At 70.0% G+C, this 326,107-nt stretch carries 288 protein-coding genes, 9 tRNA genes and 1 pseudogene (1 of these 298 cut by a window edge); 94 read left to right on the forward strand and 204 right to left on the reverse strand.

Annotation, left to right across the window (positions count from 1 at the left end; genetic code table 11):
- A protein-coding gene (locus RIF65_RS01595) for a MauE/DoxX family redox-associated membrane protein (RefSeq protein ID WP_309064564.1) crosses the window boundary here: on the forward strand, window positions 1-449 show its 3' portion. 562 nt of this gene lie to the left of the window's left edge; only the last 449 of its 1,011 coding nucleotides appear in the window; its start codon lies beyond the left edge, outside the window; it ends in the stop codon at window positions 447-449.
- A gap of 64 nt (window positions 450-513) precedes the next feature.
- Here RIF65_RS01595 and RIF65_RS01600 read toward each other — a convergent pair whose 3' ends face one another.
- The 16 genes from RIF65_RS01600 to RIF65_RS01675 all read right to left on the reverse strand — a co-directional run bounded on the left by RIF65_RS01600 (window position 514) and on the right by RIF65_RS01675 (window position 19,472).
- Window positions 514-1,599 carry a heparan-alpha-glucosaminide N-acetyltransferase domain-containing protein gene (locus tag RIF65_RS01600; RefSeq protein ID WP_375142105.1) on the reverse strand — a complete coding sequence of 362 codons (1,086 nt, stop codon included), beginning with the start codon at window positions 1,597-1,599 and terminating at the stop codon, window positions 514-516.
- Between the two features lie 20 nt (window positions 1,600-1,619).
- Complete coding sequence (locus RIF65_RS01605; protein ID WP_309082482.1) at window positions 1,620-2,948, reverse strand: hypothetical protein; 1,329 nt, start codon at window positions 2,946-2,948, stop codon at window positions 1,620-1,622.
- A gap of 1,322 nt (window positions 2,949-4,270) precedes the next feature.
- Window positions 4,271-5,380 (reverse strand): ATP-grasp domain-containing protein, encoded by a 1,110-nt coding sequence (locus RIF65_RS01610; RefSeq protein WP_309064561.1) that lies wholly within the window; start codon window positions 5,378-5,380, stop codon window positions 4,271-4,273.
- Window positions 5,380-5,931 (reverse strand): GNAT family N-acetyltransferase, encoded by a 552-nt coding sequence (locus tag RIF65_RS01615; protein ID WP_309064560.1) that lies wholly within the window; start codon window positions 5,929-5,931, stop codon window positions 5,380-5,382. Before RIF65_RS01615 ends, RIF65_RS01610 begins: the two co-directional genes overlap by 1 nt.
- Window positions 5,932-5,935: 4 nt before the next feature.
- Window positions 5,936-7,171 carry an oligosaccharide flippase family protein gene (locus tag RIF65_RS01620; protein ID WP_309064559.1) on the reverse strand — a complete coding sequence of 412 codons (1,236 nt, stop codon included), beginning with the start codon at window positions 7,169-7,171 and terminating at the stop codon, window positions 5,936-5,938.
- Entirely contained in the window at window positions 7,164-8,369 is a 1,206-nt protein-coding gene (locus RIF65_RS01625; RefSeq protein WP_309064558.1) for a hypothetical protein, read from the reverse strand. The genes RIF65_RS01620 and RIF65_RS01625 overlap by 8 nt, the downstream gene beginning before the upstream one ends.
- A 116-nt stretch (window positions 8,370-8,485) precedes the next feature.
- Entirely contained in the window at window positions 8,486-9,394 is a 909-nt protein-coding gene (locus RIF65_RS01630; protein ID WP_309064557.1) for a glycosyltransferase family 2 protein, read from the reverse strand.
- Window positions 9,381-10,487, reverse strand: coding sequence for a non-hydrolyzing UDP-N-acetylglucosamine 2-epimerase (gene wecB, locus RIF65_RS01635; RefSeq protein WP_309064757.1), 1,107 nt, complete (start codon window positions 10,485-10,487; stop codon window positions 9,381-9,383). Before wecB ends, RIF65_RS01630 begins: the two co-directional genes overlap by 14 nt.
- A 22-nt stretch (window positions 10,488-10,509) precedes the next feature.
- Window positions 10,510-11,604: a polysaccharide biosynthesis C-terminal domain-containing protein gene (locus RIF65_RS01640; RefSeq protein ID WP_309064556.1), complete on the reverse strand. Its 1,095-nt coding sequence runs from the start codon at window positions 11,602-11,604 to the stop codon at window positions 10,510-10,512.
- The gene (locus tag RIF65_RS01645) at window positions 11,601-12,653 is read right to left on the reverse strand and encodes a polysaccharide biosynthesis protein (protein WP_309064555.1); all 1,053 of its coding nucleotides are present in this window, start codon (window positions 12,651-12,653) and stop codon (window positions 11,601-11,603) included. Before RIF65_RS01645 ends, RIF65_RS01640 begins: the two co-directional genes overlap by 4 nt.
- Window positions 12,650-13,867, reverse strand: coding sequence for a glycosyltransferase family 4 protein (locus RIF65_RS01650; RefSeq protein WP_309064554.1), 1,218 nt, complete (start codon window positions 13,865-13,867; stop codon window positions 12,650-12,652). Before RIF65_RS01650 ends, RIF65_RS01645 begins: the two co-directional genes overlap by 4 nt.
- A complete protein-coding gene (locus RIF65_RS01655) occupies window positions 13,864-14,532 on the reverse strand; it encodes a NeuD/PglB/VioB family sugar acetyltransferase (protein WP_309064553.1) in 669 nt (222 codons plus the stop codon). The genes RIF65_RS01650 and RIF65_RS01655 overlap by 4 nt, the downstream gene beginning before the upstream one ends.
- Window positions 14,525-15,151, reverse strand: coding sequence for a sugar transferase (locus RIF65_RS01660; RefSeq protein ID WP_309064552.1), 627 nt, complete (start codon window positions 15,149-15,151; stop codon window positions 14,525-14,527). Before RIF65_RS01660 ends, RIF65_RS01655 begins: the two co-directional genes overlap by 8 nt.
- Before the next feature lie 3 nt (window positions 15,152-15,154).
- Complete coding sequence (locus tag RIF65_RS01665) at window positions 15,155-16,288, reverse strand: DegT/DnrJ/EryC1/StrS family aminotransferase (RefSeq protein ID WP_309064551.1); 1,134 nt, start codon at window positions 16,286-16,288, stop codon at window positions 15,155-15,157.
- Complete coding sequence (locus RIF65_RS01670; RefSeq protein WP_309064550.1) at window positions 16,285-18,165, reverse strand: nucleoside-diphosphate sugar epimerase/dehydratase; 1,881 nt, start codon at window positions 18,163-18,165, stop codon at window positions 16,285-16,287. The genes RIF65_RS01665 and RIF65_RS01670 overlap by 4 nt, the downstream gene beginning before the upstream one ends.
- 77 nt (window positions 18,166-18,242) lie before the next feature.
- On the reverse strand, window positions 18,243-19,472 hold the full coding sequence (locus tag RIF65_RS01675; protein ID WP_309064549.1) for a hypothetical protein: 1,230 nt from the start codon (window positions 19,470-19,472) through the stop codon (window positions 18,243-18,245).
- Between the two features lie 101 nt (window positions 19,473-19,573).
- Between RIF65_RS01675 and RIF65_RS01680 the strand changes: the two genes are divergently transcribed.
- The 6 genes from RIF65_RS01680 (at window position 19,574) to RIF65_RS01705 (ending at window position 26,660) form a co-directional block, all read left to right on the forward strand.
- Window positions 19,574-20,944: a polysaccharide biosynthesis tyrosine autokinase gene (locus RIF65_RS01680; protein WP_309064548.1), complete on the forward strand. Its 1,371-nt coding sequence runs from the start codon at window positions 19,574-19,576 to the stop codon at window positions 20,942-20,944.
- Window positions 20,945-21,021: 77 nt separating this feature from the next.
- Window positions 21,022-22,461 (forward strand): polysaccharide biosynthesis tyrosine autokinase, encoded by a 1,440-nt coding sequence (locus RIF65_RS01685; protein ID WP_309064547.1) that lies wholly within the window; start codon window positions 21,022-21,024, stop codon window positions 22,459-22,461.
- Window positions 22,462-22,617: 156 nt separating this feature from the next.
- Entirely contained in the window at window positions 22,618-23,487 is an 870-nt protein-coding gene (gene rfbA / locus RIF65_RS01690) for a glucose-1-phosphate thymidylyltransferase RfbA (protein ID WP_309064546.1), read from the forward strand.
- Window positions 23,487-24,485, forward strand: a complete 999-nt coding sequence (rfbB, locus tag RIF65_RS01695; RefSeq protein WP_309064545.1) for a dTDP-glucose 4,6-dehydratase — start codon at window positions 23,487-23,489, stop codon at window positions 24,483-24,485. Before rfbA ends, rfbB begins: the two co-directional genes overlap by 1 nt.
- Window positions 24,485-25,903 (forward strand): bifunctional dTDP-4-dehydrorhamnose 3,5-epimerase family protein/NAD(P)-dependent oxidoreductase, encoded by a 1,419-nt coding sequence (locus tag RIF65_RS01700; protein WP_309064544.1) that lies wholly within the window; start codon window positions 24,485-24,487, stop codon window positions 25,901-25,903. Before rfbB ends, RIF65_RS01700 begins: the two co-directional genes overlap by 1 nt.
- A 298-nt stretch (window positions 25,904-26,201) precedes the next feature.
- Complete coding sequence (locus tag RIF65_RS01705) at window positions 26,202-26,660, forward strand: hypothetical protein (RefSeq protein ID WP_309064543.1); 459 nt, start codon at window positions 26,202-26,204, stop codon at window positions 26,658-26,660.
- 35 nt (window positions 26,661-26,695) lie between these two features.
- On the opposite strand, the gene RIF65_RS01710 is transcribed toward RIF65_RS01705, so the two are convergent.
- Entirely contained in the window at window positions 26,696-27,148 is a 453-nt protein-coding gene (locus RIF65_RS01710) for a GtrA family protein (RefSeq protein ID WP_309064542.1), read from the reverse strand.
- Between the two features lie 66 nt (window positions 27,149-27,214).
- On the opposite strand from RIF65_RS01710, the gene RIF65_RS01715 reads away from it, so the two are divergent.
- From RIF65_RS01715 to RIF65_RS01725, 3 genes are all read left to right on the forward strand, one after another.
- On the forward strand, window positions 27,215-28,000 hold the full coding sequence (locus tag RIF65_RS01715; RefSeq protein ID WP_309064541.1) for a glycosyltransferase family 2 protein: 786 nt from the start codon (window positions 27,215-27,217) through the stop codon (window positions 27,998-28,000).
- Window positions 27,997-29,535, forward strand: a complete 1,539-nt coding sequence (locus RIF65_RS01720) for a hypothetical protein (protein ID WP_309064540.1) — start codon at window positions 27,997-27,999, stop codon at window positions 29,533-29,535. Before RIF65_RS01715 ends, RIF65_RS01720 begins: the two co-directional genes overlap by 4 nt.
- Window positions 29,536-30,335: 800 nt before the next feature.
- Window positions 30,336-31,298: an acetylxylan esterase gene (locus tag RIF65_RS01725; RefSeq protein ID WP_309064539.1), complete on the forward strand. Its 963-nt coding sequence runs from the start codon at window positions 30,336-30,338 to the stop codon at window positions 31,296-31,298.
- Between the two features lie 123 nt (window positions 31,299-31,421).
- On the opposite strand, the gene glmM is transcribed toward RIF65_RS01725, so the two are convergent.
- From glmM to rplM, 3 genes are read right to left on the reverse strand one after another with little or no spacing between them, the layout of a single operon-like run.
- Window positions 31,422-32,777, reverse strand: a complete 1,356-nt coding sequence (gene glmM, locus RIF65_RS01730; RefSeq protein ID WP_309064538.1) for a phosphoglucosamine mutase — start codon at window positions 32,775-32,777, stop codon at window positions 31,422-31,424.
- Between the two features lie 17 nt (window positions 32,778-32,794).
- On the reverse strand, window positions 32,795-33,280 hold the full coding sequence (gene rpsI / locus RIF65_RS01735) for a 30S ribosomal protein S9 (protein ID WP_309064537.1): 486 nt from the start codon (window positions 33,278-33,280) through the stop codon (window positions 32,795-32,797).
- Window positions 33,281-33,306: 26 nt separating this feature from the next.
- Window positions 33,307-33,753, reverse strand: coding sequence for a 50S ribosomal protein L13 (rplM, locus tag RIF65_RS01740; protein WP_309064536.1), 447 nt, complete (start codon window positions 33,751-33,753; stop codon window positions 33,307-33,309).
- A gap of 402 nt (window positions 33,754-34,155) precedes the next feature.
- Between rplM and RIF65_RS01745 the strand changes: the two genes are divergently transcribed.
- Complete coding sequence (locus RIF65_RS01745; RefSeq protein WP_309064535.1) at window positions 34,156-35,151, forward strand: hypothetical protein; 996 nt, start codon at window positions 34,156-34,158, stop codon at window positions 35,149-35,151.
- Between the two features lie 1,045 nt (window positions 35,152-36,196).
- Here the strand turns inward: RIF65_RS01745 and RIF65_RS01750 are convergent.
- From RIF65_RS01750 to RIF65_RS01825, 16 genes are all read right to left on the reverse strand, one after another.
- Window positions 36,197-36,865, reverse strand: coding sequence for an endonuclease/exonuclease/phosphatase family protein (locus tag RIF65_RS01750; protein WP_309064534.1), 669 nt, complete (start codon window positions 36,863-36,865; stop codon window positions 36,197-36,199).
- A 64-nt stretch (window positions 36,866-36,929) separates the two neighbouring features.
- Entirely contained in the window at window positions 36,930-38,168 is a 1,239-nt protein-coding gene (locus RIF65_RS01755) for a hypothetical protein (protein ID WP_309064533.1), read from the reverse strand.
- A 19-nt stretch (window positions 38,169-38,187) separates the two neighbouring features.
- Complete coding sequence (gene truA / locus RIF65_RS01760) at window positions 38,188-39,066, reverse strand: tRNA pseudouridine(38-40) synthase TruA (RefSeq protein WP_309064532.1); 879 nt, start codon at window positions 39,064-39,066, stop codon at window positions 38,188-38,190.
- Between the two features lie 44 nt (window positions 39,067-39,110).
- Window positions 39,111-40,583, reverse strand: a complete 1,473-nt coding sequence (locus RIF65_RS01765; protein ID WP_309064531.1) for a sodium/solute symporter — start codon at window positions 40,581-40,583, stop codon at window positions 39,111-39,113.
- A complete protein-coding gene (locus RIF65_RS01770) occupies window positions 40,580-40,993 on the reverse strand; it encodes a heavy metal transporter (protein WP_309064530.1) in 414 nt (137 codons plus the stop codon). The genes RIF65_RS01765 and RIF65_RS01770 overlap by 4 nt, the downstream gene beginning before the upstream one ends.
- Window positions 40,990-41,715: a LytR/AlgR family response regulator transcription factor gene (locus RIF65_RS01775; RefSeq protein ID WP_309064756.1), complete on the reverse strand. Its 726-nt coding sequence runs from the start codon at window positions 41,713-41,715 to the stop codon at window positions 40,990-40,992. Before RIF65_RS01775 ends, RIF65_RS01770 begins: the two co-directional genes overlap by 4 nt.
- Entirely contained in the window at window positions 41,715-42,905 is a 1,191-nt protein-coding gene (locus RIF65_RS01780) for a sensor histidine kinase (RefSeq protein WP_309064529.1), read from the reverse strand. The genes RIF65_RS01775 and RIF65_RS01780 overlap by 1 nt, the downstream gene beginning before the upstream one ends.
- 509 nt (window positions 42,906-43,414) lie before the next feature.
- Complete coding sequence (locus RIF65_RS01785) at window positions 43,415-43,651, reverse strand: YbdD/YjiX family protein (protein WP_309064528.1); 237 nt, start codon at window positions 43,649-43,651, stop codon at window positions 43,415-43,417.
- Entirely contained in the window at window positions 43,651-45,927 is a 2,277-nt protein-coding gene (locus RIF65_RS01790) for a carbon starvation CstA family protein (RefSeq protein ID WP_309064527.1), read from the reverse strand. The genes RIF65_RS01785 and RIF65_RS01790 overlap by 1 nt, the downstream gene beginning before the upstream one ends.
- Window positions 45,928-46,206: 279 nt before the next feature.
- Entirely contained in the window at window positions 46,207-47,601 is a 1,395-nt protein-coding gene (locus tag RIF65_RS01795) for an aminotransferase class V-fold PLP-dependent enzyme (protein WP_309064526.1), read from the reverse strand.
- Between the two features lie 13 nt (window positions 47,602-47,614).
- Window positions 47,615-48,139, reverse strand: coding sequence for a Rid family detoxifying hydrolase (locus RIF65_RS01800; RefSeq protein ID WP_309064525.1), 525 nt, complete (start codon window positions 48,137-48,139; stop codon window positions 47,615-47,617).
- Between the two features lie 236 nt (window positions 48,140-48,375).
- Window positions 48,376-48,768 (reverse strand): metal-sensitive transcriptional regulator, encoded by a 393-nt coding sequence (locus RIF65_RS01805; protein ID WP_309064524.1) that lies wholly within the window; start codon window positions 48,766-48,768, stop codon window positions 48,376-48,378.
- Window positions 48,765-48,929, reverse strand: coding sequence for a hypothetical protein (locus RIF65_RS01810; RefSeq protein ID WP_309064523.1), 165 nt, complete (start codon window positions 48,927-48,929; stop codon window positions 48,765-48,767). The genes RIF65_RS01805 and RIF65_RS01810 overlap by 4 nt, the downstream gene beginning before the upstream one ends.
- Window positions 48,926-51,337, reverse strand: a complete 2,412-nt coding sequence (locus tag RIF65_RS01815) for a heavy metal translocating P-type ATPase (protein WP_309064522.1) — start codon at window positions 51,335-51,337, stop codon at window positions 48,926-48,928. The genes RIF65_RS01810 and RIF65_RS01815 overlap by 4 nt, the downstream gene beginning before the upstream one ends.
- 27 nt (window positions 51,338-51,364) lie before the next feature.
- Complete coding sequence (locus RIF65_RS01820; RefSeq protein WP_309064521.1) at window positions 51,365-52,372, reverse strand: heavy-metal-associated domain-containing protein; 1,008 nt, start codon at window positions 52,370-52,372, stop codon at window positions 51,365-51,367.
- The gene (locus tag RIF65_RS01825) at window positions 52,372-52,581 is read right to left on the reverse strand and encodes a heavy-metal-associated domain-containing protein (RefSeq protein WP_309064520.1); all 210 of its coding nucleotides are present in this window, start codon (window positions 52,579-52,581) and stop codon (window positions 52,372-52,374) included. Before RIF65_RS01825 ends, RIF65_RS01820 begins: the two co-directional genes overlap by 1 nt.
- Window positions 52,582-52,915: 334 nt before the next feature.
- Between RIF65_RS01825 and RIF65_RS01830 the strand changes: the two genes are divergently transcribed.
- Entirely contained in the window at window positions 52,916-53,266 is a 351-nt protein-coding gene (locus RIF65_RS01830; protein WP_309064519.1) for a DUF7882 family protein, read from the forward strand.
- Window positions 53,267-53,313: 47 nt separating this feature from the next.
- Here RIF65_RS01830 and RIF65_RS01835 read toward each other — a convergent pair.
- The 7 genes from RIF65_RS01835 to RIF65_RS01865 all read right to left on the reverse strand — a co-directional run bounded on the left by RIF65_RS01835 (window position 53,314) and on the right by RIF65_RS01865 (window position 58,129).
- Window positions 53,314-53,387, reverse strand: a tRNA-Met gene (locus RIF65_RS01835).
- Window positions 53,388-53,419: 32 nt separating this feature from the next.
- Window positions 53,420-53,491: transfer RNA gene (locus RIF65_RS01840), tRNA-Thr, on the reverse strand.
- Between the two features lie 51 nt (window positions 53,492-53,542).
- Entirely contained in the window at window positions 53,543-54,679 is a 1,137-nt protein-coding gene (locus tag RIF65_RS01845; protein ID WP_309064755.1) for a M23 family metallopeptidase, read from the reverse strand.
- Window positions 54,680-54,921: 242 nt separating this feature from the next.
- On the reverse strand, window positions 54,922-55,713 hold the full coding sequence (locus RIF65_RS01850) for an inositol monophosphatase family protein (RefSeq protein WP_309064518.1): 792 nt from the start codon (window positions 55,711-55,713) through the stop codon (window positions 54,922-54,924).
- Window positions 55,710-56,717: a hypothetical protein gene (locus tag RIF65_RS01855; protein WP_309064517.1), complete on the reverse strand. Its 1,008-nt coding sequence runs from the start codon at window positions 56,715-56,717 to the stop codon at window positions 55,710-55,712. Before RIF65_RS01855 ends, RIF65_RS01850 begins: the two co-directional genes overlap by 4 nt.
- Before the next feature lie 74 nt (window positions 56,718-56,791).
- Window positions 56,792-57,589 carry an enoyl-CoA hydratase/isomerase family protein gene (locus tag RIF65_RS01860; protein WP_309064516.1) on the reverse strand — a complete coding sequence of 266 codons (798 nt, stop codon included), beginning with the start codon at window positions 57,587-57,589 and terminating at the stop codon, window positions 56,792-56,794.
- A gap of 48 nt (window positions 57,590-57,637) precedes the next feature.
- Window positions 57,638-58,129, reverse strand: a complete 492-nt coding sequence (locus RIF65_RS01865) for an FBP domain-containing protein (protein WP_309064515.1) — start codon at window positions 58,127-58,129, stop codon at window positions 57,638-57,640.
- Between the two features lie 110 nt (window positions 58,130-58,239).
- Here RIF65_RS01865 and RIF65_RS01870 point away from each other — a divergent pair, with 110 nt between their 5' ends.
- On the forward strand, window positions 58,240-58,605 hold the full coding sequence (locus RIF65_RS01870; protein WP_309064514.1) for a DUF7882 family protein: 366 nt from the start codon (window positions 58,240-58,242) through the stop codon (window positions 58,603-58,605).
- A gap of 28 nt (window positions 58,606-58,633) precedes the next feature.
- Here the strand turns inward: RIF65_RS01870 and RIF65_RS01875 are convergent, their stop codons facing one another.
- Window positions 58,634-59,638, reverse strand: a complete 1,005-nt coding sequence (locus tag RIF65_RS01875; RefSeq protein ID WP_309064770.1) for a hypothetical protein — start codon at window positions 59,636-59,638, stop codon at window positions 58,634-58,636.
- Window positions 59,639-59,780: 142 nt separating this feature from the next.
- On the opposite strand from RIF65_RS01875, the pseudogene RIF65_RS01880 reads away from it, so the two are divergent.
- Window positions 59,781-60,686: pseudogene (locus tag RIF65_RS01880) on the forward strand (DUF222 domain-containing protein).
- 173 nt (window positions 60,687-60,859) lie between these two features.
- Here RIF65_RS01880 and RIF65_RS15120 read toward each other — a convergent pair.
- The 17 genes from RIF65_RS15120 to RIF65_RS01975 all read right to left on the reverse strand — a co-directional run bounded on the left by RIF65_RS15120 (window position 60,860) and on the right by RIF65_RS01975 (window position 86,910).
- Window positions 60,860-63,478: a PfkB family carbohydrate kinase gene (locus RIF65_RS15120; protein WP_375142107.1), complete on the reverse strand. Its 2,619-nt coding sequence runs from the start codon at window positions 63,476-63,478 to the stop codon at window positions 60,860-60,862.
- The gene (locus tag RIF65_RS01900) at window positions 63,402-64,796 is read right to left on the reverse strand and encodes a glycoside hydrolase family 32 protein (RefSeq protein ID WP_309064513.1); all 1,395 of its coding nucleotides are present in this window, start codon (window positions 64,794-64,796) and stop codon (window positions 63,402-63,404) included. The genes RIF65_RS15120 and RIF65_RS01900 overlap by 77 nt, the downstream gene beginning before the upstream one ends.
- Window positions 64,797-65,011: 215 nt before the next feature.
- On the reverse strand, window positions 65,012-65,950 hold the full coding sequence (locus tag RIF65_RS01905) for an ABC transporter ATP-binding protein (protein WP_309064512.1): 939 nt from the start codon (window positions 65,948-65,950) through the stop codon (window positions 65,012-65,014).
- Window positions 65,947-66,855 (reverse strand): ABC transporter ATP-binding protein, encoded by a 909-nt coding sequence (locus RIF65_RS01910; RefSeq protein WP_309064511.1) that lies wholly within the window; start codon window positions 66,853-66,855, stop codon window positions 65,947-65,949. The genes RIF65_RS01905 and RIF65_RS01910 overlap by 4 nt, the downstream gene beginning before the upstream one ends.
- Window positions 66,852-67,844 carry an ABC transporter permease gene (locus tag RIF65_RS01915; protein ID WP_309064510.1) on the reverse strand — a complete coding sequence of 331 codons (993 nt, stop codon included), beginning with the start codon at window positions 67,842-67,844 and terminating at the stop codon, window positions 66,852-66,854. The genes RIF65_RS01910 and RIF65_RS01915 overlap by 4 nt, the downstream gene beginning before the upstream one ends.
- Window positions 67,845-67,855: 11 nt before the next feature.
- The gene (locus tag RIF65_RS01920) at window positions 67,856-68,833 is read right to left on the reverse strand and encodes an ABC transporter permease (RefSeq protein WP_309064509.1); all 978 of its coding nucleotides are present in this window, start codon (window positions 68,831-68,833) and stop codon (window positions 67,856-67,858) included.
- Between the two features lie 80 nt (window positions 68,834-68,913).
- Window positions 68,914-70,581: an ABC transporter substrate-binding protein gene (locus RIF65_RS01925; RefSeq protein ID WP_309064508.1), complete on the reverse strand. Its 1,668-nt coding sequence runs from the start codon at window positions 70,579-70,581 to the stop codon at window positions 68,914-68,916.
- A 46-nt stretch (window positions 70,582-70,627) separates the two neighbouring features.
- Window positions 70,628-71,659 (reverse strand): LacI family DNA-binding transcriptional regulator, encoded by a 1,032-nt coding sequence (locus RIF65_RS01930; protein ID WP_309064507.1) that lies wholly within the window; start codon window positions 71,657-71,659, stop codon window positions 70,628-70,630.
- Window positions 71,660-71,937: 278 nt separating this feature from the next.
- Window positions 71,938-72,018: transfer RNA gene (locus RIF65_RS01935), tRNA-Tyr, on the reverse strand.
- 87 nt (window positions 72,019-72,105) lie between these two features.
- Window positions 72,106-73,026 (reverse strand): PfkB family carbohydrate kinase, encoded by a 921-nt coding sequence (locus tag RIF65_RS01940; RefSeq protein ID WP_309064506.1) that lies wholly within the window; start codon window positions 73,024-73,026, stop codon window positions 72,106-72,108.
- Between the two features lie 167 nt (window positions 73,027-73,193).
- Window positions 73,194-77,069 carry a DNA-directed RNA polymerase subunit beta' gene (gene rpoC, locus RIF65_RS01945; protein ID WP_309082483.1) on the reverse strand — a complete coding sequence of 1,292 codons (3,876 nt, stop codon included), beginning with the start codon at window positions 77,067-77,069 and terminating at the stop codon, window positions 73,194-73,196.
- 73 nt (window positions 77,070-77,142) lie between these two features.
- Window positions 77,143-80,646 (reverse strand): DNA-directed RNA polymerase subunit beta, encoded by a 3,504-nt coding sequence (gene rpoB, locus RIF65_RS01950; protein WP_309065811.1) that lies wholly within the window; start codon window positions 80,644-80,646, stop codon window positions 77,143-77,145.
- A 265-nt stretch (window positions 80,647-80,911) separates the two neighbouring features.
- Window positions 80,912-81,226, reverse strand: a complete 315-nt coding sequence (locus tag RIF65_RS01955) for a hypothetical protein (protein ID WP_309065812.1) — start codon at window positions 81,224-81,226, stop codon at window positions 80,912-80,914.
- A 153-nt stretch (window positions 81,227-81,379) separates the two neighbouring features.
- Complete coding sequence (locus tag RIF65_RS01960; RefSeq protein ID WP_309065813.1) at window positions 81,380-83,083, reverse strand: ABC transporter ATP-binding protein; 1,704 nt, start codon at window positions 83,081-83,083, stop codon at window positions 81,380-81,382.
- Between the two features lie 20 nt (window positions 83,084-83,103).
- Window positions 83,104-84,078 carry an ABC transporter permease gene (locus RIF65_RS01965; RefSeq protein ID WP_309065814.1) on the reverse strand — a complete coding sequence of 325 codons (975 nt, stop codon included), beginning with the start codon at window positions 84,076-84,078 and terminating at the stop codon, window positions 83,104-83,106.
- Window positions 84,078-85,082 carry an ABC transporter permease gene (locus tag RIF65_RS01970; protein WP_309065815.1) on the reverse strand — a complete coding sequence of 335 codons (1,005 nt, stop codon included), beginning with the start codon at window positions 85,080-85,082 and terminating at the stop codon, window positions 84,078-84,080. Before RIF65_RS01970 ends, RIF65_RS01965 begins: the two co-directional genes overlap by 1 nt.
- Window positions 85,083-85,230: 148 nt before the next feature.
- Window positions 85,231-86,910: an ABC transporter substrate-binding protein gene (locus RIF65_RS01975; RefSeq protein ID WP_309065816.1), complete on the reverse strand. Its 1,680-nt coding sequence runs from the start codon at window positions 86,908-86,910 to the stop codon at window positions 85,231-85,233.
- 150 nt (window positions 86,911-87,060) lie between these two features.
- On the opposite strand from RIF65_RS01975, the gene RIF65_RS01980 reads away from it, so the two are divergent.
- The 4 genes from RIF65_RS01980 to RIF65_RS01995 all read left to right on the forward strand — a co-directional run bounded on the left by RIF65_RS01980 (window position 87,061) and on the right by RIF65_RS01995 (window position 90,403).
- Window positions 87,061-88,311, forward strand: coding sequence for an LCP family glycopolymer transferase (locus RIF65_RS01980; RefSeq protein WP_309065817.1), 1,251 nt, complete (start codon window positions 87,061-87,063; stop codon window positions 88,309-88,311).
- Window positions 88,312-88,336: 25 nt separating this feature from the next.
- The gene (locus RIF65_RS01985) at window positions 88,337-89,203 is read left to right on the forward strand and encodes a spermidine synthase (RefSeq protein WP_309065818.1); all 867 of its coding nucleotides are present in this window, start codon (window positions 88,337-88,339) and stop codon (window positions 89,201-89,203) included.
- 112 nt (window positions 89,204-89,315) lie between these two features.
- Complete coding sequence (locus RIF65_RS01990; RefSeq protein ID WP_309065819.1) at window positions 89,316-89,843, forward strand: hypothetical protein; 528 nt, start codon at window positions 89,316-89,318, stop codon at window positions 89,841-89,843.
- 71 nt (window positions 89,844-89,914) lie between these two features.
- Complete coding sequence (locus RIF65_RS01995; protein WP_309065820.1) at window positions 89,915-90,403, forward strand: SprT-like domain-containing protein; 489 nt, start codon at window positions 89,915-89,917, stop codon at window positions 90,401-90,403.
- 57 nt (window positions 90,404-90,460) lie between these two features.
- On the opposite strand, the gene RIF65_RS02000 is transcribed toward RIF65_RS01995, so the two are convergent.
- On the reverse strand, window positions 90,461-90,964 hold the full coding sequence (locus tag RIF65_RS02000) for a MarR family winged helix-turn-helix transcriptional regulator (RefSeq protein ID WP_309065821.1): 504 nt from the start codon (window positions 90,962-90,964) through the stop codon (window positions 90,461-90,463).
- 117 nt (window positions 90,965-91,081) lie between these two features.
- Between RIF65_RS02000 and RIF65_RS02005 the strand changes: the two genes are divergently transcribed.
- Window positions 91,082-91,471, forward strand: coding sequence for a DUF7882 family protein (locus RIF65_RS02005; RefSeq protein ID WP_309065822.1), 390 nt, complete (start codon window positions 91,082-91,084; stop codon window positions 91,469-91,471).
- Window positions 91,468-91,836, forward strand: coding sequence for a peptide ABC transporter permease (locus RIF65_RS02010; protein ID WP_309065823.1), 369 nt, complete (start codon window positions 91,468-91,470; stop codon window positions 91,834-91,836). Before RIF65_RS02005 ends, RIF65_RS02010 begins: the two co-directional genes overlap by 4 nt.
- Window positions 91,837-92,208: 372 nt before the next feature.
- Here RIF65_RS02010 and RIF65_RS02015 read toward each other — a convergent pair whose 3' ends face one another.
- The 11 genes from RIF65_RS02015 to RIF65_RS02065 form a co-directional block, all read right to left on the reverse strand.
- Entirely contained in the window at window positions 92,209-92,586 is a 378-nt protein-coding gene (locus RIF65_RS02015; protein WP_309065824.1) for a DUF3054 domain-containing protein, read from the reverse strand.
- 63 nt (window positions 92,587-92,649) lie between these two features.
- On the reverse strand, window positions 92,650-93,327 hold the full coding sequence (locus RIF65_RS02020) for a 2-phosphosulfolactate phosphatase (RefSeq protein ID WP_309065825.1): 678 nt from the start codon (window positions 93,325-93,327) through the stop codon (window positions 92,650-92,652).
- A 43-nt stretch (window positions 93,328-93,370) separates the two neighbouring features.
- Entirely contained in the window at window positions 93,371-94,756 is a 1,386-nt protein-coding gene (locus RIF65_RS02025) for an ABC transporter permease (RefSeq protein WP_309065955.1), read from the reverse strand.
- Window positions 94,757-94,860: 104 nt separating this feature from the next.
- Window positions 94,861-95,622, reverse strand: coding sequence for an ABC transporter ATP-binding protein (locus RIF65_RS02030; protein WP_309065826.1), 762 nt, complete (start codon window positions 95,620-95,622; stop codon window positions 94,861-94,863).
- Window positions 95,623-95,755: 133 nt separating this feature from the next.
- A complete protein-coding gene (locus tag RIF65_RS02035) occupies window positions 95,756-96,391 on the reverse strand; it encodes a response regulator transcription factor (RefSeq protein WP_309065827.1) in 636 nt (211 codons plus the stop codon).
- A gap of 28 nt (window positions 96,392-96,419) precedes the next feature.
- A complete protein-coding gene (locus RIF65_RS02040) occupies window positions 96,420-97,622 on the reverse strand; it encodes a sensor histidine kinase (RefSeq protein WP_309065828.1) in 1,203 nt (400 codons plus the stop codon).
- A gap of 163 nt (window positions 97,623-97,785) precedes the next feature.
- Complete coding sequence (locus RIF65_RS02045) at window positions 97,786-98,577, reverse strand: class I SAM-dependent methyltransferase (protein WP_309065829.1); 792 nt, start codon at window positions 98,575-98,577, stop codon at window positions 97,786-97,788.
- Between the two features lie 27 nt (window positions 98,578-98,604).
- The gene (locus RIF65_RS02050) at window positions 98,605-99,741 is read right to left on the reverse strand and encodes an AMP-binding protein (RefSeq protein ID WP_309065830.1); all 1,137 of its coding nucleotides are present in this window, start codon (window positions 99,739-99,741) and stop codon (window positions 98,605-98,607) included.
- A gap of 8 nt (window positions 99,742-99,749) precedes the next feature.
- Window positions 99,750-100,685: a 1,4-dihydroxy-2-naphthoyl-CoA synthase gene (locus RIF65_RS02055; RefSeq protein ID WP_309065831.1), complete on the reverse strand. Its 936-nt coding sequence runs from the start codon at window positions 100,683-100,685 to the stop codon at window positions 99,750-99,752.
- A 40-nt stretch (window positions 100,686-100,725) separates the two neighbouring features.
- On the reverse strand, window positions 100,726-101,727 hold the full coding sequence (locus RIF65_RS02060; protein WP_309065832.1) for a permease prefix domain 1-containing protein: 1,002 nt from the start codon (window positions 101,725-101,727) through the stop codon (window positions 100,726-100,728).
- 1 nt (window position 101,728) lies between these two features.
- Window positions 101,729-102,064, reverse strand: coding sequence for a PadR family transcriptional regulator (locus RIF65_RS02065; RefSeq protein ID WP_309065833.1), 336 nt, complete (start codon window positions 102,062-102,064; stop codon window positions 101,729-101,731).
- Window positions 102,065-102,236: 172 nt separating this feature from the next.
- On the opposite strand from RIF65_RS02065, the gene RIF65_RS02070 reads away from it, so the two are divergent.
- Window positions 102,237-103,262, forward strand: coding sequence for a GNAT family N-acetyltransferase (locus RIF65_RS02070; RefSeq protein WP_309065834.1), 1,026 nt, complete (start codon window positions 102,237-102,239; stop codon window positions 103,260-103,262).
- 120 nt (window positions 103,263-103,382) lie between these two features.
- The gene (locus RIF65_RS02075) at window positions 103,383-104,360 is read left to right on the forward strand and encodes an o-succinylbenzoate synthase (protein ID WP_309065835.1); all 978 of its coding nucleotides are present in this window, start codon (window positions 103,383-103,385) and stop codon (window positions 104,358-104,360) included.
- 162 nt (window positions 104,361-104,522) lie between these two features.
- Here RIF65_RS02075 and RIF65_RS02080 read toward each other — a convergent pair whose 3' ends face one another.
- Window positions 104,523-105,143, reverse strand: coding sequence for a TetR/AcrR family transcriptional regulator (locus RIF65_RS02080; protein WP_309065836.1), 621 nt, complete (start codon window positions 105,141-105,143; stop codon window positions 104,523-104,525).
- 137 nt (window positions 105,144-105,280) lie between these two features.
- On the opposite strand from RIF65_RS02080, the gene RIF65_RS02085 reads away from it, so the two are divergent.
- The gene (locus RIF65_RS02085) at window positions 105,281-108,313 is read left to right on the forward strand and encodes an MMPL family transporter (RefSeq protein WP_309065837.1); all 3,033 of its coding nucleotides are present in this window, start codon (window positions 105,281-105,283) and stop codon (window positions 108,311-108,313) included.
- Window positions 108,310-110,286 carry a YhgE/Pip domain-containing protein gene (locus RIF65_RS02090; protein ID WP_309065838.1) on the forward strand — a complete coding sequence of 659 codons (1,977 nt, stop codon included), beginning with the start codon at window positions 108,310-108,312 and terminating at the stop codon, window positions 110,284-110,286. Before RIF65_RS02085 ends, RIF65_RS02090 begins: the two co-directional genes overlap by 4 nt.
- Window positions 110,287-110,627: 341 nt before the next feature.
- Here the strand turns inward: RIF65_RS02090 and ccsB are convergent, their stop codons facing one another.
- The 5 genes from ccsB to RIF65_RS02115 all read right to left on the reverse strand — a co-directional run bounded on the left by ccsB (window position 110,628) and on the right by RIF65_RS02115 (window position 115,477).
- Window positions 110,628-111,623: a c-type cytochrome biogenesis protein CcsB gene (gene ccsB / locus RIF65_RS02095; RefSeq protein ID WP_309065839.1), complete on the reverse strand. Its 996-nt coding sequence runs from the start codon at window positions 111,621-111,623 to the stop codon at window positions 110,628-110,630.
- Between the two features lies 1 nt (window position 111,624).
- The gene (gene resB / locus RIF65_RS02100; RefSeq protein WP_309065840.1) at window positions 111,625-113,355 is read right to left on the reverse strand and encodes a cytochrome c biogenesis protein ResB; all 1,731 of its coding nucleotides are present in this window, start codon (window positions 113,353-113,355) and stop codon (window positions 111,625-111,627) included.
- Window positions 113,336-114,118 (reverse strand): cytochrome c biogenesis CcdA family protein, encoded by a 783-nt coding sequence (locus RIF65_RS02105; protein WP_309065841.1) that lies wholly within the window; start codon window positions 114,116-114,118, stop codon window positions 113,336-113,338. Before RIF65_RS02105 ends, resB begins: the two co-directional genes overlap by 20 nt.
- Window positions 114,115-114,765, reverse strand: a complete 651-nt coding sequence (locus RIF65_RS02110; protein ID WP_309065842.1) for a TlpA family protein disulfide reductase — start codon at window positions 114,763-114,765, stop codon at window positions 114,115-114,117. Before RIF65_RS02110 ends, RIF65_RS02105 begins: the two co-directional genes overlap by 4 nt.
- A gap of 67 nt (window positions 114,766-114,832) precedes the next feature.
- Window positions 114,833-115,477 carry a histidine phosphatase family protein gene (locus tag RIF65_RS02115; protein ID WP_309065843.1) on the reverse strand — a complete coding sequence of 215 codons (645 nt, stop codon included), beginning with the start codon at window positions 115,475-115,477 and terminating at the stop codon, window positions 114,833-114,835.
- 128 nt (window positions 115,478-115,605) lie between these two features.
- Here RIF65_RS02115 and aspS point away from each other — a divergent pair, with 128 nt between their 5' ends.
- Complete coding sequence (gene aspS / locus RIF65_RS02120) at window positions 115,606-117,387, forward strand: aspartate--tRNA ligase (RefSeq protein WP_309065844.1); 1,782 nt, start codon at window positions 115,606-115,608, stop codon at window positions 117,385-117,387.
- A gap of 89 nt (window positions 117,388-117,476) precedes the next feature.
- Here the strand turns inward: aspS and RIF65_RS02125 are convergent, their stop codons facing one another.
- From RIF65_RS02125 to RIF65_RS02170, 10 genes are all read right to left on the reverse strand, one after another.
- Window positions 117,477-118,301 (reverse strand): sulfite exporter TauE/SafE family protein, encoded by an 825-nt coding sequence (locus RIF65_RS02125; RefSeq protein ID WP_309065845.1) that lies wholly within the window; start codon window positions 118,299-118,301, stop codon window positions 117,477-117,479.
- A 152-nt stretch (window positions 118,302-118,453) separates the two neighbouring features.
- Window positions 118,454-119,209: an amino acid ABC transporter ATP-binding protein gene (locus tag RIF65_RS02130; RefSeq protein WP_309065846.1), complete on the reverse strand. Its 756-nt coding sequence runs from the start codon at window positions 119,207-119,209 to the stop codon at window positions 118,454-118,456.
- The gene (locus RIF65_RS02135; RefSeq protein ID WP_309065847.1) at window positions 119,206-119,997 is read right to left on the reverse strand and encodes an amino acid ABC transporter permease; all 792 of its coding nucleotides are present in this window, start codon (window positions 119,995-119,997) and stop codon (window positions 119,206-119,208) included. The genes RIF65_RS02130 and RIF65_RS02135 overlap by 4 nt, the downstream gene beginning before the upstream one ends.
- A gap of 40 nt (window positions 119,998-120,037) precedes the next feature.
- On the reverse strand, window positions 120,038-120,856 hold the full coding sequence (locus RIF65_RS02140) for a basic amino acid ABC transporter substrate-binding protein (protein WP_309065848.1): 819 nt from the start codon (window positions 120,854-120,856) through the stop codon (window positions 120,038-120,040).
- Between the two features lie 122 nt (window positions 120,857-120,978).
- Window positions 120,979-121,278 (reverse strand): Dabb family protein, encoded by a 300-nt coding sequence (locus RIF65_RS02145; protein ID WP_309065849.1) that lies wholly within the window; start codon window positions 121,276-121,278, stop codon window positions 120,979-120,981.
- Window positions 121,275-121,559, reverse strand: a complete 285-nt coding sequence (locus RIF65_RS02150; RefSeq protein WP_309065850.1) for a glutaredoxin family protein — start codon at window positions 121,557-121,559, stop codon at window positions 121,275-121,277. The genes RIF65_RS02145 and RIF65_RS02150 overlap by 4 nt, the downstream gene beginning before the upstream one ends.
- Window positions 121,556-121,852 carry a rhodanese-like domain-containing protein gene (locus tag RIF65_RS02155; RefSeq protein WP_309065851.1) on the reverse strand — a complete coding sequence of 99 codons (297 nt, stop codon included), beginning with the start codon at window positions 121,850-121,852 and terminating at the stop codon, window positions 121,556-121,558. Before RIF65_RS02155 ends, RIF65_RS02150 begins: the two co-directional genes overlap by 4 nt.
- 72 nt (window positions 121,853-121,924) lie before the next feature.
- The gene (locus tag RIF65_RS02160; RefSeq protein ID WP_003792170.1) at window positions 121,925-122,023 is read right to left on the reverse strand and encodes a 30S ribosomal protein bS22; all 99 of its coding nucleotides are present in this window, start codon (window positions 122,021-122,023) and stop codon (window positions 121,925-121,927) included.
- A 115-nt stretch (window positions 122,024-122,138) separates the two neighbouring features.
- Window positions 122,139-122,330 carry a helix-turn-helix domain-containing protein gene (locus tag RIF65_RS02165; protein WP_309065852.1) on the reverse strand — a complete coding sequence of 64 codons (192 nt, stop codon included), beginning with the start codon at window positions 122,328-122,330 and terminating at the stop codon, window positions 122,139-122,141.
- 87 nt (window positions 122,331-122,417) lie between these two features.
- Entirely contained in the window at window positions 122,418-123,347 is a 930-nt protein-coding gene (locus tag RIF65_RS02170; RefSeq protein ID WP_309065853.1) for a TetR/AcrR family transcriptional regulator, read from the reverse strand.
- 99 nt (window positions 123,348-123,446) lie between these two features.
- On the opposite strand from RIF65_RS02170, the gene RIF65_RS02175 reads away from it, so the two are divergent.
- From RIF65_RS02175 to RIF65_RS02185, 3 genes are read left to right on the forward strand one after another with little or no spacing between them, the layout of a single operon-like run.
- Window positions 123,447-124,361, forward strand: coding sequence for an ATP-binding cassette domain-containing protein (locus RIF65_RS02175; protein ID WP_309065854.1), 915 nt, complete (start codon window positions 123,447-123,449; stop codon window positions 124,359-124,361).
- Window positions 124,358-125,185, forward strand: coding sequence for an ABC transporter permease (locus RIF65_RS02180; protein ID WP_309065855.1), 828 nt, complete (start codon window positions 124,358-124,360; stop codon window positions 125,183-125,185). The genes RIF65_RS02175 and RIF65_RS02180 overlap by 4 nt, the downstream gene beginning before the upstream one ends.
- A 43-nt stretch (window positions 125,186-125,228) precedes the next feature.
- Window positions 125,229-126,449, forward strand: coding sequence for an MFS transporter (locus RIF65_RS02185; RefSeq protein ID WP_309065856.1), 1,221 nt, complete (start codon window positions 125,229-125,231; stop codon window positions 126,447-126,449).
- 7 nt (window positions 126,450-126,456) lie between these two features.
- Here the strand turns inward: RIF65_RS02185 and RIF65_RS02190 are convergent, their stop codons facing one another.
- On the reverse strand, window positions 126,457-126,873 hold the full coding sequence (locus RIF65_RS02190; protein ID WP_309065857.1) for an ArsR/SmtB family transcription factor: 417 nt from the start codon (window positions 126,871-126,873) through the stop codon (window positions 126,457-126,459).
- A gap of 102 nt (window positions 126,874-126,975) precedes the next feature.
- Between RIF65_RS02190 and RIF65_RS02195 the strand changes: the two genes are divergently transcribed.
- Window positions 126,976-128,406 (forward strand): TrkH family potassium uptake protein, encoded by a 1,431-nt coding sequence (locus tag RIF65_RS02195; RefSeq protein ID WP_309065858.1) that lies wholly within the window; start codon window positions 126,976-126,978, stop codon window positions 128,404-128,406.
- Between the two features lies 1 nt (window position 128,407).
- A complete protein-coding gene (locus RIF65_RS02200) occupies window positions 128,408-129,070 on the forward strand; it encodes a potassium channel family protein (RefSeq protein ID WP_375142117.1) in 663 nt (220 codons plus the stop codon).
- A gap of 48 nt (window positions 129,071-129,118) precedes the next feature.
- Here the strand turns inward: RIF65_RS02200 and proC are convergent, their stop codons facing one another.
- Window positions 129,119-129,955, reverse strand: coding sequence for a pyrroline-5-carboxylate reductase (proC, locus tag RIF65_RS02205; protein WP_309065860.1), 837 nt, complete (start codon window positions 129,953-129,955; stop codon window positions 129,119-129,121).
- 47 nt (window positions 129,956-130,002) lie between these two features.
- Between proC and RIF65_RS02210 the strand changes: the two genes are divergently transcribed.
- On the forward strand, window positions 130,003-130,974 hold the full coding sequence (locus RIF65_RS02210) for a cation diffusion facilitator family transporter (RefSeq protein WP_309065861.1): 972 nt from the start codon (window positions 130,003-130,005) through the stop codon (window positions 130,972-130,974).
- A gap of 38 nt (window positions 130,975-131,012) precedes the next feature.
- Here the strand turns inward: RIF65_RS02210 and RIF65_RS02215 are convergent, their stop codons facing one another.
- On the reverse strand, window positions 131,013-131,444 hold the full coding sequence (locus RIF65_RS02215; RefSeq protein WP_309065956.1) for a nucleoside deaminase: 432 nt from the start codon (window positions 131,442-131,444) through the stop codon (window positions 131,013-131,015).
- 96 nt (window positions 131,445-131,540) lie between these two features.
- On the opposite strand from RIF65_RS02215, the gene upp reads away from it, so the two are divergent.
- Window positions 131,541-132,173 carry a uracil phosphoribosyltransferase gene (gene upp, locus RIF65_RS02220; RefSeq protein ID WP_309065862.1) on the forward strand — a complete coding sequence of 211 codons (633 nt, stop codon included), beginning with the start codon at window positions 131,541-131,543 and terminating at the stop codon, window positions 132,171-132,173.
- 90 nt (window positions 132,174-132,263) lie between these two features.
- On the opposite strand, the gene RIF65_RS02225 is transcribed toward upp, so the two are convergent.
- From RIF65_RS02225 to nadE, 3 genes are all read right to left on the reverse strand, one after another.
- Complete coding sequence (locus tag RIF65_RS02225) at window positions 132,264-133,034, reverse strand: GNAT family N-acetyltransferase (RefSeq protein WP_309065863.1); 771 nt, start codon at window positions 133,032-133,034, stop codon at window positions 132,264-132,266.
- Window positions 133,035-133,254: 220 nt separating this feature from the next.
- The gene (locus RIF65_RS02230) at window positions 133,255-136,755 is read right to left on the reverse strand and encodes a TM0106 family RecB-like putative nuclease (protein ID WP_309065864.1); all 3,501 of its coding nucleotides are present in this window, start codon (window positions 136,753-136,755) and stop codon (window positions 133,255-133,257) included.
- A gap of 76 nt (window positions 136,756-136,831) precedes the next feature.
- On the reverse strand, window positions 136,832-137,644 hold the full coding sequence (gene nadE, locus RIF65_RS02235) for an ammonia-dependent NAD(+) synthetase (protein ID WP_309065957.1): 813 nt from the start codon (window positions 137,642-137,644) through the stop codon (window positions 136,832-136,834).
- A 54-nt stretch (window positions 137,645-137,698) separates the two neighbouring features.
- On the opposite strand from nadE, the gene RIF65_RS02240 reads away from it, so the two are divergent.
- Complete coding sequence (locus tag RIF65_RS02240; RefSeq protein ID WP_309065865.1) at window positions 137,699-138,256, forward strand: phosphorylase family protein; 558 nt, start codon at window positions 137,699-137,701, stop codon at window positions 138,254-138,256.
- A 39-nt stretch (window positions 138,257-138,295) separates the two neighbouring features.
- Here RIF65_RS02240 and RIF65_RS02245 read toward each other — a convergent pair whose 3' ends face one another.
- The 3 genes from RIF65_RS02245 to RIF65_RS02255 all read right to left on the reverse strand — a co-directional run bounded on the left by RIF65_RS02245 (window position 138,296) and on the right by RIF65_RS02255 (window position 142,913).
- Entirely contained in the window at window positions 138,296-141,376 is a 3,081-nt protein-coding gene (locus tag RIF65_RS02245; protein WP_309065866.1) for an SMC family ATPase, read from the reverse strand.
- A complete protein-coding gene (locus RIF65_RS02250) occupies window positions 141,376-142,545 on the reverse strand; it encodes an exonuclease SbcCD subunit D (protein ID WP_309065867.1) in 1,170 nt (389 codons plus the stop codon). The genes RIF65_RS02245 and RIF65_RS02250 overlap by 1 nt, the downstream gene beginning before the upstream one ends.
- A gap of 65 nt (window positions 142,546-142,610) precedes the next feature.
- Window positions 142,611-142,913 carry a GNAT family N-acetyltransferase gene (locus RIF65_RS02255; protein ID WP_309065958.1) on the reverse strand — a complete coding sequence of 101 codons (303 nt, stop codon included), beginning with the start codon at window positions 142,911-142,913 and terminating at the stop codon, window positions 142,611-142,613.
- Window positions 142,914-143,256: 343 nt separating this feature from the next.
- Between RIF65_RS02255 and RIF65_RS02260 the strand changes: the two genes are divergently transcribed.
- Together RIF65_RS02260 and RIF65_RS02265 are read left to right on the forward strand one after the other, a co-directional pair.
- Window positions 143,257-143,988: a winged helix-turn-helix domain-containing protein gene (locus tag RIF65_RS02260; protein ID WP_309065868.1), complete on the forward strand. Its 732-nt coding sequence runs from the start codon at window positions 143,257-143,259 to the stop codon at window positions 143,986-143,988.
- Between the two features lie 207 nt (window positions 143,989-144,195).
- Window positions 144,196-145,224, forward strand: a complete 1,029-nt coding sequence (locus RIF65_RS02265) for a DNA-3-methyladenine glycosylase family protein (protein ID WP_375142118.1) — start codon at window positions 144,196-144,198, stop codon at window positions 145,222-145,224.
- Between the two features lie 238 nt (window positions 145,225-145,462).
- On the opposite strand, the gene RIF65_RS02270 is transcribed toward RIF65_RS02265, so the two are convergent.
- The 4 genes from RIF65_RS02270 to RIF65_RS02285 all read right to left on the reverse strand — a co-directional run bounded on the left by RIF65_RS02270 (window position 145,463) and on the right by RIF65_RS02285 (window position 149,330).
- Entirely contained in the window at window positions 145,463-146,233 is a 771-nt protein-coding gene (locus tag RIF65_RS02270; RefSeq protein WP_309065870.1) for an iron ABC transporter ATP-binding protein, read from the reverse strand.
- Window positions 146,230-147,282: an iron chelate uptake ABC transporter family permease subunit gene (locus tag RIF65_RS02275; protein ID WP_309065871.1), complete on the reverse strand. Its 1,053-nt coding sequence runs from the start codon at window positions 147,280-147,282 to the stop codon at window positions 146,230-146,232. The genes RIF65_RS02270 and RIF65_RS02275 overlap by 4 nt, the downstream gene beginning before the upstream one ends.
- On the reverse strand, window positions 147,275-148,261 hold the full coding sequence (locus RIF65_RS02280; RefSeq protein WP_309065872.1) for an ABC transporter permease: 987 nt from the start codon (window positions 148,259-148,261) through the stop codon (window positions 147,275-147,277). The genes RIF65_RS02275 and RIF65_RS02280 overlap by 8 nt, the downstream gene beginning before the upstream one ends.
- Window positions 148,262-148,322: 61 nt before the next feature.
- Entirely contained in the window at window positions 148,323-149,330 is a 1,008-nt protein-coding gene (locus RIF65_RS02285) for a siderophore ABC transporter substrate-binding protein (protein ID WP_309065873.1), read from the reverse strand.
- Between the two features lie 96 nt (window positions 149,331-149,426).
- On the opposite strand from RIF65_RS02285, the gene RIF65_RS02290 reads away from it, so the two are divergent.
- From RIF65_RS02290 to RIF65_RS02310, 5 genes are all read left to right on the forward strand, one after another.
- Window positions 149,427-150,194, forward strand: coding sequence for a siderophore-interacting protein (locus RIF65_RS02290; protein ID WP_309065874.1), 768 nt, complete (start codon window positions 149,427-149,429; stop codon window positions 150,192-150,194).
- 29 nt (window positions 150,195-150,223) lie between these two features.
- Window positions 150,224-151,054 carry an alpha/beta fold hydrolase gene (locus RIF65_RS02295; RefSeq protein ID WP_309065875.1) on the forward strand — a complete coding sequence of 277 codons (831 nt, stop codon included), beginning with the start codon at window positions 150,224-150,226 and terminating at the stop codon, window positions 151,052-151,054.
- 108 nt (window positions 151,055-151,162) lie between these two features.
- Complete coding sequence (locus tag RIF65_RS02300; RefSeq protein WP_309065876.1) at window positions 151,163-151,315, forward strand: hypothetical protein; 153 nt, start codon at window positions 151,163-151,165, stop codon at window positions 151,313-151,315.
- 154 nt (window positions 151,316-151,469) lie between these two features.
- Window positions 151,470-151,880 carry a VOC family protein gene (locus tag RIF65_RS02305; RefSeq protein WP_309065877.1) on the forward strand — a complete coding sequence of 137 codons (411 nt, stop codon included), beginning with the start codon at window positions 151,470-151,472 and terminating at the stop codon, window positions 151,878-151,880.
- 202 nt (window positions 151,881-152,082) lie between these two features.
- A complete protein-coding gene (locus RIF65_RS02310; RefSeq protein ID WP_309065878.1) occupies window positions 152,083-152,490 on the forward strand; it encodes a VOC family protein in 408 nt (135 codons plus the stop codon).
- A 3-nt stretch (window positions 152,491-152,493) separates the two neighbouring features.
- Here RIF65_RS02310 and RIF65_RS02315 read toward each other — a convergent pair whose 3' ends face one another.
- Window positions 152,494-153,435, reverse strand: coding sequence for a LysR family transcriptional regulator (locus RIF65_RS02315; protein ID WP_309065879.1), 942 nt, complete (start codon window positions 153,433-153,435; stop codon window positions 152,494-152,496).
- A 78-nt stretch (window positions 153,436-153,513) separates the two neighbouring features.
- Between RIF65_RS02315 and RIF65_RS02320 the strand changes: the two genes are divergently transcribed.
- Complete coding sequence (locus RIF65_RS02320; protein WP_309065880.1) at window positions 153,514-155,238, forward strand: L-aspartate oxidase; 1,725 nt, start codon at window positions 153,514-153,516, stop codon at window positions 155,236-155,238.
- A gap of 1 nt (window position 155,239) precedes the next feature.
- Here RIF65_RS02320 and RIF65_RS02325 read toward each other — a convergent pair whose 3' ends face one another.
- The 5 genes from RIF65_RS02325 to RIF65_RS02345 form a co-directional block, all read right to left on the reverse strand.
- The gene (locus tag RIF65_RS02325) at window positions 155,240-155,980 is read right to left on the reverse strand and encodes a pyrimidine reductase family protein (protein WP_309065881.1); all 741 of its coding nucleotides are present in this window, start codon (window positions 155,978-155,980) and stop codon (window positions 155,240-155,242) included.
- Window positions 155,981-156,009: 29 nt separating this feature from the next.
- Entirely contained in the window at window positions 156,010-156,912 is a 903-nt protein-coding gene (gene folP / locus RIF65_RS02330) for a dihydropteroate synthase (RefSeq protein WP_309065882.1), read from the reverse strand.
- Complete coding sequence (locus RIF65_RS02335; RefSeq protein ID WP_309065883.1) at window positions 156,909-158,030, reverse strand: NAD(P)/FAD-dependent oxidoreductase; 1,122 nt, start codon at window positions 158,028-158,030, stop codon at window positions 156,909-156,911. Before RIF65_RS02335 ends, folP (RIF65_RS02330) begins: the two co-directional genes overlap by 4 nt.
- 30 nt (window positions 158,031-158,060) lie before the next feature.
- A complete protein-coding gene (gene folE / locus RIF65_RS02340) occupies window positions 158,061-158,732 on the reverse strand; it encodes a GTP cyclohydrolase I (protein ID WP_309065884.1) in 672 nt (223 codons plus the stop codon).
- 90 nt (window positions 158,733-158,822) lie between these two features.
- A complete protein-coding gene (locus RIF65_RS02345) occupies window positions 158,823-159,401 on the reverse strand; it encodes a helix-turn-helix domain-containing protein (RefSeq protein WP_309065885.1) in 579 nt (192 codons plus the stop codon).
- Window positions 159,402-159,475: 74 nt separating this feature from the next.
- Here RIF65_RS02345 and RIF65_RS02350 point away from each other — a divergent pair, with 74 nt between their 5' ends.
- Window positions 159,476-160,456 carry an NAD(P)/FAD-dependent oxidoreductase gene (locus tag RIF65_RS02350; RefSeq protein WP_309065886.1) on the forward strand — a complete coding sequence of 327 codons (981 nt, stop codon included), beginning with the start codon at window positions 159,476-159,478 and terminating at the stop codon, window positions 160,454-160,456.
- A 79-nt stretch (window positions 160,457-160,535) separates the two neighbouring features.
- Here RIF65_RS02350 and thrC read toward each other — a convergent pair whose 3' ends face one another.
- On the reverse strand, window positions 160,536-161,954 hold the full coding sequence (thrC, locus tag RIF65_RS02355; RefSeq protein WP_309065887.1) for a threonine synthase: 1,419 nt from the start codon (window positions 161,952-161,954) through the stop codon (window positions 160,536-160,538).
- A 157-nt stretch (window positions 161,955-162,111) separates the two neighbouring features.
- Between thrC and RIF65_RS02360 the strand changes: the two genes are divergently transcribed.
- Window positions 162,112-163,362 carry a cytochrome P450 gene (locus RIF65_RS02360; protein WP_309065888.1) on the forward strand — a complete coding sequence of 417 codons (1,251 nt, stop codon included), beginning with the start codon at window positions 162,112-162,114 and terminating at the stop codon, window positions 163,360-163,362.
- Window positions 163,363-163,396: 34 nt separating this feature from the next.
- Here the strand turns inward: RIF65_RS02360 and RIF65_RS02365 are convergent, their stop codons facing one another.
- Both RIF65_RS02365 and RIF65_RS02370 read right to left on the reverse strand, forming a co-directional pair.
- Complete coding sequence (locus RIF65_RS02365; RefSeq protein ID WP_309065889.1) at window positions 163,397-163,678, reverse strand: hypothetical protein; 282 nt, start codon at window positions 163,676-163,678, stop codon at window positions 163,397-163,399.
- A 381-nt stretch (window positions 163,679-164,059) separates the two neighbouring features.
- Window positions 164,060-165,202: a sensor histidine kinase gene (locus RIF65_RS02370; RefSeq protein WP_309065890.1), complete on the reverse strand. Its 1,143-nt coding sequence runs from the start codon at window positions 165,200-165,202 to the stop codon at window positions 164,060-164,062.
- A gap of 234 nt (window positions 165,203-165,436) precedes the next feature.
- Between RIF65_RS02370 and RIF65_RS02375 the strand changes: the two genes are divergently transcribed.
- The 7 genes from RIF65_RS02375 to hrpB all read left to right on the forward strand — a co-directional run bounded on the left by RIF65_RS02375 (window position 165,437) and on the right by hrpB (window position 172,432).
- Window positions 165,437-166,093, forward strand: a complete 657-nt coding sequence (locus RIF65_RS02375; RefSeq protein WP_309065891.1) for a response regulator transcription factor — start codon at window positions 165,437-165,439, stop codon at window positions 166,091-166,093.
- A gap of 177 nt (window positions 166,094-166,270) precedes the next feature.
- Entirely contained in the window at window positions 166,271-167,029 is a 759-nt protein-coding gene (locus RIF65_RS02380; protein ID WP_309065892.1) for a DUF2520 domain-containing protein, read from the forward strand.
- Window positions 167,026-167,877: a pantoate--beta-alanine ligase gene (panC, locus tag RIF65_RS02385; protein ID WP_309065893.1), complete on the forward strand. Its 852-nt coding sequence runs from the start codon at window positions 167,026-167,028 to the stop codon at window positions 167,875-167,877. Before RIF65_RS02380 ends, panC begins: the two co-directional genes overlap by 4 nt.
- Entirely contained in the window at window positions 167,877-168,260 is a 384-nt protein-coding gene (gene panD, locus RIF65_RS02390; protein ID WP_309065894.1) for an aspartate 1-decarboxylase, read from the forward strand. The genes panC and panD overlap by 1 nt, the downstream gene beginning before the upstream one ends.
- Window positions 168,257-169,129, forward strand: a complete 873-nt coding sequence (gene panB / locus RIF65_RS02395; protein WP_309065895.1) for a 3-methyl-2-oxobutanoate hydroxymethyltransferase — start codon at window positions 168,257-168,259, stop codon at window positions 169,127-169,129. The genes panD and panB overlap by 4 nt, the downstream gene beginning before the upstream one ends.
- A 184-nt stretch (window positions 169,130-169,313) precedes the next feature.
- The gene (locus RIF65_RS02400) at window positions 169,314-169,742 is read left to right on the forward strand and encodes a MarR family winged helix-turn-helix transcriptional regulator (protein ID WP_309065896.1); all 429 of its coding nucleotides are present in this window, start codon (window positions 169,314-169,316) and stop codon (window positions 169,740-169,742) included.
- Window positions 169,743-169,876: 134 nt separating this feature from the next.
- The gene (gene hrpB, locus RIF65_RS02405; RefSeq protein ID WP_309065897.1) at window positions 169,877-172,432 is read left to right on the forward strand and encodes an ATP-dependent helicase HrpB; all 2,556 of its coding nucleotides are present in this window, start codon (window positions 169,877-169,879) and stop codon (window positions 172,430-172,432) included.
- A 6-nt stretch (window positions 172,433-172,438) separates the two neighbouring features.
- On the opposite strand, the gene RIF65_RS02410 is transcribed toward hrpB, so the two are convergent.
- The 8 genes from RIF65_RS02410 to RIF65_RS02445 all read right to left on the reverse strand — a co-directional run bounded on the left by RIF65_RS02410 (window position 172,439) and on the right by RIF65_RS02445 (window position 179,209).
- A complete protein-coding gene (locus tag RIF65_RS02410) occupies window positions 172,439-173,173 on the reverse strand; it encodes an ABC transporter permease (protein WP_309065898.1) in 735 nt (244 codons plus the stop codon).
- Window positions 173,170-173,928, reverse strand: coding sequence for an ABC transporter ATP-binding protein (locus tag RIF65_RS02415; protein WP_375142119.1), 759 nt, complete (start codon window positions 173,926-173,928; stop codon window positions 173,170-173,172). Before RIF65_RS02415 ends, RIF65_RS02410 begins: the two co-directional genes overlap by 4 nt.
- Window positions 173,929-174,175: 247 nt before the next feature.
- Window positions 174,176-174,763 carry a TetR/AcrR family transcriptional regulator gene (locus RIF65_RS02420; protein WP_309065900.1) on the reverse strand — a complete coding sequence of 196 codons (588 nt, stop codon included), beginning with the start codon at window positions 174,761-174,763 and terminating at the stop codon, window positions 174,176-174,178.
- Window positions 174,764-174,882: 119 nt separating this feature from the next.
- Entirely contained in the window at window positions 174,883-176,397 is a 1,515-nt protein-coding gene (locus tag RIF65_RS02425; protein WP_309065901.1) for an L-serine ammonia-lyase, iron-sulfur-dependent, subunit alpha, read from the reverse strand.
- Window positions 176,398-176,449: 52 nt separating this feature from the next.
- Window positions 176,450-176,908 (reverse strand): rhodanese-like domain-containing protein, encoded by a 459-nt coding sequence (locus RIF65_RS02430; RefSeq protein WP_309065902.1) that lies wholly within the window; start codon window positions 176,906-176,908, stop codon window positions 176,450-176,452.
- A complete protein-coding gene (locus RIF65_RS02435; protein WP_309065903.1) occupies window positions 176,905-177,519 on the reverse strand; it encodes a bifunctional 4-hydroxy-2-oxoglutarate aldolase/2-dehydro-3-deoxy-phosphogluconate aldolase in 615 nt (204 codons plus the stop codon). Before RIF65_RS02435 ends, RIF65_RS02430 begins: the two co-directional genes overlap by 4 nt.
- Before the next feature lie 16 nt (window positions 177,520-177,535).
- A complete protein-coding gene (locus RIF65_RS02440; protein WP_309065904.1) occupies window positions 177,536-178,465 on the reverse strand; it encodes a sugar kinase in 930 nt (309 codons plus the stop codon).
- Between the two features lie 21 nt (window positions 178,466-178,486).
- Complete coding sequence (locus tag RIF65_RS02445) at window positions 178,487-179,209, reverse strand: helix-turn-helix transcriptional regulator (RefSeq protein WP_309065905.1); 723 nt, start codon at window positions 179,207-179,209, stop codon at window positions 178,487-178,489.
- Between the two features lie 128 nt (window positions 179,210-179,337).
- Between RIF65_RS02445 and RIF65_RS02450 the strand changes: the two genes are divergently transcribed.
- From RIF65_RS02450 to RIF65_RS02465, 4 genes are all read left to right on the forward strand, one after another.
- Window positions 179,338-180,693, forward strand: a complete 1,356-nt coding sequence (locus RIF65_RS02450) for an MFS transporter (protein WP_309065906.1) — start codon at window positions 179,338-179,340, stop codon at window positions 180,691-180,693.
- 37 nt (window positions 180,694-180,730) lie between these two features.
- Window positions 180,731-181,990 carry an alanine racemase gene (locus RIF65_RS02455; RefSeq protein WP_309065907.1) on the forward strand — a complete coding sequence of 420 codons (1,260 nt, stop codon included), beginning with the start codon at window positions 180,731-180,733 and terminating at the stop codon, window positions 181,988-181,990.
- Window positions 181,991-182,001: 11 nt separating this feature from the next.
- The gene (locus tag RIF65_RS02460) at window positions 182,002-183,594 is read left to right on the forward strand and encodes an N-acyl-D-amino-acid deacylase family protein (protein ID WP_309065908.1); all 1,593 of its coding nucleotides are present in this window, start codon (window positions 182,002-182,004) and stop codon (window positions 183,592-183,594) included.
- 67 nt (window positions 183,595-183,661) lie between these two features.
- Window positions 183,662-184,045, forward strand: a complete 384-nt coding sequence (locus tag RIF65_RS02465) for a RidA family protein (protein ID WP_309065909.1) — start codon at window positions 183,662-183,664, stop codon at window positions 184,043-184,045.
- 120 nt (window positions 184,046-184,165) lie between these two features.
- On the opposite strand, the gene RIF65_RS02470 is transcribed toward RIF65_RS02465, so the two are convergent.
- The 3 genes from RIF65_RS02470 to RIF65_RS02480 all read right to left on the reverse strand — a co-directional run bounded on the left by RIF65_RS02470 (window position 184,166) and on the right by RIF65_RS02480 (window position 185,634).
- Window positions 184,166-184,238 (reverse strand) — tRNA-Arg (locus RIF65_RS02470).
- Between the two features lie 68 nt (window positions 184,239-184,306).
- The gene (locus RIF65_RS02475; protein ID WP_309065910.1) at window positions 184,307-184,921 is read right to left on the reverse strand and encodes an asparagine synthase; all 615 of its coding nucleotides are present in this window, start codon (window positions 184,919-184,921) and stop codon (window positions 184,307-184,309) included.
- 53 nt (window positions 184,922-184,974) lie between these two features.
- On the reverse strand, window positions 184,975-185,634 hold the full coding sequence (locus RIF65_RS02480; RefSeq protein ID WP_309065911.1) for a GntR family transcriptional regulator: 660 nt from the start codon (window positions 185,632-185,634) through the stop codon (window positions 184,975-184,977).
- Window positions 185,635-185,848: 214 nt separating this feature from the next.
- Between RIF65_RS02480 and RIF65_RS02485 the strand changes: the two genes are divergently transcribed.
- Genes RIF65_RS02485 through RIF65_RS02525 form a run of 9 tightly spaced genes read left to right on the forward strand, consistent with a single transcriptional unit; the run spans window position 185,849 to window position 201,062 of the window.
- Window positions 185,849-188,173 (forward strand): hypothetical protein, encoded by a 2,325-nt coding sequence (locus RIF65_RS02485; RefSeq protein ID WP_309065912.1) that lies wholly within the window; start codon window positions 185,849-185,851, stop codon window positions 188,171-188,173.
- A 9-nt stretch (window positions 188,174-188,182) separates the two neighbouring features.
- Window positions 188,183-190,420, forward strand: a complete 2,238-nt coding sequence (locus tag RIF65_RS02490; RefSeq protein WP_309065913.1) for a hypothetical protein — start codon at window positions 188,183-188,185, stop codon at window positions 190,418-190,420.
- A 4-nt stretch (window positions 190,421-190,424) separates the two neighbouring features.
- Window positions 190,425-190,940 (forward strand): hypothetical protein, encoded by a 516-nt coding sequence (locus RIF65_RS02495; protein ID WP_309065914.1) that lies wholly within the window; start codon window positions 190,425-190,427, stop codon window positions 190,938-190,940.
- Window positions 190,941-190,963: 23 nt separating this feature from the next.
- Window positions 190,964-193,450 carry a hypothetical protein gene (locus RIF65_RS02500; protein ID WP_309065915.1) on the forward strand — a complete coding sequence of 829 codons (2,487 nt, stop codon included), beginning with the start codon at window positions 190,964-190,966 and terminating at the stop codon, window positions 193,448-193,450.
- 31 nt (window positions 193,451-193,481) lie between these two features.
- Window positions 193,482-195,776 (forward strand): hypothetical protein, encoded by a 2,295-nt coding sequence (locus RIF65_RS02505; protein WP_309065916.1) that lies wholly within the window; start codon window positions 193,482-193,484, stop codon window positions 195,774-195,776.
- A gap of 16 nt (window positions 195,777-195,792) precedes the next feature.
- Window positions 195,793-197,523: a hypothetical protein gene (locus RIF65_RS02510; protein ID WP_309065917.1), complete on the forward strand. Its 1,731-nt coding sequence runs from the start codon at window positions 195,793-195,795 to the stop codon at window positions 197,521-197,523.
- Window positions 197,520-198,926, forward strand: coding sequence for a hypothetical protein (locus tag RIF65_RS02515; RefSeq protein ID WP_309065918.1), 1,407 nt, complete (start codon window positions 197,520-197,522; stop codon window positions 198,924-198,926). The genes RIF65_RS02510 and RIF65_RS02515 overlap by 4 nt, the downstream gene beginning before the upstream one ends.
- A 1-nt stretch (window position 198,927) precedes the next feature.
- Entirely contained in the window at window positions 198,928-199,962 is a 1,035-nt protein-coding gene (locus RIF65_RS02520) for a hypothetical protein (RefSeq protein ID WP_309065919.1), read from the forward strand.
- Window positions 199,959-201,062 carry a hypothetical protein gene (locus tag RIF65_RS02525; RefSeq protein ID WP_309065920.1) on the forward strand — a complete coding sequence of 368 codons (1,104 nt, stop codon included), beginning with the start codon at window positions 199,959-199,961 and terminating at the stop codon, window positions 201,060-201,062. Before RIF65_RS02520 ends, RIF65_RS02525 begins: the two co-directional genes overlap by 4 nt.
- 3 nt (window positions 201,063-201,065) lie before the next feature.
- Here RIF65_RS02525 and RIF65_RS02530 read toward each other — a convergent pair whose 3' ends face one another.
- From RIF65_RS02530 to serS, 10 genes are all read right to left on the reverse strand, one after another.
- Window positions 201,066-201,950: a hypothetical protein gene (locus RIF65_RS02530; protein WP_309065921.1), complete on the reverse strand. Its 885-nt coding sequence runs from the start codon at window positions 201,948-201,950 to the stop codon at window positions 201,066-201,068.
- Window positions 201,951-201,953: 3 nt separating this feature from the next.
- Window positions 201,954-203,474 (reverse strand): esterase/lipase family protein, encoded by a 1,521-nt coding sequence (locus RIF65_RS02535; RefSeq protein ID WP_309065922.1) that lies wholly within the window; start codon window positions 203,472-203,474, stop codon window positions 201,954-201,956.
- A 25-nt stretch (window positions 203,475-203,499) separates the two neighbouring features.
- Window positions 203,500-205,890: a CHAT domain-containing protein gene (locus RIF65_RS02540; RefSeq protein WP_309065923.1), complete on the reverse strand. Its 2,391-nt coding sequence runs from the start codon at window positions 205,888-205,890 to the stop codon at window positions 203,500-203,502.
- A gap of 252 nt (window positions 205,891-206,142) precedes the next feature.
- Window positions 206,143-206,277, reverse strand: a complete 135-nt coding sequence (locus RIF65_RS02545) for a methionine/alanine import family NSS transporter small subunit (protein WP_309065924.1) — start codon at window positions 206,275-206,277, stop codon at window positions 206,143-206,145.
- Window positions 206,274-207,896: a sodium-dependent transporter gene (locus tag RIF65_RS02550; RefSeq protein WP_309065925.1), complete on the reverse strand. Its 1,623-nt coding sequence runs from the start codon at window positions 207,894-207,896 to the stop codon at window positions 206,274-206,276. Before RIF65_RS02550 ends, RIF65_RS02545 begins: the two co-directional genes overlap by 4 nt.
- A 588-nt stretch (window positions 207,897-208,484) precedes the next feature.
- Window positions 208,485-208,577 (reverse strand) — tRNA-Ser (locus tag RIF65_RS02555).
- Between the two features lie 202 nt (window positions 208,578-208,779).
- Window positions 208,780-210,060 (reverse strand): LCP family protein, encoded by a 1,281-nt coding sequence (locus RIF65_RS02560; RefSeq protein ID WP_309065926.1) that lies wholly within the window; start codon window positions 210,058-210,060, stop codon window positions 208,780-208,782.
- A gap of 21 nt (window positions 210,061-210,081) precedes the next feature.
- Window positions 210,082-210,166, reverse strand: a tRNA-Ser gene (locus RIF65_RS02565).
- A 147-nt stretch (window positions 210,167-210,313) separates the two neighbouring features.
- Window positions 210,314-211,108 carry an HAD family hydrolase gene (locus tag RIF65_RS02570; protein WP_309065927.1) on the reverse strand — a complete coding sequence of 265 codons (795 nt, stop codon included), beginning with the start codon at window positions 211,106-211,108 and terminating at the stop codon, window positions 210,314-210,316.
- The gene (gene serS / locus RIF65_RS02575) at window positions 211,105-212,412 is read right to left on the reverse strand and encodes a serine--tRNA ligase (protein ID WP_309065928.1); all 1,308 of its coding nucleotides are present in this window, start codon (window positions 212,410-212,412) and stop codon (window positions 211,105-211,107) included. Before serS ends, RIF65_RS02570 begins: the two co-directional genes overlap by 4 nt.
- 66 nt (window positions 212,413-212,478) lie before the next feature.
- Between serS and RIF65_RS02580 the strand changes: the two genes are divergently transcribed.
- The gene (locus RIF65_RS02580; RefSeq protein WP_309065929.1) at window positions 212,479-213,477 is read left to right on the forward strand and encodes a diacylglycerol/lipid kinase family protein; all 999 of its coding nucleotides are present in this window, start codon (window positions 212,479-212,481) and stop codon (window positions 213,475-213,477) included.
- 42 nt (window positions 213,478-213,519) lie between these two features.
- Here RIF65_RS02580 and RIF65_RS02585 read toward each other — a convergent pair whose 3' ends face one another.
- The 3 genes from RIF65_RS02585 to RIF65_RS02595 form a co-directional block, all read right to left on the reverse strand.
- Complete coding sequence (locus tag RIF65_RS02585; RefSeq protein ID WP_309065930.1) at window positions 213,520-214,254, reverse strand: hypothetical protein; 735 nt, start codon at window positions 214,252-214,254, stop codon at window positions 213,520-213,522.
- A gap of 40 nt (window positions 214,255-214,294) precedes the next feature.
- The gene (cls, locus tag RIF65_RS02590) at window positions 214,295-215,749 is read right to left on the reverse strand and encodes a cardiolipin synthase (protein WP_375142120.1); all 1,455 of its coding nucleotides are present in this window, start codon (window positions 215,747-215,749) and stop codon (window positions 214,295-214,297) included.
- Window positions 215,750-215,840: 91 nt separating this feature from the next.
- Window positions 215,841-216,017: a hypothetical protein gene (locus RIF65_RS02595; RefSeq protein WP_309065932.1), complete on the reverse strand. Its 177-nt coding sequence runs from the start codon at window positions 216,015-216,017 to the stop codon at window positions 215,841-215,843.
- 188 nt (window positions 216,018-216,205) lie between these two features.
- Between RIF65_RS02595 and RIF65_RS02600 the strand changes: the two genes are divergently transcribed.
- Window positions 216,206-217,336, forward strand: a complete 1,131-nt coding sequence (locus tag RIF65_RS02600) for a DUF4192 family protein (protein ID WP_309065933.1) — start codon at window positions 216,206-216,208, stop codon at window positions 217,334-217,336.
- A 52-nt stretch (window positions 217,337-217,388) separates the two neighbouring features.
- Here RIF65_RS02600 and lysS read toward each other — a convergent pair whose 3' ends face one another.
- The 5 genes from lysS to RIF65_RS02625 form a co-directional block, all read right to left on the reverse strand.
- On the reverse strand, window positions 217,389-218,933 hold the full coding sequence (lysS, locus tag RIF65_RS02605; protein WP_309065934.1) for a lysine--tRNA ligase: 1,545 nt from the start codon (window positions 218,931-218,933) through the stop codon (window positions 217,389-217,391).
- A 63-nt stretch (window positions 218,934-218,996) separates the two neighbouring features.
- The gene (locus RIF65_RS02610) at window positions 218,997-220,196 is read right to left on the reverse strand and encodes an ABC transporter permease (protein ID WP_309065935.1); all 1,200 of its coding nucleotides are present in this window, start codon (window positions 220,194-220,196) and stop codon (window positions 218,997-218,999) included.
- The gene (locus RIF65_RS02615) at window positions 220,193-220,885 is read right to left on the reverse strand and encodes an ABC transporter ATP-binding protein (protein ID WP_309065936.1); all 693 of its coding nucleotides are present in this window, start codon (window positions 220,883-220,885) and stop codon (window positions 220,193-220,195) included. Before RIF65_RS02615 ends, RIF65_RS02610 begins: the two co-directional genes overlap by 4 nt.
- Complete coding sequence (locus tag RIF65_RS02620) at window positions 220,882-221,931, reverse strand: peptidoglycan-binding domain-containing protein (protein WP_309065937.1); 1,050 nt, start codon at window positions 221,929-221,931, stop codon at window positions 220,882-220,884. Before RIF65_RS02620 ends, RIF65_RS02615 begins: the two co-directional genes overlap by 4 nt.
- On the reverse strand, window positions 221,928-222,566 hold the full coding sequence (locus RIF65_RS02625; protein WP_309065938.1) for a hypothetical protein: 639 nt from the start codon (window positions 222,564-222,566) through the stop codon (window positions 221,928-221,930). Before RIF65_RS02625 ends, RIF65_RS02620 begins: the two co-directional genes overlap by 4 nt.
- Before the next feature lie 108 nt (window positions 222,567-222,674).
- Between RIF65_RS02625 and RIF65_RS02630 the strand changes: the two genes are divergently transcribed.
- On the forward strand, window positions 222,675-223,331 hold the full coding sequence (locus RIF65_RS02630; protein WP_309065939.1) for a response regulator transcription factor: 657 nt from the start codon (window positions 222,675-222,677) through the stop codon (window positions 223,329-223,331).
- Window positions 223,328-224,515, forward strand: a complete 1,188-nt coding sequence (locus RIF65_RS02635; RefSeq protein ID WP_309065940.1) for a sensor histidine kinase — start codon at window positions 223,328-223,330, stop codon at window positions 224,513-224,515. The genes RIF65_RS02630 and RIF65_RS02635 overlap by 4 nt, the downstream gene beginning before the upstream one ends.
- Before the next feature lie 62 nt (window positions 224,516-224,577).
- Here RIF65_RS02635 and RIF65_RS02640 read toward each other — a convergent pair whose 3' ends face one another.
- The 10 genes from RIF65_RS02640 to hpt form a co-directional block, all read right to left on the reverse strand.
- The gene (locus RIF65_RS02640; RefSeq protein ID WP_309065941.1) at window positions 224,578-225,279 is read right to left on the reverse strand and encodes a DUF2520 domain-containing protein; all 702 of its coding nucleotides are present in this window, start codon (window positions 225,277-225,279) and stop codon (window positions 224,578-224,580) included.
- 1 nt (window position 225,280) lies between these two features.
- A complete protein-coding gene (locus RIF65_RS02645; protein WP_309065942.1) occupies window positions 225,281-227,008 on the reverse strand; it encodes a PH domain-containing protein in 1,728 nt (575 codons plus the stop codon).
- On the reverse strand, window positions 227,005-227,649 hold the full coding sequence (locus RIF65_RS02650) for a PH domain-containing protein (protein WP_309065943.1): 645 nt from the start codon (window positions 227,647-227,649) through the stop codon (window positions 227,005-227,007). Before RIF65_RS02650 ends, RIF65_RS02645 begins: the two co-directional genes overlap by 4 nt.
- A complete protein-coding gene (locus RIF65_RS02655; protein WP_309065944.1) occupies window positions 227,618-228,082 on the reverse strand; it encodes a DUF3180 domain-containing protein in 465 nt (154 codons plus the stop codon). Before RIF65_RS02655 ends, RIF65_RS02650 begins: the two co-directional genes overlap by 32 nt.
- A complete protein-coding gene (folK, locus tag RIF65_RS02660; protein WP_375142108.1) occupies window positions 228,079-228,618 on the reverse strand; it encodes a 2-amino-4-hydroxy-6-hydroxymethyldihydropteridine diphosphokinase in 540 nt (179 codons plus the stop codon). The genes RIF65_RS02655 and folK overlap by 4 nt, the downstream gene beginning before the upstream one ends.
- Complete coding sequence (gene folB, locus RIF65_RS02665) at window positions 228,618-228,986, reverse strand: dihydroneopterin aldolase (RefSeq protein ID WP_309065945.1); 369 nt, start codon at window positions 228,984-228,986, stop codon at window positions 228,618-228,620. Before folB ends, folK begins: the two co-directional genes overlap by 1 nt.
- Before the next feature lies 1 nt (window position 228,987).
- Entirely contained in the window at window positions 228,988-229,794 is an 807-nt protein-coding gene (gene folP, locus RIF65_RS02670; protein WP_309065946.1) for a dihydropteroate synthase, read from the reverse strand.
- The gene (folE, locus tag RIF65_RS02675) at window positions 229,791-230,411 is read right to left on the reverse strand and encodes a GTP cyclohydrolase I (protein ID WP_309065947.1); all 621 of its coding nucleotides are present in this window, start codon (window positions 230,409-230,411) and stop codon (window positions 229,791-229,793) included. The genes folP (RIF65_RS02670) and folE (RIF65_RS02675) overlap by 4 nt, the downstream gene beginning before the upstream one ends.
- 1 nt (window position 230,412) lies before the next feature.
- A complete protein-coding gene (gene ftsH, locus RIF65_RS02680; protein WP_309065948.1) occupies window positions 230,413-232,416 on the reverse strand; it encodes an ATP-dependent zinc metalloprotease FtsH in 2,004 nt (667 codons plus the stop codon).
- Window positions 232,417-232,551: 135 nt separating this feature from the next.
- A complete protein-coding gene (gene hpt / locus RIF65_RS02685) occupies window positions 232,552-233,103 on the reverse strand; it encodes a hypoxanthine phosphoribosyltransferase (RefSeq protein ID WP_309065949.1) in 552 nt (183 codons plus the stop codon).
- A 177-nt stretch (window positions 233,104-233,280) separates the two neighbouring features.
- Here hpt and RIF65_RS02690 point away from each other — a divergent pair, with 177 nt between their 5' ends.
- The gene (locus tag RIF65_RS02690; protein WP_309065950.1) at window positions 233,281-233,838 is read left to right on the forward strand and encodes a DUF937 domain-containing protein; all 558 of its coding nucleotides are present in this window, start codon (window positions 233,281-233,283) and stop codon (window positions 233,836-233,838) included.
- Window positions 233,839-233,856: 18 nt separating this feature from the next.
- Here RIF65_RS02690 and tilS read toward each other — a convergent pair whose 3' ends face one another.
- The gene (tilS, locus tag RIF65_RS02695; RefSeq protein ID WP_309065951.1) at window positions 233,857-234,843 is read right to left on the reverse strand and encodes a tRNA lysidine(34) synthetase TilS; all 987 of its coding nucleotides are present in this window, start codon (window positions 234,841-234,843) and stop codon (window positions 233,857-233,859) included.
- 84 nt (window positions 234,844-234,927) lie between these two features.
- Window positions 234,928-235,512, reverse strand: coding sequence for a hypothetical protein (locus RIF65_RS02700; protein ID WP_309065952.1), 585 nt, complete (start codon window positions 235,510-235,512; stop codon window positions 234,928-234,930).
- 138 nt (window positions 235,513-235,650) lie between these two features.
- On the opposite strand from RIF65_RS02700, the gene ppa reads away from it, so the two are divergent.
- Window positions 235,651-236,142, forward strand: coding sequence for an inorganic diphosphatase (ppa, locus tag RIF65_RS02705; RefSeq protein ID WP_309065953.1), 492 nt, complete (start codon window positions 235,651-235,653; stop codon window positions 236,140-236,142).
- A 64-nt stretch (window positions 236,143-236,206) separates the two neighbouring features.
- On the opposite strand, the gene RIF65_RS02710 is transcribed toward ppa, so the two are convergent.
- On the reverse strand, window positions 236,207-237,607 hold the full coding sequence (locus tag RIF65_RS02710; RefSeq protein ID WP_309065954.1) for a M23 family metallopeptidase: 1,401 nt from the start codon (window positions 237,605-237,607) through the stop codon (window positions 236,207-236,209).
- 209 nt (window positions 237,608-237,816) lie between these two features.
- Here RIF65_RS02710 and RIF65_RS02715 point away from each other — a divergent pair.
- The 4 genes from RIF65_RS02715 (at window position 237,817) to RIF65_RS02730 (ending at window position 239,864) form a co-directional block, all read left to right on the forward strand.
- Window positions 237,817-237,889 (forward strand) — tRNA-Glu (locus tag RIF65_RS02715).
- A 26-nt stretch (window positions 237,890-237,915) separates the two neighbouring features.
- Window positions 237,916-237,989, forward strand: a tRNA-Asp gene (locus RIF65_RS02720).
- 67 nt (window positions 237,990-238,056) lie between these two features.
- Window positions 238,057-238,129 (forward strand) — tRNA-Phe (locus RIF65_RS02725).
- A gap of 217 nt (window positions 238,130-238,346) precedes the next feature.
- Complete coding sequence (locus tag RIF65_RS02730; RefSeq protein WP_309066620.1) at window positions 238,347-239,864, forward strand: SulP family inorganic anion transporter; 1,518 nt, start codon at window positions 238,347-238,349, stop codon at window positions 239,862-239,864.
- A gap of 47 nt (window positions 239,865-239,911) precedes the next feature.
- Here the strand turns inward: RIF65_RS02730 and RIF65_RS02735 are convergent, their stop codons facing one another.
- Both RIF65_RS02735 and RIF65_RS02740 read right to left on the reverse strand, forming a co-directional pair.
- Window positions 239,912-240,148: a hypothetical protein gene (locus RIF65_RS02735; protein WP_309066621.1), complete on the reverse strand. Its 237-nt coding sequence runs from the start codon at window positions 240,146-240,148 to the stop codon at window positions 239,912-239,914.
- 176 nt (window positions 240,149-240,324) lie between these two features.
- Window positions 240,325-240,702: a DUF4186 domain-containing protein gene (locus RIF65_RS02740; protein ID WP_309066622.1), complete on the reverse strand. Its 378-nt coding sequence runs from the start codon at window positions 240,700-240,702 to the stop codon at window positions 240,325-240,327.
- Between the two features lie 56 nt (window positions 240,703-240,758).
- On the opposite strand from RIF65_RS02740, the gene RIF65_RS02745 reads away from it, so the two are divergent.
- Entirely contained in the window at window positions 240,759-242,159 is a 1,401-nt protein-coding gene (locus RIF65_RS02745) for a threonine/serine ThrE exporter family protein (protein WP_309066623.1), read from the forward strand.
- A gap of 15 nt (window positions 242,160-242,174) precedes the next feature.
- Here the strand turns inward: RIF65_RS02745 and RIF65_RS02750 are convergent, their stop codons facing one another.
- The 5 genes from RIF65_RS02750 to RIF65_RS02770 are packed head-to-tail and all read right to left on the reverse strand — an operon-like array spanning window position 242,175 to window position 247,295.
- Window positions 242,175-243,233 (reverse strand): SIS domain-containing protein, encoded by a 1,059-nt coding sequence (locus RIF65_RS02750; RefSeq protein WP_309066624.1) that lies wholly within the window; start codon window positions 243,231-243,233, stop codon window positions 242,175-242,177.
- A gap of 37 nt (window positions 243,234-243,270) precedes the next feature.
- A complete protein-coding gene (locus RIF65_RS02755; protein WP_309066625.1) occupies window positions 243,271-244,119 on the reverse strand; it encodes a carbohydrate ABC transporter permease in 849 nt (282 codons plus the stop codon).
- A complete protein-coding gene (locus RIF65_RS02760) occupies window positions 244,116-245,060 on the reverse strand; it encodes a carbohydrate ABC transporter permease (RefSeq protein ID WP_309066626.1) in 945 nt (314 codons plus the stop codon). The genes RIF65_RS02755 and RIF65_RS02760 overlap by 4 nt, the downstream gene beginning before the upstream one ends.
- 1 nt (window position 245,061) lies before the next feature.
- The gene (locus tag RIF65_RS02765; RefSeq protein ID WP_309066627.1) at window positions 245,062-246,360 is read right to left on the reverse strand and encodes an extracellular solute-binding protein; all 1,299 of its coding nucleotides are present in this window, start codon (window positions 246,358-246,360) and stop codon (window positions 245,062-245,064) included.
- On the reverse strand, window positions 246,357-247,295 hold the full coding sequence (locus RIF65_RS02770) for a BadF/BadG/BcrA/BcrD ATPase family protein (protein WP_309066628.1): 939 nt from the start codon (window positions 247,293-247,295) through the stop codon (window positions 246,357-246,359). Before RIF65_RS02770 ends, RIF65_RS02765 begins: the two co-directional genes overlap by 4 nt.
- A 118-nt stretch (window positions 247,296-247,413) precedes the next feature.
- On the opposite strand from RIF65_RS02770, the gene RIF65_RS02775 reads away from it, so the two are divergent.
- The 3 genes from RIF65_RS02775 to RIF65_RS02785 all read left to right on the forward strand — a co-directional run bounded on the left by RIF65_RS02775 (window position 247,414) and on the right by RIF65_RS02785 (window position 249,133).
- Complete coding sequence (locus RIF65_RS02775; protein ID WP_309066629.1) at window positions 247,414-248,601, forward strand: ROK family transcriptional regulator; 1,188 nt, start codon at window positions 247,414-247,416, stop codon at window positions 248,599-248,601.
- Window positions 248,602-248,617: 16 nt separating this feature from the next.
- Window positions 248,618-248,791: a hypothetical protein gene (locus RIF65_RS02780; RefSeq protein ID WP_309082484.1), complete on the forward strand. Its 174-nt coding sequence runs from the start codon at window positions 248,618-248,620 to the stop codon at window positions 248,789-248,791.
- 84 nt (window positions 248,792-248,875) lie between these two features.
- The gene (locus tag RIF65_RS02785; protein ID WP_309066631.1) at window positions 248,876-249,133 is read left to right on the forward strand and encodes a hypothetical protein; all 258 of its coding nucleotides are present in this window, start codon (window positions 248,876-248,878) and stop codon (window positions 249,131-249,133) included.
- Window positions 249,134-249,229: 96 nt separating this feature from the next.
- On the opposite strand, the gene RIF65_RS02790 is transcribed toward RIF65_RS02785, so the two are convergent.
- The gene (locus tag RIF65_RS02790) at window positions 249,230-249,505 is read right to left on the reverse strand and encodes a hypothetical protein (RefSeq protein WP_309066632.1); all 276 of its coding nucleotides are present in this window, start codon (window positions 249,503-249,505) and stop codon (window positions 249,230-249,232) included.
- Window positions 249,506-249,650: 145 nt separating this feature from the next.
- Between RIF65_RS02790 and RIF65_RS02795 the strand changes: the two genes are divergently transcribed.
- Together RIF65_RS02795 and RIF65_RS02800 are read left to right on the forward strand one after the other, a co-directional pair.
- The gene (locus tag RIF65_RS02795) at window positions 249,651-249,893 is read left to right on the forward strand and encodes a hypothetical protein (RefSeq protein ID WP_309066633.1); all 243 of its coding nucleotides are present in this window, start codon (window positions 249,651-249,653) and stop codon (window positions 249,891-249,893) included.
- A gap of 67 nt (window positions 249,894-249,960) precedes the next feature.
- On the forward strand, window positions 249,961-250,275 hold the full coding sequence (locus RIF65_RS02800; protein ID WP_309066634.1) for a DUF7882 family protein: 315 nt from the start codon (window positions 249,961-249,963) through the stop codon (window positions 250,273-250,275).
- A 48-nt stretch (window positions 250,276-250,323) separates the two neighbouring features.
- On the opposite strand, the gene RIF65_RS02805 is transcribed toward RIF65_RS02800, so the two are convergent.
- The 3 genes from RIF65_RS02805 to RIF65_RS02815 form a co-directional block, all read right to left on the reverse strand.
- Entirely contained in the window at window positions 250,324-250,584 is a 261-nt protein-coding gene (locus tag RIF65_RS02805; RefSeq protein WP_309066635.1) for a DUF6458 family protein, read from the reverse strand.
- Window positions 250,585-250,695: 111 nt separating this feature from the next.
- Window positions 250,696-251,856: a low temperature requirement protein A gene (locus RIF65_RS02810; RefSeq protein ID WP_309066688.1), complete on the reverse strand. Its 1,161-nt coding sequence runs from the start codon at window positions 251,854-251,856 to the stop codon at window positions 250,696-250,698.
- A 41-nt stretch (window positions 251,857-251,897) separates the two neighbouring features.
- On the reverse strand, window positions 251,898-253,073 hold the full coding sequence (locus RIF65_RS02815) for a glycosyltransferase (protein WP_309066636.1): 1,176 nt from the start codon (window positions 253,071-253,073) through the stop codon (window positions 251,898-251,900).
- A gap of 116 nt (window positions 253,074-253,189) precedes the next feature.
- On the opposite strand from RIF65_RS02815, the gene RIF65_RS02820 reads away from it, so the two are divergent.
- A complete protein-coding gene (locus tag RIF65_RS02820) occupies window positions 253,190-253,453 on the forward strand; it encodes a glutaredoxin family protein (protein WP_309066637.1) in 264 nt (87 codons plus the stop codon).
- Window positions 253,454-253,503: 50 nt separating this feature from the next.
- On the forward strand, window positions 253,504-255,219 hold the full coding sequence (locus tag RIF65_RS02825; protein ID WP_309066638.1) for an aldehyde dehydrogenase family protein: 1,716 nt from the start codon (window positions 253,504-253,506) through the stop codon (window positions 255,217-255,219).
- A 98-nt stretch (window positions 255,220-255,317) separates the two neighbouring features.
- Here the strand turns inward: RIF65_RS02825 and pip are convergent, their stop codons facing one another.
- The gene (gene pip / locus RIF65_RS02830; protein WP_309066639.1) at window positions 255,318-256,280 is read right to left on the reverse strand and encodes a prolyl aminopeptidase; all 963 of its coding nucleotides are present in this window, start codon (window positions 256,278-256,280) and stop codon (window positions 255,318-255,320) included.
- A gap of 66 nt (window positions 256,281-256,346) precedes the next feature.
- Window positions 256,347-257,216: a KPN_02809 family neutral zinc metallopeptidase gene (gene ypfJ, locus RIF65_RS02835; RefSeq protein WP_309066640.1), complete on the reverse strand. Its 870-nt coding sequence runs from the start codon at window positions 257,214-257,216 to the stop codon at window positions 256,347-256,349.
- 99 nt (window positions 257,217-257,315) lie between these two features.
- Here ypfJ and RIF65_RS02840 point away from each other — a divergent pair, with 99 nt between their 5' ends.
- Together RIF65_RS02840 and RIF65_RS02845 are read left to right on the forward strand one after the other, a co-directional pair.
- Complete coding sequence (locus RIF65_RS02840) at window positions 257,316-258,302, forward strand: malate dehydrogenase (protein ID WP_309066641.1); 987 nt, start codon at window positions 257,316-257,318, stop codon at window positions 258,300-258,302.
- A 54-nt stretch (window positions 258,303-258,356) separates the two neighbouring features.
- Window positions 258,357-258,812, forward strand: a complete 456-nt coding sequence (locus RIF65_RS02845) for a recombinase family protein (RefSeq protein ID WP_309066642.1) — start codon at window positions 258,357-258,359, stop codon at window positions 258,810-258,812.
- Between the two features lie 13 nt (window positions 258,813-258,825).
- On the opposite strand, the gene RIF65_RS02850 is transcribed toward RIF65_RS02845, so the two are convergent.
- The 27 genes from RIF65_RS02850 to RIF65_RS02980 all read right to left on the reverse strand — a co-directional run bounded on the left by RIF65_RS02850 (window position 258,826) and on the right by RIF65_RS02980 (window position 297,141).
- A complete protein-coding gene (locus tag RIF65_RS02850; protein ID WP_309066689.1) occupies window positions 258,826-259,548 on the reverse strand; it encodes a hypothetical protein in 723 nt (240 codons plus the stop codon).
- A 230-nt stretch (window positions 259,549-259,778) separates the two neighbouring features.
- Complete coding sequence (locus RIF65_RS02855) at window positions 259,779-260,342, reverse strand: T6SS immunity protein Tdi1 domain-containing protein (protein WP_309066643.1); 564 nt, start codon at window positions 260,340-260,342, stop codon at window positions 259,779-259,781.
- Between the two features lie 9 nt (window positions 260,343-260,351).
- On the reverse strand, window positions 260,352-260,993 hold the full coding sequence (locus tag RIF65_RS02860; protein ID WP_309066644.1) for a polymorphic toxin type 15 domain-containing protein: 642 nt from the start codon (window positions 260,991-260,993) through the stop codon (window positions 260,352-260,354).
- Entirely contained in the window at window positions 260,993-261,664 is a 672-nt protein-coding gene (locus RIF65_RS02865; RefSeq protein WP_309066690.1) for a WXG100-like domain-containing protein, read from the reverse strand. Before RIF65_RS02865 ends, RIF65_RS02860 begins: the two co-directional genes overlap by 1 nt.
- Window positions 261,665-261,791: 127 nt before the next feature.
- Window positions 261,792-262,430, reverse strand: a complete 639-nt coding sequence (locus tag RIF65_RS02870; protein ID WP_309066645.1) for a hypothetical protein — start codon at window positions 262,428-262,430, stop codon at window positions 261,792-261,794.
- A 9-nt stretch (window positions 262,431-262,439) separates the two neighbouring features.
- Window positions 262,440-263,141: a WXG100-like domain-containing protein gene (locus RIF65_RS02875; RefSeq protein ID WP_309066691.1), complete on the reverse strand. Its 702-nt coding sequence runs from the start codon at window positions 263,139-263,141 to the stop codon at window positions 262,440-262,442.
- 469 nt (window positions 263,142-263,610) lie between these two features.
- Window positions 263,611-264,483 (reverse strand): hypothetical protein, encoded by an 873-nt coding sequence (locus RIF65_RS02880; protein ID WP_309066646.1) that lies wholly within the window; start codon window positions 264,481-264,483, stop codon window positions 263,611-263,613.
- The gene (locus tag RIF65_RS02885; protein WP_309066647.1) at window positions 264,480-265,121 is read right to left on the reverse strand and encodes a hypothetical protein; all 642 of its coding nucleotides are present in this window, start codon (window positions 265,119-265,121) and stop codon (window positions 264,480-264,482) included. The genes RIF65_RS02880 and RIF65_RS02885 overlap by 4 nt, the downstream gene beginning before the upstream one ends.
- Before the next feature lie 17 nt (window positions 265,122-265,138).
- Window positions 265,139-265,858 (reverse strand): hypothetical protein, encoded by a 720-nt coding sequence (locus RIF65_RS02890; protein ID WP_309066648.1) that lies wholly within the window; start codon window positions 265,856-265,858, stop codon window positions 265,139-265,141.
- A gap of 3 nt (window positions 265,859-265,861) precedes the next feature.
- A complete protein-coding gene (locus RIF65_RS02895; RefSeq protein WP_309066649.1) occupies window positions 265,862-266,560 on the reverse strand; it encodes a WXG100-like domain-containing protein in 699 nt (232 codons plus the stop codon).
- A gap of 82 nt (window positions 266,561-266,642) precedes the next feature.
- The gene (locus RIF65_RS02900) at window positions 266,643-268,361 is read right to left on the reverse strand and encodes an ABC transporter substrate-binding protein (RefSeq protein WP_309066650.1); all 1,719 of its coding nucleotides are present in this window, start codon (window positions 268,359-268,361) and stop codon (window positions 266,643-266,645) included.
- Window positions 268,362-268,371: 10 nt separating this feature from the next.
- The gene (locus RIF65_RS02905; protein ID WP_309066651.1) at window positions 268,372-268,599 is read right to left on the reverse strand and encodes a hypothetical protein; all 228 of its coding nucleotides are present in this window, start codon (window positions 268,597-268,599) and stop codon (window positions 268,372-268,374) included.
- A gap of 157 nt (window positions 268,600-268,756) precedes the next feature.
- Entirely contained in the window at window positions 268,757-269,050 is a 294-nt protein-coding gene (locus RIF65_RS02910) for a WXG100 family type VII secretion target (protein WP_309066652.1), read from the reverse strand.
- A gap of 107 nt (window positions 269,051-269,157) precedes the next feature.
- Window positions 269,158-273,669, reverse strand: coding sequence for an FtsK/SpoIIIE domain-containing protein (locus RIF65_RS02915; RefSeq protein WP_309066653.1), 4,512 nt, complete (start codon window positions 273,667-273,669; stop codon window positions 269,158-269,160).
- A gap of 58 nt (window positions 273,670-273,727) precedes the next feature.
- Window positions 273,728-275,149: an RDD family protein gene (locus RIF65_RS02920; protein ID WP_309066654.1), complete on the reverse strand. Its 1,422-nt coding sequence runs from the start codon at window positions 275,147-275,149 to the stop codon at window positions 273,728-273,730.
- Window positions 275,150-275,204: 55 nt separating this feature from the next.
- A complete protein-coding gene (locus RIF65_RS02925) occupies window positions 275,205-276,824 on the reverse strand; it encodes a serine/threonine-protein kinase (RefSeq protein WP_309066655.1) in 1,620 nt (539 codons plus the stop codon).
- Window positions 276,821-278,191: an FHA domain-containing protein gene (locus RIF65_RS02930; protein WP_309066656.1), complete on the reverse strand. Its 1,371-nt coding sequence runs from the start codon at window positions 278,189-278,191 to the stop codon at window positions 276,821-276,823. Before RIF65_RS02930 ends, RIF65_RS02925 begins: the two co-directional genes overlap by 4 nt.
- Window positions 278,188-279,000 carry a PP2C family protein-serine/threonine phosphatase gene (locus RIF65_RS02935; RefSeq protein ID WP_309066657.1) on the reverse strand — a complete coding sequence of 271 codons (813 nt, stop codon included), beginning with the start codon at window positions 278,998-279,000 and terminating at the stop codon, window positions 278,188-278,190. Before RIF65_RS02935 ends, RIF65_RS02930 begins: the two co-directional genes overlap by 4 nt.
- Window positions 278,997-280,328 carry an RDD family protein gene (locus RIF65_RS02940; RefSeq protein ID WP_309066658.1) on the reverse strand — a complete coding sequence of 444 codons (1,332 nt, stop codon included), beginning with the start codon at window positions 280,326-280,328 and terminating at the stop codon, window positions 278,997-278,999. The genes RIF65_RS02935 and RIF65_RS02940 overlap by 4 nt, the downstream gene beginning before the upstream one ends.
- Complete coding sequence (locus RIF65_RS02945; RefSeq protein WP_309066659.1) at window positions 280,325-282,736, reverse strand: transglutaminase-like domain-containing protein; 2,412 nt, start codon at window positions 282,734-282,736, stop codon at window positions 280,325-280,327. The genes RIF65_RS02940 and RIF65_RS02945 overlap by 4 nt, the downstream gene beginning before the upstream one ends.
- On the reverse strand, window positions 282,733-283,992 hold the full coding sequence (locus RIF65_RS02950; protein WP_309066660.1) for a DUF58 domain-containing protein: 1,260 nt from the start codon (window positions 283,990-283,992) through the stop codon (window positions 282,733-282,735). Before RIF65_RS02950 ends, RIF65_RS02945 begins: the two co-directional genes overlap by 4 nt.
- On the reverse strand, window positions 283,992-284,963 hold the full coding sequence (locus RIF65_RS02955) for an AAA family ATPase (RefSeq protein ID WP_309066661.1): 972 nt from the start codon (window positions 284,961-284,963) through the stop codon (window positions 283,992-283,994). The genes RIF65_RS02950 and RIF65_RS02955 overlap by 1 nt, the downstream gene beginning before the upstream one ends.
- 53 nt (window positions 284,964-285,016) lie before the next feature.
- Window positions 285,017-291,094, reverse strand: coding sequence for an Ig-like domain-containing protein (locus tag RIF65_RS02960; protein WP_309066662.1), 6,078 nt, complete (start codon window positions 291,092-291,094; stop codon window positions 285,017-285,019).
- Window positions 291,095-291,221: 127 nt separating this feature from the next.
- Window positions 291,222-291,797: a DNA-3-methyladenine glycosylase I gene (locus RIF65_RS02965; protein WP_309066663.1), complete on the reverse strand. Its 576-nt coding sequence runs from the start codon at window positions 291,795-291,797 to the stop codon at window positions 291,222-291,224.
- 25 nt (window positions 291,798-291,822) lie between these two features.
- Window positions 291,823-293,871, reverse strand: coding sequence for an acyl-CoA dehydrogenase family protein (locus RIF65_RS02970; protein WP_309066664.1), 2,049 nt, complete (start codon window positions 293,869-293,871; stop codon window positions 291,823-291,825).
- A 211-nt stretch (window positions 293,872-294,082) separates the two neighbouring features.
- Entirely contained in the window at window positions 294,083-295,837 is a 1,755-nt protein-coding gene (locus tag RIF65_RS02975) for a glycoside hydrolase family 3 protein (RefSeq protein ID WP_309066665.1), read from the reverse strand.
- Window positions 295,837-297,141: an MFS transporter gene (locus tag RIF65_RS02980; RefSeq protein ID WP_309066666.1), complete on the reverse strand. Its 1,305-nt coding sequence runs from the start codon at window positions 297,139-297,141 to the stop codon at window positions 295,837-295,839. The genes RIF65_RS02975 and RIF65_RS02980 overlap by 1 nt, the downstream gene beginning before the upstream one ends.
- A gap of 133 nt (window positions 297,142-297,274) precedes the next feature.
- Between RIF65_RS02980 and RIF65_RS02985 the strand changes: the two genes are divergently transcribed.
- Together RIF65_RS02985 and RIF65_RS02990 are read left to right on the forward strand one after the other, a co-directional pair.
- Window positions 297,275-298,549 carry a TetR/AcrR family transcriptional regulator gene (locus RIF65_RS02985; RefSeq protein WP_309066667.1) on the forward strand — a complete coding sequence of 425 codons (1,275 nt, stop codon included), beginning with the start codon at window positions 297,275-297,277 and terminating at the stop codon, window positions 298,547-298,549.
- Window positions 298,550-298,698: 149 nt separating this feature from the next.
- Entirely contained in the window at window positions 298,699-300,180 is a 1,482-nt protein-coding gene (locus tag RIF65_RS02990) for an amino acid permease (RefSeq protein WP_309066668.1), read from the forward strand.
- Window positions 300,181-300,545: 365 nt separating this feature from the next.
- Here RIF65_RS02990 and RIF65_RS02995 read toward each other — a convergent pair whose 3' ends face one another.
- From RIF65_RS02995 to recQ, 3 genes are all read right to left on the reverse strand, one after another.
- Window positions 300,546-301,976, reverse strand: a complete 1,431-nt coding sequence (locus RIF65_RS02995) for an MFS transporter (protein ID WP_309066669.1) — start codon at window positions 301,974-301,976, stop codon at window positions 300,546-300,548.
- A 98-nt stretch (window positions 301,977-302,074) separates the two neighbouring features.
- Entirely contained in the window at window positions 302,075-302,911 is an 837-nt protein-coding gene (locus RIF65_RS03000) for an SGNH/GDSL hydrolase family protein (RefSeq protein WP_309066670.1), read from the reverse strand.
- A gap of 218 nt (window positions 302,912-303,129) precedes the next feature.
- The gene (recQ, locus tag RIF65_RS03005) at window positions 303,130-305,235 is read right to left on the reverse strand and encodes a DNA helicase RecQ (RefSeq protein WP_375142109.1); all 2,106 of its coding nucleotides are present in this window, start codon (window positions 305,233-305,235) and stop codon (window positions 303,130-303,132) included.
- A gap of 101 nt (window positions 305,236-305,336) precedes the next feature.
- On the opposite strand from recQ, the gene RIF65_RS03010 reads away from it, so the two are divergent.
- Window positions 305,337-305,630, forward strand: a complete 294-nt coding sequence (locus tag RIF65_RS03010; protein ID WP_309066671.1) for a GNAT family N-acetyltransferase — start codon at window positions 305,337-305,339, stop codon at window positions 305,628-305,630.
- Window positions 305,627-306,547, forward strand: a complete 921-nt coding sequence (locus tag RIF65_RS03015) for a pirin family protein (protein ID WP_309066672.1) — start codon at window positions 305,627-305,629, stop codon at window positions 306,545-306,547. Before RIF65_RS03010 ends, RIF65_RS03015 begins: the two co-directional genes overlap by 4 nt.
- Window positions 306,548-306,727: 180 nt before the next feature.
- On the opposite strand, the gene RIF65_RS03020 is transcribed toward RIF65_RS03015, so the two are convergent.
- Window positions 306,728-309,760, reverse strand: a complete 3,033-nt coding sequence (locus RIF65_RS03020; RefSeq protein ID WP_309066673.1) for a S8 family serine peptidase — start codon at window positions 309,758-309,760, stop codon at window positions 306,728-306,730.
- A gap of 210 nt (window positions 309,761-309,970) precedes the next feature.
- Here RIF65_RS03020 and RIF65_RS03025 point away from each other — a divergent pair, with 210 nt between their 5' ends.
- Both RIF65_RS03025 and ddaH read left to right on the forward strand, forming a co-directional pair.
- Entirely contained in the window at window positions 309,971-310,543 is a 573-nt protein-coding gene (locus RIF65_RS03025; RefSeq protein ID WP_309066674.1) for an ECF transporter S component, read from the forward strand.
- 3 nt (window positions 310,544-310,546) lie between these two features.
- A complete protein-coding gene (gene ddaH / locus RIF65_RS03030) occupies window positions 310,547-311,308 on the forward strand; it encodes a dimethylargininase (RefSeq protein WP_309066675.1) in 762 nt (253 codons plus the stop codon).
- An 81-nt stretch (window positions 311,309-311,389) separates the two neighbouring features.
- Here the strand turns inward: ddaH and RIF65_RS03035 are convergent, their stop codons facing one another.
- From RIF65_RS03035 to lysA, 3 genes are all read right to left on the reverse strand, one after another.
- Entirely contained in the window at window positions 311,390-312,304 is a 915-nt protein-coding gene (locus RIF65_RS03035) for a universal stress protein (RefSeq protein ID WP_309066676.1), read from the reverse strand.
- On the reverse strand, window positions 312,301-313,758 hold the full coding sequence (locus RIF65_RS03040; protein ID WP_309066677.1) for an amino acid permease: 1,458 nt from the start codon (window positions 313,756-313,758) through the stop codon (window positions 312,301-312,303). Before RIF65_RS03040 ends, RIF65_RS03035 begins: the two co-directional genes overlap by 4 nt.
- An 89-nt stretch (window positions 313,759-313,847) precedes the next feature.
- Window positions 313,848-315,101, reverse strand: a complete 1,254-nt coding sequence (lysA, locus tag RIF65_RS03045; RefSeq protein ID WP_309066678.1) for a diaminopimelate decarboxylase — start codon at window positions 315,099-315,101, stop codon at window positions 313,848-313,850.
- Between the two features lie 185 nt (window positions 315,102-315,286).
- On the opposite strand from lysA, the gene RIF65_RS03050 reads away from it, so the two are divergent.
- Entirely contained in the window at window positions 315,287-316,990 is a 1,704-nt protein-coding gene (locus tag RIF65_RS03050; RefSeq protein ID WP_309066679.1) for an ABC transporter ATP-binding protein, read from the forward strand.
- The gene (locus tag RIF65_RS03055; RefSeq protein WP_309082485.1) at window positions 316,987-317,826 is read left to right on the forward strand and encodes an energy-coupling factor transporter transmembrane component T family protein; all 840 of its coding nucleotides are present in this window, start codon (window positions 316,987-316,989) and stop codon (window positions 317,824-317,826) included. Before RIF65_RS03050 ends, RIF65_RS03055 begins: the two co-directional genes overlap by 4 nt.
- Window positions 317,827-317,943: 117 nt before the next feature.
- On the opposite strand, the gene RIF65_RS03060 is transcribed toward RIF65_RS03055, so the two are convergent.
- Window positions 317,944-318,894, reverse strand: a complete 951-nt coding sequence (locus tag RIF65_RS03060; protein WP_309066681.1) for an AraC family transcriptional regulator — start codon at window positions 318,892-318,894, stop codon at window positions 317,944-317,946.
- Between the two features lie 161 nt (window positions 318,895-319,055).
- Between RIF65_RS03060 and RIF65_RS03065 the strand changes: the two genes are divergently transcribed.
- Window positions 319,056-319,472: a hypothetical protein gene (locus tag RIF65_RS03065; protein ID WP_309066682.1), complete on the forward strand. Its 417-nt coding sequence runs from the start codon at window positions 319,056-319,058 to the stop codon at window positions 319,470-319,472.
- Between the two features lie 108 nt (window positions 319,473-319,580).
- Here the strand turns inward: RIF65_RS03065 and RIF65_RS03070 are convergent, their stop codons facing one another.
- On the reverse strand, window positions 319,581-320,744 hold the full coding sequence (locus RIF65_RS03070; protein ID WP_309066683.1) for an acyl-CoA dehydrogenase family protein: 1,164 nt from the start codon (window positions 320,742-320,744) through the stop codon (window positions 319,581-319,583).
- A gap of 144 nt (window positions 320,745-320,888) precedes the next feature.
- On the reverse strand, window positions 320,889-321,806 hold the full coding sequence (locus RIF65_RS03075; protein ID WP_309066684.1) for a M15 family metallopeptidase: 918 nt from the start codon (window positions 321,804-321,806) through the stop codon (window positions 320,889-320,891).
- A 96-nt stretch (window positions 321,807-321,902) separates the two neighbouring features.
- On the opposite strand from RIF65_RS03075, the gene RIF65_RS03080 reads away from it, so the two are divergent.
- Complete coding sequence (locus RIF65_RS03080) at window positions 321,903-322,943, forward strand: Rv2578c family radical SAM protein (RefSeq protein ID WP_309066685.1); 1,041 nt, start codon at window positions 321,903-321,905, stop codon at window positions 322,941-322,943.
- A 94-nt stretch (window positions 322,944-323,037) separates the two neighbouring features.
- On the opposite strand, the gene RIF65_RS03085 is transcribed toward RIF65_RS03080, so the two are convergent.
- The gene (locus RIF65_RS03085) at window positions 323,038-325,437 is read right to left on the reverse strand and encodes a DEAD/DEAH box helicase (protein ID WP_309066686.1); all 2,400 of its coding nucleotides are present in this window, start codon (window positions 325,435-325,437) and stop codon (window positions 323,038-323,040) included.
- A 341-nt stretch (window positions 325,438-325,778) separates the two neighbouring features.
- Here RIF65_RS03085 and RIF65_RS03090 point away from each other — a divergent pair.
- Window positions 325,779-326,107 (forward strand): DUF222 domain-containing protein (locus RIF65_RS03090; RefSeq protein WP_309082486.1); only part of this gene is annotated, 329 nt, incomplete at its 3' end.

Below are 326,107 nucleotides of genomic sequence, written 5' to 3' on the forward strand. Positions count from 1 at the left end.
AGACCGCAGCCGGCACAGGGCCCGTCGTGGCCGGCGTCGGGTCGCCGATCCCCGATGCCGAACTCGTCACCCGCGACGGCGTCGCCGTTCCCCTCCATGCGCTGGGAGCCGGTACTCCTGTGCTGCTGGTGTTCCTCTCGGCGGAGTGCTCCAAATGCGTGCCGGTAGCCCGTCACCTCCCCGACTGGCAGCGTCTGATCGCGCCGGTCAAGCTCGTGGTGGCGACATCGTCCCGCCCCGGCGTGCTCGCGGAGCGGATGCCGGACGCCGCACCGCTGGCGTATTTCGGTGCTCTCTCGGCGAAGCGGGCGCTGGGCGTCGAGGGTTCGGCCGCCGCGGTTCTTCTCGGAGGCATGGACCACCCGTACGTCGCATCCCCCATCGCCCGCCGCGACGAGATCGACGCTCTCGTGCAGGGCATCGTCAACGCCCGCGAACAAGCCTCCTGAGTCCCGGCCCGGGGTCCCTGAGCCCCGGTCTGGGTCCGTGAGCCTGTCGAGAAGGGCCCAGCCGTCAGACGGCGGCCCGCTCGGTCGCCCGGTCCCCCGCCGTCCAGAACTTCTTCGGCCGCCCCGTGACCAGCCCCATCACCCACTCCACCGGCCCGGTGCCGACCCAGCGCCACCACGCCCAGCCCACGAGCGCGACACCCGGAACGATGAGCAGCCACCCCAGATAGGTGTTCTCCGTCGGCATGCCGTTCGACCTCGCCCACAGCGCGATGAGTCCGACATGCAGCACGTAAAGTGTCAGCGCCAGTTGTCCCCACGCGCGCAACGGCAGCGAGACTGCGGCCCAGGCGCGCCGCACGGCTGATGCCTCCGTCGTGGACAGCAGAACGACCACGACATAGACGGCGAAGACGAGACCCACATCGTGCAGGGTGTCGAGGTAGTCGCCGGACTGGACCCCCTGCACGCCGAGCAACTTCTCACTGACCGGCTGCGCGAGATAAGCGAGGGGCGCTGCGGCCGCCATGGCCCACAGCACGCCGTCTCGCTTGAAGCCGTGCCGCAGCAGCAGCGCCCCGAGCAGGAAGAACGGCAGCAGATTGACGAGACGGTACGAGCTTCCCAACGCCACCCACCCGGCGAGCTCGCGAACCAGGAACGGCTGAGTGTAGATCCACATCGCCTCGCGGGCGAGCATCAGCAGCGGCTGACTGAGCAACAGGAGGGTGAGGGTCACGGCTGTGAGAGCACGGATGCCCAGCAGAAGCATGGGAACGCCCACAATGAGCAGCAGTCCGAGCGGCTGGAGCACGATCGCCACCCACGACCCCCAGGTGACCATCCACATCCCCAGGGCGATGATGATCGCACCCCTGAGAGCTTGCCGCGCCCAAGTCGTTCCGACAGAGCCGCCGCGGTTCCAAACGATCTGTGCGGATATCCCCATCACCAGCGCGAACAGCGGTGAAGCAAGGTCGTTCAGATTGTCCCGAACGACGTGGACGAGCCACGCTGCGTCAGGGAGAAAAGGCCCAGCGTGAGCGACGAGCATCGAGACGATGGCAACGCCGCGTAGGACATCCCCCACGGGCAGACGTGGCCCTGACCCCAGCCGACTCTCGGCTGGGTCGCGCTGGAGATCGCTCATTGTTTTGCCTCCGTGGAACGCTACTCGCGGGGCATCGATCGTCGCGGATGCCCCACCGCGCTGTCCGTGCCACCCAACACGGCCGACTGACCTCGTCGAGCGATGCGACTTCCCCACAACCAAACCAGCGCATACATCACGAGGCCCTTGTTCAGAACGGAAACCGGCCCGTCGGCGATCCATGTTCCGAGCGTGATAGTCACGCCCGCCATTCCAACAAACTGAACTAGGTTTCCGTAAGTTGTAGAGTTTATGCTCGCGGCCAGCCTGCAGAAAATAGTTGCGAGCAGCGCAGCGATGAGCACGGTCCCCACCAGGCCCCAATTGTGGTAGGTCGAGCCCCAGAGCGATAGAGGAGAAGTTCCACGCGTCGAGCCGTAGAGAACCGCGAAGATCCTGTTGGAAAGATCGCTTCCAGGTTGCCCCGGCAGCAAGCCGACGAACGCCTGCCACCATTCACTTCCAGCGGGGATGTCCTGCTCGTGAATGTACTGGAAACCGACGATTGAGCTCATCTGATTGCTCCCCAGGATCCGGAAAGCAAGTTGTTCAAACAGCACACCTAGCTTGCTGCCAAAATCCGGAGCCGCCTCTAGGTCTCGGTTCGCCCTCCCGCTCGCGATCGTGAGCAGAAAGAACAAAAGTATGCCCACGATTCCGATTCGAACAATATATTTCTTCACGCGCCGCGGGACGACGAAGTAAGCAGTGACGACGGCGAGCGCCAGTGCAATGACAAATGCGCCACGCTGACCGGTGCCGAGTAGAAACAGAAGCGTCAAAGGAGCGAGTATGAGCCCAACGACTGCGCGGCCGCTTACCCGGAAATGGTAGGCAGAGGTCAACACGACAATCGTAAGTGCTGGCAAAAGAGCGTTCTTGAACTGGTTCACATAACCCGGGAAAAAGTACTTCTCACCGGCGTAAGACTCGAGCCGCAAAGCTGCTACGTCTTCGCCCGTATCATTTATGAGAGCCTGTAGAGACTCCACAAACGCCAGGTAGCCAACGCTCATGTAGTAGAGCGTCGATATCCCAATGGACGCCAAAATCCAAAATGCCGTAGTGCGCTTCGGGTAGGCAAAGTCGACGAGCGGATCATATGCCGTTCGCGGCGACTTGAGAATCGTGAACGCATAGAGAACTGACACACCAACGAGGGTGCCAAACGACCACAGAATCACAGACGCGTGAACCACATCTGCTTCGAGCGCTGGATCCAATGCTGGTAGCGTTCCGGCTGCCATGGTGGCTTGAGCATATACGAACAGGCTGATGACAGACAGATGCCCGAAGCGAGCCCCGGCAGTCGGTACAAATACCGCTAGCAACACGAAGACAATTATCATGCTATCGGACATAACGAACCCTCGGTCCCCTAGACAGCTGGTGCCCCGTCGTACTAACCATCCCTTGCGGCCGAGTACGTCCCCGCCCTTGGGCCATTGCTAAAGCTCGCAGGCCTCGGATGCAACATATTCGCCCGTGCTGATGCGACGCAGAATGACGCAAGATCACGACGTCACCCCCTCCGTATAAGCGACGTCCCCGCCTCGTGCCGTTCACTGGCGCCTACCCAGTTGCCGAATGATGCTTGCTAGACGGTTGATGCGGTACCGCAGGAGAGCAGTCGTCACACCTTCCGTCGCATGCAGCGTCTCCGGCGCTGGCCAGATCATTCGGTAGATGATGCGAGGAGCGTTGCGCCAACCCACCAATTTGAACGCTTCTCGGTACGCCAACAGAGGTGATCTCTGCGAACGCCACGCCCAGTCCGGAGGCCGTGGCGCATCCGACTCAACATCGAGGCCCGGGAACGCTAGTCTGAGCGGGTCGCGGAGAGCGTAGACGGCCCCCAGTTCCCGGACAACGCCAACCACGTCCGGGCCGGCGGCGCGCAGAGTATTAGCCGCCCAACTCAGCTTCCCTGGGCCAGGAAGTTCGCCCTGCAGAGGCCTAACGTCGTGCAACGCGCTCAGCACCGCGTGTGCAACGCGGTCGGGCGTACGAACTCTGACTGAGGCGAAACACCGCTCCTCCGTGCGCGACCGGACCCTTCGGTAGGCATCGGTTGCTTCGAGCGCGAGCCCAGGGAACCACGAATGAACGTCGACAGCACACGACCAATCATTACCCCGCAACGTCAGTGAGTGCAAAACTAGTGTGCCGGTAAAGGCTGAGAGTGCTGGGGACCAGCCCCACGGGCGTAGGGCATTGGCGAGCCGTAACGCTTCTCGCGGGTGCACCCAACAGTCAACATCGCCGGAGTGATCCCGCTCTCGGAGCGCCTGCGCCGCGAGAGTCGGGCCCTTAATGAAGACTACGTCAATTCCATTCTCACGCGCCACATTCTGTATTAGCGCGTAGACAAGTTCGTGGCGATAGGATTTCATCCATGGCTCAGCGACATGGGTGACGCGCGCCGGGTGCGACTCACTTTCCGCAAGCAGGCCCATCCCGCGCATTTCTTCAGCAATCTCGCGCTCAGCTGGGGAGAGCGCGGCTGGCTCGATCGCATCCGCCACGAACTTCCGCCAGAGCCGCGCCCCTGCCCCATACAAGAAATGCGGAGATCCCGGAAAAATGGGACAGACTACGAGTTCGTAGCCTTCCTCGGCGAGGGCGTGGTTGGTCAGATCCAGCGCGCCGAACGAAACCGCAACCCAGTGGCTCACAGTCCGCTCCGACCGGAATGCGGCCTGCGTGTCCGGAGCGGGACATTGGCCCATAAATCGGTAAACTCAATGTCCCAGACAGCAGGCGGCCAGAGAATCGCCTTAACCGCCCCTGCAATACTCTCTGTCCGCAAATTGGACGCGACGTGCAAAGCCTCACGCACCGGGAAGACCATCTCAAGGTCGCGTGTCGGACGGACAGCGCCGAGCGGGCGCCCGGCGAGACGGGCCACGGCAGTGGCCGCAATCCGCGCACCTGAGCGAGAGGCAAGCGCGTATGAGGCCCAGAACTTCGGGTTGATCTCCATCAACGCGTACCCGCCATCTTTACGACGCTTAAACTCTACCTGCGCGACCCCGTTCCACCTAAGCGCGAGCATCAAGGAGTTGGCGTGCTTACGAAGCTCGGGATCATGAAACGTCCGGAGCCGCGTGCCGCTGCCTCCACGACGCGGAACGGATCTAAGCTCGAGATGTTGGTGCTCAGCTACTGGCACCCCATCCTCGTAATAGCCTGAGTGGGCGTACGTGTACGGTTCGGCGTCGATGTACTCCTGAAACAGGACGTCCCCCCCAAGAGACTCGACATCCAGTGACCGGAGCGCTTGCGCGTCGCGCACGAGCGCCGTCGACTGGCCGCCTCGCTCCATGCGGGCCTTTACAAATATCGGAAACCGGATCTGTCCGATGTCGCCGGACGTGACGACATCGGTCATACTTCTCGGATGATCGACCCCAACTTCCGCAGCCAAGTCGTAGGTGGCGACCTTGTCCTCCGCGATAGCGAACGCATGCGCGGCCGGTGCGAGGAAAGCTGTGGATTCTGGGAATTTCGAGCGCAGTGGGATTAGGCTCCGAAACGAGTAATATCCGACTGGAACGACCACATCAGGCCGGACCCTCGACACAAGGTCTAGCACGTGGGCGCCGTAGTCATCCGATACCGCTAGGGGAGCAATGAGCTTCTCTGCGACATATCTCGATCGGTGTAGGTGCGACCGCTTTGAGGGCGCCACGCCAATGACCTCGGCGCCGAGGTCCGTCGCGAGTTCCGCGGCGATGGGCAACGAGTGGCTGTACTGGCCGTCAAGCAGCATTACTCTCATCATCTATCCTCCTTCAGTAGGTGGACCGATAACGGCCACTTGAGAAAGCTTCGGACCCGTAGCTCTCCAGAAACGTGGAATCCCGCCCGCTCATAGTTTTTCATCGACGACAGGTTTGAGTGGCTCATATTCGCGACCAGCCTCCCTCCGAAGCCCTCTCGATGCAAGAGAAGCATTCTGAAAACGATCAGGTTCGAATGAAGTCCCTGTCCGCGCGCAGCGGGCGCGGTCCAGTCGGCATGGAAATATGCCTCTCCCGGCGAAACAGGGAAGTATCCTTTCACGCGCGTTGTCGTGGCACCCTCGTTGACCCAGAGCCACCCCAAGGCGACAATAATCCCTCTTCTGACGATCTTGACCCCTCGGTGGCCGTTATCGAGATAGTGGCGAACCACGCGACTGTAACCTTCGCGCGAGCTCTCGATCAACTCGATGTCGTCACGAGTCAGTTCGCTGACGATTTCCGGATGAGTTTGGACGGTTGGGAAGTCGTCGCGTGGCATCTCCCGCGAGAGAATAGCGAAATCGGATACGTTGAACAAGCCAGTCATGCCGCTAGATTCCTTCCCCATCTCGCGTGCTCAACAGCCGGTATGCGAGCGCGAGCACGAGCACATAGTAGACTGCCAGCCCCGCCGCATAGGCGGTGACCGCACCAGCCGATGCGACACCGAGGCGTGGGAGCAATCCAAATGAAACTATCGCCACCACAAGCTTGAAAACGTTAAGCACGAAACTGAGGCCCTGCTTCTCGACCATCAGAAACACCTGGGATGCTGGCGCCGACACGAGAGCCAGCATGTAGGCTCCGGCCAAAATCGTCGCGAATTGTCCCGACTCGGCCCATGCGGCACCGAAAACGATCTCGAAGAGAATAGGGGCGGCGAAAATTAACGCGATCGTCGGGAAGACTGCCATGAAGAAGAGTAGGCGCGTCGTTCGCGCCAGCATGGCGTGCGCCTTGGCGCGCGTGTCCACCCTCGACGCTTCGGCGTAGAACACCTGGGCGTTCGACCGCCCCACCAACTGCACTGGTGCGGACAGCACGAGTACCGCCAGGCTGAAATAGCCCGCGGCAGCGGGGTCATACGCACCAGCAATCAGGATCGCTGGCAGCAGCAGCCCAGCCGTGTTCAGCACTGCTGAAGGCACGCCGACCGACGCAAAACGGTGATATCGCTTTATGACCGCCCACACTCGCGACAGTGACATCCTCGTGCGGGGTGCCGACCGGACGGCGGCTATCCCAAGGCTCACAGACCCAGCGGACTGACCCAAGATGTGTCCAACCACAAGCGCGCTGACGCCGAGTCCCGCGAGACCTCCGCCGATCTGTGCTGCAGCGGCGGCGAGGCTCTGCGTCGCTCGCGTCATCCCCAGTCGGCCATACTGTCGGTGTCGCAATGCATACATGCTCAATGCTTGGTACGCAGCAGCTAGGAAAACTCCCAGTGGCAAGATCGCCGCCACCACGGGAGGAGCTCCTGCGAATGCGAGCGGATTCGGCCAGAAGAGCAGCAGGCCTGCAATAAGTAGGGCCAGGCCAGCCGCGATCGATAGCGATACGAGCAGCAGCGCGTTCGCGGCTGTGGACACGCGAGGAAGCGGGATCGCCTGCTCGAAGCGGAACGACGCTACGACCGCCACCATCCCGAGCGCCGATGAGTAGACCGCAAGTGCGCCAAGCTCCCCGGGGGAGAAAATTCGCGTTAGCAGGGGATAAGCGAGCAACGAGACAGCTTGGCCGGCCGCCGCCCCACCGACTAGCCTCAGTGCGCTGAACTTAGACATTCTGGGTCGGTTCTCCAGCTGTCGGTGCCCCAGACTGTACTCCGGACTCAGCGGCACGGGCGACGGCCCGGAACCCCTGGAGGGCAGCGCTTTCGGCGCTCGGAAGTACGCGGCCGATGCCGAACTCGGCACAGAACCCCGATGCCTCATAGCCTCCCTCACCGAGGATGGCAGCTGTAGGCAGGTAGCCGAACGAATCGTCCATGCATCCAGCGCAGCAGACAAATTCACCGCCGACCATGTTTCGAACCCTGGGCGCATATTCGGCCATGACCTCGGCGTTCATGCCGACAATGGCGAAATGTGCACCGATACTGACGCGGGCGAACGTCACAGACGGCCCACCGCCCGTATAGAACTCTTCTGCTCTCATATTCTGTCGGCGGACTCCGATGCCATCGACCTTGAGCGCGCGCTCCTGTGAACGCACGCGACCCGTCGTTTCAGCCAACCCGCGCGCCCACTCGTCATATCTCTCTGGCGACATGTCTTCGAACACCGGACCAGTCAGGAAACGCTGGATCTTCCTAACGACCGATGTCGCGTTCGCACTCGCCTTGGGGCGGGTGTTACCAGAAAATCCTTGAACGTAAATCACAGGCAACTCGGCGTCACCTTCCGCGCTTCTGATGCTCGATCGCACAACACCTGGAAAGTGCGCGCTAACAACGTTTGCGTGCGGGCCTGCAACAGGGTGACACGCGTAGTTCCAGATGACCCCGAGTGCGCGACCCACAGAGTCTCTAACCGTGGCGGTAATGATAGTTTCGTCGCGCGGGCCTGCTACGTTCGGTGCGTTTACCACTTTGCCAAAGGTGGGGGGAAGCGAAAGTGTCAGGGCTTTCCGCAGTCGGCGATTGATGCTGTGGTCCGCATTTCCCTTCGCCGCCAGAAGCTCCGCAGGCGCGCGAGGCGCGGATACGAGTCGGGTCGCATGTGCTTCCGCCATGTTCAGGACTCGCTGTAGGTGCCCCGGCTCCGGCGACCCCAACAATGGTTTGGAGTCGTCAAGCATCGGGGCTCTGTGCGTGTGGCTTGCAAAGGTTAAGATCCGCTCGGCTGGCAGCCCCGTGGCTGCGGCGATGGTGTCTCTGAGTTTGCGACCGACGTATAACGCGTCAACCCCGACAAGAAGGGTCGGCATTGAGCTGTCGCCAGAGTCCAAAGCGATCATGTTGATCTCTACCGCGTCGGCCACGCCTCCCCAGGGGCGCCCGCCGGCCTTGAAAGAGCCCAGTGGCACCGCAGCACGGGGAGAGACCTCGAAGGTGATCCCTCGAGCCCGCAAGGTTCCGCGCTGCGCTGCGATCGGTCTCACCATCCTGAAAAGAGCCTGAAAAGGCTCGTGCGAAGTTGGAACAGAAGTGGGGTGGCCATAGAGGCCGCGCGCAGCTTGTCCGTAAGCCGCGCTTCGCTGTGGGCGAGCAGCCCAAACAGATCTCCGGCGTGCCTGCGTTCCTCGAGTTCTGCTAAAACCTGGAAACGTCGTCTTGGTTCGGCCGGAACGGCTAGAACCGGAACTTCAGCCAGCAGACGATATGCCAGCATTCGAGCGTGCATCGCTTCAGTCATCGTGGCGAAGTCCCTGTTGCGGGGGTTGGAGTTGCCGTCGTGGATCCTGTAACGAAGTACGACATCAGGCAAGTCGACGATTGCGTCTGCCAGCGCGCCCGCGATTCCGCCGATCCACAGGTCCTCGGCGACAAGCCTCTGAGGGATCGGGAAAGCGACCCGCGCGAGCTCGCGAGAAAGGGCCAGCGTCCCGCCGGAGCGGGCGCCTTTCCGCCGAGAACGGGGGATGAGTTGGCCGTCGAACTTCCGGTTCTCGGACATTGTCTGCAGGCGGGCGAACACGGCGACCCGTTGAGCGCCGCCGGCCACGGCCTGCCGCACCGCATCTGCTCGCACTGCGAGAGACTCCGGTGGCATAACGTCGTCTCCGCCCATGAGGACGATGACGTCGCCGGTCGATTCGGCAAAAGCGCGATTGAATGCCCCCACCTTGCCGAGTTTGCCTTCGTCGATGACCCGGATGCGCGGGTCGAGGCTTTGGGCGAGGCGCGCCTTTGTGACCGTGTCGTCCGTTGAACCGTCATCCACAAGGATGAGTTCGAAGTTCGCGTGAGACTGCGCGCGCACGCTCGCGATCATCTCCTCGAGGTGCTTGGACTCATTGAAGATCGGTGAAAGGACCGATACGAGTATCGGGTCAATGCCTCCCATGAAGCCCCAGCCTCTGCCGATGCGAGTGCGCGGTCGACAGGATGAATGAGGTCGCCCGGACAGCGGTATCGCCGATCTCGTACCCCGACGGCATGGACTTAGGATCTTGCGCAAGTCGCATCGCGACGCCTCGGAGCACACCCTCGGCGGAAAGGCCGGTCGTGATGATGGCGCCGGCATCAAGCGCTTCGGGCCGTTCGATGAAGTCACGCACCGTCACCGCGGGGAAGCCCAGGATGCTCGACTCCTCACTGATCGTCCCACTGTCGGAGAGAACGAGCTTCGCGTCGAGCTGCAGCTTGATGTAGTCGCGGAAACCGAACGGCGGGTGGAACCGGATGCCATCGACAGCCTGCGGATCGTCCAGCGCCTCGATGCGCTTCCGCGTCCGCGGATGGGTGGAGACCAGCACGGGAAGTCCGTACTCGGCGCGCAGCGCCTGCAGCGCACCGATCGCGGAGCGCAGCCGTGCGGGGGTGTCGACATTCTCTTCGCGGTGGAGGCTGACCAGGAAGTACTCGCCTCGGATCAGTTCGAGACGCTCCACCGCGTCGCTCGCCTGGATCTGCTCACGATTCTGTTCGAGGACCTCCCGCATGGGCGATCCGGTCAGGAGGATGCGCGAGGGGTGAATGCCCTCGGCGAGCAGATTCCGACGGGCGTGCTCGGTGTAGACGAGGTTGTAGTCCGAGACGTGGTCTACGAGGCGGCGGTTCGTCTCCTCGGGAACGTTCTCATCGAACGAGCGATTACCCGCTTCCATGTGGAACACCGGGATCTTCATCCGCTTCGCGATCACGGCCGAGATGCAGCTGTTGGTGTCACCGAGCACCAGGAAGGCGTCCGGTCGCTCGGCCTGGAGCACTTCCTCTGTCTTGGTGAGGATCGAGCCGAGAGCCGCTCCCAGCGACGAGGTGTCTGCGTTGAGGAAGTGATCGGGCTTTCGCAGACCGAGATCTTCGAAGAAGACCTCGTTGAGTTCATAGTCGTAGTTCTGCCCCGTGTGGACCAGAACCTGCTCGGTGTGCTGGTCTAGCAGCTTGATCGTCGCGGAGAGCCGGATGATCTCGGGCCGCGTGCCGACCACCGTCATCACTTTGAGCTTGTCGGTCACGTCACACTACCTCGGCAATCGTGTCGGGGTTCTGAGGGTCGAAGATGTCGTTGGTCCAAAACGACGTGTACAGCGTTTCAGACCCGCTGTTCGTGATGTTGTGCGCCCACATGGTGGGCATGTCCACTGCCGCGGGCTCCTCGCCTGAGACGTGGAAGCGAATGACCTCGTCGGTGAACAGCTTGCGGAGAGCGATCGTTCCGCTGCCGGACAAGACTGTGAACCGTTCGATCTTGCGACGGTGGTAATGATCCCCCCTAGTCACCCCGGGGACGGTCGTGGAGAACGACGACTGGCCGTCTCCCCCATGCGACCGGACGATCTCGAAGAACGACCCGCGCGTGTCTGCATGGCGCTCCAGGCGGATGGGAGCGTGCTGCGGGAACGCGTACGACCGATAAGTGTTGAACAGGTCTCGTCCGAAGTCCGTGCTGACGTCCGCGATCTCTCCGCCTCGGTAAAGTGCCGCGATCTCGGCGAGGCGCGCCAGCAGGCCGGAAACGCTCTCCTCCCGCTCTACGAGGGGCTGCTCCCCGACTGCCCTCACGCCGGTGAGGAGGTCCGCCGCATCCTGCGCGTGAACGAGCGTCAGGTCGCGATCCTGCTGGACGGTCGGTTCGTCTCCAGATGCGAGCAGGTGGCAGAAGGTGGCGGTGACCGCGTTGTAGAAGGGCTTCCCGTGCTCGCCGAACAGGTTGGGCAGTCGCACGTCGACGAACTCGGCTCCCACCTGGGATGCCGCTGCGGCGACGATATCGGCCGCCCGTGACTTCGCCTTTCCGTACACCGTGCCGTTGTCGGCCTGAGTCGAATTCGCGAAAACGACCACAGCAGGTGCGGCATCGGCGGCGCGTAGACCCTGCGCGAACTGTTCGGCGAACTCAACGTTCCCAGCCATCACCTCCTCGTCACTGGCGCGGTTCACTCCCGCGATGTGAATGGCCCGCTCGCTGCCTTCGATGGCGGATTTCGCCTGCTCGAGGTTGAATCTGTCGCCGACCGGAATTCCGCGGGCCTCGACCTGGTCGGCGTGGAGGGCTGCCCGAGTGTGCCAGCCCAGGAACCCCTGCGCACCGGTCAGTGCGACGTGGCTCATCCTGCGCGCTCCCCGTCGACCGACAGCCCTGCGAGGGCGAGTTCGTGCCTGACTTCGGGCAACGTCAGCAGCAGTTCTTCGACCTGCTCGACGGTCATCTGCTCCACGGTGTGAGAGTCGTAATCGTCGAAGTTCTGTTGAGCCACGTCGCCTTCCTCGTAGTAAAGGCTGTAGTTCAGGTCGCGGTTGTCTGCCGCGATACGGAAGTACTCCCCCATGTCCCGGGCGCGAGAGAGCTCCTCACGCGTCGCAAGCGCTTCGGAGAGCTTCTCCGCATGCCGTGTGCCGATGACCTCGATTTTCGCGGTCGAGCGGAAGAGGTTCAGGATCGCCTGCGCGAGCGTCGCGATCGAGCACGCCTTCGCCTTGCGTACGAACAGATCGCCCTGCTGCGCGTTGCGGAAGGCGAACTCCACGAGGTCGACCGAATGGGCCAGCGACATCATGAATCGGGTCATGTCGGGATTGGTGACGGTGATGTTCTTGCCTGCTTTGAGCTGGCTGATGAACAACGGGATCACGGAGCCACGGGAGTACATGACGTTGCCGTAGCGCACGCAGGAGACGGTCGTGGCGGCGTGTGGGTTGTTGAGCCCGTACGACTGCGCCACCTTCTCCATCATCGCCTTGGACATGCCCATGGCGTTGACGGGGTAGACGGCCTTGTCGGTGCTCAGGCAGACGAGCGACTTCACCGCGTTGCGGTCGGCCGCGCGCACGACGTTCTCACTGCCGACGACGTTGGTCCGCACTGCTTCCATCGGGAAGAACTCGCAGGACGGAACCTGCTTGAGTGCCGCAGCGTGGAACACGTAGTCCACGTCGCGGGTCGCGCGTTCCACGCTGTCGTAATCGCGGACGTCACCGACGTAGAACCGCAGTCGATTGTCCTTGATCTCATGCCGCATGAGATCCTGCTTCGCCTCATCACGGCTGAAGATGCGGATCTCCGCCACGTCGCGGTCGAGCAGCTTCCGTGCGACGGTGTGACCGAACGACCCGGTGCCGCCGGTGACAAGGATTGTTGCTCCGCCGTATGACTCGGTCATGAGGCTCCGTTCGTTCTCGATGCTGTCTTGAAGATCTCTTCGAGGCGTGCCAGCCCGGACTCCCGCGAGAAGCTGTCCTCGAATACGTCCCCAGCCCGGCGGGACATCAGGGTCCGCGCAGCGGGGTCCATCGCTGCTGCCCGGCGCATGGCAACCTCCAGCGAAGCAACGTCCTCGGCATCGGCGGTGAGCCCCACGGAGTTCGCTTCGACGAACTCCCGCACGTCACCCTGCACCGTCGTGATGACGGGCAGGCCCGCCGCGAGCACAGCCTGGAACTTCGAGGGTATCGTCCCGCGAAACACCGGGAGATCCTTCAACGTGACGAGCGCGAAGTCCGATTGCTCGTACACATCGGCCATCTCCGAACGGGGTACGGGGTCCCGGAAGACCACATTGTCCGCACCGAGTTCGTTCGCGAGTTCACGCAAGCCGGGGCGCGCCACTCCGTCACCGACGATCAGCAGTTCCACACCCGCATCCGCGGCGGCGCTCGCCGCACGCACAACTGTGTCCAGGTCCTGCATCTCGCCGACGTTTCCGGCATAGACGATGCGCACCGGGCCGCCGGGCTCGCGGAGCGTGCTCCTCGTACGCTCCGCGGGCTCTGCCCAGTTGTACAGGAGCATCGTCCGATCGCGCGGCGACCCTCGTTCCACCAGCGTCGTCACCATCCGCGGGGCGATGCCCACCACGGATGCCGCGCGCCGATACACGCTGCGGAGCCACGGGCTCAGGGCGGCGGAGATGATTGCGGAACTGCGTGAGGCACTCACCATCGACGACCCGACGACGGAGTCCGGCCACAGGTCTTGTACGTGCACGACATAAGGAGCACCACCGGTGATGCGCCACAACCAGGCGGAGAACGCTGCCGTCATCGGTGTGGCATACACGTAGATGACGTCCGCGCCTCGTGCGAACCGTCGGGCGCTCGTCGCAGAAAGGGCGAACGTGACATAGTTCACGAGTCGACGCAGGGCGCTCTGCGAGTGGTCCAGGAACAGCGGGACGCGACGCACTTCGACATCGCCGTCCATCTCGCGATGACGCCATCGTTGACGATAGCCCTGCGCGAGTCGGCCGCTCGGATAATTCGGGAAGCCGGTCAGCACGCGAACCGAGTGCCCGCGCGCCTGCATCTCACGTGCGATCTCCCCCGGGATGGGCACTGGTTCCGGGTCGTAGAACTGCGAGACGACGAGGATCTTCATGCATTACCGTCCCGTCCGAGCAGGCGCGCCGGGACCCCAGCCACCGTCCCTCTGCTGGCGACGTTCTTGGTCACACACGCACTCGCCCCCACGATCGCCTCTTCGCCGACGGCCAGATTCTGCAACACGACGGCGCCGGCACCGATCAGAGACTCTCGGCCGACCCTCACCTCTCCCGAGACGATGGCTCCGGGGTTCACGGAGACGCAACTTTCGAGCACGGCATCATGTCCGATGATGGCGCCGGGATTGAGGTGCACGTGCTCACCCAGCACGACGTTCGTCGACACCTGCACCCCGCCACAGATGACGACGCCGGCACCGACGACGGCTCGAGCGCCGACGACGGCCGCGGGGTGTACGAGCGTGGCTGCGCGACCGCCCCACTCCTCGAGCGATGCCGCGATGCGAGCCCGCGCCCGGGGCGAGCCGATCCCGACCACGAAGCGGGTGGTGAGGGCCATGCTTCGGTAAGCGTCGAGACCGCCGAGCATCGCCACGCCCCGGTCACGGAGGCGCTCCAGCTGGATCTCGGCGGGGCCGTCGTCAACGACGCCGACGATGTTCCAGACCGGCTCCGGTCCCGCATCGTTGATCGCTTCGATCACGTCGAGCGTCTCGCGGCCGAAGCCGCCGGCACCGACGACGACGACGTCCTCAGGCATCCGCTTCTCCGAACTTCGTCATCGTGGCGTGCCCTTCTTGCGAGATGCCGTCGCGCGAGACAACCGACTTCACGGTGGCGAGCAGCACCTTCGCATCCAGGAGCAGACTGCGCCCGTCGACGTAGCGCACGTCGAGGGCGAACTTGTCCTCCCAGCTCAGCGCGTTGCGACCGTTCGCCTGCGCGAGGCCGGTGATACCGGGCCGCACCTCGTGACGGCGCGCCTGTTCCGGTGTGTACCGGTCGAGGTACTCGACGAGCAGCGGGCGGGGTCCGACGAAGCTCATGTCGCCGCGCAGCACGTTCCACAACGACGGCAGCTCGTCGAGGCTGGTCGCGCGGAGGGCCCTGCCGAACGGCGTGAGGCGCTGCGCATCAGTTACCCAGCCCTTCGCCTCGTCGACGTTGCGCATCGACCGGAACTTGTAGAGCGTGAAGATCTCGCCACCACGGCCGGGCCGCGGCTGCGAGAAGATGACAGGGCGCCCCAGCTTGACCGCGACCAGCAGCGCCGTCACGGCGATCACCGGCGAAAGCACGACGAGGCCGACGGCTGCTCCAGCGACGTCGAGCGCACGCTTGACGCCGTCGTACGGACGGAAGTTGTTCGTCTTCGCCATGGCCTAACGCGTCGCCACGAACGACGAGATGGCTCCAAGCACACGCTCACGCTGCGCCCCGGTCAGCGCCGAGCCGCTCGGCAGCGTCAGGCCGCGCTCGAACAGTCGCTCCGACGATCCGTCGATCTCGCCGCGGTACTTCTCGAACACCGGCTGGCGGTGCATCGGCTTCCACAGCGGGCGGCTCTCGATGTCGTCCTCGGCGAGAGCGGTGGCGAGCTGCTGCGGCGTCCAGCCCGCGGCATCCGAGTCGACGATGATCGAGGTGAGCCACACGTTGTCCGCGTCGTCGCCCTCCGCGCCGAACACCTCGACGCCCGCGACGCCCGCGAACAGACGCTTGTACTCCTCGCGCATCTCACGGCGCCGCGCGATCATCTCGTCGAGACGCGACAGCTGTGCCCGACCGAGAGCCGCGAGCAGGTTGCTCATGCGGTAGTTGTAGCCGACGTCGGTGTGCTCGTAGTGCACCACGGGCTGACGCGCCTGCGTGGCGAGGTACCGCACGTGCTGCGCGAATCGACCGTCGTCGGTGAGCAGCATCCCGCCGCCCGACGTGGTCATGATCTTGTTGCCGTTGAACGACACGATCGATGCCCGCCCGAAGCTGCCCGCGGCACGACCTCTGTGGGTGGCGCCGAGCGACTCCGCGGCGTCGGCGAGCACCGGCACTTCGAACTCCGCAGCGATCGCCTCGATCGCTGTGTAGTCGACGGCCTTGCCGAGCAGATCGACCGGCACGATTGCAGCGACGCGCTCGCCGTTCTCACGCAGGCGCTCGAGCGCCCGACGCAGCAGCTCCGGGTTCATGTTGCCGGTGGCGAGGTCGGCGTCGACGAAGTACGGCTCCGCCCCGGTGTACACGATCGCGTTGGTCGTCGCCGCGAACGTCATGGTCGACGTGACCACGACATCCCCCGGGCGCACGCCGAGGGTGATCAGGCCGAGGTGCAGCGCCGCCGTGCCAGAGCTGAGCGCGACGCCGTGGTCGACCCCGACACGCTCGGCGAGCTCCCGCTCGAACGCGTCGACATCCGGCCCCAGCGGTGCGATCCAGCCCGACCGCATCGCCGCGACAACGGCGTCCTCTTCCCGTTGCGTCACGTCGGGTGACGACATGTAGATGCGTTCGCTCACGCCTTGTCTGCCTTCTGAAGGTTCAACGGCTCAATGATCGCCGTGTCGTTGTTGCGTGGCTCGGCGTACATGCGCGCCTTCCAGCCGTCCTTATCGAGTCGATCGGGGCTGATCGGGTCCGCACGGGTGTGCGACACCTTCGGGTGGAACGGCCGCTCGAGGTTCTCGCGCTGACCGACGAGCTCCTCGTGCAGCTTCTCGCCAGGGCGCAGACCGGTGAAGCGGATCTCGATGTTCTTGCCCGACATCGCGATCATGCGCTTGGCGACCTCGAGGATCGACACCGGCTCCCCCATGTCGAGGATGAGCACCTCACCCGCGCGGCCGATGCCGCCGGCCTGGATGACCAGCTGGCATGCCTCGGGGATCGTCATGAAGTAGCGCGTCGCCTCGGGGTGCGTCACCGTGATCGGCTTACCCTCGCGGATCAGCGTCTGGAACGTCGGCAGCATCGAGCCGCGGCTGCCGATCACGTTGCCGAAACGCACCGAGACGTAGTTCAGGCCGGTCTGCTCCCCCGCCCACGCGGTGAGCTTCTCGGCGACCCGCTTCGAGTGGCCGAGCACGCTGGTCGGATTCGCCGCCTTGTCGGTCGAGATGTTCACGAAGTGCGTGACGCCGACGCGCATCGCCGCGGTGAGCACGTTCAACGTGCCGAGCACGTTCGTCTTCCACGCCTCGTCGGGGTACTGCTCGAGCATCGGCAGATGCTTCAGAGCCGCCGCGTGGAACACCACCTCGGGACGGCGCGTGTCGAAGATGCCGTTGATCACCTCGACGTCGCGGATGTTCGCGAGCACGACGTCGTCGGTGTCGAGCAGACCGTGCCCGGACGTGCCCAGCTGCGCGATCTGCAGACCTGTCTCGTCGCGGTCGAGCATGATCAGCTCGGCCGGCCCGAACTTCGACAGCTGCCGGCACAGTTCGGAGCCGATGGAGCCGCCCGCGCCGGTGACCAGCACGCGCTTTCCCGTGATGTATCCCGCGATCAGCTCGACGTTGGTGTCGACCGGATGCCGTCCGATGAGGTCTTCGATGCTGATGTCGCGCACGTCGGTCGGCGACTGCTCGCCCGACATCATGGCACCCAGCGACGGCGTAATCGCGACACTGGCTCCGGCCTTCGACGCACGGTCGCTGATCTTGCGCAGCATGACGCTGTCGGCCTGACCGATCGCGATGACCACCCGGGTGGCTCCGGTGCGCTTCACGACATCGGCGACCTGAGACGTGCGACCGAGCACCGGCACTCCGCGCAGCACCAGATTGCGCTTCGCAGGGTCGTCGTCGAGCAAGCCCACCGGCCGGATCGGCGAGGTGGGGTCGGTCTGGATGTGGTGCAGCAGCTTGTCGGCGATGTACCCGGCCCCGATGATGACGACCGGCTCCGCATCCTCGGCAGGCTTGCGAGAGCGGTCGAGCACGAGACGCGCCATGTACCGCACGCCGAACATCATCAGCAGCACGAACGGCGCGGCGAGGAACATGGTCGCGCGCGGCAGGCCGATCAGGCTGCCGCCGCCGATGACCACGAAGCCGAGGATGAGAGTGATGCCGAGCACCACGGTCCCGAGCAGGCGCACCTCGTCGAACGAGCCATAGGTGTACCGGCCGCGGTACAGCTTGGTGAAGTACCCGGCGGCGACGTGAATGCCCGCGGCCACCAGCGCCAGCAGGATGGTCGCGATCCAGCCGCGCAGCGACATGCCGAACTCGAAGCGCAGCGCGACGGCGAGCAGCACGCCGAAGCCCCACGCGAGTGCGTCCACAGTCGCTGCCGCGACTCGGCGACGATGCTGCGCCATGGACATGGTTGTGACGACGCCGATCTCGCCCGTGTTCAACGACGGCGAGGCGTCCGCCCCAGCTCCGGTCATGTGTTATCGCTCCGCACGCTAATAATCCCCCGCAGCCATGATCCCACACTGAGTCCAGATTCTCAGACTCGGCGACCTCAGCCGATCGGCAGGCCGCCGCCGTCGCCGCTCCCCCCGCCGTCGCCTGAGCCGTTCCCCGCACCGGGGTCGGTTGGGTCTTTCGGCGGGGTTGTGGGTTCGGTCGGCGCCGGCGTCGGCTCTGTCGGCTGCTCGGTCCCCGGAGGCTGCCAGCGGTTCCGCTCGCGCTCCTCGCGCTCGCGTTCGCGCTGCTCCTCTTCGCGCACGCGGTCTGCGTGCACCTGGTCGGCGACGAGGGCGACCACCGCCTCACGGTAGGCCGTCAGCGATGCCGGACCCTCCGTACCCTGCAGTCCGGATGCCACGACAGCGGCGGCCGCGGCGGTGACGGCATCCTTCAGTTCCTGATCGGCGTCGGGGTTGTCGTCGATCGCCTGCTCGGCGCGCGGCGGGAAGGATGCCGTGAAAGCCGTCAGCTTCTGCTCGTACGCCGCGATCTTCGCGTCGAGGTCGGTGCGCACGGCGCGCAGCTGCGCGCCGGCGCGGTCGATCTCGCTCAGCTTCTCGTTCGCGGCGTCGATGGCCGAACCGACCTCGGCCAGCGAGCCCTCGTCGATCTTCTGCCGCGTGTACTCGTCAGGAAGGCCTGGCAGTTCGATCGCGGCGAGCTCGGCGCGGAACGCGTCCACGGCCGCGACTACCGTCTTCAGCGCCTCGGGGTCCGCGAGCTCGATCGTCCCGGCATCCTCGGGCGCCGCGGTCTGGCCCGGCGGGATGTCGGCGGGGTCCGGCGCCTCGCGCACGGCATCCAGTGCGGCGCGCAGAGCCTCGGCTTCGGCATCCGCTTCGGCGATCGACGTCTCGAGACGTGACTGTGTCGCCGCCAGCCCAGCCGAGCCGCTCTCGATCGACTCCTCGTCGGCCCGCAGCACCTGCAGCGCCTTGTCGGCCGGGCTGGCGGTGGCGGCCTGCACGCCGCCGACGATGCCCGCCGCGGCGAGCGCGACGACGGCCAGCGCTGCCATGCCCACGTTGATCACGTCGATCCGGCGGCGCTGGCGGCGGTCGCGGGCCGGAGCGGGCGGCGCCGACATGATCGGTTTGGCGTCGGCGACCGCGGAGTCCACGAGCTCAATGAGTTCCTGCCGGCGCGACAGCGGCCGCATGCGCGCGGGATTGCGACGGGTGTCGCCGAACACGTCGCCGAGCCGGCTGCCGGAGTGCAGGTCGGGCGCCGCGTCGGCGCGGCGACGTGCACCGTCGGGGAAGAGTTCGTCAAGAGAGGTCATCACGGGGTCCTGGTAAGCGCCTGCCCGTCCGGGCGGCTGTCAGCCGATATCCTCAGACGATACCCGGGTGATCACCCGAAGAACCTGCAAACGGGAGCGACATGGATCTGCGCGACTTCGTCCGCGTGCTGCGGCGGCAGGTCGTCGTCGTCATCGCGGCCCTGGTGATCGGGGTGTCGTGCGGCGCGATCCTCGCCCTGACGACACCGCAGCGCTACGAGGCGTCGACCCAGCTGATGGTCGCGGTCGAGACCGCCACGTCGAGCCCGATCGAGCTGACGCAGGGCAACAGCTACGCGCAGCAGGTCGTCGAGAGCTACCGCAGCATCGTCACCAGCACGGTCGTGCTCGAGCCGGTGATCGAGGACCTCGGGCTCGACCTCACGCCCGACCAGCTCGCCGCCAAAGTGAACGCCACGGTCGCACAGCGCAGCGTGATCATCACGATCACCGTCGGCGACGCGAACCCGGGTCAGGCGGCGCGGCTCGCGAACGCGATCGGCGAGAGCTTCACCACGGTCATCACCGAACAGCTCGAGAAGCGCGAGACGGCGCCGGCGTACCGCATCCGCATCGTGCCGGTGCAGCCGGCGCAGGTCCCGACCGAGCCGGCGGCACCGAACCTGCAGCTGTCGCTCGCGCTCGGCGCCATCCTGGGCCTCGGCGCCGGAATCGGCCTGGCGCTGCTGCGGACGCTGCTCGACACGCGCATCCACAACCTGAACGACGTCGAGACCGCGGTTCAGGCGCCCATTCTGGGCGGGATCGCGTTCGACCCGGATGCCGCAGAGCGGCCCCTCATCGTCGCAACGCACCCGCACGACCCGCGCGCCGAGGCGTTCCGGTCGCTGCGGACCAACGTGCGCTTTCTGTTCCCTCCGCACGACATCGGTGTGTTCGTGGTGACCAGCGCGCGCCCATCAGAGGGCAAGTCCACCACCGCATCGAACCTCGCGATCGCCCTCGCCGAGTCGGGCTACCGCGTCGCCCTGGTGGACGCGGATCTGCGCAAGCCGCGCCTCGCGCACACGTTCGCCATCGAGGGCGCCGTCGGGCTGAGCGACGTGCTCGTCGGCCGTGTCGGCCTGCCCGACGTGATGCAGCGCTGGGGCCAGGGCATGCTGTTCCTGCTGCCGGCCGGCACCCCGCCGCCGAACCCCGCCGAGCTGCTCGGCTCAACGGCGATGAAGACTCTGATCGACGATCTGAAGGCCGCGTTCGACGTGGTCGTCATCGACGCACCGCCGATCCTGCCCGTCACTGACGCCGCCGTCGTGGCCCGGTACGCCACCGGCGTGGTGCTCGTCGCGGCGGCGGGTTCCACCCGGGCCGGTGACCTGACCGACGCCGCCAGTCGCATCGAGGCCGCCGACTCCCGCGTGCTGGGCACCGTCGTCACCATGCTTCCGATCCGCGGCGCGGACAAGACGGCCTACGGCACGTACGGATACGGCGCGCTCGCGCGCACCTGACCGCCTTTCCCGGGGCCGCAACAGGCGGCTATGGAAGAATCGATCTCACTGGTATCCCAAAATGAGGAGAATCTCGCGTGGAGCTTCGCGATTACGTGCGCATCCTGCACAAGAACTGGATCATGCTGGTGGTCCTGCTCGTGCTGGGTCTCGCCTGCGGGGCGGGATACGCGTTCATGCAGGCGCCGAAGTACGTCGCCTCCACGCAGCTCTACGTCTCGGTGCGCACCGAAGGCGCCGCGACCGGTGACCTCGTGCAGGGCACCACGTTCGCCCGTCAGATGGTCACCAGCTACGTCGACGTGGTCGACACCGCCGTGGTGCTCGAGCCGGTCATCGAGGAGCTCGGTCTCGACACGAACGTCGCGGCCCTGGCATCCCGCGTCGAGGCGTCGGCGCCGCTGAACACGGTGCTGATCGACATCTCCGTGACCGACGGCGACGCCGAGAAGGCGGCGGAGATCACGAACGCCATCGCGAAGAGCTTCTCGGATGTCGTGCAGGGTACGCTCGAGCAGCCGGCGTCGGCCGACGCTGCCAGCCCGGTGCAGATCACCGTCACCGAGCCGGCCGTGCCGCCTGCCTCCCCCGCCAGCCCGAACGTGCGCATGCTGATCATCCTCGGCGGCCTGCTGGGTCTCGCCGTCGGCGTCGGCCTGGCGATGCTGCGGACGCTGCTGGACACACGCATCCACACGCTGCACGACCTCGAGGACATCACCGACCGCCCGATGCTCGGCGGCATCGCGTACGACCCCGAGGCGCAGAAGCGGCCGCTCATCGTGCACGCCGACCCGCGCAGCCCGCGCGCCGAGTCTTTCCGCACGCTCCGAACGAACCTGCAGTTCCTCGACGTCGAGTCGGGTCCGCGCATATTCGTGGTCACCAGCGCCGGACCGGGCGAGGGCAAGTCGACCACGACCGCGAACCTCGCGATCGCCCTCGCCGAGACCGGCGCCCGCGTCGCGCTGATCGACGGCGACCTGCGCCTGCCCCGCGTGGCCGATTACATGGGCCTCGAGGGCGGCGTGGGACTCACCGACGTGCTGATCGGCCGAGTCGACGTCGCCGACGCGCTGCAGAAGTGGGGCACCAACGAGCTGTACGTGCTCACCAGCGGACGCATCCCGCCGAACCCGAGCGAGCTGCTCGGTTCGACCGCGATGGACAGCGTGCTCGGCCCGCTCGGCGAGTACTTCGACTACGTGCTGATCGACGCGCCGCCGCTGCTGCTCGTGACGGATGCCGCGGTGCTCGGCAAGAAGACGCGCGGCGTGATCCTCGTCGCGGCGTCGGGCAAGACCAAGAAGCAGGAGCTCACCGGAGCCGTGCGCACGCTGACGACCGCGGGCGTGAACCTGCTCGGCACGGTGGTCACGATGCTGCCGACCAAGGGCCCCGACAGCTACGGCTACGGCAGCTACACCTACGGCGCCAAGCACATCGCCGAGCAGGCCGAGCCCGAGCTCAGCCGCGCCCAGGCGAAGCCGAAGCGGCGGGAGAAGGTCAAGGCCTGAGGGCTGGGCTCGACGTCGGGCCCTGAGTGCCTGGGTTGCTGAGCCTTGGCGGAGCGACATCGGGCCGTTCGACAAGCTCAGGGCCCCAAAGCCACACCGGGCCGTTCGCCAAGCTCGGGGACCACTGTCCTCCCCCACCGTGCCACGATGGACCCCATGAGGGGAATCATCCTGGCTGGGGGCACGGGATCGCGGCTGCATCCGATCACCCTGGGAGTCTCGAAGCAGCTCATCCCGGTGTTCGACAAGCCGATGATCTTCTATCCGCTGTCGACGCTCATGCTCGCCGGCATCCGCGACATCCTCGTGATCACCACCCCGCTCGACGCGCCGTTCTTCGAACGCCTGCTCGGTGACGGGTCGCAGTTCGGCATCTCGCTGACGTACGCACAGCAGTCCTCCCCCGACGGGCTCGCGCAGGCGTTCACGATCGGAGCGGACTTCATCGGCGACGACAGCGTCGCGCTCGTGCTCGGCGACAACCTGCTCTACGGGCCCGGCCTGGGCACGCAACTGGCGCGCTTCTCCGACATCGAGGGCGGCGCGATCTTCGCCTACTGGGTGGCGGAGCCACAGGCGTACGGCGTGGTCGAGTTTGACGCCGACGGCCGAGCGATCTCGCTCGAAGAGAAGCCGGCGCAGCCGAAGAGCCACTACGCCGTGCCCGGCCTGTACTTCTACGACAACGACGTGGTCGACATCGCACGCGGGCTGCAGCCGAGCGCGCGCGGCGAGTACGAGATCACCGACGTGAACCGCGCCTATCTCGAGCGCGGCCGGCTCTCGGTCGAGGTACTCCCCCGCGGCACCGCCTGGCTCGACACCGGCACGTTCGACCAGATGACGGATGCCGCCGACTACGTCCGCACGATGGAGCGGCGCACCGGCATGAAGATCGGCTGCCCCGAAGAGGTCGCCTGGCGGCAGGGGTACCTCGATGACGACGCGCTGCGCGCGCGGGCCGAGACGCTGCTGAAGTCGGGCTACGGGCAGTACCTGCTCGACCTGCTCGAGCGGGGGCGCTGATGGCGCGTCTGCTCGTCACCGGCGGCGCCGGGTTCATCGGCTCCAACTTCGCGCACCATGTGGTGGCGCACACCGACCATCACGTCACGGTGCTCGACAAGCTCACGTACGCCGGCAACCGGGCCTCGCTCGACGGGCTGCCCGAGGACCGGGTGGCATTCGTGCAGGGCGACATCGCGGACGCGCCCCTGGTCGAGGACCTCGTGGCGGATGCCGACGCCGTCGTGCACTACGCGGCCGAGTCGCACAACGACAACTCGCTGCACGACCCTCGTCCGTTCCTCGACACGAACATCGTCGGCACGTACACGCTGCTGGAGGCGGTGCGGAAACACGACGTCAGGTTCCATCACATCTCCACCGACGAGGTGTACGGCGATCTGGAGCTCGACGACCCGCAGCGGTTCACCGAGTCGACGCCGTACAACCCGTCGTCGCCGTACTCGTCGACCAAAGCCGGCAGCGACCTCCTGGTGCGGGCGTGGGTGCGCTCGTTCGGCGTGCGGGCCACGATCTCGAACTGCTCGAACAACTACGGGCCGTACCAGCACGTCGAGAAGTTCATCCCCCGCCAGATCACGAACGTGCTGCGCGGCATCCGCCCCAAGCTGTACGGCGCCGGACGCAACGTGCGCGACTGGATCCACGCCGACGACCACTCTTCCGCCGTGCTGACCATCCTCGAGAAGGGGCGCATCGGCGAGACCTACCTGATCGGTGCGGACGGCGAGCGTGATAACCGCAGCGTGGTGGAGCTGATCCTGCGGCTGATGGGGCAGCCGCAGGACGCCTACGACCTCGTCACCGACCGCGCCGGCCATGACCTGCGGTATGCGATCGACTCCACCAAGCTGCGCACGGAGCTGGGCTGGACGCCGCGGTACGCCGACTTCGAGAAGGGACTCGCCGACACCATCGACTGGTACCGCGAGCACGAGGCGTGGTGGGCGCCGTCGAAGGATGCGACCGAGGCGTTCTACGCCGAGAAGGGGCAGTGATGGCATCCGAGCCGGAGTACGGCAAGCAGCTTTCCGTCAGCGAGACGACGATCCCGGGACTGCTCGTCGTCGACCTGCCGGTGATCGGCGACAACCGCGGCTGGTTCAAGGAGAACTGGCAGCGCACCAGGATGACCGCCGCCGGCCTGCCCGACTTCGGACCGGTGCAGAACAACGTCGCGTTCAACGACGGGGTCGGCACCACGCGCGGCATCCACGCCGAACCGTGGGACAAGTACGTCTCGGTCGCCACCGGACGCATCTTCGGCGCCTGGGTGGATCTGCGCGAGGGCCCGACGTTCGGCACCGTGTTCACCATCGAGGTCGACCCGTCGCGTGCGATCTTCGTGCCGCGTGGCGTCGGCAACGCGTACCAGACGCTCGAGCAGGGCACGGTGTACGTGTACCTGGTGAATGACCACTGGTCGGCCGACGCGAGCTACTCGTTCCTGAACCTGGCGGACGAAACGGTCGGGATCGACTGGCCGATTCCGCTGCAGCGCGCCGAGCTGTCGCAGAAGGACCGCACCCACCCCCGGCTCGCCGACGTCGCGCCGGTCGCGCCGAAGCGGATGCTGATCACCGGCGCCGACGGGCAGGTCGGCAAGGCCCTGCGGGAGGCGTTCGGAGAGCATCCGTACATCGAGTACGCCTCGCGCGCGGCGTTCGACCTGACCGACCCCGGGCTGGCCGGGAGGCGGCGGTGGCGGGACTATGGCACGATCATCAACGCGGCCGCGTACACGGCCGTCGACCGCGCCGAGACGGCGGAGGGACGAGCGGATGCCTGGGCCGCCAACGTCACCGGTGTCGGAGCCCTGGCCCGCGTGGCGACCGAGTACGGCATCACGCTGGTGCACATCTCGAGCGATTACGTGTTCGACGGTTCGCTGGATCGGGCGTACGTCGAGGACGATGCGGTGTGTCCGCTGGGTGTGTACGGGCAGACCAAGGCCGCCGGCGACGCGCTGGTCGCCGCCGTGCCGCGGCACTACATCGTGCGGACGTCGTGGGTGATCGGCGAGGGAGCGAACTTCGTGCGGACCATGGCGTCGCTCGCCGAGCGCGGCGTGGATCCGCGGGTGGTGGACGATCAGACCGGTCGCCTCACGTTCGCCGGGGACATCGCGGCCGGCATCCGTCACCTGCTCGATTCGCAGGCGCCGTACGGGGTGTACAACCTGACCGGCGGTGGCGAGCCGCGCTCATGGGCGGACATCGCCCGCGACGTGTTCCGGTTGAGCGGGCACGACCCGGCGCGGGTGACCCCGGTGTCGACCGACGAGTACTTCGCTGATGCGGCGGGTCCGGTCGCTCCGCGCCCGCGGAACAGTGTGCTCGATCTCGCGAAGATCACCGCGGCGGGGTTCACGCCGCGGGAGGTGACGGAGTCGCTGGCGGAGTACCTGCGGCGCTGAGCTTTTCGACGTCGTTCTCGACGTCTGCGTGGCGCCGACACCCCGACTTGCCGCCCACACCCCGGGGTACGGATGTCGCTACGCCGGGGTGTCGAACGCAGCCCGGGGTGTCGGTGACGTCGCGCGGCGACACCCCGGGTTCCCGGCACCCGGGCGAGCGAGCGGCGCGCGGCCGGTCCGCTCTCCACGGTTCGAGCTTCGGATGACATTTCCACAACGCCCGGGGGTGAGCAGCCGCCTGTTCGGTGCGCTGGCTAATGTCGCTGACACGCCGCAATCTCGCGGGCAGAATGGAGGTATGTACGTGAGTGCCGAGCTGATCGCGATTCTGAGCGCTTTCGCAGTGCTCGGCGTAGGCATGTTCGCGGGCTTCGCGTGGATCATCCGGCGCATGGACGACCTCGAGCAGAGGCTCACCAGCCGCACCGACTCGCTCGAAGACAAGCTCACCAGCCGCACCGACTCACTCGAAGACAAGCTCACCAGCCGCATGGACGCGCTCGAGGACAGGTTCACCACGCGCACCGACTCGCTCGAAGACAAGCTCACCAGCCGCATGGACGCGCTCGAGGACAGGTTCACCACGCGCACCGACTCGCTCGAAGACAAGCTCACCAGCCGCATGGACGCGCGCATCGACGCGCTCGATCAGAAGCTCAGCAACCGTCTCGACGCGGTCAAGGACGAGCTCACCGAAGTCAAGGTGGCCATCGCGCGGATCGAAGGACCGCCGCGCCACCTGATCCCCGCGCGCTGATCCCGGCGCGCTGACCGCCGAGCGGCGCGCGGCCCTCAGGCGGTCGGGGTCTCGGCCTTCGGGCGGAACACGATCTTGTGGTACAGCACGAACCGCAGCAGCACGACCACGACGATGCTGACCAGGTTCACGAAGTTGACGGCGAAGGGGCCGGGGGCGCGGCCCAACAGCATCCCGGCGCCCTGCACGCCGACCCACACGAGAGCCGCACCGAGACCGGTGCAGACGGCGTTGACGAGCACGAACAGCACCAGCTCGTTGACGCGGCCGCGGCGGTCGCGGTGGCGGAACGTCCATTCCCGGTTGCCGATGTACGCGTTCACGAGCGCGACGAGCGACGCGATGATCTTCGCCCAGACGACGTCGACGCCCATGCCGTACACCAGGACGTTGAACACGCCGACCTCGATGAGGGTACTTATGGCGCCGACGATGAGGAATCGGCTCCCGACGGAGGCGAGACGGCGCAGCCGGGAGCGGATATCCATAGCTCCACTAGGCTACTAGGGAGTGGGATCGTCCGCTCTCCCGACGTTTCGCTGTGAGGTCCTTGCGTGCCCATTCCCCATCTCGCGATCGTGATGCCCGCCTACAACGAGGCGGAAGGCATCCGCGGTTTCATCGCGGAGATCCGCGACCACGTGTCGCCGCTCGCCGACCGGCTGAGCTTCGTCGTCGCCGACGATCGCTCCACCGACGACACCGCTGCGGGCCTCGAGGGGCTGGACGACGTGGACGTGCAGACGCAGCCCGCCAACCGCGGCCACGGCCCGACGGCTCTCGCCGCGTACCGGGCGGGACTCGACCTCTCCCCCGACGTCCTGGTGCACGTCGACGGCGACGGCCAGTTCGTCGGCGCCGACCTTGCGCGTCTCATCTCCGCCTTCGAGCGCACCGGCGCCGACGTCGTGCACGGAGTGCGCCGCGACCGCACCGACCCGTGGTACCGACGGGCGCTCACCGGTGCGGTGTCGTTGCTGGTCGCGATCGCCGCGGGCCGCCGGATCCCCGACGTCAACACTCCGCTGCGCGCGTACCGCCCCGAGGCGGTGCGGATGCTGGTGGATGCCGTGCCGTCGGCGGCTCTCGTGCCGCACGTGCACTTCTCGCTCGCCGAAGCGCGCTCCGGGCTGGACGTGCGGTACGTCGCCGTGCGCAGCATCCCCCGGCGTGGCGAGTCCGCCAGCGGCACGATGTGGGGCGGCGGCGTGAAGGCCTGGCTGCCGCCGCAGCGGTTGCGCCGGTTCGCGGTGGACGCGCTGCGCGAGCTGTGGAATGTCTCGCTGCGTCCGGGGGCGGCGCTGCGCAGCATCCGTCGACCGGAGACCGCAGGGTCATGACCCGTCTCCGCCTGCTCGCCTTCTGGGCGCTGGCGATCGCGCTTCTCTGCGCCCACGTCGTGGTGGTGTGGCACAGCCTGACCGCGCGGTTCTGGGAGGACGAGGCGTTCAACCTCACCGTGCCGCTCAACCTGCTGGCGGGCCTCGGGTACTCCAGCGACGGCGCGCTGTCGGGGTCGGCTATCACGCCGTTCGACCCGCGCATCTCGACCGGACCGAGCGTGCTGCTGCCCGTGACGGCGGTGCTGGCGTTCGGCGTCGATCCGGTGATCGGGGCGCGGATGGTGCCGGTGGCGTACTGGGGACTGCTCGTCGCCGGGCTCGTCGTGCTCGGCACGCGGCTCGCCGGCCGTTGGGTCGGCCTGCTCGCCGGTGCCGCGCCGCTGGCGTTCAACGGGTTGGGCAGCTACTCGCCCATTCAGGGACCGGCGGATCTGCTCGGTGAGATTCCGGCGGCGGCGCTGCTCGTGTGGGCGCTGGTCGTGCTGCCGCGGCGGGCATGGTTGGCCGGGTTGCTCGTCGGGCTGGCCGTGCAGGCAAAGCTGATCGCCCTGCTCGCGCTGCCCGCGTTCGCCGTGGCGATGTTCGTGCTCGCGCCCGGACGCGGCTGGCAGAAGCTGTGGGAGACCGTGAAGCGGGGCTGGCTGCCCCTCGTGCTCGCCGGCGTGCCGACGCTGCTGCTCGAACTGTGGGCCCTGGTGGCGCTGGGGCCGTCCGGCTTCCGCGACCACCTGCGCGGCATGCGGGACTTCGTGCGCGGAGGCGGACAGCGCGTCGAACCGACGACGGTGACGCAGAAGCTGGACACCCTCGCCGCGGCGTGGTTCGTGCCGGGGTGGCTGATCATCGTGGTGGCGCTCGTGTGCGCGGCGGTGGCGGTGGCGGGGCTGGTCGTCGGGTGGCGGGGTGTGCGGGACAGTGCCTCGGGCGACGTGGCAGGGTCGGCGGAGTCGACGGAGTCGGCGGAGTCGGAGCGGCCGTCGTCGCGGCCGGCCGGGCGAGGCTCGTGGCGGCTGGCGCTGATGCTGGGATGCGCCGCGCTGGTCGGTGCGCTCACATTCGTGGGGTGGTGGTCGACGGCATCCCACACCCCGCTCTGGGTGCGGCACCCGGCGCCGGGCGTGCTCGCGTTCTTCCCGGTGCTAGCGATCGTGGCCCTGTGGGGCGTGCGCGTGTTGTGGTCGCGTGGCCTGGCTCTGCGCGTGGTCGCCGCGGGGGCCTCGGTCGTGATCGTCGGTTCGGCGACGCTCAGCGTCGCCGGGCACGTGGCGGCCACGTCCACGCCGCGTGGCGAGACCCTGGAGACGCAGCGCGCAGCGGTCGAGCCGATCCGCCAGTGGGTCCAGGAGACCGGAACCGAGTGGCTCGCCGCCCACCCATGGGGCGCCGCTGTCTCACCGGTCGTGATGAGCGGGGCCCACGTCGGCCTGTCCGACGCTGCCAACATGCGTGGCGTCCCCCGCGTCACCGGTCAGGCCTGCGACACCGAGGTTCTCGTGGAGGGCCCGCGCTACCGCGTGTGCGCCGCCCCCTGAGCCCCGCCCCGCCGCGGATGCGGCGCCCACACGGATGCGCCCCCCTGAGATGCGGCGCCCACACGGATGCGGCGCCCACACGGATGCGCCCCCCTGAGATGCGGCGCTCCTCATGCCCCGCGACCAGGCGCGGGATGTGTCGCAGATGGTCGCCTCGCCCCGCCGACGTGGCGCAAATGGTCGCCTCCCCGCGCCCGAAGCGACCACATGCGACCCATCCACCCCGCGACAGGCGCCCGAAGCGGCCACATGCGCCCCATCCACGGCGTACACCGGGCCTCAGCCGCCGTGCACGGGAACCACGAGCGCCCACACGATCCCACCCCGCCGCGCGATGTGTCGCGAATAGTCGCTTCGCCCCGACGACGTGGCGCAAATGGCCGCCTCCCCGCGCCCGAAGCGACCACATGCGACCCATCACCCGCCCGAGGCAAGCCCGACGCGACCACATGCGCCCCATCCACGGCGTACACCGGGCGTCAGCCGCCGTGCACGGGAACCACGAGCCCCCGCACGATCCCACCCCGCCGCGCGATGTGTCGCGAATAGTCGCTTCGCCCCGCCGACGTGGCGCAAATGGTCGCCTCCAGGCGCCCGAAGCGACCACATGCGACCCATCCACCACACCGGCGAGCCCGACGCGGCCACATGCGACCCATCACCCGCGCGACGCGCGCCCGAAGCGACCACATGCGACCCATCCACGGCGCGCACCACCCGAGGCGGCAGATCGCGCCGCGCGAGCCACAATCCGATCCGTCGCCCCTGCCCGCGGGGCACCATGCGATACGGTTCCGATCGTGGCTTTGACCGATCTCCCGCTTGAACAACTCCGCACGTTCCGCCCCGAGGTCGCCGAACCGGCGGACTTCGACGACTTCTGGCGCCGCACTCTCGATGAGGCGCGGGCGACAGCATCCGCTCCAGAGATCCGCGCGGCGGACACCCCGATCACCGAACTGATCGTCGAGGATCTCACGTTCAGCGGGTTCGGCGGCGAGCCGATCCGCGCGTGGGTGACCCGTCCGCGGCGCGAAGGCCGGCTGCCCGCGGTCGTCGAGTTCATCGGCTACGGCGGTGGACGCGGCCTGCCGGGCGAGCACCTGCGCTGGGCGTCGGCCGGATACGTCCACGTGCTCATGGACACGCGCGGCCAGGGCGCCTCCTGGGGCTCGGGCGGCGGCACCCCCGACCCGCACGGCTCCGACGGCGCGGCGCCCGGCGTAATGACGCGCGGCATCGCCAGCCCCGAGACGTACTACTACCGTCGCTTGTTCACCGACGGGGTGCGCGCCGTGGACACCGCGAAGGAGCTGCCGTTCGTCGACCCGTCGCGCATCGCGGTCGCCGGCGTGAGCCAGGGAGGTGGCATCTCGCTGGCGGTGGCCGCCCTGCATCCCGATGCCATCGCGGTGATGCCCGACGTGCCGTTCCTGTGCCACTTCCGCCGCTCGGTGGAGCTGACGCCGCAGAACCCGTTCCGCGAGATCGAGCGGTACCTGGCCGTGCACCGCGACCGCGTCGACGAGGTGTTCCATACGCTGTCGTACTTCGACGGCGTGAACTTCGCCCGCCGCATCCGCGTGCCCGCGCTGTTCTCGGTCGCGCTGATGGACGACGTGGTGCTGCCGTCGAGCGTGTTCGCCGCCTACAACCACCTCGCGACGACGGATGCCGAGATCGAGGTGTACCCGTTCAACGGGCACGAGGCCGGGCAGACGTACCAGTGGGTGAAGCAGGTGCGCTGGTTGGCTGCCCGCTGACGACACCGGATGCCGTGCCGCGAGCGAAGCCGGATGCCGTGCCGCGACGCATCCGCTCGACGCACAGCACGACGCCCCCACGGATCGGAGTCCGCGGGGGCGTTGCTGTCGGTGACGTGCGGGTCAGAGCGCGAGGCGCTCGCGCACCACGTCGGCGAGGCGCTCGGCGCACTGCTGCGCCGTCTCCTTGTCGGCCGCTTCGACCATCACGCGCACCAGCGATTCGGTGCCGGAAGCCCGCAGCAGCACGCGTCCGGTGTCGCCCAGCATCTGCTCGCACTCCTGAACGGCCTTGGCGACCTCCGGGTCGGCGACGCGGGTCTTGTCGACGTCCTTGACGTTGATGAGCACCTGCGGGAAGACGGTCATCACCGAGGCGAGCTCGGCGAGCGTCTTCTTCTGGCGCGCCATCTCGGCCACCAGGTGCAGGCCCGTCAACAGACCGTCGCCCGTCGTGGCGTAGTCGCTCATGATCACGTGACCGGACTGCTCGCCGCCGAGCGAGTAGCCGCCGGCGTTCATGTCCTCGAGGACGTAGCGGTCGCCCACGGCGGTCTGACGCACGGTGATGCCGTGCTCGCGCATGGCGACGTGCAGACCCAGGTTGCTCATCACGGTCGCGACGAGGGTGTCGTCGACGAGCTTGCCGCGGCTCTTCATCGCCACCGCCAGGATGGCCATGATCTGATCGCCGTCAACGATGTTGCCGTCGTGGTCGACGGCCAGGCAGCGATCGGCATCCCCGTCGTGAGCGATACCCACGTCGGCACCGACGCGAACGACCTCAGCCGCCAGCTTGTCGAGGTGGGTCGAGCCCACGCCGTCGTTGATGTTCAGCCCGTCGGGGTCGGCACCGATGACGGTCACCTTCGCGCCGGCCGCGCGGAACGCCTCAGGCGATGCGCCCGACGCGGCGCCGTGCGCGCAGTCCAGCACGACGTGGATGCCGTCGAGCCGGTGCGGCAGGGATGCCAGCAGGTGGATGACATAGCGATCCTCGGCGTCCGAGAAGCGCTGCACGCGGCCGACGTCGCCGCCGGTGGGCTGCAGCTTCGGACCGGACATCGCCTCTTCGATACGGCGTTCGACCTCGTCGGGCAGCTTGACGCCGCCGCGGGCGAAGATCTTGATGCCGTTGTCGGGCGCCGGGTTGTGCGAGGCCGAGATCATCACGCCGAAGTCGGCGTCGATGTCCGAGATGAGGTAGGCCGCGGCCGGGGTGGGCAGCGTCCCGGCATCCAGCACATCCACGCCCGACGAGGCGAGCCCCGCCTCGACGGCGGCGCTGAGGAAGTGACCGGAGATGCGGGGGTCGCGGGCGACCACGGCGGTGAGCCGCTTGCCGGCGGCGCGACGCGCCTCGGCAATACGGCCCTGGCCCAGGACGACGGCAGTCGCCTGGGCCAGGGTGAGCGCAAGTTCGGCGGTGAGGGGGCCGTTGGCCAGCCCCCGCACGCCGTCCGTTCCGAACAGTGCCATAGAGGGAACTGAGCGGATCAGCGCTTCGAGTACTGCGGAGCCTTGCGGGCCTTCTTGAGACCGGCCTTCTTGCGCTCCTTGACGCGGGCGTCGCGCGAGAGGAAGCCGGCCTTCTTCAGGGTCGGACGGTTGTTCTCGGCGTCGATGTTGTTCAGCGCGCGAGCGATGCCGAGGCGCAGGGCGCCGGCCTGGCCCGAGTCGCCGCCACCCGAGATGCGGGCGATGACGTCGTACGCGCCCTGCAAGTTGAGGGCGGTGAACGGGTCGTTGATCAGCTGCTGGTGCAGCTTGTTCGGGAAGTAGTCCTCGAGCGTACGGCCGTTGACCGTGATCGTGCCCGAGCCGGGGACCAGACGCACGCGGGCGATGGCCTGCTTGCGGCGACCCACGGCAGCGCCGGGAACGGAGAGGACGGGGCGGGGCGCAGCCTCGACGGTCTCGGCCTCAGGGGTCGAGGTGGAGAAGTTCTGCGGGAATTCGGTGGTGTCCTGGATGTCAGCCACGAGTATGTCCTTATTCTGAGCGGCGCTTACTGGGCGACCTGGTCGAGCGTGTACGGCGTGGGCTGCTGAGCGGCGTGCGGGTGCTCGGCACCGGCGTACACCTTCAGCTTCGACAGCTGCTGGCGGCCCAGGCTGTTCTTGGGGAGCATGCCGCGGACGGCCTTCTCCACGGCGCGGACGGGGTTCTTCTCGAGGAGCTCGGCGTAGTTGACCGACTTGAGGCCACCCGGGTAGCCCGAGTGACGGTAGGCGAGCTTCTTCTGGAGCTTCTGACCGGTGAGCGCGACCTTGTCGGCGTTCACGATGACGACGAAGTCGCCGGTGTCGATGTGCGGAGCGAAGGTCGGCTTGTGCTTGCCGCGCAGGATCGCTGCGGCGTGCGAGGCCAGCCGGCCGAGAACGACGTCGGTGGCGTCGATGACGATCCAGTCACGCTGGACCTGCCCGGCCTTCGGGGTGTAAGTGCGCGTCACGATAGTGCTGCTTTCTTGATTCGAACGGAGAGGTTCGTGAATCCCACTCCGGGGTGGTTCCGTGCGGAACACGCCAGTGGAGGGCTCACGTTCGTCGTGCTTGCACTGCAGCGAGACCGCAAGGCAGGCACCAAAGGGATAGCCTACAGCATCCGGCGTCCCGACGCAGAATCGCCCGGGGCTTGCGGCGCGCAGGTGGTCGCCTCGCGGGGTGGATGTGGCGCAGGTGGTCGCCTGCCGGGGTGGATGTGGCGCAGGTGGTCGCCTCGCGGGCACGGATGCGGCCACTCGCGACCCATCGAGCGCGGCGGTTCCTCCTGCACAGCCTCGCGCTTTGGTGCGTTGTTCACAATCCGTGGGTTCTCGCCTCTTCTCGTGCGCTGTCAGGCACGAAAGTGAAGGATGCCGAAGTCGCCGTCCCCGCTCCCCACCTCCCTCGGAACGCACTTCTCCACGACCGCCGCGCTCGATGAGGGGCTCACCCGAAGGCGGATGCGGGGCGGCGACCTCATCGCGCCGTTCCACGGCGCGCGCCGACGACTCGATGACCTGGCTCGCGAGCAGGCGGAGTGCGACGCGATCACCGGCCCGATGTCGCTGAGTCGGCGCACCGCGCTCGCTGTGAAAGGGCGCGCGCTCGCGTACGCATCGGTGATGCCGAAGGGTGCGTTCCTCTGCGGACGCACGGCCGCCGCGATCAGAGCCCTTCCGGTGCGGCACGGCGAAGAGCTCGAGTTCGGGGTGCTCGCTCCGCAGCGGGCGCCTCGGGCTTCCGGCATCCGGGGAAGGAAGATCGAGCCGCACCTCGTCGGCCTCGAGGTCTTCGACGGGCTGCCGATCAGCACTCCGGCGACGACCTGGGCGATGCTGGGTCGCGACCTCTCCCTCAGGGAGCTGATCGTCCTCGCCGACGCGATGCTGTTCATTCCGCGTGACTCGTTCGCGCGACGGCATCCGGAACTCGCGATCGCGACGCGCGACGAGCTGCAGGCCGCGCTGGATGCCGGACGCCGAGCCGGCATCGCGAGACTGACCCAGGCGCTCGCGTTGTCGGTCACCGGGAGCGCCTCGCCCCTTGAGACGGATTACCGGCTGGATGCCGCTGCCGCGGGGCTTCCGGTGCCTGCGCTCGACGTCGAGATCCGCGATGAGCGCGGGCGGCTGCTCGGGGTGTCCGAGATCGTGTACGAGAAATACCGGGTGGCCGTGGAGATCGAGGGAGATCATCACCGCACGTCGGTGGCGCAGTGGAATCGGGACATCGACAAGGTCCGCGCGTACATGAACGCGGGATGGCACGTCGAGCGGCTGACCGGGGCGCACGTTCGGCGCCAGCGCAACGGCGTGGCGATCGTCCGCGAAGCTCTCGTGCGCCGCGGATGGAGGCCCGGGCGCTGACGTCGCCCCGCTGGGGGTCCTATGAGGCGTGGCCCCCAGACCGTGCCCCCGGTGAAGGTGGCGCATATGGCCGCTTCGCCGCCCGGGAGGCGACCACATGCGCCACATCAACGGCGCAAGGTGACCAGGTGCGCCACATCAACGGGGCGAGGCGACCATTCGCGCCACATCACCGTCGCGCCGCCGCACACCTCGGCGCGCACGAGCCCGCCGCGCAAGCGCGCACCCGGGCGGGCGCCCAGAGACGGGGCGCACATGGCCGCTTCGCCGCCCGGGAGGCGACCACATGCGCCACCTCCCCGGAGGCGAGGTCACCATTCGCGCCACATCACCGTCGCGCCGCCGCACACCTCGGCACGCAGGAGCGCGCCGCCCACGGGCGCACACACGGCGCATGCCCAGAGACGGGGCGCGTATGGCCGCTTCGCGGCCGCGGAGGCGACCACATGCGCCACATCAACGGCGCAAGGTGACCAGGTGCGCCACATCAACGGGGCCTGGCGACCAGGTGCGCCACATCAACGGGGCTAGGCGGCCAGGTGGGCCACGTCGACGTTGCGCCGCCGCACACCTCGGCGCACACCTCGGCACGCAGGAGCGCGCCGCCCAGGGGCGCACACACGGCGCACGCCCAGAGAGGGGGCGCATATGGCCGCTTCGCCGCCCGGGAGGCGACCACATGCGCCACATCAACGGCGCAAGGTGACCAGGTGCGCCACATCAACTGGGCGAGGCGACCATTCGCGCCACATCACCGTCGCGCCGCCGCACACCTCGGCGCACACCTCGGCACGCATGAGCGCGCCGCCCAGGAGTGCACACCCGGGCGAGCGCCCAGAGAGGGGGCGCATATGGCCGCTTCGCGGCCGCGGAGGCGACCACACGCGCCACATCAACGGGGCTAGGCGACCAGGTGCGCCACATCAACGGGGCTAGGCGACCAGGTGCGCCACATCAACGGGGCGAGGCGACCAGATGCGCCACATCACCGTCGGCCAAGCAGGGCCCGGCGGGGCCACGCGGGGCCTTGCCACGGAAGCCCAGCTCAGTGCGGCTCCGCCGTCACCAGAATGGGGCGGTGGTCACTGGTGCCTTGGGGCAGCGTGCGGATGCTGTCGATGTGGAACCGCACGGACGTCGCAAAATCATAGTGCCCGCGGAACACGCGGTACCGCGTGTACGTGTGGTCGTCGCTGAGGGTGAGCGAGTAGCCGTGGTCGCGCACCGTCTGGCCGAGGTTCTCCTTGAACACCGGGTAGTTGTAGTCGCCGACCATGAGGATCGGCAGCCCCGGACCGATCGACTCCAGCTCGTCCAGTGCGGCGCGGATCTGATTGCGCCGCAGCGAGTTCAGCGCGGTGAGCGGCGCCGCGTGGAACGACGCGACCACCAGGTTCCGACCCGCGTCGATGTCGCGCAGCCGGGCGCCGAGCACCCGCTCGTGCGCCGGCTTGAGCAGCCGGTCATGCAGCGACTTCTTGAGCCCGATCGTGCGGACCTGCTCCACGTGGAAGGTGTTCCTCCGCACGTAGAGCGCCAGCCCCAGCCGGTTGCCCTTGGTGGCCTCCACCAGGGCGAGGCCTCCGACGGCATCCGGCAGCGACCGCGTGTCGCACTCCTGCAGGCACAGGATGTCGGGGTCGTGCTCGCTGACCAGCGCCGCGAGCTCCGGAGCCGCACGATGCTTGCGGAGGTTGTACGAGATGGCTCTCATGCGCCCACGGTACTCGTGCGGGCGGCCGGCGCCGCTAGGGGTTGCATTGCGGATGCCGGATGCGTCAGGACCCGTCGCCGTCGTCCGCGGCCACAAGAGGGTCCCGCAGGTCGCCCGACGAGGTGTGCTCCCGCAGGTCGTTGCGCAGCCGCGCCTGCGCCTGCGCGGCCGGGATGCCGACAAGCGCACCGACCAGCAGCATCCCGGCACCCGCCGCCGAGAGCGGCCATGACTCGACCGCCTGCTCGCTCCACGACATCCCGGTGGCGAGGATGAGCGCGGCGATGCCGGCGAACGCGAGCGCCGTGGCGGTGAGGCGGCCGGCCGACGGCAGGGCCAGGATGACGCGCAGCTCGACCTCGTCCACACGCTGCGGGCTCGTGGTGCGGATCCATCGCCCCAGCGTGCGCTCGGCGAGGAACCGGCCGCCGACGGACACCAACCATCCGGCGAGCGCCCCGGCCGCGAAGACGAGCAGCGCACCGCCGCCGATCGTGGCGAGCACGTCGATCAGCCGCTCACCGGGCTCCGCCCAGTATCGGGGGTCGCAGCCGCGGCACGGCTGACGCAGGAACACCGCAGCGTAGAACAGCACGAACCCGGCGATCACGACCCACACGCCGATCGTCGCGAGGCGGGCCGTGTGGCGGCCGCGCCGGCGCAGCAGCCGCGGCAGCCGTCCGGCAGGCAGTGCCGCGCGGCGACGCCGGGCGACGGCATCCGCTCGGGCGGCGTCCCGTCGCCACCCACCCCGCAGCGACTCGAAGCGCTCACGCTGCCGGTCGGCGGCGCGGCCGCCGATCAACCCGACCACCCAGCCGAGCGCGGCCACCACGACGGCCCCGCCGGTCATGAACAGGCCGATCTCGCCGGACTCCATGAGCAACGTCGTGATCAGGAACAGCGCCGCGAGCCCCACGCCGATCCAGAACACCACCATGCCGACGCGCGCCAGCACGACGCCGGGCGGGACCGCGAGCTTCGCGCGCAGCGCGCTCGTGGGCACCTCGTCGGGGTGCGTCACCGCTCGCTTCTCGAGCGCGCCGAGCAGCGCCGTGCGCTCGGCGACGAGGAACGCCGGCCAGGCGATCGCGAGCACCAGTCCCGTCAGGAGGATCACCCCCATGCTGGCGCGCAACAGCGCGTCGGCCGCGGCCGTGAACTCTCCGAACAGCTCGGTCTCCTCGGCGAGGATGCCGGTCACCAGCAGCACCGCGAACGTCACGGCCGTGCCGGCAGATGCGCCGATCAGCACGTCGCGCACCGCGCCGCCCACCGCGATCGTCGGGGACGTGACGTCCACGACCCGCGGTTCGCCCCGGTCACTCGTCGTCAACGGCATCCGTCCCCGCCATCGACCCGTCGCGGTCGCGACGTGCCCTGGTCTGCTCCGCGCGCGCGGCGAGCAGGGCGTCGTCGGGGTATCCCACCTCGGTCAGGGTGAGCCCGCGGGCGGGCAGCACCTTGAACGCGCTGGTGCGCTCCAACTCGTCGCGCAGCCGGGCGACGTCGTCGACCGCGAGCTTGCCCTCGCCGACGGCGGCGCACGCGCCGACGAGGGCGCGCACCATGCTGTGGCAGAACGCGTCGGCCTTGACCTCGGCGATCAGCACGCCCTCGGCGTCCCGGCGCCAGCGGTAGTCCAGCAGCGTGCGGATGGTGGTCGCCTCCTCGCGCGGCTTGCAGTACGCCGCGAAGTCGTGCAGCCCGATGAGGGTCTGCGCCGCGGCATCCATCGCCTCGACGTCGAGATCGATGCGCAGGGTCGTGGTGTCGTGCCGGCGCATCGGGTCGTACCCGCTGGCGACGTCGGCGAGGCGGTACCGGTACCGGCGCCACACCGCGGAGAAGCGGGCGTCGAACCCCTCCGGCGTGAGAGTCGTGCGGCTCACCGTCACGTCGGGGTACGTGCCGAGCACTCCGCGGATGCGACGGGCGAGCGACCCGGCGGGATCTGACGCCGCCTGGCCGTGGCGGGTCCGCACCCGTGCCCACTGCGCCTCGTCCAGATCGACGTGCGCGACCTGGCCGGAGGCGTGCACCCCGGCATCCGTCCGCCCGGCGACGACGAGCTGCACGTCGGAGCCGACGATCCGCGCGAGGGCCGCCTCGAGCACGCCCTGCACGGTGCGCAGCCCCGGCTGCTTCGCCCAGCCGCGGAAATGCGTGCCGTCGTAGGCGATGTCCAACCGAATGCGCACGGACCCAGCCTAGACGCGGCGGTCAGCCCGCCTGGACGCGGCGGTCAACCGGCCTCCTCCTGACGCTCCGGCAGGTGCAGCCGCGTGACGTACTTCTCCGCCCGGCTGGGGATGCGCCGCCGGTCGAGCCGCGACACCACCACGATCACCGCCGTCACCAACGGGATCGCCCACGCCGCGGGCTGCACCAGCAGGGGCGCCGCCGAGCCGGCATCCGGTCCGAGCAGCGCGGACGCGCCCAGCGACGCCCCGACGGTGAGCCCGCCGACGACCATCCCGGCCAGCGACCCGCGCGCGGTGAGCCCGCGCCACCACACGCCGAGCAGGATCACCGGCGTCAGGCTGGTGGCCGCCACCAGGAAGACGGTGCCGACGCTGGAGACCAGTGCCTCCGGCCCGGTGAGCAGCGCGACCCCGAGCGGGGCGATCACGCACAGCCCGGCGGAGAGCCGGAACGAGCGCACCGAGCCGTCGAACACGTCCTGGCTGATGACGCCGGCCAGCGAGACGACGAGTCCGGACGAGGTGGCCAGGAACGCCGCGAACGCTCCGGCCACGACGATCGCGGTGACGATGGTGCCGATCGGCTCGGGCAGGATGCGCGAGGGCAGGGCGAGCACCACGGTGTCGGCGATGCCGGCCTGGGCGAGGTCGGGCGCCGCCACGCGGGCGATGAGCCCGAGCGTTCCGGAGACGGCGTAGAACAGGCCGATCATCGCGACGACCAGCACCGTGGTGCGGCGCGCGGAGCCGCCGTCCGGGCTGGTGTAGAAGCGGATCAGCACGTGAGGCAGGCCGATCGTGCCGAGCAGCAGCGCGATCATCAGCGACGCCGTGGAGTACGGGTCGGTGGCGGCCGGCCCGACCTCGACGGGGAACGCGTGCAGCGGTTCCAGCGAGGGCTCGCGGCCGGACAGCGCCATGAGCATCAGCACCGCCGGGATGGCCAGGGCACTCAGCTTGACCCAGTACTGCATGGCCTGCACCACGGTGATGGCGCGCATGCCGCCGGCGGCGACGATTCCCGACACCACCACGGCGACGACCACGGCGCCCACCCAGGGCGGCAGATCGGCGACCACCTGCAGGGTGAGCGAGGCGCCGTGCAGCTGCGGCACGATGTACAGCCAGCCGATCACGAGCACGAGCAGGCTGGTCACGCGGCGCACGGTGCGCGACTCCAGCCGCGCCTCGATGAAGTCGGGGATCGTGTAGGCGCCGCTGCGGCGCAGGGGCGCGGCGACGAACAGCAGCAGCAGCAGGTACCCGGCCGCGTACCCGATGGGGAACCAGAACCCGTCGGCGCCGACGAGCAGCACCAGGCCGGCCAGCCCGAGGAAGGTTCCGGCCGACAGGTACTCGCCGCTGATGGCCGACGCGTTCCACACCGGGCTGACGCTGCGGGATGCCACGAAGAAGTCGCCCGTGGTGCGGCTCATCCGCACGCCCATCACGCCGAGCACGATCGTGACCGCGAGGATCAGCACGACCGCCGAGAGACCGAGGGCGATGCTCACCTCGACGCCGCCGCGAAGTCGTCGTCGACGCCGGTCACCGTGCGGAACCGTCGCTCGTTGCGCGCCGCGTAGCGGGCGAACACCACCGCGAAGAGCAGGATGACCGGGTAGTACGCGTACGCCTGCAACAGCCACGACAGCGGCACGCCGAACACCGGCAGGTCGACGGTGTTCGCGATGATGACGATCGCGAAGGTGAGCACCAGCGACATCAGCACGAAGCCGATCAGGCACGCCGCCGCCAGGCGCAGCTGGGCGCGCATCAGGTCGGTGAGGAACACCGACTCGGCCTCACGCACCGGCGCGCCCGGCAGCGCGATGCCCTGCGTTCGCGACGCGTCGGCGGACGCGGCGGCGGCGTCGAACGTGATGCGCACCCGCTGCGGCCGGTCGTTCGGCGTGCGGGTCATCGCCGCTCGGCCTTTACCAGCCGGCTGCGCACCGCGGGGATCAGCCGGCGGCTCACCGGCAGCTCGATCTCGGCCAGTCCGACCACGGGCAGCGATCCGGAGAGGCGCACCTCGGTGACGGCATCGGCGTGCACGAGGTAGGAGCGGTGGATGCGCACGAACCCGGCGGCCGCCCAGCGCTCCTCGAGCTCGGAGATCGGGATGCGCACGAGGTGGCTGTCGCCGGCTTCCGTCCACAGCCGCGAGTAGTCGCCCTCGGCCTTCACCCAGCGCACGTCGTCGCGGCGCACCAGCCGCACGGACTGCCCGATCGGCACCGGTACGGTCTGCCCCTCGGCATCCTCGCCGGACTCCCTGCCGCGCCGCTCGGCGACGACGCGGTCGACGGTGCGGCGCAGCCGCTCGGGGCGGACCGGCTTGAGCACGTAGTCCAGGGCCTGCAGCTCGAACGCCTCGACGGCGCCCGCCTCGTCGGCGGTGACGAACACCACGGCGGGACGCTCCGCGAACCGATCGAGGGCGCGGGCCAGGTCGAACCCGCTGACGCCGGGCATGTGGATGTCGAGGAACACCGCATCGACGGCCTCGACCGACAGCATCCGCAGTGCCTCGGCGCCGCTGGAGGCGGCGTGGATCGCGCCGATCCTGGCATCCGCTCGCAGCAGCGCGACCAGTTCGGCCAACGCGGGCGGCTCGTCGTCGGCGATGAGCACGTCGATGATCACGGCGCGTCCGTCTCGTGCAGCGGCTGGGACTTCGGTATCCGCATCCGCACCATGGTACCGGCGTCGATGTTCGTCTCGATCACGAGGCCGCCGTCCGGCCCGTACAGCCGGCGCAGGCGCGCGTCGACGTTGCGCAGCCCGACGTGGGTCGTCTCTCCGACGTCGGCAAGGGCGCGCTGCACCGCCTCGGGGTTCATCCCGACGCCGTCGTCCTCCACCGAGATCTCGGTGTGGGTGGTCTCGTCCTCCGCGGCGATGACGATGCGGCCGCCGGATGCCAGGGGCTCGAGCCCGTGTCGCACCGCGTTCTCGACCAGCGGCTGCACGGACAGGAACGGGATGACGGTGGACAGCGTCTCGGGCGCGATACGCAGCCGCACGTCGAGCCGCTCGCCGAAGCGCGCCCGCTCGAGTTCGAGATAGTTGCGGATGCTGCCCAGCTCCTGCGCCAGGGTGGCGAACTCGCCCTTCTGTCGGAACGAGTACCGGGTGAAGTCGGCGAAGTCCAGCACCAGCGTGCGCGCCCGTTCGGGGTCGGTGGTGATGAACGAGGCGATGGCGGCGAGGGAGTTGTAGATGAAGTGCGGGCTGATCTGGGCGCGCAGCGCGCGCAGCTCGGCCTCGGCGAGGCTGGCGCGGGAGGCCTCCAACTCGGTCAGCGCGATCTGCGCGGCGCACCACTCGGCCACCTCGCCGGTGGCGCGCACGAGGGGGCCGCGGACCTTCTCGGCGAACGCGACCAGCACTCCCCTGCCTTCGCCGTCGACGGTCATCGGCGCGCCGACCGCCTCGTGCGGGGTGTCGTCGCCCTTGCCGCGACGCGGGAAAACCTGCCGTCGCCCGGTCTCGTGCACCCGGTCGGCGATCCGCCGGGCCGAGGTGGCGAGTCCGTTGACGGAGCCGTCGGAGGCGACGGACCCGTCCGGTGACACGAAGGCGACGGCCTGAACGCCGAGGAGGTGGCGCAGGTGACGGGCGGCGCGGACCAGTTCGGGACCGTGCTCGGCACGCAGTTCGGCGGCCGCGAGGCCGGCCAGGTGCAGGGTGCGACTGGTGGCGCGCTCGGCCTCGCCGCCGAGATCGCGCGACCCGCGCCGGGCGAGGCGGAGCGCGCCGACCAGCACGAGGGCGAGGAGGATCCCGACGACCACTCCGAGCGCGCCGGAGATCAGTGCCAGATCGGTCATCCGCTCAGCCTATGACGCGCGCCGCGCCGGCGCGTTCGGTCGGCGTGGGCCCGCTCGTTCCGGCCGGCGCGACCGGCGCGTTCGGTCGGCGCGGGGCCCCGCCCGCGGCATCCAGGGCGCAAAGGATGCCGCTTCGGGCACCACAGAGGGGCAGTTTCCGCGACCCGAACACGCGAACGACCGTGAGACCGGCCCCGCGGCGCCGCCCGCAGCATCCAGGTCGCAACGGATGCCGCTTCCAGCGTCGCAAACCGGCACTTTTCGCGACCCGAACGCGTGATCGGCGGGGGTTCACCGTCCAGGTCGCAAGAGATGCCGCTTCCAGCGCCGCAAACCGGCAGTTTCCGCGACCCGAACGCGCGAACGCACGCGCTACCGGCCCCACGGCCCCGCCCACCGCATCCAGGTCGCAACGGATGCCGCTTCCAGCGTCGCAAACCGGCACTTTTCGCGACCCGAACGCGCGAACGACCGCGCCCCCGGGCGGTTCGACGTCCGGGGTGCCCCGGTCAGCAGCAGCGCGCGCCGGGGTTGCGGTCCTGCTCGGCCATCCGGTCGTGCCAGAACTGGCGCTCTGTCGGGATCGGCGCGTCGGGGTGCTCGGCGCGGTGGTGCGCCACGTAGACGTCGTACGCCCGGTCGCCCATCAGCGTCGTGAAATACCAGCGGATGCCGGACAGGGCGCTCCGCACCCGCCGCCACACGGCGACGGATGCGGAGCGGACCTCCAGGTCGGAGACCGACATCAGTGCCCTGCCGCTCCGCGGCGAGCGTGCGGCCCGGCATCCGGGACCTTCTGCCACTGCGCCTCGAGCTCGCGCTCGGCCGGCGTCGGGATGAGGCCGGCCGGGGCGAACCGCCGCGACGGCACCGGTGCCTCCTCGCCGTCATCCGCGACCCCCGCGCGGATCGAGCGGATCGCCGACAGCACGGCCACGGCGATGACGATGATCGTCAGCACCACGAACACGATCGACAGGGTGCCCTGCACCGCCGTGTTGCGGATCACGGCTTCGACCACCTCGGGCTCACCCAGGCTGCCGTCACCGGCGGCCTGCGCGGCACGGTACTTGGCGTTGTTGGCCCAGTATCCGATGCTCGGCACCGGCGAGAAGATCTTGTACATGGATGCCGTGATCGTGACCACCGCGGCGAACGCGAGCGGCAGGCCGATGATCCACAGCCAGCGCACGTAGCTCGGGCCGCGCTTGGCCACGATGGCGAACACCACGGCGAGCGCGATCGCCGCCAGCAGCTGGTTGGCGATGCCGAACAGCGGGAAGAAGGTGTTGATGCCGCCGAGCGGGTCGGTGACGCCGAGGATCAGGATGTAACCCCACCCGGCGACCATGATCGCCGTGCAGATCCACACGCCCGGACGCCAGGTGATGTCGCGGAACTTGGGCACCCAGGCGCCGATCGAGTCCTGCAGCATGAACCGGGCGACGCGCGTACCGGCGTCGACGGCGGTGAGAATGAACAGCGCCTCGAACATGATCGCGAAGTGGTACCAGAAGCCCATCATCGCGGCGCCGCCGCCGATCTGCTGCATGATGTGCGCGAGACCGAGCGCCAGCGTCGGCGCGCCTCCGGTGCGCGAGACGATGCTCTCCTCGCCGACCGCTGCGGCCGTGGAGGTCAGCATCTCGGGCGTCAGGTTCACGCCGGTCAGGCCCAGCGAGTTCACGAACGCCACCGCGGCCTCCGGCGTGCCGCCGGTGAGCGCGGCGGGCGCGTTCATGGCGAAGTAAATGCCCTGGTCGATCGAGATCGCGGCGACCAGCGCCATGATCGCGACGAACGACTCCATCAGCATGCCGCCGTACCCGATGAACCGGGTCTGGCGCTCCTTCTCGACCAGCTTCGGCGTGGTGCCGGAGGAGATCAGTGCGTGGAAGCCGGACAGCGCGCCGCACGCGATCGTGACGAACAGGAATGGGAACAGCGGGCCGGAGAACACCGGGCCGAGACCCGTCTCGGCGAACTCGGTGAACGCGGGCACCTCGATCTCGGGCCGCACCAGCACGATGGCGCCGGCGAGCATGACGATCACGCCGATCTTCATGAAGGTCGACAGGTAGTCGCGCGGCGCCAGCAGCAGCCAGACCGGCAGGACAGCGGCGATGAAGCCGTAGATGATGATGCCCCACGCGATCGTGGTGCGGTCGAGGTGGAAGACCGCCTGGCCCCACTCGGTGCCGGCGACCGCGCCACCGGCGACGATGGCGGCGATGAGCAGCACGAAGCCGATCAGCGACACCTCCGTGATCTTGCCCGGGCGCAGGTAGCGCAGGTACAGACCCATGAAGATCGCGATCGGCAGCGTCATGGACACGCTGAACACGCCCCACGGGCTCTCACCGAGGGCGTTCACGACGACCAGGGCGAGGATCGCGATGATGATGATCATGATGAGCAGCGAGGCGATGATCGCAGCAGTGCCGCCGACCTTGCCCAGCACGTCGCGGGCCATCTGCCCGATCGAGCGTCCGCCGCGGCGCATGGAGAAGAACAGCACGGTGTAGTCCTGCACCGCGCCGGCGAGCACGACGCCGACGATGATCCAGATCGTGCCGGGCAGGAAGCCCATCTGCGCGGCGAGCACCGGTCCGACCAGCGGACCGGCGCCGGCGATCGCGGCGAAGTGGTGTCCGTACAGCACCCGACGGTCGGTGGGGACGTAGTCCTTGCCGTCCTCACGGACCTCCGCGGGGGTGGCACGGCGGTCGTCCGGGCGGGTGATGTACCGCTCGATGACCTTGGCGTAGAACCGGTAGCCGATCAGGTACGTGCACACCGCGGCGAACACGAACCAGATCGCGTTGACGGTTTCACCGCGGACGATCGCGAGCATGGTCCACGCCACAGCGCCCAGCAGGGCGATGGCGGACCAGACGATGATCTTCGGCAGCGTCCAGCGGGACTCCCGCTCGAGTTCCGCCTCGGGGACGGCGACCGGGGGCAGGTCGGGATCCTGCACGAGGGCGCTGGCGCCCTGGCCGGATGACGGGGTGGTGGTCATGAGGTCTTCTTCCTTGAGACGCATTGCGTTGATGGGTGCGACTGCGGCCCGGCGCGCCGAGCGCAGCGCTGCGCGCTGGCGAGGTTACGGGCGCCGTCCGTGCGACGCGAGCGCCGCCCGGCGATCGGGGCGGTTCGTGCGCCGAACGGCACGAGTTGAGCGACGAACGGTACGACGGGAGTGTTCCCGCCCTTCTCCGTGTCGGCCCTCCTCGGCTCTTCATGGGTCACTGAGCTTGTCGAAGTGCCCCAAGAAGAGCCAAGGAGACCGATGGGACTGTCAGGCCATGCTCTTCGACAGCTTCCACGCGGAGTCGATGAGCCGGTCGACGTCCTCGCGCTGGTGGAACAGGTGGGTGGAGACGCGCACCGGGCTGTGCAGCGTCGGGTCGCCGATCACCGCCAGCCGGGTGTTGCGGATCTCCACCCCGTACTCCTCGAGCAGCCGCGACACGAACGCCGCCGACTTCTCGGCGCTCTTCACGTCGGCCGGGTTCTGGAACGGGTTGAACGCGGTGAGCGCGCACGTCAGCCGCGCATCGCTCTTCGCCGAGTAGAGGGCGCTCGCGCCCCAGCGCTCGACGACGAGCTGCTTGGTGTAGTCGCCGAGCCCGACGATGTGGTCCTGGATGCGCTGCCTGCCGATCTCGTCCCAGATCTCGGACACCTTCTGCACGCCGGCGTTCAACGCCTTGCTGCCGTTGCCGACCGACTGCAGGTAGCGGCCGATGTCCTGCGACTGATCGCGCGACCGCAGGTCGACGGATTGGTCGGTCGGGTAGCCCGACGACACCACCGGCCAGAACTCCGGCAGCGGGTTGGGGTTGGCTGCCGTGACGCGGTTGCGGATGTACAGGATGCCGGTGCCGGCGGGCCCGCACTGCCACTTCGCGGCCGATCCGGCGAGGAAGTCCACGCCGAGGGCGCGGAAGTCGTACGCCAGCATGCCGGGGATGTGCGCGCCATCCACGACCGTGGTGATGCCGTGCTGCTGTGCCAGCTCTGCCAGCATCCTGATCGGCAGCATGGTGCCGGTGAGGTAAGTCGGGGCGGAGAACATGATCACCTTGGTGCGGCTGGTGATGCCGGCGCGGAACAGCTCGACGTAGTCCTCGGCGCGCTGGTCGTCGCCGATCGGCAGCTGCACCCGCTTGATCACGACACCGAACCGGTCGCGCACCAGTGCCAGCGGGGTGTTGCCGCCGGAGTGCTCGTGGTTGGTCGTGAGGATCTCGTCGCCCTCGCGCAGATTCAGCCCGAGCAGCGCCTTCGACATGCCGTCGGAGGTGTTGTGGGTGATGACGATCTCGTCCTTGTCGACGCCGTGCGCCTTGGCGACGACGGCTCGCACGTCGGCGAAGTCGCTGTACGACGACTCCGCGTCGCGCGCCACTTGACGGTGCACCGAGTCCACGACATCCAGCACCTGCCGCGGCGACGAACCGACCGTGCCGATGTTCATGAACAGGATGCGCTTGTCGAGGGTGAACATCTCCGCGACCTTGCTCCAGTACCCGGGGTCGTTCGCGGCGGGCACGCCGGCGGCGACGGGGGATGCCGCGGCGGCCGGGGCGATTCCGAGGGTGCCGAGCCCGACGGTGCCCGCCCCGACGCCGAACAGCTTGAGCGCGGAGCGGCGGGAGAATCCGGTGGTGTGCATCATCTTCGAGTCCATGTCTGTCGTCTCCTTATCGCACAGCGATCGCGCTGATCTCGACCTTGGCGCCCAGCGGCAGGGCGGCGACCTCGACGGTCGCGCGCGCCGGGGCCGCCTCGGTGCCGAAGTACTCCGCGTACACCTTGTTGAACTCGGCGAAGTCGTCCATGTCCGCCAGGTAGACGGTGGCGCTGACGACGTGCTCGAGCTCGAGGTTCGCCTCGGCGAGGACCGCCTCGATGTTCTGCACCGACAGGGCGGTCTGCTCGGCGATGGTCTGGTCGTTGTCGATCTTGCCGACCTTCGGGTCGATGGGGAGCTGGCCGGACACGTACACCGTGCTGCCGGCCGCGATGCCCTGCGAGTACGGCCCGATCGCGGCGGGGGCATCGGGGCTGGCGAGCACCTTCTTCGAGGCCGTGTCGCTCGCGGCGGTGCCGTTCGCGGCCGCATCGGCCGGAGCGCCCATCGCCGTGCTGAGGGCGAGGCCGGCAATCAGAAAAGCCCCGCTGACGGAGAGGACCGTCGTGCGGGGCCGGGAAGCGAAGTGGATCAAGAGGCTCTCCTTCGAGTTTCAGCGAGGATGCGGCAGTGCATCCGGGACGCGTCATCGCGTCTGCCGAAACCCTAGGAACGCCGGTCACGTCGCGGGCCGTTCGGTTCCGCTCCGTGCGCGTTCGTGCGATGAACGGCGCCGGATGCGCGACGAACGGCGCATATGACGAACGGCGCCCCGCTCGTCATATGCGAGCGGGGCGCCGTTCGTGGGACGTCCGCGAGTGTGCGGCGCAGTCAGCGGACGAGGCGGGCGATGGCCTGCGACGCCTCCTTGATCTTCTGCTCGGCGACCTCACCGCCGACACCGACCGCGTCGGTGACGCAGTGACGAAGGTGGTCCTCGAGCAGGCCGACGGCCACACCCTGCAACGCGCTGGTCAGCGCCGAGATCTGGGTGAGGATGTCGATGCAGTACTGCTCCTCGTCGACCATGCGGTGGATGCCGCGGGCCTGCCCCTCGATGCGCTTGAGGCGCGCCAGGTAGCGGGCCTTGTCGCTGATGTAGCCGTGCTGCCCGCGGTCGCACGCCGTGTCGCCGGACTCGTGGCCGGCGTGCTCGTGCGCGGCGGACTCGTGGCCGGCGTGCTCGTGCGCGGCGGAGGCCGCCGGCGCGGATGCGGTCGTCATGATGCGTCCGTTTCGCTTCGACCGCCTCCGCAGCAGCCGGCCGCGGCCGGTGCCTGCGCGGCGAGGAGGTCACGGCGTCCCTCGACGGGGACGGCGGTTGCCTGGGCGGTGGTGCTGCAGCAGCCGGCGACGGTCGTGGTCTCGTGTGCGGTGCCGGTCATCGGTCTTCCTTTCGGGTGGGGGCGGCGGCCGCCATAGGGGCGGATGCCGTGGGGGCGGGTGCCGGGGTGGCGGATGCCGCGATGGCGGTCCGGGTGGAGTCGCCGGACGTGATGCTGGTGAACGTACGCAGCCGCAGGCTGTTGCCGACGACGAACACGCTCGAGAATGCCATCGCGGCGCCGGCGAGCATGGGATTGAGCATGCCGAGTGCCGCGATGGGGATGGCGGCCACGTTGTACGCGAACGCCCAGAACAGGTTGGTCTTGATGGTGCCGAGGGTCCGTCGCGACAGCCGGATGGCATCCGCCGCCGCCCGCAGATCGCCGCGGACCAGGGTGATGTCGGACGCCTCGATGGCGACATCCGTGCCGGTGCCCATCGCCAGACCCAGGTCGGCCTGCGCGAGCGCAGGCGCATCGTTGACGCCGTCGCCGACCATCGCGACGACGCGCCCCTCGGCCTGAAGCCGCTTGACGACGTCGACCTTGTCCTGCGGGAGCACCTCGGAGATCACCTCGACGATGCCCACCTCGGCGCCGATGGTCCGCGCGACCGCGTCATTGTCGCCGGTGAGCAGCACCGGGGTGAGGCCGAGGGCCTTCAGCTGGGCGACCGCCTCGGCGCTGGTCGGCTTGACGGTGTCGGCGACGACGAGGATGCCGCGGGCGCGGCCGTCCCAGCCGACGGTGACCACCGTCTTGCCCTCGCGCTCGGCGCGGACCTTCGCGTCCGCCGCCTCGCTGCCGAGGTGCATCGCCCAGTCGGCGAGCAGGCTCTCCCGGCCGACGACGATGGCGTGTCCGTCGACGATGCCCTGCACGCCCTTGCCCTCGACGTTGGCGAAGTCCTCGACGGTGGGCAGCTGCCCGGCATCCATCGCCGCCTTCGCGATCGCACGGGCGATCGGGTGCTCCGACGCGTGCTCGAGCGCGCCGGCCAGCCGCAGCAACTCGGCCGGGTCGGTGTCGGCCTCGGCGACGACGTCGACGAGGGTCATCCGCCCGCTGGTGACGGTGCCGGTCTTGTCGAGCACGACGGTGTCGACACGACGGGTGGACTCGAGCACCTCCGGGCCCTTGATGAGGATGCCCATCTGCGCGCCGCGGCCGGTGCCGACCAGCAGCGCCGTGGGGGTGGCGAGTCCGAGCGCGCACGGGCACGCGATCACGAGCACGGCGACGGCCGCGGTGAAAGCGGCGGTGGCCGGGAACCCGGCCCCGAGCCAGGCGCCGAGGGTGGCGACCGCGATGAGGATCACGATCGGCACGAAGACGCCCGAGATCCGGTCGGCGAGGCGCTGCACTTCGGCCTTGCCGCTCTGCGCGTCCTCGACGAGCTGCGCCATCTGGGCGAGCTGCGTGTCGGCGCCGACGCGGGTGGCCCGCACGACCAGGCGGCCGCCGGCGTTGACGGTGGCGCCGGTGACGGCATCCCCCTCCCCCACCTCGACCGGCACGGACTCGCCGGTCAGCATCGACGCGTCGACGGCGGAGGTGCCGGCAACGACTACGCCGTCGGTGGCGATCTTCTCGCCGGGGCGCACGACGAACTCGTCGCCGGGGCGCAGCTCGGAGATCGGGATGCGCACCTCCTGTTGGGTCTCTGAGCCGGTCGAGGGGCCGGACGCGGGCCTCAGCACGGCGACATCTTTCGCGCCCAGCTCGAGCAGCGCGCGCAGCGCCGCACCCGCCTGACGCTTGGAACGCTTCTCGAAATAGCGTCCGGCGAGGATGAACATCGTCACGCCCGCACCCACCTCGAGGTAGATGTTCGCGGCGCCGTCGGACGGCGCGATCGTGAACTCGAACGGGTGTGTCATGCCCGGCTCGCCTGCGGTACCGAAGAACAGCGCGTACAGCGACCACAGCAGCGCCACCGACGTGCCCATCGAGATGAGCGTGTCCATCGTGGCCGCACCGTGGCGCAGGTTGATCCAAGCGGCGCGGTGGAACGGCCAGGCCGCCCACACGATCACGGGGGCGGCGAGCGCCAGCGACGCCCATTGCCAGTACGTGAACTGCAGCGCCGGGATCATCGACATCGCGATCACCGGGATCGTGAGCACGATCGACCCGATCAGCCGCTGCCGCAGCGAGACGAGTTCGGGGTCGGCCTCCCGGGTCCCCAAGCCTGTTCCGTCCTGGGTCCCTGAGCCTGTGGAAAGGCCCTCGGATGCCCGCGGCTTCGGAAGAGCGGCCGTGTACCCGGTCTTCTCGACCTCCGCGATCAGCAGCGCGGGGTCGTACCCGTCGGGCACGCTCACGCGGGCCTTCTCGGTCGCGTAATTGACCGACGCCTGCACGCCGTCGAGCTTGTTCAGCTTGCGCTCGATGCGGTTGGCGCAGGAGGCGCAGGTCATCCCGCCGATCTCGAGTTCGACCGCGTTGCCTGCGGATGCCGTGCTCATCACGTCCTTCTCTCTGGGGTCGTCGGGTCAGTGGCTGTCGTCGTGCGCGCCGTGCTGTGCCGATGCCGCATCGACGACGAACGTCGCGGTGTGCACCGTGCCGTCGACCTGGAAGTCGAGGTACAGCAGGTAGCGTCCCGGCGTGGGCGCCTCGGCGACGAAGCCGATGTCGGGTCCGCCGTGCGCGGTGACGGCGGAGTGCTCGTGGTCACCGGAATCGTCGTGCGCCGCCGATTCGGGCGAGGGACCCTCCGGGTGGACGTGCAGGTAGGCGAGGTCGCCTTCGCGCAACGCGACGAGGTGTCCGAACGCGCCGAGGTAGGGTTCGAGGTCCGTGACCGGCTGTCCGTCGCGGGCGATCGAGAGCGTGAGCTCGCTCGGGGCGCCCGCGGTCAGCTCACCGTCGAGGGTGACGGTGAAGCCGTCGACCTCGTCGGTCTTCGACGCCGAGGATGCCACCGGTGCCCACTCCCCACCGACGTGGACCGTGCGGGTGAGGGTGATGCCGTCCGCGCCCTGGGGCGCGAAATCGGCGAAGACGCGGTAGGTCCCGGCATCCTGCCACCGCCAGGGCAGCGACCACACGCCGGTGCCGGCGTCGAGCTGCGGGTGGACGTGGCGGAACCCGGTGCCGTCGCTGCGGACGACGATCAGGTGGAGGTCCTTGTCGTGCTCGGTCGTGTAGTCGACGACCGGCTCGCCGCTGTCGTCGAGGATCTGGAAGCTCAGCTCTCCGTCGGCGCCCACCGCGGTCGGCGCCTGCACCGGCGAGAGGACGTATCCGTTCTCGCTGAGGGACAGGCCCTGCGGGGTGGTGTGCGCAGCGGTGTGGCCCGTGTGGCCGCCGTGGTCGTCGTTCTTCGGCGCGGCGGTCGCGGAGGGCTCGTCGTGCGTGTCGTGCTCGTTCATCTCGCTCTTCTCCTGCCAGCCCGCGACCAGCTCGGCGGGGACGATGGCTCCGGCGAGCCCGAAGGCCGCGCCGAAGGCCACCACCACGCCGGCTCCGAAGAGCGACAGCCGCGCCGCGGTGTTCATCAGACTCGCACCGCCGAGTAGCCGGCCTCTTCGACCGCGGCGATGACCTGGGCGTCGTCGATCTCGGCGGAGCCGGTGACGACGAGCTTTCCGCTCTGAGCGCTCACCTGGATGTCCTCGACGCCGGGGATCTCGTTGACCTCCTCGCGGACGGACATCTCGCAGTGGCCACAGGTCATTCCCGTCACCTGGTACTCGTTCACGCTCATGTTCGCTCCTTCCGTCGCATACCCGTCAGGGGTATCTGTGTGAGACAACAGCATACCCCCTGTGGGTATTCCGTCAAGCCTCGATCCCGCGCTCAGGTCGCGAAACCTGCCGGCACGGCGGGCGCGCTCGCTCAGGTCGCGAAACCTGCCGCTCCGGATGCCGGAAAGCGGCACTTTCCGCGACGCGAGCGCCGCGCGCAGGGCCGGCACCGTCTGGGCCGACACGAGATGGGGGCCCGAAAACGCGAGAAGTGTGTCACGCTGAAAGGTCCACAAAGTAATCACCTCGATTGCGCCCTCGGCACGGGTTTCCGTGGAACCCAGAGGAACAATCGTGGGCAAGTTCATATACGAAGGCATCGTACGCGTCGACATCGAAGACCGCGCCCTTCAGCACCTGCAGCTCGTCATCGCCGCGAAGCTGCGCAGGGGAGAACCGTTCGCCTTCACCTGGAGAGAAGACCCGAGCACCGGCGGCGGTCGCACGAGCGTGTGGGTGCACCGTCGAAGCTCCATGGTGTTCAAGTACGACACGAGCCGGACGAACGCGATCAACCGCGACTGGATCGAAGCACTGGCGTTCGTCGCCAGCTCGCCGGCCGGGCTGCACCTGATTCCCGAGCCTGCGCCGGCGGACGCACCCGCACCGGCGACGGGGCATCCCGGTGTGCTCACCGAGGTCTGAGCCAGACAGCGAAAAACCCCGGATTCCGCAGAATCTCGGGGTGTCCGTAGCGGAGGCGGGACTCGAACCCGCGACCTCACGATTATGAGTCGTGCGCTCTCACCAACTGAGCTACTCCGCCGCACCGCGTCCGCCCAGTCGAGCGAATGCCAGAGCCCCGAGTCAGGATTGAACTGACGACCCCTTCCTTACCATGGAAGTGCTCTGCCACTGAGCTATCGGGGCGTGCTGCCCGTGTCCGGGCAACCAGATGAGATTATCACCTCATGCCGGTTCTCACGAAATCGGGGTGACCCCGTCGTAACGTCCGGCGTTCTTGTTCATCCACGGCAGCGGGTCGATGGTCGAACCGTTGATGAGAATCTCGAAGTGCAGGTGCGCGCCGAACGAGTGTCCGGTGTTGCCGACCTTGCCGATGATGTCGCCGACCTTGACCTTGTCGCCCGCCTTCACCCGCAGCGAACCGTGCTGCATGTGCGCGTAGTGGCTGGTCACGACCTGGCCGTCGATGATGTGGTCGACGTACGCGGTGACGCCGTACCCGCCGCCCGACTCGGTCGCGATGCGCACGGTGCCGTCCGCGATCGCCTGGATCGGCGCGCCGGCACCGGGCACCAGATCAATGCCCTGGTGCATCCGGCCGCTGCGCATGCCGTAGCCGTAGCTCATGCGCGTGCCGACGATGAACGGCCACTGGATCGCCGCATCAGGGTCGTTCGTGTACACGCTGTTCGAGTACGCGATGCCCTCTTCGGCCGCCACCTGCGCGAGAGACACGGTCGAGTAGTCGTCCGCGCGGGCCATCTGCTCGGTCTGCACGTCGCCCGGGGCGACGTAGGCCTGGATCTCCTCCTCGTCGATCGCGGCCTTGGAGGTCGAGCCTCCGCCGGCGACGAGCGAGGTGGACGCCTGCGATCCGCTGCCCTGGATGGCGGCGACCGCGCTGGCGGGAAGCGTCATCGAGACGGCCAGCAGCCCGGCGATGCCCATGACGCCCACGGTCGCGCCGGCGGTGGCCAGCTTGCGGAAGCTGGACCGGCGGGTCTGCGTGGACTCGGTCTCGGCGGCGGCAGCTGCGTCGACGGGCTCGGGAAAGGTCGGAGCGGATGCCGGCTCCGCGGCATCCGATTCCTCACCGAAGCCGAACGCCTCGGCGGCGACGATGAACGGGTCGACGTCACCGGCGGCGGATGCCGTGGTCGCGCGCGCCGGGGTGTCGGCGGGAGCGGATGCCGGTGCCGGCGTGGCCGCCTGCGGCGCGGCGTGCTCGACGGCGTCGTCGGTGCGCTGCTGCACGGCCTCGGCGGCGTTGGTGGAGGGGACGGTTCCGGAACCGGCGAGGCGGCGGGCGCGACGCGTGCTCGCGGCGACGATGACGGCGGCGGCCGCCTCGGTCTCGAAGATGTCGGACATGGTCACGCGAGCGTCGGAGGGTGCGGATGCCGTCGACGGGGTCTTCCGGTCCGCGCCTGCGGGCGCGGTGCGAAGACGGTTCGCTCGGCGCGTGAGGGCGGGGGCGACCTGCGGGTGTTCAGAGGGCAAAGCGATCTTCCAGTTACGTATGCAAGCTCGGGGGGTGCTTGACCACTCTCGTTCGGGCGACGAAAGTAACGATCGAATAAACCTTAGCGGCTCCCGCCTGAGAAAGCCATGAGTCAGTCACGTTCTGCAAGGAGTTCGAGCATGCGGGCGTGCACGGCCGGCGATCCGGCGATCACGAGCGGACGTGCGGCATCGACGTCGAGCCGGGTGAGCACTCCGCCTGCCTCCGCGACGAGTACCGAGCCGGCGGCGAAGTCCCACGGGTTCAGCCCGCGTTCGAAGAAGCCGTCCAGTCGGCCGGCGGCGACGTACGCCAGGTCGACGGCCGCCGACCCGATCCGCCGCAGGTCGCGGGCCATCCGCATCACGCGCCGGACGTTCGCCAAGTCGCCGTCGTGGGTGGCCGGGTCGTAGCCGAAGCCGGTGCCGAGCAGGGCGCCGGCAGGACCCGCCTCGGACACGTGGAGCCGCTGGCCGCCCAGCCAGGCTCCCTCGCCGCGCGCGGCCGTGTACAGCTCGCCGAGAGCGGGAGCGCACACGGCGCCCGCGATCCCCTGCCACCGTTCGTACACCGGGTCGCCCGAGACGACGGCGATGCTCACGGAGTAGGTGGGCATGCCCGACGCGTAGTTGACGGTGCCGTCGATGGGGTCCACAACCCAGGTCAGGCCGCTGTCGGACGCGGCCGAGCCGGACTCCTCGCCGAGGAACCCGTCACCCGGACGCTCGCGCTGCAGCCGTCCGCGGATGAGGTCTTCGACCTCACGGTCGGCCTCGGTGACGATGTCGGCGAGCGTGGACTTGGTCGCCGCCAGCGAGACGCCTTCCGAGCGACGACGCAGCGCCAACTCGCCGGCTTCGCGGGCGATGTCCGCGGCGAGATCGCGGAGCTCTGCCGGGTTCATCGCTCCTCCCCCTGAGCACCCGGCGTGCCAGGCGCCGGCGGCGGGGGCGGGAAACCGTTCGGCGCGGGCAGGTGGGGAGGCTGGGCGTTCCGCGCCTGCTGCAGCTGCGGCGGGATGCCGTCGACCGGCGGCACGGGTGCCTGCCCCGGCGTCCGCGCACCCTGCGGCGCCGGCGCGAGTGCGGGGAAGCTCTGGGCTTGCGGCTGCTGCTCGTAGGTCGGGCGACCCGTGTAGTAGGCGTTCCAGTCCGGGCTGCCGTCGGGCATGACCGGCAGTGGGGTGCGACCGTCGGCGTACGTCGGCCACGCGGCGACCGGCTGCGGAGCGGGCTGCATGCCGACCCCGAACGGCCGCACTGCGGCATCCGGCTTGGGCGGGCGCGGAGCGAACAGCGCGTTCAGCAGCGGCACGAGCGTCGTGCCCACCGCCACGAGGATCGTGATGGCGACGGTGATGCGCCAGTACAGCTCTCCGTACGTGAACAGCTCAGGGAAGGTGAGGTAGAACACCAGCATCCCGACCAGCACCGCCAGCAGCGCGAACGTCGTGATGACGATGACGCGGGTGAACGTGGTGACGTGGCGGCTCGCCGCCTTGACGTACAACCGCACGTGCAGCAGTGCCAGCTGCAGGATGATCACGATCAGCAGCAGCTGGAAGAACCGCTCCGAACCCCAGCCGAAGTACTCGTCGTCCTGCGGCAGCCAGATCTTCACCGCGCCGGCGAGGAGGGCGATGATCCACGTCACCATGCTCGCCAGGGCCAGCCAGTCGGGGCGGCGGGACGCCAGGCTCGCCTCGGCGAAGGCGATGCCGGCGAAGGCGGCCAGCAGCAGGATGGTGAGGAAGGCGCGGCCGATGAGTCCGTCCTGGTCGCCGATGAGCACCCAGACGACGCAGACCAGGGCTGCGGCGACGAGCGCACCGATCGCGATCCAGAGCGCTCCGCGAAGAAGCAGGGACATGTTCGGCCGGGTCTCGGCCTGCTGCGGGACGTCAGACATGGTGATCCTCTCGGCGTCGTCCTCTCATCCTGCCACGGAGGCCGGACGCGCCCCGGCCGGCCGCGAAGCCCGGCTCAGCGGCCGGTGCGAGCGGATGCGGCGGCGAACGCGGCGATGCGTGCCGCGGCATCCGGAGTGTCGAACGACGCCCCGATCGTGACGGCCTCCTCCTCGAGCTGCTCGGCGAATCCGCGCGCGGGCTGCGAGCGCACCAGACGCTTCGCCTGCCCGTACGCGGCGGCGGCGCCGGCCAGCCAGAAACGCGCAATCTGCTCGGCGCGGGCGCGGACGGCATCCGCTTCCGCCTCGGCGTCGTCGGCCTCGACGACCTCCGCGGCGAGACCCCACTCCTGCGCCTCGGATGCCGTCAGCAGCCGGTCCTGCAGCACGAGCTGCAGCGCGCGGCGCTCGCCGATCGCCCGGGCGAGCTGCGCCGAGACGGAGAGGTCGGGGGTGAGACCGATGTTCGCGTACAGGCTGCCGATCTGCGAGCGTCCGCCGACCACGGCGTAGTCGCTGCACATCAGAATGCCGAGCCCGCCGCCGGCCGTCGTTCCGTGCGCGGCGGCGACCACCGGGATCGCCGACGAGGTGAGCGCGAGGATGCCATCGTTGATCACGCGCGCGAACGCCGTCAGCTCGGCACCGGAGCCGGTGTTGGTCGCCATCTCTCGGACGTCTCCCCCGGCGCAGAACGCCCGCCCCCTCGCATCGATGAGGATCGCGCCGACATCGTCGCGCGACACCGCCTCGGTGGTGGCATCCCGCCACGCGTGGGCGACCTCGGCGTTGAACGCGTTGAGGCTCGCCGGCCGGTTGAGGGTGAGGCGCGCGAGGCCCTCGTCGACGGTGAACAGGACGGCGTCGCTCATGGCGTCTCCTTCGATGCACGGGTGCTGCTCGACCAGGGTATCCGCGGCTCAGACCTCGCCGAGCACGCGGGTGACGAACGCCTCCATCCGGCGGCGGGTGCCGTCCAGGCGCATGTCCGCCTGGCCCGGCGCGCGCACCTCGTTCGGTGCGAGCGGATGGGCGAGGCGGACGTTCTCGTGGCAGGACAGGTCCGCACAGATGTAGGTGCCCGCGCTGTCACCCCGGCGCCCCTTCTCCCCGCCGCGGCGGGCGGTGAACAGTGCCACCTGGTTGCCCGGCTGGAGCGTGTGGCAGATGTTGCACATGCCGGAGCGGGCGCGTCCCGGATCGGTCGAGCGGAGCAGGATGCCGAGCGCGCGGCCGTCGTGCTCGACGATCACGTACCCGCGGCGCGGAGAGCCTGGGTCACGCCAGGCGACGAAATCGAGGTAGTCCCAGTCGGCGACCAGAAGCGACACCGGCAGCTGCATCTGCCGGATCTCGTCCTCGTCGGCGTTCGCGATCGCTGCGCGGATCTCAACCTCGGTCAGAGCACGCATCGCCCCAGTCTATGCACGTGCCAACGGGGGCGGACCTGGCATCGCGCGCCTGGCATCCGAGGCGAAATCGTTTCGTGACCGCGCGGGTGATTCGGGCGTATTGTGCGCTCATGGGAAGAATCGAATACGACGGCGGCGGGTCCCACATCCCGATCGAGGACCGGGCTCTCGCGCACCTCAAGGTCGTCGTCGCGACGAAGCTGCGGCGCAACGAGAGCTTCACCCTCTCCTGGAAGCACGGCGAGGGCGACGAGCCGGGGCGTTCCACGATCTGGCTGCACCCGTCGATTCCGATCCGTTTCGTGTTCGAGGAGAGCGATCCGCCCGAGCTCAACCGCAACTGGATCGAGCGCCTGATGCACTCCGCCAACTCCAGCGGCGGCATCACCCTGGTCGACGAGATCGAGGCGATGGACGAGAGCGCCGCCGCCGAAGAGACCGGCGCGGCCGAGTCGACCGGCGAAGGAGAGGCGTGAGGCCAGAACGAAGGCCGAGGACAGGGGCTCAGTTCTGGATGCTGTTCGTCTCCGCGCGTCGCAACGCTCGCAGCTGATCCTGCGGAGGTCGGGACCGTCCAGGAAACGCGGTGAACCGGCACACCGCCGCGATGCCGGCGACCGTCGGCCGCACGAGTGCTCCTTCCCGCCGGACCAGCTTCATGTCGATGAGCAGTTCGATCCGCCGTTGCAGTCGGCTGGCGCGGAACGGACCGGCCAGCGGCCCCTCGGCGAGCAGCGCCTCGACGGTGAGCGGCTTGAGTCGGGCCAGTTCGTGATCGACGAGGACGAGCAGCACGTCGCGCAGCGAGCCCTGCAGTGCGACGCCGTAGTCCTCGCCGCGGCGCAGCTCGTCATCGATGCTGAGGTCGAGCGCGGCTCGCCTGGTGAGCCGCGGCGGCTGGTGCGTCTCCCGGCCCGTGGGCGCACTCGTCTCGCAGTCGGTCATGACTGTGAGACGCGGAAGAGCCCGAATCATTACGCGAAAGGTTTGCGTTGCTGGGTCCCTGAGCTCGCCGAAGGGCCCCAGGAGGGCACCGCCGATTCCCCCGGTGATCAGCCGATCCCGCCCCCGACCAATGTCGGTGGCCCCGTGTTCAATGGAGGTATGGAAAGCAGTGCCGCAATCCTCGATCGGGTCGTCGCAGACCTCGATCGGGTGCTCGCATCGGCTCGGTCGGGGGCGCTCGGCACGGCATCCGATATCGAGAAGATGGACCTGCTGCGGACCGCAGGCGACGTGCTGCGGCGAGTGGAGGCGCTGATCGTCGAGACGGTCGCGAACGTCGACGGGCGTCCCGCCGGCGGCGGGGTGCAGACCTTCCCCGCCCGGTTCGGATGCCGGAACATGAACGAACTGCTGCAACGGGTGCTGCGCACCGACGCGGCGGGCGCCAGCCGGGTCGTGAAAGCCGCCGCGGCCGTGCACCGCGACACCGATCTCACCTCGGGAGACCCGCTGCCGCCGCTGGGCCGCGATGCGGGCGGCGCTGCTGGACGGCGTGGTGGGCATCGCCGGGCTGCTGGCGGCGACGACCCCGCTGGATCAGGCCGGCGGCCGGATCGAATGCGAGCAGCGACTGAAGGCCGACGATCTGCTCGCTGATCTGGCACGCGGCCTCCCCGAAGCGGCGGCCGGCTCCGATGACGCGGCCATGCCCGCACCGCCGGCGACACCGGAGGATCTCAAGCAGTACGCGCACGTGCTGCGGACCTACCTCGACCCCGACGGCGCCGAACCCAGCGAGTCACGGGCGATGCGGCAGCGGTACCTGTCCATCGGCCGATTGCGCGACGGGGTGTACCCGATCCGCGGTAACCTGCTGCCCGAAACCCTGGCGCAGCTGCAGATGATCTTCGACGCGCAGCTCAACCCGTAGACCGATGGCCCTCCCCCACCGGCCGGCGTGGCGTTCACCGACGCCGACGAGCCGGACGGTGACGAGGACCCGTTCAACTCCGATCCGCGCAACGTGATCGACGGGCGCACCCGCGGCCAGAAGCAGCACGATGCCCTCGCTTTCGCTCTCGGCATCGCCGCCCGTCACCACGACATGCCCACGCTCGGCGGGGCAGCGGCCACCCTCGTCGTGCACGCCGACATCACGGCGCTGGCCTCCGGCGAGGGATGGGCCGAGATCGCCGGAGTGGAAGAACCCGTGCCGATCGCGGTGGCGACGCACACCGCGTGCACCGGGGCGATACAGCGGGTGATCACCGACGAGGGCCGCATCGTCGGGATCACCGTCACCGACCGGGTCTTCAACGCCCATCAGCGGCGGGCGATCGCCCTGCGTGACAAGGAATGCCTGATCCCCGGATGCCACGTGCCGGCGACCTGGTGTGAAATTCACCACGTGATCGAGCATTCCCGGGGCGGGCCGACCTGCACCGACAACGGTGTTCCGCTCTGCTGGTACCACCACCGCACCATCGACACGAACGGCTGGGAGATCCGCGTCGTCGACGGGCTGCCCCAGATCCGCGGCCTCGCCTGGTGGGACCCCCTGCAACGATGGCGCACTCCGCGCCCGACCCTCGAGGGACTCGTCCTGGCCTGACCGCGGACTGCGAGCCCGATGGCGCAGTCGTTCGCGTGCCCCGGCGCGTGTCCCTTCGCTCGGACTTGTGCGCTTCCCTCGGATCGAAAGCGCGGATGCCGTCCGCGCGAACCGCACATCGCCGAGCCAAGATCCGGCGCTCGGAGCCAAGAGCTCGCTGTGCCGGCGAGAGATCAGCGTGGCGTCGTCGAACCGGCGAACGCATCGCCCGTGGCGCGCGGTACTCCTGCCGCCGGGACCTCGGCGACAGCGATCCGTTCTACTCGAACCGTGCCGCCTACTCCCTCGATCGACAGGATCCGTCCACCCTGAGGGGCGATCAGATCCGTGAGCACACGAGTGCCCCCTTCAGCGAACACCTCGACCGAGGCGCGGTCTACCCACACCTCCAGGTCGACCGTTCGACCTCCGGCGTACGGCATGACCTCGGCGCTGCCGAAGAGAGCGTGGACGCCCTCAGCCCCGGACCGGCGATCCAGGGTCAGCGACTGCGCCGCGCGGTCGAGCGTGAGCACCACCCCGCCGTCACCGGCGTTGTCGGCGTGCATCCGCAGCGCAAAACCGTCGGCATCCAGCACATCCACACGCAAGGAGATGCGCCCGGCAGTAGGGGTCGCGCCGAGCCCGGTCGACGAGCCCACCAGCACGTCCGACGCGACGACGCGCTCATCTTGCACAGGTGCGATCGGGCGCTGCCGCAGCCGCAATCTGCCATCGACCGTGGTGAGAGAGAGACGTCGCGGAAGCGTCATCATCGCGCTCTGAAGCGGCCCGTCGGTGTAGGGCAGTCGGTGCGCGTAATCCCAGTTGGACATCCAGGCGATGAGCGTCCGCTCATCCGGTGCGAGCCCGTCGAACGTGACACCCGCGTAGCAGTCACGCCCGTAGTCCAGCCAGGCCACCTGCTCGCCCGTCGCACCGTCATCCGGGGTGAAGGTCACGCCGTCGAAATGCCCGATCACATACTGGGTACCGGAGCCGCCCGCGACACCGCCGGGATTGAGGCTGATCAGAAGCACCCAGCGCACATCCGACTCATCGCCGTCGACAGCGAGCGGGAAGAGGTCGGGGCACTCCCACACACCGTCCACCGCTCGCGCCGGGCCGAATGCCGACAGGAAACTCCATGTGATGAGGTCGTCCGAGCGGTGCAGCAGAACCTGACGGTCGACCGCCTCCACCGCCACCATCACCCAGTAGCCGCCATCCGCTCCTTCGTAGCGAAACACCTTGGGGTCCCGGAAGTCAGTGGTGCCGCGATCCAGCACGGGATTGCCCGAGTACTTCGTCCACGTCATCCCGTCGTCAGTGCTGTACGCGAGTGCTTGCGCCTGGCGGCCCGGGTTGCTTGAGGCGAGCGTGTAGAAGGCGACGAGGGCGGGAGATTCGTCGGTTCCCAGACCGGAGGTGTTTCCGACGTCCAGGACGATGGAGCCGGAGAAGATCTGCCCGTCATCGTCGGCGGTGATGGCGACGGGGTGATGCTCCCAGGTGACGAGATCCGCGCTCGACGCATGCCCCCAGCTGATGTGCGCGTGATCGGACCCGTACGGGTTGCACTGGTAGTAGAGGTGATGGCGCCCCTTGTGGAAGACGAGTCCGTTCGGATCGTTCATCCAGTTCCGCTCGGGAGCGAAATGCAGCAGCGGGCCGAGTTCAGAGTCGTGGATCACGCGTGGTTCCTTGAGCGTCGATTCGAGGGGGGATGTCATTTGCCCGCTCCGGCCGTCAGGCCTTCGCGGAGCGGCTTCTGGCCGAAGCTGCTCACCAGGGCGGGGATCATCGACAGCACGGCACCGGCGAGACGTCGACTCCGGCGTGCGCAACAGGCCGCCTTCCGCGCGGCAAGTGGCGGCGGCGACGTCCATCGCCCGCCTCAGCACGACGGCCCAGTCGTGACCGGACGTCGGCCCTGCTTCCACCAGCGCGGCGGCGACAGCGGCGAGCGTGGCATCTCCCGCTCCGACGGTGTCGATCACGGGGCCGGGCAGGGCAGAGATCGGCGCCGTGACCGTTCCCGCGTCCGTCTCGATCACCGCGCCCTGGGCGCCGGCCGTCGCGAGGACCGCCGGCACTCCGAGCGCACGCAGGCGGCTCCGCAGACCGTCGAGATCGTCGTCGTAGAGCAGAGCGGCGTCGTCGGCGCCTACCTTCACGAGGGCCGCCCTCGGCGCCATCCGCTCGAAGCCCCGCACGAACGCCGCGCGATCGCTCAACATGCCCGACCGGGGGTTGGGATCGACGGCGACCCGGGTGTCGCCCAGGGCGTCGATCAGAGCGTCCACCTCGGCAACCCGATCAAACGGGAAGCAACTGATCGCGACGAGCGCCGCGCCGTCGATCGCCGCACGCGCCTCGTCTGAGTAGCGGATGCTGCGACCGCGGGCCGCCTCGTTGAAGACGTAGACCGGCTCGCCGTTCGCGGCGCGTTGCACGATCGCGCGCGAAGTCCCCGACGGCGCGTCGCTGGCGATCAACCTGACGTCGTAGGCGCTGAGGTGGTCCCGGATGCGCGCGCCCGCGTCGTCGTTCCCGACCATGGCGATCAGGGTCGTCCGCACACCCAGACGCCGCAGCCCGACCGCCACGTTCAGCGCCGCCCCGCCGACGAACTCCCGCACCCCGTGATCATCGTGGATCTCGTCGATGAGTGCGTCGCCGATGACCACCGCTTCGCCTGCCATCAGGGGTTCCTCCTCGCCGGCCACCTCGGCGTCACAGCGCGATCTCGCGGATCGTGAGGTCCTGGAACGTCGCCGACCCCTCGTGCACGTACAGACGGATGCCGTCATCCCCCGACAACGGGAAGACTCGATGCGAATGCACCGTGCGCCCGTCGTCGAGGAACAGCTCCACACTGGTGCGATCGACGAGCAGCCGCACCTTCAGCCGGCCGGCGGCCGGATCGATGGGCGTCTGGGATTCCCCGCCCGTCGGATTGATGGTCGGACGGCGGTTCACATATGCGTATGAGCCGCGGAGGAAGGCGCCTGCTGCGACGTGTCGTCCCCCGCCCGGCGCCCGGCACACCTCCAGCCCGATGTTAGCCGGAGCCGCTGCCGGGTCCCACACCAGCTCGGCGGTCAGGTCGTACGCGCCGGAGCGGATGTCGAGATCGCGCGTCCCCTGCACCGTGACGTCGCCCAGTCGGTGCGTTCGCGTCGCGTACTCCGTGAGCGCGGCCGGCGGCGCCGAGTGCAGCCGGTAGCCCTCGTCCGCTGCGACGAGGGTCAGCTCGCGCACGATCATGTCGTCGCCGTTGTAACCGTCGGTGGCGAGCGTGGGCGTGTTGTGGGGATAGTCCCAGAAGTTGGCCCAGCCGATAGCCCGCCGCAGCGAGGGGTTCTCCGACCCGGAGGCGTCGTGATCCGGGTAGGTCACAGCACCGTAGAAGTCGAAGCCCCAGTCGAGCCACCGCGGCTCGTCGCGGTCGGGCAGGAACGTCGTTCCGTTGAACCGGCCGGTCCAGTACGCGTACGTCGCGGGGAGGCCGCGCCCCTTGCCGTTCGCGCTGACACCGAGCACCCACTGAGACGTGCCGTCGTCCGCCGTCATCCGGAAGACGTCCGGGCACTCCAGCAGGCCGATATCGGTGCGCACGAACTCGCCGGTGCGGGTCCAGGACTTCAGATCGGCCGAAGCATAGAAGCCGATCCGGTCGCCCTCGGCATTCGCCATCGACCATCGCTCCCGGTCGGCATCCCACATCACCTTCGGGTCCCGGAAGTCGTGCACGCCGGGGTTCGGCAGAGCTGGAGCGAGATCACCGGCGGCGAAGCTGCGTCCGCCGTCCGTCGAGTACCAGAGGTATTGCGCCTGGCGCCCCTGCGGCGCCTGCGTCACCAGGGCGATGATGGCGCCCTTCCCGTAACCGGCTGTGTCATGCTCATCCACGACGAGGCTCCCCGACCAGCAATCACCGTTGCTGTTGGAGAACTTCGGGATGGCCACGCCGCGGTCGCGGAACTTCACGTGGTCCGTCGTCGTCGCGAGCCGCCATGCCGTGCCGGCCCCGCCGTCGACGTAATCAGCGTTGTACAGGTAGTAGTACAGGTACTCGCCGTCGACGAAGATCGGGCGTTGCGGGTCGTTCTTCCAGTTGTCCGGCACACTGAAGTGGTACGCGGGACGACTGCGCTCACGCGCGGCCGCACTGCCGGTGCCGACGCCGTTCGCGGTGGAGATTCCGTTGGCCGAAGAGGCTCCTCCCGCTGGATCGGCTGCCGAAGCCGGGACCGCGGGCGAGCAGATCGTTCCGACGGCTGCGACCCCAACGCCCGCCAGCAGGTTCCTGCGAGTCATACCGTGTGCCTGTTCCTTCTCTGTCATGACACCCTCCTGTCCTTCGGCGCCCACACCCAGTGGCCGGCGCCCTCGTCCACGTACACACGGGCGGAGTCCGACTCCGCCCAGTCCCAGATCTCCGTGCGCTGGCGCGCTCGTTCTCCGGCGTCGTACCCGCCACGGCGATCGGGATCCGGCACGGCCCCGACCAGCATTCGCGTGTACGGGTGGCGCGGCTCCGCCAGCAGCGCCATGGACTCCCCGCCCTCTACGAGGGTGCCCTGGTGCATCACGACGATCCGATCGGCCAAGTAGCGCGCGGAAGCCAGATCATGCGTGACATACAGGATGGCGATCCCCCGTTCGTCCCGCAGCCGGGCGAGCAGGTTCAGCACGCCGATCCGCACCGAGACGTCGAGCATCGACGTCGGCTCATCCGCGATGATGATCTCGGGCTCGACCGCGAGCACTCGCGCGATGGCGATGCGCTGGCGCTGCCCGCCGGACAACTCGTGCGGGAAGGAACCGAGCACGTCGGGGGGCAGGCCGACCGATGTCACGAGCTCTTCCAACCGGGTACGGATGTCCCCGCGCACCTTTCCGTGCAGCAACAGGGGTCGCGCCAGCACGTGCTCGACCCGCTGGGTCGGGTTGAGGGATCCGAACGGATCCTGGAACACCATCTGGACCGTCCGGCGATACGCCTTCGAAGCCCGCCGGGGCTGCGTGCGCAGCACGTCCTCCCCGAGCACCTCGAGCACTCCGCTGTCCGGCCGCTCCAGGCGCGCGATGCAGCGCGCCAGCGTGGACTTGCCCGAGCCCGACTCGCCCACGAGTGCGACGATCTCGGCACGGCCGACCTCGAGGTCCACCGCTCTCAGCGCGTGGACTCGCCGTCGCGAGCGCCAGTCGCCCTGAACGAAGGTCTTGTCGACCCCGGCGACCCTGATGGCGGGGACGCGATCTGCCTCGGCCATCATGCTTCCTCCTTCGTGAGGACGACGTCGCCTGCGGCGACGAAGTGTCCCGGGGCGACCTCAGTGAGATCGCCGATATCGGTGAACCGGGTGCCTTCGGCGAGGCCTGTCAGCCTCACGCGCGGACCGGTCATGGCGGGGAAGGCACCGAGCAGCGCCTGCGTGTACGGATGCCGCGCGTCGTGGTGTATCACGTTCGCGGGCGCGAGCTCGACGATGCGACCGGCGTACATGACACCGATGCGGTCGGACAGCTCGAGCATCAGGGACAGGTCGTGGGTGATGAACAGCACCGAGAACCCGAACTCCGCTTGCAGCTCCTTGATCTGCGCCAGGATCTCCTGCTGCACGACCACGTCCAGCGCCGTCGTGGGCTCATCGAGGATGAGCAGCTTGGGCCGGAGCGCGCACGCCATCGCGATCACCACGCGTTGGCGCTGTCCACCGGACAGCTGATGCGGGTAGGCCTTCATGCGCGCCGGGTCGATGCGCACCAGTTCGAGCAGTCGGCGCGCTTCGGCGAGCGCCTTGCGCTGCGGCATCCGCTCGTGGGTGGTGAAGACGTCGGCGAGCTGATCGCCGATCCGCATGACCGGATTCAACGAGTTCATCGCCGACTGGAACACCATGGCGGCCTCTCGCCAGCGCCAGTCACGGAGGGCGTCGACTTCCATGCGCAACACGTCGCGCCCGTCGAAACGGATGGCTCCGCCGCTGATGCGCGCGGGCTCCTTCAACAGTCGCATCACTGCGTTCGCGACGGTCGACTTTCCGCAGCCGGACTCGCCCGCCAGGCCGAGGATCTCGCCTGGGGCAATGGCGAAGCTGACGCGATCGGCTCCACGCACGGCGCGCTCGTCGCTGACGTAGTCGACCACGAGGTCCTCGACCTCGAGCAGCGCGCTCATCGGACATTCTCCTTTCGCCCTGCGGTGGAATCGCCGGTGATCTCGATGGGCGTGATCTCGACGGGGGTGGGCTCGGCAGCGGTCGTCGTGCGGCGGGGTTTGCGCAGACGAGGGTTGGTGATCTCGTCCACGGCGTAGTTGCACAGCGCGAGGGCGAAGGCGATGAGAGCGATCGCGAGACCGGAGGGGAAGAAGATCCACCACTGGCCGAGCATCAACGCGCCATCGCTGGTCGCCCAGAACAGGTTCGTACCCCAGGAGATCGTGTTGGAGTCGCCGAGGCCGAGGAACTCGAGTCCGGCTTGGGCGCCGATCGCGCCGATGATGCTGCCGAGCAGTGTCATCATCACGATCGACGCCATGTTCGGCAGGATGTCCCTCAGCATGATGCGCAGCGCCGGTTCACCGGTGACGATGGACGCCGCCACGTAGTCCTTGCCCCGGATGGACATCGCCTGCGCTCGGAGCACCCGTGCGCCTCCGGCCCATCCTGTGATCGCGAGCACGACGATGACCGTCCCCAGGCCCGGTGGCAGGAATGCCGCGAGGATGACCAGAAGCGGCAGCCCGGGGATGAGCAGGAACACGTTGGTGAGCATGCTCAGAACGTCGTCGGCGACACGGCCGAAGTAGGCGCTGGCCAGTCCCACTAGGATCGCGATCACGGTCGCCAGGATGCCGGCGACGAAGCCCACCAGAAGCGATGAGCGCGAGCCCCACAAGGTCAACGCCAGCACGTCCTGCCCCTTGGAGGTCGTGCCGAGCAGGTGCTCGAGGCTCGGCGGGGTCGCACCACCGGATCCGATCCGGGACACGTCGCCCGGGAACAGTACCGGTGCGAGCAGCGCGAGGGCGATGAACGCGACGATGATCGTGAGTCCGGCGACGGCCTTGCCGTTGCTTCCGAGCGCTCGGATGAGTCGCAGGAAGGACCTGCCCCGCGCGGACGGACGGTCGGTGGCCAGCGCCTGGGTCTGGGAGATTGCCATTTCCGCTCCTTTCAGGCCACCCGCACGCGCGGGTCCAGGCGGACGTAGATGATGTCGATCAGGAAGTTCGCGATGAGCACCGCCGCCGTGATGGTGAGGAACATTCCCTGCATGAGGGGATAGTCGAGTCCTTGCACGGCTGCCATGAGCTGGTATCCGACGCCCGGGTAGGCGAAGACGACTTCGGTCAGCAGCGCTCCGCCGACGATGAAGCCGATGCTCATGCCGATGTTCGTGACGGCGGGGAGCATCGCGTTGCGCGCGGCGTACCGCAGCATGATGCGGGACGGGCGGAGACCCTTGGCCTCGGCCATGAGGATGTAGTCCTCACTGTTGGTCGAGATCATGGTGTTGCGCATCGCGAGCATCCATCCGCCGACGGAGACGAGGACGATGGACAGCGCGGGCAGTACGAGGTGAGCGGCGACGTCGGCGATGAATGCGGGATTCCAGCCCGGGGTGAGGCCGACGGAGAAGGCGTGACGCAGCGGCGCCCAGCCGAGGGTGACTCCGAAGAGCCAGAGCAGCCCCATCGCGAGCCAGAAGTAGGGGAACGATCCGATGAAGACGAGGAACGGTGGCAGGAACGAGTCCAGAACGCTTCCCCGCCGCCAGGCTGCCAGGATGCCGAGCAGGTTGCCGATGACCACGGCGAAGACGAGTGAGGTCGCGCCCAGGAGCAGCGTCCAACCGAGCTGTGTGCCGATGACCTCGGCGACCGGAGTGGGGAACCGCGAGATCGAGATGCCGAAGTCGCCGGTCAGGATGCGGCCGAGATACTCGGGGTACTGCTCCCACCACGGACGCGCGTCGACGCCGAGCAGACGGCGCAGCGACTCGACCTGGTCCGGGTCCAGTCTCCCCTGCGAGCGGGACAGCATTCGCGACACAGGATCGCCCGGCATGAGGCGCGGGAGCAGGAAGTTGAGCGTGATCGACAGCCAGAAGGCCACGACGTAGAAGCCGAGACGGCGCAGGATGAATCGCATGGCGAGCCTTTCGCGTCAGGAGGTGGGCCCGGGGATCGGACGGCGGGTCCGACCCCCGGGAAGGACGATCGCAAGAGCGATCAGTCCTTGACGGGCTCGAGCGTGGTGAGGACGAGCACAGTGGTGGGAGAGCGGGTCGCGAGCGTGGCGTACGGGTTCTCCTCGGTGGGCCAGCCGGTGAACCGCACGTCGGTGTAGGCGCCCCACTCCGGGCCGGGGAAGAGCGGGATGACGGGGGCGACCTCGGCGAAGACGGCCTGCAACTGGTTCACGATGTCGTGCTGTTCCGCCTCGTCCGAGGTGGCGGCGAAGCGTGCGAGCAGTTCGTCGGCACGCGGATCGCTGAATCGGTGATAGTTCGAGAAGGTCTGCTCCCCGACCGGCTTCACGGTCGAAGATCCCATCACCGCGCGGTAGTACTGGAACGGCGTCGGCGCGTTGTCGCTCCACACGATGCCGCTCTCGAACTCTCCGGTCTCGTAACCGGCCACGACGGCGGCCCAGTCGGGCGCGTCCACCGTCGCTGTCACGCCGATGTCCTCGAGGTTCTGCGAGATGATGTTCGCAACCGACAGCCAGTCGGTGGATGTCGAACCCACCGAGATGTCGAAGGCGAACGGCTGGCCGTCAGGCGTCATGCGCATGCCGTCGGGTCCCTCGACGTAACCGGCGGCGTCGAGCAGCTCGGCGGCACCCTCGACGTCGCGCTTCGTCCAAGTGCACTTCTCGGCCATACTGCTGTCGCGCCACTCGTCGTAGTTCCCGGACAGACCGGTGCAGTCAGCGGGAACGGTGTAGCCGGACATGCCGACGTCGACGACCTGCTCGCGGTCGATGGCCATGCTCAGCGCCTTGCGCACGTCGGGGTCGGAGAACATCGGCAGCGTGGTGTTGAGCTGCAGGTGGATCTCCGAACCGGTCGGCGGGAACCAGTAGGTGCGGTGCTCCGGGTCCTTGGCGATGAACGTCTTCTCGATGTCCGGGATGTACTGCGGCGCCCAATCGACGTCGCCGTTGATCGCGGCGAGATTCGCTCCGTCGTTTCCGGCGAAGGCCAGCATCCGGATACCGGGGATCTTCGCCTCGCCCCAGTAGTGCGGGTTCTGGAGCAGATCGAACGACTGTGCCTGGAAGTTGGACACCTCGGTGAACGGGCCGGTGCCGACCGGCTCCTTGTTCTCGAACTTCGCGGCGTCCTTCTGCTTCGCCCAGACATGATCCGGGACGATCACCTGCTGGCCGATCTCGTAGAGCGCCGGCGAGAAGGCCTCCGCGAAGGTGAACACCACGGTGCGCTCGTCGGTCGCCTGGACGTCGGCGAGATAAGCGAAACTACCCTCGAACAGTTGCCGCTGCAGCGCGAAGGTGGTCACCACGTCCTGCGCCCGCAACGGTTCGCCGTCCGACCACTTCACGTCATCGCGCAAGGTGAACGTGAGGCTCAGCCCGTCGTCCGCGGCCACCCACTCCTCCGCCAACCAGGGCACGGTGGAGCCGTCCGCAGGGTTGTAGATCAGCATCGACTCGTACACGGCCTGCTGGGTCATGGGCGCCGCGTTCGGTGAGAACGGGTTGAAGTTCTGGGTGAACGTCCCCATGTCCTCACGCGGGATGGTGAGCAGTGCGCCGGCTTCGCCGCCGCCGCTGGAGCCGCTGGAGGTGCAGCCGCTCAGCAACAGTGCTGCGGAGACGGCGGCGGCCCCCAGCGCGAGGGTCGCCCGCAGGCGACGCGATCGTACGGATAGCATGGGATGGTCCTTCCTTGGACATATCGGTGCGGGGAGGGAAAGCTCATCAGCGGAGTAGTGATCCGACTGATGAACGCAAGCGCAGCGGGCAGTCGATCTCGACCTTCGCGTTGTCGATCGCGCTGCCCGCTGTGAGCGAGGTGAGCATGCTCACCCCGCGGGCGCCCATTTCCTCGAAAGGAAGGGCGACAGTCGTGAGGCCCGGGCGCAGGGATTCCGCGAGGAACTGCTGATCGTCGAATCCCACGATCGAGAGGTCCTCCGGGATCCGGATGTCGCGTTCCTTCGCGGCATCGTAGACGCCCATGGCCATGCGGTCGTTGCCGCAGAAGATCGCGGTCGGCGCGTCGTCGCGCTCAAGCAGTTCGACACCGCCGCGGTAGCCGCTTTCGGTCGAGCCGTCACCTGCGACGATCAACTCCTCGTCGAGGGTGATACCCGCCTCCGCGAGTGTGCGGCGGAATCCGTCCAACCGGCCCACCTGTGCAGGGATGCCCGGCTCCAGAGTGACGTGGCCGATGCGCTGGTGACCGGCCTCGATGAGGACCTGCGCAGCAGTGCGTCCGCCGCTGACCTCGTCGGGCACGATGCTCGGCAGAATGCCCTTTGCGTCGAAGCAGTTCACGAGGACACACGGCACGTCGTATGCGTTCGGCGGCACGACGACCGGGCGGTGCCAGGTCGCGGCGATGATCACACCCTCGACGCGCTGCTCGAGCAGCTTCTCGATCGCCGCGGACTCCATCTGCCACTCATCATCGCTCGGAGCGATGAGCAGGAATCTCTCCTCGGCCCACGCCTGCTGCTGCGCCCCACGGATCACCTGAACCGCCAGGGGGGAGGTCACGATCTCGGTGACCAACCCATACCAACCGCTCCGCTGCCGCGCGAGACCCCGGGCGGCGGCGTTGGGGCGATAGCCGCGGTCGGCGGCGATCCGCCGCACCCGAGCACGCGTCGCCTCCGGGATCGCGACGTCCTCGCGGTCGTTCAGCACGAACGACACCGTCGCACGGCTGACACCCGCCTCTTTGGCGATATCCGCCATCGTGACGGCCCGCGGGCGCGCAGTGGGCATTTCGGACTCCTTCGTCGCGCCGACTTTCCGACGCTGCGATCAACTTACCCGAGTTACTAACGCGCGTCAACAAGTTTTCTCAACATTCTCGGGACGGCACGACGCGGCCGCTGCGCTCCCCGGCCCGGCGCGTGTCCCTTCGCGCGGACTTGTGCGCTTCCCTCGGATGCCGTCCGCGCGAAGCGCACATCTCCGAGCAAAGGTCTCGCTGAGCAAAGTCGAGCACCACCCGGATACGACTGAAGGCCCCCGCTTCGCGGAGGCCTCCAGACATTCGGTGGCAAGTGAGGGATTCGAACCCCCGAAGCTTACGCGGCTGATTTACAGTCAGCTCCCTTTGGCCGCTCGGGCAACTTGCCAGTGCACACCCGTCCGGCTTGTTCAGCCAACCGGGGGCGCGAAGATCCATCATACCCGCCCAGAGCGGTGGGTATGAAATCGGGGAGTCAGCTGCCGAACACCCCGCGTTCGGCATCCACCAGCGACTCCGGCGTGCGCAGCAGCCCGCCCTCCGACCGGCAGGTCGCGGCGGCGACGGCCATCGCCCGCTCCAGCAGCTCCTGCCAAGCGTCGGGCGTCGTGGGCGGTGCCGTCATCAACCCGGCCACGGCGGCCGCGAGCGTGGCGTCGCCGGCGCCGACGGTGTCGACGATGGGGCCGGGCAGCTCTGCGATGGGAGCGGTGAAGACCCCGGCATCCGTGTCGAGGATCGCGCCGAGCGAGCCGGCCGTCGCCAGCACCGCCTCCGTGCCCAGCTCGCGCAGCCGGCGCCGCAACGCGTCGAGGTCGCCGTCGTACAGCAGCGTCGCGTCGTCGGAGCCGACCTTCACCAGCTCGGCGCGTACGGCCAATCTCTCGAAGCTGCGCACGAACATGCCGCGGTCCCGCATCATCCCTGAACGCGGGTTCGGGTCGATCACCAGGCGCGACCCTTCGACCGCCTCCGCCAGCGCGTCCGCCTCGGTTTCCACATCGAACGGGAAGCAGCTCACCACGACGATCTCCGCCGCCGAGATCGCCTCGCGCGCCTCCTCGCCGAAGCGGATGCTGCGCTTGCGAGCGGCCTTGTTGAAGAAGTACTCGGGCTCGCCGCTCCAGTTCCGCTGCACCACGGCGCGGGACGAGCCGTGTTTCGCACGGCTCTCGATGAGCCGCACGCCGTGGTCGTGCAGGTACTCCCGGATGTGATCGCCTGCGGCATCCTGACCCACCATCGCGATCAGCGTGGCGGGCACGCCCAGACGGCGAAGGCCGACGGCGACATTCAGCGCCGCTCCCCCGACCAGTTCCCGCACACCTCCGGCATCCCGGATCTCGTCGATCAGTGCATCGCCGATGACGACCGCACCAGACTGCTCAATGTCCATCCGGCGAGGATATCGCGCCGGATGGCTCATTCGCTCGGGGCCCTTCGACGAGCTCAGGGACCCAAGCCGCCGACCGCTCGAGGAACGGAGAAGGCCCCGGGTTCCGAAGAACCCGGGGCCTCAATCGGCTCGGCCAAGCGAGCAAGCTCGCTCCGCTCTCGCCTCAATCAGTTGTACGAGCCCGGCGTGATGTCGTCCGTCGAGAACGCGTCGAAGTCGACGTAACCGAAGTCGCCGTCGGCGTACGCACCGTCGGATGCGAAGATCCGGTTCGGGTAGCGCTCGCTCTTGGCCTCCTCGGTCGCCTCCACCGTGATGTTGCGGTACTTGGAGAGACCGGTTCCGGCCGGGATGAGCTTACCGATGATGACGTTCTCCTTGAGACCGACCAGCGGGTCGCGCTTGCCCTCCATGGCGGCCTGCGTGAGCACGCGGGTCGTCTCCTGGAAGGACGCGGCCGACAGCCACGACTCGGTCGCCAGCGACGCCTTGGTGATACCCATCAGCTCCGGACGACCCGACGCGGGACGCTTGCCCTCGGCCACGGCCTCGCGGTTGATCTGCTGGTAGCGCTTCAGGTCGACCATCTCACCCGGCAGCAGGTTCGTGTCGCCGTGGTCGACGACCGTGACCTTGCGCAGCATCTGGCGCACGATGACCTCGATGTGCTTGTCGTGGATCGGCACACCCTGCGAGCGGTACACGCCCTGCACGCCGCCGACCAGGTACTTCTGCACCTCGCGGGCACCCATGACACGCATGACCTCCTTGGGGTCGAGCGTGCCGACCTGCAAGGGCTGACCGACGGTGACGTGCTGGCCGTCCTCGACGAGAAGCGTCGCACGCTTCAGCACCGGGTACACCACCTCTTCGTCGCCGTTGTCGGGCGTCAGGATGACCTTCTTGGCCTTCTCGGTCTCCTCGATCGTGATGCGGCCGTCGGCCTCGGCGATCGGGGACGCACCCTTCGGGGTACGCGCCTCGAAGAGCTCCTGCACACGGGGCAGACCCTGGGTGATGTCGTCGGCCGACGCGGAACCACCGGTGTGGAAGGTACGCATGGTCAGCTGAGTACCGGGCTCACCGATCGACTGGGCCGCGATGATGCCGACGGCCTCACCGATGTCCACCGTCTTGCCGGTCGCGAGCGAGCGGCCGTAGCACTGCGCGCAGACACCGACGGCCGAGTCGCAGGTCAGCACGGAGCGGACCTTGATGTTCTCGACACCCAGCGCCACGAGCTTGTCGATGAGCACGTCGCCCACGTCGTCACCGGCGGATGCCAGGACCTCGCCGGCCTCGTTCACGACGTCGGCGGCCAGCGTACGGGCGAACACGGAGTTCTCCACGTTCGCGTCGCGCACCAGCTCGCCCTGCGAGTTCGGCGCCGCGATCGGCAGCTCGAGACCCTTGGTCGTGCCGCAGTCCTCCTCGCGGATGATGACGTCCTGCGAGACGTCCACCAGACGACGGGTCAGGTAACCCGAGTCGGCGGTACGCAGAGCGGTGTCGGCGAGACCCTTGCGGGTACCGTGCGTCGCGATGAAGTACTCCGCCACCGACAGACCCTCGCGGTACGAGGAGATGATCGGACGCGGGATGATCTCACCCTTGGGGTTGTTCACCAGACCACGCATACCCGCGATGTTGCGGATCTGCAGCCAGTTACCACGGGCACCCGAGGACACCATGCGGTTGATGGTGTTGTCCTTCGGGAAGTGCTCCTTCATCGCGGCCTGGACCTCGTCGGTCGCCTCGGTCCAGATCTTGATGAGCTCCTGACGACGCTCGGCGTCGGTGGTGAGACCCTTCTCGTACTGCGCCTGGACCTTCGCGGCCTGCTTCTCGTAGCCGGCGACGATCTCGGCCTTGTTCGGCGGGGTGAGGATGTCGCTCAGCGCGACGGTCACACCGGAACGCGTGGCCCAGTAGAAACCGGCATCCTTGATGCGGTCCAGCGTCGCCGCCGTCTCGACCTTGGGGTACTCCTCGGCCAGCTTGTTGACGATCTGCGACAGCTTGCCCTTGTCGGCCACGCCGCGCACGAAGGGGTAGCCCTTCGGCAGCGCGTCGTTGAAGATCGCCTGACCGAGCGACGCGTCCACGAGACCGTGGCGCTCGTAGCCCTCGGGTGCCTCACCCTCGAGGAAGGTCAGACCCGGGATGCGGATGCGGACCTTCGCCTGCAGGTCGAGGGTGCCCTCGTCCTTGGCCAGGATCGCCTCGGACACCGAGCCGAACGCGCGCCCCTCGCCCTTCGCACCCTCGACCACGGTGGTCAGGTGGTGCAGGCCGATGATCATGTCCTGCGAGGGCAGGGTCACCGGGCGGCCGTCCGACGGCTTCAGGATGTTGTTCGACGCGAGCATCAGCACGCGGGCCTCGGCCTGAGCCTCGACCGACAGCGGCAGGTGCACGGCCATCTGGTCGCCGTCGAAGTCCGCGTTGAAGGCGGCGCAGACGAGCGGGTGCAGCTGGATGGCCTTGCCCTCGACGAGCTGCGGCTCGAACGCCTGGATGCCGAGACGGTGCAGGGTGGGTGCACGGTTCAGCAGCACCGGACGCTCGCGGATGATCTCCTCGAGCACGTCCCACACCTCGGGACGGGTGCGCTCGACGGCGCGCTTGGCGGCCTTGATGTTCTGCGAGTGGCCGAGGTCGATCAGACGCTTGATGACGAACGGCTTGAACAGCTCCAGAGCCATCTGCTTGGGCAGACCGCACTGGTGCAGCTTCAGCTGCGGGCCGACGACGATGACCGAACGGCCGGAGTAGTCGACGCGCTTTCCGAGCAGGTTCTGGCGGAAGCGACCCTGCTTACCCTTCAGCATGTCGCTGAGGGACTTCAGGGCGCGGTTGCCGGTGCCGGTGACGGGACGACCGCGACGGCCGTTGTCGAACAGGGCGTCGACGGCCTCCTGCAGCATCCGCTTCTCGTTGTTGACGATGATCTCGGGCGCGCCGAGGTCGATCAGACGACGAAGACGGTTGTTGCGGTTGATCACGCGACGGTACAGGTCGTTCAGATCGGAGGTCGCGAAGCGGCCACCGTCGAGCTGCACCATCGGGCGCAGCTCCGGCGGGATCACCGGCACGACGTCGAGCACCATGGCGGCCGGGCTCATGCCGGTCTCCAGGAACGAGCTGACGACCTTCAGGCGCTTGATCGCACGGATCTTGCGCTGGCCCTTGCCCTCCGAGATCTGCAGACGCAGGCTCTCGGCCTCGCCGGCCAGGTCGAACGACTCCAGGCGCTTCTTGATCGCCTCAGCGCCCATGTGCGCCTCGAAGTACTGGCCGAACCGGTCCTGCAGCTCGTGGAAGACGTCGTCCTCCGGACGGAGCGCGCCCACCTCGAGCGTGCGGAAGTCCTCCCACACGCGTTCGAGCTTCGCGATCGCGTCGTCGGCGCCCTTGCGGATCTGCGCCATCTCCTTCTCGGCGGCGTCCTTGACCTTCTTCTTGGCGTCGGCCTTGGCGCCCTCCGCCTCGAGAGCGGCGAGCTCCTCCTCCAGCTTGGCCAGGCGCTCCGCGATCTTGGCGTCGCGGCGGTCGCCGAGCGTCTTCAGCTCGAGACGGATGTTGTTCTCCTGCGTGGCCAGGTCGCGGTGACGAGCGTCCTCGTCGACCGAGATGACCATGTAGGCGGCGAAGTAGATGACCTTCTCGAGGTCCTTCGGCGCCATGTCCAGCAGGTAGCCGAGGCGCGACGGGACACCCTTGAAGTACCAGATGTGGGTGACGGGGGCGGCGAGCTCGATGTGGCCCATGCGCTCACGGCGCACCGAGCTCTTCGTGACCTCCACGCCGCATCGCTCGCACACGATGCCCTTGAAGCGGACACGCTTGTACTTGCCGCAGGCGCACTCCCAGTCGCGGGAGGGTCCGAAGATCTGCTCGCCGAAGAGGCCGTCCTTCTCCGGCTTCAGCGTGCGGTAGTTGATCGTCTCCGGCTTCTTGACCTCGCCGTACGACCATCCGCGGATGTCGTCAGCAGTGGCAAGGCCGATCCGAAGCTCATCGAAAGTAGTTGCGTCGAGCACTAGTTCTCCTGTGTAGAAAAGTTTTCAGTTCTGGGCCGCTCGATGGAACGAGCGGCCCTGAGCGTGCCTGCGATCAGATCTCGTCGATCGATGCGGCTTCGAAACGGCTGGAGATGTTGATGCCGAGCTCCTCCGCAGCGCGGAAGGCCTCGTCATCGGTGTCACGGAGGTTGACCGCCGTGCCGTCGGCCGAGAGGACCTCGACGTTCAGGCAGAGCGACTGCATCTCCTTCATGAGCACCTTGAAGGACTCGGGGATGCCCGGCTCCTGGATGTTCTCGCCCTTGACGATGGCCTCGTACACCTTGACGCGGCCGAGGATGTCGTCGGACTTGATCGTGAGGAGCTCCTGGAGCGCGTACGCGGCGCCGTAGGCCTCGAGGGCCCACACCTCCATCTCACCGAAGCGCTGGCCACCGAACTGGGCCTTACCGCCGAGCGGCTGCTGGGTGATCATCGAGTACGGACCGGTCGAGCGGGCGTGGATCTTGTCGTCCACCAGGTGGTGGAGCTTCAGGATGTACATGTAGCCCACCGAGATCGGCGCCGGGAACGGCTCGCCGGAACGACCGTCGAACAGCTGCGTCTTGCCCGAGGAGTCGATCAGACGCTCGCCGTCGCGGGTCGGCAGGGTCGAGTCGAGCAGACCCGAGATCTCCGCCTCGCTGGCACCGTCGAACACCGGGGTGGCGACCTTCGTGTTCGGAGCGACGTCGCGCGCCTCCTCCGGCAGCTTCGCCGCCCACTCCGGGTTGCCCTCGATCTTCCAGCCCTGCTTGGCGATCCACCCGAGGTGGGTCTCCAGCACCTGGCCGAAGTTCATTCGACCCGGGATGCCGAGCGGGTTCAGCACCACGTCGACCGGCGTGCCGTCGGCGAGGAACGGCATGTCCTCGACGGGCAGGATCTTCGCAATGACGCCCTTGTTGCCGTGACGGCCGGCGAGCTTGTCGCCCTCGGTGATCTTGCGCTTCTGAGCGATGTAGACGACGACGCGGCGGTTGACGCCCGAGCCCAGCTCGTCGTCGCCCTCCTCTGCGTTGAATTCCTTGACGGCGATGATCGTGCCCTGCTCACCGTGCGGCACCTTCAGGGAGGTGTCGCGGACCTCGCGGCTCTTCTCGTTGAAGATCGCGCGGAGCAGGCGCTCCTCGGCGCTCAGCTCGGTCTCACCCTTCGGCGTGACCTTGCCGACGAGGATGTCGCCGGGGCGGACCTCGGCGCCGATGCGGATGATGCCGCGCTCGTCGAGGTCCTTCAGCAGCTCGGGGCTGACGTTGGGGAGGTCACGGGTGATCTCCTCCTTGCCCAGCTTGGTGTCGCGGGCGTCGACCTCGTACTCCTCGATGTGGATCGAGGAGAGGGTGTCGTCCTTCACCAGCTCCTGGCTGAGGATGATCGCGTCCTCGAAGTTGTGACCCTCCCACGGCATGAACGCCACGAGCAGGTTCTTTCCGAGGGCGAGCTCGCCGTTCTCGGTGGCGGGGCCGTCGGCGATGACCTCGCCGACCTCGACGCGCTCACCGGCGGAGACGATCACACGCTGGTTGTAGGAGGTGCCCTGGTTGGAGCGGTCGAACTTGCGCAGGTGGTACTCCTGCGTGCCGCCCTCGTCGAGCATGACCACGACCTTGTCGGCCGAGACCTCGGTCACCACACCGGCCTTCTGCGCGGTGACGACGTCACCGGCGTCGATGGCGGTGTAGCCCTCCATACCGGTGCCGACCAGTGGCGACTCGGAACGGAGCAGCGGCACGGCCTGACGCTGCATGTTGGCGCCCATGAGCGCGCGCTGCGCGTCGTCGTGCTCGAGGAAGGGCACGAGCGAGGTCGCGACCGAGACCATCTGGCGCGGCGAGACGTCGATGTAGCCGATCTCCTCGGGGAGGAACAGGTCGACCTCACCGCTGCCGCCGCGAGGGCGGGCCAGGACGTGGCTCTCGGTGAAGCGGCCGTCCTTGTCGAGCGGCGCGTTCGCCTGCGCGATGTTGAACTCGACCTCCTCGGCTGCCGTGAGGTAGTCGATCTGGTCGGTGACGCGGCCGTTCTCGACCTTGCGGTACGGGGTCTCGATGAAGCCGAACGAGTTGATGCGCGCGAACGTCGCGAGCGCACCGATCAGACCGATGTTCGGGCCTTCCGGGGTCTCGATCGGGCACATGCGGCCGTAGTGCGACGGGTGCACGTCCCGGACCTCGACGCCGGCGCGGTCACGGCTCAGACCACCGGGGCCGAGAGCCGACAGACGGCGCTTGTTGGTCAGACCCGCGAGCGGGTTGTTCTGGTCCATGAACTGCGACAGCTGCGAAGTGCCGAAGAACTCCTTGATCGCGGCCACGACGGGGCGCACGTTGATCAGGGTCTGCGGGGTGATCGCCTCGATGTCCTGCGTGGTCATGCGCTCGCGGACGACGCGCTCCATGCGGGACAGACCGGTGCGGACCTGGTTCTGGATCAGCTCACCCACCGCGCGGATGCGACGGTTGCCGAAGTTGTCGATGTCATCGGCGGCGATGCGGATCTGGGTCTTCTTGCCCGAGCGGATGCCCTCGAAGCTCTCGTCGCCGCGGTGCAGACGCACCAGGTACTTGATGGTGGCGACGATGTCCTCGACGGTCAGCACCGAGTCGGTGAGCGGGGTGTCGAGGCCCAGCTTGTGGTTGATCTTGTAGCGACCCACCTTGGCCAGGTCGTAGCGCTTCGGGTTGAAGTAGAAGTTGTCCAGCAGCGCACGAGCAGCCTCGGCGGCGACCTGCTCGCCCGGACGCAGCTTGCGGTAGATGTCGCGGAGCGCGTCCTCCTTGGTGAGGATGGTGTCCTTCGACAGGGTCTCCTCGATGGAGGGGAAGCCGGCGAACTCGGCGAGGATCTCCTCGCTGGTCATGCCCAGCGCCTTCAGGAAGACGGTGACGGACTGCTTGCGCTTGCGGTCGATGCGCACGCCGACCTGGTCGCGCTTGTCGATCTCGAACTCGAGCCAGGCGCCGCGGCTGGGGATGACGCGGGCGGTGACGATGTCCTTGTCGCTGGTCTTGTCGGGGGTCTTGTCGAAGTAGACACCCGGCGAGCGCACCAGCTGCGAGACGACGACGCGCTCGGAGCCGTTGATGATGAACGTGCCCTTGTCGGTCTGGAGCGGGAAGTCGCCCATGAAGACCGTCTGCGTCTTGATCTCACCGGTGAGGTGGTTCATGAACTCGGCCTCGACGTACAGCGGAGCGGCGTAGGTCTTGCCGCGCTCCTTGCACTCCTCGATGGAGTACTTCTCCGGCTCGAGGTACGGGTTCGTGAACGAGAGCTGCATCGTCTCGGCGAGGTCCTCGATCGGGGAGATCTCCTCGAAGATCTCACCCAGACCCGAGATCTCGGAGACGTCAGTGCGGCCTGCGGCCTTGGCCTCGGCCACGCGCGCCTTCCAGGCGTCGTTGCCGACGAGCCAACCGAAGGACTCGGTCTGCAAGGCGAGGAGGTCGGGGACAGTCAGCGTGTCGGAGATCTTGGCGAACGAGAGGCGGGATGCTCCGCGTCCGTTCTTGGGGGTGGTGGTGGATGTGGATGCGTTGCGAGCAGCAGCCAAGGGAATAACCTCCGTCGGCCCGGGCAGGGCCAGTCGATTCCTTGTCGTCGGTGGAGTGCGCGCTCGAGTCCACCCCGCATGCGCACTTCGCTCTCAAGGAGCGGGGCATGCGACGACTGCCGACCACCATATGAGGGCAGGGAGAAACGAACGCAAAGTACCACTATAGACGCTTCGACGCGCCATGTCCACCGAGGTTCTTGACGATCGCGCTCGGCTGCGGTATCGGGGCCGCTCTCCCCACCTCATCGGATGCTGCGGCTGATCACTCCGTGTGCGCGACGTTGCCGCGACAGTTCTCCCCCGGGCTCAGCGGCAGCATGTCCTTCAGGCCCGCCGCCACGTACTGGCCGTAGCTCTGCACGTGTCCGTCGGTGACCATGTCGTCGTCGAGCTCCGGCAGCGGGTTCATCTCCACGTCGTCGGGAAGGTCGCGACCCGAGAAGTGACACGCGGAGTGCGCCTTGTCGCCGCCCTTGATGTCACCGCCCTGCCCGTTGTACTCCCCGGCCATGGCCGCGCCGCTGCTGCCCAGCACGAGCATCAGTCCCAGCGCAGCGCCGATCATCGTCTTCTTCATATGCGTCCCCAACCCCAGTGGAATCACCGGCCGACTCCCCCAGCGGCCGCATGCGGCGATGATCGCCGCACAAGCCAGGTTTAGACCCGCGAGGCGGGCGACCACAAGGCCTTCTGCGATCAGCGCGCCGACGGGTCGATCAACCGCGGTCCATCATGATGCGATGTTGAGCTCGTTGCCGGGGATGGATGCCAGCAGCCGGCGCGTGTACGGGTCGCGCGGGTTCGTGAAGATCTCCTCGGAGCTCGCCGCCTCCACGAGCGCGCCGTCCTTCATGACGCACACGTAGTCGCTGATCAATCGCACCACGGCGAGGTCGTGGGAGATGAACAGGTAGCTGAGTCCGTACTCGCGCTGCAGGTCGCCGAGCAGGGTGAGGATCTGCGCCTGCACCAGCACGTCCAGCGCCGACACGGGCTCGTCGCACACCACCAGATCGGGCGACAGCGCCAGCGCCCTGGCGATCGCGACCCGCTGGCGCTGCCCGCCGGAGAGCTCGGACGGGTAGCGCTGCAGCATCGACTGCGGCAGCGCCACGTCGTCGAGCAGCTTGCGCACCCGGGCGCGGCGCTCGGCCCTGCTCCCCCGCTTGTAGAACTCCAGCGGCTCCGCGATCAGCCGCTCGATCGTGAACATCGGGTTCAGGCTGGAGTAGGGATCCTGGAACACCGGCTGCACGCGCTGGCGGAACTCCCGCGCCTGCGCGCGGTCGAGCGTGGAGATGTCCTGCCCCTCGAAGCGGATGCTGCCGGCGGAGGGCTCGATGAGCTTGAGCAGCATCCGGGCGGTGGTGGTCTTGCCCGAACCGGACTCGCCGACGATCGCCACCGTCTCGCCGCGCGGGATGGCGAGCGAGACGTCGTCGACCGCGACGAAGTCCTCGCGGCGGCCGCGGACCGGGTACACCTTGCGCAGGTTCTCGATCTCCACGATGTTGTCTGCGCCTTTCGTCACTTCGGCTCGCTCCGCTCGCTCAGTGCGGCGCTCGCCTTCGGCGCGCTCAACGGCCGGCGCGGTGCGGAAGGCCTCCGGCCGCAGGCGCGCGGCGGCGATCGAGGGCGCTGCCTTGACGAGGCTCTGCGTATACGGATGCTGCGGGTCGTCGAGGATCTGCCGCGCGGGCCCCTGCTCGACGACGCGGCCGCGGTGCATCACCACCACCCGCTGCGCGCGCTCGGCCGCGAGGCCGAGGTCGTGCGTGATCAGCAGCACCGCCGTGCCGAGCTCGCGAGTCATCTCGGCGATCTGGTCAAGGATGGTCTGCTGCACCGTCACGTCCAGCGCACTGGTCGGCTCGTCGGCGATGAGCAGCCGCGGCCGGCAGGCCAGCCCGATGGCGATGAGCGCGCGCTGCCGCAGACCTCCGGACAGTTCGTGCGGGTACTGCGCGGCGCGCCGCTCCGGATCGGGCAGACCCGCCGCCGACAGCGCCTCGACGACCTTCGCGCCGACATCCTTCCGGGTCGCGAGCCCGTGCGCGAGCAGCGTCTCCGCCACCTGCGTGCCGACCTTCGCGACCGGGTTCAGGTTCGACATCGGATCCTGCGGCACCATCCCGATGTCGCGCCCACGGATGCGGCGCAGCTCGCCCTCCGGCATCCCGACCAGCTCTCGCCCGTCCAGGCGGATGCTGCCGGCCGACACGTGCCCGCCCGACGCGAGCAGCCCGATCACGGCCATCGCCGTCGTCGACTTGCCGGACCCGGATTCACCGACGATCGCGACGGTCTCGCCCGGGGCGATCTCGAGATCGACGTCCTCGACGGCGTGCACGACGCCGTCCATGGTGCGGAAGTCGACCGCCAGGCCGGACACCTGCAGCAGCGGAGCCGCCTGCGGCGGGAGGGATGCGGTCATTCGCTCGTCCTTCATCGGGGTCATCGCGCTCTCGTCCTCGGGTCCATCGACTCGCGCAGCGCCTCGCCGAACAGCGTGAAGCCGAGCGCGGTGACGGCGATGCAGATGCCGGGCAGGAACGCCAGCCACGGCGCGATGGCCAGTTCGTTCTGCGCGTACGTCAGCATGCGTCCCCACTCGGCCGTCTCCGGCCGGCCGCCGCCGAGGCCGAGGAACGACAGCGCGGCGGCGTCGATCACGGCGGTGGCGAGCGTCAGCGTGCCCTGCACGATCACGGGCCCCACCGCGTTCGGCAGCACGTGCGACATCGTGATGCGGCCGCGCCCGAGACCGAGCGTCTGCGCCGACAGCACGTACTCCGCCGAGCGCTGTTGCAGCATCGAGGCGCGCAGCAACCGGGCGAAGATCGGCACCTGCGACGCTCCGATCGCGATCATCACCGCCGAGGGCGTCTGCCCAAGGATGGCGGCGATGGACACCGCGAGCAGCAGGTTCGGCACTGACAGGATGATGTCGACGAGCCGCATGATCACGGTGTCGACCCAGCCGCCGAATGTGCCGGCCAGCAGGCCCAACAGCATCCCGCCGATCAGCCCCAGCGCGGTGGAGATGATCCCGACCAGCAACGACGCCTGCGCGCCCCAGATGAGCTTGGACAGCACGTCGCCGCCGAAGCGGTCCAGCCCGAGGGGGAAGCCGTCCACCTCGCCAGGCCCGGGGATGTGCGTCGGGGTGATGTGCCTGGCGCCGGGCAGCGCGGTCTCGGGGTACGGGGCCAGCACCGGGGCGAGCACGGCGATCAGCAGGAACAGCACGACGATCACGGCGCCGACCCAGGCGGTGGGGTTGCCGCGCAGTCGGCGCAGCACGTCGTGCCAGAACCCGCCGCCGCCCTTCATCTCCAGCTGGGCGACGGAGATCGTGTCGACCGCGTCGCCGCCCTCGGCGGGCCCCTGGCCCAGCGGTCCCTGTGCGGGTGGGAGCACGGCGCTCATCACTGGACCCTCACTCTCGGATCGATCAGGCTGTACGACACGTCGACGGCCAGGTTGATCAACGCGTAGGCGATCGCGATGAAGATGATGAAGCCCTGCAGCACCGGGAAGTCGCGGGCGAAGATCCCGCGCGCCAGGAACGACCCGATGCCCGGGAAGGCGAACACCGTCTCGGTGAGCACCGCCCCCGAGATCAGCAGGCCGGTCTGCAGGCCGATGGTGGTGACCACGGGCAGCATGGCGTTGCGCAGGATGAACCGGCTTCGCAGCGTCTGCGGGGTGACGCCCTTCGCCTTGCCGGTGCGCACGTAGTCGGCGTTCTGCACCTCCAGCACGCTCGCCCGTGTGATCCGCACGATGATCGCCAGCGGGATCGTGCCGAGCGCGAGCGCCGGCAGGATCAGGTGCGCCAACGCGTCACCGGCGGCGTCGAACTCGCCGGTGATGATGCCGTCCCAGACGTAGAAGCCGGTGACGTGCGTGGCGTCGATGCGCGGGTTCTGCCGCCCGTCGGACGGCAGCCAGCCCAGTTCGACGGCGAAGACGTACTTCAGGATGAACGCCAGGAAGAACACCGGGATGGTGATGCCGACCAGGCTGAACACCACGGCGCCGTGATCGGACCACTTCCCGTGGCGCCGGGCCGCCCAGTACCCGAGCGGCACGCCCACGCCGACTGCGAAGATCAGCGCCAGGACGCTGAGTTCGATCGTGGCGGGGAAGCGCCGGAAGAACTCCTCCACGACGGGGCGAGAGGTGACGATGGACGACCCGAAGTCGCCCTGCAGCAGCCGACCGATCCAGGTGAAGTACTGCTCGTACAGCGGCCGGTCGAAGCCGTAGAGCTCGTTGACGCGCTCGACCGCGTCGGGGGTGGCCCGCTCGCCGAGCAGCGCGATCGCCGGGCCGCCCGGGAGGGCGCGGACCCATGCGAACAGCAGGATGCTGAGGCCGAGAAGGGTGGGAATGAGGAAGAGCAGTCGCCTGCCGATGGTTCGCAGCACAGAGTCTCCAGTCGACCCGGACGCCCTTCCCGGTCGTCGAGCGAGCAGCAAAGCTATGACGGCGATACGCGGTGACCGAAAGTGACCGCGCGTCGTCTCGCTTTGCCGGCTCGACGACCGAGGAAGGTGCGACCAGAAGCGGTCGGTCTTACTCGGTCAGGACGATGTCCGTGAAGACCTCGTCGTTCACCGGGCTGGCCGGGTAGCTCTCGACCCGCGGGTCGAATGCCAGGGTCGGGGCCGGGTGCGCGAGCGGAACACCGGGGATGAACTGCATGACCTCTTCGTTGATCTCCTCGTACAGCTTCGTCTGCTCTTCGAGGTCGGCGACGCCGCGCGCCTCGGTGAGCATCTGGAACAGCTCGGGGTTGTCGAAGCCCCACTCCGCGCTCTTCTGACCGAAGAACACGCCGAGGAAGTTGTCGGTGTCGTTGTAGTCACCGGTCCAGCCGAGCAGGTGGATGCCGTGGTTCGGCGTGCCGGTGATCTGGTCGAGGTAGTCCGGCGACCAGGCGTCGGTCTCGGGAGTGATCTTGACCCCGACCTCCTCGAGCTGCTTCGACAGCACCGTGAAGATCTGCTCCGGGTTCGGCATGTACGGGCGCGAGACGTTGACCGGGTAGTTGAAGGTCAGCGCCAGCGGCTTCTCGGCGGTGAAGCCGGCCTCCTCGAGCAGCGACTTCGCCTTCTCAGGGTCGTACTCGTAGGTCGTGACGTCCTTGTTGTAGCCGTTGACCATGTCGGGCACGAACTGGGTGGCCTTCTTCGTGCCCTCCGGCAGCACCTGCTTCACCAGCGCGTCCTTGTCGACCGCGTGCGACAGCGCCTGGCGAACCTTCGGGTCCTGAAGCTCAGGCACGGCCTGGTTGAACGCGAGGTACAGGATGGTGAACGGCGGACGCGACACCATGGTGAAGCCGTCCTCGTCGAGCGCCTGGGTGTCGGCCGGGGCGACGAGGTCGTACCCGTCGATGGTGCCGGCCTCGAGCGCCTGGCGACGGGCGTTCGGCTCGCCGATGATCTGGAAGATGATCTCCTCGATCTGACCCTTCTCGCCCCAGTAGTCGTCGTAGGCCGTCAGTGTGACGTTCTCGCCGGGCTTCCACGACTCGAACTGGAACGGCCCCGTCCCGACCGGGTGCCCCTTCGCGTACTCGGACAGTGCGGGCGACTCGGCGGTGCCGCCGATCTCGTCGGCCTTGAACTCCTGCAGCGCCGAAGGGCTCTGCATTCCGAACGCGGGCAGCGAGAGGGAGGCGATGAAGCCGGCGAACGGCTTGTTGAGCTCGATCGTCACCTCGGTGTCGCCGTTCGGGGTGCACGACTTGTACACCGCGTCGGCGGGGTTGGAGGCGTAGCCCTTGAAGAGCTTGTTGTAGTAGTAGCCGAGCGCCTCGGAGGCCAGCAGCCCGGTCCAGTTGAACCAGCGGTCGAAGTTGAAGCAGACGGCCTCGGCGTTGAACGGCGTGCCGTCGTGGAAGGTCACACCCTCTTTCAGAGTGAAGGTGTGGCTCATGCCGTCGTCGGCGGACTCCCACTTCTCGGCGAGGAGCGGAGCCGGGTCGGCAGTTCCCGGCTTGGTGCCGACCAGGCCCTCGAAGATCTGGCGCGAGACGCGGAAGGTCTCGCCGTCCTGGGCGATGGCGGGGTCGAGGCTCGCCGGGTCCGCCGACGCGGCGAAGACGAACGTCGAGTCGACCTCGGCCGCGCCCCCGTCTCCCTCGTCGTCGTCGCGCTGGCTGGCGACGCAGCCCGACAGCAGCATCGCGGCGACCGCTGTACCGGCGACGGCGATCAGGCCGCGTCGGCGCATGGATGTCTTGTGCATTGTGTGCCTCTCTGTGGACGCTTCATTGCGCTCTCGGATGCCGCTTCGCATCCGCATGTCCTCGACGCTACCCACGGACCGCCGCCGTGCCAACTCGACGCACGTTGCGATCCGATATCGGCTGCGACCCGAGATGGGTAGGGTCGGAGAATGAAGCGACCCGTCGCGCAGCACGCCCCGAACCGCAACGCCTCGGCCTCGCGGTCGCTGCTGCGGATGCTGGGGATCGGCGCTGCCGTGCTCACCGTCGCGGCCCTCGGTGTCGGCGCGTTCCTCGTGGCCGACCTCACGGCGCGGGTGGGGAAGGACGCGGTTCCGCTCGACGGCGCACCGTCCGTCGCACCGCCCGCGATCGGCGAGTACCCCGGCGCGTTCGCGATCCTGCTGGTGGGCACCGACGAGTGCGGACCGGTGTCCACCAAGCTGCTCGGCGAGCGCTGCGAGAGCGAGGACGGCATCCGCAATGACGTGAACCTGCTCGTGCACGTGTCGGACGAGCCGCGCAAGGTGACCGTGGTGTCGTTCCCCCGCGACCTCATGACCGAGGTGCCCGCGTGCGTGACGGAGGACGGCTCGACGGCATCCCCCTCCGACAAGAAGCAGATCAACACCGTCTTCCGGCACGCCGGGCTGTCGTGCGTGGCGCGGACCGTGACCGAGCTCAGCGGGGTCGAGATCGGCTTCGCCGCCAAGCTCAGCTTCGACGGCGTGATGGAGATCACCGACGCCGTCGGCGGCGTCGAGGTGTGCATCGGCGAGGACGGCCTGCACGACAGGGAGACCGGCCTGGACTGGGAGCCGGGACTGCGCACCGTGGAGGGATACGAGGCCCTGCAGTTCCTGCGCACCCGCAAGTCGGTGGGGGACGGCAGCGACCTGGCGCGCATCTCGAACCAGCAGCAGTACATGTCCCGGCTCGCCCGCAAGGTGCTGAGCAGCGAGACGCTCAGCGACGTGCCGACCGTGATGCGGCTGGCCTACACGATCGCCGACAACATCGTGCCGAGCGAGAGCCTCACCGATCCGGTGCGCCTGGCGCAGCTGGCCCTCGCCATGAACGACGTGCCGTTCGAGGACTTCGTGTTCGTGCAGTACCCGACTCTCGAGGACCCGGACGACGACAACAGGGTGATCCCGAACGCGCAGGCGGCGGAGCCGCTCTGGGAGGCGCTGGCGGCGGGCCGCCCGATCGACGTCACCGGCCGGGCCAGCAACCACGGCGGGGTCGATGAGCAGACCCCGGCGCCGACGGAGCCCGTCCCCTCGCCGTCCGGGGCCCCGTCGGAAGGGCCGTCGGGAACGCCGTCGGGGACGCCCTCCCCCACCGATCGCGCCCAGTTGCCGCCCGAGATCAGCGGCATCGACCTGAACCAGGAGACCTGCTCGGGCCGACGCCGGTGATCGGGCCGGCAGTACGCTCGACGTCATGGGACGAGCACGCGGGCGCGACGCCGAGAACCCGCGAGCGCGGCTGACGCACGGCGGGATCGCCGAGATCGCCCCGTCCGAGTTCACGAACGGGTTCGAGCTGATCGTGGACGGCACTCCCCAGTCGCACGTCGACCTGGACGACCCCACCCACCTGCACTTCGAGTACATCGTGCGGATGGGAGCGGTGATCGACCAGTTGGGTGAGGAGGGCGCCGCCTTGACGGCCGTGCACCTGGGGGCCGGCGCGCTCACGCTGCCCCGCTACATCGAGGCGACCAGGCCAGGATCGCGTCAGCAGGTCATCGAGCTCGAGCAGCCGCTGGTCCAGCTGGTCCGCGACGAGCTGCCGCTGCCGCGCGGCGCGTCGATCCGGGTGCGGATCGGCGACGCCAGGGACGGCGTGCGGCGGCTGCCGGACGCCCTGTCTGGGCGTTGCGACCTGGTGGTGTCGGACGTGTTCTCGGGCGCGCAGACCCCGGCGCATCTGACCAGTGTGGAGTTCTACCGGGAGCTGTCCGCCCTGCTCGCTCCCGACGGCGTGCTGCTGGTCAACGTCGCCGATGGCCCGGGGCTGGCGTTCGCCCGCCGCCAGGTCGCCACGGTGGCGACCGTGTTCGCCGACGTGGCCGTCCTCGCCGACACGCAGGTACTCAAGGGCCGACGGTTCGGGAACCTCGTGCTGGCGGCATCCGCCACCCCGCTGCCCACCCGCTGGCTGCCGCGGATGCTGGCGGCGGGACCGCACCCGGCGAAGATCGCGCAGGGCGACGAGGTCGCGGCGTTCGCGAAGAGCGCGGCGATCGTGACGGATGCCGACGCCGTCGACTCCCCTCGCCCCGACGCATCGCTCTTCCTGCGCTGACGTCGCGACGCGCCGGAGAGCGGATGCCGGGCATGCCGGGCGTGCCTCATGGGCTTCGCCGACGCGCGAGGCAGACTGGTGGGCGGACGCCGCGAGAGAGGAGCCATCAGTCGTGAGTTTGATCCAGGGTTACGACCCCGACACTCTGCACGAGCTGGTCGACCCGCGCGAGTGCGCGGCACGGCTCGCCGAGATCGAGCATCAGCGCAGCCTCCCCGCCCTCCTCGAGCGCGTGTGGCTGCTGAAGGTGCTCGACCGCCTCGACGAGGCCCTCGAACTCGCCGACGAGACCGTCCGCCAGGCCCGCATGGCCGGCACCCGCAAGGACGTGCTGCGCGCCCGCGTGCTGCACGCCACCGTGCTGCAGAAGCGCGGAGCGCACGCCGCCGCCGAACAGGAGCTGGCGACCTGCGCCGACGAGGCCGAGGGGCAGCGCTGGGCCGGCATCGCCGCGTTCGCGCACCAGCATCACGGCAAGAACGCCTACGACGCGGGCGACTACGAGCAGGCCAGGGAGAGCTTCAAGCGCGCGCTGTTCCTGCGCCGCGAGGCGGGCGCCGACGACAGCGAGCTGCAGACCACGCTGCTCGCGATCGAGGCGGCGGATCGTCGGCGCTCCGAGCAGCCCGTCGGCGTCTGACATCCGTCACGCTCGCGACACGTTCGGCTTCCACCGCGCCCGATGTCCGCGGAGCGCTCTACTCTGATGCCATGGCTGATCTGAACCGGGTGCGCGTCTGGGGCGAGGCGCTGATCGCGCTGCACCTCGACGAGTCCTGGTCGTTCGATTTCGACAACGCCAAGCGCCGGGCCGGCCTGTGCGACTACCGGCGCAAGCGCATCACCGTGTCCCGGTACCTGGCGGCGCGGTTCGAAGACGACGAGATCCACCAGACGCTGCTGCACGAGGTTGCCCACGCCCTCGCCGGCCATGACGCCGCTCATGGCCCCGCCTGGAAGCGCGTCGCGCGCGAGCTGGGCTACATCGGCGGCACCACGCACACCGGCGAGACCGCGACCGAACTCGCTCCCTGGATCGGGCAGTGCCCCGCGGGCCACGTCGTGTACCGGCATCGCCGCCCCGCACGCGCCACGTCGTGCGCCAAGTGCTCGCGGCGGTTCGATCAGCGCTACCTGTTCGAGTGGACCCGTCGCGAGATCACGGCCGCCGATCGGCGCGCCGCGCTCGTCTCGCGCTGAGCCGCGTTCGGCCGCGCTCAGTCGCGGTCGCAGAGCGGTCAGTCGGCGGGTGGCCCGTCAGTCGGCGGGCTGCGGAGCCACGCCGTCGACCGCGTCGACCATGCGCCGTAGGAACCCCACCACGGTGGCCTGCTCCTCCGCGCTGAGCGACGCGGCCACCGCGTACATGCGGGCGTGCATCACACCGAGGGTCTCCCTGACCTCCTGATCGGCGTGCTCTGTCACCTTCACCAGGATGCTGCGGCGGTCGGACGGATGCGACATGCGCGTGATCCGCCCGGTCTTCTCCAGCCGGTCGAGCAGGGCCGTGATGGACGCCGAGGACAGCGCCAGATACTTGGTGATCTCCGACGGGCGTGCGGTGTGATCGGGCTGTTGCAGCAGGAAGCGCAGCGCCAGCAGCTCGTTCTCGCCCATCGCCATGGAATCCCGCGTCCGGCGGCGCATCGCCATGTCGGCGGCGCGGTACAGCCGCATCGTCTCGAGGACCTCGCGCGCGCGGGCCTTCTCGTCGATCTCGTGTGCGGCGTACCAATAGCCGGCGTCGGCGGGCGTGTCCACTGTGCTCCTCGGTCGGGCTCAAAGGCAAGAAGACCCATCTTACGCTTCCAAAATTAATTTAGACAAACTAGTAGTTAGGTGACTAAGTTAGTTTTCACACCGACGAATGGAGCAGAGATGGGTCACCTCTTCTACGGCAGCTCGACGACACCGGAGAGCATCCCCGACCGGGTTCTTGCTCATCTCAAGGTGGTCATCGCCACCAAGCTGCGCCGCAACGAGAGCTTCACGCTCACCTGCGACCGCTCACGGGAGGGCAAAGGCTCCACAACGCTGTGGCTGCAGCCCTCCATCCCGTTGCGCTTCGTGTTCGATTCGGCGGAGACCGAGGACCTCGATCCGGGCGCCCTGACCAAGATGGCCCAGCTCGCCTCCACCAGCAGGGGCCTGGTGATCGATCTCAACGACCGGCCCGAGCACGGAGGAGATGCGGCATCCCTCCCCCACGTGCCCGAGCGGCGGCGTGCACGTGCCAGTCGTCCCGCTCCGGTGCGGACGGCGGCATGAGCGCGCCGGTGGGCACCGCGTCCGGCGTCCGCTCGGGGGTGGCACCCGCGCTCCCTCGCCTGGCCGCCGTGTCATGGGCCGAGGTCGACACCGGCTTCTGGGTGGCGAACCGGGCCGGCGAGTACTTCGGCTGCGTCGACGCCGTCCGCGGCGGGTTCGTCACGCGCGACGCCTACAACACCCCGGTCGGGCGCTACCCCACGCTGGGCGACGCCAAGGCCGCGGTGCGCAGCACGGCGCATCCGCTCAACGTCCGCGGCCGACGGCTGATGGCGCGCATGCAGCTCACCGCTGCCACCGCGGCCGGTCTGCTCGCCGGAGCCACCGCACTGCTGGCTGTGACGGTCATGCCGCCGCTGTCCTGAGCGCGCCCGCCGGCCGGATCCGATGCAGTTTCTGGCATCCCCGCGGGTGTGATCCCGCGTCCGCTGCCGATTCCGGCATCCCCGCGGGGGTGCGATCACGCATGCGCTGCAGTTTCCGGCATCCCCGCGGGGGTGCGATCACGCATGCGCTGCAGATTCCGGCATCCGCGCGGGTGTGATCACGCGTGCGCTGCAGATTCCGGCATCCGCGCCATCGATCGATGCAGCGGATGCCACAAACTGGCGCACACAGGGTGCGCGGAGCCGGGCGAGCCGGAGCGGGGCGGGCGGGCCGCAGCGGATGCTGGGAACCGGCGTGAACGCCGTGCGCAGCCGATGCCGTTCGACCGGCACCGGGCGACCTCTACGGGATCAGGCGGCCTCGGCGCGCGGACCGCGCCAGCGGCGCACGAGCAGCGCGGCCAGGCGCCAGCCGATCAGGAATGCCGCCAGGACCAGCGAGGCGACGACGATGAACGCGGTCTCGGCGGTGTCACCGCTCGCGATGCGCAGCAGCATCCCGCCGGCGACGGTCACGATCCACACCACCGCGCCCCAGCCCAGCGACCACGGCCGACGAGGGCGAGCGGGAACCAGGGCGGCGAGCAGGTGCCCGACGACCAGGCCGACGAGGAACGGCCACGCGGTGAGCAGGAAGCCGAGCGGATCCTCCCCGTGCGACGCGCGGCCGATCACCGCGAAGACCAGCACCAGGACGGCATCGACGACGAACGCGGGAAGGTACCTCATAGCCCGACTTTACGCCGGGCGATGCCGCTCGTTCCGCGGCGCGCGGAGGACGCGCCTCGCTGTTCAGCCCGCCGCGTCGAACGCCATGAACACTCCATCACGCAGCACCGGCACGGCGTCCACGGCATCGAGTTCGGCGGCATCCGCGACCGTCACCGGTTGCACGCCGGCGGCCCGCATCCGCTCCGTCACCTCGACGCCCTCGGCCAGCTCCCGGCCCGAGCCGCTCGCGGTCAAGAGGTGGCGCAGCGCCCTCCGCAGCGCGCGGAACGACTCCGCGGCCGCGGCGGCCTCGGGTGAGGAGTGGTCGATGCCGAGATCGCTGAGCGCGGCGAGCACCGCACCGGCGCCGAGTTGATCCTCGACGGCGAAGCGCAACCCGCCCTCGGGTGTGCGCTCCCCCGCCGCGATCACGGTCACCGCCGTGCGCGCGGCGCGCCGCTCCTGCACCGCCAGCACCGCGCGAGCGGTCGCGGCGGCGTTGCGGATGCTGCCCAGCAGCACCACGGGGGCGTCGGCGCGATCGGCGGCCGCGGCGGCGACGGCGGCCCCGTTCACCGACCAGACCAGCGCCTCCTCCCGCCCCATGCGGTCGCCTCGCGCGACGGCATCCGCCATCGACGAGGAGAACCGCAGCACGTCGACCACGACGACGACGTCGGCGGGTGCGATCCGGGCGAGCCCCTCGACGCCCCAGTCGAAGCGGACCTGATAGGTGGACTGATCGAACGGCGACGGCATCCCTCCAGCCTATTCAGCCGGCGGAGGGATGCCGTGCCACGCGTCACTCGGCGGCGAGCGCCTCGACGGGCGCGACGCGGGTCGCCAGACGGGTGGGCGTGACCGCGGCGACGAGGGTGAGCACCGCGGTCGCGGCCACGATGACCGCGACCGGTGCCCACGGCACAGCCGGAGCGACCAGGCCTGCGGGGGCGAAGTCGGGCAGCACCGGCACCGATCCGAGCAGCGACTGCGCGGCGATCCATCCGTACGCGATGCCGAGGATCAGCCCGGTGCCGGTGGCCGCGACCGTGATGTGCAGGGCCTCGAGGAGCACCATGCGGCGCACCTGCCCGCCGGTGAGTCCGATCGCGCGCAGCAGCCCCAGCTCACGGCGGCGCTGCACCACCCCGATGGTGAGCAGGTTCACCAGGCCGACCGCGGCGATGACCGCGGAGACGGCGACGAGCACCATCATGACGGTGGTGAACGCGTCCACCGAGGCGAAGAACGCGTCGGCGGCGTCCCCCTCGGTCTGCCGGATGAGCAGCGCCTTCGTCGATTCCATCGCGACCGCGAACATCGTCACCAGCGTGACCCCCATCACCACGCCGATCGCCATCCGGCTCGACCGCTCCGGATACCGCAGTGCGTTCTGCGCGGCGAGGCGGGCGGTCGCGCTGCCGCCGAACAGGCCGCCCACCGCACGCAGGACAGGGGGCATGACGAGGGCGGCGCCGGTGGCGAGGCCGGTGAACGAGAGCACGCCGCCGAAGAACGCCACCACCACGCCGAGCGGCGTGATCAGTCCGACCATGACGCCGCACACCAGCAGCGCGATGCCCAGGATCAGCAGGATCAGCGCGCCGACGTGGCGGGCTGGGCGGGCCGCGACCTCCTCGTGGCTGCGCTCCACCGAACCGCCCAGCGCCTGCAACGGCGTGACCGTCAGCACCCGCCGGGAGCCGACCCACGCGGCGAGCCACGTGGTGAGCGCCACGCCGACGACGGGCACCACGATACCCGGCTGCGCGAGCGTGAAGCCGTCGGGGGTGCCGTCCAGCATCCGCTCGCCGACCAGCACGCCGCCGGCCGACACGGCGAGCCCGACCACGAGACCGAGCAGCGAACCGATCAGTCCGACGACGAAGCCCTGCCCGGTCACCTCGGCGCGCTGCGAGCGCGCCGACGCCCCGATCAGGCGCATCAGCGCGATGCGCCGCGTGCGGCCTGCGATGATCGTCGAGAACGTGTTGGCGGTGACGATGGCGGCGACGTACATGGCGACCGCGGTCAGCAGCACCGACAGGATCGCGACGACCAGCGCCAGCATCTCGCTGTCTCCGATGAACGGATCGGCCTGCAGCACAGCGCCGATGTAGACGGTCACCTCGACCAGGAACACCCCGAAGGCGGCGGCGAGCGCCGCGACCAGGATGCTGGCGCCCATCCCCCGGCCGCGCAGCCAGGCGAGCCTCGGGCCACGCGGCCGTTCGAGGGCGGCGGGCGCCACTGTGGCCGTCAGCGTCGACGTGCCCGAGTCGGCGGGGGCGCTCACGCCGCCACCTCGGCGGCGAGCATGTACGACGCGATCTGCTCGGCGCTCTGCCGCGGGTGGTCGGCGGTGATACGCCCGTCGCCGAGGAACAGCACCCGGTCGGCGTGGCTGGCGGCGACGGCGTCGTGTGTGACCATCGCGATGGACTGCCCGTGCTCGCGGCTGGCCCTGGCGAGCAGCTGCAGCACCTCGCGCCCGGTGGCGGAGTCGAGGTTGCCGGTCGGCTCGTCGGCGAAGACCAGGTCGGGCGCGGTGGCGAGGGCCCTGGCGATCGCGACGCGCTGCTGCTGCCCGCCTGAGAGCTGATGCGGACGGTGGGTGAGCCGCGCCCCGAGTCCGAGGGTGTCGATGAGCGCGTCGATGCGGGCGCGCTCCATGGCGCTCGGGCGGCGGCCGTCGAGCTCGAACGGCAGCAGGATGTTGCCCAGTGCGTCGAGCGTCGGCACCAGGTTGAACGCCTGGAAGATGAATCCGACGCGGCGCCGGCGCAGCACGGTCATGTCCAGATCGCCGAGGCCGGTGATCTCGGTGTCGCCGATCCAGACGCGCCCCTCGGTCGGGGTGTCCAGGCCCGCCATGATGTGCATGAGCGTGGACTTGCCGGAGCCGGACGGCCCCATGATCGCGGTGAACTGGCCGCGGCGGATGCCGACGCTGACGTCGTCGAGGGCGCGGACGCCGGCATCGCCGGTGCCGTAGGTCTTGGTGAGGTGCTGGACGCGGGCGGCGAGGCCCAGGTCCGAGGTCGTGATCTCCATGCCTTCGACGCTATTTCCGGGGGTGCGGACGTCGCGTCGCCCGCCGGATGCATTCGCGCTACATCGGCAGGATGATTCGTCGTGCGCCGCCGGGCGGGCGGGTCGCGCCGGCGGGTCGGCGGGTGGCGGCGGGTCAGGCCAGGCCGTGCTCGAAAGCGAACACGACCAGCTGCACCCGGTCGCGCAGCGCGAGCTTGGTGAGGATGCGGGAGATGTGCGTCTTCACGGTGGCCTCGCTGAGGTACTCGCGGGCGGCGATCTCGGCGTTCGAGAGCCCGCGCGCCGCGAGGGCGAAGATCTCCCGTTCGCGGTCGGTGAGTTCGCCGTACGACGGCGGCACCGGCTTGGCGGCAGGCGTGAAATGCGCGAAGAGTTCACGCGTGGCGGATGCCGCGATCACGCTCGAACCGGCGTGCACGGTGCGGATGGCCGCGAGGAGGAACTCCGGGTCGGCGTCCTTGAGCAGGAACCCGCTGGCCCCCTGCTGGATCGCCCTGGCGGCGGCCTCGTCGAGGTCGAACGTGGTCAGCATGACGATGCGCGGCGCATCGGGCCGGGACAGGATCTGCGAGGTGGCAGTGAGGCCGTCCATCACCGGCATCCGGATGTCCATCAGCACGACATCCGGGGCGGTGCGGGCGACCACGTCGACCGCCTCCCGACCGTCCCCGGCCTCGCCGACCACGTCCATGTCGGGCTGGGAGGCGACGAGCATGCGGACGCCGGCGCGGAACAGCGCCTGGTCGTCGACGAGCACGACCCTGATCATGCGGCCCTCCTGGTGTCGCTCGGATTCGTCATCCGTGCGGCCCCGGACTCGCCGACGGGCCGATCGGCAGCGTCGCCCGGACGACGAACTGCCCGGCATCCCGCTCCGCATCGAGCGTACCGCCCGCCAGTTGCGCGCGTTCCCGCATACCGATCAGCCCGTGCCCGCCGCTCGACGGTGCCGTGGCGACGGCGACGGCGTTGCGCACCTCGATGTCGACGCGATCCGCCCACCATGACAGGCGCACCACGACGTCACCCTCACCGTGCCGGATCGCGTTCGTGAGCGCCTCCTGCAGGATGCGGTAGACGGCCAGCTGGATCGCGCCCGGCGGTTCGGCCGGCGGCATCGGGTCGACGGTGACTCGCGGCTCGACGCCGGCCCTGCGCACCTGCGCGAACAGCGCCTCAAGGTCGGCGAGGGTCGGCTGCGGCCCGTCGCCCTGGCGGTGCCGGAGCTGGGTGAGCAGCATCCGCACGTCCGACAGCGCGGCGCGCGCGGTCTGCGCGATGGTGCCCAGCGACTCCTGGGCGAGCTCGGGATGGGCGGCCGCGGCGTAGCGGGCCCCGTCTGCCTGAGCGATCACCACGGCGAGCGAGTGGGCGACGATGTCGTGCATGTCGCGGGCGATCCGGACGCGCTCCTGCTCCTCGGCGGCGGTCGCCTCGGCCTGCAACTGCGCCTCCCGGGTGGCGCGGCCGTGCAGCACCACGCGCCACAGCACGCCCGCGCCCCACGACATGGCCAGGGACAGCACCACGACGGCGCTGACCAGGCCGGCGAACGCGACGACGCGCAACGGGTTGAGGTCGGGGCCGAACGCCCCGCCCTGCAGGAGCGTGACGTACAGTCCGGCGATGGCGCCCCCGGCGACGGCCGAGGCGCCGCCGATCCAGAGCAGTCGCTTGGTGCCCCACGCCGCGGTCGCGAACAGCACGACGAACACCGCGATGTTGATGGGCGACGGCCACATGCCGCCGGCCATCTGCAGGACGGCGCCGATCCAGGCCACGGCGAGCGCGATGCCGGGTGCCAGGCGGGCGATCGCTGCCGCGCCCCACAGCACGATGCCGACCAGGATGTGGTGGGCGGCCTGGATGCTCGGCGCCGCGATCCAGGTGCCACCGGTGTTCGCGAGCATGACGAAGCCCAGCGGCAGCGTGATGAGGAGTCCGACGACCGCCCCGACGATGTCGAGGGCCAGCTGATACGGCTTGAGCTGTCGGATCACCCCGCCACGCTACGCGACCGCGCCCCGCCCGGCATCCATCGCGAGATGTATGCGGCGCGCGGCGTTCACAACTCAGGAATGATCCGGCCGCGAAGCCCGATCCGGCCCGGTTCCGGGCCCTTCGGGCCCGTTTCTCCTGAGTTGTGAACGCCTGGCGCCGGTGTCACACGCGGCAGAGGATCTCGCCGTGCGGAACGAGGAACCAGCCGTCGTCGTGCTGCGACCACGCGGTCCAGGCAGCGCTGATCCGGCGCAGGTCGTCCAGGCGGGCATGCCCCTGATCGACGAGTTGCCGGGCCAGGTCGGACTCCAGGATCCGGTCCGCCCACATGCCGCCCCACCATTCGCGCTCGGCCGGGGTGGTGTAGCACCAGGTGGATGCGGTGGCGGCGATGTCGGTGAACCCGGCCGCTCGCGCCCAGGCGAGCAGACGGCGTCCGGCATCCGGCTCTCCTCCGTTCGCCCGCGCGGCGAGACGGTAGAGCCGCAGCCAGTCGTCCAGCTCAGGCAGCAGCGGGTACCAGATGAACCCGGCGTAGTCGGCGTCACGGGCAGCGACGACGCCGCCCGGCTTCGCGACTCGGCGCATCTCGCGCAGCGACTGCACCGGGTCGCCGACGTGCTGCAGCACCTGATGCGCGTGGACGATGTCGAAGCTGTCGTCGGCGAAGCTCAGTGCGTGCACGTCCTCGACGGAGAAGTCGATGTTCGTCACGCCGTTCCTGGCCGCGAGCGCCTGCGACAGCGAGAGCGCCCCGGCGTCGATCTCTGTGGCGGTGACGCGTGCCACGCGGCCGGCGAAGTCGACGGTGATGGTGCCCGGCCCTGCCCCGACGTCGAGCAGCACGGCATCCGGCGCGAGGTGCTCGGCGAGGTAGGCGGCGGAGTTCGCGACGCTCCGGGTGTTGTGCGAGCGCAGCACCGAGCTGTGGTGCCCGTGGGTGTAGACGGCCATCGCGCCAGTCTGCCGCACCCCGCCGGTTCAGCGCGGGTCGGCGATGGCGCGGCGGATCTGCTCCCGGTCGGGTTTGCCGGACGCGAGCACGGGCAGCTCATCGACGACGATCAGGCGGGTCGGGCGGGCATGCGCACCGACCTCGGATGCCACGGCGTGCCGCGCCTGCTCGAGCTGTTCGGCCTCCGTGCGGCGCAGCGCCGCCCCGCGCGGCGCCACGATCGCGCACGCCTCGCCCCAGCGCTCGTCCGGCACCCCGATCACCACGGCACGGTCCAGCCCCGGGATGCCGCGGACGACGCGCTCCACGCGGTCGAGGGAGATGTTGATGCCGCCCGACACGATGACGTTGTCGGCCCGACCGTGCACCCGCACCACGCCGTCGTCGACCAGTCCGAGGTCGCCGGTGCGATACCAGCGGATGCCGTGCGCGTCGCGCACGAAGACCCGCTCCGTGAGGGCGTCGTCACCGAGGTACCCGTCGGCGAGCACGGGTCCGCTGACCCGCAGCTCCCCCTCCACCTGGCGGACCGTGACGCCGTCCAACGGCACCCCGTCGTACACACAGCCTCCGCTGGTCTCCGTGGAGCCGTAGGTGCGCACCACGCGGGCCCCCACCGCCTCGGCGCGTTCCCGGATCGCCTCGGGCAGCGACTGCCCGCCGACGAGGATGGCCCGGTAGGCGCGCAGCGCCGACCTCACGACCGGGTCGTCGGCGGCGTCCAGGAGCGTGGCCAGCTGGGCGGGCACGAGCGACGTGTACAGGTCGGCGCCCGCCGCGTGCACCAGGGTGGCGTCGGCGAACACGAGCGGACGGAAGCTCCCGCTCAGCAGCACGGGCTCTGTGCCGGCCAGCGCCGACCGGACGAGCGCCTGCAGCCCCGCGACGTAGCCTGCCGGCAGCGTCAGCACCCAGCGCCCGGCGCCGATGCGGGCCGCGGTCGCCTCGGCGCTCGCCCGCAGGGCGGCCGCACTCAGCACCACCTGCTTCGGGATGCCGCTGGAGCCGGATGTCGCGATGACGGCCGCCGTGCCCTCCGGCACCTCGCGCCCCGGTGCGGGAAGCATGCCCAACCCGATCGCCGGGCCGCCGTCGAGCGCGCGGCGGATGCCGTCCCGCACCTGGACGGGATCATCCCCGGGGAGGGCGATGAGTTCCGGCATCCGTCACCTCAATAGTGCCAGGGGTACGGCGACCAGTCCGGGTCGCGCTTCTGCAGGAACGCGTCGCGGCCCTCCACGGCCTCGTCGGTGCCGTACGCGAGCCGGGTGGCCTCCCCGGCGAACACCTGCTGACCGACCAGTCCGTCGTCGACGGCGTTGAAGGCGAACTTCAGCATCCGGATCGCGGTGGGCGACTTGGTGAGGACGGTCCGCGCCATCGCGATCGCCTCGCGCTCCAGTTCGGCGTGCGGCACGACCCGGTTCACCGCGCCCATCTCATAGGCGCGCTGCGCGGAGTACTCCTCGGCGAGGAAGAACACCTCGCGGGCGATCTTCTGACCGGTCTGGCGCGCCATGTACGCGGAGCCGTATCCGGCGTCGAAGCTGCCGACATCGGCATCCGTCTGCTTGAACCGGCCGTGCTCGGCACTCGCGATCGTCAGATCGCAGACCACGTGCAGCGAGTGTCCGCCCCCCGCCGCCCAACCCGGCACCACCGCGATGACCACCTTCGGCATGAACCGGATGAGCCGCTGCACCTCGAGGATGTGCAACCGGCCGGCACGGGCCTGCGCCTCGCCACCCGGGTCGGTCCCGGCGCCTGTGGACGGGTCGTCCTCCGCGTACTGGTACCCGTCGCGTCCGCGGATGCGCTGGTCGCCGCCCGAGCAGAACGCCCAGCCGCCGTCCTTCGGACTGGGGCCGTTCCCGGTGAGCAGCACGACCCCGATCCGGGGGTCCTGCCGCGCTATGTCGAGTGCCTGGTACAGCTCGTCGACGGTGTGCGGGCGGAACGCGTTGCGCACCTCGGGGCGGTCGAGCGCGACCCGGGCGATCCGGCCGTCCCGCGACACGTGCGCCGTGATGTCGGTGTAGCGCTCAGCGCCGGGCGCGAACGTCCACTCGGCAGGGTCGAACAGTTCGGAGACGAAGTCGTCGGTCACGGCTCTCAGCCTAGTTCGCGATGACGCGGCGCCCGGCGGGCTAGTTCGCCATGGCCTGGCGACCGGCGGGCTGCTCTGCGGCGCGACGCGCCTTGCGCCAGCCGTCGACGACGTCCCAGACCGCGAACGCGACGATCGCGACCCCGGTGATCGCGGCGAGCACCGCGAGCACCCCGCCCTGCCCTGACGGCTCCGCGGACTGCACAGCACCGCTGCCCACCAGGCTGTCCACGAACGCCGGGTTCACCAGCTCGCCGCGGCCGAGCAGTGTCAGCGCCCAGCTCACGAACAGCACGGCCAGGGCGGAGTTCACGATCGCGAGTGTCGTCGTCCAGCGCCGCGCGGCGTACACCGCGACGGCGAGCGCCGCCTCGAGGACGATCAGTGCGAACAGGCCCGCGATCCCCCACGGCCACAGTTCCGGGTTCAGGATCGGCAGCGCCCGGGCGTCCTCCTGGACGAAGCCACGGAACCGGTCCCACAGGATCGCGCCGACGGCGATGGCGAGGAACACCAGCGAACCGATCAGCTCGCTGCGCCCCGCCCCGTCGTCCTGCTGCTCGGGCAGCTGGTCGACATCCCACTTCACGCCCGTGTCGGTGCCGGTGCGCTCGAGGACGGCGAAGACCAGCGTCGTCCAGAACGACACGTGCACGATCACCGAGAGCCCCATCGCGATCACGGACGCGAACACTTCGCCGACGGTGGCGTCGCCGAGCACCTCGGCGATCGCGACGCCCAGCATCGCGCAAGCCGGCACGACGATGAGCAGCAGCCTCAGCAGCCGCCACCAGGTCAAGAAGTACCGCGGGCCGATGAGGTGCAGCGGCCGGTCGGCGTAGCCTGCCGCGAGGATGCCGGGGTCGCCGAGCTCGGTCAGCACGGCGCGCTCGGCCTGCTCGCGGCTCTCACCCTGCTCGAGGCGGGCCTCGACGGCGTCGTCGATGGACGCCTGCAGCTCGGCGCGGACGTCGGCCTGCACATCAGGGCGCAGGCTGCGGATGGTGGCGGAGATGTAGCGCTCCGTCAGGGTGGCGGTCATGTCAGTTCTCCTTCTCGTCGAGTGCGGCGGTCGCGGCGGCGATGGCGGCGACCTCACGGGTGAGGGTCTCGGCGAGGCGGATGCCGGCTGCCGAGGTGCGGTAGAACTTGCGCGGCCTCGCCTCATCGGTGTTCCACTCGCTGTCGAGGTACCCCTGCTTCTCCAGGCGTCGCAGCAGGGGGTACAGCGTGTTCGCGTCGGTGGGGAATCCGGCCGCCGCGAGTTGCTCCAGCAGCCCGTAGCCGTAGCCGGGCGCGCGCAGCAGCTGCAGGCTGGCCAGCACGATCGTGCCGCGCCGGAGCTCCTGCAGGTGGCCGTCGAAGTCGTCCTCGTTCATGTTCGACATGATATTGTGTGACACACATCATCGTCAACCAGACATCATCGTGTGGCCCGCCTGCTGTTCATAACTCAGGAACAGCAGCCCCGGTTCGACCGAAACCGCGCCGGAACGGCACTGTGCACGCCGAGTCTCCTGAGTTGTGAACGAGGCGGGCCATGATGGAGCCATGCCGACTCCCGTCGAGATCACCCGGGTCGATCCGTTCGATGACGATGCCGTGAACGCCTGGTGGCACGCGTACGCCGCCGCGAAGACCGCCGACATGGGCGAACACGCCACACGCTGGTCGTTGGAGGAGACCCGCAGCGAACTGCAGCAGCACTCGGAGGTGGTCGACCGGCGCGCGTACCTCGCCACGGCGGGCGGGCGGGTCGTCGGTTCCGGGTCGCTGGCGCTGATGCTGAAGGACAACCGGCATCTCGCACGCCTCGGTGTCACCGTGCCGCCCGCGCACCGCCGACGCGGCATCGGCACAGCGCTGCTGCAGCACATCGAGGCTGTGGCGGCATCCGAGGGGCGCACCACACTCGCAGCGGACACGTCGTGGCCGGCATCCGCTCCCGCCGACGGCTCGGGTCAGCCGGGGCGCGAGTTCGCCCGACGGCACGGCTACGACATCGCGCTCGGCGACCTGCAGAGCCGACTACGGCTGCCCGTCGACGATCGGGTCATCTCCGAGCTGCTCGACGAGTCCGCTGCCGCATCGGCCGGCTATTCGACGCGCAGCTGGGTCGGCCCGGTGCCCGACGAGCTCGTCGCGGCCTGGGCCGTGCTCGACAGCTCGCTCGACACCGAGGCCCCCACCGGAGACCTGGACCTGGAGGCGACCGCGCCCGACGTCGCCGACATCCGCGAGAGCGAGGAGCTCATCGCCACACAGGGCCGCACGTCGTTCGGCACCGTCGCGCTCACGAGTGACGGGCAGGTCGCCGCGTACACGCAGATCGTCATCTCCCGCGACGACGGCAACGCCTTCCAGTGGGGCACACTCGTGCGCCGCGAGGACCGCGGGCACCGGCTCGGACTGCGCGTCAAGCTCGAGAACCTGCGGATGCTGCAGCGGCACACCCCGTTGCCACCACAGATCTACACGTTCAACGCCGATTCGAACACGCACATGCTGGCCGTGAACCGGCGGCTCGGCTTCGAACCGGTCGGACGGATGGCGGAGCTGCAGAAGCGGACGGTGTGAGCCCGGGCAGGTGTTCACAACTCAGGAAAACCGGGACCGTATCGGCGAGAAACGCCGCGAACCGGCCCCGCGCGGCCCGACCCTCCTGAGTTGTGAACGCCGCAGGGGCATGATGGAGCCATGACCCCGCCGCTCGCCGACATCCTCGCCACCGCTCGCGTGGTCGCCCTGCCGATGCACACCCGATTCCGCGGCGTCGACGTGCGCGAGGCCGTGCTGTTCGAGGGTCCGCAGGGCTGGGCGGAGTTCTCGCCCTTCGCGGAGTACGACGACGCCGAGGCGGCGACCTGGCTCGCCGCGGCGATCGACTTCGCGTGGCACGAACAGCCCGCGCCGCTGCGCGATCGCATTCCGGTGAACGCCACGATCCCGGCTGTCGCCGCCGCGGCGGTCGCCGACGTGCTGGCCCGTTTCGACGGATGCCGCACCGCCAAGGTCAAGGTCGCCGAGCGCGGCCAGGTGCTGGCCGACGACGTCGCCCGCGTGCGGGCGGTGCGCGAGGCGATGGGGCCGGAGGGCCGCATCCGCGTCGACGCGAACGGCGGGTGGAACGTCGACGAGGCCGAGCACGCCGTGCACGCCCTCGCCGAGTGCGACTTGGAATACGTCGAACAGCCGTGCGCGACGGTTCCGGAACTGGCCGAACTGCGACGGCGCGTGAAGTACATGGGCATCCCGGTCGCCGCGGACGAGAGCGTGCGCCGCTCCGCCGACCCGCTCGCCGTGGCGCGCGCCGGCGCCGCCGATCTGCTGGTCGTGAAGGCGCAACCGCTCGGCGGCGTCCGGCGAGCCCTGCAGATCATCGCCGCCACGGGACTGCCCGCCGTGGTCTCCAGCGCCCTGGACACCGCGGTCGGCCTGTCGCAGGGCGCCGCGCTGGCGGCATCCCTCCCCGAGCTGGACTACGACTGCGGGCTCGGCACGGCCGCACTGTTCCTCGACGACGTCGCCGACGCGCGACCGTCCGGCGGTGCGGTGGATGCGCGCCGCGTGACGCCGGATGCCGGAGCGCTGGAGCGCCTGTCCGCGTCCGCGGATCGCCGCGACTGGTGGCTGGCGCGCCTGTCCCGGTGCCACGAGCTCGTCGCGGCGGGCTGACCCTCGCCCTCCCGCCCAGCGCACGGCTTCCCGCCCGGCGCACGGCTTCCCGGCGCACGGCTTCCCGCCCAGCGCACGGCTTCCCTGCGCGGACAGCCCGTGCGCTCGGCGCCAACCCGTGCACTCGGCGCCAGCGGGCACGCCCAGCGGCGGCGCGGCGCGTCACTCCTCGATGAGCAGCTGCACCAGGCGGCCGAGCTCCTCGCCCCCGGCGTGGCGCAGCTGCACGGCATCCTGCGCGGCCATCGCACCACGCACGGTGGTGCCCTCCCACACGATCATGAGCATGCGCGCGGCGGCCTCGGCGGGGACGCGCAGTCGCAGCAGACCCGCGTCGGCGATGTCGGTGATGATCTGCGCGATGCTGCGCACCATCTCGCGCTCCTGCGCGAGGTACGCGTCGCCGAAGGCCTGGTCGCGGAGCGCCCGGATGCGGATCTCGCTCATCAGCATGACGCCGAGGCGGTCGTCCTCGCCGGAGTCCATGATCTCGCGGACGAGCTCGGTCGGGTCGCACCCCTCGGCGAGGGCGCCCTCGGCCGCCATCTCGGCCACACGCGCGCGCACCGTGTTCACCCGCACCTCGCCGACGGTGCCGGCGAGCGTGAGGAACAGCTCGTCCTTGGAGTCGAAGTTGGAGTAGAACGCGCCGCGCGTGAATCCCGCCCGCTCGCAGACGGCCTCGACCGTGGCACCCTCGAGGCCGACCTCGGCGAACACCTCCGCGGCCGCGTCCAGCAACCGGGCCCGGGTGTTCTGACGGCTGCGCGTCGACGTCGTCATCCGATCCTCCTGTTTCCCACTCTGTCACGGACGCCGTCCGGCGGTGTTCACACCCGGCGCACAGAGTGAGCACTCGCGATCGAATTACGATACATGGGCGTATTGAGTACACTCATGTATCGAGTTTCGGAGGAAGCGTGTCCACTCTCCTTTCCTCGCTCGGCCGGTGGTCCTATCGACACCCGTGGCGAGTGCTCGCCGGCTGGCTGCTCACGCTCGTCCTCGCCGGGGGCGGGGCGGTGCTGCTGGGCACGGGCACCGACAACACGTTCTCCATCCCGGGAACCGAGTCGCAGGCGGGGCTCGAGCAGCTGTCGCGCTCCTTCCCGCAGGTCAGCGGCACGAACGCACAGTTCGTCGTCGTCGCCGGGGAGGGCGACGAAGTCACCTCGGCCGCGTACCGCGACGAGATCGAGGATGCCGTCGACGAGATCTCACGGATCGACCAGGTGCTGGCGGCCACCTCGCCGTACGACGAGAACGTCTCGGGCCTCGTGAACGACGAGGAGTCAGCGGCGATCGTGCAGGTGCAGTTCGAGGGGCAGGCGAGCGACGTCCCGGCCGAAACGAAGGCCAAGCTGCAGCGGATCGTCGACGACCTGCACTCCTCCCTCCCGGACGGCGCGCGGACGGCACTCGGCGGCGACCTGTTCGCGATGTCCATCCCGTCGGTGACCCCGACCGAGGCGGTCGGTCTGCTCATCGCCCTGATCGTGCTGATCGTGACGTTCCGGTCGTTCGTCGTGGCGGGCCTGCCCCTGCTCACCGCGATCCTGGGAGTGGGCATCTCGATGGCCGGGATCTTCGCCGCCACGGCGTTCGCGACCGTGTCGTCGACCACTCCCCTGCTCGCCCTCATGCTCGGGCTGGCCGTCGGCATCGACTACGCGCTGTTCATCGTCGCCCGCCATCAGGATCAGGTGCGCGCGGGCGTGGCGCCCGAGGAGTCCGCGGCGCGCGCCGTCGGCACGGCGGGGTCTGCGGTGGTGTTCGCCGGGATCACCGTGCTGATCGCCCTCATCGGCCTGGGCTTCGCCCGCATCCCGTTCCTGACCACGATGGGAGTCGCCGCCGCAGTGGCCGTCGCGATCGCGGTGGCGATCGCCGTCACACTGACGCCCGCGCTGCTCGGGTTCGTGAAGGGACGCGTGGCGGGGCGGCAGCGCGTGGCGGGGCGGCAGCGCCGCCCGGCGCCCGGCGACACCCCGGGTTCCCGCCCACACCCCGGGGTTCCGACGCCCGCAGACCGGGGTGTCGACGACAACCCGGGGTCTCACGCCCCGCGCGCCACAGAACCCCGGCGTTCGTTCGCGCAGCGCTGGGTGGGTGGCGTGTCCCGGCATCCGATCGTCGTCGCGACTGCGGTCGTGCTGGGACTCGGCGTGGTCGCCGTGCCGGCGCTCGACCTCGAGCTCGCCCTGCCGAACGCCGGCGTGCTGCCCCAGGACTCCGAGGCGCGGCAGAGCTACGACCTGGTCGGCGAGCACTTCGGTCCCGGGTTCAACGGCCCGCTCATCCTCACCGGGACGATCGTCACCTCCGAGGACCCCCTGGGCCTGATGAAGGACCTCGGCGACGAGGTCGCCGCCATCGACGGCGTCGCCGAGGTCGCGCTCGCGACCCCGAACGAGACCGCCGACACCGGGATCGTGCAGGTCGTGCCCGAGACGGCGCCCGACGACCCGGCGACCAGCGATCTCGTCCGCGAGCTCCGCGCGCACCACGACGAGTGGCTCGACGAGTACGGCGTCGACCTGAAAGTGACCGGGTTCACCGCGGTGGCGATCGACATCTCCGATCAGCTCGGCGCCGCACTGCTGCCGTTCGGGGTGTTCGTGATCGGACTGTCGCTGATCCTGTTGACGATCGTGTTCCGCTCGATCTGGGTGCCGGTCACCGCCGCGCTCGGCTACCTGCTGTCGATCGTGGCCGCGTTCGGCGTGGTCGCCGCGGTGTTCGAGTGGGGCTGGTTCGCGGACGCCCTGCATGTCGCGCGGCTCGGCCCGATCATCAGCTTCATGCCGATCGTGTTGATGGGCGTGCTGTTCGGCCTGGCCATGGACTACCAGGTGTTCCTCGTCTCGCGCATGCGCGAGGACTTCGTGCACGACCGCGCATCGGACCGTGACGCCGCCGTGCGGGCGGTGCGCAGCGGGTTCACGGGGTCCGCGCGCGTCGTCACCGCCGCCGCGCTCATCATGCTCGCCGTGTTCGTGGCGTTCGTGCCGGAGGGCGACTCGTCCATCAAGCCGATCGCCCTCGGACTCGCGGCGGGCATCGCGATCGACGCGTTCCTGGTGCGGATGACGCTGATTCCGGCGCTCATGACCATCCTCGGCGAGCGCGCGTGGCGGATCCCCCGGTGGCTGGAGCGGATCCTGCCGCAGGTCGACATCGAGGGCGAGGCGGTCGAGCGCGAACGCGCCCTCGCCGGCTGGCCGGGCGACGACAGCGTGCTGGCCGCCGATGGCCTCGCGATCGAGGCGGCCGGGGTGGGCGGGGTCGACCTGCGGATGCCGCCGGCCGGCGCCCTCATCGCGACCGGCGCCCCGGCGGGCGCGCTGCGCGCCCTGGCGCTGACGATCGCGGGACGGATCGCGCCGGACGACGGCCTGCTGCGCGTCGCCGGGCACCTGCTGCCGGGTCGGGCGGCATGGGTGCGCGGGAACGTCGGCGTCGTGCTCGCCGCGGATGCCGCATCGGCGGATGACGTCGACCGTGCGCTCACGGACGCGCTGCGCGGCCGCACAACGCTCGTCGTTCTCGACGGCCTCGATCGGTTCGCCGGCGAGGCGCGCGAGCGCGTGGTGGCGCGGGTGCGCGGAACGGGCGCCGGGGTGGCGGTGTTCGCCACGGCGCAGGATGCGGATGCCGCCGGCGCGGTGCTCACGGATGCCGGGCGCGACGGCGCGTCCGTGATCGACGTCGGCGAAGCGGGGCGGCAGCTCCGCGACACCCCGGGTACGCGGGGTGCTGCCTCTCGCCACTCCGCCGACACCCCGGATACCCGCCCAGACCCCGGCATACCGGCATCCGAAGCCCGCGGTGTCGACGACAACCCGGGGTCCCGAGGCGCCGCACCGCACGACGCCACCACGCCCTCGTGCCCGTTCGAGCGCACCGAGGTGAACGCATGCGATGTACTGAGCGAACGGAGTGAGACGAAGTGACCCTCCCTATCGACCGCGCACCTCACCGCCGGGCCACCTGGCTGACCCTGTTGGGCGTGCTGCTGCTGCCTGCGGTGGTCGGCGGCACGCTCGTCGCCGCGCTGCAGAATCCGACTGAGCGGCTGGATGCCATGACCGCCGCCGTCGTGAACCTCGACCACCCGGTCACGATCGACGGTCAGTACACGCCGCTGGGCCGGCAACTGGCGGCCGGGCTCGTGCAGGGCTCCGACGAGGTCGACTCGAACCTCACCTGGGTGATCTCGAACGAGGACGACGCCGCCGAGGGACTCGCCGACGGCAGCTACCAGGCGGTCGTGACGATCCCCGAGGACTTCTCGGCAGATGCCACCTCCGCCGGAACCGCGCTGTCTGACGGCGACGCGGATGCCGAGCAGGCACAGATCACGGTGACGACGCCGCCCGACGGCCGCGTGGCCGACGACCTCATCACGCAGCAGATCGCGTCGGTCGCGACGTCCACGATGGGGACGATGCTCAGCCAGGCGACCGTCGGCAACGTGCTGGTCGGGTTCGCGACGATCGGCGACCAGATCGGGGAAGCGGCCGGCGGCGCAGACCAGCTCGCCGACGGCGCCCGGGAGGCGGCGACGGGTGCGGCCGAGGTGCCGGAGGGTGCTTCCCGACTCGCCGCGGGCGCCGGAGAGCTGTCCGCAGGGGCATCCCAGCTCGCGACCGGGCTCGGCACCGTCGCAGACAGATCCCGTGAAGCCGGGGCGGGAGCGATCCAGCTCGGGCAGGGGCTCAACGCCGGAGCCGCCACCCTGGAGCGTGACGGACTGATCCCCGACCAGCTGTTCGCCGCCGCGCGCGGATCGGCCGACGCGACCGCCGGTGTCGCCGGCGGAGTGGGCGAACTCTCCTCGGGCATCGACCAGCTCGTCGCGCTGTGCTCGACTCGCGAAGCGGGTGCGGACCCGGCCGGGGACCAGGTCTGCGCGGGACTGGCCGGAATGCAGCAGAGGCTGCCTCAGCTGAACGAGGCGGCGGGACTCGCGAAGCAGGCCGCTGCCGGCACGTCGTCCGGGCTCGTCGCGTTCGACCAGGCTGCACCGAAGGAGATCGCCGACCAGATGCGCACCGCCGGCGCGGCCGCCGTGCAGCTGGGCACCGGGCTCGGGCAGCTGTCGGACGGTGTCGCCCACTCGGCCGCGGGCGCACGCTCGCTGACCGACGGCGCGACGCAGCTCGGTGACGGAGCGACCGCCCTCGCCGAGGGCACGACGGAGCTTGCCGACGGCCTCGACACGCTCGCGGCCGGCAGCGGCGACCTCGCGGACGGCCTGCACACCGCGGCCACGTCGCTGCCGTCGTTCAGCGACGAGGAGTCCACGTCAGTGGCATCCGTCATCGCCGACCCCGTCGCGGCCGATGCCGGGGCGGCGAACCTGTTCGGACCGACGGCGATCCCCCTGCTGACCGCCGTCGTGCTCTGGTTCGGGGCGCTGGCGTCGTTCATGGCGCTGCGCGCCGTGCCCGGCACCACGCTCACGTCGCGGCGCTCGTCGCCGGGACTGGTGCTGCGTGGCTTCTGGCCGGCCGCCGCGCTCGGCGCCGGTCAGGGGGTACTCGTGGCGCTCATCGTTCAGGTCGTCGCCGGGTACGACGCCGCCGCGTGGTGGGGCTTCGCCGGGTTCGCCGTGCTCGCGGGCATCGCGTTCGCGGCGGTCAACCAGGCGCTCGTGGCGGTGCTCGGCGGTGCCGGGCGCTGGGTCAGCGCGCTGGTCGGGGTGGTGGCGATCGCGACAGGGCTGATCTCGACAGTGCCCGGATGGCTCGGCGCGCTCGGAGCCGCCCTGCCGACGGCTCCTGCTCTCACCGGCCTGATCGAGGCGGACGGTTCGGCGGCCGCCGGAGTCGTGGTCTGGGGTGTGCTGGCGCTGATGGCGAGCACGCTCGCCGTGGCCGCGCGTCGCACGACGTCCGCGAAGGCCGTGGTCGCCGCGGCGTAGGGGACGTCCGTCGGTCGCGGGGCCGCGCTCATCCGTCGGTCGCGGGGGCCGGCGCGGGGCGCGGGCCGTGCCGGGTGCCCGCGCGTGCCGCGCGCGTTGTTGCGGATACCCCGTCTCCGCACCGCGTGCGCGCCAGCTTCCGGCATCCGCTCGCCCGCGCACCACGTCCGCGACACTTTCCAGCATCCGCTCGCCCCCGCGCACCAGGTCCGCGACACTTTCCGGCATCCGCTACATCGATCGATGGCGCGGATGCCACAAACTGCAGCTCACGTGTGACGACGCCGGCGCGGATGCCAGAAACTGCAGCCAACGTGTGACCAAGACGCGCGCCGCAACCCTCAGCTCAGGCCGGAGTACGCGTGCAGGCCCTTGAAGAAGACGTTGACGATCGTGAAGTTGAACAGCACGGCCGCGAAACCGGTGATCGACAGCCAGGCCGAGGGGGTGCCGCGCCAGCCGCGCGTCGCGCGGGCGTGGATGTACCCGGCGTAGAGCACCCAGATGATGAACGTCCAGGTCTCCTTGACGTCGAAGCCCCAGTAGCGGCCCCACGCGTCCTGCGCCCAGATCGCGCCCGCGATGAGCGTGAACGTCCAGAAGATGAACCCGACCACCGTGAACCGGTAGGCGAGGTTCTCGAGCCGACCGGCATCCGGCAGGGTGCGCAGGAACCCGGGGCCCGCCTTCTCGGCGCCGTCGGCGAGACGGTGCTCACGGCGCGCCTGCAGCAGCTGCATCACCGACAGCGCGAACGCCAGCGCGAGCAGCGCGGTCGCGAGCGAGGCGACGAACACGTGGATCACCAGCCATACCGACTTCAGCGGATCCACCAGCGGCGTCACGATCACGTAGAAGTTGGCCGCCGCCGCCCCCAGCAGCACCAGCACCAGACCGGTGATGAACGTGCCGAGGTAGCGCAGGTCGATCCGGGTCAGCACGACGAGGTAGACGAGCACGATCAGCAGCGTGCCGATCATCGCGAACTCGTAGAGGTTCGCCCACGGCACGCGCCCCGCCGCGAACCCGCGGGTGAGCGTGGCGCCCAGGTGGAACAGCCACCCGAGCACGGTCAGCGCCGTGCCGATGCGCGCCATCACCAGTCTCGGCCGCGCTCCCACACCCGAGACACCGGCTCCCCCGACCGCCGAACCGCCGGATGCCACGGAGCCGCGCGCGACGGCATCCGCCCCGACCCCACCGGCCGCAACGAGCACCCTCTCTTCGTCGCTCAGCGACGAGCGTCGCGCCAGGTCGAACGCGTAGGCGATGAACGCGCCAGCGTAGATCGCGATCGCCGTCCACAGCAGCAGGATGGAGATGGAGTCGAGGTCCATGTCATGCTCCCTTCACGGGTTCCGCGCGGCGCGGGGCGGCGCCGTCGAGCAGCCTCGCGTGCCTGCGGACGAGATCGTCCACGGCGGCCGCCAGAGTCGGGTCCTCGCCGCGCGCGAGCCCGGCGTATTCGAGTCGGATCACGCCGTCGGATGCCGTCGCCTTCACCCACATGCGTCGGCGCGGAACGAACAGGGCGAGGCCGAGACCGGCGAGCGCGAGCAGGGCGAACGCGAGCACCCACGGCGCGGACGCGTCGTGGTGGATCTGCAGCGAGACGTAGCGCTTGACCGACTCGGTCGGGTCGGTGGCTCCTGCGGGCGACTCGTCCTCGAAGGTGATCGTGCCCAGCCCGTTCGGCAGGTCGGCGGTCTCGCCGGGCTGCAGCTCGATCGACTTCACGTCGGTGCCGCGGCCGTTCAGCTTGGTCAGCGAGGAGGTGTCCAGCGTGTACACCGAGCGCGGGGTGCCGTCGTCGATGCCGAGGTCGCCCTGGTACACGTCCAGGGTCAGCAGCGGCAGGTTGAGCTCGCCATGCGCCGACGCGTACGCGCCGGTCTCGAGCTTCACGACCGTGGGGTAGAAGAATCCGGTGATGCCGAGCTGCTCCGGCATCCCGTCGGGGATCTTCAGCACACCGAGCGAGGTCATGTTGCTGTCCTGCGGCAGGAACTCGACCGGCGCGCTGTGCACGACGGTCCCCTCGGCGTTGCGCACCGTGATGGTGGGCGCGTACCCGTTGCCGAGCAGGTACACCTGGTCGCCGGCGACGCTCAGCGGGTGGTTGACCCGCACCGAGCCCTCCCGCGTCGAGCCGTCCACCTCGCGCACCGTGACGTTCGCCTTGAAGTCGCCGGCCTGCCCCGCACCGGGGGTGCCGAACGGCTGGTAGGTGACGTCGAACGAATCCAGGCCGATCGCGTACGGCTGCAGCGCGTCGTCGGTGACGAACCGTCCCCGGTTGATCGAGTTGTAGTCGATCAGCGTGTTCACGAACGACTTGCCCTCGATGACCACCTTCTGACCGGTGTACGCGAAGCCGCCGCCCACTCCGACCGTGACCAGCACGCCCACGAGCGCGATGTGGAACAGCAGGTTGCCGGTCTCTCGCCAGTAGCCGCGTTCCGCCGACACCGACCAGGTCGAGCCGCGGTCGTATCGGGCGACGCGGTAGCCGAGCGCCTTGAGCTGTTTCTGCGCGATGTCGATCGCGGTCGCCGCGTCGTCCGGCGACCCGTCACGCTGCACCTCGCGGTGGTCCTCCAGCCGCGAGAGCCGGGCCGGTGTGCGCGGCGGGGCGGCGCGCAGCGCCTTCAGGTGGTGACGGATGCGCGGGATGATGCAGCCGATCAGCGAGATGAAGAGCAGCAGGTAGATCGCCGAGAACCACGGCGAGAGGTACACGTCGAACAGGCTGAGCTTGTCGAGGATCGGGAACAGGTCCGGGTTGTCGGCCTTGAACTTCGTGACGCCGTTGGGGTCGGCCATCCGCTGCGGGAAGATCGAGCCCGGGATCGCCGCGATCGCCAGGATCAGCAGCAGCACCAGCGCCACACGCATCGACGTCAGCTGCCGCCACGCCCAGCGCAGCCAGCCGACGAATCCCAGCCGGGGCTGGGTGACCTCGGATTCCTCCGCGTCGATGTGGTCGGACGGGCGGAGCGGATCGGATGCCGCGGACGCGCCGTCCGGTCCCCTGCGGTCTCCGCGCGTGTCAGAGCGGGAGGACGACACTCTGCATCACCGCCGTCAGTCTCGACATGATCTCGGTCCACGTCCCGGTCGCCATGAGCAGCCCGAGCACGATCAGCAGGATGCCGCCGACGATGTTCACCACGCGGATGTGGCGGCGCATGAAGGCCGTCGCGGTGGTGGCCCACCCGAAGCCGAGGGCGACGAGCAGGAATGGGATGCCGAGCCCGAGCGAATACGCCACCCCGAGCAGCGCCGAGCGCCACGGGTCGCCCAGCGACCAGCCGACGCTCACGATCGCGCTGAGGGTCGGACCGGTGCACGGCGCCCAGCCGATCGCCAGCGTGAACCCGAGCAGCGGCGCGCCGACGAGCCCGGCGGTGGAGTCGACGTGCATGCGGAACTCGCGCTGCGCGAACCCGAACAGGCCGAGGAAGACCAGCCCCATCAGGACGACCACGCCGCCGAGGACGCGGGTGATCAGTTCGCCCCACTGCACGAAGAACACCGCGGCGGCGCCCCCGATGACGGTGTACGCGACGAACACCACCGTGAAGCCGAGGATGAACAGCAGCACGCCCAGCAGCATCCGCCGCCGCGCCGTGACGCGGGTGCCGACGGACGCTGTCCGGGCCCCTGAGCCGATCGAAGGGCCCGGAACCCCCACCGCTCCCCCGATGAAGCCGAGGTAGCCGGGCACGAGCGGCAGGATGCACGGCGACAGGAATGACACCAGCCCCGCAAGGATCGCCAGCGGGATCGCGACCCAGAGGGCCCCGGCGCCGATCACGTCGGACGGGTTCACGCCTTCTCCTCGAGCGCGGTCTTCACCAGCGCCGAGAGGATGGAGGGGCTCTTGATGGGGCCGATGATGCGCGCGGCCACCCGGCCCTGCTTGTCGAGCACGAGGGTGGTGGGCGGCGCCTGGATCGGGGTGACCTTCGCGAAGGCGAGCTTGGCCTCGCCGGTGTCGGCATCCATCAGGCTCGGATACGTGATGCCGTAGGTGTCGGCGAACGCCTTCGCCTGGTCGGGCTGGTCGTAGATGTTGATCCCGACGAACGCGACGTCGTCGGCCTGATGCTGCTGCCACACCGACTCGAGGTCCTTCGCCTCGGCACGGCACGGACCGCAGCCGGCGTACCAGAAGTTGACGACCGCGACACGGCCGCGGATCTCGTCGCTGGAGAAGTCGTCGCCGTTCTCGGTGACGCCGCCGAAGTCGACCGGCTCACCGCGTTCGGCGGCGGGGATCTCGACGACGGTGAAGTCGGCGGAGGTGTACGCCTTCTGCTCGCCGTTCAGATACGCCTCGGTCGCCGGGTCGGGTGTGCAGGCGCTGAGAGCGACGGCGAGCACCGCGGCGAGCGCGGCCCCGGCGGCACGCAGATGGCGGATGCTGCGGGATGGGCGCCCACTGCGGACAGAACGAACCGTCGACGCGAGAGGCACGATGCCAGTGTACGTACGGCTTCCTATGGGTGAGCCGGAAGCAGGATCTCGCGCGTGATGGACGGTTTCAGACAGCGCCGAGATCGATCCCGCCGGATGCCGGTTCGGCGTAGCCGATCTCGCGCCACACGTCGCCGGCGCGCTCGAACGTGGTGACGCTGGACAACGTGCAGCGTCGGGTACGCGGGTCGTGCCGCAGGGGAAGCCCCGCGACGGAGAGGTGCACCATCCAGATCGGCGCCTGGTGGGAGACGAACACGATGTCCCCCTCCTCCGCCGCACCGGTGGCGGTGTCGACGGCGTGCCAGCTCTCGTCCATCGCGGCGCGCATGCGCGCGACGATCGCGTTGTACGGCTCCCCCCAGCTGGGCAGCGAGGGGCGGCGCAGGTGGTGCCAGTTCCGCGGGTCACGCAGAGCACGGCGCATCCGCTTTCCCTCGAACACGTTCGTCGGCTCGATGATGCGCTCGTCCAGGACCGGGTCGATGCCGAGCGCCTCGGCGAACGGCGCGGCGGATTCCTGCGCGCGTTCCAGCGGCGAGGAACGGATCTCACGGATCGTGCCGCCCAGGCCCAGCACGTGGTCGGCGGCCGCCTGCGCCATCTCGCGTCCCGCGGGGCTCAGGTGGAAGCCCGCGAGCCGCCCATACAGGATGCGGTCGGGGTTGTGCACCTCACCGTGACGGACCAGATGCAGGCGGGAGGCGGGCATGCGGCGAGTCTAACCCGCGCTCCACCCGCTCTGACCCGGGTCCGCCGGCCTCAGCCAGGCCCGGGCCGGCCGCGACACGCCACGTAGGATGGTGGGGTCCATCATCTCCCCGATCAGAAGGAAACTCCGTGCTCCGCACACACACGGCCGGCTCGCTGCGAGCCGAGAACATCGGTCAGACCGTCACCCTCACGGGCTGGGTCGACCGTCGCCGCGATCACGGAGGCGTCGCGTTCATCGATCTCCGGGATGCCTCGGGCATCGCGCAGGTCGTCATCCGCGACGAGGAGGTGGCGCACCCGCTGCGCAGCGAGTTCGTCCTCAAGGTCACCGGCGAGGTCTCCCGCCGCCCCGCGGGCAACGAGAACCCGAACCTGCCCACCGGCGAGATCGAGCTGATCGCCGCCGACGTCGAGGTGCTGAACGAGTCGGCGCCGCTGCCGTTCCCGGTGTCCACGGGGCTCGCCGACACCGACCCGATCGGCGAGGAGGTGCGCCTCAAGCACCGCTACCTCGACCTGCGCCGTCCGGCCCCGGCCGCCGCCATGCGCCTGCGCTCGCAGGTGTACAAGGCGGTCCGCGACGTGCTGCACGAGAACGACTTCGTCGAGGTCGAGACGCCGACCCTGACCCGGTCCACGCCCGAGGGCGCCCGCGACTTCGTGGTGCCCGCTCGCCTGCATCCGGGCAGCTGGTACGCACTGCCGCAGTCGCCGCAGCTGTTCAAGCAGCTGCTCATGGTGGGCGGTGTCGAGAAGTACTACCAGATCGCCCGCTGCTACCGCGACGAGGACTTCCGCGCCGACCGGCAGCCGGAGTTCACCCAGCTCGACATCGAGATGAGCTTCGTCGAGCAGGACGACGTGATCGCGCTGATGGAGTCGCTCATCGTCGCGATGTGGAAGACGATCGGCGTCGAGGTGCAGACCCCGCTGCCGCGGATGACCTACGCCGACGCCATGGCGAAGTACGGCTCTGACAAGCCCGACCTGCGTTTCGGGCTCGAACTGGTCGAGGCCACCGACTACTTCAAGGAGACCCCGTTCCGGGTGTTCCAGTCGGAGTACGTCGGGGCGGTGCTCATGCCCGGCGGTGCCTCGCAGCCGCGCAAGACGCTGGACGCCTGGCAGGACTGGGCGAAGCAGCGCGGCGCCCGCGGTCTCGCGTACGTCCTGTTCAACGAGGACGGCACGCTCGGCGGCCCTGTTGCGAAGAACCTGTCCGAGAGCGAGCAGGCCGGCCTCGCCGAGCTGGTCGGAGCGAAGCCGGGCGACTGCGCCTTCTTCGCCGCCGGTGAGACGAAGGCGAGCCGCGCGCTGCTCGGCGCCGCACGCGTCGAGATCGGCCGCCGACTGAACCTGCTCGACCCCGACACGTTCGCCTTCACCTGGGTCGTCGACGCGCCGATGTTCGAGCCGGCGTCCGATGCCGTCGCCTCGGGCGACGTCGCCGTCGGCGCGGGCGCGTGGACGGCCGTGCATCACGCGTTCACCGGCCCGAAGCCGGAGTTCGAGGACACGTTCGACAGCGACCCGGCATCCGCTCTCGCCTACGCGTACGACATCGTCTGCAACGGCTCCGAGCTGGGCGGCGGATCGATCCGCATCCATCGCGAGGACGTCCAGAAGCGGGTGTTCAACGTGATGGGCATCACCGACGAACAGGCCGACGAGCAGTTCGGTTTCCTGCTGGAGGCGTTCAAGTTCGGCGCTCCGCCGCACGGCGGGATCGCGCTGGGCATGGACCGGGTGCTGCAGCACCTGTCGAAGACCGACTCGATCCGCGAGGTGATCGCCTTCCCGAAGTCGGGGAACGGGTTCGACCCGCTCACCGAGGCGCCCGCTCCGATCACCCCGGAGCAGCGCGCCGAAGCCGGCGTCGACTTCGTCCCGGAGGATGCCGACGCGTAACCTTCCCGGTCGTTGAGCGAGGAGCGCAGCGACGAGACGAAACGCCCCGGCGTAACGCGTTTCGTCTCGGTCGCCGGTGGCGTCATCGCTCAACGACCGGCGAAGAGCGGGGCCACGTTCTCGTGCCAGACGTCCACGCCCAGCTTGCCGATCAGGGCGATCACCACGACCAGGAACACCACCCGGATGAACGTGGAACCCCGCGCGATCGCCATGCGCGAGCCGAGGTAGCTGCCGGCGACGTTCGCCACCGCGAGGATGCCGCCGAGCAGCCACAGCACGGAGCCATGCGGGATGAACAGCAGCAGGGCTCCGGCGTTCGTCGCGAGGTTGACGATCTTCGCCTTCGCGCTGGACTGCAGGAAGTCGTAGCCCATCAGCGCGACGAGCGCGATCACCAGGAAGGTTCCGGTGCCGGGGCCGATCAGTCCGTCGTAGAACCCGATCACCAGCCCGGCAGCCCCGGCCATCACGTGGTGCCGACGTCCGTCGAAGCGCAGCCGGGTGGTGGCGCCCATCTGCGGCCGGAACGCGGTGAACAGCGCCACGGCCAGGAGCGCGACGACGATGATCGGCTTGAACGCCGCGGCGGGCAGCACCGTGGCGACCGCGGCGCCGCCGAACGATCCGGCCAGCGCGATTCCGGCCATGGGCAGTGCCGTACGCAGGTCGGGCTTCGCCCGGCGGTAGTAGGTGAGACTGCTGGTGGCCGTGCCGAACACGGATGCCAGCTTGTTCGTGGCGAGCGCCTGGACAGGTGCGATGCCGGGGATCAGCAGCAGGGCGGGCAGCTGGAGCAGACCGCCTCCGCCGACGACCGCGTCGACCCAGCCCGCCGCGAACGCGGCGACAACGATGAGGACCAGCGTCGCCCAGGTGAGCTGTTCCAGTCCCAGGAGCGCGCCGATGTCCATCCCCTCCAGGATGCCAGACGGGGGCGCGACATCGAGACGCCGGGTGCCCCGCGCACCCCGACTGACGCCGACACCCCCGGGCACGCGACGAGACCCCGGGCTGCCAGCGCAGGCAGCCCGGGGTCTCGGCTGTAATGCGGGGTCTCGGCGCGTCAGAGCACGCGGGACAGGAAGTCCTTCGTGCGCTGGTGCTGCGGATTCGAGAGCACCACGCGCGGGTCGCCCTGCTCGAGGATGTGCCCACCGTCCATGAAGATCAGCCGCGAGCCGACTTCCCGGGCGAAGCCCATCTCGTGCGTCACGACGAGCATGGTCATGCCCTCGTCCGCCAGCGTCCGCATCACCTGCAGCACCTCGCCGACCAGCTCTGGGTCGAGCGCCGAGGTCGGCTCGTCGAACAGCATCATGTCCGGGTTCATGCACAGGGCTCGCGCGATCGCGACGCGCTGCTGCTGACCGCCCGACAGGTGCCCCGGGTAAGCATCCGCCTTGTGCGCCAGGCCGACCCGCTCGAGCATCTCGTGTGCGACGTTCTCGGCCTCCGCCTTGCCGCGCTTCTTGACCCGCTGCTGGGCGATCGTCAGATTGCCCAGCACGTCGAGGTGCGGGAACAGGTTGAAGCTCTGGAACACCATGCCGATGCGCGTGCGCACCCGGTCGATGTCGACATCGGGGTCGGTGATGTCGATGCCCTCGATGAGGATCTGCCCGGACGTAGGCTCCTCGAGCAGGTTCACAGAGCGCAGCAGGGTGGACTTGCCCGAACCCGACGGCCCGATCACGCAGACCACCTCGCCCGCCGTCACAGTCAGGTCGATGCCCTTGAGCACCTCGTTGTCGCCGAAGGCCTTCACCAGGCCGCGGACCTCGATCGCCGGGGCGTGGACGTCGATCAGATCGGTGCTCATCGCTGCTTCGCCATCTTTCGCTCGAGCCATGCGACCACCCGTGTGAGCGGGATGGTCACCAGCAGGTACAGCATCGCCGCCATGATCAGCGGTGTCGCGTTCGCGTTCGCAGTCAGCGCGTCACGCGAGAACGAGGTCAGCTCCTTGGAGAAGACGGTGGTCCCCGCGATGAACAGCAGCGACGTGTCCTTCAGCAGCAGCACGAACTCGTTCGTCAGCGGCGGGATGATGATCCGGAAGCCCTGGGGAAGCACGATCCAGAACATCGTCTTCATCGGCGACATGCCCAGTGAGCGCGCCGCCTCGGTCTGGCCCTTCGGCACCGCCTGGATGCCGGCGCGGATCACCTCGGCCATGTACGCCGACGCCACGACGATCAGACCGAGCAGGCCCGCTCCGATCGCGCCGCCGGGCACCTGCACCTTGAGCGCGATCGGCAGCATGAATGCGAACGCGAAGATCGTCAGCAGCGCGGGCAGACCGCGGAACAATTCGATCCACGCGGTGGCGAACCAGCGGAACGGCCCGATGCTGGAGAGCTTCAGCAGCGCCATCAGGATGCCGAGCAGCAGGCCACCGGTGAAGGCGACCAGCGTGAACCAGATGGTGTTCTTCAGGGCGATGGTGATGATCTCGGGGAACATCTCTGCCGCCACCTGCGGATTGAAGAACTGCCGCCCGACCACGGCCCAGTCGGTGGCGACGACCGACCACACGACGAGCACCACGAAGAGCAGGTACATCGAGTAGCGGTACAGCTTGTTACGGGTGGTGCGCCTCAACGCCATCGCGGGGCTCCCCTTCGTCCGAGGGTCACGGATTCCGTGCTCACTCGGCGGTGAAGTAGGTGTCGTAGATCGTCTGGTACTCGCCGCTGTCGCGCAGCTCTGCCAGAGCGTCGTTGACCGCTTCGCGCAGCTCGTCCTTCTCGCCCTTGGCGAAGGCGAAGCCGTAGGACTCGTCCGTTTCGTACGTCTCGACGATCTTATACGCCTTGTCGGCCTTCTCGTGCTCGAGGTTGACCGGCTGATCCTGCAGGATCGCGTCGATCTGACCCGCCTGGATGGCCGGCCACAGCTCGCCGTCCGAGGTGTACTGCACGAGCTCGGCGCCCTTGGCGTTCGCCTTGGCGTAGGACTCGCCGGTGGTGCCCTGCTGCACGCCGACCTTCTTGCCGTCGAGGTCGTCGATGCTCTCGATGCCCGAATCGGTCCGCACCAGCAGCGACTGCAGCGAGTCGTAGTACGGGTCGGAGAAGTCGATGTTCGCCTTGCGCTCCTCGGTGATCGTCATCGCCGAGACTCCGATGTCGCACTGCCCGGCCACCAACGTGGTGCCGGACTGCAGCGCATCGAAGTTGACGTCCTGGACCTCGATGGTGAGCTCGAGCTGCTCGGCGATCGCGGTGATGAGGTCGATGTCGAAGCCGGAGTACCCCGATTCGCTCGACGCATCCTCGACCTCGAACGGCGGGTACGGCACGTCGGAGCAGACGGTGAGCGTGCCCGGCGTGACAAGCCCGTACTCGTCACCTGCCTCCGAGCCCTCGCCGCCGGCGTCACCACCCGATCCGCTGGCGCAACCGGTGAGGACGAGCACGGCGGCGGCCGCGGTGGCGGCGCCGAGAAGAAGAGGACGACTGTTCATGGTCACTCCTGTGTGACGGGGCTTTCGCCTGGGAGGGGGTACGGAAACATCTAAACACGCGGCCGGACGCGGGACCATTCGAGGCCCGCTCGGCCGGATCACATTTCCGTTGCGAACACGTATCAGATCTCGAAGTCGACCGCGGCTCGGGATGCCGCCACCGACCGGATGTACACCGCGGCCTCCTCGTGCGCGGGGTGCACCTGATAGGCGGCCAGCGCCTCGAGCGAGTCGACGTCGGCCACCAGCACGACGTCGAAGTTCGTCTCCGGGAAGGCGACGTTCGGACCCGCCGACACCGCGCGCAGTTCCGGCACGACGCCGTCGAGCGCGTTCAGGAGCCGGGCGACCTCGGCGGCGTGCGCGGCGCGCACCCCGGCATCCTCGGCTGCCATCTTCCACATCACCACGTGCCGGATCATGCGTCCTCCTCCTGGTCGTGCACGAGCGCCTCCTGCAGCGCGTCGCGCAGGCGCTCCGGAGAGACGCGCCAGTGCGCGTGCAGCGCGCCGTCGATCAGCACCACGGGGATCTTCTCCCACCACAGCGCGTACAGTTCGGGGTCGTCGGCGATGGAGCGCTCGACGATCTCGATCCGCTCGGCGGCGGCATCCGGCAGTTCGGCGACCACGGCGTCGACGACCTCGCTCGCGACCTCGCAGAGGTGGCAGTCGGGCTTGCCGATCAGCGTGATCGCGGTCACGGCTGCTCGACCGGGCGTCCCTGCGCGACCCACTCGGCGGTGCCGCCCTCGACGTTGGTGGCGTCGTAGCCGCGGGCCTCGAGCGCCTGCACCACGCGCGCAGACCTGCCGCCGAGCTCGCAGATGACGTCGAACGCCTCGCCGGGCAGCTCCTCGAGCCGGTCCCCCAGCTCGGACATGGGCAGGTTGACCGCACCCGGCACGTGCCCGGCGGCGAACTCGTGCCGCTCGCGGACATCGATGAGCGGCACGCCGGTGCGGGCGGCGAGCTGGTCGACGGTGATCGTCTTCATGGGTTCCTCCTGAAGCGCAGACACGAAGCGCCCCCGTCGACCGCGGTCGGGAGGCGCTCGGTGTCGTGCCGCTTACTTCTTGTTGCGGCGCTGGTGGCGAGTCTTGCGAAGCAGCTTGCGGTGCTTCTTCTTCGCCATGCGCTTGCGGCGCTTCTTGATGACTGAACCCACGGAAACCTCACTAAGTCAGGGGCTGGATGCCACACGATCGGACACCCGGGTACGGGCACGGAAAAATGCCTCGGATGAGTCTAGCAAATGGTCGGACCGGCTCCGGAACGACGGATCAGCCGACGTCCGCGATCGGCCGCTGCATCGCCTCAGCGACAGCCGACTCGGGCACGCGGTAGCTGCGTCCGAAGCGGATGGCCGGCAGCTCCCCAGAGTGCACCAGCCGATACACGGTCATCTTGGACACGCGCATGAGTTCGGCGACCTCGGCCACCGTCAAGAATCGGACATCTTGGACATCGGGCATCCCCCGTACCCCTTTCTGCTGATGCACACTCTATGGGGTAGGTGCGACGGGTGTAAACACATGTTGCCGTTGTGGCTCGGTCCGACCTCATCGAGGGCCGGTACGCCCCGCTCTCTCCACCGCCTCCCGCACCGCCTGCCTCTCGAGCTTGCGTGCCGCACGCAACGCCTTCTCCGCTTCGCGGAGCGTCTTGCGCGTCTCGCGCACCTTTCGGTCGGCGGCGACCTCGGAGCTCTCGACGTCCGCCCAGTCGGTCGCCGCGGCATGCGGCTCACCGCGTTCGAGACCCGCGATGTACAGTTCCACGCCGTCCAGGATCCGTTCGGCGGCGAAGCGGAACGGGTCGTCGGGCGCGGTGAAGACGCCCGCCTCGATCGCACGGCGCAGGGCGGGGTACTCGTCGGCGCTGATGACCCGGTCGAACAGCGCCGCTTCAGCGGCCGAGACCTCGTCGGCGGACAGCCCCCTGCTCCGCGCTTGTTCGGAGTAGCCGGCCATCACCGTCCCGTACCACCGCGCATGGCCCATCAATGCGAGGGCGATCGCGAGCCGCTCGGCCTCCGCCAGCGGAGTGTCGTGCAGCGCCTGCAGACCGGCATCCAACCAGGCCGAACTGTTCGGGGTGGCCGGAGCGCCACTGATCGGCAGCGACAGCATCCACGGGTGCCTCAGGTACAGGTGCACCTGCGCCTCGAACAGGGCTCGCAGCCGGGCGCGCCATCCGTCGTGCTCCCGGTGCTCCTCGGGCGGGAGGCCGATCGCCTGCTCCTGCATCAGCAGCAACAGGTCGTCCTTGGCGCTGACGTACCGATAGAGCGACATCGGCGTGAAGCCGAGCCGTGCGGCTACGGCGGCCATCGACACCGCTCCCAGCCCCTCGGCGTCTGCGAGCTCGACCGCCGCATCGACGATCCGCTCCACACTCATCTCGCGCTTGGGCCCGCGCTGCGGCGTCGCCGCCACTCCCCAGGCGAGCGCGATGCCGCGTGGAAGCTCGGGCGGTTCCTCGTCGGTCATGCCCTCATCCTACTTCTGTTTATTTCCTAAACAGTGTGTTACGGTCATACACGGTTGTTACTGACATACACAGTTTAATCCCTACACAGAGGAGGACCCATGACCGCACCGGCCATCGCGATCAGCGGGCTGCGCAAGGCATTCGGCTCGCACACCGTCATCGACCGTCTCGACCTGACCGTCGCGCCCGGCGAGATCTTCGCCCTGCTCGGGCCCAACGGTGCGGGCAAGACGACCACGATCAACATCCTGACCACGCTCGTTCGGCCCGACGCCGGCTCCGCCCGCGTCGGCGGCTTCGATGTGCTCACGCAGCCGGCCGACGTGAAACGACGGATCAGCCTCACCGGGCAGGCGGCGGCCGTGGACGACGGGCTGTCGGCGACCGAGAACCTCATGATGTTCGCCCGACTGGCGGGCATGGACCGCGACGCCGCCCGCCGCCGCTCGACCGAGCTCATCACGCACTTCGGCCTCGCCGATGCCGCCACCCGGCGCGTGCGCACCTTCTCGGGAGGCATGCGGCGCCGTCTCGATCTCGCCCTGAGCTTCGTCGTCACACCGGAGGTGCTGTTCCTCGACGAGCCGACGACGGGCCTGGACACCCGCAGCAGGCGCGAACTGTGGGAGATCATCCGTTCCCTGGCCGGCGCCGGCACCACGGTGTTCCTCACCACCCAGTACCTGGAGGAGGCCGATCAGCTCGCCGACCGCGTCGCGGTGCTGCACGACGGCCGGATCGCCGCGCTCGGCACGGCGGCTGAGCTGAAGGCGCGCGTCCGAGGCGACAGCGTCGATCTCCATGACGAACACGGCGAGCTGCTGCGCAGCATTCCGACCGACGGCTCGGTCGCCGGCGTGCGCCGCGCCCTCGATCAGCTCGACGAGCAGGACGCGCGGGGCGTCGTCAGCATCCGCCGTCCTTCCCTCGACGACGTCTTCCTCGCCTTCACCGAACCGGGTGCCGTGACGACAGGCGCGGCCGCCCTCGACCCCGCCAAGGAGATCGCATGACCCTCGTACACGCCGCACCGGCGGCATCCGTTCCCCTCGTCCCGCCGCCGGCGCTCCGGCCCCGCCTGCGCGGCGCCACGGCCGAGGTCGTGCTCATCGGCAGGAGCCTTCGTCATTCGCTCCGCGACGGAGAATCGCTGCTGATGGCGGTCCTGCTCCCGGTGATGCTCATGCTGATGTTCACGTGGGTGTTCGGCGGCGCGATCGATCCGTCCGGCGGCTACGTCGACTACGTCGTGCCGGGAATCATCCTCACCTGCGCCGGCTTCGGCGCATCCTCCACCGCGGCCTACGTTGCGAGCGACATGCGCAACGGCATCATCGACCGGTTCCGCACGATGCCCTTACGGGCGAGCGCGGTGCTCACCGGTCACGTCGTGGCGAGCCTGCTGCGCAACCTGATCGCGACGGCGATCGTGGTCGGCGTCGGCGTGCTGGTCGGGTTCCGTCCCGATGCCACCGTGCTGGAGTGGGTGGCGACGACCGCCGTCATCGCGCTGTACATCCTCGCGATCACGTACCTCTTCGCCGCCATCGGTCTGGCATCCGGCTCACCGGAGGCGGCGAGCGGCTACGGATTCATCCTGCTGTTCCTCCCCTACCTGTCCAGCGCGTTCGTCCCGGTGGCGAGCATGCCGGACTGGCTGCAGCCGGTCGCCCGACACCAGCCGATCACGCCGGTGGTCGAAACCCTCCGCGGCCTGCTGATGGGGACGCCGTTCGATTCCGAGCCGTGGACCGCGCTGGCGTGGTGCGCGGGGATCCTCGTCGTGGCCGTGACGTGGGGAGCGTGGACCTTCCGCCGTAAGGCCGGTCGCCGCTGACCGCCGATGCCGCCACCGGCGGGGCGGGTGGATGCTTGTTCCTGTGACGCATGCGACCCCCTCCGCCGGTGAGCGGCACCTCGGCCTCCTCGCGTTCCTGTTCGCGGTCGCCGGCGGCGCCGCGGTCGGCAACCTCTACTGGGCGCAGCCCTTGCTCTCGGCGATCGGCGACGACCTGGGAGTCGGGCCGAGCGAGAGCGGCCTGCTCGTCACCGTGTCGCAGCTGGGCTACGCCGCCGGGGTGTTCTTCCTGGTCCCGCTCGGCGACACGGTGAACCGGCGACGGATGGTGCCGCTGATGATGACGCTGTCGGCGGTGTGCCTGCTCGGTGCGGCGCTGTCCCCGGCCTTCGGCGTGCTGCTGCTCTGCCTCGGCCTGACGGGCGTCACGACCGTATCGGGGCAGCTGCTCACCCCGCTGATCGGCGACATCGCGGACGATCGGCGACGCGGGCGCGCGGTCGGCACCGTCGCATCGGGCATCGTGCTCGGCATCCTCGTCGCGCGCACCCTCGGCGGCGCGATCGCCGACGCGCTGGACTGGCGAGCGGTGTACGTGTTCGCCGCCGTCGTGATGCTGGTGATGGCGGCGCTCATGGCGTGGCTGATCCCGACGCTTGCGCGCCGCGAGCGGGTGGCCTACGGACCGCTGCTGCGGTCGGTGTACCCGACCATGTGGCGGCACACGTCCGCGCGGATCATGCTCGGGCTGGGCGCCGTGGTCATGTGCGTGTTCACCCTGTACTGGACCGCGCTCACCTTCCTGCTGTCCGCCGAGCCGTTCGGGCTCGGCACGCGCGACATCGGGTTGATCAGCCTTGCCGGCATCGCCGGCGCGGTCGCCGCGCAGCACGCGGGCCGGCTGTTCGACCGGGGCTGGGCGTCGCCCGCGACAGGTCTCGGCCTCGCCCTGACGCTCGCGGCACTGCTCGTCGCGGGATTCGGCAGCGGCTCGCTGATCGCCGTGATCGTCTCTGTGGCGCTGTTCTCGGTCGGTGTCCAGGCGGCGATGGTGCTGCTGCAGATCGGGATGCTGTCGATCGACCCCGCCGCTCGCAGCCGCCTGAACACCGCGTTCGTGGTCACCAACTTCGGCGCCGGGTCGGCCGGGTCCGCCGTCGCGGGTCCGCTGTGGGATGCCGGAGGCTGGACGGCGGTCACGGTGGCGGCGTGCGCGCTGGTCATCGCGGCGCTGGGGCTGTGGGCCGTGCGGGACGCGGCGGAGCGACGGCGGCGCCGCGCGTCCGGCATCCGCTCCGCCTGACCCTGGGTCAGGTGCCGAGTCGCTTCAGTGCCGTCGTGACGACGTGCTTCGCGGATGCCGCGGCGCGCCCGACCACCTCGGCGGCGTGCGCAGCGCCATCGGGCAACGGCACGGCCGGGTAGTCGATGTCGGGGGCGTCGTCGCCGTACGCGTCCATCAGGAAGGGCACCAGCCAGTCGTCCACCGCTTCCAGGGGTGCTACCGACAGGCTGTAGTAGCGGCGCTGGCCGTCCTCGCGAACGGTGACCAGTTCGGCATCCCGCAGCACCTTGAGGTGCTTCGACACGGTGGGCTGGCTGATTCCGAGCTCGGCGACGATCTCGGTGACGCTGGTGCCGGCATCGCTCTGTGTCGACCGGTTCAGCAGCAGCTGCAGGATGTCCCGCCTGGTGCCGTCGGCGATCACGTCGAAGATGTCGGTCATGAGAGTCAGAGTAGTCGTCGCACGCACGGAGTACCATGACGGGGGCCCGGCGAAACGCACGGGTTTCAACGGGCGCGGTCGGCGCGGGATCTGAGGGGTGCGATGTCCGGCAACGTGACGGCACTGGCGCGGCGCCGCGGCTTCGCGCGGGCGGGCGCCTTCTTCAAGCGCCTCGTGACGTCGTCTCCGTCGCGGTTCGCGATCGCGGTGTTCGCCGCCCTGATCCTGCTGTTCACCGGCATCCTGTCGCTGCCGATCTCGTCGGCGGACCGCACCATCACCCCGCTCAGTGATGCGCTGTTCACCGCGATGTCGACCATCTGCGTGACCGGCCTGACGACGGTCGACATGGCGACGCACTGGTCGGCGTTCGGGAACGTCGTGATCTTCCTCGGCGTGAACATCGGCGCCATGGGTGTGCTGACGCTCGCGTCGCTGATGGGCATGGTGATCTCCAAGCGCCTCGGCCTGCGGGCGAAGCTGCTCGCCGCCGGCGACACCAACCCGTTGCGCGCGCACGGCGGGCCGGTCAACGAGAGCCAGACCGTGCGGCTCGGCGAGGTGGGTCAGCTGCTCACGACGGTGGCGCTGTCGACCCTCATCATCGAGGCGGCGGTCGCGCTACTGCTCTACCCCGGTCTGGTGATGGCCGGCATCGATCCGTTCGTCGCCCTGTGGGAGGCGCCCTACTACGCGGCCATGTCCTTCACGAACACCGGCTTCACCCCGAACGCCGGCGGCGTGACGATCTTCGCCGACGACTACTTCGTGCTCACCGTGCTGATGATCAGCGTGTTCCTCGGCAGCATCGGGTTCCCGGTGATCTACACCCTCGCCCGGCACACCTGGCACGTGAAGCGCTGGTCGCTGCACACCAAGCTCACCCTGATCACGACCGTGCTGCTGTTCATCGCCGGCGCGGCCGTGATCCTGGTGCTCGAGTACGACAACATGCGCACCTTCGGGTCGATGGACGCCGTGGACACCACGTTCCAGGCGTTCTTCCTGTCCTCGATGACGCGCTCGGGCGGGTTCAACGTCATCGACATGGCCGACCTGAACGGGTCGTCGATGCTGGCGGTCTGCATGCTCATGTTCGTCGGCGGCGGCTCGGCGTCGACCGCGGGCGGCATCAAGGTGACCACCCTCGCGGTGCTCGCCCTCGCAGTGTGGTCGGAGGCGAAGGGTCGTCAGTCGGTCGAGGCGTTCGGCCGCCGCATCCCCAGCGACGTGCAGCGCGTGGCGCTGTCGGTCGTCGCCTGGGGCGCCACGATCGTGGCGGTGTCCACGATCGTGATCGCCCAGATCACGAAGGCCGACATCATCGACGTGCTGTTCGACGTGATCTCCGCGTTCGCCACGGTGGGCCTCAGCTCGGGCCTCACCGGCGAACTTCCGGACTCCGCCACCTACGTGCTGGCCACGACCATCTTCATGGGGCGCGTTGGTACAGTGACACTCGCCGCGGCGGTCGCCGCGACATCCCGATCGCAGCTGTATTCGCTGCCCGTGGAAAGGCCGATCGTTGGTTGAGATGGTGCGGGGCGACGCCCCGGTGCTGGTCATCGGACTCGGACGCTTCGGCGCGGCCTGCGCCGGTGAACTGGACCGCCTCGACCGCGAGGTGCTCGCGATCGACGAGGACCTCGGCCTGGTGCAGAAGTGGTCGGACCGCGTCACCCACACCGTGCAGGCCGACGCGCGCAACATCGACGCGCTGCGTCAGATCGGTGCCCAGGACTTCCAGGTCGCCGTCGTCGCGGTGGGCTCGCTCATCGAGGCCTCTGTGCTGATCACCGCCAACCTCGTCGACCTCAAGGTGCCGCAGATCTGGGCGAAGGCGGTGTCGCAGTCGCACGGCAAGATCCTCGCCCGCGTCGGCGCCAACCACGTGATCTACCCCGAGCGCGAGGCCGGGGAGCGCGTCGCGCACCTGGTCAGCGGGCGGATGCTGGACTTCATCCGCTTCGACGACGACTTCGTGCTCGCGAAGATGTACCCGCCGAAGTTCATCCGCGGCGTCGGCCTGAACGAGTCCGGCGTGCGGACCAAGTACAACGTCACGGTCGTGGGTGTGAAGAGCCCCGGCAAGCCGTTCCGCTATGCGGAGGCGAAGACGGTCGTGACCAACCACGACCTGATCATCGTGTCGGGCACCAACAGCGACATCGAGCGCTTCGCCGGCCTCGACCGCTGACCGCGCGGGCCGGTCGGCCTCTCAGCTTCGCAGATCTGCGGACCGCGCTCACGCTCCGGCGGCCAACTCCTTGGCCCGCGCCAGCGCCGCGGCGGTCGCCCGCGCGAAGGTGTCTGCGAGTCCGGCATCCTGCAACACCGCGATCGCCCGCTCGGTCGTGCCCTTCGGGCTGGTCACCCGACGGCGCAGCTCGGCCGGGTCCTCCCCTGACGAGTCCAGCAGCGCCGCCGCGCCGATGAAGGTCTGCTCGGCCATCAGCCGGGCGTCGGCCTGCGAGAACCCCATGCCGACCGCCGCCGCGGTGAGCTCCTCGATGAGCAGGAAGACGTAGGCGGGGCCGGAGCCCGACACGGTCGACAGGGCGTCGATCTGCGATTCGGGCACCTCGATCACGGCGCCGACCGTCTCGAACAGGCGGCGCACGAGCGCGACATCATCCGGCGTCGCGGCCGGGCCCGCAGCCAGACCGGTGACCGCCTTTCCGACGGTCGCCGGGGTGTTCGGCATCGAGCGGATCGTGCGGACGTCGTCGCCGAGCGCGTCGGCGAACGTGGCCAGGGTGACCCCGGCGGCGACGCTCACGACGATGGCATCCTCACGCAGTGCCGGCGCGATCTCGCGGAGCAGGTCGGGCACCATCGCCGGCTTCACGCCGACCAGCACGATGCGAGCGGATGCCACCGCCTCGCGGTTCCCGTCCGGGCGGTCCTCCAGCGCGATGCTGGTCACGCCGTCGGCGGCGAGCGCCTGCGCCTTCTGCACGGTGCGGTTGGTGGCGACGATGCCGCCGTCGACCGGCACACCGGAGGCGAGGACACCGTGCAGGATGGCGCCGCCCATCGAGCCGGCGCCGAGGAACGCGAGGGAGGGAAGAGAGTCGGCCATGGCGTCATCCTACGGTCCGCGTGAAGGGTGCGACGTAGACTCGTGGCATGAGCGCATCGGGCGGCGGCAAGGCGATCATCGCGGCATTCCTGGCGAATCTGGGCATCGCGCTGGCGAAGTTCCTCGCCTGGGCGCTTTCCGGATCGGCGTCGATGCTGGCCGAGGCCATCCACTCCGTCGCCGACTCCGGCAACCAGCTGCTGCTGATGCTCGGCGGACGCAAGGCGCAGCGCACCGCCGACCGTGAGCACCCGTTCGGGTACGGCCGCGAGCGGTACGTGTCGGCGTTCGTGGTGTCGATCATCCTGTTCTCCCTCGGCGGCCTGTTCGCCGTGTACGAGGGCGTCGAGAAGCTCGTCGACCCGCACGAGCTCGACGAGCGCTGGTGGTGGCTGCCGATCGCCGTGCTCGTCGTGGCGATCGTGCTGGAGTCGCTGTCGCTGCGCACCGCGATCAAGGAGAGCAACAGGGTCCGTGAGCAGGGCCAGTCGTGGATCTCGTTCATCCGGCGCGCGAAGGCGCCGGAGCTGCCGGTGGTGCTGCTGGAGGACACCGGGGCGCTCACCGGTCTGACCTTCGCGCTGCTCGGCGTGGGTCTGAGCGTGATCACGGGCGACCCGGTCTTCGACGCGCTGGGCACGCTGATGATCGGTCTGCTGCTCATCGCCATCGCCATCGTGCTGGGCATCGAGACCAAGAGCCTGCTCGTGGGCGAGGGCGCCAGCCGTGCGGACTACGACCGCATCGTCGACGCCATCGCCGGCGGTCCGGATGTGGTCAAGCTCATCCACATCAAGACCCTCTACCTCGGCCCGGACGAGCTGCTCGTCGCGGCGAAGATCGCCCTCGCCGCCGACAAGACGGTGCGGCAGGCGGCGGACGACATCGACGAGATCGAGCGCCGGATCCGGGATGTCGTTCCCGCGGCGCGCCTCATCTATCTCGAGCCGGACGTGTACCGGCCGTCGCTGGACCCCGAGCCGCCGACCGACACGTTCGTGCTGAAGTCGTCGGACTGAGCGCCGTCTTCGGGCTGCGGCAACGGCGGGCTCGGAGCTCAGCGGCGCTGTTCGAAGAACTCCCGGAGCAGTGCCGTGGCGGCATCCGCTTCCACCCCGCCGACCACCTCGGCGCGGTAGGGAAGCCGGCGATCGCGCAGCACGTCGTACATCGACCCGGCCGCTCCCGCCTTGTCGTCCCACGCGCCGAACACCACCCGGCCGACGCGGGCCTGCAGGATCGCGCCCGCGCACATCACGCACGGCTCGAGGGTGACGACCAGCGTGTGTCCCTCCAGATTCCACGACCCGTGCGCCTCGGCGGCGGCGCGCAGGGCGACGACCTCCGCGTGGGCTGTGGGGTCGTGGGTCTGCTCTCGCAGGTTGCGCCCCTCCCCCGTCATGCGACCCGACGGATCGAGCACGACCGCGCCCACGGGCACGTCGCCGGCGGCGCCGGCGTCAGCGGCGAGCGCGAGGGCACGCGTCATCGCGGCGGCGATCGGGTCTGCTGCGGTCACGTGTCCTCCCGACGGTCGAGCCTAGCCGCCGCGCGCGCATCGACCTCGGCGAAGTAGCCTGTACGCATGCGCGTTCACGTGGCCGACCACCCCCTCATCACCCACAAGCTCACCGTGCTGCGTGACCAGAACACCCCGTCGCCGGTGTTCCGCCAGCTCACCGAGGAGCTGGTGACGCTGCTCGCCTACGAGGCGACCCGCAACGTCAAGGTCTCGCCGATCGAGATCCAGACCCCCGTGACGAAGACGACGGGCGTGAAGATCTCCGAGCCGCGCCCGATCGTGGTGCCGATCCTGCGCGCCGGCCTCGGCATGCTCGAGGGCATGGTCAAGCTGCTGCCCACCGCCGAGGTCGGGTTCCTCGGGATGGTCCGCGACGAGGAGACGTTCGAGCCCGTCACGTACGCCGAGCGGCTTCCCGACGACCTCAGCGACCGGCAGTGCTTCGCCATCGATCCGATGCTCGCGACGGGCGGATCGCTGGGCGCGGCGATCCAGTTCCTGTTCGACCGCGGCGCGAAGGACGTCACCGCGATCTGCCTGCTCGGCACTCCCGAGGGTCTCGCCGCGATCGAGAAGCTCGTCGGTGACCGCGACGTCACGCTCGTGCTCGGCGCGCTCGACGAGGGACTGAACGAGAAGGGCTACATCGTGCCCGGTCTCGGCGACGCCGGCGACCGGCTGTACGGCACGGTCTGACTCGGGTTCGCACCGCGTCGGCTGCAGCATCTGACGTCTGCGACATCGATCGATGGCGCGGATGCCGGAAACTGTCGCACACGCGGTGCGTCAGCCGAGTTCCAAGACGTAGCAGCGCTCATCCCCGTAGTGCGTGAACCCGGCACGGGCGAGGATCGGCGCGGATGTCGTCACGCGGCCCTTGACGAGCGCCGTCGTCGCCCCGGACTCGGCGCCGATGCGCATCCGCTCCGCGAGGACGGCGCGGTAGGCACCGCGGCCCCGGAACTCAGGCAGCGTGGCGGCGCCCCACAGGCGAAGGAATCCGTCGACGATCGTGCATCCACCGGTGCTCACCGCGACGCCGTCGACACGGGCGAGGACTCGCGCGCCCTGGCCGGATGCCAGCGACTCAGTGACCTCGGCGAGCTCGGCCTGCAGACCCTCGTCGTCGAGCGGCTGCTGCTCCCAGACCGGCACGTTGATGGCATCCATCGCCCGCACCTGCTCGAGGGTGCGTACCGTCTCGACCACGACGTCGTGCGGCACGTCGATCGGGACTCCGGCCACGGGCCGCGCGAGGACCGCGACGGTGTCGGTGTGCGCGGCGCCGCGGCGCCGCAGTTCGTCCTCGAGGTCGGGCCGGTCGGATGCGTTCGTCCAGAACGTCAGCCGGGACTCGCCCCACTCCCGGGTGACCGCGAAGGCGTGGTCGATGACCGACGCCGGATCGAGCTCGGATGCCACCTGCGAGGCCCGCACTCCCCCGCCGAAGCGCGCCGGGTAGCGGACGAGCTGCAGATGCGTGTTCTCCTGATCGCTGCCGCGCGGGAACCAGACCCACGCCGCGGAGGCGCGAAGGATGTCATCGACCGAGTGCATGCTAGCAAATTAGCATGCGCGGGTTCGTCGGGAGGCTTGCGCTGGCAACACGTCCGCTGCAGAAAACAGCATCCGCTACATCGATCAATGGCGCGGATGCCGGAAACTGGCGCACACGTGGGGCGCGGGCACCTGCGGGTGCGCGCACGAACCCGCGCACGCACCCGCACGGGCACAGGCACGGCGCGCGACACTCGCCCACCGGGCGGGGACTCCGCGCTCAGGCGTCGCGGTCGGCTCCGACCAGACGGGCGAACGCGCTGAGCCGGGCAACACCCTCCGGGGTCCACGGCAGGTCGTCCAGCAGCGCCGGTGAGTGCACCAGGTAGGCGACGCTCTTGGCCCGCGAGATGGCGACGTTGAGACGGTTCTGCAGCAGCAGGAACTCCGGGCCGCGCGGCGCGTCCCGACCGCTGGACGCCGCCAGCGACGTGATGGACACGACCGCTTCCTTGCCCTGGAAGTTGTCCACGGTGCCCACCGCGACGCGGCCGAGACCCACCGCGCAAAGCTCTTCGTGGATGAGCTGCTTCTGCGCGTTGTACGGCGCGACGACGATGATGTCCTCCTCGCCGAGCGGACGTGGCGCGTCCCCGTTGTCCGCGTAGGTGCGACCGATCAGGTCGCGCACGATCCGCACCACTTCTGCGGCCTCCTCGGCCGACTGGGTCGCATTGCCGCGGTGCCGCACCGGCACCACGTGCAGCCCGGGTTCCACCCCCTCGACGATGCGGTGCTCGGCCCCGGGAGCCGACGCCAGCTTGCCGGCGTACGACAACCGCGACACCGGCGCCGCGACAGCGGGATGCATGCGCCAGGATTCAGCGAGGAGGTAGCCGTAGGCGGGGTCGATGACGGCATCCCCGTCCATCACCCAGCCCAGAGCCGAGGTGTCCACGGGTTCGGGGTGCGCACCCTGGCTGACCTGCGGGAGCTGTTGCGGGTCGCCGAGGAGCAGCAGCCGTTTCGCACCGGCGGCCACCGCGATCGTCGACGCCAACGAGAACTGACCGGCCTCGTCGATGACGAGCAGGTCGAGCCCGGCGCGGTCGACCCGGCGGGTGTTGCTGAAGTCCCACGCCGTGCCACCGACGACGGCGCCGTGCTCGGCGTGCTCGGCGAGGAACGCCGCCATTCCGTCCTTGCGGATGACGGTGAAGCACGGGTCGGCATCCGGGTCCTTCGGCGCCTTCGCCACCTGCTCGGCCGGCACCCCGTCGGCGACGACGCGCTCGAGCAGGTTCTCGACGATCGCGTGCGACTGCGCGACCACCCCCACGGTGAAACCGTGCTCACGGACGAGTCGGGAGATCACGTGCGAGCCGGTGTAGGTCTTGCCGGTGCCGGGCGGGCCCTGCACCGCCAGGTAGCTGCGGTCGAGATCCAGAACCGCACGCACGATGGCATCCACCGTGTCGTCGCCCGGGTCGGGCAGCGGCCGGCCGGAGATGGTCCGGGGCACGGCGCGACGCAGGATGTCGGTGGCCGGGTCCCTCGGGAACTCCGGCGCGGCGTGCTGCACGGTGCCGGCCCACTCCTCGATTGCGCCCTGCTGCGACGCCACGTTCGGTGGAGCGGCCGGGGTGAGGGCGAGCGGCAGCTCGTCCCAGATCTGTCCCTGAACGGTGCGCTCGCGCACCAGGTAGCCGTCGTCGAGCACCTCGACGATCTCCACTTCGTGCGGGACGTGGATCACCCGCGACGGCGCGTGCACGTCGAACGGCGGCGGGGCTGCGTACAGCGCGAACGGGCGGCCGCCGACGCCGATGGTGCTGCCAGGGGCGACCTCGCCTCGAAGCCGCAGCAGCCGCGTCTGCGCACGCCGGCCCTCATCGACGGCCCAGTCCTCCTCGACGGCGCTGGCCTCCTGGTCGATCCGCAGCACGTCGCGAGTGCTCTCCCAGAGCGAGACCGGCTCCCTGAGCCGCTGGAAATGTCCCTGCCAGAAGCTCTTCGCCTCGCGCGGGTAGTAGTCGATCGCGGCCGCGGCGACACGGTACGCCTCACCGTCGCGCCCCTCCGCCTGCGCCCGCTGCGCCTCGTTCTGCAGCGACACCGACAGCGGCGACGGCTCGTAGGCGCGGGTCTCCGGATCGTCGGGGGGAGCGGGGAGCACCCCCGCCTGCCGCGCGAGGCCGATCAGCCAGTCGCGAAGGCGCCGCGTCGACACGCAGTCGTACCGGTTGTAGTCGGCCAGATCGTCCAGGATCGCCTGCGCGTCGGCACCCCGGCCGTGCGCCAGCAGCTCGCGCGCCTGCACGTACTGGACGATGGACTCGTCACCCTTCTGCACATCGCTGGTGCGCACTTCGGCACCCATGTACAGCGGTTCGAGCTTCTTGATCGAGTACGACCGCGAGCCCACCCGCACAGACCGCAGCACGATCGGATACAGGTCGACGAACACGCCCTCGCGGAGCAGGCGATCGACGTCGGCTTCCCCGACACCGTGGCGGGCGGCCATCGCGGACAGATGCGCGGTCTCGTACGGGGCGTAGTGGTAGATGTGCATGTCGGGGTGCGTCTGCCTGCGCACCTTGACGAACTCCAGGAAGTCCAGCAGCGCCTGCTTCTCGTCGGCGAAGGTGTGCGCCCACAGCGCGCTGTACTGTTGGGCGTTGTCGGTCCAGCCGAAGAGGTAGTCGATGCCCCACTGCGCGCTCTGCCCGGCCCCGACCTGTTCGGTGTACAGCGGGTCGCCCTCGAAGTCGAAGAAGATGTCGCCGCGGCTGGGCCGCGGCATCAGGCTGATGGCGTTCGCCGACACCAGTTCGAAGGGCGGCGCTTCCCCCGGCTCCGCGGGCGCGCCCAGCTGCAGCCGGGCCTGGGCACGCAGGGCGGCGAAGGTGTCGCCGTTCATGCCGTCCGGCGCATCGGTCGCCTCGGCGAGCTCGTCGATGGTGCGGATGCCGGAGGCGCGCAACCGCTGCCGCTGCACCGGCCGCATGCGGGCGACCAGCAACAGGTCGCGGTGCGCGGTCACCTGCTCCTCGCACGTGGCACAGCGCCCGCATGCGGTGATCTGCAGATCGTCGCGGTCGTCGCCCCACGCGAGCGGTTCGCCCGCGACCCCGTCGTGGATGCGACGGTCGGCGATCAGGGCCCGGAGCCGAGCGCGGCGGACATGGAACAGCGGCAGCAGGTCGTCGACGGCGTGCGTGCTGACCGTACGGTCGCCGAGGATCAGGTCGACCTCGTCGGCCCGCGGGATGCCGAGCCGGTCGAGCTGGTCGACGTATGCCGCGAGCTGCATGAGTGCGGTAACGCGGGCAGTGCGGGCGAGCTTGGTGTCCTGCACCCGCCAGCGACCGTCGGCGTCGCGGCGCAGGAAGTCGGCGAACCCGACGAACTCGTCGGTGGCGAACGCGGCCTGGAACACGACGGTCGCCGCGGACCGCAGCGCCCGTTCGGTCTCTGCGACCGCGGTGCCCAGCTCGACGGCATCCGCCGACGACACCTTCGGCAGGGCGACCACGCCGGGGCCGCCGTCCGACGCCTCGCCGTGCTCGGCGATGTAGTCGGCGAGCACGGCCCGCTCGTGCACGTCGCCGAGTTCGGCGGCGCGCGCCAGGGTGACGTCCTCTGGTTCCTCGACCGCGGGCACGCGGCCGAGTTTGGCGTCGAGCGCCCGCGCCCAAGCGAACTCGCACTCGGCCGCCGCCTTCAGGTCGCTGGCGCTCCAGACGACGCGGGGCGGGCTGGCAGAGGTGACGACGCGCACGGAAGCTCCCAATCCGCGGCCTTCGGGGGCCGCTCATTCGAGACTATCCGCGGCCTCCGACGTTCCCCGGCCGGCGTCAGCGCCACCAGTCGTCGGCTGGCGTCACGGGCAGGTGCCGCTTGTGCCTGGTCGCGACGTAGCGCGCCTCGATACGCGCGGCGACGTCGGGGTCGACCTGGTGTCCTTCCAGGTAGTCGTCGATCTGCTGGTAGGTGAGCCCGAGCTCGTCCTCGTCGGGCCGACCCGGCTGGTCGTCGAGCAGGTCCGCAGTGGGTACCTTGTAGGCGAGCCGGTCGGGTGCGCCCAGCTGCAGCAGCATCGAGCGTCCCTGGCGCTTGGTGAGCCCGGCCAGCGGCACGACATCCGCAGCGCCGTCGCCGAACTTCGTGTAGAAGCCGGTGACCGCCTCGGCGGCGTGGTCGGTGCCGATCACGAGCAGCCCGTCGTGCCCGGCGAGCGCGTACTGGGTGACCATGCGGATTCGCGCCTTGATGTTGCCCCGGTTGAAGTCGGTGATGTCGGCGCCGCTCGCCTGTTCGAAGTCGGTGGTGAGCCCGTCGACACCATGCTGGATGTTCACCTCGACCGCCTTGTCGGCACGGATGAAGTCCAGGGCCGCCTGGGCGTCGTCGGCGTCCTGCTGCACCTTGTACGGCAGCCGGACGGCGAGGAAGCGCGCCTCGCGACCCTCGGCGCGGACGCGTTCCACGGCCAGCTGCGCGAGACGTCCGGCGAGCGTGGAGTCCTGGCCACCGGAGATGCCGAGCACGAACCCCTTCGCGCCGGTCGAGGTGAGGTAGTCGACGAGGAACCGGATCCGGTTCTCGATCTCGGCCTCGGGGTCGATGTCCGGCCGCACCCCCAGGTCGGCGATGATCTGCTGCTGCATGCTCACGGCTTCCTCCTTCGTCAGGTAACCAGTGTCACCTGCCAGGATGGCTACGTGAAACTCCTCGTCGCCGCCCTCGAGTCCGAACTGCAGGCCTTCCCCACCGACCTTCCCGGATTCGACCGGCTGGTCACCGGCCCCGGCAAGCTGAAGGCCGCCTACGGACTGACCCGCGCCCTGGACGCGAAGAAGTACGACGAGGTGCTCGTGGTCGGCACCGCGGGAGCGGTGGAGGATGCCATCGACGCCGGCGTCTACGACGTGAGCGCGGCGATCCAGCACGACGTGCAGGACCTGGACGGGATCGTCGGGCAGCACGTGTCACTGCCGGCGCGGATCGAGACCGGGCGCGAGGGTCTGACCATCGCGACGGGCGACATCTTCGTGGACGACGCGGATGCCGTGCAGCGGATCCGCTCGCTCGGCGGCGTGCTGGTCGACATGGAGACGTTCGCGTTCGTGTGGGTGGCGCAGCAGTTCGGCGTGCCGATCCGCGTGCTGCGGGCCGTGTCGGATCGCGCGCAGGACGGCGCGACGACGATCTGGGACGACATGGTGGCGGCGTGCAGCGCCCAGCTGTGGGCGCGCGTGCAGGCCGAATACGCCGTCTGACCGGCATCCGCTCGGGTCGGGGTGCGGGGCAGTGCGGCGTCAGCGGGCGTCGATGACGCTGGGACCGTCGGGCAGGGCGCGGACCGTGAGTTGAGCCGGGATCTGCTCCTGCATCGCCTCGACATGGCTGATCACGCCGACCGTGCGGCCGCCCTGGCGCAGCTCGTCGAGCGTGCGCATCGCGGTCTCCAGGGTGTCGGCGTCGAGTGATCCGAACCCCTCGTCGATGAAGAGGGTGTCGAGCCGGATGCCGCCGGCGCGCGCCGTGACGACCTCCGCGAGTCCGAGGGCGAGCGCCAGAGATGACAGGAACGTCTCGCCGCCTGAGAGCGATTTCGCCGGCCGAGTGTGGCCGGTGAAGGCGTCGAAGACGACGATGCCGAGACCGGATGCCGCACCGCGGGCCGCCAGCGCGTCGGAGTGCCGCAGCTGGTAGCGCCCGTCGGACATGTCGTGCAGCCGCAGGTTGGCGGCGTCGACGATCTCCTCGAGTTCCGCGGCGAGCACGAAGGTTTCGAGGTTCATCTTGTGGGTGTTGCCGGAGCGTCCGGCGAGGGTGTCGGCCAGGCCGCGCAGCACCTCGTACTCCTCGGCCTGCGCGGCAGAGGCGGCGTGCTCGGAGGCCGCGGCGTCGACAAGCGCTGTGAGGTTCTGCTGCACGCCGCGGGCGCGGCTGTCGCCGTCGACGGCCTGCATCCAGGCCTGGCGGGCGTCGGCGGCGGCCTGCTCGAACGGCGCCAGGTCGATGGGGTCTTCGGGGAGGACGCGCAGCTCGAGCGCGAGCAGGATCTCCTTCTCCTTCTCGCGCTGCACCGTGTGCTGCGTGATGCGGGCGTCGAGGGCTGCGATCTCGGATGACGGCAGCAGCGCCGCCTCAGCCGCTCCGGCGTCGGGGAACGGGGAGTCCGCGATCGCGGCGTCACGCTCCGCGATCGCCTCGGCGGCTGCCGTGGCGCGGGCGATGCGATCGTCGATCGCGTCGGCAGCGCCCTCGGCCGTGGCGATCTGCTCCTTCGCCTCGCCGAGGCGTGCGGCCACCGTGGGGTGATGACCACGCGCAGCGGCGATCAGCTTATCGGCGTCCGCGGCGCGCTGCTCGGCCAGCGAGAGGGCGGTGCGCAGCGCGGCGAGCATCTCAGAAACGTCGGCGCGGTGCTGCTCGAGCTCCTGCGCGCGCTGCTCGGCGTCACGGAGCTGCGCGTCGAGTTCCTGCGCGCGATGCGCGGCAGCCAGCGCCGCGGTGTGCGCCTCGGTCGCGGTGGCGAGTTCGGTGTCGGCCTGCTCGACGGTACGGCCGCCGGCGCGCTCCATCGCGGCCGCGTGCTCGGCGGTGAGAGTCGCGACGCGCCGAGTGGCGGCGCGCTCCGTCTCGGCGGCGGCATCCCGGGCCGTCTCCGCGGCGGCGATGTCGTCGGCGGAGACCGGGTCGGCGTGCTCGGCGGGTGCCGGATGCTCGGTCGCGCCGCACACCGCGCACGGCTCGCCCGGCACCAGAGCGGATGCCAGTTCGCCGGCGAAACCGTCCAAGCGGCGCCGACGCAGGTCGGCGAGCGTGTTCTGCGCGGCGGCGTGCGCGGTCGAGGCCTCGGACTCGACACGGATGGCGTCTTCGCGCTGCGCGTGCAGCCGCTGCGCCTCGGTCGTCCCGGCGAGCCGGGCACGGGCGTCATCGACCGCGCGGGCGAGATCGTCGGCGCGGTCGCCGGTGCGTCGCGCCTCGTCGCGCCGGGCGGTGATCTCGGCGCGGCGGGCGGGGAGCTCCGCGCGCTCGGCGTCGATCGCCTCCAGCTCGGCGGATGCCGTGTCGACGGCTTCCTTCGCGGCGGCGATCTCCGCATCACGTGCACGGGCCTGCTGCTCCAGTTCGGCAGCGCGCTGCCACGCGCCGCTCTCGCGGGTGCGCTCGGACGCCCAGGCGCGCAGCGGCTCAGGAGCCCGGCCAGGGTCGGGGGCCCGGCCGTCTTGGGTCGCCGAGCCTGTCGAAGCGACGTCGGGCCCTTCGACAAGCTCAGGGACCCAGGAACCGTCAGCCGCCAGGAGTGTGGCCAGTTCCGGGATCCGGGCGGCGGCGCGGACGGCATCCGCTTCGGCCCGCTCGGCGTCGGCGAGCGCGGCCGCAGCACGCTTCGCGGCCGCGATCAGGCCATGCAACCCCTCCGCCGCCCGCGCCCGGTCGCGCCGCGCGACGGCATCCGCGATATCGTCGGCCTCGGCGTCGAGCGCGGCCAGGGCCGCCCGGGAGCGGTCGCGCTCCCGTTGTGCGTGGGCACGCTCCCTGGCATCCGTCAGCGCGGTGTCAGCCGCGGCGTGCCGACGCTCGGCGACCTCTCGTTCGGCCGTGAAGCGCTCGACCTGATACTCGGCGCGAGTGATCGCGCGGCGCAGTGCGCCGAGGCGGTCCTGGGTGGTCGCGGTCGGGTCGGTCGCCCCGTCGTCTCCCCACAGTTCCGCGTCGGTGACGATCTGCTCGGCCTGTTCGAGCCGCGCATCCACGCCCGCTCGGCGTCCGCTGAGCTCCTGCTCGGCCACGCGGCGGCGCTCGTCGAAGCGCGCCTGGTGATCCGCGAACCGGCCGGTGCCGAACAGCCGCCGCAGAAGCGCCTGACGCTCCTTGCTGTCGGCGAGCAGGAAGTCGGCGAACCGGTTCTGGGCGAGCAGGATGACCTGCAGGAACTGCTCCTGGCTGAGCTGCAGAATCTCCTCGAGCTCGTTGGCCACGTCGACGACGCGCGCGGCCCGCCCGACCCACCCGGCGTCGGTGAGCTCCTCGAGCACCGCGGACGGCGCCTGCGTGGTCATACCGCCGCCGCGTTTCGCAGGCCGCTCGTACGCGGGCGAGCGGGTCACCCGGAACCGGCCGGCGACCGTGCTGAACTCGACCGACACGGAGGTCGGGTCGTCGGGTTCGCAGTGGTCGCTGCGCAACCGCTTCTCGCCGCCGTCGTACCGCGGCACGCCGCCGTACAGCCCGAAGCAGACGGCGTCGAGGATGCTGGACTTGCCCGCGCCGGTACGCCCGGCGATGAGGAAGATGCCGTCGTCGGCGAACGCGTCGAAGTCGACGACCTGCTTGGCGCGGAACGGTCCGAACCCCTCGACCTCGAGGCGGTGCAGCTGCATCAGACGAGCGCCTCGGCGCGCACCCGGTCGTCGAGCACCTCGTGGATCAGCTCCGCCTCGCGCTCGGTCGGTCCTTGACCGGCGCGCACGTGCTGCAGGAACGCGTCGACGCGGTCGAAATCCGTCACCGCGGTGCGCAGCCGCTGCGCGTAGGAGCGCTCGTCGGCGGCATCCGCCCCCTCGGGCTGGTGCTGCACCAGCGCGCAGTAGGGGAACCGGTCGCGCAGGCGGCGCATCGGCTCGTGCTGGGGCACGGCGTCGGTGTAGACCGCGCACACCCAGCTGTCGGCGTGCAGCGCGACGTTGGCGTCGGTGAGGATCTCGTCGAGCGTGCCGGTGAGGGTCACCAGCGGCCTCGGCACGGGAAGCGCCAGCCACGTCGTGGAGACCAGCCCGTCGGCGTCGAGCTCGACCAGCCAGGACCCGCGTTCCTTGTGCTGCTCGCCGAAGCTGTAGTGCAGCGGCGCCCCCGAATAGCGCACCCGATCGGCGAGCTGCTGCCGGCCGTGGATGTGCCCGAGGGCCACGTAGTCGGGCCCGTCGAACGCGGCGATCGGGACAAGATCGAGGCCACCCTGGCGCACCTCGCGCTCGAGCCCCACGGTGGCGTCGACGCCTGCCGCGAAGCAGTGCGCGACGGCGACCGCGCGGCCGGCGTGGGCGGCCATGCCCGCGCGGACCAGGTCCATGGCGTGGCTCATCGTCTGCGCCTGCGTCCGCAGCGCGGGGCCCTCGCCGTCGGCATCCGTCCAGTGCTGGCGGACGATCGCCGGCTCGAGGTAGGGGATGCCGAAGAAGTGCACCGGCCCGTGCTCGTCGTGCACCGTGACGGGCGTCGCGATCGCGAGCGGGTCGGTGAGGACGTGGATGCCGTCGCGCAGCAGCCCGGAGTGGAAGCCGAGCCGTGCCGCCGAGTCGTGATTGCCGCTGGTCATCACCACGGTCGCGCCCGTCTCGTGCAGCGCGAGCAGCGCCCGGTCGAGCAGCGTGTAGGCGGCCGCGGCGGGGGTGGCGGAGTCGAACACGTCACCGGCGACGACCACGACGTCGACGTCGTTCTCGCGCACCTGCTCGACGAGCACGTCGAGCACTTCGGACAGCGCCGCGAGCGTGGAGTGCCCGTGGAACGTGCGGCCGATGTGCCAGTCGGAGGTGTGCAGGATTCGCATACTCACACGGTACGGACGGCCTCCGACATCGCCTCCGAGGCGTGCCGTGCGAGGGCAGGACCGCCTCAGCGGCCGGCGAGCAGCCGCTGCTTGTCGGGGTGCCGGTCGAACCAGTCGGCGACGTACCAGCAGACCGGGATGACGCGGCGGTCGCCGCGCGCCTCGATGTCGGCGACCGCTCCCTCGACGACCAGGCCGGCGTACCCGTGGCCGCGGAACGCCGGGATGGTGAACGCGCGGGTCATGGCGATCGTGCGGCCGTCGTCGCGGTAGTCCAGGACGCTCAGCAGCACGCCGTCGCGCGTGAGGGTGTAGCGCGAGGCGTCCTTGTCGTCGGCGAGCACGAACTCGGAAGCATCAGCGGGCATCGACACGTCCCCACGTTACGCCCTGTGACACGCGCAGGATCGACACGTTTTGACACGGCGGGTCATGATCCGAAATAATCGCCCCCATGACCACCAACGCACGCCCCATGTCCGCCCAGGAGGCGAACGGGACTGCCGGCATGATGATGGCCGGCCGCGTTGGCATGTGTTGCCGAATGTGTTGCTAAGGCGCAACCGCCCTCACCGACTCGTCCTTCCCGCCATCTGCGGGGTCTGAGTCCCGAGCACCGCACCCCGTGTGCTCGCCCCTCCACCGGCTCCGCCCGGTCATTCGTGCAACGCATTCCGAGCTCGTCGCTCGCATCCCCCAAGGACCATCATCATGTCGAACACCGCACTCCTCGAGCGTCCCGTCGCCGCCTCCGCCCGCAACGTCTCCACCCGCACCGCCCCCGTGCGCACCGTGCCGGTCAAGCCCGTCAGCGACCCGGCCACTGCGGATCTCCCCGCCGTCCGGTCGCCGCGCGGTTTCGCCCTCTACGTCGGCATCGACGAGATCAAGGCCGCCGAGGCCGGCGTGAGCCTGCCGCTGCTGGTCGACGCACTGCGCCGGACGCTCGCCGAGCTTGCCCCGAACGCCGAGACCCACGCCACCGTCGCCCTCGCGCCGCACGGCTCCGGCGGCCGCGACCTCGACGTCGTGCGCCTCGCCCTGCAGGAGCCGGGCGCCATCGCCCGCTCCAAGGCCGCTGCCGAGGAGGAGAAGAGCGAGGAGCCCGGCGTCGTCGTCGACATCTCCCGCAAGCGCGTGCTGCTGGATGGCGAGTCCGCCGGCTTCACCTACAAGGAGTTCGAGCTGCTGCAGTACCTGGTGCTGCGCGAGGGCAGCACGATCGAGCGCAGCGAGCTCGTCTCGGCGCTGTGGCAGGCGTCCTCCGAGGAGGAGGCACCCGGCGAGCGCACGATCGACGTGCACGTCCGCCGACTGCGCGCCAAGCTCGGCCGCCACGAGGACATCGTGCGCACCGTGCGCGGCGTCGGCTACCGCTTCGACCGCCACGCCGACGTCGTGATCCGCTACGGTCACGGGACGCCGTCGCCCGACCGGTTCTGAACCGCGGGCCCCGGGCCGTTCCTCAGGCGTGCGGCGGTGTGCGGCGGGGTGCGCCGTTGTCGCTGTTTCTCACGTGCGCGCCAGCTTGCGGCATCCGCGCCATCGATCGATGCAGCGGATGCCGGAAACTGCAGCGCACACGGTGCGAGGCGCGGACCGCGCACCGGCGTTGTCGGCAGGGCCGCGTAGGGTTCTTGCATGACCTTGATGGCGGATGCCGCGCAGCGGCCGGCCGGGCTCACCGGCGCTCCGCCGACAGGCGTCCGCTCCGCGCACCCGCCATCCACGGCACCGCCCAACCCCAACGATTCCGTTGCGCACACCTCTCCGCGTGAGACGGTCTACCGCCCGCGGCATCCGCTCGACCTCGACCGCACCGTCGGCGTGCTGCGCCGCGGCGGCACCGATCCCACCATGCACCGCGAGGGCTCGCGCATCTGGCTGGCCTTCCGCACCCCGTCCGGCGTCGCCACGCTCGCGCTGCGGGCTGCGACCGGCGAGGTTCGCGCGACGGCGTGGGGGCCGGGCGCCGACGAGGCGCTGGCGTCGGTACCCCGGCTGTGCGGCGCGGACGATGATCCCACCGGGTTCGACGCGTCCCGGCATCCGCTGATCGCCGAGACGGCACGGCGCAATCCCGGTCTGCGGCTGGCGCGCACCGACCGCGTCTTCGACGCGCTGGCGGCGTCGATCATCGAGCAGAAGGTGACCACGATGCAGGCGTTCGGCGCCTGGCGCTCCCTCGTCACCCGCTACGGCGAGCGCGCGCCAGGGCCGGCGCCACGCGCGCTGTTCGCCGCTCCCCCGCCCGAGGTCTGGCGGCGCATCCCGTCGTGGGCGTGGCACCGCGCGGGTGTCCAGCCGCCGCAGTCCCGCACCCTCGTCGGCGCCGCCGCGCGCGGTGCGAGCGTGCAGCGCGCCGTCGCCGCGGCAGCCGACGGCCCGGCCCGAGACCGGGTGCTCACGTCCCTGCCCGGCGTGGGCGTCTGGACGGCTTCCGAGACCCGCGCGCGCTCACTCGGAGACCCGGACGCTGTGAGCGTCGGCGACTTCCACCTCGCGCATCACGTCGGCTACGCGCTCACCGGCTCCCGCACCGACGACGACGGGATGCTGGAACTGCTCGCTCCGTGGGAGGGCCACCGGCATCGGGTGATCCGCCTGATCCTGGCATCCGGCGCCACCGAGCCGCGGCGCGGCCCCCGCCTCGCCCCCGAAGACCACCGCCGCCGCTGACCGCCCGCGCCCCGTCGCCGCGCGCGCCGTGCCCGCGCGCGCCGTGCCCGCGCCGTGAGACTTCTCTTTCAGCACGAAACATGACGACTGGCGTGCTGTCTCATGTCAAAAGAGAAGTCTCGCCAGATCGCCCACCGCCACCCGCCGTGATACTTACCTTTCAGCATGAGACTTCACGACTGGCGTGCTGTCTCATGCAGAAAGAGAAGTCTCACCAGAACGTGCGCACCGCCGCGGGTCAGTAGTACACGGCCAGGGGGCCGCTCGGGCCGTCCACGACCTGCACCTCGGTGTCGAAGACGCGGCTGAGCACGGCATCCGTCATGATGTCCGCCGGGCGACCGAACTCGACGACCTGCCCGTCCTTCATGGCGCAGATGTGGTCGGCGTAATGCGCGGCGAAGTTGATGTCGTGCAGCACGATGACGATCGTGCGGCCGAGCTCCTCTGCGGCACGGCGAAGCAGCCGCATCATCTGCACGGCGTGCTTCATGTCGAGGTTGTTCAGCGGCTCGTCGAGCAGCACGACCTCGGTGTCCTGCGCGAGCACCATCGCGACGTACGCCCGCTGCCGCTGCCCTCCCGACAGTTCGTCGAGGTACCGGCCCTCCAGCTCACCGAGGTCGAGGAAATCGATCGACCGGCTGATGATCTCCTCGTCGGCGCTGTTGAGGCGCCCCCTGTTGAGGCGCCCCCTCGAGTACGGGAACCGGCCGAAACCGACCAGCTGCCGCACCGTGACCCGGGTGATGAAGTGGTTCTCCTGCCGCAGGATGGACACGATCCGCGCCAGGTCGGCCGACTTCGTCGACGTGACGTCGTAGCCTGCGATGGCGATGCTGCCGGCATCCATCCCCATCAGCCGGCCCATCATCGTCAGCAGCGTCGACTTGCCCGCCCCGTTCGGGCCGATGAGGGCGGTGATGCCGCCCGCCGGGATGCGCAGGTCGAGCGGACCGATCGCGACCCGGCTGCTGTAGTCACGGCGGACGCCGTCGATGGTGATCACAGCCGCCCCTTTCTGAGGATGACGATGAGGAAGACGATTCCGCCGACCAGCTCGATCACGATGGACACCACGCCCTGCGCGTAGAACAGGTTGCGGACGACGAAGTAAGCGCCGGCCAGGATCGTGAAGGCCGTCAGCGTCGCGACGGGGAAGATCAGCCGGTGATCGTAGGTGTCCGCGAACTGGTAGGCGAGCGTCGCGACGAGGAAGCCGAGGAAGGTCATCGGACCGACCAGCGCGGTGGACGTGGCCATCAGCACGGCCACCAGGAACAGCACGATCAGCAGCTCCCGGCGGTGGTCGACGCCGAGGGAGCGGGCGGTGTCGGAGCCCAGCGCCATGATGTTCAGGCGCCGCGACCGCGCCCACAGCAGCGCGGAGGCGACGACGCACAACGGAATCGCCACGGGCAGATAGGAGGCGTCGGCGTTGGAGATGTTGCCGAACAGGCGTGCGGCGAGCACGTCGAATTCGCTGGGGGTGAGCAGCCGCTGCATGAACGTGGCGACGGCGCCCAGGCCGCCGCCGATGATGATGCCGATGAGCAGCATGATCTGCAGGTCGGCGTAGCGTCCCGAGAGCAGCCAACCGTACAGCAGCATGGCCAGCCCGACCATCACCGCGATCTGGATGCCGAACTGCCAGAGACCCTGGATGGCGACCAGCCCGGCGACGCCGAACAGATACACAGACGTGGTCTGCACGGTGCGGTACAGCGCCTCGAAGCCCATGATCGACGGCGTGATGATGCGGTTCGTGGTCACGGTCTGGAAGCTGACCGTCGCCACGGCCTGGCACACCGCCACGATCACCATCACGAGGACGTTGGTGGCCCGGCGGGCGGCGATGCGCCAGAAGCCGTCGGAGCCGACCGGCATCGGGTTGTCCCATGCCAGCAGGCCGAACGCGAAGACGACGGCCAGCACGATGAGGATGGTGAGAACGGTGACATAGCGGCGGCGCGCTCCGGGTGCGGACAGGGGGCCTGAGACGCGGATGCCGGTGGGCGGCGTCCGCAGTGCGGGGGCGGCGACGGCGGACTCAGCCACGGCGACGCTGCCTGAGCAGAAGGAGGATGAACACGGCCGCGCCGACGACGCCCAGGATCAGCGACACCGGCACCTCGAACGGCATGATGATGGTGCGGCCGATGAGGTCGCAGACCGTGACGATCCCGATCCCGATCACGCACACCCAGGGCAGGTTGCTGCGCAGGTCGTCGCCGCGGATCATCGACACGATGTTGGGCACGATGAGCCCCAGGAACGGCAGGTTGCCGACGACGACCGTGACCACCCCGGTGACCACGGCGATCAGCACAGTGCCGAGCAGGATCACCCTGTCGTATTTCACGCCGATGCTGGTGGCGATCTCCTCACCGAGCCCGGCGACCGTGAGCCGGTCGGCGACGAGGAACACCACCACACCGACGAGCGCGACAATCCACAGCATCTCGTACTGCCCGCGCAGCACGGAGGTGAAGCTGCCCGCGAACCACACACCCAGGCTCTGCAGCGTGTTCGTGACCAGCGCGAGGTAGGTGGAGGACGCGCCGACCACGGCGCCGAGCATGATCCCGACGATCGGCACGATCAGAGAGGAGCGCAGCGATACGCGCCGGAGGAACAGGAAGAACACCAGGGTGCCCACGAACGCCGCGATCACGGCGGCGGCCATCCGCAGCGGGATGGTCGGCTGAGGAACAAGGATCATCACGGCGAGCAGCCCGAGCCCCGCCCATTCGGTGGTGCCCGTCGTGGTCGGCTCGACGAACCGGTTCTGTGTGAGCAGCTGCATCACGAGACCGGCCATCGCCATCGAGGCGCCGGCGAGCACCAGCGCGATCGTGCGCGGGACGCGGGTGATCTGAAACATGTCGCCGCCGTCAGCCCTGCCGGCGATGTCGTACACGCCGGTGAACAGCGAGGCGGCGAGCAGTGCGGCGACGACGAGAATGCCGACGAGCAGCTTGGTGTCGAACAGCCGGCCGGCGGTGCGGGACGGCGTCTGTGAGGTGGTGGCGGTCATGCTCGGAATGCGCCGGGCGACGGCATCCGGTCTGGTGTGCCGGATGCCGCCGCGCCGGATCTCACTTCTCGGCGGCCTTCTCGGCGGCCTTCTCGAGGGCGTCGGCGAAGTCGTTGAGGAACGTCGTGTAGGTCTGGATGCCCTCGTTCAGGTAGGTGTCGGTGGGCATGTAGACGATCTGCTCGTCCTTGACGGCGGTGACGGATGTCAGGGCCTCTGAGCCCTCCAGGATCTCCGCGGCCTGCACGTAGTCCGGGGTCTCGCTGGCGAACACGGCGTCGCGGTCCATGACCAGCAGCCAGTCCGGGTTGGACTCGGCGATCGCCTCGACGGAGATGTCGTCGCCCTGGTGGTCGTCGGTGGCCTCCGGCACCTCGAGCGCGGGAGTCAGTCCGAGGATGTCGAACACCGGGCCGAGCGTGCGGCCCACGGTCGGGGCGATGTAGCCGATGTCGCCGCCGGAGGTGGTGACGGCCATCACGGTGTCGGCGTCGTCGTAGGCCTTCTTGGCGCGCTCGACGGCGGCGTCGAAGTCGTCGACCAGCTTCTTCGCCTCGTCCTGCTTTCCGAACACCTCGCCGAGGACGGTGACCTGCCGCTTGAGCTCCTCGTCGAACGGCTCGCCCTCGCGCGGGTCCAGCTCGAGCACCGTGGCGTCAGGAACGAGCTCGGTGAAATCGTCATGGTACTGCGCGAACCGCTGGCCGTTCACGATCAGGTCCGGCTCGGCGGCCACGACCGCCTCGAGGTCGGGTTCGTTGTGCGTACCGAGGTCGACGACGCCCTTGTCCTTGACGTAGCCGATGGTGTCGGGCATCAGCGAGACGGCGGCGGCGGAGAGCTCGATGCCCCAGTCGGACAGGGTCTGGAAGGTGCGATTGTCGGTGGCGACGACCGACGCGGGCGGGGTGGCGATCTTGTGCGTGCCTGTGTTGTCCTCGACCGTGACAGTGCTCGCCGCCGCCTCCGACTTCTCCGGTTCGGCTGCGGCAGGGCTGGAGCAGCCGGCGAGAGCGAGGATGCTGACGAGGCCGAGACTGGTGCCGGCGAGGATTCTGGGCACGGACATGGAGGAACTCCTGTTCTGCAGTGATCGTTGCGCGTCGAGCGCAGGATGCGGAGCCCGATTCGACTCACGCCATCGATGTTAGGTTAGCCTTACTTTATGAGCATCACGAAATCGGGCTTCACCATCGAGCGTCGCGGACTCGACCTCCGCTTCCGCTTCGCAGAACTCGCCGAGCGGACCTGGCTGGCGCCGGACTACGTCCGTGTACGGCTCACCGGCGCCGATCTCGCGGGCTTCGAATCCCTCGGCGCCGACGACCACATGCGGTTGTTCTTCCCGGCGGGGACGGTGTCTTCGGTCGAGGAGTTGCGCGCCGCGCCGAGCCGCGAGTACACCCCGCTCGCATGGGGCCACGACTGGCTCGACGTCGAGTTCGCGGTGCACGGCGACCAGGGCGTGGCGGCGCCGTGGGCCGCCACCGCGCCGCTCGGATCGCCCATCGGCGTGGGCGGTCCGCGCGGTTCGGCGGTGATCACCGGGCAGCCCGGGTCATGGCTGCTGGTCGGCGACGAGACGGCCATCCCGGCGATCCGCCGGTTCGCGACCCTGATCCCGTCGGGGACGCCGGCGCGCATCGTCATCGAGACGCGCTCGTCCGACGACGAGGTGGCACTCGACGCACCCGCCGACGTCGAGTGGCTGCACCGCCGGGACGCTCCGGCCGCGTCGGCACTGATCGCCTTCCTCGACACGCTGTCGGCCGCGGATGCCGTCGGCCGCGATCCGTTCTGCTTCATCGCCGCCGAGCAGCAGATCGTCAAGCCGGGACGCGCCCTGCTGGAGCGCTGGGGCGTCGACCCGGCACGGGCGGTCGTGAAGGGGTACTGGAAGCGCGGGGAAGCCGAGTACCACGCACCGCACTGAGCGAAACCGCCGCCGCATAGGCTGAGGCCATGTTCGCCGTTGCTCCCGAGGATCGCCACGACGCGTTACCGGCCGATCCGTGCGGCACGGCAGTGCTTCTGCTCGCCGGCTCCAGCGGGCGCGTCGAACGCGAACGCGCCGACCTGCTCGCCGCGCACGGCGCGAGGGTGCGCACCATCCGCTGGTTCGGCGGCGCCGGGCAGCGGCCCGCGCCGCATGAGGTGCCCCTGGAACTGTTCGTCGAGCAGGTCGATCGACTGCGGGCGGAGTGCGAGCGGGTGCTCGTGTTCGGCACCTCATTCGGGGCCGAGCCGGCGCTGTGCACCGCATGCGTCACGCCCGTGGACGGCGTCATCGCGTTCGCGCCGAGCTCGGTCGTGTGGCCCGGTGTACTCGACGGCGACTGGTCGTCGCACTGGACCCATCGGGGTGCGCCGCTGCCGTTTGTCCCCTTCGCGCCCGGGTGGCAGCCCGACGAGGAGCCACCGTCGTTCCGATCGCTGTACGAGGAGAGCCTGCGGCGAGCACCCGAGAGCGCCGCCGCCGCGCGGATCCCCGTGGAGCAGATCGTCGGCGAGGTCGTCCTCGTCGCCGGCGACGACGACCGCGTCTGGCCCGCGGCAGAGTTCGCCGCCCGTATCCGCGCCTCACGCGACGAGCACGGCCTGCGAACAACTCTGGTGTCGCGCCCGGATGCCGGCCACCGCGCGATCCTTCCCGGCGAACAGCCGGCGTTCGGCGGTGTCGGCATGGCCCACGGCGGCACGCCGGAGGCGGACGCCGCCCTTGGGGCGGCGGCGTGGCCTCACATCGTCCGCCTGCTGGGGCTGCAGCCCGAGTCGGCGACGGTTTCCGATTAGTCCTGCGCATACAGCGGGAGACGACTGGTTCTCCACCGCGGACGGTCAACGGCCTCTGCGGGCGACCGGGGTCTGGCATGCTGCGAATGGCGGTGCGACCATGGAGGCGTGGTGAACGACGCGCACATCTGGGCAATCATCGGGGCATTCACAGCCCTGATGTTGGGCATGGTCACCGTGGTCTCCACGCTCTTCGTGGGCGTGCTGCGCGCCGAGATCGGCGGTCTCCGCCAGGAGATGAACGCCCGCTCGACGCCGTGAACGCACCGTTCGACGCGGTCAACATGCGCATAGACGGCCTGGATCGCGACGTGCAGGCTCTGGTGAAGCGCACCTTCGGTCTCGATCCCGACTGACGACTGACACGCCGCGTGCCACCGACCGACCGCACGCCGGCATCCGCAAGACTGGCGGGATGGCGCTTGTCGATCATCTGGGTCTCACCGTCGAAGACGTCGCACGCGGTCGCGCACAGTTCCATCCCGTGCTCACCGCCCTCGGTTACTCGCTGGGCAGTGAGGAGGAGGGCGGGATCTCCTGGCACTGCGGTGATGAGACCGAGATCATCCTCTACGCCCCACGGGAATCCGACACCGGCCCGCACCAGCACGGGCGTGTGGGCTGGCAGCACCTCGCCTTCGCGGTGGATTCCCGCGACGAGGTGCACCGTCTGCACGCCGTCGCCCTCGACTCCGGCTGGCGCGAGGTGCGCGCTCCGAAGCCCTACCCACGCTTCTCGGACCGCTACTTCGCGTCGTTCGTCGAGGACGACAACGGCATCCGGATCGAGTTCATGCACAACCCGCCGGCCGAAGTCCGCGAGTAGCCCCCGCCCCCCGCCCCACCGCCGAGACTTATCTTTCAGCACGAAACATCACGGCTGTCGTGCAGTCTCATGCCAGAACAGAAGTCTCGATGGATGGCGGCGTGAACACGGCGACGACGGGGGTTGTGGTGCGGATCACCGGGGGCGGAGACTGAGCCGTGCCCGGCGCCCGCCGGGGCATCCGTTCGCCGAAGGAGCCGACGTGCCCACGCTCAATCCCTACCTCTCGTTCCGTGACAACGCCCGCGCGGCGCTCGAGCACTACCAGCAGGTGCTCGGCGGCTCGCTGGACATCATGACGTTCGGCTCGATGCCCGACATGGGCTACGACCCGAGCGAGAGCGAGCTCGTCATGCACGGGCAGCTCACCACCGACGACGGCATGGTGCTGATGGCATCCGACACCCCCAGCGGCATGGAGTACCGGCAGGCGCAGGGCATCTCCGTGTCCGTCAGCGGCTCGGAGAGCGATCGGCTGCGTGCGATCTGGGACGGCCTGAGCGACGGCGCGACGGTGGTGCTCCCCCTGGAACCCGCGCCCTGGGGTGGCGAGTTCGGCATGCTCGTCGACCGGTTCGGCATCTCCTGGATGGTCGCGATCAACGACTGAACGTCAGTCGGTTGCCGCCGCAGCGCGCATCCGCTCCGGCGCCCGCCCCGCGAGTTCCCGCGCCGTCCGCACGATGACCTTGTGCATCACTGCGGCGGCCCGCGTGGGCGTCACGTCGGAGCGGTGCGCCAGGCTGACAGTCCGACTGAGCCCCGGTGAGGCCAGCCGCACCGACCGCAGGCCCGGGCGGTCGAGCAGCACCATCGCGGGCACCACCGCGACCCCGAGGCCGCGCTCGACGAAGCGCAGCACGGTGTCCATCTCGGCGCCCTCCACGACGATCGACGGCATCACCGCCGCCGCACGGAACACCGCATCGGTCGCCGCCCGCAGGGCGTAGCTGCTCGGGAACGCGATCAGCGGCAGCGCCGCGAGCCGCTCCACATCGATCGCGTCGCCGTCCGCGACCGGGGGCCGCGCGGCCGATGAGACCACGACCAGCTCCTCGGTGAGCAGCGCGGTGCGCACGAGCGATGCTCCACCGGCGGGCGGACCACCGGATGCCGTGATGAGTGCGAGATCCAGCACGCCGCCGGCGAGCTGCTCCATGAGCAGATTCGTCCCACCCTCGGTGAGCTGCAGGTCGATGCCGGGATGCGCGGCGCGGAACGTGCTCATCGCCTCGGCGACGAGGCTCACGCACAGCGTGGGCGGCGCACCGAGGCGCACCCGCCCGCGCTGCAGACCGGCGAGTTCGGCCATCTCGACCTTGATCGCGTCGGCATCCGCCAGCATCCGCTTCGCGCGCGGCAGCAGTGCTTCCCCCGCGGCGGTGAGCCGGATGTGCCCGCGCGCCCGGTGGAACAGTTCGGACCCCAGTTCCTGCTCCAGCGTCGAGATCTGTCGGCTCAGCGACGGCTGGGCGACGTGCAGGTGCTCTGCGGCCCGGGTGAAATGCCCGAGCCGGGCCACCTCCACGAATCCGCGGAGCTGCTCGAGGTTCATGCTCCATACCATAGCGGCATCATCACCAGTAGAACTATTCATTGGAGTAATCGAGCGACGATTCCTAGCGTAGAAGGCATGTACGAACGCCAGATCTCCACCACCGTCCTCGTCATCGGCACCGGCGGCTCTGGGCTGCGGGCAGCGATCGAGGTCGCCGAGCACGGCGTCGACGTGCTCGCGGTCGGCAAGCGCCCGCGCCGCGACGCACACACCGCCCTCGCCGCCGGTGGCATCAACGCGGCCCTCGGCACCATGGACGCCGAGGACAGCTGGCAGCAGCACGCCGCCGACACCATCACCGAGAGCTACTTCCTCGCCAACCCGCACACGGTCGAGGTCGTCACCCGCGGCGCCGAGCGCGGCATCCGCGACCTCGAGCGCTGGGGCATGGACTTCGCCCGCGAAGACGACGGCCGCATCTCGCAGCGCTTCTTCGGCGCGCACACCTTCCCGCGCACCGCGTTCGCCGGCGACTACACCGGACTCGAGATCCAGCGCACACTGGTCCGGCGCGCCGAGCAGCTGGACGTCCCCATCCTCGACGGCGTCTACATCACCCGCATCCTGGTGCGCGACAACGTCGTCTTCGGCGCATACGGGTTCGACCAACACGACGGCACCCGCTACCTGATCCACGCCGACGCGGTCATCCTCGCCGCCGGAGGACACAACCGCATCTGGCGCCGCACCTCCTCACGGCGCGACGAGAACACCGGCGACTCGTTCCGGCTGGCGGTCGAGGCCGGCGCACGCCTGCGCGACCCGGAACTGGTGCAATTCCACCCCTCCGGCATCATCGAGCCCGAGAACGCCGCCGGCACGCTGATCTCCGAAGCTGCGCGCGGCGAGGGCGGCATCCTGCGCAACGCGCTCGGCGAGCGGTTCATGGCCAAGTACGACCCCAAGCGGATGGAATTGTCCACCCGTGACCGTGTCGCCCTCGCCGCGTACACCGAGATCGCCGAGGGACGCGGCACCGAGAAGGGCGGCGTCTGGCTCGATGTCTCGCACCTGCCCCGCGAGACGATCATGACCCGCCTCCCCCGCGTCTACCAGACCATGCTCGAGCTGCAGATGCTCGACATCACCACCGACCCGATCGAGATCGCGCCGACCGCGCACTACTCGATGGGCGGCGTGTGGGTGCGGCCCGACGACCACGGCACCGATGTCGACGGTCTGTACGCGATCGGCGAGTCTTCCAGTGGACTGCACGGCGCCAACCGGCTGGGCGGCAACTCGCTGATCGAGCTGCTGGTCTACGGCCGGCTCACCGGCCAGGCCGCGATGGCGCACGCTGCGGGCCTCGACGCCCAGCGGCGGTCGGCGGATGCCGTCGCGCAGGCCCGACACGAGATCGACGAACTGCTCGCGGCGGACGGCCGCGAGAACGTGCGGGCGCTGCAGCGCGGCATCCGCAACACCATGACCGAGCATGCGGGCGTCGTGCGCTCCGAGGACGGGCTGCGGGCCGGCCTCGCCGAACTCGACGGGATCGAGCAGCGGATGCTGGAGATCGGCGTCCACCCCGACATCGCCGGCTTCCAGGATCTCGCGCACGCGTTCGACCTCAAGGCGTCGGCGCTGGCCGCGCGCGCGACCTTGGAGGCGGCGCTCGAGCGCCGGGAGACCCGCGGATGCCACAACCGCAGCGACTATCCCGAAACCGACCCGGACCTGCAGGTGAACCTGGTCTGGTCGCCGTCCACGGGCGTGACGCGGGAGGAGATCCCGCCGGTGCCGGCCGAGATCGCGGCGCTGATCCGCGAGGTGGACACGGTGGGGAAGCTCGTCGAGTGAGTCACTCCCGCACGTAGTGCAGCAGCAGCTCGCTCTCGGCGCGCAGCACGGATGCCAGACGCATCCCGACCGGGGCAGCGGGGCCGTGCGCGGTGATCCGACGCGTGGTCTCACCCTCCACCCGCGGCGCGAGCGTGAGGTGCAGGGCGTCGACCACCCCGGCGTCCAGGAACGAGCCGAACAGGCTCGGCCCGCCTTCGCTGTGCACGTGCCGCAGCCCACGGTCGGCCAGCTCGTCGCACAGTCGTGCCGGATCGACGTACTCGTCGCCGGTCTCGATGATGTCGGCCACCTCGGCGAGCGCCGCGTGACGCTCGGGCGGTGCGGACGGCACCGTGCACACGATCGGCCGGACCGGTGCATCCGTGAAGACCGGGGATGCCGGATCGAGTTCCAGCCGACGCGACACCAGCGCGAGCACCGGGTGCGGCGGCATCCCGCGCTCCTCCCGCCAGCGCACGGCGGCGTCGTCGAGTCGCAGGTCATCGTACTCCTCGATGCGCGCCGTGCCGGCGCCGAGCAGCACGACGTCGGCCGGCCACCGCAGCAGTTCGAACAGCCTCCGGTCGGCGGGGTCACCCAGTCCACCGGAGCGGCCCTCGTGGGTCGCGGCGCCGTCCAGGCTGGAGATGAAGTTCATCCGCAGCCAGCGCTGCCCCTCCGGCATCCGCGTCTGCTCGAGCAGGTCGTCGTCGCTCAGGTCGGAGGCCGGCTCGGGCCAGATCCGGTCGATGCGCGCCATGGTCGCTCCTCTGCTGCTCGGGTCGGATGTCACACGTTCCGCGTCGGATGCATGTTGTGCTCCAGCCGCATCGGCGGACGCATGCCCAGTATCGCCTCGGTCATGCGCGCCGCGTCGACGGCATCCGCCACGTCGTGCATCCGCACGATCCGCGCCCCACGCAGGATGCAGGCGGTCATCGCGGCGAGCGACCCGGCCAGCCGCTGCCCCTGCGGCCGGTCGATCGACTCGCCGATGAAGTCCTTGTTCGACACCGCCGCGAGCAGCGGCAACCCGATGTCGGCGATCTCATCCAGCCGCCGGGTGAGCTCGAGCGAGTGCAGCGTGTTCTTGTCGAGGTCGTGCCCGGGGTCTACGACGATGCGCTCGCGCGGCACGCCGGCCGCTTCGGCACGCGCCACCCGCTCGACCAGGAACGCGCGCACCTCGCCCACGACGTCGTCGTAGTGCGCCGGCGGCTTCTCGACGCGTGGCGGCCCCACGCTGTGCGTGATGACGACGTGCGCGCCGCCGTCTGCGACCACGCCGGCCATGTGCGGGTCGCCGAGGCCGCTGGTGTCGTTGATCACGCCCGCGCCCGCGGCGACCGCCGCCGCGGCCACCTCGGCGGAGTTGGTGTCGACGGAGATGACCAGTCCGGGGCGTGCTCCCGCGATCGCGTCGACCAGCGGCACGACCCGATCGATCTCCTCCGCGGTGGAGACCACCGGCCCGCGTCCGAACGGCACTCCGCCGACGTCCACCCAGTCGGCACCGAGGTCGGCGGCGCGCATGGCGCTCTCCACGGCGCGGTCCAGCGCGAACGTCGCGCCGCGGTCATAGAACGAGTCCGGCGTGCGGTTCACGACCGCCATCACGATGACGCGTCTGGTCAGATCGAACTCCCGGCCGCCGATGCGCAGGGTCGTGATCGGCGCCGGGGCGATCGTCATCGGCGGGTCCCGATGCTCTCGCGGATGGCGTCGGAGGCGTCCCAGTCGTTGGCGTGCATCGCCGCGCGCACGGTGCCGTCGGCGACCCAGTACGCCCGGAACGCTCCCCCGTGCGCGACGTCGGTGTCGCCCTCGATGTCCACCCGGTCGTACCCCTCGGGCCCCACGCTGCCGACGTACTCCATGCCCAGATCGTACTGATCGGTGAAGAAGTACGGCTGGCGCTGGTACGGCTCGGCGGCGCCGAGCAGGTTGCGTGCGGCGACCTTGCCCTGCTCGATGGCGGTGTCCCAGTGCTCGACGCGGATCCGGCGGCCGAGCACAGGATGGTCCTGGTTGGCGACGTCACCGATGGCGTAGATGTCCGGGTCGGAGGTGCGCAGGGTCGCGTCGACCAGCACGCCGTTGTCGACCTCCAGTCCCGCCGCCTCGGCGAGTTCGGTGGCCGGTGCCGCGCCCACGCCGACCACGACCAGTTCGGCGTCCTTCAGATCGGACGCCTCGACATTGCTGCTCAGGCGCAGGTCCACCCCGTGGTGGCGGTGCAGGTCGGCGAACGCGCGCGCGATCTCGGGGCCGAGCACGCGAACCAGCGGCAGCTCGGCGGCCTCGAACACGGTCACCTCCGACCCCGCCTCGCGCGCGGCCGCGGCGACCTCCAGCCCGATCCACCCGGCTCCGACGATGACGACACGGATGCCGGGACGCAGCTGCTCCTTCAGGCGGATGCTGTCCTCCATGGTGCGCAGGTAGAGCGGGTCGGTGACCTCGTCGGCGAGAGCGAAGCGGCGGGGCGTGGACCCGGTGGCGAGCAGCAGCTTGTCGTAGCGCTGCGTCCCGGCATCCGTGGCGAGGGTGTGCGCGGCACGATCGAGTGCGGTGACGCGGGTGCCGAGCTGCAGTCGCACGTCGTGCTCGCGGTACCAGCCGGCGTCGTGCACGGTGGCGGCGTCGAGATCCTTCTTGCCGAGCAAGAAGTCCTTCGACAGCGGCGGCCGCTCATACGGCAGGTGCTTCTCGGCGGCGAAGAGCACCACCTCGCCGTCGTAGCCCTGGTCGCGGAGTTCGGTGACGGCGGTCGCTGCGGCGAGTCCGCCGCCGACGATGGCGATGGTCATGGTGTGCTCCTCTTTCGATTCGGGTGGCGATCAGCGTGCGTGTCCGCCGACGAGGGCGAAGAACTCGGCCCGGCTGCGGGCGTCGTCGCGCAGAGCTCCCCGCACCGCGGACGTCTTCGTGGCGGCGTCGCCGGCTCGGGCCCCGCGCAGAGTCATGCAGCTGTGGCTGGCTTCGATGAGCACGCCGACGCCGCGCGGCTGGAGGTGACCGGCGAGCGCGTCGGCGATCTGCACGGTGAGGCGCTCCTGCGTCTGCGGCTGCCGCGCGAAGTGGTCGACCAGCCGAGGGATCTTGGACAGCCCCACGACGCGGTCGGCCGGCAGGTACGCGACGTGCGCGGTGCCGGTGAACGGCAGCAGGTGGTGCTCGCAGAGGGACCGGACGGGGATGTCACGCACGAGCACCATCTCGTCGTAGCCCTCCTGGTTCGCGAACGTCGTGAAGTCGAACGGCTGCGGGCTGAGCATCTCGGCGTACGCGGCCGCGAAGCGCAGCGGGGTGCGCGCCAGGTCGGGGTTCTCCGGCGCGTCCGGATCGATGCCGAGGGCCAGCAGGAACTGCCGGCCCGCCTCCTCGGCGGCGTCCAGATCCACCGGTCGCGGGGCCGGTCGGATCGGGACGCGGCTCGGCGCCGGCAGCGGAGCGAGCGGGGCGAGCGGTTCTTCGGCGGCGTCTTCGTCGTAGGCCAGCGAGATGGTCATGGCATCCTCCTTGAGCTGCTGCCTCCATTACAGTCCCGCGCGACTTCTAAAGTCAAGGAGAATATCTTTTAGAATCAGAAGCCGTCCGGCTCACCCGCCCGCGCTTTGCGCGCCTTCGTGAGCGACGTGGGTGTGCATGCGCATGCCGTCGTCGTTGAAGATGCTGATGACCTGCGCGGGCTTGCCGCCCGCCGCGGACATCGCGTGCGGGGTGCGGGTGTCGAACTCGGCGGCCTCGCCCCGGGCGAGCACGATGTCCTGCTCGCCGAGCCTCAGACGCAGCCGCCCACTCAGGACGTACAGCCACTCGTAGCCCTCGTGGACCCGCAGCTCGGGAAGGCTCCGCGCGGGCGGATACGTGATCTTGTAGGTGTGCACCGCCGACCCCTCGGGCGCGAGGGGCGCGATGACCAGCCCGTCCCGCCGGATGACGGGCCGCCGCACCCGCGGGTCGGGGGCCTCGACCACGACGAGATCGTCGATGCGGATGCCGAGCTGCCTCGTCAACGGCAGCAGCAGCTCCAGACTCGCCTGGCGCTTTCCCGACTCCAGCCGGGACAGGGTGCTGGCCGACATCCCGGCCCGTTCCGCGAGCTCCTCGAGCGTCCAGCCGCGCGAGCGCCGCATCGCTCGAAGCCGGGCTCCGACCTGTGCGAGCTCCTGCTGCATCCCGCCCACCTCTCCTGTTTGCCAATTTCGCAAGACTGCTTGCGATTGTGTCACAGAGAGCGTCGACTGGGGTCATGAACTCATCGCTTTCCTCCTCTCATTCCTGGGATTCGATCGTCGTCGGCGGCGGCTCGGCCGGATTGTCGGCCGCACTGATGCTCGGCCGTGCGCGGCGGCGGGTGCTGGTGGTCGACGCCGGCAGCCCGCGCAATCGCTTCGCCGCGCACATGCACGCCGTGCTCGGCAACGACGGCACACCTCCGTCCGCACTGCTGGCCAAGGGTCGCGCGGAGCTCGCCGAGTACGACGTCGCGTTCGTCGACGACGCGGTCGCGCGGGTGCAGGACGCGGATGCCGGGCTGCTGGTGACCCTGGCCGGTGGCAGGGTGGAGTCGGCGCGCTCCTTGATCGTGGCGACCGGCATCACCGACGTGCTCCCCGACATCCCGGGGCTGGCAGAGCGCTGGGGCGCGAGCGTGCTGCATTGCCCGTACTGCCACGGCTGGGAGGTGCGCGACCGTCGCCTCGGGGTGCTGGCCACCTCACCGCCGGCGCTGCATCAGGCGCGCATGGTGCGGCAGTGGGCCGATCGGGTGGTGCTGTTCTCGGCCGGGCTGGGCGTCGTCGGCGCCGCGGACGAGCGCCGACTGCGAGCTCGGGGCGTCGAGATCGTTCCGGATGCCGTCGTCGAGGTTCTCGGTGAGGGCGATCAGGTGTCCGGGGCGCGCCTGGAGGGCGGGCGCGTGATCGAGCTGGACGCGCTCTTCACGGCCGGAGCGCCCCTGCCGCGCGACGGATTCCTCGCCGATCTCGCGCTGGCGCGCTCCGAGCTGCCCGGCGGACTCGGGTCGTTCCTGGCGGTCGACCAGTCCGGGCGGACCAGTCACCCGCGCATCTGGGCAGCGGGGAACGTCGTCAACCCGATGGTGAACGTGCCGATCGCGATGGGCGCCGGCGCCATGGTCGGCGCCGCCGTGAACGGTGCGCTGGTGGAGGAGGACTTCGACCTCGCGGTCGCAGAGGTCGACCGCGCGACGGGTGTCGGGGCGCGCTGACGCCACCGCGAGGCGGCGGGATCGCTGACGCGACGTCGAGGCGCCAGAGTCGCCGACGCCGGCGCGGCGCGGCGGCGCATCAGTGCCGGGCGTGGGTCTCGATGTACCCGCGCAGCGCGGCCTCGTCGTCGGGCATCTCGACGACCTTCTGCGGTGCGGCGAGCATCTCCCGCAGCTCGGGCGAGAACTCCAGGTCGACTCCGACGGCCTCGGCGATGGTCTCGGCGAACTTCTGCGGCTTCGCCGTCTCGAGCACGAGCATGGGCACGTCCTGCTCGACGAACGAGCGGGCCACCTTCACCCCGTCGGCGGTGTGCGGATCGATGATCTCGCCCGTCGTCTCGTGCACCGAGCGGATGGTCTCCAGCCGGTCGGCGTGCGTCGACGTGCCGCTGACGATGCCGAACTCGGACCCGAAGCGCGGCTGGTCGGCGGAGAAGTCGAAGAATCCTTGCGCGGCGAGGTCATCCCAGGCGCCGACGACGCGCGTGGCGTCACGACCGACCAGGTCGAAGATGAAGCGCTCGAGGTTGGACGCCTTGGAGATGTCCATCGACGGGCTGGAGGTGGCCAGCGTGTCGGCGGCGCTGCGCGGGCGGTACACGCCGGTGCGGAAGAACTCGTCCAGCACGTTGTTCTCGTTCGCGGCCAGCACGAGACGACGGACCGGTACGCCCATGCCCTTCGCGAAGAACCCGGACAGGATGTTGCCGAAGTTGCCGGACGGCACCGTGAACGACACCTCGAAGCCGTCGCGGAACTCCGGCTCGACGGCATCCGTCACCCGCAGCCACGCCCAGAAGTAGTAGACGACCTGCGCGGTGATGCGGGCGAGGTTGATCGAGTTGACCGCGCCGAGATGCTGGGCGCGCTTGAACTCCAGGTCGCCGGCGAGCGCCTTGACGAGGTTCTGGCAGTCGTCGAACACGCCCTCGACGGCGATGTTGTGGATGTTCGCATCCTGCAGCGAGTACATCTGTGCACGCTGGAACGGGCTCATCCGACCCTGCGGCGACAGCATGAAGACCGAGACACGGTCCTTGCCGCGCAGCGCGTGCTCGGCAGCCGATCCGGTGTCGCCCGACGTCGCGCCGAGGATGTTGAGCACGCTGTCCTTCTTCTCCAGCACGTACTCGAGGATCTGGCCGAGGAACTGCATGGCCATGTCCTTGAACGCCAGCGTCGGGCCCTCCGACAGCCCCACCAGCGTGATCCCCCCGCCGATCGACCGCAGCGGCACGACACCGTCGGGGAAGTCGGCGTAGGCCGCCTCGCACATGCGGGCGAGATCCTCGCGCGGGATGTCGGTGGCGAACAACGCCAGCACCTCGGTGGCCAGCTGCGAATAGCTGAGCCCGCGCCACGACTCCAGAGTGGCGGCGTCGACCGTCGGCAGCTGCTCCGGGACGGCCAGACCGCCGTCGGGAGCGAGCCCCTCGAGCAGCGTCTCGCTGAACGGCTGCGGCTGCATGCCGCCGCGGGTGGAGATGTACTGCACGGGGACTCCTCGGAGGTCGACGCTCGGAGGTTCCATTCTCGCAGGCCCGTCGCGGCGGCGAGGCCGGATGACGGATGCCGCAGACCGCGGCCTACGTCGCGCGTGCACGATCGTCAACCCGGTGGCGCGCGGGGGTCGCCGCTGGTGGTGTGTCGGTATGACTGCAGACACCGATCCCCCGCTCGCCCGCGCATCCGCGGCAGCGGTGCCGGAGATCGCCGGCGACGCGACCCTGCGTCTCCTTCGCGACGGCTATCTGTTCGGCACGCGTCTGTTCCGAGACGCCGGAGCGGATGCCGTCCGCACCCGCCTTCTCGGCAGGCCGGCGCTCATCGCCCGCGGCGCCGAGGCCGCGCATGTCTTCGGGACGCCCGGCCTGTTCGCCCGTTCGGGTGCGCTCCCCCGCTCGGTCGTGCACCTGCTCCAGGACGAGGGGAGCGTGCAGTCCCTGGAGGGTGGCGCCCACGACGCCCGCAAGGCGCTGATGCTCAGCATCGCGAACGACGACCGCGCCCGGCTGGTCGAGCTGTTCGAGGAGGAATGGCAGCGGGCGTTCGACCGCGAACGCGGCACGACGGTGAGCCTGCTCGATCTCAGCTCTCGCGTGCTCGCCCGGGCCGCGCTGCGGTGGGTGGGCGCCGACGACGCCGCCGGCGACGCGCAGCTGGCGAGGGACCTGCGTGCCATGATCGACCGGGCGTCCGCCCTGGGCCCCCTCAACTGGTGGGCTCGCGCCCGCCGGCTGCGGGTCGAAGGCTGGGCCGCTGATCGGATCGAAGGGGCACGCCGCGACACCGACACCAGCACCGCGATCGGCCGCCTCGCCCATCATGTCGAGAACGGGTCGCCGCTGCCGACGGATGCCGCGGTCGTGGAGCTGCTGAACCTGCTCCGGCCCGTGGTGGCGGTGGCGCGGTTCGTCGCCTTCGCCGGTCACGCCCTGCACCGGCATCCGGAATGGACCGAACGACTTCGCGGCGGCGAGGTCACACCCGCGCCGTGGATCGCCGAGGAGGTGCGCCGCTTCTATCCGTTCTTCCCCATGATCGCCGGCATCGCGACCGACGGGTTCGACCTCGCCGGCACGCGATTCCCCCACGGCCAGTGGATGCTGTTCGATCTGTACGGCACCGACCACTCGTCTGCGCTGTGGGAGAGCCCGAACTCGTTCGATCCGCAGCGGTTCGCGACCGCGTCCCCGCACCTCGTCGTCGCGCAGGGCGTGGGCGACCCGACCTCGGCGCACCACTGCCCCGGCGAGCAGGCGACCACGGATCTGCTGGCGTCGGCGGTGTGGCTGCTCGCCACCGGACCGATGTACCGGGTGCCGGAGCAGGATCTGCGGATCAGCCTGCGGCGCATTCCCGCGCAACCGCAGAGCGGCATGCTGATCGAACTGCCCGCCTAGCCTTCTCCGCTTTCGAATCGACCTGACGGGAGGGTCAGCAGGTGAGCACCTCGATCGCCTTCTGGAAGACGAGCGTCTGGGCGACCTCGACCGCTCGGTCGTACCGGGTGCCGCGGAGTACGACGAACACTGCCCCGACGACGTCGACGAAACCGGCGACCCGCTCACCGTCGAGCACGACGTACCGCTCCGGCGCGACGCGCTCCCACCTGATCACCTGATCCGGTTCCGGCTCGGACGGTGCCCGCCGGGTGGGAAGCTCCTGCAGTGCAGGCAGCGCGTCGGCCGTGATCCTGTGAACATCGATCAAGACCATGGCACCCTCCTAGAACCCGCCCTCTCCCCACACTCAGCATGCGCCGCCGACCCGCACATGTCTCCGGGGTTGACCCGCGGCCCGCGGAAGGGTAGGGGTTTCCGAGGAGGCGGGAAACGCTTGCTCGGAAGAGGCTGGAGATGACGCGATCGCGAGCGCGAAGGGGCGGGAATGCCCGACAATCGCGCTCGCGACCGTAGCGCTGGGGACGCTGATCAGAGCACTGGGGACGCTCCGGTCAGCCATTACGCTAGTCAACCCGGAGGTCGGGCAATAGAACCCAATGGCCATACTCCATTGGACTTTCGTCGTACGTCGGGACAGTCGGCGACGGCATCCGTTCGATCAGCTCACGGTAGGAGCGTTCGTGCGCGGCCGGCGTCAGGCGACCGGCAACCGCGCGGAAACCCGCCAACGGCCATCGACCTCGCCGGCGGAGAAGTCGCCGCTCGCACCGAGGACGCGCTCGGCCATGCGCCCGAGGCCGGTGCGGCTGGAGGACAGTTCCTTCCGCGGCGTGGTGGGCAGCGGGCTGTCGATGGTGAGGTGTGCGGCATCGTCCTCGATGCGCAGCCGGATGCCGATCGCGCCGCCGCCGGCGTACTTGAGGATGTTGGTGACCGACTCGCGCACCACCCGCGCGAAGATGATCTCCCCGGCCCTGGTCAGCCGCTCATCGCGGAACTCGCCCTCGCAGACCACCTCGTGCCCGGCGGCCTCGAGTTCGCCGCGCGCTTCGGCCACGGCCTCCTCCAGGTCTCCGGTCTGCATGCCTGGAGCGCTCGGCGCGTCGTCCGCGAGTTCGATCACGAATCGCAGGTCGGCCATGGCCTTCTTCGCGGCGACGCGGATCGCCTCCTGCGACGCTGGGCGCGCCTCTCCGTCGTCCAGCAGCTGCACGTGCAGCGACACGACGGTGAGGTGGTGCGCAATGCTGTCGTGCAGTTCGCCGGCGATCCATCGGCGCTCGGCGAGGACGGCTTCCCGCTCCTGCCGCGCCTTCTCGGCGAGCTCCTGCTCGAGTCGGCGGCCGCGAGCGGATGCCATCCGCAGGGCGAATCCGATCGCCCCCGCGACCGTTGCGACGATGAGGTAGATGCCCACGTTCACCGGGACGGCCCGGTCGAGCGTGGCGATGATTCCGGCGGCGACGAGAAAGGCCGCCGTGTAGACGAGGATCAGGGACGTCCAGCCCAGGCGCATGATGAGCGCCGCGGCGACGGCCGCCGCCAGCAGGGTCTGCGGTTGGGTCTCGGTGAAGAACGAGAGCGCCAGCATGCTGCCGAGCATGCATGTGGCGACGAGGGGCGACCAGAGATACAGCGCGAACGCGGCGCTCGTGGCGATGCTGAGCAACGACACGAGGATGTCGGCTCTCGGTGTGAAGAGAAGCTCGAAGAGGTCCACGGAGGCGACGCCCACGAGGACGACGAGAACGACGATCCGCTCGATGCGGGTCAGACGCTCGCCCCGGCCCAGCCGGAGCGGACCCGCTTCATCCTGAGACGACCGGCTCAAGGCCATGTTCCGCTATCTCCTGTTCGGCGATACTCTAGCGAAGGATGCCCAGAAGGATGCAGAGCTGGTGCCAAAAGGTCATGGTGATTCACCTCCCTACCTGGTCTTTTGTCGAGACATAGTTACATCTTCTCGGTTGAGCCGGATTTGCACATCTGACCAGCGACCAGACTTCTCTAGACAAAGGTCTAATGGCCCACCGGCCTGTGGTCAGGGCCGCACCCCCGATAGGCTTGCGTCATGCCGGATATCCGCGTCCTGATCGTCGACGACGATCCCCTGGTGCGCACCGCGCTGGCGCATTTCGTGGCGCGCGATCCCGACATCCAGGTCATCGGGCAGGCGGAGGACGGCAACGAGGCGATCGCCGCCGTCGAGCAGCATCGTCCCGACGTCGTGATGATGGACGTGCAGATGCCCGAGATGGACGGGATCGAGGCGACCAGGGCGATCTCCCGTCGCTGGCCGGAGGTGCGGATCCTGGCGGTGACGACCCTGGACGGCAGCGACACGGTGCTTCCCATGCTGAGCGCCGGTGCGTCCGGTTATCTGCTGAAGGACTCCAGCGCCGAGAGCATCGTCGCCGGCGTGCGCGCCGTGCACGACGGCGCGAGTTCGCTGTCGCCGAAGATCGCCTCGATGCTGATCAGACATGTGCGCGACGGGGAGTCGCAGACGTCCAACGCCGCGGAGCTCGAGCCGCTGACCGACCGTGAGGCCGAGGTGCTGCAGCGTCTCGCCCAGGGGATGTCGAACGCGGAGATCGCGCGTGCGCTCGTTGTGTCCGAGGGCACGGTCAAGGCGCACCTGGGTCGGATCATGTCGAAATGGCACGTCCGGGATCGCGTGCAGATCCTCGTGACTGCGGCGCACGCCGGGCTCGTGGACTTCCGCTGATCGCGGCGGGCGCCGACCGCCGAGACCACTCTGACAACCACACCTGGCGAACTGTCGCCAAACAACCAAGCCATTGTCGGTAAGGGCTTGGCAGTATGATCTCGGATTTGGAGTGGCGCTCCCTGCGGGCGGATACTCATGGCATCCGCGCCACCCGACTCCGAACCCGGATCCGCCATGCCCACCGCGTCCTCCCTCGCGCCTGACACGACCATCGCCGTCATCGGCGCGGGTCGCCTCGGCACAGTGCTCGCCGGGGCTCTGCGTGCCGCCGGCTTCGACGTGCGCGGCCCGCTGCGGCGTGACCACGCGATCCCCGAGAGCGACGTGGCACTGCTCTGCGTCCCCGACGAGGCTATCCCGGCTGCGGCCGCGGATGCCGCGACCGCCGCACAGTCGGTCGGTCACGTGTCCGGCGCCACGGGACTGGACGCCGTCGACTTCAGCATCCATCCCCTGCAGACCTTCACTGGCAGCGAACCGCCCGAGGTGCTCCACGGCATCGGCGCCGCCGTCGACGCGCGCACGCCCGCCGCGCGGAGCGTCGCCGAGCAACTCGTCAGGGTCCTCGGAATGACACCGTTCGAGGTCGGGGATCGGGCCGGTTACCACGCCGCGGCGTCCGTCGCGTCGAACTTCGTCCTCACGGTGCTCGACGCGGCCGAGGGGCTGGCGATCGCCGCGGGCATCCGGAACGCGCGCGACGTCCTCGCCCCGCTGGTGGGCCGGACCGTCCAGAACTGGCGAGAGCACGGAGCCGCGAACGCTCTCACCGGGCCCATCGTCCGCGGCGACGAGGCGACCGTCACCCGCCAGCGCACTGCCGTCGCCGCCATGGGAAGGCCGGAGCTGACCGGACTCTTCGATGCGCTCACCACCGCCACCCGCGCCCTCGCGCGGGAGCAGTCCGAGACGGCTGGAAGGGGGCAGCCATGAGAATCCTCCGCACGATCCGCGAGGTGCGCTCCGCCGTCAGCGAGGCGCGACGCGACGGCCGAACCGTCGGCCTCGTCCCGACGATGGGCGCGTTCCACGAGGGTCACCTCTCGCTGATGCGCGCCGCCCGCAAGGACACCGATCTCGTGGTGGTGTCGCTCTTCGTCAACCCCACCCAGTTCGCACCGAACGAGGACCTCAGCACCTACCCGCGCGACGAGCAGCGCGATGCGGAGCTGGCGGCGGGCGAGCACGTGGACATCCTGTTCGCCCCAGCGCCGGAGGAGATCTATCCGGAGGGCTTCGCGACCAGCATCCATGTCGCCGGCCTGACCGACGTGCTCGACGGTGCCAGCCGCGGCGCGCATCACTTCGACGGCGTGGCCACGGTCGTCACGAAGCTGTTCGGCATCGTGCGCCCGGACGTCGCATTCTTCGGTCAGAAGGATGCCCAGCAGGTTCTCGTGGTGCGCAGGGTGGTGCGTGATCTGAACCTCGACGTCCGCATCGAGGCCTGCCCGATCGCCCGCGAGCCGGACGGCCTCGCGATGAGCTCGCGCAACGTGTACCTCGACGCCGCCGCACGGCAACGGGCCGTGTTCCTCAGTCGCGCGCTCGACGCCGCGCAGGCGTTGCACGACAGCGGCGAGCGCGACGCCGACGGCATCCGTGCGGCGGCCGCCGCCGTGCTCGACGAGGCGGGCATCGCGCCCGAGTATCTCGAGCTGCGGGATGCCGAGACGCTGGCCCCTGTCGCGGACACGAGGCGGGACACGCTGCTCGCCGTCGCCGCCCGCGTGGGAGCCGCCCGCCTGATCGACAACCACCTCCTGAAGGGCGACGCCTGATGCGACGCACCATGCTGAAGTCGAAGATCCACCGCGCCACCATCACCGGCAGCGACCTGAACTACGTCGGATCGATCACCATCGATCCCGACCTGCTGGAAGCGGCCGACATCCTGCCGCACGAGCAGGTTCACGTCGTCGACGTGGACAACGGCGCCCGGTTCGTGACGTACACGCTGGAGGGCGAACGGGGGTCCGGAGTGATCCAGGTCAACGGCGCGGCCGCTCGGCTGGTGCACACCGGCGACACCGTCATCGTCATCTCCTATGCGGAGTACTCGCGCGAGGAGCTCTCCGAGTACGAGCCGGTCGTCGTGCACGTCGACCGCAGCAACCGCATCATCCGCGTCGATGACGCCGTGGGCGAGCTGGTGACCTCGTGAGCACGCACGCCGCCCCCGCGCAGCGCATCACCCTGCGGGATCTCGCCGCGAAGAAGGATGCCGGCGAGCGCATCGTCATGGTCACCGCGTACGACCACCCCAGCGCGCAGATCGCTGAGGAGGCCGGCGTCGACATCGTGCTGGTCGGCGACTCCGCAGCGATGACCGTGCTCGGCTACGACAGCACGGTGCCGGTGACGGTGGACGAGATGCTGATGCTGACCGCGGCGGTGCGGCGGGGACTCACCCGTCCGCTGCTCATCGGTGACCTGCCGTTCGGCTCGTACGAGGCATCCGACGAGATCGCGATCGCCACCGCGCAACGCTTCGTGAAGGAGGCCGGCGTCGACCTGGTCAAGATCGAGCGCGGCGGCACGACCGTCGATCGCGCCCGTGCGCTCGTGAACGCGGGCATTCCGGTCGTCGGGCACGTCGGGCTGACGCCGCAGACCGCCACCGCGCTGGGCGGCTATCGGGCGCAGGGCCGCACCGCCGAGGCCGCTGTCGCGGTGATCGACGACGCCCTCGCCCTGCAGTCCGCCGGGGTGTCGCTGCTCGTGATCGAGGCGGTGCCGTCCGAGGTCACCGCCGCGCTCATGCCGCTGCTCGACATCCCCGTCATCGGCATCGGCGCCGGAGCGGATGCCGATGGGCAGGTGCTCGTCTTCCACGACCTGCTCGGCATGTACGACGGTGCCGCCGCGAAGTTCGTCAAGCGCTACGCCGACCTGCGGGGCGCCGCGCTCGAGGGCGTGGCGGCATACACGGACGAGGTGCGGCGCGGGGTGTACCCGGCTCCGGAACACCGATATCGGATGCCGGAGGGCGAGGCGGCGCGGCTGGCGGAGTTGCTGCGCAAAATTCCGTGACCAAACCGTTGCATTCGTTACCTCGCCGTTATACAGTGATCGCACGGTGAATGTTTGCTGTGGCATCCACCGCATGTGATTGCAGGACACTCTTGGTGCAAGGGACAAGGGCCGGCCGGAAGCCTCTCCGACCGGCCCTTACTGCGTCCAGGCTTGGATCCGATCTCGCCGCTACGCTGTGAGCATGACCGATCGTCAGCTCGCCGTCGAAGCCTGGGAGAGCCTCTTCCGCGCCCAGCACGAGCTGTTCACGTCGATGGCACGCGACTTCGAGGCCACCGCGCTCAGCCAGGCCGAGTACGACGTGCTGCTCACCGTCACCCGCGCTCCCGACATGTCCGCGCGACTGCGCGACGTCACGGCGAAGATGCTCATCAGTCAACCCAGCGTCTCGCGCCTGGTCGACCGGATGGTCGCCCGCGGCCTGGTGACGAAGGCCGCCGACCCCCTAGACCGGCGCGGCGCGGTGATCACCGCGACGGATGCCGGTGCCCGTGCCTTCCGTCAGCTGGCGACCGTCCACGGGCGCTCCATCGCCGAGCACATGTCCCGTCTCACGGACGACGAGCTGCGCGCCCTGCTCGAACTGACCGACAAGCTCCGCGGCAAGTAGTCCGAGGCGCACGCTTCGGGGTCGACACGCCACATGTCGGACGGATGCCGTGAGATCGTCCGGCATCCGGTGTGTCGACCCCCAGAACGTCGCCCCCAGCGAGCGCCGTGCCCACGCCCGGGCAGACTGGTGAGGTGACACCCCCCTTCGACCTCGCCCGGATCGGCGACGGCCTGGCCTTCGCCGCCGCGCTGGACGACCTGGTAGCCGCGCTGGACCGGGACACCGCCGCCGTGGTGAGCGCGCCGCCCGGCACCGGCAAGACCACCCTGGTGCCGCCACTGCTCGCCTCGCGATCCTCCGGCCGGGTGATCGTCACACAGCCGCGCCGCGTCGCCGCCCGCGCCGCCGCCCGGCGACTCGCGCAGCTGGACGGCTCCCCGCTCGGCTCCCGCGTCGGGTTCACGGTCCGCGGCGAGCGCAGCGTCACCCCCACCACCAGGATCGAGTTCGTCACCGCCGGTGTTCTGCTGCGACGGATGCTGGATGACCCGGGTCTCGAGGGTGTGGACGCGGTCGTCGTCGACGAGGTCCACGAACGGGCTCTGGAGACCGACCTGCTCATCGGGATGCTGGGCGAGGCGCGCCAACTGCGCGACGACCTCGTGTTCATCGCGATGTCGGCCACGATCGATGCCGACCGCATCGCGGCCGTGATCGGCGCCGACGACGCCCCCGCGCCCGTCGTCCTCCACAACGTCGCCGCGCATCCGCTGACCGAGCGCTGGGCGCCGCCCGCCGGTCCGCGGCTCGACGAGCGCGGCGTCACCCGGGACTTCCTCGACCATGTCGCGCGCACCGCGGCATCCGCTGCTCGCGAGCTGGCACGTGACCTGCCGGCAGCCGACGTCCTCGTCTTCGCCCCTGGTGCACGCGAGGTGTCCGAGATCGCGCGCGCCATCCGCCGGTCCGCTCCCGAATTCGACGTGCGGGAACTGCACGGCCAGATCCCGGCCGCGGACCAGGATGCCGTCATCCGCGGCCGAGCGGAGAATGAGCCTCCGCGCATCGTCGTCACCACCTCCCTCGCCGAGTCGTCGCTGACCGTGCCCGGGGTGCGGGTGGTGGTCGACAGCTGCCTGTCCCGGCATCCGCAGCGCGACGCGGCGCGCGGCATGAGCGGCCTCGTCACCACCGGCTCGCCGCGCTTGTCGTCGGTGCAGCGAGCCGGACGCGCCACCCGCCAGGGCCCCGGCACCGTCATCCGGTGCGTCGACGAGCGCACCTACGCGGCGGCCCCTGCCCGGCCCGCGCCGGAGATCGGGACCGCCGATCTCACGGATGCCACGCTGCTGCTGGCCTGCTGGGGAGCGCCCGGCGGCACCGGCTTGCGCATGATCGATCCGCCGCCGGCCGCGGCACTCGGCGAGGCACAAGCCGTGCTGCGCGACCTCGGCGCCATCGACGCGGAGGGACGTGCGACGCCCGAGGGGCGGGAGCTCGCGCGCATCCCGGCTGACCCGCGACTTGCGCGGGCGCTGCGCGACGGCAGCCCGCTGGTCGGCGCGCGGCTGGCCGCCGAGGTCGTCGCGCTGCTCGTCGGCGGCATCCGGATCGGAGATGCCGATGCGGTGAGCGCGCTCGTCGCCCTGCGGCACGGGCGCCACCCCGAAGCGCGGCGCTGGGAGCGGGAGGTCGAGCGGTTCCAGCGGTACGCGGCCTCCGCCGGAGGCGGCCGCCACGCGGACACCAATGGCGTCGGACTCGTGATCGCCCTCGCCTTCCCGGAGCGGGTCGCCCGGCGGGTGGAGCGCTCCAGCGACGGGGCGACGTTCCTGTTGGCATCCGGAACCCGCGCCGGTGCGCCCGGCGCACTTGCCGGCGCGGAGTGGCTTGCCGTCGCGGAGGTGGCCCGCGCAGCGGGACGGGTCGCCGCCGGCTCGGGCGCCGTCATCCGTTCCGCGGCGGCACTGTCCGAGGAGCAGGTGGAGCGGGCCGCGCGTCAACTGATGACCGACCGGGTGGAGGCGGAGTTCGTCGACGGCCGGGTGGTGGCACGACGGGAACGCCGGGTCGGCGCGATCGTGCGCTCGTCGGTGCCGGTCCGCGTGACGGCGCAGGAGGGACACGACGCCGTGCGGCGCGCCGTCCTCGCGGACGGGCTGGGGCTGTTCAGCTGGTCGGATGCCGCGGACGATCTGCGCCGCCGGCTCGCGCTGCTGCACCGCGAACTCGGCGACCCGTGGCCCGACGTCTCCGACGCCGCGCTGCTCGAGCGGCTCGACGCCTGGCTCGACCCCGAACTCGACGCCCTCGCGACGGGAGTGAGAGCCGACCGGCTCGACCTGGCGTCGGCGCTGCGACGGATTCTGCCCTGGCCCGCGGCATCCGAGTTCGATGCGCTCGTCCCGGAGAAGATCGAGGTGCCGAGCGGCTCGCGCGTGCGGATCGCCTACCCGGCCGCGGACGACCCGGCCGCGCGCCCGGTCGTCGCCGTGAAGCTGCAGGAGTGCTTCGGCTGGGCCGAGACCCCGCGCCTGGTCGGCGGGCGGGTGCCCGTGGTGTTCCACCTGCTCTCTCCGGCGGGGCGCCCGCTCGCCGTGACGGGCGACCTCGCGTCGTTCTGGTCCGGGCCGTACGCGCAGGTGCGCGCCGAGATGCGCGGGCGGTATCCGAAGCATCCGTGGCCGGAGGACCCGTGGCAGGCCGCTCCCACCCGCCACACCACGCGCCGTGCGGCGCGGGACTGACCGGGTTCAGGGCGTGCGCCGCCGCAGCGTGAGCGGTGCGAGGACCAGGAACGCGCTCGCGAACGCCACCACGATCAGCAGCGGTCCGCCCAGATCCCACCCCTCGTCGCCGGCGGCGACGGCCTGGACGGCGTCGATGGCGTGGCTGAGCGGCAGCCAGTCCGAAACCGCGTAGAGCACGTCCGGCATGTCTTCGCGCGGCATGAACAGTCCGCCGAGGATGATCTGCGGGAACACGAGCAGGGGCATGAACTGCACCGCTTGGAACTCGGTCTGCGCGAAGGCGCTCGCGAGCAGGCCGAGCGCGGTGCCGAGCAGGGCGTCGACGACGGCGACCAGGCCGAGCTGCCAGATCGGCCCGTCGACTTCGAGTCCGCACACGTACACCGCGAACGCCACCGTGATAGCGGCCTGCAGGATCGCCATCGACCCGAACGCCAGCGCGTACCCGAGGATGAAGTCCGCCTTGCCGAGCGGCGTCGTCATCAGCCGCTCCAACGTGCCCGACCGCCGCTCGCGCAACGTGGTGATCGAGGTGAGCAGGAACATCACGATGAACGGGAACAGTGCGAGGATCGCGCCGCCGAATCGGTCGAACACGCCCTCCAGATCCGCGAACAGCCAGGCGAACAGCCCTACCAGCAGACTGGGGGCGATGAGCATCAGCGCGATCGAGCGCGGATCGTGGCGCAGCTGGTGCAGCACACGCCCCGCGGTGGCGAGGGTGCGACGCGGCGTCATCGCTCCTCCTCCCTCAGCGAGCGGCGGGTCTCCCGACGGGCGCGGACGTCCCGATCGATCAGGGCGAGGAACGCGGCTTCGGCGTCGCGCTCGCCGGTGTCTTCGAGAAGCGCACGCGGAGTGGTGTCCGCGATGATGCGCCCGTCGCGCATGAGCAGCAGGCGGTCGCACCTCAGCGCCTCGTCCATCACGTGGCTGGACACCAGCATGGTCGTGCCGGACTCGGCGATCCGACGGAACAGCGCCCAGAGCTCGGCGCGGAGCACCGGATCCAGTCCCACCGTCGGCTCGTCGAGCACCACCAGTTCCGGCGCCCCGAGCAGTGCGACACCCAGGGAGACGCGGTTGATCTGGCCGCCGCTGAGCGCGTCGACCGGCTGCTGGGCGTGGTCGCGCAGACCGACCTCGTCGAGCACACGCTCCACGTCGCCGCGGGGTGCGCCGATCACGGAAGCGAAGTAGCGCAGGTTCTCACGCACGCTCAGGTCGGGATAGACGGCCGCGCCCTGCGTGCCGTACGACACCCGGCGACGCAGCGTGGCGGACCCCGCCGGCTCTCCGAGCACCGTGACGGACCCGCCGCGGGTGCGCTGCACGCCGACGATCGCTCGCATGAGCGTGGTCTTGCCGCAACCGGACGGCCCGAGCAGGCCGATGACCTGGCCGCGCGGGATCTCAAGCGACAGGCCCTCGAAGATGGTGCGTCGACCGCGGCGGACGTCGAGTCCCTCGATCACGATCGCGGCGGTATTCATCATGTGATGAATTATGCACCCGCGGTCGGGGACGGTCAAGGCCTGACCGCGGGCTCGGCCGGCATCCGGCATCCGCTCGGGTCGCAGTGCGTGCCGGAATCGGCGGGCGCACCGCGCTCGGGTCTCGGAAACCGCCGCTTTCCCGTTGCGAGAGCGGCACCTTTCGCGACCCGAACGGCGGATGCCACCGCGAATCGACACCTTTCGCGACCCGAGGAGCCCGCGGGACGAGCCTCACACCGAGCGGCTACTCGTACAGGTACCTCTGCAGCGTCGGGCCGATCCGGTCCACGAGCTCGTCGACGGTGGCGTCGGCGATCCCGGGCACCTTGACGATGTGGCGGGCGACGATCATGCCGACGATCTGCGATGCGGCGAGCGAGGCCCTCAACTGCGCGTCGTCCGCGTCCAGCGCGCCGGCGATGCGCGGCAGCATCTCGCGCGTGAGGAAACCCGCCACCACTGGCGAGGCGAGCTTGCTGCCGATGACCGTGCGCAGCAGCATGATGCCGCGCTTGCGTACCTCGGGCCGCTCGAACGATTCGAGCACGTAGCGGGCCACCCGCTCCCCCGCCCCTTCACGCGGCCCGCGGAGGATTGCCGGCACATCGACGTCAGGGCGCAGCGGAAAGCCGGCGGCCTCGGCGAACAGGTCGGCCTTGGTGCCGAAGTAGTGGTGCACGAGCGCGGGGTCGACGCCCGCGCGAGCGGCGATCGCACGGATCGTGGCCGACTCGTACCCGTGCTCTCCGAACTCGTGGACGGCGGCGGCTGTGATGCGCTCCCGCGCGTCGGACTCGCCGCGCGGCCGCCCTCGTCCGCGCCTGCTCACCATGACGTCAGCCTACGGCGGCTCGACACAGCTTCGCAGATCTGCACAGCTCCGCAGCGGAACACCGGATTCGTTGCGGAGTAGAGCAGATCTGCGAGCGACGCGACGACCGGCGTACCGGTTCAGCACTCGATGACGTTGACCGCGAGCCCGCCCTCGCTGGTCTCCTTGTACTTGGTCGACATGTCCAGCCCGGTCTGCCGCATCGTCTCGACGACGGCGTCCAGCGACACGTAGTGATGCCCGTCGCCGCGCAGGGCCAGCCGGGCGGCCGTCACCGCCGTGGACGCCGCGATGGCGTTGCGCTCGATGCACGGGATCTGCACGAGTCCGCCGATCGGGTCGCAGGTGAGCCCGAGATGATGCTCCATGGCGATCTCGGCCGCGTTCTCGATCTGCCGGTTGGTGCCGCCCATGACCGCGGTGAGACCGCCCGCCGCCATCGCACAGGCGGATCCGACCTCGGCCTGGCATCCGCCCTCGGCACCAGAGATCGAGGCGTTCGCCTTGAACAGCGATCCGAGGGCGGTCGCGGTCAGCAGGAAGCGCCGGATGCCGCGGCGGCGGTTCGCCTCGGCGATGAGTTCCTCTTGAACGCGTTTCGTCTCCTCGCTGCGCTCCTCGCTCAACGACCGGGGGGCCGTGCCGTCGAAGCCGAGGAGCGCGCTGCCGACGAGTTCGCCGTAGGGCGTCACGGCGTTGCCGGCGCCCAGGCCGGAGTCCGCCAGGAACCGCCACCAGTACATGGCCACCGCGGGCAGAATGCCGGCGGCGCCGTTGGTCGGTGCCGTCACGACCCGGCCGCCTGCGGCGTTCTCCTCATTCACCGCGAGCGCGAAAGCACCCAGCCACTCACCGGGCAGCTCGCGATGCCCGCCTGCTTCGGCCGCCTCGAGCTGGGCACGGATGTCGGCGGCGCGACGCTTCACCTTGAGGATGCCGGGCAGCGTCCCCTCGGTGCGCAGCCCCGCCTCCACGCAGGCGGCCATGGCGTCCCAGATGGCGTCGAGTCCGGCGGCGATCTCCTCCTCGGTGCGGTACGCCATCTCGTTCATGCGGGCGAGCTCCGCGATGGACAGGCCGTGCTCGTCGCACAGCGCCAGCATCGACGCCGCGTCGTCGTACGGAAACGGCAGCTTCGCCTTCGCGACCTGGGTCGGCTCGCCCTCCCGGCGGATGAACCCGCCGCCCACCGAGTAGTAGGTCTTCTCGGCGAGCGCCGCGCCGTCGGCATCCGTCGCCCGCAGGGTCATCGCGTTGGGGTGCCCCGGCAGGCGCGTGCGGGGAGCGAACACGATGTCCTCCTTCGCGAACGCGACCGGATGCGAGCCGGCGAGCATCAGGGCCCGCCCCTGCGGCCAGTCGGTCCACGCGGCGCGGACATCGGCCGGGTCGCACGACTCGGGCGCAAGGCCCTGGAGACCTGCGACCACGGCGTCGGGGGTGCCGTGTCCGATGCCGGTGGCGCCGAGCGACCCGTACAGGTCGCACTCCACGCGGGCGACGCGGTCCAGCATCCCGCCGGCCTGCAGCCGCGCGGCGAAGTCGCGACCGGCACGCATCGGCCCGACCGTGTGGGAGCTCGACGGTCCCACACCGATGGAGAACAGGTCGAAAGCCGAGACGTACGCTGTCACCCACCCAGCCTATGACCCTCCCACCCTCCCGGGCCGGGCGGCGGCGACGCGATCAGGCTTCGGCGGTCACCAGCGGGTCGGGTGTGCGACGCGTCACGCCGTCGGCTGTCTCGAACTCGAACCCGTTGCGCACCCAATACTCGTACCCGCCGAGCAGTTCCCTGACGTCGAGGCCCGCGGCGAGCAGCGTGCGGGCGGTGGCGGTGGGGCCGTTGCACCCGGGCCCCCAGCCGTACACGATCAGGGTCCGATCGCGGGGAAGCTGCGGCATCCGCTCCTCGACCGCCGTCGTGGGCAGATGCATCGCGCCGGCGATGTGGCCGTGCTCCCAGGATTCGCGGCGCCGCGTGTCCACCAGCACGGCCTCGCCTGCCGCGACGGCCTCGGCCGCGGCCACCACGTCGATCTCGTACGCCAGCCGAGCGTCCACGTGCGCGAGGCGGGCCTCGATCGAGGCGCGCCGGGCGTCGGCCGTGCGCGAGACCTCGATCGGGCCGTCAGCGTCGCTCATGGCCGCGCCGCCCGATCGAGCAGCGACGCCAACAGAGGCAGCTGCGTAGGATCCTCCAGCGCCGAACCGACGGCGACCACGCGCGCACCGGCCTGCAGGTACTCGGCCGCGTTGGTGGCGCTGATGCCTCCCGTCGCGACGAAGCGTGCCTCCGGGAACGGACCGCGCATGGCCTGCAGCCACTGCGCCCCCAGCAGCGAGGCGGGGAACGCCTTCAGCCAGGTGAGGCCGGCCTTCCGGGCGAGCTGCACTTCGCTGGCGGTCGCGACGCCGGGGAGGCTGGGCATCCCGGCATCCTGCGAGGCACGCACCACGTCGAGGTCGAAGCCGGGGCTGACCGTGAACGCCGCCCCCGCGGATGCCGCCTGCGCGACGTGCTCGGCGGACACCACCGTGCCGGCTCCGACGAGCTTGCCCCGCTCGCGACCGGCGGCGGCGACGACGCGCAGCGCCTCGACGTCCTCCGGCGACTGGATCGGCAGCTCGACCACGTCGATGCCGAGGTCCCACGCCGTCGTCGACACCTGGAGGCTGCGTTCGGGTCCCATCCCGCGCAGGATCGCCATCAGCGGCGCGCCGGCGAAGAGCTCCTCGAATCGGGAGTTGTCCATGTTCATCCTTCTCTGGTCAGTGCTGCGGTTCTGTGACGGCATCCGCTCGCGCGGTGGTGCCGATGCCGACGACGTCGTCGGTGGACTGCAGCACCAGGTGCGCCTGGCGGTGCCCGCGCTGCAGGCACTCGCGCGGCGACTCACCCGCGAGCAGACCGGCGAGGTAGCCTGCCGCGAAGGCGTCACCGGCTCCGACGGCTTCCACCACCTCGGTCGGGATCGCCGGGACGAACTCGACACCCTCGGCCGAGAACTCGGTCGCTCCCACGTCGCCGTCCTTGACGACCAGGCGGCCGGGAGTGGAGATGAGGTCCCGCACGTCCTCGGCGGTGCGGGTCCCCCACAGGTTCTCGGCCTCGTCGCGTCCGACGAACACGATGTCGGAGCGATTGGCGAGATCGAGCAGCACGGGGGCGGCGACGGATGCCGGCCAGAGCGCCGCACGGTGGTTGACGTCGAAGCTCAGCGTGCCGCCGCCACCGGCGACCCGCGCGATGACCGCGTCGACCATGGCCGCGCAGTCCGCCGACAGCGCCGGAGTGATCCCCGAGACGTGCACGATCCGCGCTTCTTCCAGCGGCACCGCGGAGAGACTCGCGGGCCCCATGCGGGATGCCGCGGAGCCGGCCCGGTAGTAGAGCACGCCACGCCCAGGGTCCTTGAAGTACACCCCCGTGGGCGCGTCGGGGTCGAAGCTCACCCACCGGGTGTCGACGCCGTGCGCTGCGATCGCACGGTGCACGCGGTGTCCGAGGACATCGTCGCCGAGCGCACTCACCCACGCGGCGTGGTGGCCGAGTGCGGCGACGTGAGCGGCGACGTTGGATTCGGCACCGCCGATGCTCAGCCGGATGTCCTCGGCGTCGGCGAGGGGTGTCGCGTCCCGCGGTGCGATGAGCACCATGGTCTCGCCGATGGCGATCAGGTCGGGCGTGGTGGTGTCCATGCTGTGCGTCGAGGTCCGGGATCAGCCCCTGGTCCTCGCCTCCTCCAGGTAGTTGTAAGCGGTCACCCGCGAGATGCCGAGCCGCTTCGCGATGGCCTCGATCGACTTGCGCATCTGCGTGGCTCCGCGCTGGTCGAGGCGCTGCAGCACGGTGATCTTGTCGTCGCGCGACATGTTCTCGACCGGACGGCCGATCTCGCGGATCGCCTCGAGGATCATCGCGTCCATCACCGAGACCAGGTCGGCGCCGAAGTGCTCTCGTGGCGCGTCGACGGCCGGCGCGGGCGACGGCAGCAGCGCCTCGAGCATGTTGCGGGCCTGCTGCAGCGGGCTCAGGTCGACGTTGATGCACAGCGAGGCGATGATGTCGCCGGCGGCGTTGTGGAAGTACACCGACGAGCAGCGCAGTTCGCGCCCGTCGGCGGTGTACCCGGTGTACCCGAAGGCGTCGTGGTTCCCTCGCCGATCCTTCAGCACGTCGAGTCCCAGGGACGTCGACGGGCCGCCGACCGCGCGGCCGGTGACGTGACCGTTCTCGATGGCCATGATCGTGTGGCCCAGGTCGACGTCCGCGCCGTCGAGGTTGTGCAGCACGACCTCGACCGTCGGCCCGGCGGCGGTGGCCAGTGCGCGCAGCACCGGCTGGTACAGCCGCAGCACCTCTTCGGCGCTCTCGTAGGTCTGGCGTCCGATATCATCCGCGAGCGCCGCGGCGGTGTTCTCGGCGACGGTTGGTGTGGTCATGCGCTCATCCTGAACCTGAACTAAAAATACGAGTGATAGACAAACTGTCCATCGTGCTGCTAGCTTAGCGACGCCGAGACGATCCGTCGAGGCCCGTCTTCATCTCAACCCCAAGCAAGGAGGCTCGGATGGCCACTGTCGTCTCATCCCGCGGTCTGTCACCGAAGCAGCGCAAAACCGTCGCCGGTGGCGCGATCGGAACGCTCATCGAGTACTACGACTACTACCTGTACGGTCTGGCCTCGGCAGCCGTCTTCCCCGCGGTGTTCTTCTCGTCGAACGACCCGCTGATCGCGCAGCTCTCGTCGTTCGCCACCTTCGCCGTCGGGTTCTTCCTCCGTCCCATCGGCGGCATCATCTGGGGCATCATCGGCGACCGCGTGGGGCGCAAGGTCGTGCTGATGAGCACGGTCGTGGGCATGGGACTCGCAACGACCGGTATCGGGCTCATCCCGCCGGACGCCATGATCGGCATCGCAGCGCCGCTGCTGCTGCTGTTCTTCCGGCTCCTGCAGGGCTTCTTCGTCGGTGGTGAAATGGGCGGCGCCGCGACGATGGTCGTCGAGGCCGCCCCGCGCGGAAAGCGCGGCCTGTACGGCGCGTTCCTCATCAGCGGCGCCGGTATCGCCAACGTCGCGTCGGGTGGATTCATGGCCGCACTCGGCCTCACGCCCGACTCGTGGTTCCTGACCTGGGGGTGGCGCATCCCGTTCGTGCTGTCGATCGTCCTGGCGATCGCGGCCGTGCTGCTGCGGCGCCAGCTCGAAGAGTCCGACGAGTTCGTGCAGACGCAGTCGCTGCATATCGCCGCGACGGGCAAGAAGCCCAACCCGCTGAAGGAGGCCGTCCGGCATCCGAAGAACGCGATCCTGGGCATCCTGATCGGCCTGCCGCAGTCCATCGCGGGATACGTGGTGCTCACCTACGGCCTGGCGTTCATGGTGTCCGACAAGGACCTGCCCGCCTGGATGGGCTTCGCCGGCACCATGATCGTCGGTCTGCTGCAGATCGTCGTGGCCCCACTGTGGGGCGCGATCTCCGATCGGATCGGACGCCGCACCGTGTACATCATCGGCTGCCTCGGGTTCGCCGCCATGGTGTACCCCGCGTTCATGATGTTCAGCACCGGGAACCTGTGGCTGATCTGGCTGGGGCAGATCCTCGGGTTCGTCGTATTCGGGGTGGCCATGCAGGCGACGCTCGCGACCATGCTGGCCGAGATGTTCGACCCGGAGGCCCGCACCACGGGCGTCAACCTGGGCTACCAGCTCTCGAACACGCTCGGCGGCGGACTCGCACCGCTGATCTGCACGGCCCTGGTCGCCGCCGCGGGCGGCGCCTTCTGGCCCGTCGTCATCTACGCCGCCGTGATCGCCGTCCTCGGCGTGGTCGCCACCCTGCTGGCATCCGTCCTGCCCGACGTCGAGGGATCCGACCGCCTGCACGCCCTGCCCGGCACTGAGACGGTCAAGGTCGGCTCCTGATCGCCCACGACGCCACCCCCGGCCACCGCAGAGGAGGATGTCCCCCGTGGACGACGAGATCCTGACACCCGCCGACAAGGGCCTGCCCGCGCGCGCGATCGGCCTCACCGCCGCCGCATTCCTCTCCACCCGCCCACGCCTGAGCGAGTTCTGGACGCCCCTGATCGCCCTGGACGACGCCGCGATGACCGCGAACGTCGACACCATGGCGAGGTGGTGCGCCGAACGGGGGCTGGAGATCATGCCGCACGGCAAGACCACCATGGCTCCGGCGCTGTGGAAGCGGCAGACGGATGCCGGGGCCGCCGGCATAACTCTGGCGACGATGGGCCAGGTGCGCACGGGGCGCAGCCTCGGACTCGACTCGATCATGCTCGCCAACGCCGCGATCGACCCGCGATCGCTCGCCTGGCTCGCCGGCGAGCTGAACGACCCCGGCTTCCGGTTCGTCTGCTGGGCCGATTCGGTGGCGACGGTGGAGGCGATGGAGCAGGGCCTGCAGACGGCGGGCGCGCCGCGTCCAGTCGACGTGTGCGTCGAGCTCGGGGCGGCCGGCGGCCGCACCGGCGCCCGCTCACTGGACGAGGGCGTGGCCGTCGCCCGTCGCATCGCGGACTCCGCGGAGCTGCGGCTGGCGGGTGTGGCCGGGTACGAGGGAAGCCTGGCGCACGACAGGATGCCGGCAGGCATCGCCGCCGTGCGCTCGTACCTCGAGGCGCAGCTCGAACTGCACACCGCGATCACCCCGCTGTACGACGACGGCGAGGTGTTCGTCACCGCCGGCGGCAGCGCCTACTTCGACGTGGTCGCCGAGGTCTGGGCGGGCGCGGCCCGCGAAGGCCGCACCCGCTTCACGCTCCGTTCCGGTGCGTACATCGTGCACGACGACGGCTTCTACCGCGGCATCTCGCCGTTCGACGAAGGCGGCAGCGGGGCTCAGGACACACCCCGGTTCGTGAACGCCATGCACGGCTTCGCCCGCGTGGTGTCGAGCCCGGAGCCGGGCCTCGCCCTCGTCGACGGCGGCAAGCGCGACCTGCCGTACGACGAGGGACTCCCGATCCCCCGCGCGTGGGCACCGGATGCCGCGGGTCCCTGGCATCCGCTCGCCGCCGAGCTCACGGCGATGAACGACCAGCACTCGTACGTGCGGCCGGAACAGGCGCTGCCGATCGGGGCCGTGGTGCGGCTGGGTCTGTCGCACCCCTGCACCGCATTCGACAAGTGGCGCGTGCTGCCCGTCATCGAGTCGGCCGACTCGGACGTGGTCGTCGACCTCGTCCGGACCTACTTCTGAGGAGGAATCGGATGACGGGTCGTACGGTGCTGCGCCACGGTTCGGTGGTCTCACCCGCCGGGCCGACGGATGCCGACGTGGCGATCGAGGGCGGGACGATCACCGCGGTCGGCGAGGTGCCCCCGCGGTCGGGCGATGTCGAGGTGGACGCCACCGATCGCCTGATCCTCCCCGGCTTCATCGACGTGCACTCGCACGCGGACGGGCTCCTCGGCGACCCGGAGGTCACGCGGGCCCTGCTGCGTCAGGGCGTTACGACCGTGATCGCCGGGCAGGACGGCGTGTCGTATGCGCCGGGAGACGGCGCCTACGCGTCGGAGTACTTCGCGGCCATCAACGGGCCGCACCCGGCGTACCGCGGCGGAGGCGTCGCGGCCTATCTGGCATCCGTCGACGCCACCTCGCCGCTCAACGCCGGGTATGTCGTCCCGGCCGGCACGGTGCGGTTCGAGGTCTGCGGGCGGAAGGACGGTCCGGCGACCGACGAGGAGCGGAGGCGGATGAGCGCCCTCGTCGCGCAGGGCATGTCCGACGGAGCCCTCGGCCTGTCGACCGGCCTCGACTACGTCCCCGGCCTCTTCCAGGACGCCGCGGAGATCGCGGGACTGTGCGAGCCCGTGGCGCGCGCGGGCGGCGTGTACGTCACGCACATGCGGGGAGGGTACGAGGCCAACACGTCCGCCGGCATGACGGAGATCGCCGACATCGTCCGCCGGGTCGCGGAGGGCACCGGGGCCGACCTGCCGGTGCATGTCTCGCATCTGCACGCGGACGCCGACATCGTGCTGGCGCAGCTCGCCCTGCTGGATGCCGCCGGGGTGGACGCCACGTTCGACGCGTACCCCTACATCCGCGGGTGCACCCTCCTGGGCATGCCGTTGCTGCCGCCCGAGGTGTCCATGCTTCCGTCGCAGGAAGCGGTCGCCGTGATCGCCGACCCCGCCGCGCGTGCGGCGCTCGCGGAGGCCTGCACGCGCCGGGCCACGCAGAGTGCGAGCCTCGGACCTGACTGGCCCGAGATGATCACGCTGGCGCACATCGCCGCCCCCGGGTTCGCGTGGGCGCACGGTCTGACGCTGCGGACGGCCGCTGAGCGTGCCAGCGCCTCCCCGATCGACTTCGCGCTCGACGTGCTGGCGGCGTCGCGACTCGAGTGCAGCGCCGTGATGGCTGTGCGCAGCCCTCGCCCGAGTGCGGAACTGGCCCGGATCTTCGCACACCCGGCTCACATGGGCGGCTCGGACGGCATCTTCATCGGCGCGCATCCGCATCCCCGCGCCGCAGGTTCTTTCGCGCGTTACCTCCGCGAGTACGTACGCGAGCTGGGGACGTGGACCTGGGCGGATGCCGTCCACCACCTGTCCGCGCTGCCCGCCCGCCGGTTCGGTCTGGGGCGGCGCGGCGTGGTGGAGCAGGGCGCGGTCGCCGACCTCGTTCTGGTCGATCCCGAGGCCGTGGCGGACACCGCCACCTACGAAGACCCCCGCTCACTCGCCGTCGGGATCGACGACGTCTTCGTCGACGGCGTCCGCGTCCTCGCAGGCGGCGAGCCGACCGGGGCTCTGCCCGGTCGAGGACTGCGCCGAGCCGGGGCCGCACGCTGAGTCGCAGTCACGGCAGGCTGGAACAGTCGTGTCATCACAGAGTGTCATCGAAAGAAAGGAAGAGAACATGCCGAAGGAAGGCTTCTACGCAGAGGGCGCTCCCGCTCCCGCCGGCCCGTACAGCCACGGGGTGGTCGCGAACGGGTTCCTGTACACGGCCGGATTCGGTCCGCAGGACGCCGACAACGACAACGCGATCTCGGACAACGTCGGCGACCAGACCCGCCAGGTGCTCCGCAACATCCAGAAGGTCCTCGCCGTGCACGGCCTGACCATGGACGACGTCGTGAAGTCGACCGTGCACCTTCAGGACCTCGCCGACTTCGCCGAGTTCAACGAGGCGTACCAGGAGTTCTTCACTCCCCCGTACCCGGTCCGCACGACGGTCGGCTCGCAGCTGGCGAACATCCTCGTCGAGATCGACGTGGTCGCCGCGCTGCCGCAGGCCTGATCCGATCCGCGTCAGCCGGAAGGGGCCCGTGGTCCAGGTGCCGCCTGGGCCACGGGCCTTTCCTCTCTTCCCGGGTACGACGAAACCCCCGCCGCTTCCGCGACGGGGGTTTTCGACTTGCGCGCCCCGAGGGACTCGAACCCCCAACCTTCTGATCCGTAGTCAGATGCTCTATCCATTGAGCTAGGGGCGCACGACCCGCTCAGCGGGCCAGGGAATAGCCTACAACACGTTCGGGCCGGTTGCGAAATCGCCGACTGCTCACGCCCCGACGCCACGGTCGGCGGCCTTGCGCGCCGCCTTCTCGGCGGCCTTCTCGGCCGCCTTCGCCCGCTTGCGGCGTGCGCGCTGCTGCGATGAGAGCGCCTGCAGATCGACGAGCTTCAGCGCCTGCATCCGGGCTTCCCGCATCTTCTCGTACTCGGGGTCCTGATCCGGCCTCATCCCCTCGACGCGCAGGCGCCGGTCGAGGTTGCCGCGGACGTCGGCCCAGGCGGCCGCTCTGGCGTCCTCCACGAGGGCCCGCAGCGCCTCGGGGTCCTGCGTCATCTCGCGCAGCTTGGCGGCGACACCGAGGGACTGCCTGGCACGACGCTTCAGATTCCGCACGTCCCGGTCGCGGTAGTCGTGGGTGCCGTGCGAGTCGGAGTGGCGGCCGCGCGCCTTCTTGCGCAGCTTCTCGAGCATCTCGGCGGCCTGCTCGGACTCCTTCGCCATCGCGAGCAGCGCCTCCCGCGCGTCGTCGGAGTAGCGTTCGATGTCGAACGCGCCGCCCTGGGCGATCGTCCCGACCAGGATGTGGTTCTTCACGGCCAGCCGAGCGGCCGCCGTGGCGATCGCGACGCCCTCGGCGATGGCATCCGCTGTCCGTCCCACCGTCACCTCCAGGATCGAGCGTACCGGCAGGAACCGGGCGGGACGAGCGCCTGTCAGGAGCCTTCTCCCGCCAGTCGCCGCAGGCGCCGCTCCGCCGCCTCGCGGCCGCCCTCGAGGTGCTTCGGCAGGAGTACGCGGATGGCGTCCACATCGCGCGCGGCCATGCTCTCCACGATCTGCTCGTGCTCGGTCGCCGACTCGACGAGATTGTCGTGCTGCCCGAACAGCCAGCGCAGCCGCGTGACGAGGATCGAGGCGAGCTCGTCGAGCATGTCGTTGCCGGCGAGGGCGAGCGCGGCCAGATGGAACTGCGCGGCGGCGGTGCGCGCGCCGTCGGCATCCTCGACCGCGGCAGCGGCCTTCTCTCGCGCGACGATCTCGCGCAGCCGAGCGATGCCGGCGTCGTCGTGTCGCTCGGTGGCGAGCACGAACACCAGCGTCTCGATCGCCTCGCGCACCTCGGCGAAGTCGCGGATGTCCTTCACCGAGAACTCCCGCACCCTCGCCCAGGAACGCGGCTTCTGCACCACGATCCCTTCCGAGACGAGAGTCCAGATCGCCTGCCGCACCGGCAGACGCGACACGTTCAGCTCCGCGGCGATGTCGCGCTCGACGAGACGAGCGCCGGGTGGGCGCCTGCCGAGCATGATGTCCTCCCGAAGTATGCCCGCCACCCGCTCGGATTCAAGCCCCGAGACCTTCTCCCCAGTCATGACGGGATTCAACCACGCGCGGCGGACCTTGCCCAGGGACCCTCGAAACCTGCCGAGAAACATCTTGCGGACGGCCAGCGGGCAGGAGCATCATTAGCCCATCACTCGGAGGGGTTTCACTCCAGCAGCGCGGTGACCAGGGGGAAGCTGGGGCGATCGGGGCAGTACCTTCGTGTGCCCGATTCGCGCCCGATCGCGTGCGAAGGAGTCCGCGGTGCTCAATTTCCTCAACCACTTCACCGTCCCCGGCGTCGATCACGTCATGGTGTTCCACGACGACCAGGACCCGAAGCAGTTCTACATGGTCCCGGAGCTGCCGTCCCTGCTGACCAGGGACGACGGCAGCCCGTCGTTCTCGCTGATCTCGTTCGCGCGCGACTTCACGCTGCTCGCGGACAAGGCGACCGCGCTTCCCACCGCCGAGACCGAGGGCGGACTGCTGCAACTCACCACATGCCTCGAGGTCAGTCAGGAAGACCAGCAGAAGATCCGGCAGCACATCGCGGGCGGCATGGGGCGTGCGATGGTGCCGCGACTGAGCGGGCGGCGGCTCACGCTGATGCCCGCCGCCTCCCTCGTCGGCGGTGACATCTCACTGTCGTATCCGACCTGGGTGGACGGCAAGGTGGCGTTCCACCTGTTCCCGAGCGGCGGCGCCACCTTCATCAAAGCCATGGAGGGTTCGGAGAAGCCGTCCCTGGTGAGCAGCAATCTGGCTTCTTACACCGCATTGCTCGGGCAGGAAGGGCTGCGGCTCATCCGCAACGCAGTCGAGGAAGGCTGGAGCCCGGGGACGATCAACTACACGCTGTCCTTCGTCGCCCGCATCCCGAACCTCAAGGTGCACGTCTGGGGTGAGTCGCACGACGTCTACAACGAGATCAAAGAGCACTGCACGGTCGTGGAGACGTACCGCAGCGACGGCAGCACCCGCACCTACCGGTACCCGCAGGTGTCGAGCCTTACCGAGCTGCGCAACCTGTCCTCCGCCCTGCACATCGAGTACGACCTCGGCGACTTCCGCACGGCCGCAGCTTCCGGCGGAGAGGACCCGACGAAGGCGATCGAGGACCTCGTGTTCAACATCGTCCAGCAGATGGTGATCGAGAAGTTCCTCAGCCCAGGGTTCGAGCCCGGCCTGAAGGCGGAGAAGCTCGGCACCGATCCGCTCGCGCACGGCGGCGGCGAGCGGATGCCGGGCGGCAACCAGCTGTGGCTGAAGGATTTCGAACAGCGTGCGGATGCCACGATCGACTTCACGTTCGAGGGGACGACGAACTTCCTGGTCGAGAAGCACCCGACCTCCGAACTGTTCGCCGTCATCGACCGGGAGCAGGTGAAGAAGTCCATCATCGAAGCCGACCTCAGCAAGCCGTACTTCACCCTGCTGGATGTGCCCGTGCAGGTGACGGCCGACTTCGACCGCGACCCGATCGCCGCGATCAAGGTGTTCCTGGAGTACGACCAGGAGGACGAGAAGGGCGGGGGCCGCAAGCGCCAGGTCGAGGAGTTCCTGTTCGACTCGAACGAGGACCGCTACTTCTTCCGGGTGGTGATGGCGCGCGGGGCCGACGGCACCCCGAAGGACGAGTACACCTACCGCAGTCAGATCATCTACAAAGCCAGCGCGAAGTCGCAGGACCTCGCGCCGGTGACCACCAACGACCGCAACCTGATCATCGGGTACGACCAGCTGAACTGCGTCAACGTCGCGGTGTACTGGGGCGCGATCCCCGCGGATGCCGTACAGCAGGTGCAGGTGTCGTTCCGCTACCCGGGGGTCGACCTCCCCTCCGCGACCGCCGACGTCGTGCTCCGCCTGGACGCCCCGCAGGCGAGCTGGTTCACCTACACCGGCGACCACCGCTCCAGCGAATACGAGTACGACGTCACCTTCTTCATGACCGACGGGCAGCGGGTGACCCTGCCCACGCAGCGATCGTCGACGCAGCGACTGATCATGAACGCGCCGTTCGAGGACAAGCTGCGCGCCACCTTCGTGCCGCAGGGCGCATTTCCCCCGATCGCGTCCATCGTCGTCACCGCGACCTACACCGACGGCGACTACGAGGTCAGCGACGTGCACTCGTTCGCCGGCGTCGGCGACACCTGGGAATGGAGCGTCGACCTGCGCGATCGCTCGAAGCGGGAGTTCACCTACAGGGTCGACGTCACCTACGCCGACGGCTCGTCGAGCCAGGGCGAACCGCGAACCGGCGCGGAGGGGACCGTGCTGGTGGGCGATGTCGCGCGGGACATGCTGCAGGTCGAGATCGTGCCCACTCTCCTCGACATGACGAAGTGGAAGCTCGTCATCGTCCGCCTGTCGTACGACGACGGCGCGGGCACGACCGCCCAGCATGTGGCCCAGCTCACCGCGGCGCCACCCGACCCCGCCGCCCTGAAATGGGTCATCCCGATCACGGATGCCACAAAGCGCGGCTACACGTACCAGATCCAGGCGTACGGCAACGCCGGTGAGCGCCACATGGTCGACCCCACGCCGTCGACCGACTCGCTGCTGGTGCTCGAGTTCTGAGGAGCGGACATGCCTGACGCCGAGTTCTCCGTCGCGGCGCTCGCCGCACCCACCATGCAGCTGCGGTCGCAGATCGTCACGCGGCTCGTGCCCGGACTGATCAACCTCTCCGCGCTGCAGAGCATGTCGGTCGCCGCCCACGTCGACGACTCGCCACGCGTGACGTCGGCGCCCCAGCAGGTGGAGCGCGCGATCGCCGGCGCCGATGGGAACACGTACTTCGTGCCGCAGGCGCGCATCGCCGAGCGCTCGAAGGCCACGGGGGCCCCGCACGTCTTCCTCGCCAAATCAGCCGGGGTGGTCACGCTGCAGGTCTGGTTCGACCTGGTGCTCTTCCCGTCCCTTCCCACGGGGTCCTCGCCGCTGCCGGTGGACCACCACTCGGTCGCGCTGGTGCCGCTCTCCGGAGACCCGATCGTGTTCGAGCGGTGCGATCTGCTGCCGCGGGGCGACCGCCCGGAGGAGGTGCTCGCGCGCCTGTACTGCGAGACGCCCGTCGACCCGAACACGGTGGTACCGATGCTCGAGACGCCCGGCACACGGTTCCGCGTCGAAGGGGACGTGCACTACACGATCGAGGAGGGCGGCTCCGGCGTGCCCGAGGTCGAGGGTGTCTGGCCGCGGCTCGGCGGTCGCCTACGCGTGCTGGAGTCGCCCGTCGGTCCGCTGCTGCGGATGCGGCTCCCGGTCCAGCCGGAGCCGTCCGCCCCGGCGCTCGGCGGCGGCATGGTCTCCCGGTTCGTCCGCGATCACCGCGCCGGTGCGGTGATCCGCGATCACCGCACACCGCCGCCCGTCGGGCCGGCATCCGCAGCGCAGTGGGTGTCGAAGACCGCGCGCCTGTCGCTAGGCGCCGCCGACAACGGCGGGGTGGCGGCCTGCTTCCCCCGGGACGTGATGAGCAATCGCGCCATCTACGCGCAGGTCACATCCGGCTTCGGATCAGAGCCGTGGTCGGAGTGGGTGGACTCGCCCGAGGGCGCGTTCATGGACTCCCCCGTCCCGGACCAGTTCTACATGCTGCCCGACGAGTACCGTGTCGGCTTCGACGCCGACACGAAGCAGCCGGCGCTGATGGTGCTGCTCGTGCCGCCCAAGCGCCAGGAGGGGACGGAGACCCCGGCCTCCTTCGGCGCCGACTACACGCTGCGCACGAAGTTCAGCGTCGTGCCCTGGGTGGACCCGGCCCGGCGGGAGCGCCTCCGCGGCGAGATCGCGCGTCACGCCCGCGTCCCCTATCCCGACCTCGTCGTCGGCGGCATCCGCGAGGCGACCTGCGAGCTGTCGTCGGTGTTCCACGAGCTGGGCTCGTCGCTGGTCGGGGCGGACACCGGCTCGGTGAAGGTCGACGGCGCAGGTTTCGACCTGGTTCTGGACTGCACGAGCGAGTTCTACGCGACCCTCACCCACCTGCTCGTCACGGAAGGGGTCGAAGCGGAGGTGACGGCGACGCTCGTCAGCCCGGCGGAGAGTCCGCGCGTGGCATCCGTGCCGGTGCGGCTGCGACTCGACCGCCCCGCGAGCGACGTCCTCTCGGCCGCGCTCGTCCCGCCCGCTCCGGCGGCGGATGCCGGCGCGGAACCGCCCGCCGAGACCGCCGCGACCCCCGCCCAGCCGGTGCTGCGGGTCAGCAATCCCCTGCCGTACGCCGTGTCGGTCTCACGCACGGTCGCGCGGCTGCTCGTCGTGGACGAATCGCTGCCCAGCCCGATCGGCTCGGTGGCCGCCACCGCCGAGCCGTCGGCGTTCCGTCTGCCGCCGGCCGCTGAGGCGCCGTCGACGGTCGACGTCGTGCTCACCGCCGAACCCAGCGCCCAACCGGCCGTGTTCGGTTCGGCGGGGGTGACGTTCGAGGGGATCGACGTCGAGATCGACCCGCAGCAGGTCCTGGCGAAGGCGTACGACACGGGCACGGCCGGGTCGGTGTCCAGCAGCGTCGACGTGCGCTGCTACCAGCTCGAGCATCCGGAATCCCGACCGCCGGCTCTCGCCGACGTGTTCGGGCTGGAGGTGCAGCTGCGCCGATCGGAGGAGTCGGCGCCCGTCACCGTCTTCCTGACCACCGACCAGCCGCGGGTCGAGGTGCAGATCTCGTTCTCGCTCAAGGATATCGTCGCGGGCATGCGCCCTGAGCAGCCGACCTTCGAGTGGCGCCGGCGCAACATGGCCGGATCCGGCACCGGCGACTGGTCGGAATGGGCGAGCATCACCGGCAGGCAACTGTTCGTCTCACCGGTCGGGATGTGACGCCATGTCCGAGACCCGTGACCGGCTGAACGCCTTCGGCGTGGTGTGCCGGCGCGCTGACGCCGGCACCTGGCGGTACGTGTCGGTCGCACCGTGGCCGCAACTCTCCGAAGCGGGCATACCGATGATCGGCCTGCTGTCCACCGGCGAAGTGTCGTTCCTGCAGCTGAGCGTGCAGTTGGACCCGCCCGGCTGGATGCTGGAGCAGCTCAGAGCCGCCCTCGCGCGCGACGGCGACACCGCAGGGATCACGCTCGTCAGCGGCGTGAGCGCCGTGCACGCGGTTGAGGTGGCCGTCGGTCGGACACCGCAGCGGCGGGTGGTCGGCCGGTCGGGCGGCAGCGGGTACCCGCCGTACACCGCCGTCCTGTCCATCCCGGCCGGCGCGGACGACCGCGCCGCCTTCGAAGGGGCGCTCCGCGGCGAACACGGCCGCCTCTCGGTCGCCTACCTGGCCGAGACCGACGACGGCCCTGCGACCATCGCGGCGGACGTCGCCGACTGGACACGGCTGCACTGACGCAGCCGGCGAAGGAGTCAGACATGTTGAAGATCAGCAAGCAGGAGGTCGTCGACGGGGTGACCGTGTTCGGCGACGACACGTTCGACGACGTGTTCTACCCGATCCCGGAGATCCCCCGCTTCCGGGTGGACGACAACGGCGACCCGGTGTTCCGGTTCTTGAAATACCGGGCGCCGCTCGAGCACGCGGACGGCAAGCGCGGCGGCGGCTTCGCGTTCTTCGACACCGAGTTCACGTTCACCCCCGAGGCGTTGTCGCGGATCACCGAAGCACTCGACGCCAAGGTGCAGGCGATGGCCGGCTCGCCGGGGTTCCGGGCGTCCCGCCCCGGCCCGCCCGAGGCGCACATCGGCACGATGACCTACACCAGCGGCACGGCGAACCTGCTGCTGAAGGAGGACGGCGGGGCGCTCATCGAGGCCGTCCGAGGTGCGGGCAAGCCGTCGCTGTTCGGCCGGAACATCGCCGCGTTCATGGTCGAGTTCAGTCCGCAGGGCGCCACCCTGTTCGAGCAGGCGCTGCAGGGCAAGGGCGGCGTCGTGCAGGTGGTCTACGACCTGAACTTCGTGGCGAAGCTGCCGACCATCAGCGCCAGGGCCTGGTTCGAGGCCGAGAAGTTCTACTCGTACGAGCAGACCATCGACATCGACTGGGAGATGTACGGCGACGACGAGTATGTCGACCGCATCACCGAAGAGTTCGTCGACCGGGAGACGATGGGGATCGAGCTGCACCTCGATGCGGTCCTCCCCGACCCCGAGGCGGACCGCAAGCTCAAGGACAAGATCCGGTCGATGATGGAGCGCGCCCTGCAGGACGCGGTGCTGCGCAAGATGATCCCCGACATCGAGGCGATCCCCCGGGACGCGCGGGGGATGCCCGAGGACATCGAGCATCTGCGGCGGGCCTTCTCGGCCTCGAGGGTCGCGTCGTTCGAGCAGGTGTACCGCGAGAACTCGGCGATCGAGTGGAACATCGTGCCGCAGGGCACCCTCCCGAACATCACCACGCTCACCGGCGCCGACGGGCAGCCCGTACGCTGGGCGGACCATGCCAGCGAGGTCGACCTGAACGACCCGTTCTTTCAGACCCTGCACGTGAAGGTGTCGGCGAACGCCGACTTCGCGTCGCTGCCGATCCACTCGATCGAGGTGAAGCTGGAGTACCACCACGGCTCCCAGCACAAAGTCGAGGAGTTCGCGTTCACGAGTCCGGACGCCGTCGCCGAATTCCGTACCTACATCGACGCCGGAGTGCGCGACTACACGTACTCGTACCAGGTCAACTACGTCGGCTCGTCGAAGGTCTTCGCTTCGCCGCCCGCTACGACGAACGACACCGTCCTCACCGTGAACGTCGATGACATCGGGCTGCTCGACGTGATGTTCCAGGCCGGCGACATCGACTTCGCCAAGGTCGCCTCCGCACAGGTCAGGGTCCGGTACGAGGACACCGGCGTGGAGACGTTCGAGGAGCAGTTCGCCCTCACCTCCCAGGAGCCGTCGCACCGCGTGCAGCATGTGCTGTTCCAGCCCCGCCGCAAGCCGGTCGCGTACCAGGTCGAGTACTTCCTCACGGACGGCCGCCGGATCGTCTCCCCCGAGGAGACCACCGAGCGCAGTCCTGTTCTCGTGAACGACCCGCTGGGCCGGACGAAGAAGTTCGAGGTCCGCGGCGTCGGCGACTTCACGACCCGGATCGAGGCGATCTATCTCGACCTCGTCTATGAGGACACCGCCAACGACTACACCGTCGAGCACTCGGTGGTGCTGTCCGAGGGGAACACCGCCGCGTCCCAGCCCTACGCGGTGCTCGGAGACGGCGGGGGCGTGGTGCGGTACAGCGGTTCGATCCGCTACAAGGACGGCACCGTGAAACCCATCCCGCCGGCGACCGCCGACGGCGCGATCATGGTGGGCGACGTGGCGTCGCAGAAGCTTGACGTCACCGTCGTGCCCGACCTTGTCGACTGGACGCGCATCCGCCTGGTGCAGGTGGCGCTGCGGCACGGGCCGCAGCCCGGCGGTCACGCCAAGGACATGCTGTTCTCCGCGCAGACCCCGGCCAGCCAGCGCTGGGAGCTGCCGCTGGGCGACGGCGAGAGCACGACCTACACCTGGACGGCCGTGTACTTCCTCGCCGACGGCACGCAGTCCACCACAGGCCCCGTCGACGCGACGGCGCCGTCACTCGTGCTGCAGCCGCCCGCGGCGGCACCGGCGCCGGCACCGACCCCCACGCCGGTGCCGCAACCGGTCCCCGTCCCAACCGACGGCTCATCACCCGCACCGCCGCCGGCACCCGAACCGTCGCCGACTCCCGCGCCGCCCCCCGCCCCGCACCCCGCCCCCGCGCCGGCCCCGGCACCCGTTCCCTCGCCCGGCACCACCCCGCCTCCCCCGCCCAGCCCCGGGGCGACGCCTCCCCCGCCCAGCCCCGGGGCGACGCCTCCCCCGCCGCCGACGCCGGGCGGCACCCCGCCTCCGCCGCCGATCCCCGGCAGATGACGGCGTCAGGAACGATCCGAGCGGAGCAACCATGCTGTATCTCAACCCGCCGTACTTCGTCATCGGAGGAGTGACTCTGCTCCCCGACCACGAGGATCCGCTGCAGTTCTACTACATGCCGATGTCGCCGCACCTGAGCGAGATGGCCGACGGCGCCCTCCGGATCCCGAAGCTGCAGGTCATCAAGTTCACCGGCCGCCCCACCCCCGCCGACGACGTCGTCTCCGGCGGCTTCCTCGACTTCGACTGCAACCTCGGGCTGGATCCCGGCCGCCTGGAGGAGATCGCCGGCCGGCTGCAGGGCGAGGCGAGCCTGCCGGGCACGCCGCGGCTCGCCCCGGTGCCGCTCATCGGCGGGACGGTCCGGATGATGCTGTTCGGCAAGGAGTCACCGAGGGAGGAGACCGGCGTTCCCGGCCGCAGGGAGGAGACCGCGGTTCCGGGAACCGAGTTCGTGCAGAAGATCGTGCACGCAGCATCCCCCTCCCTGTACGGCGACAATCAGGCGGCGTTCTCGGTGCGTCTCGACCAGGAAGGGGTGACCATCCTCGACCAGGCGATCCGCGACGAGATGCTGCCGATCGGCGTGGTGTACAGCCTCGAGTACGTCGGCCTGCGCCCGGCTTACCGCGTGAAGGTGGAGGCGGACTGGGATCGGGTGCAGAAGCACTTCGAGGAGAGCGAGTCGGTGAACGTGCCCCTGATCGCGAGTTCGACGGTCGAGAAGGTCATCGACGAGCTCGTGGAGAAGCAGTACATCCGCATCGAGTCGGATCTGCTCGTCGCCGAGGGAGACGACGCGAGCGGTGAGACCGGCCGCTACGAAGCGGCCCTGGCCCAGGTGCGCGAACTCGTGTTCGAGAACTTCTTCACCCCGAGCCTGGAGCCGATCGAGCGGCAGACCGGCGACGCCATCGACGATTTCGGCAGGGTGCTGCGGACCATCGCGACGCATGGCATGAGCTCGGTGTGGGAGCGGAAGGAGGTGGACATCACGCGGATCGACCGCAAGAAGCTGAACATCGAGATGAGCGAGCGCACGTCGGTCATCCGTGAGATCCACCCGCAGGGGCACCTGCCTGGGATAATTCGCCTCGTCGAGTCGCAAGGCCTCGAGCTCACCCGGTTCATCAGCGAGGTGTCGCTGGAGGATCCGTTCTTCGCCCGCCGCAGCGTGCGGGTGATCCCCCGGGCAGACTTCGCCACCGACCAGATCGAGGCGATCAACGTCAGCCTGGACTACGACGGCACTGTGAAGAACGTGGTCCTCGCCCCGGGCTCCGCCGAGCAGACCGTCGAATGGATGAGCTCGCTCGAGGGAGGGCGGATGCGGGCCCCCGTCACGGTGTCGTACGAGGTGCTCTTCTCCTCGGCCGCTGCAGGCCGGCCGCGGCGACTCGAGGCCCCGCCCACGGCGGTCGAGGGCGAGGTCGTGCAGATCGCGCCCCGCGACGGCGTCGGCTACGAACTGCGCTGGGTGAGCTTCACCGTGATCGACTTCCCGTGGGATCTGTACCACACGATCGAAGTGCACTGCCGGTACGTCGACGACGCGAACGGGATCAGGATCGCGAACCAGTACGGCCTCACCCAGACCCAGTCCGCCGGTGCGTGGCCGGTCTTCGCGCTCGATCCCGCGCGGCGCACGGTCGGCTACCGGCTCATCCTGCACGGCGTCGACGGGAGGGACTGGGACAGCGGGGAGCTGGAGACCGACGAGGACCAGATCCGCATCACCGACCCCTTCGGCGCCAGGCGCACCGTCGAGATCGTCGCGCCGGGCGCGCTGTTCGGCACCCAGCTCGACCGGGTGTTCGTCGACGTCCGGTACGACGACGACGCGAACGACGTGCACAAGCGGGAGTCGTTCGAGCTCAACGCGGCCGACACCGCCACCAAACGGTTCGTCGTCGAGCTCGTGGATCCCGCCGTCCGGCGGGTGACCTACAGCGTGACCATGATGCGCACCGACGGGGTCGTGATCGAGATCCCCGAATCGACGACGGAGAAGGAGCGCATCTACGTCACTCCGCAGATGCGCGGTCACCGGACCGTGGCGGTCAGCTCCGACGGCGTCGACTTCGCCGGCGCCGGCATCCGCCACGCGACCGTCGAGACCCTCTACGACCGGCCCGCACACGGCCTGCGCTTCGCCGACTCGGCTGTGCTGTCGCCGTCCGTGCCGCGCGACACGGTGGAGTACGACTTCGCCGAGGGCGATCCCGCCCTGTCGTACCGCGTCATCCACTCCCTCGAGAACGGCATCACGCGCGAGGGCCCCTGGACCACCACGACCGGCGACCTCATCGTCGCCCGTCTCGATTGAGACCCGGGAGGGCAGCATGCTCCAGCTCGGCAGCGGAATGCGGACGATCGAGGGCGTCACCGTGTTCCCCGATCACGCGGACGAGGACCAGTACTGGTACCTCCCCGCGCATCTCGAGATCGCGAAACGACCCTCCGACGACCGGCCGCAGTTCACGTTCATCAAGTACAAGCGCGCCGCAGCGGAGGGCGGCGTGCGCGGCGGCGGGTTCCTGATGTTCACCGTGGCGCTGACGCTGCCGGAGGAGATCGAGCGCCGCGTGCGCGCGGAGATCCCGGCGAACGCGCGCCTGACGGCTGTGCCGTTCGACTCCGGGACCGTCGAGTGCGTTGCCCTGAACCTTCAGGGCCCTGGCGGCACAACGGCGACGGTCGGCGACGACGGCACGTTCGTCGCCGTGCAGCAGATCCTCGGGGCGCGGACGCCGTCGCTGTTCGGCGACAACCACGCCGTGTTCAGCCTCACCCTCAGCGCCGAGGGCGCCACGCTCCTGGAAGCCGCGTTCGCGCAGGGCGCCACGCCGATCGGCGTCATCTACACGCTGACGTTCACTGCGATGCAGCCGTCGCTCGACGTGCGGATCACCGCGGACCTCGAACGCGTCTACCGGCACTTCAGCGCCGGCCTGAACGCGAACGTGTACTACGTGGAGGTCGCCATCCAGGCCGGCATCGAGGAGCTGGTGCAGCAGGGCGCGATCACGATCGAGGTGACCAACTACAGCACCGATGCCAACCGGCTCGAGCAGGAGAGGGCGGCGATCGACTTCTTCACTCAGCACCTGCTCCAGGCGTGGTTCACCCCGACACTCACCCCCGGCGCCCTGCAGGGCGGCATGGCCGCCGCGCCCCGCGCCGGAGGCGGCGCCGCCGTCTTCGGGCCCGGCACCGGTACTGGGCAGGGCACCGGTGCGCCGGGCAGCTCGACCGGTGGACAGCCGCGACCGCCCACCCCGCCCGCGCCACCCGCCCCGAGCGGCGGAGGGGGTCCCCGCCCGCCGGCCCCTCCGACTCCTCCCCCGCCGTCCGGCGGCGGCACCCCCGTCCCGCCCGGACCCACCGGCCCGACACCCCCGGCCGGACCCACACCCCCCGCCGGGCCGACACCGCCGGCCGGACCCACACCTCCCGCCGGGCCGACGCCGCCGGCCGGACCCACACCGCCGCCCGGCGGTGGCACCGAGCCTGCAGGGCCGACACCGACGCCGCCGGCCGCTCCGGAGACCCGCGACGTGTTCGTGAACTTCGTAGAGGAGAACGGCACCCACGGCGTCAACGGCGTGTACACGTTCGGCTACCAGGTCGGCGAGACCTGGCACGACGTCACCACCCCACCCGGCAGCGCCAGCCAGCTCCAGGTGTCCGTGCCGGCCGGCTGGACGGGCTGGGTGTCGGCCGCGATCACCTCGCTCCCCGAGCTGACCGTCGCCGACGCGGGGCAGCTTCGCAGCCACGCCACCACCGGTGAGCCCGTGCTGGCCTCCGGCCAGCGCCCCGCCGAGCCGAACCAGGCGCTGGACGAGCTGACCGCCCCGCTCCCCGGCACCCTGACGGTGCGGATCCCGGTCACGAAGACGATCGTCACCGCGGCGTCGCCCGACGCGCTGGTCGCCGCCGTCTTCCCCGGCGGTCAGCTCGTGCAACGGGGCGTGTACGACTGTCGCCGCATCACAGGGACCAATGACTTCGAGCTGATCATCCCGGGCTGGCCGGCGACGATCGAGACACCCACAGGAGGCACACCATGAGCGGCGGCACCCCTCCGGGCGGCGGCACCCCGCCCCCGCCACCACCGCCCCCCGGCACCACGCCGCCGGCCGGCACGCCTGGCGGCGCCGCTGGCGGCACCGCGCCGACGCCCCCTGCACCGGGTGGCGCCCCGACGCCGCCCGCCCCGCCCGCACCGCCGTCGCCGCCCGGCGGCACCCCCACCCCGCCACCTCGACCGCCAGGAGGCGGCGCGCCCGCCGGCCCGCCCAGCCCCGGCACCCCTGCCGCACCGGGCACGCCCACCGCCCCTGGCACCGGCGCGACTCCGGCCGTCCCCGGCGCGAGTGCCGCCGGGTCCGGCGCGATCCTCACGTTCGCGGTGAAGGCGATCAAGCAGGTGGAGCGGAAGACGATGGTCTTCGAATACCACCGCGAGCAGGCGGTGACCAGGCAGTATGCCCCGCAGTCGCTCCTCGGGCTGATGCTGGACGACCTGACCGGTCCCGGTCACTTCTTGGAGGTGGACCTCGACGACCCGTTCTTCCGCACGCTCGATGTCGAGGTGTCGGTGACGAGCGCGTTCGAGCCCATCGGGCTGCAGTCCGTCGCGGTGGCGCTGGACTACGGCGACGCCGCCGTCGACCCGCAGAAGCACCGGCACGCCGACCTCGTCTTCGACGCCGCGCATCCGCAGCCGCAGCACTGGGTGGTCCCCATCGCGGGCGACTACGACCTGGGATACCGGCCGCGCATCGAGTACCACTTCGACCCGCAGAGCGGATGGGATGCCGAACGCAACGAGGTCGTGGTGGAACCCGGCCGCGTCGAGGACCGCACTCTGCAGCTCGACCCGACCCACCACATCGGGTTCCTGAGCGTCGACGTGCGCAGTGACCGTCTCGACCCGCTCGAGGTGGCCTCGGCGGAGGTCGTGCTGACCCACGTGACCGGCACCGGCTGGACGTCCACGCGTCACTTCGAGGTCCGCCCCGGCGGCGAGACCCAGGCCTGGCGAGTGCGCACCGACCGCCGCAGCGACATCGCCTACAGCGTGCAGACGACGTACCATCTGGTCGACGGCGGCACCATCGTCGCACCCGCGAGGGACGCGACAGCCACCGCCGTCGTGGTCGGCTCACCGTTCGCCGACCACCTCGTGCGGCGAATCGACTTCGCCGTCCCGGCGGGCCGATTCGCCCAGGTCGTGATCGATCTGTCCTACGATGACGGCTCGTACCGCGCGACGCGCCGGCTGGAGCTCGACGGCGCCGGCCTCTCCCCCGCCCGCATGCAGGTGGGGATCGTGGACCCCGCCCGCCGTGACACGACGACCCAGGCGACCCTGCTCGGCGCCGACGGCGAGGTCGTCCGCGGGGCCCCGGCCAGGGGGCCCGGCGAGTTCCTCACGGTCGCCGAGGACGGGAGCATCACGGGGGCGTGACATGGCAGCGCAGACCCTGGAGACGACGGCCGGCGAGACGCGCGTCGCCGGCCTGCTGGAGCGCATCGGGGGCGTGCGGCCGCTGCACGCCGAGCGCGCCCGCGCCGAGCTCGACATCTCCCTCGGCGGCCTGCGACGCTCGGCGACGGGCGCCCTGGCGTGGGAATCGAGCTGTCTGACCCCTGATCGGCATCCGGTGGAGTTCGCCGTGACGTCGGCGACCGACGAGGTGCGCACCGTCGTCGATGTCGTCCCGCCTGAGGCCGATCGGCGCGGCGCGGTCGACGAGGCCGTGCGGATCGCCGCGCTGTTCGGCTCCACCGGCCTGCCGGCGGGTGTCGCCGAGCTGCTGCACCGCCACCAGCGCGGCTTCACCCCGCGCTTCGGCGCGTGGCTCGGCAGCCGTCACACCGCCGCGGCGACGAGGCACAAGCTGTACGTCGAGGTAGACCCCGCCGCCGAGCGAGGCGCGCGGTTGGCCGCCGCGGTCGCGCCACAGGCGTGGCATGTGCTCGCCGGGACGGGTCCCGTCCGCCTGATCGGGCTGGCGCTTGACGGGTCGGACGCCGTCGAACTGTACGTTCGCCCGCCCTACACGGATACCGCTTTGCTGCAGACGCTTGCGGGCCGGGCCGGCCTGACTCGCCTCGCCTCCGCGCTCGCGGCGGCGACCGTCGGGACTGACGACGCCGCCGCCGGCCGCAACCATGCTGTGAGCGTCGCGACCGCCGGTCCGTCGGTCGTCGCCGTCGCCGCCTTCACTTTCGCCCACCAGCGGTTCCGGCGCGATCACCGGGTCCGGGATGCCGTGCTCGCCCGCGCCCGCGTTGAGCGCTGGCCATCGGCGGAGCTGTACGCGGCGGCGTCGCTGCCGCTGGCCCATCCGGCGCCGTTGCGCCGCCCTTTGCATACCGCGCTGTCGGAGGTCGCCCTGGCCGGGGCGCCGACGATAGTGCACCACGTCGGGATGGCGCCGCCTCCCGAGAGCCGGAGGGGTCCGGCATCCGCCACGACAGATCGAGGAGAGGGACGATGAAACAGATCACACTCGAGAACCTGCACTGCACGAAGACCGAGGACTGGACCGGCGCCGACGAGTGCCGGCTGGAGGTGTACAACGACGGCGAGCTGCACTTCGCCTACCGGCGTGACCTCGACAACGGGCAGGACTGGGCGCTGAACGCAGCCCTGCTGTTCTCCAGCAGCTGCACGCTGCGGCTGTTCGACGAGGACGGCGACTTCCCGGGCGACGACGACGACGCCTTGGGCATCGTGGCGATCGGTCCGGTCGACACGCAGCACGCAACCGCGACGTTCCGGCAGGACGACGCCGACTACACACTGACCTACAGCGTCATCGACCGCTCCGACATCACCGCGAGCGACCTCGCGACGTTCGCCATCGACCAGTTCGAGGCATCCGCCGCGCCCTCGATGTGGCCCGGACTGAACAAGGCCGACATCATCCAGGACCTGCGCGACCGGCGGTGGAACCCGACGCACATCAACCAGGTCAACTCCAACTTCTGCGGTCCGACGTCGATCGTGTTCGAGCTGGCGCGCACCCAGCCGCGCCGGTATGTCGACCTGTGCCGGCAGCTGTTCGAGACCGGAGGGTTCTGGTCGCGCACTCACCGCGTGGACGCGCCGGACGGTCTGCGCTCCACGCACGCCGGGCAGAACATGCGCCCCGCCGATTGGATGCTCATCGCGACGATGCGCAACAGCGAGAACGCCGTGTTCGGGGTGTCGCCGAGCTCCACGGGCGTCACGAGCATGATCGAGGGGATGACCACACCGTGGGAGATGGAGGGCTGGACCAGCGAACTGTTGCTGAAGGACAACGTGTCCAACAGCACCACCTTCGTGTGGGGCGAGTTCGACGCGATCCGTTATGCGCACCAGGTGTGGGCGGGTGGCGGCAGCGCGTTCGTCATGATCCACTCCGACATGTTCTCGGCGCCGTCCGGGATCGTGCCGCCATGGCCCGACCACTGGGTGGTGTACGCCGGCGGTCTCGACGAGAGCGGCGGGCGCATCCGGTTCAGCGTGTACTCGTGGGGGAACATCTACCCGCTGGATCTGACGCTCGACCACTTCGAGAACTGCATGTTCGGCATCGTGACCGGATTCTGAGGATCATCCGGTCGGCTGCGCGTCGATCGCCGCCAGGCGTTCGTCGATCTGCGCTCTGGTCCGCTCCGGGAGGAGGCAGCCGGCCATGGCGGGGTCTGCTCGATCCGGTGGAGGGACCAGCAGTCCGACGATGCTGCCGACCGGCAGGGTCGTGCCGGCGGCCGGCGCCTGTCCCTGCACCGGCGGGTTGCAGTCGCTGACGACTCCGAGGTCGGGGTCGGCGAGCACCTCGCCCACCAGCCCCTTCTCGGTGAGGATGCTGAGCGCGTCGTTCATCGGCACGCCGGCGAGGTTATCGACCATCGCCGGTCCCTCCGGCGGCGACGGCGGTTCCGGCGCCATCGGGCGGTAGTCGCGCGGGGCGCGCCGGAGGTGGCGGTCGATCGTGGCGCGGATGTCGCCACTGGGAGAGAGCACGGGGTTCTCGGCGTCCACCGGTGCGATGCCGTAAGAGGCGAGCAGCTCGACGGTCTCCCGCACGACGAACGTGATGATCTCCGGGTCGTCCTGTTCGTCCACGTCGGTCACCGCGACGGCCACCCTCGGCACCACGCTTCCGGCGAGGCCGGCGACGGCCTCCCGCGTCGGCGGCAACGGGCCGTCGACGCCGCTCACGACGACGAGCACCAGGTCGGTGGTCGACGTGACGCCCTCCCCTGCGTCGGCCACGTTGTAGCCGAGGTCCTCCAAGTCGAGACCGAGGTCCTCCATCGCGAAGCCGCGCATGCCGATGAGCAGCAGCTCCGCAGGGTCTGCTGAGGTCGGTTCCGGCGATGGCGCGGGCGCAGCGGTGGTGCATCCGCCGAGCCCTGCCGCCAGCGCCAGGGCGAGTGCGGCGACAAGGGCGCGGGTCGGAGTCCTGCGGGCGGCGCGCGACGACAGGTTCATGGGTCACTCCCCGGTGAGCCAGGCGAGAAGGCGCTCGGAGGTCGCTGCCTTCTCGAAGTAGTTGCTGTGGTGCACGCCGGTGGCGCCCGCGAAGGAATGCACGCGGTCGCCGGCGAGCGGGAAGACCGGGTCGGCGCTCCCCTCGGAGACCCCGAGCGTCGGCACCACCAGGTCGTTCGCGGCGCCGCCGAAGACGCGATCGACGACGGCATCCTTCGCGGTGTCGCGCACCATCGCCCAGAAGGGGCCGGACCGGTCGGGCCGGTAGTCCGCCGCGATGGAGTAGTACTCCGCGCGGGGGCGGCGGCCAGCGTTGATGCGCTCGATGAACGCGCCTTGCGGGGCCATCGACGTCAGCCCCGGAAGTCCGTTCAGCGCGGCGTGGCCCACCATCTTCACCACGGTCAGGATCGCCTCGAGAACACCCGCGACGATCTCGGCCGGCCCTGGTGGCGCCATGTTCAGCAGAGTGGTGCACCGATCGAGGAAGGCGATCATGTGGTCGGCGTCGGCGAGCGCGGTGCCGTGGTTGGGCGCGGCGACGAAGACGGCCTTCTCGACGTGCAGGCCGGGCACGCCGGCATCCGCGAGCTCGCCGGCGAGCACCCGCGTGACCAGCCCGCCCCGGCTGTGCGAGACGACATCGACCTCCAGGTCGATCCCGTGCGGGATCCGGGCGGCGAGCTCGGCCGCGTTCTGCTGCGGTGTGTGCGACAGGGTGAAGTGGTCGAACGCGAGCAGGCGGCCCTGGTAGCGGCGGTGCAGCTCCTGCATCGTCTGGTCGGGCAGCTGGTGGAAGGCGGCGTGCGAGCGCGAGAACGTCCCGTGCACGAACAGCAGAGCGCGCCCCCTCCCGAGGCGGTTCCAGTCCGTTTCGCCGAGCGGGACGGATGCCGGGCGGCGGAACGAGTCCGGCAGGAAGGAGCGCACCAGGTAGGGGCGGCGCGCGCTCTCCCACCGGTTCGCGAAGTGCTCGGTGACCGGCCCGAGGACGGCATCCACCACGGGGTAGACGAGCACCTTGAGCAGCTTGCGTCCGAGCGCGCCGAACAGGCCGCGCTCGCCCGCCTCGGCCGGCGGGACGGGTGTCGACTGCCGGATGACGAAGCGCTTGACGCCGCCCGCTCCGCGCGTGCTCGGCGGTTCGACGGCGTGGTCGGCCGACTCGGGGAAGCTCCACGACACCGCGCCCGCTTCGTCGAGCACCACGACGACCTGCCCGACCTCCGGGCCGAGATCGGGCGTCTCCAGGACGAACGCGTCCTCGCCGGCGGCCGTGCGCGTCTGCGGGGCGGACGGCGGAGGCGGCACCTCACGGACGTCGAGGTCGAAGTTCATGATCTCTGCGAAGCCGCTCAGCCCGAACGCCAGGTCGAGCGCCTGCGTCGCCTGCTCCGGCCCGCGGTCGGCGGCTCCCGGCGGGCGCGGCGGGCGTGCTGTGACGGTGCCCACCAGGCCGGGAGCCGTGATGCGGTAGCCGGGCGCCACATCTACGCCGGTGCCGGTGCCATCGAGGGGGATCATCCGGTGCCTCCGTTTCCTCTCGCGCTCAGGCGGCCCTGGCCAGCACCAGGTTCGGGTGGCCGTAGTACACGTACGCGAGGTGCGTGGGCTGCGGCGTGGGCGCGGCGGGGTCGAACAGGGCGCGACGCCGCCGCAGCACCTCCGCGACGGGCACCCGGTCGTCGAGCGCCGCGCGGTAGAACCCGAGCGCGGTGTCCTTGGCGATCTGGTCGTCGATGTTCCACAGCGGCGCGACGAAGCCGCTCGCACCGGTGCGCAGGAACGCGGTGGCGAGTCCGCCGGCGTCGTCGAGGAGCTCGGTGGTCTGGCCGACCTGGCAGGCGTTGATGAAGACGAAGCTGCCGCGCAGCCGACTGCCGGCGACGTAGAGCGCGTCGAGGCGGGCATGCCCCTCGTTCAACACGATCCCGTTGAAGCGGGGGTTCGGGTCGATCTGCCCGTGGCACGCGAAGTGCACGATGTCGGGGACGACCGGCGCGCCGTCGCGGACCAGGGTGCCGTCGAAAAGCGCGTCGATCTCGCCCAGGGTGGCGACGAGACGGACGGCGCGGTACAGAGCCGCGAGTTCGTCGCCCTCCTCCATCGCCTTCGGCAGTGCGCGCTGACCGCTGGTGGCCAGGTAGTCGCCGATGACGAGGGTCATCACCCGCACGTCCAGCGACTCCGGCGGCGGCAGCGGCGGGAACAGCAGTCCGCCGGCACCTCGGGGCCGCGGGGCGTTCCACCGGCTGATGGCGGTCTGCGCGCCGAGCAGGGGCGGCAGCGACGTATCCACCAGTTGCGGGTCGATGTAGTCCTGTTCGGTGGACGCCAGCTCCCACGGGATGTAGGCGTCGGTGCTCACCAGAAGCACGGCCGGCGGGCGCCCCTCCTGCGCGGTCCGCTGCCAGACTGCGGCAAGCACCTGCCACGCCTCGGGCGGCACTTGATCGGCGATCGTCCTGGCGACGCCGAGCACCCGGTTGCCGACCGCGCCGGCGCCTGCGCTCTCGTGGATCAGCCGCACCTGCTGCATCGCGAACGACTTCGCGTTGTGCTGGCGGAACCGGGTGCGCACCGGCCGGTCGGGCACGGGGAGGCCGGCATGCCGGCTGTCGAACTGCCAGTCCAGCTGTGTGCTGTCGTCGTTCTCGGTCACCGTGATGACCAGATCGGGCGGACGCTCGGATTCGAGGACCTGCACGGGGGTGCTGAACCCGGGCACGGGCCCGGGGACCGGGCCGACGAGGGTGGGCGCGACACCGCCCGACGAGACGATGACGGCGTGCCAGGCGCGGCCGCATGGCAGGCCGCCGAACGAGAAGTCGACCTGCAGCAGCGCGGATCCGATGGGGTCCTCGATCGGCTCCGGCGTGAGGGTGAAGGTCACCCGCTCGGATGCCGGGTCCGCGCGCACCACGTGCAGCACGTCCCTGGTGCGCGTTGCCGAGAACCCGGGGGCGGTGATCGAGACGATCAGGTCGAACTCCGCCAGCGCGGTCTCGACGGTCACCGGCCCGCCCGCCGTCCCGGCGGCGGGCCGCGGGGCCAGCCCGACGACGACGTCGAACGGGCGCCCCACGACGACTTGGCCAGGGCTGTCGATGCGCGGGTGGGACGTGAAAGGCGCGGCCGGGTCGTCGATGATCGGGATCGTCTGCGTCGTGGTGTCCACCCGAGGCGCGTCGCCTCCTGGCGCTGGTGGCGTGAACGACGGGGCGGATGCCGGTGGCGGAGAAGCGGCGGGCGGAGAGGCGGCAGGCGGAGGCGCGGTGGGTGGCGGAGGGGCCGCCGGGGCCGGTGGCGGAGGGGCGGATGCCGGTGGCGGAGAGGCGGCAGGCGGAGGCGCGGCGGGCGGCGGGGCGGCCGGCGCAGGCGCGGCCGGCGGCGGAGCCCCGTCCGGCTGGATCAGCGGGTCGGGGACCGGTACGAACCCGGGGACGGGGACGACGCCGGTGATCGGGCCGGGTTCCCGCCGCGGCGGCGGGGACGGCAGGGCGGGCGCCGGAAGGGGGATGGGACCCGTCGGCGGGGGCGCCATGGCCGGAGGCAGGTAGGGGGCAGGCGGCGCGCCGACGCGCTCGTCTCCGACGTCCCCTCGCCCGCCGGCATCCGCGACCAGCAGCCCTTCGACGCCGGCCCCGTCGAGTACGACCGTGATCGCCCCGTCCGCGGCATCCGGTCGACGGGCGATGTCGACGAGCTGCACGGACCGCAGTGCCCTCTGCTGTCGCAGGCCGAGGGCGTCGATCACCGTGGCGTCGCCGTCGCGGGCGGCCAGGCTGCGGATCGATCCCGCGCGCACCGCGTGGAAGAGGGGGCCGTAGTCCGCGCGGCGGCGCACCACGACGTAGGCGTCGTCGGATAGAGCCGCCGTACGGACGGCGGCGTCGGCCATGCGCTGGTGCCCGTCGACGGTCACCGTGGAGACGAACATGGCCCCTGCCCGCCCAGTGCGGGATGAGAGTGCGCGGTGCGCGGATGGACCGGCGACGGTTCGGACGGCGTGCTCATCGGGGCTCCCTCTGCCGGGCATGGGGACCAGTGAAAGAGCGATGTGACGAGCGACAGACGGCGGTGTCCTCATGCGTGCCTGCGCCCATCATCCTCGCTTCCGCCCGGCCGCGCCAGTGCTTTCGCTGGCGGGGCGAGGACGGACGGGGCGGGCGCTGGCGCGCGGCGGTGACGCCTACAGCTCGACGGGCGGATCGGGCTCCGCGTCGGCGAGCTCGGGGTGGCGGGCGAGGTTCACGGTGGCGGCGATCAGACCGCCCCAGACCGTGACCATCGCGACGATCATCATGACGACGGCTGCGGTGGTCATGCGTCCGCTCCCCTCTGTCCGGCCCGCTCCATAGGGACCGCACTGGTCTCCGGATCCGGATCGTACTGCTCCACGTCGAGGAACTCGTCGTAGTCGGGGTCGTCCTTGGCGTGCGACCGGCCTCCCCACGGCAGCAGCGACAGCAGCACCGCGAGGACGATCAGCGCGACGACCATGCCCCAGCCGAAGATGCCGAGGAACCAGCCGGGGTAGTCGCCGTACGGCGCGGAGATCTTGGCGATGAGCTCGCTGATGAACAGGTAGCCGAGCACGACCGGCGCAAGGACGCCGACCAGCAGCATCCAGAACCAGCCGATCTTGAAGCTCGAGCGGCGGTTGAGGTGCTCCTTCAGCATCGGCACGCGGCGCAGCAGCCAGGCGACGACGATCACCGCGACCAGTGCCACCAGCATGATGCCGAACGCGTTGACGAAGGCATCCGTCGTGTCGAGCACGGTCAGGGCGGTCGTCGTCGAGAACAGCGCCATCGAGATGACCGCGATCGGGATCGAGACGACCAGGGTGGTGCGCACCCGGCCCCAGCCCAGCTTGTCCTGCAGGGCGCCGACGACGACCTCCAGCACCGAGATCAGAGAGGTGACCCCGGCGAACACCAGGGCGCCGAAGAACAGGACGCCGATGATCGAGCCGCCCGTCGCCTGCGAGACGATCGTCGGGAAGGCGATGAACGCGAGCCCGATGCCGGACGAGGCCACGCCCGAGACCTCGGTGCCCTGCACCTGCGCCATGAAACCAAGGGCCGCGAACACGCCGATGCCGGCGAGGATCTCGAACCCGGAATTCGCGAAGGCGACGACCAGCCCAGAGCCGGTGAGGTCGGTCTTGCGCTTCAGGTACGACGCGTAGGTCACCATGATGCCGAAGGCGACCGATAGCGAGAAGAAGATGTGCCCGTAGGCGGAGGCCCACACGGCCGGGTTCGCCAGCGCCTCCCAGTTGGGCGTGAAGAACGCGTTCAGACCCTCCAGCGCGCCGGGGAGGAACAGCGACTGCACGACGAGGATCGCGAACATCACGGTGAGCAGCGGCATGAGGATCAGGTTGGCGCGGCCGATGCCGCGCTTCACGCCGAGCGCCATGATGACGATCACGGCGAGCCAGACGAACGCCAGCGGGATGCCCACCTGCGGGACGAACGTGGTGGAGACGCCGGCCTCTGCGACGTCGGCCGACTGCAGGAACTCGCCGAAGAAGAAGTCCTGCTCGTTGCCGGGCCCCCAGGTGAGCTGGGCGGAGAACCAGGTGTACATGGTGGCCCAGGCGATGATCGCGGCGTAGTAGCTGGCGATGACCACGCAGATGAGGACCTGCCACCACCCCAGCGGCTCCGCCGCCCGGTGCATGCGGCGGAACGCCAGCGGCGCGGAGCCGCGGAAGCGGTGGCCGATCGCGTAGTCGAAGAACAGTAGCGGGATGCCGGCGGTCAGCAGCGCGCACAGGTACGGGATGAGGAAGGCGCCACCGCCGCCCTCGTACGCGACGTACGGGAACCGCCAGATGTTCCCGAGCCCGACGGCAGAGCCGATCGCGGAGAGGATGAACACGTTCCGCGAGCCGAACGCCTCGCGCTTCGTTGTGTGCGTTCTAGCGGTGGCCATGGGTGAGAGGTTACCGGAGAGGCCGCGGCGTGCGGGGGTGCACCGCTGGTGCCGGGAGGAACGAGGAAGGGTCCCCGCTACGCGAGAACCCTTCAGACGAATGGCGGAGACGGGGGTATTGGAATTCACCACATCGTTGACAGCTGTTCGCTTGGATCGTGCGCGTGATCGTTGACACCTGAGTCGCGTCATCGCTGACGGTGAACCGAAGAACCTCGTGACCGTCCGGGCTGTCCACGAACAAGGCCTCACCCACGCGGAAGCCGCCGTTCGTTTCGGTGTCACTCGCCAGTGGGTGCATACCCTCGTGCGCCGCTACCAGGCCGAATGGCCGGAAGGAGTCGCGCCGCGCTCTCGCGCCCCGAGAACCCGGCCCGGGACCACCGCTCCCGCGATCCGCGACCGGATCATCGAGTTGCGCCGCGAGCTGATACCGGCGGGCGCGGATGCCGACCCCGAAGAATCCATGACCCCCGCGCCGTCAACGATGACGCGACTCACCAGCACCCCGCCACCGTCAACACCCCGAACCCACAAAAAAGTCCTGAGCAGCGACTCGTTCGTAAACGATGTCGCGACTCAGGACAATGGCGGAGACGGAGGGATTCGAACCCTCGGTCCCCTTAAAGGGGACTCCACCTTAGCAGGGTGGTGCACTAGGCCTGACTATGCGACGTCTCCACGCGCCCGGCCGGAGCTGAACGCGTCATGCCATCATAACCTGTCCGCGCAGACCCACGAACCGCAGGGCGCCCGACCGGCATGGCGCGCCGAGCGCACGGCATCCCGTCCAGTGAACGGCCTTCCGGCGCGGCGATCCGGTGCGCTCAGCGACTTCCCGTGCACTCGGCGGGCGGGTCGGCGGGACAGGGCAACCTGCGCGTCAGCCCCGGACGTTGCCGTTCGAGCAGGTGAGCTGTGCGGCGGAGTTGCCCTTGATGTTGGACGGCAGCTGCGCCACGTCGGGCGCCGGCGTCGCGGAGGTGGTCGGTGCCGGAGTCTCGGTGCCACCGGTCTGCTCCGGAGCCGGGGTCTCCGGCGTCTCCGGGGTGGTCGGCTCCTCCAGCACGACGCCGTCGTTTCCGGTGGTCTCGTGCGTGATCTGCAGCTGCTTGTTCGCCGCGATGGCGTCCCACAGCTCTGCTGCCGCGTCGCGGTCGGGCACCACCCGGTTCGCGTTGGAGGGGTCCTCGACCGAGGGGTACTGGACGAACACGATGTCCTCGAACGGGACGTCCTTGACGGCGAGCGCGATCTGCACGATCTTCATCGGGTCGGCCAGCGACGTGCTGGCCTCGACGTTGTTCAGCCCGGTGTCGGCGAGCTTGAACATCGTGGGCACGTTGCCGAGCACCTCACCGCTGATGAGCTTGCGAACCAGACGGGTCATGTACTGCTGCTGGTTGCCGATGCGGCCCAGGTCGCTGCCGTCGCCGACGCCATGCCGGGTGCGCAGGAACTGCAACGCCTGGAAGCCCTGAATGGTGTGCGTGCCGGCGGCCATGTCCAGGCCGGTGTAGCGGTCCTTGATCGGGTTCGCGAGGCACACCTCGACACCGCCGATCGAGTCGGTGATCTCGATCACGCCGCCGAAGGTGACGGATGCCGCGAACTCGATATCCTCGCCGGTGAGCTCGCTGATCGTGTTGACGACGCAGTTCAGTCCGCCGTCCTGGTAGGCGCTGTTCAACGCCTGCCTGCTCTTCGCCGAGCGGGTGTTGCCGTCCTCGTCGGTGCACTCCGGGATCGGCACCATGAGGTCGCGAGGGAAGCTGACGGCGGTGATGCGGCGCGGCTCCTCCGACACGTGCACCAGCAGGTTCACGTCGTTGAGGGTGCCGTTGGCGTCGGGACCTTTGCAGCGGTCGCCGAACAGGTGCTTGTACTTCTCTTCGCAGGTGTCGACGCCTGTCAGCAGGATGTCGAAACCGCCCTTGTAGGCGCCGATGTCGGGCGGGAGCTCCTTCTGGTTCTCCAGTTCGACCGCGTTCGCGTTCACGGTGCTGGTCCAGCCGCCGACGACGTAGCCGATGACGCCCAGTCCACTGACCAGCACGACGGCCAGCGTGATGCCGATGATCTTCAGAAGCTGCCCGAGCGGGGTCGGCGAGTGCAGCTGGCCGTGGCGCGCGACCGGATGCCGGTGCGTTCTCGACGTGCTCACACGGTGCCTTTCGGATCTAAGCGGAGGGTGTGGGATTCGAACCCACGAGACATCTCTGCCCACTGGTTTTCAAGACCAGCTCCATCGGCCGCTCGGACAACCCTCCTCGTCCGGTTCGCACCGGACGACCAGGGCCGAGTCTATCCGGTTCGGTGACCAGCCCGTTCGGCCGACCACCCATTCTTCCGTGCTCACCTGGGGAGACCCTGGGCGGGGGTCATGATCGGCGTCGACGACGACCGGTCCGCGCCGCTCAGAGCAGAGTGCGCAGGGCCGACGCCAGCCCGCCGTCCTCGACGTGCCCGGTGAGCTCGCCGGCGGCATCCTGCACCTCGTCGGGAGCCTGCCCCATCGCGACCGCCCTGCCGCCGCGCCGCAGCGCCCACCCGAACATGCCGATGTCGTTGCGCCCGTCGCCGGCGACGAACACGCCGTCGCCGTCCAGGCCCAGCTCGGCGCTCACCCGCTCCAGAGCGGTGCCCTTGTCGACGCCCTCCGGAGCGATGTCGAGCCACGCCGTCCACCCGATCGCGTACGTGACCTCGTTGAGTCCGGCCTCGGCGACGAGTCGCTGGAAGTCGGCCTCGTCGTGCTGCGGCGACACCACCACGACACGGGACACCTGCTGGGCGGCGAGCTCCTCGAACGGCACCTCCCGGCCCCCGTCGAGCGTCCAGTCGTCGAGGACCGCGGTGTACAGCCGCTGCCCGGTGCCCAGCTCGACCATGTAGCGCGCCTCGGGGAGCCGTTCGCGCAACATGGTCAGCACGGGAGACGGGTCGAACGTCTCGACGTGCCAGCGCTCCCACTCCCCGTCACGGCGGCGCATCGTCACGGCGCCGTTCGAACAGACAGTGAACTCGCTGGTCAGTCCGAGCAGGTCGACGTACCGCTCGGTGGCGGACCAGCTGCGCCCGGTGGCGAGCAGGACCTCGTGTCCGGCATCCCGCACCTCGGCGACCGCCTCGACGACGCCGGGGCTGAGTGTCTCGTCCTGCAGGATGATCGTGCCGTCGATGTCCAGCCCGACCAGGCGCCGATCCGTCACTTGACGCCCTGCGGCGGTCGCGTCGCCGCCACCGGTTCGATGACCTCGAGCCCGCCGAGGTACGGCCGCAGCACCTCCGGAACGACGACGGAGCCGTCCTCCTGCTGGTGGGTCTCCAGCAGCGCGACGATCCAGCGGGTGGTGGCGAGCGTGCCGTTCAGCGTGGCGACATGCTGCGTCTTCGCCGGGCCCTCCTCACTCTCCGGCCGGTGCCGGATGTCGAGACGACGGGCCTGGAAGGTGGTGCAGTTCGACGTGGAGGTGAGCTCGCGGAACGCCTGCTGCGTCGGCACCCACGCTTCGATGTCGAACTTGCGCGCGGCGCTGGAGCCGAGGTCGCCTGCGGCGACGTCGATCACCCGGTAGGCGAGGCCCAGCGCGGTCAGCATCTCCTCCTGCAGCGCGACGAGCCGCTCGTGCTCCACCTCGGCGTCCTCGACGGTGGTGTAGACGAACATCTCCAGCTTGTTGAACTGGTGCACGCGGATGATGCCGCGGGTGTCCTTGCCGTAAGACCCCGCCTCGCGGCGGTAGCACGTCGACCAGCCGGCGTACCGGAGCGGACCCTCGGACAGGTCGACGATCTCGTCCTTGTGGTACCCGGCGAGGGGCACCTCGCTGGTCCCGACCAGGTACAGGTCGTCATCCTTGTCGAGGTGATACACCTCGTCGGCGTGCTCGCCGAGGAAGCCGGTGCCCTGCATGATCTCCGGACGCACCAGTGTCGGCGTGATCAGCGGCACGAAGCCGTTCTGCAGCGCCTTGTCGAGGGCAAGGTTCATCAAGGCGATCTCGAGGCGCGCACCGATGCCGCGCAGGAAGTAGAACCGCGCCCCCGAGACCTTCGCCCCCCTGGCCATGTCGATGGCGCCGAGCATCTCACCGAGCTCCAGGTGGTCGCGCGGTTCGAAGCCGAACGCGGGGATCTCGCCCACCCGGCGCAGCTCGACGAAGTCCTCTTCGCCACCGGCGGGGACGCCGTCGATCACGACGTTCTCGATGAGTGCGAGAGCGGATGCCGCGGCCTCGGCCGCTTCATTCGCCTCCTGCTGCGCCTGCCGCACGCGCTCGGCGAGTTCCTTGGCCTGCGCGACCAGGCCCGGCTTGTCGTCCTTGGGCGCCTTGGCGACGACCTTGCCGAACGCGTTCTGCTCGGCGCGCAGCTCTTCGAACCGGGTCAGCGCGGCGCGGCGCGATCGGTCCGCCTCGATGGCCGCGTCCACGGTCTCGGGCGCATTGCCGCGCGCGATCTGGGAGCGTCGGACAAGCTCCGGCTCGTCACGGAGAAGGGCGAGATCGATCATTGTGCAAGTCTATCGACGCCCTCCGAACCGCCGGGTCCGGCGGCTTTTCCGCCGTAGAGTGTGGTCATGACGGCATCCGGGCTCGAGGTCGCGCACGCGGCCCTCGTCTACAACCCGGTGAAAGTGGATGCCGCCCGCCTGCGCTCCGCCGTCATCGCGCTGTCCAGGAAGCACGGCTGGGGACGGCCGTGGTTCTACGAGACGACGATCGAGGACCCAGGTCAGCAGGTCACGCGCGACGCGCTGGCATCAGGCGCGGCGGCCGTGCTCGCGGCCGGCGGGGACGGCACCGTGCGAGCCGTGTCGGAATCGATGGCGGGCACCGGTGTGCCGTTCGCAGTGATCCCCGGTGGCACCGGAAACCTGTTCGCCCGCAACCTCGGCCTGCCCCTGGCCGACCCGGAGACCATGATCGAGGCGGTGTTCACCGGTTTCACGCACCCCGTCGACATCGGCTGGGCGGCGCTGACCCGCCCCGACGGCACCGCCAGCGAGCACGCGTTCGTCGTGCTCGCCGGCATGGGGCTGGATGCCGACATGATCGCCAACACGAAGGCCGAGCTGAAGCGGTCGGTCGGGTGGGTGGCGTACATCGACGGCGCCGCGCGCTCGCTGCCCGGCGCGAGACCGTTCCGCATCGTGTACCAGATCGAGGACGGCCGACTGCACTCCGCCAAGGTGCAGAGCGTGCTCTTCGGCAACTGCGGCGCGCTGCCGGCCGGCATCTCGCTGATGCCCGACGCCTCGCTGGATGACGGGAAGATGGACATCGCGGTCATCCAGCCGACCGGTCCGCTGGGCTGGCTCGGCATCTGGCGCAAGATCTGGTGGGACAATTCGGTGCTCCGGCGCACCAGGGCGGGGCGGCGAGTGCTGGAGCGCCGCGGCAAGGACGCGTCGATCCGCTACCTGAGCGGGCGCTCGGCCGAGGCGGCGATGGTCGCGCCGACCTCGATCGAACTGGACGGAGACGAGCTGGGCCTGGCGGTGCGGATGGCGTGCCGCATCCAGCAGGGCGGCCTCACCATCGTGCTTCCCGCCGGACACGACGTCTCGCGCTTCTAGCCGCCGCCCGGTCTCCCGGGCCTGCTTCTGCCGCTGGAGGGGCTACCTGACGGGAACCTCGGTCTGGGCGTCGCCGTCGCGGACGGTCAGCGTGAACGGGGCGTCGTCTTCGGGCTCGGAGGGCAGGACGATCACCGTCGTGCGCGGCGCCATGTCCGCCGTGCACACCCCGTCGAACGGTGCGAACGTCACCGTGGCGCCGGCAGCGCTCTGCACCACTTCCTCTACGACCGGCCGGCAGGAACCCGACCCCCAGGTCAGCAGCACAAGGCCCTGGTCGTCGAACCACCCGGCCGACGCCTTGCCAGTGAGCACGCCGCTGTCGCCGTCCGGCGCGGCCGGCAGCGCCTCCAGCTCCGCGTCGCCCGAGACGTCCCCGTAGCGGACACGCACCCGCACGTCGCGGGTCGGGTCCACGCCCTGCGGCAGCGCGGCGAACGAGGCCCGAGGGGCGAAGTCCATGGTGCACACGGCATCCGCCGGCCGGTCCTGCAACGTCACGGTCACCGTCTGACCATCGGCCACGGTCTCCGCCGCGTGCGGTACGCAGCCCGACGAGCCCCAGGTGACCACGGCGAAGCCGCGGCCGTCGTCGAGCCAGGCGGCCTCGACGTCGCCGGGTTCGGGCTCCTCGTCCCGGCCGTCGCCGGGCTGTCCGGCATCCGCTCCGGCGCTGCTGGTGGGGGCCGGAGAGTCACCGGGCGCCGAGGTGCAGCCCGCGATGAGCAGGGTGAGTGCGCCGAGAGCGAGCGCGGAGCGCAGAAGTCGGGAGGCCATACCGTGATGGTGTCACGTGGCCTCGGATCGTCTCAAAGCCCTACTGCAGCGCCGAGGTGAGCCGGGCGAGGTTGTCGAGCACCGTGGAGCGCAGCGGCTGCTGCATCCACTCATCGAGGGTGAGCTCACGGCTGAGCGAGCGGTAGGCGTCCTCGACGGTGCGCACCTCGCGCACGAACTCCTCGCCGCGGACGAGCATGGAGATCTCCATGTTCAGACCGAACGAGCGCATGTCCATGTTGCTCGACCCGATGACGGCGACTTCGTCGTCGATGGTGACGCTCTTGGTGTGCAGGATGTACGGCTTCGGGTACATCCAGATGCGTATACCGGCGCGCAGCAGCGCCTCGTAGTAGCTGCGCTGTGCGTGGTACACGATGGCTTGGTCACCCTCCTCCGACACGAACAGCTCGACCTGCACGCCGCGGTCGACCGCCGCGGTGACCGCGAGCAGCAGCGCCTCGTCGGGGACGAAGTACGGGCTGACGATCATGATCTTCGACTTGGCCGCGTACAGCAGGCTGAGGAACAGGCGCAGGTTGTTCTCGACCTCGAAACCGGGCCCGGACGGCACGATCTGGCAGTCCAGGTCGCCGCCGCCCGGCTGCACGCGAGTGATGTCGATCCCGTCCGGCACCCGGTCGGTCTCGGCGTAGTAGTCGCTGAGGAACACCGCGTTGATGCTCGCAACGACCGGCCCGTCCACGCGCACCATCAGGTCGACCCAGTGCAGTCCACGGCGGATGTTCTTGGGCAGGTTGTACGACGAGTCGGTGACGTTCTGCGATCCGAGGAAGCCGACTTTGCCGTCGACGACGAGCAGCTTGCGGTGGTTGCGCAGGTCGGGACGCTGAATGCGACCGCGCAGCGGCTGCACGGGCAGCATGAGGTGCCAGTCGGCCCCCATTCGCTCCAGCCGCCGGATGGTCTGCCGGTACTTCGGCTTCCAGCGGTTCGCCCAGTAGTCCAGCAGCACCCGCACCGGGATGCCGCGGGCCGCGGTCTCCTCGAGGGCGCGGAAGAAGTCGTCGGTCGAGGCGTCGGCCTGCAGGATGTAGAACTCCACGTGCACGTACTCGCGAGCCTCGCGGATCGCGGCGGCCATGGTGTCCAACGAGGTCTGGTAGTCGGCGATCAGGTGCGCGCCGTTGTCACCGGCCAGTGGCAGCGCGCCCATCCGCTGGTTCATCGCCACCAGCGGCGGGAACCACTCCGGCGCGTCCGGCCGCAGCGTGCCGAAGTGCAGGTGGCTGGCGGTGTCGGCGATGTACTCGTTGATCTGCGTCTGCTTGCGGCGCCGGGCGCGCGGCAACCGGGGGTTACCGATCAGCAGGAAGATCAGCACCCCCAGCACGGGGATGAAGAAGATCGCCAGCAGCCACGCCATCGCGGACGTGGGACGGCGGTTGCGGGGGATGACGATGACGGCGACCACACGGACCGTGATGTCGATGACGACGTACCCGACGACGACCCACCACGGCCAGCTCGAGATGTCGAACACCCGCCACGCCCCTTCTCCCCCGCGCCGTGAGGCGCCTGGGTTCAGCGTAACCCGATGCGTCGACGCTCAGGACGAGCGCGGGTCAGGAGGCGCGGGGCGGCAGTCCGCGCGCGGCGCGCTCCTCCGCCTCGATGCGGGCATGCACCTTGCGCTCAGTGCTGTCCGAGCGCAGGATGCCGCGCAGCACGAAGAAGAACACGGTCGCCACGACCGCCGTCGGCAGAATCGACCACAGCGCCGCGACCCAGAAGCTCTCCACCCCTCCATGCTACGCGCTCGGGCAGTGCGGAAGGCCGGAGGGCTCGGCTCGAGCGGACGGCAGGAGCGCTCCGCTCGATCGTCGGGCGTCGCCTCCATTCGTCCTGCACATTCCGGGTTCGCCGCCGATCCGTGCACATCGGGTTGTTCGGCCCTCGCGGACGGCATCCGATCGAGCACACTCCCCGCATGAGCACGATCCTGAAAGCCTCCGATTCCGCCGAGCTCCTCGGCATCGTCCCGACCCTGGCGGGGTTCACACCCCGGCAGAGCCTCGTCCTGCTGCCGTTCCATGGCAAGCGCACCTACGGCGCGATGCGCCTCGACCTCCCGGCCGACGATGTCGACCCGGAAGAGTACGCCGACACCGTGCTCACGCTGCTCACCCGTGTCGTCGGCATCGATGCCGTCGCCGCCGTGGTGTACACCGATGAGTCCGCGCAACGCATTCCCGACGGCCTGCTGCTGCCCCGGCTGGGCCTGATCGAGACCGTGCTGGCAGTCTGCCACGATGCCGGCCTGCGCGTGCTCGAGGGACTGTGCGTCACGCCGGAGGGCTGGGGCGACTACCTCATCGACGACCCGGTGATCTCGCCGATGTCCGGCATCCCCTGGCCGGCGCCGGTGCCGGGCGCCGGCGACGTCAGCGGCGACCAGTGGGCGGGCACCGAACTGCCGCCGGGGGATCTCGCCGACCGCGAGCGGGTGGGGCGGGCGCTGTGCGACCTGGAGAAGGTCCTGGAACGGCATCGCCGCGGCGTGGCCGCGCCCGCCGCCGACGAGCACCCGCAGGCCATCGACGCGGCCGAGCTCCTGCTCGACAACCTGCCGGGGTTCGCGGAGGCGCTGCTCGAAGCGCCCGACGACGACGATCCGTTCGCCTGCGCCGCACTGCTGTGGTGCCTGACCCGGCCCATGCTGCGGGACGCGATCCTGGTGCAGTGGGCGACCAATCTAGAGTTCGGATGCCGGGCGCTCGACGCGCAGCTGGTGTTCGGCGAGAACGGCGAGGGGGTCCCTGACGCCGTCGGCGAGGTGTTCCTGGGTCGTGGCGTGCGCCCAGATCCTGACCGTCTCGGCTGCGCGTTGCAGCTGGTGCGCCGGGCGCTGTCGCGCGCGCCGCGCGACGCCCGGCCGGGCGCGTTCACGGCCGCGGCGTGGTTGTCCTGGGCGCTGGGCCGGTCGACGCACGCGGGCCACTACGTGGAGCAGGCGCTAGCGATCGACCCTCAGCACCGCATGGCGGCGCTGATCGGCACCCTGCTGTCGGCGGCGATCCTGCCTGAGTGGACGCTGCGGCGGGGGCCGGCCGCCACATGACCAGCCGGAGCCCTGCTGCGTTCCGGCCGGTCTGCCTGCCGTCGCCGACCGGCTACTTGACCAGCGGGAACAGGATCGTCTCGCGGATGCCGAGGCCGGTGATCGCCATGAGCAGACGGTCGATGCCCATGCCCATGCCGCCCGACGGCGGCATCCCGTGCTCCAGCGCGCGCAGGAACTCCTCGTCGACGCGCATCGCCTCGACGTCGCCCTTCGCGGCGAGCTTCGCCTGCTCGACGAACCGCTCGCGCTGGATGACCGGGTCGACGAGCTCGGAGTACCCGGTGGCGAGCTCGAAACCGCGCACGTACAGGTCCCACTTCTCCACCACCCCGTCGATGGAGCGGTGGTCGCGCACCAGCGGGGACGTGTCGACCGGGAAGTCCATCACGAACGTGGGGCGCACCAGGTCGCCCTTCACGAAGTGCTCCCACAGTTCCTCGACGAGCTTGCCGTGCGTCGCGTGCGGCGGCACCTCCACGCCGTTCGCCTCGGCGAACGCGATGAGGTCCTCCACGGCATCCTGCGGCGTGACGGTGCGTCCGGACGCCTCGGACAGCGAGTCGTACATCGAGATGCGGTCCCATTCCCCGCCGAGGTCGTACTCGGTGCCGTCGGCCCAGGTGACCGTGGTGGAGCCGGCGACGGCGATCGCCGCGTTCTGCACCAGCTCCTGGGTCAGTTCCGCCATCTGGTGGTAGTCGCCGTACGCCTGGTAGGCCTCGAGCATCGCGAACTCGGGGCTGTGCGTGGAGTCGGCGCCCTCGTTGCGGAAGTTGCGGTTGATCTCGAACACCCGCTCGATGCCGCCCACCACGGCGCGCTTCAGGTACAGCTCGGGCGCGATGCGCAGGTACAGCTCGGTGTCGAACGCATTCGAGTGGGTGATGAACGGGCGTGCCGACGCCCCGCCGTGCTGCACCTGCAGCATCGGGGTCTCCACCTCGAGGTAGTCGTGCGCGGTGAACGTCGCGCGCAGGCTGGCGTTCACGGCCGCGCGGGCGCGCACCGTGGTGCGGGCCTGCTCGCGCACGATCAGGTCGAGGAAGCGGCTGCGCACGCGCGTCTCCTCGCTCAGCTCGGCGTACACGTTCGGCAGCGGCAGGATCGCCTTCGCGGCGATCCGCCAGTCGTCGGCCATGATCGACAACTCGCCGCGGCGGCTGGAGATCACCTCGCCGTGCACGAACACGTGGTCGCCGAGGTCGACGAGCTCCTTCCACGCGGCGAGGGACTCCTCACCGACGTTGGCCAGCGACACCATCGCCTGGATGCGCGAACCGTCGCCGGCCTGCAGGGTGGCGAAGCACAGCTTGCCGGTGTTGCGGCTGAACACCACCCGCCCGGCGACACCGACGATCTCGCCGGTCTCCGCGCCCGCTTCGAGGTCGCCGTACTTCTCCCGCAGCGCGGGGATGCCGTGGGTGACCGGCACACCGACCGGGAACGCGCCGCCACCGGCATCCGTCCTGGTCGCGATGAGCTTCTCGCGCTTCGCCAGCCGCACCGCCTTCTGCTCGAAGACGTCCTCCTCGGCGGAGGCGGAGGGCGTCGAAGGGTCGGCGGGGGCGGCGGTCTGCGCAGGCGCGTCAGTCATGAGTGGGGGCTCCTCGGAAGTCCCGTCCAGTCTACCGACCGCCGCTCCCACGCCTGCGGCCGGTCACGGGGCGGCCAGGGCCTCGGTCGGCGAGAGGCGGGCGGCGCGCGCGGCCGGGTATAGGCCGGCGACGATACCCACCAGCACGGTGGCGGCCAGGCCCCCGGCCGACGCCCACCACGGCACGAAGGTGGGCCACGTCTGCAGCAGCGCATACCCCGTGGTGGCCGCGACGCCGATCACGACACCGGCCGCCCCGCCGACGAGCGCGAGCAGCGACGACTCGGTCAGGAACTGCGCGCGGATGTGCCCGCGGGTGGCTCCCAACGCCCGGCGCAGACCGATCTCGGCGCGCCGCTCGATCACCGAGATCACCATCGTGTTCGCGACTCCGACGCCGCCGACGAGCAGGGCGACAGCACCGAGCCCGACGAGCAGGCCGGTGAACGCCTGATCCGCCGCGGCGCTCGCGGCGAGAGCATCGGACGGCCGGGAGACCTGCACCTCGTTGGGCGCCTCCGGGTTCGCGGTCGCCGCGAGCACGGCCTGCACGTCGGTCACCGACGACTCGTCGGAGCGGGTGTACACGGTCGTGGCGTGCCCGTCGAAGCCGAGCAGCTGGGCGGCGATCTCCTTCCCGATCAGCGCCGAGGTGTCCAGCTCGGGGGCGAGCGCGATCGGGTTCAGGATGCCGCCGACCGTGAACCACTCTCCGCCGATGCGCACCTGGATGTCCGCGCCCGCCTGCTCGATCCCGAGCAGGCGGGCCGTGGTGGCGCCGAGCACGACGACCGGATAGCGGGCGGTCGCGGCGTTCAGCCAGCGCCCCTCGTCCATCGTCGCCCCGATCGTCTCCAGCAGGTCGAGGTCTGCCGCACTCGTGCGGATGCCGCCGGACGCCTGCTCCGGGATGAGGTCGCTGCGGTACACCTTCGCGTCGACCGTGCCGATCGCGGACACCGCCGTGACCGGCCCGATCCGTGCGATCATCTCGGTCGCCTCCTCCGGCAGCACCGCGTCGCCGCCGAACAGGTCGTCGCCGGGGCTGACCGTGAGCAGGTCGGTGCCGAGCCGGTCGAGCTGACGGTCCAGCTCGGCGCGCCCCGAGGTGGAGATGCCCACCACCGCGATCATCGCGGCGATCCCGATCGCGATGCCCAGAGCCGACAGGACGACCCTGGTGGGGCGGGTGCGCAGCCCCGCCCCACCGACCCGGAGGATGTCGCGCAGCCCGAGCCGCGCCGGCACCAGCTTCTCGTTCATTCGATGACCTTCCCGTCCTTGAGCCGGATGCGCCCCGGCGCCCGCGCGGCGATGTCGGCGTCGTGTGTGATGACGACGAGGGTGGTGCCCTCGGCGTGCAGCCCGGCCAGCAGCGCCATCACGCCCGCCCCCGATTTGGAGTCGAGGTTGCCGGTGGGCTCGTCGGCCAGCAGCAGCGAGGGCCGGGTGGCGATGGCCCGGGCGATCGCGACCCGCTGCCGCTCCCCGCCGGAGAGCTCGTGCGGCCGGTGGCGCACCCGGTGTCCGAGCCCGACCCGTTCGAGGGCCGCAGTGGCGCGGCGTCGGCGCTCGGCGAGTGGGATGCCCTGATACAGCATCCCCTCGGCGACGTTGTCGACCGCCGGCATGCCGGGTGAGAGGTGGAACTGCTGAAAGATGAAGCCGACGTGCCGGGCGCGCAGCGCCGCCAGGGCGCGGTCGTCGAGCCGGGCGACGTCGTGCCCGTGGATGCGGATCTTGCCGGTGCTGGGCCGGTCGAGGGTGCCGATCAGCTGCAGCAGCGTGGACTTGCCCGACCCGGACGGGCCGACGATGGCGACGAACTCGCCGTCCGCGATGGTGAGCGTGGCCGCGTGCAGGGCGGTGAGCCCCGCATAGTCCTTGCTCACGCCGTCCAGCTCGACCGCGAGGCTCGCGCCGTCGCGTCCGGCATCCGTCACCGCGCTCATTCCGGCACCACCACCCGGTCGCCCTCGGCGATGTCCTCGCCGCTGATCTCGACCAGTCCGCCGGCGAAGAGCCCGGTGTCCACCGCGACCAGGCGGGTCTTCTCGCCGTCGACGGCCTCCACCGCGTAGCCGCCTTCGGTGAGGGCGAGCAGCGCGGTGACGGGCACGACGAGCACCCCTTCGCGACGGTCAGCCTCGAAGGTCGCCTTGGCGGAGGACGAGGGCAGTGCGGCGACGGCGGCCTGGTCGTCCGGCGTGATCGTAACGCGGAGCACCGTCTTCTCCTCGCCCTCGACATCGCCGTCCACGACCGTGGGCTGCGTGCCGGTGATCGTGCCCGTGAACGAGGTGCCGTCCGGCACGGTCACCGAGACCGCGGCCCCCGCCACGGCGAACCGGCTGTCGCCGAGGTCCAGGTCGACGGTGACGACGCGGGTGCTGCCGGCCACCACCACGAGGTCGCCGGCGTCGTCGCCCACGCGGGCCTCGTGCGCCGTGACGACGACGGGGCCGGCGGCGTAGTGCACCCGGGCCGGATCGACGGTGCCGGTCTGCTCGAGGCCCAGGCTCTTCTGCCACTTCTTCACCGCCGCAGCGGTGTTCCTGGTGTACTCCTCGTCCACGTCGAAGCCGGTGTACCCGAGCGCCGCGAGGTTCTCCTCGAACTGCTTCACGTCGGCGCCGGTCATGCCGGACTCCAGCGTCCGGTACGCGGGCAGGCCGCCGATGAGCAGCACGGTGGGCTGCTCGTCCACGCGATAGAGCTGCCCGCCGCGATCGACGGTGCTGCCGACGGCGGCGAGCCAAGTGACCCGTCCGCCGCCGGCCCGCAGCGTCGTCTCCTCGGCGTAACCGAGCCGTCCGCGCTCCTCGGTGCTGGCGACGAGGTCCTGCCGGGTGACCTCGGCGGTCGCCGGCGGCGGATCGTCGGCCTCGTCGTCGGCGGAGGCGAACCCGAACCCGGCGGCCGCGGCGATGGTGAGCGCGATGCCGCCGGCGCCCAGCAACGCCAGCGCGGCGAACAGGATCCGGCGCGATGTGCTCATGCCGTCACCCCCGCGGACTCCTTGGGCGCCCCGCCGGACGGCGCGCTCTCCGGCCCGTCCTCCGACGTTCCGGGCGCCGAGGGTGCACCGGGCAGCACCGGCATCTCGTCGCGGCACTTCTCCTGCGCCGCCTGGGCCTCCTCCGACATCGGATCGAATCCGGAGTCGCCGTCGATCTCGAAGCCGCCGCCCGGACCCGGGTCGGGGAACTCCTCGACCCCGTTGCGGCGCATGCACTCGGCGAACGCGCGCATCTTGGCCTGAGCCTCCGGGTCGAGCTTCGGCGGCTCTCCCCCGTTCGGCATGAACTCCTTGCAGGCCTGCATGGCCTCCTCCATCTCCTCGCGGTCCACGCCCTCCGGGATGGTGACCGCGAAGGCGCCCTCGCTGACGTCCGGATCCTCGATGTCGATGCCGTGATCACGCATGCACTCGGCGAACTTCGCGCCGTCGCCGCCCTGGCCGCGGGCATCCGGCTCGCTGGTCGCGGGAGCGTCGTCGTCGAGGCTCGCGACCTTCTCGCCCTCCGCCGCGCATCCGGTGAGCATGAGCGCGGCGATCGCCAGCGCGCCCATCCCGCCGCGGATCGTCCTCGTGCGGGCGACGATCCTTTCGGCCGTTTTCGTGTGGACCATGGTGTCCTCCTTCCGGTCTGGTCCTCCCACGTCATCAGGCGCCGCGTTGCCCTGGCGTCACCGAAATCGGTAACGCGGAAGCAACGCCGAAGCGGCGAGAATCGGAGCATGCGGATCTTGATCGCGGAGGACGAGCGGATGCTGGCCGATGCGGTCGCCACCCGGCTGCGCGCCGCCGCGCACGCCGTGGACGTCGTCGGCGACGGGGCATCCGCTCTCGAGCACCTCGACGTGAACGACTACGACCTGCTCGTCCTCGACCGCGACCTGCCGATCGTGCACGGCGACGACGTGTGCCGTGCCCTCGCCGCCGAGGACGAGCGGCCGCGGATCCTCATGCTCACCGCCTCCGGGACCGTCGAGGACCGTGTCCGCGGGCTGTCGCTGGGCGCCGACGACTACCTGCCCAAGCCGTTCGCCTTCGCCGAGCTGGAAGCGCGCGTCGCCGCGCTCGGTCGCCGGGCACGCGCGGCCGCGCCGCCGCTGCTCGAGCGCGCCGGCATCCGCGTCGACCCGCACCGACGCGAGGTGGTGCGCGACGGCCGCTACGTGCCGCTGTCGAAGAAGGAGTACGCCGTGCTGATGGAGCTGATCCTCGCCCGCGGCGGGTGGGTGTCGGCCGAGCAGCTGCTGGAGAAGGCGTGGGACGAGAACATCGACCCGTTCACCGGGGTGGTGCGGGTGACGATCCTGAAGCTGCGCCGCAAGCTCGGCGACCCGCCGCTGATCGAGACCCAGCCCGGCGTGGGTTACCGGATCCCATGAAGCGCTTCCGGTTGACGCTGCGCACCCGGCTCACCCTCGTGTACGGGGCGCTGTTCGTCGCCGCGGGGCTCGTCGTGATCGCCCTGACCTGGCTGCTGATGCAGCAGCAGTTCCTCCTCGTCGGCCCCGCGTGGGACAGCGTGGGCCCGATCCCGGCCGAGGAGCGCGCGGAACCGCTGCCGCAGGGCACCGGTGAGCCGGCGGACGTGGTCATCCGTGCGATCAGCGCGACGCAGGATCAGGCGCTCGCCGCCCTCGTCACCTGGGGCGTGATCGCGGTCGCGGTCGTCGGCGCGGTCGCGGTGTGGGTGTGCTGGCTGATGGCGGGACGGATGCTGCGCCCGCTCGCCACCATCACGGCGACGGCGCGGCGGATCGCGGATGCCCCGGACGCCGACCGCCGGATGCACGAGCGCCTCAACCTGACCGGCCCCCACGACGAGGTGCGCGAGCTCGCCGACACGTTCGACGGCATGCTCGCCCGGCTCGACGCCGCCTTCGACGGGCAGCGCCGGTTCATCGCGAACGCGTCGCACGAGCTGCGCACCCCGCTGACCCTGAACCGGACGCTGATCGAAGTGGCATCCGATCAGCCCGGGGCGTCCGCCGAGGTGCGGCTGCTCGGCGCGACCCTGCTCGAGATCAACGCCCGCCACGAGCGCCTGATCGACGGGCTGCTCCTGCTCGCACGCTCCGAGCGCGAGCTGGGCGAGCGCCGGTTCGTCGACCTCGCGGATCTCGTCGAGCACGTCGCGGAGAGCACCGGCGACGCGGACGGCGCGGTGCGGGTCGAGACGGATGCCGCGGAGGCGCCGACGTCCGGAGACCCGGTGCTGTTGGAGCACCTGGTGCGCAACCTGCTGCAGAACGGCGTCCGGCACAACCTGCCGGAGGGCGGCTGGGTGCGGCTGGAGACCCGCACGGCTCCGGACGGACGGGCGATGCTCGTGGTGTCGAACTCAGGACCGGTGGTGCCAGAGTACGAGCTTCCCACCCTGTTCGAGCCGTTCCGCCGGCTGGACGGGGAGCGCACGGCCGGCGCGCCGGGCGTCGGGCTGGGGCTGTCGATCGTGCGCGCGATCGTGCAGGCGCACGGCGGCGAGGTCGCGCTCGCGTCCCGGCCCGAGGGCGGCCTCGTCGTGACGGTGACCCTGCCCGGCGAACGGTATGACCCCGCCGGATAGCCTCGAACGCGGAGGCCCTGGATCTGCACGCCTCCGCGGCTGGGCGCCCGCTGCCGGCGGAGTCAGAGCGCGGGCGGTGGACCGAGCGGATCCGAGGCGTCGCGCAGCGCCCGATCCACGCTCGACGACACCAGCGCCGACAGGTACCCGCCGGGGTTCTCCACACCGATCCCGCGCAGCAGCGACGTCGCCTGGCGGATGATCGACTGCGAGAACTCGGATGCCGTCGCGATCGCCTCCGCGTAGGCGGCGCGGTCCTCCTCCGCGATCACCACCGGCTCGCACCCCATCTCGACGGCGAGCGCCTGCGCGATCGGCAGCACGGCCGCGGGCGCGGTCACACCGGCGAACGCCGCCTGCAGCTGGCGGAGGTCGACGGTGGTGCCGCTGAAGCTGATGGCGGGATGCACGGCCAGCGGGATGGCGCCGCGCTCGGCGGCGGGACGCAGCACATCGGTGCCGTAGGCGGCGTCGACGTGCATGACCAGCTGGCCGATCTGCCAGCCGCCGACCTCGGCGATCCCGCGCACCAGCCCGGGGATCTCGTCGTGCGGCACGGCGATCACCACCAGCTCGCTGCGCCGCACCACCTCGGGCGCGTCGAGCACCGGGACGCCGGGCAGCACCGCGGCCGCGCGGTCGTCGTCGGATCCGCTGGTGATGCCTGTGATGGCATGCCCGGCGCCGGCAAGCGCGGCGCCGATCACCGGGCCGACCTTCCCGGCTCCGATGATGCCGACGCCGAGGCGGCCCGGCGCGGCCATGTCAGGCCCCTCCTGCGGGTGCCACGGGGCGCGGCGGTGCCGGAGCGTCCTCGGCCCAGCGGTGGCCGCGGTCGGTGCTCACCGCCACGGCGGCGGCGTGCGCGACGTCCTTGAGAAGGGCCTGCGCGTCGACCAGATCGAGAGCGCTCAATCGTCCCGCCACCGGCCCGGTGACGGAGTGTGCCTGAACGGATGCCACGCGCTGGGCGCGCGACAGCGGCCCCTGCGATACCGACAACCCCTGCAGCCGGGCGAGCGGGAACACCCCCAGCCGGCGCCACAGCAGGCCGCGGCGCAGCAGCAGTCCGCCGTCGGTCAGCGCGTAACCGTGACGACGCCAGGTGAGCGGATGCCGCCAGGCGGCGCGCGCCGGCACCGTGCGGAACGGGTCGTCCGCGACCGGGCCCTCCACGCCGTGCCGCCACAGCAGCGCCACGTCGTGAGCGGGGATCTCGGGAAGGATCAGCGACAGCACGCGTTCGACGTCCTCGCGGCGCCCGACCGGGAGCACGGTGTTGAACTGCTGCGCGGTGCCGGACTGCTGCTGGGCGGCGGACTTGCCGGACATCCGGTTGATCTTCACCGTCCACCACCCGAACGGCCGCCACAGCAGCGACTGCGACACCTCGACGGCGAAGATCCGCCCCGGGGGCAGCGTCTCGGTGATCGTCGTGAGCAGGCCGAACGTGACCCGCACGCCGTCCGGTGTCGGAGCGATGGCGTAGCGCAGCGACTTGGAGATCTGCGCCCAGGTGATACCGACCGCGGCGAGCAGGAGCGGCACGCCCATGCCGACCGACAGACCCACGAGACCCAGCGCGATGCTGGCGTCGTCCTCGCCGTCGGCCGTCATGCCGAAGTACATCGCCACGAGCGAGACCACGTAGATGGCGCCGAAGAACACCACCCACATGACCGCCGACACCAGCTGCGATCCGATCAGCCGGCCGGTGGGGATCTTGACGACGCTCTCCGGGGCGACGTCGGCGAGGTCGACGCCCTCGATGAGTCCAGTGACGCCGGCGTTGACCGATCCGATCAGCTCGCTGCGGACCGTGCCGGCGGCCGGGGGCGGGGTGGCGCCGACCGGCACCGGCGACAGTCCTGCCGCGACGAGTCGGGCGTTGCGTGCGCCCGACGCCAGACGGAGGATGTCGGCGCGCACCGATTCCGCCCTGCTGGTGGCGAGATACTCCAGGTCGACGTTGGAGTCGGTGCCCGCACCGACCACCTCCACCTTCGCCAGACCGATCAGACGTGCGGGGAAAGGACGGGTCAGGTTCACACCGTGCACGCGGTCCAGCGGCGCGCGCCGGTGCGACCGGAACACGATGCCCTTGCGCACCTCGACGTGCGAGCCGGTGATGCGGAACTGGTGGAACCGCCACACCACCCAGAAGGCGCCGATGAGCAGCAGCAGCAGGACGAGCACCGCGACCAGCGCGACCGCGATCAGGTTGTTGCTGAGCACCCAGTCCACCGGGTCCCCGCCGCCGTACCGCCCGTAGTCGACCTGGTCGGGGGTGAACAGGGCGACGAACCAGCCGAGCACTCGCTCGCGCATGTTCGACACCACGATGCCGGCCACGATCAGCAGCACCAGCCCGCCCTTGAACAGCGGTGTCAGCGGGTGCATGCGGTGCCACTCGCCGTCGGCCAGGCTCGACGCTCCCCCGCCGGGAAGCGCGGTGGGCGCGGGCTGGGCCGCCGGTACCGGGGGCAGGCTCACAGTCCGGTCCGCCGTGTCTCGGCGACCTCGATCAGCACGTCGCGCAGCGCCTCAGCGGCGGGCTGACTGAGACCGGGGATCTGCACACCGGTCGTGGCCGCGGCCGTCACCATCTTCAACTGCGCGACGCCGAAGGCGCGATCCAGCGGACCGTGGGTGATGTCCACCAGCTGCAGGCGCCCGTACGGCACGGCGACCATGCGCTGCCACAGGATGCCGCGGCGGAACACGATGTCGTCGGCGCGCAGCATGTAGCCGATCGCCTTCGCCTGCCGGGGCAGGATCGCGACCGTGAGCAGCGTCAGCAGAATGATGACCCCACCGGGGATCCACGCCCAGGTCTGCTCGAACGCGAACACCGCCACGAGCATGATCGCCGCGACGATCGCCACGAACACCAGGTTCTGCACGAACTGGGATGCCACGTAGCGCGGCGAGATCTGATGCCAGGTGCCGTCGAGGGCGAGCGCGGCGGCGCTGCGCGGGGTGCGCAGCGCCCGGTAGTTGCCCTCGTCGAGCGCCGGCGGCACGGCCGGGGCGGATGCCGGTGGCGAGGGCGGCGCGGGTGCCGGCGGCGCAGAGGGAAGCGGAGCGCCGACGCCGTTCGGGTCACTCGTCGGGGTCGGCTGGCTCTCGGTCATCAGGATCCTTCGGCAGAGTGCAGAACTGTTCGGCGACGAGCGCCGCCCCGACCAGCACGACTGCGCCGATGATCAGGGCGACCATCGCCACTGTCGACCCTACCGGCGCCGGAACCGGACGCGACATGAGGTAGGCGAGCAGCCCGGCGCCGAATCCGCCGACCATCGCGCCGAGCAGGCTCGACGCCCGCGCCAGGGTCACCGCGCGCGTCGCCCGGAACGGGTCGATGCGGGTGCCCTCGCGCACGCTGCGCCGCACCGGCCACGCGAGGCCGAGCGAGACGCCGGCGATCAGCAGCAGCAGCACCGGGAGCAGTCCCGATGGAGTGAAGGTGGCGCGACCGGTGATGGTCGCGAAGTGGTTCAATCCGAAGCCGGCCGCCCCGGCCAGCACCGCGAGCACGAGCAGGACGCCGGGCGAGGTGCGCTTCACGACCGACCCTCCGCCCGCAGCCGGCGGACCAGCTCGTCGACGCGACCGGCGCCCGGCAGCACGGCATCCGGGTCGACGCTCAGCCACGGCTCCAGCACGAACAGCCGCTCGGCGGCGCGCGGGTGCGGCACCATCAGATGCGGGTCGGTGCTGGTGAAGTCGCCGTAGGCGATCAGATCCAGGTCCAGGGTGCGGTCGCCCCAGCGCTCCCGGCGGACGCGGCCGTGCTCCTCCTCGATCGCGTGCAGCATGCCGAGCAGGATGGACGGCGCGAGACGCGTGGTGACCAGCGCCACGGCGTTCAGGTACCGGGGCGCATCCGGGTCGGGGCCGTCGGTGCGCACGGCGACGGTCTCGATCGGCTCCGACATCCGCACCTCGTCGACCAAGGGCAGGCGGCGCAGCCGCTCGACCGCGGCGTTCAGGGTCTCGCCGCGGTCGCCCTCGTTCGAACCGAGCGCGACGACGGCCACCTGCGGCTCCCGACCCGGTCGCGGGTCCGGCGCGGGCGGCATGTGCGTGCGGCGGCGGTCCATCAGGCCCTGCCCCGGCGGACGGTCACCGACACGTCGGCGAAGTCCTGCGCGATCGGCGCGTGCGGCTTGTGCACCGTGACGGTGACGAGCCGCACCCGGTCGTCCTCGAGTACCGCATCCGCGATCCGCTCGGCGAGCGTCTCGATCAGGTTCACCGGCTCTCCCGCGACGATCCCGGCGACCCGGTCGGCGAGCTCGCCGTAGTGCACGGTGTCGGCGACGTCATCGGACACGGCGGCGTCCCTCAGCGGAAGAGCCAACGTGAGGTCGATGGTGAACTGCTGCCCGTCGCGCCGCTCGTGGTCGAACACGCCGTGGTGGCCGAACACGGTCAGCCCGGTAAGGGTGATCTCGTCGAGGAAGTCCATGTCACGCTCCGTCCCATGCGCCGACGATGGCGAGCGCGTCGCGCGTGGCGGCGACGTCGTGCACGCGCACCGCCCACGCCCCCGCTCTTGCGGCGAGCGCGCTGGTCACCGCGGTGGCGAGGTCGCGGCGCCGTTCCGTGACCTCGTGCGTGGAGGCCGCGGCCAGGGCCTCGGTGAGGAACCGCTTGCGCGAGGTGCCGACCAGCACGCGGTGACCGAGCGCGACGGTCTCGTCGAGACCGCGCAACACCTCCCAGTTCTGCTCGCCGGACTTCGCGAACCCGACCCCGGGGTCGAGGATCAGGCGCGCCGGGGCGATGCCGGCTGCCGCGGCGGCGCCGATGCGGGCGCGCAGCTCGGATGCCACCTCGCGGGCCACCCTGGCGTACTGCGCCCTGGCGTACATGTCGCTGGACGGACCGCGCCAATGCCCGAGCACGACATCCGCGCCGGTATCGGCCACGGCCGACAGCATCCGCTCGTCGGCGAGGCCGCCTGACACGTCGTTGACGATGCGCGCCCCGGCGTGGACGGCGGCGACGGCCGTGCTCGCGTTGAGCGTGTCGATGGACACCGGGATGCCGTCGGCGGACAGCGCCTCGACGACCGGCAGCACGCGGCGCTGCTCCTCGTCCGCGGGCACCCGCTCGGCGCCGGGCCGCGTGGACTCACCGCCCACGTCGATCACGGTCGCGCCCTGGGCGCGCAGCATCCGCGCGTGCGCGACGGCCACGTCCGGGTCGGTGTACCGCCCCCCGTCGCTGAACGAGTCGGGCGTGACGTTGAGGATGCCCCAGATGCCGGTCATCGCTCCGCCCCCGAGCCGGTTGGCGTCGAGCCGACGGATGCCCCGATGAGGGTGATCAGCTCGGCCCGGGCGGCGGGGTCGGCGAGCTCGCCGCGTGCGGCGATGGTGAGGGTGGATGCCGACGGCTGGCGCCCGCCGCGCAGCGTGACGCACCCGTGCACGGCATCCATCACCACCAGCACACCCCGGGTGTCGAGGTTCTCGGCGATGGTGTCGGCGATCTGCTCGCCCAGCCGCTCCTGCACCTGCGGGCGGGCGGCGAGGGTCTCGACGACCTTGACGAGCGTGCCGAGGCCGACCACCTGCTCGCCAGGCAGGTACGCCAGGTGCGCGTGGCCGGCGAACGGCAGCAGGTGGTGCTCGCACACCGAGCGGAACCGGATGTCGCGCAGCAGCACCGCGCCCGAGGGCAGGGTCTCGGGGGCCGGTCCGCGCGACACGCTGATCGTACGGGCGAGCGGTGCCGCGGCATCCTCACCGACGCCGGAGAAGAACTCCGCGTACAGCTCCGCCATCCGCGCCGGGGTCTGCCTCAGCCCGGGTCGGTCGGGGTCCTCGCCGATCGCCTCGAGCAGCTCGCGGGTGAGCCGCTCGACGCGTTCCCTGTCGACAGCCACGTCAGGCCGTCGCCGGTCGAGCCTGTCCGCCGGAGGGCTGCGCACCCGCGCTGCGCGCCGTGCCGGACTGCGCCGCCGTCTGCGCGGCGAGACCCCGGTCGGCGCGGCGCGGAACCTCGACGGGCGGCAGCGGCGACACCGGGCGGTCCTCGCTGGACAGCCACTGCGGGCGCGGGGGGAGCTTGCGCACGTCGGTGAAGATCTCGGCGATCTGGTTGTGGTCGAGCGTCTCGTGCTCGAGCAGCGCGAGCGCGAGCCGGTCGAGGATGTCACGGTTGTCGGTGAGCACCTGGTAGGCCTCGTTGTGCGCCTGCTCGATGAGCGCGCGCACCTGCTCGTCGACGGTCTCAGCGACCTTGTCCGAGTAGTCGCGGCCGCGGTGCATGTCGCGGGCGACGAACATCTCGCCGCTCTCCGAGCCGAGCTTGACCGGGCCCACCTGAGTGGTCATGCCGTACTCGGTGACCATCTTGCGGGCGATGCTGGTCGCCTTCTCGATGTCGTTGGAGGCGCCGGTGGTGGGGTCGTGGAACACGATCTCCTCGGCGACGCGGCCGCCCATGGCGTAGGTGAGCTGGTCCTGCAGCTCGTTGCGGGTGACCGAGTACTTGTCGTCCAGCGGCAGCACCATCGTGTAGCCGAGGGCCTTGCCGCGCGGCAGGATCGTGATCTTCGTCACCGGGTCGGTGTGGTTCATCGCCGCCGCGGCGAGCGCATGGCCGCCCTCGTGGTACGCGGTGATGAGCTTCTCCTTGTCCTTCATCACCCGGGTGCGGCGCTGTGGACCGGCGATGACGCGATCGATCGCCTCGTCGAGGGCACGGTTGTCGATGAGCTGCGCGTTCGACCGCGCGGTCAGCAGCGCCGCCTCGTTCAGCACGTTCGCCAGGTCGGCGCCGGTGAAGCCTGGCGTCTTGCGCGCGACGACCTCGAGGTCGACCGACTGCGACAGCGGCTTGCCCTTCGCGTGCACCTCGAGGATCCGCTGGCGGCCCTTCAGGTCGGGCGCGTCCACGCCGATCTGCCGGTCGAAGCGGCCAGGACGCAGCAGCGCCGGGTCGAGGATGTCGGGGCGGTTGGTGGCCGCGATGACGATGACGTTCGCGTTCGGGTCGAAGCCGTCCATCTCGACGAGCATCTGGTTCAGTGTCTGCTCGCGCTCGTCGTTGCCCCCGCCGAGGCCTGCGCCGCGGTGACGACCGACCGCGTCGATCTCGTCGATGAAGATGATGGCCGGGGCGTGCTCCTTCGCCTGGGTGAACAGGTCGCGGACCCGGGAGGCGCCGACGCCGACGAACATCTCGACGAAGTCGGATCCGGAGATCGAGTAGAACGGGGCGCCCGCCTCACCGGCGACCGCGCGGGCGAGCAGCGTCTTGCCGGTGCCCGGAGGGCCGTACAGCAGCACGCCCTTGGGGATGCGGGCGCCGATCGCCTGGAACTTGGCGGGATCCTGCAGGAACTCCTTGATCTCCTGCAGCTCCTCGATGGCCTCGTCGGCGCCGGCGACGTCGGCGAAGGTGACCGTCGGGGTCTCCTTGTTGACGAGCTTCGCCTTCGACTTGCCGAACTGCATGACCTTGCTGCCACCGCCCTGCATGGACGACAGCAGCCACCAGAACAGCAGGCCGAGCAGCACGAGCGGCAGCAGCAGCGACAGGAAGCCGTCGAACCAGGTGGCGCGCGGCACGACATCCGCGAAGCCGTCCTTGGGAGCGGCCTCGTCGATCGCCTCGACGACCTGGTCGGCGCGGGCCTCGACGTAGTAGAACTGGACGTTCTTGGCGCCCTCGAACTCCTTCGAGAGCGTCAGATCCACCCGTTGGTCGCCGTCGGTGTTCACCGCTTTGGTCACGGTGTCGCCCTCGAGCAGCTCGAGCCCCTGCTGCACGGTGATCTGCTTCGGCGCCCCGAGGTTGGAGATCAGCAGGAACCCGGCGAACATGAGCAGGCCGATCAGCGCGACGTAGATCAGCGGATTCCGGGAGATCTTCTTGACATCCATGATGCGTTCAGCGTACCGCCCGGGCCTTAGGCCCCTGCTGTGCGTTCACCTACGGCGTAGCGCCGCGGCACCGGCATTCCGCTCCGCCCGCAGCAGCGTCTCTCGGCCGCGGGTTCAGGCGTGGACGCCGCGGGCTCAGGCGTAGACGTGGGGGGCGAGGACGGCCACGTCGCGGAGGTTGCGGTACCGCTCGGCGTAGTCCAGCCCATAGCCAACGACGAAGTCGGTGGGGATGTCGAACCCGACGTACTTGCAGTCGATGTGCACCTTGGCCGCCTCCGGCTTGCGCAGCAGCGCGAGCACCTCGATCGATTCCGCGCCCCGCGACGCGAAGTTCTCCAGCAGCCAGCTCAGGGTGAGGCCGGAGTCGATGACGTCCTCGACGATGAGCACGTGCTTGCCGGCGAGTGCCGTGTCGAGGTCCTTCCGGATCTGCACCACGCCGCTCGACTTCGTGCTGGCGCCGTAGCTGGAGACCGCCATCCAGTCCATCGGCGCGTGGAACGGCAGGGCGCGGGCGAAGTCGGCCATCACCATGATGGCGCCCTTCAGCACGCCGACGAGCAGGAGGTCCTTGCCGGCGTAGTCGGCGGCCACCCGCTGCGCGAGCTCGTCGAGCTTGGCGAGGATCTCCTCCTCGGTGACGAGGATCTTCTCGAGGTCGTCCTGGATGTCCGCAGCGCGCATGGGTTCGATTTTAGGCGAGCCGGACGCGCGCGCCGGAGCGAGCGGGGCGGAAGCCACGAGCGGATGCCACGGGCGGGCCCCGCCGCGGGCGGATCAGCACTCCCCACCGGCGTCGACGGCGCAGTACTGTGAGCGACGAGGCGGGCGCGGGCCCGCGGGAAGCAATCGGGAGGAACCATGGACTTCGACGCGATCCTCAAGCAGGTGCCGGTCGACGACATCGCGGAGCGTTTCGGCGTCAGCCGCGAGGTGGCGGAGCGTGCGGTCAAGGAGGGCGGCGCGGCCCTGGTCGGCGGCCTGTCGAAGAACGCCGAGACCGAGGAGGGCTCGGCCGCCATCGAGAAGGCGCTCTCCCGGCACGAGGGGTTCCCCGGGGCGTCGAAGGTGGACGACGTCGACGCGGCGGACGGCGAGAAGATCGTCAAGCACGTGTTCGGCGACAAGGAGAAGGACGTCGCCGAGAAGCTCACGAAGTCCGAGAAGACCGCGGGCGGCATCGACTTCGGCAAGCTGCTGCCCATCCTGGCCCCGATCATCCTCGGCCTGATCGCGAACGCGACCAAGAACAAGGGCGGCTCGACCGGCGGCGCCGCGGGCGGGTCCGGCTCCCGCGGCGGCGGGCTCGGCGACATCCTCGGCGGCCTGCTCGGCGGCGGCTCGTCGGGGTCGGCGAGCGGCGGCGGCATGGGCGACGTCGTCGGCGAGATCCTCGGCGGCCTGTTCGGCCGCCGCTGACCCGGCTCGCCCGGCGCGTCAGCGGGCGGTGAACACGATCCGCCCGCCGACGCGCCGGGCGGTGCAGGCGGGCAGGTCGATGGGGCCCTGCCCGCTCCAGTCCGTCACCAGCCGGGCGACCTCGAGCGTCTGAGCGCGGGTGAGCGCCACCCCGAACTCGCTGTCGACGACCAGGCGGATGATGCGGTTGCGCAGCGCCGCCGGATTCGCGGCGAGCGCGGCCGCACTGACCGAGATGCCCGCCTCGGCGTGCTCGACGATGTCCTCGATCGTCTCGTGGATGATCTCGTCGAACGCCTCGGCGTCCTCGCGCAGCTGCTCGGCGGTGCGCGCCAGGGCTTCGGCGACCCCCGGGCCGAGCTCCGCCTCGAGTATCGGCAGCACCCGCTCGCGCACGCGCACCCGGGTGAAGCGCGGGTCGGTGTTGTGCGGGTCGTCCCAGATCTCCAGAGCGGATGCGGTGCAGAACGCGCGCGTCGTCTGCCGCCGCACCGCCAGCAAGGGGCGGAGCCAGCGCGTGCCGTCGGGGTCGTCCCGCACCGGCGCCATCCCCTGCAGGCTGGTCGCCCCCGAGCCGCGGGCGAGGCCGAGAAGCACGGTCTCGGCCTGGTCGTCCAGGGTGTGGCCGAGCAGCACCGGCGCGCGCTCGGCGGACGCCACCCGGCGCAGGGCGGCGTATCGCGCCTCCCGCGCGGCCGCCTCCAGTCCGTCGGATCCCGCGGCGACGTCGACGCGCTCCACGCGGGCGCGGATGCCGAGGGCTTCGGCCTGCGCGGCCGCCGCTGCCGCGGCATCCGCCGATCCGTCCTGCAGGCCGTGGTCGACCGTCACGCTCACGACCTCGAGCCGGAGGGCGCGCGCCTCGAACACGGTCGCGGCGGCGAGCGCGAGCGAGTCGGCCCCACCGGAGAGGGCGACGATCACGGCGGATCCGCCGGGCAGCCCGCTCAGCGCGCCCCGGACGGCGCGGCGGACCTCGGCGATGGCAGGGTTCAGCGAAGGCACGCCCCCACGCTAGGGCACGACAGGGTGCGCGGCGACGTGCATGCCGCTGGGAAGGCGCGCGATCCCGCCGCGCAGGAGTCGGCCTCAGGCAGTAAGAAGCGGCCGGGCCGCGGCGGCCTCGAGCGGGACGGCGACGCTCCGGCCGTCTGAAGCCTCCAGCCACACCACCACGGTGCCGGCGTCACGGTCCTCGATCGTCTGCAGGACCACCCTGCCCGTGCCCGCCCGGTCCGGGGCCTCCGGGAAGATCGTGAAACGCCCGCTCTGAAGCTCCACCAGCCAGCGGTCGTAGGCGCCGAGGTCACCGAAGCGCGCGGTCCGGCCGATGCGGACGCGGTGACCGGTCGCGGTGTCGATCCAGTCCTTGGCGCGGAACAGCGCCGCGTGGGTGAGGAGCAGGCCGAACAGCCAGAGCAGGGCGAGCGCGATGATCACGCCGACGAATGCCATGCCGGGTCCGCGGTTCGGGCGCACCGACTCGTAGCCGCTCTGGGTGAGCGCACTGAAGTGCTCCCACAGCGTGGGGATCGCGACCGTCCCGGCAATCGCGGGGATGAGCAGCACCGCCGCACCGATGCCGTAGCCGATCAGCTTGGGCCGTGAGCGGCGCCGGGCGTAACGCTCCGGGTGAGCCTCGAGGTAGCCGCGTTCAGCCTCGCGTAGAGCCATGCCGTTCCCTCCGTGGATGTCGTGCGGTGTCTCGATCCTTTCATCCGCACGGCCCGTGGCCCGCTCACGGCAGGTGGAGCCGCGGACGCCCGAGTAGGCTTGTCCCGGCATCCAACCGTCTTTTCAAGGAGCACACGCATGGGCGCACACGACGCCGTCATCGAGATCCCGCGCGGCAGCCGCGTGAAGTACGAGGTCGACCACGAGACCGGGCGAGTCCACCTCGACCGCGTACTGTACACCACCTTCGGGTACCCCGCGGATTACGGCTACTTCGACAACACGCTCGGCGAGGACGGCGATCCCCTGGACGTGCTCGTGCTGCTCGACCACACGATCTTCCCCGGCGTCGTCGTGAACGTGCGCCCGGTCGCCGTGCTGAAGATGAGCGACGAGGCCGGCGGGGACGACAAGCTCGTCGCCGTGCTGTCGAAGGACCCGCGCTGGGCGCACATCCAGGACATCGCCGACATCCCGGAGTACACCAAGAAGGAGATCGAGCACTTCTTCGAGCACTACAAGGACCTCGAGCCCAACAAGTGGGTCAAGGTCGACGCGTGGGGCGACGCCGCCGAGGCGCAGCGCATCCTCGACGAAGCCATCGAACGTTTCGGCTCCGAGGGGCACTGACCCCCGATACGACGGAACCCCCGGTCTCGGCCCGGGGGTTCCGTCGTATGCGCGAGAGCGGATGCTAGAGGGCGCCGCGGTTCGCGAGGAACGTGTACGGGTTGGTGGTGCCGCCGCCGACGTACACCTCGAAGTGCAGGTGGCAGCCGAGCGAGTTGCCGGTGTTGCCCGCGTAGGCGATGACCTGGCCGGCCGAGACGTGCTGGCCGTGCGAGACGGCGAACCGGCTGATGTGCGCGTAGCCGGTGGCGACTCCCCCGCCGTGCTGGATGCGGATGTAGTTGCCGTAGCCGCCGTTGTAGAAGCGCGCGTCGACGCGCCCCGCGGCCGCGGCGTAGATGGCCCCGCCGCACCCGTTCGCGAAGTCGAGCCCGCGGTGGTAGCTGGAGCCGCAGCGCCCGTTGCTGCACTTGCGGGGACGGGGTCCGTAGCCGGAGGAGATACGACCGCCGTGCGGGCGACGCCACGCGCCGCCGCCACCGCCGCCGCCGCCTCCGCCGGAGCCGCCGCCTCCTCCGCCTCCACCGCCGCCGTTGTTGGCGGCTGCGGCCGCTTCGGCCTCGCGGCGCAGGCGCTCCTCCTCCTCGCGACGACGGCGCTCCTCCTCCTCACGGCGGATGCGCTCGCCCTCCTGGTAGGCGGCCACGGTCTTCGCGGTGTTGTCCCGGAGCGCGGCCAGCTGCGCCTGAAGTGTGGTGAGGTTGGCCTGCTTCTCCTCGAGCGCGGCCTGTGCGGCATCCGCTGCCTGCTGCGCCTTGATCATCTTCTCTTCGGCGAGCTTCTGCAGGCGGTCTCGTTCGTCGCGGGCCGCCACAGCTTGGTCGGTGAGCGCCTGGGCCGCGTCGCGAGCGGCGACGGCCTCGTCGTAGACCGAGCTGTTGTACTCGAGCAGCTTGTCCATCGTGCCGAGTCGGGCCAGGAGCGAGTCGGCGCCCTCGGCCGATCCCGAGAAGAACAGCTCGAGGGCGGTCTCGTCGCCGCCGTTGCGGTACAGCTGCGTGGCGACCTGCCCCGCCTTCCGGGCGGTCTCATCGGCGAGCTTCGCCTTCTCGTCGGCCTGCGCCTGCAGGTCGTCGGCCTTCGCCGCCTGGTCGAAGTAGGCCTGCTGCGCGGCGTAGAACTCGTCACCGGCGGCCCTGGCCGCGGCCTCCGCCTCGGCGGCGCGCTGGGTGAGGGCCTGGATGAGTCCCTCGATACGGGTGATCTCGGCGGCTTTGGCCGCCTCGTTGGCCTTGGCGCGCTGCACGTCATCCCAGCTCGGGTAGCTCGCGGCGTGTGCGGCGTTCACGCCGCTGGTGATGCCGAAGGCGCTCAGCGCGACCGCGCTGAGGGCTCCGACGGCGAGTGCGCCGCGGCGGGTGACCGAACCGGCACCCCACAGATCTCGTCGTTCAGTCGGGCTGGGCGCGCAGCCGCACTCCTCGGATGCCGTTCGGGCAGCATCCTGGATCAATTCCTCGTTCACGCGGCCCCTTCCGCCGGTTTCACACATGCCACAGTAACAACATTCGTCACATGAGCAACAGACCCCAGTGTCACTCCAGGCACGCGCGACCCTTCCATGGTGCGCCCGAAACGCCCGGGATGGAAGACGACCCGCCCTCGATTTCTGTTTTGCTCTCGACATCCCTTATGCTTGAGCGTCGGCAAGGGAGACCTTCGGAACTCCCCTGCGGCCCCATCGTTTAGCGGCCTAGGACGCCGCCCTTTCACGGCGGTAGCACGGGTTCGAATCCCGTTGGGGTCACTCATCCGATACAATTGAAAAGTTATGGCCCTGTAGCGCAGTTGGTTAGCGTGCCGCCCTGTCACGGCGGAGGTCGCGGGTTCAAGTCCCGTCAGGGTCGCTCCAAGCGACGGGCCTTCTTTCGAGGAGGCCTTTCGTCTAGGACGCGACAGGTTCGCCGGTCGCGCGGCTCTGTAGCTCAGTTGGTAGAGCGTTCGACTGAAAATCGAAAGGTCACCGGATCGATGCCGGTCGGAGCCACAAGGACCGTCGTTACAACGGTCCCAGAAACCCTCGCCTAGCTTCTACATGGCGGGGGTTTTGCTTTGCCCTGTCCAGACCGCGGTTCCCGGGCGAGCAAAGCGAGACCGACGCCCCTCCCAGCGTCGGTCGCGTGTCGGACTGACCGACGCCTGCGCACTGCTGCGCTCTCATCCGTTTCCCACGCTCTCACGAGAGCCCATCATCCGGAGGGCATATGACTGTCGTCACCCCCACCCGTGACTCCGCTTCGCGTTACCGCATCGAACCCACCGTCATGCAGGCGCTCCGCAGCCCGCGCCTTCTCACCCGTGAAGTCCTCGCTGGCCTCGTCGTCGCACTCGCGCTCATCCCTGAGGCGATCGCGTTCTCGATCATCGCCGGTGTTGACCCGCGCGTTGGCCTGTTCTCGTCGTTCATCATGGCCGTCGCGATCGCGTTCCTCGGCGGCCGCCCCGCGATGATCACCGCAGCGACAGGTGCGATCGCGCTCGTCATCGCGCCCGTCGCTCGTGAGTACGGCATGGATTACTTCATCGCCACGGTCCTGCTCGGAGGACTCATCCAGATCGTCCTCGCGTTGCTCGGTGTCGCCAAGCTGATGCGGTTCATCCCGCGCTCAGTGATGGTTGGCTTCGTGAACGCCCTGGCGATCTTGATCTTCGCGTCGCAGTTCCCTCAGCTCATCGGCGTTCCCTGGTTGGTCTACCCGCTCGTGGCGGTCGGCCTACTGGTGATCTACCTGATGCCGCGGATCACGAAGGTGATCCCTGCGCCCCTGGTCGCGATCGTGCTGCTCACCGCGGCCGTCGTCGTCTTTGCCTGGAACGTGCCGAACGTGGGCGATCAAGGCGAGCTGCCGCAAAGTCTTCCAGAGCTGTTCATCCCGAACGTGCCGCTCACCCTGGAGACGCTGCAGATCATCGCGCCGTACGCTCTCGCGATGGCGGTCGTGGGTCTCCTCGAATCGCTGATGACCGCGAAGCTCGTCGATGACATCACTGACACCCATTCGCGCAAGACCCGCGAGGCGCTGGGCCAGGGCGCGGCGAACGTGCTCTCGGGAGCGTTCGGCGGTATGGGCGGGTGCGCGATGATCGGCCAGACCATGATCAACGTCAAAGCCTCCGGCGCGCGCACGCGGATCTCGACGTTCCTTGCCGGTGTCTTCCTGCTCGTCCTGGTGCTCACGCTCGGCGACGTGGTGGCGATCATCCCGATGGCAGCGCTCGTCGCTGTCATGATCTTCGTCTCGATCGCGACGTTTGACTGGCACAGCATCCGCTGGGGCACGCTCAAGCGCATGCCGAAGAGTGAGACGGCAGTCATGCTCATCACCGTCATCGCCACAGTCTGGACCCACAACCTCGCAGTCGGCGTCATCCTCGGGGTAATCGCCGCGATGATCATGTTCGCCCGACGGGTTGCACACTTCGTCAGCGTCACCCGCACCGTCAACGCTTCCACTGCGACAGCGCACTACGCCGTCAACGGAGAACTCTTCTTCGCCTCCAGTAACGACCTCACCACCCAATTCGAGTACGCCGACGACCCCGACACTGTAGTGATCGACATGAGCCACTCCCACGTGTGGGACGCCTCCACTGTGGCGGCCCTCGACGCAATCATCACCAAGTACGAAAACCACGGCAAGACCGTCACCATCCAAGGCCTGAACGACACCGCGGCAGCATTTCATGGCCGCCTCACCGGGAACCTCGGCAGCGGCCACTGACCCACGTTCACACGGAGAGAAGGGGGCGGCCTCGAGTACCGCCAGGTCTACGCCGGCGATGCGGCTCGCGCACGCGGCGTCACGAAGCGGGTCAAGCAGCACCGGTCGGGCAGGAAGCCCTTCGACAGGCTGATCTGGTCGGACGTCGAAACGTCGAGCCTCGCGATCGACAGCTTCCGGGCCCTGGACACCCCTCGCAGCTCCCAGGGGTCGGCATCCATCACGAGGAATCCGGCATCCATCAGCTCGCGGCGCAGCTGGTTGGCCTCCTCGGCAGAGGTCACCCACGCGAGCGATCAGCAGAAGCCCGCTCACCGAGGGATGAGAACATTGGCGTCCAGGTAGACCAGACTCTTCCCCCGCACTACTGCACTCAGAAGTCGTCCGCGAACGCTGTGGTCGAGGTCTCCGTCTCCCCGCCTCCCCTCCGAAGTCGTCTCCGTGGCGCCCGACGCCGCCCTCACTCCGGCGCCGCCCCGTCCGGATACTGCCCGGCGATCCACCGGCAGATCGCCTCGACGACGTACTCCTTCTCCGCGGCGTGCAGCGGTCTGCCGGCGGGGATGCCGTGCCACTTGCTCAGGCAGGTGCGGCAGCACGTGGCGGTGGCGTGCTGCGCCACGAACACGGGATGACCGCGGTAAGGCGTCTGCCGCCCGTCGTTGCGCGGCTCGGCGGGTGCGAGCCGCGCCTCGATGAGTTCGGCGGCGTGGTTGCGCACCGCCGCCATTCCGCGCAGGTCGACGATGGCCCGGTCGCGTCCGTAGAGCCGGAACTTCGCCCGGAACGGGTGGCGCCCGATCCGCGCGAGTCTCGCATCCAGTTCGTCCACCGCCACCTCCCGAAGCCGACGCCCTGATACCGTACCGGGAGCCACCGACCCCGCCTGGAGCCATGCCCATCGATCACCACCGGCGCCTCATCGCCTCCGTCCGGCGCGTGATCCGCACAGACCCATCGGGGGTCGCGTCGACCCAGGTACTCGCCGTCATCGACGACGCCATGGTGGGCCGGATCCTCGAGCTCGCGATGCGGATCGGCGAGTCGATGTTCGCCGTCGGCGCCTCAGCGCACGACGTCGCGTTCACGATCATCCGCGTCGCCGACGCGTATCACCTGCACGGCGTGCAGGTGGATGTCACCTACAACTCCATCACCGCCTCGTACCACCGCGGTGACGAGGATCGGCCGACGACGCTGCTGCGCGTGGTGCGCGTCGCGTCGCCCGATCACGCGAAGCTGCAGCGGCTGCAGGCGCTCGTCGTGGAGATCGACGAGGGACTCGAGCTGGATGCCGCTCGCGCGGCGTTCCGCAGCATCCGCCGCACCCCGTTCCTGTACCGACCGCTCGTCGTCATCGTGGCCCGCGCGCTGCTCGCCGTGGGCGTCGCGATCATGTTCGACGCTGCACCGCTCATCGTGCTGCTGAGCTTCGTCGCCGCTCTGTGCGCCGCCGTCGTGCAGGCCGGATTGGCGCGTCTGCAGGTGCCGTCCTTCTTCAGCCAGATCGCCGGCGCATTCGTGACGACCATGGTCGCCCTCGCCGTGTCGGCGCTCGGCGAAGCCGGAGTGGATGCCTTCACCGGCATCCGCCCGTCGATCATCGTCGCCTCCGGGATCGTGCTGATGCTGTCAGGGCTGACCGTGGTGGGCGCGGCGCAGGATGCGATCGACGGCTTCGCTCTCACGGCGGGCGGACGCATCCTCGACCTCACGATGCAGACCATCGGCGTCGTGCTCGGCATCCTGATCGGGCTCGAGCTCGGTCGCGTTCTCGGATTCGGTGGGACGACACCGATCGAGGCGTTCCCGTTCGGTCCCCTGCCGGCGCAGCTCGCCGGCGCCGCGATCGTCGCCGTCGCGGTCGCGCTGTTCAACGGCGCCGGCCCGCGCATCATCCTGGTCAGCGCCGCGCTGAGTCTGATCGCAATCGCCGGCTACAACGGGATGCTGCTGCTGGCCCTGCACGAGGCCGCGGCGAGCGCCGTCGGTGCACTGCTCGCCAGCTTCGCCGGAATCCTCGTCGCCAGACGCCTGCACGTGCCGTCGGTCGCCGTCACGACCGCCGCGATCGTCCCGCTCGTGCCGGGCCTCGCGGTCTTCCGCGGGCTGCTCGGGCTCATGCAGTCCGACGGCACGGCCGAGGGGATCCTGGTCGGCGTCGGTCCGCTCGTGCTCGCGGCGTCGATCGGCATCGCCCTCGCCGCCGGCGCGTCGCTCGGCCTTTACCTCGGCACGCCGGTGCGCGCGACGCTCAGCAGTGTCGCGAAGTCCCGCGCGCGCGTGCGGCGCTGACCCGGCGGGAGCTGATCACCCCGCAGTCTCGAGCTCGGTGTCCTTCTCGAGCTTGGTGTCGTCCTGGTGGTACAGGAAGTCCTCGATCACGAGCCCTCGTCGTGCCGCGACGGCCTCGGTCACCACGTGGATGGCGATCGCCTCAGCGATGACGCGCGCGAACCCGCGAGCCGCTCCGGCCGGCAGCGCGAGGACGCGTACATTCTCGTGCGCCAGCGGCGCGAGCTCCTCCTGACCGGCAGCCGTCACGACGAGCGTCTTCACGCCTGCCTCCGCCTGCGCGGCCACCATGCCGAGCCCACGCCCGTCTCCGAAGAGCACCAGACCAGTACCCGGCTTCGCGCATTCCATCGGCCCGTGCAGGTACTGATAGGTCTCGTATGGCGCCGTCGGAAGCCGCAGCGCCTCCCGGAACACCAGAGCGCCCTGTGCGGCGGACGTGTACGAATACCCCATCCCCACCAGGTCGACGGACCCGACGCCGTCGAAGAAGGCTGCGAGCGACTCCGCCTGAGCGCCGAAACGCTCCAGCGCCTCCCGCACGAGCGCCGGCACGGCCGCCTCGTCGATCGACTCGCCCGGCAGCCCGGCCGCCCGCAGCAGGGCCGAGTACGCCATCAGCGTCGCGTTGTAGCCGGCGGTGTAGACCGGGGAGTCCGGGATGCCGCCGTACGAGACGACGGTGTCGCTGACTTCGGCGATCTGCGACGCAGCGAAGTTGGTCACCGCGATGCGACGGCCGGGCGCGAGCCTCCTGGCGACCTCGATGGGCTCGGGGCTGCGGCCGGACTCGGACACCAGGATGTAGTGGTCGCCCGGCTCGTATCCCTCTGCCGCGCCGTACAGGTCGGATGCCGTGATGTTCACCCCGCGCACCCCTTGTGCGGCCAGCGCGGCGACCAGGGCATTCGCGGAGTGGCTCGATGCGCCCATCGAGATGACGGCGACCGTCTCGCCGGGACGCCAAGGCGCGATGTCGGCTGCCGCGATCGAGGAGGCCAGCTCCCGTGCGGCGACCTCGAGCGTCTGCGGCTGGTCCCATACGGCGGTGGAGAAGGGGACACGATCTGACATGGGATTCCTTTCGATGGGTGCGGACAGTCGCACCGGCTCAACCCTTGACGGCGCCTGCGGCGAGGCCGCTGACGACCTGCCGCTGGAAGACGAGCGCGATGAGCACGGGCGGGATGGAGGCGATCAGACCGCCAGCGGCGACGAGCCCGAAATCGGTCGTGTACCGGCCGGCGAACTCGGCGATGGCGACGGGCAGGGTCTTCGCGGCATCCGTCGAGGTGAAGATGAGCGCGTACATGAACTCGTCCCACGCCAGCAGGAAGGCGAACATCATCGCCGCGAAGATCCCCGGCTTCGCGGAGGGCAGGATGACCCAGAACAGCGCGCCCAGGCGTGTGGTGCCGTCGATGCGCGCGGCCTCTTCGAGGTCGGCGGGGATGGTGGCGAAGTAGTTGCTGAGGATCCAGAGCGTGAACGGGATGACCAGCGCGCAGTCCACCAGGATCAGGCCGATCGTGGTGTCCAGCAGGCCGAGAGAGCTGAGGATCAGGTAGAGCGGGATGAGCAGGGCGACCTGCGGCAGCATGTAGGTGGCCAGGAAGATCATCAGCGTCGTGCGGCGGAACGGGAACTGCAGCCGCGCGAAGGCATACGCCCCGAAGACGCCGACGAACATCGAGATCAGCACTGTCGCGGAGCCCACCACCAGCGAGTTCACGAACGCGGCGCGGAAGCTCCGGCCTACCGCCGATTCGGCGTCGAACAGGATGGCGGCGTACCGGTCGAGATACAGCTCGGAAGGCCACCATCGTGCCGGCTTGGCGACGATGTCGTTCTGCGGGGAGACGCTCGCCAGCAGCGTCCACGCCAGCGGCGCGATGCACCCGATGGCGACGATCAGGGCGGCGGCGTACGTCAGTACGGTGACAGAGGTCCTGCGCTTCACAGCATGCTCATTTCCGATCGGCGCAGCAGCCGCAGATACAGGGCCGACAGCGCGAGGATGACGACGACGATGAGGTAGGAGATCGCGGATCCCAGCCCGTAGTTCTGCTCGGAGAACGCGGTCACATACGTGTAGTACGAGATCGTCTGCGTCCCGTTCGCCGGGCCGCCGCGTGTCATCGCGTACACGATGTCGAACACCTTCACCGCCTCGACCGTGCGCAGCACGAGCACCAGCGCGATCGACGGCGCGAGGAGCGGGATCGTCACGGAACGGAAGGTCCGGAACCAGCCGGCGCGATCCACGCGCGCCGCCTCGTACAGCTCGCCGGGGATGGCGGTCAGCCCCGCCAGGAGGAAGAACGCCACGAGCGGCGTGGTCTTCCAGGCGTCCGCGACGATCAGGAAGTTGAGCGCGGTGAACGGGTCGGACAGCCATGCCTGGTACTGATCGATCAGCCCGAGCTGACTGAGGAGCCCGTTCAGCGCTCCGTACTGCGCGTTGTAGATGCCCTTCCACATCGCGGCGTTCACGATCGTCGGGAGGGCCCACGGCAGCACCACCAGCGCTCGCAGCAGCCATCGCCCCCGCAGGCGCGCGTTGAGCAGCCACGCGATGGCGAGCCCCAGGACGAGCTCGATCCCGGTCGAGGCGATGGTGAAGTACAGCGTGCGGCCCATCGCACTCCAGAAGCCGCCGCTGCTGAGAGCCTGGAGGTAGTTGTCCAGGCCGACGAACGGCGTGACGGTCGCGACGGCGGACTTGACCTCGAAGAGCGAGATCAGCAGCGTCCGGAACATCGGATAGACGATGACGCCGAACACCGCGAGGAAGGCGGGCAGCAGCAGCCAGAATGCCAGCCTTCCCTGTCGTTCCCGTCCGCGGCGCCGGGGGCGCGTCTGCTCTGAGCGGCGGATGCGTTCCGCCGTCGCGACCGTCATCTCAGCCCTCCAGCTTCGCGTTCGCTGCGGCGACGGCGTCGTCGAGCGCTTCCTGCGCGCTCTTGTCGCCGAGCAGAGCGTTCTGGAGCTCAACCTGGATGATCTGCGAGACGCTCGAGTAGTTGGGCACCGCCGGCCGGAGGATCGACGCGTCGTACGCCTCCTCGGCGACCTCGAAGATCTCGGGGTTGGTGGCGACCAGTTCCTCGTCGGTGTAGCTCGACGTCCAGTTGGGCAGGCTGGATTCGACGTACTGGTCCTGCACCTCCTGGCGCGTGATGAACGAGATGAACTCCCACGCCGCGTCCTGGTTCTTCGAGTTCGCTCCGATGGAGTACGCCATCGCGCCGTTCACGCCCGGTCGTGCTCCATCGGGGCCCGCCGGCGTCGGCAGCACCCCGGCCTCGATGGAGGAGATCGACGGGTCCTGCAGGTCGCGCAGGGTCGAGTCCCAGTTCAGACCGAAGGCGGTCTGTCCCTGAGCCATCGCCTTGGAGACGTCATCCTCGAGGAACGTCGTGGATGCCGGGTTCGACAGACCCTCCTCGAGGATCCGGATCATCCACTCCAACGCTGCGACCCCCGCACCGTCGTTGATGATCAGCCTGCCCTCGTCGTCGGTGAACTCGCCACCGAACGCCCCGAGCAGCTGCGCGTAGTCGCAGATCAGCGCCTCCGCCTGCGCCCAGCTCCAGGCGATCGGGTACTCGCTGATGCCCTGCGCCTTGATCCTGCGGGCGACCTCGAGCACACCGTCCCACGTGGCGAGATCCGCTTCGGAGGCGCCCACGGCGGCGACCATCTCCTTGTTGAAGTAGAAGAGCTTGGTCGCCGGACCGTTGGGCACGCCGTAGTAGCGGCCCTGGTACTCGGCGGTCGGCAGCACACCGGGCAGCATCTCGTCGCTCCACTCGTCGGGGAAGCGATCGGTCAGATCGGCGATGATCCCCTTCGAGGCGAACTCGGCCGGCCAGATCACGTCGATCAGCACGACGTCGTAGCTGCCGGACGGCGCCGAGGTGACGATCTTGTCGTGCAGCGCCTCGTAAGACACGAAGGTCGGCTCGACGTCGATGTCCGGATGCTCCGCTTCGAAGTCCTCGATGATTGCCGCGTAGTCCTCTTCGGTGTATCCCGCCTGCTTCATGAACAGCGCCTTGACGGTGCCCGTGCCATCGCCGGCGCCGCCGCCGCTGGACACGCCGGTGACGCTGCAGCCGGCGAGCGATGCCGCCAGCACCAGGGTGCCGCCGACGACGAGTGTCGCGGGGCGGCGTCTCGGATTGCGGTGGATGTTCATTTCTGCCTCCTTTGGTCAGTCATCCACGGATGGATGGATGGAGCCCCGGTGTGTTCGAGGCGCGCGCCGAGCGCGATCGCGCCGGCAACGGGTGGGGTGTCGAGTACGCGGAACGGAAGCCGGACGTCGCGTCGGCGCAGCTCCGCCTCGATCGCGCACGCCAGCCGTGGCTGGTTCGTGACCACACCACCGGCCGCCACGACGGCATCGGCGACAGCGCCCCGCCGCAGCACCTGGGCGACCTGCCGTCCGAGGGCTGCGCCGGCGCGCTGGATCACCGTCGCGGCGACGGCCGACCCGCCATCGGCCGCGTCGAAGACGAGCGGCGCCGCCTCCGCCCATCGATGGATGCCGGCCTGCGCGGTGAGGACCCAGGCCAGGTCGTTCGCGCTCGCAGCGCTGTAGTGCGCCATCAGCGCCGGGCCGAGCCGGTCGCCGCTCCCGCCGGCGTCGGCGTCCTCGAGGACCGCGATGACGGCCTCGCGGACGATACCCGGTGCGCTTCCCGGATCGGCGAGCAGCCAACCGTGGCCACCGGCGGTGACGGGGCGGGTCGCGGCGTCGGCACCCACCACGATCGAGCCAGTGCCGGCGATCACGCCGATCGCGCGTTCTACCCCTGCCGCTGGGCCCACGAGCGCGGCGTCGTTGGTGACGAGCACGTCTCCCGGCCTGCGAGCGGCGAGGGCTGCACGGAAGGCGCTGATCTGTGCGGGGGTGTCGCATCCGTGCGCGCCGACCGCGAGGGGCGCGGCACCGGCCGCGGGCTCGAGCCGGGCGATGGCTGCGAGCAGGCCCTCGACACTGGTCGGGTGCTCGAGGGAGCGTCCTTCCAGCCAGCTCGCCGTCGAGACGCGAAGGTCTCGCGTCCGTCCCTCGGCGTCGACGACGCGGATGTGCGTCTTCGTGCCTCCGACATCGACTCCGACGATCATGAATCACTTTCTTATCACTCAGATTGAAAAGATGTAGTCTGAGCGTAGAGGCACAGCCACGGCCGGGTCAACAATGGGTTCGGGCAGAATGGCCCAGGACTCGGACAGGATGGGTGACATGACGAAAAGCCCCGCGCGTGGGACTCGCCCGGCGACCGCGACGGCCAGCACCCTGCTCCTCGTCAATCAGACCTCGATCCTCGACGTCCTCAAGACGCGCGGCCCGATGTCGAAGGCGCAGATCAGCGAGGCCACCGGGCTCAGCCCGGCGACGGTCAACCGGCTCACGGCGGCGCTGATCTCCCAGGGCCTCATCGCCCGGCACGGGGTGGAGGCCTCGACCGGCGGCCGCCCGCCGATCCTGCTCGCCTTCGCCGGCACCGCCCACGTGGTCGGTGCGGTGCAGATCCGCTCGGACGCCGTGTCAGGAGCGCTCGTCGACTTCGACGGCACCATCATCGAGCGGCGCCGGCGGACCATCCCGGCGCGCGGTGCCCGACCGGGCCTGACCGCCTATCGCACCCTGGTGGCCGAACTCGAGCGCCTCGGGCAGGAGCGCGGCACTCCCGTGCTGGCGATCGGCGTCTCGGTGACGGCGATCATCACGCCGAAGGGCGACATCTCCGGACTCGACCCCGAGCGATGGAGCGCACTCACGGTGCAGCAACTGGAGGAGGACCGCAGCACCCCGGTCGTCGTGGAGAACGATGCGAACGCACTGGCCATCGGGGAACTGCACCGCGGCGTGGGGCGCGAAAGCCGGAATTTCGTCACACTGCTGCTGGAGCGGGGCCTCGGAGCGGGGATCATCGCCAACGGGTCGCTCTACCGAGGGGCGCACTCGGCCGCAGGCGAGATCGGCTTCCTCCTGGTGGAGTCCAGTTCGTTCGGCCGCCGGTTCGAGTCCGCGGGCGACCTGGAGACCCGGCTGAGCCCGGCCACCGTCACGCGCGAGGCGGAGCGCGCGGGGGTTCGGCACGGCGGCGACCTGACGGCGATCCAGCTCGTCGCCCTGGCGCACGCCGGCGACGAGCGCGCCGCGCCGCTCGCTCAGCGCATCCTCGACGACGTGGCGCGAGCCCTCGGCGCGCTCGCGAGCATCCTCGATCCGGAGTACATCGTCCTGGGCGAGGGCCTGGACGGCGGGTCGGAGGCGATAGCCCCCGCCCTCCGCAGCCGGCTCGAGGGCAGGATCCAGCACGTCCCTGCGATCATCACTGCCTCCCTCGGCGCGGATGCCGCCCTGCTCGGAGCCGCCGAGATGGCGATCCAGGCTGCACGGGAAACGGCCTACGTGTATCGCTGACGGCGTGGAAGAGTGGATGCTGCCCGCGCGTCCAGCCCGACGCACCGCATCGTCACAGCAGGAGCAGCATGCGCGCCGTCGTCTACGACCGGTCTCCCAGGACTTCGATGACCTCCAGGTCGGCGAGGTCGACGAGCCGAAGCTTCCGCCTGGGTCGGTGCTGATCGAGGTGCGGGCGGCGGGTGTGTGAACCCGGTCGAATGAAAGCTGATGGCGGGTCACCTGGACAGGCTGTTACCCACCCAGTTCCCTGATCCACGGAGCCGCGCGCGGCGTGGGCGGGTTCGGTGTGCAGATCGCGGCGGCCCGAGGCGCACGCGTGATCGGCACGGCATCCGAGTCCAGCCACGACTACCTCCGCGCCCTCGGAGCCGAGCCCACCACCTACGGCGACGGCCTGACCGAGCGCGTGCTTGCGCTCGCGGCGGGCGGGTCGACGCCGTCGCCGACGTCGCCGGCCGACAGCTGGAGACCACCCTCGCGGTGCTGCGCGACGGCGGTCCGCACGCGTCTGTCGCCGACTCGAGCGTGACCGCGCATGGCGGGCGGCACATCTGGGTGCGCCCCGACGGCCGTGAGACCGCGCGGCTCGCCGCGCTGGCCGACGAGGGAGCACGGGCTCCTCGCCTCACACCCTGCGGACGCTGAGCAGCTCCCACCCTTCGGGCACCTTCGCCCGCAGGGCGGCCATGTCGTCGGCCTCGATCTCGGTCGACTCGTCGCGCCGCGCGAACGTGCCGGTCGCCTCGATGTCCTGCGAGCCCTTCAGCATCCGCGCCGGGGCGGAGAGCAGATCGAATCCGTGCGGCGCCTGTTCGCCGAGCTTCGCATGCAGGTCTGCGAGCGACCCTCCCCTCACCTCGACGGTCGTGGTCTCGACAGGACGGATGCGGCCGATCAGCATGCATCCAGCCTACGAAAGCATCCGGCCGAGACGAGTCGCGCAGACGCGACACCTTGTAGCAGAGTGACACACGCCAGGTCAACGGTTCCGAATTTGGTGGTTCGTGGGTGACACTGTCCTCGGGGGTTGGAGAGCGGAGGGTCGTATGTCAGCGACGGGTCAGGACCGGTACGTCCTGCGTCAGGTGTCCCCGGATGACTGGGTCATCATGGACCACGTCTTCTCGTCCGACGGCGCGCATCACCTCGTGGGGTGCGTGACCGAGTACGAGGGCCATGTCGAGGTGCGTTGGTTCCGGCAGTTGTCGCTGCCCACCCGGTTCGCCGCCCGCGAGGATGCGCTCCAGGCGTTCGTCGCCGCGACCGCTCCCGCCCTGGCGGCGGTGTGACGCGGGATATGACGGCGGCGACCGCCCGGATGAGCTTTTCCTCGTAGGGTGCGCTACGGTTCAGCACATGGGCGTACTTCATTACGGCGACGGGAATCACCTGCTGCACATCGAGGACCGAGCCCTCGCGCACCTCAAGGTCGTGATCGCGACCAAGCTGCGCCGCAACGAGAGTTTCACGCTGTCGTGGCAGCACCCGGAGGGTGAGTCCACCGGGCGTTCCACCGTGTGGCTGCACCCCTCGATCCCGTTGCGTTTCCAGTTCGACGAGCCGGAACCGCCTCAGCTGAACATGGCGTGGATCGAGCGGCTCATGCACTCGGCGAACACCAGCGGCGGCATCCTGCTCACAGACGAGGTCGTGGACCCCGTCTCGACCTGACGGCCGGCGACGGGAACCACGACCTCGCAGCCCCCTCCGGGGTTCGGATCACACCACGTCTTCGTCGCCGGGTCGACGGACGGTGTGACGCGAGACGGCGCTGCCGTCCGGCGCGGCATCCGTGCGGGTGACGACGTCGGTGCGGCGACGGCGGGCCAACAGGATGATCCCGACGAGGAACACCACGACTCCGGCTCCCATGAGGATGTAGCCGATCAGGTCGAGATCCGCCCAGTCGACCTGCACATTGAGGGCGAACGTGAGGATCGCGCCGATCACGAACAGCACGATTCCGGTTCCGATGCTCATGCGATAGCTCCTTTCGGGTCGCGGCACCGAGGCCGCCTTCTGCCACGATCGGGCAGACGGATGCCGGGCGGCGAGGGCCTTGACACTCGCGCGCGCGCCGTGCGAGCCGTCTCAGCCGCGCAGCGGGGGCCGCAGCACGAGCACGACCACGATCCCGGCGAGGATGACTGCCGTCAGCGCCACCGGGATCGGCAGTACCGGGTCGAGCAGCACCAGGACGGCGCCCAACGGCACCGCGGTGTTCACCACGCGGTCGGCGTTCTCGCGGATCGCGACGAACCAGACGCCCAGCAGGAACAGCGCGATCGGCACCGACACAGTGAGCGACGCGGCGACGGCGTCCAGTTCCGAAGCGCCGATGAGCCGGTCGATCTCCACCTCGATGCCTGCGGAGAAGGCCCCGGCCGCCGCGAAGATCAGGTAGTGGGTGTATCCGTACCGGATCGACTGCCGCAGCCCGCCGATCGCGTGGTGGTGCGGCGGCCAGAAGTAGATCCACCACAGCGAGGCCGTCGCGACGAGCGCGAGCACCGCGATGGCGATCAGCGGCCAGGGCGTCTGCACCTTCTCGATCGCCCCGATGATCGCCTTGGCCGAGGCGAGCAGGCTCTCGCCCAGCACGATCAGGGTGAACAGCCCGTAGCGCTCGGTGATGTGGTGCGGATGCCAGGGCGTCGAGCCGCCGCCCATCTCCGAGAGCACCGGCACGGCGATCTCGGCCAGCGCGAGCGCGATGAACCCGAGGACCTGGAACTCGGCCGGGATGAACAGGAAGCCCACCCAGAGCAGCTGCACGACCGCGATGCCGAGCGCGTACCGGCGCGCCGTGCGCTGCGCGTCTCCCGCGCGGCGGGACGCACGCAACCACTGTGCGATCATCGCCACGCGCATGACGATGTAGCCGAGCACCGCGAGGGTGAAGTCGTGGTGGAAGGCCGGCCCGATGCCCGCCGCAAGGATCAGCACCCCGCCCATCTGCACGAACGTGAGCACCCGGTACAGCCAGTCGTCGGTAGAGAACGAGGTCGCGAACCAGGTGAAGTTCATCCACGCCCACCAGATCGCGAAGAACACCATCGCGTAGCTGACGACACCCTCGACCGGGTGCGCGTCGGCAAGCTGGTGGTGCAGCTGTGCTGATGCCGCGCTCACCGCCACCACGAACACCAGGTCGAAGAACAGCTCGAGCGGACTGGCGGTGCGGTGCGGTTCCTCCGGATCGCGCGGCACCATGCGGTGCAGGCGCGAGCGCGAGCGTCCTTCGTCGACCATCACCGGTTCAGGATATGCCGCGACGCCCGGTCTGGGTTGCGTCAGAGCTCGCCGGGGCGCATGGCCTCCGCATCGATGGCGCGGATGATCCGCTGCGCCGCGGTGTCGACGGGCGGCTCGGCACCGGCATCCGTGTCACGACGCCGCCGCGGCGCGTACACGACGAGCGCGTGGAACAGGAACCGGGCGAAGAACGCCACCACCAGCGACAGTGCGGTGGCGAGGACGCTGGAGATGTGCCAGCTCTCCACCATGAGCGCCATGACGGGGATGCGCAGCGCCGCCTCGATCCCGTTGAACGACACGGATGCCGCGAAGCGCACCCACAGCCGGGACGCATCCCCGCGGACGTCGTCGAACACGAAGCGCTCCTGCAGCACGAAGTTGCCGACGATGGTGGCGGCGGCGCCGATCACCGCCGCCCAGATGTAGTCCATCCCGAGGTGCGTGAGCAGCCACATGATGCCGATGTTGGCGATCGCGCCGATGCCGCCGATCAGCGCGAACAGACTCATCTTGCCGAAGCGGAGCCGGGCCAGGTGGGCGACGAACGTGGCACCCTGCCGAAGGCTCGCCTTCGACGTGCCGTGCCGGCGCTCCCCGAACGCCATCGGCACCTCGGCGATGCGCAGCTCGTCGCGCGCCAGGATCTCGAGCAGGATCTTGAACCCGCGCGGGCGAAGCGCGTCCAGGTCCAGGCGTGAGCGGTCGACGAGGAAGAACCCGGTCATGGGATCGGTGCTGCCCCACAGCCGCCGCGGGAACATCGCCTTGGTCAGCCAGGTCGCCGCGCGAGACACGCCGAACCGTACCGCAGTGCCGAGCCCCGCCGAGTCACCGCCGCCGATGTAGCGCGACGCGGCGACGACGTCGGCCCCGCCGGCCGCATGGCGGTCGAGCAGCTGCGGCAGCAGCTCGGGCGGATGCTGCAGGTCACCGTCCATCACGACGCACACGTCGTGGGCCGCCTCACGCAGACCGAGCACCACAGCGCCGGACAGCCCGCCCACGTTATGGTCGCGATGGATCGCGCGGACGGTGAGAGGGGCGGATGCCGCGACGCGGGCGATCTCGGACATCGTGTCGTCGTCACTGTCGTCGATGAACAGGATCTCGGCGGTCCGGTCCGCGAGGGCCGCCGCGGTCCGGATCACCAGTTCGGCGATGTTTCCGCGTTCGTTGAAGGTCGGCACGATGACGGTGACGGCCGCGCTCATCTGCTCCCCTTCCCGATTGCGATCCGGCATCCATCGTTTCACGACCGCCTGTGGGCCGGTTCCACGCCCCGCCACCCGCGGAGCCGCCCCCCTGTGAGCGCGATTACCCTGGAAGTATGACGATTTCCGCATCCGACACGATCACCATGTTCGGCGCCGACTGGTGCCGCGACTGCATCCGCACGAAGAAGCAGCTCGACGAGCTGGGCATCGAGTACAAGTACATCGATCTCGTCGCGGAGCCGGCTGCAGCGGACGTCGCGAAGGAGATCTCGGGTCGCACCAACATCCCCGTCGTCGTCTACCCCGACGCCAGCCACCACGTCGAGCCGTCCAACGCCGACGTCGAGGCGAAGCTGCGCGAGCTCTCGCTGATCTGATCGCGCCGCGGGTCCGTCATAGGCTGTGACGAGATCCGAAGGAGACGACGATGGCCGCCCTTCCCGCTCTCGCCGAGCGCCGCGCCCTCGACGCACACGTCGACGCGCTCCAGGGCGGCGCCGCGGTGTGGGCGGCCCTGGACCTCGGACAACGGGCGACCCTGCTGCGCGCCCTGCGGGAGAGCGTCGTGGCGGCGGCCGAGGACTGGGCTGAGCTCGCCGCCGATTCGAAGCTGTTGCCGCCGGGGCACCCGCTGCGTGGCGAGGAGTGGCTGAGCGGACCCTACGCCGTGCTGGGTGCGATCGATGCCTACACCGACACTCTCGGGAAGCTCGCTGCGGGGCACAGCCCGCTCGACGGGGTCCGTACCGGCCGCGCTCCAGGCGGGCGCGTGCGCGTCGACGCCTTCCCGCTCACCGGCATCGACCGCTTCCTGCTGTCTGGCTTCACCGGCGAGGTGTGGCTGCAGCCCGGGGTCACACGGCGTCAGGCGGGGGCCGCGGCGGGTCTGGCTCAGCGGGAACCGACCGCATCCGGTGGCGTGGGGCTCGTGCTGGGCGCGGGCAACGTCACCTCGATCCCGGTGCTGGACGTGCTGTACGAGCTGCTCGCGCACAACCGCGTGGCACTGCTCAAGCTCAACCCGACTCAGGACACCCTGTTGCCGGTGTTCGAACGCGCGCTCGCCCCGCTCACCGAACCCGGCCTGCTGCGCATCGTGCAGGGCGGTGCCGACATCGGCGCGTACCTGGTGTCGCATCCGGGGGTGTCCCAGGTGCACGTCACCGGTTCGGAGGCGACGTTCGACGCGATCGTCCGGGACTCGGATGCCGAGCCCGCCGCGCCGACGAAGCCCATCACGGCCGAGCTCGGCGGAGTGTCGCCGATCATCGTCGTCCCCGGCGAGTGGACCGACGCCGACATCACCTACCAGGCCGAGCACATCGCCACCATGCGGCTGCAGAACTGCGGTCACAACTGCCTCGCCGGCCAGGTCGTGATCCTCTCGTCTGACTGGCCGCAGGCCGCGCAGTTCCGCTCGGCTCTGCGTCGCGCGTACGCCATGGCGCCGGAGCGTCCGCTCTGGTATCCGGGCGCGACCGAGCGCATGCGGCAGGCGGGCGCGGCGCACCCGGGCGCGCTCGTACTCGCCGACCGGCTGTTCATCGAGGTGGAGGACGGAGCGGATGCCGGGACGCTGGCCTCCACCGAGTACTTCGCCCCGGTGCTCGGTGTGATCGCCCTCCCGGGGACGGGGCAGGAGTTCCTCGACGCGGCGGTCGCGTATGCGAACGACCGGCTGAACGGGACGCTCGGGGCGAACCTGCTCGTCGATCCGGCGACGGAGGCCGCGCTGGGCGCCGGCTTCCCGCGCGCGGTCACCGCCCTGCAGTACGGCACCATCGCGATCAACGGATGGGCGGCGTTCGGGTTCATCACCCCGACCCTCACCTGGGGCGCCTTCCCGGGCGGCACGCTCGACGACGTCGGCAGCGGCATCGGCGTCGTGCACAACGCGCTGCTGCTGGACGGAGTCGAGCGGTCGGTCGTGCGCGGACCGTTCCGCCCGCTCCCGCGATGGATCACCGACGGCATCCGGCATCCGGCATCCCTGCGGCTGACGCGGCCAACCATCCTGCCCAAGCCGCCGTGGTTCGTGTCGGCACGCACCGGGGCGCGGGTGAGCGAAGGGCTCACGCGGTTCCGGGCGCGCGGCGGGGTGCTCGGTCTGGCCCGCACGCTGCTGGCGGCGCTGCGGGCGTAGTCCTCGAACGGGTCCACGCCTGGGTTGCTGAGCCTGTCGAAGCACCCATGCACAAGCTCAAGGGATCAACACGTCGCGAGCTCTGGGACCCGGCCGCGTCAGCCCGCGAAGCGGTCGGTGGCGGCGCGCAGCGCCCGTGCGATGCCGGGCTCGGCGGCGGAGTGCCCGGCATCGTCCACGACGACGAACTCGGCCTCCGGCCACGCCGTGTGCAGCTCCCACGCGGTCATCATCGGCGTGCACACGTCGTAGCGTCCCTGCACGATGACGGCCGGGATGCCGCGGATCACCCCGACGTTCTCGAGCAGCTGCCCCTCGCGCAGCCACCCGCCGTGCACGAAGTAGTGGTTCTCGATGCGGGCGAAAGCGATGGCCGATGCCGGCTGCGTGGCCTTCCGGATCTCCTCGGCGTCCGGACGCAGCGTGATCGTCGACATCTCCCACGTCGTCCACGCCACGGCGGCCGGGACGTGCACGGCGGGGTCCGGGTGGAACAGGCGCCGGTGGTAGGCGTCGATCAGGTGTCCTCGTTCGAGCACCGGGATCTGCTCCAGGTAGCCCGCCCACAGGTCAGGGAACAGCGCAGACGCACCGCCCTCGTAGAACCACTCCAGCTCGTGCTTGCGCAGCGTGAAGATGCCGCGCAGCACCAGCTCGGTGACGACCTCGGGGTGCGACTGGGCGTACGCCAGCGCGAGGGTGCTCCCCCACGAGCCGCCGAACACCTGCCAGCGCGGGATGCCGAGGTTCTTGCGCAGCAGCTCGATGTCGGCGACCAGGTGCCAGGTGGTGTTGTAGCGCAGGTCGGCGCCCGGGTCGCTGGCGTGCGGGGTGCTCTTGCCGCAGCCGCGCTGGTCGAACAGCACGATCCGGTACTTGTCCGGATCGAAGAAGCGCCGCTGCCACGGCGAGGTGCCGCTGCCCGGTCCGCCGTGCAGGAACACGACCGGCTTGCCGTCGGGGTTCCCGCTCTGCTCCCAGTACACCCGGTTGCCGTCCCCGACCAGCAGGTGTCCGGTCTCGTACGGTTCGATCGGCGGGTACAGCGCCTCCAGCTCCATGTCTCCCCTCCCTGCACCCGCGGCGTCGCGGGCGCACGTCTCACCGCCTGCGCGGGCGCGCGGCTGCTACAGCTGGTCGCCCGGCACGCCGAACGTGTCGCAGACGCCGAGTCCGTTCTTGTAGCCGTTCGCGAACCAGTACTGGCGCTGCTCGCTGGTGCCGTGCGTGAAGCTCTCCGGGTTCACGAAACCGGACTGCTCCTGGATGTGATCGTCGCCGACGGTGAACGCGGCGTTCAGCGCGTCCTTGACCTGTGCGTCGGTCGGCTTCTCGAGGTACGGGACGCCCTGGTCGTCCTTCAGTTCGGTGACATCGCCCAGCCACGCGCCGGCGTAGCAGTCGGCCTGCAACTCCATCCGCACCCCGTTGCTGTCCGGACCAGTGCCGTTGTTCGGGTACTGCTCCATCACGCCGGTGATGTTCTGGATGTGGTGGCCCCACTCGTGCCCGACGATGTATAGCTGCGCCAGCTCACCCGCGGAGGCACCGAACTGGTCGCGCATGATCTGGAAGAAGTCGGGGTCGATGTACACGCCCTGCTCGGGCGGGCAGTAGAACGGACCGACCGCGTTGGACGCCGTGCCGCACTGGGTGGGCGTCTGCCCCTCGACCACGGTCATCGAGGGGGCCACGTAGCCGTCGACGTGCTGCTCCCAGTACTCGTTCAGCACGACCTCGGCGCCCGCCATGCGGCAGTCGTCCTGCGTGTTCGCGTCCTCACCGGTCTTGCACTCCAGCAGCGCCTCCGAGGTGGGCGCAGGGCCGGGGGCGCCGCCCCCTCCGCCGAGCAGGCCGGTCAGGTCGACGCCGGTGAACATGCTGATCAGCAGCACCGCGATGCCGCCGAGACCGACGGCCCCGCCGCCGATGGCGGCGCCTCGGCCGCGGCGCCGCGTGGAGTGGCCTGAGATGTCGGCATCCGGGTTGAACGTCATGCAGAAACGCTACCGCTCCCTGACCTGCGCACACAGGGATTGACGGCCGCCGCCGATGACCTCTGTCCCTGCCGGGCGGTCCGGACGTAGGGTCGAGGAATGGCGACGACGATCACGATCACCGGGGCGGGCGGCCAGATCGGGTACGCCCTGCTGTTCCGCATCGCGGCGGGCGACATGCTCGGCGCGGACGAGAAGGTGCGGCTGCGGCTGCTGGAGATCCCCCAGGGGATGGCTGCCGCGGAGGGTGCGGCACTGGAGCTGCAGGACGGCGCGTTCGACCTGCTCGAGCACGTCGAGGTCACCGACGACCCGGCGGTGGGCTTCGACGGATGCAACATCGCCCTGCTCGTGGGTGCGCGCCCACGCGGACCCGGCATGGAGCGCGGCGATCTGCTCGCCGCGAACGCGGGGATCTTCGGCCCGCAGGGCGAGGCGATCTCCGCGCACGCGGCCTCCGACGTACGGGTCGCTGTGGTCGGCAACCCGGCGAACACGAACGCGCTGATCGCCGCCTCGCACGCCGACGGCGTGCCGGCGGAGCGCTTCACCGCGCTCACCCGGCTGGACGAGAACCGGGCCAGGGCGCAGCTCGCGCTGGCCCTGGACGCGCCGGTGTCCGGCATCCGTCGGGTGGCGATCTGGGGCAACCACTCGGCGACGCAGTTCCCCGACATCTCGCACGCCACGGTCGACGGGCGGCCGATCGAGACGGCGCTCGCCGAGCGGGTGGGTGACGTGAGCGCCTGGCAGGAGACGACGTTCATCCCCCGGGTCGCCAAGCGCGGCGCCGAGATCATCGAGGTGCGCGGGTCGTCGTCGGTCGCGTCAGCGGCGAGCGCGACCATCGATCACGTGCGCGACTGGGTGCACGGCACGGAATGGACGAGCGCAGGGGTCGTCTCGTTCGGCGAGTATGGCGTGCCGGAGGGGCTGGTGTCGTCGTTCCCGGTGCGCTCGGTCGGCGGCCGCTGGGAGATCATCGAGGGTCTCGAGCTCGACGAGTGGGCTCGGGCACGACTCGACGCGTCGGTCGCCGAGCTGGTCGACGAGCGGGAGGCCGTGCGCGCGCTCGGCATGGTCTGACCGTGGTCATCCGCTGGCGCCGACTCGGGCAGAATGGATACCGGAGGTGCGGCGATGAACAACGCGACGAACGCGGATGCCGGGGCGGAGATCGCCCTGACCAGTCCGCTTCACCTTCCCCACGCGGCGGCCGAGTGCCCGAAGTGCCTGGCGAACACGGAGCACGACTGGTGGTCCGCCCGCCCCGAAGGTGCGCGGCTGGTCGGGCTCGTCGTGGCGCGCGAGGGGATGCCGTCCGTCGTGCAGCAGCGCGAAGACCTGGCCCGCTTCGGTGTGCCGATCGAGGGGTTCCGGCACCCGGCGCCGGAGATCCTGGAGAGCTGGGGAGACCGCCTCGCGCGGTTGATCGAAACGCTGCAGCGCGGTGACGTGCTCGTCGTGGCGAACATCCACGCCCTCGGCCGCGACCTGGACGAGGAGACCCGTACGGTCGCGGAGCTGCGCCGTCGAGGCATCATGGTCAAGGTGCTCGGCCACCAGGCCCGGCACCTCGCCGATGCCGGGCGCTGAACGCGCCGGACCCTCAGTCCTCGTCGGAGTCGGCCTGGCTCCGGAGCGTCTCGTCGTCGAGCAGTGCGAGGTCGGCGCGTGTGACGACCTGTGAGGTCACGGCGTACTCGACGAGCCGGGCACGACGGTTGGTGGCGAGCTTTCCGGGCCCGCCCCGCAGGCCCTGCACGCCCATCCGGTCGAGTTTGTCGCACACGTTGTCGAGTTTGCGGTTGAACTTGCTGATGGTCCATCCGAGGCGCCTGGCGGCGTCGCTCGATGACGGCAGTTCGTTCATGCTCACGCCTTCGCGGCGCAGCATCGGCTCCGCCAAGGCGACCATGAGCTGCTTCTGCATGGGCGTGAAGCTGGCCGGCATGACGGTCGTCTCACCGCTCATCGACGCCTGGATGTGGCGGGAGATCTCGTAGGGCGCCTCTTCCGTATGCAGGCTCAGCTCGTACGTGACCGGGCCTGCGGTGAAGACGATCACGTTGCGCTCGAAGACGAGCGGCATCCGCGCACCGGGCGAGAGCCACGACTGCACGGCGCCGCCGGCGCTGGAGATCGTGGCCGCGAGGCGCACGCCGATGTTCGCCAGCCACCACAGTCCGTCTCGGTGCTGGAGCTCGAGGAAGTGGCGGTGCAGGTAGGGGTTCTCGTCGATCTCGAGGTCGCCCTCGCGTCCGATGATGAACGGATTCCCCGAGGGCACGTCGTACCACTCGCCGGCGAACTCGAGCCGGAGCGGCGGCACCCGCTTCGCCTTCGTGGCGGACTCCGTCTCGAGCTCGGCCCCGGAATTCACATCGGTCACGTCACGACCCCCTCGGCACATATCCTGCCACGGAGGTCGTGGGTCGGCAGAGTCAGCGGGCTCCTCGACGCCCACGACGTGCACGACGTGCCAGGAGACTGGCTCGGGATGGAAGAACGCATCCCAATCGCCGAGCTCGGGAATCCGGAACCACGTGGCCGAGCGATTCGTCAGTGACCGATGACACCCTGCAGGTCGACGGCCACCTGGATGGCCGGGATGGTCTCCCGCTTGTGCAGGTTCTCCACCTTCTCCTGTCCGCCCAGCGAAAGTAGCGGCACGAAGATGAACGACTGGTCGTACGGCAGCTCGCCGTGTGCAGCCACCGCCTCCGGGAAGATGTCCCAGTGGAGGCTGTCGGAGAGTTCCTCGGGCCCGTCGAGGTCGACCATGAACAGGAAGTCCTCGAGCGAGGAGTTGAGTCCGACCGTACGGTGCTCGCGGTACAGGATGCCGACCAACCCCGGGTGGCTCGGCTCCCAGGTGATGAGGTCGCCGAGGCCGGTGACCATGATCGGGATCGCGATGCCATCACCCTGCGTCTTGCCGATGCAATCGCCGACCTCGGCCTCGTAGAGCTTCGGGTCGATGATGCGCAAGAACCCATGGGCGAAGGTGCCGTAGCCGTACTTCTCCCAGACCTCGACCAGCTCGTCCGGAACGCGGCCCCGATACTCCTCGATGATCTCCGGCGGGACCGGCGCGTGCGGAACGAAATCAGCGATCTCAACCATGCTTCCAACCTATCGGAGGACGATGTTGATGTAGGTGTTGTCCAGATCTACGCCTGGATTCGCGTTGAGGAAGTCGATCACGGCCCGATCGATGTCACCGACTCGGCTCCTCCACTGGGAGCCGAGAGAGGAATTGATCCGCGTGTCTCCGACTCGCGAAATGTCGGTGACGTTCCCACCTGCGATGCCGTCCAACCGATGCAGCGCGGCTTGTCCCTTCATCCATTCTTCGGCGATCTGCTTCGCCTCATCGCGGCTCTTTCCCGCGCGGCGGAGTTCGGTGATCTTGTCCTTCAGGCCGATGTCCCGCGCGTTCTCCTGCGCCCGAAGCGAGTCCGAGGTGCGCCCCTTCTCGAGAAACTCGATCCGGTTCTTCAACCAATCCGACAGCGGCATCGACTGCAGAGTGGCCATCTGCTCGTCGTACTGCCTCTGGTACTCCGCCGAGTCATGCTTGCTGTTCCTCTTGAACCTCTTCACGCTGACATCGACCTTGCCGTCGAAGTTGTCGAGGTCCCGGACCTGGCGCACGACAGTATCGAGGTGGCCGTCGATGTTCGCCGTGAGCTGGTGCAGCTTGTGGTCCGCATGAGCGAATCCCTTCAGCGCCGCCTGCTTCAGTTCCTTGATGATGGGTTTGACCGCGCTCATCAGTCGTCCCCTCCGAAGTCCAGGGCGGAGAACTCCGCGAAGAACGCCGACGTCAACGTCTGAATATCCGCACCATGCACCTTCATCGTCGACTGCGCCTCCTCCAGCGCCTGCAGATCCGCGTAGAACTCATCCGAATCCCCCGCCGTGGACTCCACCATCGGCGCATCCAGAATCGCGTCGATCACCGCCGGCAACTCCTCCGCCAACGGCTCGATCGCCATCGGCGCGAGCTGATTGATCAACTGCTCCACCGCGATGTCCACCGCGGCGTTCAACAGCTTCTTCTTGATCAACAGCATCGGCCCCGCACCCGCCGCCGTGATCGGATTCGTCAGCATCGCCACCAACGTGATCATCGTCGACGTCACATCCACGATGACCTTGATCTTCAACGCAAGAATCGCATCCGCCGCGACATCCATCGCCGTGGCCGCCGGGGGCATGATGTCCACCAGCTTCTGCAGATTCTGCGACCGGTTCGCATTCCACGCGCTCAGCGTCGCCGGACCCGTCTGCCCCCGCATCGCCGCGCCGATATCACCGTTCATCTTCCGGTCGACCGACTGGATCACACCCTCCAGATCCGACCCGAAATTGCGCACCAGCGTCGCGCCCTTGCGCACCTCATCCTCATCCACATCCGGCCACTCGAACCCGAGCTTCTCCATCACCCAGACAAGCTCATTCGGCAACATCATTCCCACGGCGCCACCTCCTGGATCGAGGGTACTTTCCGGTCATGAAGGCCACCATGGGTAGCACTTCCCACGCGCACAGCTCCCCCAGCGCTCGCAGTCAGTCCCCGGGGACGTCGAACTCGATGCTCACGAACCGCGAATCGGGGATGGTCTTGATCTCGACCTTCGCACCGTCCAGCGCGCCCGGCGGCAGATCGAATCGCGCTTCGAACTCGGCCTGGCTCGACGCGCTCAGGGCATCCGCTTCGCCAGCGGGAGCGAGGAAGCTCATGTCGCCCTCGCTCTTCGCCCCGTACTTGTCCGGGCTGTCCTGCCCGATCGCGTCCTCGTAGAGCTCTTCGACGAGCTGTCCGGGCACCTTCTTCGGTGTGCCCTTCACCTCGTCGGCGATGTCGCCCGGCAGCGACCTCACGTCATTGCCGACGGAGCGCCCGAGATCGCGCGCCAGGTCGTAGTCCGGGTCGCGGTGCCGCGGCTGGTACCCGCGCAACTGCGCGTCGACCCCTCGGCTGACATCGCGCAGAACGCCGTACTCCTTGGCATGGGAGGTCGGCTTCTTGCCGTCTCCCCGATGCTTCGGCTCGTAATCGGTGTTGCGCTTGTCGAGACCGCGGATGGCGTCGGCATCCGCTCTGTGCTTGCCTCCGCGATTGCGGAAGGCGCCGGCGAAGCCGCGTTTGAACTCGTGCCCGGCGCCGTCCACGGCATCGATGACGTCGCGGATCAGCTTCTTCATCGACATGCTTCAATCTCCCGAGATCTGCAGGTTGGCCAGGTCGGCGAGCAGCCGATCGGTGAGCTCCTCGACATCGGCGGCGTGCGCATCCATGTCCGACGCAGCCTGGTCGAGGGCCATGAGGTCGGCGTAGAACTCGTCCACATCGCCCACCGCGCCCTCGACGACCGGGGCGTCGAGCATGGCCGCGACCAGTCCCGGGACCTGCTCGGCGAGCGGTTCCAGCGCGAGCGGCAGCACCTCGTCGATCACCTTCTCGAGCGTGGCCTCCATCAATGCGGAGAACAGCTTCTTGCGCGCCAGGATGAGCACCGCCGCTCCGCCCGCCCCGAACGGTCCGGCTGCGAGCAGCGGCACCAGCTGCACCAGAGTGAGGGTGACCTCGGCGATCACCTTCATCTTGAGGGCGAACACGATGTCGGCCGCGAGGTCGATGCCGCTGGCCGCCGGCCCGAGAAGGTCGATCAGCTGCTGCACGTTCTCGGAGCGGTTCCGGTTCCACGCCGTCACGTGCGCGGTGCCCGCCTGTCCGCGCATGGCGGCGGCGATCTCGCCGTTGATGCGGCGATCGGCGGTCTGGACGAGCGTCTCCATGTCGTCTCGGTACCCCCGCACGAGCACGGCCGCCTTGCGCACCTCGTCCTCGTCGACGTCGGGCCACTCCAGTCCGAGCTTGTCCATCACCCAGATGAGCTCGTTCGGCAGCATCATTCCCACGGCGACCACCTCCGAGAATCACGCTAACGAGTCGCGGATGACGGTGGCGATGGGGAGATCAGCCCATCAGCGGCTGCGGGGGGGCGCCTCACCCACGTGACGCATCCCTTCTGCGGAGGCGCGCGGCTCGCGCATTCTCTCGATCGCGCGGCGCGCCGCCGCCCCTTGACGGAGTTCGGGAGATCTCATCGAAGATCCGCTCGATCTCGACACACTGCTCGGCGAGATCGACCACGGATGCCGGATCCACGGGCGCGAATCCGCCTGAGCCTCCACACGGTCGAACCCGGCGGACGTGATCGCCACCTGCCATCCTCCGCGCTGATAACCCCACGCGATCTCGGCGTCGAGCTCCACGCCGTCACGTGAGACGCGAATCGAGCACTCAGCCATGGTTGTCGGCCACACGCGCAACCGCCTGCAACGTGGCCCTCCCGAACGTGCCTGTCATGCGTCCCGTGCCTCAGTCCTGGGATGGGCGAGGAGGCTCCCCCGGCACGAAATACCGCAGCGGAGAGAGCCCGGTGCGCACGACGGCGTCGCCCGCGGCATCCAGGAACTGATCCATGGTCGCGACGCTGAGCGCGCCCGATGGATCGGCGATGATCACGTTGTCCACGACGGGGAGGAGCGTCGCGGTCCCCTTGGGCCACGCCGCGAACGTCGTGGTGACCCCGCTGTCCAGCACCCGGATCTTCGGGTCCGCCAGGTGCACGTCCGGTCGCTGCAATGCGACCGACTGTGCCTCGTACGCGCGAACGGCGAACAGCCTCAGCACCCGCTCGAAACGCATCTCCAGCGACGGATGCCGCTCGCGCCACGGGCACGGAGCCCAGGCGCCATCCGAGAGCACCACCGGATGCGCGCTCACCAGTCGCCCGCCCTCGTCGTAGAGCTGCTCCGCCAGATCCAGCACACGGGCGATCCCCGCTTCGTCGTCCGCGCCGACGATCGCGAGCCGATCCCTGGAGAGCACGAAGACGACCGGTGGTCCGGTCACGTCCCCGACCTCGATCCGGGACGATTCGACGAGCACGGATGCCGCCACCTGCTCGTCCTCGACCAGGATCACCCCGTCCACAGGATCCGGAAGGGAACCCGCGGATGCCACGGTCGCCGCGACCGTGTCGGAGAACGGCTGCGACCAGGCTTCGGCTTGTCCCTGGGTCACCGCGGACCCGTCGCGCTCGTCAAGACCCACGAACAGCTCGCCACCGACGTACTCGACGCGCGGATGCGCTTCGCCGGGCGCGGTGACCGCGAGCACTCCGAGCTCACTCGCGCCGTAGACGCGCGCAACCGCGTCCACGGTCAGATTCCCGAACGTGCCTGTCATGCGTCCCGCTCCTCTTCCTCTGCCGCCAGACTACCGGCGGCAGCTGAGGCATCGGCGTCCGCTCTCGCCGCGTCCAGCCTGATGACGTCGGCCCAGGACCAGGTCACGTCAATTCCTTCGACCGGGCCGGCGACCAGCCGCTCGGACACCCAGCTCGCCGGAACGACGTGAACTGCAAGCGACCAGTCCCCGGCAGCCTCATCGCCCGCCCAGACGAGTGCCACACCCACGCCCTCGGGAAAGACCCAGCGGTTCGCCTTCGTCGCCCCGGACGATCGAAGCGCCTCCGTGTACGAGCCGATGCTGTCGGCACGGCGCTCCGACAGATCCATCACCGCCCACGGCCCCGCCCTGTGCATGCCCGCATCCTGCATGCGCGATGCGAACGCCTTGAGCTGCCCGGGCTCGGCATACGGGTTGTAGCCGCTGCTCGGATCGCCTCTCCAGGCGAGCGGAAGGATCCTCACGTCCCCACGAACGAGGACCGGCACGTCCGGCGCGAGCCAGCCATCACCAGAGGCCTCCGTAGCCCCCGGAGGGAGTCCGCCGCAATCCAGCATCAGATCGCGCCCGCGCGCGGGCAGAATCGCACCGGACACGAGCGAGGCGGGCCCGAACGCCGCAGTGCTGCTGTCCATCTCGCCAGTCCTTCCGCTCAGAGGTTGAGTTCGCGCCAACTGCCCGGCCATCTCGACTGATCGAGCACACCGTCGCCGTTCCGCCACCCGGTGGCGTCATGCGGAATGTCGATGACCGCCTCCGGGATGCCGCTGGGCAGGTACCCGCCTGGGATCCAGTGCTCCACGTCCGTTCCGCCCTCGTTGCCCGACGGCACACGCAGTCCGGCCAGTTCATCCGGGCCGAAGTCACGGAGCTGGACATCACCCCCTTCGAAGAAGTCCGTCGGAAGGCCGAGCGCCTCTGCGAGCTCCTTCGGGCTGTTGACCTGATCCATCAGGTTGTTCAACTGGTCCGTCGGGAACACGTACGCCGTATTGGTGGTGTTGCCCGGGACCTGGTTGTTGCCGGGCCCCCAGTCGAGAAGGCTGTTGGTGCGATAGATGCGCGTCGCACCGTTCTCGAATTGGGCAAGGTGCTGCTGGATGTAGTCCTTGTCCAGGTAGTCCTCGGGGTCGGGGCGGTTGCCCTTGCCGGCGTCGACGACCTGGTTCGGCGTGGGGCCGTCCTTCTTCCAGCCGTCCTTGAGCGGATGCACGACGTCGGGCGAGTCGAGGTTCTGCACCTCGCTCGTATTGCGGTGCTGCTTCGACCCGTGCTTGCGGAACATCTCCGCCAGCTGCTTCACGTGCACCGGAGTGTCATCCAGCGCGCGCAGCAGCGGCTTGATCGCTTCGTCACCGATGCTTCTGGCCATGTCTCAGTCCCCCGTGATGTTCAGGCTCGAAAGGTCCGCGAGCAGCCGCTCGGTCAGCGTCTCGACATCCGACGCGTGCATCTCCATCTCGCTCTCCGCCTGCTCCAGCGCCTGCAGATCCGCGTAGAACTCGTCCGGGTCGCCCGCGACCGCCTCCACGATCGGCGAGTCCAACGCCGCCATCACGACACCCGGCAGCTCCTCCGCCAACGGCTCGATCGCCATCGGCAGAAGCTGATTCATCAGCTGCTCGATCGCGACATCCACCGCCGCATTCAGCAGCTTCTTCTTCAGGATCAGCATCGGACCGGCGCCCACCGCGGTGATCGGGTTCGTCAGCATACCGACCAGGGCGATCATCGTCGTCGTGACGTCCGCGATCACCTTGATCTTCAACGCGAACACCGCCCCCGCCGCGATATCCATCGCCGGCGGTACCGGACCCAGCAGATCCACCAGCCGCTGCAGATTCTGCGACCGGTTCGTGTTCCACGCGCTCACATACGCCGGGCCCGCCTTGCCCCGCATCGCCGCCGCCAGGTCGCCGTTCACCTTCCGGTCCATGACCTGGATCTTCGCTTCGAGCTCATCGCGGAAGTCGCTGACCATCCCCGCGCCCCGGCGCAGCTCGTCCTCATCCACATCCGGCCAGTCGAACCCGAGCTTCTCCATCACCCAGATGAGCTCATTCGGCAACATCATTCCCACGAGTAAACCTCCGCAGACGACCCTATGCTCAGGCGGGATGCCCTCGCGATGGGGAGAAGAGCCCACATCCGCCGCGTCACTTCGCGGCCGCCCATTGCACGATGCCGTACGTGAGCGGCGCCGGGGCGCCGTTACGGGCCGTCACGCCGCTCACGTCACGGTCGACGACCGTGATCCGCGGGTTCGTCGCGATCGGCAGTGCGAGCGCGGCACGCACGATGGTGAACTCGATCAGCGCGCGGATGTCGCGCGCCTCGTAGACATCGACCGTCTGGGCAAGCTGCGCGATGAGTGTGTCGCGCTCGGCGTCCGCATGTCCGGTGACGGATGCCGCTCCCTGCGTGCCCCATTGCGCGGCGATCTGCGCCGGCGACTGCGGGATCGGCACGCGGGCGATGACGGCATCCCACCCGCGCTGCCCCAACGCCGCGTCGACGTCGTCGCTGCCGCAGTCGGCGATGCCCCAGCCGGCCTCCGCTGCGGCGTCCCGGAGTGCGCTGAAGGCTCCGGCGGCGAACTCGCTGCGGCGGTCGTACAGCACGCACACCCGCGCTCCCGCCCCCACGCCGGCGGACTGACGCTCGGCGGCCGGATCCTCACTCTGTGTGCCGAGGGTCTGCGCGAAGCCCGAGTCCTCGTTCACGATGTCGTAGGCGCGAGAGCCGGGTGCGGACACCATCGAGGTGGTGGCGGTGTAGGCCGCCGCCCATTCGCCGCCACCGGCTTCGGCGAGCGCCCGCGCCGGAAGGGCGCGGAGGAAGGCGGAGCGGGCCCGCTCGTCAGCGAACACCCGGGAGGGGTTCAGCATCACCGCCCAGACGGTGCCGTCGTGCGTGGTCTGCACAGTGAAGTCCCGACGCTCGAGTTCGCGGATCACCGCGCGGTTGGACGCCATCGGGGTCACTTGCGCGACGTCCAGCCGGGTGCCGATGGCGGACACGGGATCGCTGCCCGGCGGGACGAGCTCGACCCGCGCGATCTGCGGGCCGACCCCGCCCTTGTAAGACGGGTTGGGCACCAACGTCACGCTTTGACCGGCCTCCTCGTCGCGCACCCGGTCGACGACGTACGGGCCGCTGGAGAGCCGCAGATCCTGCGGGATCGCCTTCTTGTCCGGCAGCTCGAAGCCCTCGTTCCAGACGGCGGCGAGATCCTTGAGCGCCGCGGGATCGGCATCCTGGATCGCGCGGATGACGGCGTTCTTCGCCTCCATCGCGTCGTCCGTGCCGAAGGCGCGCTTGCCGGCGACGTGGGCAGGCACCGGAGCCGTCACCGCCTGCTGCCAGTCGATCGCCGGCTGCGGGAACGTCACCTCGATCGCCCGTGCGAACTCGTCGACCTCGGGGAGCGCGACCTCGGGGAGCGCGACCTCGGGCGCATCCCCTCCGGCCTCCCCGTCGGCCTCCTCGTCCCGCTCGAAGAGCCCGGATGCTCCCGCCCAGCCCAGCAGCAGGTCGGCAGCGTCGAGGGGGATGCCGTCCGACCAGGTCGGCTCGGCGAGATCGTAGCGCACGGTGAAGGGATCCTCCGACACGATGCGGACGGTTCCGAAGCTCTCATCCGGGACGAACTCGCCGTCGACGACGTCGCCGAAGTCCGCGCGGATCGTCTCGGCGATGTCGATGTTGCCGGGCGACGGTGACGCCAGGGCGTTCACGGACGTGAACCCGCCGCTCCATCCCACGGCGACCTTCGTGTCGGGCACGACGGTCTGCGGCAGCGTCGACGCGCAGCCGGTCAGGCCTGCCGCCAGCAGCACGATCAACGGTGCCGCGACGCGGCGATGGGCTCTCATCGCGACGAGGTCAGACGAGGTCGGCGCCGTCGTCGCCCTCGGCCGCCACCTCGCGGAACCTCTCGCTCTCCTCGCTCTCGAGCCACGCGCGGGCGTGCTCCAGCAGGATCGCCGGCGATTCCTCGGCCTCCTCCGCGGTCGAGAACGGCCCGATCGTGTCTTCGGAGGGCCGCTCGTCCGCGCGCACCACCGACTGCGTCGAGAGGTTGTACCAGTAGTAGCTCTGCGTCCCGCTCATCAGCCCCGTGCTCCGATCATCTTCCCGATTCTATGCGCCGTCCGCCGCGGCCTCAGGGCGAACGCCCTCCGCGGCCGTCCCCGTCGGCCCTCGCACGCAGAGAGGTCGCGGCCCCGGTCCCCTGACCGGATGCCGCGACCTCTGCCGATGCGATGGCTCAGCCGCCGGCGAGCTCCGAGTCCTTGTCGCGGATGGAGTCGGCCATCCGGTCCAGAGCGTCGGCCATGTCGTTGACGGCCTCGGCTGCGTCGTCGAGCGACGACGTGAGCTCCTGGTAGGCCGTGTTGTAGGCGTCCGAGGCGTTCTCGGTCTTGAACCCGTCCTGGACGAGCTCGTCGATGATGCCCTGGAGCTCCTTCAGGGTGTCGCCGATGGTGCTGCGACCGTCACGGAGTCGCGCAGCGGCGCCCTCCATCTCGCTGTAAGTTGCACCGAAATCGTGTCCGGCCATGAGAACCGCCTCCTGCGTTCGTCTTGTTCAGGCCCCTTCGGCCTCTCTCACGTCGAGGTTAGCCAATCATCACCACCCCGCAAACGGGGAGCGGTACCCATGCACCTCTACCCATTCGCGGGCGTGGCTGGCACGAACGGGACCTGCATCGTGATCGTCCGTCCCGCCTGGACGAAAATGCCGCGCCCGACCGGGAAGTCCGTGCGCTTGACGCGCCCGAACGGCGCCTTGAAAATCGAGTCGCCGTCGTAGGTGTCGGGCTTGAGCACGATCCCCTGCCGGCCGGTCTTCCATTCGCCGAGCACGCCGATGCTGCCGCTCGCCCGGCTGATCTCCGCCTCGCCGATGAGCATGTGGTCGCTGTTGTTCATCGCCTGCAGCAGCGTCCGCATCTGACGGTCCGCCGGGCCGTCGGCGACGTGCGGGATGTCCTCGATGACGATCAGGATGCGGCCGCCGGGGTTGTCGGCGACGACGAGCTCCGTCAGCTCCGCGGCGAGCTCCTTCTCGTCCTCGGGCTTCGTGGCGCTGCGCACCCACGGCCGGAAGTCCCTCAGCTCCGCACGGCGGCTGCCGAAGTGGTACATCCGCACGTGCGGGTCGAAGCGCTCCATGGCGACCACGAGCGCCCGCAGGGCGTTCGTGCGGCCCGACGTCGGCGGACCTGTGATGACGAACGAGCCGATCGGTTCGAAGCCGTGGGGCGCGAGCGTCTCGTCCGCGACGCCGAACACCGGCATCCCGTCCACCTGCGCAGGCATGTCGGATGCCGGCACCATCGTGGGGAGGGCACCGATCTCGGGCAGGTCGCGCACGCCCTGCTCGCGCAGCCTCTCGCCGAGGGCGCTGAGCGCCTTGGTCTGCTCGACCGCGTTCGACGTGCCGCCCAGCACCGCGATCTGCGCCTCGTGCCCGTCGATGACCGCCCGACCGGGCACGGACTGCTCGTCGAGGATGTCCCTGGGTGCGCTGAGAAGCATGTACTGGCTGGCATCCCCCATCCGCAGCACCACTCGGCGGGAGATGTTGGAGGCGACCGCGCTGGGGACGGCGTTACCGCGGTCCGCCGTGATCACCGCGTGCAGGCCCAGGGTGCGTCCCTCGCCGAGGATGCGCATGAAGATGCGGTAGAACGGCCCGCGGCCGGGCGCCACTTCCCAGTCCTTCTTGAACTCGGGGTAGTTGTCGATGAGCAGCAGGATCCGCGGCATCCGCGGGTCGACCAGTTCGCGGTACTCCTGCACGGAGCCGGCACTGGCGGCGGCGAAGGCGGCGGAACGGCGGTCCATCTCGCGGTCGAGGGTGCGGAACAGCCGCTGGATGCGCTCGACGTCCCCGCCGTCCACGACCGAGCCTACGTGCGGCAGGGCTGCCAGCGCCGACAGCGAACCGGAGGCGAAATCGAGGCAGTACACGTGCACGCGGCCAAGATCCGGACGCATGCCCGCGGCCGTGCCGATGGTCTTCAGCAGCGTGGACTTCCCCGAACCGGAGGTGCCGTAGATCACCAGTGAGCCGTCCCGGTCGGGAACGAACACGGCCGGCTCCTGCAGCTGCTTCTCCGGCACGTCGACCATGGCGATCGGGATGCGAGTGTCGCCGTCGTTCGGCAGGTCGCGCAGCTCCACGAGCGGCGACAGGTCGTCCAGCCAGGGGCGACGGGGCCGCTGCAGCCGCGCCGCGTCCGCGGCGCGGATCAGCGTGGAGACGATGCGCTTCTGATCGTTCGGGCCGAGGTCCTCCTCGTGGGCATCCGACTCGGCGGGACGGTCGGGCTCCCACTCCCGGCTCGCGCCGAAGCGCAGCTCGGCGACGCGCACCTCGGCCACGGCAGTGTCGTCGTCCGCGCTCCAGCCGCCCGTGTACGCCGACTGGAACGGCACCAGGCGGCCGGGACCGGTCTTCGCGATCGCGCGCCCCGGGATGGATGGCGGGAAGGTCGCCGCGATCGCGTTGTCCACGACGTCGCGCGAGTCCGTCTCGTCCGCCATGCGCAGGGCGATGCGGAGGTTCGTGTTCGCGCGCAGGTTGTCCTTGATGACGCCCGCGGGGCGCTGCGTCGCCATAATGAGGTGGATGCCGAGGGAGCGACCGCGCTGGGCGATGTCGACGACGCCGTCCACGAACTCCGGCATCTCGGATGCCAGGGCGGCGAACTCGTCGATCACCAGGACGAGCGCCGGCGGGCACTCCGGGTCCTGCCGCTTCTCCAGTTCGAGCAGATCCTTCGCCTTCTTCCGGTTGAGCAGGTGCTCACGGTGCTGCAGTTCCGCACGGAGGCTGGTCAGCGCCCGGCGGACCAGGTGCGGGCTGAGATCCGTCACCAGGCCGACGCAGTGCGGCAGCTCGACACAGTCGGCGAAGGCGGATCCGCCCTTGTAGTCGACGAACAGGAACGTGACCCGGTCGGGGCTGTGCGCTGCCGCCATGCCCAGCACCCAGGCTTGCAGGAACTCCGACTTGCCCGCGCCGGTGGTGCCGCCGACCAGTGCGTGCGGCCCGTGCGTGCGCAGGTCCAGCGCCATGGCGTCGCTCGCACCCTGCCCGATGATCGCCCGGAGCGTTCCCGCCTTCTTCAGGCGTGGCCGAGGGCTGGGGGTCCGATCCACGATGGTGTTGTTCTGCCGCCAGCGCTCGATCACGACGTGCGGGTCCTCCGCGATGGCCGGGTCGACCAGCTGCAGGAACATCACCGAGCTGGGGATGTCGGACGAGTCGTGCACCACGGTGCTGGCGTCGACGACAGGTGCAAGACGGCGCGCGAGCATGTGCATGTACGCGTTGGACACGCCCTCCACCTGCACGTGCTCGAAGTCCTCGCCGTTGCGGACCAGTCCCACCCTGGCATCCCCGAGTCCGGCCGTCACGTCGATGTAGCTGCGGCACACCGCCGGGAGCGACTCTACGGTGGGAGAGATGAAGACGGCGTGCACGCCGCGGTCCGCCCCGCGCTCCAGCACATCGGTGAGCCGCCCGCGGTCCACCGGGGCGTCGCTGGTGACGAACACGATCACCGACAGCGGCGGTGTGTTCTTGTGCTCGCCGGCCGCGCGCGCGACGTCCGTGCCGTACAGCAGCGGGTTCCAGTCCTCCTTGAACGGGCCGCGCGGCTCGCCCCCGCCCTCCGGGCCTGCCCGCAGCACGTACTCCTCCAGGCTGCTCAGCAGCGCGGCGGCGGTGGGAGCCGAGTCGGCGAGCGCCATGTCGCGGAACGGGCTGCGCTCACTGGAGGTGTGCGGCATCCATTTGAGCCAGTCCAGCTCGGGCGTCCACGCCGAATCAGCGAAGGCGACGGCGACGACGTCGTTCGGCGCGTGCATGCCGAACAGCTGCACGGCGATCCCGCGCATGGCATCCGCGACCGGAGCGTGTGGCCCCGCGACACCCACCGACCCGGCGTCCGCGAGAGTGTCGAACACCGGCACGTCGTCGACGAACTCGTAGCGCTCGCGCAACCGGTCGACGCGTTCGATGAACTCGGGCAGCCCGTCCGGCACGTCGGCGTCGTCGATGCGGTTGCGAGCCGGGAGCCGGCAGCTGCCGAGCCGCAGGGCCAGGAAGTTCCAGTGCTCGGGGCGTCTCGTCCACAGCACGGGGCCCAGACGCATGGCGTGGTCGAAGATCTCCGCGACCGGGGGCGCCTCCGCGTTGCGGGCCTGCTCCTCCTCGGGCTTGCCGTGGAAGAGGTCCTCCTCGAGCTGCTCGAACTGGCGCTCGAAGAGCAGATACTCGTGGTTCTCGCTCTTCTTGCTCTGCACCGACTGGTTGATCAGGTTGCCGAACGCCATCAGCGGCGTCATCACGATCATCAGGAGCGAGCGCGGGTTCTCGTTCATGGCGTACAGCGCCAGGCCCATCAGGATGGGCGCGACCAGGATCGGCCACGGGAAGATCTTGCCGATCTTCTCGGTGGGCAGCCGAGGCGGCTTGAACAGCGTGCCCGGGTAGCGCACCTCCACCCTCGGACTGCGGTTGAACAGCAGCCCGCCGCCGCGTTCGATGATCGGCTCTTCGGCGGCGGAGCCGTCGAAGGAGCGGGCGAGCCGGAGCACGAGCGTGGTCCCGCCGATGACGAAGGGTTCGCCCTCCTCGATCCGCACGCGCTGCACGGCCACACCGTCCACGAGCACGCCGTTGGCGGAGTTCAGGTCGACGACCTCGATGTGCGTGCCGACTTCAAGGCGGGCGTGCCGCTTCGACACCATCGGATCGGCGAGGACGACGTCGTTGCCGGCATCGCGGCCGAGGAACGCGTGTCCCGCGGTGATCGGGAACTCCTGCCCCGCCAGGACACCGGAGGTGGCGCGCAGCACACCCACGGTCTCGCCCCTGCCCGCGAACGAGTAGCCCGGACCGTAGTTGACGATGGAGGCGGCGAAGCCCGACCCGATGGGTGCCTCCCCGATGGGGACGTCCGGTTGAATCGGCACCAGGCGATCACCGGTGGGCGGTGCGACCGCCAGCGTCACCACATCGCCGTCCGCGACGGGGGTCGCCCTGGTCGGGTCGGCCTCGGCGATGTGGCGGGCCACGTCGCCGGCGGTCGCGGTCGAGTCGGTCGTGATCACGATGTCGACAGCGTCACCGGCCGGTCGATGCAGCGTCAGCTTCAGCCTCATCGGTCTCCCTCAGTCCTGTGCGGCCGGTCGCCGGCCGTGATCGTGCACCGAGCGCGGGTCATGCGCGCACCACCGCGGCCACGCGGTCTCCGAGGCGGATGATGTCACCATCAGTGGTGGTGACCGGCGTGCCGGCGGCGACGCCGTATTCCACGCCTCCCCTGACCAGCCCCGAGCCGTTGGTGGAGCCGCAGTCGACGATCTCCAGACCGCCCGCGACCGGGCGCACCAGCATGTGCGTCTTCGACAGCGAGCGCGTGTCGTCGGCGAGCGGGACCGGGCGGGCGCCCGGGTGTCCGGTGGCGTCCGGGTTGCGTCCGAGGAGCACCGGCTCTGCGATCGTGATGCTCTCCCCGGTGTCCAACCGCAGCGCAAAGCGCATCGGAGCGGGTGCCGGCGCGGCAGGCACCGCAGCGGATGCCGGAGCGGAAGCTGCGGCGGATGCCGGAGCGGAAGGGACAGGTGCCGGCGCGGAAGCCGGGACGGGCGCGGCGGGCGTGGGCTGAGCGGCCCCCGGTCGCAACGAGGCAGCGCCCGGAGCAGAGCCGGGAGCGGGGACGCCGTCGGAGCGCTCCTCCTCTGCGGCACGGTAGCCGCCGAGCACCGGCTTGCCGGGCTGCACCTGCTCCGGCGCGGATGTCGGCACCGGTTGCGCCCGCACCGAATCCGGACGCGCGTGCGGGTCATGCGGGCGCGCGACGCCGAGCACTCCCGCGCTCATCCGGGTCCCCGGCCGGTATTCCGGTTGAGCGAACGGATCCGACGGTGTGGCGAGGGACGGCAGGGGCGCGCGCTCGGGCACGGGCTCGGCCTTCACCATCTTGCGCGCCACACGCATGCGCTTCTCGTCGTACGGATTCAGTCCGTTGCGCACGTCCACGAGCCAGACGCCGGTGGCCTTGTCGTGCCAGCCGCGTCCGCGCTCCTCTCTGTCGAAGGTGGGTGACAGAAGCACGGCCAGCCCCAGTACGGGGACCAGGTTCGCGGCCCAGACGAAGAGGAACCGGAGCAGCACCGAGCCGACTCCGGGACGCTCGAGCGTTCGCACGTTCACGCTCCGGATGCCGGCGAGCGCCTTGCCGGCGGTCGTCCCCCTCCGCCCGTGCAGGATCAGCTGCACTACGCCGAACACCACCGTAAGCAGCACGGTGATCCCGGCCATGACCACAGCGAGGGTGAAATCGGGATGGTTGAGGAACCCGTAGGCGGAGATCGATCCGGTCGCGAGCTTGAGCAGCAATGGGACCGCCCCGATCCAGAGCGGCAGCTGCAACAGCGTCCAGATCGCACCATCGCAGGCGAGGGCAAGCGCCCTGCGCCCGAACGGGGCGTTCAGCAGTCCGAGTGCGGCAGCGTACGCCGGGTCGGGCCGTCCGGCGGCGTCGACCCCTTCGATCGTCCGCTCACGTTCCTCGACGTCCCAGATCATGCCGTCGGTTGCCTCCCCCGTGCGCCTCTTGCCGTCCGCGACTGTGCTCAAGAGTACCCAGCCCCTTCACCGTCTCGTCGCCACTGCCGGCGGGCGGACGGGGCGATCATTCGACGCATTCCCTGACCTCCTGAGCGGACCGTCCGTCGGCCCGCTTGAGGATGACCTCGACGCACGTGCGCTGCGGGTGCGGGCCCGGCAGCGTCGCCGTGGTCTGTTCCGTCGTGTTCGGAGCACCGGGACCGTCCAGCGTCACCTCGTACCAGATGAACGAATCGCCGTCCTGGGGATCCGGGTTCGTCCAGGAGAAGCTCACCGTATCGCCGCTGCGCGTGCCCGTGAGGTCAGTAACCGACGGGACGATGCCGGTAATCGGATCCTGAGGGGCATCGGGCTCGGACGACGAGGGCTCGGGCTGTGGCTGCGCGAGCAGGTCGGTGAGGGGCCCGCTGAGCCACAACGCGCCGGCGAGCAGCAGCACGCCGAGTGCCGCGACCGCCCAGCCCCACCAGGGCATCCCCTGGGATCGGGTACCCGGGTCCAGCGGCGGAACCGGGTCATGCTGCGCGACGGGCGTCGGCGGCTGAGGGGCGACGATGGTGGGCGGCCGCAGCAGGGTGCGATCATCCTCGGCCGCCGGCGGAGTGGGCGCCATAGCAGCCGGCGGCGTCCGCTCGGCCGCGTCGTGCACCGGCGACGGGCTCTCGAAACGCGGGAAACCGCCGGGCGCCGGTTCCGGGCGCTTGCGCTCGGTCACCGCGGACGGTCGGGTGGCGGACGGCGCATCGGGGCTGATCGACCGGACCTCGCGCACGCGCGTGAGACCGTCGCCGTCGTCTTCCGCCTCGTCCGATTGCGGGTGCTCGTCGACGATGTCGATCGGCGTGACGGAGTGCGCCAGCTCGATCTGCACCTTCTGCAGCGCCCGCGCGAACGCCACCGCGCTCGGGTAGCGCTCCTCGGGGTTCTTCGCCATCGCGCGGGCGAGCACCGACTGCAGGCTCACGGGCGAGTCCGGACGGTTCAGCGGAGGCAGCGCCATCCGCTCGATCCGCTCGATCAGATCGGCGCTGGTGTTGCGCTCGCCCGGTCGTTCGAACGGTGAGCGTCCGGCGAGCAGGGTGTACACCGTCGCTCCGAGGGCGTACACGTCGCTGCGCGCACCGCTGCGCGGCGGGTCGTCGAACGATTCGGGCGGCGACCACGGGATCGACATCCCGGCCGCCTCGCTCACGGCACCCGTGGTGGACGCGATGCCGAAGTCCGTGAGGGCCGGACGGTTGTACTCGGTCACCAGGATGTTGGCCGGCTTGATGTCCCGGTGCAGCACACCCGCCCGGTGCGCGGTCTCCACGGCACCCGCGACCTGCACGCCGACGCGGAGCGCCTCCGCCACGCTGAACGGCTCCCGGCGGGCCCGTACCTGCAGGTTCGGGCGCGGACAGTACTCCATCACCAGATAGGGCCGGCCGTCGCCGGCCACGCCGGCCTGGTAGATCGTAACGATCGCCGGATGGGTGGACAACATGGCCATCACGTTCGCCTCGTCGGTGAACTCCTGTGCGGCACCGGAAGTGATGCGCTCGGCGAGCAGCACCTTCACCGCGACCTTGCGGCGGGGCAGCTCCTGCTCGTACAGGAACACGTCGGCGAAGCCGCCCGTGCCGAGCGGCTTCAGGTAGACGAACCCGGGGAGCTCGGGCGGCGACGACGGCGCCCGGCTCACGTGAGGCCTTCGAAGCTGAGCGTCACCCCATCACCCAGATCGACGGTGTCGCCGTCGAGCACGAGCGTGTGCTCGCCAGGGTGCAGACGCACGGGGTCGGTGCCGGGACGGATGAGCGTCGAGCCGTTCGTGGTGTGCAGATCGATGACGACGACCGAGTCCCCCTCGGGGCGGATCTCGAGGTGGCTGCGCGAGATGTCCTGCTGCGGGCTCTCGACGGCGACCAGGTGCGGCATGCTGTCGCCGCTCGCCCGCGTCGAGCGCGGCCGACGCCCGATGATCACCGGACGGTCCAGCTCGACGACCTGCCCGGTCGACAGGCGCACGCGACCGTTCGTCGCGGCAGGTGCGTCGACGGTGGGCAGAACAGCGGTCGGTGCGTCGGGGGCCGACGTGCCCGCGCGCAGTCGGCGCGCCTCCGCCAGCGAGATCGTCGCCCCGTCGTGGTCGCCCAGGTTGCCGAGCGCCGGCGGCGCAGGAGCCGCAGGCGGCGCCGGGGGTGTGGAGAGCAGGGGCGCGGTGGGCGGCGGCGGGGTGACGTGCACGGTCTCCTCCGCCGCAGGCGCGTACGTCAAGTCGTCGGGAACCAGGGTGTGCTGCACGTCGTCCGGCGCGGCCCCGGCCTCGTCCGGCGCGGACCCGTCATCGGCTGGCGCGGACTGCGCGGCGTCCTGCGCGTCTGCGGGCTCGGCAGCGGCGACCGCACTCTCCCCCGCCGACGGCGTCGCGTCCGCGAAGCGGGTGCCGTCGGCGGTGGACGGGATGCCGGCATTCTCGGCATCCGCCGCATCGTCAGTCTCCGTCACGGCAGCAGCGTCCTCCGCGGCCGCGGCGTTCTCCTCGGCCTCGGCACCGCCTTCGGGGTGGCCGCCGCCCGGCGCCCCGGCGGCGTCGCCGCCGGACGGCTCCGCCTCGGGCACCGACTCGTCCGCCGACGCCGCAGCCGCTCCGGCTCGTACCGCGCCCGCGAGGACGATCCCCGACCTGATCGGGTACTCGGCCGAGCCCGCGTCGTCACCGAGCGACAGCTCGAACCCCTCTGCCTCGACGACGAACCGCTCGCTCCAGGTGGTGACATCGGCCCCGGAGAACTCATCACCGGCCCCGGCGAGGCGCACGCCGACCGGGCCGCGCACCGCGAAACGCACGCCGTCACCGCTGGACAGCGCCACGGCGAACGACCCGAGCGTCGTGATCGACCCGCCGGACAGCACGTCGATCACCTCGGTGAGCGCCGGTGCGCCGCCTTCCAGCATCCGCGCGAGTCGGACGATGCGCTCAGGGGCGACGTCGGCGGGGACCGCGATCACGCCGCCGTCGTCCACCACGACCTGCCAGGCGCCGGGCCTGTAGACGATCTGGTTCATCGGACCTCTCCATTCACTGCTTCGCGGGGACGCGTGTCCTCATCGACCTCGTCGGCATGCACGATCGTCCCGGGGTGGGTGACTACGGACACGGCGTCGACGACGACCACCGTGACGTTGTCACGTCCGCCGGCGCGCACGGCCTCGGCGGTGAGCAGCTCGGCCGCTCTCTGCGGGTCGGCCTCGCCGGCGAGGATGTCGGCGATGCGCTGCTCGGTGATCTCCGACGTGAGCCCGTCGGAGCACACCAGCATGCGGTCGCCCAGTTCGGCGGGGAACAGCCAGTAGTCGGCATCCGCGGTGCTGCCCGCGCCGATCGCGCGGGTGATGATGTTGCGCCGCGGGTCGGTCATCGCTGCTTCCGCGCTGATCCGGCCGTCCTCGATCAGTTCCTGGATCACCGAGTGGTCCACACTGATCTGTTCCAGCTCGCCATCGGCGAACCGGTAGGTCCGCGAGTCGCCGATGTTGACCGCGAGCCAGTAACCGATGCCGTCGACCGACGCCACGACGACGCCGCTCAGCGTCGTCCCGGCACGCGACGTGCCGTCCGAGATGAGGCTGTCGACAGCGCTGCGGGCGTCGGCGAGAGCGCGTCGCACCTCGTCGAGGGCGAGCGACTCGCGGCCGACGAGCGGTGCGAAGGCGCCCACGACGGCAGCGCTGGCGCGCTCGCCGGCCTCGTGGCCGCCCATGCCGTCCGCCACGATGAACACCGGGGATGCCGCGAGGTGGGCGTCCTCGTTCAGTGAGCGGCGCAGACCGGTGTGGGTCGCCCCCGCGCACTGGACGACCACGGGGGAGGTCATGCGTATCCGCCGATCGTCACGATGCGATCGCCGATCTCGAGCGCGTCGCCGAGGCGGACGGGCACCCGCTGCCCCGGTGGGCAGTCGATGCGCGCCCCCTCACGGAGGATGACGGTGCCGTTGGTGGACTGCCGGTCCATCACCCAGCCCCCGCTCGGCTCGGCACCGGCCTCGAAATGGGTCTTGGACAGCGACAGCGTCTCGTCGCGCACCGCGACGGCCACTGCTCCGGGCTCCTCCTCCGGGTTGCGACCGAAGAGTGTGCGACCCGAAACCGTCACGCGCTGCCCGTCGTCCCAGGTGAAGACGAGCCGGTGACCGGGGATGCTGATGCGCGTGGACTCGATGTCCTCGGCGTCCACGGCCGACGCCGCGCCGTCCGAGGCGGGCGTCTGCGGCGCGGCCGGACCACTCATGGACGGGGTCGCCGCCGCGGGCGGGGCGGTCGGAGCGCTGGTCGGGGCGGCCGGAGCGCTGGGCAACGGACGTTCGGGCGGCGGCTGGGTCACGCCCGGCACGAACGAGATCAAAGGGTCCCCGGGGAGCGTGCCGCGCTGGCGCGGAGCCACCACAGTCTCCTCCGGCAGGTCCGCAGGCGGTTGCCCCACGCCAGGCTGCGGCGCGCCGTCCGCCTGCGGGGCCGCGACCGGCTGCGGGTCGGCGACGGGGCCGGCGGCCGGCTGGTTGCCCTGCACCTGCGCGCGCACCCGGGCGAAGGAATCCCCGTGCACGTCGGCGAACGACACCCCTTGCCCGAACGTCGGAGCGCCCGTTCCCGGGAGCGACGGGCGGTCCGTGCCGGCGAAGGCGGGCGTGGCGAGCGACGGCGCGGCGGCCGGCTGCGGCAGGGCATGCCCGCCCGCGGCGGGCGCCTGCGGCGCGGAGGCACGGGTGTCCAGCACGACCGCACCGGCAATCTTGTCGTGCCAGCCCTGGTACCGCCCGGAGCCGTCGAACAGCGGCGTGAAATAGCCGACCGCGATCGACGTGGCGAGACCCCAGATCACGTTGCGCAGCAGCGCGCGTCCGACACCGATCGGTCGGCCGTCCGTCAGGCCGACCAGCCGCACGCCCTGAGCGCGCATGCCGATCGAGCCGCGTCCGGCCTGCATGACGGTGTACACCACGAACCAGGCCAGTCCGAGCACGCCGTAGAGCGGGGCTGCGATCAGCAGTGCCGTGAGCGGATCGCCGCTGCTCACCGCCACGATCACCAGCACGAGGCTCGGGACCACGAAGGCCACCGCCGCGGCGATGAGCGCGTCGATGACGTAAGCGATCACGCGCCGCCTGATGGGCGCGACCTCTCCGAAGGGGAGCATCGTCATGGGGCCTCGCTCTCGGATCGCGTGGTGTTGCTGTCGATGTTGCCAGGTTCGCGGCGCAGCCGTGCCGCCGCGGCGTCGCGCACGCGCGCGCCGGCGGCATCCCGCAGCTCCTGCACGCGGGCGGCGATGCGGCCGCCGCCCGCCAGCGAGCGGACGCTCAGCCGGGCCTTGGTGCGCTTCCAGAACCCGGCGTCCTTGCCGAGGCCTGCGACGAGCGCGTCGACCTCGCGCCAGAACGCGTCGACGTCCTGGCCCGTCGGCTCACCAGGGCCGAACACCTGTCCGTCCGCACGGTCGGCCAGTGCGGTGACAGTGGGCAGCGTGAGCGACGTGGACACCTGGGCGGCATCCTCGGTGCGGGTGCTTCCGGGAGCGATGCGCGCGCCGTAGTCGATCGCGCGATCGGTGAGCTCGTCCCAACCACCGCTGATACGGTCCGAGGGTCGCGGAGCGCTGCGTCGCGATCGTCGTTTCGCCGCCTTGAGCACGCCGATCACGATGAACGGGGAGCTGAGGATGAGAAGAACGAGCAGCGAGATGCCGGCGATGGCGAGGATCATGCCGATGATCCCGAGGATGTTCAGCGAGTCGTCCTCCGGCTCGCGATCATCGGGGACCGTCGGCGGCAGATCGACCGGCTCCTGCGGCGGAGGCGGGGGCTGCAGCACCTGCGGCTTCGGGTCGACCTTCGGCTTCGTGTTCTGGTCGTTGGGGACCTTGTCCTCGGGCGGGGTCGGATTGAACGGCAGCCATCCGAAGCCCTCGAAGTTCACTTCGACCCAGGCGTGCACATCGTCGCCGGTCGCGGCGAAGACCGGTTCACCCTCGCGCTCCTTCTTGGGGTAGTACCCCATGACCACGCGTGCGGGGATGCCGATCTCGTTGGCGGCGAGGGCCATGACGACCGCGTACTGCTCGTCATCGCCGATCATCTGCTGGCCGCCGAGCAGAGTGCCGATCCGCTCGGCGGTGTGGCCGGCGCGCGAGAGCACCTCCCCTTCGAGGCCGTGGCTGAAGAAGCCGCCCTCCGCGAAGTAGGCCTCCAGAGCCCGCACCTGTTCGATCGGGGTCTCCGCGTCAGCGATCTCGTCGGCGGCGAGGGTGCCGAGGTCCTCCGGCACGTTGCTGAGCTTCGGCAGCTTGACGTTGCCGAACTCGGCATCCTTCAGCTGTTCGTCGGGGACCTCGGCCGGAAGGACGGCCTCGACCGTGTACGCGTCGCCCTCCTCGAGTCCGGCGGTGACGACCGTCGTGCCGGTCTCGGTGTTGTGGTACGCGCTGCGGCGCAGTTCTTCGGCGCGGGTGCCGTCGAAGGCGATGTCGTCGGTGGTGCGGATACCGGGCACCCAGACACCCCGGTAGTCGGCGATCTCGATGCGCAGCGTGGTGGGCACGCCCTGCGCATCGGGAGCCATGTCGGAGCGCAACGGCGTGAATGCGCTGGAGGTCTCCGGTCCACCGTCCGTGACGTTGTAGACGACGCCGTCCCAGTCGTCCATCGCAGCCAGACGGATGCGGGCGCCCTTCGGAAGACCGGACACCGTGAACAGCGTCTTCTCCTTCTGGTCACGGACGGTCTTGCGGAACGACTGCAGCGGGCTGGGATAGTCGCGCACGTTGAACGGCGGGATGATGGCGTCACGGAACACGTGCCGCGGCTCGCTCGGTGCGGACACGGCGCTGGTGGCGACTCCGGCGCCGGCGGCGACCGCGACGACGGCGACCCCGCCCAGCAGCCGCCGCACGCGCATGTGCGCGGCGCGCGCCGGGTCTGCTTCGGTCACCGCGATGGCGGTGCGCTGCGGGAACCACCAGCTGCGCAGCGACATCCAGACGACGGCCGCGACCGCCAGGACGACGCCCTGCAGGAGGGGGAACGCCGGGACCGGCACACCGAGCGCGATGACGAGGATGAGCGCGCCGAGGATGGTGGCCAGGGCCCATCCCGCCGACCGGAGGCGCAGTGCGAAGGAGGCGGACGTCACCCCGGAGACCAGCGCGACGATGAACGGCACCAGCGCGTGCCCGTCGGCGGCCGACACCGGCGCGACGGTGGTGAGCAGCTGCTTCCATGAGGTCACGACTCCGGTGGCGAGCCGGGCGGTCGTGTCGAGCGACGGCAGCACTCCGGCGATCGTCGTGTGCGGCAGCGCGAGCGCCCCGCCGAACAGGAAGTACGCGACGACGGTGAGCCCAGCGACGGTCAGGATCCCCCGGTTCCGCAGCGCGCACACGGTCGCCACGGCGAGGCCCAGCAGCAGCCCACCGGCCGCGGGCGGGAGGAAGGCGGGGCCTCCGAAGGTGGGCCAGAACCCCAGCAGGGCGACGATCAGCAGCACGGCGACGGCGGCGAGATCGAGCACCCAGCGGCCCGCGCGAGCCGATGACGGCCGCATCGACGCACTCATGCGAGCACCTTCTGCAGCGCGAGGGGGAGTTGCTCGAGTGCGCCGATCGTGACGACGTCGGCATCGCCGATCCTGCGCAGCGCCGGTCGATCGAGACCGGACTGCACGACGACGGCCAGCGCCCGCGCGCCGAACGGGAGGCGGGAGCACGCCAGACGGAGGTCGGCCGTGGGGACGGCGGAGCCGCACACCAGCACGACGACGCTGGCGAGGGGCATGTGCGCGGCGACGACGCCGGCCAGTTCCGGGACACCGCCCTCGCGCGGCTTGGACTGGTCGAGCGCCGAGAGCGAGTCGAGCAGCTGCTTGCCGGTGGCGGATGCCAGCTCGCGGCCCTGCACGCGGACGTCGACCCGCTGTGAGTCGCGCAGCGCGCGCAGCCCGATGGAGCCCGCGACGGAGATGCCGAGCTCGAAGTCGTCCTCCGTGCGGTAGTCGCCGCTCGATCGGGACAGCCCGATGACGAAGTGCGAACGCCGGGTCTCTTCGAACTGGCGGACCATCATGGTGCCGGTGCGCGCCGTCGACCGCCAGTGCACGTGCCGCAGGTCATCGCCGGGCTGATACTCGAGGAGAGCGTGGAAGGACACGTCGTCGCGCGACAGGTCGGTCGCCGGCATCCCCTCCAGGTCACGGAGGAAGCCGAGTGACTGACCTCCGAACAGCATGGTCTTCGGGTGCACGTAGAGATCGACCGGGTCGTCGCGGCGATGGGCGCGTTCGAAGACGCCCAGCGGATCGCCGCGCACGACGCTCACCGGACCGACCTCCACGACTCCGCGGCGGTGGGTGGGGATCGCGAACAGCTCCTCGGCCTGCTGGCCGGGCGCGAGCCGCTGGATCGAGAATTCCCCTCGGCCGGCCCCGACCGGGAGCACCACCCGCGACGGGAGGATGGCGCGCGACCCGCTGTTCGACAGCGTCAGTGCGCCGACGGCGCGCTCCCCCACCACGACGCGCGTGCGCGCCAGGTCGAGGGATACGTCGTATTCGGTGCGGCCGAGGAGGAACGCCGCGCACACCAGAAGCACGATCGCGAGCACGAGCGCCGCGATCCTCAGTTCCTGCCATCCGAGGGCCGTGCCGAGAACCCACAGCACGACGGTCAGCGCCATCAGCGTCCAGCCGAGCGGACGGATCGCGGCGGCGATGCGCCGCAACCGGTCGAGCGCGCGTCCGGCGATGACTGCGACGATGTCGCGCCACCCGGCTTCGCGCTCGCCCTGCGGGGCGGCGGCGACCGTCGCTGAGGACATCAGGCCGCCGTTCGCGCCTGGGGTGCCGCGACCGCCTCAAGCACACGGCTGATCACCGTGTCGGCGTTCGTGCCGGCGAACTCGGCCTCGGCGTCGAGCAGCAGGCGGTGCTGCCAGACCGGCCGGGCGAGCGCCTTGATGTCGTCGGGCAGCACGTAGTGGCGCCCGTGCGCGGCCGCCCACACCTTGGCGATGCGGATCATGGCGATCGCACCGCGCACCGAGACGCCGAGCCTGGTGGCGCTGTCCGTGCGGGTGGCCTCGGCGAGTTCTGCCGTGTAGCGCAGCACCGCGGGCTCCACGTGCGCGGTGGCCGCCAGGTCGGCCATGTCGGCGACGGCGTTGGTGGTGATGATCGGGGAGAGCGCCGCGGAAGGGTTGCGCTGCGACGCGCCCGCGAGGATGCTCTCGGTCACCGCGATGTCGGGGTAGCCGATCGACGTCTTGATGAGGAAGCGGTCGAGCTGCGCCTCGGGGAGCTTGTACGTGCCGGCCTGCTCCACGGGGTTCTGCGTGGCGATCACGAGGAAGGGTCGCCCGGCTTCGTGGGTGACGCCGTCGACGGTGACACGCGACTCCTCCATCACCTCGAGCAGTGCGGACTGCGTCTTCGGCGAGGCACGGTTGATCTCATCGGCGAGCACGATCGAGGCGAAGATGGGACCCTTGTGGAACTCGAAGCGGTGCGACTGCTGGTCGTAGATCGTGACGCCGGTGACGTCGGAGGGCAGCAGGTCGGGCGTGAACTGGATGCGGGAGCTGGTGCCCTGCACCGTCGCTGCCAGCGCCTTCGCGAGGCTCGTCTTGCCGGTTCCTGGGGCGTCCTCGAGCAGCACGTGGCCCTCCGCCAGCATGGCGGCGATGACGAGGCCGACGACCTCGCGCTTGCCTTGCAACGCCCTGTCGACGTTCTCCACCAGGCGGTGGAAGGTGCCCTGGAACCAGGCGGCCTGTTCGGGGGTCATTGTCATGTTCTTTCGTTCCCGTCTCGGAGCGGTTTCGTCGCGGAGCGCGTGCGGCCCGTCTAGGGCCTCGCCCAGAATCTCTTCTCGGTGTCGACGCCGTCGCCCCAGTTGAGGATGTCGACCCACACGTCCACTCCGTCCCGGCCCTGCCAGCAGTCGAGCTGCTTGGAGCCGCGTCCGTCGAAGGCGACGTTGTACACGTAGCTGCCGATCTGGCCGTATGCGCTCGAGTGGCAGGTCACCCGCGCGCCGCCGATGTTCAGGTTCTCCCAGTTCACGACGAACTTGCGGCATCCGTTCACACAGCCGGAGACGGCGTCGCCCTGGGTGACCCACACGCGCGGCTGCGGCGGCTGATCGGTCGTCGCAGAGTAGGTGGGCGATTCGGCGGAGCCTCCCTCGGAGGCCACCACGCGCACCCGGATGGTGTGCGTCTGGTTGTACCCGTTGCCCTTGTCCACGGAGCCGGACAGCGCGCTGCGCTGCACCCAGCCGTTGCCGTCGATGTTGGTGTACACGGTGATCGGCCGCCCGTTGTACGAGTTCGACGCGTTCCAGCTCAACCGCACCGACGTGCCGAGGTTCTGCGCGTTGCCGGTCGGGGCGTGCGGCGGACCGTACGGCACGACGTTGTTCGATGTACCGGCCGGTCCGGGGGCCGACTGCTGTCCGCCGACGACGGAGTACGCCCGCACCTGGACGGTGGTGCCGTCCCCGTTGCGCGCCGGGATGGCGGAGGAGCCGTCCCAGTTGTTCCAGCGACCGTTGTAGATCAGATACTGGTAGCGCAGCTCCTCGGGACGTGCGCCGTTGCCCGCCGGGCGGTCGAACGTCACGTGGATGCGGTTGTCGCCGGGCCTGGCCTGGACGTTCGTGGGCGCGCCGGGGGTTCCGAACGCGCGCCGCGGCGCGGAGTGTGCGGAGGGCTGACCCCAGCCGGCCTTGTTCTCGGCCCGCACCGTGTAGGTGTAGTCCGTCGAGTCGGTCGGCACCGGCACGGTCTGCGAGGTCTGGCTGCCGGAGACAGGCACCGTCTTCACCAGCGAACCGCCGCGGTACACCGCCAGCTGGTACGCGCGGATCGCGTCACCGTTCTGCGGCGCGTCCTGCCAGGTGACGGTCATCTGCGCCTCACTGCCCACCGAGGGCGCGCTGCTCACGGTCGGCGCCGGCACGGTGCCGGGTGGGCCGGCCGGGATCTCCGGGAGAGACGGCGCGCTCCACTCCGAGGGGTCCGGCGCCTGGTTGTGCGCGCGCACGCGGACCGTGTAGCTGGTGCCGTTCTCCAGCCCCTCCCACACCAGGGAGTTGCCGGTCACGTTCGTCTTCTGACCGATGCCGGATGGCGGGATCGGTGAGATCTCCAGCGTGTACGAGTCCACCGGCGACCCGCTGGAGCTGGGCGTCGCCCACGACACCTTCAGCGACTTGTCGCCGAACTCGAGGTTCGGCGGAGTGGGGGTGTCCGGCCTGGTGTCGGGGCGCGCCTCCGCCGACGGCGGCGACGCGGGGCCCTCGCCGACCCTGTTGTGAGCGGTGACCTGGAACGTGTATGTCACGTTGTTGGTCAGGCCGTCCAGCGTGCAGGTGGTCGACGTGCACGTCTTCGAGTAGGGCGAGCCGGAGACCGACGTGACGGTGTACTCCGTGATCTCCGCTCCGTTGTTCGACGGGGACGACCAGGACAGCACCACCGTGCGGTCCTCGACGGTCGACACCGTCGGCTTCCCTGGCGCCTCGGGAACGCCCTGCACCGTCACGGTGACACGGCCGTCGACCTCGCGGTCGGGATCCTTGGTGGCGTCCTGGATGCGGTAGCGGACGACCATCACGCCGACGAACTTCGACCCCGGCGTGATCTCCACCTCGTCGCCGGACACCTTCGCGCTGCCCTCGCCGCTCTCGACCTGCGCGGTCAGCAGCTTCAGCGGCTCACCGTCCGCCGCGAACGGGTTGATGTCGTTCTGCAGCACCGGCACGCGGATGGTCTCGCCCTGGTCCGCCTCGTCGATCGTGTCTGGGCTCGCCACCGGAAGCTCGCGGGTGGATGCCGTGACGGCGATCTCCACCGTGCCCGGGACGGGGTCCGTCGTGCCGTCGGTGACCTCGATGCCCACGCTGACCGTCGTGCCCTTGGGCGTGCTCGATGCCGCCTCCGCGAGCAGCCTGGAACCGTCGATTCGGGCCGAGACCCCTTCGCCTGGCTGGTCGGTGATCGAGAAGCGCAGCTTTCCGGCATCCGCAGGGTCGGGATCGGTGGTGAGCGCCGCCAGGTCGAGCGGCGTCGCCTGCTCGCCGGGCGCGACCTGCATCTGCCCGTTCACGAACTCCGGCTGCTGATTGTCCGGCGGAAGCACGGTGATCGGGATCGTGAGCGTGGCCTTCCGGCCCTGCGGGTCGTCGGGTCCGTCGCCGTCGGTGACCTCGAAGGTGAGCGCATCGTCTCCGAAGTAGCGATCCTTCGACGTGTAGACGAGCGTCGTGGTGTCCTTGATCAGCGAGTCGCCGTTCGCGTGGACGGCGCTCACCTTCGCCGCCTCCGTGAGACGCACGTCCCCGCCACCCGCGACCGTGACGTAATCGGCGAGCGAAATCTCCTTGGTCTCGCCGCTCTTCACCTCGAGCGGCTTGGTGGAGGACAGGGTGGGGCGCAGTTCGCTGATCGCCGGCACGAAGATGAACGCCGACGAGGTCTGCTCGTCCTGGTCGGTCACGGTGTACCGGATCAACTGGCGCTCCTCGGCCACCGTCACGCGGGCCCTGCCGTCGCCGAGGAGACGCGCGCCTGATTCGACGTCGATCGTGAGGCCTTCGACAGTGCCGTCCGGATCCTCGTCGTTGCGCAGGATGTCGAGGTCGACGCTCAGGCCGTCCTTCACGTCCGACACCTGGACCCTGTCGTCACGCGCGACGGGGGTCATCAGCGGGACATCCTTGTCCACGGTCACCGAGATCGGTGCGGTGGCCTCGGCGCCCTTGGCGTCGCGGATCGTGTACTGCAGCGACGTCTCCAGCTCGCGGTCGGGCACCTCGACGATCACGCGGTCACCGGACACCTCCGCGTCCAGCCCCTGCTCGTCGGAGAGGGTGAGTCCGTTCCCGACGATGCCGATGCGGTCGCCCTCGGGGTCGGAGTCGTTGACCAGCACGGGCACGGCGACCGACCGGCCTGGTCGCACGATCACGGCATCCCGAACCGCGTAAGGCGCCTGGTTCATCGCTTCCGGCGGTGCCACGCCCACCCGGATCGTCGCGGTGCCCTCCTGACCGAGCCGGTCGCGCACCCGGTAGGTGAAGGTGTCCACGCCGGCCGAGCCCTTGAACGCCTCGTAGGTGAGGAAGTTCGGGCCGATGTCCGCGATGCGTCCCTTGGAGGGCGCCTGGTCGATCCCCAGCAGCTCGACCGAGTCGCCGTCGGCGTCCAATCCATCGAGGGGGACGGGGATGTTGGTGGTCGAGCCCGCCAGCGCTCGGGCGGTCAGGTCGCGCGGGCGTGGCGCCGCGTTCTTCGCATCGTTGAGCGGGAGGATCTGCACGGTCACGAGACCGCCGTCCTTCTGGCCCATGGAGTCGGTGGCCTCGTACGTGAGGTGGACGGTCTGCGCCTTCTGGCCGGCACGGAAGCGCACGGCGTCCTGCGAGACGAACGCCTCGCCCGCGTCCGCCTCCGGCGCCTCCACCAGTTCCGGCGCGACGTGCATCGTGTCGCCGCTGGGGTGCACGTCGTTGTCGAGGACCGGGATCGTCACGACGTCACCGGCGCGCACGACCACCTCGTCGTCGTTGGCGACCGGGGGCAGCAGTTTCGACGGTGCGGGGATCGGGATGACGATGACATCGCCCTCGGCCGACTTCGAGCCGTTCGAGATGCGGTACGAGATGCGCACCTGCTCGTCGAGCGCGCCTTCGTCGCTGATCCGCAGTGTCTCGTGGTTGAGCACGGACACGGCGATGCCGCTCTGCGGCGGAACGGTCACCGACTGCACGACGAGCACGCCCCCGGAGGGGTCGGTGTCGTTGCCCAGCACGCCCACCAGCGCCTCGCTGCCCTTGGGCAGCAGCGCCACGTCGCGCACGGCGACGGGTGGCAGTTCGCTCTGCCTGCCGTCCAGCACGTCGACGCGGACGAGCCCCTTCGCGGGCTTGGGCCCGGCGGTGGCGAGGTACTGCACGTAGTAGGTGCCGGCGGTGGCGGACTTGAACGTGAACTGCTTGTTCGGGTAGTCGGGAACGATCGTGGCGCCCGCCGTCTCCTCGACGCGTGCGAGACGGAGCTGCTCCTGACCGGAGCTGGTGTCGTTCGTGAGCGGCGCGACGGTGACCGTCTCGCCCACGCGCGTGACCACGTGGTCGGCGTTGGTGAGCGGGTTGCTGGTGCCGCTCGGCTTGACGTCGAGCAGGATCTTGCCGTTGGTGACCTCGCCGAGCGCGTCAGCCACGGTGATCTCGACGGTCTTGCGCCCCTGCAGGCTGGCCACCGCCTTGTACGTGAGCTGGCCGTCGGTGGTGAACTCCACCTCGTCACCCGGGGCGGCGACGACCGACTTCAGGTAGACGTCGTCACCCTCGGGGTCGATCCAGTCGGGCAGCACGTTGTACGACACCGTGCCGCCGCTCTCGACCGACAGCTTCGTGGTGCGCTTCGGGCGGGGAGCGGTGTTCGTCTTCCAGTCGTAGACGGTGGCGGTGACGAATGCTGTGTCCTTGCCCGTGCGCCCGTCGTCGACCTGGTATTCGAAGGTCGCCGAGCCCTCGGCGTCCTCGGGGACGCTGATCTGCAGCGCGGCGCCGTTGAAGATGGGCTGCACATCCCCGATGGAGGGCTGGTCTCCGACGAGCGATGCCGCCAGGACGTCCCCGTCGGGGTCGTTGTCGTTGTCGAGCACTGGCAGCAGGGTGCTGCCGCCGGGCCGGACGCCGAGGTCGTCGTCCTCGGCGGTGGGCGGCGTGTTGTCCTCGGTGCGCTCCGGAAGCGAGGTCTCCACCGTCTCCTCGGTGGTCTCCTCCTCGTCCTCGGTCTCGCCCTCCGGCGGAACGAGCACGCTCCAGTCGTCCACGCGCTGCAGGCTCTTGGTGGGCAGCCAGGCCTGGCCGCCGATGATGTCGTTCAGGACGATGATGTCCCGGTTCACTCGGAACGTCACCGCCGCGCTCTCCTCAGCGCCCGGGATGTCGTTCCTCAGATCGAGCGACTCGCCGCTGCAATCGCGGACGAACTGCGCGGACACCGCCCACGCTCCGTAGGTGCAGCCGCGCAGCTGCACGGGCTGGGCGGGGTTCCCCTGGCCGGACACCTCGGTGACGATCGGGTCCCCGCCGTCGATCGGCACGCGGATCAGGGCGGTCGGGGTGGCGAGGACGACGGCATCCGACTCCGCCGACGTCTGCTGCAGCACCGCGTCCTCGAGACCGTCGACCTGCGTGCGGAAGCCGCCGGGGGTCGTGACGACGCCGGCGGCGGCGTCCAGGACGACCGGCGTGTCGCCCACCACGGTGATGGCGGCTTCCGCCGAGAGCTCGATGTCCGCGAGTTCGGACGACTCGGACTCGAGCGGAAGGCCCTCGGCGTCGGTGGGGATCGTGACGACCTCTGCCCGCTCGCCCGACAGGGCGTAGACGGTGCCGTCGCGCCCGACGGCGACATCCGCGCCGTCCCCGAGCTCGGCGACCGGGTCGGCCTTCTTCGTGTCGAAGCCGGCGAGTCCCTTCGCCGACGTGACCCACAGCTCACCCGTCTTGTCATCCAGGACGGCGGTGGTCAGCCGGCCGAGAGCGACCTTCGCGCGGGCGGGGATCGGTGCACTGTCGGTGAGGGCCACGCGGGCGGGGTCGACGGACGTGACCGTGTCACTGCCGTCGTCGACCAGGAGCACCGTGCCCTCGTCCTGCAGGATGTCGTAATCGTCGCTCGCGGTGCGCAGGCCGCCGTCGATCACCGTCGACTCGTTGTTGAAGTGTCCGACCAGCAGCGTCGAGGTCTTGGTGAGCCATACGCCGGCGTCGTGCAGGTCGACCTTGGTGGTGGGGAAGCCGTCATAGGCGACCGCCATGGTGGTGACGGTCAGAGCGCCGATGGCGACACCTGCGGCGGATGCCAACGTCTTCGGACGCGCACGCACCCACGACAGCGCTCTCATCTCGGACGTTCCCCCTGTGGTGCTTTCCCGTTCGCGGCGCCCCGGATCGGGGCCGCGAGGCACCGGAACATCCTAACCGGGGACGCGGCCGAGCACGGATGGGGAGAAGTTCCCACCCGTGCCCAGCTCACGCGGTGCGCCAGCACCCTTCGACGTGGTCGTCGACCATTCCCGTCGACTGCATCAGCGCGTACATCGTGGTCGGTCCGACGAACCGGAAGCCGCGCCGGCGCAGTGCCTTGCTGAGGGCCGTCGACTCCTCCGTCACGGCGGGGATCTCCGCCATGGTCTGCGGCCGGGGGCGGTCGGATGCCGGAGGCGCGAACGACCACATCAGCTCGTCGAGCTCGCCGTCCGCCATGTCCCGCACCAGCGTGGCGTTGGAGATGGTCGCCTCGATCTTGGCGCGGTTGCGGATGATCCCGGCATCCGTCATCAGCCGGTCGACGTCGTCGGGGCCGAACTCGGCGACGAGCTCCGGCTCGAACCCCGCGAACACCTCACGGAACCGCGGGCGCTTGCGCAGGATGGTGATCCAGCTCAGCCCGGCCTGGAAGCCCTCCAGCGCCATCTTCTCGAACAGCGCACGGTCGCCGTGCAGCGGCACGCCCCACTCCTCGTCGTGGTAGCGGAGGTACTCGGGATCCTCACCCACCCAGCGGCAGCGTGCCAGGCCGTCGGGGCTGGCGATGACGGAGTCCATTCCCCCACGCTACCCAGTGCCGGGGTCAACGCCGGTGCTTGAGCTTCTTCTCCGGAACCGGTGCCTGGCCGGACGCCTTGAGCGCGGCGTAGTGCGCGCGGGCCTCGTCCTGCCGCTGCTGCTCGATCCCGCTGGCGATCGGCGCCCGGACGTGCTCCGGCTCGTAGCCGAACGCCTCGACCAGGTCGAGGGCGTGCGGGCGCAGCCGCGCGCAGAGCCGGTCGATGTAGCGCGAAACGGCGAGCGCGCGCTGCGCGGACAGCCGGCCGTTGATGAGGTACCAGGCCAGGTGCTTCTCGATCACGTGCAGCCCGAACAGGTCGCGCAGCCAGGTCAGCACTGTGCGGGTGCCGGCGTCCTCGATCCGGCGGACTGCGTCGGTGAACGCCTCCCACTGCAGCAGCTCGGCGTGCGCGCGCGCCGCTTCGATGAGCTCGGCCTGGTTCTCGTTGAACAGCTTCTCGCCGAGCACCCTGTCCTTGCCGGCGGGGCGCATCCGGCCGGCGATGTCGGCGATCATCTGCTGCACACGGTCGGTGAGCAGCTCGTGCTGCTGCTCCTCGCGCAGGCCGTTCTCCACCGCCCGCGCGGTCGATCCGAGGTCGACGAACGTCTGGCCGAGCGCCCGCAGCCCCGCCCCGTGGAACACCTTTCCCGCGGTCTGCCCGACGGCGAACTTGGCGAGGGCGGCGGCGTCCTTGCCCTGGAACTGCTTGGCGAAGTCGGCGAGAAGCCGCTTGCCGACGAGCTGCAGCAGCACGTTGTTGTCGCCCTCGAACGTGACGTAGATGTCGAGGTCGGCGCGGAGCCCGACGAAGCGGTTCTCGAACATGAAGCCGGCGCCGCCGCACGCCTCCCGGCACTCCTGCAGGGTGTCCAGCGCATGCCAGGTGGACAGCGGCTTGAGCGCCGCGGCGAGCGTCTCGAGGTCTTCCCGGTCGTCGGGGGTGTCGGTCGCCCCGGAGAACACCCCGTCGAACTTCTGCAGGAACTCGTCGTGCGCGAACAGCTGCGCGTAGGTGGTGGCGAGTCGCGGCAGCAGCCGGCGCTGGTGCTTGCCGTAGTCGAGCAGCACCGTCTCCTGCCCGTCGGCGCCGTCGAACTGTCGGCGCTGTGTGGCGTAGGTGATCGCGATGTGCAGACCGAGAGCGGATGCCCAGGATGCGGCGCCGTCGAGGGAGACGCGGCCCTGCACCAGCGTGCCGAGCATGGTGAAGAAGCGGCGCCCCGGGCTGTCGATCGCGCTGGAGTACGTGCCGTCGGGGGCGACGTCGCCGTACCGGTTCAGCAGGTTGGTGCGCGGCACCCGCACGTGGTCGAAGCTGAGGCGACCGTTGTCGATGCCGTTCAGCCCGCCTTTGAGCCCGTCGTCCTCCCGGCCGATCCCGGGCAGGTCGTCGCCGTCCTCTCCGCGCAGCGGCACGTAGAAGCAGTGCACGCCGTGGTTCACGCCGTCGGTGATCAGCTGCGCGAACACCGTGGCGGCGACGCCGTGCAGGGCGGCGTTGCCGAGGTACTCCTTGGTGGCGCCGCGGAACGGCGTGTGGATGACGAACTCCTCGGTCTGCGGGTCGTACGTCGCGGTGGTGCCGATGGCGGCGACGTCGGAGCCGTGTCCGATCTCGGTCATGGCGAAAGCGCCGGGGATGGTGAGGTCCATGATGCCGGGCAGCCACCGGCGGTGGTGCTCCTCGGTGCCGAGCTGCAGCACCGCCGAGCCGAACAGTCCCCACTGCACGCCCGACTTGATCTGCAGGCTGGGATCGGCGACGACGAGCTCCTCGAACCCGGCGATGTTGGCGCCGTTGTTCGCCTCGCCGCCGAACTCCTTCGGGAACGCCCGATGCACGGCGCGGTTCTGCACCAGCAGGTGCAGCTGGCTGAGCACGCGCTCGCGGTGCTCGTCCTTGCCGAGGCTGTCGTCGCGCCAGAATGCGGGATCCTTGATCATCTCGCGGGCCTGACGGCGGGTGTCGGCCCACGTGCCCAGCAGCAACTGGTTCACCCGTTCGACGTCGAGGCGGTGCGCCTCGTGCTCGTGGGCGGATGCGGGGCGGACGGCGGCGTCGACCATGGGCGTTCCTCTCGGACGGTGTCGGGGACACCTACATGGTAGGTCTGCCACAACTCATAGCGAAGCCGCCTGTGGGGTTCCCCCAACGGGGGCGATGGGCGAGACGGCCGTCCGTTGTCACCTCACGACAGTGCCGCCGCGGTCGTCGAGCGGATGCCGAAGGGGCCGGCCCCGCGGATGCGGACGGCCGGCCCCTCGAGCGGTCGGTCGGTCAGAGGCTGAGGCCGTGCCCGAACCGGAACAGCGGGTCCTCGGTGTCGAACGGCACGTCGGGTCGCGAGGCCTCCACGGCGGCCATCGACCGGGGCAGGTCGAACGGCAGCCGGCCCTTCGGCTCGGCGGCACCGGTGAGCACGTCGAGCAGCGCTGCGCCGGAGGCGCCCCAGTTCACGGTGACCGCGGCGGCGGCATCCACGATCTCGGTGAGGATCGCCGGGCGGTCGACGAGCACGTCGACCACGGTGGGCACGGCGGCGGCGACGGCGCGCACGTGCGCGATCGTCTCGTCGTCGAAGGCGAGCGACCCGGCGTGGAAGAAGTTCTCGAACGCCGTGGCGCGCTGCTCGTACGGCGCCTGCAGGCGGATCACCGCGAGGTCGGCGTCCTCCGGCGACTCCACGATCTCGCCGTACGCGGCCGCGGTCTCGGCGTCCACGCCCTCGACGTACAGCCGGCGCCCGGGGGTCGCGGGGAGCACGCCGTCGTTGGTGAGGACGGTGATCGATGCGCGCTGCGCGGCCTCGCCCTCGGCCCGGAAGTCCGCACGCCCGACGATCGAGTCGGCGGCGTCCTCGTCGACGAAGGGGTTCTCGAACAGGCCGAGCTCGAACTTCTCGCGCAGGATCCGCCGCGCCGACACGTCGAGGCGCTCCTCGGAGATCTCCCCCTCCGCGACCAGCTCGAGCAGCAGGTCGGTGCAGGACTCGCCGCCGAACTGGTCGGCGCCGGCGTCGAGGACCTTCTTCATCCGCTCCTTGGGGCTGAGGTGCTCGACGCCCCACGCGCGAGCCGGGTGGAGGTCGCCGAGGATCTCGGCGTCGGTGATCAGACCCCAGTCGGTGCACACCAGACCGTCGAAGCCGAACCGCTCACGGAGCAGGCCGGTGATGACGGATCTGTTGAAGCCGAAGCCGACCTCCTCGTACTCGGTGCCCACCGGCATCCCGTAGTACGGCATCATCTGCCGTGCACCCGCCGCGATCGCCTCCTGGAACGGCTTGAGGTGCAGGTCGAACTGCCCGCCGGGATAGACCTGCTCGCGGCCGTAGGCGAAGTGCGGGTCTTCGCCGTCCTTCTGCGGTCCGCCGCCGGGGAAGTGCTTCGTCATGGTCGACACCGAGCCGGGGCCGAACGACGACCCCTGGAAACCGCGGATGTACGCGGCGCCGAGGCGCCCCGCCAGCTCCGCATCCTCGCCGAAGGTGGCGGTCTGGCGGGCCCAGCGCGGCTCGGTGGCGAGATCGACCTGCGGGTGCAGCGCGACGCGCAGGCCCACCGCGGTGTACTCCTGACGGGCGATCTCACCGAAGCGCTCGACCAGCTGCTCGTCGCGGATCGCCGCGAGCCCGAGGGTCTCCGGCCACTGCGAGAACGGGCCTGCCATGATCGAGGCGCCCGGGTTGTCGCTGAACGAGTGCCGCGGATCGGTCGACAGCGTCACCGGGATGCCGAGGCGGGTGGAGGCCGCGAGCCGTTGCAGTTCGTTGTGCCACACCGCGATCTCCCGGGCGGTGGGCGCGGCGCCGAGCAGGTTGAAGTGCGTCATCCGCTTGCCCTCGACGTACTCGCGGGCGGAGGGCAGCCCGAACGCGGGGTTGCGCTCGTCGAGACCGCCGATCGTGATCATGGTGTGGAAGAAGAGCCCGGCCTTCTCCTCGATCGTCATCGCGTCCAGCAGCAGCTGCACGCGCTCGTCGACGGGCAGGCTCGCGTCGAGCCAGGGGCGGTCGGTCACGGCATCCGTCATCACTTGACTCCCTTGATCCGGTAGACGAGCACGGCACCGGCGCACGTGACCAGCGCGCCGAACAGGTACCACAGGGTGTACCCGCCGAGCGGGGTGGCGGCACCGAGGGCGATGATGCTCGGGGCGACGGCCGGGGCGATCGACTGCGGCAGCGCGTTGGCGATGTTCAGCACGCCGAGGTCCTTCGCGGTGTCGTCGGGGTCGGGCAGCACCTCGGTGGCGAGAGCCAGGTCGACGGAGAAGAACGATCCGGCGCCGAAGCCGATGATCGCCTGCGCCACGATGAGCACCGCGATGCTGGGCGCGGTCGCGAGCAGCGCGAGCCCGACCACCATGACCAGTCCGGCGGCGGTCACGAACGGGCGGCGCTTGCCGATGCGGTCGGACAGGATGCCGCCGAGCGGCGAGGACACCATCATCGCGGCCATGGACGCCATGTTGGCGAGGAGGATCGTCCCGATGGCGTCCTGCTCGGCCAGGCCGAAGCGCTCGACCAGGTAGAACGGCAGGAAGGTCGCGACACCGGTGTAGCCGAACATCACGAAGAACTTGGTCAGCCAGGTCCAGCCGAAGTCGGGGTGCTTGACCGGGTTGAACACGAAGGACCCGAAGAACTGCCCGATCGTGAGGCGTTCGGCCGGCTTCTCGGTCAGGCGACGGTCCTTGAGGCGGATCACGAAGATGACGGCGAGCGCGGCGGCGATGGCACCGGGCACGACGAAGCGCTCCACGTCGCCGGGCAGGTAGTTGATGAGGAAGCTGCCCGCGAGGATGCCGAGCGGGGTGGTGATGCCGACCACGCCGGACACCCGGCCGCGGCTGGCGACCGGCACCTGGTCGGGGAGGGTCGCGTTGGCGGCCGACAGGACCGCGTTCATCGCCACCTGAACCAGGCACCAGGCCAGCAGGACCACCCACACCGAGCTCGCGACGCCGATCAGGGCGAAGCCGCCCAGACCCACCAGCGCGCCGCCGAGGATCCACGGACGGCGCATGCCCCAGCGGGAGGTGGTGCGGTCGGAGAGACGACCGGCGAGCGGGTTGGCGAACAGCGCGAACAGGGCGCCGACACCGAGTACCAGGCCCAGGTTCCCCTTCGCCGCCTCGGCGTCGGGCGAGATGTGCTGGATCTTGAACGCCATGGACACCAGCACCGGCGTGAGCAGGGAGAGGTAGACCCCGAAGTTCACGCCGGCGAGCCCCAGAGTGAAGCCGCGCGGCGTGCGCTCGGGGGTGCTGCCGGGGGCCTTGAAGCCGGTGGTGCCGATGACTGCCGCCTGGGCGGCGGGTGACATCTCTGTCATGGGAGAGCCTTTCGGAGGACGGGTCGTGTCCGCTGCGACACGCGCGGGTTCCCCCAGAATACAACAAACCCGACCAAATGGTAACTGAAAGCCGACCACCTGGTAATCGGGCAGGATATGGACGGGAGGACGAATGACACCGACGGCCACCGCGCGATCGCGGCAGCGCAGCGCGCAGCAGACCCGCGCGCGCATCCTCGACGCCGCGCAGGAGGCCTTCGTCACCCGCGGATACCGCACCACGTCGCTGCGGGAGATCGCCGCGGCGGCCGGCATCAGCCACCCCGGACTGCTGCGGCACTTCTCCTCCAAGGACGAGCTGCTCGCCGAGGTCGTCGAGCGCTTCGAGGAGGAGAACACGCGGTTCTACGCCGAGCAGGCGGATGCCGCGGAGCCGGGCGCCCTGCTGTTCCCCGAGCTCGCCCGCCGCAACGCCGCGATACCCGGGTATCTCGACCTGTTCGCCGCGCTCACCGGCGAGGCGTCCACTCCTGCGCACCCCGCGCACCAACGGATGCGGGAGCGCTACGCCCGCCTGGACGCGCTCGCCGCCGACAACATCGCCGCGGCGATCGAGCACGGGATCGTCGCCGACGACCGCGACCCCGTCGCGGAGGCGATCCGGCACTCCGCCGGGTGGGACGGCCTGCAACTGCTGACGCGGTACCTGCCGGCGAAGGTCGATCTGGTGTCGATCCTCGAGGCACGGGAGGATCTGTGGGCGTTCCCGGTGGGATGGCGGGATCCCGAGGATCCGGCTCCGCACGACGTCCCCGCCGCGATCCCCCGGCTGGACGCTCTCGGCGAGATCGAGGACGCCGACGGGTACGCGGTGGGCCGCGAGCGCCGCACCAGGATCGTCGAGGACGCGATGGCGCTTTTCGCCAGGGAGGGGTACGGCGACACCAGCCTGCGGGAGGTGGCGGAGCGCGTCGGCGTCGCCAAGTCCACCCTGATGCACCACTACCCCACCAAGGAGGATCTGCTGCGTGCCGTGCTGCGCGAGCGCGACAGGCGCATCTCCGAACGGGTGTCCCGTGTCGCGCCCGCCCGCGCCGCCGACGCACTCCGCGACCTGCCGGTCGGCGCCGCCGAGAACGCCGCGCGGGAGGCGGGACTCATCGAGGTGTACGCGGTGCTGTCATGCGAGGCCGTGCCGTCCCGGCATCCGGCCCACGACTACTTCGAGAAGCGCTTCCGCCGCACCGTGGGCCACCTCACCGACCTGTTCCGGGCGGCCAGGGACGACGGCGACCTGCCCTCGCATCGCGACCCCGCGCAGGAGGCGATCTGGCTCACGGCGCTGTGGGACGGACTGCAGTACCGCTGGCTCTACGACCGGGATGCCGTCGACGTCGCCGCCCACCTGCGCGCGCACCTGGACGACGTGCTGCCCGATCCCTTGTGAGCCGTCGGGCGAGTTGCTGGCGTTCTCGCACGCGTCAAGGCGACCGGCCCCTCCGTGCACCCGTCCATGAGACGGAATCGCCCAGGCCTCGCGGCCCGGGTATCGTTCTCAAGGCTCGAAATCGGGCGCACGGAGAGAAGGAGGGCCGCATGGCCGCACAGGAACCGACCGCATCCGGCTGGGACCGCCCGGTCTCACCCGAGACGTCCGCCGGTCTCGGCGGAGTGACCCACGCGAAGTCGAAGAAGCTCCGCCCCCGCCACGTGACGATGATCACGCTCGGCGGCATCATCGGCGCGAGTCTGTTCGTCGGCTCCGGCAACGTGGTCCGCGCGGTCGGCCCCGCCGCCGTGCTGTCGTACCTGATCGGCGGTCTGCTGGTCTTCCTCGCCATGCGGATGCTGGGCGAGATGGCCGCATCGCGCCCCGCCATCGGCTCGTTCATGGAGTACGCCCGGGTCGGTCTGGGCGACTGGGCGGCCTACCTGGTCGGCTGGCTGTACTGGTACTTCTGGGTCGGCGTCCTCGCGTACGAGGCGGTGCTCGGCGGTGAGACCATGCACACCTGGTTCCCCGCCATCCCGTCCTGGGGCTGGTCGCTCTTCCTGCTGGCGGTGTTCGTGGGCACGAACATCATCTCGGTGCGCACCTTCGGCGAGGTCGAGTTCTGGCTGGCCAGCGTCAAGGTGCTCGCGATCGTCGTGTTCCTCGGCGCGGGCACGCTGTTCGCCCTGGGCCTGTGGCCGAACGCCACGTTCTCGGTGCCGAACCTGTGGGAGCACGGCGGGTTCGCACCGAACGGCGTCGGCACCGCCCTCACCGGTGTCGCACTGGTGATCTTCTCGTACTTCGGCACCGAGATCGCGGTCATGGCGGCCGCCGAGTCCGAGGACCCCGCCAAGGGCATCCGGCAAGCGACGAGCACCATCATCTGGCGGATCCTGCTGTTCTTCGTCGGGTCCGTGCTGATCATCGTCACGGTCGTGCCCTGGAACGAGTTGCCGGAGCCGACCGACGTCGCCAACGCACCGTTCACCTACGTGCTGTCGCTGTTCGGCATCCCCGGCGCGGCGGTCATCATGCAGCTGGTCATCTTCACGGCCGTCATCTCGGTGCTCAACTCCGGCCTGTACTCGGCATCGCGCATGTTCGCCGCGCTCGCCGACAAGGGCTTCGCCCCGAAGGCCGTCACCAAGCGGTCACGCAACGGCGTGCCGGTGCTCGCGCTGCTGGCATCCACCGTCGGCGGCCTGCTCGCGACGCTGGTGAACTTCATCGCACCCGGCTCTGGCATCTTCGACTTCATCATGAACTCGGCCGGCCTGGTCGCCCTGTTCGTGTACGTGTTCATCGCGCTGACCCAGATGCGGCTGCGCCAGAAGATGACGCCGGAGGAGGTCGCCGGGCTCAAGCTGCGGATGTGGCTGCACCCGTGGCTGAACATCCTGCTCGTCGCCGGCATCCTGGCGATCTTCGTCATCATGCTCACCACCGAGTCCGGCCGGACCCAGGTGTGGGCGAGCCTGATCGCGACCGGTGTGCTGGTGCTGTTCTGGCCGCTCGTGCGGCGGAACCTGGCCAAGCGCCGCACCGACCGGGTCGACGCCGACGCCGTCAGCACGCCCGTGTAGTAGCTCACATCCGCCGTCGAAGGGAAGTGATGAACGACGAGACGGGCGCTTCGTCCGCGGAGCGTCCGTCTCGCGGCCGGCGCCACCACGCTCCGGTCCGCCACGACCGGCGTGGACGGGTTCGTCCCTCCGCTGGACGCCTGGCAGACCGCGCCGAACCTGCAGTCATCCATGCAGCACATGCCGGAGTCCCTGCCGGCCGCGCTCGGCGCCGTTCGAGGACGTGATGGGCTCGACGTTCACCGACGGCTGGATCGTCTCGGCGCCGGCGGCGCGGCGTTCACAACTCAGGAACGCTGCGGCCCGTGGACGCGAAACCGGCCGATATCCGCGGATATCGGCCGGTTTCTCCTGAGTTGTGAACGTCAGGCGGCGTGGTCCTCGGCGTCGACGTCCTTCCCGGTCGGGTCCCACTTGACGATGAGCAGCGAGACGAGGCCCGCGAGCGGCGCGAGAGCCACGATCCAGAACACGCCGGTGGACAGCGCGGCCGCGAGCACCGGGAAGAACACCAGCGAGGCGATCGAGAAGACGCGCTTGACCGCTTCGTTGAACCCGACGCCGACGCCGCGCAGGCGGGTCGGGTACGACAGCGTGGCGTAGCTCATCAGGTTGGCGCCCGGGCCGCCGGCCTGGGCGAACACGAACGCGGCCAGCATGGCGATCGAGATGAGCACGAGCGCGCCGGTCGGGATGCCGACGATGGCGAGCGTCAGCAGCGATGCCGCCTGGATCGCGAAGCCGATGATGGTGAGCTTGCGGGCGCCGATGCGGTTGACCAGGCTGACGCCGAGGATGCCGCCGACCGCGCCGAAGCCGAGGTTGATGACCAGGGCGGACAGGATGGTCACCAGCGGGCCCTGCTGGAACAGCATGGCGATGATGAGCGGGGTGCCGTAGGCGACTGCGTTGTAGCCGAAGGTGGAGAACACCGACACGCACAGCGCGGCGATGGTGCGCAGGCGGTACCGGCTGGAGAACAGCTCGGCGTACTGCCGCCAGTGGCCGGTGCGCTCCTTGGTGGTGCGCGAGGTCTCAGCATCCGGCGCCAGCTCGACCTCGAGGCCGTGGTGGGAGCGCATGACGTCGACGGCTCCGCGCAGGTCGCCCTGGTCGGCGAGCCACTGCGGCGACTCCGCCATGTAGCGGCGGCGGACCAGCAGCACGATGATGGCGGGGACGGCGCCGAAGCCCACCACGATGCGCCACAGGATGCCGTGCTGCTCGAGCGGCAGCGCGAGGAAGACGGCGAGCACGAGCAGGTAGCCGAAGCCGGTGGCGATGTACCAGGCCGGCGACCAGGCGTTGACCCGCTGCGAGCGGCTGCCCGAGCCGCGCAGGCGCGAGAACTCGGCGAGGAACGCCATGGCGACCGGCAGGTCGAGGCCGACGCCGACGCCCATCAGGAAGCGGAAGAAGATGAGCACCCATTCGTTGGGTGCGAGCGCACAGCCGATGGCCGCGACGACGAAGAAGGCCATGTCGGCCATGAAGAGCTTGTAGCGGCCGAAGCGGTCGACGAGCATGCCGCCGAAGATGGCGCCGACGACCGAGCCGACCATGATGGCGGCGTTCACGAACCCGGTCATCAGCGGGTCGAGACCGAACTCCTCCTTGACGGCGGTGATGCCGAACGCCAGCGACGAGAAGTCGTAGGCGTCCATGAAGATGCCGCCCAGGGCGAGGACGATGATCGCCTTGGTCCGCGCGCCCTGCGACCCGCGCTCGGCGAGCAGAGCGTGCACGTCGCGGGCGGAGCGGATGACAGTGGGCGCAGCCGTCTGGGTGTTGCTCATGGACGACCACGGTACGGCCTGTCATGACATCTGCCGACTCGGGACGTCACATCACGAAACACGGAGGCGGGCGGCCGCCTCCGTGTTCCACGACGGCCTCACTGCGACAGCGCCGCGGCGATGGTGTCGGCGTAGGCCTGCTGGCCGGCCGCGTTGGGATGGAATCCGCGCTGCTGGACGGGACCGCCCGAGACGAGGCCGCTGATCCAGCGGTCGCCGGTGTCGCAGAGCCCGTGACCGGCGAATCCGGCGGCGATGTCGACGTACTCGACGCCGGGGTCACCGGTCTGCCCCACGTAGGCCGCCACCCCGAACTGCACGGCCATGTTGAGCCCGGTGACACCGTTGTTGACGGCGAGGGCCTGTGCGGCCGAGAACCGCACCTGCTCCCCCTGGACCGCACCGATGCTGCAGGTGCCGGAGACCGTGCCGAAGATCAACGGATACCCGGTGACCATGATCTGCGCGTTCGGCGCGAGAGTGCGCACGGTGCCGATGATCTGGGCGATCCGCAGCGGGAGTGCCGCGACCGTCGCCTGGGCGGCGTTCACCGCCGCGGCGCACGCGGCGTCGCTTCCCACGCTGCTGCACGCCGCGAAGATGGCGCGCCAGTCGAAGTCGTTGGCGCCGACCGTGACGGTCACGAGCTGCGTCCCCGGCCCGAGATCGCCGAGCTGCCCGGTGAGCACGTCCTGTGTCGAGGCCCCGGCGCAGGCGCTGGACGCCACCGGGATCCCCGACGCGGCGGACAGCAGCAGCGGGTACGCCTTCTTCGAGCGCAGGCAGCTGTCATCGACGTAGGGCAGGTTCCCGGTGCCGGCGGCCTGCGAATCGCCGAGTGCGACATAGGGCGCGCCGGGCGGAGTCTCCGCGGCGGCCGGAACAGCGCCGAGCGTCGCCGTGCCGGCCAAGAGCATGGCGGCGATGACGGTCATGAAGCGTCTTCTCATGGTGATCTCCCCAGATCCGCGTCCCCCGGGGCGACGGGTGCCCGCGCTCCTGGCGCTCAGGGTAGACCTGCGGCGGGGCCGGCGCCAGAGCGATCTCGGCGGGTGGCGGGAGGGGGTCGGGGGCGGCGCGTTTCGTTTCGCTCGCGCTGCGCGCGGGCTCGCTCAACGACCGGGAGAGGGACGGCGTGACCGACCGGGGGGGGTCAGGCCGCGGCGATCACCGCGATCACGGCCTCGCCGTACGCCTCACGCTTCTTGGCACCGATGCCGCTGATCCCGTCCAGCTCGGCCACCGATGTCGGACGGTGCTCGGCGAGGGCGCGCAGTGTGGCATCCCCGAACACGATGTACGCGGGGACGCCCTGCTCCCTGGCTGTCTCGGCCCGCCACGCGCGCAGCGCCTCGAACAACCCGCGATCGCCGTCGGCGACGGCGGCCGACGCCTGGCTCTGCCTGCCTCCGCGCGCCCGACCTGCGCTGACCCGTCCGATCGTGTCGCGCCGCAACGGCACCGCGGTCTCCCCGCGCAGCACGTCGGCGGCGGCCTCTCCGGGCGCGAGGGTGCCGTACTCCCCCTGCGCGACGAGGATGCCGCGTGCCAGCAGCTGCCGGATGACGCTCCGCCAGTCCTGCTCCGACAGGTCGGCGCCGATGCCGTAGGTGGCGATCTGCTCGTGGCCCATCTTGCGGATGCGCTCGGTCGACGAGCCGCGCAGGATGTCGATGAGATGCCCGGCGCCGAACGCCTGGTTCCGCTCGCGCTTGAGCCGGACGATCGTCGACAGCAGCTTCTGCGCCGGGATCAGCCCGTCGAACGTCTCCGGCGACTCCAGGCACGTATCGCAGTTGCCGCATCCTTCGGCCGGCCCGGCTCCGTCGCTCCCGCCCGGCGATCCGGATCGGGTGAGGCTCTGCCCGAAGTAGTTCAGCAGGTTCCGCCGGCGGCACTCGACGGTCTCGCACAGCGCCAGCATCGCGTCGAGATGCTGGCCCATCCGCATCTTGAACGTGCGGTCGCCGGGGCTCTGGTCGATCATCCGGCGCTGCTGCACCACGTCGCCGAGTCCGTAGGCCATCCACGCGATCGACGGCTCACCGTCGCGCCCGGCGCGGCCGGTCTCCTGGTAGTAGCCCTCCACGGACTTCGGCAGGTCGACGTGCGCGACGAAGCGCACATCCGGCTTGTCGATGCCCATGCCGAACGCGATCGTGGCCACCATCACCACGCCGTCCTCGCGCAGGAACCGCGCCTGATTCGACGCGCGCACGTCGGCAGGCAGGCCGGCGTGGTAGGGCATGGCGTCGATGCCCTGCCCCGCCAGGTACTGCGCGGTCTGCTCGACCGACTTGCGGCTGAGGGCGTAGACGATGCCCGACGGCGCCGCAGCGCCGGCGGAGGGCAGCAGCTCCGGCACGGACCGGATGAACGCCAGCAGCTGTCGCCGGGGGTCGACCTTCGGCACGATGCGGTACTGGATGTTCGGCCGGTCGAAGCTGGCGACGAAATGCTTCGCCCCGTCCAACTGCAGCCGCTCGGTGAGCTCGCGGTGGGTGGCGCGGGTCGCCGTCGCGGTGAGCGCCATGCGCGGCACCCCCGGGAACCGCTCGGCCAGGTCGCCAAGCGCCAGGTAGTCTGGCCGGAAATCGTGGCCCCACTGCGACACGCAGTGCGCCTCGTCGATCGCGATGACGCTGAGCACTCCGCGCTGCAGCAGCTGGGTGGTCTGCCGATTCGACAGCCGCTCCGGCGCGACGTAGATGAGGTCGAGCTCGCCCGACAGGTAGTCGCGCTCCACCGCGGCGCGCTCGCCGGGCGACTGCGTGGAGTTCAGATACGCCGCGCGGACGCCGTTCGCCCGCAGCGCGTCCACCTGGTCGTGCATGAGGGCGATGAGCGGGCTGATCACCAGCCCGGTGCCCGGCCGCACCAGGGCGGGCACCTGATACGTGACGCTCTTGCCGCCGCCGGTCGGCATCAGCACCACGGCATCCCCGCCGCCGATCACCTGCTCGACGATCGCCGCCTGGTCGCCGCGGAACTCGTCGTAGCCGAAGACGGTGCGCAGGGCATCGAGCGCGGTCGGGTAGCGGGACGGGGCCGCCGTGGGCGGAGCGGATGCCGGCCGAGCGGATGCCGTGGGCGCGCCCGCGGGCGTGACGGGACCCGGCCCCCAGTCCAGCGGCGGCTCGTAGCCGTCGTCCGGCGGTACCCAGTCCATCTCCTCCGGCTCGCCCCACGGTTCGTCCGGGTACGCGTCTCCGGGCGCTGGAGCCCATCCCTCGTACGGGTCGCGCGAAGTCTGCGGCATCCGTCCAGCCTAACGACCGTGGCCGACATCGGATCCGGCCGTGCACGGCGCCGCCCCGCCGCAACGCGGCTAGGTTGGATGCAATCGCATGAGGAGGCAGCATGACCGCACCCACCGTCACCCGCGCCGACGACGCGTCGCGCTACGAGATCCGTCTCGACGGCACCCTCGCGGGCTTCGCCGAGTTCGAACGGCGCCCCGGCGAGATCCGCTTCACGCACACCGAGGTCGACCCGGCGTTCCGCGGCAGGGGCCTGGCGAGCACTCTCGCCGCCGAGGCGCTCGCAGACGCCGCGGCCTCCGGTCAGACCATCGTCCCCTACTGCCCGTACATCGCCAAGTACCTCAAGACCCACGACGTGCCGGGCGCCGAGATCCGCTGGCCGAAGCGATGATCGGTCAGCGCCGCATCCTGCTCGAGCCGCGCGAGGTCCCGCTCGGCGGGGTGCGGAACATGCACGTGCTGCGCACCCTCCCGCACCGCAACCTGCCGACGATCGGGGCGTGGTGCTTCCTGGACCGGTTCGGCCCGTCCGAGGTGCGGATGCGCGTCGAACCCCACCCGCACATCGGCCTGCAGACCGTCACCTGGCCGCTGGTCGGTGAGATCCGGCACCGCGACAGCGTCGGCAGCGATGTCGACCTGCGCCGCGGGCAGCTGAACCTGATGACCGCCGGGAACGGCATCGTGCACTCGGAGTACTCCGTCGGCGAGGATGCCGTGCCGCTGGACGCCCTGCAGCTGTGGGTGGCGCTGCCGGACAGCGCGCGGCACAGCGCCCACGGGTTCGAACAGCACACCACCCTGCCGGAGGTGCGTCTCGCGGCGACCGAGGGCGAGGACGCGACGGCGATCGTCGTGCTCGGCCGGTTCGCCGGCGCGGAGTCCCCGGCGAGCGCGTACACGCCGATCGTCGGCGCGGAGGTGCGGCTGCCGGCCGGGTCGCGTGTGCCGCTGCCGCTGGATGCCGGGTGGGAGCACGCCGTGCTGCTCGTCGACGGCGACGTGCGGGTGGACGAGCATGCGCTCGACGTGAACGGCATGCTGTACCTGGGCGACGGGCGGGATGCCGTGGAGGTGGCGAGCACGGCCGGAGCCCTGCTGTTCGTGCTGGGCGGGGAGCCGTTCACCGAGGACCTCGTGATGTGGTGGAACTTCGCGGGCCGTTCGCACGACGAGATCGCGGAGGCCCGGGAGGCGTGGGAGGCCGGCGACGACCGGTTCCCGCACGTGCCGGGGCACGGTGCGGAGCGCATCCCGGCGCCGCCCATCCCCCCGGTGCACCTGCTCCCCCGCGTCCGCAAGATCTGAGCGCCTGCCGGACGCCCCGCGGCCGGCATCCGCTCTCATGGGATGCAAACGCAGGTGGGAGGGCCCCCGAACCAGCGTTACGCTCCCACGCCGGGCGCCCGCGGCCGGCATCCGACCGGCGGCAGCCGGCACGCGAAAGGCCGGATGCCTGCGGGGAGCATCCGGCCTTCCGGGGTGCGGTTACTGCGCGTCGACCGTGAGGATCGTGCGCACGTCGGAGTCGCCGTACTGCACGACACCGAGGTACTTCTCACCGGCCGCGAGGCCCGACCAGCTCAGCCGGTAGTCCACGACCTCACCGCGCGACGTGTTCAGCGGGTTGGGCGTCGCGGTGAACGCGCCCTCTCCGCCGGGCGTCACGTTGGCGTAGGTCATGTCCCACGTCATCGGACCGCTCGTCGCGTACATGTTGGCGACGACGAGGTAGGTGCCTGCGGTGGGCTCGGTGATCGTGACCCGCTCGTCCGCCGAGCCGCTCGCCGACTGCCAGCGCTCGTAGTAGCGCAGGTCCTCCGGCGAGACCACCCGGTACACGGTCAGGTCGAGGTCACTGCCCTCGTCGTCCGAGGAGTCGAGGTCGAACCGCGACAGCGTGGTGCCCTCGGGCACGTTCACGATCCACGACACGTCCTTGTTCTCGTCGCCGGAGTTCTCGTCACCCGAGTGGCCCTCGACGGGGTTGTCCTCGTCGACCAGCAGCGAGAACGGCGTCAGGCCACTGAGGTTCAAGGGCAGCTCACCGTCGACGCCCGACGTGATCTCCACGTCGGCGGAGCCGTCGGTGCCGGTGCCCGCCACCTCGGCGGGAGCATCGGCCGTCACGGGGAAGACGGCGATCGGCGAACGCACGTCGCCGGCCTCGCCCTTCCAGGTGAGCGATCCGGTCGCCCAGGTCTCGACGGGCGCGGTGGCGTTGTCGAACGTGACCGTGAAGGTCTTCGACTCACCGGCCTTCGAGAAGCTGAGCGTGGACGGCTCGACGGTCACGTTGACACCGGGCACCGACGCCTCGGCGGTGTAGGTACCGGCCGCGGTCGCGGTCACCGTACGGGTGACCTTCTGCGCCGTGGCGAGCGTGCCGATCGAGATCGACGCGCCGTTCAGGTCGCTGCCGTCGATCGGCTCGATGCCCTCGAAGTCGACCAGGCCCTTGCCCTCGATGAACGCGGCCCAGTCCGCCGCCCCGCTGAGGTACAGCAGCCCCGGCTCGAAGTACCGCTTCGGGTCCACCTGACCGGCGCCCTGCGCGAACGGGTCGGTGTTGGCCGATCCATCCGCGTTGACGGTGTCGTACGCGGTCGTCATCAGCGCCGACTTGATCTCCGCGGGCGGGGCGTCGGGGCGCTCACCGAAGTACAGCGCGGCGAGGCCCGCGACGTGCGGGGACGCCATCGACGTGCCGGACAGGATGCCGAACGTCGGGTCCGCGTCCACCGCGTTGTGCGTCGCAGCGAGGATCGCCACGCCGGGAGCGGCCACGTCCGGCTTCATGATGTCGGAGCCGTCGGCGTGCATGGGTCCGCGGCTCGAGAAGCCGGCGACCTGCGGGACCGGCGTGGTCTCGCCCGTCGTGTTCTCGCCGATCAGCGTGATCGGACGGTCGGCCCCACCGCGCACGTACGCGAGCACGGCCTCACGGTGGACCGACGACAGGTGCACGGTCGGCACGGCGTGGAAGTCGTTGTCGAGCGAATCCGCACCGCCTGGCACGTTCACGAGGACCATGCCGACACCGCCGGCATCCTTCACGACCTGCGACTTCTCGGCGCGCGCGTTGCTGCCGCGGTCGCACACCACGATGTGGCCGGCGACCTTCGCGGCGTCCAGCGTGCCCGGGAGGCACAGGTTCGCGCTCTCACCCGCAGCAGCGTCGCCGGCGTAGATCGACGGACCGGTGACCTCCTGTCCGAACGGCACGCTCACCGACGCGCCGGCCTCCTCGAAGCCCTCGAAGCGGACCGTGCCCTCCCAGGTCGGGATGGTGGACGCCGCGACGGTGGTGTACCAGGGCGAGGCGTGGTCGGCGGTAGCCGGGTCGGGCCCGGCGTTGCCGGCGCTCACCGCGACGAACACACCGGCCGCCGCCGCGTTGAAGAACGCGATGTCGTCCGGCTCGAGCACGCTCGTCGCCGAGCCGCCGCCGATCGAGTAGTTGATGACGTCCACACCGTCGGCCACTGCGGCGTCGATCGCCGCGACCAGGTCGCTCAGCGCGCAGATGTCGTCGTCGGTGACGGTGGTGTCCGGCCCGACGTAGCAGGCCTTGTAGGCCGACACCTTCGCGGCGGGTGCGACACCCGAGATGGTGCCGAAGTCGACGCCCTCGACGGATGCCGGAACGCCGAAGTTCCCGGCCGCGGTGCTGGCGGTGTGTGAACCGTGCCCGTCGCCGTCACGGGGCGACAGGTAGTCGTGCTGGAAGTCGAAGCCGGCCGCCTTCGCACCGGTGTGGAAGTACTGCCCGCCGACCAGCTTGGTGGTGTAGTCGTGCTTGTCCCAGTCCTGACCGGTGACCACGGGGCTGCGGAACGTGTTGCCGTCGGCCTTCTCGTAGTACACGTAGGAGCCGTCGGTGTAGGGCTGGCCCGCCGACTTCTTGTTGGTCTGCTTCTTGAGCTTCTCCCCCGCGAACGACGGGTGCTCCGGGGCGATGCCGGTGTCGACCACGCCGACGACCACGCCGTCGCCGGCGCTGTCCACGCCGCCGAGCTGCTCCCACACGCCGCCGGTGCCGTCGGTGTCCGAACCGAGGCCGAGGAAATCGGTGGAGGACTGCGCCTGCGGATGCCGAACGGTGTCGGCGAACACGCCGAGGACGTCCTTCGACGCGCGGAGCTTGTCGACCTGGGCGCCGGTGAGATCGGCGCTGAACCCGTTCAGTGCCACCTGGTACTCGACGTCGGGGGTGACCCCCGCCTGCTTCGCGAGCTTGCGCTGCTCGTTGCGCAGGTGTGCGATGTACTTCTGCGAGTCCGACGAGGTCGCGTCGAGCTGCTCACCCTTCTTCGGCTTGGTCGCCTTGAGCCCCTTGGTGTCGCCGTCGTAGGTGGCGAGCGGATCGCCCTTCAGCAGCACGATGTAGTGCCCTGGCGTGCCCTCCACCGGCGCGGGATGCGTCACCCCCTGCGCGGCGAAGCCCGCGGTGGCCGTGGAACCGATGAACAGCGCGGCCAGGGATACGGCCGCCGTCACTCTGAGTGGTGTTCGTCTCATGAAGTGCTCCCGATTTTCCGATGCGGCGGCGTTGCCGCACCGTCGATCAACCTAGCCGGGCCCCGGACATCGCGCCAGAGCGCCACGCGCACGGGCGTTTCGCACGGGTGTTTCGCACGCGCGGTCCGCCGACCGCCCTCGCGCACTGCCTCCCCGTCCGCGACACCCCCGGAAGGGACCCGCGTCCGAGCCCGCCGGTAGCCTGATCCGGTGAGCATCCCCACCACCCTCCTCAGCACGCGCACGCTGCTCGTGTGCGCCGCGATCGGTGTCGCCACCGGCATCCTCGGCGGCGTCGCCGGGCTGCTCACACCTGTGGTGCTCCTCGGCGCCCCGTACCTTTACGGGCTGCTGCTCGGGTCGCATGTGCTGCCGGGCATCATCGCCCAGGAGGTGCTCCGCCGGCCGCTGGTCGCCATCGTCACCCACGTGTTCGCCGCGCTGATCGCGAGCGCGTTCAACCCGGCCTGGGCGTTGCGGTTCGTCGGCACCGCGCTGCTGTTCGGCGCCATCCAGGAAGGTGTCGCGGCGCTGACCCGCTACCGCGCCTGGGGCGCCTGGCGGTTCTTCACGTCGGCCGCGCTCATCGGCGTCGTGGTCGCCGCCGTGGTGTTCCTGGCCGCGCACCTCGCGACCTTCCCGGGGTGGGCGCAGGCGGTCTACCTCGTCGTCTCGGTGGTCGGACCGGTCGTCTGGACGGCCGTCGGGCTCGCCGTGGGCAGCGCCCTGACCAGGGCGGGCGTCGCACGACGTGAGGTGCCTCCTCCGTCGTCGTATCGTTGACGGATGGCCAGCATTCTCGTCCGTCGTCCCTCTCCCCGTCTCGCCGAAGGCGAGCTCACGCACCTGGAACGCGTTCCGGTGGACCCGGAGCTCGCGCAGCGCCAGTGGGAGCAGTACGTCGACGTCTACCGGTCGCAGGGCTGGGATGTCGTCGAGATCGAACCGGACGACTCGCACCCCGACGGCGTCTTCGTCGAGGACACGGTCGTGATGTTCGGTGATGTCGCGGTGCTCACCCGCCCCGGCGCCGATTCACGTCGCGGTGAGATCGAGACCACCCGCGCGGCGCTGGAGCGTGCCGGCATCCCGTTCCTGCAGATCGAGGAGCCGGGCACCCTCGACGGCGGCGACGTGCTGAAGGTCGACCGCACCGTGTACGTCGGGCAGACCCTGCGCACCAATGCGGAGGGCATCGCGCAGCTGAGCGCGCTGCTGTCGCCGCGCGGCTGGACGGTCGTCGCGGTGCCCGTCACGAAGGTGTTGCACTTGAAGAGTGGCGTGACCGCCCTCCCCGACGGCACCGTGATCGGCTACCCGCCGCTGGTCGACGACCCGGCCGTCTACCCCCGCTTCCTGGCCGTGCCCGAGGAGCACGGCACCGCCGTGGTCGTGCTCGACGACGACACGGTGCTGATGTCGTCCGACGCGCCGCAGAGCGCGCAGCTGTTCCGCGACCGCGGCCTCACGGTCATCGAGACGCCGATCAGCGAGTTCGAGAAGCTCGAGGGCTGCGTCACCTGCCTGTCGGTGCGCGTCCGCGACTGAAGCACCCGCACCCGCACACACGACGGCGACCGCCGGTCCGGATGGATCGGCGGGCGCCGTGCTGTCCGTCTCACGAACGGGTCAGCTCTCCTCCGCGGCCTCCGCGAGTTCCTCCGCGGCACGTCGCGGCACGATGATGGCGGGAACCGGCGAATGCCGTACGACCTTCGTCGCGTGCGAGCCGATGAACACCCGCGCCAGCGGACCGAGCGTGCTCGAACCGACGACCAGCACGTCACCGGCATCCCATTCCACGTCCTCCAGCGCCTTCGCCCAGGAGTCGCCCATGCCGACGACCGCGCCGTCCAGTTCCGGCACGCGCGGCAGCGCCGTGACGTCGTCGAGCAGGGAGCGCACGTGGTCCTCAATCGTGCTGACCCACTCGTCGGCGACGCCGCGTTCGGCGGTGCCGACGCCGGCCGTCACGCTGCCGGTCGGGATGACGGCGAACGAGGCGATGCGCAGCGACGCGCCGATCTCTTCGGCGACGCCGGCGGCACCGAGCACCACGTCGGCGGCGGCATCCGACCCGCCGTAGGCGGCGGTCACACGACTCACCCGCGCCGTGTCGGACGCACGGAACCCACGCGGCGCGATCGCCACTGGCACCGGCGACGCGTGCAGCAGCGCGTCGTTCACCGAGCCGAGCGCGATATGCCCGAGCGCGCCGGCCGACGACGAGCCGACCACGACCAGGTCCGGCTGGTGCTTCTCGATCAGTTCCAGCAGCCCCTTGTGGGCCGAGCGGGCGGTGTGCTGGAGGAACGTCGCCTTGACGCCCACCAGCACGGATGCCGCGTGGTCGAGCACCACGTCGGCCGAGTCGCGCATGTGGTCGAGCCACTCCCGGTCGGTGTTGTGGGTGAGCGGCGACCATGTCTGCGGGACCACGGCGGCCACGATCAGGTCGGTGTCGAGCGAGCGGGCCAGCATGGCGGCCAGGTGCATCACCGATGCCGACCGCTGCCCCGGACTCACACCGACGAGGATGCTCATCGGTCGCCGTCCTTCGGCTGCACCACCGTGGACGTGAACGGCACGTCCGCGGGCTGCGCCGCGGCGCCGCCCAGCACCGAGTGGGTGCGCCCGTAGAACCAGTAGAACACCAGCACGACCGCCGTCCACACCACGAACACGATGATCGTGATGGGGCGCAGCTGCGTGATGATCCAGATGCAGCCCAGGATCGACAGGATGGGGATCAGCGGGTGCAGCGGCAGGGTGAACCCGCGCTCGAGGTTCGGCTGGCGCCGGCGCAGGATGATGACGGCGACCGAGACCACCAGGAAGGCGACCAGCGTACCGATGCTGGTCATCTCGAGCAGGAAGTTGATCGGCACCAGGGCCGCGATGACGGCGATCACCGCGGTGACGATCATGGTGTTGGCGGCGGGCGCCAGGGTGCGGCGGTCGACGCGCGAGAAGACCGGCGGCAGCATCCCGTCGCGCGACATCGCGAACAGGATGCGCGTCTGGCCGTACAGTGTGACCAGGGTCACGCTGAAGATCGAGATGACGGCGCCGGCGGCGACGACAGTGCCGGGCCAGGACGAGCCGATGATCGCCTCGAGGATCGCCGCGAGGCCCGCGCTCTGGTTCTCGAACTTGCCGGGTTCCTGCGCGCCGACGGCGGAGATCGCGACCGCGACGTACATCACGACGACCACGAGCAGGGCGAACAGGATCGCCAGCGGCAGGTTGCGCTTCGGGTTCTTCGCCTCACCACCGGCGGTCGAAACCGCGTCGAGGCCGATGAACGAGAAGAAGATGAGCCCGGCGGCGGCCACGATGCCCTGGAACCCGGCGGGGGCGAAGTTGGCGAAGTGGTCGGCGTTCCAGCCGGTGAGCGCGACGGCGACGAAGAACAGCAGCACCGCGATCTTGATGATGACCATGACGGCGTTCGCCTTCGCGGACTCGCCCGCCCCGCGGAGCAGCAGCAGGCCGCACAGCACGATGACGATCACGGCGGGCAGGTTGATGATGCCGCCCTGCTCGGGTGCGTTCGACAGCGCCTCGGGGATGCGGAAGCCGAACAGGTTGAACAGCAGCTGGTTCACGTACTGCGACCAGCCGACGGCGACACCGGCGGTGGAGACGCCGTACTCCAGCAGGAGACAGGCGGCCACTCCCATCGCGGGCGCCTCGCCGAGGGTCGTGTAGGCGTACGAGTACGTCGATCCGGAGACGGGGACGGACCCGGCCAGCTCGGCGTAGCACAGTGCCGTCACGCCGGCGACCGCGCCGCCGATGACGAACGACCAGACGACGGCGGGGCCGGCGATGGGGACGGCGCCGGACAGCACGTAGAAGATGCCGGTTCCGATCGTGCCGCCGATGCCGATCATGGTGAGGGCGAAGAGACCGATGCTGCGTTTCAGGTGCGAGTCCTCCACCCCCTCGATCGGGGCGGGCTTGCGCCGAAGAAGCTGCTGACTCAGTGAGGTCATGTGAGGTACTCCCGGGTAGGTCGCGCCGATCCTCGTCGATCGGGCCGCGTTAGATGGTACCCCGCTCACGGGATTCTTTGACTCATGTGTCAAAGATCGCGCGCGAACAGCTCCTCCCAGGTCTCCCGCCGTACCACCGCCCGCGCGTCGCCGTCTGCGGCGAACACCACGGGAGGTCGCCGCGCACCGTTGTAGTTGTTCGCCATGGTGTGCGTGTATGCACCGGTGGCCGCGACGACGAGCAGGTCGCCGACCTGCGCGGCGGGCAGCCGGATGCCGTCGATGAGTACGTCCCCGCTCTCGCAGTGCCGCCCGACGACGATTGCGTCCTCGACGGCATCCTCGTCCATCCGCGCGGCGAGCGCGGCCTCGTAGCGCTGATCGAACATCGCCACCTCGAGGTTGTCGCCCATGCCGCCGTCGACGGCGACGAAGTTACGGGCGTCCCGCTTGACCGTGGTCACCGTGTACAGGGTGGCCGCGGCGGTGTTCACCATGCTGCGCCCCGGTTCGATGATGATCTCCGCCGACGCCGGGAGGTGCTCTCGCGCTGCGCCGAGCAGCGCGTCGAGGTACGCCGAGACGGACGGCGGCTGCTCGGCGTACGTGTAGCGGGTGCCGAGTCCGCCGCCCAGGTCGTACACCGGGAACTCGCCCATCGCCGCGAGCGGCGCGACGGCTGCCGCGAGTTCGGCCGGGTCGAGCACCTGCGACCCGACGTGGGCGTGCACGCCCTGCATCCTCAGCCGGTCGCTGCGCTCGATCCTCGCGATCAGTGCGCGTGCGGCATCCGGGGTGAGTCCGAACTTCGACCCGATCTGACCGGTGGCGACGTGCGGGTGCGTCGACGAGGCGATGCCGGGGACGATGCGCACCAGGACGTCCTGTGTGTGACCGGGCGGCACGATCGCCTCCAGCCGGTCCACATCGTCGGCGTTGTCGACGACCACGAGACCGGCGCCGACGCTCACCGCGTACTCGATCTCCTCCGTCGACTTCGCGTTGCCGTGCAGGACGATCAGCGCTGGGTCGATGCCGGCCTTCACGGCACTGCGCAATTCTCCTCCCCCAGCCACATCCAGGCCGAGGCCCTCCTCGACCATCACCCGCTGGACGGCGGTGGCGGGGAAGGCCTTCGACGCGAACACGACGCGCGAGCGCGGCCAGCGCTTCGCCGCCTCGTCCCGATACTCCCGCGCCCTGGCCCGCAGCGCCGGCTCCGCGACCACGATCGCGGGCGTCCCGAACTCACGGGCCAGGTCATCGACCCGGCATCCGGAGATCCGCAGCACCCCGCCGTCGACGTCGGAACCCGGCGGCAGCAGGGACAGCAGATCGTTCATGAGACTCCTTCGGGACCTCCGGGGCGAAGCGGATTCACTCTAGCCGCCCGAGGCGCGGACCCCCGTGTGGCCATCAGGCTGCGCCGGCACGCAGGTTAGGGTCGGCTAAGTTGGAGGTGCCGGTTCGCCGCCGGCGCCCTCCGACCCGGATGCCGACCGTGCCTTCCTCCACGCCCCTGTTACGCGTGCGTGACCTGAGCGTCACCCACGCCGGCGCCGGGCGACCCTCGCCGGACGGCGTCTCGTTCGATGTCGGCCCGGGCGAGGTGGTGCTCGTGCTCGGGCCCAGCGGGTCCGGGAAGTCCACCCTCGCCCTGACGCTGAACGGTCTGGTGCCGCAGTCGGTGCCGGCATCGTTCCGCGGCGCGGTGGAGATCGCCGGGCGGGACACCCGATCGACGCCTGTGGCGCAGCTGAGCGCGGACGTGGCGATGGTGTTCCAGGATCCCGACGCGCAGCTGGTCACCGGGACGGTCCTCGACGAGGTCGCCTTCGCTCTGGAGAACCTGCTGCTGCCCGTGACGGAGGTGCTGGAGCGCAGCGAGGCTGCGCTGCGCCGGGTGGGGCTCTGGGGTCGCCGATCGTGGAACCCCGACCGGCTGTCCGGCGGCGGACGGCAGCGGCTGGCGATCGCGTGCGCCCTCGCGGTGCGGCCGCGGCTGATCGTGCTCGACGAGCCGACCGCGAACCTCGACCCGCAGGGGATCGACGACGTGTACGACGCGCTCGCCGCGCTCGTGAAGGATGCCGGACGCGCCATCGTCCTCGTGGAGCACAACCTCGACGCCGCCATGCGGTTCGCCACACGAGCGCTCGTGCTCGACGCCGAGGGGCGCCTCACATTCGACGGCCCGGCGAAGGACGTCATACGCGAGCATGCGGCTGCGCTGCGGGACATGGGTGTCTGGCTGCCGACCAGCACGCTCGCCGCGCTGCGGCTGCGCGACCGCGGAGCGTGGGCCGGCCCGCTGCCGGTGACGGTGGAGGAGTTCGAGGCGGGCCCTTCGACAAGCTCAGGGACCCAGTACAGCCCCTCCACATCGGGCGCTTCGATTCCCACGCCCCACTCCGGCCATCGCTTCGCGATGCCCGGAGCCTCGGGGGCCTCTGGGCCCGGCTCAGGGACCCAGAGGGCCCCGGCGATCATGGTGCGCGACCTCGTCGTGCGCCGGGGCCGCACTCCGGTGCTGGAGATCGCCGCGCTCGACATCCCGCGCGGCGGGTTCACCACGATCGTCGGCGCGAACGGTGCCGGCAAGACCACGCTCATCCAGGCACTCGGCGGTGTCGTCCCACCTCCGCGCGGCACCGTCCGCGTGGACGGTCTGGACGTCGGCACCACCTCCCCTCGTCGGCTGTCCGAGCGGATCGGCTTCGTGTTCCAGAACCCGGAGCATCAGTTCATCGCACACACTGTGCGGGACGAGCTCGCCCACGGCCTGCGGTTGCAGCGGCTTCCGGCATCCGACATCTCCCGCAGGGTCGACCAGATGCTGGGCCGCTTCGGTCTCACACACAAGGCCGACACGCATCCGTTCCTGCTGTCCGGCGGCGAGAAGCGGCGGCTGTCCGTCGGCACCGCGCTGATCACGCGGCCGGGTGTGCTCGCCCTCGATGAGCCCACGTTCGGCCAGGACCGGGCCCGCGCTGCGGAGCTGCTCGACCTGCTCCGCGATCTGCAGGCGGACGGCACGACGATCGTCGTCGTCACGCACGACCTGGCGCTGGTCGCCGAGTACAGCACGCACACCGTGATCCTCGCGGACGGTCGGTTGACGGCATCCGGCCCGACGGCCCACCTGCTGAGTGACGGCTCCGCCTTCAACGAGGCGGGGCTCCGTCTTCCGTCCACGCTGCGCCTGCTCGGCGGTTCGGAAGGCGCGCGATGAGAGGGCTTCGTCAGGCGAGCAACGCCCCCGTGCCGATCGATCCATACGCGGAGGCTGAGGCGCCGGCATCCCGCTACCTGCACCACCTGAACCCCCTCGCAAAGCTGGGCGCGGTGGTCCCGGCGATGGTGCTGTTGGTGTTCACCCGCGACCTCGCGACGCCCGCCGTCTTCCTCGCGCTCGCCGTGCTCGTGGTGCTGACCGGCGCGCGGCTCACCCGGCGCGCGCTGATGCTGCTGCTGGTCGGGATGCCGGCCGGCATCGTCCTGCTGACGGTGGGGTTCTCGGTGTGGGTCGACCCCACGCTCGTTTCGGACACCGCATCCGTGTTGCGAGTGGGCGGCTGGACCCTGCGCGAAGACGCCGTGGCGATCGGTCTCGCCACGGCCCTGCGTCTCGCCGCGATCCTCGCGCTGGCACTGATCGGCGGGCTCACCACGAGCGGCCCCGACCTGGTGCGCGCCGCGGTGCAACATCTGCACGTGCCGTATCGAATCGGCTACGCCGCGCTGGCCGCGTACCGGTTCGTCCCGCGGTTCGGCTACGAGCTGTCCGTCATCCGCGCGGCGCACCGCGTGCGCGGCCACCATGGCGGGCGGGGCCCGTTCGCGCGCGTCGCCCGCGGCTGGGGATACATCGTTCCGCTGCTGGCCGGCGCCATCCGGCACGCCGAGCGCATAGCGCTCGCCATGGACTCCCGGGCGTTCGGCGCGCATCCCACCCGCACCGAGCGGCACCTCGTGCCGTTCCGCGCGCGGGACGTCGTCTTCGTCGTGGCGGTGCTCACGGCATCCGCCGTCGTGTTCGCCGTCACATTCCCCTGGCAGCTCCCCTGACAGGCGCCGCCTCGGTGTCTGCCGAGCTTGCCGGGCGCGCCGCGCCGCGCTCGGAACACCTGTCGCCGCGCCGGACGCGGCCGAGTCCGCGGCGACGCGGGCGTCGGGCGGGAGGGATCACCCGGCACGCCGCTCGCTCGGCGTCATGCCGAACCGCGCCCGGAACGCCCGGGCGAAGTGGCCGGGGTCGCGGAAGCCGCACCGCATGGCGACGTCGGTGATGCTCATCGTCCACGGCGCCTGCACCAGCAGATTCCACGCGTGGTCGAGGCGCCGGGCGAGCACCCAGCGGCCGAAGCTCGTGCCGTTCTCGGCGAGCAGCTTGGTCGCGTAACTCGGGGAGATCGAGATCCGTCGCGCCACGTCCTGCAGGGTGAGGTCGGCGTCCAGGTGGGACCGCTCGATCTCCTCGAGCAAGGCGCGGTACAGCGCCGCCCTCCGGGCCGCGGGGGCGGGCGCCTGAGCGTCGAGCGCGGCGGCCAGCAGGCCGACGATGTGCACGCCGACCGCCGCCGCGGCGCGGTCGTCGATGCGACCCGCCTGCGCCGCCAGCCCGGCGAAGGCGGCGGCGGCGAGCGCGCCGATCCCCTGATCGCCCCGGACTGTGACCGCCGTCGCGACGCGCGGGTCGACGAGCGAGGGGTCGAGGCCCGCTTTCGGGATGATCAGCGAGATCTGCTCGAACACGTCGGGGAACTCCAGCCGGAACGGGCGGTCGCCGTCGACGAGCGCGAAGTCGCCCGGTCCGAGCCGGGCGATGCGTCCGTCCTGATGCACCGTCGAGTGGCTGTCCAGCGCGAAGTTCAGGAAGTAGACCCCGCACACCGTCGACGCGGTCTGTGCAGGGGTCCGCCGCACCTGCTGGGCGGCGGAACGCATCCACGAGACCGTCAGTCCGCCGACGCGGCGCACCTGGCAGTCGGAGGCGAATCCGGCGTCGGCGTCGAACGCCCCGCTGTCGAGCTCGACCGGCACGAAGGCGTCCGCGACGATGCTCCGCCACACGTCGAATTGCCGCTCCCGCCGGTGGCCGGCCGTCGTGAAGGAGCGGTCAACAGCCCCCAGCATGCGGCCATCATAGACCCGCGTGCCGCCGGAGTGTGCGCCCTGCGACAAACCCAGTGCGCGGTGGTCCTAGTGGCTCGCCCTCGCCAGCAGGATGCTGTATCGCGGCGGACCACCGCCGATGAGATGATGCCGGGTTCCTGCCCGGTGGATAGGGGACATCCATGATTCGCAGATCACTGACGACGACGGCCGCAGCGGCCGTTCTGAGCGTGGGACTCGTCTTCGCCGGCTCTGGGGCCGCGTCGGCACACGAGTGCTACGTCGTCAAGCGGTCCGACCAGGGGTCGGTCGGCGCATCGCACTCGGGCAACTGGTTCAACCTGACGATCGCCGACCTGCTCGCCGAGGCGCCGGAGATCCTGGGGGCTCCGCCGCTGAACGAGGAGCAGACCGCGTGGGCGCTCGCCGAGGCCGAGGCGCAGGGCATGCCGGACAGCTTCGCGATCTTCACCCGGTTCACGCTCCCGAAGGGGAACACGCACGAGCGGATGATCAACGACGCGAAGGGCATCGACCACTTCTTCGCCGCCTACATCGATCAGCTCATCGCGATCTACATGGAGGCCCTGACGAGGTAGGGCTGGGGGCGCTGGGGAGCGCAAGAGGCCGCCGGGATGCTGCATCCGGGCGGCCTCTCGTTGTGCGCGGTGGTGAGCCTGGTCGTCGGCGCCGGGGCGTCGGCGGCGTCAGCGCTTACCGGCGATGTGGCGCCCCACGATCTCGCGCATGATCTCGTTCGTGCCGCCGTAGATGCGGTGCACGCGGGCGTCGAGGAAGGCGCGCGCGATCGGGTACTCGGTGATGTACCCGTAGCCGCCGTGCAGCTGCACGCCCTTGTCGAGCACCTCCCACTCGCGCTCGGTCGCCCAGAACTTCACCGCCGCCGCCTCCTCGGCGGAGAGCCGGCCGTCCTTGTAGGCCAGCAGCGCACGGTCGATGTACGCCCAGAGCGCGTCGACCGTCGTGGCCATGTCGGCGATCACGAACCGGCTGTTCTGGAAGTCGATGATCCGCTCGTCGAACGCCTCGCGATCCTTGGTGTACGCGACGGTCCAGTCCAGTGCGGCCTGCGCGGCAGCGGCGCCCGCGACGCCTATGGAGAGCCGCTCCAACGGCAGGTTCATCATCAGTTGCACGAACCCCTGCCCCTCGATGCCGCCGATCAGGTTCTCGTCGGGCACGAAGACGTCGCTGAACGACAGCTCTGCGGTGTCGTGCCCCTGGAAGCCCATCTTGTGCAGCTTCTTGCCGTGGCCGAAGCCGTCCATGCCGCTCTCGATGAGCAGCAGGCTGAACGCGTCGGGGCGGTTGCCCTCACCGGTCTTCACGAACGTCACCACCAGGTCGGCCGTCGCGCCCGATGAGATGAACGTCTTGGCGCCGTTCACGAGGTAGCCGCCGTCGACCTTCTTCGCCGTCGTTTTGATGCCGCGCAGGTCGCTGCCCGCCCCCGGTTCGGTCATCGCGAGCGCGCCGATCACCTCGCCGGTGGCCATGCGGGGCAACCACTTCTCCTTCTGCGCCTGCGTGCCCATGTGCACCAGGTAGGGGACAGCCAGATCGTCCTGGATGCCGAACGCGCCGGCCAGAGAGCCGGCGCCCGCGGCGATGACCTCCTCCATCACGACGGTGCGGAAGCGGTAGTCCTGCAGCATCCCGGCACCGCCGAACTCCTCCGGCACGGACAGGCCGATGATGCCCGCTTCGCCGGCGGCACGCATGGTCGCCCGGTCGATCTCGCCGTCGGCATCCCACTTCTCACGCGCCTCGGTGCTCACGTGGCGCTTGACGAAATCCTTGACCAGATCGCGGAAGGCGTCGTGGTCCTCTTCATAGATGTCGCGTTCCATGGCATCCCTCTCGTGTGCGTCGTCGCACCGCGATCATACGGAACGGATGCCGGCACGAGGAGCCGTTTGTGAGAATGCGTCCCACACATGATGACACCGCGTTCCGTGATTGTGGGAAGTCGCCACCCTGGCGCGGTGGGCGGTTCAGTGGCCGTAGTCGGGCGCCGCAGGAAGACCGAAGAAGGCCTCCAGCGTGCGGTAGCCGCCCTGCTGATAGGCGGCGGCGAGCTCCGGGCCGATGTAGCGCAAGTGCCAGGGCTCTGCCAGGTAGCCGGTGGTGCCGGTCTCCCCCTGCTCGTAGCGCACGATGAACCCGTACCGCCAGGCGTTCTCGGCCACCCACCTGCCCTGGGGCGTGTCACCGAACTCGTCGAGCCCTCCGCACGCGGGCGAGCACGCGATCACGTCGACGGCGAGCCCCGTCTGATGCTCACTGTGTCCGGGGCGGGCGGATCCGGCATCCGCACCCTCCTGCCCTCGTGCGCGAACGTGCGAGGCGTAGGTGGTCTGCTGCACACCGAAGGAGCGGTAGCCGTTGTTCACGCCGAGCACGCCGGCCCCGGCGGAGCGCGCGTCGGCGGCCATCCGGTCGAGCGCCGCGACGGCTTCGGCTCGCAGCCCTGTCGAGCGGGACGTCGCCTGCAGACCGATCCTGCCGAGGGATGTCGGGGCATAGTCGGCCGGCTCGAGTGGGCGCAGCTTGTTCACGACGACCCACACGCGCTGCGGGTCGTCCAGCGCGATGCAGGGGGCGTTACCCGCCGCGATGGCGGCACGGAACTGCTCGCCGCCGCCGAACGCCGCGATGGTGGCGGCGTCGTCGCCGGCGGCGAGAGCGGCCTTGACCTCTGCGTCCCCGCACGGGTTGCGCGCGGTCTCGGCATCCCGGGCGACGGAGGGGAGCGCCATCGCCGCGGCAGGCGCGGGCGGGACCGGCGTCGGCTCGAACTCGCCCCAGAGAGTGAAAAGGGATGCCAGCGCGGTGACCAGCACGCCGATCGGCGTGGCGATCCGAACGGCGAGCGGCGTACGCACGGCATGCCGTGGCTGCGTCGCGCTCATGGGTCCATTGTCGCGCACCTCGTGCCGCTGCGCAGGCTTCGATGAGAGGTTCGAATCGGCGTTGACATGCGTTCGATTCTTTGTTCGAATAGGAAGATGAGGTGGCAGGGTCAGACGATCGACGGCGCGGACGACGACGCACTGCCCGGACTCGAGAGCCGCAGCGGCCTGGTGCAGTCGGTCACCACTCCCGAGTTCGCCGGGATGACGTTCCACGAGGTGCTCGCCAAGTCGGCGCTGAACCGCGTGCCCGGCCCCTCCAAGATGCCGTTCAACTGGACGATCAACCCGTACCGCGGATGCAGTCATGCCTGCGTCTACTGCTTCGCCCGCGGCACCCACGAGTATCTTGACCTCGACGGGGGCGGTGACTTCGATTCGCAGATCGTGGTGAAGACCAACGTCGTCGAGGTGCTGCAGCGGGAGCTGCGACGCGGATCGTGGAAGCGCGAGACCGTCGCGCTCGGCACGAACACCGATCCCTATCAGCGGGCGGAGGGACGGTACCGGCTCATGCCCGGCATCGTCCGCGCTCTGGCGGACTCCGGCACACCGATGTCGATCCTGACGAAGGGCACGCTGGTGCGCCGCGATATCCCACTGCTGGTGGAGGCCGCGCGGCAGGTGCCGGTCGACGTGCAGATGTCGATCGCCATGTACGACGAGGCGCTGCAACACTCCATCGAACCGGGCACGCCGACGACGCAGGCCCGCCTGGACACAGTGCGGGCACTGTCGGACGCGGGGTTCAGGGTCGGCGTGTTCCTGATGCCGGTGCTGCCGCACCTGACCGATTCGATCCCCGCGCTAGACCTCGCCCTGCAGCGCATCAAGGCGGCCGGGGCCGATCACGCCGTCTACGGCGCGCTGCATCTGCGTCCGGGGGTCAAGCCGTGGTTCTTCCAGTGGCTGGAGCGCGAACGGCCCGACCTGGTCTCGTCGTATCGCGGGCTGTACCCGGGCACATCGGCCGAGGCGCCGAAGGGTTACAAGCAGTGGCTGGCGAAGCGGATGCGCCCGCTCATCCGGATGCACGGGCTGCAGGCGCGCTCCGAGAGCGAAGACCTGATGCGCGGCGCCGCGCGGGAACGCCAGGCGCCGCCGCCGGTGCCGGCGGCGGCGCCGATGCTGTTCTGACGCGTTCACTTCTCAGGATGGAACGCCGGAAGCCGCCGCATCCGGCCCGTTTCGGGGCCGGATGGGGCGGCTTCTCCTGAGTTGTGAACGCCGGTTACGACGTGAGCTCGGCGGCGGACGGCATCCGGCCGGCGATCTCCTCGATGACGTCGTCGCCGGGCTGCGCGTTCTCGAACGGCGCATCGATCTCGGCGCGGCCGAGGAGGTCCTCCATCCGGCGACGGCGGTGGCGGGTGATCAGGGTCACGACGCGGCCGGAGCGGCCGGCGCGGCCGGTGCGACCGGCGCGGTGCAGGTATGTCTTGTACTCGTCGGGGGCGTCGGCCTGCACGACGAGGTCGATGTCGTCGACGTGGATGCCGCGCGCGGCGACATCCGTGGCGACGAGCACCTGGACCTTGCCGGCGGTGAGCTTCTGCAGGTTGCGGGTGCGCTTGGCCTGGTTGAGATCTCCGTGCAGCGACACGGCGGCGATCCCGGCATCCTCGAACTGCTCGGCGAGCATCTCGGCGTACGCGCGGGTGCGGGCGAACACGAGCGTCTGGCCGTCGCGGTCGACGAGCGAAGTCAGCACCTCGGCCTTGTCGCGGTGCTCGATCACGAGCACGCGGTGCTCGATCGAGCTGGACTCCTGGTCCTCGCCGGCGACTTCGTACACGGCCGGGTCGACCAGGAACTCGTCCACCAGCGCGGCGACCTCACGGTCGAGCGTGGCCGAGAACAGCAGCTTCTGCGAGCCCTCGCCGCAGTGGCGGAGGATGCGCTGCACGGGCTCCACGAAGCCGAGCTCACACATGTGGTCCGCCTCGTCGAGGACGGCGATGCGCACCTCGGAAAGGTCGAGCTTGCCCTGCTCGATGAGGTCCTCGATGCGGCCCGGGGTGCCGATGATGATGTCGACGCCCTTCTTCAGCGCGCCGACCTGGCGCGCCTGCGGCACGCCGCCGTAGATCTGCGTGGTGAACAGGCCGACGCTGCGCGCGATCGGCTGCACGGTGCGGTCGATCTGCAGCGCCAGCTCACGGGTCGGCGCCAGGATGATGGCGCGCGGCTTGCGGCCGATCTCGCGGCGCTTGCCGGCCTGCGACTTCAGAATGCTCTCCACCAGCGGGGCTCCGAACGCGATGGTCTTGCCCGAGCCGGTGCGGCCGCGGCCCAGCACGTCGCGTCCCTGCAGGATCGACGGGATCGTCGCCGCCTGGATCGGGAACGGCGTCTCGGCACCCATGTTGCGCAGCACCTCGGTGATGTTCGAGCCGAGACCGAGGTCGGCGAAGGTCACATCGGCGACCTCGCCGGCCTGCACGGCCTGGGCCTCGAGGCGCTCGTGCACGACGTCGTCGGCCTGTTCCTTCTCGGTGCGGGCACGGGATGCCGTCTCCGGGCGGTTCCAGTCGCTGCGCGTGGGGCGGTCCTCGCGGCGGGGGCGCTCGTCCCGACGCGGGTCGCTGGTGGCGCGGTCGGCGCGGTCGTAGCGCGGCCGGTCGTCGCGGGTGGGGCGATCGAAGCGCGGCCGGTCGTTGCGGGCGGGGCGGACTGGACCGTCCGTGCGGTCGAAACGGTCGTCGCGGGGGCGCTCGGTGCCGAAACGCTCAGTGCGGTCGAAGCCACCACGGTCATCGCGACGCTGCCGACCGGCGCGGTCGTCGCGCCGGTCGAAGCCGGCGCGCTCGGCGCGGTCGAACCGCGGACGCTCGTCACGACCGGCACGGTCATCGCGGCGCGGACGATCGTCGCGCATCGGACGCTCGCTGCGGTCGAAGCGTGCCCGGTCGTCACGACGGTCGAAGCCGCCACGGTCGTCGCGACGCTGCTGACCGGCGCGGTCGTCGCGACGGTCGGAGCCGGCGCGCTCGGCGCCGTCGAACCGCGGACGCTCGTCACGACCGAACTGCGGGCGTCCGGAGCGCTCGTCACGACCGAATCGTCCGGCGGTGGGGCGCTCGTCGCGGCGCGGGCGGTCGTCGAACCGACGCTCGCCACGCTCCTCGAACCGGCGGCCGTTCCTGTCACCTACGCCACCGGCCCTGTCACCTGCGCCACCGGCGCCGAACCGACGCTCGCCACGGTCGTCAGTACGCCGTGCGCCGAAGCCGCGGTCGCCCCGGTCGTCGAAGCGACGCGCCTCGAAGCGGCGCTCGGTGTAGCCACGGTCAGCGCGGTCCTCGCCGCGGTGATGCGGCGCCTCACGGCGGCCGGACTCGGCACGGTTGCGGATGGTGCGGGCCTCGTCGCGTCCGGCCCGCTCCTGAGCGGTCCAGCGGCGCTTCGGGGCCTCGGTCTCGGCCGGGCGGAAGCCGCGGTGCTTCGGGCTGCGACTGCCGGGCCGCAGCCCGGCGTCGGGACGGCGCTCTCCGGCATCCGCTCGCTCGCTCCTGGGTGTGCCGAAGCCGCGCCCGGCCTGACGGTCGTGGAAGGAGGTCTTCTTCGCACCGTAGCGAGGCTCGAAGTTACGGGCGGGTCGACCGCCCTTGGGCTTGCTGTTCTTGGGCATGGTGTTTCCTGACTGTCTCTGACACGAGAACAGCGTCCGCCCCGTGCGCACAGAGCTCAGCGCACGGCGGACATACCCGGGCATTCGTCGGCCGGGGCCATTCATGTGATGGTTTATGAACCATCGGCCCCTGGGCTCACACATTCAGAACACGCCCCGCACGAAGCGGGTGCCCGAAGCCGACCGCATGAGTCTACCGGTCCTGCCTGGGCAACCGCCCAGATGCCGCGAAGCGAGGCGTGGAGCGTTGCCGACACTTCGTTATCTGTTCGTGATTCGTGCGTCGGTTTCGGCCCGGGATCTGGGGTTCGAATGTCGGTGGCCCCTTCCATACTGGGGTGATGAGGGCGCTGTGGGATGTGTCTGCGGAGCAGGTGGCCACGCTGGATCAGCTGGTCGACCTGGCGCAGGACCTGGAGCGTTCCCTCTCCACGTTGCAGGCCGCCCGGGACGGGGTCCTCGCGCTCGCGTCCCGGTGGGCGCTGTCGGTGGCGGGGGATGCGGATGAGGCGGACGTGTCGGTGCGGGCGGTCGCGGCCGAGCTGGGGGCGGCGTTGCGGGTCACGGATCGGACGGTGCAGCGGCGGATGGCGGAGGCGTCGGAGCGGGTGGAGCGGTTCCCGCTGGTGTGGCAGGCGCAGGGGGCGGGACGGATCACGGCCGGGCACGT

The organism is Microbacterium sp., from assembly GCF_031180975.1.
Taxonomy (GTDB): domain Bacteria; phylum Actinomycetota; class Actinomycetes; order Actinomycetales; family Microbacteriaceae; genus Microbacterium.

Bases quoted from the DNA above. Each gene is read 5' to 3' on its own strand.
- RIF65_RS01600 (WP_375142105.1), bottom strand. From the start codon at position 1,599: ATGAGCGATCTCCAGCGCGACCCAGCCGAGAGTCGGCTGGGGTCAGGG.
- RIF65_RS01605 (WP_309082482.1), bottom strand. From the start codon at position 2,948: ATGATAATTGTCTTCGTGTTGCTAGCGGTATTTGTACCGACTGCCGGG.
- RIF65_RS01610 (WP_309064561.1), bottom strand. From the start codon at position 5,380: ATGAGAGTAATGCTGCTTGACGGCCAGTACAGCCACTCGTTGCCCATC.
- RIF65_RS01615 (WP_309064560.1), bottom strand. From the start codon at position 5,931: ATGACTGGCTTGTTCAACGTATCCGATTTCGCTATTCTCTCGCGGGAG.
- RIF65_RS01620 (WP_309064559.1), bottom strand. From the start codon at position 7,171: ATGTCTAAGTTCAGCGCACTGAGGCTAGTCGGTGGGGCGGCGGCCGGC.
- RIF65_RS01630 (WP_309064557.1), bottom strand. From the start codon at position 9,394: ATGGGAGGCATTGACCCGATACTCGTATCGGTCCTTTCACCGATCTTC.
- wecB (WP_309064757.1), bottom strand. From the start codon at position 10,487: ATGACGGTGGTCGGCACGCGGCCCGAGATCATCCGGCTCTCCGCGACG.
- RIF65_RS01640 (WP_309064556.1), bottom strand. From the start codon at position 11,604: ATGAGCCACGTCGCACTGACCGGTGCGCAGGGGTTCCTGGGCTGGCAC.
- RIF65_RS01645 (WP_309064555.1), bottom strand. From the start codon at position 12,653: ATGACCGAGTCATACGGCGGAGCAACAATCCTTGTCACCGGCGGCACC.
- RIF65_RS01650 (WP_309064554.1), bottom strand. From the start codon at position 13,867: ATGAAGATCCTCGTCGTCTCGCAGTTCTACGACCCGGAACCAGTGCCC.
- RIF65_RS01655 (WP_309064553.1), bottom strand. From the start codon at position 14,532: ATGCCTGAGGACGTCGTCGTCGTCGGTGCCGGCGGCTTCGGCCGCGAG.
- RIF65_RS01660 (WP_309064552.1), bottom strand. From the start codon at position 15,151: ATGGCGAAGACGAACAACTTCCGTCCGTACGACGGCGTCAAGCGTGCG.
- RIF65_RS01670 (WP_309064550.1), bottom strand. From the start codon at position 18,165: ATGACCGGAGCTGGGGCGGACGCCTCGCCGTCGTTGAACACGGGCGAG.
- RIF65_RS01675 (WP_309064549.1), bottom strand. From the start codon at position 19,472: ATGACCTCTCTTGACGAACTCTTCCCCGACGGTGCACGTCGCCGCGCC.
- RIF65_RS01680 (WP_309064548.1), top strand. From the start codon at position 19,574: ATGGATCTGCGCGACTTCGTCCGCGTGCTGCGGCGGCAGGTCGTCGTC.
- rfbA (WP_309064546.1), top strand. From the start codon at position 22,618: ATGAGGGGAATCATCCTGGCTGGGGGCACGGGATCGCGGCTGCATCCG.
- rfbB (WP_309064545.1), top strand. From the start codon at position 23,487: ATGGCGCGTCTGCTCGTCACCGGCGGCGCCGGGTTCATCGGCTCCAAC.
- RIF65_RS01700 (WP_309064544.1), top strand. From the start codon at position 24,485: ATGGCATCCGAGCCGGAGTACGGCAAGCAGCTTTCCGTCAGCGAGACG.
- RIF65_RS01705 (WP_309064543.1), top strand. From the start codon at position 26,202: ATGTACGTGAGTGCCGAGCTGATCGCGATTCTGAGCGCTTTCGCAGTG.
- RIF65_RS01710 (WP_309064542.1), bottom strand. From the start codon at position 27,148: ATGGATATCCGCTCCCGGCTGCGCCGTCTCGCCTCCGTCGGGAGCCGA.
- RIF65_RS01720 (WP_309064540.1), top strand. From the start codon at position 27,997: ATGACCCGTCTCCGCCTGCTCGCCTTCTGGGCGCTGGCGATCGCGCTT.
- glmM (WP_309064538.1), bottom strand. From the start codon at position 32,777: ATGGCACTGTTCGGAACGGACGGCGTGCGGGGGCTGGCCAACGGCCCC.
- RIF65_RS01745 (WP_309064535.1), top strand. From the start codon at position 34,156: ATGCCGAAGTCGCCGTCCCCGCTCCCCACCTCCCTCGGAACGCACTTC.
- RIF65_RS01750 (WP_309064534.1), bottom strand. From the start codon at position 36,865: ATGAGAGCCATCTCGTACAACCTCCGCAAGCATCGTGCGGCTCCGGAG.
- RIF65_RS01770 (WP_309064530.1), bottom strand. From the start codon at position 40,993: ATGACCCGCACGCCGAACGACCGGCCGCAGCGGGTGCGCATCACGTTC.
- RIF65_RS01780 (WP_309064529.1), bottom strand. From the start codon at position 42,905: ATGACCGATCTGGCACTGATCTCCGGCGCGCTCGGAGTGGTCGTCGGG.
- RIF65_RS01785 (WP_309064528.1), bottom strand. From the start codon at position 43,651: ATGTCGGTCTCCGACCTGGAGGTCCGCTCCGCATCCGTCGCCGTGTGG.
- RIF65_RS01790 (WP_309064527.1), bottom strand. From the start codon at position 45,927: ATGACCACCACCCCGTCATCCGGCCAGGGCGCCAGCGCCCTCGTGCAG.
- RIF65_RS01795 (WP_309064526.1), bottom strand. From the start codon at position 47,601: ATGGACTCGAAGATGATGCACACCACCGGATTCTCCCGCCGCTCCGCG.
- RIF65_RS01805 (WP_309064524.1), bottom strand. From the start codon at position 48,768: ATGACGACCGCATCCGCGCCGGCGGCCTCCGCCGCGCACGAGCACGCC.
- RIF65_RS01810 (WP_309064523.1), bottom strand. From the start codon at position 48,929: ATGACCGGCACCGCACACGAGACCACGACCGTCGCCGGCTGCTGCAGC.
- RIF65_RS01815 (WP_309064522.1), bottom strand. From the start codon at position 51,337: ATGAGCACGGCATCCGCAGGCAACGCGGTCGAACTCGAGATCGGCGGG.
- RIF65_RS01820 (WP_309064521.1), bottom strand. From the start codon at position 52,372: ATGAACACCGCGGCGCGGCTGTCGCTCTTCGGAGCCGGCGTGGTGGTG.
- RIF65_RS01825 (WP_309064520.1), bottom strand. From the start codon at position 52,581: ATGAGCGTGAACGAGTACCAGGTGACGGGAATGACCTGTGGCCACTGC.
- RIF65_RS01845 (WP_309064755.1), bottom strand. From the start codon at position 54,679: ATGTCCGACATCTTCGAGACCGAGGCGGCCGCCGCCGTCATCGTCGCC.
- RIF65_RS01850 (WP_309064518.1), bottom strand. From the start codon at position 55,713: ATGAACCCGGCAGAGCTCCGCGATCTCGCCGCGGACATCGCCCGCGAA.
- RIF65_RS01855 (WP_309064517.1), bottom strand. From the start codon at position 56,717: ATGTCTGACGTCCCGCAGCAGGCCGAGACCCGGCCGAACATGTCCCTG.
- RIF65_RS01860 (WP_309064516.1), bottom strand. From the start codon at position 57,589: ATGAGCGACGCCGTCCTGTTCACCGTCGACGAGGGCCTCGCGCGCCTC.
- RIF65_RS01865 (WP_309064515.1), bottom strand. From the start codon at position 58,129: ATGCGTGCTCTGACCGAGGTTGAGATCCGCGCAGCGATCGCGAACGCC.
- RIF65_RS01870 (WP_309064514.1), top strand. From the start codon at position 58,240: ATGGGAAGAATCGAATACGACGGCGGCGGGTCCCACATCCCGATCGAG.
- RIF65_RS01875 (WP_309064770.1), bottom strand. From the start codon at position 59,638: ATGCCCACCACGCCGTCCAGCAGCGCCGCCCGCATCGCGGCCCAGCGG.
- RIF65_RS15120 (WP_375142107.1), bottom strand. From the start codon at position 63,478: ATGACGGCATCCGTCTGTACGTGCACGAGGGGTCGGCGACGTTCCAGG.
- RIF65_RS01905 (WP_309064512.1), bottom strand. From the start codon at position 65,950: ATGATGGCCGAGGCAGATCGCGTCCCCGCCATCAGGGTCGCCGGGGTC.
- RIF65_RS01910 (WP_309064511.1), bottom strand. From the start codon at position 66,855: ATGAGCGCGCTGCTCGAGGTCGAGGACCTCGTGGTCGACTACGTCAGC.
- RIF65_RS01915 (WP_309064510.1), bottom strand. From the start codon at position 67,844: ATGGCAATCTCCCAGACCCAGGCGCTGGCCACCGACCGTCCGTCCGCG.
- RIF65_RS01920 (WP_309064509.1), bottom strand. From the start codon at position 68,833: ATGCGATTCATCCTGCGCCGTCTCGGCTTCTACGTCGTGGCCTTCTGG.
- RIF65_RS01925 (WP_309064508.1), bottom strand. From the start codon at position 70,581: ATGCTATCCGTACGATCGCGTCGCCTGCGGGCGACCCTCGCGCTGGGG.
- RIF65_RS01930 (WP_309064507.1), bottom strand. From the start codon at position 71,659: ATGCCCACTGCGCGCCCGCGGGCCGTCACGATGGCGGATATCGCCAAA.
- RIF65_RS01940 (WP_309064506.1), bottom strand. From the start codon at position 73,026: ATGGACATTGAGCAGTCTGGTGCGGTCGTCATCGGCGATGCACTGATC.
- RIF65_RS01955 (WP_309065812.1), bottom strand. From the start codon at position 81,226: ATGAAGAAGACGATGATCGGCGCTGCGCTGGGACTGATGCTCGTGCTG.
- RIF65_RS01960 (WP_309065813.1), bottom strand. From the start codon at position 83,083: ATGACCGCATCCCTCCCGCCGCAGGCGGCTCCGCTGCTGCAGGTGTCC.
- RIF65_RS01965 (WP_309065814.1), bottom strand. From the start codon at position 84,078: ATGAGCGCCGTGCTCCCACCCGCACAGGGACCGCTGGGCCAGGGGCCC.
- RIF65_RS01975 (WP_309065816.1), bottom strand. From the start codon at position 86,910: ATGCACAAGACATCCATGCGCCGACGCGGCCTGATCGCCGTCGCCGGT.
- RIF65_RS01980 (WP_309065817.1), top strand. From the start codon at position 87,061: ATGAAGCGACCCGTCGCGCAGCACGCCCCGAACCGCAACGCCTCGGCC.
- RIF65_RS01985 (WP_309065818.1), top strand. From the start codon at position 88,337: ATGGGACGAGCACGCGGGCGCGACGCCGAGAACCCGCGAGCGCGGCTG.
- RIF65_RS01995 (WP_309065820.1), top strand. From the start codon at position 89,915: ATGGCTGATCTGAACCGGGTGCGCGTCTGGGGCGAGGCGCTGATCGCG.
- RIF65_RS02005 (WP_309065822.1), top strand. From the start codon at position 91,082: ATGGGTCACCTCTTCTACGGCAGCTCGACGACACCGGAGAGCATCCCC.
- RIF65_RS02010 (WP_309065823.1), top strand. From the start codon at position 91,468: ATGAGCGCGCCGGTGGGCACCGCGTCCGGCGTCCGCTCGGGGGTGGCA.
- RIF65_RS02015 (WP_309065824.1), bottom strand. From the start codon at position 92,586: ATGAGGTACCTTCCCGCGTTCGTCGTCGATGCCGTCCTGGTGCTGGTC.
- RIF65_RS02020 (WP_309065825.1), bottom strand. From the start codon at position 93,327: ATGCCGTCGCCGTTCGATCAGTCCACCTATCAGGTCCGCTTCGACTGG.
- RIF65_RS02025 (WP_309065955.1), bottom strand. From the start codon at position 94,756: ATGGGCGCCAGCATCCTGGTCGCGGCGCTCGCCGCCGCCTTCGGGGTG.
- RIF65_RS02030 (WP_309065826.1), bottom strand. From the start codon at position 95,622: ATGGAGATCACGACCTCGGACCTGGGCCTCGCCGCCCGCGTCCAGCAC.
- RIF65_RS02035 (WP_309065827.1), bottom strand. From the start codon at position 96,391: ATGATCAGGGTCGTGCTCGTCGACGACCAGGCGCTGTTCCGCGCCGGC.
- RIF65_RS02045 (WP_309065829.1), bottom strand. From the start codon at position 98,577: ATGGCCGTCTACACCCACGGGCACCACAGCTCGGTGCTGCGCTCGCAC.
- RIF65_RS02050 (WP_309065830.1), bottom strand. From the start codon at position 99,741: ATGCCGGAACTCATCGCCCTCCCCGGGGATGATCCCGTCCAGGTGCGG.
- RIF65_RS02060 (WP_309065832.1), bottom strand. From the start codon at position 101,727: ATGACCGCCACCCTGACGGAGCGCTACATCTCCGCCACCATCCGCAGC.
- RIF65_RS02065 (WP_309065833.1), bottom strand. From the start codon at position 102,064: ATGAACGAGGACGACTTCGACGGCCACCTGCAGGAGCTCCGGCGCGGC.
- RIF65_RS02070 (WP_309065834.1), top strand. From the start codon at position 102,237: ATGCCGACTCCCGTCGAGATCACCCGGGTCGATCCGTTCGATGACGAT.
- RIF65_RS02075 (WP_309065835.1), top strand. From the start codon at position 103,383: ATGACCCCGCCGCTCGCCGACATCCTCGCCACCGCTCGCGTGGTCGCC.
- RIF65_RS02080 (WP_309065836.1), bottom strand. From the start codon at position 105,143: ATGACGACGTCGACGCGCAGCCGTCAGAACACCCGGGCCCGGTTGCTG.
- ccsB (WP_309065839.1), bottom strand. From the start codon at position 111,623: ATGGACCTCGACTCCATCTCCATCCTGCTGCTGTGGACGGCGATCGCG.
- RIF65_RS02115 (WP_309065843.1), bottom strand. From the start codon at position 115,477: ATGCCCGCCTCCCGCCTGCATCTGGTCCGTCACGGTGAGGTGCACAAC.
- RIF65_RS02125 (WP_309065845.1), bottom strand. From the start codon at position 118,301: ATGGACATCGGCGCGCTCCTGGGACTGGAACAGCTCACCTGGGCGACG.
- RIF65_RS02130 (WP_309065846.1), bottom strand. From the start codon at position 119,209: ATGAGCACCGATCTGATCGACGTCCACGCCCCGGCGATCGAGGTCCGC.
- RIF65_RS02135 (WP_309065847.1), bottom strand. From the start codon at position 119,997: ATGGCGTTGAGGCGCACCACCCGTAACAAGCTGTACCGCTACTCGATG.
- RIF65_RS02140 (WP_309065848.1), bottom strand. From the start codon at position 120,856: ATGAACAGTCGTCCTCTTCTTCTCGGCGCCGCCACCGCGGCCGCCGCC.
- RIF65_RS02145 (WP_309065849.1), bottom strand. From the start codon at position 121,278: ATGATCCGGCACGTGGTGATGTGGAAGATGGCAGCCGAGGATGCCGGG.
- RIF65_RS02155 (WP_309065851.1), bottom strand. From the start codon at position 121,852: ATGAAGACGATCACCGTCGACCAGCTCGCCGCCCGCACCGGCGTGCCG.
- RIF65_RS02165 (WP_309065852.1), bottom strand. From the start codon at position 122,330: ATGCCCGATGTCCAAGATGTCCGATTCTTGACGGTGGCCGAGGTCGCC.
- RIF65_RS02170 (WP_309065853.1), bottom strand. From the start codon at position 123,347: ATGACCGACGAGGAACCGCCCGAGCTTCCACGCGGCATCGCGCTCGCC.
- RIF65_RS02175 (WP_309065854.1), top strand. From the start codon at position 123,447: ATGACCGCACCGGCCATCGCGATCAGCGGGCTGCGCAAGGCATTCGGC.
- RIF65_RS02180 (WP_309065855.1), top strand. From the start codon at position 124,358: ATGACCCTCGTACACGCCGCACCGGCGGCATCCGTTCCCCTCGTCCCG.
- RIF65_RS02190 (WP_309065857.1), bottom strand. From the start codon at position 126,873: ATGACCGACATCTTCGACGTGATCGCCGACGGCACCAGGCGGGACATC.
- RIF65_RS02195 (WP_309065858.1), top strand. From the start codon at position 126,976: ATGTCCGGCAACGTGACGGCACTGGCGCGGCGCCGCGGCTTCGCGCGG.
- RIF65_RS02200 (WP_375142117.1), top strand. From the start codon at position 128,408: ATGGTGCGGGGCGACGCCCCGGTGCTGGTCATCGGACTCGGACGCTTC.
- proC (WP_309065860.1), bottom strand. From the start codon at position 129,955: ATGGCCGACTCTCTTCCCTCCCTCGCGTTCCTCGGCGCCGGCTCGATG.
- RIF65_RS02210 (WP_309065861.1), top strand. From the start codon at position 130,003: ATGAGCGCATCGGGCGGCGGCAAGGCGATCATCGCGGCATTCCTGGCG.
- RIF65_RS02215 (WP_309065956.1), bottom strand. From the start codon at position 131,444: ATGACGCGTGCCCTCGCGCTCGCCGCTGACGCCGGCGCCGCCGGCGAC.
- upp (WP_309065862.1), top strand. From the start codon at position 131,541: ATGCGCGTTCACGTGGCCGACCACCCCCTCATCACCCACAAGCTCACC.
- RIF65_RS02225 (WP_309065863.1), bottom strand. From the start codon at position 133,034: ATGCACTCGGTCGATGACATCCTTCGCGCCTCCGCGGCGTGGGTCTGG.
- nadE (WP_309065957.1), bottom strand. From the start codon at position 137,644: ATGCAGCAGCAGATCATCGCCGACCTGGGGGTGCGGCCGGACATCGAC.
- RIF65_RS02245 (WP_309065866.1), bottom strand. From the start codon at position 141,376: ATGCAGCTGCACCGCCTCGAGGTCGAGGGGTTCGGACCGTTCCGCGCC.
- RIF65_RS02250 (WP_309065867.1), bottom strand. From the start codon at position 142,545: ATGCGAATCCTGCACACCTCCGACTGGCACATCGGCCGCACGTTCCAC.
- RIF65_RS02255 (WP_309065958.1), bottom strand. From the start codon at position 142,913: ATGCCCGCTGATGCTTCCGAGTTCGTGCTCGCCGACGACAAGGACGCC.
- RIF65_RS02260 (WP_309065868.1), top strand. From the start codon at position 143,257: ATGTCGAACACCGCACTCCTCGAGCGTCCCGTCGCCGCCTCCGCCCGC.
- RIF65_RS02265 (WP_375142118.1), top strand. From the start codon at position 144,196: ATGGCGGATGCCGCGCAGCGGCCGGCCGGGCTCACCGGCGCTCCGCCG.
- RIF65_RS02280 (WP_309065872.1), bottom strand. From the start codon at position 148,261: ATGACCGCCACCACCTCACAGACGCCGTCCCGCACCGCCGGCCGGCTG.
- RIF65_RS02285 (WP_309065873.1), bottom strand. From the start codon at position 149,330: ATGTCCGTGCCCAGAATCCTCGCCGGCACCAGTCTCGGCCTCGTCAGC.
- RIF65_RS02290 (WP_309065874.1), top strand. From the start codon at position 149,427: ATGAGCATCACGAAATCGGGCTTCACCATCGAGCGTCGCGGACTCGAC.
- RIF65_RS02295 (WP_309065875.1), top strand. From the start codon at position 150,224: ATGTTCGCCGTTGCTCCCGAGGATCGCCACGACGCGTTACCGGCCGAT.
- RIF65_RS02305 (WP_309065877.1), top strand. From the start codon at position 151,470: ATGGCGCTTGTCGATCATCTGGGTCTCACCGTCGAAGACGTCGCACGC.
- RIF65_RS02315 (WP_309065879.1), bottom strand. From the start codon at position 153,435: ATGAACCTCGAGCAGCTCCGCGGATTCGTGGAGGTGGCCCGGCTCGGG.
- RIF65_RS02320 (WP_309065880.1), top strand. From the start codon at position 153,514: ATGTACGAACGCCAGATCTCCACCACCGTCCTCGTCATCGGCACCGGC.
- RIF65_RS02325 (WP_309065881.1), bottom strand. From the start codon at position 155,980: ATGGCGCGCATCGACCGGATCTGGCCCGAGCCGGCCTCCGACCTGAGC.
- folP (WP_309065882.1), bottom strand. From the start codon at position 156,912: ATGACGATCGCCCCGGCGCCGATCACGACCCTGCGCATCGGCGGCCGG.
- RIF65_RS02335 (WP_309065883.1), bottom strand. From the start codon at position 158,030: ATGACCATCGCCATCGTCGGCGGCGGACTCGCCGCAGCGACCGCCGTC.
- folE (WP_309065884.1), bottom strand. From the start codon at position 158,732: ATGACCATCTCGCTGGCCTACGACGAAGACGCCGCCGAAGAACCGCTC.
- RIF65_RS02345 (WP_309065885.1), bottom strand. From the start codon at position 159,401: ATGCAGCAGGAGCTCGCACAGGTCGGAGCCCGGCTTCGAGCGATGCGG.
- RIF65_RS02350 (WP_309065886.1), top strand. From the start codon at position 159,476: ATGAACTCATCGCTTTCCTCCTCTCATTCCTGGGATTCGATCGTCGTC.
- RIF65_RS02360 (WP_309065888.1), top strand. From the start codon at position 162,112: ATGACTGCAGACACCGATCCCCCGCTCGCCCGCGCATCCGCGGCAGCG.
- RIF65_RS02365 (WP_309065889.1), bottom strand. From the start codon at position 163,678: ATGGTCTTGATCGATGTTCACAGGATCACGGCCGACGCGCTGCCTGCA.
- RIF65_RS02370 (WP_309065890.1), bottom strand. From the start codon at position 165,202: ATGGCCTTGAGCCGGTCGTCTCAGGATGAAGCGGGTCCGCTCCGGCTG.
- RIF65_RS02375 (WP_309065891.1), top strand. From the start codon at position 165,437: ATGCCGGATATCCGCGTCCTGATCGTCGACGACGATCCCCTGGTGCGC.
- RIF65_RS02380 (WP_309065892.1), top strand. From the start codon at position 166,271: ATGCCCACCGCGTCCTCCCTCGCGCCTGACACGACCATCGCCGTCATC.
- panC (WP_309065893.1), top strand. From the start codon at position 167,026: ATGAGAATCCTCCGCACGATCCGCGAGGTGCGCTCCGCCGTCAGCGAG.
- panD (WP_309065894.1), top strand. From the start codon at position 167,877: ATGCGACGCACCATGCTGAAGTCGAAGATCCACCGCGCCACCATCACC.
- RIF65_RS02400 (WP_309065896.1), top strand. From the start codon at position 169,314: ATGACCGATCGTCAGCTCGCCGTCGAAGCCTGGGAGAGCCTCTTCCGC.
- RIF65_RS02410 (WP_309065898.1), bottom strand. From the start codon at position 173,173: ATGACGCCGCGTCGCACCCTCGCCACCGCGGGGCGTGTGCTGCACCAG.
- RIF65_RS02415 (WP_375142119.1), bottom strand. From the start codon at position 173,928: ATGAATACCGCCGCGATCGTGATCGAGGGACTCGACGTCCGCCGCGGT.
- RIF65_RS02420 (WP_309065900.1), bottom strand. From the start codon at position 174,763: ATGGTGAGCAGGCGCGGACGAGGGCGGCCGCGCGGCGAGTCCGACGCG.
- RIF65_RS02430 (WP_309065902.1), bottom strand. From the start codon at position 176,908: ATGAGCGACGCTGACGGCCCGATCGAGGTCTCGCGCACGGCCGACGCC.
- RIF65_RS02435 (WP_309065903.1), bottom strand. From the start codon at position 177,519: ATGGACAACTCCCGATTCGAGGAGCTCTTCGCCGGCGCGCCGCTGATG.
- RIF65_RS02440 (WP_309065904.1), bottom strand. From the start codon at position 178,465: ATGGACACCACCACGCCCGACCTGATCGCCATCGGCGAGACCATGGTG.
- RIF65_RS02445 (WP_309065905.1), bottom strand. From the start codon at position 179,209: ATGACCACACCAACCGTCGCCGAGAACACCGCCGCGGCGCTCGCGGAT.
- RIF65_RS02450 (WP_309065906.1), top strand. From the start codon at position 179,338: ATGGCCACTGTCGTCTCATCCCGCGGTCTGTCACCGAAGCAGCGCAAA.
- RIF65_RS02455 (WP_309065907.1), top strand. From the start codon at position 180,731: ATGTCCCCCGTGGACGACGAGATCCTGACACCCGCCGACAAGGGCCTG.
- RIF65_RS02460 (WP_309065908.1), top strand. From the start codon at position 182,002: ATGACGGGTCGTACGGTGCTGCGCCACGGTTCGGTGGTCTCACCCGCC.
- RIF65_RS02465 (WP_309065909.1), top strand. From the start codon at position 183,662: ATGCCGAAGGAAGGCTTCTACGCAGAGGGCGCTCCCGCTCCCGCCGGC.
- RIF65_RS02480 (WP_309065911.1), bottom strand. From the start codon at position 185,634: ATGACTGGGGAGAAGGTCTCGGGGCTTGAATCCGAGCGGGTGGCGGGC.
- RIF65_RS02490 (WP_309065913.1), top strand. From the start codon at position 188,183: ATGCCTGACGCCGAGTTCTCCGTCGCGGCGCTCGCCGCACCCACCATG.
- RIF65_RS02495 (WP_309065914.1), top strand. From the start codon at position 190,425: ATGTCCGAGACCCGTGACCGGCTGAACGCCTTCGGCGTGGTGTGCCGG.
- RIF65_RS02500 (WP_309065915.1), top strand. From the start codon at position 190,964: ATGTTGAAGATCAGCAAGCAGGAGGTCGTCGACGGGGTGACCGTGTTC.
- RIF65_RS02505 (WP_309065916.1), top strand. From the start codon at position 193,482: ATGCTGTATCTCAACCCGCCGTACTTCGTCATCGGAGGAGTGACTCTG.
- RIF65_RS02510 (WP_309065917.1), top strand. From the start codon at position 195,793: ATGCTCCAGCTCGGCAGCGGAATGCGGACGATCGAGGGCGTCACCGTG.
- RIF65_RS02515 (WP_309065918.1), top strand. From the start codon at position 197,520: ATGAGCGGCGGCACCCCTCCGGGCGGCGGCACCCCGCCCCCGCCACCA.
- RIF65_RS02520 (WP_309065919.1), top strand. From the start codon at position 198,928: ATGGCAGCGCAGACCCTGGAGACGACGGCCGGCGAGACGCGCGTCGCC.
- RIF65_RS02525 (WP_309065920.1), top strand. From the start codon at position 199,959: ATGAAACAGATCACACTCGAGAACCTGCACTGCACGAAGACCGAGGAC.
- RIF65_RS02530 (WP_309065921.1), bottom strand. From the start codon at position 201,950: ATGAACCTGTCGTCGCGCGCCGCCCGCAGGACTCCGACCCGCGCCCTT.
- RIF65_RS02535 (WP_309065922.1), bottom strand. From the start codon at position 203,474: ATGATCCCCCTCGATGGCACCGGCACCGGCGTAGATGTGGCGCCCGGC.
- RIF65_RS02540 (WP_309065923.1), bottom strand. From the start codon at position 205,890: ATGTTCGTCTCCACGGTGACCGTCGACGGGCACCAGCGCATGGCCGAC.
- RIF65_RS02545 (WP_309065924.1), bottom strand. From the start codon at position 206,277: ATGACCACCGCAGCCGTCGTCATGATGATCGTCGCGATGGTCACGGTC.
- RIF65_RS02550 (WP_309065925.1), bottom strand. From the start codon at position 207,896: ATGGCCACCGCTAGAACGCACACAACGAAGCGCGAGGCGTTCGGCTCG.
- serS (WP_309065928.1), bottom strand. From the start codon at position 212,412: ATGATCGATCTCGCCCTTCTCCGTGACGAGCCGGAGCTTGTCCGACGC.
- RIF65_RS02580 (WP_309065929.1), top strand. From the start codon at position 212,479: ATGACGGCATCCGGGCTCGAGGTCGCGCACGCGGCCCTCGTCTACAAC.
- RIF65_RS02585 (WP_309065930.1), bottom strand. From the start codon at position 214,254: ATGGCCTCCCGACTTCTGCGCTCCGCGCTCGCTCTCGGCGCACTCACC.
- RIF65_RS02600 (WP_309065933.1), top strand. From the start codon at position 216,206: ATGAGCACGATCCTGAAAGCCTCCGATTCCGCCGAGCTCCTCGGCATC.
- lysS (WP_309065934.1), bottom strand. From the start codon at position 218,933: ATGACTGACGCGCCTGCGCAGACCGCCGCCCCCGCCGACCCTTCGACG.
- RIF65_RS02610 (WP_309065935.1), bottom strand. From the start codon at position 220,196: ATGAACGAGAAGCTGGTGCCGGCGCGGCTCGGGCTGCGCGACATCCTC.
- RIF65_RS02615 (WP_309065936.1), bottom strand. From the start codon at position 220,885: ATGAGCGCGGTGACGGATGCCGGACGCGACGGCGCGAGCCTCGCGGTC.
- RIF65_RS02620 (WP_309065937.1), bottom strand. From the start codon at position 221,931: ATGAGCACATCGCGCCGGATCCTGTTCGCCGCGCTGGCGTTGCTGGGC.
- RIF65_RS02625 (WP_309065938.1), bottom strand. From the start codon at position 222,566: ATGGTCCACACGAAAACGGCCGAAAGGATCGTCGCCCGCACGAGGACG.
- RIF65_RS02630 (WP_309065939.1), top strand. From the start codon at position 222,675: ATGCGGATCTTGATCGCGGAGGACGAGCGGATGCTGGCCGATGCGGTC.
- RIF65_RS02635 (WP_309065940.1), top strand. From the start codon at position 223,328: ATGAAGCGCTTCCGGTTGACGCTGCGCACCCGGCTCACCCTCGTGTAC.
- RIF65_RS02640 (WP_309065941.1), bottom strand. From the start codon at position 225,279: ATGGCCGCGCCGGGCCGCCTCGGCGTCGGCATCATCGGAGCCGGGAAG.
- RIF65_RS02650 (WP_309065943.1), bottom strand. From the start codon at position 227,649: ATGACCGAGAGCCAGCCGACCCCGACGAGTGACCCGAACGGCGTCGGC.
- folK (WP_375142108.1), bottom strand. From the start codon at position 228,618: ATGGACCGCCGCCGCACGCACATGCCGCCCGCGCCGGACCCGCGACCG.
- folB (WP_309065945.1), bottom strand. From the start codon at position 228,986: ATGGACTTCCTCGACGAGATCACCCTTACCGGGCTGACCGTGTTCGGC.
- folP (WP_309065946.1), bottom strand. From the start codon at position 229,794: ATGACCGGCATCTGGGGCATCCTCAACGTCACGCCCGACTCGTTCAGC.
- ftsH (WP_309065948.1), bottom strand. From the start codon at position 232,416: ATGGATGTCAAGAAGATCTCCCGGAATCCGCTGATCTACGTCGCGCTG.
- hpt (WP_309065949.1), bottom strand. From the start codon at position 233,103: ATGCGCGCTGCGGACATCCAGGACGACCTCGAGAAGATCCTCGTCACC.
- RIF65_RS02690 (WP_309065950.1), top strand. From the start codon at position 233,281: ATGGACTTCGACGCGATCCTCAAGCAGGTGCCGGTCGACGACATCGCG.
- RIF65_RS02700 (WP_309065952.1), bottom strand. From the start codon at position 235,512: ATGGCTCTACGCGAGGCTGAACGCGGCTACCTCGAGGCTCACCCGGAG.
- ppa (WP_309065953.1), top strand. From the start codon at position 235,651: ATGGGCGCACACGACGCCGTCATCGAGATCCCGCGCGGCAGCCGCGTG.
- RIF65_RS02730 (WP_309066620.1), top strand. From the start codon at position 238,347: ATGACTGTCGTCACCCCCACCCGTGACTCCGCTTCGCGTTACCGCATC.
- RIF65_RS02745 (WP_309066623.1), top strand. From the start codon at position 240,759: ATGCCCATCGATCACCACCGGCGCCTCATCGCCTCCGTCCGGCGCGTG.
- RIF65_RS02750 (WP_309066624.1), bottom strand. From the start codon at position 243,233: ATGTCAGATCGTGTCCCCTTCTCCACCGCCGTATGGGACCAGCCGCAG.
- RIF65_RS02760 (WP_309066626.1), bottom strand. From the start codon at position 245,060: ATGACGGTCGCGACGGCGGAACGCATCCGCCGCTCAGAGCAGACGCGC.
- RIF65_RS02765 (WP_309066627.1), bottom strand. From the start codon at position 246,360: ATGAACATCCACCGCAATCCGAGACGCCGCCCCGCGACACTCGTCGTC.
- RIF65_RS02770 (WP_309066628.1), bottom strand. From the start codon at position 247,295: ATGATCGTCGGAGTCGATGTCGGAGGCACGAAGACGCACATCCGCGTC.
- RIF65_RS02775 (WP_309066629.1), top strand. From the start codon at position 247,414: ATGACGAAAAGCCCCGCGCGTGGGACTCGCCCGGCGACCGCGACGGCC.
- RIF65_RS02780 (WP_309082484.1), top strand. From the start codon at position 248,618: ATGCTGCCCGCGCGTCCAGCCCGACGCACCGCATCGTCACAGCAGGAG.
- RIF65_RS02790 (WP_309066632.1), bottom strand. From the start codon at position 249,505: ATGCTGATCGGCCGCATCCGTCCTGTCGAGACCACGACCGTCGAGGTG.
- RIF65_RS02795 (WP_309066633.1), top strand. From the start codon at position 249,651: ATGTCAGCGACGGGTCAGGACCGGTACGTCCTGCGTCAGGTGTCCCCG.
- RIF65_RS02800 (WP_309066634.1), top strand. From the start codon at position 249,961: ATGGGCGTACTTCATTACGGCGACGGGAATCACCTGCTGCACATCGAG.
- RIF65_RS02805 (WP_309066635.1), bottom strand. From the start codon at position 250,584: ATGAGCATCGGAACCGGAATCGTGCTGTTCGTGATCGGCGCGATCCTC.
- RIF65_RS02810 (WP_309066688.1), bottom strand. From the start codon at position 251,856: ATGGTCGACGAAGGACGCTCGCGCTCGCGCCTGCACCGCATGGTGCCG.
- RIF65_RS02815 (WP_309066636.1), bottom strand. From the start codon at position 253,073: ATGAGCGCGGCCGTCACCGTCATCGTGCCGACCTTCAACGAACGCGGA.
- RIF65_RS02820 (WP_309066637.1), top strand. From the start codon at position 253,190: ATGACGATTTCCGCATCCGACACGATCACCATGTTCGGCGCCGACTGG.
- RIF65_RS02825 (WP_309066638.1), top strand. From the start codon at position 253,504: ATGGCCGCCCTTCCCGCTCTCGCCGAGCGCCGCGCCCTCGACGCACAC.
- pip (WP_309066639.1), bottom strand. From the start codon at position 256,280: ATGGAGCTGGAGGCGCTGTACCCGCCGATCGAACCGTACGAGACCGGA.
- ypfJ (WP_309066640.1), bottom strand. From the start codon at position 257,216: ATGACGTTCAACCCGGATGCCGACATCTCAGGCCACTCCACGCGGCGC.
- RIF65_RS02840 (WP_309066641.1), top strand. From the start codon at position 257,316: ATGGCGACGACGATCACGATCACCGGGGCGGGCGGCCAGATCGGGTAC.
- RIF65_RS02845 (WP_309066642.1), top strand. From the start codon at position 258,357: ATGAACAACGCGACGAACGCGGATGCCGGGGCGGAGATCGCCCTGACC.
- RIF65_RS02855 (WP_309066643.1), bottom strand. From the start codon at position 260,342: ATGGTTGAGATCGCTGATTTCGTTCCGCACGCGCCGGTCCCGCCGGAG.
- RIF65_RS02860 (WP_309066644.1), bottom strand. From the start codon at position 260,993: ATGAGCGCGGTCAAACCCATCATCAAGGAACTGAAGCAGGCGGCGCTG.
- RIF65_RS02865 (WP_309066690.1), bottom strand. From the start codon at position 261,664: ATGGAGAAGCTCGGGTTCGAGTGGCCGGATGTGGATGAGGATGAGGTG.
- RIF65_RS02870 (WP_309066645.1), bottom strand. From the start codon at position 262,430: ATGAAGAAGCTGATCCGCGACGTCATCGATGCCGTGGACGGCGCCGGG.
- RIF65_RS02875 (WP_309066691.1), bottom strand. From the start codon at position 263,141: ATGATGCTGCCGAACGAGCTCATCTGGGTGATGGACAAGCTCGGACTG.
- RIF65_RS02880 (WP_309066646.1), bottom strand. From the start codon at position 264,483: ATGACAGGCACGTTCGGGAATCTGACCGTGGACGCGGTTGCGCGCGTC.
- RIF65_RS02885 (WP_309066647.1), bottom strand. From the start codon at position 265,121: ATGGACAGCAGCACTGCGGCGTTCGGGCCCGCCTCGCTCGTGTCCGGT.
- RIF65_RS02890 (WP_309066648.1), bottom strand. From the start codon at position 265,858: ATGGCCAGAAGCATCGGTGACGAAGCGATCAAGCCGCTGCTGCGCGCG.
- RIF65_RS02895 (WP_309066649.1), bottom strand. From the start codon at position 266,560: ATGATGTTGCCGAATGAGCTCATCTGGGTGATGGAGAAGCTCGGGTTC.
- RIF65_RS02900 (WP_309066650.1), bottom strand. From the start codon at position 268,361: ATGAGAGCCCATCGCCGCGTCGCGGCACCGTTGATCGTGCTGCTGGCG.
- RIF65_RS02905 (WP_309066651.1), bottom strand. From the start codon at position 268,599: ATGAGCGGGACGCAGAGCTACTACTGGTACAACCTCTCGACGCAGTCG.
- RIF65_RS02910 (WP_309066652.1), bottom strand. From the start codon at position 269,050: ATGGCCGGACACGATTTCGGTGCAACTTACAGCGAGATGGAGGGCGCC.
- RIF65_RS02915 (WP_309066653.1), bottom strand. From the start codon at position 273,669: ATGAGGCTGAAGCTGACGCTGCATCGACCGGCCGGTGACGCTGTCGAC.
- RIF65_RS02930 (WP_309066656.1), bottom strand. From the start codon at position 278,191: ATGAACCAGATCGTCTACAGGCCCGGCGCCTGGCAGGTCGTGGTGGAC.
- RIF65_RS02935 (WP_309066657.1), bottom strand. From the start codon at position 279,000: ATGACCTCCCCCGTGGTCGTCCAGTGCGCGGGGGCGACCCACACCGGT.
- RIF65_RS02940 (WP_309066658.1), bottom strand. From the start codon at position 280,328: ATGACGATGCTCCCCTTCGGAGAGGTCGCGCCCATCAGGCGGCGCGTG.
- RIF65_RS02945 (WP_309066659.1), bottom strand. From the start codon at position 282,736: ATGAGTGCGTCGATGCGGCCGTCATCGGCTCGCGCGGGCCGCTGGGTG.
- RIF65_RS02950 (WP_309066660.1), bottom strand. From the start codon at position 283,992: ATGTCCTCAGCGACGGTCGCCGCCGCCCCGCAGGGCGAGCGCGAAGCC.
- RIF65_RS02955 (WP_309066661.1), bottom strand. From the start codon at position 284,963: ATGACAATGACCCCCGAACAGGCCGCCTGGTTCCAGGGCACCTTCCAC.
- RIF65_RS02960 (WP_309066662.1), bottom strand. From the start codon at position 291,094: ATGAGAGCGCTGTCGTGGGTGCGTGCGCGTCCGAAGACGTTGGCATCC.
- RIF65_RS02965 (WP_309066663.1), bottom strand. From the start codon at position 291,797: ATGGACTCCGTCATCGCCAGCCCCGACGGCCTGGCACGCTGCCGCTGG.
- RIF65_RS02970 (WP_309066664.1), bottom strand. From the start codon at position 293,871: ATGGTCGACGCCGCCGTCCGCCCCGCATCCGCCCACGAGCACGAGGCG.
- RIF65_RS02975 (WP_309066665.1), bottom strand. From the start codon at position 295,837: ATGACGGATGCCGTGACCGACCGCCCCTGGCTCGACGCGAGCCTGCCC.
- RIF65_RS02980 (WP_309066666.1), bottom strand. From the start codon at position 297,141: ATGACAGAGATGTCACCCGCCGCCCAGGCGGCAGTCATCGGCACCACC.
- RIF65_RS02985 (WP_309066667.1), top strand. From the start codon at position 297,275: ATGACACCGACGGCCACCGCGCGATCGCGGCAGCGCAGCGCGCAGCAG.
- RIF65_RS02990 (WP_309066668.1), top strand. From the start codon at position 298,699: ATGGCCGCACAGGAACCGACCGCATCCGGCTGGGACCGCCCGGTCTCA.
- RIF65_RS02995 (WP_309066669.1), bottom strand. From the start codon at position 301,976: ATGAGCAACACCCAGACGGCTGCGCCCACTGTCATCCGCTCCGCCCGC.
- RIF65_RS03000 (WP_309066670.1), bottom strand. From the start codon at position 302,911: ATGACCGTCATCGCCGCCATGCTCTTGGCCGGCACGGCGACGCTCGGC.
- recQ (WP_375142109.1), bottom strand. From the start codon at position 305,235: ATGCCGCAGACTTCGCGCGACCCGTACGAGGGATGGGCTCCAGCGCCC.
- RIF65_RS03010 (WP_309066671.1), top strand. From the start codon at position 305,337: ATGACCGCACCCACCGTCACCCGCGCCGACGACGCGTCGCGCTACGAG.
- RIF65_RS03015 (WP_309066672.1), top strand. From the start codon at position 305,627: ATGATCGGTCAGCGCCGCATCCTGCTCGAGCCGCGCGAGGTCCCGCTC.
- RIF65_RS03020 (WP_309066673.1), bottom strand. From the start codon at position 309,760: ATGAGACGAACACCACTCAGAGTGACGGCGGCCGTATCCCTGGCCGCG.
- ddaH (WP_309066675.1), top strand. From the start codon at position 310,547: ATGGCCAGCATTCTCGTCCGTCGTCCCTCTCCCCGTCTCGCCGAAGGC.
- RIF65_RS03035 (WP_309066676.1), bottom strand. From the start codon at position 312,304: ATGAGCATCCTCGTCGGTGTGAGTCCGGGGCAGCGGTCGGCATCGGTG.
- RIF65_RS03040 (WP_309066677.1), bottom strand. From the start codon at position 313,758: ATGACCTCACTGAGTCAGCAGCTTCTTCGGCGCAAGCCCGCCCCGATC.
- lysA (WP_309066678.1), bottom strand. From the start codon at position 315,101: ATGAACGATCTGCTGTCCCTGCTGCCGCCGGGTTCCGACGTCGACGGC.
- RIF65_RS03055 (WP_309082485.1), top strand. From the start codon at position 316,987: ATGAGAGGGCTTCGTCAGGCGAGCAACGCCCCCGTGCCGATCGATCCA.
- RIF65_RS03060 (WP_309066681.1), bottom strand. From the start codon at position 318,894: ATGCTGGGGGCTGTTGACCGCTCCTTCACGACGGCCGGCCACCGGCGG.
- RIF65_RS03065 (WP_309066682.1), top strand. From the start codon at position 319,056: ATGATTCGCAGATCACTGACGACGACGGCCGCAGCGGCCGTTCTGAGC.
- RIF65_RS03070 (WP_309066683.1), bottom strand. From the start codon at position 320,744: ATGGAACGCGACATCTATGAAGAGGACCACGACGCCTTCCGCGATCTG.
- RIF65_RS03075 (WP_309066684.1), bottom strand. From the start codon at position 321,806: ATGAGCGCGACGCAGCCACGGCATGCCGTGCGTACGCCGCTCGCCGTT.
- RIF65_RS03080 (WP_309066685.1), top strand. From the start codon at position 321,903: ATGAGGTGGCAGGGTCAGACGATCGACGGCGCGGACGACGACGCACTG.
- RIF65_RS03085 (WP_309066686.1), bottom strand. From the start codon at position 325,437: ATGCCCAAGAACAGCAAGCCCAAGGGCGGTCGACCCGCCCGTAACTTC.